Genomic DNA, 408,312 nt, shown 5'->3' with positions numbered 1-408,312 from the left:
GCCTCCTCAAACGAGCCCTCTGCCGCGAACTCTTCCCCCTCCTCTGCCGACCTTGACAAATAGAAGCTTCGAGATCCACCGTCGTCCGCACGCGTGGGTCTCGATACGCCCCTGGCGGGGCTACTCGACCAGCATGGAGGGGAAGCCTGCGGGGCTGTGCAACCAGCATGAAGGCGGGCCCTGCGGGGCTGTTCGTCCAGCAGGGGGCGGCCGGTTCAGCGCGGCAGCTCCTTCTTCGCTGATCGAGTAGCGCGCGGAGCGCGCGTATCGAGATCCGCCCACCGTTCTGACGGGTGGGTCTCGATACGCCCCTGGCGGGGCTACTCGACCAGCAGAGGCGCCGCGGGGCTAGTCGACCGACATGAAGCCCCCTCCGGGGCTACAGGGACGGAGCGACGACGCGGCGGCCCTGCACGTGGACCGCCGCGATGGCGGGCTCGCGCAGGCCCAGGAGCAGGGCGAACAGCAGCTGATCCGTCGCCTCCTCGGGGTCGTCGGCGCGGACGCCGAGGGCGAGCACCTCCGCGAGCGGCTCCCAGCGGTCGGGCTCGATGCGGAGGAAGTCCGCGTCCTTGCCGAGGTCGAAGTTGCCGAAGCGCTCCTCCATGTCCAGCGCCCGCGCGCCGGCCAGCGTCGCGGTGAAGAGCAGCTGGGCCGGGTGCAGCGCGATCGACGCGTCGCCCTCCTCCGACAGGTGCACCTTGAAGGTGTCGTTCGCCACCCGCGCGAGCAGCCACTCGTCGCCGGCGCCGATGTCGCTGCCGAGCGCGATGGTCACGCCCGCCGCCGCGGTGCGCCGCCACGGCATCGTCCCCGAGCCGAGGAACTGCTGCGAGGTCGGGCAGTGCGCGATCGAGGTGCCGGTCGCAGCCATCCGGTGAAGCTCCTCGTCCTGGCAGTGCACGGCGTGCGCGAGGATCGTCCGCCGACCGAGCAGCGAGGAACCGCCGCGCTGCGAGCCGGGCAGGAACAGCCCGTCGTAGGTGTCCAGGTAGCTGCGGGTGCCGAAGCTCGCCCGGACCGCCGCGATCTCCCCGTCGCCCGGCCGGTCGTTCTCGTTGAGGTGGCTGTGCACGTACACGCCGCGGTCGCGGACGCCGTCGTAGAGCTCGCCGAGCCCGGCGAGCGTCGTCGGCGTCACCGACAGCGAGAAGCGGGGGACGATCGCGACCTGCTGCAGCGCCGTCGAGGGGTCACCGGTGTCGACCGCGTGCCAGCGGTCGACCTCCTCGGCGACGAGCGCGAGCGCCTCGTCCTCGCCGGTCAGCAGCGCCGCGGCCGACGGCGGACCGACCGTCTGCAGTCCGCGACCCGACACCGTCCGCAGGCCCGCCTCGACACTCCGCTCGAACAGCGCGTCCTGCGCGTGCGGGAACGCCGAGCCGAAGACCATCGCCGCGGTCGTCCCGGCGCTCACCCGGCGGCGGGTGAAGGCGCGTGCGATGCGGCTCGCGAACTCCTCGTCAGCGAGCCGCGACTCCGCCGGGAAGATCGCCGTGTCCAGCCACTCCAGCAGCTGCCCGCCGCCGAACGCATCGGTCGAGTACGTCTGCGGGAAGTGCAGGTGCGTGTCGACGAAGCCCGGCAGGAGGAACGCGCCCGCGTCGCCGGTGACCGGCCAGTCCGCGAAGTCGCGGGGGAGGGCCGCGTGCGGTCCGACCCAGAGGATCGTCCCGGCGTCGCCGACGACGAGCGCGCCGTCGGGGATCGAGACCAGCGCCTCGGCGGCCGTCTCGACGGTGGGCCGGCCGGCCACGTGCAGGACGTGGCCGCGGTGCACGCCGCGCGGGCCGGCGCCCGGACCGGACCCTCCGCTCACACCAGTCCCGAGTACGCGTACCAGGCGGGCCCGGCGTCCGGCGCGTCGTCGCGGGTGACGGCCGCCTGGATCAGCCCGTACGGCCGGTCGGCGGCGTGGTAGACCTCGTTGTCGTTCTCCACGCCGAAGGGCGAGAGGTCGTAGAGGAAGTGGTGCTTGTTCGGAGCCGAGAGGCGCACCTCGACGATCTGCGGGAACTCCTCCAGCACCGCCTTGCCCATCTCGAAGAGCGTCTGCTGCAGGGCGAGCGAGTGCACGGTGGCGAAGCGGCTGATCATCAGCGCCTTCACTCCGGCGTAGACGGCCTCCCAGTCGCTCGCGGCGATCTCCTCGTCGCTGAGCGCGAAGCGCCACTTCGCGACCAGCGAGGTCGCCATCACGCGGTCCCGGGTGGGCGGGAGCACCGTGTACGGGTCGGTGAGGAAGCCGTGGAACTCCGAGCCGGTGGACTTGAGGATCGTCAGGTCCTTGAAGCCGCCGGTGATCCAGACCTGCTGCGCGTCACCGGTGCCCTCGACGGTGACGGAGGCGATGCGCACCTCCTGGCCCTTGCGGACCCAGGTGTGGTCGTGCTCGGCGCCGTCGACCAGGACGCGCTCCCAGGCGAACTCCTCGATCTCGATCCGCGCGCCGTGCACGGTCGCGGTGCCGTCGACGAAGTGCCGGGCCAGCTCGAGGCCGTACGCCTCGATCGAGCGCAGCCCCTTCTCCTTGGCGAAGGAGTAGGCGGTCTGCTTCTGGGTGTCGGTGGGGAGGACCGCGGACTGGTCGCCGGTCAGGTGCGCGGCCGCGAAGTCGCCGCGCAGGGCGGTCGAGACGTTCACGTCGTGGATCTCGTGCCGGGGGCTGTCGCGGTAGATCCGGACGACGCGGTTCTCGGCCTTCCCGTACTGGTGGTCTCCGAGGATGATCGACATGTCCGCTCCTGTTCGCGTTCGGTGGTTCGTGGCGGTGCGCGGAGTCCGCGGCCGCGGCCGGGCGGTGCCCGTCTGCCAGGATGCCGCGCGCGGAGCCGCCGTCGCACCGGCGGAGCACTCAGCGTCCGGCGCCCGCCTCACCCGAGTCTTGTGCGATCCGCCCGGAACCGCGCCCGGAACCGCGGGAGTTCACACGGCGGAAACGTGACCGGAACACGCGGCCCGGCCTCGTCGCTCCGACTCCGCTGCCGGTGACGGGTCAGGGCCGGTCGAGCAGCCGGCCGACCGGCGCCTCGCTGCCGCCCGTGACCCGGATTCCGCCGATCCACGTCGCCGCGACGGCGCCGCGCAGCACGCGGCCGTCGTAGGCGGAGACCTTGTTCTTGTGCGAGAGCGCGTCGACGTCCACCGGCGACGCGGCCTCCGGCTCGAACGCGACCAGGTCGGCGTCGGCGCCGGCCCGCAGCAGCCCCTTCTGCCCGAGCCCGGCGAAGGCGGCGGTCGCCGTCGACATCCAGGCGACGACCTGCTCCAGCGGGATCCCGCGCTCGCGCGCGCCCGTCCAGACCGCGCGGAAGCTCAGCTCGAGCCCGGAGATGCCGCCCCAGGCGAGGCCGAAGTCGCCGTCGTGCGCGAACTTGAGCTCGGCCGTGGCGGGGGAGTGATCGGAGGCGATCAGGTCGATCGTGCCGTCGAGCAGTCCCTTCCAGAGCAGCTCGCGGTTGCGCTCGTCCCGGATCGGCGGGCAGCACTTGAACTGCGTGCCGCCGTCGGGGATCGTCTCCGCATCGAAGGTGAGGTAATGCGGGCAGGTCTCCGCGGTGATCCGCAGCCCCTCGGCCTTCGCCTCGCGCAGCAGCGGCAGCGCCTCGGCAGAGGACAGGTGCAGGATGTGCGCCCGCCCGCCCGTCTCGCGGACGGCCTGGATCACGCTCGCGATCGCCGAGTTCTCGGAGGCGGGCGGCCGGGAGTCGACGAAGGCGTCGTAGGAGGTGCCGCCGCTGTTCGCGCTCGCCTCGAGCTCGTCCGGGTCCTCGGCGTGCACGATCAGCAGGCCGTCGAACGCGGCGATCTCGGCCATCGCCTCGAACAGCTGCTCGGTGCTGAGGTGCGGGAACTCGTCGACGCCGCTCGGCGAGAGGAAGCACTTGAAGCCGAAGACGCCCGCGTCGTGCAGCGCGCGGAGGGTGCCGAGGTTCTCCGGGATCGCCCCGCCCCAGAAGCCGACGTCGACGAGCGCCTGCGGACCGGCCGCGGCCTTCTTGGCGTCCAGCCCCGCGACGGTGGTGGTCGGCGGGATCGAGTTCAGGGGCATGTCGATGATCGTGGTGACCCCGCCCGCGGCGGCAGCGCGGGTGGCGGAGGCGAAGCCCTCCCACTCGGTGCGGCCGGGCTCGTTCACGTGCACGTGCGTGTCGACGATCCCCGGCAGCAGCACCTGACCGGCGGGGAGGACGACCTCCTCCAGGGTCTTCCAGGGCGCGTCGATGTCGCCGACGGCGACGATGAGGCCGCCCGCGACGGCGACGCTGGCGGGCCGCGTCCCGTTCTCGGTGAGGACGGCGGAGGAGCGGATCACGAGGTCGAGCGAGGGGGAGTCGTCGGGCATGGGTTCGACCATATACTCGGCATGTTTCCCGCGTGTGAGCGCCCGCCGGCCGCACGACCCGGCTCCGCGCCCTCCCGCCCGTCGACGTCGGAGGCCGCCGTGCTCGAACTCGCCGTACCGCTCCTCGCGCGCGTCGAGGCGGGCGAGAGCGTCGCCGTGGTCACCGTCACGCACGTCTTCGGCTCGGCGCCGCGTGCCCTCGGCTCCTCGATGGCGGTCGACGCGGCCGGCAGCGCCATCGGCTCGATCTCGGGCGGCTGCGTCGAGGCCCAGGCCTACGCGCTCGCGCAGGAGGTGCTCGGCTCCGGCGGCTCCGGCTCGGAGCACTTCGGCTTCGACGACGAGGCGGCCTTCGCGGCCGGTCTCTCCTGCGGCGGGCAGCTGCGGGTCTTCGGCCACGTCGTCGACGCGAGCTCGGGGGCCGTGCTGGCCGAACTGCGGGCCGCGCGGGCCGGGCGGCCGGCGGGACTGGCGATGATCGTCGGCGGGCCGGCCGAGCTCGTCGGCCTGGTGCTGACGGGCGCGACCCGCGCTCAGGACGTGGTGGGACCGTCGCTGGACGAGGACACGGTGCGCCGGATCCTCGCCGAGCGGGCCGCGCGCCTGGCCTCGGGCCGCTCGGCGACGGTGGAGATCGCCTGCCAGGGCACCGAGCTCGAGGTGACCTACGTCGTGAGTGCCGAGAAGCCGCGTCTGCTGATCTTCGGCGCCGTCGACTTCTCCGCGGCGCTCTGCGCGGCCGGGGCGCTGCTCGGCTACCGCGTGACGGTCTGCGACGCGCGACCGGTCTTCGCGACGGCGGAGCGGTTCCCGGGCGCCGACGAGGTCGTGGTCGACTGGCCGTCCGACTACCTCGCGGCGACGGAGGTGGACGAGCGCACGGTGATCGCGGTGCTCACCCACGACGAGAAATTCGACGTGCCGCTGCTCGAGACGGCGCTGACCCTGCCGGCCGCCTACATCGGCGCGATGGGCTCGCGGCGCACGCACGAGCGGCGCCTGCGGCTGCTGCGCGAGGCCGGGGTGGCGGAGGAGTCGCTCGCGCGGCTGCACTCGCCGATCGGCCTGGACATCGGCGCGTCGACGCCGGAGGAGACGGCGGTCTCGATCCTCGCGGAGGTGCTGGCGGTGCGCGCCGGGGCATCCGGGGCGCCGCTGGCGGGGCGGTCGGGTCCGATCCACGCCTCGAGCTAGAGGTCGGTACCGAGGGCGGATGCGCTGAGGGGCGGGCGCGCTCCGCTCCGGGGTGCGGATCCTCCGATGGAAACCGCAGCGAAACACCGCGCTGGCATTCTGGGGGGATGCAGCGTCACGTCATCACCGGAGCCCACGTCGCCACCGTCGACGCCGCCGGGGCCGAGCACCCCGGCGGCCACGTGGTCGTCGACGACCGGCGGATCGTCGCCGTCGGCGCGGGGGAGCCGCCCGCCTGGGCCCTCGACGGCCGGGCGCCGACCGGGCTCCCGCCCGCGGAGCCGGTCGTGCTCACCCGGGTCGACGGCCGCGGCCACCTGCTGACCCCGGGGCTCGTCAACACTCACCACCACCTGTACCAGTGGCTGACCCGCGGCTGGGCGCAGGACTCGATCCTCTTCGACTGGCTCATCGCGCTGTATCCCGCCTGGTCGCGGATCGACGCCGATCTGACCCGGTCCGCCTCGCTCGGTGCGATGGGGGTGCTCGCCCGCTCGGGCTGCAGCACCGTCGGTGATCACCACTACGTCTTCCCGCGCGGGTCCGGCGACATCGTGGGCGGGATCGTGGACGCCGCCTCGACGCTCGGGCTGCGCCTGCACGCGACGCGGGGCTCGATGGACCTCGGCGAGTCGCAGGGCGGGCTGCCGCCGGACTTCGCGGTCGAGACGACCGCGGCGGCGCTGCAGGCGAGCGGCGAGGCCGTCGAGCGCTACCACGACGCCTCCTTCGAGGCGATGGTGCGCGTCGCGATCGCGCCGTGCTCGCCGTTCTCGGTGACCCCGGACCTGCTGCGCGAGTCGGCGGTCCTCGCTCGGCAGCTCGGCGTGCGGCTGCACACCCACGGCTCCGAAACGGTCGAGGAGGACGCTTACACCCGCGAGACCTTCGGGATGTCGCCCACGGACTACCTCGAGTCGCTCGGCTGGCTCGGCGACGACGTCTGGATGGCGCACGGCGTGCACCTCGACGACGACGCGATCGCGAAGTTCGCCGCGACGGGTACCGGAGTCGCCCACTGCCCGTCGTCGAACGCGCGGCTCGCGGCGGGCATCGCGCCGATCCCGCAGCTGCTGGCGGCCGGGGCTCCGGTCGGGCTGGGTGTGGACGGGGCAGCGTCGAACGAGTCCGGGCAGCTCGGCTCCGAGATCCGCGCGGCCGTGCTGATGAACCGGCTCCGCGCGGGCGCCGACCGGATGAGCGCGCGGCAGGCGCTCTCGATCGCGACGATCGGCGGCGCGCGGGTGCTCGGGCGCCAGGACGAGATCGGCTCGATCGAGGTGGGCAAGCTCGCCGACCTGGCGCTCTGGCGGATCGACGGGATCGAGCACGCCGGCATCGCCGATCCGGTCGCGGCCCTCGCGCTCGGCGCGCAGCCGCCGCTGACGCTGCTGCTCGTGAACGGGCGGCCCGTGGTCGCGGACGGGCACCTCGTCTCCGCGGACGAGGACGCGATCGCCCGCGAGGTCGCCCGCGCGAGCGCGGAGCTGGCGGCGCGCGTCTGACTGAGCACGGCCCGGATTGCGGACCACCCTCCGCCGCTGAGGGAGCGACCCGTGCGGCGGCCCGCCCGTTCTTGCTGATCGAGTAGGCCGCGAAGCGGGCGTATCGAGATCCACGGTCGTCCGTGGGGCGGTCTGCAGACACCGCGTGCTGGCGGTGGTGGGTCTCGATACGCCCCTGCGGGGCTACTCGACCAGCATGGGCGGCCGTGGCCACGGCCGCCGCTCGGGTCAGCCGGGGGGCGCGCCTGCGTCGACCGTCGGCACGGGGGGCGCGTCGGGGTGGAGCAGGCGCCAGACGCGGTCGCGGGAGACGGGCAGGGCGTGCGGCCGGACGCCGACGGCGTCGCGGACGGCGTTGGCGAGGGCGGGCGCCACCGGGTTGTAGGGCGCCTCGCTCATCGATTTCGCGCCGAACGGGCCCAGCTCGTCGGCCGTATCCGCGAAGTAGACCTCGGTCGGGGGCACGTCGGCCATCTGCGGGATGTGGTAGTTCCGGAGGATCGCCGTGGTCACGGTGCCCTCGCCGTCGAGGATCACCTCCTCATAGAGCGCCGAGCCGATCGCCTGGGCGACGCCGCCCTCGACCTGTCCGCGGAGCTGCGCCGGATTGATCACGAAGCCCGCGTCGACCGCCTGCACCGACTGCAGGATCCGCACCTCGCCGGTCGGCGCGTGCACCGCGACGCGGAAGCCCTGCACGTTGAAGGCGAGCGAGCGCTGCGCGCCGTCCTCGCTGCCGGTGGCCGACACCGGTCCGCCGGCCGCGAGCACCAGGTCCGCGTAGCTCACCCGGGTGCCGTCGGCGGCGAGGAGCCCCTCGTCGTCCGGCTCGAACTCGCTCCCGTCGTGACCGGTGAGCCGCTTCGCCAGCGAGCGCAGGTCGGCGAGGAGCCGCAGCGCCGCGCTGTACACGGCCTTGCCGGCGACGACCGTCCCCGCGGAGCCGAACGCGCCCGTGTCGTACCGGGCCGCGGCGGTGTCGGACTGGCGGATCCGCACCCGGTCCGCCGAGGCCCCGAACGCACTCGCGACGAGCTGCGTGTGCACGGTCGTCGTCCCGTTGCCGAACTCCGCGGTGCCGACTCCGATGGTGAGCACGCCCTCGGCGTCGACCGACACGGTCGCCTCCGAGAAGTGGCCGCGCGGAGGCAGCGTCGCGATCATCGCGACCGCCATGCCGCGCCCGGTGCTCCAGCCCGGTCCCTCGGGAGCCTCGGACCCCGTCGCGCGGTCGAGCGCCGCCTCCGCGAGGTCGAGGCACTGGTCGAGCCCGTAGGAGGCGAAGCCGATGTCGTCGCCCTCCACGTGCGTCACCACGAGCGGCTCGCCCGGCTTGACCGCGTTGATCCGCCGCAGCTCGAACGGGTCGATGCCGAGCTCGCCAGCGAGCTCGTCCATCGCGGACTCGATGCCGAAGATCACCTGGCCGAGGCCGTAGCCGCGGAACGCGCCCGAGGGCAGGTTGTTCGTGTAGACCGCCTGCGCGTCGACGCGCTTGTTCGGCGCCGTGTAGGTCGCGACCGACTCCGACGTGCCGTGGAACATCACCCCGGGGCCGTGGTTGCCGTAGGCGCCGGTGTCCGAGAGCACGTCGACGCTCAGCGCGGTCAGCGTCCCGTCGCGGCGCGCGCCGAGCGTGACGTCGACCCGCATCGGGTGCCGGCAGGGCGCCATCGTGAACTCGTCGGAGCGGGTGAACTCGAACTGCACCGGCCGCCCGGTCGCCAGCACGGCCAGCGCGACGACGTCCTCGGTGAGGATCTCCTGCTTGCCGCCGAAGCCGCCGCCGACCCGCGCGGTGAAGACCCGCACGGTCGCGGGGTCGCGGTCGAAGATCCGCGCGATCTCGTCGCGGACCAGGAACGGCACCTGGGTGGAGGTGCGCAGCACCAGCTCGTCGCCCTCGAGCCAGCCGATCGTGCCGTGCGTCTCCAGCGCGGTGTGCGCGACGCGGGAGGTGGTCCACCGCCCCTCGACCACGACGTCCGCCTCGGCGAGGCCGGCCGCGACGTCGCCGTACTCGCCGTGCAGCTCGGCGACCACGTTCGAGCCGGGGTCGGCGATGCGCGAGGCGATCGGGTCCTTGTCCGCGTGCAGGAGCGGGGCACCGGGCGCGCGCGCCTCCTCCGGGTCGAAGACCGCGGGCAGCAGCTCGTACTCGACCTCGATCGCGCGGCAGGCGGCCTCGGCCACTCCGACCGACTCGGCGACGACGACCGCGACGCGCTGGCCGCGGAAGCGCACGACGGTGTCGAGCATCCGGGTGTCGTCGGGGTCGTCCAGCCGCGACTCGTGCCGCGCGGTGGAGTAGAGGATGTCCGGCACGTCCGCGGCGGTCAGCACGGCCACGACGCCGGGCATCGTCGCGGCGACCGCGGTGTCCATCGAGAGGATGCGGGCGTGTGCGTGCGGGCTCTGCAGCACCTTGAGGTGCAGCAGCCCGGGCACGGCGACGTCGAGCGTGTACGGCTCCTGGCCGGAGACGATGCGGCGGCCGGCGGGGGCGCCGAGCGAGCGGCCCACCCGTGACTCGTCGGCGGAGGTGCGCCCGGTGCGGCGCACGGGGGTCAGCCCGGTGGGCGGCGCGCAGACGTGCTCGGACACCGCCTCGCGGATCGGCCGGTAGCCGGTGCAGCGGCAGAGGTTCCCCTTCATCAGGCGGGGGAGGTCCTCCTCCCGCGCCCCCTCGAGGACGCTCGCGGTGACGACCATGCCCGCCGTGCAGAAGCCGCACTGGAACGCGGCGTGGTCGACGAACGACTGCTGCACCGCGCCGGGCTCCTCCGGAGTGCCGAGTCCGGCGGCGGTGGTGACCTCGCGCCCCTCGATGCGGTGCGCGGGGTAGAGGCAGGAGTGGAAGGGCGTGCCGTCGACGAGCACCGAGCAGGCGCCGCAGTCTCCGGCGTCGCAGCCCTTCTTGACCTCGAAGTGCTCGTGGTCGCGCAGCAGCGTCCGCAGCACCTGGCCGGGGCGGGGCGACGCGTCGACCGGTTCGCCGTCGACGGTGAATCTCATGCGGCGCCTCCCGCGGTCGAGGTGGTCTCGCCGCTCGTCGTCGGCTGGTCCGCTCCGCCCAGCTCGCCGCGGATCTCCTCGGCCAGCACGCCGACCACCGCGCGCCGCCAGTCGGCCGCGCCGTGCGGGTCGGTGAACCAGGTCGTGATCCCGCCGAGCGCGGCGTCGAGCTCCTCGGACGTCGGGAGCGCCGTCCACCGCAGCACCTCGGGCCGGATCGTCGCGGCGGTCACCGTGACCACGACCTCCCCGTCGGCGTCCACCCGGCCGATGACGAGCGCGCCGGAGCGCCCGAGCGGCGACAGCGCGATCTTCCGGTACGCCGTCCGCGCCGCCAGCGCCCGGCGCGGGAACTCGATCGAGCGGATCACGTCGCCGTGCCCGAGCGAGGTGGTCATGTTGCCGGTCACCAGCTCGGCCACCGGCACGAGAGCGTCGGAGCCGTCCGCGCGCCAGACGAGCGCCTCGGCGTCGAGCGCCGCGGTGAGGCTGATCATCGGCCCGGCCGGGAGTGCGTTGGCGATGTTGCCGCCGACCGTCGCGACGTTCCAGATCTTGAAGGAGCCCAGCAGCGCCGTGCAGCACTGGAAGAAGAGCGGGTGCGACGCCCGGCCGCCGTTCGGCATCGCCGACAGCTCGGCGAGCGTGCAGGTCGCCGCGATCGAGAGGCCCTCGGCCGTCTCGCGGTAAGGCTCCCAGCCGAAGCCCTGCAGGTCGAGCAGCTCGTCGAGGTGGTCGTGCGGGAGCGAGAACACCCAGGACCCGCCGCCGATCACCGCGGTGCGCGGACCCATCGCGGCCAGGTCGGCGCGCTCGCGGACGACGCGCACGCGCTGGATCGTGTTCAGGTCCATGCCGCGCCCTCCGCTCCGTGCGCCGACGGCGCGCTCCTGCCAGTGAACCCCAGACGTGTGACGCTCGTGTTTCCGAGCCCGCCGCGGCCGATCAGCCGAGCGACGCGACCCACTCCGAGCTGCCGTCGACGAACGACTGCTCCTTCCAGATCGGCACGGTCGCCTTGATGTCGTCGACCAGGGCCGCGCAGGCCTCGAAGGCCGCGGCGCGGTGGGCGGAGGCGACGGCGCAGGCGAGCGCGAGGTCGCCGACCACGAGGTCGCCGACCCGGTGCACCGCGGCGACGCGCACCTCCGGGAACCGCTCGACGATCCGCCGGGCCGAGGCGAGCAGGGCGGCCGGCGCCTCGGGGTGCGCCTCGTAGGAGAGGCGCAGCACCCCGCGGCCCTCGTCGTGGTCGCGGACGATCCCGGCGAAGGTGACGACGGCGCCGTGGGTCGGCGACTCGACGGCGTGCTCGCACTCGTCGACGGTGACGGGGTCGCGGGCGATCCGGGCCAGGGCGACGGGATCAGCGGACATGATCGCCCCCGCCCAGCTGGTCCAGCACGTGGCCGATGATCGGCTCCAGCACCTCGATGCCGTCGCGGACGCCCCCGGGAGAGCCGGGCAGGTTCACGATGACGCTCCGGCCGCTGACTCCCGCGCGCCCACGGCTGAGTACCGCGGTGGGCACGTGCGCGGCCCCGCGCGCGCGGATCGCCTCGGCGAGTCCGGGCAGCTCGCGCTCGAGCAGCGGCGCGGTCTGCTCCGGAGTGACGTCGCTCGGTGCGACGCCCGTGCCGCCGGTGGTGATCACCACGTCGATGCCGGCCGAGAGCGCATCGGAGATCGCCTCGCCCACCGCGTCGCCGTCGGCGACGACGACCACGCGGCCGCTCCAGCCGCGGCTCTCGAACCAGGCCAGCAGCGCCGGGCCGGTGCGGTCCTCGTAGACGCCCGAGGCGGCGCGGGTGGAGGCGACCACCGCGACCGCGGTGCGGCTCACGACCGGCTCCACGAGCCGCTCCTGCCGCCCTCTTTCGCCAGGACCCGTATCCCGGTGATGACGGCGCCGCGGTCGACGGCCTTGATCATGTCGTAGACCGTGAGCGCGGCGACGCTGACCGCGGTGAGCGCCTCCATCTCGACGCCGGTGCGGCCGCTCGTGCGCACGCGCGCCTCGATCCGGACCCGGTCGTCGCCGGGCTCGAGGTCGATGTCGACGCCGTCGAGCACCAGCGGGTGGCAGAGCGGGATCAGCGCGGAGGTGGCCTTCGCGCCCATGATCCCGGCGATGCGCGCGACGCCGAGCGCCTCGCCCTTGGGCAGCTCGCCCTGCGCGAGGAGGCGGACGACGTCGGGAGTCGTCTCGACGAACCCCTCCGCGACCGCGACCCGCGAGGTGACCTGCTTGCCGCCGACGTCGACCATGTGCACGGCGCCGTCGCCGCGGACATGGGTCAGCTCCGTGCCGTCGGCCGTCCCGCCGCTTCCGGTCGTGTCCGTCGTGTCAGTCATCGATCCTCCAGATCTCGACCGTGTCTCCGGTCGCGGCGTGCTCGGTCCCGATCGGGACGTGGATCAGCACGTTCGATCGAGCGTAGGACGCGAGCAGGTGCGAGCTCGGCCCGCCGACGGCGTGCACGAGCCCTTCGTCGTCGAGGGTGCCGCGCCGGATCTGGTGCAGATGCCCGGGGGAGTCGAGCGGCGTGGCCAGCCGCGCGCGCAGCCGGGGACGCTCGGCCGGCAGCCGGCCGGCGAGGGAGCGGAGCACGGGGCGCAGGAACAGCTCGAACGAGACCAGGGCGCTGACCGGGTTGCCCGGCAGCGAGACGATCGGCAGGTGCAGGTCGTCGCGGACCCGGACCAGGCCCAGGCCCTGCGGTCCGCCCGGCTGCACGGCGACGTGGCCGAACTCGGAGCCGGCCGCCCCGAGCGCGTCGCGGACGACCTCGTAGGCGCCGGCGCTGACCCCGCCGACGGTGATCGCGAGGTCGGCCTCGGCCGCGTGCGCGTCGAGGAGCGCGAGGAGGTCCTCCGCCCGGTCGCTGCCGCAGGGCACCACGATCGGCAGGCCACCGGCCTCGCGGACCGCCTCGGCCAGCAGTGAGCCGTTGGCGTCGAAGATCTGGGCGTCCTCGAGCTCCGAGCCGGCCGCGCGGATCTCGTGCCCGGTCGGCACGACCAGCACGCGGACGCGGGGGAGCACCTCGACCTCGGTCAGGCCGAGCGAGGCGAGCAGCCCGTAGTGCGCGGCGCGGAGGACGGTGCCGGCGGGCAGCGCGAGCTCGCCTTGCCTCGCGTCGCTGCCCCGGGCGCGGACGAAGGCCGCCGCGACGACGGGGCGCGAGAAGGCGACCTGGGCGTCGGTGCTGCCCGGGGCAGGGAAGCGCGGGGGGTCGACGGTCTCGATCGCGACGACGGCGTCGGCCCCGGCCGGCAGCGGCGAGCCCGTCATGATCGGCACCGCGGTGCCCGCCTCGTGCCGGGGAGCGCGGTCGCCGGCCGGGATCGGCGCGGCTACGGGCAGCGAGACCGGGCTGCCGGCGCTCGCCGCGGCGAGGTCCGCCGCGCGCACCGCGAAGCCGTCCATCTGCGAGTTGTCGAAGCGCGGCAGATCCAGCGGCGCGTCGACCGAGCGCGCGAGCACCCGGCGGTCGTACGCACCCGGGTCGGCGGCGACGGCGGCGGGAGCGAGCGTCAGCGTCTCGCGGGCGCCGCGGGTGGCCAGCGGCGAGAGCAGCGCGCGCACGCGGGCGGCGTGCAGATCGATCGAGGTCATCGGGTCCTCTCGGAGGTCCTGGCCGGCGAAAGCGTTCCTGACGGGGCGGGGCGTTCCTGACGGGGCGGAGGCGTTCCTGACCGGCGGCAGGGACGTCTCCATCTTGCCCGCTCCGGCCCGGATCCGGCGCGTAGTCTGTCCGGATGAGCACAGCACTCGGGATCCCCGGCATCCGGCCCCGCCCACGCGGTGCGGTCCTCCCGGCCGAGCGGCCCGAGACCCCGCTGCTGCTCGACAGCTACGGCCGCGTCGCCGACGATCTGCGCATCTCGCTGACCGATCGCTGCAACCTCCGCTGCACCTACTGCATGCCGGCCGAGGGACTGCCGTTCCAGCCGCCCGCGTCGCTGCTGAACCGCGAGGAGATCGTCCGCCTCGCCCGCATCGCCGTCGAGCAGTTCGGCGTCCGCCAGATCCGCTTCACCGGCGGCGAGCCGTTGCTGCGCAAGGACCTCGTCGACATCATCCGCGACGTCGCCGCGATCGAGCCGCGCCCCGAGATCTCGCTGACCACCAACGCGATCGGCCTCTCCGGCCGCGCGCAGTCGCTCGCCGACGCGGGCCTGGACCGCGTGAACGTCTCGCTCGACTCCATCTGCGCCGAGACCTTCGCGAAGGTCACCCGCCGCCCCTTCCTCGACCGGGTCCTCGCCGGCATCGACGCGCTCGGCCCCGCCGGGCTCAAGCAGACCAAGATCAACGCGGTTCTGCTGCCCGGGATCAACGACCACGAGGCGCCCGAGCTGCTCGCCTGGGCGCTCGCCGGAGGGCACCAGCTCCGCTTCATCGAGCAGATGGCCCTCGACGCCGACCACGGCTGGGACCGCTCGACCATGATCACGGCGGCGATGATCCGCGACCTGCTCTCGGAGCGCTTCGTCCTCACGTCGAACGCCGCGCCTCGCGACGGCGCGCCCGCCGAGCTCTTCGACGTCCGCGCGATCGGCTCCGACGAGCTGCTCGGCACCGTCGGCATCATCGCCTCCGTCACCGAGGCGTTCTGCGGCGACTGCCGCCGCACCCGGCTCACCGCCGAGGGCGGCGTCCGCAGCTGCCTCTTCTCCAACGAGGAGACCGACCTGCTCGGCGCGATGCGCTCCGGCGCCGACGACCACCACGTCGCCCAGCTCTGGCGCGGCGCGATGTGGGCCAAGCCGGCCGGCCACGAGATGAACCGGGCCGGCTTCGTGCAGCCCGAGCGCACCATGAGCGCGATCGGCGGCTGAGCGTGCGCGTCCGCTACTTCGCCGCGGCGAAGGCCGCCCTCGGGCGCGCCTCCGACGAGCTCGACGGCGTGGCCGACCTGGCCGCCCTGGAGGCTGAGCTGGTCGCCTCCGCGCCGTCCGCGGCCGACGTCCTCGCGCGCTGCAGCTACCTGGTCGACGGCGTCTCGACGACCGACCGCGCCACGCCGCTGCCCGCCGGCGCCGCGGTCGACGTCCTGCCGCCCTTCGCCGGCGGCTGACCCCTGCGCCCTCGCCGTTCTGCAGGCTCGTGTCCGTTGTGCAGGAGATCTCGGCTCCGGTCGGCCGCGCCACGCGGCGAGACGGCACAGGGAACGCGGAAGACCTGCGAATCGGACCTCCGACCGGATCAGCGCCAGCCCACCATCCCGCCGAGCAGAGAGTCGGAGGCGATCCCCGCCGCCGCCGCCCGGTCGGCCGCGATCCGCGAGCGCACTCCCGAGGCGCAGTGCAGCACCAGCGGCCCCGCGGGCAGCATCGCCGGATCGAACCGCGACATCGGCAGCCGCACGGCCCCGGGGATCGCGACGGAGCGGTCCTCGTCGTCCTCTCGCAGATCGACGACCATCGGCGGCGTCGGCCCGGCGAGCCGCGCCCGCAGCTCGTCGGCGGTCACCGCTCCGGCCACGGCGAGCACCACAGCCACCGGCGGCACCGCGCGGGCCAGCGGCAGCTCGCTCCAGGTGCCGTCCAGCGCGTCGTGCACGACGACCCGCCCGAACAGCGGCTCGCCGACGCCCGTCACGAGCTTGACCACCTCGCTCGCCATCGCCGAGCCGATCGCCGCGCAGAGCGAGCCGAGAACCCCGACCGTCGCGCAGCTGTCCGCCGCGTCCTCGGCCCCGGGGTGCAGGGCGCGCAGGGTGACTCCGCCCCCGGGCGCGTCGGCCCAGAACGTGGACAGCTGGCCGTCGAAGCCGAGCGCCGAGCCCCAGACGTGCGGGACGCCGGTCCGGGTCGTCGCGTCCGAGGCGAGGTAGCGCGAGCCGAAGGTGTCGAAGCCGTCGACCACCACGTCCCAGCCGGCGACGAGCGCGTCGGCGTTCGCACCGGTGAAGGAGACGGGGAAGGCCTGCACGTCGATCCCGGGGGAGAGCCGCCGCGCGGTCGCCGCCGCGGACTCCGCCTTCGACGAGCCGATCGACGACTCGTCGTGCGCCGTCTGCCGCGCGAGGTTCGACGCCTCGACGACGTCGCCGTCGACGATCCCGAGATGCCCGACTCCGGCCGCGGCGAGCGCCGTGATCACCGGGGAGCCGATGCCGCCCGCGCCGAGGACGAGCACCCGCGCGTTCCGCAGGCGGCGCTGCCCGAGCTCGCCGAGCGGCGACAGCCGGATCTGCCGGGCGAAGCGCTCGCGCTCGGCGGCGCTCAGCGCCGGCCCGGGCTCCACCAGCGGGATCACGGCGCCACCTCGTCGAGCCGCCACTGGCCCTCCACTGCGATCGCGCGGAACCCCACGGCCTCGTTGACGGCGAGCATCGGCCGGTTCTCCTCCGCGTTCCAGGTGTAGACGACCCGGCAGTCCGGATCGGCCACGGCCAGGTGCTCGAGCGCGTCGAGCTTGAGCAGCATGCCGAGCCGGTGCCCGCGGTGCGCCGGCTGCACGAGCGTCGCGCCCCAGAGCGCGGCGCGGCCGGGCAGCACGTCGACGGTGCAGTAGCCGACCGGCCGGTCCTCGTGCAGGGCGACCGAGGTCAGCTCCACCCGTCCACCGGCGGTCGACTCGCGGTCGTGCGCCTCGAGGCGCTCGCGGGTCCAGGTCTCCTCCGGCACCGACAGCCCGGCCGTGGGCGCCTGCGCGGACATGCTCGCGCGCAGGGCGAGCATCCCGTCGACGAGCTCCGCGGGCGTCGCGCCGCTCCAGTGCCGCAGCTCGTAGCCCTCGGCGTGCGCCAGGGCACCGCGGCGCCGGGACGCGGCGAGCACGGGGTCCAGCGGCAGCCGCACCGCGCTGACCCGCTCCACCTGTTCCAGCACCCAGCCGCGGGAGGCGAGCCAGCGCGCGCCGGGATCGTCGGCCGGAACGGAGCCCGCCCCGGAGCGCGCGGCCCGGCGCGGCCCCGAGCGGTCGGCCCGGTGCGCCGTCCAGGTCTGCAGCACGGTGCGCCCGAGCGCGTGCGCCTCCGCCGTCAGCCGCTCCAGCAGGGCGGAGCCGACCCCGCGCCCGCGCTCCGCGGCGAGGACGGAGAACGCCAGCCAGGCCGCGTCGTCGCCCTCCTCGGTGCTCCAGTGCAGCTCGCCGCTGCCGACCGCGCGGACGCCGTCGTCCGTCATGACCTCGGCGAGGAATGCGCGGCGCGGGTCGAACTCCTGCTGCCGCCACTCGCCGAGGTTCGTCTCGGCGGGGAAGCCGAGCTCGTCCGTGCCGGTGCCCTCGGCCTCGACGGCGTTGCCGATCGCGGTGAGGGTGACGAAGTCGTCCCAGCCCTCGGCGCCCGGGTGCTCGGGGATCGGCAGCTCGCGGATCCGGAGCGCGGGGTCGGTGGGGCTCGTCACCTCCCCAGTGTGCACGCCGCCGGGCCGCACCGCGCGGTTCCGGGCACGACGGAGCCCGTCGAGTACCGTAGGGAGCGTTTTCGAGCGGAGCGAGGCGGCCGGGTGTACCTGAAGAGCCTGACCCTCAAGGGGTTCAAGTCCTTCGCGCAGCCGACCACGTTCGCCTTCGAGCCCGGGGTCACCTGCGTCGTCGGGCCCAACGGCTCGGGCAAGAGCAACGTCGTCGACGCTCTCGCCTGGGTGATGGGGGAGCAGGGCGCGAAGACCCTCCGCGGCGGCAAGATGGAGGACGTCATCTTCGCCGGCACCTCCACCCGGGGCCCGCTCGGCCGCGCGGAGGTCGCCCTCACCATCGACAACACCGACGGCGCACTGCCGATCGAGTACACCGAGGTGACGATCAAGCGCACCCTGTTCCGCAACGGCGGCAGCGAGTACGCGATCAACGGCCGCGCCTGCCGGCTGCTCGACGTCCAGGAGCTGCTGAGCGACTCCGGTCTCGGCCGCGAGATGCACGTCATCGTCGGCCAGGGCCAGCTCGACGCCGTCCTGCACGCTACCCCGGAGGAGCGCCGCGGCTTCATCGAGGAGGCGGCCGGCATCCTCAAGCACCGCCGCCGCAAGGAGAAGACCCTCCGCAAGCTCGACGGCATGCAGGCGAACCTGACCCGCCTCTCCGACCTCGCCGGCGAGATCCGCCGCCAGCTCAAGCCGCTCGGCCGCCAGGCGGAGGTCGCCCGGCAGGCGCAGACCATCGCCGCCGTCGTCCGCGACGCCCGCGCGCGCCTGCTCGCCGACGACGTCGTCACTCTCCGCACCGCGCTCGACGGCTTCGCCCGCACCGAGAGCGAGCGGCACAGCGAGCGCCTCGTGCTGCAGGAGCGGCTCGAGCAGAGCACGCTGCGCACCGCCCGGATCGAGTCCGAGATGGTCGGCGACGCGGTCGACGACGCCCGGCGCACCACCTTCGAGCTCGAATCGGTGCAGGAGCGGCTGCGCAATCTGGCGGCGCTCGCCGGCCAGCGCCTCGCCCTGCTCGAGGCGGAGTCGGAGCAGCCCGCCGTGCAGCCCCGCGTCACGGCGCCGATGGTCGAGGAGGCGCGCGCCGAGCTGGAGCGCCTCCGCGTCGCCGTCCTCGACGCCGAGACCGCGTGGACCGACTCACAGAAGGCGACGGTGCGCGCTCGCGGCGCCCTGGACGCGACCGACGAGGAGATCGCGGCGCAGTCGGCGCTCGTCTCCCGGCACGACCTCGAGCTGTCCAAGCTGACCGGCCAGGCCGACACCGCCGCCTCCCGCCTCGCGGCCGTCCGCGGCGAGGTCCTCCGCGCGCAGAACACCCTCGACTCCGCCGTGCAGCGCCGCGAGGCGGCCCAGCGCCAGCTCGACGCGCTCGAGGACGAGATCGGCGAGGCCGGCGGCGGCACCGACGGCACGCTCGACGAGGGCTACGAGCTCGCGCAGTCCTCGGTCTTCGAGGCGGAGGGCGAGATCGAGCGGCTCCGCGAGGAGCTGCACGCGCTCGAGCGCGAGCGCGACGGACTCGCCGCCCGCCGCAGCGCCCTCTCGCTCGCCCTCGACGTCTCCGACGGCTCGGCCGAGCTGATCGCCACCCGCCTCGACGGCATCCGCGGCCGCGTCGCCGAGCGGATCCAGGTCCGCCCCGGCTACGAGGCGGCGATCGCCGCGGCCCTCGGTGCCGCCGCCGACTCCGTGCTCGCCGACTCGCAGCCGCACGCCGAGGCCGCGCTCGACGAGGCGATCCGTCGCGAGCTCGGCCGGGTCGAGCTGCTGATCGGCGACGCCGCCCGCCCCGCCCTCGCGATCGAGGTGCCGGAGGGAGCGACCCGCGCCGGCGATCTCGTCACCGGCCCCGACGGCGTCCTCGCCCTCCTCGAGCAGGTCGTCGTCGTCGACGACCTCGACACCGCCCGCCGGCTCTGGCCCGCGCTGGCCGGCGGCGAGCACCCCGTCACCGTCGTCACGCGGGACGGCGCCTCGGTCTCCGACGCCGTGCTCAGCGGGGGAGCGGGCGGGCAGCGCAGCCGCCTCGAGCTGGTCTCCGAGCGCGACGCGGCTGCGAGCCGGCTGGAGGAGATCGAGGGCCGGATCGACCGCCTCCGCTTCGACCTCGCCGAGCAGACCGGCGCCCTGCGCGCCGCCAAGGAGCAGTCGCGCCTCGCCCTCGCCGCCCTGCGCGAGCACGACGCCGCCCGCGCCGCGCACACCGAGCGCCTCGGCCGGGTCCGCGCGCAGCTCGAGGGCGCCACCGCCGAGCTCGGCCGCGGCGAGAAGGCCCTGACCATCGCCACCGAGCGGGTCGGCGACGCCGAGGCCGCCGCGCAGAGGGCGAAGGGCGAGCTCGACGTCGCCCGCTCGCGCCCGCGCCCGGTCCTCGACGTCAGCGCCCGCGACGGCCTCCAGCGCGAGGTCGACGCGGCCCGCGAGCGCGAGATCGAGGCGCGCCTCGGCGTCGAGACCGCCAAGGAGCGGGTCCGAGCCGAGCAGTCCCGCGGCGAGTCGCTCGAGCGCCAGCTCGCCGCCGACCGCGCCGCCGCCGACGAGGCCGCCCGCCGCGCCGTGATCCGCCGCCGCCAGCACGACGCCGCGGCCGACGTGACCGGCGCGATCCCCGCCGTGCTCGCCTCCGTCGACCGCTCGGTGCAGCAGTCGCGCGCCGAGCTGCTCCGCGCCGAGACCGCGCGCTCGCAGCAGAACGAGGAGCTGCAGGCGCTGCGCCGCGAGGAGGGCGTGCTCCGCGACCGGCTGCAGAGCGTCACCGAGAGCGTGCACGGCCTGGAGCTGCAGATCTACGAGAAGCGCCTGCAGCTCACCGGGCTGCTCGAGCGCGCCGGCTCCGAGCTCGGCCTGGTCGAGGACGTGCTCGTCGCCGAGTACGGCCCCGAGGTCCCGGTCCCCGACGAGGCCGACGCCGAGGCGCCCGCGCGCCCGTTCCTCCGCGACGAGCAGCGCCGCCGGCTGGACAAGGCCGAGAAGCAGCTCGGCCAGCTCGGCCGGGTGAACCCGCTCGCCCTCGAGGAGTTCGCGGCTTTGGAGCAGCGCCACGTCTTCCTCACCGAGCAGCTGACCGACCTCACCAACACCCGCCGCGACCTGCTGACGATCATCGAGGAGCTCGACGAGACCATGCAGACGGTCTTCGCCTCGGCCTTCGACGACACCCAGGCCGCCTTCGCGGACGTCTTCCCGGTGCTCTTCCCCGGCGGCACCGGCAGCATCCGGCTCACCGATCCGGAGAACCTGCTCACCACCGGCATCGAGGTGGCGGTGCGCCCGGCCGGCAAGAAGATCGAGCGGCTGTCGCTGCTCTCCGGCGGGGAGCGCTCGCTCGCGGCGGTGGCCTTCATGGTCGCGATCTTCAAGTCGCGGCCGAGCCCGTTCTACATCATGGACGAGGTGGAGGCGGCGCTCGACGACGCGAACCTCGGCCGCCTGCTCAGCATCTTCCAGGACCTCCGCACGTCGAGTCAGCTGATCGTCATCACGCACCAGAAGCGCACGATGGAGATCGCCGACGCCCTCTACGGCGTCTCGATGCGCCAGGACGGTGTCTCCGCGGTGGTCGGTCAGCGCGTGGAGGCTCCGGCGGTCTGACGCCCGCGTCCGATTCGCAGGCGATGCCGGCCGGCAGGCCCGTTCTGCCGCAGGTGCAGGCGCCGCGAAGGGCGGATCGCCTGCAGATCGGACGTCCGCCCGCCGGTAGCCTGGGCGCATGGCAGAACGCAGCTCCTGGTCGCTCGGTCGCGCACTCCGCGGCCTGTTCGAGAAGCGCACGATCGACGAGCAGACGTGGGACGACCTCGAGACGGCCCTGATCACCGCCGACTTCGGGCCCGACATCACCGAGGAGATGGTCGAGGACCTCCGCGCCAAGGTCGCCCGCTACAACACCACCGACCCGCGCGACCTCCAGCGCATGCTCCGCGAGTCGCTCGAGGAGCGCCTCTCCAAGTACGACACGACCCTGAAGCTCAGCGAGCGGCCCGCGGTCATCCTGGTCGTCGGCGTCAACGGCGTCGGCAAGACCACGACCATCGGCAAGTTCGCGAAGTTCCTCCGCAACTTCGACCGGAGCGTCGTGGTCGGCGCCGCCGACACCTTCCGCGCCGCCGCGGTCGACCAGCTCGCCACCTGGGCGCAGCGCGCCGACGCGCAGATCGTCCGGCCGCAGCAGGAGCGCCAGGATCCGGCCTCCGTCGCCTACCAGACCGTGGAGTACGCGAAGACCTACGGCATCGAGATGGTCATCATCGACACCGCCGGCCGCCTGCACACCAAGGGCGGCCTGATGGACGAGCTCGGCAAGATCAAGCGCGTCGTCGAGAAGCAGGCGCCGATCTCCGAGATCCTCCTCGTCCTCGACGCGACCACCGGTCAGAACGGCCTGATGCAGGCCCAGGCCTTCATCGAGCACGCCGGCGTCACCGGCCTCGTCATCACCAAGCTCGACGGCTCCGCCAAGGGCGGCTTCGTCCTCGCCGTCCAGGAGAAGACCGGGATCCCCATCAAGCTCGTCGGCCAGGGCGAGGGCATCAACGACCTCACCGGCTTCACCCCCCACGTCTTCGCCGCCCAGCTCGTCGCCTGACCGGGGGAGCCCTCCCGCCCCCTCCGCGAGATGCCACTTGCGTACGCGACACGCCGAGAAACACGTGCACAAGTGGCATCTCGCGAAGCAGTTCAGTCCCCGCCGCAGCGTGAGTCACCACTGACCGCCGGGCCGAGAGTGGACGCGAACCGAGTTCTGCGGGCGGGCCATGGCCCGAGACGGATCGACTCGGCGAACAGCCCTCTCGGAAGACCGGCCCCTTTGCTGATCGAGTAGCCCGCGGAGCGGGCGTATCGAGATCCACCAGCGTCAGACAGCGAGTCTGCAGACCACCCCTGCTGACGATCGTGGGTCTCGATACGCCCCTGCGGAGCTACTCGACCAGCGAGGGTCCCCAGGACCTCGTCCGCGAGATGCCACTTCTGCACTCGACACGCCGTGCAAGGCGTGCACAAGTGGCATCTCGCGGGGAGAGCGGGTCAGACCGCCTGGGAGAAGCCGAGGGCCGCGTCCGCCAGGTGGCGCAGGTGCTCCGGGACCGGCCGGCCCTTCGACTCCATCGAGCGGGCCCAGAGGCGACCGGCGCGGTACGAGGAGCGGACGAGCGGGCCCGAGAGCACGCCGAGGAAGCCGATGTCCTCCGCCTCCTCCTTGATCGCGACGAACTCCTCCGGGTGCACCCAGCGATCGACCGGCAGGTGCCGCGGCGTCGGGCGCAGGTACTGCGTGATCGTCACGATGTCGGTGCCCGCGTCGTGCAGGTCCTGCAGCGCCTGCGAGATCTCCTCGCGCTCTTCGCCCATGCCGAGGATGAGGTTCGACTTCGTGATCAGCCCCGCGTCGCGCCCCTGGGTCAGCACGTCGAGCGAGCGCTCGTAGCGGAAGGCCGGCCGGATCCGCTTGAAGATGCGCGGCACCGTCTCGACGTTGTGCGCGAACACCTCCGGCCGCGCGTCGAACACCCGCTGCAGGTGCTCGGCGCGCCCGGTGAAGTCGGGCACCAGGATCTCCACGCCCGTCCCGGGCGCCTGCGCATGGATCTGCCGGATCGTCTCGGCGTACAGCCAGGAGCCCTCGTCCGGCAGGTCGTCGCGGGCCACCCCGGTCACCGTCGCGTAGCGGAGGTTCATCCGCGCCACCGACTCGCCCACCCGGCGCGGTTCGTCGGCGTCGTAGTCCGCGGGCTTGCCCGTGTCGATCTGGCAGAAGTCGCAGCGGCGCGTGCACTGCGAGCCGCCGATCAGGAAGGTCGCCTCGCGGTCCTCCCAGCACTCGAAGATGTTCGGGCAGCCGGCCTCCTGGCAGACCGTGTGCAGGTCCTCGTCCTTCACCAGCGACTGCAGCTGCCGGTACTCCGGGCCCATCACGGCCTTGGTCTTGATCCACTCGGGCTTGCGCTCGATCGGCGTCTCGGCGTTGCGCACCTCGAGGCGCAGCAGCTTCCGGCCACCGGTCTCGGCGCTCACGCCGCGACCCCCGCGATCGCGTCCACGGCCGCGAAGGCGGGTGCCGCCTCCCGGAAGCGCGCCTCGACCCGGGCGCGCACCGCCGCCATCGACGGCGCCTCGCCGCGCTCGCGCTCGACGGTGGTCACTCCGGCATCGGCGATGCCGCACGGCACGATCCGGGAGTAGGGCTCCAGGCTGTTCGACACGTTGAGCGCGAAGCCGTGCATCGTCACGCCGTGCGCCACCCGGATGCCGATGGCCGCGATCTTGTCGGCGCCCTCGCCCCGGCGGATCCAGACCCCCGAGCGCCCGTCGACCCGCACCCCGGCGACACCGAGGTCGTCGAGCACGTCGATCAGCACGCCCTCGAGCGAGCGGACGTAGGCGACCACGTCGACCGGCTCGCGCAGCCGCACGATGGGATAGCCGACCAGCTGCCCCGGCCCGTGCCAGGTCAGCCGTCCGCCTCGGTCGACATCGACCACGGGGGAGCCGTCGACCGGCCGCTCGTGCGACTCCGTGCGCTTGCCCGCCGTGTAGACGGCGGCGTGCTCGCAGAGCACGAGCGTGCCCGGCCGGGAACCGGCGACCACCTCGCCGTGCAGCCGGCGCTGCAGCTCCCAGCCGTCGCGGTAGTCCAGGGGATCCGCGGCGTCGCCCGCGAGCAGTGTCTCGATCACCCGGCCACCCTAGACGAGTTCCTGCACTCGGTACAGTTAATCGACGCGAGCCGCCGTCGTCCGACCCCCGGGAAGGCTCCGGTAGAATTCCCGGCATCATGGCTACTTTCGGCACCCTCTCCGATCGACTCGTCGAGACCTTCAAGAACCTGCGCACGAAGGGCAAGCTCTCGGCCTCGGACGTCGACGGCACCGTCCGCGAGATCCGGCGCGCGCTGCTCGACGCCGACGTCGCGCTCGACGTCGTCAAGGCGTTCACCGGCAAGATCAGGGAGCGCGCCCTCGGCGACGAGGTGAACAAGGCGCTGAACCCCGCGCAGCAGGTCGTGCAGATCGTCAACGAGGAGCTCGTCGCGATCCTCGGCGGCAAGTCGCGCCGCCTCGAGTTCGCCAAGCGCCCGCCGACGGTCATCATGCTCGCCGGCCTCCAGGGCGCGGGAAAGACGACCCTCGCCGGCAAGCTCGGCAAGTACCTCGGCAAGGACGGCCACACCCCGCTCCTCGTCGCGGCCGACCTCCAGCGCCCCAACGCGGTGCAGCAGCTGCAGGTCGTCGGCGAGCAGGCCGGCGTCGCCGTCTACGCGCCCGAGCCGGGCAACGGCGTCGGCAACCCGGTCAAGGTCGCGCAGAACGCGATCAAGTTCGCCACCGACAAGCAGTACGACACCGTCATCATCGACACCGCCGGCCGCCTCGGCGTCGACGCCGACATGATGAAGCAGGCCTCCGACATCCGCCGGGTGACGAACCCGGACGAGGTCCTCTTCGTCATCGACGCGATGATCGGCCAGGACGCGGTCGCCACCGCGAAGGCCTTCCAGGAGGGCGTCGACTTCACCGGCGTCGTCCTCTCCAAGCTCGACGGCGACGCCCGAGGCGGCGCGGCCCTGTCGGTCGCCTCGCTCACCGGCCGCCCGATCCTCTTCGCGTCCACCGGTGAGGGCCTCGACGACTTCGAGCAGTTCCACCCGGACCGCATGGCGAGCCGCATCCTCGACCTCGGCGACGTCCTCACCCTCATCGAGCAGGCGCAGAGCGCCTTCGACGAGGACGAGGCGCGCAAGATCGCCGAGAAGATCATGGGGGACACGTTCACCCTCGACGACTTCCTCGGCCAGATGCAGCAGCTGCGCAACATGGGCTCGATCAAGAAGATGATCGGCATGCTGCCCGGCGCGAAGGGCATGCGCGAGCAGCTCGACCAGTTCGACGAGCGCGAGATCGTCCGCACCGAGGCCATCATCCAGTCGATGACCAAGGCCGAGCGGGTGAACCCGAAGCTGCTGAACGGCTCGCGGCGCCTCCGCATCGCCCGCGGCTCCGGCATGACCGTGACCGACGTCAACCAGCTCGTCCTGCGCTTCGACCAGGCCGCGAAGATGATGAAGACCGTCGCCAAGGGCGGCGTGCCGAACGTCCCCGGCATGGGCCCCGTGCCCGGTGCCGGCTACCAGGGCCGCCCCAAGCCGCAGAAGAAGAAGAGCAGCAAGTCGGGCAACCCGGCCAAGCGCGCCGCGGAGAACGCGGCGATCAGCTCCGGCCCGCAGTCCACGAACGCGGGCGGCTCGGGCTTCGGCCTCGGCGGTGGCTCCGGCGCGGGTGCGCAGCCCACTCCGGAGGAGCTGGAGCAGCTGCAGAAGCTCCTCGGCCGATGAGGGGCCTGCGCGCCGGTCTCGCGGTCGCCGCGGCGGCCGCAGTGGCCCTCGGGCTGGCCGGCTGCTCCGAGGGCTCGGGAGTGGACGCCGCCTCGGCCCCGTCGCCGGACGAGCTCGTCGGCCGCTGGGTCACGGGAGTGTCCTACGAGTCACCGGACGTCCCGTTCCTGCTCCTCGCTGAGGACGGCACCTGGACCGGCTCCGACGGGTGCAACGGCGTGCAGGGCGAATGGTCGATCGACGGCGAGGGCGCGCTGACCGTCGTCGCCGGCCCCAGCACGATGATCGCCTGCGACGGCGTCGCCCTGCCGATGATCTTCGCCGACGCGATGATGGCCTCGATCGACGGCGGCCGCCTCCGCCTCTTCGACGCCGACGGCGCCACCACCGTCAAGCTCGCCCGCTCCACCAGCGACGACGCCCCCACCGCGTCCGCCGACCCGGCCGGCGAGTAGCCGCCCCGGCCGGCCTCCCTTGGTCCGCTTGCTCTGCATGCTGGTCGAGTAGCCCCGCAGGGGCGTATCGAGACCCACAGCCGTCAGCACGAGAGCCGTGCAGTCCGCCCGCCGCGAGGTCTAGCGTGAAGGCATGACAACCGCTTCTCCGCGCCCCGTCCGCATCGGCGTCCAGATCGCTCCGCAGCACGTCTCCTACGAGGTCATCCGCGACACGCTCGCCGAGCTCGAGGACATCGGCGTCGACATCGCCTTCAACTGGGACCACTTCTACCCGCTCTCCGGTGAGCCCGACGGCCTGCACTTCGAGGGCTGGAGCATGCTCGCCGCCTGGGCCGAGCAGACCAGCCGCATCGAGTTCGGCCCGCTCGTCACCTGTAACAGCTACCGCAACCCCGACCTGCTCGCCGACATGGCCCGCACCGTCGACCACATCAGCGCGAAGGGCGCCGAGGGCCGCCTGATCTTCGGCATCGGCTCCGGCTGGTTCGAGCGCGACTACCAGGAGTACGGCTACGACTTCGGCACCGCCGGCTCGCGCCTCGACGAGCTCTCCGAGGCCATGCCCCGCATCCGCGCCCGCTGGGACAAGCTGAACCCCGCTCCCACCCGCGACATCCCCGTGATGATCGGCGGCGGCGGCGAGAAGAAGACCCTCCGCATCGTCGCGGAGCACGCCGACATCTGGCACAGCTTCTCCGACGTCCCCACCCTCGAGCGCAAGCTCGGCGTCCTCGCCGACTGGTGCGGACGCGTCGATCGCGACATGGACGCCATCGAGATCTCGACCGGCGCGAGTGTCCGCGGGGGCGTCGGCGACGCCTCCTTCGGCGTGCTCGACCAGCAGTTCGACCTCGGCGCCCGGCTCTTCACGCTCGGCATCACCGGCCCGGACATCGACCTCCAGCCGGTGCGCGACCTGCTCTCCTGGCGCGACGGCAAGAACAGCACCACCCGCTGAGTGGCTCCCCGGGGGTCAGCCGGGCGCGTCCGTCGCCCGCTGGTCCCCGGGGATCGCCTGCCCGAGCCCGGCCTTCTCCGCGGCGAGCACGAAGGCGTCCGCGAGCGCGACCTGGCCCTCGGCCGTCGGATGCACGCCGTCCTCGGCGAGCAGCCCGTCGGCGCGCAGCGGGTCCGGGTACTCGAGGGCGATCCCGCTTGCCGCGTCCACGGCGCCGACGAGCGCCGCATCGTACGCGTCGAGGTCCTCGGGTCGCGGATCCGGCCCCCACACCGAGTCGAGCGCGATCAGCTTCGCGGAGGGGGAGGCCTCCGCGATCGCCTGCACCGCCGGGCCCATCGCGTCGGCGACCTCCTCGGGCGTCCAGCCGAGGTCGTTGCTGCTGGCGATCAGCACGATCGCGTCCGGCCGGGTGTCGGCGATCTCCTCGGCCCGGTCGCCGATCGCGACGCCGCAGTCGCCGGGCTCGATGAAGCCGCCGCCGTCGCAGCCCAGGTTGACCACGTTCCAGCCCAGGTCGTCCCCGACGAGCGCCGGCCAGGCCTGTCCGGGATCGAGCCCCAGACCGCGGACGATGCTGTCGCCCACGATGGTCACCCGCGCGCCGGCGGGCAGCGCGCCGCCGAGGGCGAGGGGAGCGGAGTCGGACAGCGGATCCGAGGTCGGCGACGGTAGGGCAGTGGCCGTCGCGGTGGACGCCGTGGGTGTCGCACCCGCTCCGGCGGGAGCGCCGCTGGCACTCGAGCACCCGGCGAGAGCCAGCACGCTCGCGCCGAGCAGCAGCGCGCCTGGGAGGAGCCGTCGTGTCATGCCCGCGGGTCCTTGAGTCCGTCACGCAGCTCGCCCGCCAGAGCCCGGACCACGGCCTTCAGATCGCCGTCGTTCTCGGCCGCGGTGCGCAGCTGGCGCTGGTAGCTCGCTCCCGCGACCAGGATCAGCTCGACGTCGGCCAGCTCCGCCGCGCAGTCGAGCCGCTCCGCCACCGGCGCGAGCGTCGTGAGCAGATCGCGGATGTCGTCCGTGACGAGCCGCTCGTTCCCGGCGGCGTCGAGGATGATCTCGGCATCGAGTCCGTAGCGCGCCGCGCGCCACTTGTTCTCCCGGACGTACCAGGGCTGCATCGTCGCGAGCGTCCCGCCCTCGTCGAGCTGGGTGGAGAGGTGCTCGACCAGGCACTGGATCAGCGCCGCGACCGCGCCGATCTCCTCCGGCGAGGACAGCCCGTCGCAGGCGCGCATCTCGATCGTGCCCCACTGCGGCGAGGGGCGGATGTCCCAGCGGACCTCGGTGTGGTCGTCGATGACGCCGGTGCGCATCATGTCGTCGACGTACTCCTCGTAGTTCGCCCAGGCGCCGAACTGCGGCGGCAGCCCGGCGGTCGGCAGCTGCTGGAACATCAGCGCGCGGTTCGAGGCGTAGCCGGTGTCGACGCCGCCCCAGAACGGGCTGGACGCCGAGAGCGCCTGGAGGTGCGGGTAGTAGTCGAGGAGCGCGTTGAGGATGGTGAGGACCTTGTCGCGGTCCTCGATCCCCACGTGCACGTGGATGCCCCAGATCATCATGTTGCGGCCCCACCACTGGGTGCGGTCGATGAGCCGGTGGTACCGCTCCTTGTCGGTGATGGTCTGGTCGTACCACTGCGCGAACGGGTGCGAGCCGGAGCAGACGAGGTCCAGGCCCATCGGGTCGGTGATCTCGCGCACCTGGCGCAGCTGGTCCTGCAGGTCGGCGACGGCGTCGCGGACGGTGCGGTGCACCCCGGAGACCAGCTCGACGGTGTTCTTCAGCAGCTCGCCGGTGATCCGCGGGTGCGGCGATCCGTCCTCGCCCCGGAGCGCCTCGAGCACGACGTCGGCGACATTGGCGAGGTCGCCCGTCTGCCGGTCGACGATGGCGACCTCCCACTCGATCCCGAGGGTGGAGCGGTCGGATTCGGCGAAGGTGATCTCCATGACGGCGTCCTCGTCAGTCCGGCGTCCACCGGGGCGGGACGCGCCCCCACATCCTCGCACCAGAGACCGGAGCGGACGCCGAGTGACGGGTGTCAGTGTCGGGGCCGCAGGCCGGGGGTTTTTCTGGCAGAATGATCCGTCGGGTCCGAGGCGGTCGACCCTCTACTCACCGCCGAAGAAACCCCCTCGAGCTTCCGGCCGGGTGTGCACCCCACGCTCACGGCTCAGTTCATCCATCATCGACCTCACGGTCAACGACCACACAGGAGAATTGTGGCTGTCAAGATTCGTCTGAAGCGCCTCGGCAAGATCCGAGCGCCCTACTACCGCATCGTCGTCGCCGACTCGCGCACCAAGCGCGACGGCCGCGTGATCGAGGAGATCGGCCAGTACCACCCGACCGAGCAGCCCTCGTTCATGAAGGTCGACTCGGAGCGCGCGCAGTACTGGCTCGGAGTCGGCGCGCAGCCGACCGAGCAGGTCGCCGCGATCCTCAAGCTGACCGGCGACTGGGGCCGCTTCAAGGGCGACGCCGACGCCGTCAGCACCGTCCAGGTGAAGGAGCCCAAGGCTCCGTTCGTCGTCGACGCCAAGAAGAAGCCGGTCCTCAAGCCGAAGTCCGAGGCTCCCGCCAAGGCCACCGCGCCCGAGGCGCCCGCCGCCGACGAAGCCTCCACCGAGGCGTAGTCCATGCTCGCTCCCGCCGTCGAACACCTCGTCAAGGGGATCGTCGAGAACCCCGATGAGGTCAAGGTCGTGGCTACGAGCTCCCCGCGCGGAGAGGTCCTCGAGGTGCGCGTGCACCCCGAGGACCTCGGCCGCGTGATCGGACGTTCCGGTCGCACCGCCAAGGCCGTCCGCACTCTCGTCGCTGCCCTCGCCGACGGGCGACGCGTGCGCGTCGACGTCGTCGACACCGACAAGTAGGGTGGCGGCCCCCGCAGCGGGCACGACGCAGCTCCGCGTCGCCCGACTCACCAAGGCCCACGGGCTCAAGGGCGCGATCAAGCTCGAGCTCTACACCGACGAGCCCGACAAGCGCTTCACCCCCGGCGCCTCCTTCACCCTCCAGGTGCCGCGCACCTCCGAGTGGCACGGCAAGAAGCTCGAGCTCGTCGAGCTGCGCTGGTACAACAGCCACCCCGTCGCGTTCTTCAAGGGCATCGCCGACCGCGACGCCGCCGAGACCCTCCTCAAGGCGATCCTCTGGATCGACGAGGAAGTGCAGACCGAGCCCGGCGACGACGACTCCTGGTACGACTACCAGCTGGTCGGCATGTCCGTCGTCCGCGACGGCCGCGAGGTCGGCACGGTCCGCCGCGTCGACCACTTCCCCGCGCAGGACCTCCTGATCGTCGGCACGCCGTCCGGCGAGGTGATGGTCCCGTTCGTGAACGCGATCGTCCCGTCCGTCGACCCGGTCGCCGGCGTCGTCACCGTCACGCCGCCGATCGGCCTCTTCGAGGAGGCTCCCGAGGAGGAGCCCGCCGAGGTGGACCTCAGCGGTATCGACCTCTCCGACCCCGAGCTGGCCGCGGCCGCTCCGGTCGAGGACGAAGCCGACGCCGACGCCGAGTCCGCCGACGTGACAGCCGACTCCGTTCCGGCCGACTCCGCGGATGCCGCGACCCCGGACTCCCAGGAGGAGCCGCGGTCGTGAGGATCGACATCGTCACGATCTTCCCGGAGTTCTTCGGCGTCCTCGACATCAGCCTGCTCGGGCGCGCGCGCCAGAGCGGGCTGATCGAGCTGGGCGTGCACGACCTCCGCTCGTTCACCCACGACCGGCACCGCACCGTCGACGACACGCCCTACGGCGGCGGCGCCGGCATGGTGATGCGGCCCGAGCCGTGGGGCGAGGCGTTCGACACGATCCTCGATCCCGCGGCGGACCCGCTGGTGATCTTCCCCTCGCCCGCCGGCGAGGTCTTCACCCAGGCGACCGCACGCGAGCTCGCGCAGGAGTCGTCCCTCGTGTTCGGCTGCGGCCGCTACGAGGGCATCGACCAGCGCGTCGTCGACCACACCGCCGAGCGCGCCCGCGTGCGGATGATCAGCCTCGGCGACTACGTCCTCAACGGGGGAGAGGTCGCCGTGATGGCGATGATCGAGGCCGTCGGCCGCCTCGTGCCCGGCGTCGTCGGCAACCCGGCGAGCCTGGTCGAGGAGAGCCACTCCGACGGCCTGCTCGAGTACCCCAGCTACACCAAGCCCGCCTCCTGGCGCGGCCTCGACGTCCCCCCGGTGCTGCTCAGCGGCAACCACGGAGCGATCGCCGCCTGGCGCCACGAGCAGAGCGTCGAGCGCACCCGCCGCGTCCGCCCGGAGCTCCTGCCCTGACCCGCCTCCGCGCCTGGCCCCGATCCCGCGAGATGCCACTTGTGCACACCTTCTGCGGCGTGTCGCGCTCATAAGTGGCATCTCGCGGAGGGGGGTTACGTCGCGCGCGTCAGGGTGAGGTGGCGCTCGCGGAGGGCGAGGAAGAGGGGGAAGGCGAAGGCCAGGGCGACCAGGGGCGCGAGCAGGACGAGGATCCACACCCGCTTCATGCCGATGCGGCGGCCCTCGGCGATCATGAAGGCGACGGCGGCGATCGCCACCACCAGCAGGTCCGTCGTGATCGACGAGACCGCTGGTCCACCGCCCGCGAGGTCGCCGAGGAAGTCGACGCTCTCCAGCACGGCCCGGACGTTGTACGTCCAGGTGCCGACGAGGCCGGCGACGGCGAGCAGCAGGTAGATCACGGCGGGCGGCGTCCAGCCGCGGCGCAGCCGGCTCATCGCGCCACCTCGGCGGAGGCGCGGCGGACCGCGACGACTCCCGCGATCACGAGGGCGAGCACGACAGCGCCGCCGACGGCGAGGGTGAGCGCATCCGGAGCCACGATCGACTGCCCGCGCAGCGCCTGCCAGCAGGTCAGCGCGACGAGGGCGGACCAGGCGAGGGCCGCGAGCGCGACGAGCCGGAGGCGGAGGGTCGCGTCGCCGAGCAGCCGCACCCGCGTCGCCAGCCGTGCGAGCGCGAAGGCCAGCAGCGGCAGCCCCTGCAGCGCGTGCATCCCGAGGAAGTGCGGGATCCGGAGGTCGCCGCCCGTGGTGCTCCAGCCGAGCAGCGGCAGACCTGCGCCGCCGTCGTCCACGCCGACCGCGTGCGCACCGACGACTCCCTGGTAGTCCGAGAGCTGCGACGCGGTCGGCCCGGTCATCAGGAAGGCGAGCGCCATCCCGACGAGTCCGATCACGAGGCCGGCATGGACCGCGAGGGTGAGCGAGGGGTCGCCGAGCGGCACCCTCGCCAGGAGCGCCGCGAGCACCAGCGTGACCAGCCAGACGACGACGATCGACACCGCCATCGCCGCCCAGAGCGCCGAGTGCAGCGGGGTGGTGACGTTGAAGTGGCTCGTGACGCCGACCGCCGCGGCGCCGCCGATGACGACCATCTCGATCGCGAGACCGGCGACCGCGATGCTGCCGAGGATCCGCGCGAGTCGCCGGCGGCGCTCGGGGACGAGGCCGATCAGCCAGGCGAGCGTCAGTGCGTAGACGGCGATGGAGAGGCAGAACTTCAGCGGCTTCGCCCAGAGCGGCTGGCCGCCGAGCTCGCGCGGGTCGACGAGCAGCAGGACGAGGCAGGCCAGGACGCCGACCGCCATCGCCGCGGCGAGGACGAGGAGCGGGCGGTGCGGGCGGGCGGGGACCGCTGCCGCACGCTCCGGACGCTGGATCGTGGCGGTCAACGCGCCACCTCGGCGTTCTCTGGCACCGCGCTGTGCTCGGAGGCGGAGGTCGAGTCCTGCCGCTCTCCGAACCGCCGCTGCGTCTCCCGGGCCTGGGCGACCCGGCGCATCGACTGCAGCACGACATCACCGAGGGCCGTGCCCACCGCCGCGATCGACGTCTGCTCACTCACGCTGCTGCGCGCCTCGAGCTCGTCCAGGTCCGCGCTCGCGACGATCGCCGCCGCCCGGGCGTAGGCGTCGAGCCAGGACGGCGTCATGCCGCCCCCGGAGAGCTCCAGGGCGTCGAGCGCCCGAGCCGCTGTCCGCACGGCCGGGTGCTCGCAGTAGTCGTCCCCGACGATGGCCCGCACCCGCTCGAGCGCGTCGTCCGAGGCGACGGCCTCGGAGTCGACGTTCGCGGAGACGACGTCCTGCGCTACCTCGAACGCGACCGCCGGGGGAGCGCCCTCGTCCAGAACGGCAGTGATCCGCTTCGCGCCGGCGATGCCGACGCCGCCGCTCTCGATCAGCGCGCGGAGCAGGCGGAGCCGGGCGAGGTGCTCGTCGCCGTAGTCGGACCGCTGCGGCCCCGAGGCCCTGCCCGGCGGCAGCAGCCCCTCCCGGATGTAGTACTTGATCGTGGGCAGGCTGACGCCGCTGAGGCGGCTGAGCTCCGAGACTCGCATGCGGATAGTATTGCTGTCGGATACCGCTGCTGTCCAGTACTCGGCGGGAGAACCTCCGGGGTTGGGCTCAGTCGCGCGCGGAGAGGACGATGTTGCCGGTCTCCGTGATCGCGATCGTGTGCTCCATGTGCGCGCCGCGCGAGCCGTCGCGGCTGCGGAGCGTCCAGCCGTCCTTGTCGGTGTAGATCTCGTCGGTGCTCTGCAGGAACCACGGCTCGATCGCGACGACCAGGCCCGGGCGCAGCGGGTAGCCGCGGCCGGCGCGCCCGTCGTTGGCGATGTGCGGGTCGCCGTGCATGGTGCGGCCGACGCCGTGGCCGCCGAAGTCGGTGTTGATGCTGAGCCCCTCGGCGCGGGCGACCGCGGCGATGGCGGCTGAGATGTCGCCGATCTTCTTACCCGGCTGCGCGGCGGCGATGCCGGCCTCGAGCGCGCGGGTCGTGGTGTCGACGAGCTTCAGGTCCTCGGGGCGGGGCGTGCCGACGGCGACGGTGATCGCGGAGTCGGCGACCCAGCCGTCGACGGAGGCGGCGAAGTCCAGGGTCAGCAGGTCGCCGTCGCGCAGGCGGTAGTCGAAGGGGAGGCCGTGCAGCACGGCGTCGTTCACCGACGTGCAGATTACCTTGCCGAACGGGCTGGCGCCGAACGAGGGGTGGTAGTCGATGTAGCAGGACTCCGCGCCGGCCGAGCGGATCATGTCGTGGGCGAGGCGGTCGAGCTCGAGCAGGTTGACGCCCACGGCGGCCGCGGCGGACGTCGCCTTCAGCACCTCGGCGACGAAGCGGCCGGCCGGGCGCATCTCCTCGATCTCGGCGGGTGTGCGCAGCTCGATCATGCTGATCCTCTCGGGGGTCGCTGAGGCGTTCTTCAGCGGTCGTGGGTACCGTCGGTGCATGCGCACGAGACGGGCTTTCGGTTCCTGGCTGTACCCTGCGGCGGTCGTCCTGCCGCTCTGGATCCTCCTGGGGTACGGACTCTTCGGAGGATCGAGCGGCTGGACCGTGCTCGGCCTGGTCATCGCCCTCCCCATTCTGGCGGTCGCTCTGGCCGTCGTCGCGAGCGTCGTGGCGTTTCGGGTGACCGTGCGGCCCTCGCGGACCCCCGCCTGGGGCGACGTGGCGGCGCTCGGCGCCTGGCACGTCTCGCTGATCGCCTTCGGCTTCTTCCCTCCCGGGGCGTGGGCGCTCGGCCTGCTCTCGATCCTCCTGGGCGTCGTCGCCTTCACCCACTCCGTCTGGCGCTTCTTCACGGACGCGCGCGCGACGCTCCTCGCGTTCGCCGCGGCCGCAGAGGTGCAGGCCCAGGGCGGCCCGCAGCCGCAGCCGGTGACGGACGAGCGCTTCGACCCGGACCGCCCCCAGGACGGCCAGACGATCGTCCTCTGAGGCCGCGCGCCGGGCTCGCGGCGCCTCCGACTCCGCCGCCGAGTCCTCGAAAGTTGCGGTAGTCGAGCGCGACTACCGCAACTTCTGCGTAGCGGCGAGAATCCGGCCGGCCCGCCGCTTTGACGCCGGCTCCGGCGCCATGGCAGAATGAGCGCTTGTGCCTCGCGCAGGCTCTGCCACAGGGGAGCCGCGACGACGTGGGCACGACCGACTTCCATCAACGAAACGGTGTTCGACCTGTGGCGGGCACGGAGAGCGATACAGCATGCACATCCTCGACTCACTCGATGCGGCGTCACTCCGCACCGACATCCCCGAGTTCCGCGCCGGCGACACCGTCAAGGTGCACGTCAACATCGTCGAGGGCACCCGCTCGCGCATCCAGATCTTCCAGGGCGTCGTCATCGGCCGCTCGAACGAGGGCGTCCGCGAGACCTTCACGGTCCGCAAGGTCAGCTTCCAGGTCGGCGTCGAGCGCACCTTCCCGGTCCACTCCCCGGTGATCGACCACATCGAGGTCGTCACCCGCGGTGACGTGCGTCGCGCGAAGCTCTACTACCTCCGCAACCTCCGCGGCAAGAAGGCGAAGATCAAGGAGAAGCGCGACTCCTGAGCGGCGTCCGCACAGCGATTCCCGGACCCCGGCCCATCTATGATGGACCGGGGTCCGACCCTTTTCCGGGGCGGTACGACCCGGTGATCCACAGACCGGCGCGGCACCGCGCGGGTCGACCACAGTAGGGGCCACGGCACGCGATGACAGACAGCACGGCCCCCGTGACCCTCCCGCACGACGGCGGCCGCCACTCCGCCGATCCGGACGGCGAGCACCGCCCGCGCCGTCGCCGACGGGGGGTGCTCCTCTTCCTCCGCGACGTGCTGATCATCGTCGTCGTCGCCGTGCTGGTGTCCTTCCTCGTCAAGACGTTCCTGATCCGCTCGTTCTACATCCCGTCCTCCTCGATGGAGCAGACGCTGGTCGAGAACGACCGCATCCTCGTGAACGAGCTGGTCCCCGGGGTCGTCCCGATCTCGCGCGGCGACGTGGTCGTCTTCCGCGATCCGGGCGGCTGGCTCTCGCCGACCACCGAGCCCGAGGTCCCCGCGTTCCAGGCCGCCATCGACTCCGCCCTCGCGCTCGTCGGCCTCACCGCGCCCGACAGCAACGACCACCTGATCAAGCGTGTCATCGGCCTGCCCGGCGATCACGTCACCTGCTGCACGCCGCTCGGCCAGGTCGAGATCAACGGCAATCCGATCTCGGAGCCGTACGTGAAGCTCCCCGACGGCGTCCAGGCGGTCTCGGCGACCCCGTTCGACGTGGTCGTGCCCGAGGGCTCGCTCTGGGTGATGGGCGACAACCGCTACAACTCCGCCGACTCCCGCTACAACACCGACAAGCCCGGCAATGGCTTCGTGCCGATCGACAACGTCGTCGGCCGCGCGATCCTGGTCACCTGGCCGGTGCAGCAGTGGGCCTGGCTCGACGACTACCCCTCGGTGTTCCGTGGCGTCGACACCGAGGCGTCCGACGAGCAGTCGGAGGACGACCGGGCCAGCGCGGGCGGGCGCTAGGTGGTCGTCGCCGACCCGGACCTCCGCGAGGAGCGCCGGCTCTTCCGTCAGGGCTTCGAGAGCGTCATCGGCTGCGACGAGGTCGGCCGCGGCGCGATCGCCGGACCGGTCTCCGTCGGCGTCGTCGCGATCGGCTCGCGCTGCGGCCGCTTCCCGGAGGGCCTGCGCGACTCGAAGATGCTCGCCCCCGCCCGTCGCGAGGCGCTGCTGCCCGGCGTGGTGAAGTGGGTGTCCGGCTGGGCGATCGGCGAGTCCTCCGCCGACGAGATCGACGACACCGGGATCATCGCCGGCCTCGGCCGCGCCGCCTCGCGCGGCATCGAGCGCCTCGTCGACCAGGGCGTGGAGCTGTCGCGCGCCGTCGTCCTGCTGGACGGCAAGCACGACTGGCTGACGCCCGCGCTCGGCCCGTGGGCGGCGGAGCTGACGATCGTCACCCGGATCAAGGCCGACCGCGACTGCGCCTCCGTCTCGGCCGCCTCCGTGCTGGCGAAGGTCGGCCGCGACGGCCAGATGGTGCGCCACCACGACGACTTCGCCGACTACGCCTGGGACAGCAACAAGGGCTACGGCAGTGCCGCGCACTGGGCCGGCCTCGACCGCGTGGGGCCGTCGCCGCTGCACCGGGTGACCTGGCTGTCGCGCTCGCGCGAGGCCGGAGTCGACGCCGTCTCCGCCTAGGGCGGTCCCGGCGCCGGGCGGTGTCGCGTAGAATCGACGGACGATGGATGAGGACGAGTTCGAGGACTACGACCGCGAGGTCGAGCTGGCACTGTACCGGGAGTACCGCGACGTCGTCTCGCAGTTCTCGTACGTCGTCGAGACCGAGCGGCGCTTCTACCTCGCCAACGAGGTCGAGCTGGTCCGCCGCGACACCGAGCACGACTTCTACTTCGAGCTGACCATGCGCGACGTGTGGGTCTGGGACGTCTACCGCTCCGACCGCTTCGTGAAGTCCGTCCGCGTCCTCACCTTCAAGGACGTCAACGTCGAGGAGCTCTCCCGCAAGGAGTTCGAGCTCCCGAAAGAGCTCGCCCTCGACGAGTAGGGCCTTCGGCTCGTTCTCTCCGGGTTGAGGAGCGCTTCCAGCGCACACTCCCCCCTGCCGAGGAGCGCTTGCAGCGCTTCATTCTCCGGCTGAGGAGCGCTTGCAGCGCACTCTTCCCTCCGCTGATCGAGTAGCGGTGGCGCTCATCGAAACCTCGCAGACGGACGTCGCTGACGGCTCTTCCCTCGCGACGCCGCCGGCACCACCCATGCTGGTCGAGTAGCCGCCGAAGGTGGCGTATCGAGACCCACCCTCACAAGGGGCCGGCAGCGGCTGGTCTCACGATTCCGGCATGCATCACGCACCGCCCGGCCTTCATGCTGGTCGAGTAGCCGCCGCTGGCGGCGTGTCGAGACCCACTGTCGACGGACGATCCCGCGCCGATCGACGCCGCCGGGCCCGCCCTCCACAGCTCCGGATTCCCCGCTCCCTCCCCAGTTCTGCCGCCGCTCGCCCCGTGCCCCTTCTCCCTCCGCGACCCTTCCGCAAGGAGGTTCTGCATGGACAAGGACGAGTTGGGCCGTCGCGGTGAGGAGATCGCTGCGGCGCATCTGAGGGAGCGCGGTTTCGAGATCCTCGACCGCAATTGGCGGGTGCGGGAGGGGGAGTTGGACATCGTGGCGCGGGAGGGTTCGGCGCTGGTGGTGGTGGAGGTGAAGACGCGGTCGTCGACGCGGTTCGGGTTGCCGATCGAGGCGATCACGCGGGTGAAGGCGCAGCGGTTGCGGCGGCTCGCATATGCGTGGGCTCGGGAGCACGACGAGCGTTCGCGGCACCTGCGGATCGACGCGGTCGGGATCGTCGCGCCGGAGGGTGTGCCGTCTCAGGTGCGGCATGTGCGGGCGGTGGCGTGATGGGGCTGGGGCGGACGTCCGCGGTCGGTCTGGTCGGCTTCACCGGTGCCGTCGTGGGCGTGGAGGCGCATTCGGCGGACGGCACTCCGGGGATGGTGATCATCGGTCTGCCGGATGCGGCGCTGTCGCAGGCGAAGGAGCGGGTGCGGTCGGCGGCGATCAACTCGGGGAGCGGGATCGCGGAGTACAAGATGACGGTGAACCTGTCGCCGGCGGCGATGCCCAAGCACGGGTCCGCGTTCGACCTCGCGATCGGGCTCGCGGCGCTGGCGGCGCTGGGGGAGGTGAACCGGGAATCGGTCGCGGCGGTCGTGCACATCGGCGAGCTCGGGCTCGACGGGCGACTGCAGTCGGTGCCGGGAGTGCTGCCCGCGGTACTCGCCGCGGCGCGGGCCGGCCGATACAGGGTGATGGTGCCTGAGGACGACCGGCTCGAGGCGGAGCTGGTCGAAGGAGTCGACGTGATCCCGGTCTCCTCCCTGGCGGCGGCCGCCGTCTGGCACGGGGCGGAGTGGGACGTGCCGGTCCTGCCGGAGCGCTCTACTGCGCCTCCTGCCGCTCGTGAACCGGAGTCCCGGCTCGACTTCGCGGACGTGATCGGCAACGAGGAGGCGGCGTCCGCGATGGTCGCCGCAGCGGCGGGCGGTCACCATGTGTTCCTCCTGGGTCCGCCCGGTGCGGGGAAGACGATGCTCGCCTCGCGCCTGCCCGGCATCCTGCCGGATCTCGACGACGAGGCGGCACTCGAGGCGACCTGCATGCGTTCCCTGGTCGGGGAGCACACCGGCGGGACACTGGTGAGGCGTCCGCCCTTCGAGAGTCCGCATCACTCCGCCTCCGCTGCCGCGATCGTCGGCGGAGGCAGCGGGAGGATCCGCCCGGGAGCCGTCTCACGCGCGACCCGCGGGGTCCTCTTCCTGGACGAGGCTCCGGAGTTCTCCGCCGTCGCCCTCGACGCGCTGCGGCAGCCGCTCGAGTCGGGCGTGATCCGCATCCACCGCGCGAACGTGATGGCGGAGTTCCCGGCCCGCGTGCAGCTGGTGCTCGCGGCGAACCCGTGCCCCTGCGGGCGCCACGGCATCCGGGGCGAGATCTGCTCGTGCTCGCCGCCGGTGCGGCGCCGCTACCTGGCGCGGCTGAGCGGTCCGCTGCTCGACCGCGTCGACATCCGGCTGACGGTACGGCGCATCGGGGCGGCACAGCTCGCCGTCCGTCGCGACGAGCCGGGCCTCTCGACGGCGCAGGCTCGTGCCCGAGTGGTCGCCGCGCGTGCTCGCGCTCGGGCGCGTCTGGCAGGCACCCCCTGGTCGGTGAACGCCGAGGTCGACGGCGCGTGGCTCCGCGCGAGCCCGCAGCGCCCGACCGCCCGGGAGTCGAGCACCCTCGACCTGGCCCTGGAGCGCGGGCTGGTGACGATGCGCGGCTACGACCGCGTGCTCCGCCTCGCCTGGACGCTCGCCGACCTCGACGAGGTCGACCGCCCCGCTGCGAGCCACCTCGCCCGCGCACTGATTCTGCGGGGAGCGGGCTCGTGACGGCCGTCGCCGAGCTCTTCGACCGGACCGAGATGCGCCTCGCGCGGCGGCTGCTTGCCGAGGACAGCGAGTCCGATCCGGTGGAGGCGCTCGCGCGCGCGGCGTGGTCGTCGCTCGCCGAACCGGGCGATGCGGTGGCCGGGACGCTGATCGAGCGATTCGGCTCCGGCGGCGCGCTCGCACACGTCGTGGGGACGGCGTCGGCGGGGGAGATCCTCGCGGAGTCGGCAGCGGACGTGCGCCGGAGGGGGACCGGATGCGCGGATGACGCTGCCGCGGAGACCGGCCGCTCCGAGAACTCGTTCGACTCGACAGGCGACGGAGAGAGCGACGGGGACGACTCCCGCAGCGGAACGCGGGTCCTCGCCGCAGGTCTGGCGCGCTGGCGCGCCCGGGTCGACAGGGCCCTGCTCCTCCGCCGCCTGGAGATCGCGCACCGTCTCGACGCGCGCCTGCTGCTGCCGGGCTGCGACGGCTGGCCGCCGCCGCTGGCCGATCTGGGGGAGCACGCGCCGTTCGTGCTCTGGAGCCGCGGCGATCCGCTCGCCCTCGCCGCTCCGCATCGGCTGGCCGTCGTCGGGGCCCGCGCCGCGACCGGCTACGGCGAGCACGTCGCCGCGGACCTCGCCGCCGGCACCGCCGAGCGCGGCGTCCTCATCGTCTCCGGAGCCGCCTTCGGGATCGATGCGGTCGCACACAAGGCCGCCCTCGGTGCGGGTGGCAGCACGGTCGCCTTCCTCGCCGGCGGTTCGGACCGGCTCTACCCGACGGCGCACACCGACCTCCTGCACCGCGTGATCGCGACGCCCGGCTGCTCGGTCGTGACGGAGGTACCGCCGGGCACCACGCCGACGCGCTGGCGCTTCCTGCACCAGAAGTAGAGTTGTGCGTATGACAAAGCGTGCTGTCCTCTACGTCCGTCAGTCCCTCGACCGCGAGGAGGGCGTCGACCGGCAGCTTGCGCGGTGCACCGAGATGGCGGAGCGCCAGGGCTGGACCGTCGTGCATACCTACCGAGACAACGACGTCTCCGCCACCAAGCCCCGGGGTCCTGGCACCGCCTGGGCCGACATGCTCGACGGTGCGGCAGCGGGTGCCTTCGATGTCGTCGTGGCAACAGACATGGACCGACTCCTCAGGGGCATCCGAGACCTCCTCACACTCATCGATGCCGGAGTGGCGGTCACGACCATCGATGGCGAGATCAACCTCGCGACGGCGGACGGGCAGCTCCGCGCGACGATGCTCGCAGGCATGGCGAGGTTCGAGACGGCCCGCAAGTCAGAGCGCCAGAAGCGAGCGAACGAGTCCCGTCGTGCTCAGGGTCGGCCGACCCCGGGAAAGCGCCGCTATGGCTATCAGACGGATGGCTGCACCCCTGTCGAGGAGGAGGCCGTGACCGTGCGCGAGGTGTTCGACCGGGTAGAGAAGGGCCATAGCCTGCGCGGCATCGCCCGCGACCTCACGGCCCGTGGCGTACCTTCAGCGACGATGAAGAGCTGGACGCCAGGTCGACTCCGCGACATCCTGAACCGTCCTCACTACGCCGGTCAGGCCCTCGTGGAAGGTGTTCTCACCGAGTCGAAGTGGATCACCCCCGTCGTCACTCCTGAGCGAGCTGAACGAGTGCGGACGATCCTGGCCGACCCTGGACGTCGGACCACTCCCGGCCCCGGGACGAAGCACCTGATGAGTGGGCTCGCTCTCTGCGACATCTGCGGTACCAAGCTTTTCTTCTCCCGCGGCTACCTCTGCAAGGCGGACACCTCGCATGGTCAGATTCAGAAGAAGTTTTTGGATCCGCTCGTCATCCGGGAGGTAGTGAAAGGGCTGATGTTTGCACCGGGCGGGAGCGTGCAGACGGGGGAGTCGCTCGCAACCATCCTTGCCGAGCTGGAGGCCAACCATGCCCTCGTGAGCGACACCTACTCCGAGCGCGACGAGGGCTTGCTCCCTCCCGCTGTCGCCCGTGTGCGGCTCCTAAAGTTCAAGGACGACCGGGAAGCCATCGAGGCCCGGATCGAGGCGCAGAGGGCCGCACAGGCGTCCTCCGGCATCCTGGGCCAGCTTCGAGCAGAACTTTGGGTGCCGGGTCAGGTCGACCTCAACAAGATGGTCGAGATCGGTGCACGGGTTGAGGAGCGATTCCACGGGCTCAGCCTCGATGAGCAGCGCGAGCTTGTGCGCACTCTGCTCGATGTCCGAGTGGCGAAGGGCCGGGGGAGTGAACGTGTGAAGATCCGGCACTTGGTGGCGACGAGCCTGGACGAAGAAGACTGGTCGCTGGTCGGGCCTGAGCCGCGCACTATTTCTTGATTTGAGCCGGCTCACTTGTTGGCCCGAAGGCTAACAAGTCCAGGTCGAAAGATCCCCCCGCCGCGACTCGATGTTCTAGACTTTTTTCGGGTTCCCACGGGACGCACTCCCTTCTTGGTCGTCGGAGAGTGCGTCCCTTTTCTCTGCGCACCGGAACGTCGCGTCGGTTTGGTTGCTAGTAGGGAGGACAGCGCGCTCGGGGCTGTCACGAACCTCGGAGACGACCACGATGACGACCACCTCGACCACCCCCGCGACGGCCCCTCGCGCCCTTGATGAAGTACTAGAACGTACTCCTGCAGGGAGGAGCATCTACGACCAGGAGTGGGCAGCTAGAAATGACCTCCAGAAGCTGAGCCAGAGCCTCCAGCCCACGAGTAAGAACGACTGGGTCCCTTCGTGCGGCAAGAAGTTCAAGAACCCTTCCTACAGGAAGTACTCGGACGGCACCGTGTCCAAGCCGAGGCAGCTCCGATGTCATAATCTCCTCCGATGCCCGGCCTGTGCCGCACGAGCTACGGCACCCCAGGCGAAGGCACTTGGTGACGCCCTACAGGCGCTCCCCGGACTGCTGGTGTTCCTCACTGCAACTATCGCCCACACCTCAACGACACCGGCTTCTGAACAGCTTCAGCGCTTCGCCACCGTGTGGTCGAACCTCTCGCGCGGCCGTGCTTACGCTGCCCTTCGGAAGAAGTATGCGCTTGCCGCCTCCTATCGCACCGCTGAGGCCACCTGGACCGTGCAAGAGGGCTTTCATGTCCACCATCACCTCATCGTGATTCTTGATTCTGACGCCCAGGTGGAGGCATTCCGCAACGATTGGCTCGCCCTCTGGTGCGGCACGGCTAAGAAGCTCGGCTTCTACGCGAGTCCGAGCGCGCAGGATGTTCGTCCCGTCGAGCGATCAGAGGCCCGTGTAGCGGCCCAGTATTTAACCAAGCTCCGATTCCCCGTCAATGCCCTGGAACGGGCCGCACAGGGCGACGCAGCCGCTGCTAGAGCCTGGACCGAGTGGTGCGCGGCTGTCGCTGATCTTCGCACTCGTTCAACTCAGCCGACAGGGGTCCTGAGGGATTGGAACAAGCGCGCGCCTGCGCCGAAGGTCATCGAGGAGGTGCAGGTCAACGCCGAGGTCGCGCTGGTGATGCAGGAAGCCGACCCTGCGCTGATTGACGCTGTGACGGAGACGCTGAGGGTGCGTGGAGCCGTGGCGGCGGTCGAGCTGCTACGGCTCCACGGCTATCCAGCGAAGGCGATCGTGCACCGCCGCACTGTGTGGGGTCGGCTCCGCGACCTGCTGTCGAGGCGGAGGCCGCCTTCATGAATCTGATCGTCTGAGATCTCTTCTCAAGAATTCTCGCTTCGAACCGGCGCATGGCCGCCCAGCCTCGTATAACAAGAAACGGACCAAGCTCGGGCCCACTAGAAGGAGAACTTCATGACCCACCGCCACCAGCTCAACGGAAACCCTCACTCGGAGGACGGGACCGACTTCGCGGCGCTCTTCGCACGAGGCTCTCAGATTCGTGCCCGTATCGACGCTCTTCGCGGGAGCGGCCCGGACTACGGCGAGGAGGACGAGATCACGGCGCTTCAATGCGAACTGGAGGCCCTCTTCAGTCCTCGAACTGACCCCGCGTGACCCTCTAGGAGACAACATGATTCAAAACGACATTTTCAAGACGATTTCGGAACGGGCTGACCTAACCGAAGAAAGAGACCTCGATCGACTTTGGACGGCCGTCACCGAGATGGTTTCTCCAAGCACCGTCGCCACTAGTGAGCGAATCGAGAGGGCGGTGGGTAGATGCTACGCCTCACGCACTCGACTTGTGCGGAATCTCACCCAGAAGGAAGTAGAAGCCGCCACAGGTCGAAAGGCAGAGAGTTCAACGGATGCCACCTCGGAATTGGACTCGCCGAAGTTCGGCCGACAGGAAGATCTGCGCCCTGAACACCTCGCACCCTTCAAGCTCCGCGCGGCCCGTACACTGGCGCGTCAGTTGAACGTGCCGGAGCCTTGGATCGTTGATCTTCGAAAGAAAATGGCACGGCAGAGACAGACCGACCAGAAGATTGCACAGCGCGCCACAAAGGATGCAAGGAATGCAGCGATCGCGTCGGTTCGATAGACTTATGACATGCCCCGCGCCTGCACCATTTGTACCTCCGATCGCCGTAATGACGCAGAGCGCGCCTACTTCGAGGGTCGGTCGATTCGAGGAGTAGCGGCAGACTTGGGTTTTTCTGGTAGCTCAGCCGCACGGCACTTCACGAATCATGTCCGAGATTCTTTCTCTGCTCTCAGTGCAATCGAAAGTGCGGCAACGGTAGCTAACTTTGCAGGCCACGTCAGGTCGCTCATCGCAGATGCGGCCCAAGTGCGGGAGCGTGCGGCCGTTGCTGGCGATGATGCTCTCCGACTCCGCGCTATCAAAACGGAAGCCGACCTGATCGCAGTCCTTTCCGATCGCCTTGGGATTCAGGATGAGTCAGCAGAGGACGACCTCGCCAACGCCGATGCACTACGCCGCGCAGTCGCCTATAGCGTCGGCAATGGTGCTCTCTCGGGCGACGGCCTGGACATCTTTCTTCACCACTACGCGGATGCAGGCGCGCCCGAGCAAGACCTCGCCAGCCTTCGCTCACTCGCAAGCCGCGCCATCACCCGACCGACCGCCCTGGAGGCAACGTCATGACGATCTCGAACCTCGCCCCGTCCGGCCTTGTTGGCACGACCGTGCACGTCCGAAAGGCCGGAACGACTGTTCGGCTTTCAAACAGCTTCATGAGTCCATCGACGGTTTTCGCTCGGGGGGATGAGTTTGTCGTGACCAACGAGGTACTCGAAGCCGGACTCGACAGGAACGGCGCTCTCCCCACGTGGGTCCGTACGCTCGATGACCCGAGCGCCCCGATCGGACGCGGCCCCTGGCCTGACGATGCGTCGAAGTACGTGCGCGGCTCGATTGAGTGGGTAGAGGCCCGCGAGAGTGCTCGCCAGAGGGCTTGGGCACTCCCCGGGCGTGCTGAGCAGGCGGAAGCCCTCCGAGAGGTCGAGCGCGAGTTCGGGCCGTCGATGCCGACTCACAGCGTCATCCAGCGCACACGCGGTGAAGGCGAAGCGCCGCTCCACCGCTGATCTCCCCAGATTCCCTGCCCCTTGTGTTCCCAGGGGGCCAGGGCCGTCGTCCCGATTCGAGCCGGGGCGCAGCCGCTGCCCTCAGCATTCCCCTTCTCCAGGGTGCTGAGGGCAGAGGTGTCTCTAGGGCGAGATCTCGATCGAGTCGTACATAGAGGGACCCTCTTGTGTATGCTCAGCTGATGACCCGCCGCCTTCTCGCCTTCGGCTACATCCGCGTTTCGACCACGGATCAAGTTGAGAACGGGGCGTCACTCGACGCTCAGCGTGCTGCTCTGACCGCAGAGGCGGAACGGCGTGGCTGGGATCTGAAGGTCGTGCCAGACGAAGGGCTCAGCGGGAAGAACCTTCGCCGTCCTGGCCTCCAGGCGGCACTCTCCCACCTCGACAAGGGTCAGGCCGACTTCCTGATGGCAACACGCCTCGACCGTGTGAGCCGCTCAGTAGCCGACTTCGCGGGGATCCTCGACCGGTCCGCTCGCCGCGGTTGGGGGATCGTTCTTCTCGACTCGGGTATCGACACGAGTAACGCGGCAGGCCGCTTCACCGGGAACGTGCTCGCATCAGCCGCTCAGTACGAGCGCGAGCTGATTTCTGTGCGCACCCGGGAGGGTATGGCACAACGCAAGGCGGAAGGCGTCATCTTTGGACGTACGGTCGATCAGAGCTTCCTCTCGACCTATCGCCGCGTGCTCGACCTCCACGCTGCCGGGACCAGCCTCAACGGGATCGCTCGGACTCTCAACGATGAGGGGACGCCGAGCGCCAAGGGCGGGAAGTGGTTCGCCTCGACAGTGAAGGCCATCGTGGAGAGCGAGACAGCGAAGGCCCTCTAGCAACGCTGCTACTCAGGCGTCGGGGTCGCTGATCTGCAGGACCTCGGTAATCACACGAATCTGAGGCCATCTGGGCGCGGTCCAGGCGCAGGACTCGAAGCCTGTGGACTAGAACTGTGTGCAGAAGTTCCGGCAGGGAGGAGCGCCGACGATGACGGCGACACCCCTCCCCGTTCACCAGCTACGCGGACGCGACGCCCTCGAACCACGGGCGGAGGCAACCCGTCCACATCGATCCGTAGCCCTGCGAAACCTTCAACAGGGCGAGCAACGCGTCGAGAACACAACGCAGCCGGGAAACGGTGGAGTCAAGTTTCGTCACGGACGAATCCGTCAAAGCAGACAAAACCGTCACACCGTTGCTACGATGTTCGTAGTTACGCGGAACCCCCGCACGGTTGTTTTTTGACATGAGAGTGTCATTCCTTACTGTTTGGGGAACTGGACGGCAATCCGGCTCCGGGTGACATTGCGAAGTGACGAGCCCCGGCCTTGTGCTGGGGTTTCGTCGTGTTCGGGGCGACACCGATCCGTACTTATCTGGCCGTCTCGGCTGTGCGCTTCCTTAGTCAAGATTGTACTTCCCAACTACGACAGTCACGAAGCTCTCGCCTGCGGGTGGAGCCAGTAGCTGCACCTGAACCTCCCCCAAGGATGCCCTTCGCAAGTCGGTCAGCGGCGGTCTGCGTCTATCAGCGTCGATCTACGGCCGGTTTGTGCCTACATCGGAGGCTTGGACCCCCAGTTCGGGGGCGAGGGCACCTTCTCATTTCCAGTCATGGTCGAAGTCCGTGTCAGATTCGTCGGGCGCGTGATTTCGGCGGAGAAGTCGAAGGTCTCCGTGGTGGAGGAGAAAGAGCGCCACATCGATCTCGCTGCTCAGGCCGCTGAGTCCGGTGCGACGCTAGGGTGCGGCTATGACCAGTCATCGCATCCTTGTGTCGCCCGCCAAGTCGTCGTCTCTCAAGCCGTTCGTAGGAGACGACGAAAAGTTGCAGGACGAACCCAGCTTCGTCGTTGAACGGCTTCGAGATGGTCGGCGCTGGATGGTGTACTGGGCAGCACCCAACCGCTGGAACCTCGTGGAGCTCATTGGGGACGGCCCAGTTCGGCGCGAGGGCGCGGAGATCGGAGAGGTGCTGAAGGAATCGGAGAGCCCGCTCGTTTTCACGGGTCGCCTTCATGCCGAGTCAGCCCGTGGGCATGCCCCCGCGTCGGCCAAGGACAACTTTGAAGAAACGGTCGTCCGGACACTGCTTTGGCCGCTCTAGTCGAGCAGCGCCTCCACCGCCTTAGGCAAGGTCCGACTCGTGTCGATCTTGTTCGGGCTCGCCCCTTGGATGCGCCAGGAGAGGAATGGGGCGTTCGGGATGCCCTCGCGGTACTCGGCGCGCCCGAAGGGTCGAGACTCCGTTCCTCATACACAGGTACCAGAGCGTCGGGTCCTCGGCTGAGCGCCTCCGGACGCCACCCCGGCTCGAGGTTCGGCAGCTCGAAGACGTTCTCAGACGTGCGACGCGACTAGGGACGTCCGCTGACGCCGCGGGGGCCACGTTCGTATCTGTCGAAAACTTCGCACCCCTCCGTACGTGAGGCCCGTCGTGTCGGGGGCTCCAGCTACGCTCCGACACATGGCGGTTTACATGGAGTGCCCTCAACACGGACTCCTCAGGGTCAGGAACTTTCTGGGGTCGAACGCCCGGAGCGTGTCTTACGAGGACGTAGATGCTTCATGCCCGGTGGAGGACTGCCCCTACATGGCCCACGTCCTCGACCTCACCTACGACCGTTCCAGTGGGGAAGAGGTCATCACGGCGACCACGACGGCCGGAGCGGACCAGCTCACGAATCTGAGAAATGTTCTTCAGGAGGCCGAGCGCCTATCGAACGAAGGCGCTGAAACGGCCGTCATCCTCCAGACCCTCGAAAAGAGCATTGCGGAGGAGGCTCCGCAGCTCCTCCCTGCGTTCGAAGCGACCCGAGACCGAGTCTTCGCGCTCGAAGGGAAGTACAGCGGGCAGGCGCCTGGAACTCTCCTCTCCCTCCTGCTCGACGCGCTTGGAGTGCTCATCGCGCTCATTGCTCTCTTCAGCCAGCTCAGCGACGAGAGTGAACAGAGGATCATCAACGAGCAGCAGGAGACGATCAACGAACAGCAGCGGCTCATCGATGAGCAGCAGGAGCTAGACGGCGTGTACCGCAAGCTCGTGGACGAGGCTCTAGAGCAGCGGATCGCTGAGCTTGAAGCCGAACGCCGTGGAGACGGCACACCTCCGTGACGTATAACTTACGTTTCGCCATCGCGCGCATCAACGGGACGACGCCGAACAAGGTCCTCGACGTCGTGCTTCCGAGGTGCGCCGATGGGGCGCCCGGAGCGGGCGACACCGTGTCGCGGGCGGGCTGTCCGACTGTCGCCATCGGCAAGTAGGGCAGCCGGATCGAGGAGATGGGGTCGCAGACCAACGGCGGCCTCGCGAAGCGGGACGCCAAGATTGCTGAGCAAGAAGAGGAGCTGATCGAGCTTCGAGCGGACGCCGCGTGTCAGAAAGGCGCGCATGCCGCGCCAGCGGAGTCAGAAGCTGGCTGAACTGGCTACCGTCAACCCGCGCCCTCATGTCCGCCCGATGCCCCAAGGGCTCGCTAGTGTTCCTTCATGCCGCTTGAACGCAACCCGCCAGACCCGTCACTGAGTGCGTACCGTTACAGTTCGCCACTCCACTTTGTCCGCTTGTTTCTTCCTGACCTTGAAAGTGTGAAGACACACCTGAACCAGAACGCGGGCTCTGTCACTTTGTCGGCGGGCGGAGCAACAACGACGACAGCCGACGACCTGCGTGAGGCTACCCCGTCTGAGTTGAAAGAAGTGGCATTTCTCGCGACCGACCCGCATATGGTCGTGTGGCTCAACAAGAGCTTTGCCTCCATCGACACCTTCGAAGACTCTGACGCCGCAAGGGCCCTTGTCGACTCTACTGCGGGCCTGTTGCGCGAAACATATGGGCGTTCCTTTCTCGCGGCCTATGTGAGCATATTGAAGTTTTTCGCAATTGGGCTCTCATTTAGCTTCGGTTTTGCGGGACTTCTCACTCTTAGCTTAGGGCTTGACACTCAGATCAAAGAGTCCGAAGTTGCGTTTGCATTTGCCCTTTGCGTCTTCATCCTTGTAGCTCTAGGTGTGATAACGACCTACCTTGCGCGGCAGGTCTGGGCGAGGGGGAGTGCGAAGATCACGCCCTCAACGAGAGATGAGCACCGGCGGTCGGGTAAGAGTACGACGACGCTGGTCTGGTCGACCATCGGTGCTGCTGTAGTGACAGGGGTCATCACCTACTTCGTTACGATCGCAACAATCGCCGCTGGCTGAGGGCTGATAGGAAGAGCAGCAGGACGACGCGCCGTTAGGAGGAGCCGGAAGCTGTCGGGCCCGATGATCAAACGCCAGGCGGTCCGTCAGACCACCTGGCAACTTCACTCGAAGGAGCAGAAGATTCGGGAGCTCCAAGCCGCGCTGGACGAGGCTCAGAAAGCCATGTCGCCGACCGCCTCGGGACGTTACGCGGCCTGAGTGTTCTCGCCGCCCCCGTCCGCTTCAGACAACTGCATTGCCGCCAAAACGAAATACTCCCGCCTAGCTGTAGAAGCATCGAGTGTCCCCCTGAGCCAGGGAGGGCCTACCGACTGAAGTGCCGCCATGGCCTTGGTGGCGTCGATGAAGCTCTTGACCGTCAGAGCGTTTCCTACATCGACCACAACGTCGGCAAGTGGCTCAGTGTCGCCTTGAAGCAGACTGGTTAGCCGAAACTCGGACACCTGTAGATCCTGTCTGAGCGAATACGTCAGCTTCTCGTCGTGGTCGCGCCGGGCGATGAGAAGCTGATACCCGATCTCCTGGAAGCCCCACATCTTCTCTCGCACCGCATCTGCCTGCAATCGCTTCCGCTCGTTGCGATCCAGAAGCGCTGGCACGAAGACGGTGCCCGCAATGCTCCCGAGGAAGCCGACGAGCGGTCCGCCGAGAGCGATGACAGCGATGAGCACGGTCTCAGACATGGCCAGACTCTAGCCGTGCCACAGCCGGACGTCGCACTCCAGAAGGGCGCGCACGCCGCGACTGGCGGCACCCCGACCGCCTGCCCTAGCTACGTTCGACTCGAGCCCCGGGAGCACCCGTCGCGCCGGGGGCTCTGTCACGCCCGGTCCGGAAACTCTCGGGCGATTTGCTCAAAGATCTGGGGCACGACGTCCAGGATTCTGCCTCGGGTGTATGGGATGTACTGGAGCCCGTCCATGTTGGAGAAGCTCACCGTCCCTTCCTCTACGAGGAGTGCCACTCGTTCGAAGCCGTGGCGACCCTGGAAGAGCCCGGTCTCGTGCACGACGTTTTGGCGCGCCCTCATCGTGGTGTCTGCCTGTTCATCCTCAGCGGTGTAGACGAGCACAGCAAAGTTCGATGTGTCGAGAAGATCTTTCAGGATGTTTTGGATCCCAAGACCAGACCTCGGCCGACTTTCGAACGTTTGAACTGAGTATCTTCTCTCTAGCTCGGTGACTACGATGCGCCACGAGTCAGAGGTTCCGCCATGCCCCAGGAAGATCGAGGGCGTTTCACTCGGGCGGGGAAGCATCCCTTCCTGTGCGGCCATCTCAGCGATCACCGAAATTTGGTCGTAGACCTCAGCCTCGATCGTGGCGTCGATGTTTGAGAGTCCATGCGAGTACACCCGAACGTACAGACTCTGCGGTTGAGTATCCGTCGAGTTCGAGCCGATGTATAGGTAAGCGTCCAATGCATCCCACGGAGCGGCAAGGGCATCCAAATCGGCGAACGAATTATATGTACGCGTGACGTTCCCCACTGTGACCTGAAGTCGAAGGGCAGTGAGCCCTTCAACTGTGGCGGCGTGTCTCTCGTGTGAGTACTCGTTGGCGTCAGGGTAGGCCGCGAGATGCTTAGTCGCGCGCCTGGCCGTCACTTCGTTGACGACTGTGTGCAAAATTTCCTTCACTCGCTCCAGAGGAAACTTCGAGCCCGCAAAGTCCACCCGCTCTGAAACGTTTGCCATCTCCCCACTCTAGGTCGCTCGGTCAGGCTCCGACACGCTGTAACGCATAACTACGTTTCCTCCAGCGCAACAGGCTGATCGCCGCGTCGACCGCCGCCACGGTCGTCGTGGAGGCGGGAGCCCGCTCCGGGTCGTTGAACACCGCCGGCCACGCGGCGGCGCTCGGGCGGCCGCTCGGTGCAGTGCCCGGCCCGGTCACGAGCGCCTCCTCGGCGGGCTGCCACCGGCTCCTCCGCGAGTACGCCGCGACCTGCGTGACGTCGGCTCCGGAGGTCGTCGAGCTGCTCGGCATGTCCGCGGTACTCGCTGCTGCACCGGAGGTCTCACGGACGGCGTCGCGCGTCCTGGACGTCCTCCGCTCGGACGGTGCGCACGAGACCGAGGTGCTCGCGCAGCGCTCCGGCCTGTCCGTCTCCGAGACGCTCGACCTGCTCGGGACCTGCCTCGCGACCGGGCTCGTCCAGCGCGACGCGGAGGGGAGGTGGCGCCCGGCCGCCTGAGTTCCGGCGGCCTCTGATCAGCGTCGTGGTCGCCGTCCACGGCAGCGCGTCGACGGTCGGCCACAGGAGTGCACGCCTGGGGGAGCCGTCACTCGGGCCGACCTCCGCCGTTCGCTGCCGGCGCTGTCGGCGGTGCGCCCTACGCTGTCGATCAAGCAGCGAGGGGAGCCGCATGGGTGACGAGATGACGACGAGGACGCAGCCGGAGCATCCGCAGCTCGGGCACTTCCGGGCCGCCGACCGGGTGGTCGCGCACCTCAGCGACATGCACTTCCTCGCGGAGGGCGCTCCGCTCTACGGGCGCGTCGACACCGTCTCCCGGCTCGAGCAGGCCGTCGCGCGGCTCGTCGAGCGCGGCGGTCGGCTCGACGCGATCGTCGTCACGGGGGACGTCGCCGATCGCGGTGAGGAGGACGCCTACCGGCGGGTCAAGGACGTCCTCGATCCCGTGGGCGAGCGCTTCGACTGCCCGATCGTCTGGGTGATGGGCAACCACGATGAGCGCGGTGCGTTCCGCCGGGTGCTCCTCGATCAGGAGCCGGGCGACGTGTCCAGCGATGCCCCGATCGACCAGGTCGTCGACCTCGGCGGGCTGCGGCTCATCGCGCTCGACAGCGCGGTGCCGGGCTACCACCACGGCGCGCTCACCGGCGAGCAGCTCGAGGCGCTCCGAGCCGAGCTCGCGACGCCTGCTCCACTCGGCACGATCCTCGCGCTGCACCACCCGCCGCTGCCGACGCCGCTCGGGGCGATGACCGTGCTCGAGCTCCGCGGAATGGACCGGCTGGAGGAGGTGGTGCGCGGGACCGACGTGCGCGCGATCCTCGGCGGGCACCTGCACTATCCGACGGCCGCCACCTTCGCCGGCGTCCCGGTCTTCGTCGCCGGAGCGACCAGCTACACGATGGACCTCGGCGCTCCGGAGCGCGAGCTCGCCGGCATCGACGGCGCGCAGAGCTTCTCGCTCGTCCACGTGCACCCGGAGACCGTCGTCACCTCGCTCGTCCCGAGCGCCACCGCGCCGATCGCCACCCGCTTCGGCACGGACCTGATCGAGAAGCTCGAGAGCCTCGACGAGCAGGGCCGCATCGACCTGTGGTCGCGGATGCCGGGCACCGATGGCTGACACGCCTCCCGCAGGCCTGCCCCCGCGTGGCGAGCCGCTCGCAGCGGCCGTCGAGGACTTCCTCCGCTACGTCCTCGACGAGCGCTCCCTCTCACCCGCCACGGCCCGCGGCTACCGCGCCGACCTCTCGACGCTGATCGACTTCGCCGCGAGCCGGAAGCAGCCGATGCTCGCCCAGCTCGACCTCGAGCTGCTGCGCGACTGGCTCTGGCACGAGTCGCAGACCGGCGTCGCCCGCGCGACGCTCGCCCGGCGGACCGCGGCCGTCCGCTCCTTCTCGTCCTGGGCGCAGCGCTCCGAGCGCCTGCCGATCGACGTCGCCGCGCGCCTGCGCACGCCGAAGGGCGGGCGCCCGCTGCCGCGCGTGCTCACCGAGCCGCAGACCGAGCACCTGATCGACGTGGTCGCGGCGCGCGGGGCGACCGAGGACCCGGTGGCCCTGCGCGACCTCGCGATCATCGAGCTGCTCTACGCCTCCGGCATCCGCGTCTCCGAGCTCGTCGCGATCGACGTCGGCGACCTCGACCTGAGCCGGCTCACTGTGCTGGTCACCGGCAAGGGGAGCAAGCAGCGCGTCGTGCCGTTCGGCGTGCCGGCGAAGGAGGCGCTCATCGCCTACCTGGAGAAGGCCCGCCCGCAGCTGCTCCCGGACGCGGAGACCAGCACGACCGGGACGAGCACGACGGCCCTCTTCCTCGGCCGCCGCGGCGCCCGCCTCACGCCGCGGACCGTCTACGGCGTCGTCGCCCGGCTCCTCGACGGCGGCCAGGGCTCCGGCCCCTCCGGCCCGCACACCCTCCGGCACACCGCCGCGACGCACCTGCTCGACGGGGGAGCGGATCTCCGCGCCGTGCAGGAGCTGCTCGGCCACGCGAGCCTCGGCACCACCCAGATCTACACGCACGTCTCGACCGAGCGGATCCGCGAGGCCTACCGCCTCGCCCACCCGCGCGCCTGAGGTCGCCGCAGCAGGCGCGGCCACTCCGTCCATCGGCAGCAGCACCGCCCGCGGGATCCCGCCGAAGAACCGCATCGGGTTCACGTACTCCCCGTCCTCGCGCACCCCGAGGTGCACGCACGAGCCGTCGCAGTGCCCGCCCGAGCCCACCGAGCCGACGACGTCCCCGGCGCGGACCTCCTGACCCTCCGCGACGGACGGCTCGACCGGCTCCACGCTCGACACCAGCCCGTCGGCGTGCGCGATGCTGACCACGCTCCTGTCGACCACCCGCCCCGCGAAGGACACCCGCCCGTCCGCGACGGCCCGCACCGGAGACCCCGCCGTGGCAGCGAGGTCGATCCCGCGATGCCCCGCGGCGTAGCGATGCGCGGGCGCCCGCCACGGCTCGACGACGGAGAAGCCGTCCACCGGCGGGGTCCAGAGCATCGGAGCGAGCAGGGCGAGCACCAGGAACACGCCCGGGCGGAGGAGGAGAGGAGCAACCATGCGGACACCCTCGCCGACAGCGCAGAGGCGCGGGCGACTCGCGGCCCGACCGGGGGAGAAGCACCGGAGTACGCCGCCTGTGGAGGAGCGACTGCGAAAGCAGCGCTCCGCAACCCGTCCCGGCGGATTGGCAGGCGGGAGTAACGTGCCTGTGATCCGGAGCGGGCGCGGAGACACCGCACCCACCGGCGGCGAGAATCGGAGACGACCATGACCAGCGGACGATCTGACACCATCCCGAACCCCTCGGCGGCGAAACTGAAGAGGAAGGTGATCGGTCTCGCCATCGCGGCGGCGGTCGGCGGCTTCCTCTTCGGCTTCGACTCGTCCGTGGTCAACGGAGCCGTCGAGGCGGTGCAGGGCGAGTTCGAGCTGTCAGCCGCGCTGATCGGCTTCGCCGTCGCGTCGGCCCTGCTCGGCTGCGCGGTCGGCGCCTACCTCGCCGGTCGCCTCGCGGACCGCTGGGGCCGCATCAAGGTCATGCTGCTCGGCGCAGGCCTCTTCTTCATCTCCTCGATCGGCGCCGGCGCGGCCTTCGCCGTGTGGGACCTCGTCCTCTGGCGCGTCGTCGGCGGACTGGGCATCGGCATCGCCTCGGTGATCGCCCCCACCTACATCTCCGAGATCGCGCCCAAGGCGATCCGCGGGGCGCTCGCGTCGCTGCAGCAGCTCGCGATCACGCTCGGCATCTTCGCCGCGCTGCTCTCGGACACCGTCATCGCCGAGGGCGCCGGCGGCGCCTCCGAGCCGTACTGGTTCGGTGTCGCGGCGTGGCGCTGGATGTTCATCGCCTGCGCCGTGCCCGCCGTGATCTACGGACTGCTCGCCCTGACGCTGCCGGAGTCGCCGCGCTACCTCGCCACGCGGGGTCGCTCGCAGGACGCGCGCAAGGTCCTCGCGACGGTCACGCCGCGCGACGAGGTGGACGAGGCGCTGGCCGACATCCAGAAGAAGATCGACGAGGACGCCGAGAACGCCCAGCGCTCGAGCCTGCGCGGTCCGGCGCTCGGCCTGCTGCCGGTGGTCTGGGTCGGCATCCTGCTCTCGGTGTTCCAGCAGTTCGTCGGCATCAACGTGATCTTCTACTACTCGACCTCGCTCTGGAGCGCGGTCGGCTTCGACGAGTCGAACTCGTTCGCCATCTCGGTCTTCACCTCGGTCGTGAACGTCGTGGTCACCTTCGTCGCGATCTTCCTGGTCGACAAGGTCGGCCGGAAGCCGCTGCTGCTCGTCGGCTCCGCCGGCATGGCGATCTCGCTCGGACTGATGGCGCTCGCGTTCAGCCAGTCGACGATCAGCGGCGAGGACGTCTCGCTGCCCGGTGCCTGGGGCCCGATCGCCCTCGTCTCGGCCAACGCCTTCGTGGTCTTCTTCGGCGCGACCTGGGGCCCGCTGGTCTGGGTGCTGCTCGGCGAGATCTTCCCGAACCGGATCCGCGCCGCCGCCCTGGGCCTCGCCGCCTCGGCGCAGTGGATCGCCAACTTCGCGATCACGGTGACGTTCCCGATCCTGTCGCAGGACGTCTCGCTGACCCTCGCCTACGGCCTCTACGCGGCGTTCGCCCTCATCTCGTTCTTCTTCGTGTTCCTGTTCGTGCCCGAGACCAAGGGCCGCTCGCTGGAGGAGATGGACACCCTGCACATCCGCACCGTGATGAAGTCGGCGCGCAAGTAGGGCCGCACCGCGCCCCTTTCCGAGCTCCGGCTCGCGAGAACGCCTCCGGCTCGTGGAATCCCAGCGGTTGTACGTGCCGGAGGCGTTTCCGCGTGCCGGAGCCGCGTGGCTGAGCTGCGCGGCGGACTTCGGGCTCGTGATTGCGGGTCGGGCTCGTCAGATCGGGTGGTTCCTGCGTGCCGGAGGTGTTTCTGCGTGCCGGAGCCGCGCGGCGGGACGTCGGGCCCGAGGTTTCGGTCCGGGCTCGTGGGATCGGGCGGCTTCCGCGTGCCGGAGGTGTTTCTGCGTGCCGGAGGTGAGCAGCGGGACCCCGGGCTCGTGATCTCGGCTCTGGCTCGTCGAATCGGACGGTTTCCGCGTGCCGGAGGCGTCTCCGCATGCCGGAGGTGGTCGGCAGCCGGGCGGCGGACGCGCGGGTCCCGCACCCGCGGGGGAGGCGGCCGTCCTGGTGCTAGTCTTCTCGGAGCACCTCGCTCGTCGGGGTGACTACGCGCGCCCATTCGGCCAACGCTCCCCACGGTCCCCTTCGCCCAGTGCGAGGAGGGCGGGAGCGCGCCGGGCGCCAGGGCGACGTGCCGACCGGCCGTCGCGGACAACCGAACGGGAGTTCGGCGCCGTCGTGCGCCCGAGCCCCAGAGAAGGAGAACGACTCATGGCAGTCGTCACCATGCGCCAGCTGCTCGACAGCGGCGTCCACTTCGGGCACCAGACCCGTCGCTGGAACCCGAAGATGAAGCGCTTCATCCTGACCGAGCGCTCGGGCAGCTACATCATCGACCTCCAGCAGTCGCTGGCCTACATCGACAAGACCTACGACTTCGTCAAGGAGACGGTCGCCCACGGCGGCACCATCCTCTTCGTCGGCACGAAGAAGCAGGCGCAGAACGCGATCTCCGAGCAGGCGACCCGCGTCGGCCAGCCCTACGTCAACCAGCGCTGGCTCGGTGGCCTCCTCACCAACTTCCAGACGGTCTCCAAGCGCCTCGCGCGCATGAAGGAGCTCGAGGAGCTCGACTTCGACGACACGTCGAAGAGCGGCTTCACGAAGAAGGAGCTCCTCATCAAGAAGCGGGAGCTCGACAAGCTGCACAAGTCGCTCGGCGGCATCCGCAACCTCTCGAAGACGCCGTCGGCCCTGTGGGTCGTCGACACCAAGAAGGAGCACCTCGCGATCGACGAGGCCAAGAAGCTGGGCATCCCGGTCATCGGCATCCTCGACACGAACTGCGACCCGGACGAGGTCCAGTACCCGATCCCGGGCAACGACGACGCGATCCGCTCGGTGAGCCTGCTCACCCGCATCGTCGCCGACGCCGCGGCCGAGGGCCTCATCCAGCGTCACCAGAAGCCCGAGGCCGAGGGCAACGTCTCCGCCGTCGAGCCGCTGGCCGAGTGGGAGAAGGAGCTGCTCACCACGAGCGACGACTCCGCCGCCTCGACCGACGCCCCGGCGTCCGACGTCCAGGAGCCCGCCGAGCAGGCCGGCGCCGAGACCGAGAAGGTCGCCGACGCCGAGCTCGCGACCGCCGACGAGGCCGTCGCCGAGGCCGAGGCGCCCGCCGAGGCCGACTCGACCACCGAGTCCGCGACCGACGAGACCCCCGCGTCCGTCTGACACCCGCACTGAGCCGGGGGTCGGACGGGTCGCGAGAGCGCCCGGCCGACCCCCGCTCATTCGGTGCACGTTCACCACGAAGCAGAACCGCCGACACCCCGGCGTGATGGAGTCCTCGACACCGAGGCCCGTCGCCGCGGGACCGGCAGACCACGACGTCCTGGCGGGCGCGGATGCGCGAAGCACCGCGCCGACCGGACACAACAGAGGAGTTCGCAGAACTATGGCTAATTTCAGCCTCGCTGACGTCAAGACGCTGCGCGAGCAGCTCGGAACCGGCATGGTCGACACCAAGAACGCGCTCGTCGAGGCCGACGGCGACCTGGACAAGGCGGTCGAGATCCTCCGCCTCAAGGGTGCCAAGGGCAACGCGAAGCGCGCCGACCGCTCCACGAGCGAGGGCCTCGTCGCCGCCGCCGAGAAGGACGGCGTCGCCACCCTGATCGAGCTCGCCTGCGAGACCGACTTCGTCGCCAAGGGCACCAAGTTCATCGCCCTGTCCGAGGGCGTGCTGGACGCGGTCGTCGCCGCCGGCGCCACCACCGTCGAGGAGGCCCTCGCGGCCCCCGCCGGCGACAAGACCGTCGCCGACCTCATCAACGACGAGGCCGCGATCCTCGGCGAGAAGGTCGAGCTCCGTCGCGTCGCCACCGTCTCCGGCGAGCACTTCGCCGTCTACCTGCACAAGACCAACAAGGACCTGCCCCCGCAGGTCGGCGTGGTCCTGGGCTACTCGGGAGACGACGCGGAGACCGCCCGCTCGATCGCGCAGCACATCTCGTTCGCCAACCCCTCCTACCTGTCGCGCGAGGACGTGCCGCAGTCGGAGGTCGACAACGAGCGCCGCATCGTCGAGGAGATCTCGCGCGGCGAGGGCAAGCCCGAGGCCGCCCTGCCGAAGATCATCGAGGGTCGCGTCAACGCGTACTTCAAGCAGGTCGCGCTGCTCGACCAGGACTACGCCAAGGACAACAAGCTGTCCATCAGCAAGGTCGTGGCGGACGCCGGTCTGACCGTGTCGGGCTTCGCCCGCTTCAAGGTCGGCGCGTAGCACGCACAGCGAGGGGAGTCCGGGTCGTTCAGTCGACCCGGACTCCCTTCGCTCTGCCCGGGGGAGGCGCCCGGGCGTGGTCGCGGGGCGTCCCCCGCGCGGGATAGGTTTGTACGGGTCTACGGGAGGAAACGTCCATGACGGAGACGGATGCGAAGACGACGGGCAAGCGCCGCAGGGTGCTGCTGAAGCTGTCGGGGGAGGCGTTCGGAGCCGGCACTCTCGGGGTGAACCCGGACGTGATCAGCGCCCTGGCGCGCGAGATCGCCGACGCCGCGACCGAGGTCGAGATCTCGGTGGTCGTCGGCGGCGGCAACTTCTTCCGCGGGGCCGAGCTCTCGCAGCGCGGCATGGACCGCGGCCGCGCGGACTACATGGGCATGCTCGGCACGGTGATGAACGCCCTCGCCCTGCAGGACTTCCTCGAGCAGGCCGGCGCGGAGACGCGCGTGCAGTCCGCGATCGCGATGACGCAGGTCGCCGAGCCCTACATCCCCCGCCGGGCGATCCGGCACATGGAGAAGGGCCGCGTCGTGATCTTCGGCGCGGGCGCGGGCCTGCCCTACTTCTCCACCGACACCGTCGCCGCGCAGCGCGCGCTCGAGACGCACGCCGACGTCGTGCTCGTCGCGAAGAACGGCGTCGACGGGGTCTACGACGCCGACCCGCGGACCAACCCGGACGCGAAGAAGCTCGACACCCTCACCTACCAGGAGGCGCTGCAGCGCGGTCTCAAGGTCGTCGACTCGACCGCCTTCAGCCTCTGCATGGACAACGGCATGCCGATGCAGGTCTTCGGGATGGAGCCGGCCGGCAACGTCGCGCGCGCCATCCGGGGCACCCGGCTCGGCACCCTCGTCTCCAACTAGGGCGCCCCCGCCCCGAACTAGACTGACCACTTCCCTCTCTTAAGGAGCCCCCTGTGATCTCGGATGTACTCGCCGACGCGACCGTCAAGATGGACAAGGCCGTCGGAGTCGCCAAGGAGGACTTCTCCACGGTGCGCACCGGTCGGGCCAACCCCGGCCTGTTCCAGAAGGTGCTGGTGAGCTACTACGGCACGCCCACCCCGCTCTCGCAGCTCGCATCGCTGCAGAACATCGAGGCGCGCACGCTGCTGGTCACCCCGTACGACAAGGGCGCCCTGCGCGACATCGAGCAGGCCATCCGGGACATGCCGAACCTCGGCGCGAACCCGACGAACGACGGCTCGGTCATCCGGATCAACCTCCCCGAGCTCACCGCCGAGCGCCGCAAGGAGTTCGTGAAGATCGTGCGCACCAAGGCCGAGGACGCGAAGATCGCCGTCCGCAACATCCGCCGCAGCGCGAAGAGCGACCTCGACGCGCTCAAGGGCGACATCGGCGACGACGAGCTCTCGCGCGGCGAGAAGGAGCTCGAGGCCCTGACCAAGCAGCACGTGGACGCCATCGACGAGGCGCTCAAGCGCAAGGAATCCGAACTGCTCGAGGTGTAGTGCCGTGCCCGTGAACCCCGAGGATCCCGAGAGCAGCGACGACGCTCCGGCGCCGCACGTTCCGGGCGCCCGGGGTTCGCGCATGGTCACGCGCGACGCCCTGCGCGCGCGGGCCCAGCAGGGCCGGGCCGACGTCGAGCGACAGCTCGAGGCGACCCGTGCCCAGCTCGAGGCGACCAACGAGCGCCTCACCGCGCGCTCGGGCCGGAACCTCGTCTCCGCGACCGTCATCGGCCTCATCGGCGGCGGCGCGATGGTCGTCAGCCTGCTGGTCGTCAAAGAGCTCTTCATGGTGCTGGCCGGCGCGTTGGTGCTGCTCGCGGCGCTCGAGCTGTCGAACGCGCTGCGCCACGCCGGCCGCGACATCCCGCGCATCCCCACCGGGGTCGTCGCCGTGGTCGCCGTGCCGGCGGCCTACTACGGCGGGATGCAGGCCGCCTGGTTCGCCGTGCTGGGCGGCTCGGCGCTGGTCGCGCTCTGGCGGCTGGGGGAGCAGCTCCTCCGCCGGACGAGGTCGACCGGTCGTGAGCTCCTGCTCGACGTCGGGCTGGGCGCGTTCGTGCAGATCTACGTCACGTTCCTCGGCGCCTTCGCGATCCGTCTCGTCGCGGAGGAGGGCGGCCAGTTCTGGGCGCTGTCCTTCCTGATCCTCGTGATCGTCGTCGACACCGGCGCCTACGTCAGCGGTCTCACCTGGGGCAAGCACCCGATGGCGCCGCGGATCAGCCCGAAGAAGACCTGGGAGGGGTTCGCGGGAGCGGCGGTCGCGGGCGTCGTCGTCGGCGTTCTCCTCGCCCTCCTGCTGCTCGGCCAGCCCTGGTGGGTCGGCGCCGTGTTCGGCGCGGTCGTCCTCCTGACGGCGACGCTGGGCGATCTCGCCGAGTCGCTGATCAAGCGCGACATCGGCATCAAGGACATGAGCTCGTGGCTGCCCGGGCACGGCGGCTTCCTCGACCGGCTCGACTCGATCCTCCCGTCGGCCGCCGCGGCCTACGTGCTCTACTTCGTCTTCGCGCACTGACCGTGCGCGCGGTGATCGGGCCGTGGCCGAGCGCACGGGCTCCGGCCCCTCGCGGCGCGGTCGACGCGCCGATTCCCGGTCCGGGCCGCCGTCTTGGCAGAATGACGGGATGAACGCTCCCTTCCCCCGCGCGCGCGAGTCACGGCCCGGCTACGACACGGACGAGGTCGACTCCTTCCTCGCCTCGGCCAGGGACGCCTACGCCCAGCTCTCGGGCGGTCCGGCCGACCTGCGCGCGGTGGATCTGCGGCACACCGCCTTCTCGCTGAAGAAGGGCGGCTACTCGGCACCGCACGTCGACGCCGCGCTGGAGCGGCTCGAGGACGCCTTCGCGGTGCGCGAGCGCCAGTACGCGATCGCGGCGCAGGGCGAGGAGGCCTGGCTCCGGAACGCCCGCGAGACCGCGCAGGAGATCGTGAACCGCCTGGCGCGGCCCGCGCGTGAGCGCTTCACCCGCGCCGGCGTGCTGACCACCGGCTACAACATCCGCCAGGTCGACGCCTTCTCCGACCGCGTCTCCGGCTACTTCCGGGACGGCTCCGTGCTGACCGTGGACGACGTGCGGACGGTGTCGTTCGCGCCGCAGCGCGGCGGCTACTCCGAGCCGCAGGTGGACCTCGTGCTCGACGCCGTGGTCGACGTGATGCTGGCGGTGCGCTGAGCGGTCGGCCCCGCACTGGCGGATCGAGAGGTCCTCCGTTATGCTTTCGTGATCGTGGGTATGCATCAGAGAACGTCCGTCGCGCAGCCACCCGTCTCCCGATCCTCGGTCGAGACCTCGAAGCGCCCGGCGGCCCGTCGGTCCCGGACCCGTGTCCCGCTGGCGTTCCTCGCCTTCGCCGCCTCCATCGGCTTCGTCGCCGTCAGCGCGGTCGACCCGTCCAGCGGCGCCGTCGCGTCGCCCTTCTACCAGGCCCCGGAGCGCTTCAACGGCGACCCGGCCCAGCGCCTCGTCGTCGCCGAGGCGGCGGTCGAGCGCACCGTCCAGCGCGACACCTTCGACGCGCAGGCCAAGCCGACCCCCACGCCGACTCCGACGCCGACCCCCACTCCGACGAAGTCGAAGCAGGCCGTCGTCGAGGACGACGAGGAGGAGGAGTCGGCCGCCGCGGCGCCCGTTGCCCGCTCGGCCGCTCCGGACCCCGGCTCGGCGAAGGCCCTCGCCTACGACCAGATCGTGCAGCGCGGCTGGGCCGACAGCGAGTACGACTGCCTCGTGCTGCTGTGGAACCGCGAGTCCGGCTGGAACGTCTACGCCGAGAACAAGTCCAGCGGTGCCTACGGCATCCCGCAGGCGCTCCCCGGCAGCAAGATGGCGACCGTCGGCGGCGACTGGCAGACCAACGCCAACACCCAGATCACCTGGGGCCTCGGCTACATCTCGGGCCGCTACGGCTCGCCGTGCGGCGCCTGGGCGCACTCGGAGAGCGTCGGCTGGTACTGATCCCCGCCGCTGCCCGTCCCCAGGGGAATCGGCACGCCCGATAGCCTGATCGCGTGGATTACGCGTTGCTCGGGGTCGTCGGGATCATCACCGTCGTCACCGTCGCGCGCTTCTCGAGTCGGCTCGGGGTCGCAGCGCCGCTGCTGCTCGTCGTCATCGGCATCGGCGCGTCCTACCTCCCCGGCGTCCCCGAGATCGAGGTCGAGCCGGAGCTGATCCTCGCCGGGGTGCTGCCACCGCTGCTGTACTCCGCGGCGATCCAGGTGCCGCTCGCCGACTTCCGGCGGAATCTGCGCTCGATCTTCGGGCTGTCTGTGCTGCTCGTCGTCGTCACGGCGCTCGTCGTCGGCTTCTTCCTCTACATGCTGCTGCCGGACCTCAGCCTCCCGGCCGCCATTGCGCTCGGCGCCGTGGTCAGTCCGACCGACGCGGTCGCGGCCACCTCGATCGGCAAGAAGCTCGGCCTGCCACCCCGGCTCGTGACCGTGCTCGAGGGCGAGAGCCTCGTCAACGACGCGTCGGCGCTCGTGCTGCTGCGCGCCGCCACGGCCGCGACCGCGGTGGTGGGCGCCTCCGTCTCGAGCGACGCCATCGACATCGGCGAGGTCGGCGTGCTCTTCGTGTACTCGGTCGTGATGGCCGTCGTCCTCGGGCTGGTGATGGGCGTGCTGACCGTCTTCGTGCGCTCGAAGCTGCGCGACCCGGTGCTGGACACCGCGGTCTCGTTCGCGGTGCCCTTCCTCGCCTACATCCCGGCGGAGGAGCTCGGCGCCTCGGGTGTCCTCGCAGTGGTCGTCACGGGCATCTACACCGGGCACAACAGCGCGCGCTTCCTCAGCCCGCAGTCGCGGATCAGCGAGCGGGTGAACTGGCGGACGGCGCAGTTCCTGCTCGAGAACGGCGTGTTCCTCCTGATGGGCGCCGAGATCAAGGCGATCGTCGGCGACATCGAGCCGGGCGGCGTCGGCGTCGACACCGCGGTCCTCCTCGGGCTCGCGACGGTCGTGATCCTGATCGTGCTGCGCACCCTCTTCGTCTGGCCGCTGCTGCTCTGGCTGCGCGGCTCGGGCCGGCGGGCGGAGCGGATCAACCGCCGGCTCGCGGTCGGGGTGATGCGCCTGCGCAACAGCGCCAGCAGTGACGAGCGGTTCGTCCGCCGGCAGCAGCGCGCGGAACGGCTGTACCAGCGGCGGGAGACGGACCTCGCGGCGACGACGAGCGAGGCCTTCGGCTGGCGCGGCGGCGTCATCCTCTCCTGGTCCGGGATGCGCGGCGTGGTCACGCTCGCGGCGGCGCAGTCGCTGCCGGAGGAGACGCCGTACCGCTCGCAGCTGATCCTGATCGCGTTCACGGTCGCGGTGGTCACCCTCCTGCTGCAGGGGGCGACCCTGCCGGCGCTCATCCGGGTCACGGGCATCCAGGGGAGCGACGGCGACGCCGACCGCCGCGAGCTGGCCACGCTGCTCGACGAGGTCGCCTCGACCGGCATCCAGGCGCTGCCCGAGGCGGTCGAGGACCTGCCGGCCGGCAGTGTCGGCGAGCGGGTGCTGGAGCGGGTCCGCCGGGACACGCTGACCCGCTCGCAGGTCGCGTGGGAGCAGGTGGAGCGCGAGGCCGACGGCCCGCTGGGCCCGCAGGGGCAGTATCTGCACCTGCGGCGGGCGGTGCTCAGCGCCGAGCGCGAGGCGCTGCTGGAGGCGCGCGGTCGAGGGGTCTACTCCTCGCGGATCCTGCGGCGGGCGCAGCTGATGCTCGACGCCGAGGAGACGCGGCTCGAGATGGACGACTCCTCGCACTGACCCGCCCGGGAGGGACGGCTGCGAGCGAGTGCTCGCGCGGCGGCTCCTAGACTGGAGCAATGCCGCGCAGCAATCGACCCCGCGGACGCGGGCGCGAGGACGACGACGAGCAGCGCGACCTCTCGCAGATGCTCGCCGGCTGGCGCCGCACCGAGACGCGCCGAGGCCGGGAGTGGAACGTCCAGCCCGTCTCGTCGTCGCGCGCGGTCAAGAACTACCTCTGCCCGGGCTGCGGCCAGACCATCGACATCGGCCTCGTGCACGTCGTCGTCTGGCGCGGCGACGGAGCACTCGGCGACGCCGCGGACCTCGCCGGCCGTCGCCACTGGCACACCCACTGCTGGCGGATCGAAGGAGCACGATGACGCACGAGATCCGCGGAGGAGTCGTCCTCCCCGCCCGCCGCGAGGACGTGGAGCTGCGCACCGCCGACGGGCTGACCCTGGTCGGCGAGCTGGCCCTGCCGCTCGAGGGCGAGCCGGTGGCCACGCTGGTCACCCTGCACCCGCTGCCGACGCACGGCGGCTTCATGGACTCGCACATCCTGCGGAAGGCCGCCGCGCGGCTGCCCGCCCTGGCCGGGGTGGCGGTGCTCCGCTTCAACACCCGCGGCACGAGCTCGCCGCGCGGGACGAGCGAGGGTGCCTTCGACGGCGGCATCGCCGAGCGGGCCGACGTCGCCGCGGCGATGGCGCTGGTCGCCGAGCGCGGGCTGCCGCACCCCTGGCTGGTCGGCTGGTCCTTCGGCACCGAGCTGGCGCTGAAGTGGGGGAGGGAGCACCCCGTCGACGGCGCGATCCTGCTGTCGCCGCCGCTGCACCGGGCGACGGCCGAGGAGGTCGCGGCCTGGGGCGAGGACGGACGGCCCCTGGTCGCGCTCATCCCGGAGTTCGACGACTACCTGCGGCCGGAGGCGGCCTCCGAGCGGTTCGCCTCGGTCCCGCAGCTCGAGCTGGTCGCCGTCGAGGGCGGCAAGCACCTCTGGGTCGGCGAGGCGCAGACGCGCCGCGTGCTCGACGAGATCGTGCGGGTGGTGGCGCCGGAGTCGTCGCCGCTGCCGACGGAGTGGGCGGGCGAGCTCGGCTGAGCCCGCCCACGCCGGTCAGCGGTTCGCCGCGCCCCCGTCGTTCTTCGATCCGCCGCCGTCGTTCTTCGAGTCGCCGTCGTCGTCCTTCGAGCCGCCGTCGTCGTCCGACAGGCCGTCGATGTGCCCGATCAGGCCGCGGAGGCCCGTGACGTAGCCGGCGATCGCGTCGCGCTCGGTGCGGATCTCGTCGAGACGGGACTCGGCCGTGTTCTGTAGCTCTCTGGTGCGGCGCTCGGCGTCGGCGATCATCTCGCGGGCGCGGTCGCGCGCGGAGTCGAGCAGCGCGTCCGACTCGTCCTGCGCCTCGCGGCGCAGGCGCGTGACGTCGTCGAGGGCGTCGCTGCGGAGCGCGTCGGCCTCCAGGCGCTTGTCGTTCGCGCGGCGGATGGCGTCGGCGAGCTGCAGGTTCGACTCGTCGAGGTAGCGCTGCGTCTGGGCGACCGCCTCCTGGTGGCGGAGCAGGTAGTCGCGGTCCGCCTCCTCGCGGCGGGCGGCGAGCTCGACGACGAGGTCGATCCGGGCCTGCTCGACCTCGCGCGAGAGCGCGGCGGCCTCGTCGGAGGCGGCGGAGCGCAGCGCGGCGAGCTCGGCGTCCAGGAGGGCGACGGCCTCGGCCCGGTCGCGGGCGAGCTGGGTGCGCAGATCGGCGAACTCGCGGGCGCCCTCGGCGCGACCGGTGGCCAGCTCCGCGGCGAGGTCGGCGCGGCCGGACAGGACCTCGGCCTCGAGGTCGGCGCGGGCGGCCAGGACCTCGGCCTCGATCGCGGCGCGGGCCTCGGCGACCTCGGCGGTGACGGCGGCGCGCAGGCGGTCGACCTCGGAGGCGACCTCCGCGCGCAGCAGCTCGTTGCTCTGCGCCAGGCGGGCGGCCTCGGCGCGGGCCACCTCGACCTCGCGGGCGGCGACGGCGCGCATCTCGGCGGCCTCGCGGCCGGCCTCGGAGCGGATCGCTGCGGCCTCGCGCTTCGCGGTCGCGCGGGTCTCGGCGGCCTCGGTGGCGACGGTGCCGCGGATGGCGGCGGCCTCGCGGACGGCGTCCTGGGTCATCACGTCGCGGTCGTCCGCGGCCTTGCCGAGCGTCGCGGCGGCCTGCGCCTCGGACTCCTCGCGGGTGCGGTCGGCACGGCGGCGCGCCTCCGTCACGAGGCGCTCGGCCTCGTCGCGCGCGTCCTTCAGCAGGCCGTCGCGGTCGTCGCGGGTCGAGCGGCGCAGCGCCGAGGCGTCGTTCTCCGCCTGCGCGATGATGCGCTCCGACTGCTCCTCGGCCACCCGGAGGGTGTGCTCGAGCTTCGCGCCGAGTCCCGCGTAGGTGGGCGCACCGACCTGCTGCAGCTCCTTCTCGAGCCCGTCGATCCGGGAGGAGAGGCGCTTGGCCTCGCGACCGCTCTCGGCGGCCTGGGTGTTGGCGTGGATGAGCTCGCGGCGCAGACCCTGGATGGCCTTGTCGACCTCGTCCCGGTCGTAGCCCCGGAACACCTGGGTGAATTCGGCCTCGTCGCTTGCCACGTCGTCTCCTCCGGAACACGGCCGCGGTGGGGTCGCGGCACTCCAGGGAGTTTAGTCAGCGGGTGCCTCGCGGCCCGGGCCGACACCCGCACCGCGCGCCCCTGGATCGGGGCTCTCGGCCGATCCCTGGGTTCGGCTCAGCCCATCCGCTAACCTGGACTGTCTTTGTCTGTTGCCGTCGCGCCCCGGTCCGGCCGTCACCGGAGCCGTCCCGGGCCGCCACCCCCCGATCCGGCAACGCAGGAGGAGTTCTTTCGTGCGGTTCGTCTTCGCCATCATCGCCACCGTCATCGCCGCGGCGCTCATCGCGCTCGGCATCGGCCAGCGGACGGTGTGGGCTCCACCCGAGTCGCTCACCGCGCAGACCGCGCTCGAGTCCGGCGCCCCCTACGCCGTCATCGACGGCAGCACGCTCGGCGCCAATCCCGGCCGGCAGACGATCACGGTCGAGGGCGAGGGCGACCTCGTGATGGCGTACGCGCCGACGACCGACGTGCTGGGCTGGGTCGGCGGCTCCGACTACGACCGCATCGACTACGCGAGCAGCGAGGACGGCGCGGACAGCCTGTCCGCCGAGCAGGAGACCGGGACGGCGCTGACGCTGGCCTCCGACGTGGCGGACGCGAACGCCGTCGTCGTCGATCCCCGCGATTCCGACCTCTGGCTCGAGCAGTTCGAGGGCACCGGCAGCATCACTGTCGCCCTCGATCTGCCGGAGGACGTCTCGCTGATCGTCGCCACCGACGGGACCGCCCCGGCCGCGAGCGACATCCGGGTGAGCTGGCCGGTTGACACCGCGACGCCGCTGGCCGGTCCGCTGCTGCTGGGGGGAGCCGTGTTCCTGCTGATCGGGCTGATCCTCTACATCTGGGCGTTCCTGCACCTGCGCCGCCAGCACGGACCGCGCCGCAAGGGCCCGCAGGGCAAGGTGCCGCGCGGCGTCCGGCTGCCTCGCGCCCGCGCCGGCATCCAGTCCTCCCTCGCGGCGGCTCAGCCCTCGCGGCGCCGCCGGCTGCTGGTGCTCCCGATCGCGCTCGGCGCGACCGTGCTGCTCGCCGGCTGCAGCTCCGACTACTGGCCCGACCTCGCCGCGAGCGCCTCCGGGACGCCGACGGCCTCCGCTACCGCGACCCCGGGCGCCGAGCCCGTCGCCGAGGAGCCGACCCCGGTCGTCACCACCCAGCAGGCGGAGGCGATCGTCGCCTCGGTCTCCGAGGTCGCGGCTGCCGCCGACGCCGCTCGCGACGCGAGCATCCTCGCGGAGCGCTTCCAGGGCGAGGCACTGACCGAGCGCACCACGAACTACGAGGTCCTGACGAAGGGCGGCACGATCGACGCGCCGCAGGCGATCCCGGCGTCGCCGGTGAGCCTCGTCCTCCCGCAGGACACCGACAGCTGGCCGCGGCTGGTCACGGCGGTCGTGCAGAACACCGCCGACGCCACGCAGGCGCCGATCGCCCTGATGATGAGCCAGGCGAGCCCCCGCGTCGACTATAAGGTCGACTACGCGATCTCGCTCGAGGCCAACGCGCGGATCCCCGACGTCGCGCCGGTCACGGTCGGCACCTCGATCGTCGCCCCCGACTCGAAGCTGATGAAGCTCGCTCCGGAGAACGTCGGCGCGGCCTACGCGGACATCCTCGCCAACGGTGACTCCAGCCAGTACGCCGGGACCTTCTCGGGCGACGGCGACACCCTCCGCGGCCAGGTCGGCGTCGACAAGAAGAACGCCGATCGCGAGGCGCTGCCGGACACCGCCTCGATCGAGTTCACCAACGCGGCGGGGACCTCGGACACCATCGCCCTCGCCACCAACGACTCCGGCGCGCTCGTCGCCGCGAGCATCGCCGAGACCGCGACGGTCCGCCCGACCGCCGAGGGCTCGACCGTGTCGACGTCCGGCGCCTCGCAGACCCTGCTCGGGATCGACAAGTCGACCACGGGCATCGCGACCACCTACGGTTATCAGTTGCTGTTCTACGTACCGCCCGTCGGATCGGAGGAGAAGATCGTCATGCTCGGATGGAGCCAAGGACTCGTCTCGGTGGTGCAGCTGCCGTGAGCACCCCCCTGCCCCCGCTGCCCGGCAACCTGCGCGGTGCCGTCGACCTGTCCACTCTCGTGAACCGGCGCACCCCTCCGGCCGCGCCCTCCGCACCCGCGGGCGGCGGTGAGGCCCCCCAGGGCGCCCCCGTCGCGAACCCGCTGCTGCTCTCGGCCGGTGACGCCGAGTTCGACCAGGTCGTCCAGCTGTCCTCGCGGGTCCCCGTGATCATCGACCTGCGCGGCTCGTGGTCCGACCAGAGCCTGAGCATGACCGCGCTGCTCGAGAAGGTCGTGATCTCCTACGCCGGTGCCCTCGTGCTGGTCGGCGTCGACGTCGAGTCGAGCCCCCAGCTCGCGCAGGCGTTCCAGGTGCAGTCGGTCCCGACGATCGCCGCGGTGATCGCCGGCCGCCCGGTGCCCATGTTCAACGGCCTCATCACCGAGGAGCAGCTCCGCGACCTGCTCGAGCAGGTCCTCCAGCTCGCCGCGCAGCAGGGCGTCACCGGCACCGTTCCCGTCGACCCGGCCGCCGGTGCCGAGCCGGGCGCCGAGCCCGAGGCCGCCCCGCTGCCCCCGCACCACCAGGAGGCGTACGACGCGATCGACCGCGGCGACTACTCCGCCGCGATCACCGAGTACGAGACCGCGATCGCGCAGAACCCGCGCGACGACCTCGCCGTCGCCGGACTCGCCCAGGTGAAGCTGCTGCAGCGGCTCCAGGGCCGCACCCTCGACGACATCCGCTCGACCGCGGCCGCCGAGCCCGCGAACCTCGACGCGCAACTCGCCGTCGCCGACCTCGACGTCTCCGGCGGCCACGTGGAGGACGCGTTCGACCGCCTCCTCTCGATGTACCCGCGCCTCGACGTCGACGGCAAGGCGAGCGTCCGCGCCCGCCTGCTCGAGCTGTTCGAGATCGTCGGCACGACCGACCCGCGTGTGAACAAGGCGCGAGCGCGGCTCACGGGGTTGCTGTACTGAATTGAATTGTGGGAGGAGCGCTAGCGCTCCTCCCGCCGCGGTCGGCAGATCGTGTGCGTGCGTTCCGCAGAGCGTCCTGCGTCCGGCTCGCGAGAAACGCTGGCAAGCGTTTCTCGCTCATCGCCTTGTGGGACTCGGCTGGTTCTGGGGACGGGCGGCTCAGTAGTCGTTGTCGTCAGCGCTCGTGCTCCGCAGAGGCCGACCTCTAGCCGCTGTATCCCGCATCCGGCCATGCTGGTCGAGTAGTCCCGCAGGGGCGTGCCGACCGTGGTGGTCGAGCAGCTCCGCAGGGGGCGTGCCGACCATGCTGGTCGAGTAGACCCGCAGGGGCGTGCCGAACATGCTGGTCGAGTAGACCCGCAGGGGCGTGCCGAACATGCTGGTCGAGTAGACCCGCGGGGGTGTGCCGGACATGCTGGTCGAGTAGCCCCGGAGGGGCGTATCGAGACCTGCCGTCGACCGGGGTGGAGGCTGCCGCCTCGGTGGATCGAGGGGTGCGATCGGGCCGCTGCGCGAGCTGCTCCTCGCGTGAGGCAGCAAGGGCGAGGCCTGAGGTTGCGTGTCGAGCACTGCGCAGGGCTCAGCGGGGCCCGCTGGTGCAGGTGGAGGGGACCGGCGCTGCTGGTTCCGACCGTGGTGGATCTCGATACGCCCGCTGCGCGGGCTGCTCGATCAGCATGCGGGGGCCGCGTCGGGGCGGGGTCGGCAGCGTTCGGGCGGGGCGTCGCCCTCAGCCGCAGGAGCAGTTCTCGGAGCGGAGGGCGGTGATGCTGCGCTGGTGGACGAGCACCTCGCGGGCCACGATCGGCAGGCCGAGGCCGCTCGCCGCCGCCTCGGCGCGCAGCGTGAGGAAGGCGACGTCGGCGGAGATCCGCAGGCTCGCGCTCAGGAAGCCGACGGCCTGGAGGACCGCCGCCTCCTCGTCCGTGACGTCGGGCAGGGACTCCACCCAGGAGACGAACACGCCGTCGACCGAGTCCTCAGGCACGGGGGCCACCACCGGCACGACGACGGCTCAGGGAGGTGCGAGACGGTGACAGCATCCCCATCAGTGTCACCGAAGTGATGACATGAGGACGGAGGGCTCGCCGCTGGGGGAGCAACACGGACGAGGACGCCCGGTCCCACCTCGAGCCGGGCGCGTCCGGGCCGGTCCATGCCGCACGAGGAGGTGGCATCCGACGCTGGAGACCGACTCGAGGTCCCGCGAGAACCCGATCCTGCGGATCGATCGACTTCGGCACGTGTCGATCGTCTGAGGAGCCCATGCTGGTCGTCCTCTCTGCCGGGGTCCGGGGCGGATCGGATTGCCGGGTCGCCGCAGACAAGGTAACTTTTTTGTCGGTATCCCCCTCCGGTGCGGTTGTCCGCTCAGCGCACTCCTCGCGCGGCGAGGTGCCCCTGACGGCGGACGCCGCGGATCGGCACGGGCGGAAGGGGGAGCAGTGGCGGAGCACCTGCAGTTCGAGCCGAGCGGAGAGAGGGCCGCGCGCCTCGTGGAGGCGGTCGTGCACGCGCAGGACGCCCAGCGCCGGCTGACCGCCCGAGGGCGGGTGCAGCTCGGCCTCGGCGCGACCGACATCGCGGCCCTGCAGTACGTGGCGCGGACCGGGCGCTCCCCGGTGACCCTCGGCCAGCTCGCCGACTGGCTCGACGTCACTCGCGCCGCGGCGTCGATGGCCGCCAAGCGGCTGGTCGCGGCCGGCTACCTGCATCGCGTCGACGACGAGTCCGACGGCCGACGGCGCTGGCTCGTCCTCACTCCACGCGGTCGCGAGGCGATCGACGAGGCGTTCGGCGCTGCCGACCGGGAGGCGTCGGCGCTCGTCGAGCAGCTCGACGACACCGTGGTCGAGTCCGTGCTCTCGACCCTGCAGCAGCTCGCGACCGTGCTCGACCCGCCCGGTGGGCCGGAGCGGACGAGAGCGCCGCATGGCGACTGATCGGGCTCCGGACTCCGCACGGGAGGATCGGGGGAGCATCCGCATCGAGGCGGTCGGCACCGACCTCGAGCGCGCCTCCGAGGTCCTCGGCGGCTTCTACTCGGGGACGGGGTGGTCGGTGGCGGGCACCGAGCAGCCGTTCTCGTTCCGCTACGCGGCGCTCGGCGACCCGGTGATGACGCTGCGCACCTCGCAGATGCGCGGCGCGACCACCGGGGAGGACCCGGCCGGCGGCGACTACGTCGTGCAGTGGCTGGTCGAGGGCAGGGGGATCGTCGACGTCCACCGGGACGCGATGCCGGTGACGCGTGGTGTGCCGCTCCTGAATCCGGCCCATCGACCGTTCGTCTTCTCCTACGCCGACTACGACCAGAAGCTCGTGCACCTGAGCCGTGAGCACGTCGACCGCAGCGCCCGCGAGCACGGCTACCGCCGCACGGGCGCGCTCCGCTTCGACCACCTGCACCGCCACGGCGTGGAGGCCGTGGCGCAGTGGCACGCGGTGATCGGCGAGATCTCCACGGCGATCCGCACCGGCCGGGTGACGCCGCTGCTCTGGGACCGGCTGACCCGCCGGGCGGCGGCCGCGTTCCTGGAGCTGTACCCGCCCGAGGGCGCGGCGCTCCCGGAGGTCCTGCTCGCCCCGAGCAACGCCGGGATGCGCTCCGCCGTCGAGTTCGTGCACGAGAACGCGCATCTGCCGATCGGACCGATCGAGATCGCCGCGGCCGCGCACCTCAGCGTGCGCGGGCTGCAGGTCGCGTTCCAGCGCCTGCTCGGCACCACGCCGCTGCAGTACGTGAGGGACGTGCGCCTCGACCGGGTGCACGCGGACCTGCGCCTGGGCGACCCGGCACGCTCGAGTGTCGCCGGCACGGCACGCAGCTGGGGCTTCGGACACCTCGGCCGGTTCTCCGCCGCCTACGCCGCGCGCTTCGGCGAGTACCCGAGCAGCACCCTCGGCCGCTGATGCGGGCGCCAGGTCAAGGGCGGTAGAGCGCCCACTCGTCCCGGGGCAGCTCGCGCAGCTCGTCGACGACCCGCAGCTGCCAGGTCGCCGGCGTGTGCCCCTCGAGGCGCCCGTGCACGGTCTCGCTGGTCCAGCCGTCGCGGGTGCGGGTGTAGCGGATGAATCGGACGTGCCGGCCCTCGAGGGGTGCTCCGCTGGTGGCCATCCCTCGATGGTCCCCGATCCGAGGGGCGGTTATCCGCTCTTGACAATGCGCGCGACCAGCTGGGCGACGTACGGGAAGGGGATCGGCGGCTGAGCACCGACCGCGGAGTGCGGCCGGGGCGCTCGCCACCGACCCCTAGGGTGAGCGGATGAGCACCGCCGCCCTCTCCCCGAGCGCCCGATTCCACCAGCGATTCCTCGTCGAGCAGCGGGAGATGACGGAGCCCGCCCGCCGCCGCCTGATGCGCGCGGGAGGCGGTTCGGTGGCGGTCGGTCTCGTGCTCTTCGCCGCGCTGATCGTCCAGGTCGCGACGGGCACCGGCCTGGCGGCGCTCGACCCCGCGGTCTCGGAGTGGTTCCGCGCGAAGCGCTTCGCGGAGGGGACGGTGGTGATGGACACGCTGGCCACGGTGTTCGGCCCGGTCCTCCTGCCGATCATCATCCTCGGCGTGCTCGTGCTGTGGATCGCGCTCGCCCGGCACCTCTGGCGGCCGCTCCTGCTCGCGGGCGGGATGATCACGGGGATGCTCAGCGTCCAGCTCGCCGCGCACCTGGTGCAGCGGATGCGGCCGCCCGTGGAGTACATGCTGCTCGGGGCCGACGGGACGTTCTCCTTCCCGTCCGGCCACGTGACCGGCGTCTGCGACTTCTTCCTGATCACGACCTTCCTGCTCGCCTCGCGCCGCTCCTCGCCGGTCTGGGCGATCGGCGGCTTCGCGCTCTCGCTCGGGATGATCGCCGGCCAGGTCGTCGCCCGCCTGTACCTCGGCTACCACTGGCTGACCGACACTCTCGCCTCGGTGGCGCTCGCGCTCGTGATGCTCGGGTCGGTCGTGCTCATCGACACCTGGCGCACCGCGGTGGCGCGCGGGGACGAGGCCTGACCGGAGGTCGCCGAACCGCACCGCTCAACGACGACGCCCCCGGGCCGCAGGGCTCGGGGGCGTCGTCGTCCATCGGGGGAGCGTCAGCCGCCGACGGCCTGGCGTGCGCTGTCGAGTCCGGAGGAGAAGGCGTCCGCCGACGAGACGTTGCCGGACTCCAGCTCGACCAGGGCGCCGGAGAGCGCCGCGCCGATCACGCCGGTGTCGGGCCCGTTGACGAAGGACGGGAACTGCTCGACGGAGGTGGCGATCACGTCGCCGATCTTCGAGTCGCCGAAGAACGGGTCCGTGTAGGCGCGGACGCTCTCGCTCTCGAGGGCGTCGGTCGCCGCCGGGAAGGTGCCCGAGGTGGCGAAGTGGTCCTCCTGGCCCTCGGCCGACATCATCGTCTCGATGTACTGCCAGGCGGCCTCGGGGTGCTCGGCGCGGGCCGGGATGGCGATGACGCTGCCGCCCCAGTTGCCGCCGACGCCGGGGACCGTGGTGACCCGCCAGTTCCCGGCGGTGTCGGGGGCGTCGGTCTTGATGCCCTGCAGGATCCACGAGGGAGCGACGGTCACGGCGAACGCGCCGTTCGCGCGCCCGGGGCCCCAGCCCGAGGAGAACGCGGCGATGCCGGCGCTGATGCCCGCGTCGTGCGCCTGCACGGCGGTGTCGAAGGCGTCCTCGACCTGCGGGTTGGTGTCGTAGACCAGCTCGCCGTCGGGGGAGTAGTACTTCTCGGTCACCTGGTTGATGGTCGAGTAGAAGACGCTGGTCTCCACGTTGTCGACGAACGGCTTGCCGGTCGCGGCGGTGTACTTCTCGCCCGTCGCGAGGAAGCCGTCCCAGTCGCTCCAGAGCGCGGCGACCTCGGCAGGGTCGGTCGGGAGGCCGGCCTGCTCGAAGAGGTCGGCGCGGTAGGCGAAGCTCAGTCCGCCGACGTCGGTCGGGATGCCGACGACCGAGCCGTCCTGCGCGGTGCCGGCGTCGGCGGCCCACTTCAGATAGGAGGCGTCGAGGTCGTCGCCGCCGAGGGTGCGCAGGTCGAGGAAGTTGGCGCTGTTCTCGACGAAGCGGGGCAGGTCGTCGCCCTGGATCATGACCAGGTCCGGCACCTTGCCGCCGGCGAGCGCGGCGGTCAGGGCGGTGGCGGTCTCCTGCGAGGAGCCGACCTCGGTCAGCTTGACCTTCGCGTCGGGCTTCTTGGCCAGATACTCGCTGACGTTGTCCTTCGCCTGGATGCCGGTGAAGGACCAGAACTGGACCTCGGCGTTCGGGTCGTCGGACGCGCCGCCGCCACCGCCCGAGGAGCAGCCGGTCAGGGCGAGGGCGACGGTGGCGACCGCGGCGGCCGCGGTCAGGATTCTTCTTCTCACGGGGGAGTCCTCTTCATCGGGGAGTCGCGGTGGTGCCCCGCGCGCGGGCGGGAGAACGATCTCTAGCTCGACGCTATCCCGCGCCTGGCCCCCTACGCAACAGCTGTCGGTCTCGGCGAGAGTTCGATCTCCCATCCACGGCGGGTCCGTGCATGCTGGTCGAGTAGCCCCGCAGGGGCGTATCGAGACCCCAGGTCCTCTGCAGGGCGGTCTGCAGACTCGGCTTCTGACGCCGGGGGATCTCGATACGCCCGCTCCGCGGGCTACTCGATCAGCATGAGGTGGCCCGTTGCGCATGCAGATCGATCAGCATGCGGTGGCCCGCTCCGCGGGCTGCTCGATCAGCATGGCCCGGTCCGCTGAGCGGCCGCCCGACCGGCACGACGACGAAGGCGGGCGGAGGGACGCGTGTGCGTCCGCTCCGCCCGCCTCCGGGTGGGGTGGTGCCGGTCAGCCCAGGTGGCGCAGGAAGAGCGCGCCGAGCGGGGGCAGGATCAGCTCGGCCGAGGCGGGTCGGCCCGCCCAGGGCTCGTCGCGGGCCTCGACGGCGCCGAAGTTGCCGACTCCGGAGCCTCCGTAGATCTCGGCGTCCGTGTTGAGCAGCTCCTCCCAGCGGCCGGCCTCGGGGAGGCCGACGCGGTAGCCGTGCACCGGCGAGCCGGAGAAGTTGACGATGACCGCGACCGCGCGGCCGGCCTTGTCCTTGCGGAGGAAGGAGATCACGTTCGGCGCCGCGGCACCGCCGTCGATCCACTCGAAGCCGGCCTGGTCGTTGTCGAGCTCGTTCAGCGACGGGACCTCGCGGTAGAGCCGGTTCAGCTCGCCGACGAGGCTCCACAGCCCGCGGTGGCTGGGCTGGTCGAGGATCCACCAGTCGAGCCCGCGCTCCTCGGACCACTCCGAGTACTGCCCGAACTCCTGGCCCATGAAGAGCAGCTGCTTGCCCGGGTGCGCCCACATGAACGCCAGGTAGGCGCGCACGTTCGCCAGCTGCTGCCAGTGGTCGCCCGGCATCTTCTGGATCAGCGAGCCCTTGCCGTGCACGACCTCGTCGTGGCTGATCGGCAGCACGAACTGCTCGCTGAAGGCGTAGACGAAGGAGAAGGTGATCTCGCCCAGGTGGTACTGGCGCCACAGCGGGTCGTTCGCCATGTAGCGCAGCGAGTCGTTCATCCAGCCCATGTTCCACTTGAGCCCGAAGCCGAGCCCGCCGGAGACGGTGGGCTGGGTGACGCCGGGCCAGCTGGTGGACTCCTCGGCGATCATCATGATGCCGGGGTAGAGCTTGTACGCGGTGGCGTTCACCTCCTGCAGGAAGCTGATCGCCTCGAGGTTCTCGCGGCCGCCGAACTGGTTCGGCAGCCACTCGCCCTCCTTGCGGGAGTAGTCGAGGTAGAGCATCGACGCCACGGCGTCGACCCGCAGGCCGTCGACGTGGAACTCCTCGAGCCAGAACAGCGCGTTGGCCACGAGGAAGTTGCGGACCTGGGTGTGCCCGAAGTCGAAGACGTAGGTGCCCCAGTCCATCTGCTCGCCGCGGCGCCAGTCCGGGTGCTCGTAGAGCGGCTCGCCGTCGAAGCGGGCGAGCGCGAAGTCGTCCTTCGGGAAGTGCCCGGGCACCCAGTCGACGAGCACGCCGATGCCGGCCTGGTGCAACCGGTCGATCAGGTACTTGAGGTCGTCGGCGGTGCCGAAGCGGCTCGACGCGGCGTAGTAGCCGGTGACCTGGTATCCCCAGGAGCCGCCGAAGGGGTGCTCGGCGAGCGGCATGAACTCGACGTGGGTGAAGCCCAGCGTGGTGACGTACTCGATCAGCGGATCGGCGAGGTCGCGGTAACCGAGACCGGGCTTCCAGGAGCCGAGGTGCATCTCGTAGACGCTGATCGGCTGGGTGTGCGGGTCGACGCTCGCGCGCTGCTCCATCCAGCCGGAGTCGCTCCACTGGTGGTGGGAGACGGGGACGCGCGAGGCGGTCGCCGGCGGCACCTCCGTGGCGCGGGCCATCGGGTCGGCCTTGCGGACCCAGCGGCCGTCCCGCGAGAGCAGGTCGAACTTGTAGGAGGCGCCGGGCTCGATGCCGGGGACGAAGATCTCCCAGACGCCGTTGACGCCGAGGTTGCGCAGGGCGTGGCCCTCGCCGCTCCAGTCGTTGAAGTCGCCGACGACGCGGGCGGCCTGGGCGTGCGGCGCCCAGACGGCGAACGAGGTGCCCCAGACACCCTCGTGCTCGCGGTGCCGCGCACCGAGCGCCTCCCAGAGCCGCTCGTGCCGGCCCTCGCCGATCAGGTAGAGGTCGAAGTCGCCGACCGTCTTCGAGAAGCGGTACGGGTCCTCGGCGGTCCAGGAGGAGCCGTCGCCGTAGTGCGCCTCGACGGTGTACGCCTGCGGGTCCTCGTCGTGGACGCCCTGCCAGAGGCCGTCGTGCAGGTGCTCGAGCTCGACGCGGACGCCGCCGGCCAGGACGGCCGTGACGGCGTCGGCGAGCGGCCGGCGCACGCGGACGACCGCGCCGCCGCCGGGGAGCGGGTGCTGCCCGAGAACGTCGTGGGGGAGCGCGTTGCTGCCGGTCGCCAGCTGCTGGAGGACCCACTCGGGGAACTCGGGGAGCGCGTCGACCTCGGCGTCCGGCGCCGGGCCGGGGTCGGAGTCGCTCGTCTCGGCGATCGGTGCGTCGGCCGCGGCGGTCGGCTCGGGCGGCGTCAGCGGCTCGAGGGTCGCGAACGGAGCGGTCGGCTCCGGCGGCGTGAGCGGCTCGGGGGTCGCGGACGCCGTGGTCGGCTCGGGCGGCAGGAGCCGCTCGGGCGGCGCGACGGGCTCGGGCGGGGTGAGCCGCTCGGGCGCTGCGGACTCCTCGGCCGCGGGCTCCGCGACGTGCGCGCCCGTGGTCGTGGCCGAGCTCGTGCCGGTCGTCACGACCGTCTCCGTGCGCGGCTCGACGTCCGCCGCGTCGGCGGGGCTGCCGGCCTCGGCGGGGACGACGTTCTGCGCCGGCCCCGTCCCGCGCTCGCTCTCGTCCGTGCTCTCGGCCGGGCTCGTGCCCTTGTCCTCGGGAACCGTCATCGTCCGTCCGCCTTCACGCTCAGGATGTGCACGGGCTCGACGAAGGAGTCGAGCCGCACGTAGTTGTCGCTGCCCCAGGTCCACACGGCACCGGTGATCAGGTCCTCGACCTCGTAGGTCGAGCTCCAGTCCAGCCCGAGGGACGGCAGGTCGATGTGCACCGTGGTCTCGCGCGCCGAGTGCGGATCGGTGTTGACGACGACCAGGAGGGTGTCGTCGCTGCCGGTGCCGGTGAACGCGCGGTCCAGGTGCTTGGAGTAGACGAGGATCGCGTCGTCGTCGCTGCCGTGCACCTGCAGGTTGCGGCGCTGGGCGAGCGCGGGGTGCGCCCGGCGGATCTCGTTGAGCCGCGTGATGTACGGGGCGATCGTGGTCCCGGCGGCGTCGGCCGCGGCCCAGTCGCGCGTCTTGTACTCGAACTTCTCGTTGTCGATGTTCTCCTCGGCGCCGGGGCGCGCGACGTTCTCGATCAGCTCGTAGCCGGCGTAGACGCCCCAGAGCGGCGAGGCCGTCGCGGCGAGCGCGGCGCGGACCTTGTAGGCCGAGCGGCCGCCGTACTGCAGGTACTCGGTGAGGATGTCCGGCGTGTTCACGAAGAGGTTCGGCCGCATGTAGTCGGCCGTCTCGTGCGAGATGCTCGTGAAGAACTCCTCGAGCTCCTCCTTGGTGTTGCGCCAGGTGAAGTACGAGTACGACTGCTGGAAGCCCACCTTGCCGAGCGCCCGCATGATCGCCGGGCGGGTGAACGCCTCCGCGAGGAAGACGACCTCGGGGTTCTCGGCGTTGACCTCGTGGATGATCCACTCCCAGAAGTCGAGCGGCTTGGTGTGCGGGTTGTCGACGCGGAAGATCTTCACGCCGAGCGAGATCCAGTAGCGCAGGACGCGCAGCGCCTCCTGGCGGATGCCCTGGGGGTCGTTGTCGAAGTTGATCGGATAGATGTCCTGGTACTTCTTCGGCGGGTTCTCGGCGTAGGCGATCGAGCCGTCCGGCAGCGTCGTGAACCACTCCGGGTGGCTGGTCACCCAGGGGTGGTCGGGCGAGGCCTGCAGCGCGAAGTCGAGTGCGAGCTCGAGGCCCGCGGCGGTGACGGCGTCGTGGAAGGCGGTGAAGTCCTCCACGGTGCCGAGGTCGGGGTGGATCGCGTCGTGCCCGCCCTCGGGGGCGCCGATCGCCCACGGCGAGCCGGGGTCGCCCGGGCCGGCGTTCAGCGTGTTGTTCGGGCCCTTGCGGAAGTTGCGGCCGATCGGGTGGATCGGCGGCAGGTAGAGCACGTCGAAGCCCATCGCCGCGACGGCGGGGAGGCGGTCGATCGCGGTGCGGAAGGAGCCGGAGGTGACGGTGCCGTCCTCGTTCCGGACCGCGCCCTCGGAGCGGGGGAAGAACTCGTACCAGGCGCCGACGCCGGCGCGGGTGCGCTCGACGTGCACCGTGCGCGGCTCCGAGACGCTCGCGAGGCTCATCACGGGACGCGCGGTGAAGGCGCCGTGCACGGCGGGGTCCTCGGCGGCGGCGAGGCGCGCCTCGGGAGTGAGTGACTCGTCCGCCACGGCGGCGGCGGCGTCGGAGAGCAGGGAGCGCTCGGCCTCGGAGCGGGAGTCGTCGCCGGCCGCGGTGCGGAGGAGGCCCTCGCCGATCGCGAAGGTGACGGCGATGTCCAGGCCGGCCGGGATCTTGACCTCGGCGGTGTGCAGCCAGGTCGCCCAGTCGTCGGCGAAGGCGCGGATGCGATACGTCCAGTCGCCCTCGTCGTCGAGGAGGACGAGGCGCCCGTAGCGGTCGGTGCCGGTGGCGATCAGCGCCATCCGGTGCTCCGATTCGGTGCCGGCGGGGGAGGTGAGCAGCAGGTCGACGCCGATCAGGTCGTGCCCCTCCCGGAACGCCGTCGCCGCGAACGGGACGACCTCGCCGACGAAGGCCTTCGCCGGCCAGCGGTCGTCCTCGAGCCGCGGCTGCGGGTCGATGATCGGGATGCGCTCGGCACGCACCCGGTAGCCGGAGCCGGTCGGAGGCGACTGCTCCGCGGTCTCCGCCGCAGCCTCGGGAGCCGGCGCCGCGTCGGCCGTCCCCGGTGCCACGGGCGCCTGCGCCTGCGCGGCCGGAGCCGGTGCCGTGCGATCCTGCGCATCCTGTGCCGCCGCCTCGGGCGACGGGGGTGTCTGCGCGGCGGGAGTCTCCTCCCGGGCCGCACCTCCCCGAGCCGCTCGTCGTGCGTCCTTGCCGTGCGAAGCCTTGCCGAAAGGTGTCTGAGCCACGTCACGACAGTAGCGACCGGCGATGCCTTTGGCACGCCGGTTGCGAACGCGCGCGCCGCTGTGCAAAAGGGCCTGCGCCACGGCCGACGGCGCCCGCGGGCACTCCGCTACAGTGTGCGAGCGCGACCGCCCCGGCCGTCCGCAGGGGGTGCTCGCCGGGGTCCGCAGTCGCCGGGATCAGCCGGTCGTCGTACCGGCAGAGAGTCGAGGAGTGCCGTGAAGGCCATCCGCCGCTTCACCGTCCGATCGGTCCTGCCGCCCGAGCTGTCCGCGCTCGGCGAGCTGGCGGGCAATCTGCGCTGGGCCTGGCACGAGCCGACCCGTCGCCTGTTCGAGCGGGCGGACGCCGAGCTGTGGCAGCGCAGCGGCGGCGACCCGACCGCGCTCCTCGGCGCGATCGCGCCCGAGCGCCTCGCCGAGCTGGCCCGCGACCAGGGCTTCGTCGACGACGCCTGGCGCCTCCGCGACGACCTCGAGCGCTACCGCACCGAGCCGCGCTGGTACCAGTCGCTGCCGGAGTCGGCGCCGCGCTCGATCGCCTACTTCTCGCCCGAGTTCGGCATCGCCGCGGCGCTCCCGCAGTACTCCGGCGGCCTGGGCATCCTCGCGGGCGACCATCTCAAGGCGTCCTCGGACCTCGGCGTCCCGCTGACGGGCGTCGGCCTCTTCTACCGCTCGGGCTACTTCTCCCAGGGCCTCTCCGCCGACGGCTGGCAGCTCGAGTCCTACCCCTCGCTCGACCCCGACGGCCTGCCGCTGCGGATCGTGCGGCTGGCCGACGGCTCGGCGGCGCGGATCGTCCTGGCCCTGCCGGACGGGCGCGCGCTCTACGCGCGGGTCTGGCGGGCCGAGGTGGGCCGGGTGACGCTGCTGCTCCTCGACACGGACGTCCGCGAGAACGAGGACGCCCTGCGGACGGTCACCGACCGGCTCTACGGCGGCGGCGGCGAGCACCGCCTCCTGCAGGAGCTGCTGCTGGGCATCGGCGGCGTGCGCGCCCTCGAGCTGTGGGCCGAGGTCTCGGGCACGCCGCTCCCGGAGGTGTTCCACACCAACGAGGGGCACGCGGGCTTCCAGGGTCTCGAGCGCATCTCCGGCCTGATCGGCTCGGGCCTCGACTTCGACCAGGCGCTGCAGGTCGTCCGCGCGAGCACCGTCTTCACCACGCACACGCCGGTGCCCGCGGGCATCGACCGCTTCGACCGCGGGATGATCGAGCAGTACTTCACCACCGAGCTGCTGCCGGGCGTGCAGATCGAGGACGTGCTGGCGCTGGGCTCCGAGTCGACCACGGGGGGCGCGAGCGACGTCTTCAACATGGCGTTCATGGGGCTCCGCCTGGCGCAGCGCTCCAACGGCGTCTCGAAGCTGCACGGCGAGGTGAGCCGCTCGATGTTCTCCGGTCTCTGGCCGGGCTTCGACACGGCGGAGGTGCCGATCGGCTCGGTCACCAACGGCGTGCACGCGGCGACCTGGACCGATCCGATCCTCCGGGGTCTCGCCCACGACCGGCTCGGCACCGACGACACCACCCGCGCCGACTGGGCGTCCGGCGCCCTGAGCGACGGCGAGCTCTGGCAGGCGCGGCGCTCGATGCGCGAGCAGCTGGTGCGCGACGCCCGGGCGCGCGCCGCCCGCAGCTGGCGCGAGCAGAACCCCGGCGGCCTCACTCCGGCCTGGCTCGACGAGCTGCTCGACCCGGACGTGCTCACCATCGGCTTCGCCCGGCGCGTGCCCACCTACAAGAGGCTGACGCTGATGCTGCACGACCCGGAGCGGCTGCGCGCGCTGCTGACCCACCCGGAGCACCCGATCCAGATCGTGATCGCCGGCAAGTCGCACCCCGCCGACGAGGAGGGCAAGCGGCTGATCCAGAAGCTGGTCCGCTTCGCGCAGGAGCCGGACGTGCGCCGGCGGATCGTCTTCCTGCCCGACTACGACATCGCGATGGCGCAGCTTCTCTACCCGGGCACCGACGTCTGGCTGAACAACCCGCTGCGTCCGCTCGAGGCCTGCGGCACCTCCGGGATGAAGGCCGCGCTGAACGGCTCGCTGAACCTGTCGATCCTCGACGGCTGGTGGAACGAGTACTTCGACGGCGAGAACGGCTGGGCGATCCCGTCCTCCGACCGCGACCTCGACCCGGAGTCGCGCGACACGCTCGAGGCCGATGCGCTCTACGAGCTGCTCGAGAGCGAGGTCGTGCCGCGCTACTACGAGCGCGATCACGACGGAGTGCCGCGCCGCTGGGTGCGCTCGATCCGGCACACGCTGGCGACGCTCTCGCCGGAGCTGTCGGCCGAGCGGATGGTGCGCCAGTACGTCGAGGCGCTCTACCAGCCCGCCGCGGAGGCCGGGCGCGAGATCGCGGCCGACCACTTCGAGCCCGCCAAGGAGCTGTCGTCCTGGAAGCAGCGGGTCCGCGCGGGCTGGCCGGGAGTGGCGGTCGCCTCCGTGGAGTCCGGCGGCATCGACGCGGTGCCCCAGCGCGGCGACCGGCTCGCCCTGCGCGCGGGAGTGCGCCTCGGAGAGCTCTCGCCCGAGGACGTCGTGGTGCAGGTCGTCTCCGGCACGACCGCGGCGGACGGCTCGCTCGTCGACGTGCGCCTGCACGAGCTCGAGGTCGCCGAGGAGTCGGGCGCGGTCGTGCCCGCCGACGCGGTCGGCCGCGTGCCCTACGCCGGCGAGATCGTCCTCGACCGCAGCGGCTCCTTCGGCTACACCGTCCGCGTCGTGCCGCGGCACCCGCTGCTCGCCCGCTCGGCCGAGCTCGGCCTGGTCGCGGCGGCCGGCTGACGCGCCCCATGCCGGTCGAGTAGCCGCGCAGCGGCGTCTCGAGCGGGGAAGCCGCTTCGCGTCTCAGTGGTGAGCTGAAGGACGCGGCTGCGCCGCGACATGCTGGTCGAGTAGCCCCGCAGGGGCGTATCGAGACCCGACGTCACCAGAAGGGCTGGTCTGCAGACTCAGGTTCTGACGGTGGTGGATCTCGATACGCCCGCTCCGCGGTCTACTCGATCAGCGTGGAAGCCCGCTGCGCGGGCTGCTCGATCCGCATTGACGTGGCCTCAGTGCATGCCGGTGGAGCTGCCGCGAAGCGTCGTCTCAGATGAATGCTGGTCGAGTAGCCGCGCAGCGGCGTATCGAGACCCGCCCCGCTCAGCGCGCGATGTCCGCCAGGGTCGCGCCCGTCGCGGCGACGAGGTCCGCCGGCGCGAGCTCGATGTCGAAGCCGCGCCGCCCGCCCGAGACGAGCACGGTGTCGTACAGCTCCGCCGTCTCGTCGAGCACCGTGCGGTGCCGCGTCTTCTGCCCGATCGGGGAGATGCCCCCGAGCACGTAGCCGGTGCGCCGCTGCGCGAGCGCGGGGTCGGCCATCGAGGCCCGCTTGCCGCCGACCGCCGCCGCGAGCTCCTTGAGCCCCAGCTGCCCGGTCACCGGCACGATGCCGACGACCAGCTCGCCGTCGACGTCGACCAGCAGGGTCTTGAACACCCGCTCCGGCTCCACCCCGAGCGCCTGGGCCGCCTCGCCGCCGTAGCTCGCCGCCCCGGGATCGTGCCGGTACTCGCGCGGCACGAAGGCGATCCCCGCCGCGGTCAGCGCGAGCGTCGCCGGAGTCCCCGGTCCGCCCTTCATCAGCTCGCGGCGGCCGGACGCGGGCCGTGCGCGGCGAAGAGCTGCATCGACGTGCCGGCGACGCGGACGACCTGCCCCGGCTCGAACGACTCGCCGTGCTCGAGCGGCACCGACTCCTCGCTGCTCCAGAGTCGCGTGTACCCGGTGACCCCCTCGCTCTCGGCGAGGACCACCGAGGTGTCCGCCTCGACTCCGTGCACGATCAGCAGGACGCGGTCGAACTCCTCCGTCTCGGGAGTCGACGCGGCCAGGTACTGCAGCGTGCGGTTCTCCGCCGAGGTCCAGTCGTGCTCCGACATCGTCCGCCCGTGCGCGTCGAACCACTGCATGCTCGTGGCTCCCGGTGTCACCGCACCGCCGCGCCCGTAGCGCGAGGGCCGCAGCGCCGGGTGCTCGCGGCGGAGGCGGATGAGCGTCCGTGCGTGCTCGCGCAGCTCGAGCTGCCAGTCGCTGCGCCCGTCCCAGCGCAGCCAGGTGAGGTCCGAGTCCTGGCAGTAGGCGTTGTTGTTGCCGCGCTGGCTGCGGCCGAACTCGTCGCCGGCCGTGATCATCGGGACGCCGGCCGAGAGCAGCAGCGTCCCGAGCAGGTTCCGCATCGCCTTCCGCCGGCCCCGGTTGACGCCGTCGTCGGCGGTCGGGCCCTCGAAGCCGTGGTTGAAGGAGCGGTTGGTGTCGGCGCCGTCGCGGTTCGACTCCCCGTTGCCGATGTTGTGCTTGACGTTGTAGGAGACCAGGTCGGCGAGCGTGAAGCCGTCGTGCGCCGTGACGAAGTTGACGGAGGCGAGCGGCCCGCGCTCGAGCGAGAACGTGTTCGACGAGCCGGAGAGCCGGGTCGCGAAGCCGCCGATGCCGACCGGCGCCGTTCCCGCACGCCGGGCGTAGTCGATGTCCGAGAGCCAGAAGTTGCGCGCACGGTCGCGGTAGCGGTCGTTCCACTCCGACCAGCCGTCCGGGAAGTTGCCGGTCTGCCAGCCGCCCATGCCGACGTCCCAGGGCTCGGCGATCATCTTCACGTCGGCGAGCGACGGGTCCTCGACGGCCGCGCGCAGCAGCGGGTGGTCGCGCTGGAAGTGCGCGATCTCGTCCCGCCCCAGCGTCGCCGCGAGGTCGAGACGGAAGCCGTCGACCCCGACCTCGTCGGACCAGTAGCGGAGCGAGTCGAGCACCAGGCGCTGCGCGACCGGCCGGCCGAAGTCGATGGTGTTGCCGCAGCCGGTCACGTCGATGTAGTGGCCCTCGCCGGTCTGGCGGTAGTACGCCTGGTCGTCGATCCCGCGCAGACTCGAGCGCGGACCCTGTGGCCCCTCCTCGGCGGTGTGGTTGTAGACGACGTCGAGGATCACCTCGAGCCCGGCCTCGTGCAGCAGCTTGACCATGCCCTTGAACTCGCGCAGCACCGCGGTCGGGCCGCCGCGCTGGGCGGCGGGGGAGGCGTAGGAGGCGTGCGGGCTGAAGAAGTTGAGGGTGTTGTAGCCCCAGTAGTTGGTGAGCCCCTGGCGCAGCAGCCGCTGCTCCGAGACGAACGCGTGCACGGGGAGGAGCTCGACGGCGGTGACCCCGAGGTCGAGGAGCGACGAGACGGTCGACTCGTGCGCGAGGCCGGCGTAGCTGCCGCGCAGCTCGACGGGCAGGGCCGGGTTGAGCTTGGTCAGGCCCTTCACGTGCGCCTCGTAGATCACGGTGCGATCCAGCGGCGTGCGCGGCTTCTCGGAGGAGCCCCAGTCGAAGGAGTCGTCCACGACGACGGAGCGCCACTCGTTCTCGGCGACCCGGTGCAGCCCGCGGGAATAGGGCTCGAGCAGGGGGACCCGCGGATCGAAGCGACCCGGGACGCCCGAGGGCCCGTCCACCTTGATCGCGTAGCGGCGGCCGACGGTCAGCTGCGCGGCCCGGGCCGACCAGACGTCGTCCTCCCCGCGCGTCAGCGGGACGGTCCGAGTGACCCAGCTCGGGTCCTTCTCGTCGTAGAGCAGCAGATCGATGGCGGTCGCGTGCTCCGACCAGACCCGCAGCTCACCGCCCTCCGCGTCCACGACGACTCCGAGGCGGGCCAGGGAGTCGCGTGTCTGCATGCGACCTACAGTAGTGAGGGGCCGGAGACCTGCTCCGCACCCCGGACGCGGGACGGAGGGCGCCATGATCTATCTCGACCACGCGGCGACCACCCCGCTCCGGGCCTCGGCGCTCGCCGCCTTCGCCGAGGCGTCCGCGCAGCCCGGCAACCCCTCGTCGGTGCACGGCTCGGGCCAGGAGGCGCGCCGCCGGCTCGAGGACGCCCGCTCGGCGATCGCCGTCGCCCTCGGCTGCGAGCCGATCGAGGTGATCCTCACCGCGGGCGGCACCGAGGCGATCAACCTGGCGCTCAAGGGCCTCTACTGGCAGCGCGTCGCGGAGTCCCCGGCGCGCACTCGCATCCTCGTGCCCGGCGGCGAGCACCACGCCACGATCGACACGGTGGAGTGGCTCGCGGCCCACGAGGGAGCCCGGATCGAGTGGCTCGCGCTCGACGCGGAGGGGACGCTGCGGCCCGAGACGCTCGAGGCGGCGCTCGCCGCGGATCCCGGCTCCGTCGCGCTGGTCTCCGCGCTCTGGGTGAACAACGAGATCGGCACGATCGCGCCGGTCGCCGAGCTGGCCGCGGTCTGCGCGCGGGCCGGCGTGCCGCTGCACCTGGACGCGGTCGCGGCGCTCGGCCATGTGCCGCTCGAGATCGCGGCGGTGCGGCGCGCCTCCGGCTCCCGCGACGGCGCGGGTCTCGTCGCGGTCAGCGTCTCGGGGCACAAGGTCGGCGGGCCGATCGCGACCGGCGCCCTCGTCCTGGCGCGCGACGCCCGGGTCGTGCCGGTGCTGCACGGCGGCGGTCAGCAGCGCGGCGTCCGCTCGGGTACCCAGGACGTCCCCGGGGCGGCGGCGTTCGCGTCGGCCGTGACGGAGGCGGTCGCGGAGCTGCCCGGCGAGGCGCTGCGACTGGCGGCCCTGCGCGACCGGCTCGTCGCGGGGATCCTCGCGGCCGTCCCCGGTGCGACGCTGACCGGTCCGGCCGTCGACTCCGGCCGGCGAGTCGCGAGCAACGCGCACGTCGCCTTCCCCGGCGCGCAGGGCGACTCGCTCCTCTTCCTCCTGGACATGGCGGGCGTCTCGGTGTCCACCGGCTCGGCCTGCACGGCGGGCATCCCCGAGCCCTCGCACGTGGTGCTGGCGCTCGGCCGCAGCGAGGACGAGGCGCGCGGCGTGCTCCGGATGACGCTGGGCTGGACCACGACGGACGCCGACGTCGACGCGCTGCTCGCGGCGCTGCCGGACGCGTACGCGCGGGCGGCCCGCGCCGGGTTGTCCAGCCGCGCCGTGCTGCCCGGCTGACGCCGCCTCCGCGCGCCCGCCCGCCCGGTCCGTTGTGCAGGCGTCCGGCGCGAGTCGCCCGATCCTCCGTGCAGGTCTGCGCCGAACGCGCGCGATCGCCTGCAGATCGGACGCGACGGGGGACGGACCGCCGCGAATCGCGCACACCGCACGCCCGCCGCCCGCTCGTAGACTCGGACGGTGAAGGTTCTTGCGGCGATGAGCGGTGGAGTGGACTCGGCGGTGGCCGCGGCCCGCGCGGTGGAGGCGGGGCACGAGGTGGTCGGCGTGCATCTCGCGCTGAGCAGGATGCCCGGCACGCTGCGCACCGGCAGCCGCGGCTGCTGCACGATCGAGGACTCGATGGACGCCCAGCGCGCCGCGAACGTCCTCGGGATCCCCTACTACGTGTGGGACTTCTCCGAGCGGTTCAAGCTCGACGTGGTCGACGACTTCGTGGCCGAGTACGCCGCCGGCCGCACCCCCAACCCGTGCATGCGCTGCAACGAGCGGATCAAGTTCGCTGCCCTGCTCGAGAAGGCGCTCGACCTCGGCTTCGACGCCGTCTGCACCGGCCACTACGCCTCCCTCGAGACCGCGGCCGACGGCAGCCCCGAGCTGCACCGCGCGAGCGACGAGGCGAAGGACCAGTCCTACGTGCTCGGCGTGCTCACCACCGCGCAGCTCGAGCACTCGATGTTCCCGCTCGGCTCGACGCCGTCGAAGGCGGTCGTCCGGGCGGAGGCGGCGCGCCGCGGCCTGAGCGTCGCGAACAAGCCGGACAGCTACGACATCTGCTTCATCCCCGACGGCGACACCCGCGGCTGGCTCTCGGAGCGCGTCGCCCCCGAGACCGGCGCGATCGTCGACCGCGACGGCGCGGTGGTGGGGGCCCACGAGGGTGCCCACGGCTACACGGTCGGTCAGCGCCGGGGCCTGCACCTCGGTGTGCCCGCGCCGGACGGACGACCGCGCTTCGTCCTCGAGGTGCGGCCGAAGACGAACGAGGTCGTCGTCGGTCCGCGGGAGGCGTTGCGCATCGGCGAGATCGCCGGGGCGCGCTTCACCTGGGCCGGCGCGGCGCCGGAGGACGCGTCGACGCCGTTCCGCTGCGACGTGCAGATCCGCGCACACGCCGACCCGGTCCCGGCGACCGCCGTGGTGTCGGACGTCTCTGGGAAGGTGGAGCTCGTGATCACTCCCGACTCGCCGCTCGACGGCGTCGCCCCCGGCCAGACGGCCGTCGTCTACCTCGGCACCCGCGTGCTCGGCCAGTGCACGATCGACCGCACGGTCGCGGCCGACCTCGTCGGCACCTCCGCGAGCTGGGCGGTGCTCTGATGGCCGCGACGCCCGAGGCGAGCGCGACTCCGGCGGCGGACCTCGATCCGGCGCAGCGCGTCGACGAGCTGCGCGCGCGGATCCGCTCGGCGAGCGAGGACTACTACGCGGCCGACGCCTCGCCGCTCGCCGACGCCGAGTACGACGCGCTGGTCCGCGAGCTCGCCGAGCTCGAGACGGCGCACCCCGAGCTGGCCAGCGAGGACTCGCCGACGCAGACCGTCGGGGGAGTGGTCGCCGCCGGTCTCGACCCGATCGATCACGCCGAGCGGATGCTCTCGCTCGACAACGTCTTCTCGGCCGAGGAGCTGCGCGAGTGGTGCGACAAGACCGTCGCCTCCGCCGCCCGCCCGGTCGCCTGGCTGACCGAGCTCAAGATCGACGGCCTCGCCATCTCGCTGCACTACGAGAACGGCCGCCTCGTCACCGCGGCCACCCGCGGCGACGGGCGGACCGGCGAGGACGTCACCGTCAACGCACTGCGCGTCGCGGGCATCCCGCAGCAGCTGGCGGGCGAGGGGCACCCGGCGCTGGTCGAGGTCCGCGGCGAGGTCTTCATCCCCGTGCGCGAGTTCGCGGCGCTGAACGCCCTGCAGGAGACCCTGCGGGACGAGGCCGTCGAGGAGGCGCGCGAGCGCTGGTCGGCCCGGCCGAGCGCCACCCGCAAGCCCTTCGACGAGGAGCGGGTCCGCGACAGCGCCCTGCGCCGCTTCCCCACCTTCGCCAACCCGCGGAACGCCGCGAGCGGCGGGCTCCGCCAGCAGCTCGACAAGAAGTCCGGCCTCGACCTCCGCGCCGGCGAGGCGCGCGTCGGCTCGCTCGCGCTCTACGTGCACGGCATCGGCGCCTGGCCGGACCCGCCGGTGCAGAGCCAGTCCGAGGTCTACGGGCTGCTCGCCTCCTGGGGGCTGCCGGTCAGCGCGCACAACCGGGTGTCGGAGTCGGTGGACGAGGTCCTCGCCTTCGTCGAGCAGTACGGCCGCGAGCGCCACTCGGTCGAGCACGAGATCGACGGCGTCGTCGTCAAGGTGGACGAGCTGGAGCTGCACGACGAGCTCGGCGCCACCAGCCGCGCCCCGCGCTGGGCCATCGCCTACAAGTACCCGCCCGAGGAGGTGCACACCAAGCTCCTCGACATCGTCGTCAGCGTCGGCCGCACCGGCCGGGCCACCCCGTTCGCGCAGATGGAGAAGGTCAAGGTCGCCGGCTCCGAGGTGCGCCAGGCCACGCTGCACAACGCCGACGTGGTGAAGGCCAAGGGCGTGCTGATCGGCGACACCGTCGTCCTGCGCAAGGCCGGCGACGTCATCCCCGAGGTGCTCGGCCCGGTGATCGAGCTGCGCGACGGCAGCGAGCGCGAGTTCGTGATGCCGACGCAGTGCCCCGCGTGCGGCACGACCCTCGCTCCCGCCAAGGAGGGCGACGTCGATCTGCGCTGCCCGAACGCCCGCTCCTGCCCCGCGCAGGTGCGCGGCCGCGTCGAGCACATCGGCAGCCGCGGCGCGCTCGACATCGAGGTGCTCGGCGAGGTGACCGCCGCGGCGCTGACCCAGCCGTTCGTGCCCGCGGAGCCGCCGCTCGACACCGAGGCGGGCCTGTTCGAGCTGCGGATCGAGGACGTCTTCCCGATCGAGGTCGTCGTCCGCGACAGCGAGACCGGGCTGCAGAAGCTCGACGACCGGGGCGAGGCGAAGGTCGTCGGCCCGTTCAAGCGCAAGCGGCAGAAGCGCGACGGCCCGTTCGACCCGGAGGCGGAGGTGTTCGGCGGCGACGCCGAGTACGTCCCCTCGACGACCGGCCTCGCGCTGATCGCCAACATCGAGAAGGCGAAGACCTCGCCGCTCTGGCGCTTCCTGGTCTCGCTCAGCATCCGGCACGTCGGCCCGGTCGCCGCCCGCGCCCTCGCCGGGCACTTCGGCTCGCTCGACGCTATCCGCGCGGCCAGCCGCGAGGAGCTCGCGGCGGTCGACGGCGTCGGCGGCATCATCGGCGACGCGGTGCTCGCCTGGTTCGAGGTCGACTGGCACGCCGAGATCGTCGACCGCTGGGCGAAGGCCGGCGTGCAGTTCGCCACGCCCGGCCACCCCGGCCCCGGCGCGGCCGACGCCGCGGGCGGCGTGCTCGCCGGGCTGACCGTCGTCGCGACCGGCTCGCTCGAGGGCTACAGCCGCGAGGGGGCACAGGAGGCGATCCTCGCCGCCGGCGGCAAGGCCGGCTCGAGCGTCTCCAAGAAGACGCACTACGTCGCCGCGGGGCCCGGTGCCGGCAGCAAGCTCGGCAAGGCCGAGGCGCTCGGCGTGCGGATCATCACCGCCGCGGAGTTCCACCTGCTCGTGACCGAGGGGCCCGAGGCGATCGCGCTGCCCGAGGAGGCGGCCTCGGAGGAGACGGCCGGCGACGCGCCAGTGGCCGACGCGCCCGCCGCTGACGGCACCGACCCGGTCGCCGCCGAGGCGCCGGCCGACGAGACCGCCGATGCGTCGACCGCCGATGCGCCCGCCGCTGAGGAGACCCCCGACGCGGATGCCTGACCGGCCCGGCGAGGAGCGGCGGGCGTTCCTCCGCCGCTCCCTCGCCGAGGCCGCCTCGACCGCGCTGGACGCCGCCGCCCGCGCCGTGCCGCTCACGACTCGCGAGCGCGAGGCCGCCGCCGCACTGGCCCGGATCGACCACCTCGTCGTCGTCTCCTTCGCCGGCCGGCCGCGCCGGGAGGTCTTCGGTGCCCTCGACGGCGAGCCGGGCACCGACTTCGCGGGCGGCACCGACGAGGTGCTGACCGCCCCCGGCCCCGGAACCGAGGGCGACCGCTTCACCCCCGCGATGCTCCCCGTGCACACGCTGCTCGCGCAGTCGTTCGCGCGCGCCGACCACTGGCGCGCGGACGGCCGTGACCCGCTCCGCTCACTGCTCGACTCGGCCAGGCACGTCGGCACCCCCTGGTGCCTGGTCGTCGACGACCGGCAGGGTGTCTCGACCACGCTGCTCGCCGACCCCGAGTGGCCGCACCACGACCCCGCGGCCGTCGCCGCCGCCGAGGGAGTCCTTCTCCCGCTCTCCCGTCTCGCGGAGGCGGCCGCCGCGGGCACCCTGCCGCCGGTCGTCCTGGTCGAGCCCCGCTCGCTCGTCGATCCGGCCGACTTCGCCGCCGCCGACGATCCGAGCGCCTCGCGGTCCGCGGACGCGCGGGTCGCCGAGCGGCTCCTGCACGAGACCGTCGACGCGGTCCGGGCGGCGGAGTCGGCCGGCCGCCGAGTGCTCCTGCTCGTCATCGCGCGCGGACAGGCCGGTCGCCCCGGCGACGTCCCGGCCCTCCTCATCGCCTCGAGCGCGCGGCCCGGTGATCGTCTGACGGCCCGGCTCGGCCCGGCGACTCCCGCCCTCCTGCACCGCGCCCGCTTCGCCGCGGACCGCCGGGCGCTGGCGGACGACGGCGTGCTCGCCGTCGCCGAGGCGCTCTCCGGGCCCGCCCGGCCGCTGTCGCGCTACCCGCGCACGGCACCCGCCTTCGCGCCGGAGGACCGGGAGCGCTCGATCGGGCCGGCCCTGGCCGCAGCCCTCGCCGCGGCAGGCGTCAGCGGCGCGCCCCTCGACGTCGATCAGGCCCTCATGATGCTCCGAGCCGCCGCCCCGGGCGCGTCGCTACACTCCCGGGAGGCACGGATCCGCAGCACGCGGGAAGGGCGGGACGCATGAGCGGCACCGACGGCGGCGGCGATCGCACCCCGCGAGACGATGCCCCTCGTTCGCGCTCCCGCCGCCGCTTCCTGGCCGGCGGCGCGGTCGCCGGCGGAGTCGCCGCCGCGGGCCTCACCGGCGGAGCGATCGGCGCGGCCGTCGCCTCCGGCCGGGACCGCGAGGCGGAATCGCCACTGCCCGAGCGCAGCGAGCCGGGCTTCGACCACGTCGTCGTCGTGATGTTCGAGAACCGCTCCTTCGACAACATCCTCGGGCAGCTCTACACGGCCGGCGGCCCGCCCGCGGGCGCGACCTTCGAGGGCCTGCAGAGCGGCGAGCACTCCAACACCACCGCCGCGGGTGACACGGTCGCCGCGCACGTCTACCAGGGCGCGACCGACACCGTCATGCGCCAGCCCGATCCCGACCCGGGCGAGGAGTACCCGCACGTCAACACCCAGCTCTTCGGCACGATCGACCCGCCGTCGAACGCCGGGGCGTCCGTCGGCGCGATGACGGCTCCCTACAACGCGCCCGCCGACGCCTCCGCGCCGACGATGAGCGGGTTCCTCGAGGACTACGTGCAGAACCTCCGCCACCTGAAGAAGGGCGAGGAGCCCACCCGCGAGGAGTACGGCACGATCATGGGCGGCTTCTCGCCGGACATGCTGCCCGTCTTCTCGACACTGGCCCGCGAGTTCGCCGTCTTCGACCACTGGTTCTGCGCCGTCCCCTCGCAGACCTTCTGCAACCGCTCGTTCTTCCACGCCTCGACCTCGCACGGCTTCGTCACCAACAAGCACGGCGGCGGTTACGAGAAGTGGCTCGCCGACGACCTCGCCGACGCGCCGACGGTCTTCAACCGCCTCGAGGAGGCCGGGAAGAGCTGGCGGGTCTACTTCGACGCGCTGCAGGTCGTCTCCTACACCGGCTTCCTGCACGCGCCGGTGCTCGAGAAGTACTGGAAGACCAACTTCGCCCCAATGGAGCAGTTCTACGCGGACGTCGCGAGCGGCGGGCTGCCCGACTACGCCTTCGTCGAGCCGCGGCTCGTCTTCGACCACAACGACATGCACCCGCCGACGGGCGTCCTGCACGAGGACGAGGTCGACGGGCAGCCGCTCTACGACAGCGCGCTCTCCGACGTGCGCGCGGGGGAGCTGCTGCTGCACCAGATCTACTCGGCGATCCGCGAGAGCGCGTCGACGACGGGCTCGAACGCGATCAACACCCTGCTGCTGGCCACCTTCGACGAGCACGGCGGTCTCTACGACCACGTGCCGCCGCCCGCCGCGACCCCGCCCGGCGACGGCCGCGAGGGCGAGATGGGCTTCGGCTTCGACCGCCTCGGCTGCCGCGTGCCGGCGATCGCGATCTCGGCCTACACCCGGGCGGGCACGATCCTGCACGACGAGATGCACCACGGCGCCCTGATCCGCACCCTCAGCCGCCTGCACGGGCTCGAGCCGCTCACCGCCAGGGACGCGGACGCGCCCGACCTCTTCGGTGTCGTCACCCTCGACACCCCGCGGCAGATCGACGACTGGCCGACCACCGTGCCGCAGTACCTGCCGCCGAATCCGGAGGCGACCCCGCCGCACCCGGCCAACGCGAACAGGGACAAGCCGCTCAGCCCGCCGGCCCTCGGGCTGATGGGCCTGCTGCTCGCCCGCTACGGCGAGCCCGGCGACGACCTGCCGACCACTTACCAGGGCGCCTACGAGGCGCTGCTGAAGCACGGCACGAGCCTCTTCGGCACCGGCACGGTCACCGCCTCGCCGACCGCGTCGCCCGGGTCCTGAGCGGAGGGAGCGTCGGTGCCCCTGGATAGACTGGACGCCGATTCCCACGAACCACCCGACGGAGACGCATGTCCGAGATCACGGCCGACACGGTCGCCCATCTGGCCTCGCTGGCCAGGATCGACCTCACCACCGAGGAGATCGAGAACCTCACCCGGGAGCTCGGTCAGATCGTCGACTCGGTGACGGCGATCCAGGCCGTCGCCACCCCCGACGTCCCGGCCACCAGCCACCCCATCCCGCTCGAGAACGTGTTCCGCCCCGACGTCGTGGGCGAGACGCTGACCCTCGAGCAGGCGCTCTCCGGTGCTCCCGAGCACGACGGCAGCCGCTTCCAGGTCTCCGCGATCCTGGGGGAGGAGCAGTGAGCGCCCACGGCGACGAGCTCGTCCGCCTCAGCGCCTCCGCCCTCGCCTCGCGCCTCGCCGACGGCTCCGTCTCCTCGCGCGAGGCGACGCAGGCGCACCTCGACCGCATCGCCGCGGTCGACGGCGCGGTCCACGCCTTCCTGCACGTCGCGGGCGACGCCGCGACCGCGACGGCCGACGCGATCGACCGCCGCCGCGCCGAGGGCGAGTCGCTGCACCCGCTCGCCGGGGTCCCGCTCGCGGTCAAGGACGTCATCGTCACGAACGACATGCCGACCACCGCGGGATCGCGCATCCTCGAGGGCTGGCGCCCGCCCTACGACGCGACCGTCATGCAGAAGGTCCGCGCGGCCGGCCTCGTGCCGATCGGCAAGACCAACATGGACGAGTTCGCGATGGGCTCGACCACCGAGCGCTCCGCCTACGGCCCCACCCACAACCCGTGGGACCTCGACCGCATCCCCGGCGGCTCCGGCGGCGGCTCGGCCGCGGCCGTCGCGAGCTACGAGGCGCCGCTGGCCCTCGGCTCGGACACCGGCGGCTCGATCCGCCAGCCCGCGCACGTCACCGGCACCGTCGGCGTCAAGCCGACCTACGGCGGGGTCTCCCGCTACGGCGCCGTCGCCCTGGCCTCGAGCCTCGACCAGATCGGCCCGGTCTCGCGCACGGTCCTGGACTCGGCGCTGCTGCACGACGTCATCGCCGGGCACGACCCGCGCGACTCGACCTCGCTCCGCGACGAGTGGCCCTCCTTCGCCGACGCGGTCCGCCGCGCCGACGTGAAGGGCCTGCGGATCGGCGTGCTCAAGGAGCTCGACGGGGGAGAGGGCTTCCAGCCCGGTGTCCTCGCCCGCTTCCACGAGGCCCTCGCGGTGCTCGAGAAGGCCGGCGCCGAGATCGTCGAGGTCAGCGCGCCGAGCATCGAGCACGCCGTCGCGGCCTACTACCTGATCCTCCCCGCGGAGGCGTCGAGCAATCTCGCGAAGTTCGACTCCGTCCGCTTCGGCCTGCGGGTCACCCCGCAGGGCGGCGGCACCGTCGAGCAGGTCATGGCCGCGACCCGCGAGCAGGGCTTCGGCCCCGAGGTGAAGCGCCGGATCATCCTCGGCACCTACGCGCTCTCGGCCGGCTACTACGACGCCTACTACGGCAGCGCGCAGAAGGTGCGGACCCTGGTCCAGCGCGACTTCGACGCCGCCTTCGCCTCGGTCGACGTGATCGCCTCGCCGACCGCGCCGACCACCGCCTACCGGCTCGGCGAGAAGCTCGACGACCCGCTGGCGATGTACCGCGGCGACATCGCCACGATCCCGGCGAACCTGGCCGGCATCCCCGGCATCTCGGTCCCCGCCGGTCTCGCCGACGAGGACGGCCTCCCGGTCGGCGTACAGTTCCTGGCCCCCGCCCGCCAGGACGTCCGGCTCTACACCGTCGGCGGCGCGCTCGAGGCGCTCCTGGAGGAGCAGTGGGGCCACCCGCTGCTCTCGCAGGCGCCCGATCTCGCCGCCGCCCAGCTCTCCGCCCCCCAGGAAGGTGCCGTCTGATGGCCTCCGCGCACGCGTCCGCCCCCGAGCTGATGGACTACGACGAGGTCTTCGAGCGCTTCGAGCCGGTCCTCGGCTTCGAGGTGCACATCGAGCTCAACACGAAGACGAAGATGTTCTCGGACGCCCCGAACATCGCCGGCTCCGAGCCGAACACGAACACGACGCCCGTGTGCCTGGGCCTGCCCGGCTCGCTGCCGGTCGTCAACGAGCAGGCCGTCCGCTACTCGATCAGCCTCGGCCTCGCGCTCGGCTGCTCGATCGCGCCGTCCAGCCGCTTCGCCCGGAAGAACTACTTCTACCCGGACATGGCGAAGAACTACCAGATCTCGCAGTTCGACGAGCCGATCGCGTTCGAGGGCTCGGTGGAGGTCGAGCTCGCCGACGGCAGCGTCGTGCACATCCCGATCGAGCGCGCGCACATGGAGGAGGACGCGGGCAAGCTGACCCACGTCGGCGGCTCCACCGGCCGCATCCAGGGCGCGGAGTACTCGCTGGTCGACTACAACCGCGCCGGCGTCCCGCTGGTCGAGATCGTCACGAAGCCGATCCACGGCGCGGGCAAGAGCGCTCCGGAGTACGCGAAGGCCTACGTCGCCACCATCCGCGACATCGTCCTCGCGCTCGGCATCTCCGACGCGAAGATGGAGCGCGGCAACCTCCGCTGCGACGCGAACGTCTCGCTCAAGCCGATCGGCCAGGAGAAGCTCGGCACCCGCACCGAGACCAAGAACGTCAACTCGCTCCGCTCGGTCGAGCGCGCCGTGCGCTACGAGATCCAGCGCCAGGGCGCGATCCTCGCCGCCGGCGGCACGATCACCCAGGAGACGCGGCACTGGCACGAGGACACCGGCCGCACCTCGGCCGGGCGCCCGAAGAGCGACGCCGACGACTACCGCTACTTCCCCGAGCCCGATCTGCTGCCCGTGGTGCCGAGCCCCGAGCTGATCGAGGAGCTGCGCGCCGCGCTGCCCGAGAAGCCCGCCGCCCGCCGCCGCCGGCTGAAGGCCGACTGGGGCTTCACGGACCTCGAGTTCCAGGACGTCGCGAACAGCGGTCTCCTGGTCGAGATCAGCGAGACCGTCGCCGCCGGCGCCTCGCCGCAGGCCGCTCGCAAGTGGTGGACCGGCGAGGTCGCCCGGCTCGCCAACGCGGCGGGGCAGGATCCGGCCGAGCTGGTGTCGCCCGAGCAGGTCGCCGAGCTCGCGAGGTTGATCGACGCCGGCACCCTCACCGACCGGCTCGCCCGCGAGGTGCTCCAGGGCGTCATCGCCGGCGAGGGCACCCCGCAGGAGGTCGTCGACGCCCGCGGGCTCGCGGTCGTCTCGGACGACGGCGCCCTCATCGAGGCGATCGACGCCGCCCTGGCCTCGCAGCCCGACGTGCTCGCGAAGATCCGGGACGGCAAGGTCCAGGCCGCCGGCGCGGTCATCGGCGCGGTGATGAAGGCGATGAAGGGCCAGGCCGACGCGGCCCGCGTCCGCGAGCTCGTCCTCGAGCGCGCGGCCGGCTGAGTCGATGCGCGGGGAACGGACGGCGGCGTGAGCACCCTGCCCGGCGACGCGTCCGTCCCCGCTCGGCTCGATCTGCCGGGCGGGGCGTTCCTCCGCCCGCTCGTGACGAGTGACGCGGATCTGCTGCACCCGGTGATCGGGCAGCGCCGCGGCTGGCTCGCCGCGCTGCTGCCCGAGGGCGACCCGAGCGGCCTGCCCTCCGCTTCCCCGGGTGACGACCTGCGCGCGCTCCGGCGGCTCGAGACCGCCGCGCGCGAGCGGCGCCTCTTCGCCTACCTCCTCGTCGGCGCGGACTGGACCGAGGTCCTCGGTGCCCTGAGCGTCCTGCCCGTCGGCGACGACCACGGCGAAGCGTCCTGGTGGGTGGTGCCGAGCCTCGTCGGGTCCCGCCTCGAGGAGGAGCTCGACGCCTACGCGCGACGCTGGCTGCTGCAGCGCTGGCCGTTCGAGCGCGTCGAGACCCCCGACAACCACCCCGAGGAGCCGGCCGCCCTCGCCGGGGCCAACCTGCTCCCGCTGCTCCCCGACACTCCGGCGCGCACCCCGCTGCCCGAGCCGGACCACGCGGCGGCGGAAGCGCTCTGGGCCGCCTACCGGGTGCATGAGCCGGGCGTGCCCGAGGAACTGCCCCTCGTCGAGTCCTTCGGCGACTCGGTCGAGCTCGCCGACGAGCTGCTCGCCCTGGTGCGGCGCGGCGTCAAGACCGCGACGGCCTCGCTCGTCGGCGACGAGCCCGTGCCCCGCGTCGGCGACCACTGGATCGTCTGCGACGGCGCCGGTGTCGCCCGCGTCGTGCTGCGGACCGTCGAGATCCGTCTCGGTCCCCTCGACAGCGTGGACGACGCCTTCGCCTGGGACGAGGGCGAGAACGACCGCTCGCGGGAGTCCTGGCTCGCCGGGCACCGGCGCTACTTCGAGCGCGAGTCACCGGGCGGCATCGGCACCGTCGTCTTCGAGCGCTTCCGCCTGGTCTGGCCGGAGGAGGATGCGACCGTCGCCGCGGGCTTCTCGCGGCGGATCGCCTCCGAGCGGCCGGACGGCGCACCCTAGGCCGGTTCGGGGGGTTCCCCTGATGCTCCACTCAGCGGCCCTGCGTCAGAGTGGAGGCATGGCTACTCTCGTGCGCCCCCGTCGGGGCAAGATCATCGCCGGCGTCTGCGCCGGCCTCGCTAACCGCTTCGGCTGGAGCCCCTTCCTGGTCCGGCTGCTCTTCGTGCTCTCCTGCCTGCTCCCCGGGCCGCAGATCATCGCGTACCTCGTGGTGTGGGTGGTCGTCCCGAAGCAGAAGTGATCCCGGCGCTCCTCCGTCAGTCGGCCTCCCTCGGGAGCGGTGGCGGGGGAGCGTCTCTCTTCACGTGGTGAACGTTCACGGCGACGTACCGCTCCACGCTTGACCCGACCCCTCGTGCCGCTCTACCGTGATGCGTGAACGTTCACGTCGACGACGCCGCGAAAGGGCCACGCATGACCGACTCCACCACGACCACGACCACGACCACCGCCACCGCACCGGGCTGGGCGGTGCTCGGCCCCGGCAGCATCGCGCGCCGGTTCCTCTCCCAGCTCCCGGCGAGCAGCCGCGGGGCCCGGCTCGTCGCGGCGGGCAGCTCCGATCAGGGGCGCGCCGCCGCCTTCGCCGCCGAGGCCGTCGAGCACGGCTTCTTGGACGCGACCGCCGGCGACTACGCCGCGGTCCTCGCCGATCCGCAGGTCAGCGCCGTCTACATCTCCACGGTGCACACCGGCCACGCGGCGCTCGTCCTCCAGGCGCTCGAGGCCGGCAAGGCCGTGCTCTGCGAGAAGCCGCTCGCCGTCAATCACGGCACCGCGATGGCCCTGGTCGACGCCGCCCGCAGCGCCGGGCTGCCGCTGGTGGAGGCGTACATGTACCGCTTCCACCCGCAGACCGCCGCGCTGCTCGACCTCGTCCGCGACGGCGTGATCGGCGACGTCGTGCACATCGACGCCTCCTTCTCCTTCCGCACCGGCGCCCGCGAGGGCCGGCTGTACGACGTCGCGACGGCCGGCGGCGGCATCCTCGACGTCGGCGGCTACACCGTCACCGCCGCGGCGGCCGTGGTCCAGGCCGCGACCGGCGTCGCGGTCGCCGAGCCCGTCGAGTTCGACGCGCAGGGCACGCTCGGCCCGACCGGCGTCGACGAGTGGAGCGTCGCCCGCGCGACCTACCGCGGCGGCATCACCGCGACCCTCCGCACCGGAGTGGCCCTGGACGACGTGAACGCCCTGACCGTCCACGGCACTCGCGGCCGTCTGCACGTGGCCGACCCGTGGTTCGGCGCCGCGGAGACGGGCATCGAGATCAGCGTCGTGGGCGAGGAGCCCCGCCTCGTGGCCTTCGAGGGGGAGAGCCCCTACGCGCTCGAGGCGGACGCGACGACCGACGCCCTGGCCGCCGGCGCTGTCGAGGTGCCGCAGATGACCCTCGACGAGACGCTCGCGACCGCACGCACGCTCGACCGCTGGCGCTCCGCGGTCGGCCTGCGCTTCCCGTTCGAGGCCGAGACCGCGGATATCCCCACCGTCTCCGGTCGGCCGCTCCGCATCGCGGCGGACGCCCCGATGCTCTCCGGTGAGATCCCCGGCGTCGGCAAGCGGATGTCGCGGCTCGTGATGGGCGTCGACAACCAGCCCGACCTCGCGCACGCCTCGGCGATCTTCGACGCCTTCGTCGAGCAGGGCGGCACCGCCTTCGACACCGGCTACATCTACGGCGGCGGCGTGCTCGAGGGCCGTCTCGGGCAGTGGATCCGGAACCGCGGCATCCGCGAGGACGTCGTCGTGATCACCAAGGGCGCGCACACCCCGTACTGCGACCCGGAGTCGCTCACCCGCCAGCTGCTCGAGAGCCTCGAGCGCCAGGGCACCGACTACGCCGACATCTACCTGATGCACCGCGACAACCTCGAGGTGCCGGTGGGCGAGTTCGTCGACGTGATGGACGAGCACCAGCGCGCCGGGCGGATCCGCGCCTACGGCGTCTCGAACTGGACGCCCGCGCGCTTCGACGAGGCGCAGGAGTACGCCCGGGCCAACGGCCGGGCCGGCTTCCAGGCGCTGAGCAACCACTTCGGCCTGGCCGAGGCGTACGACGTGCCGTGGGACGGCTGCGTGCACGTCACCGACCGGGCCTCGAAGGAGTGGCTGGTCGAGCGGCAGATCCCGCTGCTGCCGTGGTCCTCGCAGGCCCGCGGCTTCTTCACCGGCCGCGCCCGACCGGACGACACCAGCGACGCCGAGCTGGTGCGCTGCTACTACGGGCCGGACAACTTCGAGCGGCTCCGCCGGGCCGAGCAGCTGGCGGCCGAGCACGGCGTCGGAGCGACGGCGATCGCCCTGGCCTACGTGCTCGCGCAGCCGTTCCCGACCTTCCCGCTCTTCGGACCGCGCACGATCACCGAGCTGCGCTCGTCGATGCGCGGCCTGTCGATCGAGCTGACTCCGGAGCAGACGGCGTGGCTCGACCTCCGCGCCTGAGCGGTGCCGAGGCCGGCGGTCGCGCGACGATTCACGACGTCGCCGCGGCCGCCGGGGTCTCCCGCCAGACCGTCACCCGGGCGATGAACGGCATGCCGGGCATCAGCGAGGAGACGAAGCAGCGGGTCCTCGAGGCGGCGGAGCAGCTGTCCTACCGGCCGTCGCGCTTCGGCCGCGGCCTGGTGACGGGTGGCGAGCACCAGCTCGGGCTCGTCGTCGACGACCTGCGGAACCCGTGGTCGCCGGAGCTCGCCTCCGCCGTCGTCCGGGTCGCCGCGGCGCGGGGCTGGAACGTCTCGCTCGCGGACGTCGGCCTCGCCGCCGACTCCGACCGGATGATCCAGGCGCTCGGCGCGCAGACGGACGCCGTGATCGGCACCTTCGGCGATCGGGCTGCCGAGTGGATCGAGCGGCTCGGCTCCGTGCCGGTCGTCGAGCTCGATCCGACCGGGGACCCGCTGAGGGGCGCGGTGCTGCTCGACCATTCCGACGCGGTCGGGGCGCTGGCCGAGCACCTGGCCGAGGTGGGGGTGCGGCGTCCGGTGGTCGTCGACGTGTCGCGGGACGCGCGGCCGAGCCCGCGGGCGGAGCTCCTGCTGGGCGCCTTCGCCGCGCACGGGCTCGAGGCCTCGGTCGTCCGCGCGGACGGCCCGACCGCGCAGGCCGCGGCGGAGGCGACCGAGCGGATCGTCGCGCGGCCGCGGGTCGCGGATGCGATCGTCGCCTTCAACGACCTCTGCGCGCTCGGCGTGCTCTCCGCCTGCCGCCGCGCGGGCGTGGACGTGCCCGGCGACGTCCGGGTGGTCGGCATCGACGGCCTCTCGATCGGGCGGCTGCTCGCCCCGACGCTGACGACCCTCGCCGTCGACCTCGACGAGCTCGCCCGGCACGCCCTCGACCTCGCCGTCGCCATGATCGCCGGCGAGCTCCCGAAGGGCGGCCCGTCGGTGCACCGCACCGTCCGCCACCAGCTCGTCCTCCGCGAGTCCGCCTGACCCCCGCGGAGGTCTCGCGTTCCGCGAGCCGCGCCGTCATGCTGGTCGAGTAGCCCCGGAGGGGCGTATCGAGACCCGCCGTCATCAGCAGGGCGGGTCTGCAGACTCGTCTTCTGACGCTGGTGGATCTCGATACGCCCGCTGTGCGGGCTACTCGATCAGCATGAAACGCGGGCCTTCATCTGAGGCGGCGCCCTCCTGCTGGTCGAGTAGCCCCGGAGGGGCGTATCGAGACCCGCCGTCGTCAGCAGGGCGGGTCTGCAGACTCGTCTTCTGACGCTGGTGGATCTCGGTACGCCCGCTCCGCGGCCTACTCGATCAGCAGGGAGACGGAGTGGCGCTTCGCGCCACCTCTCCTGTCTCCGTCGACGGCTGACGACCGACGCTGGGCTCGCTCTGAGTGAACCCTCAGCGATCCCTGCGGAGGGAGGCATAGCGTTGCGCTGTGCGTGCGCATCTTGCCGCGCCGAGGAGGAGATCATGGGATTCCTGGACCGACTGCTGGGACGCGAAGAGCGACCCGAGGAGCGCCGCCCCGCCGCCGGCTACCCGGCCCCTGCGGCCGCGGAGCGCCGCGCCGACACCCCGTCCTACGGCACCCCTCCCGCGCAGTCCGCGCGCAGCAAGGACGAGATCGCGATCGAGCGCTACCGCTACCTCCTCCGCACCGCGCCGCCCGAAGCGATCGAGCAGGTGCACCGCGAGGCGTTCGAGCAGCTCACGCCCGAGCAGCGCCAGCAGGTCTTCCGCGAGCTCAGCGAGGGTGCGCCCGCGGGCGACGCCCCGCGCGCCGACGACGCGCAGTCGCTCGCCCAGTCCGCGACCCGCAGCGAGCTGCGCCAGCCCGGCTTCATGGAGCGGCGCTTCTCCGGCGGCGGTGCCGGCGGCATGGGCTTCGGCGGCGTGCTCGCCTCGTCGATGCTCGGCACCATCGCCGGATTCGTGATCGGCTCGGCCATCGCCGACGCGTTCATCCCCGACGGGGTCGGCGAGTCGGTCCAGGCCGAGGGTGCCGACGGTGCAGACGGCGGAGACGCGGGAGCGGACGGCGGCGACGCCGGTGCCGGCGACGCGGGAGGCGACTACGGCGGAGGCGACTATGGCGGAGGCGACTACGGCGGAGGCGACTTCGGCGGAGGCGGCGACATCGGCGGAGGCGGCGACTTCGGGGGCGGCGACTTCGGCGGAGGCTTCGACTTCTGACCCCCGCGAGTCCTGAGGCCGGCGAAGGACCGCCCGGCCTCAGGACTCCTCGAGCAGCAGCGCCTTCACCTCGCGGCGCAGCACCTTCCCGATCATGCTCCGCGGCAGCTCGTCGACGACGACGATCCGCTTGGGCATCTTGTAGGGCGTGAGCGCCTCGCGCACGGTGCGGCGCGCCTCCTCCTGATCGAGGTGGGCACCCGGCTCGAGGACGACCGCGGCAGCGACCTGCTCGCCGCTGCGGGCGTCCGGCAGGCCGACGACGGCCACGTCGCGGACGGCGGGCAGCCGGCGGAGCACCTCCTCGACCTCCGACGGCGAGACGTTGAAGCCGCCGGTGATGATCAGCTCCTTGATCCGGTCGACGATGGTGACAAAGCCGTCCTCGTCGATCGTCGCGATGTCGCCGGTGCGGAACCAGCCCTCGGCGGTGAACACGGCCGCGGTCTCGTCAGGCTTGCGGTGGTAGCCGCGGAACACCTGCGGGCCGCGGACGACGAGCTCGCCCTGGCCGCCGGCCTCGACCTCGGTCTCCGGGTCCTCAGGATCGACGATCCGCACGTCCGTCCCCGGCAGCGGCAGCCCGACGGTCCCGGCCCGGCGCGCGGTGCTGACCGGGTTCGCCATCAGCACGGGCGAGGTCTCCGAGAGCCCGTAGCCCTCGACGAGCGTGCCGCCGGTCAGCGCCTCGAACGACTCGACCAGGTCCGGGTCGAGCGGCATCGCGCCTGAGATCGCGATCTCGATGCCCTGCAGCGAGACGCCCTTCTCCTTCGCACGGAGGGCGAGCCGCTCGGCGATCGGCGGGACCGCGGGCAGGAACGTCGCCGGGTGCTTCCGGACGACCTTGAGGACGAGGTCCGGATCGAACTTGGGGAAGAGCACGAGCCGCGCGCCCATGCTCATCGCGAAGGTGAGGCAGAGGGTCAGCCCGTAAGCGTGGAACATCGGCAGGACCGCGTAGACGACGCAGTCGCCGCGACGGACCGTCGGCACCCAGGCGCGGGACTGCGCGGCGTTGGCCGTGAGGTTCAGGTGCGTCAGCTCCGCGCCCTTCGGGGCGCCGGTCGTGCCGCTGGTGTACTGGATGACCGCGAGGTCCTCCGCCGTCGGCCGCGGGTGCGCCGGGTCGAGCCGGCGGCGCAGCAGCGAGTCCCACTCGATCGCGCCGCGGACCTTCCCGGTCAGCGCGGCGCGCGACTCGCGTGCCTTGCGGATCGGCAGCCGGAGGGCCGCGCGCATCGGCGCGGGCATCGCCCGGGTCAGGTCGACGGAGACGATCGTCTCGACGCCGAGGTCCTCGGGGAGGTCCTGGACGAGCGGCACCACGCGGTCCCAGGCGATCGCGACCCGCGCGCCGTGGTCCTCGAACTGGTGCCGCAGCTCACGCGGCGTGTAGAGCGGGTTGTGCTCGACGACGACCGCGCCGAGACGCAGGACCGCGTAGAAGGCGACCACGTGCTGCGGGCAGTTCGGCAGGATCAGAGCGACCGGGTCGCCGGAACGCACGCCGAGCCGGCGCAGGCCCTCCGCGGCCTTCTCCACGTCGTCCGCGAGCTGGGCGTAGCTGGTCGAGCGGCCGAAGAACTCGAGCGCGACCTGGTGCGGATAGAGCCGCGCGGACTCGGTGACGATGTCGACGAGCGAGCCGGTCGGGAGCTCCAGCTCCTCCGGCACTCCCTCGGCGTAGCTGCGGATCCAGGGGCGGGGCGGGTGAGTGCTCACCCGCCCCACTCTAGGTGCAGGGCTCCCGGCGCCCGACGGGCCGGTGAGCGCTCAGGCGCCCTTCGCGACCGCGTCCTCGATGGCGACGTCGCCCGAGACGATCTCCCAGGTCTTTCCGATCGAGGAGGGATCGGCGAGCACCGCGATCACGGTGGCGGCGACGTCCTCGCGCGGGATGCTGCCCCGCTCGACGCTCTCGCCGAGCTCGATCCGGCCGGTGCCCTCGTCGTTGGTCAGACCACCCGGGCGGAGGATCGTCCAGTCGAGGTCGGTGCCGCGCAGCGCCGTGTCGGCGTCGCGCTTGGCCTCGACGTAGGCGCGCCAGCCCTCCTCGGTGTCGTCGTCGAGCGGGGCGTCCACGCCGATCGCGCTGATCTGCACGAAGCGGCGGATGCCGGCGATCGCGGCCGCTTCCTGGCTGAGGACGGAGGCGCCCAGGTCGACGGTGCGCTTGCGCTCGGGACCCGAGTCGGGTCCGGCGCCGGCGGTGAAGACGAGGGCGTCCACGCCCTCCAGCCGCCCGGCGAAGTCCTCGGCGGTCGAGTGCTCGAGGTCGTGGACGAGCGGCTCGCCGCCGAGGCGGACGATGTCCTCCGAGTGGTCGGGGTTGCGGACGACTCCGACCGCTTCGTGTCCGGCGTCGTAGAGCAGATGGAGGATCTGCTGGCCGACCTTGCCGTGTGCTCCGATGACGGCGACGCGTGTCATGGGTGTCCCTTCCTCGTCGGGGCGCTGGGCCCCTGGTGCCGTCCGCGCGGTGGGCGCGGACCTCCCCATCCTGCCGTCGGCAGCCTGGGGTCGTTCTCAGGTGGTGCGGCTCGTGCGGCGCCGCTCAGGCGCCGCGGCTCAGGCGGCGAGGCGGTCGTCGCGCCCGGTGACCGCCAGCAGCCGGCTCTGCAGCGGCGCGGTGGCGTCGATCGGCACGGGCGCCGCGAACAGCCCGCTCGCGCGCAGCGTCTCCTCCTGCGGGGCGAAGAGCTCCCACACGGCGGCGATGAGGCCCTCCTCCATCGCCTCCTCGCTGCCGGTGGCCCGCGCGAGATCCCAGGTGTGCACGGTGATGTCGGCGACCTGCTCCTGCAGCAGTTCCAGGGCGGTGACGGTGTCGCGGCCGAGGCGGAGCTCCGCGGCGGGGTCGACCTCGCGGGACACCGCGCGCAGCAGGGTCGTGACGCGAGTCCACTCGCTCCGCAGATCGGCGGCGACGGGCTCGAGGCGGATCGGCGACTCGTCGCCGCCGGAGAGGAGCGTGTGCGCCCGCTGCTGCTCGCGGACGACGTGCAGAACGAGCGCGCGCGTGTCCCACTCGGTGTCGGGGGTCGGCGCCGTCCAGTCGACCACCGCGTCGAGGCGGATCTCGAACGCGGCGTGGGCGCGGGCCTGCAGGTCGAGCCAGAGGCTCAGGTCGGAGTCGGGGGAGGCGGGCTCGTGCTCGTGCGTCATGTCTTCTCCGATGGAGTGATCGTGGGTGCTCGGGTCAACCGCCTGAGCGGCGCCGCCATTCCCACCGGGGCGGGTCCGCGCGAGGGCGGCCCGGTGTCGGTGGTGCGTGCGACCATGATCCTCGGAAGCACCGCCGTCCGGGGAGCGGTGCGCCACTCGAGCAGGGCGGAACGTGAGCAAGCAGGACGGCAGCGGGCGGCAGGTCACCATCGAGCCCTTCGACGACCCGCGCGCGAGCATCCTGCACGTCGACATGGACGCGTTCTTCGCCTCCGTCGAGCTGCTCGAGCACCCGGATCTGCGCGGCAAGCCGGTCGTCGTCGGGCACATCGGCTCGCGCTCGGTGGTCACCGCCGCCACCTACGAGGCGCGCAAGTACGGCATCAACTCGGCCATGCCGATGGCCGTCGCCCTCCGCCGCTGCCCGCACGCGATCATCCTCGAGCCGCACATGGACCGCTACCGCGAGGCCTCGCGCCGGGTGATGGCGATCTTCGACTCCTTCACCCCGCTCGTCGAGCGGCTCAGCATCGACGAGGCGTTCCTCGACGTCGCCGGTGCGCGGCGGATCTCCGGTTCGCCCTGGGCCATCGGCACCGAGATCCGCCGGAGGGTGCACGACGAGCTCGGTCTCACCTGCTCCGTCGGCATCGCCAGCACCAAGTTCGTCGCCAAGCTCGCCTCCGGCCGCTCCAAGCCCGACGGCCTGCTCGTCGTGCCGTCCGACGGGGTGCAGGCCTTCCTCGACCCGCTGCCGGTGAGCGCGCTCTGGGGCGTCGGCGCCAGCACGGAGGAGGCGCTGGTGCGCCGGGGCCTGCGGACCGTCGCCGATGTGGCGACCACGCCGCTCGCCTCCCTCGTCTCGGCCCTCGGCGAGGCCACCGGGCGCCGCCTGCACGCGCTGTCCAACGGCGTCGATCCTCGCCCGGTCGACACCCGGCAGATCGAGAAGAGCGCCGGCCACGAGATCACCTTCGCGGACGACGTCGCCGACCCCGAGCTGGTCCGCCGCGAGCTGCTGCGCCTCTGCGACAAGGTCGCCGTGCGGATGCGCCGCTCCGGCGTGCGCTGCCGCACCGTCGCCGTCAAGGTCCGCTTCGGCGACTTCAGCACACTGACGCGCTCGCGGACGCTGCCCGAGGCGACGGACGTGGCGCGCGTGCTCTACGACGCGTCGTCCGCGCTGCTCGAGGCGGCCAACCCGCTGCGCCGGCCCGTGCGCCTGATCGGCGTCCGCGGCGAGCAGCTCGTCGAGGGCGACGACGTCGCCTTCTCGCTCTGGAGCGACTCGGACGACTGGCGCGACGCCGAGCTCGCGGTCGACGGCGTCTCGGCGCGCTTCGGCACCGGCGCCGTCCGGCCGGCCTCGCTGCTCTCGCGCTCCGCCCCGGAGTCGGCCAAGGGCATCGACATCAGCGACACCCTCGCTACGCGGAACCGATCGTCAGACTGATCGGCCGGTGGTCCGAGCCGTTCGGCGGCAGGACCTCGAGGGTCGCGGCGGGCACACCGTCCGCCAGCGCGTGGTCGAGGGACACCAGCGGCAGCAGAGCCGGCCAGGTCGCCGGGAAGCCGATTCCGGAGGTGCGGACCAGCGCCGCCTGGTCGAGGACCGGCGCGAGCAGGTGGTCGTCCGTCGCGGTGTTGAAGTCGCCGACCACGAGCGTGCGGTCCGACGCGTCGTCCGCGAGCGTCGAGGCGAGGCCGCCCAGCATCGTGTCGCGCTCGGCGTGATCGCCGAGGCGGAACGAGGCGAGGTGCACCACGAAGAGCCGCGTCGCCCCGAGCGGGGTGTCGACGTCGACCGCGAGGGCGCGGTTCCAGTCCAGGCCGAGGTCGAGCGGCTCGCCGTTCGAGAGCTCGGTGCGGCTCCACAGCCCGACGGTGCCGACCACGTACGAGTGCGGGTACGCGTCCGAGAGCTCCGCGTCGACCGCCTCGCGATCCTCGCCGGCCAGCTCCTGGAAGGCGAGCACGTCCGGCTCCCTCGCCGCCAGCTCCGCCGCCAGCGCTCCGGCGTCGTCGCCGGTGCCGAGGTTCTGGCTGATCACGGTGAACGATCCGGAGCGGACCGCCGGTGCGGGGAGCGCCACCGGGAGCACGAGCACGCCGTAGACCATCACGAGCACGGTCACCGCTGCTCCGGCACCGCGCGAGCGCAGGGCGACCGCGGCGGCCACGAGGAGGAGCACCGCGAGTCCGGACCACGGGATCGCGGTCTCGACCACCGACAGCCAGCCGGCCGCGTCCCACAGCACGCGGTGGAAGGCGAGGAACGCCGCCAGCAGCAGGCTCGCGACCGCGACGGTCGCGGCGCGACCTGGTCGGCGGCGGCGCGGGCGGGACGGCATCCGACGATCATCGCAGCAGACCTCGGGGAGGAGGTGGGGGAGTCCTGTGCGCGCCGGTGCGCCGCTTGTCGCCCGTTCGGCCCGCGGAGTAGCGTCGGGCCATGCCCAACATCGCTGTCTCCCTGGCCGACAAAGTGACCTCCGCGGGTGCCGCGACGAGCTACGGAGACCCGATCGAGGTCGACGGCGTCTCGCTCGTCCCTGTCTCGCTCCGCTGGTTCGGCTTCGGCGGCGGCAGCGGCTCCGAGGACGGCCAGGAGGGCGGCGGAGGCGGCGGCGGCGGTGCCGTGGTGCCGATCGGCGCCTACATCAAGGACGACCTGGGACTGCGCTTCCAGCCGAACATCGTCTCGGTGCTCGCCGTCGGCGTCCCGCTGGTCTGGGTGTCCGGCAAGGCGCTCGCGCGGATCATCCGCGCACTCAAGAAGTAGCGGCCCGGGCGCGGCCTCAGCGCTGGGGCCGCGCCGTGAACCAGGTCTTCTTCGTCCGGCCGAAGCCGACGATCAGCCGCTCGGCGTCGTTCGGCCGCTGCGGGTCGTAGATGACCGCGACCGGCTCGCCCGCCATCCAGGCGTCGCCCCGCCGCTGCGGGGTCTTCACCAGGTGCCGCTCCTCGCCGTCGACGAGGCGGTAGGCGACGAGCAGTCGACCGAGATCGCGAGCCGCCGCAGCGTCTCCGCGGGCCGGATCCTGCGCGACCACCCGACCGGACACCCGCGTGCCGTAGCTGAGCAGCTCGCGGCGGATCCGGAAGCGGCGCCGCCAGAGCAGCACCTGCAGGAGCACCACGAGGACCGCGGCGAGGACGAGCACCACCGACCACGACATGCTGTCTATGATTGCTGACGAACACGGGAGTCCGGTGCACCGGGCTGAGAGGAAGGCAGCAGCCTTCGACCGTCGAACCTGATCTGGGTCATGCCAGCGAAGGAACGTTTCGATCTCCTCTTCTTCGACCCGTGCCCCGTTTCGCTTCCACGAAAGGGCACGTCAGTGCAGAACACACCAGCGCAGAACAACGCAGCGCAGAACTCAGCAGCGCAGAACACCTCCGCGGAGAACTCAGCAGCGCAGACCACCTCCGGTCCCACGAAGGCCTCCTCCGCCGGCCGTCCCCGGGATATCCGCTGGCGGGTCGTCGACATCGTCGTGGCCAGCGTCGTGGCCGTCGCCGCCGGCATCGTCTTCTGGGCGTGGGGTCTCGCGACCAACGTCCTCGGCGTCGCCTTCGAGTTCCTCCCCGGCCTCGGCGGCCTCCTCGGCGGCGGCTGGCTCTTCGCCGGCGTCCTCGGCGGCCTCATCATCCGCAAGCCGGGCGCGGCGCTCTACACCGAGCTGCTCGCCGCGGTCGTCTCGGCCCTGATCGGCACGCAGTGGGGCTTCCTCGTCCTGCTCTCCGGACTCGTCCAGGGTCTCGGCGCCGAGATCGTGCTCGCCCTCTTCCTCTACCGCAGCGGCCGTCCGCTCGTCGCGATGCTCGCCGGAGCGGGCGCGGGCCTCGCCCTCGCTGTCAACGACCTGCTGATCTACTACCCCGCCGTCGACGGCCTGTTCCGGACGGTCTACGTGGTCTCGTCTCTCGTCTCCGGCGCCGTGCTGGCCGGGCTCCTGCCCTGGTTCGCAGTGCGCGGCCTCGCCGCCTCCGGGGCGCTGGACCGCTTCGTCTCCGGGCGGGAGGGCCGCGTGGTCGAGGGGGCGGGCGCGGGCGCTCGATGAGCGGCGCGTCGATCCGGGCCCGCGGCTGGAGCTGGCGCCACGCGGGCCGGTCGACCGCGGCCGTGACCGGGCTCGACCTCGAGGTGCAGCCGGGCGAGCGCGTCCTGCTCCTCGGTCCGTCCGGGGCGGGCAAGAGCACGCTCCTGCACGCGCTGGCCGGGGTGCTCGGCGGCGAGGAGGACGGCGCCGACGAGGGCGAGCTGAGCATCGACGGTGCCTCTCCGGCGGAGCGCCGCGGAGTGGCCGGACTCGTCCTCCAGGACCCGGACACACAGGCCGTGCTGGCCCGCGTCGGCGACGACGTCGGCTTCGCCTGCGAGAACCTCGGGGTGCCGCGCGCGGAGATCCCGGCGCGAGTCCGTCGCGCGCTCGACGACGTCGGTCTCGACGTCGCCCTCGACCGCTCGACGTCCGCGCTCTCGGGCGGGCAGAAGCAGCGGCTCGCCCTCGCCGGCGTCCTCGCGATGCAGCCCCGCCTCCTGCTGCTCGACGAGCCGACCGCGAACCTCGATCCGCGCGGGGTCGAGGAGGTGCGCTCCGCGGTCGAGCGGACCACGGCGCGCACCGGCGCCACCCTGATCGTCGTCGAGCACCGCGTCGACGTCTGGATCGATCTGGTCGATCGGATCGTCGTGCTCGGCGCCGACGGCACGGTCGTCGCGGACGGCGAGCCGCGCCCGGTGATCGAGCGCGCCCGCAGCGTCCTCGTGGCAGCGGGTGTCTGGCTCCCCGGCGAGCACCCGGAGCGGCGCGTCGAGTCACCGGCACCCGCATCGACCGCCCTCACCGCCGCCGCGCTCGATCTCGCCCGCCCCGTGTTCGGCCGCCCGCCGCCCCTCATCGCGACGGGCCTCGACCTGGCGATCGACGCCGGACGGGTGACCGCCGTCCTCGGCCCGAACGGCGCGGGCAAGTCCACGCTCGCCCTGACGCTCGCCGGTCTCCTCCCGCCGGCCGGGGGAGAGGTCGTGGCCTCGCCGGCGGTGCGCGACGGAGCGTCGCCGCACCCGCACCGCTGGAGCTCGCGGCAGCTCGCCGACCGGGTCGCGATGGTCTTCCAGGAGCCGGAGCACCAGTTCCTCACGGCGCGGGTCCGCCAGGAGCTGCACCTCGGCGCTCGGGACCAGGTGGAGCGGCGCCGCGCCGACGAGCTGCTCGAACGCCTCGGCCTCGCGCACCTCGCCGAGGCGAACCCGTTCACCCTGTCCGGCGGTGAGAAGCGGCGGCTCACCGTCGCGTCGGCGCTGGTCCGGCGGCCGGCGGTCGTTGTGCTGGACGAGCCCACCTTCGGCCAGGACCGACGGACCTGGGACGTGGTCGTCGACCTGCTGGCCGGGCTGCGCGCGGACGGCCGCGCCGTGCTCGCCGTCACTCACGACGAGCACCTGGTGTCGGCCCTCGCCGACGCGGTGGTGCGCCTCGGTGAGCCGACGGTGGTGACCGGATGACGCTCCTGGACGCGATCCCGGCCCGCGGCCGCATCGCCCGTGCCAACCCCGTCGCGAAACTCGTCGCGAGCCTCGTCATCGCCGTCGTCCTGATCCTGACGGTCGACGTCGTGTCCGCGGCCACCGCGCTCGTCCTCGAGCTGCTCGTGCTGCCCTTCGTCGGTCTGCGTCCCGGCGACCTGGTGCGCCGCACCGCGCCGATCTGGATCGCGGCCCCGCTGGCCGGCGTGACGACGGTGCTCTACGGCCGCGACAGCGGCGCCGTGCTGGGGCAGTTCCTCTTCGTCTCCGTCACGGAGGGCTCCGTCGCCCTCGGCGCCGCGATCGCCCTGCGCGTGCTCGCCATCGGCCTGCCGAGCGTCGTGCTGATCGCGACGACCGATCCGACGGATCTCGCGGACGGGCTCGCGCAGATCCTCCGGCTCCCGGCGCGCTTCGTCCTCGGAGGCCTGGCCGGGATGCGGCTCGTCGGCCTGCTCACCGACGACTGGCGCACCCTCGCGATGGCGCGCCGGGCGCGGGGCGTGGCCGACGGACGCGGACCGACCGCCGCGCTCAAGAGCCTCGGTGCCCGCAGCTTCTCGCTGCTGGTGCTGGCGATCCGGCGCGGCAGCCGCCTGGCCACGGCGATGGAGGCGAAGGGCTTCGGCTCGGGCACGCCGCGCACCTGGGCGCGGGAGTCGCGCCTGGGCGCGTTCGACGTGCTGCTGGTGCTGGGCGGAGCGGCGATCGCGGCGGTCGCGGTCACCGCGGCCGTGCTGACCGGCGCCTGGAGCTTTGTGCTGAATGGCTGACCCGCGGCAGCTCACCGGGGCGACCGCGCGGACACTCGCCGTCGGCCTCGTCGCCCGCCGCGCGCGCACGGTGCTGCTCGACGGCCCGAGCGGCTCGGGGAAGTCGACGTTCGCGCTGGCGCTGCTGGCGGAGCTGTCGCGGTCCGCCCGCGCTCCTGCGGCGACGCTCGTGCGGATGGACGACGTCTACCCCGGCTGGTCGGGGCTGGACCGCTCGGTCGCGATCGCGGCGGACCGGATCGTCCGGCCGCACGCGCTCGGGCTCGGCGCGCGCTGGCAGGCCTGGAACTGGGCGGCCGACACGACCGCTGGCCCGCGCGCCGCCGAGGCACCGCTCCTCCTGCTCGAGGGCTGCGGCGCCGCGGGGGAGCGGAGCCGGCGCTTCGCCGATCTCACCGTCTGGATCGAGGCGGACGAGGCGCAGCGGAAGCAGCGCGCGCTCGCCCGCGACGGCGCGCTCTTCGAACCGCACTGGGACTCCTGGGACGAGCAGTTCCGGCGCTACTGCGAACGGGAGCGTCCCCGCGAGGGCGCCGACCTGGTGCTCGACTCGAGCGACCCGGAGGCTGTTCCTCCCCGCTGAGGGGTCAGGCCCAGCCGAGCTCGTGCAGCCGGTCGTCGTCGATGCCGTAGAAGTGCGCGATCTCGTGCACGAGGGTGACGTGGATCTCGTCGCGCAGCTCGTCGAGGGTCTCGCAGGCGGCGAGGTGCGGCTCGCGGTAGAGGATGATCCGGTCGGGCATCTCGCCGAAGCCGTAGCGCTCGCGCTCGGTCAGCGCGACGCCGTCGTAGAGGCCGAGCAGGTCGAGCGAGCCGTCCTCGGGGCGGTCCTCGACGACGAAGACCACGTTCTCGAGCCCGTCGACCATGTCGTCCGGGAGGGCGTCGAGCTCGGCGACGACCAGCGTCTCGAACTCGGCCTCGTCGAGGGTGAGCATCGCCTGGCCTCTCGTCATCGATCGGGTAGGGGAGCGGTCGGATCTCCGGCGGCGGAAAGACGGAAGGCCCGGAGCCATCGACTCCGGGCCTTCCGAACTGGTTCTCATACAACTGGGGTGAGTAACGGGGCTCGAACCCGCGACCTCCTAGACCACAACCAGGCGCTCTGCCAACTGAGCTATACCCACCAGGACGGTGTTCCGCGGGGCGAACCCGCGAAGCAACTGTACGAGAGTACTACATCCGCGAGGCGAACTCGTCCACGATGGCGGCCGAGACGGCCTGCACCTCGGCGGAGGTGGGGCCCGGCTCGGGGACGAAGACGGCCCGGCGGTAGAAGCGGAGCTCGCGGATGCTCTCGAGGATGTCGGCGAGGGCGCGGTGGCCGCCGTGCTTGGCCGGGGCGTTGAAGTAGATGCGCGGGAACCAGCGGCGAGCCAGCTCCTTCACGGTCGAGACGTCGACGTTGCGGTAGTGCAGGTGCGCGTCGAGACGCGGCATGAACTTGACCAGGAACGCCCGGTCGGTGCCGATGGAGTTGCCGGCGAGCGGCGCCTGCTGCTCGGCGGGGACGTGCTTGAGCACGTACTCGAGCACCTCGTACTCGGCCTCGGCGACGCTCACGCCATTCGGGATCTCCTTCAGGAGCCCCGAGGTCTCGTGCATGTTCCGGACGAAGTCGCCCATGTTCTCCAGCGCCGACGCGTCGGGGCGGATGACGATCGACAGCCCCTCGTCGAGGGGTTCGAGATCGAAGTCGGTGACGATCACGGCGATCTCGACGAGCTCGTCGACGGCGAGGTCGAGTCCCGTCATCTCGCAGTCGATCCAGACAAGACGGTCGGGGGCGCTACTCATGCGCCGAAGTCTATCCGCGGCCACCGACACGGCCGGGGCGGCGGGGAGCGCCTCCTAGAATCGATCTCCGTGATGATCCTCGTCTGCGTGCTGCTGATCGCCAACGCCGTCTGGAACGCCGTCGTCTGGCCGCCGTTCCTCCGCCGGGTGCGGAAGGACCCGCGGGCCCGCGACGCGTCCGGCCGCGCCACGACCTTCCTCCGCGTCCACACGATCCTGATCGGGATCTCGCTGCTGCTCGCCGTCGTCTCCCTGGTCGTCGGCGTGCTGGGTCTCGTGCAGGGCGCCTGACCCGGCCCCGCTGCCGGCGCCGTGGCGACGCCGCCTCGTGAAGGCGCCGTAGTAGCCTGGCGAGACGCCCCCGTAGCTCAGCGGATAGAGCAGCAGCCTTCTAATCTGACGGTCGCAGGTTCGAGTCCTGCCGGGGGCACGGAATCACTGGGATCCGGCCGGTCCCGCGGGTCGCTCGACACGACCAGCCATCGCTTACTCATCGGAAACCCCGCGCAGCTCGCGTCTGCGAACGCTGGTTGCGGATGCGCCGCAGCCGGTACACGAGCTGCGGGTCGGCCTCGACGGCGGCCGGGCTCTCGAGGACGCGCGAGAGCCGCTGGTAGAAGCGCGCCGGGCTGCCGAACGCTCGCCGGATCTCGTCCTTATCAGCCGCGCCCTGGCCGTAGCCGGACGCGAACGCCAGGACTTCGAGATCGGTCACGCGCGCCGGCCCCCGCGGCCGCGCCGGTCGGCTTCCGCGCGCACCTCGTCGTCGTAGCGGTACCGGCCCGTCTCCGGGTCGACCATCACCCGGCCGTCCTTCCACGCGAGCAGCCAGGGCGCTTCCTCGCCGGCGTCGCGGTAGGCCTGCACGGACGAGTCGACGTAGCCGCGGGGGCGGTGCGGGTGGTTCGGATTGTAGGCGACTCCCATCCGACGATCCTGCGCCCGACCACCGACATCAGCGCTCCGCCCGGCTCCACGCGAGGAACGCCTCCGCGGCGTCGCGCAGGGTGTCGCCGCCGCCGACGACCCACTCGTCGCGGCGGGTCACGCACACGTACGTCGGGAGGCCCTGGTAGTCGACGAGGCGGATCCAGCCGAGGTGCTCGCGCTTGTCGCCCACCCACCACTCGTTCGGGAGTACTGACCGCCGAACCATGCTCATCGGAGTCCAGTGGTGCGCCATGGCCCCGACCGTAGGACCAACGACCGACAGCCGCTCCGCCCTAGGCTGAGCCCCACCCACAGAGAACGGATGACGATGGACTACGCCCCGACGATGCTCGAGCGCACCAAGGACGCCCTGCACCTGCTCCACGGCGACGCCTCGCGCCTGCACTTCACCGACTTCCCCGACTACGCGAACATCGGCGACTCCGCGATCGCGCAGGGCCAGTACCGGTACTGGCACTGGCGGAAGCTCGACATCCTCTCGACGTCGTCCTTCCACACGATGCCGCCCCGGCTGTACTCCGCGACCGACCCCGTCTACATCAACGGCGGCGGCAACTTCGGCGGCCTCTACAAGGAGCACAGCGAGCACCGCTACAGCCTCGCCGAGCGCCTCCCCGCCGAGACGATGCTGATCCAGGGGCCGCAGTCGATCCACTGGGCGTCCCCGGCCGACCGCGACGAGTTCATGCGACGCATGGCGCCCCGGAAGCAGCTGCGCATCGCGGTCCGCGACCACGCCTCCTACGACGACCTCAAGGACGACGTCGAGGGGCTCATCCTTTCGCCCGACGCCGTGCACATGCTCGGCCGTGTCCCGGCGCCGGAGCCGACGCAGAAGGAGGTCCGGCTCATCCGCCGCGACCCCGAGTCCGCCGGCGGCCTCGGCGAAGGCATCGACTGGCCGAAGGATCAGCCCGTCACCCGCGCGTCCGCGTGGCTCACCCATCGGACCAAGGAGCTGCCGTTCCTCCGCTCCGCGATCCCGACCGCGAACGGCCTCTGGGAGCCCCGCTCGCGCCGCCGCCTCGCCACCGGGCTCGCGCTCCTGGCGCAGGGCGAGACCGTCGTCACCGACCGCCTCCACGGCATGCTGATCGCGCTGCAGCTCGGCCGGCCCGTGAAGGTTCGCGACAACAAGATCGGGAAGCTGCACAAGTACGTCGACACGTGGCTCGCCGACACCGACGCCGACATCACCTGGGTCTGACGCGCGCGGGGCATTGCCGGTAGCCACATTCAGTCAGCTTGCACGCTTGGCGATCAGCTCGGCGAGGCTCGTCAGGAGCTGGTTCGCGCCAGTCTCGTCGCCGGTCTTCCCCAAATCAGGGGGAGAGCCGAGAACGCGCTTAGCGAACGCCTCGTAGACGCGTGACCGGGCGGGCTGATCGTTCATTGGATCGACAAAAGCCAAGAAAGACTTGAGCTGAACCGAGATGCCCTCGGCCCAGACGGCGGACTGCCGATGATGCGTTGCTTGCCTCGCGAGATAAGCGGCCAAAGCAGATAGAGCGGACAGAAAAGCAAGGTGATAGAGAGTCTGGCGCCAGCTAAAGACCCCATTACCATCTGCGGGTATGAGATATTCGGCCGCAACTAGCGCGCTTGCGGCCAGGACAACAAAACCCAACACGACCATGGTCGCGTTGCGAAAACGTTTCGAGGTTCGGTCCTCGTCGGTGGCGTACTTGTTGAAGGCCGCTTGTAGATCTGTAGCTCCACGCTCTCCCGCTGATCGGGCAGCATTTTCTGCTGCCGTTTCTGCCCGCTTAGCCGCATCCATGGCTTGGCCTACCTGCGTATCAACTCGCTCGCTCAGGCGATTAAGCTCATTCGAAGTAGAGATTTCACTAACGATTAGCGCAAAACGAACGCGGAACGCAGAGAATTTGCGTATTAGCCTGAGCGATTCAGGCGGAAATGTCCCAGAGCGAGTTGTCTTCATTATCTGCTCTTCAATGAAGAAGATAAGGGACTCCGCGGAACTTTCGACCTCAAGTATTCGATCTACTGCTTCACTACCTGACGAAGCGGCGGCGAGGCTTTCAATCTGCCTCAAGGCGCCATCGGTCGTCTCGTCCATCACGTTCGAGCGAACCTGAACGACAGCCCAGATGTTTTCTGCAGATAGCATCGAAAGGAGATCACCAAAGATGCGGCCGACTTTCTCGGCGGTCTGGCCGAAGGGTTGCTTTCCGATGACATCCTTCCCCAAGTCATTGAAGCGGGCTTCGTACCGAATGATGTCCTCGGCGAAGAGGATCCCGTTCTGATCTGCTGCCATGCCGTGACTCTAGCGTCGAGCCAACAACCGAACGAACGCCCCCTCGCCGCTCCCGAAGGAGTAGCGAGGGGGCGTTCGTGCGTGAAGCGGTCGTCAGGCGACGGCCGAGCCGGGCAGGACAGTCGGCCAGGCCTGCGTCGGGTTGACCTCCCACGAGATCTCCTGCTGCTGCGAGCCGTGAGCGACCTTCGCCGAGGTGGTGAGCCCGCCGCCGTTCGACGAGGCGGACACGGTGGCGAGGTAAGGGGTCGCCGAGCTCCACAGGGTGACCCGCGCGTCGACGGCCGGCCGGAAGCCCGCGAGCGAGGCGGTCGGGATGATCGTCGACACCGTCGAGGCCGAGCCGTTCAGGCCCGCGAAGGCGATCGTCGCGCGCTGGCCTCGACGGATGAGTCGGATGAAGCCGTTCGCGTCGAGCGTCCATCCGGCGCCGAGGAGAGACGAGATGTCGCGCCATCCGGTGCCGGCGGAGAGGCGGTTGAACTCGGTCTTGACCTCGGCGAGGATCGCGACGAGGTCGTCTCCGACTGCGCCGTTGTAGGTGAGTGGCATGGGGTGTGTCCTTTCACTGCCATAGGTCGTAGGCGACGCGGAGGTCCGCGCCGGCGGCGGGCGCCGCGTCGAAGGTGATGGTGAGCGTGCCGCCGGCGAGGTCGACGAAGTGCGGTCGCGCCGCGGCCGACGACATCGCGGTCAGGTTGATCGCGCGCGCGGTCTGGAACGGCAGCCCGGATGCGACCGTGAAGACGGTCTTCGCGCCGTCGGCCCCGGTGAGGGTGGTGCGGTCGGCGACGCGGGTACGCCACTCGTTCCCGTCCGCGCCGATGCCGACGTTGATGCCGGGCTCGGGGCCGGACCAGGCGGATCCGGCTGCCTTCGTCCAGGGCGTGACCACGCGGCGGCCGACGTTGTTCGCGAGGAGCATCCGCGAGCGTTCTCCGGTGCCGGCGTCGTGGATGATCGACCGCCACCGCTTCGTCGTCGACGGCCCGTAGAGCATGTTCCCGACGACGGACAGGTCGAGGATCTTGCCGGTGCCGCTCATCGCGAGGAAGCTGCGCGAGTTGTCGACGATCGCGCTGTTCTGGAAGACGTTGTTCGCCTCGATCAGGATGTTCCGCGCGGTCGAGGTGCCGTCGGCGATGATGACGATCTGGTCGCCGATGACGCCCTCGAGCTGGTTCCGGATGATGTGGACGCCGCCGATCGTCTTCGACGAGTCGAGCTTGAGCGTGATCAGCGAGCCCGGGGTGGGGACGCCGTTCTGCCCGGTCCACATGTGCAGGTCGCCGACGAGGATGTTGCCGGTGCCGAGCGTCGACGACCCGATGGGCTGGATCATCATGCAGGCGCCGTCGGGGCCGGGCTGGCGGAGCTGCCCGTGCGAGAACTTGTTGTCGGGCTCGTGCGTGACTCGGATGCAGGAGCCGGTGTTGTTCTGCGCGACGGTGGAGAAGCCGTGGAAGGAGCCGTTCTGCCCCTCGACCTCGAGACCGATCAGTCGGCCCCAGTAGATGAGGCAGTGGTCGATCATCCACCGGCGCCCGGACGTGAGGACGGTGTAGTCGGCGAGGTCACGGCCGTCGACGAAGAGGTCGACCATCGACGCCGACGTGTTCGTCGCGAGCGAGGACGTGGGGTCCGCGCCGAGCTCGATCAGCCGCGTCATGGTGGCGCCAGCGCGGATGACCGAGCAGCGCACGATAGCGTCGGTCGGGTCCGCGTACGGGATGCCCGTTCCGCGCAGCGTCACACCGCCCGGGACGGGCAGCGTGGTGCCGTCGATGCGGTAGACGCCCGGCGGGAAGAAGACCTCCCCGCCGGTCGCGCCGATCAGGACCATCGCCCGGTTGAACGCGGCCGTGTTGTCGGTCGCGCCGTCGCCGACGCCGCCCGCCTGCGGGTCGGTGAAGACCAGCCGCCCGCCGAACTGCTGCGCGAGCAGTCGGGCGGATGCTGAGCTCGGCGCACCGAGGATCAACGAGACCCCGGTGTCGTCGGGGGCGAGGCCGTCCGGCAGGATCGCGCCGTCGAGCTTCCCGGTGGCCGGGTTGACGACGGGGATGGTCGCACCGACCGGGGTGTCCTTCGTGCTCGTCTGCACAACGGTCGGCGTGACGTACCTCGGGAGGGCGGCCTGCGGTTCGCGGAAGGTCCAGGACACCTTGGCTGTCGAGGTGTCGCTGACGAGGCCCTTTCCCTGCACGAGCTCGAGCTCGGAGGCCTTGAGTGCTCCGACCCGCGCCGCGGCAGCGTCGACCACCTGCGGGTTCTCGGAGACCACCTGTTCGGCGATGGGCAGGACGCGATCGTCGATCGCGCGCTGCGTGCGAGTGCCCTCGGTCCCGATCAGGATCGAGGCGCTCACGTCGCCCATGACCTTGATCTCGCCGACGGGGACCATCTCTGCTGTCACTGGCGGACTCCGTTCTTGTAGTAGGTCGCCGTCAGGAGGTCGATGTACGCGGGGTAGATCTTGTCCGGCTCGCCGAGCCCGACAGCGATCACGCCAGGCGGCGCCGGCGCGAGGAGCAGGTCGCCGATCCGGCCGCCCGTGCGGGGGACGCGCAGCTTCCACGGCAGCCGCTCGTACGGGGACGCCTGACCAGCCTCGAGGTAGCTGATCTCGGGCGTGTACCAGACCTCCGGCGAGACGGTCATGGTCGGGTAGAGGGCCGTCTTGAACGCCCCGTCTGCCGCGACGACTGCCTCGATGGGCACCTTCGAGAACAGGCGCCCCTCATCGACGCCGGGGCCCGAGGGAGCGAACCGGAGCCGGACCTGGCGACCGGCGAGCGAGACGAGACGGAAGTCGGTGAGCATGCCCCACACGTCGACCGTGCCCTTGATGGTCGGGCTCGGGTCCGCCTTGAGTGGCGTCTCCTCGGTGAGGATGTTCGACGACTTCCGGCCGGCGGTCGAGGACCAGGCGACCACGTAGACGCTGTACTCCTCGCCGGGCGTGAGGCCGGTGAGCTCGTAGGCACGCACCGTCGGGCTGACCTTGCGGACCACGGTCGGACCCGACATCACGTCGTAGCCTTCGGCGCCTGCCGATGCGGTCCAGGAGATCTTCGCCGAGGTGGGGGTGATGGACGCGAGCGAGAGCACGGGAGCGGGCAGCTCGCCGCTCGGGGTCTCCGAGCCGATCGTGACGCTGCGCGAGTTGGACCCGGTCCGCACGCCGTCCGAGTCGACCGCGAACACCTGGTAGATGTACTGGTTGCCGTTCTCGACGGACGAGTCGCGGAACGTGGTCGTCAGGAGCGCCTTGCCCACCCTGCCCCCGGGCGTGCGCTCGACGTCGTACTTGACGAGCGACCCCTCGGGATCGGAGGACGCCTCCCATGTGAGGGTGGCCGAGAAGGTGGTGACCGTCGGCTGCGCGAGGGTGAAGTCGAGCGGAGCCCGGTTGGTCGGTGCCTGGATAGCGGCGTTGTCGTAGACGGCCTTGAGGTACTCGCGGGTCTGCTCGGGAGCCTGGGCGAGGAACCACGACTTCGGCTTGTTCTGCAGCGTGTTGTCGACGCCCCACTGGGCGCCGCTGGACGGCTGCTGCGAGGACTGCGGGGCCTCCGACAGGACGGAGTCCTTCTGCCAGAGGAAGTCGAACGATCCGACCGTCCCGATCACGACGAGGCGGGTCGCGGTGCAGCCGGTGGGCCCGCCGTTCAGGGCGTTCGGGTTCACCCGCCCGGATCCGTCCAGGGTCCAGCCGACGGCGTCCTCGGGCAGCGGGTAGACGATGTTCGTCGCCCGGGTGCCGACGACGAGGACGTCCTCGAAGTGGTATCCGGTCAGCGCTCCGGTGGACTGGATCGCGGCGTTCGTGGAGCCGTAGATGATCGAGCGGACCCACTTGAAGTTGGACATCAGCGAGTTGCCCGACACCTGGCACGAGTCGGTGTGCGAGGGCTTCTTGCGCTGCTCCTCCGTCTTCGGCGTTTCGTGGAACGCCGGCGCGACGTGGAGGCCCTTCATCAGGATGCCGGAGATGCTCGCGTTCGCGCCGGAGCGGATCGCGGCGACGTCCATGTTGTTGTTGACGTACCGCTTGAGCGTCGAGTCCGGGATGGACAGGTTGCAGAGCTCGACGCCCGAGGTCGGCTTGTTGTCGCTGGACTGGACACCCCAGTACCAGAGCTCGCCCATGTTGAAAATGGCGCCCTCGGTCATATCCGAGAGGAGGATGCCGCGGTTCAAGCCGAGGGCGTAGTTGGTCGCGTTGAACTCGATGGCGCCGAAGGCGACGCCAGGCATCCGGATGCGCACGGACTTCGAGAAGGTGCAGGAGCCCCATTCGTCCCTGCTGATGACGAGCGCCCGGCGCTTGCGGCCGGTGCGCCCGTAGTCGATCCAGATGTCCGAGCCCGCGCCGGCCCCGTCGGGCGCCGCGGTGCCGGGGAGCATCCAGACGACGACGCCGGCGTCCCACTCGGCATCGGTGAAGCTCTTCAGCGCGTCGACGATCGCGGTCGGGGTGAACGCGACGGTCTTCTGGCGCGAGGCGGGGAAGGTGAGGGCCTCAGCGCGCGTCGGGGTGCGCTCGGGCCAAAGGTCCGTGGCGGGGCCGTACTTGGCGGGTGTGGGTCCGGGCATGGTGATGCTCCTCAGCGGGCGTCAGGCGCCCGTCTGCCGGGCATGCGAAGGCCCCCGCCGGGAGTGGCGGGGGCCGGGTGGAGCTCGGAGGTGTCGCGCGCGGCCGCGGGCGACGGGTGCGTCGTGCTGACCAGGTCAGCGGCGAGGGCCGAGGAAGGCGTGCTCCTTGTGCATGCGCTTCACGGAGGCTTCGCGGGCGGACTCGGAGGGTCCGGGATCGACAGTGAAGCCGACGGGCAGCGGGCCCGCCTCGTGGCGTCCGCGCTGCTCGGTGTCCTGGCGGGCGTTCACGCCGATCTCGGTCGCCAGCGCGGAGAGCGCAGCGAGGACGACGATGACGAGGGCCTGCCAGGTGAAGCCGTAGATGAGCGGCAGGATCAGGGTCGCGATCGCGGCGAGGATCGCGGCGCCGGTCTTCAGGCCGCCGGCCCACCGCCCCTTGAGCAGGGGGACGCCGAAGGTGGTAATCGCGCCGGCGACGAGGGCCAGCAGCTGGCCCGCCTCGACGTCGTCGATGAGCTCGTCGGCGAGCGCGGTCTGCAGTGCGCCGAAGATGAGGATGAAGCCGGGCAGCAGCGCGGCGAGGTACTTCTGGATCACGGGATTACTCCTTGGGTGAGATGGTGGGTGCGGAGATTCCGCTGCCGGGGAGGACGGATTCGAGGCGCGGCCAGCGTTCGATGTCGTCGGGGTCGACGCCGCGGAGGATGAGCTCGCGGCGCATGACGGTCGCGTGCTCTTCCATGCGGCGGCGGTTGCGCGCTTCGGCTTCGGCGCGTTCGTACTCGCGGTCGCGCTGGGCGACGAGGTCGTTCTTCCGCTTCGATTCCTTGGCGGAGACGCCGGTCTTGATGAGGGTGATGATGGACACGAGCTCGCGAAAGAAGACGCCGATGCCGCCGGCGCCGAGGACGGCGACGACGAGGGCGACCACGTTCACGTTCTCCATAGGCGGCACTGCGGGGCTCCCTACTCGCTGCGCGGCGCGATGTTCTGAGTTCGCCTCCGCAGCGCCTCGGCGACGCGGGACTGGAAGTCCTGGTGCGTGGGGTCGGACGCGAAGATCTGCAGCTCGACGTATCGGCGGAGCAGGACGACCATCGCGACGAAGACGAGGGTCGTGGCGACGGCGGCGGTGATCGAGGTGAACGCGGTGCGGCCGAGGATGACGAGGTAGATCAGGATCCCGAACGCGGCGGCGGGCGCCGCTGGCACCTCGAGCACCCAGTAGCGGGTGAGGCGGCCGACGAAGCCGAGCACGCCGCCGACGAGGAGCAGCAGCGACCAGACGCCGATGAGCCAGTCCCAGCCTGCGAGCTCGACGACCACGGTCGTCGGGGTGAAGAAGAGCGCGTAGACGCCCCCCGCCACGATCGCGAGGTAGATGACCATGTCGATGATCCGGATGAGCGCCTCGAGGCGCCGGCGCTTCTCGTCGGGGATCGGGTAGCGGTCCACGCGGGTCAGCCGACCGCGGACGGGACGGGGTTGGCCGCCTGCGCCGCCTGCAGGTCACCGACGCGACGCTCGGTGTTCTGCACCCCCGTGAGGAGATCCGCGAGCACGACGTCGAGCGGGGCGCTGACGTCGCGGTGCTGGATCAGGTCGAGCTGCCCGAGTCGCGCGAGCAGCACGTCCTGCTTCTGCAGCATCAGGTCGGCCTTCGCGACCGCGAGCTCGGCGTTGATGGCGCCGGCCTGGATGACGGCCCACGCCGGCTGCTTGCCGTCGCGCCAGGGGATCTCTTCTCCGAACGACACGTCGTCCTCCTCGATTGGGGTGTAGGTGTTGGGCAGGGTGGTGATGGGGATGCCGCGGAAGTAGTCCCACGGGTTGAGGCGGGGACCGCCGACCTTCTCGTAGTGGTGCCAGTGCAGGTGCGGGGCGTACCGCCAGAGCAGCCGCTCGCCGCGGAGTACGCCGGACGCCCCGGAGAGCGCGACGGGCTGGCCGTAGTCGACGACGGTCCCGGCGGGCACGAGGAAGCGCGAGAGGTGCAGGTACTCGTCGTACGCACCGGTGCGGCGGCCGTCCTCGTCGAGGTGCCAGAAGCGGATCGTGTTGCCGCCGGTCCCGTCCCACGGAATCAGGCCAACGACCGACCGGCATGGGGCGCGGAGGGTGGTGCCGTAGGTCGCGACGAGGTCCACGCCGCCGGCCGATCCGCGGGCGCGGTGGTGACGGAAGGAAACCCACGGGTCGCGGTCGTCGTCCTCAATGACGGGGAAGCCGTTCGCGTTGTCGTAGCGCATGGTGCTCTCTCTCGTGTCAAGCCGCGCGGAAGAGGCGCCCGCTGGCATCGATCTGCAGGTCGCCCGAGCCGCGGTCTGTGCGGGTGAGGCGGCCGTCGGCGCCGAGGCCGACGTTCCCGGCGCCGTTGGCGCTCCGGGTGAAGCGGCCGTCGGCGCCAATGGTGAGGTTCCCGCCGCCGGGGTCGCCGGGATCGTTGGGATTCTCGCCAGGCTCCTCGCCGCCGTCGCCGGTGTCGGGCCAGTCGCCCGCGAGCGCCGCTCGGATCGCCGGGTCCGGGTCCATCAGGCCGTCGGTGATGCCCTGCCAGATGCCGTCGGCCGAGCCGTACGTGGTGTGGCTGTGGGAGCCCGACCATGCGGAGCCGTGGAAGTCGCCTGCGCCGGCGGCGTAGCCGACGACGTCGCCGGGCTCGAGGTGCTGCCCGACCGAGACGGTGATGCCCCAGAGGTGCGCCCATGCGGCCCGCTTGTCGGAGTCGTCAATGCGGATGCCGACGACGGGGCCGAGGCCGCCGGTGCTGCTGACGACGTAGACGTCGCCGGGCGCCCAGACGGGGATCGGCCGGCGGGCGGAGGCGTTGATGTCGAGGCCGCGGTGCCCGAACGACGAGTAGAAGGGGCCCTGCGCGCGGAACGGCGTGGTGAAGTTCGCGGGGTTGTAGAACGCCCGCCAGTCAGCGGTCGGCATCAGCTGGTCGGGAGGTTGTGGACGAAGAAGTCGCCGTCCTTGAACTCGAGCCACGTCCCGGCCGCGCCGCCGTTGCCGACGATCTGCATGCTGTCCTCGCTCATGGTGATCGAGTTGCCGCCGGCCTCGATGCGTAGGCCGTCCCTGTTGAGCTGGACGGAGGCGTTGCCCACGGTCGAGATGCGGAGGGCGTCCTCGTTGAGCTGCACGACGCTCGACCACGCCTGGATGACCATCGGGACGCCGAACGCGATGACGTTGCCGGTGCCGTCCTTGTAGAACATCTGCATCGAGTAGTTGACGTCGCCGACGTCGGAGGAGACGATGCGGCCGCCGCCGGTGACGTGCATCGTGCCCGTGACGCCGAGTCGGCCGGTGAAGTCGGCGGGTCCGTCCCAGTCGATCGTGCCGTCGCCGCGGAGGGTGCCGGTGATCTCGACCGTGCCGTAGACCTTCTGCGAGCCCTGGCCGGCGTTCTCGCCCTCGGCCTCTCCGACGACGAGGCCCTCTTCGGAGAGGATGCGCAGCGCGCCGTGGGTGACGGACGAGTAGCCGATGGGGGCCTGGGTGACGAGCCGCTCGAGCTTCTCGAGGCGGCGCAGCAGCTCGGACTTGTCGAGGTCGTCGTACTGCATCAGGGCCTCCACGGCTGGACGGACAGGGGCACCGCGGAGGTGAGGTCGCAGGAGTAGCCGATGACGTACTGCGGATACCACCCGCGCGGGATGAGGTGGTCCCCGCCGGTGTAGACGCGGATCACGCTCCCGATGCGGATCGACTCGAGGAGGGTGTTCTTGATGCGGACGCCGGAGGGCTCGTCGCGGACGTCGAGCTCGTACTCGCCGCGGGCGGTGTACTGCCACTGCTCGGTCGGCTCGCGCTGCCAGCGCAGGTCGGACATCGCGTGCCCGCGGAGGTGGTCGACGTCGTCGATCTCGGGGTAGGACTCGGAGCGGTCGCGGATCATCGTCGTGGTGCCCTCGAGGCCGTTCGCGAAGGCGACGCGCTTGTCGGCCTCGGAGCCCTTTCCGAAGGCGACCGATCCGGTGCGGAGCTGCTGGGCGTTGAGGCGGTAGACGACGTCGGTGAGGGGCACGTTGGGCGCGTCGAGGTTGAAGTCGAGGGCGCTCGAGGGGAGCGTCGGGGTGCCGCAGCGGACGACCCACTCGATGTTCGAGGCGCCGGCCTGGTCGTAGATGGTCCAGCGGGGCTCGAAGTCGATGTCAGGGCCGTCGCTGGTGCTCTGCAGCTCTGTGAGCGCGCGTTCCGCGGTCCAGCCCTCGTAGTACCACCAGGTGCGAGAGACGACGCCAGGGCCGTCCTCGGGGAGCACGAGGGGCAGGTTCCAGTTCGCGGTGTGCCCGGAGGTCGCCGCGGCGAGGAGTGCGCGGGCGGCGCCGGCGAAGCTGCGGTCCTTCACCTCGAGGGTGCCGTTGCGGTAGCTGCCGTCGTCGACGGGGTAGAGGAAGCGGTTCTTGAGGAAGTCGCGGACGCAAGAGGTGCGGATGGTGAACGTCTTCGAGCTGCGCGCCCACGGGTCGATGGTGTGGATGTAGCCGGCGTACTTCACCGTCCCCTCCCACGAGGAGACGAAGATTCGGTCCCAGAGCGGCAGCACGAGCGCGCGCCACGGAAGGTCGGAGTCCGGGCGGATGGTGAAGGAGTGCGAGCCGGTGGAGACGCCGTTGATGACCCGGTTGAACGAGGAGGCGGAGACCTCGGCGGTGACCTCGGCGAGGTATCGCCCGGAGTGGCCGTCGCAGATGAAGTGCCGCCAGGCCATCGGGGCCTCCTCAGATGTAGGTGTCGGTGACCTCGGTCTTGAGGACCGCGAGGTCGGTCGCGGTGAACTCGTACGGCTCGCCGGGGCGCACAGTCCAGACGTCGCCGCGTCGCACGCCGCCGAGGTCGACGACCCCGTCGACGCGGAGGAAACCGTCGCGCATGTCGATCGTGTGCTCGTGGCCGGCGGCAAGCGCCCGGATGACCGTGTACTCGCCGGTCGGCCCGAAGATCGTGTAGCCGTTCGGGAGCAGTCCTTGGATGTGATGAATCGGACGGGCGGGGAAGTTCCCGCGGTGGAAGGCGGCGCGCTGCTCGAACGTCTCGGTGGCGCCGTACTTGCGAGGGTCGGCCATCCACACCTGGACCTGCCAGTCGGCGACGCTCGCGCGCGTGCCGCTGCGGATGGTGAAGCGGGTGCGAGCGGCCAGGCGGCAGCGGCCCCAGAGCGAGCCGCTATCGCGCTGGACCTGGATGAGCGCGTCGTCGCCGTCGGCGAGGAGTCCGGTGAGGCGGTCCTTGAGCGCGTCGAGCTCTTCCGGGCTGGGCGCGTGGGCGGTGCCGGAGAGCGCGACGGTGCGGGGACCGAGGCGGCCGGAGGCGTCGAAGGAGCCGTGCCCCTCGGGCTTGGCGACGTCATCGCGGCGGACGTCGACGCCGTCGTCCCAGCCGGTGAAGCCGACGGGGTCAATGAGGAAGCCGCCGGCCGCGGGGAGGTCGGCGCCGCGCCCGTGGAAAGTGACGGCGCCGACCGTGACGGTGAGCTTCGGTGTGCGCATCACGCTCCTCTCAGCTCGTAGTTGATCGCGTTCGCGGCGACCGTTCCGACGGTCTCCTCGGACATGCCGGGGCTGGTGTGAATGTGCTGCTCGACGAGCGGCCCTCCCTCTTCGCCTCCGAGCCGCGCGGCGAGGTCGGCCTGGTCGGCGACCGCGGTGCGCGCGAGCGCGTCGGAGAGACCGATGGCCGGCACGATGGTGCGCGCGTCGGGGACGGTGAGCAGCGCGTCCATCTGCGCGCCGACGACGCCCTGGCTCGCCTCGAGGCCGCCGGCGAACTGGTCGCCGATGGCCTCGCCTGCGGTGCGGAGCCCGGTCCAGCCGGAGCCGGAGAACGGGCCGCGCTTGGCGGGCGAGTGGGGGAAGAAGTCGGCGACGCCGCCCATGAGGTCGCCGACGACGTCGCCGATCCCGGACGCCGCGGCGACGAGCCCGTCGACGAACATCTGCCAGACGGCGCCGCCCGCGTCGAGGAGCCACTGGCCGAGCGCCTCGAAGGCGTCCCCGATCATGTCGGGCAGGCCCTCGAAGAACGCGACGAGGTCGTCTCCTGCGGTGCCGGCCCCGGTGACGAGGTCGACGAAGAAAGAGATGACCTTGACGATCCAGTCGATGAGGACCGCGAGGACGCCGATGACGATGCCGAGCGCCCACGCGAGCCCGTCGATGAGGGGCGTGATGAGCGCGAGGATCGGCACGAGCAGCGCCGTGAGGAGCCCGATCAGCGGCGTCAGCAGGGCGCCGACGAGCTGGATGATCGGCTCGAGCAGCGGCAGCAGCGCGGCGACGAGGGAGAGGATCGGGGTGATCAGCGGGAGGACGGCCTGCAGGAGTTGCCCGATGAATCCGGCGAGGAGAGCGATCAGCGGCGCGAGCGCGAGGAGCACCTGGCCGAGGACGTCGCCGAGGGTGGTGGCGATCGCGAGGACGATCGGGATGAGGGTCGTGATCGCGGAGCCGAGCTGGCCGACGAGCATCTCGACGAGCGGCCCGAGGATCGCGAGCAGCGGCGGGAGGATCGTGGTGAGCAGCTGCGCGAAGACGCCGATCAGGGTCGCGAGGATCGTCGCGATGACGGGGATGACGGGCAGCAGCGCCGAGAACGCGCCGGTGAGCGCGCCGATGAGGACCTCGGCGATGGGCTGCAGGACGGTCATCAGGGTCGAGAGGACCGTGACGAGCAGCCCGCCAACGGTCGCCGCGAGCCCGCCGAACGCCGCCATGAGGGCGGGGAGGATCGGCTGGATGGCCTGCAGGATCAGCGACAGGGGGGAGAACGAAGTCCACAGGTCGAGGACCTGCCCGGCGAGCGGGCCGATGGCCTCGAAGAGGGTGATCGCGCCGTCGCGGACGCCGAGGAGGAACCCCACGATGGGGGCGTCCTCGTCGATGTCGAAGGCCTTCTGGAAGCCGGTGGTGAAGTCGCCGCCGATGACGAGGTCGTAGATCGCGATGACGCCGCCGCGGACGTCCTGCAGGAACGAGACCAGGCCGGTCTCGTCCTCGGTCTGCAGGGACGCGGCGAGGCCGCCGTCTGCCTCGCCGGTCTTGATGATCGAGAAGAGGTCAGTGGCCGCCTCGATGCCCTGCTCGAAGCCGCCTGCGATCTTCGGGCCGAGTTCGATGGACTGGTCAGCGAGGAACCCCATGCCGTTGCCAGCGAGGTTGAAGACGGCGGTGCCGAGCGGCTCGAGAGCGAGGAGGGCGTTGTTCTTGACGATGGTCCAGGACTCGCCGAAGTCAGCGGTCGCCTTGCCGACGCCGAGGATGGTGTCCTCAGTGGTGCCGGCGGACCCCATCAGGTCGTCGAGGTTGATCTTCCCGGACTGGATGGCGCCGACGAACTGGGCGGCGCCCTTCGTCCCGAAGACCTTCCCGGCGAGGTCAAGCGCACCCGCGGTGTCGCCCGCGGCGACGAAGCCCTGGATCTCGCCGGTGACGCGCTTGAACGCGGCCTGCGGCTCCTCACCGTCCTTCGCGAGGGTGATCATGCCCTTCGACATGGACCCGAGGACGGCGGTCGCGTTCAGGCCCGCCTTGTCGAGAGTGCCCATGAGGGCGACGGAGTCGCCGAACCCGAAGCCGAGGTTCTGCAGCGCGGGCGCGACGGTCTGCACACCGGACGCGAGCTCGTTCATGCCGACGCCGGTGGCCTGGGAGACCCGGAAGAGGTCGTCCATGCCGCCCTCGACGGCGTCGCCCTCGATGCGGAAGGCGGAGAACGCGGCGGTGGTCTTCTGGACGTCGACGTCCTGGTCGAGGATCCGGCCGGCCTCGAGGTACTGCTTCGCGACGGTCTGCAGGGTCTCGCCGGACAGGCCGAGGCGGGTGTTGAGGTCGGAGACGGTCGCGCCGGCCTGCTCGAAGCTGGTCGGGATCGTGGCGGCGACGCGCTTCGCGTCGTCCTCGAGCCCGGCGAGTGCTTCGCCGGTGGCGCCGGTGCCGACGCGGATGGTGTCGGAGACGTCGTCGAAGACGGCGCCCGCCTTGTAGAAGCCGGTGAACGCGCCGCCGAGGGTCGCGCCGATGGCCGCGATCGGCAGGGCGCCCTTGAGCGCCCCGCCGAACCGGCCGCCGGCCTCCTTGCCGCCGGCGTCTCCGGCGATCCCTGCTTCCTTCGTGATCGCCTGCGCGATGACGCCCTGCGCGCCTGCCATGGAGGGGACGAGCGCGAGGTAGGCGGTGGCGAGTTCGACGGTGTCGGCCACGGTCACCGCCTTCCGGGGTCAGGTGCTGCGCGGCGTGTAGCCGAGGAGCTGGTCCATCGCCTCGAGAGAGAGGACGGTGGTGCCGATGCGGCGGGTCGCCTTGGGGCGGGGGATGGGCTTGGGCTTGCCGCCCTTGCCGCCGCCGCGCTGCCAGTTGCCGGCGCCGAGGCGGTCGACGGCGACGGCGAGGAGCTGCACGGTCATGTCCCACTCGGCGAGTTCGCCGTGCACGGCCCGGTAGTAGGCGGAGCCGCGCGGTGAGTGGCGCATAATCGCGCGCAGGTCGAGCCACGACAGTTCTGGTGTGCCGAGGAGGTCGATGGACCGGCCGGCCATGTAGAGGTCGTAGCGGAGGGCCTCCCCGTGTTCGACTAGCTGTCGGTGGAGGCCGACGATTCCCCCGGCGTGATGCCCGACGCGTCGGCCCACGCCTCGTAGAGCGCGGTGAGCTGCTCGAGGGACTCGATCTGCTCGAAGGCGTCGGGGATGTAGTGGTCCATCAGCAGGCGGACGACGTCGGCCTTGGAGCTGCCGCTGATCTGGAGGACGAGCTTCGGCTTCACGAACTGCAGCTTCGGGAGCGAGTAGGTGGTGTCGTCGCCGGGGAGCTTGAACTCGAAGCGGTTCTGCTTGATCGACGCCTTGGATGCGGGGACGGTGAACATGGGGACCTCCGTGGGATGGGTGGGACCGTGGATGGTGGAGCCGACCGGGCGGGGTCCCGTCCGCCCGGTCGGCGTTCGTGGGGCGAGGGTCAGCCGGTGACCTTGATGCCGTCGTCGGAGAGCTCGCGGTAGAAGCCGCCGATCTCGTCGTCGTAGTAGGCGGTGAGGGTCACCTGGCGGAGCGCGGCGCCGGAGGTGTTGTAGGAGGTGTCGCCGGTGGCGGTGACCTGCGCGTCGGGGAGCTCGATGGAGATGACGGCGTCGCCGTCGGCCATGTCGAAGATCCACGCGAGGCGGGGGGCCTCCTCGCCGGAGACGGTGACGATCATTTGCTCGCCGTGAGCGGTGGTCGCGGGGGTGACCTCGACCGCGTCCTCGCCGTAGATGGCCTTCGCGGCGTCGGCGTTGAGGTACTCGAGGAACGCGAACGAGAACTCGACCTCGAACCCGGTCTGGGTGCGCTTGACGACGAGGCCGGACCACTCCTTGATGGTCGTGACGTCGCGGTTCTCGGTCTTGGAGAGGCCGTCCTCGGAGACGTAACCGTTGGGGCTGTAGCCGGCGGGGATGCCGCCCTTGGGGTCGGTGCGTCCGGCGGTGCCGGTGGGGGCGGTGAGGACGCCTCCGGTGACCTTGGACTTGCCGGAGATCACCTTGCCTGCGGTGTTCATGGGGGCCCCTTTCTGGGCAGCACGAGGTGACCGTCCGGAGACGGTCCTGGGTGGTGGTTGGGACCGTTCCTCGCCGGGGTGGCGGGGAGTCAGAGGGCTGTGCGGCGGGCGGCGATCGCGTAGGTCGCGGTCGCGCGCGCGACTTCGGGCAGCAGCGGGTCGGGGAGGAAGTCGGGCGCGGACTCGGTGTCGACGCGGCGGACGGTGACGTCGCCGATGCGGCCGGCGCGGCCGGCGGCGATCATGATCGCGTCGTTGAGCAGCGCGAGCTTCATGGCGGCGTCCTCGGTGGAGGCGTACGCCTCGACGGTGACGCGGTGGACGACGGTAACGAGGTCCTCGTCGTAGCCGCCGACGGGGCGCACGCGGGTGAAGATCTTCGGCCGGGGCGAGGGGATGCGGCCGTAGGCGTGGGCGCCGGTGCCGGCGGCGAAGGTGTCGAGGTGCTGGTAGACGGCGGTGCGGGTGTCGGGGGCGACGAGGATCTCGGGCTCGGCCATGCTCACCTTCCGGCGTCGAGCGCGCGGGTGAGCGCGCGGTCCTCGGCTTCGGCCTTCCGGCCTTCGCGGGAGGAGGTGATGACGTAGGCGCCAGCGCGGTTGCGGCCGACTGCCTCGAGGACGGTGAAGTCATCGTCGGATCCGGCGGCCGCGCGGATCGCGTCGGCGCGGCGCTTGAGCTCGCCCTGCACCTCGGGGCTCTTGAGAATCGCGGCGGCGGTCTTCGAGTTCATCTCGATGCGGACGCTGCCGGCCATCAGCCCTCCCAGCGTTGGATCGTGAGCTGCGTGTGCGCGAGCGCGCCGGTGGGGGAGGGGACGCGGAGGACGTCGCCGAGGACCTCGTACTCGATGCCCTGGTATTCGATGTGGTCGTCGGCGCGGACGTCGGCGGTGGGCGGTGCGGCGACGGTCCAGCCGGTGAAGACGGCGGCGCGACCGTCGGTGTTCTCGGCGGACCGGGCGGGTTCGAGCCAGCAGCCGGTGATGGCGGTGCGCTCGGGGTGGTCTCGGTCGGCGACGTCGACGCCGCCGTCGGTGATTCGCGGGTAGCGGATGCGGGTGATGGTCTCGCGGGCGAAGGTGGAGAGCATCAGGGGGTCCAGCCGATCCGGTAGGGCGCGAGCTGCTCCTGCTCGTGGGGGAGGAGGACGGTGCCGCCGGCGACGCCTGCGGCGGTCGTGGACCAGGTGACGGACGCGGAGAGGGTCTGCTCGCGGACGATGCCGAGGGGGGAGCCGAGGGCGCGGGAGGCGATCTGCAGGGTGAGGTCGGCGACGGTCGCGGGGACGTCGGCGTAGCCGTGGGTGAAGGTCGCGACGATGCCGCCGAGGCGGTCGGTCCAGCGGCGGCCGCGGATGAGGCCGAGCCCGGACACGTCGAGGGTCGCGACGTCAACGGTGGTGCCACGCTCGACGACGCTGACGAGGTCGACGAGGCGGAGGGTGGGGAGGACGAGGAGGTCCCCGCCGGGTCCGTCGAGGCGGACCTGCAGCTCCTCGACCTTCGCGATGTGCCAGCCGCAGTGCTCGCGGATGAGCGCGGACGCGGCCGTGAGCGCGGCGTCGAGGTAGAGGTGGGTGGTGGCGGTGATGGCGCCCAGCGACCGGGCGGCCATCTGCTCCTTGTCGGCGAATGCCTCGGCCACGGCGCCTCCTACTTGGTCTTGGGCGCGGGCGCCTGCTTGTCGCGCGGCTTGCGTGCGGCGGTGTTGCGCGGGTCGGCGGCGGCCTTCGTGGCGGCTCGGAGCACGGCGCCCGCGGGCACGTCCTCGTCGTCGAACTGGTAGGTGCTGCCGCGGTAGTCGTACTCTCTGAGCGCCATGGCGCGGGTCCCTTCGGAGGTGTGGCTGACGGGGCCGGGCGGTGAGGCCCGACCCCGTCAGATGGATCACGCCGGAGCGGCGCTCGAGAAGGTGACCTTCACGAATCCGGCCGGCTGCCGGGCGGCGAGCGCGAGGCGCTCCTCCGCGCGGATGGTGACGCGGTTGTTGGTGAAGTCGTCCTCGTCGGTGTTGGTCGACTCGACGCGCACGCCGCCCTTGCGGATGACGGACGCCGACTGGGCGTAGGCGCCGACGAGGGCGGTGCCCGCGGTGATCGCCGGGGTGACGACGGTGCGCAGGCCCCAGAGCGGCGGCTGCTCCTGGATGCCGCCGTTGCCGTACTGGCCGGAGAAGAACCCTCCGCCGAAGTACTGGCCGTTGCCGTCCTTGGAGAGGCGCAGCGTCTGGTAGTCGGCCGGGTTGATGACGATGCCGTCGGCGTCGAACCCGGATCCGGTGACGACCTTCGTGATGGCGCGGAACAGGGCGTCCGCGTTGTCGGTGCGGTTCGCGGCGGCCTCGGTCTGGATGCCGACGCGGTTGAGCAGGCCCCGGATGTTGGTGCCGGCGCCGCTGCCGGAGAGCAGCTGGTTCTCCTCGAAGAGCCCCAGGTGGTAGAGGAGGCGGCCGTCGACCGCGCTCTTGTACCAGGGCAGGTCCTCGATGATCTCGTCGGACTCCTTGATGAACGCGGCGATCTTCTTGAGCGCCTCGGTCACCGCGGTCGGGTCGGCGAAGTGGAGCTGCGGCTTCTGGCCGTTCTCCGCGACGGTGGTGAAGTCGCCCTCGAGCGCGCCCTCGACGAAGTAGGTGATCGCCGAGCCCGAGATGGTCTCGCTGCCGAGGAGGTCCGCGACGGTCAGGCGGCGGCGGACGCCGGTGACGATGTTGCGGTCGACGTCGGTGACGGCGGGGCCGAACACGGAGCCGACGGTCTGCACGTCTCCGGCGGCCTTGAACTCGGGGGCGGAGAGGGTGAACTTGCTGCCCTTCTTCCCCGCGAGCTGGTCGCCGACGGTCTTGATGAAGTGCTCGCCGAGCGACTTCGCCTGCTTCTGGGCGGGCGCCTCGTCGGCGCCGGTGAGACCGGCGGAGAGGTCGTCGAGGGCGCGCTTGCCGTCGAGCTTCTTGGCGAGGTCGGCCGCGGTCTTCGCGAGGGTGTCAGCCTCGGCGAGGTCCTCGTCGGTGACGTCGTCACCCTTGGCCTTGAGTCCGGTGATGAAGTCGCGGGCCGCCTTCTGCGCGGCCGCGTGCTGTTCCATGAGAGTCGCCATCAGGCGCTCCTTTCGCTGAGGAGGATGGTGGATTCACGCAGTGCCACGGTCGCCGCGCGGGAGCGCGACTTGGCGGACGGGTTGACGCTCGGCTCCTCGTCGGCCGGCGACTTGGCCCCGTGGGGCTCCTCGTCGTCGGCGGACTTGGCCGGTGCTTGACCGCTGGCCTTCTCCGTGTCTTCGGTGGGGAGAGTGGCGAGGACGTTGCTCAGCAGATCGACTGCCGAGCGGATGTCGCCCTCGTTCTTTGCCGACAGGGTTCTGCCGGCCTTCGCCGCGTCGACGAGCGCTTCCGCGTTCGCCTTCACGGCGACGACTGAGGTGTCCTGGTTCGCGCCGATCGGCACGAACGAGAACTCGTAGACCTTGAGCTTCCGCAGCTCATTGGCCTTGGCGCCGTCCTCGAGCTCGACAGTGCCCTCGTCGAGGACGTCGTACGCGAAGGACAGCTGCGAGAGGCGCCGGCCCTTGACGAGCCGGTAGACCTGCGGGCCCTTCGGGGAGTCGAGGTCGAACTTGCCGCGAACGCGCCACCCGTGCTCGTCCTCGCTCATCTCGAGCGCCTCGGCGACGTAGAAGTCGGGGTCGTCGAGGCGGTGACCGAAGAGGCCGGGAAGAGCGTTGCCCGACGCCTCCCACTCGTCGATGGTGTCGAGGAACGCGCCCTTCGCGACGATGTCGCCGTAGCTGTCGGGCGTGCGGGTGAACGTTGACGGGTAGACGATGAACTCGCCCTCGGCGAGGCCGTCGTCGGGTCCCGCCTTGACGCTGACGGGGACGGTCTTGGTCTCCATGGGAGCCTCCTAGTAGCTGATCGAGACGCCGCAGTTGCAGCCGGAGACGCCGTCGGCGCCGAGGACGGGGTCGCCTGGCCAGTCGGCGCCGTTGGAGAACTGTTCGTCGATGCCGACGGTCTCGCCGTCCATCGCGGCGTGGTCGGGGCGGGGGTTGTCGCCGGTCTCCCACGTCTTCTGGGCCGCGCTGCCGGTGGTCTGCTGCGCGGCTTCGACGAGCGCGAACCCGGCGAGGCCCGCGACGAGCGCGGTCGCGGCGGATCCGCTGCGCGCGGACTCGGCCTCGGCGAAGACGTCGGCGGGGTCCGCGTCGTCGTCGTCGATGGCGTCGTCGAGGCGTTCCTTGGTCGTCGAGTTGATGGCGCCGGCGCGCGAGTCTGCGACGGCGCGGAGGAACGCGCGGGTGCGGTCCTCGTCGTAGTCGCCTTCGGTGAAGCCGAGGCGCTTCGCCTGCTCCTGCCCGAGCTCGGTGGCCGTGGTCATCGCGAGGGCGTAGAGGTCGTCGGAGAGCTCGCGGTCCCAGCGGGCGCCGTCCCAGTAGTCGCCGGCCGCCTTCGCGCCGAGGGCGGAGAGGACGGCACGGCGCTGCCGGGCGAAGAACGTGGAGAGGACCTCGGCGGCCTTCTCGACGTAGCTGGTGGTGTCGAGGTCGTCGGACTTGAGCGACACACGCGATCGCGGGGCCTTCCGTCCCGACTTGGGTGCGGAATCGCGGGGGGAAGCCTGCCCGCCCATGAGGACGTTGAGCGGTGTGGCGAGCTGCGCGGCGTCTCCGCCGAGGGCGGGCATGTTGTTGCGCGAGCGCGCCTCGTCGGCGGTCATCCAGGGGCGGCCGACGGAGGTGGAGAGCCCGGCGGCCTGCTCCTCGAACGAGCCCTGCAACTTCTCGGCGATGTTGAACTCGACATAGATGCCCGCGGCGGCCGCGACGCGGGGGACGAGGAAGGTGTTGAGCCGGTCTTCGATCTGGGCCATGAGCGGGCCGAGGGTCTCGCTGTAGAGCATGCGCCGGAACTCGCGCACGTTCGAGAAGTTGGCGTTATCGAGCTGCCCGATCATGGTCGGGTTGACGTGGTAGACCGACGCGACGGTGGAGATCGCGAGCTTCGCCGCGTCGATGTACTCCTCCTCGTGGGCGGAGAAGCCGACGCGGCTCATCTTCATGCCGTCCTCGAGGAGCAGCGTGCCGCCGGCCTTGCTGCCGCGTCCGGAGAAAGCGTTCTTAAAGGACTCGGTGAACCGCTTGCGTGCCGCTTCGCCCCACTCGCCGGCGGGCCGTTCGATGACAGTGCCGACGCGGCCGCCGCGGGCCCACACCTGCTGGCGGTACTCGGACGCCTGGATCTGCTCGGCGAGGGTGGACTTGAGCGCCTCGATGGGCGACTTCCCCTGCTTCTTCGCGATCGGATTCCAGCCGACGAACGGAAGGACGTTCTCGGCGTCGATCTTGAAGGACTCCTTGCCGGGAGGCGCGACGATCCACTTCTCGGGCGCCCAGAAGTCGCCGCCCTCGTTGCCGACCACCCATGCCGCGGGGATTGGGCGGATCTCCCACCCGGACGCGGTGTCGCTCTCGGCGAGCAGCCAGTAGGCGATGTCGTAGAGGTCGATGGTGGAGACGAGGTCGTAGATGAGCTCGTAGCTCGTCATCGAGGCGTTCGGCCGCTTGAGCAGCTGCGCGACGGGGTCCTCGCGGGTACGGCGGCGGTCGTCGTCGTCGAGGCGCTGGAAGGTGTGGATCCCGAGCTGCGCGATATTCCGGGCGCGGAAGGAGACGACGGAGCGGAGTGCGGGCTGCGTCTCCCAGAGCTCCTCCGTGGACAGGCCGAGCACGCTGCTGGTCGTCGTCGAGATGTACTCGACGGGCACGCCGGCGCGGTAGTCGGGTCGAGTGCCGCGGAGGATATCGAGGAGTCCCACGTCGCCTCCTTCGGGTTCAGAGCACGAGGACGTCGAAGTCCTCGTAGGCGGACCGGACGGGGGCCGGGTTGGTCATCAGCAGCCAGAGCGCGCCGATCGCGGCCATGAGCGGCGCGGCGTCCTCCGGGGATCTCTTGCGGTCGATCGCCCAGCCGTCGCCGAGCGCCTTGATCTGCGCTGTCGCCGCCGCGATATCGAGCGGCGCCTGCGCGCCGTGCGTGAGCGTGACGACGTCGTCGCCGTCGTCGAGGGTGTGGCGCAGCGCGTCGTAGAACTGGCCGCACGCGCGCGACAGCTCGGCGTCCTGCCACGGCTCGAGGGCGATACCGGCCCGCTCGAAGTCCGCGACGAGCGAGGACACGGGCGCGCCGCGCGTCTGCAGCGTCACCAGGTCGGGGGCGACCTGCCGGTCGGCGTGGAGGAGCCATGGGATGACCCACTCGGTGCCCGCGCGGCGCGCGGCGAGCTCGACGCGGCGCCGCCCCTGGTCGTCCCAGAACGCGATCGCGATCGACGCCCACGTTCGGTCGTGCGACACGTCGACGCAGTACGCCGCCGGCCGGGCCCGGTCGCGGGTCACGCGCTGCTCGAGCGCGCGCTGCCAGGCGCCGTTCGGGAAGGGGCCCGCGCCGGCCGAGTTCACGAACTGGCAGAGGACCTCGGTGCGGAACTCCCACTCGGGGTCCGTCAGCGCGGCCGCGGCGATCGTGCGCTCGGTGAGCTCGGTGTGCCCCATCGAAGGGTTCGCCTCCGCCCACCCCTCGCGGTCCCAGATGCCGCGCTGGACGCCGTCGACGTCGCCCGCGGACCACTCGAACAGGCCGATGGAGTCGACGTCGACGTCCTCGGCGATGTCGTCGGGCAGAGAGTCGAGGACGGCGCCGGTGATCGCGCCGATCGCGACGTCGCGCAGGTGCCGCAGGACTACGGACGCGGCGTCGCCGGCGTTGGACACGCCCCACACCTGCGCCCGCTTGCGGGCCATGGACGTCTTCGACGTCGCCGACCACGCCTTCCAGTCCTGGTGCTCGCGGAGCTCGTCGAAGATGATCAGGTCGCCGGAGAACCCGCGCCCGCCGCGACGGTTCGCGGCCGCGATCTTGTACCGCTCGCCGCCGTCGAGGAGGAGCAGCTGCGAGCCCTTCCCCGCCTTGAGGTCCTGGATCTCGTTCGCGAGCTCGGGGACCGCCTCGGCGACCGCGACGGCCTCGCTCCACGCCTTCTCGGAGTGGTCGAGGGACACGCTCGTCCCGAGGATCATGCGGGCGCCGTCCTGGAACATGCGCCACAGGATCAGCGACGTCAGCAGCGTCGACTTACCGTTCTGCCGGGCGACGAGCAGCAGCACCGTCCGGAACCGGAACACGGCGCCCGGGCCGGGGAGGATCTCGAGGGCGTGGATCAGGAGCCACCGCTGCCACTCGAGCAGCCGCGGGAACAGGCCGAGGTAGTCGGTGTCGTCCGTCGGGTCGCGGTGCGCGTCGAGCTCCTCGAGGCGGTCGCGGATCCAGTCCGCGAACTCGATCACCTCGAAGCCGAGCGACGTGTCCGCGGTCAGCGGCCGCAGCGGCGGCGTGTAGAGGCGAGGGACGGAGGAGCCGTAGCGCCTACCGCGCCCGCTTCTCGGGCCGCTGGAACTTCGAGACGTTGCTCGGGCCTTCGGCCGCGTCTGGCTGGCTGCCGCCATCGCTGCCTCCAGCCGAATCGGGGACGAAGCGCAGGGAGCGCAGCTCGCGCAGCAGCCGCACGGACGGGGTCGCGCCGAGGTCGGACAGCACGCGGGACAGGGCCCGGTGCGCGGCGCGCGCGGCCGGCCGGTCGCCCTCAGCGAGGGACACGTCGACGTCCTCGGCGAGGAGCCGGGCCTGAGCGATCGACGCGGCGTCCGACTCCTTCAGCCACTTCGCGGCGGCGATCGCGGAGTCGACCGAGTCGCGCATCACGCGGGCCGCGGCCGCGTTCGTCCCGTTCGCCGCGGCGGCGCGCTCAGCGTCGCGCTGCTCACGCTCTCGACGGCGCTTCTCCCGCATCCGCTCGCGGGCCGCCTCGCGGCGCTGGTCCGGCGTCTGAGCCATCCGAGCACCTCGATCCTGCGAACGCGAACGGGTGTGCGCACGATGCTCACTCCCGATGGGGGAGATCTCTGCCGGTGGAGTGACCTGGACGGTCGGGGCCAGCGATCGCGACCCCCCTACCCCTCGGAGTCAGCGACGGCACGCTCGAGTGCAGCGAGCGCATCTCACGGGCGCTGGCGCCTGGGTGTAGGCGTTGACGTACCGCGGCCAGGCGTGGAGGCCGAGGGCGCACCGCAGCGGGCGGCGGTAGCGCTGGCGGAGCGTTGCTGAGATGACCAGGGCGATGAGGTACATGCCGCACCCAGCTCCCGCGATGAGAGCGACGCGGATCGCGAATTCAGGGTCCATGGCTACCAGGCCTCCGAGGTCTCGCCGATGCTCGCGACGGCGGGTCCGTCGCCCTTGCCGCGGTTGCAGCGGTGGGCGGTGGGTTGGACGTTGCCGGGGTCGAACTCGAGGTGCGGGTGGGTGATGACGGGGAGCCGGTGGTCGAGCTCGAGCGCGTCGGGCGTGTTGGCGGGCGCGTCGTAGTCGATGTGCTGTTGGCCACAGATGGCGCAGGCCGCGTTCTGGGCCTTCCAGCGGGTCTTGTGCTCGGCGCGGAATTCGGTGGCGCGGCGGCCGTGGGTGCGGGCCATGCTGCTCCTGCCGGGGTGGGGCGCCCGTCCGCCACCGTCGGCGCGGCGCTGCAGCCGGTTGGGTGGGGTGCCGGGCGGGTCTGGGTACGCTGGCGCGATGCTCATGAACTACGTCGTCGCTGGCCTCTACGTGATCGCCTTCGTGCTCGAGATCGTCGGGCTGGTGAAGACGTCGAAGCCCGAGGTCGCGACGGACCCGGAGGACCAGCGGCCGTACTTCACCATGAGCGGCGAGGGGAAGCGCACCGGGCATGTGCTCGTGGTGTGTGGGCTGATCGTCGCGACCGTGGCGAGCTTCGCGTCGATGTGGGCGCCCGGCTTCGTGTGAGTGGGGCGGGCGCTTCGCCACGTGTCGGTGGCTGCCGGCGCCCGCCCTGGTGACCCGTGCTGCCCGAATCCGGAGGGTCAGTACCGGTGCTGCGGGCCGGAAGGTGTCGGCCCTGGAACGAAGAAACCCACCGTGCCGCCCTGTCGGGTGGTGGTGGGTTTCGTCGTGATTATGAAGGTAGATGGTCGCACACCGAGGCTGTCAACTTCTCGGCCGAAATCGGGCAGATTTCTGGTTGATGAGCGCTCGGCGGAGCCAAGCGGTGAGGTCGGCTTCGTCGATTTCGACGTGGTGGGAGCCGAGGCGGCGGTGGGGCATGCCGTGGTGCATCCACCTCTGGATAGTCGAGCGGGAGCGGCGCACTCGTCGTGCTGCGGAGCGGACGGTGTACACCGCCTCGTCGGTCATGGTGCGGGGGTCTCCTCGAGTTGGGCGGTGTCGCCGCTGGCGATGTAGGCGGCGATCGGGATGATCAGGATGATCACCACCGCGACGGCGAGTCTCATGCGGCGGCGGCCGGTCGGTGGCAGATGCAGGTGCAGTCAACGGGCTCGTTGGCGGCGTAGTCCCAGCCGTCGCCGTTGCAAGCTGGGTGCTTCCCGACGACGCACTCTGGGTTGAGCGGCCGCGGCGTCGCCGGCGTGTGCGTCCCGCCGCGGGCCTTGAAGATCGTCCGCTCGAGTGCGACCCGCTGACCGAGGTCCTTGGGGTGCCATTCGTCCTCGACCTCCCACTGGATGTCGGCGGGGATCCGACCATGGGTCGGGTCGGTCGTGAGGACGCGGCCGTCGTTGCCCGGGTAGGTGCCTGGCTCGTGGTCGGTCATGCTGTTGCTCCTTCGGTGAGGACGGCGTCGGTCTCGACGTCGCTGGCGGGGGTCCACTGGCAGTACTCGCAGCGGATGGTCTCGACGTTGACGATGTCGCGAGTGATGACGAGGCGGTGCTGGTCGCAGACGGGGCAGGGGACCGTCCTCGGCCGGGTGGGCGGCGGGTCGATCGGGAAGCGGCCGCGGAGGGTGCGGATCATCTCGGCGAGCTCGTCGTACCAGACGACGATCGTGTCGAGGGCCGCGATCTTCGGCCCGTGCGCGAGCTCGAACCGGATCAGCTCGGCAAGGAGGACGTCGGCTTTCCCGAGGTCGGTGTCCTTGGGGAAGCCGTTGATGTCCTCGTCGCGGCGCCACCGGTCGAAGAGGAACGCGGGCGGGGCGACGTGCAGCTCGGTGGCGTGGTTCTTGACGACGTCGGCGAGCTGCCCGAAGAACAGATCGGTCGCTTCGACGGCCTGTTCGTTGAAGGGGAGCCGCCAGGCGCGGGTGGAGTCGACGCGGTCGGTCTGGGCGAGGGAGGAGCCGAGGCTGGGCGTGCGGAGGGTGAAGGCGTGCATGGCGAGTTCGTGGCCGTAGCGGAGCCAGTAGCGGATGCGGGAGTAGCAGGGGCCGCAGAGGTGGCCGTAGCGGGCGGCGGCGGGGTAGCAGCCGTGGCAGACGTCAGTGCCGGGGCAGTCGTCGGCGTGGACGTCGCGGGCGGCGTGGTGGCGGGCGCAGGGGGTGATGGTGGGGGCGGCGGTGAGGAGGGCGAGCTGCTGCAGGGTGGTCATGGGCGGTGTCTCCTCAGAACGGGGGGGTGCTGCTGGGTGGGGTGTCGAGCTCGTCGATGGAGACGGCTCCGACGTCGGCGAGGGTGGTCGGGTAGCGGGCGCCGCACTGGTGGGCGGGGAGGATCGCGACCGTGTAGGGGGTGTGGCGGCGGAGGTTGTGGGAGAAGCGGCGGGAGAGCCGGTAGGTGCCGAGGATGGTCTTCTCGAGGACGTAGGTGGGCCGGCCGAGGATGGTGCAGGCGACCTCGTCGGGCGGGGAGATAGGTGTCGGGTCGACTCTCTTGGGGCCGTGGAAGGCGCCGTCGATGTCGTCCCAGTCGTAGAGGAGGACGGGCTCGGAGCAGCGGGGGCACTGGTCGTCCTTGGGGATTTCGGGGCCGCGTCTCATGGCCTGCTCCGGGGGGTGAGGGTCTGTAGGGGCGCCGTTTTCGGTTGAACGCTCCCTGCGCGAGTTAGGTCAGTTCCCTTAGTTCCCTCATAGAGCTGCGTCGTAGTCGAAATAACGGACCCTACGGACCCTACGGACCCTGTAACGCTGGTCAGAGGCCATTTCCGAGTCGAGGTTGAGGCGAATTCACTCGCCCCATTGCGACCCTGCGGACCCTGGGACGCCTGTCCGGCCTGGTCGGGGGCAGGGTCCGATTTCACGGTCAGAATCCGGTCCACGGTGATCCCTTCTCGTCGCCTTCGTCGGCGGTCGTCTCGTCGGCGTAGAGGGTGACGTTCGTGTAGAAGCGGCGCCCGTTGGCCTTCGCCTCGCCGAGCGCGAACTCCTGCCGAAGGCGCCGGCCGAAGGCCTGCCCGGGGATCTCGGTCTCGTGCTCGGCGCGGCACCACTTCGAGTACTCGCGGCGCAGCTCGGCTGTGGGGACGCGGACGTACTCGCCGCCGCCGATCTTGCAGCGGTCCTCCATGAACCGGGCGAGGTGGTCCTCCTCGGCGGCGTAGGAGGCGGTCGCCTCGCGGACGGCGGTGGGGTCGCCGAGGCCGTGCGCGATCGCGTCGATGTAGCCGCGGACGATCCACGCGAGGATCCCGGGGCCTTCGTCGCGGGCGAGGATGCCCTGCAGGTCGTCGACCTTCTCTTCGGCGGTGATCTGGTGCTCGAAGGGGATGAGGCGCAGGCGCCGCCAGAACGAGAACCCGCCGGACGCGACGGCCGGCTGGTGGTTGCCCATCAGCCAGAGGGTGTGGGTGGGCTCGAAGGTGAAGAAGTCCTGCCGCATGAAGCGCGCCTTGATGCGGTCCCCGCCGGTGAGGGCTTTCATCTTCGCTTCGTCGAAGCGGGTGTTCTCGTTTACCTCGGACGCGACGACGAGGCGGCGGCCCTGCAGGTCGGCGAGCTCGGTCTCGTGCTTGTCTCGGCCGGCGAGGAGGAACCCTTGGGGGGCGGAGGTCGCGTAGTCGCCGAGGACGCGCATGAGGGTCTCGAGGAACACGGTCTTCCCGTTCTGGCCGCCGCCGTGGAGGAAGGGGAGGACGTGGTGGGCGGTGTCGCCGTGCGCGGTGATCCCGGCGAGGCGCTGCATGAACTGGATGAGCTGCTGGTCGCCTTGGAAGGTGACGTGGAGGAATCGGTCCCACTGGGGGGTGGGGAGCTCGAAGTCGACGACGGTCGCGGTCTGGCGGGTGTGCATGAGGGTGGGGTGGGGGTCGAGGATCTGCCCGGTGGCGAGGTCGATGACGCCGCGGGGGGTGTTGAGCTGCCCGTTCTGGGTGTCGAAGGTGTCGGCGGTGGTGCGGATCTCGCCGAGGCCGCGGAGGATGCGGACGCTGTTGGTGAGGGCGCGGGCGGCGAAGGACTTCTTCTTGTGCTGGTGGAGGGCGGGGGAGTCTTCGGGGAGCGCGCGGACGGTGTCGAGGGCGGCGGCCATGGCGGGGGCGTCGTCGGGGGCCATGACCCAGCGGGTGCCTTCCCAGGCGGCCCACTTGCCGGTGTCGGTGACGTAGCGGAGGCGCCGGGCGTGGCGCTGCATGGTGAGGTAGGCGTTGCCGGTGTCGGTGAGCGCTTCGGTGCCGGAGGAGATGGTGGACGGCTGCAGGGCGGCGGTGCCGTCGGTCTGGTGCACGGCCGGCGCGGACCCGCTGCTCGACGACGACGTCGCGGGCGCGGTGGGCGCGGGCTGGGGGACGGCGGCGAGGTGGCGTTCGGCGCGGCGCCCGTATCCGGATCCGGCGAGCGCGGTGGCGGCGGCGGAGTGGTCGCCGCCGTGCTCGAGGACGGCGTAGGCGCCGAACTTCGTGTAGGGGGTCTCGGCGTCGAAGACGGTGGAGGTGGTGAACACGAAGAGGCGGTCGCGGTCGCGGGCGTGGCCGGTGGTCGCGGAGATGTCGGCTTCCTTGCCGGGTCGGCGCCAGTAGCGGGTGGTGCCGCGGGCGAAGACGAGGGTCCAGCCGTGGGGGGTGAGGATGTCGGCCCAGTCGGTGCGCTCTTCGTAGTCGTCGCCGGGGGTGACGTCGCCGTCGCGGGCGGTCGACGGGGCGGTCCAGGTGGGGGAGAGGGTCGCGGTCTGCTCGGGGGCGGGGGTCTCGTCGAGGGTGCCAATGATGGCGTGGAGGGTGCCGCGTTCGTCGTCGGTGAGGGTGGGGATGCTGTCGGGGCCGCCTGCGATGCGCAGCCAGGGGCGGCCGGTGTCGTGGAAGGCGCCGGGGGTGGGCGCGGCGACCACGAACCCGCCTTCCCCGCGGGTCTCGGCGAGGGTCTGGTGGGTGGCGTCGGCGGCGAGCTTCGTGTTGCCGACGACGGGTCGGTCGGTGCGGTAGAGCCAGTGGATGCCGCCGGAGGGTGACTGCTCGAGCCAGCCGGTGGACACGCGGGCCCAGAGGGCGCCGACGCCGGAGTCGTTGGCGAGCTGCGCGAGTTCGGGGAGGCGGCCCATGGCGCGCCCTTCGAGTTCGAGCATTTCGAGGTTGCCGGAGACAGCGCCGGTGACGATTCCGAGCCCGTAGGGGGTGTCGGCGGTCCACGTCTGGTCGATCTCCGCGGGGGTGGCGATGGTGGTCTGGGCCTGCTTCCAGGAGCCGTGGGGGCGCTTGCCGGTGCCGGGTGCGACGGGGATGACGGACACGCCGGCGGCCGCGAGCTGGTGCGCGGTCTGGTTGATGCTGCTCATGGGGTGCTTCCTGTGGGCGCGGGTGTCGGCGGGGGTGGGGCGGCGCCCACCGGGTGAGGGGTGGGCGCCGCCGGGGTGGTGCTAGTTCGCGCGGACCGAGGCGATCTGCTCGACGGTGATGCCGGTCGCGGACGCGATGCCCTCGTCGGGGATCTGCATGCCGATGAGCGCGCGGACCTTCTCGACGAGCTCGCCGGGCAGGCCGGACGGGTGCGCGGCGGGCGCGGGCGGCGCGGCGGGGGCGGCGGGCTGCTGGGGCGCCTGCTGCGCGTACTGCTGCTGGGCGGTGTCGGGCCAGGTCCCCGCGGGCGGGGGCGTCTGCGGCACGAACGGCGCCTGCACGGGCTGCTGCGGCGCCTGCTGCGGGATCGCCTGCGACGGGAACCCCGCGGGTGTCTGCTGCTGCACCGGTGCCGGCGGGGTGGCGGGTGCGGCCTGCGCGAAGCCGGAGGCGGGCGGCGCGTAGGTGGCGGTGTACAGCTTCTTCGGGTTCGCGGGGTTCTGCGACGCGGGGTCGTTGCCGGTGTAGGTGACGGTCAGGATCCCGCCGACCGCGAGGTCCTCGGCGCCGGCCGCCGCGATCGCTTCGGCGATGGCGCGGAAGCGGGCGTCGCCCTTGGACTTCGTGACGTAGAGGGTGCGGACGCCGTCGTCGTCGGGGTCGACGCGCGACGTCGTCTGGAGGGGCACCTGGATCTGCATCTTGGCGTCGCCGGAGGGCCAGAAGTCGAGGTCGGTGGTCTTGTACTTCGTGGCCTGCCGCTCGGAGGGGGCGCGGGTGATGGTGCCGGTGACGGTCTCGCCGATGGTGTTGAAGGTGGCGGACTTGCCGCCGGAGATGTCGAACAGGGACATGAGTGGTTTCGCCTTTCGGGCTGTCTGGGTGGTCGTGCTGGTCCGTGCTGGTCGTGCGTGGTTGGGCGGGTCAGAGGGTGAAGAGGGGGCCTCCCTTCTCGCGGTCCGCGGCGGCCCGGTCGAGGCGGCACCAGGCGCAGTAGGGGTCGTCGCAGCCGGTGGAGATCTCGACGGCCTTCTCGAGGCCGACGAGGCGCCACAGCTGGTCGAGGCGGTTCGCCCGGTTCAGGGCCTCGAGCGCGAGGCCGGCGTTCCACGGCTCGTGCCAGAGGTAGGACTTCCCGAGCTCGCCGTCGCGGGGGAGGAACGCGATCATCACCTCGCGGGGGATACCCCACCCGTCCTCCTTGAAGTAGCCGAGGCCGTAGAGGTGCGCCTGGATCCGGTACTTCGGGGAGGGCCCGTTCGCGCGGTAGTGGGCGAGCTGCTTGGCGCCGATGATCTTGTGGTCGATGACGGTGCCGGAGGGGATGTGGAAGAGGTCGCAGGAGCCGAGGATGCGTTCGGGGCCGATGTCGCCGACGTAGACGGTGTTCTCGGTCACCCACTCCATGTGACTGTCGGGGTTGGCGGCGTCGAACCACTCCTCGAGCTGCGCGTGGACGGCGGTGCCGATCGCGGGCTTCCACGCGGGCGGGCGGGGCGGTTCGGGGATCTGCGCGAGCTTGTGGAGGATGGCGCGGTCGCAGGGGTCGCCGATCTCGGACGGGCCGATGCGCTTCTGCTGGCTGCGCGGGTGGCCGGCCATGGCCTTCTCGATGACGCCCATATAGGCGCGCTCGATGTCGGTCACGCGACCGCACCCGGCAGCCGCTCCGCCGATACGCTCAGCGCTGTGGAAGCTCCCGACACCCCTTCGACTGCTGCCGAATTGTTCAACGACATCGCGCCGAACCTGACGAGCGCCCTCATCGCCTTGGCGGGAGTGGTTGTGCTGTTCGCTCTCCAGCAACGGGCGCAGCGGAAAGAGGCGGAGAGAGAACGGTTCGATCGGGCTTTCGCGAGCATCTTGGAAGCGCTCCGTAGCCTCCACAACACCACGCAACGGTTGAGTGATGACGTGGACGTCTTCGAGGTCGGTGCCGAGGCGTGGCGTTTCGTCTGGTTGCTTCCTGCGAAGGACAAGCCCGTCGGGGACTGGGTCTTCGAGAAGGTCTTCGCCGCGGTACCGCAACCGGGATCCAGTGAAGACGAGGTGCGGAGGGCGGTGAGTGTGGCGTTCCCCTCGATCCTGGGCGAGCTCAACGAGTGGCGACTCGGACGGAGGAAGGCTGCCTGGTTCGCCGTCGACCTGCAGCGGCTGCGCGCCGCGCGACTTGGGTGAACGGAAGCGGTGTCCATCACTTCACCAGGACCTTCGGGGCGCCCTCGACCTGGTAGTTCTCGACGATGATCGGGGCGACGTACTTCCGGAACGCGGCCATGTCGAGCTTCGAGACGTAGATCGCGGGGTACTGGTCGGCGGGGTAGTCCTTCTCGATCTGCGCCGTGTTCGGCCGCCGGTTGTGCTGGATCGCGACCGCGAGGTTCCCCGCCTCGTGCGTCCCGAAGTCGAGGCCGTCACGCAGCTGCTCCGCGATCTGCTCCTGCCGCTCCTTCGCGTCCGCGGCGACCGCGCCGAGGCGGGCGTACTCCGCGGCCAGCGCGGCGACGTCGATCGGCTCGCGGTAGGACTCGTCGTCGGTGTCGACGGCCGTCGGCTGGGTGGTGGTCTGGGTGCTCATGACTGGTGTCCTTCTGCTGGTGGGTGATCAGGCGATCGGGGTGCCTGCGGGCACGACGGCCCAGATGGTGATGAGAGAGCCGGCGTGGCCCTTCTCGACGAAGCGCTTCGTGGCGCGGACGTCGACGACCTGGTTGTCGTCGAGGTAGGCGATGCCGTTGAGGGCGTCCATCACGAGCTTCTGGAGGTTGTCGACGTCGCGGCGGCCGCGGCGCACGAGGTGGAAGTCGAGCCGCATGGCGACGTCGCAGGCGAGCGGTTCGGCGAGCTCGCACGACGCCTTGAACAGTTCGGCGATGGCCTTCTCGGCGCGGAGGGTGGTCGCGGGGGTGAAGGTGCGGCCGCCCTTCCCGTGCCGGGGCCGCTCCTTCGCCTTCGGCTCTCCGGGGATGGAGAACGAGACGACGCGCAGGCGCTCGGCGGGGTCGCTCACTCGTCGGCGTCGAGGTCGGGCGCATCGAAGTCGAGCTGCTCGAGCCCGGTCCTCGCCTTGAACGCCGCCTCGAGGAGCGCGCGGCCGATCTCGTCGAGCGTGCCGCCGCCGGTGACGACGTCGAGGATCGCGATACGGGACTTGTCGTCGAGGTCGCCCTGCAGGGCGTCGATCTGGCTGAACCGGACGACCGGGTAGGTCTCCTGCTTCGCGACGTTGTGGACGATCTTCGACGGCTCGACGACGCCGATGACGAGCACGCGGCCGGTCTCGTCGTCGATGAACTGTTCTGCGAGGTCGACGAGGCCGTTGAGCTTCTCGCCGGGGACCTGGCCGGAGATTTGTACGGACATGGTGGGCTCCTTCGTGAGCGGTGGTCAGTGGAGGGTGTGGATATGGACGAGAGCGAGGAAGTCGATCGATCTCGCGTCGCAGCGTCGGCAGTCGAAGACGGTGGCCCCGTTGTTCCTGTCGAGGTACCAGCGGAGGCAGGGCTTGCAGGCCAGCAGGACGAGGTCGCAGGTGCGGCAGCTGATCGAGTACTCGGCCGCCCTGCTGCAGTCGCGGGCGTCGCAGGGGACCTCGTGCTCGAAGTCGAGGTGCTCGATCGCCTCGGTTTCGACGTCGGTCGCGTTCACCGGCGGGACTCGCGAACCAGCCACGCCGTCCCCGCGCCGACGAGCGAGACCACGATCAGCAGGGACAGGCCGTCGAAGACGGCGGGCTTCGTCGCGAGCTTCACGAGCACGAGGACGACCGTGACGAGCAGCAGCAGCTCCGCCCAGGGGCCCTGGCGTCGCGGGGTGGGCTCGTGGCCGGCGGTGAGGCGCGTCCACGACTCGAGGTAGCCGAGGCCGTAGTCGTACTCGGTGCGCAGCTCCCAGCGGGCCGAGCAGCGCGGGCACGTCCACTGCTGACCGATGGTGCGGAAGAACGCGGGCGTGGGGCAGGCGTGGCCGGTCACCGGTTGCTCCTGGTGTGCATGCAGCAGGCGTAGGTGACGAGGAGCAGCGTCCCCATGATCCAGAGGTAAAGGTCCATCACGCCGCCGCCAGTTCCGGTCGGAGGTCGGCGGTCAGTTCGGCCACTTCCCGCTCGATCCGCTCGAGGAGCTCGGCGATCAGCGCGTCCCGGCGCGGAACCAGTCGGAACGGCATCGGCTTCGACTTCTTCGCGCACACCAGGCACGTCTTCTCGGTGCCCGCGACGATGTTCGCCCGGGTGAGCGCGTGCCCCTTCCCGCATCGGAAGAACAGCGGGTCGGACTTCGCGGGTCGCTGTGGCCGCGGGGCTGCCGCGCGCTCTGGGGCGCCGGCGAGGACCTTCCGGAGCGCGTCACGGCTGATACCGAATCGGGCGGCGAGCTGGGCGTCGGAGATAGTTCCAGCCGCCTCGAGGATCAGCTTGTTCCGCTGCCACACGCCCAGCGACCGACCGTGCAGATGAAGCGGGAGGCCCGCCTCGATGCGTCTCGCGATCTCGTTCGTTGAGCGCCAGTCGACGCCGCCCAGACGGCCGGCCTCCGCCAGGGTGTGCCCCTCGGAGAGGAGGCGGGCGACCTCGGCCCACTTCTCCCGCTGGCCGGGCATCAGGCAGCCGCCTTGTCGGAGACGACGCCGGCGAGGACGTCGAGGCGGTGGCCGAGGGCGGCGTACTCGTCCGCGTCGGTCTGGAGCGCCCTGTCGGTGGCGGGCGCCGTGAGGTCGATCATGGTGGTTCCCTTCTGGTGTGGTGCCCGGAGCGCCTCTTCGGAAGGCGCGACGAACAGCGCCTCCCACGGCGCGGGGTGTGATGGGGGAGCGGGGTGGGGCCGGTGGTCTCCGCCCGCGACTCAGAACGTCGTGGTGGCCGGCCCCTGCCAGCGGGATTGCTGGCGGTCTAGGCGGAGCGCCGGCTGCCGATCGACGTCACGTTCGACGTCGGCAGCTGAGCCGCGATCCACGCGTCGACGTCCTCACGACGCCAGCGCAGGTACTTCCCGACCTTGAAGGCGGGGGGCAGAGCGTCCGGGTTCCGGTTGCGCATCTGGTAGACGGTGTCCTCTTCGATCTGCAGCTCGGCGGCGAGGTCGGAGACGGTGAGGTGGACGGCCATCAGGCCGCCGCCCGCACTGCTCGCGCCTGCTCGCCGAGGGACTCCGTCGGGACGACCTCGAAGGCCTCGCCGATCCCAAGCCCGAAGGTGTCGACCATCGCGACGATGAACGCCGCGGACGGCTGAGCGCCCTCGTCGACCCGGCGGAGGGTCGCCCGGTGCACGCCCATGAGGCGCGCCTGGTGCTCTTCGGTCGGGATGCCGCGAAGCTCTCGGAGCCTCTTGAGCAGCCCCGGCTTGATCCGGAGAGTGCTTGCCATTCGGTCCTCCTCGTTGCGGTTCCGCGTTGTGGTGTCGCAAGTATGCGCACTTGTGTCGCAGGAGTGCAACACGGACGGGGGGAGTTGTTGCACATGTGCTGAGCCCACCTCGCGGGATTCCGCGAAAGTAGCGCTTGCGGATGTCGCAAAGTTGCGACATGCTCGTCACGTGAATGACGCGCTTCGGGAACACATCGAACAATTGGCCGGGACGACGAGCCTGCGATCGGTCGCGCTCGCGACCGGGATGCACCCCAGCACGCTCGTCCGTCAGCTCTCCGGCGAGGTGAAGGTCGGGACCGTCGTCGCCATCTGCCGCGCCTACGGGGCGCCCATCCTCCCCGCCCTCGTCGCCGCCGGCTTCATCACCGCCGACGAGGCGAACACCGCCACCGTCGACGTCGCGCTCCTCGAAGCCACCGACCGGCAGCTCGCGGAGGAGATCCTCCGCCGCGTCATCGAAGCCGAGGGTGAGCACCCCGAGCTCACCGAGCCCATCGGCGATGGCCAGGTCGACGAGGCCGTCGAGAAATCCAACGTTCGTCGGCTGAATGTCGGAGGTCGGCTTGAAGATCTCACCGAAGACGAGCTCGCAGCCCGCTACGGCGACCGCCTCGCGGCCGACCGCTCCGACCCCGAGCAGAACCTCGACGACAGGACCCCATGAGTCACCGCCCAGCCGGCACGTACGACCCGTACGAGCACGCGGACCGGCTGGGCATCCCCGTCCTCCACGGACGGCTCCGCTCCGCCAACGGCCTCTGGCTCCCCGACGAGCGCGTCATCATCCTCCGGCGCGGACTCCGCGCCTGGCACGAACGCCAGACCCTCACCCACGAACTCGGCCACGTCTGCCTCGGCCACTGCGACACCAGCCCCCGCGTCGAGCGCCTCGCCGACCGGTGGGCCGCCCGCAAGCTCATCGCCCCCGACCACCTCGCCGACGTCGCCCGCACCAGCCCCGACCCCGGCGTGTGGGCTCTCGAGCTCGGCGTCACCGACCACCTCCTCGAGCTGTACCTCCGAGACCACCGCACCGCCTAGGAGCACCCATGCCACGCCCGCCGCTGCCCATCGGATCGAACGGCCTCGTCACCGTCACCCCGCAGCCGAAGGCGAAGGGCCCGTGGATCGCCCGCACCCGCTTCCGCGACTACGACGGCGTCACCCGCATCATCGAACGGAAGTCCGTGCAGAGCGCCGGGAACGCCCGCGAGCTCCTCGCCCGCGCCCTCCTCGAACGCCGCGCACCCGTCGACGACGAGCTCACCCCCGACACGCGCCTGCGGGCCGCGGGGGAGAAGTGGTGGGCCGACGAGATCGACGGGCAGCGCGCCCCCACCACCGAGCGCCGCTACAGGCAGACGCTCGAGCACATCAACCAGGGCCTCGGCAGCGTGCGCCTGCGCGAGATGACCGTCGCCCGCTGCGACACGTTCCTCCGCGCCGTTGCCCGCACCCGCGGCGCCGCGACCGCGAAGCTCGTCAAGAGCGTCCTCTCCGGCATCCTCGGCATGGCCGCCCGCTTCGACGTCATCCCCTCGAACCCCATCCGCGACGTCGGCACCATCCGCCACGACCACCCCGAAGTCCGCGCTCTCACCCTTGACGAGCTGCGCGCTTTCCGGACCGCGCTGGCCGCCGACCCGCGCAACATCCGCTGGGACGTCGTCGACCCGATCGACTTCATGGTCGGCACCGGCGCCCGCATCGGCGAGGTCTTCGCCCTCCGTTGGACCGACGTCGACCTCGACGCCGCGACCGCGACGATCAACGGGACCACCCTCTGGACCAAGGGCGCCGGCATGAGCGTCCAGACGCACCCGAAGTCGTCGACGTCGCGCCGCCGCCTCCTGCTCCCCGACTTCGTCGCCGACATGCTCGCCGCCCGCGACCGCGACGGGGAACTCGTGTTCCCGTCCCTGTTCCTCGACCGGTCGACCGTTCGCGACCCGAACAACTTCCGGAAACAGCTGCGCCGCTTCACCGAAGGCACCGACTGGGACTGGGTGACCCCGCACACGTTCCGCAAGTCCGTCGCGACGCTCGTCGAGGACCTCGGCGAGGCATCCCGGCAGCTCGGCCACGCCGGCGTCGAGATCACCGAGCGGCACTACCGGGTGAAGACGCACGAAGGCCCCGACCTCCGCGCACGCCTGCAGCTCGTGGCTACCGGGTGACGGGGGTCGGGGCGCTCATCGTTTAGTCGACGGAAACAGGGCCAGAAGCCACGATCTGCGGCCAGCCACCGAAAGGCGGTGGTACAGATTCGGCCTGATCAGAGGCAGGAAAGGGGAGGGGTGGCCATGCTCGGCAAGGCATCGACCGGCAATCTGACGGTCGCAGGTTCGAGTCCTGCCGGGGGCACTTCCGGGTCACGACGACCGCGGCGATCGCTCCGCCCGCCCGTCGGATCCTCACCTTCGAGCCCCGTCCGCTCCTGCCACTCCGACGCGGGTCGGCAGGTCCCCGGACGCGGGCTCGCGGTCCGGGCGGCGCTAGCACAGTGCGGATATCTGAGCAACACCGGCGTGTTTCGCCGCATCAGCCGTTCCGCCCCTCCACCCGCCCCTAGGCTGATCGAGCACCGGAATTACAACGACGTAAGAAACGGAGGTACGACCATGTTGCTCCTCGCCATCCTCGGCGGAATCGCCGTCGCGTGGACGATCATCGCGGCGCCCCTCGCTGTGCTGGTCGGTCGAGTCGCTCGTGCTCGAGATGCGCACGTCTGAGGCGTACGAACTGCACCACGGAGAAGGCCCCGATCGCTCTCGCGATCGGGGCCTTCTCTTCTTCCCGGGGACGGCTACTCGGCCGGACGGGTGGTCGCGGCGCTCTGATCGCGCTCGGCCGAGGGCTCGTCCTGCTCCTCCGCGGAGTCCGCCTCCGTGCTCGTGGCGCGCTGCTCGACGGGCGGCAGCTCCTCGACGGGCCGCTCGCGCGACGGGACGTCGAGTCGGTCGACGTCGGCCATGAGTCGGCGCGTTTCGTCGTTGTGCGGTCCGTCGGAGACGGGCGGCAGGACGATGGTCGGCGTCGACGGCCGCTCGAAGGCGGTCGTCGGCTCGCTCGAACCGGCGCCGACGACCACCGGGGTGGCCGCCGCCGTGGAGGGAGTCGGACGGACGGGCTCCGGAGCGCGGTGGGCCGAGCCCTCCGTCGAGCCCGACGTCGACCCGGTCGTCTTCGCGGCCTCGGGGCGCGAGGTCTCCGAGAAGCGCCAGCGCTCGAGGTCGGCGAGGAACGCCTTCCGGGCGCGGTTCGGCTTGTCGCGCCAGAGCACGAGGCGGTCGCGGAACTCGCCGACGCTCGCCTGCGTCTGGTACCCGCCGGTCGACGAGGTGTGCTTGAGGTCGGCGAGCTCGTGCGCGGCCCAGTTGGCGGCGACTCCCGAGCCCTTGACGGGGAGCAGGCGGAGGTGCGTCTCGGCCTGCGCGGCGGCGCGGTCGCTCAGGATGCGCTCGGACTGGCTGAGCACGTTCCAGGCGGAGGCGTCGACCGCGGCATCGATCAGCGTCGCGATGACCGCGTTCTTGCGCTCGTGCTCCTGCTGCCGGATGAGGCGCGCGATCGCCGAGCGGAGGACGAGCGCGGCCACGATCACCCCGATGATCACGGCGAGGAGGACGAGTGCGCCGACGAACACCGACTGGCGCCCTTCGGCCGTCTGGACCCAGGTCACGAATTCGTTCCACCACTGCATGAGCCGAACGTTAGCCCGGGGCCCGGCGGCACACCGGTCAGGCGCGCCGACCCCCGGGGGATCGGCGCGCCGAGCCGGGGCTCAGGCGACCCGGAAGACCTCGACGGCGTCCTCGACGCTCCAGAACTCGCCGATCTCGGCGCCGGCCGGCATGCCCGCGCGCAGCAGCCGGGCGCGGTACTTCTCGCCCTGCGGGCCCTCGACGAGCTCGACGTGGCCGACGATCGAGCCGGCTCCGGTGCTCACGCGCCAGAGGCGGGCGTTCACGCGGGTGAGGGTGGGCGGGACGCGGGTGGCGTGAAGGGTGGTGAGGGACACTGCTTCCTCCTGCTGGTCGTCGAATGCGGGAGCACCCACCGGCCGAGTGCTCTCGCAGACTACGAGCGACCACCGACATCGCCGCCGGCCCGCGGCGGCCGGTTCGGAGACGTCGGCCGGGAGCGTCACAGCGACGTCCCGTGCACCGCGAACTCCTCGATCGCGGCGGTCTCCGACTCGGTCAGCGGTCCGGCCTCGAGGGCCGCGACGTTCTGCTCCAGCTGGGCGACGCTCGAGGCGCCGATGATGGCGCTCGTGACCGTCGGCACGCGCAGGACCCAGCTCAGGGCGAGCTGCGCGAGGGTCTGGCCGCGGCCCTCGGCGATCGCGTTCAGACCACGGGCGCGCTCGAGGTACTTCTCATCGATCCGGTCGGAGGAGAGGAAGCGCGAGGTCGCCGCGCGGGAGCCCGCGGGCACCGTGCCGTCGAGGTAGCGGTCGGTCAGCAGGCCCTGCGCGAGCGGCGAGAAGACGATGCAGCCCGTGCCGATCTCGTCGAGGACCGGGAAGAGGCCGTCCTCGATGTGGCGGTCGAAGAGGGAGTAGCGCGGCTGGTGCAGCAGCAGGTGCACGCCGCTGCCGGCCAGGGCGGCCTCGGCGGCGCGGGTCTGCTCCGGGCTGTAGTTCGAGATGCCGACGTAGAGCGCCTTGCCCTGCTCGACGGCCGAGACCAGCGCGCCCATCGTCTCCTCGATCGGCGTCTCGGCGTCGGGGCGGTGCGAGTAGAAGACGTCGACGTAGTCGAGTCCGAGCCGGGTCAGGCTCTGATCGAGCGAGGAGAGCAGGTACTTGCGCGAGCCGCCGTCGCCGTAAGGGCCGGGCCACATGTCGTAGCCGGCCTTGGACGAGATGATCATCTCGTCGCGGTAGGGGCGGAAGTCCTCGGCGAACAGGCGGCCGAACGCCGTCTCGGCGGCGCCGTACGGCGGGCCGTAGTTGTTCGCGAGGTCGAAGTGGGTGATCCCCAGGTCGAACGCGCGGCGCAGGATCGCGCGCTGGGTGTCGAGGGGGCGGTCGGATCCGAAGTTGTGCCAGAGGCCGAGCGAGAGGGCGGGCAGCTTCAGCCCGCTCCGTCCTGCGCGTCGGTAGTCCATGGCGTCGTAGCGGGCGGGGGCGGCGTCGTAGCTCACGCGCCGACTCTATTCCAGCGCCCGAGCCGTGCGGAATGCGCACAGCCCCGGAGGTGTTGGATCGAGAGACGTGCCCGGCGCCCCGGACGCGTCGATGCGACAGGAAGTGAGTCACACGCAATGCGCACATTCGTACTCGCCGGAGGATGCTTCTGGTGTCTGGACGCCGTCTACCGCGTCCTCGACGGCGTGACCGACGTCGTCTCCGGCTACACCGGCGGATCGACCCCGAACCCCGACTACGAGTCCGTCTGCACGGGCCGCACCGGGCACGCGGAGGCCGTCGCCGTCACCTTCGACCCCGAGGTGATTCCGGAGCAGGTGATCCTCGACGTGTTCTTCACGCTGCACGACCCGCGGCAGCTCAACCGCCAGGGCAACGACGTCGGCACGCAGTACCGCTCGGCCATGTACTACTCCTCCGACGAGGAGAAGGAGCTGTTCGAGGCCGCCCGCGACCGCGCGTCCGAGTGGTGGGACGGCCCCATCGTCACCGAGATCGCGCCGCTGGGTGTGTACCACGAGGCCGAGGACTACCACCAGGACTTTTTCGCCAAGAACCCCGGCCAGGGCTACTGCCTCGCGGTGGCGCTGCCGAAGGTGAACAAGATCCGCAGGTCGTACTCGAAGTACATCCTCGCCTCCTAGCTCTCCTCCCCAGGCGACGATGTCGCCCGGTCTCCACCGAAGGGCCCGCCTCCACCACGGAGGCGGGCCCTTCGTCGCGACACTGTCCCTGCGTCGCCCGGGTGGTCCCGGCCCCCTCCGCCCGGGCGGCGTCCCCTTCGCAGTCGCGTCGGGAGCAGAGGAGCGCCGCCCGTGGCGGCGACCGAGGAGAGGACAGCAGCATGACCGACACCCTGACCGTCATCGGAGTCATCGGGACCGAGCCGCGCAGCGTCGACACGGCGAGCGGCACCGCGATGACGACCTTCCGCCTGGCGTCCGCCCAGCGGCGCTACGACCGCTCCACCCAGCGCTGGGTGGACGGCTCGACCAACTGGTACACCGTGAACGCCTTCAACGGGCTGGCGGGCAACGCCCTGGCCTCGCTCGCGCGCGGCGACCGCGTCCTCGTCACCGGGCGCCTCTCCGTCCGCTCCTGGGAGTCCGGCGGCAAGACGGGGACGGACGTCAGCGTGATCGCCGAGGGCCTCGGCCACGACCTGGCCTGGGGCACGACCCGCTGCACCCGGACGGTCGGGCGGGCGAAGGCGGCAGCGCCCGAGTCGGCCGCGCCGGAGGCGGCCACGAGCGGCGCGAGCGGCTGGAGCCCGGAGGCGCCGGCCGCCGTCGAGGGCGCGACCTCCGCGTCCTCCGGCGGCGACTGGGGCGCAGCGCGCGCCTCCGTGTCGGAGCCGTCCGAGGCCTCGTTAGACTCGGCCGACGCCCCGTTCTGACGCGGCGTTCGGCGCGCGTCCGGCCGCCGCGGGAGGGATTCGAGTGAGCACACGGACCGTCGTCCGCGCCGGCCTGCGAGCGGGAGCGGTGCTCGCGCTGCTGACCGGGATCGCCGGCTGCACGGCGCCCACCGCGCCGCCGGCCGCCGAGAGTCCGTCGGCGTCGGCCGCCCCGTCCACCGAGGAGCCCGCCGCCCCGGTCGCGCTGGTGCCCGGAGGCACCGCAGAGGAGAACCTCCCCTTCTTCCGGGAGACCGTCACCGCCGCCGCCGGCTCCGACCCGGAGACGCCCGGCCGGAGCGTCGTCGACGCCCTCGTGGCCGCCGGCTTCGCGAAGGAGTCGATGCAGCTCACCGCCGACGAGACCTCGGTCGGCCTCGAGGCCGACTCCGTGCAGGTCTCGGTGAAGGCGAGCGACGCCTGCCTCATCGGGCAGTACGGGCCGAAGGTGGACGGCGTCCGCGCGGTCGTCGCCGCGCCGATCGCGACCGGCGCCTGCCTCATCGGCAGCACCGTCCCGCTCGACGGCTGAGCCGACGGCCGGAGCCGGAGCAGCGAGCCGAACGCTCCGCGCGTCCAGCCGGTATCCTCGGTACCGGCCCGGCCTCCGACCTTCCCGCCCGCGCTCCCGTGTGCGGTGGTCGATCACCGGCGACATTCCGGCCGAGGGGCACCCGACGAACGGGACGCCCGCGGCGGAGAGCGGGGCTCCGAGAACGTACGAGCGGTTGAGGGACTGAAGTGGCTGAATACATTTACTCGATGGTGCGCGCCCGCAAGGCGGTCGGCGACAAGCTGATCCTGGACGACGTCACGATGTCGTTCCTGCCCGGGGCGAAGATCGGCGTGGTCGGCCCGAACGGCGCCGGCAAGTCGACGATCCTGAAGATCATGGCGGGGCTCGACACCCCGAGCAACGGCGAGGCGCGGCTGAGCCCGGGCTACACCGTCGGCATCCTGATGCAGGAGCCGGAGCTCGACGAGACCAAGACGGTGCTCGAGAACGTCCAGGAGGGCGTCGGCGAGATCAAGGGCAAGATCGACCGCTTCAACGAGATCTCGCTGGCGATGGCCGACCCGGACGCCGACTTCGACACGCTCCTCGCCGAGATGGGCACCCTGCAGGAGGCCATCGACGCCGCCGACGCCTGGGACCTCGACTCCCAGCTCGAGCAGGCGATGGACGCGCTGCGCACCCCGCCGGGGGACTCGCCCGTCACCAGCCTCTCCGGTGGTGAGAAGCGCCGCGTCGCGCTGACCAAGCTCCTGCTGCAGAAGCCCGACCTGCTGCTGCTCGACGAGCCCACCAACCACCTGGACGCCGAGAGCGTGCTCTGGCTCGAGCAGTTCCTCTCCAAGTACCCCGGCGCCGTCCTCGCCGTGACCCACGACCGGTACTTCCTCGACAACGTCGCGGAGTGGATCGCCGAGGTCGACCGCGGTCACCTCTACCCCTACGAGGGCAACTACTCGACCTACCTCGAGAAGAAGAGCGCCCGCCTCGAGGTGCAGGGCAAGAAGGACGCGAAGCTCGCCAAGCGCCTGACCACCGAGCTCGAGTGGGTCCGCAGCAACGCGAAGGGCCGCCAGACCAAGTCGAAGTCGCGCCTCGCGCGCTACGAGGAGATGGCGGCGGAGGCTGAGAAGACGCGCGTCCTCGACTTCGAGGAGATCGTCATCCCGGTCGGCCCGCGACTGGGCTCGCAGGTCATCGACGCGAAGAAGCTGCACAAGTCGTTCGGCGACCGCGTCCTGATCGACGACCTCAGCTTCACCCTGCCGCGCAACGGCATCGTCGGCGTCATCGGCCCGAACGGCGTCGGCAAGACCACCCTCTTCAAGACGATCGTCGGCTTCGAGCCGCTCGACTCGGGCGACCTCAAGATCGGCGACACGGTCGACATCTCCTACGTCGACCAGACCCGCGGCGGCATCGACCCGAACAAGAACCTGTGGGAGGTCGTGTCCGACGGTCACGACTACATCCAGGTCGGCAAGACCGAGATCCCCTCGCGGGCCTACGTCTCGCAGTTCGGCTTCAAGGGCCCGGACCAGCAGAAGCGCGCCGGCATCCTCTCCGGCGGTGAGCGCAACCGCCTCAACCTGGCGCTGACGCTCAAGCAGGGCGGCAACCTGCTCCTGCTCGACGAGCCCACCAACGACCTGGACATCGAGACGCTCGGCAGCCTCGAGAACGCGCTGCTCGAGTTCCCCGGCTGCGCCGTGGTGATCACCCACGATCGCTGGTTCCTCGACCGGATCGCGACGCACATCCTCTCCTACGAGGGCACCGAGGAGGACCCGGCCAACTGGTACTGGTTCGAGGGCAACTTCGAGTCGTACGAGCAGAACAAGATCGAGCGCCTCGGTCCGGACGCGGCGAAGCCGCACCGCTCCGCGTACCGCAAGCTCACCCGCGACTGATGCGCCTGCACGTCGCCATCCCGCTGCGCTGGTCGGACTTCGACGCCTACGCGCACGTCAACAACGCCGAGATGCTGCGCCTGCTCGAGGAGGCGCGCATCCAGGCGTTCTGGCGCCCCGACTCCCCGGAGCCGGGCGGGAGGGCGACGGCGGTGCTCGACGCCCGGCCCGGCGCGCGCACGATCAGCCTGATCGCGCGGCAGGAGATCGAGTACCTCGCACCGATCCCGTACATGCGCGCCCCGCTCGACATCGAGCTGTGGATCGGGCGGATCGGCGGCGCGAGCCTCGAGGTCTGCTACGAGCTGTACTCGCCGATCGGAGTCGAGCCGCGCGTGCTGTACACGAAGGCGGCGACGACGCTCGTCATGGTGACCGCTGCCACGGGTCGCCCCGAGCGCATCCCGGAGGAGCTCCGGGAGGTCTGGGCGCCGTACGTCGAGGAGCCCGTCGCCTTCTCCAAGCGGAGCTGACGCCGTCCCCTCCGGCGGGCGGTCCCGGCGCGAGCCGGACCGCTCAGCCGAGCGGGACGCGGACCATGCCCTCCTGGGCGACGCTCGCCACCAGGCGGCCGTCCCGGGAGTAGATCCGACCGAGCGAGAGCCCGCGGCCGCCGGAGGCGCTCGGCGACTCCTGCACGTAGAGCAGCCACTCGTCGACGCGCGCGGGGCGGTGCCACCACATCGCGTGGTCGAGGCTCGCGATGCGCAGCCCCGGGGTGATCCAGGCCGCGCCGTGCCGCCGCAGCGTCGACTCGAGGATCGTGTAGTCGCTCGCATAGGCGAGCGCGGCGCGGTGCAGCAGCGCGTCGTCCGGCAGCGGGCCGAGCGCGCGCATCCAGACGCACTGGTGCGCCGTGCGGCTCGGATCGGCGCGGAGATACACCGGCTGCTCGACGTGGCGGACGTCGAACGGCCGCTGAGTGGCCCAGAAGCTGCCGACCGGGTGGTCGACGCCTTTCAGCACCTCGGCGGTGCTCGGCAGCGACTCCGGATCGGGCACGCCCTCCGGCATCGGCGTCTGGTGGTCCAGTCCCTCGTCCTCGGTCTGGAACGACGCGATCATCGAGAGGATCGGCGCCCCGTTCTGATAGGCCTGCGTCCGCCGGGTGGCGAACGAGCGGCCGTCGTGGATCCGGTCGACCGAGAAGGTGATCGGCTGCGAGACGTCGCCCGGGCGGAGGAAGTAGCCGTGCATCGAGTGCACGCTGCGCTCCTCGACGGTGCGGCCGGCGGCGATCAGCGACTGCGCCAGCACCTGGCCGCCGAAGACGCGGCCCTCCGGCATCCACTGCGAGGGCCCGGTGGAGATGTCCTCGCTGGTGCGCGCGCCCGTGTCGACGAGATCGAGGGCGGTGAGGAACGAGGAGAGCGGATCGGACACGGGACCTCCGGGGTGTCTGCCGATCAGGAGAGCGGCCTCGGGTAAGTTTATCGACGCGATGATGTCGTCCTTCTCCCTGGCGGATCCGCCCAGCCTCTCCGATCTGCGCGTGTTCCTCGGCCGGTCCGCGCGTGTCGAGGACGGCGCCGTGCGCCTCCTGGCGCAGGATCGCATCCTGGCCGCGTACACCGCGATCCTTCAGCCGCGCGGCCTGCTCGACCGGTCCTCCACCGTGCTCGGCCTGCGGGTCTTCGCACTCGACGAGCCCACCGCCTTCGACCGCGTGGTGCCGATCCGCGCGCTGTCCGACCGGCTCGCCCGCCTGCAGTGGGAGCCCGGGGGAGCGGACGGCAAACCGGTCGTGCTGCCTGACGGCGACGACGCCACGGCGGGCGCCTGGGCCGGCATCTCGCCGCCGCGCGGCGGCTGGCAGCGGCGCGAGCCGGTCGACCCGGCGTTCCTCGAGAAGGTCGCCCGCGACGGCATCGACGAGATCGCCGCGGCGGTCGGCTCCGAGACCGGCGAGCAGATCGTCGGCCGCGTGCGCTCCACCGTCTGGGGACGTCCGCTCGACGGTCTCGAGGACGTGCCCGCCGGCGCCGCCTTCGCGCTGTTCGCGCTCGGCTTCCTCGGCGCCGACGATCCCGTCGCGCTGCTCGAGAGCGGCCAGTGGCGGCGGCTCACCTCGCGGCGCGGGCACGTGCTCGTCCGCACCCCCGCCTGACCCGACGCCGGCGGGAAGCGCCGAGCGCTACTCCTCGAAGGTGTTGACCATCGCGTGCGCCGCGCGCTCCAGGTAGTCCCAGAGCATCGCGTCGTCGGACGGAGCCAGCTTGAGCTCATCGACCGCGACCCGCATGTGCGCGAGCCAGTGGTCGCGCGCCTCCGGGTTCACCTTGAAGGGCTGGTGCCGCATCCGCAGGCGCGGGTGCCCGCGCTCCTCGCTGTAGGTGCCCGGTCCGCCCCAGTACTGCTCGAGGAAGCCGGTGAGCCGCTGGATCGCGCCCTCGAGGTCGTGCTCGGGGTACATCGGCCAGAGGACCGCGTCCTCGCGGACGCCCTCGTAGAAGCGGCGCACGAGGCGCTCGAAGGTCGGTCGCCCGCCGAGGTGCTCCCAGAAGGAGCGCATCGGGGGAGTGCCGCCGATCTGCAGCCCGCTCACGAGCGCGGACCCGTCTGGGGCGGCACGGAGCCGCCGTCCTGCGGACGCTCGCTGGCCTCGGTCGCTTTCGGCCGCCGCAGAGCACGCGGCAGGCGCACCGGCTTCCCGTGCTCGGTCGTGACCGTGGCGGTCGGCGTCGTGCGCGGTCCCTTCACGCCGCCGACGCTCGTCGCGCCCTCGAAGCCGCTGAGCACCACCGCGCTGAGCGAGGGCAGCTTGACGTCGAGGGTGTCGAGCGCGCGCTTGAGGCGGATGCGGAGCTCGCGCGCCACGTCGTCCTTGGCGGTGGTGCGGGTCTTCAGCACCACGCGGATGACCAGCGCGTCGTCGGCGATCGACTCGAGGCCCCAGAGCTCGGGCTTGTCGATGATCCGCGCCCGCCAGCGGCTGCTCGCCGCGAGCTCGTTCGCGGTGCTGAGGATCGTGCTCTGCACCGACTCCAGGTCGGTCTCGTAGGGCACGGCGAGGTCGATGATGACCCGCGACCAGCCCTGCGACATGTTGCCGACGCGGACGATCTCGCCGTTGCGGACGAACCAGAGTGTGCCGTTGACGTCGCGGATCTGGGTGATCCGCACGCCGACGTTCTCGACCACTCCCGTGGCCTGGCCGGTGTCGACGACGTCGCCGACGCCGAGCTGGTCCTCCGCGACCATGAACAGGCCGTTGAGGACGTCCTTGACGATGTTCTGCGCGCCGAAGCCGAGCCCGGCACCGAGCGCGGCGGTCAGCAGTGCGAAGGAGCCGATCAGGGTGTTGTCGATGGTGTTCACGATCATCACGACGGCGATGACCACGATGAGGATCGAGCTGATGTTGTTGAGGATCGAGCCGAGGGTCCTCGTTCGCTGTACGACCCGGACCGCGGCGAGGGGCGAGGCGGCGATCGCCTGCGTGTCCTCGACCCGCTGGCGCTTCTTCACCCCCGAGACGATCTGGTCGACGACCCGCCCGACGACGAAGTGCGCGATGACGCGGGCGAGCAGGGCGCCGAGCACGATCGCGAGGACGGCGACGCTCTTCCAGAAGAGCTCGGAGTCGAAGAAGGAGATGGTCGCGGCGACGGGGTCTGGGGTGGAGGTCTCGAAGAGCAGCATCCCGTCCAGGTTAGGGGACGCGTGCTGAGGAGCTCCGGTGACGCCGGAACGACGCCGAGCGGCGTCCGGGGGATAGATTCGACGAGGGCCTCCCGGGCCCCCGAACTCCGCACCCGAACTCCGCCCCAGGGGAAGGACGCCCGATGCTCCACTCCACCCGGACTCCCGCCGAGAAGCGCCGCCTCTTCCGCGAGCGGCTCGCGTCCGGCGAGCTGCTGCAGCTGCCGGGGGCGTTCACCCCGCTGTCGGCGCGGCTGATCGAGGAGAAGGGCTTCGACGGCGTCTACGTCTCGGGCGCGGTGCTGTCGGCCGAGCTCGGCCTGCCGGACATCGGCCTGACCACGCTGAGCGAGGTCGCGGGCCGCGGCCAGCAGATCGCGCGGATGACCGATCTGCCCGTCCTGATCGACGCCGACACCGGCTTCGGCGAGCCCCTCAACGTCGCGCGCACCGTGCAGATGCTCGAGGACGCCGGAGTGACGGCCCTGCACATCGAGGACCAGGTGAACCCCAAGCGCTGCGGACACCTCGACGGGAAGGCCGTCGTCGATGAGAGCACCTCCGTGCGGCGCATCGCCGCCGCGGTCGACGCCCGCCGCGATCCGGGTCTCGTGATCATGGCCCGCACCGACATCCGCGCCCTCGACGGGCTGCAGGCCGCGATCGACCGGGCGAAGCGCCTCGTCGACGCCGGCGCCGACGCGATCTTCCCCGAGGCGATGCGCGACCTCAGCGAGTTCGAGGCCGTCCGCGCCGCGATCGACGTCCCGGTGCTTGCGAACATGACCGAGTTCGGCAAGAGCGAGCTCTTCACGACGCAGCAGCTCGCCGACGTCGGGGTGAACATCGTGATCTACCCGGTGTCGCTGCTCCGCATCGCGATGGGCGCCGCGATGCGCGCCCTCGACGCGCTGAAGGCGGAGGGCTCGCTGCAGTCCGAGGTCGCCGGGATGCAGACGCGGGCCGAGCTCTACGAGCTGCTCGACTACGCGTCCTACAGCCGCTTCGACGAGGGCGTCTTCGACTTCAGCCTCGCCGGCCACCACGGCGCCTGAGCCACGACCCACCCCGGCGGCTCCGGCCGCCGATCCGATCGCGAAGGAGCGAGCGATGAGCACCACCGAGCAGGACATCCGCAAGGGACTCGTGGGGGTCGTCGTCGACACCACGGCGATCTCGAAGGTCGACCCGGAGTCGAACTCGCTGCTGTACCGCGGCTATCCGGTGCAGGAGCTGGCGGCGTCCTGCTCCTTCGAGGAGGTGTCCTGGCTGCTGTGGAAGGGCGAGCTGCCGACTCCGGCCGAGACCGAGGAGCTCCGCGCCTTCGAGCGCGCGCACCGGGAGCCGGCGCCGGAGGTGCGCGCGGTGGTCGGGGTGCTGCCGGTGACGGCGCATCCGATGGACGTCGTCCGCACCGCGGTCAGCGTGCTGGGCGCGTTCGAGACGGACCCCGAGGACGAGTCGCCGGAGGCGGTCCTGGAGCGCTCGATGCGGCTCTGGGCGGTGCTGCCCGCCGTCGTCGCCGCGATCCAGCGCCGCCGGCACGGGCAGGAGCCGATCGCCGCGCGCGACGATCTCGACTACTCGGAGAACTTCCTCTGGATGACCTTCGGCGAGCTGCCCGACCCGGTGGTCGTCGACGCCTTCCGGGTGTCGCTGGTGCTGTACGCCGAGCACTCGTTCAACGCCTCGACGTTCACGGCTCGCGTCGTCACGTCGACGCTCTCGGACGTCCACTCGGCGGTGACGGCGGCGGTCGGCGCGCTGAAGGGGCCGCTGCACGGCGGCGCGAACGAGGCCGTCCTGCACGTCTTCGACGAGATCGGCCTCGGGCCGGAGGCGGGTCCCCGCGCGCGGGCCTGGCTGGCGGAGGCGCTCGGGGCGAAGCGCAAGGTGATGGGCTTCGGCCACCGCGTGTACAAGTCGGGCGACTCGCGCGTGCCGACGATGGAGGCGGCGCTCCGCCGGGTCGCCGACCAGGCCGGGGCGGACGACATGCTCGAGCTCTACGACGCGCTGGCCGCCGAGATGGCCGAGCGCACGGGCATCCTGCCGAACCTCGACTACCCGTCCGGTCCGGCCTACCGCCTGATGGGCTTCGACACCGAGCTCTTCACGCCGCTCTTCGTCGCGGCCCGCGTCGTCGGCTGGACCGCGCACGTCCTCGAGCAGCGCGCCTCGAACGCGCTCATCCGCCCGCTGTCCGCGTACGACGGCCCGGCCCGCCGCGCGGTTCCGGAGCGCTGACCCCCCCCGCATCTCGCTGTCCTGCGGAGCCGGCGCGGCCGACGCGGTTCCCAGTGCGCGCTGCGCGCGCCTCGCATGCTGGTCGAGCAGCCGCGCAGCGGCGTATCGAGACCCGCCCCTCCTGGTGGCGGGGGATCTCGATACGCGCGCTGCGCGCGCTACGCGATCAGCATGGAGGAGCGCCATCGGCGCGTGAGGATCAGCATGAAGGGGCGTCTTCGGCGCGTGATCCGCCAGCTGCCCATGCTGGTCGAGTAGCCGCGCAGCGGCGTATCGAGACCCGCCCTCCTGGTAGCGGTGGATCTCGATACGCGCGCTGTGCGCGCTATTCGATCAGCAGGGCCGGCGCGCTCAGAGCGCCGCGTCGCGCTCCTGCGCGCGCAGGGCCCGCTCGACGCCGGCCAGGTTCTCGATCACGAGGCGGCGCAGCGCCGGCACGTCGGGGTTCGCGTCGAGCCACGCGCGGGTGGCGTCGACGATCGCCGGCGTCGGCGTCGCCGCCGGGTAGAAGCCGACGACGAGGTACTCCGCGATCTTGTAGCTCTTCGCGTCCCACAGCGAGCGGAGGGCGTCGAAGTACACCGGCACCATGGCCCCGAGGACGGCGGGGTCGCTGGTGTGCTGGAAGCCGAGACCCGTCGCGCGCACGATGGTGTTCGGCGCCGAGTCGTCGAGCGTCACCGAGTCCCAGGCCGCGCGCTTGGCCTCCGCCGTCGGGATCGCCGCGCGGGCGTTCGCCGCGGACTGCGCACCGGTCGCCGTATTGTCGGCCGCGAGCGCCGCGTCGATGTCCGAGGCGCCCGCCCGTCCGCCGGCCACGAGCGCGATCAGCAGCTCCCAGGAGAGGTCGGTGTCGATCTCGAGCCCCGGCAGCGTCGTGGTCCCGTCGCGCAGCGCCTGCACCGCGTCCAGGTGCGCGGGCGTCGTGGCGACCGCGGCGAGCACCTTCACGAACTGGAACTGCGCGTCGCTGCCGGCCTCGGCGCCCTGCGCCAGCGTCCACAGCCGGTCGCCCACCTCCGCGAGGACCTCGTCGCGGTGCTCCGGCGCGACGTACTGCGAGGCGGTGCTCACGAGCTGGCCGAGGACCGTGCGCAGCGTCGTCGACTCGGTCTCGGTCGCGATGTTGCCGAGCACGAGACGGACGAAGTCGCGCGGCGCCGACTCGGCGTCGCGGGTCGCGTCCCAGACCGAGCCCCAGACCAGCGAGCGCGCGAGCGGGCTGCTGATGCTCGCGAGGTGCTCGATCGCGACGGCGAGCGAGGCGTCGTCCAGCCGGATCTTCGCGTAGGCGAGGTCGTCGTCGTTGAGCAGCACCAGCGCGGGGCGGGTGCGGCCGATCAGCTCGGGCACCTCGGTGCGCTCGCCGTCCACGTCGAGCTCGAGACGGTCGATGCGCACGAGGCGGTCGCCCTCGAAGTCGTAGAGGCCGATCGCGAGGCGGTGCGGGCGGATCGTCGGGTAGTCGGCGACCGCGCTCTGCAGGATCGCGAACGAGGCGATGGCGCCCTCCTCGTCGACCACGATCTCGGGGCGGAGCGTGTTCACGCCGGCCGTCTCGAGCCACTGCGCCGACCACTCGGTCAAGTCGCGGCCGCTGGTCGCCTCGAGCTCGACCAGCAGGTCGCGCAGCTCGGTGTTCGAGAACGCGTGCTTCACGAAGTACTCGTGCACGCCGGCGAGGAACTCCTTCTCGCCGACCCAGGCCACCAGCTGCTTGAGCACCGAGGCGCCCTTGGCGTAGGTGATGCCGTCGAAGTTGACCTGGACGTCCTCGAGGTCGTTGATCGTCGCGACGATCGGGTGCGTCGAGGGCAGCTGGTCCTGGCGGTAGGCCCAGCTCTTCTCCATCGCGGCGAAGGTGGTCCAGGCCTCGGTCCACTCGGTCGCCTCGGCCGTCGCGAGGGTGGAGGCGTACTCGGCGAACGACTCGTTCAGCCAGAGGTCGTTCCACCACTTCATGGTCACCAGATCGCCGAACCACATGTGCGCGAGCTCGTGCAGGATCGTGACGACTCGGCGCTCCTTGACCGCGTCGGTCACCTTCGAGCGGAAGACGTAGGTCTCGGTGAAGGTGACCGCTCCCGCGTTCTCCATCGCGCCCGCGTTGAACTCCGGCACGAAGAGCTGGTCGTACTTCGCGAACGGGTACGGCACCCCGAACTTCTCCTCGTAGAAGGCGAAGCCCTGCTTGGTCTTCTCGAAGACGTAGTCCGCGTCGAGGAACGGCGCGAGCGAGGCGCGGGCGAAGACGCCGAGCGGCACGGTGCGGCCGTCGGAGGAGACCAGCGAGTCGGTCTCGACTACGTAGGGGCCCGCGATGAGCGCGGTGATGTAGGAGGAGATCCGCGGGGTGGGCTCGAAGCTCCAGGTCGCGACGCCGTCGCCGGCGGGCACGGGCTCGGGGGTGGGCTGGTTCGAGACGACCTGCCAGGCGGCGGGCGCGGTCACCGTGAAGGAGAAGGCGGCCTTGAGGTCGGGCTGCTCGAACACCGCGAAGACGCGGCGCGAGTCCGGGACCTCGAACTGCGAGTAGAGGTAGACCTCGCCGTCGACCGGGTCGACGAAGCGGTGCAGGCCCTCGCCCGTGTTCGTGTAGAGCGCGTCGGCGTCGACGCGCAGCACGTTCTCGGCGGCCAGCGAGTCGAGACGGATCCGCACGCCGTCGGCGACGTCGGCCGGGTCCAGCTCGACGCCGTTCAGCGTGACCGAGTGCACGGTCTTCGTGATCGCGTCGATGAAGGAGGAGGCCCCCTCCGTCGCGGTGAAGCGCACGGTCGTGGTGCTGCGGAAGGTCTCGGCCCCCCGCGTCAGGTCGAGGGCGACGTCGTAGGCGTCGACCTGGATCAGCGAGGCGCGCTCCTGCGCTTCGCTCCGGGTGAGGTTGTCTCCAGGCACAGGGTGCTCCATCCGTTCGTCTCGGCGCTGCCGCTTCGGCGCCGGGGTGCGGGCGCCACCGATCCACCCTAGGGCCGCGCCGCACCCGCGCACCCGAGAGGCGCCGAGAGGCGTAGCGTTGCCTCATGACCGCCGTTGACTTCTGGTTCGATCCCTCCTGCCCCTGGGCCTGGATGACCTCCCGCTTCGTGGACGAGGTGACGGAGGGGCGCGACCTCGACGTCACCTGGCACATCATGAGCCTCGCCGTGCTCAACGAGGACCAGGACGTGAGCGACGACTACCGCGCGTTCTTCCCGCGCGCCCTGCGCTACACGCGCCTCGTCGCCGCCGTGGGCGAGCGCGAGGCGCAGGAGAAGGTCAAGCCGCTCTACGACGCACTCGGCACGCGGATCCACAACGGTGGCCGCACGGACGTCGACGCGGTCATCGCCGAGTCGCTCGCCGAGGTCGGCCTCGACGCGAGCCTCGCCGCCTTCGCCGACACCGACGAGTACGACGAGCCGATGCGCGCCTCGCACTTCGACGGCATCGGCCGGGTCGGCCAGGACGTCGGCACGCCGGTCATCGCGATCGGCGACATCGCCTTCTTCGGACCGGTCATCTCTCCCATCCCGCGCGGCGAGCAGGCGCTCTCGCTCTGGGACGGCCTCGTCGCCGTGGCCTCGTACGACGGCTTCTTCGAGCTCAAGCGCTCGCGCACCCGCGACCCGATCTTCGACTGAGCCGCGATCCGCGTCGGCGACCCGGTCCTCGGCTGAGGACCGGGCCGCCGCGCGAGCGGTACCCTGACTCCCGGTCCCGGATCCACGGGCCACGAACGGCTTTCCGGAGGACGAGCGCGTGCGCATCCACATCGCAACGGACCACGCCGGGCTGGACTTCAGCCGGCACCTGATCGAGCACCTCGGTGCCGCCGGCCACGACGTGGTCGACCACGGCCCCACCTCGTACGACCCGCTCGACGACTACCCCTCGTTCTGCATCAACGCGGCCGCCGCGGTCGTGCGCGACCAGGAGGCCGGCGTCGAGGCGCTCGGCATCGTCTTCGGCGGCTCGGGCAACGGCGAGCAGATCGCGGCCAACAAGGTCGCGGGCGTCCGCGCCGCGCTGGTCTGGAGCCTCAGCACCGCGGTGCTCGCCCGGCAGCACAACGACGCCAACGTGATCTCGATCGGAGCGCGCCAGCACTCGGTCGAGGAGGCGACGGACTTCATCGACGCCTTCGTCGCCGAGCCGTTCTCCTTCGAGGAGCGCCATGTGCGCCGCATCGCGCAGCTCGCGGAGTACGAGGCCACGGGCGACATCGCCGGCCGCACGGTCGACTCCGCCGCGAGCGGCCGCTAGGTGCCCGAGGGCCACTCCGTCCACCGCATCGCGCTGCAGTTCGAGCGCGACATCGTCGGCCACTCCGTCGCGACCAGCAGCCCGCAGGGACGCTTCGTCGAGGGCGCCGCGCTGCTGGACGGCCGCACCGTGCTCGAGTCGACCGCGGTCGGCAAGCACCTGCTGCTGCGCTTCGAGGGCGACGCGACGCTGCACGTGCACCTCGGTCTCTACGGCGCCTGGGACTTCCTCGGCCACGTCTCGCCGCTGTTCGACGACGGCAAGGCGGGCAGCAGCATCGGCGCCCCGCGCCGCCGCCGGGCCGTCCGGCTCTCCGAGACCGAGCACGAGACCGACAGCGATCTCGAGGAGTTCCCGCCGCCGCCGATCGGCGCCGTGCGCGTGCGCATCCAGACGGAGGAGACGGTCGCCGACCTGCGCGGCCCGACCGCCTGCGAGGTGATGGACGACGCGCAGGTGGAGGCGCTGCTCGCCCGGCTCGGCCCGGACCCCGCGGCGGACGACTCCGACGAGGCCCGCGATCGCTTCGTGAACCGCCTGCGCAAGACGGCCACGCCGGTGGGGCTCGTGCTGATGGACCAGTCGGTCGTCAGCGGGATCGGCAACATCTACCGAGCCGAGCTGCTGTACCGCGCCGGACTCGACCCGCACACGCCGGGCAAGCTGGTGCCGCTCGAGCTCGCGCGCGAGCTCTGGGCCGACTGGGCGCTCCTGCTCGAGGACGGCATCCGGACCGGGATGATGATCACCCGCCGGGGCCTGACGAAGACGCAGCGCTCCGCCGCCGTGCGCAGCCGGGCCGAGCGCAACTACGTCTACAAGCGCGAGGGACTGCCCTGCCGGGTCTGCGGCACGAACGTCCTGCTCGAGGAGATCGGTGCACGCAAGCTCTACTGGTGCCCGGTGTGCCAGTCGTGACCGCCTGAACCGCCTGTGATGAGCGACGACCGAGAGGACCCCGTGACCCCGAGCCTGCTCCTGCGCACCGCGCGGCTCCTCGGCCGCGACGAGCCGGTGTCCGTGCTGCTCCGCGACGGCCGGATCGAGGCGATCGCTCCGGACGGCGCTCTCGACGGCACCAGGACGGGCGACGCCGAGGTGCGCGACCTCGACGGCCGCTGGCTGCTGCCCGGGCTCTGGGACGAGCACGTGCACTTCTCCCAGTGGTCGATGACCGCGCCCCGCCTGGACGTCTCGACGTCGCGGTCGGCGGCGGAGGCGGTGGCGGCGGTCCGTGCGCGGCTGGCCCAGGCGCCGGACTCGCCGGCGACCCTCGTCGGCTTCGGCTTCCGCGACGGGCTCTGGCCCGACCTGCCGACGACGGCGCTGCTCGACGCGGTGGCGCCGGAGCGACCGGTGGTCCTGGTCAGTGGCGATCTGCACTGCGCCTGGGTGAACTCCGCGGCGCTGCGCCGCTACGGCTTCCCCGCGCAGGACGACATCCTTCGGGAGGAGCCCTGCTTCCGCCTCGTCACGGCGCTCGGTGCGCTGAGCGACGACGAGCTCGACGAGCTGGCCGACGAGGCGGCGCGCCGCGCGGCAGCCCGCGGCGTGGTCGGCGTCGTCGACCTCGAGATGCGCTGGAACGCGGGGGACTGGACGCGGCGGATCGCCCGCGGCACCCGCTCCCTGCGCGTCGACATCGGCGTCTACCGCGACCACCTCGACCGGGCGATCGCGGAGGGCCTGCGCACCGGGGACGAGGTCGAGGGCGGTGAGGGCCTGCTCCGGATGGGTCCGCTCAAGGTGCTGATCGACGGCTCGCTGAACACCCGGACCGCGTACTGCGTGCACCCGTACGCCGGGCACGAGGGCAGCGGCGTCCTCACCGTGGACCCCGCGGAGCTCGACGAGCTGCTCGCGCGGGCGGCCGCGGCGGGTATCCGGCCGACGGTCCACGCGATCGGCGACGCGGCCGCGACGGTCGCGCTCGACGCCCTGGCCAAGGTCGGCGGCGGCCGCATCGAGCACGCGCAGCTGCTCTCCGACGCCGACCTCCCGCGCTTCGCCGGGCTCGGCGTCGTCGCGGGAGTGCAGCCGGCACATGCGCTGGACGACCGGGAGGTCGCCGACCGCTACTGGGAGGGCCGGACCGGCCGGGCCTTCGCGCTGCGCTCGCTGATCGACTCCGGAGCGACGGTCGTGCTCGGCTCGGACGCCCCGGTGGCGCCGCTCGACCCCTGGGTGGCGATCGCCGCCGCCGTCTCCCGCGCCCGGGACGGCGACGAGCCGTGGCACCCCGAGCAGCGGGTCACGGTCGCGGAGGCGCTCGTCGCGTCGACCCGCACCCGGCGGCTCGCTCCGCAGGGGGGAGACGTCGCCGACCTGGTCGTCGTCGAGCGCGACCCGCTCGCCTCCGACGGCGAGCAGCTGCGCTCGATGCCGGTCGCCGCGACACTGCTCGCCGGACGCGTCACGCACGAGGTCTGACCGGATCGTGAACGACGGACGGCCCGCCGGATCCGAGGATCCGACGGGCCGTCGCGGCGTGGGAGGCGCGTGCTCAGCTCTCGCTGACGTGCGCGAACAGGAACCAGCGGTCCTTCTCGAGGCCGCGGCCGATCTCGATCGCGACGTCCTGGCTGCTCGCGTCGATGTCGGCGAGCTCGGCGATCGCGGTGTTGACCGTGGTGATCGCGACGTCCATCAGGCCGATGACCTCGACGATGGCGTTCTCGGAGCGCTGGAAGCCCGGAGTGAGCGGGGCGGTCTGCGTGGCCGACGCGACGGTCTGGATGCGGGCGTCGACGGGGAGGCCCAGGGCGACGACGCGCTCGGCGGCCAGGTCGGCCCACTCGATCGCGTGGCCGACGACGACGTCGAGCAGCTCGTGCACGCCGATGAAGTTGGCGCCGCGCACGTGCCAGTGCGCCTGCTTGCTGTTGACGGCCAGGGCGGTCATCTCGACGACGACCGGGCTGAGGAACTGGGCGACTCCGGATGCGACATCCGGGTTCGACGAGGTGAGCGACGTGACGGATGCAGTGGACATCGTCTGTTCCTTTCGAGAGGGGGTGACTGATCGTCAACACTACGCCGCAGCCCAGTGTTCGCAAGGAAGTGCAGGCTCGGCTAAGGCGGGAGAAGGGGAGCCTGGCCTGTCCCGGCCCGGCACGTGCGGTGCGCTTCCGGGACGGAACCGGGGGTCAGCCCCCGCGTCGCCGCGAAGGGTCGCCGGTACCCTCGAGAGGATGTCCGCGCGCCCGCGAGGACCGGGGGAGGAGGCTCGCGTGCCCGCAGCGCCGACCGCCCTCGGTGAGGCCTCCGCGGCGTACCTCCGGCTCTGGCGCGAGCTGCCCCGCGAGGCCCTGTCGCTCCTGCTCGCCGTGCCGCTGGCGCTGGCGGGTGCGTTCGCGACCGGAGTCGCCCTCGCTCTGGGCCTCGGCCTGATCGGCGTGCTGATCGGCGCGGTCTTCCTCCCGCTGGCGCTGCACACCGCCCGGGGCTTCGCTCGGGCGACCCGAGCGCTCGACCGGCTCGCCGGCCGCCCGCGGATCGAGGAACCACAGTGGCGGCGTCCGCCCGCCTCGGTCGCGCCCGCCACCTTCGCCCTCTACGGCCCGGTCGTCGACGGGCACTACTGGCTCGCGCTGCTGCACACGCTCGTCGTGGCGCCGCTGCTCGCGCTCGTCTTCGCCGCGGTCCTCGGGCTCTGGAGCTGGGCCGGCCTCGGCTCGCTGACGGCGCTGCTCGCCGGCGACTCCTCGGCGATCGTCCGGCTCGTCTCCGGGCAGTCGAGCGCAGTCCTCGGCGTTGCCGGGCCGCCCACGGCCTTCCTGGTGCTGGCCGATGTCGCGCTCGTCGTCCTGTTCCTCGCGACGCTGCCGTTCGTCACCCGCGGGCTCACCCTCGCGCGATTCCTGGTCGATCGGCTGCTGCTCGGGCCCTGGGGCTCGGAGGCGCTGCAGCGCGAGGTCGCGGAGCTCAGCGTCTCCCGCGGTGCGGCGGTCGCCGCCGAGGACCGGGCGCTGCGCCGGCTCGAGCGCGACATCCACGACGGTCCGCAGCAGCGGCTGATCCGGGTGCAGATGGACCTCGGATCGGCTCTCAACCGGGTGCGCTCCGATCCCGACTCGGCGGCGGCGCTGATCGACGAGGCGCGCGAGCACGTCCGCTCGGCGCTCGACGAGCTGCGCGCGCTCTCCCGGGGAGTCGCGCCGCCGATCCTGCAGGACCGGGGCTTCACCGCTGCGGTGCACTCGCTGGCGGTCATGAGCCCGGTGCCCGTCGAGGTGCTGGTCGAGCATCCGGTGACGGAGGTGCCGCCCGAGGTCGAGCGCAGCGTCTACTTCGTCGTCGCCGAGCTGCTCGCGAACGCGTCGAAGCACGCGTCGGCCCGCTCGATCCGCGTGCACCTCGACGTGCGGGGGACGGGCGGACCGGAGCGCTGGCTGGACGTCTGGGTCGTCGACGACGGCGTCGGCGGCGCCTCGTCCCTGCCCGGTCACGGTCTCGAGGGGGTCGCCGGGCGCGTCAGCGGGCTGCGCGGGCTGTTCACCGTCGATTCGCCCCCGGGCGGCCCGACCACGGTGGGCGTGCACGTGCCGTTCCTGCCCGCACCGCCGCCCGCCCTATCCTGAGGGCGTGCCGCCCGCCTCACCGATCCGTGTCGCCCTCGCCGAGGACTCCGTCCTCCTGCGCGAGGGCCTGGTCCGACTGTTCGAGGACGCCGGCTTCTCCGTCGTCGGAGCCCACGGCGACGCCGAGGGGCTGCTCGCGGCCGTCGCCGCGGAGCCGTCCTCGGTGGACGTGGCCGTGCTCGACGTCCGCATGCCGCCCACCTTCCGCGACGAGGGCGTCCGCGCGGCCCTCGACCTCCGGCGCCTGCACCCGCGGATCGCCGTGCTCCTGCTCAGCCAATACGTCGAGGTGACCTACGCGCACGAGCTGCTCGGCTCGGGCGAGGGCGGCATGGGCTATCTGCTCAAGGACCGCGTCGCCTCGGTGGAGGAGCTGCGCGACGCCGTCGAGCGCGTCGCGGCGGGCGGGACGGTGCTCGATCCGCAGGTCGTCGCCTCGCTGCTCCAGCGCAACCGCGACCCGCTGGCGCTCCTGACCCCGCGCGAGCGCGAGGTGCTCGAGGCGATGGCCGAGGGGCGCACGAACGCCGGCATCGCCGCCGCGCTCTTCATCGGCGTCGGCGCGGTCGAGAAGAACGTCACCTCGATCTTCCAGAAGCTCGGACTCGAGGATTCCGGCTCGGACCACCGCCGCGTGCTCGCGGTCCTCGCCTGGCTCCGCGCCGCGCGCTGAGCCGGCCGAGTAGTCGCACCGCGTCTCGCCGGTGAGGCCCCTCCATGCTGGTCGAGTAGCCCCGCTGGGGCGTATCGAGACCCACCGCCGTCAGCTGGGCGGCTCTGCAGACCCTTGCTCTAGCGCTGGTGGATCTCGATACGCCCGCTCCGCGGGCTGCTCGATCAGCATCGACCTGACAGCCATCCCCGCGCGCCTACTTCAGCGCCGTGCGCTCCGTGTCGTAGAGCGCCTTGACCTGGTCGGCGGTGAGGGCCTTGTCCCAGACCCGGATCTTCGCGAAGGTGCCCTTCGCGTAGTTGCCGGGGCCCGAGGTGAGCTCGACCGCGCCGACCGTGAAGTCGCCGGCGTTCGGGTTCAGGCCCTCGGTGAAGAGGTACGGGTTCTTCGCGTAGGTCGCGCCCTTGTTGTCGACGAAGCGCGGGTAGGCGACCGAGGTGCCGTCCAGGTAGGAGACCGCGTAGGTGCCGTCGTAGGTGCCGACGTGCAGCTGCCAGGTGTTCCGAGTGAACGTGTTCCCCGAGGCCGAGTAGTCGCGGGAGTACGGATAGCCGGGGGTCGGGCCGCCGGTCCGCGAGACGTGGAAGGCCGATCGCTCGTCGCCGCCGTAGAGGCCGAGGTCGTAGAAGAGGCCGTAGGAGCGGCCCGCGCGCTCACCGTGCTCGTTCCAGGCGCCGGCGACGTAGCCGGTGCTGTCGTCGGTCATGTAGACCCAGCTTGCGACGGTGACCGCGTTGCCCGTGGCGCCGATCGTCAGGCGGCCCGCCGACTCCAGCGGCACGCGGAGGAAGCTCGACCCGGTCATCGAGATCCCGGAGCCCCAGGGCGTCGACGTGGTCGTGGCCTTGGTCTTGCCCGCCTGGAGCAGCGGCAGGTCGTTCGCCGTGGAGTAGTACGGCGCGGCCGACTGGGTGAAGTCCCACTGCGCGAGCGGCGCCGGAACGCCGGGCACGGTGGGGGGAGTGGTGGGCGTCGCCGTGGGGGTCGGCGTCGCGGTCGGGGTGGCCGTAGGGGTCGCGGTGGCGGTCGGCGTCGCCGTGGGCGTCGGTGTCCTCGTCGGAGTCGCGGTGGGTGTCGGGGTCGCGGTCGGCGGCGTCGTCGGTGCCGTGGCCGAGACGGTCAGCGCGATCGAGCCGCTGCTGCCGATGTTGCCGGCGGCGTCGCGGGCCTTGGCGATGATCACGTGCGAGGTCACGGCGAGGCTCGAGGTGGTGAGCGACCAGTCGCCGGAGGCCTGCTGCACGGCATTCCCGACCCGGGTGGAGCCGGACCAGAAGGAGAGAGCGGTGACTCCGATGTCGTCCGACGCGGTGGCGACGAGCGTCACGGTCCGCGGGACGGTGCTCCCCGTGGCGGGCGAGGTGATGCGCGCGGTCGGCTTCGTCGTGTCGGGCTTCGGCGAGCCCGTGGCGGTCGGCGTGGCGCTGGGGCTCGGCGCGGTCGTCGGGCTCGCGGTCGGCGAGGGGGTGGTCGTCGCGGTGGGCGTCGCCGACGGGACCGGGGTCTGCGTGGGGGAGGGACTCGTCGTCGGAACGGGGGTCGAGCCGGTGTTCTGCACGGTGACGCGCGTGGCGGCACTGTTGCCGATGTTCCCCGCCGCGTCCTTGCCCTTGGCCACGAAGACGTGCGAGCCCTCGGCCAGCGTCCGCGTGTCGAGCGGCAGCGTCCAGACGCCCGCCTGCACGGTGGCGTAGCCCAGACGGCGGGTGCCCTCCCAGAACGAGAGCTGGGTGGTCCCGACCGCGTCCGTCGCGGTCGCCGCGAGGGAGATCGTCCCCGCGACCGTCGATCCGCTCACGGGAGCGGTGATGCTCACCACCGGCTTCACCGTGTCGGCGGCGGCGCTCGCCGAGCTGCCGGGCGCGGTGGCCACCATCGGCACCAGGAGGAGGGCTGCGAGCGCTCCCATGATCGTCGCCCGTGCGGTACGTCGTCGCATTGCCGTCCCCTTGTTCCGTCGGTCACGGAAATCCCCCCGGACCGGGGTCAGCCTAGGTCGTGCCGCCTCCTCCGCGCGTGCCCCGGACGGGGACAGATCGTGATCGGGGTCCGACGACCGGCCAGGATCGCCGCCCGGGCGGTGCCCGACGCCCCTGCGACACTGGGATCCGGCGACCGCGGAGTCCGCCGAGGAGGAGGACCGATCGCATGGCAGCAGGAGCGCACCCGGACGCCCGCTTGATCGCTCTGCCGGGCGGATCCCCGGTCGTCGCCGACTCGGCCTGGGTGGCCCCGGGCGCGACCCTCGTCGGAGCGGTGGAGCTGGAGGAGGAGTCGAGCGTCTGGTACGGCGCCGTCCTCCGCGCAGAGAGGGCGCGCATCCGGATCGGCCGCGGCAGCAACCTGCAGGACGGCGTGATCGTGCACGTGGACGAGGGCTTCGACGCGACCCTCGGCTCGGGTGTCTCGGTCGGGCACAACGCCGTGCTGCACGGCTGCACCCTCGAGTCCGACGTGCTCGTCGGGATGAACGCGACCGTCCTGAACGGGGCGGTGATCGGCTCCGGGTCGCTCGTCGCCGCCGGCGCAGTGGTGCTCGAGGGCACCGTCGTGCCGCCGGGCTCCCTCGTCGCGGGCGTTCCGGCGAAGGTGCGCCGCGAGCTGTCCGAGCAGGAGCGGGACGGGATCCGCCGCAACGCCGCGTCGTACCTCGACCTGGCCGAGCTGCATCGGGGAGCGGCCGGCGCCGGGACCGACTGAGGCGGTCAGGGAGCGCCAGGAGCCCGATCGGCGCCAGAAGTTCCCGCCTCTGCGGTGAGCGTCTCTATCGTTCGGGAACAGGTTCCGCCGTGGCACTCCGGTGCGCGGTCGCCGCCCTCGGATCGACGGCTCGCCGATCGATCGGACACCTCTGTCTCCGTCCCACTCTTCCCGAGGAGAATCGTGTCCCCGCATCGTCCCCGCCGTTCCCCCCTGATCGTCCTCGGCCTCACCGCGGCCGTGCTCGCGGGAGGGGCGATCGCCCCCGCGGCCGCCGCCGCGACACCGTCCGAGCTGTCCGTCGTCGCCTTCGGCGATTCGATCACCCGAGCCGCCGCGACCTGCGGCACGGAGGACGACTGCCCGGTCAACTCCTGGTCGACCGGTTCCGCCCCCGAGGTCCGCTCCATCGCGACCCGCCTCCAGGAGGTGGCTCCGCAGCGCACGGTCACGACCCACAACCGCGCGAAGTCCGGCAGCCGCATCGCCGAGGTCTCCGCGGCGGTCTCGGCGGCACAGGCGGCCGGGGCCGCTCCGGACGTGGTCACGCTCCTCATCGGCGGCAACGACCTCTGCAGCCCCGACGTCCCGGCCGGGCCGGACGGCTACGCGATGACGCCCGCCGCGGACTTCTCCGCCTCGGCGTCGGGTCTGCTCCGGAAGATCAGCTCGGCCTGGCCGCGGGCGACCGTGCTGCTCGGATCGGTGCCGGACATCGGGTCCGAGTGGGAGGTCGTCCAGGGCACACCGGGCGAGCTGATCTGGGGACTCTTCAGCATCTGCCGGACCACGCGCGGAGCCAAGGCCGACAATCACGTCCAGAGGGGGGCCGCCTTCGAGGCGGCGGTCGCCGCAGCCGAGGAGCGCACGGATCGGTACAACGAGGCTCTGGCCGCGGCCTGCTCCGCAGCGGGCCCCCAGTGCGTCTGGGACGGCGGTGCTCTCACCAGGACGCCCATCACGAAGGACGTCCTCTCGACGGTCGACTACTTCCACCCGAACGTCGCCGGCCAGGCGCTGGTCGCCAGCGTCCTATGGGGCCCGGAGGCGGTTCCCGCGTGGGCGGTCCCGCACTCCGCAGGCGCTCCGGCTCCGGCTCCGGCGGACCTCCCGACGCTCGACGAGATCGGCATCGCCGATTCGACGAGCGGCGCCCCGGACGAGTCGAGGACGCGGGTCGGCATGCCCGAGAACGTCACCGAGCGCGTGACGCTCGGCCGTCCGGCCGGAGCGCAGCCGTCCGAGGGGAGCCCGTCTCCGGCGGACCTCCAGCAGACCGCCGCCGTCGGCCGCTAGCTCGAAGGAGGCGCACCGATCGGCAGAGTGCGCCACGTGGTCAAATGCCGACAACTGCTCGATGAACGCCAGTCGAGTCGATCCGTGCCACAAGGTGGCGGCCTGCGGAGGAGCGGAAATACCTTTCCCCACGAGGTTCGGCCGGCATCGTCCGCGGTCCTCACGGCGGTCGGTCGACCGCTGGAGCCGACGGTCGAACGACTGTGCTCCGCCCTCCTTGATCACCGTCCTTGAGAAGAGCCATGTCCCTCCGTTCCCGCCTGTCCACCGTCGCTCTCACGGCACTGCTCCTCGCCGGAGGAGCAGCCGCCCCGTCCGCCACCGCCGCCGAGGCCCCCGCGCTCTCGGTCGCCTCGTTCGGCGACTCGATCACCCGCGCCGCCACCACCTGCGGAGGCCGGGGCGACTGCCCCGTCAACTCCTGGGCCACCGGTTCCGCACCCGCGGTCCACTCCGTCGCCACCCGCCTCCATGAGCTGAACCCGCGTCGCACCGTCACGTCGACGAACTACGCCGAGTCGGGCAGCCGGATCGCGGGAGTCGCCTCGGCGGTGTCCGCCGCGGCGGCCGCCGGGGCCCGACCCGACGTCGTGACGCTGCTCATCGGCGGCAACGACCTCTGCCACCCCGATCTCCGGGCCGCCGCCGACGGCTACGCGATGACGCCCGCCGACGCGTTCGCCGCGTCCGCGACGAGTGCGCTGCAGCGGATCAGGTCCGCCTGGCCGGAGGCGACCGTCCTCGTCGGGTCGGTCCCGGACGTGGCGTCCGAGTGGGCCGCGGTGCAGACCGGCGCGGGCGCGAGGACCTGGCCGTCGGCCAAGCTGTGCCGGACGACGCGCGGGGCCCTCGCCGACAACGTCGTCCAGACCGGTGACGCCTTCACCTCGACGGTGATGGCCGCGGCCGAGCGCACGCGGCAGTACGACGACGCGCTCGCCTCGGCGTGCGCGGCCGAGGGCCCGCACTGCGTCTGGGACGGCGGCGCCCTCAGCCGCACGGAGATCAGCCCCGAGATCGTCTCGAGCGTCGACTCCTTCCATCCGAACGTCCAGGGCCAGGCCCTGATCGCGCGGGTGCTCTGGGGTCCCGAGGCGGTCCCCGCCTGGGCCGCGCGCCTCACCCAGGGTGCTCCGGTCTCCCCGCCGGTGCCGGCGGTCACCGACGCACCGGTCCCGACGACGCCCACTCCGACGACGACTCCCGCCCCGACGACCACCCCGTCGTCGAAGACCACCCCCGCGCCGAAGGCCACTCCGGCCCCGGCCGGCGCGCGCCGAGCGACGAAGACCGTGACTCCTGCTCGGCCCACGACCCCGGCACGCGCAGCGACCCGCGCTCCGGCGCCCGGCTCCACTCCGAGCACGACCCCGAGCCGAGGCCTCGCCGGCACGAAGGACACGACCGCGCCGACGGTGCGCATCACCGGCCCGCTCGCCGGCGACTCGGTCTCGGGGAACGTCGCCCTGGCCGCCGTCTCCGACGACGACACCGCCTCGCTCGTCTTCTCGAGCGAGGGTCGCCGCCTCGGTTCGGCGAAGCACGCGGCGAACGGCGGCTGGACGCTGACCGTGTCGACCAGGGGCTTCCCGAAGGGCGAGCACGATCTCGTCGCCACCGCGACCGACCGCTCGGGCAACACGGGGACGAGTGCCCCCGTCACCGTCACGGTCCGCTGACCAGCAGGGGCCGCCGTCAGGCGCCCCACGGGACCGCGGCGGTCCTCGTCGGAGCGGTGCAGGACGCACCGAAGGATTCGACCCGTGCCGCGCCTCACCTATGGGGGGAGCAGGCCGGTCGTGAGGCGGTATCGCGGTGCTGCGCCGTCGGCAAGGCTCTGAGCAGCCGGCACCGCCGGAGTGGCCGGGCTCCCTGAGCGGCGCTTCTCCGGGCGGATCCGGCGGTTCCCCTCCCCGTCCCCCCGGTCGCCCGGTCGACGGAGCCCGCGCCCCCGCCTCGCTCCGCCGCCGCGGCACCACGTCGCCCCACGAGAGCAGAGTCATGCCCCCGCGCCCGGCCCGCCGTTCCCCCCTGTCCGTCCTCCTCCTCATCGCCCTCCTCGTCGGCGCGGCCGCGGTGCCCGCCGCGGCCGCCGAACCGGCCCCGACCCTGTCGGTCGTCTCCTTCGGCGACTCGATCACCCGTGGCGCCTCGAGCTGCGGCACCCGCGCCGACTGCCCGGTCAACTCCTGGTCGACGGGAACCGCGAGTGCGGTCCGCTCGATCGCCACCCGCCTCCAGGAGGTGAACCCGGGCAGCGTCGTCACCACGGCGAACTACGCCAAGTCGGGGAGCCGGATCAACGCCGTCGCCTCGACCGTGACCGCTGCCGCCTCGGCCGGCGCGGACCCCGACGTCGTCACCCTCCTGGTGGGCGGGAACGACCTCTGCCACCCCGACCTCACGGGCGCCGCCGACGGGTACGCGATGACTCCCGCCGCGTCCTTCAGCGCGTCGGCGTCGAGCCTGCTGCGTCAGATCGGCTCGACCTGGCCGGAGGCGACGGTCCTCGTCGGCTCGATGCCGGACATCGCGTCCGAGTGGGCGGGCCTGCGCGGGGGACCGGCCGAGGCGGGCTGGCCCGCGAACCGGCTCTGCCGCACGACCCGCGGGGCGACGGCCGACAACGTCGTCCAGACCGGTGACGCGTACACCGCGGCGGTCGCCGCAGCGGCGCAGCGCACCCGTCAGTTCAACGACGCCCTCGCCGCGGCCTGCTCCGCCGTCGGCTCCCGCTGCGTCTGGGACGACGGCGCCTTCACCGCCGCCACCGTCTCGCCCGACATCGTGTCCACCGTCGACTACTTCCACCCCAACGCCCGCGGCCAGGCCCTGATCGCCGACATCCTCTGGGGACCCGAGGCCGTGCCCGACTGGGCGGCGTCCGAGCCGACGTCGACGCCCGTGCCGTCCGCTCCGCCGACCGCTGAGCCGACGAGCGTGCCGACGCCCAGCGCCTCCCCGGCACCGACAGCCGTCCCCGAGCCGACCGATCCTGCCGAGACCCCGACCGCGTCCCCCACCGCGACGGCCTCCCCGACCACCACCCCGACTCCGTCTCCGGCCGCGACTGCTACGCCGACCGCGACTGCCACGCCGACCGCGACTCCGACCGCTACGCCGACTGCGACTCCGATCGCCACCCCGAGTCCGACTGCAACGGCGACTCCGACTGCAACCGCGACTCCGACTGCAACCGCGACTCCGACTGCAACCGCGACTCCGACTGCTACTGCGACTGCATCGCCGACTCCGACCGCGACCGCGACTCCGACTCCGACTCCGACTGCCTCTCCGACCCCGACGCGTACGCCGACGCCGACGCCGACTCCGGCCCGAGACACGGCCGCACCGTCCTCGCGCGTCACCAGCCCGACCGCGGGCAGCACCGTCGTCGGAACGGTCACCCTCGTCGCGGTCGCGGACGCCGACACCACGTCCCTGGTCTTCTGGACGGGCAGCACGCGGATCGGGACGGCGAAGAAGGCGGCCGACGGCACCTGGAAGCTGACCGTCTCCACCAAGGGCTTCCCCAAGGGCGAGCACCAGGTCGTGGCGAAGGCGTCGGACGCCGCGGGCAACACCGCGTCGAGCGCCCCGGTCGCCGTCACCGTCCGCTGAGCTCCGCCGCCATGCTGATCGAGTAGCTCTTGCAGGGGGCGTATCGAGATCCATCCCTGCTGAGCACGGTGGGTCTCGATACGCCGCTAAGCGGCTACTCGACCAGCATGCGGAAGCGCGCGGAAGCCCAGCTGATCGAGTAGCCCTCGCAGAGGGCGTGTCGAGATCCATCCCTTCTGAGGACGGTGGGTCTCGATACGCCGCTGCGCGGCTACTCGACCAGCAATGGGAAGCCGCCCGATCGAGGTTCGCCGGCGCATGTTGATCGAGTAGCCCTCGCAGAGGGCGTGTCGAGATCCATCCCTGCTGAGGACGGTGGGTCTCGATACGCCGCTGCGCGCCTACTCGACGAGCAAGAAGGAAGAAAGAATCGGAGGGGCTGACGAGAATCGAACTCGCATCATCTGTTTGGAAGACAGAGGCTTTACCACTAAGCTACAGCCCCGGAATCGGCAGTCCGGAGAACCCGCCGCGGGCCGCCCTCTCGGGCGGGGCCCGTCGTCTCGACCGGGCACCAGGACACTGTAGTACACGAGGCGAAGCGGCGGCGACGCCGACCCGCGAAGCCGCCCCCGCGCGCCTGTTCCGGCCGCAGGAGTGCGGTGCAGTACACTTGCGAAGGCCATTTCGGCGTGTCGCGCCAGTGACCGTGCAGGAAGGGCTCGACGAGAGTCCTCATCGGCACGGTGCACCGGCCCGCGCAACCGGGGCGTAGCTCAGCTTGGCTAGAGCGCCCGCTTTGGGAGCGGGAGGTCGCAGGTTCGAATCCTGTCGCCCCGACCACGAGTACTCATCGTGACGACATCGACCCGTGACGACCGGTCACACGGCGCCGACACCAACCAGCACAGGAGATCCCCTCACGTGAAGACCACGGTAGAAAAGCTGAGCCCGACCCGCGTCAAGCTCGCGATTTCGGTCACCCCGGACGAGCTCGGCCCCAGCATCACCCACGCCTACGGCCACATCGCCGAGCAGATCAACGTCCCCGGCTTCCGCAAGGGCAAGGTCCCGCCGGCGATCGTCGACCAGCGGGTCGGCAAGGCCGCCGTCCTCGAGCACGCCGTCAACGAGGGGCTCGACGGCTTCTACCGCGAGGCCGTCCGCGAGACCGAGGTGCGCCCCCTGGGCCGCCCGCAGGCCGACATCGTCGCCTGGCCGAGCGACAAGGACTTCACCGGCGACCTCGAGCTCGCCATCGAGGTCGACGTCCGCCCCGAGATCACCGTCCCGGCCTACGACGGCCTCGAGCTCACGGTCGATGCGGCCGAGGTGACCGACGCCGACGTCGACGCCGAGCTCGACAAGCTCCGCAGCCGATTCGGCACGCTCGTCACCGTCGATCGCCCCGCGACGACCGGCGACTTCGCGCAGATCGACCTCATCGCGACCATCGACGGCGTCGAGGTCGACACGGCCAACGCCATCTCCTACGAGCTCGGCTCGGGCGAGCTGATCGAGGGCATCGACGAGGCGCTCGACTCGCTCACCGCGGGGGAGAGCACCACGTTCACCGCTCCGCTGCTCGGTGGCGACCACGCCGGCCAGCAGGCCGAGATCGCCGTCACGCTCACCGCCGTCAAGGAGCGCGAGCTCCCCGACGCCGACGACGACTTCGCGCAGATCGCCAGCGAGTTCGACACCATCGCCGAGCTGCGCGACTCGCTCAAGGAGCAGGCCGCCCAGCAGAAGACCTTCGGTCAGGGCGGCCAGGCGCGCGAGAAGCTCGTCGAGGCCCTCCTCGGCCTCGTCGAGGTCCCCGTCCCCGCCGCGCTCGTCGAGGACGAGGTGCACCGCCACCTCGAGGGCGAGAACCGCCTCGAGGACGCTGAGCACCGCGCCGAGGTGACCGAGGCGAGCGAGAAGACCTTCAAGACCCAGATCCTCCTCGACCACGTCGTCGAGCAGGAGAAGGTCCAGGTCAGCCAGGACGAGCTCACGCAGTACCTGATCCAGGGTGCGGCGCAGTACGGCATGGAGCCGAACGAGTTCATCAAGATCCTCTCCGAGAACAACCAGATCGGCCAGATGGTCGGCGAGGTCGCCCGCAACAAGGCGCTCGCGATCGTCCTGGGCAAGGCGAAGGTCACCGACACCGAGGGCAACGCCGTCGACCTGACCGCGTTCACCGCCGTCCCCGGGGACGACGCGGACGAGACGGACGCCGACGCCGCGACCGATGAGGTCGACGCGCCCGCCGCCGAGGTCGTCGAGGAGGCCGTCGTCGAGGAGGCCCCCGCCGCCGCCGAGGCGCCCGCCGAGGAGGAGGCCGCTCCGGCCCCCAAGAAGAAGCGCGCCCCCGCGAAGAAGAAGGCTCCGGCCGCCGAGGAGATCCCGGCCGCCGAGTAGTCCTCGACGCAGAACGACACGAGCCGCTCCCGGATCACCGGGGGCGGCTCTCGTCGTCTCGGCCCGAGTCCGGGGTCGAGCCCCGGCCCGGGTCCCGTCCGCAGTCCGCCCCGGGCGAACACCGGCCGCTCCGGCTCCGCCCCCGGCGAACACGGCCGGGTCGCCCGGGTGCCGTCCGATAGATTCGCCTCCGAAGCGACAACTGAAACGGAGCGACACATGGCCGATATGGCGATGCCCAACAGTGTTTTCGACCGCCTTCTCAAGGACCGGATCATCTGGCTCGGTTCTGAGGTGCGCGACGAGAATGCGAACGAGATCGCAGCGAAGCTCCTGCTCCTCGCGGCCGAGGACGCCGAGAAGGACATCTTCCTGTACATCAACTCGCCCGGCGGCTCGATCACCGCGGGAATGGCGATCTACGACACGATGCAGTTCGTGCCGAACGACATCGTGACGGTCGGCATCGGCATGGCGGCGTCCATGGGTCAGCTCCTGCTCACCGCGGGGACCCAGGGCAAGCGCTACATCACGCCGAACGCGCGCGTCCTGCTGCACCAGCCGCACGGCGGGTTCGGCGGCACCGCGTCCGACATCCAGACCCAGGCGCAGCTGATCCTCGACATGAAGAAGCGCCTCGCCGAGATCACCGCGAAGGCGACCGGCAAGACCGTCGAGCAGGTCAACGAGGACGGCGACCGCGACCGCTGGTTCAGCGCCGAGGAGGCCCTGGCCTACGGCTTCGTCGACCACATCCGCTCCTCGGCGACCGACGTCGCCGGCGGCGGCGGAACCGCCACCGACAGCTGAGCACCCCGACGCGCCGAGAGATCAGGAAGAGACAATGAACACACCCACCTTCGGCGGGACGGCCTTCGGCTCCGGAGCCGCGCCCTCCTCCCGCTACATCCTCCCCACGTTCGAGGAGCGCACGGCCTACGGCTACAAGCGCCAGGACCCCTACGCGAAGCTCTTCGAGGACCGCATCATCTTCCTCGGCGTGCAGGTCGACGACGCGTCCGCGGACGACATCATGGCCCAGCTCCTCGTGCTCGAGAGCCAGGACCCGGACCGCGACATCGTGATGTACATCAACTCGCCCGGTGGCTCCTTCACCGCGATGACGGCGATCTACGACACCATGCAGTACATCCGCCCGCACATCCAGACCGTCGTCCTCGGTCAGGCCGCGTCGGCCGCAGCGGTGCTCACCGCGGCGGGCACGCCCGGCAAGCGCCTGGCGCTGCCGAACGCGCGCATCCTGATCCACCAGCCGGCCGTGCAGCAGGGCGGTGGCCAGGCCTCGGACATCGAGATCCAGGCCGCGGAGATCATGCGCATGCGCGAGTGGCTCGAGAAGACGCTGTCCTTCCACTCCAACCGCTCCCCGGAGCAGGTCAAGAAGGACATCGACCGCGACAAGATCCTCGGCGCCGACGACGCGCTCGAGTACGGACTGATCGACCAGATCCTGACCAGCCGCAAGGGCGTTCCCGCCCTCACGGTCTGACCTCGGGAGAGCGACCGATCGTCGAAGGGCCGGGAGGCGGAGCGATCCGCCGCCCGGCCCTTCCGCGTGCCGGCGGGCGGATGCGCGCCGCCGGACCGTAGCAAACCGACACGGACGGGGCAATGGTCCGCCGATCCGGCCCGCCTGCCGAGCCCCCTCGGCTCAGCGGCTAGGCTCGGTCCTGAGTTCGGCGGTTCCGCATGACCGCCCTCTGCGAGACGCTCGACGGCACCGCCGCCCGAGAGCACCGACGCACGACAAGGAAGTGGGGCATCCCCGTGGCACGTATTGGCGAAAGCGCCGACCTGCTGAAGTGCTCGTTCTGCGGCAAGAGCCAGAAGCAGGTCCAGCAGCTCATCGCCGGTCCCGGCGTCTACATCTGCGACGAGTGCGTCGAGCTGTGCAACGAGATCATCGAGGAGCGCCTCTCCGAGTCGAGCGAGGAGACGAGCCACGAGTTCGACCTCCCGAAGCCGAAGGAGATCTACGGCTTCCTCGAGGAGTACGTGATCGGCCAGGAGCAGGCCAAGCGCGCCCTCGCCGTCGCGGTCTACAACCACTACAAGCGCGTGCGGGTGCGCAACACCATCACCGCCGCGGACGCGATCCACGACGAGATCGAGATCGCCAAGAGCAACATCCTGCTGATCGGCCCCACCGGCTGCGGCAAGACCTACCTCGCGCAGACGCTGGCCAAGCGGTTGAACGTCCCGTTCGCCGTGGCCGACGCGACGGCGCTGACCGAGGCGGGCTACGTCGGCGAGGACGTCGAGAACATCCTGCTCAAGCTGATCCAGGCCGCGGACTACGACGTCAAGCGGGCCGAGACCGGCATCATCTACATCGACGAGGTCGACAAGATCGCCCGCAAGGCCGAGAACCCGTCGATCACGCGCGACGTCTCGGGCGAGGGCGTGCAGCAGGCGCTGCTGAAGATCCTCGAGGGCACCGTCGCCTCCGTGCCGCCGCAGGGCGGTCGGAAGCACCCGCACCAGGAGTTCATCCAGATCGACACGACGAACGTGCTGTTCATCGTGGCCGGCGCCTTCGCCGGGCTGGAGGACATCATCTCCTCGCGCGCGGGCAAGCGCGGCATCGGCTTCGGCGCCCCGCTGCACAACAAGCAGGACGAGATCAACATCTTCAGCGAGGTGCTCCCGGAGGACCTGCACAAGTTCGGGCTCATCCCCGAGTTCATCGGCCGCCTCCCTGTGGTCACCACGGTCACGCAGCTCGACCAGGTCGCGCTGATGCAGATCCTGACCGAGCCGCGCAACGCGCTGGTCAAGCAGTACCAGCGGATGTTCGAGATCGACGGGGTCGAGCTCGAGTTCGACCGCGGCGCCCTCGAGGCGATCGCCGATCTCGCCGTGCTGCGGCAGACCGGCGCCCGCGGTCTCCGCGCCATCCTCGAGGAGGTGCTCGGCCCGATCATGTTCGAGGTGCCGTCCTCCGACGAGGTCGCCCGCGTGGTCGTCACCCGCGCCGCGGTTCTCGACAACGCGGCGCCGACCATCGTGCCGCATGCTCCCCGCCGCCAGGAGAAGAGCGCCTGAGCCGCCTCCGCCGGGCCGTCGCGTGACCAGTTCGCGCTGATTGGCCCGGCGTTCGTGCGCCCGGGCGCGACGCGGTTCCCTACTCTGGCGGAGCGCATCGCCGATGCGTCCGCCGACCCAGCGCTCGGCCGGGTCAGCGACCGGAGGCACCGTCATCGTCCAGCCGCTCCTCGCCGGGATCGTCGCCGCCCTCACCGGCTTCTCCAGCTCGTTCGCGATCGTCCTCGCGGGCGTCGTCGCCGTCGGCGCCACCGATGCTCAGGCCGCGTCGGGTCTGCTCGCGGTCTGCGTGCTGCAGGGCGTGCTCTGCATCGCGCTGAGTGTGCGCTACCGGGTGCCGATGACCTTCGCCTGGAGCACCCCGGGCGCGGCGCTGCTCGCCGCCACCGCGACCCTGCCCGGCGGCTTCGACCGCGCCGTCGGCGCCTTCCTCGTCGCCTCCGCGCTGATCGTGGTGACCGGGCTCTGGCCGGCACTCGGGAGCCTCGTGGCGCGCATCCCGCGGCCGCTCGCCAACGCGATGCTCGCCGGCATCCTGTTCCCGCTCGTGCTGGCGCCCGTGCGGGCCGCGGTCGAGATCCCGCTGCTCGCGCTGCCGGTCATCGCGCTCTGGCTGATCCTGCTCCGCCTGCTGCCGCGCTGGGCGGTGCCGGCGGCGATCGCGCTCGCGATCGTGCTGCTGCTGGTCACGGACGGCGCCGCCCTCGCCGGGGCGCCGCTGCTGCCGGTCCCCGAGTTCGTCGTGCCGGTCTTCGAGATCGGCGCGATGGTCGGCATCGGGCTGCCGCTCTACGTCGTCACGATGGCAGGGCAGAACATCCCCGGCATCGCGGTGCTGTCGAGCTTCGGCTTCGAGGCGCACTCCCGTCCGGCGATCGTGTCGAGCGGCCTCGCCTCCGGCGTCTCCGCGGTGTTCGGGGGAGTGCCGGTCAACTACGCGGCGCTGAGTGCTGCTCTGACCGCGGGTCCGGAGGCCTCGCCGCAGCCGGAGCGGCGGTGGATCGCCTCGGTCTCGGCGGGAGCGTCCTATCTGGTGCTCGGCGCGGTCGCGGGAGCGGCTGCGGCGCTCGTCTCCTCCGCCAGTCCGCTGCTGATCGAGGCGGTCGCCGGGCTGGCGCTGCTCGGCGTGTTCGTCTCGTCGGTGCAGGCCGCGGTCGAGGACGCGCGACTGCGCCTCCCGGCCGCGGCGACCCTGCTCGTCACCGCGTCCGGCATCGCGGTCGCGGGGATCGGCTCCGCGTTCTGGGGCCTCGTGGTGGGGCTGGTCGTGCTGGCTTGGCTGCACCCGCGTCGGGTGGCCCGCCACTCCTGACCCCTGGGACGAGCCCTCGGATCAGGCGAGTCCGCGGCGCCGCAGCAGGGGCTCGGTGCGCGCGTCGCGCCCGCGGAACTCCCGATAGGCGACGAGCGGGTCGCGCGAGCCGCCGATCTCGAGGATCCGCCGCCGGAACCGCTCGCCGGCCGCGCGGTCGAGTCCGCCGTTCTCCTCGAACCACTCGACGGTGTCGGCGTCGAGGATCTCGCTCCAGATGTAGGAGTAGTAGCCCGCGGAGTAGCCGCCCGAGAAGACGTGCTTGAAGTACGTGCTGCGGTAGCGCGGCGGGATCGCAGGGTCCAGCAGCCCGGCGGCCTCCAGCGCGCGCGTCTCGAACTCCACGACGTCGGCACGGTCGGCGGAGGCCGACGTCTCGTGCCAGGCGAGGTCGAGCAGAGCGGCGGCCAGGTACTCCGTGGTCGCGAAGCCCTCGCCCCAGAGCGCCGCCGCCTCGAGCTGCTCGACGACGGCGGCCGGCAGCGGTTCGCCGGTCTCGACGTGCCGGGCGTAGACGGGCAGCAGCTCCGGGTGCCGGATCCACATCTCGTTGACCTGACTCGGGAACTCGACGAAGTCGCGGAAGACGCTCGTCCCGCCGAAGCGCGGGTAGCGCGTGGTCGCGAAGAGGCCGTGCAGCGCGTGCCCGAACTCGTGGAAGAGGGTCTCGACCTCGTCGAGGCTGAGCAGCGCCGGCTCCCCGTCGCCGGGCGCCGAGATGTTCAGCGTGTTCACGACGACGGCGGAGTCGCCGAGCAGCGTCGTCCGGGTCCGGAGCGAGTTCATCCAGGCGCCGCCGCGCTTCGAGTCGCGCGTGAACGGGTCGAAGAGGAACAGACCGAGCGGGGTGCCGTCCTCCTCAGCGACCTCGAAGACACGGACGTGCGCGCTGTGCCCGACCAGGTCGGGCCGCTCCGCGAACCGGACGCCGTAGAGCCCGGTCGCGGCGGCGAAGACGCCCTCGCGCAGGACGCGCTCGAGCTCGAAGTAGGGGCGGAGCGCGCTGGAGTCGACGGCGTAGCGGGCGGTGCGGACGCGCTCCTCGTAGTAGGCCCGGTCCCACGCCTCGAGCGTGAAGCGCGGCTGCCCCGCGGCGTCCTGCTCGCCGTCGGCCCGCTGCTGCATCTGCTCGAGCTCGGCGCGGGCGTTCCGGGCGGCGGGGATCGCGAGCTCCTCGAGGAGGGCGCGGACGCGCTCGGGCGTCCCGGCCGTCTGGCCCGAGATCACGAACGCGGCGTGCGAGGAGTGGCCGAGCAGTACGGCGCGCTCGGCGCGCAGGGCGACGATGTCGAGCAGGACCTCGCGGTTGTCGTGCGGTCCGCTCTCGGAGGCGCGGCCGAGGGAGGCGCGCACGATCCGCTCGCGGACGGAGCGATCGCGCAGGCGGGCGAGCCACGGGTGCCCGGAGTAGAGGGGAAGCGTCACGAGGTAGCCGTCGGCACCGCGGTCCGCGGCGGCACGGGCGGCGGCGGAGATCTCGGAGGCGTCGAGTCCGTCGAGCTGCTCCGCGCGCTCCAGCAGCACGGCCCGCTCGTTGGTGTCGGCGAGCAGGTTCTTGTCGAATCGGGTGGTGAGGCTCGATAGCCGCTCGTTCAGCGCGCTGAGCCGGGTCTTGCCGGCGTCGTCGAGGAGGGCGCCCGCGCGCTCGAAGCGCAGGAGGACGCGCTCCAGCAGGTAGGCGGTCTCGTCGTCGAGGTCGAGTGTCGCTGCCCGGTCGGCGAGCGAGCGGACCCGGGCGTAGAGGCGCGGGTCCAGGGTGATCGCGTCGTCGTGCGCGGAGAGCAGGGGAGCGAGCTCCTCCTCGACGGCGTCGGTCAGCGGCGTGCGATCGGAGGCGCCCACCGTGAAGAAGACCGCGCTGACCCGGCGCAGCTCCCGGCCGGAGCGCTCGAGCGCCACCAGCGTGTTCTCGACCGTCGGCTCGTCGGGGGAGGAGGCGATCGCCTCGATCTCGGCCCGGTGGCGGCGCAGCGCCTCCTCGAAGGCCGGGCGGTACGCCTCCGGCTCGATCGCCGCGAAGTCGGGCAGCCCGTGCGGCAGCCCGCTCGGCTCGAGGAGGACGGCGACGGCGGCGGAGGTGCTCATCCAGCGAGCCTAGAGCCGCCGCCGCCCGCTCATGCTGATCGAGTAGCGCGCGCAGCGCGCGTCTCGAGATCCACGCCGTCAGCGGCTCAGCCCCAGTCGTCGTCCTCGCCCTCGACGCGGCCCTGCGGCTGGGTGATGTAGGCGGCGTCCTCGTCCGGGCGGTAGGTGATGGTGGTGCCGTCGTCGAGCTCGAGCACCGGCTTGCCCTCGAGCCAGGTCAGCGTCCAGCGCCAGGCGGAGCTGTCGGTGCCGGCGGAGGCGAGCTCGCCCTCCACGTCGCGGACGGCGGTGACGACGATCTCGGGCAGGGTGGACGGCGTGTCTCCGCCGACCGGCCAGCGCGTTCCGAGCTGCATGGGGTGTTCCTCTCGAGAAGAGGGGGAGCGGACCGTGGCCCGCCCCCCGGGTGATCAGGCGGTCGGCTCGGTCTCGAGCTCGATCTGGACGGCCAGCGCGTCGCCCTCGGCGAAGTCGAGCGCGGAGATCCGGCCGACGGCCGCGAGGTCGCCCGCGGCGAGTCGCAGCGACGCCACCAGCTCGGCCGGCGCGGTGACGACGGCGGAGCGGGCCGGCGTCTTCTGCGAGGCCTTCGCATCGGTCTTCGCCCGGCGGATCGCGGTCAGCACGGTGCTGGCCGCGCTGAGAACGGCCGGGTCGCCGCCGAGAGCGGCCTGCTCCGGCCACGGCTGCACGTGCACCGAGCCGTCGTGCGACCAGGACCAGGTCTCCTCGACCGCGAACGGGATGAACGGCGCGAACAGCCGCTGCAGGACGTCCAGCGCACGGTGCAGGGCGGCGGCCGCGGACGCGCCGTCCTCGCCGTACGCGCGCTCCTTCACCAGCTCCAGGTAGTCGTCGCAGAACGTCCAGAAGAACGCCTCGGTGATCTCGAGCGCACGGGCGTGGTCGTAGTTCTCCAGCGCCGTCGTGGCGTCGGCCACCACGCCGTCGAGGGCGGCGAGCATGCTCAGGTCGAGCGGGTCGCTGACCGTCGCGCCCTCCGGCAGCGGGAAGCCGTGGATGAACTTCGCCGCGTTGAGCACCTTGATCGCCAGACGGCGGCCGATCTTGATCTGCGTCGGGTTCTGCGGGTCGAACGCCGCGTCCGTGCCCAGGCGCGAGGAGGCGGCCCAGTAGCGCACCGCGTCCGAGCCGTGCTGCTCGAGCATGCCGGCCGGAGTGACGACGTTGCCCTTCGACTTCGACATCTTCTTGCGGTCGGGGTCGACGATGAAGCCGGAGACCGTCGCGGTGCTCCACGGCGCGCGGCCGTCCTCGAGCTGCGAGCGCAGCAGGGTCGAGAAGAGCCAGGTGCGGATGATGTCCTGCCCCTGGGGGCGCAGGTCGTAGGGCGCGACCAGCTGCCAGAGCTCGTCGTCGCGCTCCCAGCCGCCGGCGAGCTGCGGGGTGAGCGAGGAGGTCGCCCAGGTGTCCATCACGTCGAGCTCGCCCTGGAAGCCGCCGGCCACGCCGCGCTGGTCCTCCGAGTAGCCGGGGGCGGCGTCCGAGGACGGGTCGACGGGAAGTGCCGACTCCTCGGGGACGATCGGCGCGTCGAACACCGGGTTGCCGTCGCCGTCGAGCGGGTACCAGACCGGGATCGGCACGCCGAAGAAGCGCTGGCGCGAGATCAGCCAGTCGCCGGCGAGGCCGTTCACCCAGTTCTCGTAGCGGACGCGCATGAACTCGGGCACGAACCGCACGTCGCGGCCGAGCTCGAGCAGACGCTCCTTGAGCGCCGCGTCGCGGGCGCCGTTGACGATGTACCACTGGCGCGTCGAGACGATCTCGAGCGGCTTGTCGCCCTTCTCGAAGAACTTCACCGGGTGCACGATCGGGCGGGGCTCGCCGACCATCTCGCCCGACTCGGTGAGCAGCGCGACGACGGTCTGCTTCGCGGAGAACACGGTCTTGCCGGCGAGCTGCGCGTAGGCGGCACGGCCGGCCTCGCTCTCGATGGCGGCGGGCGCCTCGGAGATCAGGCGGCCGTCGAAGCCGATGACCGCGCGGTTGGGCAGATCGAGCTCGCGCCACCAGACGACGTCGGTCAGGTCGCCGAAGGTGCAGATCATCGCGATGCCCGAGCCCTTGTCCTTCTGCGCGAGGTGGTGCGCGAGCACCGGCACCTCGACGTCGAAGAGCGGGGTGCGCACGGTCGTGCCGAAGAGCGCCTGGTAGCGCTCGTCGTCCGGGTGCGCCACGAGCGCGACGCAGGCGGGCAGCAGCTCCGGGCGGGTCGTCTCGATGAAGACGTCCTCCGCGCCGTCGCGGTGGAAGCCGATGCGGTGATACGCGCCGGGCTGGTCCTTGTCCTCCAGCTCGGCCTGAGCGACCGCGGTGCGGAAGGTGATGTCCCAGAGGGTCGGCGCCTGCGCCTGGTAGGCCTCGCCGCGCGCCAGGTTGCGGAGGAAGGCGCGCTGGGAGGCGGCCTGCGACTCCTCGCCGATGGTGCGGTAGCTCTGCGTCCAGTCGACCGAGAGGCCGAGGGTGCGCCAGAGGTCCTCGAACTGCTTCTCGTCCTCGACGGTGAGGCGCTCGCAGAGCTCGATGAAGTTGCGGCGCGAGATCGGCTTCTGGTCGGCCGCCTTGCTGCTCTTGTTGTCGCCGCCCTCGAACGGCGGCACGAAGCCGGGCGTGTAGGGGAGGGTCGGGTCGCAGCGGACGCCGTAGTAGTTCTGCACCCTGCGCTCGGTGGGCAGGCCGTTGTCGTCCCAGCCCATCGGGTAGAAGACGCTCCTGCCGCGCATGCGCTGGAAGCGGGCGACGACGTCGGTGTGCGTGTAGGAGAAGACGTGCCCGATGTGCAGCGAGCCGGAGGCGGTCGGCGGCGGGGTGTCGATCGAGTAGACGTCCGCGCGGGAGAGGCCGGTGCGATCGAACCGGTAGGTGCCGTCCGTCTGCCAGACGAGGCCCCACTTGCTCTCGAGGCCCTCGAGGGCGGGCTTGGCGGGGAGGCGGTCGGCGACGGTCATGGTTCTCCGGTTCGATATGGGCGGCACCGCGTCGGTGGTGATGATGCCTGGGTGGGGGCTCTCGTAGCGTGTCGCTCACCGGCCGCGACGATCCTACCGCGGGGCCGGGACGCCGCGACGGGCGGGCGCGGTCAGCCGACGACGGGCGCGAAACCGCGGCAGACCGGCGTCAGCGCCTCGTCGAGGTAGGGCACCAGCTCCCCGCGGGTCGGCCCCGCGGCCGCCCAGGCCTGCACCGCGGCGACCGCCGCACCGACGCTCGCGTAGGCGACGGCGTGCGCCACGTGCGCGGGCAGCGGACGTCCGGCCCGCGCTCGCACGAACTCGGCGACGATCGCCGCCTGCCGAGCGAGCCGCGAGAGAGCCGACGCCTGCAGCTCGTGCACGCTGCCGATCAGCTCGGTCTGGGTCAGCGCCCACGGCACGCTCGACGGACCGAAGCCCGCGCCGACCGCGAGCAGCGCGCCGCGCAGAGCGTCCATCGTCGACGCGTCCGGGGAGGCCGCCTCGAGCGCCGCCGGCAGTTCGGCCAGCCGGTCGTCGACGAGCACCCAGAAGACGTCGCTCTTCGAGGTGAAGTAGTTGAAGAAGGTGTTGCGCGAGACGCCGGCGCGCTGGGCGATCTGCTCGACCGTCGTGCCCGCGTAGCTCTGCTCGACGAAGAGATCGAGAGCCGCGTCCTCGAGCATGGAGCGCGACGACGCCCGCGGCCGTCCGCGACCCGCTCCCGCTGTCTGCGCCATGACCGCCTCCGCCCCTGTCCGGCGACCGCCGACGCGCTAGGATAACGGCTGGACGACTTCGACCCGGCCATCACCGGTGAGTCTCCGGAAGAACAGCCCGGCCCCGGCCGCGGCCCAGTAGACCCGGACGGGTACGGCCCGTGACAGCCGATCGAGTGGGAGCGACCAGGGACAGCCCGTGAGGGCCGGTCCTGGGCGGTTCAAGCGAGGTGGTACCGCGACCCGGCCCGGGGTCTGAGATCCGGGCGGGCCGTCCTCGTGCAGACCAGCAGCACTGCCAGGAGACCGCACGTGACCTACCCCCTGACCCCGCCCACCCCCCGCGATGCCGAGAGCGCCGGAGACGACGCGAGCACCGGCGTCCCAACGAGCACAGGCTCCGCCTTCGGCCGCGGCGTCCCTGCGTCGCCGCGGTTCCCGCAGATCGAGGAGAAGGTCCTCGCCTACTGGAAGGCCGACGACACCTTCCAGGAGTCGATCCGCTCCCGCGAGGGCGCTCAGGAGTGGGTGTTCTACGACGGCCCGCCCTTCGCCAACGGCCTGCCGCACTACGGGCACCTGCTGACCGGCTACGCCAAGGACGTCTTCCCCCGCTTCCAGACGATGCGCGGCAAGCAGGTGCACCGCCGCTTCGGCTGGGACACGCACGGCCTGCCCGCCGAGCTCGAGGCGGAGCGGCAGCTCGGCATCACCGACAAGTCGCAGATCGAGGAGATGGGCGTCGCCGCCTTCAACGCGGCCGCCAAGGAGTCGGTGCTGCGCTACACGGGGGAGTGGCAGGACTACGTCACCCGCCAGGCGCGCTGGGTCGACTTCGACGACGACTACAAGACCCTCGACCCCACCTTCATGGAGTCCGTGATCTGGGCCTTCAAGCGGCTCTACGACAAGGGCCTCGCCTACGAGGGCCACCGCGTGCTGCCCTACTGCTGGCGCGACCAGACCCCGCTCTCGAACCACGAGCTGCGGATGGACGACGACGTCTACAAGATGCGCCAGGACCAGACGGTCACGGTCACCTTCCCCCTCGTCGGCGAGACCGCCGAGGCGCTGAACCTCACCGCCGTCCGCGCCCTCGCCTGGACGACGACCCCGTGGACGCTGCCCACCAACGCCGCGCTCGCCGTCGGCCCCGACATCGAGTACGCCGTGCTGGCGGCCGGCCCGAACGGCGCCGCCGACGGCAAGGGCGAGCCGGAGGAGCGCGAGCTCTCGGCCGAGTACCTCCTCGCCATCGACCAGGTCGGCGCCTACGCCAAGGACCTCGGCTACGAGGACGCGGAGTCGGCGCTGGCCGCCGTCTCGCGCACGCACCGCGGCAGCGAGCTCGAGGGCATCAGCTACGACCGCCTCTGGGACCACTACGCCGACACCGAGCAGTGGGGCACGCAGAACGCGTGGCGCATCCTCGTCGCCGACTACGTGACCACCAGCGAGGGCACCGGCATCGTGCACCAGGCGCCGGCCTACGGCGAGGACGACCAGAAGGTCTGCGAGGCGGCGGGGATCCCCGTCATCATCTCCGTCGACGACGGCGGCCGCTTCCTGCCGCAGATCAGCGAGGTCGCCGGCCTGCAGGTCTTCGAGGCCAACAAGCCGCTGACGCAGCTCCTCAGGGCGCAGCACCGCCTGCTCCGCCAGGCCAGCTACGAGCACAGCTACCCGCACTGCTGGCGCTGCCGCAACCCGCTGATCTACAAGGCCGTCTCCAGCTGGTTCGTCCGCGTCACCGCGATCCGCGACCGGATGGAGGAGCTCAACCAGGAGATCACCTGGGTCCCCGAGAACGTCAAGGACGGCCAGTTCGGCAAGTGGCTCTCCGGTGCGCGCGACTGGTCGATCAGCCGCAACCGCTACTTCGGCTCGCCGATCCCGGTGTGGAAGAGCGACGACCCGGACTACCCGCGCATCGACGTCTACGGCTCGCTCGACGAGCTCGAGCGCGACTTCGGCGTGCGCCCGGAGGACCTGCACCGCCCGTACATCGACGAGCTCACCCGCCCGAACCCCGACGACCCGACCGGCCGCTCGACCATGCGCCGCATCAGCGACGTGCTCGACGTCTGGTTCGACTCCGGCTCGATGCCGTTCGCGCAGGTGCACTACCCGTTCGAGAACTCCGACTGGTTCGACTCGCACAACCCGGCCGACTTCATCGTCGAGTACATCGGGCAGACCCGCGGCTGGTTCTACACGCTGCACGTGCTCTCGACCGCGCTCTTCGACCGGCCGGCCTTCCGCAACGTGGTCAGCCACGGCATCGTGCTCGGCAACGACGGGCAGAAGATGTCGAAGTCGCTGCGCAACTACCCGGACGTCGCCGAGGTCTTCGACCGCGACGGCTCCGACGCCATGCGCTGGTTCCTGATGTCGAGCCCGGTGCTGCGCGGCGGCAACCTCGTCGTCACCGAGGAGGGCATCCGCGAGGGCGTGCGCCAGGTGCTGCTGCCGCTCTGGAACACCTGGTACTTCTTCTCGCTCTACGCCAACGCCTCGGTCGACGCCGCGGGCGAGGGCTACAGCGCGAGCCGCCGCACCGACTCCGAGGACGTGCTCGACCGCTACCTGCTGGCCAAGACGCACGACCTGATCGAGACTGTGACCGGGCACCTCGAGGCGCTCGACTCGACCCTCGCGGCGGCCGCGCTCCGCGACTTCGCCGACGTGCTGACCAACTGGTACGTCCGCCGCTCGCGCGACCGCTTCTGGCAGGGCGTCGACGCCGAGGGCCGCGGCACGGAGGCGTTCGACACGCTCTTCACCGTGCTCGAGACCGTCTGCCGGGTCGCCGCCCCGCTGCTCCCGCTGATGACCGAGGAGATCTGGCAGGGCCTGACCGGCGGGCGGAGCGTGCACCTGGCCGACTGGCCCGATGCCGCCGAGTTCCCGGTCGACGAGACGCTGGTGCACGCGATGGACGCGGTCCGCGGCATCTCGTCCACGGCGCTGTCGCTGCGCAAGCAGGCCGGCCTCCGGGTCCGCCTGCCGCTCGCGCGGCTCACGGTCGTCGTCGACGACGCCGCCGAGCTGGCGCCGTTCGAGGCGATCCTGCGCGACGAGCTGAACGTCAAGGAGGTGTCGCTGGTCCCGCTGGTCGAGTCCAGCGCGGCCGACTACGGCGTCACCTCCCGCCTCTCCGTCAACGCGCGCGCCGCGGGCCCCCGCCTCGGGAGGGGCGTGCAGACCGTCATCAAGGCCGCGAAGGCCGGCGACTGGAGCGAGACCGACGGCGTCGTCACCGCCGGCGGCGTCGAGCTGGTCGAGGGCGAGTACGAGCTGACCCTGGAGGTCGGCGGCTCGGGTGCCGACGACCGCGCGATCGCGCTGCTGCCGCGCGGCGGCTTCGTGCTGCTCGACACGGCGACCACGCCGGAGCTGGAGGCCGAGGGCCTGGCCCGCGACCTGATCCGCGCCGTGCAGGACGCCCGCAAGGCCGCCGGCTTCGAGGTCAGCGACCGCATCGAGCTCGAGATCGTCCTCGACGAGATGAGCATGGCGGCCCTCGAGCCGCACGCGCTCTGGATCGCCGAGGAGACCCTCGCGACCGGCTTCGCCTTCGCCGCGCTCACCACCGCGCTGGAGGGCGGCGAGGGTGCGATCGCCTTCGGGCCCGCCGGGACCGCCATCATCCGCGTCGAGAAGGTGGAGGCCTCCGATGTCTGACAAGGACCGCTACTCCGAGGAGGACGCCCGGCTCGCGCGTGAGGCGGCCGACGCCGTCTACGCGAGCCTGCTGAAGCGGCTCGGCGAGGCGAGCCCCCGCCCGCGGCTCGCACCGACGCGCCGCGCCGTCGACTACATGGGCGACCCGCAGCAGGCCTACCCCGTCATCCAGGTCGCCGGCACCAACGGCAAGACCTCGACCAGCCGGATGATCGAGAGTCTGCTCCGCGCCCACGGGCTGCGGGTCGGCCTCTTCACCAGCCCGCACCTCGAGCGCTTCAACGAGCGCATCGTCATCGACGGCGCGCCGATCTCCGACCTCGGCCTCGCCACGAACTGGCTCGACGTCGAGCCCTACCTCACCATGACCGACGCCGAGCTCGTCGGCCGGGGCGAGAGCACGCTCTCGTTCTTCGAGGCGCTCACCGTGCTGGCTTACGCGGCCTTCGCGGACGCTCCGGTCGACGTCGCGGTGATCGAGGTCGGCATGGGCGGCGAGTGGGACTCGACGAACGTCGCGGACGCGCAGGTCGCCGTCTTCACGCCGATCGCGCTCGACCACACCCGGCAGCTCGGCGCGACGATCGAGGAGATCGCGCGCACCAAGTCCGGCATCGTGAAGCCCGCCGCCGCCGTCGTGTCGGCGAAGCAGACCCCTGAGGCGGAGGCGGTGCTGCGGCAGGCGGCCGAGCTGACCGAGTCGACGATCGTGTTCGAGGGCGCCGACTTCGACGTCGAGTCGACCACGGTCGCCGTGGGCGGCCAGCTCGTCTCCGTCCGCGGTCTCGTCACCCGCTACGAGCAGCTTCTGCTGCCGTTCTTCGGCGACCACCAGGCCGAGAACGCGGCGGTCGCGATCGCCGCGGTCGAGACGTTCCTCGGCGGCGGCACGCAGGAGCTGACCGGGAACGTCCTCGACGAGGGCTTCGCCGCGGCGACCTCGCCGGGCCGCCTCCAGATCGTCGGCCAGTCGCCGCGCACGGTCGTCGATGCGGCGCACAACCCGCACGGCGCGGCCTCCCTCGCCTCCGCGATCGAGCGCTACTTCGACTTCGACCGCGTCACCGCGGTCCTCGGCGTCCTCGCCGAGAAGGACGCGGAGGGCATCCTGCGCGCGCTCCTGCCGGTCGTCGACGAGCTCATCGTCACGACCGCCCCGAGCGAGCGCGGAGTCCCGGCCGAGGAGCTCGCCGAGCTGGCCCGCACCGTGTTCCCCGCGGAGTCGGTCCGCGTCGCCGAGGACCCGGACGGCGCGCTCACCGCAGGCCGCCTCCTCGCCGCCCGGACCGACAGGGGCGCCCTGCTCGTCACCGGGTCGATCACCCTCGTCGGACGGACGATGACCGTCGCCCGCGACGAGAACTGGCTCGGCGCGTGAGGGCCGGCCGGCCGCGCCGCACCCGGACCGTCCGCGAGAGCCTCGGCTCGATCGTCCTCGGCTTCGAGGCCGTCATCGTCTTCCTCGCGACACTCGTCGCCTTCGGGCTGAAGGCCGCCGACCCGGTGATCGTCCTCGTCGGGGGAGCGGTGGTCTGCCTCGCCCTCGTCGCGACGCTCGGCCTCCTCAACCGGCCGGCCGGCTTCCGGATCGGCTGGGTCCTCCAGTTCGTTATCGTGGCCACCGGTGCCCTGGTCCCGATCATGTTCGTCATCGGCGCGGCGTTCGTCGCCCTGTGGACGTACTGCATGGTCACCGGTACCAAGCTCGACACCCAGAGCCGCCGCGCGGCGGACGGGCCCACCGACCCCACCCCGACCTAAGGAGACCGCCGAACCATGGCCATCCAGGAGACCCTCGTCCTCGTCAAGCCCGACGGCGTCGCCCGCAACCTCACCGGCGAGATCCTCCGCCGCATCGAGGCGAAGGGCTACTCGCTCGTCGACATCAAGCTCGTCGAGGCCGACCGCGAGCTGCTCGCCGCCCACTACGCCGAGCACGAGGGCAAGCCGTTCTACGAGCCCCTCGTCGAGTTCATGGAGAGCGGCCCCATCGTCGCCCTCCGCATCGCCGGCGACCGCGTCATCGAGGGCTTCCGCTCCCTCGCCGGCACGACCGATCCCACCACCGCCGCCCCCGGCACCATCCGCGGCGACCTCGGCCGCGACTGGGGCCTCAAGGTCCAGCAGAACCTGGTGCACGGCTCCGACTCCGCTGAATCCGCGGAGCGCGAGCTCGCGCTCTGGTTCGCGTAGCGAACCGCCGCGGTGCCGTCTTGCGCCGCGGTAATCCGCGACGCCGCGGTCGGCTCTCGGAGGCGGACGCGTTCCGCAGAGCGTCCTGCGCTCGGCGACGGGAAAGCGCTGACACGCGCTTTCCCGGATGCGCCTCCGAGGCGGTCGCCCGCGTGCGAGCATGCTGATCGAGTAGCCCGCGGAGCGGGCGTATCGAGATCCACCGGGGTCGGCAGGTGAGTGTGCAAACTCCTGTCTTGACGACGGTGGGTCTCGATACGCCGCTGCGCGGCTACTCGACCAGCAAGGAAGGGCGCGTCCCGCGGCCTGGGACCCCGCGCATGCTGAAGGCAGCGCGATAGCCGGCAACCATGCTGATCGAGTAGCCGGCGGAGAGGGCGTATCGAGATCCTCCGCCTCCCGGGGGCGGCGTCGGGCGTCAGCCCGGCAGCGTCAGAGGTAGGACAGCACGTCGAGTCGCACCTGGGCCATCACGGCGATCGCCAGGTAGCAGACGATGGTGATGAACGGCACCCAGCCGTAGGCGGCCCCCGCGAAGCGGCGGACCGCGGCGGGGACCGGGAACACGCCCTCACGGAGATTGCGGAGGGTCACCAGCCAGAAGCCGGGGATGACGACGGCCCAGGTGAGCATGCACCAGGGGCAGAGCGTCCCGAGAGCGAAGATGCTCGTCGCGATCAGCCAGCCGACGAAGGCGAGCGCGAAGACGAAGCCGAGGTTGAACAGCGCCCAGAACCAGCGGTCGAAGCGCGCCCCCGCGAGCAGCCCGGCACCCACGACGATCGGCGCGATCCACGCGGCGACGCCGATCAGCGGATTCGGGAAGCCGAAGATCGCGCCCTGCGCCGACTTCAGGTTGGCGCTGCACTGCACGAGCAGGCTGAAGTCGCAGCCGAGGGCCTCCGACGACCCGCTCAGCGAGGTGAACTTGTCGAGGGTCAGCGTGAACGCGGCGATCCAGCCGATCACGCCGAGCACGATCAGGAGCACCGCGAAGAGGACCGGACGCTGCTGGGTGGGGGCGCTCGGCACCTCGGGATCGCTGGACACCGGGGGATTATGGCACGCGGCGAATCGGCGGCTCTGGGAATGCGTGCGATAATCGGAGCCGTCGGCCCGGAAGATCCCGCACCGACGCGAAGAAGGTTTACCGGGCGAGCACCGGGCCACAGGAGATCGACAGCGTTCCGCGAATGAGCGCGACGCATCTCCACGTGTCGGATAGTCAGTTCCGAGGAGAAGCTGCAACCGGAGTCCTGCGCCACGTGAGCGACGGGACCGGGGGAGCGGAAGGATTCGCGGCGGGCCGAGGCCCGTCGCTCGAGAACAGCATCCGGGTCGACGGCGCGGCGCACGACCCGGCCGAGGAGTGCACCAGGAATGGTGGAAGACAACAGCACGGGCGGATCCGAACCGGACCGCGACGAGCCCCGCAGCGGGGCCAGGAAGATCAGTCGCCTCTTCGGTGGCCGTCGGACGAACCGACGGGCCGGATCGAGCGCATCAGCGACAGGGGAAACGATCATCGACACGAACGACGCCGAGCAGAACGGGTCGGACACCACCGCCCCGGACACGGCAGCCCAGGACACCGAGCAGACCACCGCGCCGGACGCGAGCGCCGAGTCCGGCGAGACGGAAGGGCCGGCCTCGACCGGCGCCGCCTTCTTCACCGCCGGCCCGGAGTCGCCGGCCGACGCCGAGCAGTCCGCGACGGAGGAGTCCGCGCCCCGCCGCCCGCCGCTGCCGAGCACGTCGCTGCTCTTCCAGGCGCCGATCCTGCCGGACTACGTCCAGCTGACCCCACTCCCGCCCCGCGGCGCGCCGCTCGGCGTCCGCGAGGAGCGCGACGAGCCGGAGGAGGAGCAGGGCTCCGTCCGCCGCCGCTCGCGCCGCCGCAGCGGCGAGAGCGACCGCGGCGGCTCCGACGACCCCGAGAACACCGTCGTCCGGGTCCGTCAGCCGCGCGAGCAGCGCGAGCCCCGCGAGGCGCGCGAGCCGGAGCTGATCACCGAGCCGCAGCGCATCAAGGGCTCGACCCGCCTCGAGGCCAAGAAGCAGCGCCGCCGCGACGGCCGCGACGCCGGCCGCCGCCGCACGGTCGTCACCGAGTCCGAGTTCCTCGCCCGCCGGGAGGCCGTCGACCGCGTCATGGTCGTCCGCTCGAAGGAGGACAGCATCCGCATCGGCGTGCTCGAGGACGGCGTCCTCGCCGAGCACTACGTCGCCCGCTCGCAGGAGGCGTCGCTGATCGGCAACGTCTACCTCGGCCGCGTGCAGAACGTCCTGCCCAGCATGGAGGCGGCCTTCGTCGACATCGGGCGCGGCCGCAACGCCGTGCTCTACTCCGGCGAGGTCGACTGGGACGCGGCGAACAACGCCGGCGGCCCCCGCCGCATCGAGCTCGCGCTCAAGCCCGGCGACCGCGTGCTCGTCCAGGTCACCAAGGACCCGGTCGGCCACAAGGGCGCCCGCCTCACCAGCCAGATCTCGCTCCCTGGCCGCTACCTCGTCTACGTGCCCAACGGCTCGATGAACGGCATCTCGCGCAAGCTCCCGGACACCGAGCGCGCGCGCCTCAAGAAGATCCTCAAGGAGGTCCTCCCCGAGAACGTGGGCGTCATCGTCCGCACGGCCGCCGAGGGCGCCACGGAGGAGCAGCTCACGGTCGACGTCGAGCGCCTCACCGCGCAGTGGACCGCGCTCAGCACCAAGGCCGCGACCGGCCAGGCGCCGGCGCTGCTGCACAGCGAGCCCGACCTGCTGATCAAGATCGTCCGCGACGTCTTCAACGAGGACTTCGAGAAGATGGTGATCGCCGGCGACGACGCCCGCGAGACCATCGAGCTCTACCTCAGCCAGGTCGCTCCCGACCTGCTCGAGCGGGTGCAGGTCTACTCGGGCGAGCAGGACGCGTTCGACGAGTTCCGCATCACCGAGCAGATCGAGAAGGCCCTCGAGCGCAAGGTCTGGCTGCCCAGCGGCGGCTCGCTCGTGATCGACCGCACCGAGGCCATGACGGTCGTCGACGTGAACACCGGCAAGTTCGTCGGCTCCGGCGGCAACCTCGAGGAGACGGTCACCAAGAACAACCTCGAGGCCGCCGAGGAGATCGTCCGCCAGCTCCGGCTGCGCGACATCGGCGGCATCATCGTCGTCGACTTCATCGACATGGTGCTCGAGTCCAACCGCGATCTCGTGCTCCGGCGCCTGGTCGAGTGCCTGAGCCGCGACCGGACCAAGCACCAGGTCGCCGAGGTCACCTCGCTCGGCCTCGTGCAGATGACCCGCAAGAAGCTCGGCCTCGGCCTCCTGGAGACCTTCAGCGAGAACTGCGAGGTCTGCGCGGGCCGCGGCGTCATCGTCCAGCACGACCCGGTGGTCAAGCACCGCTCGACCGCTGCTCCGCAGCAGGAGCGCCGCCGCGGCGGCAAGCCCGTCGGCGAGCAGCCCTCGAACGGCCGCGGTGGCCAGGCCGCTCAGAACGGCTACAGCGCCCAGAACGGCGCCGGGGCGCAGAACGGCTCCAAGCCGGTCAGCACCCACGCCATCACCGATGACGCCAAGAACGCGCTCGCGCAGATCGCGGCGAGCACGATCCACCCGGCCGCCGTCCGGCACGCGGCGGAGGAGGCCGTCGCCCTCGTCGACGAGGCCACGACCACCGCGGAGACGCCGCCGGCCGAGCAGCCGGCCGATCCGTCCGCCGAGCAGTCGGGCGAGCAGTCCGCGGAGCGTCAGGGCGAGTCGTCCGGCCGCCGCGAGCGTCCCGCCCGGGGCGAGCGCCGTCGCCGAGGCCGCGACCGCGAGCCGCGCCAGGAGACGCCGGAGTCCGGCGAGCAGCAGGAGTCCGCTCCCGCCGCCCGCGAGACGGCCCAGGAGCCCGCAGCGCAGGAGCCCGCGGTTCAGCCCGTCGCGGCCGAGGCTCCTGCGGCCCAGGCCCCGGTGGTCCCGATCCTCGACATCCCGATCCCGCCCGCTCCGGTCGTGACCGAGCGCCGGGTGCCGAGCGCGGTCGCCGAGCACCTGCTCGACTCCGTCCTGGACGCGCTGCCCGCACCCAAGCAGCCCGGCCAGGGCCGCGCCAAGAGCCGTCGGGTCACCACGGCGGCGCTCACCGGGATCGCGGTCGTGCCCGAGCAGACGCCGCGCCGCGCGCAGTAGCGCGACCAGCGACGATCAGTGGGGCCCGGTGCCCGGCGAGAGCCGGCGCCGGGCCCTCTCCGCGTCCCGGTCCCGGCCCTTCACGCGCAGGCCGCTGTCGCGGAGCCGCTCGACCAGCTCCCGGCTGCCCACGGGCACGGCGCCCGCCGCGAGCAGCTCCTCGCGACGCGCGGCGGGCACGTCGTAGTGATCGAGGTCGAAGCCGCGCTCGGGCAGCCCGACGCGGCGCGCGAAGGCGTGCAGCTCCTCGAGGGAGGAGTCGCTGACGAGGTGGGCCCAGAGCGTGTCATGGGCGGGCCAGCGCGCCGCGTCGAGGAGGATCGCCATCCGTCGATCGTAGGCGGCGCGCCTGCCCGATCCGCGGCACGGCCTGCACTATCGTGACGGGGTCGTCGGTCGGGCGGCACCCCCTCCGGGGCGGTGCGCGTTTGACCGGGGAGCACGGATCCCGTACTCTTGACCGTTGGTGTGGCGCGATCCATGTGCTCACGCAGATTTCCGTTGCCGCTCGGTCCCTCACGGGATGCGAGCCGCGGTGCCGGTCCCCTCGTCCCGTACGAGAGACGGGTACGACCGGGAAGACCGGGGTCCGACCCCGTCCTTACAAGCCCCGGACAGCGCTCACGCGCCGTCCAGATGAGAAAACAGGTACGAGAAGTGGTTTACGCAGTTGTGCGCGCCGGTGGCCGGCAGGAGAAGGTCGAGGTCGGCACCATCGTGACGATGGACCGCATCAAGGCCGACGAGAACGGCACCGTGCAGCTGGCTGCCGTGCTCCTCGTCGACGGGGACTCCATCACCTCGGACGCCGCGGCGCTCGAGAAGGTGTCGGTCACGGCCGAGGTGCTCGAGGAGCTCCGCGGTCCGAAGATCATCATCCAGAAGTTCAAGAACAAGACCGGGTACAAGAAGCGCCAGGGGCACCGTCAGGACCTCACGCGCGTCAAGGTCACGGGCATCAAGTAACACCCACACTTCGCTGATCTGCGGCGGGAGCCATCGCTCCGCAGAGCATCAGCACGGGGCTGCGGCCCCCCGGTCTCGAGGAGATGAGAAATGGCACACAAGAAGGGCGCAAGCTCCACCCGCAACGGTCGCGACTCGAACGCGCAGCGTCTCGGCGTGAAGCGCTTCGGCGGTCAGGTCGTCAGCGCGGGCGAGATCATCGTCCGCCAGCGCGGCACCCACTTCCACCCCGGCGTCAACGTCGGTCGTGGCGGGGACGACACCCTGTTCGCCCTCTCGGCCGGTGCGGTCGAGTTCGGCCAGAAGGGCGGCCGCAAGGTCGTCAACATCGTGGTGGCCGCCGCTTAGGCAGCTCTCCTCGGCCGAGCAGGCACAGGACGCAAGGGGCGGGCTTCGGCTCGCCCCTTGCGCGTTGCTGCGGCACCCTCACCGCGAGCCCCGGGCTCGTGGGCGCCGCGCACCTCGGCACCCGGCGTCGGACACTCCGACGCCGCCACCTCCCCATCGGACGGAACACACCATGGTCACCTTCGTCGACAACGTCACGCTGCACCTGCGCGCCGGGCACGGCGGCAACGGCTGCGTCTCCGTCCGCCGCGAGAAGTTCAAGCCGCTGGCCGGCCCCGACGGCGGCAACGGCGGTCACGGCGGCGACATCGTCCTCGTCGCCGATGCGCAGACCACCACGCTGCTCGCCTTCCACCGGCACCCGCACCGCTCCTCGGCCAACGGCGGCCCCGGGATGGGCGACCACCGCGCCGGCGGCAACGGCGACCTCCTCGAGCTGATGGTCCCGGTCGGGACCGTCGTCAAGTCGCCCACGGGCGAGGAGCTGCTCGACATGGACGAGCCGGGGCTCCGCTTCGTCATCGCCCCCGGCGGCCAGGGCGGCCTCGGCAACGCCTCGCTCGCGACCACCAAGCGCAAGGCCCCCGGCTTCGCGCTGCTCGGCACTCCCGGCTGGGAGGGCGACGTCGTCCTCGAGCTGAAGACCGTCGCCGACGTCGCGCTCGTGGGCTTCCCCTCGGCCGGCAAGTCCAGCCTCGTCGCGGCCATCTCCGCGGCGAAGCCGAAGATCGCCGACTACCCGTTCACCACCCTCGCCCCGAACCTCGGCGTCGTCCAGGCGGGGGAGTCGCGCTACACCGTCGCCGACGTCCCCGGCCTGATCGAGGGCGCGAGCGAGGGCAAGGGCCTGGGCCTGGAGTTCCTCCGCCACGTCGAGCGCTGCACCGCTCTCGTGCACGTGCTCGACTGCGCCACGCTCGAGCCGGGCCGCGACCCGCTGACCGACCTCGACATCATCCTCGGCGAGCTGGCCGCGTACCCGGTCGGCGACGGCCAGGTGCCGCTCCTCGAGCGCCCGCAGCTGATCGCCCTGAACAAGGTCGACGTGCCGGAGGCCCAGGAGCTCGCCGACTTCGTGCGCGCCGACCTCGAGGCCCGCGGCTACCGCGTCTTCGAGATCTCGACCGTCTCCCACTCGGGACTGCGCCAGCTGACCTTCGCCCTCGGCGAGATCGTCGAGCAGCACCGTCTCGCCCTCGCGGCCGAGCCCAAGGTCGAGCGGATCACCATCCGCCCGCGCGCCGTCGACGAGAAGGACTACGAGATCCGCGTCGAGGGCGGCTCCTACGGCAACGTCTACCGCGTGCTCGGCACCAAGCCGCAGCGCTGGGTCGCGCAGACCGACTTCACGAACGACGAGGCCGTCGGCTTCCTCGCCGACCGGCTCGCGAAGCTCGGCGTCGAGAACGGCCTCTTCTCGGCCGGGGCCGTCGCCGGCTCGACAGTCGTCATCGGCCCGGGCGACGGCGTCGTCTTCGACTGGGAGCCCACGCTCACCTCGACGGCGGAGCTGATCACCGCCCCGCGCGGCACCGACCTCCGCCTCGAGGAGAACAACCGCAAGACCCGCGCCGAGCGTCGCGACAACTACCTCGAGCGGATGGACGCCAAGGCGGCCGCCCGCGCCGAGCTCGACCGCGAGCGCCAGGGCGGCGTCTGGCGCGTCTCCGACGAGGACGACCTGGTGGGCGACGCCGAGGAGGTCTGACTCCTCGGCACCGCCCTCGGCGAGGCGCCGTCGGCGAATACACTGGCCGGATGCCGCAGACGACCCTCGACAGCTCCGTCCTGACCGAGCGGTTCGCCGCCTCCCGCACGGCCTCGCGGTCCCTCCGCAGCGCGACGACCGACCTCAAGAACCGCGCCCTGCTCGCGATCGCCGACGCCGTCCGCGGATCCGTCGAGCGGGTCGTCCCGGCCAACGGGCTCGACCTCGCGAACGGCCGGGAGAACGGCATGAGCGCCGGGCTGCAGGACCGCCTCCGTCTCGACGAGGCGCGCCTCGGCTCCCTCGCGGACGCCGTGGTCGCGGTCGCCGGTCTCGTCGACCCGGTCGGCCAGACGGTCCGCGGCTCGAACCTGCCCAACGGCGCCTCGCTCACCCAGGTGCGCGTGCCCTTCGGCGTCGTCGGCGCCATCTACGAGGCGCGCCCCAACGTCACGATCGACATCGCCGCCCTCGCGCTCAAGAGCGGCAACGCCGTGATCCTCCGCGGCGGCAGCGCGGCCGAGAACACCAACCGCGTCCTCGTCGAGCTGCTGCAGGAGGCGGTCGCCTCCGTCGGCCTGCCCGCCGAGCTGATCCAGACGGTCGACGACTTCGGCCGCGAGGGCGCCAAGGCTCTGATGCGCGCCCGCGGCTACGTCGACGTGCTCGTGCCCCGCGGCAGCGCCGGTCTGATCGAGTCGGTCGTGACCGAGTCGACCGTGCCGGTGATCGAGACGGGCGCCGGAGTGGTGCACGTCTTCCTCGACGCGACCGCGGACGAGCAGTGGGCCGTCGACATCGTGCACAACGCCAAGACCCAGCGCCCGAGCACCTGCAACGCGCTCGAGACGCTGCTGGTGCACCGGGACGCCGCCGAGCGCCTCCTGCCGCCCGTCCTCGGCCGCCTCGCCGCCGCCGGAGTGACCGTGCACGGCGACGAGCGGGTTCGCGCGATCATCGCCGATGCGGTGCCCGCCACCGAGGAGGACTGGACGGCCGAGTACTACTCGCTCGACATCGCGGTCGCCGTCGTCGACGATCTCGACGCGGCGATGGACCACATCGCCCGCTACTCCACCCACCACACCGAGTCGATCGTCACCGACGACCTGCGCAGCGCCGAGCGCTTCCTCGCCGAGGTCGACTCCGCGGTGGTGATGGTGAACGCGTCCACCCGCTTCACCGACGGCGGCGAGTTCGGCTTCGGCGCCGAGGTCGGCATCTCGACGCAGAAGCTGCACGCCCGCGGCCCGATGGGGCTGCCCGAGCTGACGAGCACGAAGTGGCTGCTGCGCGGGTCCGGTCAGGTCCGCTCCTAGCGCCGCACCCGGCTCGCGGCGGTGTCCGGGTAGACTCGACGACGCCCTGAGTGGGCGATCCCGATTCCAAGGAGCACCGCATGTCCCTCGTGACGACCGTCCTCGCTGAAGCAGCGCACACCGAGCTGCCGATGCCGACCATCGTCTACGGGCTGATCGCCGTCGTCGCCTTCACTGCGCTCGGCTTCGTCACGTGGAGCTACCGCGACGTCGCCAACCGCCACTCGCACAAGACCGGTGCCGGCTCGCACGACTCCCACGGCCACGGCCACTAGTCCGGCGGCCCTGCGATCGTGACGTCCGCCGCGAGCGGAGACCCGCGGCGTCCGCGCATCGGCGTGATGGGTGGCACCTTCGACCCGATCCACCACGGGCACCTCGTCGCCGCCTCCGAGGTGGCGCAGTCCTTCGACCTCGACGAGGTCGTCTTCGTGCCGACCGGCCGGCCGTGGCACAAGAAGACGGTCACGCCGCCGGAGCACCGCTACCTGATGACGGTCATCGCGACCGCGTCCAACCCGCGCTTCACCGTCAGCCGCGTCGACATCGACCGCATCGGCACGACGTACACGATCGACACGCTCCGCGACATCCACCTCGCCCACCCCGATGCCGAGCTGTTCTTCATCACGGGAGCCGATGCCGTCGAGCAGATCCTGAGCTGGAAGGACTACGACGAGCTCTGGGAGCTGGCGCACTTCGTCGCCGTCAGCCGGCCGGGTCATGCCCTGTCCGTTTCGGGATTGCCGGCTCAGGACGTATCCTTGTTGGAAATTCCGGCGCTAGCGATTTCCTCGACGGACTGTCGGAGCCGCGTGAACCGGGGTGATCCGGTCTGGTATCTGGTTCCCGACGGTGTCGTCCAGTACATCTCGAAGCACCACCTGTATCGGAGCACGACATGACAGTTCAGCACGAGGGCGCGCCGCTCACCCGGCGCGAGATCCGCGAGCGCGAGCGAGCCGCGGCCGGCGCCGCGCCCGCCGCCGCACCGACGACCTCCCGCCGCGCCGCGACCGCGTCCGTCACTGCCGCGGGCGAGATGCCCGTCCTCACCGCGACCCAGGCCCTGCGCGTCCCCGTCGTCGCGCCGACCCCCGCCCCCGAGCCCGAGCTCAGCACCTCCGCCATCGAGGTCGTGCTGCCCGAGGGCGTCGATCGCAGCACGCTCACCCGCCGCGAGCTCCGCGCGCTGCTCGCCCAGCAGCAGGCCGAGCAGGTCGCCGCGACCCCCGAGGCCGCGCCTGCCGACGCCGCGCAGGAGTCGGCGAAGACCGAGCCCGACGCCGCCGCCGAGGAGACCGCTGCCGAGGAGACCGCTCCCGAGGTGTCCGACGTCGAGCAGCCGGCCGACGAGTCCGAGCAGTCGGACGACGAGCCCGAGCAGCCCAAGCTCAACACCGCCCTCTTCGCCACCGTCGGCACGCTCGACATCGCGGACGAGAAGGCCACAGAGATCACCGGCAGCTTCCACCCGCCGATCGAGCACCTGGCCATCACCGACGAGCTCGACAGCAAGTCCAAGGAGGAGGTCGACGCCTCCTTCGACTCCCTCATCGCGAGCGGAGTCGCCGCGACGGGCGCCGTCACCACGACGAACGCCCTGATCCTGCCGACCGCGGGCGACGCGTCTCCGGCCCGCACGGACACGGGGGAGGTGCTCGTCACGGGCTCCTTCGACCTGCCGCGGAGCCTCGGCTCCACCGGTCAGCACCCCAACCTCTACGACTCGCCCGATGTCGACCGCTACGTCGACCGCATCGACCGCGAGCAGCCCGCCTCCGACTCGGAGCCCGTCCGGGCGTCGAGCGCCGTCTCCACGCACGCCGCGGGCACCGCGATGATCGCCCCGCAGAAGCGCCGCGCCGTCAGCGTCCCCGTCGTGCTGGCCATCACCGCCGCCGTGCTGCTGGTCGCCTCGATCGCGCTGTTCATCGGCGGCTTCGTCCTCAACATCTTCTGATCCACCACCGACACTGAAGGCTTCATGACTGCGACCGCTTCCGCCCGCGCCCTGCTCGACCTCGCGGCCACCGCCGCCGACTCCAAGGGCGGGGAGGACCTCGTCGCGCTGGACGTCTCGGGACCGCTGCCGCTCGTCGACATCTTCTTCCTGGTGACGGGGCGCTCCGAGCGCAACGTCGTCGCCATCGCCAACGAGGTGGAGGACCGCCTCAACGAGTCCGGCGCCAAGCTCCTGCGCCGCGAGGGCCGCGCCGAGGGACGCTGGATCCTGCTCGACTTCGGCGACCTCGTCGTCCACGTCTTCCACGAGGAGGACCGGATGTACTACTCGCTGGAGCGCCTCTGGAAGGACTGCCCCGTGGTCCCGATCACGCTGGCGAACGCCGTTCCCGCCGACTCCGCGGCCTCCTCGAACTGAGGAACACGCCCGGCGTCGCCGCTCGATTTCACTCCACGCGCTTCGTGTTGTAGTTTATTCGAGTTGCTTCCGCCGGGCGGAGGAGCGGGCCGCAAGGCCGGTACTTCGAGTCCGAGAAGCGCACCAAGGGTCCGTGGCGCAGCTGGTAGCGCACCTGCATGGCATGCAGGGGGTCAGGGGTTCGAATCCCCTCGGATCCACCGCAAGAAAGAAAGCCCCGCACTTCTCCGGAAGTGCGGGGCTTCTCTCGTCTCCGGACGGCGCGCGAGCGGTACCGGCTGGCGCTGGAGAGCTGAGCGCTCCGCCAGAATGGCGGGATGCCGACTCCGACCGCGCCGCGCGGCCTCATCACCCAGTTCTCGATCGTCGACGCGCTGCTGGCCGGTCTGTTCGACGGCGTCGTCACGCGCGCCGAGGCCGACGAGGCCGGCGACTTCGGGCTGGGCTGCGGCGACCACATGGAGGGCGAGCTCGTCGTGCTCGACGGCGTGCACCGGCTGTTCCGCGGCGACGGCTCGGTCGTCGTCCTCGAGCCGGAGGACACGATCGCGTTCGCCGAGCTGGCCCGGTTCGCTCCGGACAGCACGGAGTCGGTCGAGGCGGTGCCGTCGCTCGACGCCCTGCTGACGGCGGTGCGGCGGACCGTGCCGAGCCCGAACGTGTTCGTCGGCGTCCGTCTCCGAGGCCGCGTGGAGTACCTGACGCTGCGGCAGCCGATCGCCCAGGTGAAGCCGTACCTCCGCCTGGCGGACGCGATGCGCGACCAGCGCGAGGTGCACCTGAGCGACGTCGAGGGCACGATCGTCGGCTTCTACGGCCCGAAGCCGTTCCAGGGGATCAGCGTCGCCGGGCTGCACACCCACTTCGTCGACACGAGCGGCACCGTCGGCGGCCACGTCCTCGCGGCGTCCGGGCTGAGCGGCGAGCTGGCGGTCGAGCAGTACGCCGGGCTCACCGTGCGCCTCCCCGAGTCGGAGGACTTCCTCGCCGCGGACCTCGACGACGAGGTCGGCAGCTCCGACGCCGCCATCCGCGCCGTCGAGACCGACCACGCGCACTGAGGCGCACTCCTGAGGGGGAGCGGCGGCCCTACCCTGGACGCATGGCCACGCTGCGCGACGTCCACGCCGTCATCGACCGTCTCTGGCCCGAGGGGGCCGCGGAGGACTGGGACGCTCCCGGTCTCGTCACCGGTGACCCGGCTGCGCAGGTCGAGCGGATACTCCTCACGGTCGACGTCGTCGCCGACACCGTCTCCGAGGCCGTCGACGGCGGCTACCAGCTCCTCCTGGCCCACCACCCGCTCCTGCTCCGCGGGGTCACCTCGATCGCGGAGGACGGCTACAAGGGCCGCCTGCTCGCCGAGCTCATCCGGCACGGCTGTGCGCTCGTCTCCGCGCACACCAACGCGGACATCGTCGCGGACGGCGTCTCCGACGTCATTGCGACCCGGCTCGGGCTCACCGGCACGACGCCGCTGGTCCCCGGCGAGGATCCGTCGGTCGGCCTCGGCCGCGTCGGCGACCTCGCCGAGGAGGTCACGCTCGGCCGTCTCGCCCGCGCCGTGGCCGAGCTGCTGCCCGCGACCGCCGGAGGAGTCCGTGCCGCCGGCGATTACGAGGCGCCCGTCCGCCGGGTCTCGCTCTGCGGCGGAGCCGGGGACTCCCTCCTCGACAGCCCCGCCGTCCGCACGAGCGACGTCTACATCACAGCCGACCTCCGGCACCACCCGGCCTCCGAGGCGCGCGAGAAGGCCCGCCACGGCACCGGCCCGGCGCTCCTCGACGTCTCGCACTGGGCGAGCGAATGGCTCTGGCTCGACGTCGCCGCGACCGCTCTGCGCACCGCGCTTCCCGGGGTCGTCGTCGACGTCAGCGAGACCCGCACCGACCCCTGGGATTTCGCGATCGTCCACTGACGCTCCGCGAGCGCGCGAGAATGGAGCCGGCACGCCCACCCTCCGTGCCGGGAACGAGGACCGCGACGTGATTGCCAGCCCCGCCGACCAGCGAGAGCTCCTGACTCTGCAGAGTCTCGACACGAGGGGCAACCAGCTCCGTCACGCCGTCGCCACCCTGCCGCAGATCGCGGCGATCAAGGCGATGCAGACCCGCGACAACGAGACCCGCCGCACCCTCGCGGAGCGCAACGGCCGGCTGGAGGACGCCCGCACCGAGCTCGGCCGCATCGAGTCCGACGTCGAGGTCGTCGACAAGCGCCTCGCCCGCGACCGCGACCGCCTGCAGACCGCCTCGTCCGCGAAGGACATCGCCGCACTCGAGGGAGAGATCACCTCGCTGGTCAAGCGCCGCGGCGACCTCGAGGACATCGAGCTGACGCTGATGGAGCGGATCGAGGGCATCGAGGCCGAGGTCGCCGCCGCCCAGGCCGAGCGCGACGAGGTCGTCGCGGGCATCGCGACCCTCGCCGAGGAGCGCGACGCCCAGGCGGAGAAGCTCGCCGGCAAGCAGGAGGCGCTCGCCCGCGACCGCGCCTCGCTCGTCGAGAAGATCCCGGCCGACCTGGTGGAGCTCTACGAGAAGCAGCGCGCCCGCTACGGCGTCGGCGCGGCGCTCCTGCGTGGCAAGGTGTCGGAGGGGAGCGGCGTCGCCCTCACCGAGTCCGACCTCGCCTGGATCCGCACCACCGCGCCCGACCAGGTCGTGCTCTGCCCCGACAGCGGCTGCATCCTCGTCCGCGGCGACGAGTCGACGCTCGCCTGACCCGGCCCGTACACTGGTTCCGCGAACGGGCCGGCAAGACGGTCGCGTCGCCGGGGTGAGAGCCCCGGCGCCGAGGAACGTCCGGGCTCCGCAGAGCAGGGCGGTGGGTAACACCCACCCGGGGTGACCCGCGAGACAGTGCCACAGAGAACAGACCGCCACGGGCCCCGGCCCGCGGTAAGGGTGAAACGGTGGTGTAAGAGACCACCAGGGGCCGGAGTGATCCGGTCCGCTCGGTAAACCTCGCCCGGAGCAAGGTCAGACAGAGGACGATGCGGCTGCTCGTCGGGTCCTCGGGTAGACCGCTGGAGGGTCACGGCGACGTGCCCCCGAGAGAGATGGCCGTCCAGCGCCCGCCGAGAGGCGCGGCGTGAACAGAACCCGGCGTAATAGCCGACCCCTTCGCCACGAAAGGCCCCGCACAGCGGGGCCTTTCGCGTCTCGTGGCCGGCTGCGCCCCTTTGCGCGGCGGTCCCTGCCCGCCGCGCCGCGGTCGGTCTGGGTGCGTGGTCGCGTTTCGCGGAGCGTCTCGCGTTCGGCTCCGGAGAGACGCTGGCACGCGTTTCTCCGGCTCGCCTCGGCCCTGCTTCCGCATGCTCCTGAAGAGCGCCGTCCTCGCGCGCATGCCGATCGAGTAGCCCTCGGAGAGTGCATATCGAGATCCCGCCCTGCTGCACGAGTGCCTGGGACCGCCGTTCGGTGACGTGGGTCTCGATACGCCGCTCTGCGGCTACTCGACCAGCATGGAGGGGCGGACGTCAGAGGCGCCGACCCTGCCGGCCGCTCTCGCGAAGCGAGGCTCACCGGTGAAACGCGTGCCAGCGTTTCGTCGTAGCCGAAGGCGAGACGTCCTGCGGAACGCGGCCACCTGTAGGGGCCGACGGCGCCGCGGCGGGCGGGGACCGCCGCGGAAGGAGGTACCGCCTCAGCGGCGGACGCCGCCGCCTGCCAGGGCCGCTGCGCCGAGGATGCCCGCGTTGTTCCGCAGGGCGGCCGGCACGATCGGGGTGCGCAGGTCGAGCAGGGGCAGGAACTCCTCGTGGTGCTTCGAGATGCCGCCGCCGACGATGATCAGGTCCGGCCAGAGGAGCGCCTCGAGGTGGGAGTAGTAGCGCTGCAGGCGCTTGGCCCAGTGCTTGTAGTCGAGGTCGTCCCGCTCCTTCGCGGCGAAGGAGGCCTTCTTCTCGTAGTCGCCGCCGTGGATCTCGAGGTGGCCGAGCTCGGCGTTGGGGATGAGGACGCCGTCGTAGATCTGCGCGGTGCCGATGCCGGTGCCGAGCGTGGTCATCAGGACCAGGCCCTTCTTGTCCTTCGCCGCGCCGAAGCGCGACTCGGCGTAGCCGGCGGCGTCGGCGTCGTTCACGAAGAAGATGTCGCGGCCGATGGCGTCCTCGAACAGCTTCTCGGCCTCGAGGCCGATCCACTCGTCCGAGACGTTCGCGGCGGACATGGTGCGCCCGTGCACCACGGCGGCCGGGAAGCAGATCCCCACGGGGGTGTCGGACGGTGCGTCCGGGAGCATGCCCAGGATCTGCTGCACCGTGGCGACGATGTCCTTCGGGCGGCCGCCCTCGGGGGTGGCGACCTTCATCCGGTCGCTGAGGAGGGCGCCCTCGCCGAGGTCGACGTACGCCCCCTTGATGCCGGTCCCTCCGATGTCGATTCCGATCGCGGTCGCAGCAGCAGTCATACCGGCCATGCTAGCGAGGCGCGAGGGGGAGCGACCGGCGACCGGCCCCGGCGTAGGATCGCGACATGTCTGACGGTGATGCGAACTCCTGGTGGTACAACCTCAAGTCCGGCGCGGTGGAGCAGGGCTTCCAGTCCCCGTCCGTCGACCGCGCGGGCCCCTACTCGTCCCGCGAGGAGGCGTCCCACGCCCTCGAGAAGATGCGCGAGAACACCCGCCGCTGGGACGAGGAGGACGCGGAGGATCGCTGATCCCGCGCTGAGCCGGGTCGCGCCCCGCTACTCGTAGCTGTGCTCGGCTCCGGGGTACGCGCCGGCCTCGACGTCCTCGCGGAACGCGGTCACCGCGCCGGTGAGGACACCGCGCAGGTCGGCGTACTGCTTGACGAAGCGCGGCACGCGGCCGGTGGTCAGCCCGGCGAAGTCGGTCCACACGAGCAGCTGACCGTCCACGTGCGGGCCGGCACCGACGCCGATCGTCGGGATGCTGAGCTCCTCGGTGACCCGGCGGGCGGCCTCGCTCGGCACCATCTCGAGCACGACCGCGAACGCGCCGGCGTCCTGGACGGCGCGGGCGTCGGCGAGCAGCTGCTCGATCCCCTCGCCGCGGCCCTGGATCATGTGCCCGCCGAGGCCGTGCTCGCTCTGCGGGGTGAAGCCGATGTGCGCCATCACCGGGATGCCGGCCTCGACGATCCGCCGGATCTGCTCCGCGGAGCGGACGCCGCCCTCGAGCTTCACCGCGTGGGCGTGCGTCTCCTTCATGAAGCGGAAGGCGGTGTGCAGCGCGTCGTCCGGGCCCGACTCGTAGGAGCCGAAGGGCAGGTCGGCGACGACGAACGCGCGCTCGACGGCGCCCGCGACGGCGCGGGCCAGCGGGATCAGCTCGTCCACCGTGACCGGCAGGGTCGTGTCGTAGCCGAGCACGGTGTTGCCGGCGGAGTCGCCCACGAGCAGGAAGTCGATGCCCGCCTGGTCGAAGATGCGGGCCGTGAGCACGTCGTAGCTGGTGAGCCCGGTGATCCGCACCCCCGAGTCCTTCGCGGTCTGGAAGTGGCGGGTTCTCACGCGTTTCACGGGCTGCGCTGACATGCGGTCGAGTCTATCCGCGCCCCGTCGGGGCTCCGCGGGGAACGGCCGGGCGCCCAGCAGGGGAGGGGCGGAGCCACTAGCCTGGGAGCGAAACAGGAAGGGCCTTGATGGACAAGCAACGGGACTTCGTTCTTCGCACCATTGAAGAGCGAGGGATCAAATTCGTTCGCCTCTGGTTCACGGACGTCGTCGGCACGCTCAAGTCGGTCGCGATCGCGCCGGCCGAGGTCGAGGGGGCGTTCGCCGAGGGTCTCGGCTTCGACGGCTCCGCGATCGAGGGACTGACCCGCTCCTACGAGGCCGACGTGCTGGCGCACCCGGATCCGTCGACCTTCCAGATCCTGCCGTGGCGCGGCGAGATCGATCCGACGGCGCGGATGTTCTGCGACATCACCACGCCGGACGGCCAGCCCGCCGTCGCCGACCCGCGGAACGTGCTCAAGCGCACGCTCGCGAAGGCGGCCGAGCGCGGCTTCACGTTCTACACGCACCCCGAGATCGAGTTCTACCTGCTGAAGTCGTCGACCTTCGGCGCGGAGGGGCCCGAGCCCGTCGACTCCGCCGGCTACTTCGACAACGTCCCCGGCGGCACGGCGCACGACTTCCGCCGCCGCTCGGTCCGGATGCTCGAGGACCTCGGCATCTCGGTCGAGTTCAGCCACCACGAGGCGGGCCCCGGCCAGAACGAGATCGACCTCCGCTACGCGGACGCGCTGACCACGGCCGACAACATCATGACCTTCCGCACGGTCATCAAGGAGGTGGCGATCGAGCAGGGCGTCTACGCGACCTTCATGCCCAAGCCGCTCTCCGGCCACCCCGGCTCGGGCATGCACACGCACCTCTCGCTCTTCGAGGGCGACATGAACGTGTTCTACGAGCAGGGCGCGCAGTACCAGCTGTCCAAGCTCGGCCGCCAGTTCATCGCCGGGCTGCTCAAGCACGCCCCCGAGATCACCGCGGTGACGAACCAGTTCGTCAACTCCTACAAGCGCCTCTGGGGCGGCGACGAGGCGCCGAGCTACGTGTCCTGGGGCCACAACAACCGCTCCGCGCTCGTCCGCGTGCCGCTGTACAAGCCCAACAAGGGCCAGTCCTCGCGCATCGAGTACCGCGCGCTCGACTCGGCCGCGAACCCCTACCTCGCGTACTCGCTGCTGCTGGCCGCGGGACTCAAGGGCATCGAGGAGGGCTACGAGCTCCCCGCCGAGGCTGAGGACAACGTCTGGACGCTGTCGGACGCCGAGCGCCGCGCCCTGGGCTACAGCCCGCTGCCGGCGAGCCTCGACCGCGCGATCTCGCTGATGGAGGAGTCGGAGCTCGTCGCCGAGACGCTCGGCGAGCAGGTGTTCAACTTCGTGCTGCTCAACAAGCGGAAGGACTGGGCCGAGTACCGCGCCCAGGTCACCCCGTACGAGCTGCGCAGCAACCTCGAGATGCTCTGACCCCTCCCGCCATGCCCCGCGAACGCACGCTGAGCGAGGTCGCACGCCTCGGTTTCGCCGCACTCGGCGAGACCGGGGCTCGGCTCGCCGAGGCGGAGGAGCTCGCGGGCCGCTCGCTCGAGTCGGTGGTGCCGGCCTTCGCGACGGTGGCCGATCCCGACGCGGCGCTCGGCGCGCTGCTCGATCTGCTGCGCAGCCACCGCGGCCGGATGGACGCGGTGCTCGCGGACGACGCCGCGATCACGCGCCTGCTGCTCGTCCTGGGGGCGTCCTCCGGTCTCGCGGACTTCCTGCAGCGCCGGCCCGACGAGCTCATCGGCTTCCTCGACCCCGTCCGGGTCCTTCCGGGTCGCGGTGAGCTCAGGCAGGAGCTGCTCGACTCGGTCGGCGCCGTCGACGGTGTCGCGTCGCTGCACGAGGAGGACGGCTGGACGGCTCTGCGGGTCCGCTACCGCCGACTGCTCACCCGCGTCGTCGTGCACGATCTCGGCCAGGCGGATCCCGTCGCGGCGATCGATCGCGTCGCCCGGACCCTCGCCGACCTCGCGGGGGCGGCCCTGGAGGCGTCGCTCGCCGTGGCGCGCGCCGACCTGATCGCGGGCTCCGGACCCGGTCGCTTCTCTCGCGAGGAGGTCGTGGCGACCCGCTTCGCCGTCATCGGGATGGGCAAGGCCGGCGCCTCCGAGCTCAACTACGTCAGCGACGTCGACGTCATCTTCGTGGCCGAGGGCGACCCCGAGCGCGGCCTCTCGAACGCCCGCGCGATCGACATCGCGACTCGGCTCGCCGTCCTGCTGATGCGCGGCACCTCCGCGCTCGCGCTCGAGCCGGAGCTCTGGGAGGTCGACCCCAACCTGCGGCCGGAGGGGAAGCAGGGCGCGCTCGTGCGGACCCTGGAGTCGCACATCACCTACTACGACCGCTGGGCGAAGAGCTGGGAGTTCCAGGCCCTGCTGAAGGCCCGCCCGCTCGCGGGCGACCTCGAGCTCGGCCGCGCCTACGTCGACGCCGTCGCGCCGAAGGTCTGGTCGAGCGCGTCGCGGGAGAACTTCGTCGAGTCGGTGCAGCGGATGCGCGAGCGCGTCACCGAGAACATCCCGCAGAACGACGTCCACTACCAGATCAAGCTCGGCCCGGGCGGGCTGCGCGACATCGAGTTCACGGTCCAGCTGCTCCAGCTCGTGCACGGCCAGACCGACGACGAGATCCACATGCCGGGCACCCTGCTGGCCCTCGGTGCTCTCGCCGACCGCGGCTACATCGGCCGCGCGGCGGCGGAGGAGTTCGCGCAGGACTACCGGGCGCTGCGCCTGCTCGAGCACCGGCTCCAGCTGCGCAGGCTCCGGCGCACCCACCTGATGCCGCGGGACGAGCACGAGCTGCGCACCCTGGCCCGGGCGAGCGGCCTCGCCCGCAGCGCCGAGGAGCTCCTCGTCGTCTGGAACTCGATCAAGCATCGCGTCCGCGGACTGCACGAGCGGCTGTTCTACCGTCCGCTGCTCTCCGCGGTGGCGGCGCTGCCCGACGGCGGGATCGAGCTGTCGACCGGTCAGGCGGAGGCACGACTGGCGGCGATCGGCTTCGCGGACGCCCGCGGCGCCCTCGGCCACATCGCCGCGATGACCTCGGGCGTCTCGCGCCGCGCGAGCATCCAGCGCCACCTCGTCCCCGTCATGCTGCAGTGGTTCGCCGACGGCGCGGACCCCGACTACGGGCTCCTCGCCTTCCGGCGCCTCAGCGACACCCTTGGCGGCACGCCCTGGTTCCTTCGGATGCTGCGCGACTCCTCCGGGGCCGCGAAGCGCCTGACGACGGTCCTGTCCGGCTCGCGCTTCGTCGGCGAGCTGCTCGACCGCATCCCGGAGTCCGCGGCCTGGCTGGAGGACGACGAGGCCCTGCGTCCCCGCGGTGCCGACCGGCTGGCGGAGGAGGTGCGCGCGGTCCTCGCGCGCCACGACACCCCCGAGGCCGTCGCCACGGCGCTGCGGGGCATGCGCCGCCGGGAGGTGCTCCGCACCGCGATGGGCGGCGTCCTCGGCCTCAGCACCATCGAGGAGATCGCGACGAGCCTCTCCGACATCATCTCCGCGCTCCTGGGCGGCGTGCTCGCGGCCGTCCGCCGCTCGAGCACCGGTCGCCGCGGATCCCTCGCGGAGTTCGCTGTGATCGGCATGGGGCGCTACGGGGGAGCGGAGCTGGGCTTCGGCTCCGACGCGGACGTGATGTACGTGCAGCGACCGGGCGAGGCGGATCCGCACGAGGCGCAGCTCTACGCGCAGTTCCTGGTCGCCGAGCTCGTGCGCCTCACCGAGGACTCGCGCCTCCCGCTCGACCTCGACGCCGATCTGCGCCCCGAGGGCAAGAACGGCCCGCTGGTGCGCTCCCTCGACTCCTACCGCGCCTACTACGCCCGCTGGTCGCTGACGTGGGAGGCGCAGGCACTGCTGCGCGCTCGAGGGGTGGCCGGCGATGCGGCGCTGATCGCCGCCTTCGAGGAGCTGGCCGACGGCGTCCGCTACCCGGCGGCGATCTCGGATCGCGACATCCGCGAGGTGAAGCGGATCAAGGCCCGCGTCGAGAGCGAGCGGCTGCCGCAGGGCGCCGACCCGAAGCGCCACCTCAAGCTCGGCCGCGGCTCGCTCAGCGACGTCGAGTGGCTGGTGCAGCTGCTGCAGCTCCAGCACGCGCGCACGATCCCCGCGCTGCGGACCACCTCGACGCTGACCGCGCTGAGCGTGGCGGAGGAGGCGGACCTGATCTCGCCGCCCGACGCCGAGCGCCTGCGCGCGGCCTGGCTCCTCGCGTCCCGGGTGCGCTCGGCGATGACCCTGTTCACCGACCGCACGGCCGACGTGCTGCCGGCCGACCGCCGCCAGCTGGACGGAGTGGCACGCCTCCTGGAGTACCCCGCCGATTCGGCGACGCAGCTCGAGGACGACTACCTCGGCGTCACCCGCCGGGCCCGCGCCGTCTTCGAGCGCCGCTTCTACGGCCCTGTCGAGGTCGACGCGCCGACCTACCGCTGACGCCCGCGGGTCCGTCCGGGAACGCGGAAGGGCCGCTCCTCCGGGGAGGAACGGCCCTTCGTGCAGTGCGCGAGCCCTGCGGTGCGTCGATCAGACGCCGTAGTACAGCTCGAACTCGAAGGGGTGCGGGCGCTGCGCGAGGGGCTTGATCTCCTTCTCGCGCTTGTAGTCGATCCAGGTCTCGATGAGCTCCTGGGTGAACACGCCGCCCTGGAGCAGGAAGTCGTGGTCGGCCTCGAGGGCGGCCAGGGCCTCCTCGAGCGAGGCGGGGACCTGCGGGATGAGCTTGGCCTCCTCCGGGGGCAGCTCGTACAGGTCCTTGTCGACGGGCTCGTGCGGCTCGATGCGGTTCTTGATGCCGTCGAGGCCCGCCATCAGCTGCGCGGCGAACGCGAGGTACGGGTTGCCCGAGGCGTCCGGCGCGCGGAACTCGATGCGCTTGGCCTTCGGGTTCGTGCCCGTGATCGGGATGCGGATCGACGCGGAGCGGTTGCCGGCCGAGTAGACCAGGTTGACCGGCGCCTCGAAGCCCGGGATCAGGCGGTGGTACGAGTTGACCGTCGGGTTCGTGAACGCGAGGACAGCGGGGGCGTGCTTGAGCAGGCCGCCGATGTACCAGCGTGCGACGTCCGAGAGTCCGCCGTAGCCGTTCTCGTCGTAGAACAGGGGCTTGCCGTCGTTCCAGAGCGACTGGTGGGTGTGCATGCCCGAGCCGTTGTCGCCGAAGAGGGGCTTCGGCATGAACGTGGCGGTCTTGCCCCACTGCTCGGCCGTGTTCTTGACGATGTACTTGAACTTCAGGATGTCGTCCGCGGAGTGGACCATCGTGTCGAAGCGGTAGTTGATCTCCGCCTGGCCGCCGGTGCCCACCTCGTGGTGCGAGCGCTCGAGGATGAGGCCGGCGTCGATCAGCTTGAGGCAGATGTCGTCGCGGAGGTCGGCCTGCTTGTCGACCGGGCTGACCGGGAAGTAGCCGCCCTTGTAAGGGGTCTTGTTGCCGAGGTTGCCGCCCTCTTCGACGCGGCCCGAGTTCCAGGCGCCCTCGACGGAGTCGACGGAGTGGAACGCGGAGTTCTGGGTGACCTCGTAGCGCACGTCGTCGAAGATGTAGAACTCGGCCTCGGGGGCGAAGAACGCGGTGTCGGCGATGCCGGTCGACGCGAGGTACTTCTCGGCCTTCTTGGCGACCTGGCGCGGGTCCTTCGAGTAGATCTCGCCGTTGCGCGGGTTGTAGATGTCGAAGACGATGATCAGCGTGCGCTCGACGCGGAACGGGTCCACGTAGGCGGTGGTCACGTCAGGGATCAGCTGCATGTCCGATTCGTGGATGTTCGCGAATCCGCGGATCGAGGACCCGTCGAAGAGCTGGCCGACGGAGAAGAACTCCTCGTCGACCGTCGAGGCGGGGATGTTGAAGTGCTGCTGGACACCGGGGAGATCGGTGAACCGGATGTCGAGGAACTTGACGTCCGTGTCCTTGATGAACTTGAGCACCTCGGAAGAATCTTTAAACATGCAAAGGTCTCCAATGGCGTAACGGGTGGCTGCAGACGCAGCCGTTCCACAGTAGTCACTAGCGGTTACCCCGCCGTGTCCCTCGTGTTTCGGGCGTGTTACACGGGGTCTCGCCGAGCGGGTCGCGGCCGGCCTCCGCTCCCGGCGGGCGCGCGGCCTTCGCGGGTAGCATCGGAGGATGCCAGCACCCGAGCGCAGGACCTTCGCCGATGTCGCCCCGAGCACGCGGCCGGGGGAGCGGCTCGGGCTCCCCGAGACCGGCCGGATGTCGATCGCCCGGCCCGGTCGCCGCTTCGCCGCCCTCGCCGTCGACTTCGCGATCGTCGCGCTTCTGTCCTTCGTCTTCTTCGGCTACGACCGCTGGGCGAGCATCGTCCTCTTCGTGGTGCTGCAGGCGGTCTTCATCCCGACCATCGGCGGGAGCATCGGCCACCGGCTGCTCGGTCTGCGCGTCGTCCGCCTCGGCGGCGGCTGGGTCGGCGTCTGGCGTCCGCTGGTGCGGTCGGTGCTCCTCGCCGTGCTCGTCCCCGCCCTCGTCTGGGACTCGGATCAGCGCGGCTTCCACGACAAGGTCGCCGGCACGGTGCTCGTCCGCTACTGATCGGGCAGTCGTCCGGGAACGACGAACGGGCCGGCGGGAGTGATCCCGACCGGCCCGTTCGTGTGCTCGTCCCGCGCGTCAGCGGGAGCGCTGCGGCCGCACCTTGAAGGGGTCGACGCCCTTGGGGATCGGCAGCGAGGTGTTCAGCGAGGCGAGGCGGTTCTTGACGGCCAGCACCTCCGCCTTAGTCAGCACCTTCTTCGTCTTCGCGAGGGCGCGGGGGACCTTGTGCAGCGGGACGGCGCCCTCGTCGGGGCCGACGTTCACGAAGGTGACGGGGACGTTGGGGAGGATGCGGGTCACCTTGCGGCGCTCGTCCTCGAGCATGCGCTTGGTGCGGCCGGTCGGCCCCTCCGCGATCAGCACGACACCGCCGCGGCCGACGGCGCGGTAGACCGCGTCCTGCGTCTTGCCGTTGACGGCGACCGGCATCTCGCCGCCGGTCCAGGTGCCGCGGAGACCGCTGCGCAGGACGACGCCCACGGCGCCCGGCTGCCCGGCGATCTGCCCGTAGGCGGCACGCTCGGCGCGGCGGGAGAGGACAGCGAGGCCGGCGACGAGTCCGGCCATCACTCCGACGACGATCCAGAGCGCGATGACGAAGCCGTTGCCGTCGCCGAGGAGGACGCCGAGGAGGATCCCGATCAGGATCGGGACCAGCAGCGCCAGCAGGATGATCCAGACCGCGCTGCTGTCGTAGCGGCGGGTCATCTGGAACACCTGCCACATCTGCTTGAGACGTCCTGGTTCCTTGACCGCCTTCGTCGACGGTTCCGTGCTGCGTGCCATTCCTCCAGGATACCGAGCGGACCCGGCGGGGGAGACCGATCCGAGTGGATCCGCCGGACCTCCCCTCCTCCCCAGCGACAGGACGGCCGATCCGTCCACCGATCGGACCTCCGCCGCCCCGGCGAGCCGGCTCGAGCGGCACCCTCGGAGCATGGCAGCGAGCGGTGAGAGCGAACGGAGCGGCGGACGGCCGCTCGAGGGGATCGCCGGTCACGCCGTGGTGGGCTCCGGAGCGCTCGGGCCGGTCGTCCGCGACGGCGACGGCCGGCTCCTGAACGCTCTCCTGCTCTCGCAGGAACGGGCGGAGGGCGCGCTGGGGTCGGGGATCGAGCGACTCGCGCCGCACGAGCATCGGCAGCGCCTCGTCGACGTCGGGGTGCACGTCGATGGAGCCGTCCTCCTGACCGCCCCGGCCGTCGTCTCGACCCTCGAGCAGGTGCTCGAGTCCGGTGCGGTGCTGCTGCCGGGGGTCGTCGTCACCCTCCTCGCGCCGGTCGTCGGCGCACTGCAAGACGCGGCGGCGGCGGGAGTCCACCCGCTCCCCGGTGCGGAAGCGATCGGGCTGACGGAGGAGGGGCGTCCGGTGCTGCTGCTCACCGAGGCGCCGACGGGATCGACCGAGGCCGAGGTCGTGGCCGCGGTGATCGGGCTCCTCGGACGCTGCCGTCGGAGCTGCCCCGCCTGGCGGGGGAGCCCGCGGGACGACGACGACCTCGCGGCGCTGGAGGCGCTCCTCTACCGCTCCGCGGCGCCGCTGCCGCTCCGCGCGGCGCAGCGGCCCGAGACGGCGGCGGGCCGGGAGCGGCCGACCGGGGTCGTCGAGAGCCCGCCTGCACGACACCGCCGGACGCATCCGCTGGACGGCTGGCGCGATCGGGTGCGCACGGCGGCGGTCCGCCGCCGCGGCCCCCTCGTGACCGCGGCCGTCGTCCTCGTCGGCGCGCTGGTGATGACGGGCCTCGGCCCCGATCGGAGCACGGGAGCGGAGACGGCCGCGTCGACTCGGGCACCGGCGCCGTTGCCGTCGACGCGGACCCCGGCGCCGAGTCCTGTCGCTCCGACGAGGCCGGTACCGGCGGCCGCGACCGCGCCGGCGACCGCGGGAGCGATACCGACACCGCCACCGCCGGTGACGGCCGTGGCGACGCCGACACAGCCACCGGCACCGGCGACGCCGAGCGCCGCGCCACCGACGGTCCGGCCGCCGCGCGCGGAGCTCGGGGCGGAGGAGGCGGCGACGGCCCTGCTCGCGGCGGCCCGGCACTGCGGAGGCTCGGACAGCGCCTGCGCGGAGGCGCTGACCACCCCCGACTCGCCGATCCGCGTCGACGGGGGCTCCGCCTTCGCCGCGCTCCGCACGCCGGCCTCCGCCGTCACCGCGGTGCGCGTGGACGTGAACGGCGCCTCCGCCGTGGTCGCCGTCGGTTCGGATCCGGGAACGACGACGGCCTCCGTCCTGATGATCAGGACGGAGGCCGCATGGCTTCTCCGCGACGTCTTCACCGACGGCGGCCGCTAGTGCGGCGCGTCAGCGTGACGGCGTCAGATGCCGAGGTCGTTCTCGAACGAGCCCTCCTCGAGGCGCTCCTTGATGGCCACCAGGAAGCGGGCCGCGTCGGCGCCGTCGACCGTGCGGTGGTCGTAGGAGAGGGCGAGGAACACGGTCGAGCGGATCGCGATCGCGTCGCTGCCGTCGACCTGCACGACGGCCGGCTTCTTCGTGACGATGCCGGTGCCGAGGATCGCGGTCTGCGGCAGGAACACGACGGGCGTGTCGAACAGCGCACCGCGGGAGCCGGTGTTCGTCAGGGTGAAGGTGCCACCGGCCAGCTCGTCGGGCTTGAGCTTGTTGTTGCGGGTGCGCTCCGCGAGGTCGCCGATGGTGCTGGCGATCTGGGCGAGGGTGAGCTCCGACGCGTTCTTCAGGACCGGCGTGAGAAGTCCGCGCTCGGTGTCGACCGCGATGCTGATGTTCTCGTGGTCCGGGTAGACGATCGAGTCGCCGTCGAGCGTCGAGTTGATCACCGGGTAGGCCTTGAGGGCCTCAGCGGCCGCGAGGGCGAAGAACGGCAGGAAGGACAGCTTGGCGCCGGTCTTCTCGTTGAAGGTCTTCTTGACCGAGTCGCGGAAGCGGGCGACGGCGGTGACGTCGACCTCGACGACCGAGGTGAGCTGGGCGGTCGACTGCATCGACTCGACGGCGCGCTGCGCGAGCACCTTGCGCAGGCGGGTCATCGGCTGCGTCGTGCCGCGCAGGGGCGAGGTCTCGAGCGGCGTGCGAGCGGCCTTCGCGGCGGCGGCGGCCGGAGCCGAGACCGGGGCGGGAGCCGACTTGGCGGCCTCGACGGCGTCGAGCACGTCCTGCTTGCGGATGCGCCCGCCGACACCGGTGCCGGTGAGGGTGGAGAGGTCGATGCCGTTCTCGCCGGCGAGCTTGCGCACCAGCGGGGTGACGTAGCCGGGGTTCGAGTCGGTGGGCTCGGGGGTCGCGGCCGGCGCCGGGGCGGCGGCAGCGGGGGCCGGGGCGGCGGCGGCGGGAGCCGGGACCGACGGAGCGGGGGCGGACGCCTCCGGAGCGGCGGCCTTCTCGGCGGCGGGGGCCGGCTCGGGCTCGGCGGGGGCCGGAGCCTCCTCCTCGGTCTCCGCGTCGACGGACGGGGTGGCCTCGTCGGTCGGCTCGGTCTCGGCGGCCTCGGCCTCGCGCGACTCCTCGGCGGCCGGCTCCTCGGCGGGGGCCTCGGGCGCGGACGCGGCTCCGGAGCCGTCGCCGATGCGCACCAGCTCGGCGCCGACCTCGACGGTCTCGTCCTCCTGGACGAGGATCTCCTCGATGACACCGGCGACGGGCGAAGGGATCTCGGTGTCGACCTTGTCGGTCGAGACCTCGAGCAGCGGCTCGTCGACCTCGACGCGGTCGCCGACGTTCTTCAGCCAGCGGGTGACCGTTCCTTCCGTGACACTCTCTCCGAGTGCCGGGAGGCTGACGGATTCGCTCATGAGCCTGTCTCCTTAAGACGCTTGTGTACGTGGTTTCAGTTTAGTGAGGCGGGAACGGCCGGTCGCCGTCCCGCGATGGTCCTAGAGGGCGTGCAGCGGCTTCCCCGCCAGCGCGAGGTGCGCCTCGCCGAGCGCCTCGTTCTGGGTCGGGTGCGCGTGCACGAAGGGGGCGACGTCCTCGGGGTGCGCCTCCCAGTTCACGATGAGCTGGGCCTCGCCGATCAGCTCGCCGACGCGGGCGCCGATCATGTGCACGCCGACGACGGGCCCGTCGACGACGCGCACGACCTTGACGGAGCCGGCGGTGCCGATGATCGTGCTCTTCGCGTTGCCGCCGAGACCGTAGTCGTAGCTCGCGACGCGCTCGGCGCCGTACTCGGCGACGGCGCGCGCCTCGGTCAGGCCGACGGACGCCACCTCGGGGTCGCTGTAGGTGACCTTCGGGATGTTCAGGTCGGCCACCGTCTGCGGCTTCAGTCCGGCGAGCTCCTCGGCGACGAAGATCCCCTGCTGGAAGCTGCGGTGCGCGAGCTGCAGGCCGGGCACGATGTCGCCGACGGCGTAGACGCCGGGAACCGAGGTCTGCAGGCGCTCGTCGGTGATCACGTAGCCGCGGTCGAGCGTGACGCCGATCTCCTCGAGGCCGAGCCCCGCGGTGACCGGGCCGCGGCCGACCGCGACGAGGAGGAGGTCGCCCTCGACGCTCGCCCCGCTCTCGAGCGAGACCGAGACGCCGTCGTCGGTCTGGACGACGCCGGTGACGCGCGAGCCGAGGGTGAAGGAGATCCCGCGCTTGCGGAAGGCGCGCTCGAACTGCTTGCTGACGCTCTCGTCCTCGTTCGGCACGAGGTGGGGGAGCGCCTCGACGATCGACACCTCGGCACCGAAGGAGCGCCAGACGCTGGCGAACTCCACGCCGATGACACCGCCGCCGAGCACGACGACCCGCTCGGGGACGTGGTCGAGCTCGAGGGCCTGGTCGCTGGTGATCACTCGGCCGCCGATCTCGATGCCCGGGAGCGTGCGCGAGGCGGAGCCGGTCGCGACGACGATCGAGCCGCCGTGCAGCACGTGCTCGCCGACCGTGACGGTCCTCGGCCCGGTCAGCCGGCCCTCGCCGGAGACGACGGTGATGCCGCGGGCGGAGACGAGGCTCTGCAGGCCCTTGTACTTGCCGGCGACGACGCCCTCGCGGTAGCGCGTGACGCCGGGGACGTCGATGCCCTGGAAGCCGGCGAGGACGCCGTACTTCTGCGCGTCCCGGGCGCCGTCGGCGAGCTCGGCGGCGTGCAGGAGGGCTTTGGTCGGGACGCAGCCGCGGTGCAGGCAGGTGCCGCCGAGCTTGTCGCGCTCGACGATCGCCACGCTCATCCCGAGCTGGGTCGCGCGCAGAGCCGCCGCGTACCCGCCGCTGCCACCTCCGAGCACGACCAGGTCGTAGCGCTCTTCCGACACCCAGTGACTCCCTTGCGACGTGCGGTTCCCCTCGCCTCCGCGGATCTCCGCGCCTGTGCGCGGGCCGTTCGGAGGGGGGACGAGGCGGGAGATCCCGCCCCGTCGACCCTACTACGCGCTCGCCAGGCCCTCGGCCAGGGCGAGGAGGGCGCGGACCGAGACCCCGGTGGGGCCGGTGCCGGTGAAGCCGTACCCGCCGCCGCCGTTGTTCGCCGGGCCGGCGATGTCGAGGTGCACCCAGGGGATGCGCGCCGCGTCCGGGCCCTCGCCACGGGTGCCGACGAACTCCTGGAGGAAGTGCGCGGCGATCAGCATGCCGCCGGCGGTGTTGCCCGGCTTGATGTTGGCGATGTCGGCGATCTCGGAGTTGAGCAGCGGGCGCAGTTCCGCGGGGAGCGGCATGTGCCAGAAGAGCTCGCCCGTGCTGCGCGCCGACTCCAGCACGGAGGCGACCAGCTCGTCGTCGCCGAACACGCCGGTGTAGCGGTTGCCGAGCGCGACGACGGCGGCGCCGGTCAGCGTCGCGACGTCGACGATCGCGTCGGGCTGCTCCTCGCTCGCGGCGACGAGGCCGTCGGCGAGCACGAGGCGGCCCTCGGCGTCCGTGTTGAGGACCTCGACGGTCTTCCCGCCGCGGATCGTGAGCACGTCGTTCGGGCGGATGGCCGTGCCGGAGGGCATGTTCTCGGCGATGCAGAGCCAGGCGGTGACCCGCACCGGCAGGCGGAGCTCGGCGACCGCGCGCACGACCGCGTAGACCGTCGCCGCGCCGGTCATGTCGTCCTTCATGCCGATCATCGAGGCCGGCGGCTTGAGGGAGAGTCCGCCGCTGTCGAAGGTGATGCCCTTGCCGACCAGCGCGAGGTGCTTGGGCGCCGTCCGCTCGGCCGTCCCCCCGGGGGAGGAGGCGCCGTCGGGCGTGTAGGCGATCTTGACGAGGCGCGGCGGGCGGGACGAGCCGCTGCCGACACCGAGGATGCCGCCGAAGCCGTCGCGCTCGAGCGCCGACTCGTCCCAGACCGTGACCTCGAGGGGGAGCCCTTCGACGCCCTCCTGCACGGCCTCGGCCAGGGTCTGCGGGTAGAGGTGCGACGGCGGGGCGTTGACCAGGTCCTTCACGGCGGACACGGCGCGACCGACGACCAGCGCGCGCTCGAGGACGGCCGCGTCGGCGGACTCGTCGGAGGTCACGAGGAGCACGCGCTCGACGGGAGCCTTCGCGGCGTCGAGGGTGCTGTGCCGGAAGGCGGTGTAGCTGTAGGAGCCGAGCGCGGCTCCCTCGGCGACGGCCGTGAGCGCGTCCTCGTCTCCGGTGGGCAGGGCGAGGGCGACCGAGGCGGTGCCGGCGAGGCTGCGGACCGCGAGTCCGGCGGCGGTGCGCAGCACGGTGGCGCTCGGCTCCGCGGAGCCCAGGCCGACGAGGACGACCACGCCGGCGCGGACGGAGGAGGGGACCCGCGTCAGCGACTCCGCGGAGCCGGTCACCCCGAGCGCGGGGAGCGCGGCGACGAGGTCGTCGAAGCCGTCGACGCCGACGAGACGGGGGCCGTCCGGTCCGGGCGCGACGCCGAGGACGAGAGCGCCGGTGTCGAGATCGGAGGCGGGGACGGTCGTGTACTCGAGAGAGGAGAGGGGCATGAGCGCAATGCTAGGCGCGGCCGGGACGGCGCTCGGCCGCCCCGTCGCGGCTGTTCGCTCAGGGCTCAGCGCCGCCGGGGAGCCGCCCCGGTGGGCCGTCTAGGCTGGATCGCATGCCGGATCCTGCAGACCTCTTCGCGATCGAGGGCGACCTCGCCGACGTCCCGCGGGGCCTCCACCTCGTGGCCGGCCTCACCGGGTTCGCCGATGCCGGAGGTGCGGTCGGCCAGCTCGCCGAGCACCTGCACGGGACGCTCGAGCACCGGACCGTCGTCGAGTTCGACCCCGACCAGCTGCTCGACTACCGCGCACGCCGGCCGATCATCACCTTCGATCAGGACCACCTCACCGACTACACCCCGGCGAGCCTCCGCCTCTCGCTCGCGCACGACGAGCTGCACCAGCCCTTCCTCCTGCTCACCGGGTTCGAGCCGGACTACCAGTGGGAGCGCTTCACCCGGGCGGTGCTCGAGCTCATCGATCGGCTCGAGGTCGCGAGCACCACCTGGGTGCACGCGATCCCGATGCCCGTCCCGCACACCCGGCCGGTCGGCGTGACGGTCAGCGGCAACCGCGAGGACCTGATCGAGGCCATGTCGGTCTGGAAGCCGGTCACCCAGGTGCCCGCGAACGTCCTGCACCTGCTCGAGCTCCGCCTCTACGACCGGGCTCTCCCGGCCGTCGGCTTCGCCCTGCTGATCCCGCACTACCTCTCCGACACCGCCTACCCCCAGGCGGCCGTCGCCGCGCTCGAGAGCATCTCGGCGTCGACCGGGCTGATCTTCCCGACCGACAGCCTCCGCGAGAGCGGCCGCGAGTTCCTCTCGAAGGTCGACGAGCAGGTCGGCTCGAACGAGGAGCTGCAGAAGCTCGTCGCGGCGCTCGAGTCCCGGCACGACACCTACATGGAGGGGACGAGCCTGCGCTCGCCGCTCACCGACGAGGACGGCTTCGTCCCGACCGCCGACGCGCTCGCGGCCGAGCTGGAGAAGTTCCTGGCGATCAAGCGGCCCGGCGAGGAGCCCACGGCCCAGTAGCAGGCGAGCCGCGCTTGGTAGTCTCTGCCGAGTGCGATCTCGTCGAGCCTGGTTCGTCTTCGGTGCCGGTGCCTTCGCGTACCTGGTCGCCGTCCTCGACCGCACGACGCTCGGAGTGGCGGGCGTCGACGCGGCGGAGCGGTTCGGCATCTCCGCCGCGATGCTCTCCTCGCTCGCCGTCGTCCAGCTGATCGTCTACGCCGGGATGCAGATCCCGGTCGGCATCCTCATCGACCGCTTCGGCCCGAAGACGCTGATCCTCAGCGGGACCGCGCTGATGATGGTCGGCCAGATCGTCCTGGCCTTCGCGCCGTCCCTCGGCGTCGCGATCGTCGGACGGATCCTGGTGGGTGCGGGCGACGCCGCGATCTTCACCTCGGTGATCCGACTGACCGTGACCTGGTTCAGCGGACCGATCGTCCCGCAGCTCTCGCAATGGATCGGCAACATCGGCCAGGTCGGCCAGATCCTCTCCGCCCTGCCGTTCGCCGCGATCCTGCACGCGGCGGGCTGGACTCCCGCCTTCCTCTCCGTCGCCGGGATCGGCGCCGTCGCCTTCCTCGGCGTGCTCCTGCTGATCACCGACGTCCCGCCGCGGACCGAGCCGATCGTCCTGGTGCCGCCGACGCTCCGCGCCACGATCGCCCAGCTGGGTGTCAGCCTGCGCCGCCCGGGCACGCAGCTCGGCTTCTGGTCGCACTTCGTGACGCAGTCCTCCGGCACCGTGTTCACGCTGCTCTGGGGGTATCCCTTCCTCGTCTACGCGATCGGACTGGAGCCGGGCGTCGCGGCTCCGACGCTGACGATCGTCGTGGTCGCCGGCATCGTCGTCGGCCCGATCCTCGGCGTCCTCACCGCCCGGCACCCGATGCGGCGGAGCAACCTCGTGCTCGGCATCGTCTCGGCGATGGCGGTGGCCTGGACGGTCGTCCTGCTCTGGCCGGGGGTCCCGCCGTACTGGCTGATCGTCCTCCTGCTGATCGTGATCGGCGCGGGCGGGCCGGGATCGATGATCGGCTTCGACTTCGCCCGCACCTTCAACCCGTCCCGGAGCCTCGGCGCCGCGAACGGCGTGGTGAACGTCGGCGGCTTCCTCGCGAGCTTCACGATGATGTTCCTGATGGGGCTGCTGCTCGACTCGCTGGCAGGGCCGGGCGCGGACTCCGCCCGGCTCTACTCGATGGACCACTTCCGGCTCGCCTGGTGCATCCAGTACGTCGTCGTCGGCCTCGGAGTGATCGGACTGGTCACCGCTCGCCGCAGGACGCGGCGCCGGCTCGCCGAGGACGAGGGAATAACGGTGGCCCCTCTGTGGGTTGCATTGAACGACCGTCTCCGTCGTGGCCGCGCAGGACGCTGACTGTCGGACCCGCCCTTCCCCGTCCTTCCGCGAGGCCCCGCATGGTCTCGCGTCGGACTCCTCCCGGAGTGCCGAAGCCCTGAGCGCACGGCCGCACTACTCAGGCGTGCAATAATTGTCAATAGGACCCGTTCGGGTCGAGGAGCACGGCGCCCACGTCGGGCGTGCGATCCCCTCGACTTGACATGGGTCCTCGTAATGCCCACCGACGGACGACGCCTCCCGGCCTCGCCCGCAGCCGGGACGCAACGGATGGAGAGGTGCCGCCATGGCCACCAGAGCTACCAAGACCGCAACGCTCGACGCCGTCGACGACGACGTGACGACGACCAAGAAGCCCGCCGCGCGCAAGCCGGCGGCCAAGACCACGCGCGCCCGCGCCACCACCAAGGCCGCGGCCCCCGCCGCGACGGAGGAGGAGCCCACCGAGCCCGAGGACGTCGACGGCGACGCCGACGCCGAGGAGGAGACCGCGGTCGTGGTCGAGGAGACCGAGACCGAGACCAAGGACGACACCGAGACGCCGGTCGTCGCGGCCGCCGCTCCGGCCGAGCCTCTGCCCAGCGGCGCGCTCGTCCTCTCCTTCGGCGGCGACGACGACGAGGTCCCCGTCTACTCGACGGCGATCACCGGCGCCACGGCCGACCCGGTCAAGGACTACCTGAAGCAGATCGGCAAGGTCGCGCTCCTGAACGCGGCCGAGGAGGTCGAGCTCGCGATGCGCATCGAGGCGGGCCTCTTCGCCGAGGACAAGCTCGCCAACTCGAGCGACCTCAGCCCGGAGCTCGTCCGCGAGCTGCGCTGGGTCGCGAAGGACGGGCAGCGGGCCAAGAGCCACCTGCTCGGCGCGAACCTCCGCCTCGTGGTCAGCCTCGCCAAGCGCTACACCGGCCGCGGCATGCAGTTCCTGGACCTGATCCAGGAGGGCAACCTCGGTCTGATCCGCGCGGTGGAGAAGTTCGACTACACCAAGGGCTTCAAGTTCTCGACCTACGCGACGTGGTGGATCCGCCAGGCGATCACCCGCGCGATGGCCGACCAGGCCCGCACCATCCGCATCCCCGTGCACATGGTCGAGGTCATCAACAAGCTCGCCCGCGTCCAGCGCCAGATGCTGCAGGACCTGGGCCGCGAGCCCACGCCCGAGGAGCTGTCCCGAGAGCTCGACATGACCCCCGAGAAGGTCATCGAGGTGCAGAAGTACGGTCGCGAGCCGATCTCGCTGCACACCCCCCTGGGTGAGGACGGCGACAGCGAGTTCGGCGACCTCATCGAGGACACCGAGGCGGTCGTGCCGGCCGACGCGGTGGGCTTCACGATGCTGCAGAAGCAGCTCGAGTCGCTGCTGGACTCCCTCTCCGAGCGCGAGGCCGGCGTGATCCGCATGCGCTTCGGCCTGGGCGACGGCATGCCCAAGACGCTCGACCAGATCGGCGACACCTTCGGCGTGACGCGCGAGCGCATCCGCCAGATCGAGTCCAAGACGATGGCCAAGCTCCGCCACCCGTCCCGCTCGCAGTCGCTCCGCGACTACCTCGAGTAAGCCGGTGATCCGCTACGCGCCGGCGGTCCTCCTCGGGAGGGCCGCCCGGTTCGCAGCGCGCGTCCGCAAGCCCGGCGGAGGCTCCGCCGTGCCCGGACTCGTCGTGAACCGCCTCGCGCCGGGCTTCCTCCCGGCCGTGCTCGACGGCTTCACCGACGGCCTCGTCGTCGTCACCGGCTCGGCCGGGAAGTCGACGACGACCAAGATGCTCGTGGCGGTGCTCCGTGCCCACGGGCTGCGGGTCTTCACCAACCCCTCCACCGCGAACATCGCGCAGGGACTGACCTCGGCGTTGCTCGAGCGCACCGACCTCCGCGGGCGGATCGACGCGGACATCGCCGTCCTGGAGATGGACGAGGGCCACGGCGCCCGGCTCGCGCCGCGCATGAGCCCGCGCGTCGTGCTGCTCACCAACGTGGTCGTCGACCAGATCGACCGCTTCTTCGACCCGGCCATGGTCGCCCGGATGCTCGCGACCATCGCGACCCGGGCCACGGGACCCGTCGTCCTCAACGCGGACGACCGCCACGTCGCCGACATCGCGACGAGCCTGCCCAGCGATCGCCTGCGCTGGTACGGCACCTCGTCCGCCGTCCGCGATGCGGCTGTCGGGGGGCTCGGCTACGCGGCCGACGCCGAGGGCCAGGAGGGTCGTGCGACGACCGTCGTCGAGACCACGGCCGGTGCCGCCGCGACGATCCGGAGCGACGGCGACGTCCTCGACGTCCGCCTGCCCGCTCGCGGCGTGCACTACGCGGTCGACGCCGCCTCGGCGGTCTCCGCGGCCCGCGCGATCCTCGGCACCCGCTTCCTCCCGGCGACGACCGCCTCCGCGCTCTCGTCGATCGACCCCGTGTTCGGGCGCGGCGAGATCGTGACGGTGCGCGGCCAGGAGGTCGAGTTCGTCCTGGTGCAGAACCCGGCGAGCTACCGCCTGAACATCGCGGAGATCCCCGAGGGCACCGAGCAGATCATGCTCGCCCTCGGCTCGGACGTCCGCGACCCCTCCTACTTCTGGCCGGTCGACACCGCCCGCCTGGGGCGGGTCCGGGTCGTCTCCGGCTCGAAGGCGCACGAGGCCGCGCTGCAGCTGCGCTACGACGGGGTCGCGATCGACTCGGTCGACGACGACCTCGGCCGTGCGCTCGACGCCTTCCTCGCGCTGCCCGCGCCGAGCCACGGGCGGAAGACGATCGTCTTCTCCGCCGACTCGATGCGGCGCACCCGCGCCCACCTCCAGCTCGCCTCCAACCGCGAGGAGACCGCGTGACCACCCTGCTGATCGGCGTGCTCGCCCCCGACGTCCTGGACAGCAACGGCGATGCGGCGAACGCCCGCGTCCTCGCGGCACGCGCCGGCTGGGCCGGTCTCGACGCCCGCCTCCTGCCGCTGCGCGAGAAGGCCGACTTCGCCGAGCGCCCCGATGTGCTCGTGGCCGGCACGGGAGCGGACGAGGACCTGCCCGCCGTGCTCGACCTTCTCCGCGCCGTCGGCGACACGGTCCACGGCTGGGTGCGCGACGAGACCGAGGTCGTCGCCGTCGGCGCGGGCTGGGAGCTCCTCGCCGAGTCGTTCGCGACGCCCGAGGCCGTCGTCGCGGGCATCGGGGTCCTCCCCGGTCGTGCCGTGACCTCCGAGCGCACGACCGACGACCTCGTCGTCGAGTCCGCGGCGGGCGTCCTCGTCGGCTTCGAGAACCACGCCCGCCGTTTCGAGGGCATCGATCCCGCGCACGTCCTCGGCCGGGTGCTGCACGGCACCGGTGACGGCGGGGGAGCGGAGGGCTACGCCGCAGGTCGGCTTCTCGGCACGCACCTCCACGGCCCCGTGCTCGCGAAGAACCCCGCCCTCGCGGACGCGATCCTGACCCGGGTGGCCGGGCGGCACGGTCTGGCCTACTCGACGCAGGACGAGCGGATCCGCGCGGCGGATGAGACAGCTCGAGCCGCCCGCGAAGTGATCGCGAAGCGGCTCGGAGTCGGCCGGTAGGGAGTCCCGCTCCCCACCGGCGAGGTGGGCGGACTGACTAGGGGCGCTGCTCCTCGAAGAGGCGCGCCGACTCGTCGTGCCAGCTCTGGGCGATGCTGGAGAGCTTCTCCTGGTACTTCTTGCCGTGGTGCGCGCAGAACAGCAGCTCTCCGTTGTTCACCACGACACGGATGTAGGCCTGGGCTCCGCAGCTGTCGCAGCGGTCTGCCGCGGAGAGCTGCTGCGATCCAGCGAGCTCGTCCACGCCGTTCTGGGTTGCTGTGGTCGACATGACGTGGCCTCCTGCGCTCGGGTCTTCGACTTCGGTGGACTCGGCCTCTCGGCTCCGTCCTTCCCTTGGTCCAACCATCAAAGCACGCGGATGTTTCCCGGCAGAGTCGATCCCGTGGCATTTCGCTCTGCGCGTAGGTCCCCCGCCGCACTTCCCAGCCCGCGAGCACCGTGATCGCGCTCCGCCGCGCCGCGGCCGGGGTGTCGTCCCTCGAACCTAGACTGATCGGATGGCCTCCACCGACTACTCCGCACGGCACCTCTCCGTCCTCGAGGGCCTCGAGGCGGTGCGCAAGCGTCCCGGCATGTACATCGGCTCGACGGACTCCCGCGGGCTGATGCACTGCCTCTGGGAGGTCATCGACAACTCCGTCGACGAGGCCCTCGCCGGCCACGGCACCGAGATCAGCGTGGTGCTGCACGAGGACGGCAGCGTCGAGGTCCGCGACCGCGCCCGCGGCATCCCGGTCGACATCGAGCCCAAGACCGGGCTCACCGGCGTCGAGGTCGTCTTCACCAAGCTGCACGCGGGCGGCAAGTTCGGCTCCGGCTCGTACGCCGCCTCGGGCGGCCTGCACGGCGTGGGCGCCTCGGTCGTGAACGCCCTGTCGGAGCGGCTGGACGCCGAGGTCGACCGCGACGGCCGCACCTACCGGATGTCCTTCCACCGCGGCGAGCCGGGCCGCTTCGCGGACTCGGGCGAGCCGACCCCGGACGCTCCGTTCTCGCCGTTCGAGAACGGCTCCGAGCTGGAGATCGTCGGCAAGGTGAAGAGGGGCGTCACCGGGACGCGGGTCCGCTACTGGGCGGACCGGCAGATCTTCACGAAGGGCGCCGCCTTCCAGACCGATGATCTCGTCACCCGGGCCCGGCAGACCGCCTTCCTGGTGCCGGGGCTCACGATCGACATCGTCGACGACCGCGAGGAGGAGCGCCGCGCTGAGATGTTCCGCTACGACGGCGGCATCTCGGAGTTCGTCGAGTTCCTCGCTCCGGACGCGGCCGTCACCGACGTGCTGCGGCTCACCGGCAGCGGCACCTTCACCGAGACCGTCCCGGTGCTCACCCCCGGCGGCGCGATGGTGCCGACCGAGGTCGAGCGCACCTGCGAGGTCGACATCGCGCTGCGCTGGGGCACCGGCTACGAGACCGTGCTGCGCAGCTTCGTCAACATCATCTCGACGCCCAAGGGCGGCACCCACCAGACCGGCTTCGAGCAGGGGCTGCTGAAGCTGCTCCGCGCGCAGGTCGAGGCGAACGCCCGCAAGCTCAAGGCCGGCTCGGACAAGCTGGAGAAGGACGACGCCCTCGCGGGGCTCACCGCGGTGCTGACCGTGCGCCTCCCCGAGCCGCAGTTCGAGGGCCAGACGAAGGAGGTCCTCGGCACGCCGGCGGTGCGCGCGATCGTCGCGCAGACGATCACCTCGACCCTCGGCGCCGTCTTCGCCTCGACGAAGCGCGAGGACAAGGCGCAGATGTCGCAACTGCTCGAGAAGCTCGTCGCCGAGATGAAGTCGCGGATCTCGGCCCGCGCGCACAAGGAGACGCAGCGCCGCAAGAACGCGCTCGAGTCCTCCTCGCTGCCGGCCAAGCTCGTCGACTGCCGCAGCAACGACGTGGAGAACAGCGAGCTGTTCATCGTCGAGGGCGACTCGGCGCTGGGCACCGCGAAGCTCGCCCGCAACAGCGAGTACCAGGCGCTGCTGCCGATCCGCGGCAAGATCCTCAACGTGCAGAAGGCGAGCATCGCCGACATGCTCTCGAACACCGAGTGCGCCTCGATGATCCAGGTGATCGGGGCCGGGTCCGGTCGCTCCTTCGAGCTGCCGGCCGCGCGCTACGGGAAGATCATCCTGATGAGCGACGCCGACGTCGACGGCGCGCACATCCGCACGCTCCTGCTCACGCTGTTCTTCCGCTACATGCGGCCGCTGGTCGAGGCCGGCCGGGTCTTCGCCGCGGTGCCGCCGCTGCACCGCGTCGTGGTGATGAACTCCGGCAAGAAGCCGAACGAGACGATCTACACCTACTCCGAGAAGGAGCTGCAGGGCGTCCTCGCCGGGCTGTCGAAGGCGAACCGGCGCTACCAGGACCCCATCCAGCGCTACAAGGGCCTCGGCGAGATGGACGCCGACCAGCTCGCGCTGACGACCATGGACCGCTCGCGGCGGACGCTGCGCCGGGTGAAGGTCTCGGACGCCGAGAACGCGGGCCGGGTCTTCGAGCTGCTGATGGGCAACGAGGTGGCGCCGCGCAAGGACTTCATCGTCCGCGGCTCCGAGACGCTCTCGCGCGACCGCATCGACGTCTGACGGCCCCGCCCGTTCTCCGCCCCCCGCTGGTCGGGTAGCCGCGCTGCGGCGTCTCGAGACCCGTGCCTGCAGGACGGTGGATCTCGATACGCCCTCTCCGAGGGCTACTCGATCAGCATGCAGGAGAGCAGTCGAGCAGTCGCGCAGCGGCCCTCCCCATGCTGGTCGAGTAGCCCCGGAGGGGCGTATCGAGACCCACGCCCTGCAGAGCGGTGGATCTCGATACGCCCTCTCCGAGGGCTACTCGATCAGCATGCGATCGCCGGTCTTCGCATGGCCGCGGTCTCGGCGTCGAGGAGAGCCTGCGCGTCGTCCGCGCGGGGTCAGAACTGCTCGGGAGCCGCGCCGATGCTGGCGACCGGGGCCGCGAGGGCGACGCCGGAGCCGTCGCGCTTCATCCCGGAGTCCGGGAGCGCCGCGACGCTGCCGTCGGCCTCGAGCGCGTGCGCCGGGCCGGGGCCGACCCAGGCGACGCCGAGGGCGGTCTCGCCCTTGAGGAAGCGCTGGGCGCGGACGCCGCCGGTCGCGCGGCCCTTGGGCGGGAACTCCGAGAACGCCGACACCTTGGCGCTGCCGGTGTCGGTGCCGGTGAGGGCCCAGCTGTCCACGGCGACGGTCGCGACGACCGTCTCGTCGCGCTCGGACTCGGGGACGACCGCGAAGGAGACGACCTCGTCGGTCTCGCTGATCTTGACGCCGGCCATGCCCGCCGCGGTCCGGCCCTGCGGACGCACCGCCGAGGCGGAGAAGCGCAGCAGCTGGGCCTCGCCGGTGACGAAGACGAGCTCGTCCTCGTCGGCCGACGGCGCGGCGCCGACGACCGCGTCCTTCGGCCGCAGGGCGATCAGCTCGATGTCCGGGCGGTTGGGCAGGTCGCCCGGGGCGACGCGCTTGACCGTGCCCTGCAGGGTGCCCAGCGCGATCGGGCGCGGGTCGTCGAGGGCGACCAGGGCGAGGACGCGCTCGTCCTTAGCAAGGTGGCTGAGGTAGTCGCTCATCCGGACGCCCGCGCCGAGCTGCACCGAGGAGGACGGGACGGACGGGACGTCGACGGGGGAGAAGCGCAGCAGGCGGCCCGCGGTGGTCACCGCGCCGATCTCGGCGCGCGTGGTGGTGTCGATCGTGCTGAGCACCGCGTCGTGCTTGCTGCGGCGGGTCGCGCGCTCGGGGTGCGGCGCCGCCTCCGGATCGCGGTCGATGCGCACCATCCGCCCGGTGGTGCTCAGTAGCACGCGGCAGGGCAGGTCGGCGATCTCGAGGACGGCGGCGGTCTTGCGTCCGGTCGTGGCGACGGAGGGGCGCGCCTCGGTGAGCAGCGTCCGGCGCGGCGTGCCGAGGCGCTGGGCGACGTCGTCGAGCTCGTCCGACACGAGTGCCTCGAGGCGGCTGCGGCTGGCCAGCAGCGCCTCGAGCTCGGCGATCTCGACGAGCAGGGTGTCGCGCTCGGTCTCGAGCTCGATCCGGGAGAACCTCGTCAGGCGGCGCAGCTGCAGCTCGAGGATGTACTCGGCCTGGATCGTGCTGAGGTCGAAGACCTCGATCAGCCGGGCCCGGGCGGCGGCGGTGTCGTCGCTCGCGCGGATCAGCTGGATGACCTCGTCGATGTCGAGGATCGCGATCAGCAGTCCCTCGACCAGGTGCAGCCGCTCCTGGCGCTTCCGGAGCCGGTACCGGGAGCGGCGGGTCACCACGGTCAGGCGGTGCCCGACGTAGACCTGCAGCAGCTCCTTGAGGCCGAGCGTGCGGGGCTGGCCGTCGACGAGGGCGACGTTGTTGATCGAGAAGGCGTCCTCGAGCGGGGTGTAGCGGTACAGCTGCTCCAGCACCGCCTCCGGGCTGAAGCCGGTCTTGATCCCGATCACGAGGCGCAGGCCGTTGTCGCGGTCGGTGAGATCGGTGACGTCGGCGATCCCGCTCAGCTTCTTGTTCTGGACGCCGTCCTTGATCTTGTCGATGACCTTCTCGGCGCCGACGAGGTAGGGCAGCTCGGTGACGACGAGGCCGGACTTCCGGGCGGTGATGCTCTCGACCGAGACGCGGGCGCGGGTCTTGAAGCTGCCGCGGCCGGTCGCGTAGGCGTCGCGGACGCCGGCGAGCCCGACGATCGTGCCGCCGCTGGGGAAGTCCGGGCCGGGGACGAACGACATCAGATCGTCCAGCGAGGCGTCGGGGTTCGCGATCAGGTGCCGCGCCGCTCCGATGACCTCGATCAGGTTGTGCGGGGCCATGTTGGTGGCCATGCCGACCGCGATGCCGCTCGCACCGTTGACGAGGAGGTTCGGGAACGCCGCGGGGAGCACCTCGGGCTGGTCGTGCGAGTTGTCGTAGTTGGGGACGAAGTCGACGACGTCCTCGTCGAGGTGCTCGGTCATCGCCGTCGCCGCGGCGGCGAGGCGGGCCTCGGTGTAGCGGGCGGCGGCGGGGCCGTCGTCGAGCGAGCCGAAGTTGCCGTGGCCGTCGACGAGCGGGACCCGGAGCGTGAACGGCTGCGCGAGGCGCACGAGCGAGTCGTAGATCGAGGCGTCGCCGTGCGGGTGAAGCTTGCCCATCACCTCGCCGACCACGCGGGCCGACTTCACGTGGCCGCGATCGGGGCGCAGGCCCATCTCGCTCATCATGTAGAGGATGCGGCGCTGCACGGGCTTCAGGCCGTCGCGGGCGTCGGGCAGGGCGCGCGAGTAGATCACCGAGTAGGCGTACTCGAGGAACGACCCCTCCATCTCGGCCGAGACGTCGACGTCCTCGATGCGCTCGGTCAGGGAGGATCCGGAGGGAGGGGGTGCAGCGTTCATGTCTCACTTCGGTAGCGGGCGCGGGCACGGCGGGGCACGCTCCGCGGAGGGGCGCAGCGTGCGAAACTGGGCGCGATGACCCCCATGCTACCGGCCGTCCCCGCCGGGCGGCGGAGCCTCGCCGACGTCCTCCCCGGCGCTCTCGACGCCCTCCTCGGCCGCCCGGGGACCTTCGGCTCGCCGCGCGTCGAGCGGATCGTCGTCGTCCTCGTCGACGGCCTCGGAGCGGCCAACCTGCGCCAGCGCGCCGGGCACGCCCGCACGCTCGCGCCCGCGCTCACCAAGGCCACGACCCTCGTCTCCGGCTTCCCGACGACGACCGCGGCGGCCCTCGCGAGCCTCACCACGGGCCGGCGCCCCGGGGAGCACGGGATGGTCGGCTACCGCGTGCTCGACCGCGCGCACGACCGCCTGGTGAACCAGCTCTCCGGCTGGGACGAGCGGATGGTCCCCGAGCAGTGGCAGCCGCACCCCACCGTCTTCGAGCGCGCCGTCGAGGCGGGTGTCGCGGCGAGCGTCATCGGCGCCGCCCGCTACGCGCACTCGGGGCTCACCCGGGCGATCCTGCGCGGCGCCGAGTACCGGGTCGCCGGGGGAGTCGCCGAGCGCTTCGCCGCGGCGCGCGACCTGCTCGACCGGGGCGGCCGGCAGCTGGTCTACCTCTACGTCCCCGAGCTCGACATGACCGCGCACGCGCGCGGCTGGGAGTCGCCGGAGTGGACGACCGCCCTGGAGCAGCTCGACGGCGAGGTCGCGGGCTTCGTCCGCGGACTCTCCGGCCGCGAGGGCGTGCTCGTCACCGCCGACCACGGCGTGCTCGACGTCCCCGCCTCGTCGCACGTCCTCGTGCGCGATCCCGCGCTCCTCGAGGGCGTCCGCCACCTGGCCGGCGAGCCGCGCTGCCTGCAGCTGCACCTCGAGGCCGGGATCGATCCCGCGGCGGTCGCGGCGCGCTGGAGCGACGCGGAGGGCTCCCGCGCCTGGATCGCGACCCGCGACGAGGTCGCGGCGAGCGGCTGGTTCGGCGAGATCGGCGCCCCGGCGGCGGAGCGGATGGGCGACGTCTTCGTCGCCGCGCGGAAGGCGATCGCCTACTACTCGGCGGAGGACGCCTCCGGCCGGTCGATGATCGGCCAGCACGGCTCGCTCACCCCCGAGGAGACCCAGGTGCCGCTGCTCGGCTTCGGCGCGCTCTCCGGGATCTGAGTCCCGGGAGCGCGCTCGCCCTCTCAGGCGTCGACCGGTCAGGCGTCGACCGGTCAGTCGTCGCTGCGGGCCCCGAAGACGATCTCGTCCCAGCTCGGGATGGCGGCCCGGCCTCGGCGCATCGAGGTGCGTCCGCTCGCGGCGGGGTGCTCGGCGGCGGGTGCTGCGGGGCGCTCGGGCTCGGGGGCCTTCGGGGCGACGACCGCGGGGGCCTCCGGCTGCGGCTCCTCGCGCACCCGCGCCGAGGAGGCGTGGTCGCGCTCCCCGCGACGGCGCCGGAGCGCGTCGAGGAGATCAGCCGTGTCGTTGAGGTTGCGCTCGCGCTGCTCGGTCGTGCTGGTCACCGGGCGGGGGAGCGTGGAGACCGGACGCGGCGTGTCCGACAGGGCCGGCTGCGGCTCGGTGTCGGAGGGCCGGGAGGCGGCGGGACGGGAGTGCGGGAGGCGCGAGGGCCCCTGGCGCTCGGAGCCCGCACGCTCGGAGCCCGTGCGCTCGGGGCGCGACGGCTCCGCGGGCTTCGCGAACGCGTCGGTGTCGAAGCGGGTCGCCAGCTCGTCGACCGCGGCGGGGATGACGGCGCGCAGGCGCGGGATGAGCGTCGGCCGGATCTCGCCCTGCTGGGAGAGCGTGGTCGCCTCGGCGGTGAGGGGGGAGAGGAGCGCCTTCTTGGGGTCGAAGCGCCAGCGGGCGTCGTGGTCGATCTCGTCGGAGCGGAAGAGCAGCTTGACGACCCAGCCCTCCTCCTCCTTCCAGCTCGACCACTGCTCGCCGTCGGCGCCGAGGGCGCCCAGGCGCTCGCGGATGACGTCGCCGAAGGGCGTGCCCTCCTCGAGCGGGTCGGGGTCGGCGCTGGTGTAGACGCGGACCGCCAGGGCGGAGGCGACGATGTGCTCGCGCTCGGCCGTGACCGGGCCCTCGAAGCGGGCGACGTAGTCGAGGTCGGCGCCGGTGAGCTCGGCGACCTCCTCGGCGGAGAGGCCCGAGCGGATGTGCGACTGGATCTCGCGGGGCGACACGCGCTTCTCCCGCGGGGGCAGCGAGTGCACGCGCGGGCGCAGCTGGCTCTGCAGCGTCTCGTCGATGCGGACGGAGAACCGCTCACCGCCGTCCGAGACGAGGACGAGCGATCCGCTCTCGACGCCGATCACCTTCAGTTCCATCATCGTGCTGGACCTCCTTCTGGCCGCGGACGAGCCCGTGCCTGCCGCGAACCGGCTCAGGATCGCACGCCGACGGGCCGTTCCCCGGGAATACCGCGGGCGGGTCGAAAGTTGGTGCGGAGGAGGGCGCGGCAGCGGCTGTCAAGACGCGTTCGAAGCGGTTTGCGCATCGATACTTCTTGATGCACACTGTCCCCGCCGATTTGTTGAACGACTGAATTTAAGAAGTGGATGGGAATGGCTACGGACTACGACGCCCCCCGCAAGACCGATGACGACTCCGAGTCGATCGAGGCCCTGAAGGAGCGAGTCCCCGACAAGATGTCCGGTGTCGTCGACGTCGATGACGCCGACAACCCGGGCGGATTCGAACTGCCCGGTGCCGATCTGTCCGACCTCGATCTGGACGTCGTGGTCCTTCCGCCGCAGGCGGACGAGTTCACGTGCGTCAGCTGCTTCCTGGTGAAGCACCGCTCGCAGATCGACCACGAGGAGAAGCTCGGCCCGATCTGCCTGGAGTGCGCCGCCTAGGCCTCTCCCGGCTCCGAAAGACCAGCGCCCCGTCGCCGTGATCCCTCCCGGATCGCGGCGACGACGTCGTTGGGGCGCCTGCTCGACAGCAGCCAGTACGGCGTCGGGTCGGCGGGGTCCTCGATCGGGACCCGGACGACGTCGCGCACCCAGCCGCGGATGACGAGGAACGCCCTGGCGTCCAATCGCGGTCCGCGCTGAGCGAACGCCCGCTCGCCGGTGAAGGCGACCGCGTCGCCCACCAGCTCGAGCGGGATGTGCGCCCGGCCCGCCCGCAGCTCGCCGTCGACGACCTCGATGGTCGGCGACGTGGCCAGCAGCGTGCCGACGGTGCCGCCGTAGAGCACCAGCGCGACGAGGAAGCCGACGGACAGGTCGATCGGCGCGAAGACCAGGATGCTGGCGGGGATCACGAGGGCGGTGGAGACGAAGAGCCAGGGCGCGGGCCACAGCCTCTCTCGGTAGGACGGCATGTCCCTATTGCATCAGACGATTGGTCTACCCTCGTCACGTGAACGAAACCGTCGACGTCCCGATCCGCGCGGACGAGGTCCCGTTCTACGCCCACCCCGGTGACGCCGGAGCCGATCTGCGCTCCACGGAGGAGCTCGTGCTCGCTCCCGGCGAGCGGGCGAGCGTCGGCACCGGGGTCTCGATCGCCCTGCCCGACGGTCACGTCGGCTTCGTCGTGCCGCGCAGCGGGCTGGCCTTCAAGCACGGCCTCACGATCGTGAACGCGCCCGGCACCATCGACGCCGGCTACCGCGGCGAGATCCGCGTGGCGCTCCTGAACACCGACGCCCGCGAGCCTTACCGCATCGCCGCGGGCGACCGGATCGCGCAGCTCGTCATCCTGCCCGTCGTCCGGGCCCGCTTCACCGCCGTCGAGGAGCTGCCGGACTCCGTCCGCGGCACCGGCGGCTTCGGCTCGACCGGCTACGCCACCGCAGCACCAGCAGACGCCCGCACCAACGAGGAGAACGCATGAGCGACATCCAGCCCGCCGGCACCGAGGACGCGGCCGTCGAGACCGCCGCGCAGGACTTCGAGAAGTCCGCGCCCGCCGACCGCGCGGAGGCCGGCCCGCTCGACGAGCGCGAGGCCAACCCGGTCCGCCCCTACATCGACCTCGGCGGGGTGAAGGTGCTGCCCCGCGAGGGCATGCACATCCGCCTCGAGGTCGAGGAGGCGACCAAGCGCGTCATCGCCGTCGGCCTCGACTACGCCGGGTCCACCCTCCAGGTGCAGCCGTTCGCGGCACCGCGGTCCTCGGGCCTCTGGCACGAGATCCGCGGGCAGATCGCCGAGCAGATCGGTCGCCAGGGCGGCAGCACCGAGGAGCGCGAGGGCGTCTTCGGCCCGGAGATCGTCGCGCAGCTCCCGCTGGCCGGCGGCGGCGTGCGCGTCGCGCGCTTCGTCGGCGTCGACGGACCGCGCTGGTTCCTCCGCGGCGTGATCGCCGGCGCGGGGGCCACCGACGAGCAGGCCGCGGCCGCCGTCGAGGACCTCTTCCGCAGTGTCGTCGTGGTGCGCGGCTCCGGCCCGATGCCCCCGCGCGACCTCATCCCGCTCAAGATGCCGGACAGCGGCCAGACCCAGCAGAGCGCGAGCTGAGCGTGATGGGCGCCGAGGGCGACCCGCAGCCCGAGCGCGCCGATCAGCCCGAGCGGCTGGAGCGCGCAGGTCAGCCGGAGGTCGGCGAGGCGATCGCCAAGGCCGCCCGCCGCTCCGGACTCGGTGTCGTCGCCGACGGCGAGCCCTTCGACGGCCGCGCACTGCTCGGCTCGATGGGCGGCGTGCGCGGCATCCTCGAGGCCGTCGTGCCCGGCGTCGCCTTCGTCCTCCTCTTCACGATCACGGGCGAGCTCGTGCTCTCGCTGGTCGCCTCGGTCGGGATGGCCGTGCTGTTCACCGTCGCGCGGATCCTCGGGCGCACCCCGGTCATCCAGGCGGTCGGCGGTCTGCTCGGCGTCGTGATCTCGGCCGCCCTCGCGCTGATCACCGGCCGCGCGGTCGACAACTTCGTGCCCGGGCTGATCACCAACCTCGTCTACGGCCTCGTCTTCCTGGTGTCGGTGCTCGCGCGCTGGCCCCTGATCGGCGTCGCGGCCGGCTACCTGATGGGCGACGGAACGGCCTGGCGGGACGACCGCCGGAAGCGCCGGCTCTTCTCGCTGCTGACGCTCGCCTGGGCGGCCCTGTTCTTCGTGCGGCTCGCGGTGCAGTACCCGCTCTTCCTCGCCGGCGACGCCACGGCCCTGGGCACCTGGAAGCTCGTGCTCGGCCTGCCCCTCTACGCACCGCTGCTGGTGCTCACCGTCCTGGCCGTGCGAGCGGAGTACCGCGGCGCGGCGGAGCGGGACGAGGCGGCTCCGCCCGCCGAACGCGCGTAGAGTTGTCTCGACGTCAAGATAAATAGTTAGGTCCTCCTTGGTGGCGGGGCGCTGTGCGCGGTCGCCAAGATGGAGACGGATATGTGGGTGCGCCCGTCGGCGGAGCCCACGTCAGCGAAGGAGAGGGCGACGTGTCCGCGGTAGACAGCTTTGGATCGAAAGACAACCTGAAGGTCGGCTCGACCGACTACGAGGTGTTCCGCATCGACCGGGTCCCCGGTCACGAGAAGCTCCCGTTCAGCCTGAAGGTGCTGCTCGAGAACCTGCTCCGCACGGAGGACGGCGCCAACATCACGGCCGATCACATCCGCGCCCTGGGCGAGTGGGTCCCGGAGTCGGAGCCCGACACCGAGATCCAGTTCACGCCCGCGCGCGTCGTGATGCAGGACTTCACCGGTGTGCCCTGCATCGTCGACCTCGCCACCATGCGCGAGGCCGTCGCGGCCCTCGGTGGAGACGCGAACAGGATCAACCCGCTCGCGCCCGCCGAGATGGTCATCGACCACTCGGTCATCGCGGACCTCTTCGGCACCCCCGACGCCCTCGAGCGCAACGTCGAGCTCGAGTACGAGCGGAACGGCGAGCGCTACCAGTTCCTCCGCTGGGGCCAGACCGCGTTCGACGACTTCAAGGTCGTCCCGCCCGGAACCGGCATCGTCCACCAGGTCAACATCGAGTACCTGGCGCGCGTCACGATGACCCGCGAGGTCGGCGGCGTCCTCCGCGCCTACCCCGACACCTGCGTCGGCACCGACTCGCACACCACCATGGTGAACGGCCTCGGCGTGCTCGGCTGGGGCGTCGGCGGCATCGAGGCCGAGGCGGCCATGCTCGGCCAGCCCGTCTCGATGCTCATCCCCAAGGTCGTCGGCTTCAAGCTCTCCGGTGCCATCCCGGCCGGCGTGACCGCCACCGACGTCGTCCTGACGATCACCGAGATGCTGCGCAAGCACGGCGTCGTCGGCAAGTTCGTCGAGTTCTACGGCGCCGGCGTCGCCCAGGTGCCGCTCGCCAACCGCGCCACCATCGGCAACATGAGCCCCGAGTTCGGCTCGACCGCCGCGATGTTCCCCATCGACGACGTGACCCTCGACTACCTGCGCCTCACCGGCCGCAGCGACGAGCAGATCGCCCTGGTCGAGCAGTACTCCAAGCTGCAGAAGCTCTGGCACGACCCCGCGGTCGAGCCGGTCTTCAGCGAGTACCTCGAGCTGGACCTCAGCACGGTCGTCCCCTCGATCGCCGGGCCGAAGCGCCCGCAGGACCGCATCGAGCTCACCTCGGCGAAGACGCAGTTCGAGTCGGACCTCAACAACTACACCGACGTCACCCACGACATCGTCGACCTCACCCTCGCCGAGTCGTTCCCCGCGTCGGACCCGGGCGAGCTCCAGCCGCAGGACGAGTACAGCTCGCACTCGCACACCCACCGCTCGCACGCGCCGACCACCGCGTCGAAGCCGACGACCGTCGAGCTGGGCGAGGGCCACGAGAGCTTCACCATCGACCACGGCGCCGTCGCGATCGCCGCGATCACCTCGTGCACCAACACGTCGAACCCCTCGGTGATGCTCGCGGCCGGCCTGCTGGCCCGCAACGCCGCGCAGAAGGGCCTCAAGGCCAAGCCGTGGGTCAAGACCACGCTGGCGCCGGGCTCGAAGGTCGTCACCGACTACTACGAGAAGGCCGGGCTCACCGAGTCGCTCGAGGCCCTCGGCTTCTTCACGGTCGGCTACGGCTGCACCACCTGCATCGGCAACTCCGGCCCGCTGCTCGAGGAGATCTCGACCGCGGTGCAGGAGAACGACCTCGCCGTCACGGCCGTCCTCTCGGGCAACCGCAACTTCGAGGGCCGCATCAACCCCGACGTGAAGATGAACTACCTGGCGAGCCCGCCGCTCGTCATCGCCTACGCGCTCGCCGGCTCGATGAACTTCGACTTCGAGGTCGACGCCCTGGGCACCGACACCGACGGCAACGACGTCTTCCTTAAGGACATCTGGCCCGACGCGGCCGAGGTCCAGGCGACGATCGACTCCTCGATCGACAAGTCGATGTTCGACACGCAGTACGCCGGCGTGTTCGACGGCGACGAGCGCTGGCGCTCGCTGCAGACCCCCGAGGGCTCGATCTTCGAGTGGGACGAGGACTCCACCTACGTGCGGAAGCCCCCGTACTTCGACGGCATGACGATGGAGACGACTCCGGTCACCGACATCGCCGACGCCCGCGTGCTCGCCAAGCTGGGAGACTCGGTCACCACCGACCACATCAGCCCCGCCGGCTCGATCAAGGCCGACAGCCCGGCCGGTCAGTACCTCGCCGAGCACAGCGTGGACCGCAAGGACTACAACTCCTACGGCTCGCGCCGCGGCAACCACGAGGTGATGATCCGCGGCACGTTCGCGAACATCCGCCTGCGCAACCAGCTCCTGGACAACGTGGAGGGCGGCTACACCCGCGACTTCACGCAGGAGGGCGGCCCGCAGTCGTTCATCTACGACGCGTCGCAGAACTACCAGGCGCAGGGCACCCCGCTGGTGATCCTCGGCGGCAAGGAGTACGGCTCCGGCTCGTCGCGCGACTGGGCGGCCAAGGGCACCAGCCTCCTGGGCGTCAAGGCGGTCATCGTCGAGAGCTTCGAGCGGATCCACCGCTCGAACCTGATCGGCATGGGCGTCGTCCCGCTGCAGTTCCCGCAGGGCGAGACCTGGGCCTCGCTCGGGCTCGACGGCACCGAGTCGATCAGCATCTCGGGCATCGAGGCGCTGAACGAGGGCGTGACCCCGAAGACGGTCCACGTCGTCGCCTCGCCGACGTCCGACTCGCCCGAGGGCAAGCAGCCGATCGAGTTCGACGCGGTCGTCCGCATCGACACCCCCGGTGAGGCGGACTACTACCGCAACGGCGGGATCCTGCAGTACGTGCTGCGCTCCCTGGTCTGATTCCGAGCAGATCTGCGCGCCTCCCTGCAAGCCGGGGAGGCGCGCACCTGTTCCACCGGACCCCGTGCGTAGACTCGGGAGACGTCCACACCCCTCAGACATCCCCCGGAAAGGCGGCGCGAATGGCTGTTCTCGAGACCATCTCCGGACCGCGCGACCTCGACCGCCTGACCCGGACCGAGCTCGAGACGCTGGCGCTGGAGATCCGCGACTTCCTCGTGCGCGAGGTGTCCAAGACCGGCGGCCACCTCGGCCCGAACCTCGGCGTCGTCGAGACGACCATCGCGATCCACCGGGTCTTCGACTCGCCGCACGACGCGATCATCTTCGACACGGGGCACCAGTCCTACGTGCACAAGCTGCTGACCGGCCGCCAGGACTTCTCCGGCCTCCGGCAGCGCGGCGGACTCGCCGGCTATCCGCAGCGCTCCGAGTCGCCGCACGACATCGTCGAGAGCTCGCACGCGTCCAGCTCGCTGTCCTGGGCGGACGGCATCTCCCGCGCCTTCACGATGACCGGGCAGACCGACCGCCACGTGGTCGCCGTCGTCGGCGACGGCGCGCTCACCGGCGGGATGACCTGGGAGGCGCTGAACAACATCAGCGACGACAACTCCCGCGGGCTCGTCATCGTCGTCAACGACAACGGCCGCTCCTACGCCCCGACCATCGGCGGCATGGCGCGCTTCCTCAACGGCGTCCGCACCCGGCGCACCTACCGCACGCTGCACCGCGGCTCCCGCGCCGTCTCCGAGCGCCTGGGCGGCCCCGCAGCGGCGGTCTACCGCGGTGTGCGCGGTGGCCTGCACGGCTTCCTCAGCCGCTTCATCAACAACGAGGCGCTGTACTCCAACCTCGACATCAAGTACCTCGGCCCGATCGACGGACACGACCTCACCGCGATGGAGGAGGCGCTCCAGCAGGCGAAGGACTACGGCACGCCCGTGATCGTGCACGCGATCACGCAGAAGGGCAAGGGCTTCGAGCCCGCCGTCCAGGACCTCGCCGACCAGTTCCACGCGGTCGGCCAGATCGATCCCGAGACCGGCGAGCCGCTGAGCGCGAGCGGCGCCCGCTCCTGGACCTCGGTCTTCGCGGAGGAGATCGTCACCCTCGCGGACGAGGACCCGACGATCGTCGGCATCACCGCCGCCATGCTCCGCCCGGTCGGCCTCGACCGCCTCGCCGAGAAGTACCCGGACCGCGTGTTCGACGTCGGCATCGCCGAGCAGCACGCCGTGACCTCGGCCGCCGGCCTCGCCTTCGGCGGTCTGCACCCGGTCGTCGCGCTCTACGCGACCTTCGTCAACCGCGCCTTCGACCAGGTGCTGATGGACGTGGCGCTGCACCGCGCCGGTGTCACCTTCGTGCTCGACCGCGCCGGGGTCACCGGCCCCGACGGCCCGAGCCACCACGGCATGTGGGACCTCGCGATCCTCCAGGTCGTCCCGAACATCCGCCTCGCCGCGCCCCGCGACTCCGTCAGGCTGCGCGAGGAGCTGCGCGAGGCCGTCGGCGTGAAGGACGCCCCCACGGTCGTGCGCTTCTCCAAGGGCAACGTCGGCGACGAGATCGACGCGCTCGAGCGCCTCGTCGACGGCGTGGACGTGCTGCTGCGGTCGGAGCGGCAGGACGTGCTGATCGTCACCGTCGGCCCGATGGCCGCGATGGGCCTCGACGTCGCGCAGCGGCTCGCCGCGCAGGGCATCGGCGCCACCGTCGTCGACCCGCGCTGGGTCGTGCCGGTGCCGCGCAGCGTCATCGACCTCGCGGCCGAGCACCGCCTCGTGATCTCGATCGAGGACGGCGTCCGCGTCGGCGGCATCGGCACCCGGATCCGCCAGGACCTCCGCGAGGCCGGCGTCGACACGGCCGTCACCGAGCTGGGGCTGCCGGACCAGTTCCTCGACCACGCCAAGCGCGAGGAGATCCTCGAGGACGTCGGACTGACTCCGCAGCACATCGCCCGCGACGTCGTCGCCCAGGTGCTCGGCAGCAAGATCCCGGTCGCGCGCCCGCTGCCCGAAGAGGTCGCGGCGCACGACGACGCGCGCAAGGACTGAGTGCTCGAGGACTGAGCACGCTCCACGCACGAGAGAGGGCGCCCACCGGACCGGTGAGCGCCCTCCTGCGTTCCTGCGGTTACTCGACCCCGCGGATGGCCGGGTCGTGGAACGTGCCGCCGAAGGCGCGCTCGCTCGCGCCGACGCGGTCGAGGTAGGGCGTCAGGCCGCCCATCTGGAACGGGTAGCCGGCGCCGAGGATGAGGCAGAGGTCGATGTCCTCCGCGGCGTGCACGACGTCGTCGTCCAGCATCCGCTTCACCTCGTCGGCGAGGCCGGTCTCGACGCGCAGCCGCAGCTCCTCGGCGGTCATCGGGTCGGAGCCGCCCTGGACGATGGCGACGGCGCGCTTGTCCACGCCCTTCACCCGGCCCTTGGCGTCGCGCTCGAAGACGTGGCCGAGCTCCGCCAGGCGGTGCAGGTTGGCGCTGTCGTAGAAGCGGTCCGGGAAGGCGGCGTGGTGGGTGTCGAGCACGTGCGCGCCGACCTTGAGTCCGACGAGCTCGAGCAGCTCGAACGGCGTCATCGGCAGGCCGAACGGCTCGAGCGAGGCCTCGACGACCTCGAACGGGGTGCCGGTGTCGACGGCGTGCATCGCCTCGCCGAGCACCTTCGCCAGCACGCGGTTGACCACGAAGCCCGGGGTGTCGCGGGTGATGACGGCGTTCTTCTTCAGCTTCGCCGCCGTGACCATCGCGGTCGACAGCGTCTCGTCGTCGGTCTGCGGCGTGTTCACGACCTCGATCAGCGGCATCACCGCGACCGGGTTGAAGAAGTGGAAGCCGACCAGGCGCTCCGGGTGCTGCAGCCGCTCGCCGATCCGCTCGACCGAGAGTGACGAGGTGTTCGTCGCGAGGACGGCGGTGGGGGAGACGTAGCGCTCGATGTCGGCGAAGACCTCCTGCTTGACGGAGAGCTCCTCGAAGACGGCCTCGATGACCCAGTCGGCGTCGGCGAAGTCGGCGCGGTCGGTGGTGCCGGTGACGAGACCGCGGAGGCGGTTCGCGTCGTCCGGCGAGAGGCGGCCCTTGGCGAGCAGGGTGTCGATCTCGCCGACGATGCTCGCGACGCCGCGGTCCACCCGCTCCTGGTCGAGGTCGGTGATGACCACCGGCACCTGGAGGCGGCGGACGAAGAGCAGTGCGAACTGCGTGGCCATGAGACCCGCGCCGATGACGCCGACCTTGGTGACCGGCTTGGCGAGGCTCTTGTCCGGCGCGCCGGCGGGGCGCTTGGCCCGCTTCTGCACCAGGTCGAAGGCGTAGATGCTCGCGCGGAACTGGTCCCCGGAGACGAGGTCGGCCAGCGCCTCGTCCTCGGCGGCGAAGCCCTCCTCGCGGGTGCTGCTCTTGGCGGCCTTCAGCAGGTCGAGCGCGCGGTAGGGCGACGCGGCGACGGTGCCGATCTTCGACTCGAGCTGCTTGCGGGCGATCGCGATCGCGGCGTCCCACTTGACCAGGCGCTCGATCTTCCCGGGCACGTTCGGCCGCTTCACCTCGACGGTCCCGCCGAGGACGCCGTCTGCCCAGACCAGCGAGTTCTCGAGGAAGCTCGCGGAGGGGAAGATCGCGTCGGCGATGCCGAGGTCGAAGACGTCCTGGCCCTTGAGGGTCCGGTTGTTCTTCAGCGGGTTCTCGACGATCACCTTGAGGGCGTTCTCGATGCCGATCAGGTTCGGCAGCAGCCAGGCGCCGCCCCAGCCGGGGATGATGCCGAGGAAGACCTCGGGCAGCCCGAGCGCGGGGATCGAGGCGTCGACGGTGCGGTAGTCGGCGTTCAGAGCGATCTCGGTGCCGCCGCCGAGCGCGAGCCCGTTGATGAAGACGAACGAGGGGACGCCGAGCTCGGGCAGCAGGCCGAGGGTCTTGTGGCCCAGGCGCGCCAGCTGGCGGCCGATCTCGTGGCTCGGGATGCTGCCGACCTTGCTGAGGTCGGCGCCGGCGGCGAGGATGAACGGCTTGCCGGTCACGCCGACCGCCTGGATCTCGCCGGCCTTCGCGCGCGCCTGCTGGGCGAGCAGCACGTCGGCCAGCTCGAACAGCCCGGCGGGGCCGAAGGTGCTCGGCCGGGTGTGGTCGCGGTCGTTGTCGAGCGTGATCAGCGCCAGGACGCGGCCGCTGGGGAGCGGGACGTCGCGGACGTAGGAGTGGGTGACGACCTCGCCCTCGGCGAGTTCGACCAGGTCCTCGAATCCTTCGAGCATGGGTCAGCGTCCCTTCCGTCGTGCGCGCTTGCCGTCGAAGTGCGGGTTCTCCCAGATGACCGAGCCGCCCTGGCCGAGACCGACGCACATCGCGGTCAGGCCGTAGCGGACCTCGGGGTGCGCCTCGAACTGGCGGGCGAGCTGGATCATCAGCCGGACACCCGAGGAGGCGAGCGGGTGGCCGATCGCGATCGCGCCGCCGTACTCGTTGACCCGCGGATCGTCGTCGTCGATGCCGAAGTGGTCGAGGAAGGAGAGCACCTGCACGGCGAAGGCCTCGTTGAGCTCGAAGAGGCCGATGTCCTCGATGCCGAGCCCGGCCTTCTTCAGTGCCTTCTCGGTCGAGGGGACCGGGCCGATGCCCATGATCTCGGGCTCGACGCCGGCGAAGGCGAAACTGACCAGGCGCATCTTCTCGGGGAGGCCCAGCTCCTTCGCGGCGTCGGCGCTGGCGAGCAGCGAGACGGCGGCGCCGTCGTTGAGACCGGAGGAGTTGCCGGCGGTGACCCGGCCGTGCGGGCGGAACGGGGTGCGCAGATTCGCCAGCCCCTCGAGCGTGGTCTCGGGGCGGGGCGCCTCGTCGGCGGTGGCGAGGCCCCAGCCGGCGGCGCTGCGGGTGGCGACCGGGACGAGGTCGGGCTGGATGTCGCCGTTGCGGTAGGCCTCGGCCAGCTTCTGCTGGCTGCGCAGGGCGTAGTGGTCGGAGCGGCTCTTGGTGAGCTGCGGGAAGCGGTCGTGGATCTTCTCCGCGGTCTTGCCCATGTTGAGGGCCTCCTCGCCGACCAGGCGCTCGGAGAGGAAGCGCGGGTTGGGGTCGGCGTTGAAGCCCATCGGGTGGCGGCCCATGTGCTCGACGCCGCCGGCGATCACGACGTCGTAGGCGCCGAAGGCGATGCCGCCGGCGGTCGTGGTGACCGAGGTCATCGCTCCCGCGCACATCCGGTCGATCGCGTAGCCGGGGACCGAGCGCGGCAGGCCCGCGAGGAGCGCGGCGGTGCGGCCGAGGGTCAGGCCCTGGTCGCCCTGCTGGGTGGTCGCGGCGATGGCGACCTCGTCCACGCGCTCCTTGGGCAGGGCGGTGTTGCGCTCCAGCAGACCGATCATGGCCTTGACGACGAGGTCGTCGGCCCGGGTCTGCCAGTACATGCCCTTCTCACCGGCTCGTCCGAACGGAGTACGGACTCCGTCGACGAACACGACTTCGGATCTCTCGGCCACAGTGCCTCCTGAAAACGGGACGCCCTCTCGGAAACCGGACGTCGTTCCGATCGTAGGAAGGCGGCGACGGGCGCCGGAATCCTTTGCTTCTTCCTACGAAGCGGGTTCCGTGCCCTCGACGGGTGCTTGCCCGGCTTCCACAAACGCGGTGGCGAGCGAGCCGGCGGTCGCGTCGATCTGCCAGGAGCGGGCACCGGCGCGCTCCAGCTCGGCGGCGACGGAGTCCCGGTCGAGCGGCTCCGGCGGGTTCCAGGCGAGGCGGCGGACCAGCTCGGGCGTGAGCAGGTTCTCGACCGGGAGCGAGAGCAGCTCGGCGATCTCGCCGACGACGGCGCGGGCGGCCTTCAGCCTGGCGTCGGCGGCCGGGTTGCGGTCGCCCCAGGCGCGCGGCGGCGGCAGGGTGTCGGCGGCGGGACGGACGGGGCCGGGCAGGTCCTCGGTGCTCTGACCGCGCTCGATCGCGGCCCACCAGCGCTCGACCTCGCCGCGGCTGGCGCGGCCGGTGAAGTCGCGGCGGCCGGAGAGCTGGCCGAGGCTCGTGGGGACGTTGCGCGACACGGCGATGATCGAGGAGTCGGGGATCAGCCGGCCGGGCGCGATGTCGCGCTCGCGGGCGAAGGCGTCGCGGGTCAGCCAGAGCTCGCGGGCGATGGCGAGGGCGCGGGGCCCGCGCAGGGCGTGCATGCCGGAGAGGCGGCGCCACGGCTCGGCCGGGACCGGCTTGGGCTGCCGTGCCAGGGTCGCCTCGAACTCCTCGCGGGCGATCCGAGTCTTGCGGGCCTCGACGAGCATCTCGGCCATCCGGTCGCGCAGGTCGGGCAGCAGCTCGACGTCCTTCGCGGCGTAGACGAGCCAGCTCTGCGGGAGGGGGCGGGTCGACCAGTCGGCGGCCGAGTGCTCCTTGGCGAGGTGGATGCCGAGCAGGTCCTCGACGACGGCGCCGAGGCCGACCTTGGGCAGGCCGAGCAGGCGCGCGGCGAGCTCGGTGTCGAAGATGCGGACGGGGTCGAGGCCGACCTCGCGCAGGCAGGCGAGGTCCTGGCTGGCGGCGTGCAGGATCCACTCCTCCTTGCCGATCACGGCCTGGAGGGCCTCCATCCGGCCGATCGCGGGCGGGTCGAAGAGGAACGCTCCGGCGCCGCGGCGGTACACCTGGATCAGGTACGCGCGCTGCGAGTAGGTGAAGCCGGAGGCGCGCTCGGCGTCGACGGCGACGGGACCCTCGCCGGCGGCGAGGGCGTCGACCGCGGCGAGGAACTCGTCGGGGGTGGAGAGGACACGGTAATCAGTCACGGTTGTTCCGTCGGAAGGCGAGCGAGGTCACACCGTCGCCCGATACGGGCGGGAGGCCCGCGAGCATGCACAACAGCTCCCCCCAGCCTTCCACGTGGGGAGCGAGCTGCGCATCCTCGGGGCTCCAGGAGGCCCGGATCTCGATCTGCGCGCCGTCGCCCTGGGCGGCCAGCTCGCCGAATCCGGTGGAGAGGACCTTGGTCGCGGTGCCGGAGGCGGCGGTGTAGAAGGCGCCGCGGACCTCGAGCGCGTCCATCAGCCAGGACCAGGCGACCTCGGCGAGGAAGGGATCGGTGCCGATCTCGATCTCGAGCGGGGCCTGGGCGAAGCAGACGACGCGGAACGGGCCGCCCCACTGCTCCGGCTCCTCGGGGTCGTAGAGCAGGATGAAGCGCCCGGTGCCCAGCTCGGAGTCGCGGCCGTGGGCGCGCGGCGAGACGTCGCCGGAGAGGGCGACGGCGTAGGGCGCGAGCCCGGCCGGCGAGGCGATCTCGGAGACGGTGAGCTCGGAGCGGGTCGTCGCCCGGCGCAGGGAGTCGACCGCGGCGCGGAACTCCTCCGGGAGCTGGGACGGCGCTGGGAATTCGGGCACGCTCGCAGACTAGAGTTCCCGCATGCTCGAAGCCCGCAGGCACGCCGCGGAGAGCGCGCACACCGGTGTCGTCCTCGCCGCGGTCCTCGCGGCCCCCGCCCTCGTCGCTCTGACGGCCCTCGGCGGCGCCGCGCTCGGGACGGCCTTCCTCCGCGGAGTGGTCACTCCGCCCTCCCGGCGCGCGCAGGACGTGCGGGTCCTCGCCGTGCGACCGGAGGTGCACGAGATCGAGTTGGCGGCGTCGGTCGACACCGCGGTCCGCGGCGGCTTCAGCCTCTGGTTCGACCACGGGCGCGGGCACGCGCGGATCGGGCGGCTGCTCGCGGCCGGGTCGTGCGGGAGCTCGGGCAGGTCGATCGCGGGACGCTGCGGCCCGGTGCCCGCGGGCGGCTGAACGGCTGGCTGCTGCTCTCGCCGCGCGAGACCGGGCTGCCCTTCACGGCGGAGGAGGTGCCGACGCAGTTCGGCGCGGCTCCGGCCTGGCTCTTCCCGGCCGAGGAGGACGGCGGCGTCTGGGCGATCCACGTGCACGGCCGCGCGACGACCCGCGAGGAGACGCTGCGCGGGATGGCCGCGTTCCACCGGGCGGGGCTCACCTCGCTGGTCGTCTCGTACCGCAACGACGGCGACGCTCCGGAGAGCCCGGACCGGCGCTACGCGCTGGGGGAGACGGAGTGGCGCGACGTCGACGCCGCGATCCGGTTCGCCGAGCGGCGCGGCGCGCGCCGGGTCGTGCTCGTCGGCTGGTCGATGGGCGGTGCGATCGTGCTGCAGACCGCGCTGCGCTCGAGCCGCCGCGAGCTGATCGCGGGGCTGGTGCTCGACTCGCCGGTGATCGACTGGCGGGTGACCCTGCGGAAGCAGGCGCGGCTGAACCGGATCCCGGCGCCGATCGCGGCGCTCGCGCTCACGGCGATGCAGCGGCCGTGGTCGGCCGCGCTGACCGGGCAGAGCAGTCACGTGCCGCTGGCGGCGATGGATCTGGTCGAGCGGGCGGCCGAGCTGACCGTGCCGGTCCTCCTGCTGCACAGCGTCGACGACGACTTCGTGCCGAGCGGCCCGTCCGAGGCCCTCGCGGCGGAGCGCCCCGATCTGGTCGAGCTGGTCATCTTCCACGGGGCGGGGCACACCCGGCTGTGGAACGACGACCCGGAGCTCTGGGAGTCGTCGGTGGAGCGCTGGCTGGCGGAGCGGGCGCTCAGCCGGTCCGGGTCCAGCGCGCGTAGGTGAAGCCGGCGTCGTCCGCGGCGAGCGATGTCAGGGAGTAGGAGTCGTCGATCCGCGCCTCGGTCGACGCGACGGGGAGGCCCGGCAGCACCACGCGGGGCGCGGTCGTCAGGCAGAGCTCGTCGACGCGGCCGGAGGCGAGGAACTGGCCCGACAGCGAGGCGCCGCCCTCGCAGACCACGCGCTCCAGCCCGAGGGCGCGCAGGGCCGCGAGGATCGCGTCGACGCTCATCCGCCCGCCGGTCGCGGCCACCGGGACCACCTCGACGCCGCGGGGGAGATCGGCCGGCGTCGCTCGCCCCTCCGGGAGCAGCAGGAGCACGCGGGCGCCCTCCTGCACCTCGAGGCGGTGGCCGGCCAGGTCGCCGGAGGAGGAGACGACGGCGAGCGGCGCGCGCTTGGGCACGCGGTAGCCCTCCGCGCGGACGCTCGCGGCGCCGACGAGGACGACGTCGGCCTGCGCGCGGATGACACCGAGGATCGTCCGGTCGACGCGGTTGGTCAGCGTCTCGCTCGTACCGTCGGAGCCGATGCTCGAGCCGTTGACGCTCGCGATCATGTTGAGGCGCACGCGGACGCCGGCACCGGGGAGGTAGGCCGCCTCGATCGCCGCTCGCGCGCCGTCCTCGCCGAGGCGGATCGGCTCGCCGGCGGGGACGAGCGGCTGCAGGATCACGGTGCCGGGCTCTCGCGGGGGACTCAGGCGGCCAGGTGGGCGCGGATCTGGCGCTTGGTGCGGCCGAGCAGCGCGCTCATCCCGCGCAGCCGCAGCGGCGAGACGGCCTCGGACAGGCCGATGGTCTGCGGGAAGTCGTCGGGCACGGCGAGCACGTGCTCGGGCGTCAGACCGTCCAGGCCCTGGGCGAGGATCGAGGCGAAGCCGCGGGTGGTCGGCGCCTCGCGCGGGGCGGTCGCGTGCAGGTGGATCACGTCGCCGTCGAACTCGACGACGATGAAGACGGGCGACTGGCACTCCTCGACCCGCTCGAACAGGTCGGGGTGGTCGCGGTAGCGCTCGGGCAGCTCCGGGAGGTCGTTCGAGAACTCGAGGAGGAGCTGGAGGCGCTCCGGCTTCTCGAGGGCGAGGAACTCCTCGCGGATCTCGCGGAGCGCGGGGCCGAGCAGGTCGGTGGCGGGGGTGTCGGTGGTCATCGCTTCCATTCTTCCCTACGCGGGGACGACGGGGCCGGACGCCGAGGGCCCCGGCACAGGTGTGCACGGGGCCCTCGGGTCACGGTCGGAGCCGGTCGATCAGCGGGGCGCGGGGGCCTCGCCGGGCTCGGCGCCCTGGACGATCGGGACGCGGACGGCGCTGCCCCACTCGGTCCAGGAGCCGTCGTAGTTCTTGACGCCCTCGAAGCCGAGGAGGTGGGTGAGCACGAACCAGGTGTGCGAGGAGCGCTCGCCGATCCGGCAGTAGGCGATGACGGTGTCGCCGTCGGCGAGGCCGGCGCCGTCGCGGTAGATGCCGTTCAGCTCGTCGAGGGAGCGGAAGGTGCCGTCCTCCGCCGCGGCCTTGCCCCACGGTACGTTCTGCGCGCTGGGGATGTGGCCGGCGCGCAGGGCGCCCTCCTCCGGGTAGGCCGGCGCGGTGGTGCGGGCGCCGGAGAACTCCTCGGGGGAGCGGACGTCGATCAGCGGGTTGCCGAAGTGGGCGAGCACGTCCTCCTTGAAGGCGCGGATGTCGCCGTCGCGGCGCTCGACCGCCGGGTACTCGACCGAGGCCGGGCTCGAGGCGTCGGTGGTGGTGGGCCGGCCGTCGGCGATCCACTTGTCGCGGCCGCCGTCGAGCAGGCGGACGTCCTCGTGGCCGAAGAGGGTGAAGACCCAGAGGGCGTAGGCGGCCCACCAGTTGTTCTTGTCGCCGTAGATGACGACGGTGCTGTCGCGGGCGATGCCCTTGGCGCCGACGAGCGCGGCGAAGGCGGCGCCGTCGATGTAGTCGCGCTGCACCGGGTCGTTGAGGTCGGTGTGCCAGTCGATCTTGACCGAGCCGGGGATGTGGCCGGTCTCGTAGAGCAGGACGTCCTCGTCGGACTCCACGACCACGAGGCCGGGGGTGCCGAGGCGCTGCTCGAGCCACTCGCCGCTGACGAGTCGTTCGGGGTGCGCGTAGGCGGCGAACTTCGGCGACGGATCGAGTTCAACGGGCAAGGGGGACCTCCAGGATGGTGCGCGGGGCGCAGACGTGGTTCTCGGATGGGCGGCGGTGCGGGCGGGCTACGCTGGAGACCGCCCTCAGCGACAGTACGCGCCCTCGTGCGCGGGTGCACGGACGGCCCCGTAAGAGTTCGACACAGTGCCGCCGGCGTCCGCCGCCGTGCGGCTCGACACAGTACTGCGACCCTGGATGCGAGACCGCGTGACCCCCGACGACGTCCGTTCGACGAGCAGCCTGACCGCGCGCTCGCCGCAGATCAGCGGCCACGAGATCGCCTCGACCCTGGTGCCGCCGCGGCAGTTCGAGGGCGCGACCTTCGAGAGCTACCGGCCGGACCCGGAGTACCCCTCGCAGGCGGAGGCCGTCGAGGCGCTGCGGGCGTTCGCGGCCGGCGGCGGCTCCAAGGGCGGCGGCGGCGGGTTCCTCGGCTTCGGCCGGAGGAAGGCGCCGGCCGTCAAGCCCGGCGTCTACCTCGACGGCGGCTTCGGCGTCGGCAAGACCCACCTGCTCGCGGCGATCTGGCACGCGGTGCCCGGCCGCACCTACTTCGGCACCTTCATCGAGTACACCGCCCTGGTGGGCGCCCTCGGCTACGCGGCGACCGTGTCCCTGCTCAAGGGCTCGGCGCTGCTCTGCATCGACGAGTTCGAGCTGGACGATCCGGGCGACACGATGCTGATGACCCGGCTGCTGGGCGAGCTGGTCGCCTCCGGCACCCGCATCGCGGCGACCTCGAACACCCCGCCGAACGCGCTGGGCGAGGGGCGCTTCGCCGCCGCGGACTTCCTCCGCGAGATCCACGCGATGGCCGAGCACTTCCAGACGATGCGGATCGACGGCACGGACTACCGCCGCCGCGACATCGAGGGCCACGCGGTCACCCGCTCGGACAGCGCGATCGACGAGCTCGTCGCCACGGCCCCCTCCGGCGCCGTCGTCACCGACGACTCCTTCCGCGCCGCGGTCGACCACCTCGGCTCGGTGCACCCCTCGCGCTACATCAAGGTGATCGACGGGGTCGACGCCATCGTTCTGCGCGACGTCGCCACCCTCACCGACCAGACGGACGCCCTGCGCCTGGTCGCCTTCATCGACCGCGTGTACGACGCGCAGATCCCGGTGCTGGCCTCCGGCGTCGCGCTCGACGAGGTCTTCGGCGGCGACATGCTCAGCGGCGGCTACCGCAAGAAGTACCTCCGCTCGATGTCGCGCCTGATCGCGCTGACCTCGATGCGCCCGTTCGCCTGACGACGGACCGGCGCCTGACGACGGACCGGCGCGCGGCGTCGGTCCTCCGCGGCATCTCCCCGGCTCGTGCGCGGGGGATCCGCGGCGCGCTGTAACGCACTGTTCACACGGGAGCCGTGCTCGTAACATCCGCGAAACCTCGTGCCGCACGGGTCGTAACGTCGCGCGGCCAGACTGTCGGCTACCCGAGGTGACCCGACACCCCGCGTCCTCCGAGACGCCGTGTCTTCGGGGTCGTGCAGCGACTGCCGGCCCGCATCGGGCTCTGCACTGCCCTCACTCACGACTCCTGCACGACTCTGCTTACTCACGAGAGGTTCAACAATGGATCAAGGCAATACCGCGTTCCTGCTCCTGGCGGCGGCGCTGGTCCTGCTCATGACCCCCGGGCTCGCCTTCTTCTACGGCGGTCTGGTCCGAGCGAAGAGCGTCATCAGCATGATGATGCTGAGCTTCGGCGCGATGGGCCTGATCGGCGTGCTGTGGGTGCTCTACGGCTACGCGATCACCTTCTCCAACGCCGGTGTGGGCGACTTCGTCGGCATCGACGGCGTCCTCGGCATCGACCTCAGCCAGCTCGGCCTCGCCGGTGCCTACGCCGAGGCCCGCGGTGACATCGAGTCCGCGTACCCGACGCTCGCCTTCGCGGCCTTCCAGGCCACCTTCGCGATCATCACCGTCGCGCTCATCTCCGGTGCGATCGCCGACCGCGCCAAGTTCGGCGCGTGGATGGTCTTCGCCGGCGTCTGGGCGACCATCGTCTACTTCCCGGTCGCCTCGTGGGTGTTCAACTTCGCCCTCGACCCCGAGACCGGCGCCACCTCGGACGGCGGCTGGATCGCGTACAACGTTGGTGCGATCGACTTCGCCGGCGGCACGGCGGTGCACATCAACGCCGGTGCGGCGGCCCTCGCCCTCGCCCTGGTCCTCGGCAAGCGCGTCAACTTCACCAAGGGCGCGCACCAGCCGCACAACCCGCCGTTCGTCCTCCTCGGCGCCGGCCTGCTCTGGTTCGGCTGGTTCGGCTTCAACGCCGGCTCCGAGCTCGCCGCCGACGGCATCGCCGCGATCGCCTTCCTCAACACCATCGCCGCTCCGGCCGCCGCCATCATCGGCTGGCTGATCATCGAGAAGATCAAGGACGGCAAGCCCACCTCGATCGGCGCCGCCTCCGGTGCCGTCGCGGGCCTCGTCGCGATCACCCCGGCCTGCGCCGTGCTCTCGCCCTTCTGGGCGATCGTGCTCGGCCTGATCACCGGTGCCGTCTGCGCCCTGGCGATCGACCTCAAGTACAAGCTCGGCTACGACGACTCGCTCGACGTGGTCGGCGTGCACCTCGTCGGCGGTCTGATCGGAACGCTCTACATCGGCTTCTTCGGCACCGATGTCGGCCTCTTCCTCACCGGCGACGCCAGCCAGCTCGGCAAGCAGGCCCTCGCGGCCTTCACCGTCCTGATCTACTCCTTCGTCCTCACCTACGCGATCGGCTGGGTCATCCAGAAGACGATCGGCTTCCGGGTGAAGAACGAGGACGAGATCGCCGGCATCGACACCGCCATCCACGGCGAGGCGGGCTACGTCCTCGCGGACTAGTCCTCCCGCTGCCTCGTCGCGCTCGCCGCGACACCCCGGTGGAGCCGGCTCTTAGGAGCCGGCTCCTTCCGTTTCCGGGCTAGGGTTTTCAGGTGCCCTCCTCACGCTCCGTCGTGTCCCTGCTCCTCCGACTGCTCGGCCGCGCGAGCGCCCCGCGCGCCGACGCCGGCGCCCCCGCGCAGCGGCCGTACCTGAGCACCACGGCGCCCACGCCGGGCGCGAACGGCATCGGCCGGACCTCCGAGGTCGACCCGACCCGGCTGCGCGGCGTCCACCTCGGCTACGCGCCGACGCCGGACGGCGATCCCGACCCGGGCGAGGTCGTCTGGACCTGGGTGCCCTACGAGGAGGACGACGGCCGCGGCAAGGACCGCCCCGTCCTCGTCCTCGCGGTCGAGAAGGCCGGCACGGCGCTGGCGATCCGGCTGAGCTCGAAGGAGCACGACGGCTACCTCGCGGTCGGCGCGGGGCCCTGGGATCCGGAGGGGCGGCCGAGCTTCGCGGACCCGGAGCGGGTCTTCCGCGTGCACCCCGCGGGGATGCGGCGCGAGGGCGCGGCGCTCGAGCGGGCGCGGTTCGACGCGGTCGCGCGGGTCGTCTCGGCGCGCTACGGCTGGCGCTGAGCCGGCGCCGACCTCCGGGCCCCGCCTAGGCGCTCGGGGCGATGCGCACGAGCTCCGGGTACTTGGCCGTGCGGCCGTCTCCGGAGGATGTGCCGGTGAGCCGGCGGCGCAGCCACGGCGCGACGTGGGTGCGGTAGTACTGCGCGGAGCCTCCGCTCGCGGCGGTCGGCCGCTCGGGCGCCTCCTGGGCGGCGGGCGGGACGGGGAGGCCGAGGGAGGAGAGTACGCGGGCGCTGACGCGGTGGTGACCGCGCGGGCCGAGGTGCAGGCGGTCCTCGGACCAGAGCGACGGGTCGGCGAAGGCCGGGTCGGTCCAGTTGTCGGCGACGACGATGTCCGGGCGCTGCCGTGTGCGGCGGAGGACGGCCGAGGTGAGGGCGTCGCCTCGGCGCTTGATCAGCCGGCCGAGCGGGAGCCGCGCGGACGGGTCCGGGGCGGAGAGGGCGATCAGGACGACACCCTCGGCGTCGCAGCGGGCGAGGACCTCGAGGTAGCGGTCCGCGATGCGCTCGATGTCGGCGCGCGGACGGAGCATGTCGTTGCCGCCGCCGTTGAAGGACAGGTGGGTCGGCCGCAGGGCGAGCGCGGGCTCGAGCTGCTCGTCGACGATCGGGTCGATGAGGCGGCCGCGGATGGCGAGGTTGGCGTACTCGATCGGCTCGCCGAGCGCGTCCGCCCAGCTCTGCGCGGTGAGGTCGGCCCAGCCGCGGGCGGTTCCGTCGGGGAGCTCGTCGCCGACGCCCTCCGAGAAGGAGTCGCCGATCGAGACGAAGCGGACGGCGGTCATCGGCGCGGCGATCGGGGCGGGGTTCCGGTGCGGGGCATCGTCGCACTGTAGCCCGGGAAAGCGTGTACCGTCGGCCGCATGGATCAGGACTCGCCGACCTCCGTCGAACTGCCGGACGGGGTCGGGCGCCTCGTCCTCGTCGATCCGGACACGCCGCCGCGGGACTCGCCGCGGCCGTACCTGCATCCGCTGCGGACGCCGGCGGGGCGGGTGGTCAGCGATCTGCGGCCCGCCGACCACGACTGGCATCTCGGGCTGTCGCTCGCGGTGTCGAACGTCACGATCGGGGACGCCGAGCTCGACACGAACCTGTGGGGCGGGCCGACCTGGCTGACGGGGACCGGCTACCGGCAGGTGGACAACAACGGGTCGCAGCGGCCGGAGGGCGCGGACCCGGGGGACCTCGCGCTCGGGTGGTTCGATGCGCGCGGGCGGCGCTTCCTCGACGAGCGGCGGCGGCTGAGCGTACGGCGGCTCGGGGACGTGACGGTGCTGCGGATCGAGAGCCGCTGGCGCGCGCTGGGGGAGCGGCTGGTCTTCGGGTCGCCGACCACGGCGGGGCGGCCGGACGCGGGCTACGGCGGGCTGTTCCTGCGGCTGGACCCGTCGTTCGAGGGGAGTGTCGTGAGCGGGCCGGACGGGGCTGTCGCAGAGCCGATGGGGGTCGTGTCGCGCTGGCTCGCGGTGGCGGACGGGAGCGCGACGGTCGCGCTGCGGGCGGACGAGGGCAGTCCCGTCGATCCGTCGACGTGGTTCGTGCGGACGAGCGGGACGCCGATGCTGTGCGCGGCGCCGTTCTTCGGCGCGACGTGGACGCTGGACGCGGGGGCGGAGGCGAGCTGGAGCTGGCAGCTGCTGCTCGCGGACCGGGTGCTGGGTGCGGAGGAGATCGAGGCGAGCTGGGGGCGGGGGGCCTGAGTGCTGGCGGGGTGGGTCTCGATACGCCGCTGCGCGGCTACTCGACCAGCATTAGGCGGCTGCTCGGTCATCATGAGGCGGCTGCTCGGTCATCATGAGGCGGCTGCTCGATCAGCACGAGGGGGCTGCTCGATCAGCAGGAAGTGAGGGGGCGGTGCCCCCGGGATGAGGAGGAGGCGGACATGGAGCGGACCGGGAGGCTGGTGCTGCACGGCGCGCGGAAGGTCGACGCGGGCGGGACGGTCGAGGGCTTCTGGCTGGTCGCGGTCGACGGGGTGATCGTCGAGGTCGGGGCCGGGCGGGGCTGGGAGCGGGCGGCGGAGGGTGCTCGGGTGCACGACGCGGGCGGGCTGACCGCGACTCCGGGGTTCGTCGATCTGCACGTGCACGGCGGGGCGGGCCGCAGCTTCGACGAGGGTGCGGACGGGATGCGGGCGGGGCTCGCGCTGCACCGCGCGCACGGGACGACGCGCTCGCTGGTGAGCCTGGTGTCGGCTCCGCTCGCGCAGCTGGAGGCCTCGGTCGACGCGGTCGCCTCGCTGGTGGCGGAGGATCCGCTCGTCCTCGGCGCGCACCTGGAGGGGCCGTTCCTCGCGCCGTCGCGCTGCGGGGCGCACGACCCGGACGCCCTGACCGACCCGACGGCCGAGGCGGTCGAGCGGCTGCTCGACGCGGCCCGCGGGAGCCTCCGGCAGATCACGATCGCTCCCGAGCTGCCGGGGGCCCTCGCGGCGATCGAGCGGCTGACCGACGCGGGGGTCGTCGTCGCCGTCGGGCACACCGAGGCGGACGCGGCGACGACCCGGGCGGCGATCGAGCGCGGGGCGCGGCTGGTCACCCACACCTTCAACGCGATGCCGGGCATCGGGCACCGCGCGCCGGGGCCGATCCCGGTGGCGCTGGCCGACCATCGGGTGGTGCTGGAGCTGATCCTGGACGGCGAGCATGTGGACGCGGACGTCGCCCGGATCGCCTTCGCGTCGGCGCCCGGACGGATCGCGCTGGTCACCGACGCGATGGCGGCGGCGGGAGCGGGCGACGGGGCGCACCGGATCGGCCGGCTGCGCGTCGACGTGCGGGGCGGCGTCGCGCGGCTGGAGGGCACGGAGACACTCGCCGGCTCGACGCTGACGCTCGACGCGGCGCTCCGGCGCGCGGCCGGGGCGGTCGGCCTGGGGCTCGAGGCAGCGGTCGGCGCGGTCACCGCGACTCCGGCGCGCATGCTGGGAGCCGAGGGCACGCTCGGCGCGCTCGCGGTGGGCCGGGCGGCGGACGTGGTGCTCTTGGACGACGCGCTGCAGGTGCGGGCCGTCTGGGCCGCGGGCGGGCCGATCGCGACGGCCTAGAGCCTCCGCAGGGCGAGGTCCAGGGGCGCGCCGTCCCGCAGGTCGACCGAGAGGGTGCGCGGGTCGATCTGGAGCGCTCCGGCCGTGCCCTCCTCGAGCTCGACGTCGACCGGCAGCCGCACGAGCACGCGCTCGCCGAGGCGTGCCGCCGCCGCGTCGAGGGGACTGCGGAGCAGGCACTCGACGGACTCCGGGTTCCAGGAGAGCGACTCGACCCGGAGGGCGCCGCGCAGGTGCAGGCCGGTGATCCGTCCCTCCGCCCAGCGGTCGGGCAGGGCCGGCAGGAGGTGCAGCGTCGTGCCGTCCGAGCGGGCGAGCATCTGCGCGACGAGGGCGGGCAGTCCGCCCGCGGCGTCGACGTTGACGATCGCGTCGGCGTCGTGGGTCGGCATCATGTTCGGGCGCCAGTGCAGGCGGGCGAGCCAGTCGACGCACTGCAGCGCCGCCTCCGCGTCGCCGAGCGTGGCGGCGGCGACGCCGGCCTGCACGAGTCCGAACGCCATCTCCATCCGGCCGGGTGGGGCGGTCGGCTCCTCGGCGCGCCAGCGCAGCCGGGCGCGGACGGCCTCGAGGGCCGCGGCGCCGAGGGCGGGGTCGGCGGCCGCCGGGTCGCCCTCGTACCACCACGGGTAGAAGTGGGAGGCGTGCCGGTGCTCCGGCCGGTCGGTGAGTGCCGGGTCCTGCCACTCGGCGAGCTGCCCGTCGGCGCTGACGCGGTAGCCGGGGAGCCGCGAGGCGAGCGCCTCCCACTCGGGGGCGGTGTCCTCCTCGGCGCCGAGCAGTCGCTCGATGCGCGCGGCGATCAGCAGCGCGTCCCGGACCATCGCGACCTCGGAGGTGGCGTCCCGGGTGATCGGCGTCTCCTGGTCGCCCGGGTGGTTCTCGGGGGAGTAGCCGGGGGAGACGTGCGCCGTCCCGTCCGCGTCGATCACCAGGGCGTGCCGGTAGCAGGCGACGACCTCGCGGGCGAAGGGCCGGGCCCAGTCGCGCAGGAACTCCTCGTCGCCGGTGCTCGACCAGTGGTCCCAGGCGAGGCGGAGGATCCAGCCGCCGCCGCCGAGCCAGTACTGCAGCGGGTACTCGGCGGTGAAGTGGTTGGCGCGGCCGTGCCCGGAGATGCGGGTGGGCAGCAGGAAGCCGGGCGCTCCGAGGATCCGCTCGGCGTTCAGCCGGTAGTCGTCCTCGAACTCGGCGACGGCGGTGAAGAACGAGCGCAGCAGCTCGGGCGTGCCGGTCGTGCCGAGCGAGGCGACGCCGCCGTTCTGCACGTTGCCGTTGAGCGTGTAGTCGGAGGACCAGGCCGGCGCCCAGGAGCCGGCCCAGACGCCCTGCAGGCTGGCGGGCAGCTCGCCGGTGGCGGCGATGATCGCGTGCCGGCCGGCGGCGAAGGCGCGCTCGACGAGCTCGTCTGTCGCCGCGGGGTCGGCCCGCACGTCCTCGATGCTGCGCGGAGTCGCGGCGCCGAGGGAGAAGGAGCAGGCGCCGACGAGCCGCTCGTGCGGCGTGGTCGCGGCGGGGTAGCGGGCGAGGACCGGCGGAGTGACGGGCGCGGGCACGGTCGAGGTCACCGAGACGCGCAGCTCCAGCTCCAGCTCGCGGGCGCCGGAGACGCGCCAGGCGGGCCAGGTTGCGTCGCGGTCGATCGCGACGGACTCGTGGCCGTGGAGCAGGCGCGCGCTGACGAGGGCGGAGCGGAAGCCGGTCGCGCGGGGGTGCCGGGGCACGGTCTCGAGGGCGAGGGTCTCGCCGCCGTCGACCGCGCGGACGAGGGCGTGCTCGCGGTGGTCCCGCGGCGCGTCGGGGCCGAGGTCGGGCTCGGTCGGCTCGTCGGCCGGGGCGAGCCGGAGCAGGCCGGAGAAGGGCGAGTCCGCGTGCACCGAGACGAGGAGCCGGTCCGCCGCGCGGTCGGTCCGGACGCTGACCGTGAGTCCCGTCGGAAGGGTCAGGGCGGCAGAGCCCGCCGGGTAGTCGACGGAGCGCTCGCGGGTGCCGCCGGACGACCCGGTCGCCAGCTCGAGCCGGAGGACTCCCGCGGGCACCAGCGGGTCGGCGTCGAGGAGCGCGCCGTCGTGCCCCTCCTCGGCCCAGGCGCGGCTGTGCCACTCCTCGATCCGCTCCGCGTCGGCGTCGCTCACGGGCGCCCGGTCGAGCAGCGCGCGGATCGCGGGCAGCAGGGGAGCGAGCAGCGGCGGCCCGACCAGCGGATCGACCGGCAGGCGGAGCCGCTCGTGCGAGAGCGAGACGACCGCGCCTCCGCCGCCGCCGTCTCCCTCGCCGTCGTCTCCCTCGCCGTCGGGGCCCTCGTACAGCGCCGCGCCGGTCGTCCCGGTGCCGACCATCAGCCCGGTCTCCCAGGTCCTGGCCTCGGTGCTGCCGTGGAAGCCTCCGGACCCGTCGTCGGTGTCGACCTGGGCGCTCATCGGGGCGCGATCGCGAGTCGCAGGCGGCGCGGCTCGGTCGTCGAGCCGCCGAGCAGGATCCGGGTGCCGGCGATGCGGTCGGCGCCGCCGACATACGTGAACATCTCGCCGTCGTCGAAGACCGGCGGCACGCCGTCCCCGGGCTCGGTGTCGATCGACAGCACGGCGGCGTCGGTGGCGACGGTCGCGGAGGCTCCGTCGAGCCACCAGCCGTCGTCGAGCGCCGCGGCGCCCGACACGAGTGCGTCGCCGTCGACGACGAGCTCCAGCGCGTAGCGCGTCTCGAGGCCGGTGAAGGAGACCGTGACGTCGATGCCCGTCTCGTCGACCTCGACCGCCACCTCCGTCCGCAGCTCGACGTCGAAGCGCTCGCGCCGGGCGAAGTCCATCACCGAGAAGAAGCGGCCCTCGCTGTCCGGGACGGCGGTGACCGCGGGCGCGTCGGCGCCGAGCGTGTCGTAGTAGCCCGAGACCCGCCGCTCGACGAGCACCGCGCCGCGCTCGGTCGGCTCGAGGGTCTGCGGTCGGGCGCAGCCGAGCGAGAAGAACGCGGGCGAGACGCGCAGCGAGCGCAGGACCAGCCCGTGCGCGCGGGCCCGGAGCAGGGTCGCGGAGTTCGCGAGGCCGGAGCCGATCCGGCCGGTGCTCGCGAAGTCGCTGCCGGCCGAGACGGACACGGAGAGCGCACCCTCCCGACGGCGGAACAGCCGGCTGACCGGGTAGCCGCGGGTGACGGAGGCCGGCGTCGCGGCCGGCTCGGGCAGGAGTCCGCCGATCTCCGGGCGGCGCAGCAGCTCGGCGAGGTGCCGTTCCGGCTCGCGCAGCGTCCGGCCGAGGATCTGCGCGACGATCCGCGCGGCATCGCCGTCGCCGTCCTCCAGCGCGAGCAGGCGGTAGGGCGAGAGCAGGTTCTCGACGTCGTACGGGATGGTCTGGTCCTGTCGGCGCGAGTGCACGCACTCGATCTCGCCGTCGTCCTCGACCAGGCCGGCGATCGCGCGGAGGTTCCGCCGCACCGGCTCCAGCAGGGACGGCCGGTCGAGGTCGTGCGCGAGCGTCAGCAGGCTCGGGTTCGTGACCTCGGTGGCGTAGACGGCGCTGCGCTCGCTGTACTGCCCGTCGGCGTCGATGTCGACGCCCTCGGCCAGCCAGGCGTCGGCGCGGTCGAGCAGCGCGGCGGCGAGTGCGCCGGACGCGCCGCCCGCCGAGCGCCCGCCGTGCACGTGGACCGCGAGGGCGGCGAGGGCGCTCGCCAGCTCCCAGCGGTGGTTCGGCGTGTGCACGCCGCCGCCCAGCATCGCGGGCGAGGCGGCGACGGCGATGTCCGCTAGACCTGCTCGGAGCGCCTCGAAGCCCGCGGGCCGGCAGCGGTCGAGCAGCTCTACGCAGCCGCAGAGGTCGTTGATCGTGAACGCCGTGTCGGGCGGGGAGGCGAGGTTGCCGCTGCTCGAGAACAGGCCGCTGTCGAGCTGCTGGGCGGCGAGGTGACGGAGGTAGGTCTCAGCCGCCTCCCGCGCCTGCGGCCCCTCGTCGTCCTCCGCGATCGCCAGGGCGACCAGGGAGGTGATGGCGCGCATGGTCGGGCGCGGGCCGAGCCCGGTCAGCGGCTGCCGGGCGCGCGCGATGAACTCGTCTCGCCGCACGCGGGCGTCCGCGAGCAGCCGGGCGGCGTAGGGGGCGTCGTCGACGGTGATCACGGGGTCTCCACGGGGCAAGGATCGGAAGCGGGGGAAGGAACGGAAGCGGGGGACAGGCGCAGGCTCACGACCTCGAACGGCCGCAGCTCGAGCGCGATCCGGCCGGGGTCGACACCCAGCAGCGCCGTCCCCTCGGCGTCGCGGTCGAGCAGGTCGACCTCGCGGACGCCGCTGAGCGGATGCGCGACGACCAGCGCCGTGCGGACGCGGCCGCCGAGCGCCTCGTGCAGCCGCACGATCACGTCGCCGCTGCGGTCGGCGGCGAGGGTGACGGTGTCGACCACCACGGCCGGATCCTCGACGACGACGAGCGCCTCCGGGATCGAGCCGCCGAGGACGACGCGCGGCGCGGTGCTCGCGGCGAAGCCGGCCCGGACGGCGTCGGCGATGCCGGGCGCGACCGTGAGCGTGCTGAGGAACGCGTGCTCGCCCTGGTCCGCCTCCGGATCGGGGAAGGTCGGCGCGCGCAGCAGGGACTGGCGGACGACGGTGCTGACGCGGCCGCCGTCGATCGTGCGCTGCACGTCGTAGCCGTAGACCGCGTCGGAGGCCACGGCGACGCCGAAGCCCGGCTCGCCGACGTGCAGCCAGCGGTGCGCGCAGATCTCGTACTTCGCCGCCTCCCAGCTGGTGTTGGTGTGCACGGGGCGGCGGACGTGGCCGAACTGCGTCTCGGCCGAGGAGTGCTCGGCGTGCACGTCGAGCGGGAAGGCGAGCTTCAGCAGCTTCCGCCGCTCGTGCCAGTCGACGACCGTGCGGATCCGGACCGCGGGCTCGCGCGGATCGAGGGCGATCGTCTGGGTCGCCGCGCTGCCGGTGCGACCGAAGCCCCGGCGGACGACGACGCTCGCGCCGTCCTCGCCGAGCTCGACCGTGCCGTCGACGAGGTCGACGACGGTGTCGCGGTAGGCGGCGTCGAGGTCCCAGGCGTCCCACTGGTTCGGCTCGTCGCGGTGCAGCTGCAGCAGGTTCGCGACCCGCCCGGCGGGCAGCAGCTCGCGCCCGGAGTCGCGGTCGACGATGCTCGACAGCTGCCCGGTGGCGGTGACCACGACGACGAGGCGCGGCGACTCGAGGACGAAGCCCTCGCCCTCGGCGCGCACGGAGAGTCCCTCGGCGGCCGCCACCACAGCCTGCACCGCGGCCCCGCCCCGCGCCGGCACCCCGCCGACGACGACCGGCGCCGCGTTCAGCGCGATCCGCCGCTCGCCCGGCCCGACGAGCACCGCGAGCCGCTCGGCGATCATCCGCTCCAGCGCCGCCGTCACCTCGGCGTGCGTGCGCTCGGCCTCGCGGTGCACCCAGGCGATCGCGGTGCCGGGGAGGATGTCGTGGAACTGCAGGAGCAGCACCCGCCGCCAGAGCGCGTCGAGCTCGTCGAACGGGAACGGCACGCCGTGGCGCAGGAACGCGACGCTCGCCCAGTGCTCCGCCTCGGCCAGCAGCCGCTCGTTGCGGCGGTTGCCCTGCTTGGTGCGGGCCTGCGAGGTGAGGATGCCGCGGTGGAACTCGAGGTACATCTCGCCGGACCAGATCGGCGGGTCGGCGTACTCGGCCTCCGCGGCCTCGAAGAAGTCGTGCGCGGAGGAGAACTCGATCCGCGGCGAGCCCTCGAGGTCGGACTGCAGGCGGGCGAGCGCCATCATCTCGCGGGTCGGCCCGCCGCCGCCGTCGCCGTAGCCGAACGGCATCAGCGAGCGGGTCGCCCGCCCGTGCTCCTGGAAGTTGCGGACGATGCGGGCCAGCTCGGTCGGCCGGAGGTCGCCGCTGTAGGTGTTCGACGGCGGGAAGTGCGTGAAGATCCGCGAGCCGTCGAGCCCCTCCCAGACGAAGGAGTGGTGCGGCATCGCGTTGGTCTCGTTCCAGCACATCTTCTGCGTGAAGAACCAGCGCAGCCCCGCCTTCCGCAGCAGTTGCGGCAGCGCGGCCGGGTAGCCGAAGGAGTCCGGCAGCCAGCCGACCTCGCTGATCGCGCCGAACTCCTCCTGGAAGAACCGCGCGCCCTGCTGCAGCTGGCGCACCAGCGACTCGCCGGAGGGCATGGTGACGTCGGACTCGACCCACATGTTGCCGACCGGGACGAAGCGGCCCTCGCGGACCCGCTCGACGATGCGGGCGAAGATCCCGGGGTGCTGCTCCTTCATCCAGGCGAACTGCTGGGCGGAGGAGCAGGTGAAGACGGCGTCCGGGTCGCGGTCCATCAGGTCGAGCACGTTGGAGAAGGTGCGCGCGCACTTGCGGACGGTCTCGCGGGTGGGCCAGAGCCAGGCGGAGTCGATGTGCGCGTGGCCGGTGGCCGAGATCCGGTGCGCGGAGTGCGCGGCCGGGGCGGCGAGCAGCGGCGCGATCACCGCACACGCGTCGGCGACGGTGCCGGCGAGGTCGTCGGGGTCGAGGACGTTGAGAGCCCCGGTCAGCCCGGCGAGGATCTCGTGCCGGCGCGGTTCGGTGGACGGCAGCTCGTCGTGCAGCCCGCGGAGGACGCTCAGCTCGAGGCCGAGGCGCTCGGCGACGGTGTCGACGAGCACGAGCGAGAAGCGGCCCAGCCGGTAGAGCGGCTCGACGGGCGCGGTGGCGCGGTCGCCGAACGGGGTGGGCGAGAAGCCGCCCGGGCCGGCGAAGTCGTTCCCGCCGGTGAGGTCGGGGTTGGACGCGCCCTCCACCCAGACGAGGAACTCCTCGCCGGGGGCCGCGGCGAGCGGCACGTGATGGTTGCGCGGCTCGAGGCCCTTGAGCACCCGGCCGTCCGCGGCGCGGGCCAGGCCCTCGCACTGGAAGCCGGGCTTGGCCCGGTCGAAGCCGAGGTTCAGCGAGAGCTCGATCCGGAACCGGTCGCCCGCCTCGCTCCACAGGGCGGGCACCGTTCCGGTCACCCGGAACCAGGTGGTGTCCCAGGCGGCGCCCCACGGCGCTCCGGGCTCGATCGTCTCGTACGCGTTCCGCGGGGCGGTCGCGGTCTCGAAGCCGACCGGCTCGCCGACCGCCGTCCACGCGGCGACGGCGAGCGGGATCCGCTCGGCCGTCACCGCGTGGGGGAGGCGCTCGGCGAGGAAGCGGTCGACGCGGGCGGCGGCTTTGGTTGCGTCGTGGTGCATCTCTAGTCGCGCAGCCCCGCGTTGATGTCGGACCCGGTGATGTACTTCTGGAACACCAGGTAGATCGCCACCAGCGGCAGCATCGAGAGCACCGAGGCCGAGAGCAGGATCGCCCAGTCGATGTTCTGGGCGCCGATCAGCTGGCGCAGCGCGATCTGCAGGGTGAAGTTCTTCGGGTCGCTGAGGATGATCAGCGGGAAGATGTAGTCGTTCCAGCGCCACTGGAACGAGATGATCGACAGCGTCAGGATGATCGGCTTCGACAGCGGCAGCATGATCCGGAAGAAGATCGACAGCTCGCGCGCCCCGTCGATCCGGGCGGCGTCGAGCAGCTCGTCCGGCACGGTGATGAAGAACTGCCGGAACATGAAGACGCCGGTCGGGGTGAGGATCGACGGCATGATGATGCCCATCAGCGTGTTGTACATCCCGAGGTCGCGGACCACGGTGAAGACCGGGTTGAGGATGACCTCGCCGGGCAGCATCGTCGTCGCGAGGATGCAGAGCGCCAGCACGCTCAGCCACGGCGACTTGTACTTGGCCAGGGCGTAGCCGGTCGTCGCGCTGAAGAAGACGGTGAGCAGCGTGGTCAGCGTCGCGACCACGAAGGTGTTCGAGAAGTAGCGGACGAAGTCGACCCGCTCCAGCGCGCGCTGGTAGCCGTCCAGGGTCCACTCGCGCGGCAGCAGCGAGAGCGGGTAGGTGAAGAGGTCGCCGCCGCCCTTGAAGGAGCTGAGCAGGAACCAGAGCAGCGGGAAGAGCGTGAGGATCGCGATCGCCCAGAGCATCGCGGTCGGGCCGATCGAGCGGCGGAGCTCGCCGGTCTTCTTCCGGGTCATCGGCGCGGGTGCCGCCGGCGTGCGCTTCGCGCGGGTGGTGCGGGCGGGGGCGGGGGTCGTGGTCACCATGCCTGGCTCCTCTTGCTGATGGCGAGCTGGACGGCGGCGATGATCAGCAGGATCACCAGCAGCACCATCGAGGCGGCGCTGGCGTAGCCGACGTTCGACTGCGCGAATCCGGTCTGGAAGATGTACTGGACGATGAGCTGGTTCTCGGTGCCCGGGCCGCCGTTGTTGAGGGCCTGGATCATCGCGAACTCCTTCATGTGCCCGAGCGTCGAGAGCAGGACGACGAGCAGGGTGGTCGGCGCGATGCCGGGGAGGGTGATCGAGACGAAGCGCTGCCAGGGGTTCGCGCCGTCGAGCTCGGCCGCCTCGTAGTGCGAGGTCGGCACGTTGTTCAGCGCCGCGATGAACAGCAGCATGTTGAAGGCCGCGCCGCCCCACGCGGAGGCGAGGATCACGACGAAGAGCGAGAGGTCGGCGTTCGAGGACCACGGCACGGCGCCGCCGCCGAGCGAGGTGATGGCGAAGTTGACGAAGCCGAAGCTCTCGCCGAACATCCAGCGCCAGATGACGCCCGCGACGATGGGGGAGACCAGCCAGGGCAGGAAGAAGATGATGCGGGCGCCGATCTTGCCCTTGGCCCGCGCATTGTTCAGCGCCACGGCCATCAGCAGCGAGAGGCCGCAGGCGAACGGCACCGAGAACAGCGCGTAGACGAGCGTGCGGCCGACCGCGGCGTAGAAGACCGGGTCCTGCGCGAGCGCCGTGTAGTTGTCGAGGCCGACGAACTCGATGTCGCCGAAGCCCCGGTACGAGGTGAAGGAGTACATCACGCCGAGCGCGCCCGGCCAGACGAAGAAGAGGGCGAAGAGGATCGCGACGCCGACCGTCAGCAGCACGGTGCTGACGACGTAGCGGGGGCGGCGCACGGAGCGCCGGCGCGAGCCCTTCGATCCGCGACCCGCGCCGGGGACCGTGAGGACCGCCTCCGGTGGCGAGGACGGCGTGACGAGCGGCTGGACGGTCATGGTGCTCTCCTGATCGGGTGGTCCTGCGAGGGGGAGGGCGGTGCGGGAAGGACCCCGCACCGCCCGGTGGGGGGACCTACTCGCCGAGGGCGGCCTGGGTCGTCGACAGGATGTTGTCGATGGTCTCGTCGACGCTCTGCTGGTCGTTGAGGTACTTGATCGTCTCGTCCTTGAGCGGCTCCGACTGGAGGAACTTGCCCTCGTAGCCGCCGATCAGCTGGTCGACGGTCTGCAGCGAGGAGACGGCGGGCGAGGCCGCGATCTCGGCGTTGTAGAGCGCGAACGCGTCCTGGTTGGCCGGGTAGTTCATCTCGAGACCGGTGACGGCGGGCAGGCAGCCGGCGATCTCGCAGTACGCGGAGTACTGCTCGGGCTGGTAGAGCCAGTCGATGAACTTCTGGGCCTCCTCCTCCTGGCCGGTGCCGTCGAAGGCGACGATCCACGAGGCGGCGCCGTAGTTGGTCGCCTTGACGGGCTGCTGCGGGGTCGGCACCGAGGCCCACTCGAACTGGGTGATGTTGGACTGGAAGTCCGCGATCTGCCAGACGCCGGAGTAGTAGGAGACGACCTGGCCGCTCTTGAAGGTCGCGCTGGCGTCCTCGCCCGCGGTCCAGACCGACTTGGGCATGAAGCCGTCGTCGTTGAGCTTCTTGAAGTACTCCAGCGCCGTCTTGGTCTCGTCATTGGCGGTGAAGGTGCCGCCGTCGTCGACGATTCCCTCGCTGCCGAATTCGTAGAGGAAGGAGCGGAGGCGGTGCGCGGAGTTGTCCATCACCATGCCGTACTGCGCGCCGGTGGCCGCCTGGACCTCCTCGGACTTGGCGACGAACTCGTCCCAGGTCCAGCTCTGCGTCGCGTCGGTGGGGTACGAGACGCCCGCCTCGTCGAAGAGCGACTTGTTGATGAACATGCCGACCGAGGTGAGGCTGGTGGGCAGCGCCTTGACCTTGCCGTCCTCGGGGTCCGGCACGGCGAGCAGCGGCAGGATGTCCTGGTCCTCGGCGATCTGCGAGAGGTCGAGGATCTGGTCCTTCCACAGCGGGTCGACGTTGGCGGCCGCAGCGAGGGCCGGCAGGTCGTTCGCCTGGGCGCTGTTGCGCAGGCGGGTCGTCAGGTCGTCGCCCGGGACGTCCACGATCTCGACCTCGACACCGGTCTGCTCCTGGTAGAGATCGGCCATCTTCTGGTAGCCGCCGCCCTGGGTGCCGTCGCCGGAGAGGACGAACTGGAGGGGCTCGGAGGCGCCGGCTCCGGAGGAGCCGTTCGCGCACCCGGCGAGAGAAGCGATCAGCACTCCCGTGCCGAGGAGCGCCAGGGTGGCGCGTGCTGTCTTCTTCAACGGAACACCTTTCATGTGTCTGTCAGTCGACGAGGCGCGGGCGCTTCGTCGTCGAGGCGGTAGTGCTTTCTTATCAATACGAGAAATATAGGTCAACAGATATCTCCGAGGCGCGTGAAGTCGTGATCGGGCCGTAACTCGCGGAAACAGCGCCGTAACGCGGAGGTGTGCGAGGGGCCGCATCCCGCGCCAGCCGCCTTGTCCCCCGGGCCGAGAGGTGCTTTCATGCCACTGTGACGAATAATCCTCCCCGAGCCGCAGCCCACCTCGTCGGTGTCGACGTGGGCGGGACCAAGACGCACGTCCGCCTGCTCGACACGGCCGGCGCGGAGGAGGACCTGGTCCTCCCCTCGAGCACCTGGCGCTCGGGCGAGCTCTTCGCCGACCCCGAGAACCTGCCGCGTCTGGCCGGCGTGCTGCTGCGCCTGCGCCCGCTCGCCGGGGACGCCGTGGTGGTCTTCGGCGTGCACGGCTGCGACACCCCCGGGCAGATGCGCGAGGCGACGGCGACTCTGTCGCTCCACCTCGGCCGCGCGGTGACGGTCGTCAACGACGCCGAGCTGCTCGGCTTCGCGGAGCAGGAGGAGCCGAGCATCCAGATGATCGTCGGCACCGGCGCTGTGATCTGCGGAACGACCATCGACGGCACGCGGATCACGGTCGACGGCCACGGCTGGCCGCTCGGCGACCGCGGCAGCGCGCACGACCTGGTGTCGACGGCGCTGCGCGAGACGCTGGTGGCCTGCGACCGCGGCATCGCCTCCGACGGCGGGGCGCCGGACCCGCTGATCGGCGCGGTCCTCGCCGCCTTCGGCGCGAGCGACGCGGCCACCCTCGCCGCCGAGGCGACGCGCATCGCGGGCGGCGCGGCCTGGGGGGCGTTCGCCCCGCTCGTCTTCGAGCAGGCGGCCTCCGGCTCGTCGCTCGCCGAGCGGATCCTGGAGGACGCCGCCCGTGCGCTCGCGGCGGGCGTCGCCTCGCTCGTGCGCCGCGGCGCGATCGGCTCGCTCGTCGTCGCGGGCGGCGGCGTGATCGTGAACCAGCCCGTCTACGAGCGGCGGATCCGCGAACGGCTGGCCGAGGAGGCCCCGCAGCTCGGCTTCGTCGTCGTGCGGCGCCCGCCGGTGGTCGGCGCGATGGCGCACGCCCACGCCCTGGCGGCCGCCGAGCGCACGCTCTCGGAGGTGGCCTCGTGAGCATCGCCGGTCCGACGACGGGCAGGACGGGCTTCGCCCCGGGGACCTCGGTCCATGTCGTCGACTCCTTCGCCGAGGCCTCGTGCGCCGCGGCCGACCTGGTCGCCGCGCGGGTCCTCGCCGACCCGCGCGCGGTGCTCGGCGTCGCGACCGGCTCGACGCCCTCGCTGCTCTACCGCGAGCTCGCCGGCCGGGTCGCGGCGGGCCGGCTCGACTTCACCGGGGTGAGCGCCTTCGCGCTCGACGAGTACGTGGGGATCGACCCAGGGCATCCCGAGAGCTACCGCGCGGTCCTCGACCGCGAGGTGCGCGTGCCGCTCGGCGTGGGCGCCGTGCACGTCCCGGACGGCACTCGCGCGGACGGCGAGCAGGCGGGCCGGGACTACGACGCCGCGATCCGGGCGGCCGGTGGCGTCGAGCTGCAGATCCTCGGCATCGGCGGCAACGGCCACATCGGGTTCAACGAGCCCGGCACCCCGCACGACGTCGGAACGCACGTCGTGCGGCTCGAGCGCAGCACCCGGGAGGCGAACGCGCGGTTCTTCGACGGGCGGATCGATCTCGTCCCGGAGTCGGCGATCACGCAGGGGATCGCGACGATCCTCGCCGCGCGCTCGCTGGTGCTGCTCGCTTCGGGCGCGGCCAAGGCGGACGCCGTCGCGCGCGCGCTGCTCGGCCCGGTCGACGTCGACTGCCCGGCCTCGGCGCTGCAGGGCCATCCGGACGTCACGGTGCTGCTCGACCGCGAGGCGGCCGCGGTGCTGGAGCGGGAGCTCGGCTGAACCGGGCCCTCAGCTGAGGTAGGTCGCCGTGCGCGAGCGGGCGATGATCAGCTGCGCGACGCCGACCAGCGCCGCGTCGGCGCCCAGCTCGGCGGTGACGATGCGCGGCGGGATGGTGATCCGGCCGACGAGGCGACGGGTCACCTCCTGCACCGCGTACTCGGGCTGGCGCGAGAGGTGGCCGGCCAGCACGATCAGCTCGGGATCGAGCACCGTGCAGAGCGCGATGCAGGACAGGCCGATGTAGTCGAAGATCTCGCCCGCCGGTGCAAGGGCCCCCTCGTCGCCCGCCGCGGCCGCGTCGAGCAGGGCCTCGAGCGGGTTCGTCGCGTCCGCCGCGTGCTCGCGCGCGTAGCTCCGGGAGATCCCGGCGATCCGCGACTCCAGGTCGCCCTGGGTCGTGTACGGCCGCTCCAGGTGGGAGCGCTCGGTGACCAGGTAGCCGATCTCTCCCGCGGCCGAGCGCGAGCCGCGCAGCAGCGCGCCGTCGTGCACGATGCCGGCGCCGACTCCGACGCCGAGGACGTAGGTGGCGAGGCTCTGCGCGCCGCGGCCGGCGCCGCGGGACCACTCGCCGAAGCCGATGGCGTTCGCGTCGTTCTCGACCAGCACCGGCACGCCGACGCGGGCCTTGAGGATGCTGCCGAGCATGACGTCGCTCCAGCCGAGCTCGATCGTGTTGGTGACCCGGCCCTCCGGACCGTGCACGATGCCCGGGATGGTGACGCCGACTCCGGCGCACGGCTTGCGGATCCGCTTCGACGCGGCCATCAGCAGGTCGACCGTCTCGATGGTGCCGGCGAGGCGGCGGTCCGCGTCGGAGCCGTCGCCGGAGAGGTCGAAGGCGAGGACCTCGTCGCGCACGGTCTTGCCGTCGAAGTCGACGAGGCGGCCGTGCGCCTGCGTCTCGGAGACCTCGATCGCGGCGACCACCCGGGCGTCGCCGGCGTAGCGGTAGAGCGAGGACGGCCGGCCGCCGGAGGAGCGCTCGCGGCCGTCGAGGACGATGACGCCCTCGCCGAGCAGCGCTGAGCAGAGCCGCTCGACGGTCGCGGGGCTGAGGCCGGTGTGGCGCGCGATGGCGCTGCGGGAGGAGGGGCCGTGCAGGCGGAGGGCGTCGACGATCGCCGTCCGGTTGATCTCGGTGACGACGCGGGTCGTCGCGGTGCGCGGAACCTTCATCCGACCCTCCCTCGCGGAGTTTCCCAGCATAGTGATGCGGATCGGCGCGCTCGTGCGCGATGCGGTCAGCGCCGGTGCCACCACCGGCGGCGCGGACGCGCGGGATGCTGCGCCTCGGCGGCTGCGAACCGCGCGCTCCGGCGCTCGGTCCAGGCGGAGACCTCCGCGTCGATGTCGCGGAGCGGCGTGACCACCGGCGGGCCGCCCAAGAGCTGCCGGCGCGCCTCGACGACCCGCTTGTTGAAGTCGGCGAGCACCGCCCGCACCTCGGACTCCCGCATCAGCCGGTCGAGCTGCTCGTCCAGCCGCCGGTCCTCGGCGCGGAGGAGGAAGGCGGCGGGACCGATGCCGGTGAGGTTCTCGCGCTCGATCTTGCGGCGGATCCACCAGTCCGGGTCGTGGTGCTCGCCGAGTCCCTCGAGCGGCTTGCCCGCGCCGGGCAGGCCGTCGAACTCGCCCCGGCGGATCGCCTGCTGGATCGACGTCTCGATGAACGCGGCGCGGTCCTCGGCGTTCTCGGGGAGGGAGCCGGTGCGCTCGTCGCCGGTCTCCGGGCGGCCGCCGGTCGTGCGCTCCGCGGCGTAGCGAGCGGCGCGATCCCTGGCTTCGGACATGGGGACCTCCTCTTCCTCCAGGCTAGAAGACCCCCGCCGAGGAGGGGTACCGTGCGGTGGCATGCGCGGTCTCGTCTACTACATCGCCACCTCGCTCGACGGCTTCCTCGCGGATCCTGAGGGGGACGTCTCCGCGTTCCCGACTGAGCCGGAGACCCTCGCCGATCTCTTCGAGCGCTACCCGGAGACCTGCCCGGCGCACCTGCGGGCGGCGCTCGGCGTCACGGCGTCGCCGCGCCGGTTCGACACCGTGCTGCTCGGCCGCCGCAGCCACGCCCCCGCGGTCGACGCCGGGCTCGTCGACGGTGCGTACCCGCACCTGCGCCAGATCGTGGTGACCCACGGCGAACTGCCCGCCTCCGACCGGGTGGAGACGATGGCGGGCGACGTGCGCGCGCAGGTCGCGGCGCTCAAGCGGGAGCCCGGGCGCGATGTCTGGCTCTGCGGCGGCGGCGACCTCGCCGCGCAGCTGATCGAGGAGATCGACGAGATCCAGGTGAAGATCTCGCCGGTGCTGCTGGGCGCGGGGATCCCGCTCTTCGGCGGGCTCGCGCAGCCGGTGGCGCTCGAGGCCGTCGACCTGCGCGCGCTGCCCGGCGGAGTGGCTCTGGCGACCTACCGCAGGCGCGACAGCGGTCAGTTGTAGGACCGGACCGACACGTTCTGGCCGAGGGCCGTCCAGTCGAGACCGGGAACGTCTTCCGGCTCGACGCCGTCGGGATGCACCTGTACCACCACCGAGGTGCGCTGCGACACCTCCAGGTCGCCCCCTCCGCCGCAGCCGCTCACGGGCCCGTCGTCACCGTCGATGATCACGCAGTGGTCGTCGCCGCGGATCGACGAGCCGAGATAGACGTCGACGCCCTCGGCCGTGCCGACGAAGCGCACGGAGTCCGGTTCGATCTGCTCGCTCACGTCGCCGAGATCCGGCAGCACGTCGCGGTCGTCCCGCGTCCGGTCGAAGTCCGAGTAGGGCGTCGGTCCCGCGCACCCCGCGAGCAGCGGCAGGGCGAGCAGGGCGATCGCGGCGGCGGTGGCGCCTCTGTGCTGGTTCCGTGGCATCGCGTCCCCCTCGTGCTGCGGTCCGCTCACCCTAGGCGCGCCGCACGGTGAACAGCCAGCCGGAGAGCTCCTCGTCGCCCTCGCTCCGCCGTGCGAAGCCCATCGCGTAGGCGTGCCCGTCGGCGTCGGGCTCCGAGTGCGGACCCCAGTCGATCTCGGGGACCGGCCTGCGCGTGTCCGCGGTGGAGCGCAACGGCTCGAGCACTGCGGAGCCGGGCAGGACCGTCCACACGCCGTCGTCGCGCCGGGTCATGCGGGTCCGGATCGCCGCGACGGATGTCACGAGGCCCTCGATCCACACCGTGTCGGCGGCTCCTGTCGCGTCGCCGTAGCGGTCGAGCATCCACGGCGTCTCGTCGAGGTCGCCGCCGAAGAAGCCGCCGCGGTGGGGGACGGCGAGCCGCCGGATCCGGTCGCCGACGGCGACGACCTCCCCGTCCTCGTCCAGCTCGGAGGTCGTGCAGAGCGCCTGCAGCAGGGCGTCGCCGTCTCCAGCGTTCTCGGATGCGGCTGGGGAGGTGGAGTCCATCCGACCACCGGACCACACGGCCCGGTTCCCGCGCAAGAGCCGCCGCTCAGCCCTCGACCAGGGGGTCGCAGTCGCCGGTGCCGAACAGGTCGGACGGATCGTCGCAGGCGTGGCCGGTCCAGCTCTCGCCGGGACTGAGCGGCTCCTCGAGTCCGCTGTGCCGGTCGAAGGCGTGCGTCGTGAAGACGAGCAGACGAGTGGCGGTGCCGCCGACGAAGGCGAAGGAGACGATCGGATCGCCCTCGGAGGTCGGGGTGCTCCAGGCGAGCTCGGCGGCCTCCCCGCGGGCGGACGCGTCCACGAGGCAGGCGCCTGCCTCGCGGGGGAGCTCCTCGCCCTGATCCAGGACGTACTCGCCGCACGTGCCCGTCGCGTCGCCGATCCTCACGATGCCGCCCGCATCGGGGAGTGCGCGGGCCGCGGTGATCGGATCGCCCTCGGGCGCCCTCGACGCCGGTGTGGACGCGCATCCGGACAGGAGCAGTGCGGTGCCGACCGCCGCGGCGAGAAGCTGATATCGCCGGTTCACGGGCCGCCGAGCCAGTGGTCGATGCGGTGGTGGTCGGGGGTGAAGCCGTGCTCGACGCCCCAGAGGACGGCCTGGGTGCGGCTGGAGGCGCCGATCTTGCCGTAGACGCTGCGGATGTAGGACTTGACCGTGTTGGGGCTGAGGTAGGTGAGGGCGGCGACGTCGGCGTTGCTCTTGCCCTGGGTGATCAGGGCGAGGATCTCGGACTCGCGGTCGGTGATGCCCTCATGGCGGCCGGGCCAGTCGAGGCCGGGGGCGGTGCCGGCGCGGCGGGGCGGCTCGCTGACGACGAGCTCGCCGGAGCGCACGGCCTCGAGGGCGGCGACGAGCTCGCGGGCGGGCAGGGTCTTGGAGAGGTAGCCGCGCACGCCCTGGTCGAGGGCGTCGGCGACGAGGTCGGGGTGGAAGTTCCAGGTGTAGACGACGACGTGCTCGGCGCGCGGGTTGCGGACGAGGTCGGCGAGCTCCTGCAGGTCCGACTCCGGCTGGGCGAACGAGTCGTAGAGCACGATGTCGATCCGGTCGGAGAGCGCGGCGTTCGCGTCGATCTCGGCGACGACGACGCGGTCGCGGTAGTGGTCGAACATGTGCGCGAGGCCCTTGAGGACGACGTCGTAGTCGTCGACCAGGGCGACGGTCAGGGGCGCCGGCATGCTCTGTCCATCCACGGACCGTACCGCGCGACCGGGCTCCGTGACTACACCCCCAGGGGTGTACCGGCCACCCCTCCGCGACTGCTTGGGTTGCTCATCGGCTCAGCGACCGCAGAGCCCCACCGCACGGTCCGCCGTGCTCGACAGGAAGGTGACGCCCGTGCTCGGACTCATCATCAGCCTCATCGTCGTCGGCCTCATCGCCGGCGCTCTCGCCCGCCTCATCGTCCCGGGACGCCAGAACATCAGCATCCTGATGACCATCGTGCTGGGGATCGTCGGATCCTTCGTCGGCGGCTTCCTCGGCTTCCTGATCTTCCAGCACGACCCGATGGAGGGCTTCCTCCAGCCGGCCGGGATCATCGGCTCCATCATCGGCGCGATCATCGTGCTGTTCCTCTACACCCGCTTCGGCGGACGCGCCCGCAGCCGCGCCTGATCGGATGCGGAACGACACGACGCCGGCCCGGGAACACTCCCGGGCCGGCGTCGTCGTGCGTGCGGAGCGCGAGCGGTGCCGCTACTCGAGCAGCTTGCCCGCGGTGGCGACCTCGCGGATCAGCGCCTGGATCTCCTCCGGGACCGCGGGAATCTCCTCGCGAGTGATGCCGGTCGACGGCGACCAGACCAGGTTCACCTGCAGCGCCGGGTCGATCTCCGGGTAGTCGCTGCGGTTGTGGCAGCCGCGGCTCTCGCGGCGCTCCAGCGCGGCCTCGAGGGTGGCCCGCGCGGCCATCGCCGCCGACTTCAGGTCGAAGGCGTGCGCCAGGTCCTGGAAGCCCGCGATGTCCGGGTGGATGCCGATGCCGGCGATGCGCGCCTCGATCGCGTCCAGCTCGGCGAGACCGGCGAGCAGGCCCGCCTCGTCGCGGACGACGCCGGCGTGCTCGGTCATGGTGTTGCGGATCGCGCGCTGCAGGGCCCGCACGTTCTCCTCGCCGTCGGCGGCGAGCAGGTCGGCGATCTCGTCGCGGGCGACCTGCACCGAGGCTGCCGAGCGGGTCTGCGCGGTGAGCGAGGCGGAGTACTCCGCCGCCGCCTGCCCGACGATGCGGCCGAAGACGAGCAGCTCGATCAGCGAGTTGCCGCCGAGGCGGTTCGCGCCGTGCAGTCCGCTGGACGCCTCGCCGATGGCGTAGAGGCCGGGGACGTCGGTGCTGTGGTCGTCCGAGCGGACCCAGACGCCGCCCATCGAGTAGTGCGCCGTCGGCGCGATCTCGATCGGGTCCTTCGTGATGTCGAGCATCTGCAGCTCGAGCATCGTCTGGTAGACGCGGGGGAGGCGGGTCATGATCGTCTCGCGCGGGAGGTGCGAGACGTCGAGCCAGACACCGCCGTTCGGCGTGCCGCGGCCCTCCTTGATCTCGGTGTAGCAGGCGAGCGCGACACGGTCGCGGGTCGAGAGCTCCATCCGCTCGGGGTCGTACTTGCCCATGAAGCGCTCGCCGAGGCCGTTGCGGAGGATGCCGCCCTCGCCGCGCGCCGCCTCGGAGATCAGCGTGCCGGCCGCGTTCTCGGGCTCGATGATGCCCGAGGGGTGGAACTGCACCAGCTCGGGGTCGCGCAGGCGCCCGCCGGCCTCGACGGCCAGGCGGAACGAGTCGCCGGTGTTCTCGTCGCGGCGCGAGGAGGTCCGGCGCCAGATGCGGTTGTGACCGCCGGCGGCGAGGATGACCGCATCGGCGTGGATGAGGTAGCGGGTGCCGTCGACGAGGTCGAAGCCGTACGCGCCGAAGACGGCGCCGTCCTCATTGACCAGGATCTGCGTCACGTAGACGGTGTCCAGGATCGGGATGTCGAGCTGGGCGGCCCGGTTGACCAGCGTGCGCTGGATCTCGAGGCCGGTGTAGTCCCCGGCGAACGCGGTGCGGCGGTAGGTGTGCGCGCCGAAGAAGCGCTGCGAGATGCGGCCGTCGTCCTCGCGGGCGAACGGCATGCCGTAGCGCTCGAGGTCCTGGATGCCGCGGGCGGCGTTCGAGGTGACGATCTCGACCGTGTGCGGGTTGGCGAGCTGGTAGGACTCGGTGATGGTGTCGGCCGCGTGCTGCTGCCAGCTGTCGTCGGGGTCCATCGTCGCGAGGGCGGCGTTGATGCCGCCGGCGGCGAGCGAGGTGTGGGCGTCCGACTTCGAGCGCTTGCCCAGCGCGAGGACGTCGACGCCGGCCTCGGCCAGCTCGATCGCGGCGCGGAGTCCCGAGCCGCCGGTGCCGATGACGAGGACGGAGGTGGAGATCCGGCGCTCCGCCGTGGCAGTGGGTGCTGAAGTGGTCATGACTCCACGCTAGGCAGGGCGCTTCGATTACTCCAATGCATAATGCTGGGGCCGGGCATGCGCTTACGCTATGGCGATGAACTTCGAGCAGCTGTCCGGATTCGTCGAGGTCGCGCGCCTCGGCAGCTTCACCCGTGCCGCGGAAGAGCTGCACCTCGCGCAGCCGTCGCTGAGCCGCCAGATCTCCGCGCTCGAGCAGGACCTCGGCTCCGAGCTGTTCCAGCGGGCGCGCTCCGGCAGCACGCTCACCCCGGCCGGTGAGCTGCTGCTGCCGCTCGCGCGGCGCATGCTCGCCGACGCCGAGTCGGTGCGCCGCGAGCTGGCCGAGCTCGCCGGGCTCGAGCGCGGGCGGGTCCGCTTCGGCGCGACGCCCACGCTCTGCATCAGCCTCGTGGCGGAGGTGCTGCACGCCTTCCACGCGGCGCACCCGGCGATCGAGCTGCACCTGGCCGAGGACGGCTCGCGCAGCCTGCTCGACCGGCTCGCGCGCGGCGAGCTCGACCTCGCGCTGGTGACGACCTCGACGGCGGCGGCCGTCGGCGCGTTCACGGTGACGCCGCTGCTCGTCGAGGAGCTGGTGGTGGTCTCCTCCGCGGCCGAGCCCGCGCTCGCCGACGGCGACGCCCTCGGCCTGGCGGCCGTGGCGGGACTCCCGCAGATCGTCTTCAACTCCAGCTACGACCTGCGCCGGACGACCGACGCGGCCTTCTCGTCCGCCGGTCTCGTGCCCGACGTGGTGCTCGAGGGCGCCGAGATGGACGCGGTGCTGCGCTTCGCCGAGCGCGGTCTCGGCGTCGCGATCGTGCCGGCGATGGTGCTGCAGGGTCGCCCGGGCCTGCGCTCGATCCGGCTCGAGGAGCCCACGCTCAGCCGCACCATCAGCCTCGCCCGCCCGGCGGACCTCGCGCCGACGGCGGCGGTCAGGGTGATGCAGCGCACGATCGCGGCGACGGCGCGCGCGTTCGCCGCCCGGGCGGGCGGCACGATGCGGCTGGCCGAGGGTCAGTCCGAGACGACCGGCTCCTCCGCCGCGATCTCGTTGAGGTAGTTGTAGATCGTGAACCGGGTCACCGCGAGCGACTCGGAGATCATGTCGACCGCGTCGCGGAGCATGAAGAAGCCGCGGTGCTTCAGCTCGAGCACGACGCCGACCTTGTGCTTCTTCTTCATCGCGGAGACCGGCACGCCGGCCGCCGCGATCGCCTGGCTGACCAGCAGCGCGGCCAGCTCGTCCACGTCCTTCACGAAGGTCTCGCCGCGGTCGGGCGCCGCGGCGGGCGCTCCTGATCCGGCCACCATCTGCGTCACGAGCGACTGGATCGACAGCCAGGCCGAGATGTCGGTGTGCACGCACAGCGCGGCGACCGGGTGGCCGGCGATGTCGCGGATGATCAGCGTCGAGGAGCGCATGCGATTGCCGTTGGGCAGCGTCGACTCGTAGTTCAGGTTGTAGTCGTCGAAGCCGCGGGCGGCCTGCTCGAGCAGCACGTCGGTCGGCGGATCGCCGATGCGACGGCCGGTGACGTCGCCGTGGATCGCGACGATCGAGTTCGGCACCAGGCTGAGGTCGTGCAGCACCACCTCGGTCGAGGTAGGCAGCGCTCGCGCGAGCGGCTCGACCAGCGAGGTGAAGAGCGCGACCAGGCGCTCGCCGTCTACCGTCCTCGGCACGGAGAACCCTGCTCCGAGCGTCGGGGGCTCGGTGCTCGCGGGCCGTTCGACGGCGGTCATCGTGCTGCTGCTGTCATCGGGATGTCCTTCGTCGACGTCGTCGTCCTCGCCGGGCGGCCGGAGGCGGTCGCCCGGGCGGGGATCAGAGTATCCGGGCCGCCTAGGACAGCTCGGCGCGCACGACGACCGCGATGTCGCTGTCGCCGTCGCCGTCGCGCTGCACCCGGGTCAGCGTCTCCAGCATCGCGGTCACCGCGGGCAGCGGGTCGGGCGACGAGTGCAGCATCAGCCGCGAGTCCTTGGCGAGCAGGTCCGCCGAGAACTGGGTGTCGGCGAAGCCGTCGGCGAGGATCATCGGCCCCTTCATCCCGGCCATGAAGCCGAGACCGGTCTTGTCCAGCATCGCCAGCACCTCCTCGGCGTCGACCCCGTTCGCGCGCCCGAGCCGGAACGACTCGACGAGCCCCTGCAGGCTGACGGCGATGGCGAGATTGGCGATCAGCTTGCCGACCGCGGCCTTCGCCGCTGAGCCGGTCACGCGGATCCGCTCGGGATCGCTCCAGAGCCGAACGAGCGGCAGCACCCGCTCGACGTCCGCCTCTGCACCGCCGACCAGCACGCCGAGCGTGCCCGCGCGAGCGGGGGCGAGGGTGCCGACCACCGGGCTGTGCACGTAGCGGGTGCCTCGGGCGTCGGCCCAGGCCTGGAACTCGTCGGCGTCGGCCGGGGCGACGGTCGTGACGTCGAGCCAGACGGCCTCGGCGGGGATCGGCAGATCCGCCGCGGTCACGACCTCGCGCACGGTGTCGGGTCCGAAGAGCACCGTCATCACGACGTCCGCGCCCTCGACGGCGCCGACGAGGTCGTCGGCCCGCGCTGCGCCGGCGGCGACGATCCGATCGGCACCCCCGGGTGTGCGGTTCCAGACGGTGAGCTCGTGACCGTCGGCCAGCAGGTGGACGGCGAGCTCGTGGCCCATGCGGCCGACGCCGAGCAGGGAGATCTTCATGACGGGGTCCTCAGGATCGGGGTGGAACGGATGGTGCGGCGGGTCACTGCTGGCCGGGCAGGCGCGGCACCGGGGCGGTGAACTGCGCGGCAGGGTCGAGCAGCCGGGACGGCCGGAAGGTGCGGAGGGCGTCCTGCTCCTCGCCGTCGATCTCCCGCGCCACCCAGTCTCCCAGCGCGAGCGAGAGCGTCACTCCGCTGTGGGTGGCGACGACGTAGAGCGGAGACTCGGGTGCGAGGCGGCCGACAGCGGGCCAGCCGTCCGCGGGCATCGCCCGCTGCCCGACCACGAAGGACTCGATCTCGGCGCCGCCGGCGTGCCGGAACAGCGCGCGGAAGCGGTCGCGGAGGGTGGTCGCGACCACGGAGTCGAGCCCGTAGGCGCGGGCGGAGTCGGCGTCGGCGTCCAGCACGGTCGACTGCAGCAGGAACCGGCCGCCGCCGGCCGGGCGGACGTTGAGCCCGGTGTGGCTGAGCAGCGGGGCGAAGTCGACGGGGACCGGGGTGGTGACGGCGAGATAGCCGACCCCCGCGCCGCCGACCTCGGCGGTCGAGACCATCGGCAGGGGAGTGCCGAGCATTCCGGTGAGCTGCTCGGTCCAGCGGCCGACGCAGCTGATCACGGTGTCCACCTCGAGGGACGCACCGTCCGCCGTCCGCACCGTCGCGCCGTCGCCGCGGGGCTCGAGAGCGGTGACCGCTGTGCGCTCGCGCACCTCCACTCCGGCCCGCTCGCAGCGGCGGAACAGCTCGACCAGCAGCAGGGCCGGATGCACGTACCCCTCGCTCGGGAAGAACGCGACGCGCTGGTCGTCAGGCATCCGCAGTCCGGGTGCCCGACGGCGGGCCTCGGCGGAGTCGAGCCACTCGACCGGGTAGCCGTAGCCCTCCAGCCGCGCCACACGTGTCTCGAGGTCGCGGGCGTGCGCGGCGTCGACGGGCCACTCCAGGTGCCCCGAGCCGACGAACCAGTCGGAGCCGTGGCCCTGCTCGTGCATCAGCGCGAGGCCGCGCAGGTTCAGGTCGTAGTACTCGCGCGGCGACTTGCCGTTCGAGTTGATCCAGGCGTAGGAGGTGCTCGACGTCCCCGAGCCGACGGTGCCGGCCTCGAGCACGACCACCTCGTGGCCGCGGCGGCCGAGCTCGGCGGCGACGGACAGGCCGACCACTCCGGCTCCGATGACGGCGATCCTGCTGCGGGTGCTGCTCATGCGCGTGCTCCTTCGTCGATCTCGTTCTCCTCCAGCAGGACGCCGCGCAGGAAGGCCCGGGTGCGGGCCTGCTTCGGCCGCACCAGGACCTGCTCCGGCGGGCCCTGCTCGACCACGACGCCGCCGTCCATGAAGACGACGTGGTCGGCGACCTCGCGGGCGAAGGCGATCTCGTGGGTGACCACGATCATCGTCATGCCGCTGTCGGCCAGGTCGCGCATCACCTCGAGCACCTCGCCGACCAGCTCGGGGTCGAGCGCGGAGGTCGGCTCGTCGAAGAGCATCACCTTCGGCTGCATGGCCAGCGCCCGGGCGATCGCCACTCGCTGCTTCTGGCCGCCGGAGAGCTGGTTCGGGTACGCCGTCGCCTTCTCGCGCAGGCCCACCCGCTCCAGCAGCGCGTGCGCCTCGGCTCGGGCCTGTGCGGGGGCGACGCGCTGGATGCCGACCCGCCCCTCCATGATGTTCTGCTCCACCGTCAGGTGCGGGAAGAGGTTGAAGCCCTGGAAGACCATGCCGATCTCCTGGCGCTGCCGAGTGACCAGGCGCTCCTTCATCTCGAAGAAGCGGCCGTCGCGCTCGGTGTAGCCGATCAGCTGGTCGTCGACGAAGACGCGACCGCTGTCGATCCGCTCGATGTGGTTGATGCAGCGCAGCAGCGTGGACTTGCCCGAACCCGACGGGCCGAGCAGGCAGGTGACCTTCTCGCGCTCCATCGTCAGGTCGATGCCCTTGAGCACCTCGAGCGAGCCGAACGACTTGTGCACGCCCTCGAGGCGCACCATCGGAAGCGACTGGGTGCTCACGGCTGTCCTCCTGTGATCGTGGGTCCTGCGACGGCGGGGGTGGAGGCTCCGGTGCTCCGTCGCTGCAGGCGCAGCGCGGTGCTCCAGAATCCGGTCCGGCCGGTGCCGGTGGGCCCGTGGCCCTGGCCGAAGTGGCGCTCGAGCACGTGCTGACCGGCGGTGAGCACCGTGGTGACGAGCAGGTACCAGATCGACGCCACGATCAGCAGCGGCACGGTGAGGTAGTTGACCGCGTAGATCAGCTGCGCGGAGTAGAGCAGTTCTGGGAAGGCGACGACGCTCACGATCGAGGTCGTCTTCAGCATGGAGATCACGTTGTTGCCCGTCGGCGGCAGGATCACCCGCATCGCCTGCGGCAGGATGATCCGGCGCAGGATCCTCGCGCGGCTCATGCCCATCGCCTGGCCGGCCTCGCGCTGACCCTGATCGATGGAGGCGAGTCCGCCCCGCACGATCTCGGCCATGTAGGCGCCCTCGTTCAGGCTGAGACCGAGCACGGCCGCGAGCCACGGCGTCATCAGCTCGCGCATCTCGGCCTCGACGAGCGGGCCGTCGGCGAAGGGCAGTCCGATCGAGACGGTCGGGTACAGCGCCGCGATGTAGCCCCAGAACAGCAGCTGCACGAAGAGCGGCGTGCCGCGGAAGAACCAGATGTAGAGCCAGGCGATCTTCGAGAAGACCGGGTTGGTCGACTCCCGCATGATCGCGACGAGCACACCCAGCGCGATGCCGACGATCATCGAGATCGCGGTGAGCTCGAGCGTGTGCCAGAGCCCGGTCAGGATGCGGGACGAGAAGAGGTACTGCCCGACGACGTCCCAGTGGTAGTTCTCGTTCGTGACGACCGTCGAGGCGAAGCCGGCCAGCAGCAGCAGGAGGATCCCCGCGACGATCCGCCGGCCCCAGTGGCGCACGGGCACCACGGTCATCGTCGGCGGTGCCGTCCGCTCCTCGGTGCGAGCGAGCACGTCGGTCATCAGCTGTTCGCCCCGTTGATGACGGACTCCTCGATGGCGATGTCCTCGAGGCCGTACTTCGCGATCAGCTCGTCGTAGGTGCCGTTCGCCATCAGCTCCGTCATCGCGGCGTGCACGGCCTCGGTGAAGGCGCCGTCCTTGGGCAGCGCGACGCCGCCGGGGTTCGGGTTCTTCGTCGCGGGGCCGGCGATCTCGAAGGCGTCGTTCGCCTGCTGCGCGAGCACGAGCGGCGGCACGTCGGCGAGGACGGCGTCGACCTGGCCGGCGGTGAGGGCGAGCAGGGCCTCCGGGGTGCCGGCGAAGACCGCCTCGGTCGGAGCCTCCTCGCCCTCCGCGGCGCAGGTCTCGGCCTGCGGCGGGAGCATCGTCGACTGCTGGAGGGAGCCGCGATTCACGGCGACGGTGGCGCCGCAGAGCGCGGTCGCGGTGAGGTCCATCGGGTTCCCCGCCTCCACGAGTGCGACCGTGCCGTTGTGGTAGTAGGTGACGAAGTCGACGACCTCCTCGCGCTCCTTGGTGTCGCCGATCGAGTTCATCGCCATGTCGTTCGTGCCGGACTGCAGCGAGGGGATGAGACCGTCGAAGGAGGTGATCGAGAACTCGACCTCGAGGCCCATTAGCGCCGCCATCTCGCGGGCGAGGTCGGCGTCGAGCCCGACGAGGGTCTCACCGTCCTCCTCGGAGATCGAGCCGAACGGGGGATAGGCGCCGTCGAGGCCCATGCGGATGACGCCGGCGTCGGCGATGACGTCGGGGACCAGCGCCTGCACGGCAGGGTCCGCCTCCGAGGCGACGCCGGACGCGGAGTCGGCGGAGGACGTGTCGTCACCCGCGCTGCACGCCGTCAGCGTCAGCAGGAGGGCGGCCGTTCCAGCGGCGGCGGACAGGCGGAGCAGGGAGCGAGAGGACATGGTGACCTTCCAGGGCGCACGGGGGAGGAATTGGTGCTGCTGTTGAGAGTGCAGCAATTCTTACCCGCGACGTTGAAGGAATGCGCGCCGATCCCGGTCGAAAGAGCGGTCTTTTACACAGCAGTAACAAAAAGAGTCTCCACGAAACATGAAGACGCTTCTGCTGTCTCGGGCCCGGCGGTCTGCGGGAGGGTCGGGATCAGCGCAGGCGCGCGTAGCGCCGGCTCCGCGCCGACAGCACCGACGCTCCGAGCACCGCCGCGATCACCGAGCCGGCCAGCACGCCGACCTTCACGTGCTCGTCGGCCTCGCTCCCGACGCCGAAGGACAGCTCGCCGACGAGCAGCGAGACGGTGAAGCCGATGCCGGCAAGCATCGACATGCCGACCAGGTCCGGCCAGCGCAGCGCGGGGTCGAGGCGGAGACCGGGCAGGCGGGTGATCAGGAAGGTGGTCGCGAGGATCCCGAGCGGCTTGCCGAGCACCAGGCCGACGACGATGCCGAGAGCGATGCTGTCCTGGAACGACTCGACGAGGCCGGTGAGGCCGCCGATGGTGACTCCGGCCGAGAAGAAGGCGAAGACCGGGACGGCGACGCCGGCCGAGACGCCGCTCCAGCGGTCGGCGAAGTGCGCGGCGAGTCCGTCGTACTCGGGCTCGCCGTCGCTGCCGGTTCCGGTGCGGACGCGGGCGCGGGCGGTCGCGACGACCGGGACCGCGAAGCCGAGCAGCACGCCGGCGACGGTCGCGTGGATGCCGGAGGCGTGCACGAGCGCCCAGGTGGCGACGCCGAGCGCGATCAGGATCCACCAGGTGCGGACACCCCGCTGGACGAGGACGGTGAAGATCCCGAGCGGGACGAGCGCGAGCAGCAGCGGCAGGAAGGCGATGGCCGAGGTGTAGAAGACGGCGATGATCGTGATGGCGAGCAGATCGTCGACGACGGCGAGGGTGAGCAGGAAGGTGCGCAGGGCGACCGGGAGGCTCTTGCCGACGACCGCGATCACGGCGACCGCGAAGGCGATGTCGGTGGCGACCGGGATCGCCCAGCCCTGCAGGGCGTCGGGGCCGGCGGTCGCGTTGATCGCGACGTAGATCAGGGCGGGGACCGCGACGCCGCCGAACGCCGCCGCGACCGGGAGGGCGGCGGTGCGCGGGTCGCGGAGCTTGCCGACGACGAACTCCTCCTTGAGCTCGAGGCCCACGACGAAGAAGAAGATCGCGAGCAGTCCGTCGGCCGCCCAGGCGCCGACGCTGAGGTTCAGGTGGAGCGCCTCGGGGCCGAACTCGAAGTCGCGGACGGTCTCGTAGAAGCCCGCCGCGGGCGAGTTGGCGAGGACCAGTGCGAGGACGGTCGCGCCGAGCAGCAGGGCGCCGCCGACGGCGTCGGAGCGCAGCGTCTGGCGCAGGCCCCGCCAGATCGCGTGCGGCGCCTGGTGGGTGGGCTCGGAGGCAGGAGTGTGGGGCACGGAGGGGCTTCCTTCGGGAGGTCGTCGGATCGCGTGGGAACGCGGCAGAGGGCCGCGTCCGCCGACCAGACTTCCCGGCACACCGCCGACCATCGTACCGGTGCGGTTCCTCCCTGCACTCGGACCCTCCCTACACTCGGACGATGCGACACGGCATCGTCATCCTCCCGCAGGAGCCCTGGTCCACCGCCCGCCGCAAGTGGCAGTCCGCGGAGGGGCTCGGCTTCGACCACGCCTGGACCTACGACCACCTCTCCTGGCGCTCGCTCGCCGACCAGGTCTGGCACGCGACGATTCCGACGTTGACGGCCGCCGCTACCGTCACCGAGACGCTGCGGCTGGGCACCTTCGTCGCCTCGCCGAACTTCCGCCACCCGGTGCCGTTCGCGAAGGAGATCGCGACGGTCGACGAGATCTCGGGCGGCCGCTTCGTCCTCGGGGTCGGCTCGGGCGGGACGGGCTTCGACGCGACGGTGCTGGGGCAGGAGCTGCACTCGCCGCGGGAGCGGCACGAGCGCTACGTCGAGTTCGTCGCGGCGCTCGACGTGCTGCTGCGGCACGAGGAGCCGGGCTCGGGCGGGATCGACCTCGACGGCGCCTGGTTCACGGCGCGCGGCGCCCGGATGGTGGGGGAGCCGGCGCAGTCGCCGCGCGTGCCGTTCGTGCTCGCGGCGAACGGGCCCAAGGGCCTCGCGCTCGTGGCCGAGCGGGCGCAGGGCTGGGTGACGACGGGGCCGGAGGGCCGCAGCACCGAGGAGTGGTGGGCGGCGGTCGCCGAGCTCTCGCAGCGCCTCGACGACGCGCTCGAGGTCGCCGGGCGCGACCCGCGCTCGATCGAGCGGCACCTCTCGCTCGACTCCGGGCCGGACTACTCGCTCGAGAGCGTCGACCGCTTCGCCGACTCGGCCGGCCGCGCCGAGGCGCTGGGCTTCACCGACGTGATCGCGCACTGGCCGCGCGCCGACGGGCTGTACGCCGGCGACGAGGACGTGCTCTACGAGGTCGCGGCGCGGTTCTAGCGCTCCCGGCGCTCGAAGACGAGGTGCACGACCCCGGACGGCGAGGGTGTCGCCTCGATGCGGAATCGCTGCTCCAGGCCCTCGAGCCTGTCCCACAGCCGCTCGCCGCGGCCGAGGACGATCGGGACGAGCACGACGTGCATCCGGTCGATGAGATCGGCGGCGAGGAACTGCCGCACCGTCGCCGCGCCGCCGCCGATGCGCACGTCACCGCCGCCGGCCAGCTCGCGGGCCCGCTCGAGGGCGGTCGCCGGGTCGGCGTCGACGAAGTGGAAGCTGGTGCCGCCGGCCATCGTGACGGTCGGGCGCGGGTGGTGCGTGAGGACCACGACCGGCGTGTGGAAGACCGGGTCCTCGCCCCACCAGCCGGTCCACTCCTCGTCCTCCCAGGGACCGCGCTGGGGCCCGAACTTGTTGCGGCCCATGATCTCGGCGCCGATGCCGTCCGCCCAGGCGCGGGCGAACGCCTCGTCGACGCCCTGCGAGCCCTCGCCCGGACCGGGCATGCCCATCCTGCGGAAGGTGCGGGTCCCCATCGCCCACTCGACCAGCCGGGAGCCGGCGTGGCCGAACGGGGTCTCGAGCGACTGGCCCTCCCCGGCGGCGTAGCCGTCGAGCGAGACGGAGAAGTTGTGGACGCGGACCTTCGACACGGGGTCTCCTTCGGGCGGGCGGCGGTTCAGCCGAGCGTAGGCGCGGACCCGCGGCGCAGTCCACGGGCCGCGAGCGCGACGCACGCGAGGATCGCGAGCGCGGTCGCCGCGAGCAGCAGCGGCATCGGCAGGGCGACGGCCAGCGCCGCGAGGATCGCCGGCACGAGGAAGCCGGCGTAGGTGACGGAGTAGTAGACGGCGGTGACGCTCGCCAGGTCGCGCGTCTCGATGAGGGCCTGCGAGGCGGTCAGTCCGGAGACCATCGCGAGGCCGTAGCCGCAGCCGAAGACCGGTGCGGCGACGAGGACCGGCCAGAGCTGCTGGCCGACGGCGGCGGGGATCAGCAGCAGAGCGCCGAGGGCGGTGAGCGCGCCGCCGACCAGGGCGCCGCGGCCGCGCAGCAGGACCAGCAGCGGGCCGGAGAAGAGCTGGGTGACCCAGCCGCAGCCGAGGGTGATCACGGTGACGAGGGTCGCGAAGCCGACGGTGAGGCCCGGCAGCCGGTCGGCGACCAGGCTCGGTCCGACCGCGAAGGACAGGGCGGGTGCCGCGAAGACCCAGGGGGCGAGCGGCAGGACGACGGCGGCGAAGCGGGCGCGGGCGGGTCGCGGAATGCTGAGCTCGCCGGTCAGGTGTCCGGCGGAGGGGTCGTAGGCCCGGGTCTCCGGTGCGCGGAGGAGCACGAGGACGGCCGCGACGCAGGCGGCGGACTGGACGATGTAGGGGAGCACGGTCGGCCAGGGGCCGAACTGCGCGAGCGCGCCGCCGACTCCCGCGCCGCCGCCGAAGCCGATGGTGAGCATCGCGGAGGCGCGGCGGGCACCGGCCGAGGACGCTCCGGTCGCGATCGAGAGCTCCTTGATCCAGGCCGTGCCGACGACCATCCCCGCTGCGACGCTCAGCCCGCTGATGAAGCGGCCGACGCCGAGCCCGAGCACCGAGGCGGGGGAGCACGCGAGCACGATGCTGCCGAGGATCCCCAGGACGAGGGCGGCGAGCAGCACCGGGCGGCGGCCGAAGCGGTCCGACCAGCCGCCGGCCAGGGCGAAGCCGGGGACGATGCCGAGGACGTAGGCGGCGAGCAGGATCGTGACCTGCGTCTGCGTGTAGCCCTCGAGCTGGCGGTAGAGCTGCATCAGCGGCAGGAACTGGTTGCCGCCCCAGCCGAGGACGACGAGCGACGGCGCGACGAGGAGCCAGGAGCGCGCGGAGGGCGCGGACGGTCCGGCGGGGGAGGGGAGCGGCACGGTCCATAGTGGCGCACCCGAGCGGCTCGCGGTCAGAGCCGCACGACGAGCTTCCGCGCGGACACGCCCCCGTGCAGCCGGTCGAGCGCGCCCTGCACGGCGCCGAGACCGGTGCCGACGACCTCGGGCTCGGGCGCGCAGCGGTGGCGGCCGTCGGCGAGCGCGCTCGGCAGGTGGTCGCGCCAGAGCATCGGCCCGACCTCGTTGCTCATCAGCGTCGCGCCCCAGACGTAGCGGGCGCGGATGCCGCGACGGCGGGCGGCGAGCTGGAGGCGGAGGTTCGCGCCGACGAGCCGCGACATCGTCCTCACGAACGGGAGCGAGAGCCCCGCCCTGCGCGGCAGCGAGCCGAAGGAGACCGAGGGGCTGGCGAGGGCGACCCGGCGAGCTCCGGTGGCGGCCGCGACGGCGACGCAGGGCTCGGCGGAGCCGGTGCCGACCGCGAGGATCCCGGCCACCTCCGCGACGCCGATCGCGGTGACGACGTCGTCGACCGCGCTCGGGCCGCGGTAGTCGACGACGACGTCGGCGCCGAGCTCGCGCAGGCGGGCGTGGTTGCCGGGCGAGGCGGTGGCGACGACGCGGTGGCCGGAGGCGACGGCGAGCTGGATCGCATTGCTGCCGACGCTGGTGGCGCCGCCCCAGACCACGACCGTCCGGCCGGTGGGGACCGGCTCGGTCGAGGGGTGGGGCAGCGCCAGGTGGTCCTTCTGGAAGAGCGCGGTCGCGGCGGTGGAGACCGCGAGCGGCAGCACCACGGCCTGCTCGTGCGCCAGCTGCGGTGGGATCGGCGCGGCGAGGTCCGCGCGGACGACGGTGTACTCCTGGAAGCCGCCCTCCGCATCGTGTCGGCGGCCGCGCTCCATGCCGACCGCGTAGGCGACGACGCGGTCGCCGACGGCGAAGCGGTCGACGCCGGGCCCGACGGCCGCGACCTCGCCGGCGACGTCCTCGCCGAGGATCGAGGGGTAGGGGAGCCAGCGGTACATCAGGTCGCCGGTCCACTGCTTCAGCTCGTCGAGCGGGTTCACGGCGACGGCGCGGTTGCGCACCAGCAGCTCGCCGGGCCCGGGCTCGTGCAGCGCGGCGGGACCGACGACCAGGTCGGCGCGGGGCGAGGGGAGTCGCGCGGCGGTGTTCGTGAGTGCGGCGGTGTTCGAGGGCAAGGGTTCTCCAGTGCTCGACGGCATGACGTGTCATCACTGTAGCCCTGATGGCACGACGTGTCATCGGCTAGCCTGGCTGCATGTCACGCTGGGCCCCCGACGCCGCACTGCGCCTCGAGCGCGCCGCGATGGAGCTGTTCACCGAGCACGGCTACTCCGCGACGACGGTGCCGTCGATCGCCGAGCGGGCCGGGCTCACGACCCGCACCTTCTTCCGGCACTTCGCCGACAAGCGCGACGTGCTGTTCCTCCGCGAGCGGGAGTTCCCGGAGGTGGTTTCCCGGCTGATCGCGGGCGCTCCCGAGGGCCTCGCTCCGCTCGGGCTGCTGATGCACGGGCTCGAGACGGTCGCGGCGGGGGACCTCGAGGGCTGGCGCGGCGAGATCGCGGCACGGCGGGCGGTCGTGCTGTCCGAGCCGGCGCTGCGCGAGCGCGAGCTGCTGAAGTCGGCGGTGCTCACCGATGCGATGCGAGACGCGCTGGTCGAGCGGAGTGTCCCGGCGGAGGACGCGGCGCTCGCGGCCCGTACGGCGGCCGTGCTCTTCGACGCGTCGCTGGAGCAGTGGCTCGGGGAGCGAGACAGCACGCTGGTCGTGGTGCTCCACGAGCAGTGCCTGCGGCTCCGGAGACTGGTGAGCGCGGCGGAGCAGGCGGGCTCGCCCGAGTAGGCGAGCCCGCGCGCGCCCTACGCCTTCGAGGTGGCCGTCGCGTTGCCGACGACGCCCTGCGGGTTCGAGGTGGTGTCGGTCAGCACGAAGCGGATCTCCTGCGGGAAGGCGGTCGGCTTGACCCGCACCCAGGTCGTCTCCGCCGCGCGGGTCAGGGTCCAGGAGTAGGTGTAGAGGCCGTCGGTCAGCACGCCCTGCACGCCCGGGGCGAGGCTGGTGGTGTCGTAGGTGATCGTCGACACCGGCTTCGCGGAGCTGATGACGTAGGTCCAGCCGGTCTTGTACGAGGCGTAGTCGCCGTCGTCGGGGACGGCGGTGAAGTCGGTGCGCGCGTAGCCGGTGTTGTTGGTCGCCTTGAGGCTCGGGTCGCCGACCGACTGGCGCGTCGCCGAGAAGGTCGGGTTCGGGTAGGTGTCCGGCTGGCCGGGGACGACCTCCACGGTGGAGGCGCTCGCGAGCGGCGCCGCGGCGGCGACGGCGATCACGGGCAGCGACCAGGCCGCGGCGACGGCGACGGAGCGGCGCGAGGGGGAGAGCGGGGAGAGCGGGGAGGAGGTGGGCACGGGGTCCTTTCGGGGCCGGGAGGGGGGAGTTCCGTCCAGAAAGTAGCGACAGCCGCCCCGTCCTTCCGCGCCAGCACCCGCCCGGCCACGGCCCCTCTCAGGGGGAGGAGGCACGCCGTTCCTGGGCTCGGGCTGACATGACCACGTAGAACCACCTAGTCCGGAAGAGGTCCTCGTTAGCCTGGTCCGCATGGCCAGAACCGTCTCCACCACCACCGCCGTCGACCGCGACGGCATGCTCGACTTCGTGCGACCGCGGCACCGGATGCTCGTCGCCACCACCCGCGCGGACGGCCGGCCGCAGATGTCGCCGGTGTCCGGCGGCGTCGACGCCGAGGGCCGCCTGGTGATCTCGACCTACCCCGGCCGGGCGAAGACGCGCAACGCCGAGCGCCGTTCCGCGGCCTCGGTCCTCGTGCTGTCCGACGACTGGAACGACGCGTGGATCCAGGTCGACGGCGACGCCGAGGTGCTGCACATGCCCGAGGCGGAGGACGCGCTCGTCGACTACTACCGCAGCATCTCGGGGGAGCACCCGGACTGGGACGAGTACCGCGCGGCGATGCGCCTGCAGGACAAGTCGCTGCTGCGCATCACGCCGACGCGCTGGAGCCCGATCGCGACCGGCGGCTTCCCGGCCGACGTCGCGGCGCGGCTCGACGCGCCGCGCCCCGACGTCCTGAACCCCGACGACCGGGCGTGATCCGCCCCCGCCTCACCCGGGCCGGCCGGGCCTGGCGCGACGCGGTGGCCGGCCCGCGGCTGCTGCTCGCGCTGAAGACCGCGGTGGCGGTGGGCATCGCCTGGGCCGTCGCGCCGCACGTGCCCGGAGTCGCCGAGCAGTACCCGTACTACGCGCCGCTCGGCGCGCTGGTCAGCATGTACCCGACGCTGATGGGCTCGGCGAAGACCGGGCTGCAGACGCTCCTCGGGCTCGCAGCCGGCATCGGGCTGGCGGTGCTGGTCGTGGTGACGGTCGGCCCGACCTGGTGGACGATCCCGTTGATCGTGGGCATCGGCGTGGTGCTCTCGGGGACCGGCTGGTTCGGCGCGGGCCGCGAGTACGTGCCGATGGCGGCGCTCTTCGTCCTGATCATCGGCGGCGCGAAGGCGGAGGACTACTCGCTCGGCTACCTCGTGCAGATGGCGGTCGGCGTGGTCGTCGGGCTGCTGGTCAACCTCCTCGTCGCTCCGGGGCTGACCTCCGAGGCGGCGACCGCCCGGGTCGACGAGTTCGAGCGCCAGCTCGGGCGACACCTGCACGACATGGCGACGGCCCTCGAAGAGACCTGGCCGCCCGAGCACGAGGCCTGGTCGACCAACGGCGAGCAGCTCGCGGCGACCGCGACCGAGGTGCGGCGGGCGCTGGTCGACGGCGACGAGAGCCGCAAGGGCAATCCGCGCGCTCTGCTGCACCGGCACAGCTCCCGGACCGACCACCTCCGCCTCGCGACCCTGGACGGGACGCTCTTCCACGTCCGCGACATGACGGCCGCGCTGGCGGACACGATCTGGAACCGCCCGGGCGCGCTGCCCTTCGACGCCGAGCTGGCGGCGCCGCTGAGCGCGGCCTGCCACGCGGTCGGCGACGCGGTGGTGACGGGCGGCTCGCCGGAGGACCGCTCCCTGGAGCCGGCGGAGAGGGCGGTCGACGACCTCGCGCGCGCCGTCGACGCCCGCGCTGCGGCGACCGGAACGAGCATGGGCCCGGGCGTCCTGGTCGCGATCCATCTGCGCCGCATCCTCGTGGAGCTGCCCCGGGACGACCCGCTGCGTACTCCAGCGGCGAGTGCGGAGGGATCGCGTGCGGAAGGATGAGGGGATGACTCCGGAGCTCCTCGACCGATTCGCGCACTGGTTCGACGAGGGGGCGCCGGTCGCGCCGTCGCTGGGCTGGGCGCTGTTCGACCGCGACGGGCTGATCGCCCGGCACGGTCGCGGGGAGCACCGGCTCGACGGCGCCGCGCCGGACGCCGGCACCGTGCACCGCATCGCGTCGATGTCGAAGAGCTTCGAGGCGGCGGCGGTGCTGATCCTCCGCGACCGCGGGCTGCTCGACCTCGACGACCGGGTGAGCGCGCACGTGCCCGAGTTCGTGGATCCTGTCGACGCCGCGGGCCGGGAGCTGCCGGTGACGCTCCGGATGCTGCTCAGCAACTGCTCGGGGCTGCCCGAGGACAACGGCTGGGCCGACCACGTGATGGCGATGCCGCGGGCCGAGTTCCTCGCGCTGATCGCGCGCGGTCTGACCTTCACCGAGCGGCCGGGCGAGGTCTACCAGTACTCGAACATCGGCTTCTGGCTGCTCGGGGTGATCGTCGAGAACGTCTCCGGCGAGGACTTCGTCGCGTTCGCGACCCGGACGATCCTGGAGCCGCTCGGCCTCGCGAGCACACGCTACGACGTGAACCCCTACCCCGAGGGAACCGACCTCGCGCAGGGCTTCAGCAGCTTCGACGAGGGCGCCACCTGGACCGCCCGCCCGTACACCGGCACCGGCGTGGGCGCCTGCGCCGCGAGCATGTTCAGCACCGTCGGCGACATCGCGCGCTGGAGCGGCTGGCTGTCGTCGGCGTTCGAGGGCGCCGACGGCGGCATCGACGACGGGGACGCCGACGAGGCCGTGCTCAGCCGCGCCTCCCGCCGCGAGATGCAGCGCGGCTGGACTCCGGTGCCCGCGCTCAGCCCGCGGGCCGGGGAGAGCACGCTCGACGGCTCCGCCTACGGGCTCGGCCTCGTGATCGAGCAGGACGTCCGCTTCGGAGCGATCGCGCACCACTCCGGCGGGCTGCCCGGCTGGTCCTCGAACATGCGCTGGCACCTCGAGTCGGGCCTGGGCGTCGTGGTCTTCGCGACAACGAACGGCGCCAAGCTCGCCGCCGCGGCCACGGGCCTGCTGCGCGCGGCGCTCGAGGACGCGGAGCCGCCGGCGCGCACCATCGCGGTGCACCCGTCGACGCTGGCGGCCGCGGCGGCCGTCGAGGCGGCGATCGTCGGTCCCGGCGACCCCGCGCGGGCCGAGGAGCTCTCCGGCGGCGTGCTGTTCAGCCCGAACCTCCTGAGCGACGTGCCCGCCGAGGTGCGCGCCCGCCGCCTCGCCGCGGTGCTGGCGGAGGTCGGCGGGCTCGCGGAGGAGCCGACCGCCCGGCCCCTGCGCGAGCGGCTGCTCTGGAGCGCCTCCGCGGCCCACGTCGCCTTCACGCTGCCCGGCCGGGACGGCGAACTCGAGGTCCGGCTGGAGATGACGCCGACCCTCCCCGCGCTGCTGCAGCGCCTGGACGTCGTGAAGCGGGAGGCGCTCGAGTCGCCGCCGGTGGTCCGCTCCTACCGCCCCACCCTGGACTAGGCGCACATCGGGACAGCGCACATCGGAACAGGGCAGGCTGGTCGGATGACTGCGCGCACTCCCGACGACCACCGCCTCGACCGGGTCCGCGTCCGCGGCGCCCGCGAGAACAATCTGCGCGACGTGGACGTGGACATCCCGCGCGACGCGCTCGTCGCTTTCACCGGTGTCTCCGGCTCGGGCAAGAGCTCGCTCGCGTTCGGCACGCTCTATGCGGAGGCGCAGCGCCGCTACTTCGAGTCGGTCGCGCCGTACGCGCGGCGGCTGATCGATCAGGTCGGGGTGCCGGACGTCGACGCGATCGACGGACTCCCGCCCGCCGTCGCGCTGCCGCAGCGCCGGTCCGGTGGCTCGGCGCGCTCGACCCTGGGCAGCGCGACCACGCTCTCGTCCGTGGTGCGGATGGTCTTCTCCCGGGTCGGCACCTACCCCGAGGGCGCGCCGATGCTCCTCGCGGAGGACTTCTCCGCGAACACCGTCCAGGGCGCCTGCCCCGCCTGCCACGGGATCGGCCGCGTCTACGACGTGCCCGAGGAGCTGATGGTGCCGGACGACTCGCTCTCGATCCGCGACGGCGCGCTCGCGGCCTGGCCGACCGCCTGGCACGGCAAGCAGCTGCGCGACAGCCTGATCTCGCTCGGCTACGACATCGACGTGCCCTGGCGGACCCTGCCGGCCGAGGAGCGCGAGTGGATCCTTCACACGCAGGAGTCGCCGCAGGTGCCGGTCTGGACGGATCGCGGACCGGCGGAGGTACGGGCGGCCGTGGCGGCGGGGGCCGAGCCGCGGTACATGAGCACGTTCCTCGGGGTGAAGCGCTACGTGATGGACACCTTCGCGGGCTCGAAGAGCGCCCGGATGCGCGAGCGCGCGGCCACGTTCCTGGTCAGCGTCGCCTGCCCGGACTGCCACGGCAAGCGGGTGAAGCCCGAGGCGCTGGCGGTGAGCTTCGAGGGGTTCGACATCACGGAGCTCTCGGCGCTGCCGCTCGAGGAGCTCGCGGCGCTGCTGGCCCGCGTGCTCGAGCGGGACTGGGTGCCGGTGGGCGGTGGCCCGCTCGCCCCGGAGACCCGGCTCGCCGCCCAGCGCCTGGTCTCGGATCTGCTCGGCCGGATGGCGCCGATCGTCGACCTCGGCCTGGGCTACCTGTCGCTGGACCGCTCGACGCCGACGCTGTCCTCGGGCGAGCTGCAGCGGATGCGCCTCGCGACCCAGGTGCTCTCGCGGCTGTTCGGCGTGGTCTTCGTGCTCGACGAGCCGTCGACGGGGCTGCACCCGGCCGACACGGAGGCGCTGCTCGGCATCCTGCGCTCGCTGAAGGACAGCGGCAACACGGTCTTCTTCGTCGAGCACTCGCTCGACGTGATCCGCGAGGCCGACTGGATCGTCGACATCGGCCCGGCGGCCGGCTCGGGCGGCGGCACCGTCGTCTACTCGGGCGAGCTCGACGGGCTGCGCGAGGTGGACCACTCGATCACCCGGCGCTACCTCTTCCCCGAGACCGCGGAGCCGACGCCGCCGCTGCCCGCCCGGCGGACGCCCGACGCGCAGGTCCGGCTGGTCGACGTGGCGCGCAACAACCTCCGCGGGCTCGACGTGTCGTTCCCGCTCGGCGCGCTGACCGCGGTGACGGGGGTGTCCGGGTCGGGGAAGTCCACGCTGGTCAATCGGGCACTGCCCGATCTGCTGCGCGCGAGTCTGCAGGCGGATCTGGCGGGGGAGAGCCCGGAGCCGGACGAGTCCTCCTCCGACGACCCGCTGCTCGACGCGGACACCGCCGTCACCACCGGCAGCGCGACCGGGCCGGCGGAGCGGCTGCGCCGGGTCGTGCAGGTCGGCCAGACGCCGATCGGGCGCACCTCGCGCTCCAACGTCGCGACCTACACCGGGCTCTTCGACCGCGTCCGCGCGCTGTTCGCGGCGACTCCCGAGGCGAAGCGGCGCCACTACGGTGCCGGCCGCTTCTCCTTCAACATGCCCAGCGGCCGCTGCCCGGTCTGCAAGGGCGAGGGGACCATGGAGGTCGAGCTGCTCTTCCTGCCGACGGTGCAGGCGCCGTGCACGGAGTGCGGCGGGACGCGCTACAACGCCGAGACGCTCGAGGTGACCTGGGGCGGGCGCTCGATCGCCGAGGTGCTCGCGCTGAGCGTGACCGAGGCCCGCGAGGTCTTCGCCGAGGAGACGGAGATCGCCCGGCACCTCGACGCGCTGCTCGACGTGGGCCTCGGCTACGTCGCGCTCGGGCAGCCCGCGCCGGAGCTGTCCGGGGGCGAGGCGCAGCGGGTGAAGCTCGCGTCGGAGCTGCGGCGGGCGCAGCGCGGCGACACGCTCTACCTGCTCGACGAGCCGACGTCGGGACTGCACCCGGCCGACGCGGACCGGCTGCTCGGCCACCTGCAGCACCTCGTCGACGCGGGCAACACGGTGATCGTCGTCGAGCACGACATGCGGATCGTCGCCGACGCGGACTGGGTGATCGACCTCGGGCCCGGCGCCGGAGACGCCGGCGGCGCGATCGTCGCGACCGGCACGCCGGAGCAGGTCGCGCGGGCGGAGGGCAGCCGGACGGCGCCGTACCTGCTGGCCGCGCTGGAGCGGCGCTCGTAGGGCATCGGCGTCGCGCGGAGGGGGAGTGCCCGGCGGGTGGCCGAGGGGCTAGCGTGTGCCGCATGCCCGCCTCCTCCCGCCGTGTCGTCCCGGCGCTCCTCGCCTCCGCCCTCGTCGCCGGGGCTCTCGCCCTCCCGGCGCCCGCCCTCGCCGACACCGCTGTGAAAGCGGGGACGAGCGGAGGCACCAGCTCCGGCGACCCGTACTTCCCCGGCCTCGGCAGCTCGGGCTTCGACGCGCTCAGCTACAGCCTGTTCCTCACCTACGACCCGGCGCCGCGGGCGCTCACCGGCCGGGCTGTCGTGACTCTCGCGCCGACGCAGGAGCTGAGCTCGTTCTCCTTCGACCTGCGCGGACCGACGGTCTCGAAGGTGTCGGTGAACACGAAGGGCGCGGCCTTCACGCAGGTCGGCGACGAGCTGACGATCACGCCGTCCCGCTCGCTGAAGAAGGGCGCGCCGACCCTGGTCGACATCCGCTACGCCGGCACGACCGGCAACCCGGTCGACGGCACCGGCGCCCCGTACGGCTGGTGGTCGACCGACGACGGCGCGCTGGTCGCGAGCGAGCCCGACGGCGCCTCGACCTGGTACCCGGTGAACGACTCGCCTGCCGACAAGGCCCGCTACTCCTTCACCCTCACGGTCCCGGAGGGGCGCACCGCCGTCGCCAACGGGGTGCCGGTGGGCTCGCCGGTCACCCGCAACGGCTGGACCACGTCGAGCTGGGTCGAGACCAGTCCGATGGCGAGCTACCTCGCGATGGTGAACATCGGCGACTACGACCTCGTCCCCTCCCGGGCGGGCGGCGTCGTCAGCATCGACGCGGTCGATCGCGACATCACCGGCGAGGCGCGGGCGAGCACCGAGGCCGCCCTCGCGCGCCAGGGCGAGATCATCGACTACTTCACGGGCGTCTTCGGCGCCTACCCGTTCCGCTCCGGGGGAGCCGTCGTCGACGACGAGGAGATCGGCTACGCGCTCGAGACGCAGGGACGCTCGTTCTACTCGGGCAGCGCCGACACCTCGACCGTCGCGCACGAGATCTCGCACCAGTGGTTCGGCGACAGCGTCACCCCGCGGCTCTGGTCGGACATCTGGCTGAACGAGGGCTTCGCCACCTACGCCGAGTGGCTGTGGGCGGAGCACGACGGCGGCCCGACCGTCGAGGAGTCGGCCGCGGAGGTCGCGTCGATCCCCGCCGACGACCCGTTCTGGGCCACGCAGGTCGCGGATCCCGGCGCGCTCGGCCTCTTCGACAGCCCGATCTACGCACGCGGCGGACTCACCCTGGTCGAGCTGCGCTCCACGATCGGCGACGAGGCCTTCGGCACGCTGCTGCAGCGCTGGGCCGCCGAGAACCGCTACGGCACCGTGGCCACGGCCGACCTCCAGGACCTCGCCGAGTCGGTCTCCGGCCAGGACCTGACCGCCTTCTTCGACACCTGGCTCCGGACCCCGTCGAAGCCCGCGGGCCTCTAGCCGCCGGGCGCCGCCTCGCGGAGCGGTGGATCTCGATACGCCCTCTGCGAGAGCTACTCGATCAGCATGAATCGGCACCGGCGTGCTGAGCAGGCGTGACGGACCCATGTTGGTCGAGTAGCGCGGAGCGCGTATCGAGACCCACCCACCGGGTGACGGTGGATCTCGATACGCCCTCTCCGAGGGCTACTCGGTCAGCATGGATCGGCATCGGCGTGCTGAGCAGGCGTGAGCGGGCCGACGGACCATGAAGCGGCGCATGGGCGAGCGCGAGCGCGCTCATTTCATGTTGGTCGAGTAGCGCGCAGCGCGTATCGAGACCTACCCGCCTGACGAGGGTGGATCTCGATACGCCCTCTGCGAGGGCTACTCGATCAGCATGAGGCGGCGCGTATCGAGACCGGCGTTCGTCAGAACGGGGGTGGTGCGTCGTCGAAGCGGGGGCCCGGCGGGGCGCCGGCGAGGGCGGGTGGGCGGATCGTGACGAGGCGGCCGGTGGGGGTGGTCCAGACGATGCTGCCGTCCTTGCGGGGGACGTAGGTCCAGCGGTCGCCGTGGCGGACGTGGTGGTGGGACGTGCAGAGGGAGACGAGGTTCTCGAGGGACGTCTCTCCGCCGTTGCGCCATTCGATCGTGTGGTCGGCCTCCGCCCGGGACGCGGTGCGGGTGCAGCCGGGGAAGCGGCAGGTCTGGTCGCGCAGCTGGAGGTGCAGACGCATCTGCGGCGGCGGGACTCGGTAGGTGCGGCCGACGGAGACGACCGCGCGGGTATCGGGGTCGGTGAGGACTCGGGTGAACGACGCGCCCCTCTCGACCAGCGCTCGGGCGAGATCGGCCGGAATGAGGCCGTAGCCGTCGAGGTCCGCGGGGGCATCGTCCAGACCGGCAGCAGTCGATGCGGCGAGCGTGAGGCGCACCTCCGCGCGGATCCCGGGCACGTACGACGCCGACACCTGAGGGCCATCGCCCGCGGGTGTGGTGCCGGCGATGTCGCCGTCACGCAGCAGATCGGTGAAGACGTCGGCCTTCAGCTGCGCCAGCGTGCGCTCGTCGCCGCCGTCGCGGAGGGACCGGGCGATGCGGTCGACGCGCTCGGCGATGCCCATCGCGTCCGGCGCGGGCAGCAGCGCGCAGAGCGTCGCCATGCCGTCGACCTCCGGCGAGATCCAGACGGCGCGGTCCTGCCGGGCGCGGACGTGCCGCTGGGCGAGGGGCTCCTCGTGCAGCTCGTCGCGCAGCCGGGCGACGATCCGCCTCAGCTGCGTCGGGGTCACGTCCGGGGCGACCTCGGCGGCGCGCTCGTCGAACCGGGCGCGGGAGCCGGGAGGCAGGGTGGCGGCGGTCGCGCAGACGATCTCGCTCGAGTCCCACAGCAGCCGGCCCTCGGCCAGCAGGGCGCGGGTGCGGGGGAGGTCCTCGACGAGCAGCCGGGCGTGCTCGAGGACCGTCTCCGTGGCCCGCTCGGACAGGCGCAGCTTGACCGCGAACTCGGCCCGGATGGACCGCTCGATCAGGGAGCGCGCCTCGCTGCGGGAGAGTGACTTGCCGCGGGCGAACGCGTCGGGGACGGTGACCGCCGCGCGGTAGGCGAGGTGCAGGGTCTGCGCGCGGGAGAGGAGCAGCTGTGCGGAGGTGCGTCCGATCTCCGCGGCGATGTCGGTCAGCGCGTCGACGGCCGAGAGCGCGCCCGGCTGTCCTGCCGCTCCCGGGTCGCTGTGCTCATCCATACGCGTATTGAACCAGGGACCACCGACACCCGAGCGGTCGCCGGGTGGAACCCTAAGAGAGCCTTCGAAAGTCCGGTCTGTGGAGGAGTGACTCGTCCACGTCAGCCGCCGCACCGGCGGCCCGCCCGCGCAGGGTGACGATCGGCGCCACCTCCGTCCAGCCGAGGCTCGAGTAGAGCGCGCGCCCGCCGACGCTCGCCATCAGGAGTCCCGTGGTCGCGCCGTTCTCCGCCGCCCAGGCGCTGAGGCCGGTCATCACCAGGCCGCCGAGGCCGCGGCGGCGGAACCGCGGAGTCGTCTCGATCCGGTCGAAGACGACGTCGCCGCCGCCGCTCAGCGCCGCCTGACCGCGGGCCGCGACCTCGCCCTCCGCCTCGATGCGGGCGTGCGCGACGCGACCACTCGTCTCGATCCGCACCTGCGGCGGCCTCGCGGCCCTCCGGAGCCGGGTGGTCATCATCCGCTCGTCGCTGGTCACGGGGTCGAGGCCGGCCACCGCGTCGCGCTCGCGCTCGTCGAGGTCCCCGACGATCGTCAGCCAGACGTCGGGCGCGGTGACGGCGGCGGTGAGTCGGCGCAGCTCGGGCAGCGAAGGCTCCGCGATCACGTACTCCCGGGAGCGGGTCTCCGCCGCGACCTCGACGAGCCGGCCGTCCCCGTCGCGCCGCACGAGCATCCCGCGCGACTCGCACCACCCCGCCACCCAGCGGTCCACCAGCTCTCGCGACACGACCATGACGGCACCGTACCCGGACACCCGAGCCGGTCCGATCAGGGCACGAGGTGCTGGGTGATCGATCCGCGGAGCGACCACACCGGCAGAGGGCGGGGGCGGGGCGGGGCCTCTTCAGTCCCGACGTCGTGGGGGTGGGTGGATCTCGAGACGCCCTCTGCGAGGGCTACTCGATCAGCATGCTTGTGTGCGACGTCAGCAGGACGAAGTGGGCGGCTCGCCCCATGCTGGTCGAGTAGCGCGCAGCGCGTATCGAGACCCGGTCGTCGGGTGACGGTGGATCTCGATGCGCCCTCTGCGAGGGCTACTCGATCAGCATGATGCGCACGAGTGACACCTGCGTCTCCGCACGCTGGTCGAGCAGCCCCGCAGGGGCCCCTCGAGAGCCCAGCTGCCCCGAGGACGGCGGTCTGATTCGCGCCCGCATCACTTCTCCGGGGTGACGACGAGGCCGACCCCGCCGCCGCGGCGGACGGGCTCGGCGGCGGCGGTCATCAGGCCGGAGGGGTCGACCTCGATGGCGGCGACCGCGCCGATCTGCGCGGCCGAGGTGAAGGTGTCGCCCGAGGGCGTCAGCTGCTGGCCGAAGGGCGCGAGATCGTCGGCGTAGGCCTCGATGAAGCCGGGCTCGGCGGAGGTGGACGCGGTGTTGCGCTGCGACGCCCGGGGCGCGGCCACCGCCTCCGGCAGCGTCATGCCGAGGTCGATGCGGTTCACGAGCGTCTGCAGCACGGTCGTGATGATCGTCGCTCCGCCCGGCGAGCCGACGACGAACTTCACCGCCCCGTCCTCGAGCACGATCGTCGGCGACATCGAGGAGCGCGGGCGCTTGCCGGGCTCGATCCGGTTCGGGTCGCCCTCCACGGGCGTCGCGGAGAAGTCGGTCAGCTCGTTGTTGAGGAGGAAGCCGCGGCCGGGGACGGTCATCGCCGAGCCGCCGGTCTGCTCGATCGTCAGCGTGTAGGACGCCGCGTTGCCCCACTTGTCGACGACGGAGAGGTGCGTGGTCGAGACGTTCTCGGTGTCCGGCTGCTCCGCGCTGACGGCGGTCGCGCAGCCGACGCCGTCGAGCGCGCCCGGGGCGACCGGCCGCGTGGAGGCGGCCGCCGGGTCGATGGTGCAGTCGCGGGAGTCCGCGAACTCCTGGCTGAGCAGCGTCTCGGTCGGCACGTCGACGAAGGCCGGATCGCCCACGTACGCGCCGCGGTCGGCGAAGGCGCGGGCCGACGCCTCGAGGTAGAGGTGCAGAGCGCTGCCGGTGTCCTCGGCGGCGAGGTCATGGTTCTCGAGGATGTTCAGCGCCTCGCCGATCGCGATGCCGCCCGAGGAGGAGGGCGCCATGCCGTAGACGTCGAGCCCGCGGTAGGAGGTGTGGGTCGGCGCCTGCTCGGACACCGAGTAGCCGGCGAGGTCGTCCTCGGTCATCGAGCCGGCCGGGGCGGGGAGGGTCGAGCCCTCCGCGAGTCGCGGGTTCTGCACCGTGTCGGCGATCTCGGCCGCGAGCGGTCCGTCGTAGAACGCGCTCGGCCCGCGAGCGGCGATCCGGGCGAGGGTCTTCGCGAGGTCCGGGTTGCGGAAGGTGCTGCCGACCGCCGGAGCGTCGCCACCGGGGAGGAACAGCTCCGCGGTGTCGGGGAACTGCTGGAAGCGCTCGAGGTTGTCGAGCGTCTGGCTGCGGAAGGTCTCGTCCACCGGGAAGCCCTTGGCCGCGAGCACGATCGACGGGGCCAGCACGACCGGGAGCGGGAGGGTGCCGAAGCGATCGACCGCGGCGTCCCAGGTCGCGACCGTGCCGGGGACGCCGACCGCGACTCCGGACGAGACGAGCTGCGGGGTGAACGGGTACGGCGCACCGGTCGCCGGGTCGAGGAAGGCGTCCGGAGTGATGCCGGCCGGTGCCGTCTCGCGGCCGTCGATGGTGCTCACCTCGCCGGTCTTCGCATCGAAGTAGACGAAGTAGCCGCCGCCGCCGATCCCGGCGCTGTACGGCTCGGTGACGCCGAGGGCCGAGGCCGTCGCGACGGCGGCGTCGGCCGCGTTGCCGCCGCGCTTGAGCACCTCGAGGCCGACCCGGCTCGCGAGCGCGTCGACCGAGGAGACCGCGCCGCCGGAGCCGACCGACGTCGACGGCGAGACGACCGGACCGCCGAGCGCGTCGCGGAGCTCCTGCGCCGTCGGGAGACCGCGGCTCGGGACGCCGGGGAACGGCCAGTCGAGCGCGGCGGCGGGTGCGGCGCCCGCCACTCCGAGGGAGGCGACGGCGACCAGCGCGAGCGCCGCCCGTCGGAGACTGCGGATCGTGGCCATGGGGTTCCTCCATCGGAACTCGGTGCGGGCGGAGCAGGTGCCTCCAACCTAGGCCGGTGGCGGGTCGAGGGGCCAGCACTCCGCGCCTCCGAGACGGGGGAGGGCGGGCCGGGGACGGCGGAAGGGCCGCCCCGGTGGGGACGGCCCTTCTGCGATCAGTGCCCGGGGATCAGTGCCCGAGGATCAGTGCCCGAGGATCAGCGCTTCACGGTGAAGGCGAGGGTGATCGCCTTGCCCGACTGCGCACCGGTGACCGTGACGCTGTAGTCCCCGGGGGTGGTGGGGGCCTTCGCGGTGGCGGTCAGCGCGCCGTCGTTGAGGTCGCGCGTCGCCGTGCGCTCGGTGAAGAGCGGCGCGGAGCCGATGAGCTGCGTGTCGCCCTGGAAGCCCTCCGCCGTCAGGGTGATCCGGGCTCCGGGGGCGAAGGCGCTGCCCGAGAGCTCGGCGGTGGCGCCGAAGCTCAGGTTCCGGATGTCGCGGTCGAGGCCGAGCGCGTTCGAGATGGTGAAGAACGTGTCGCTCTGGTCGGTGAGGCCCGCGACGTTGGCCGCGCCGGGTCCGTAGGCCGCGATGCGCAGCTGCGTGCCGGTGTGCTGCTGCGAGCCGCCCTCGGCGGCCGTGCCGTAGGACACCTTCATCGTGCTGCCGTCGACCGTCTTCAGCGCGGTGCTGAGCGAGGTCGGCGGGGTGGAGTCGACGATCTGGCTGGAGTGCGCGTGGTCGGCGGTGACGATGACGAGGGTGTTCCCGTCCGCCTCGGCGAACGCGAGCGCGGCCTGGACGGCCTCGTCGAGGTCGACGGTCTCGCCGATCTGGCCGCAGGCGTTCGCGGCGTGGTCCTGCTTGTCGATGCTGGCGCCCTCGACCTGGAGGAAGAAGCCCTCGTCGCCGGTGTCGAGCAGGTCGATCGCCTTCTCGGTCATCGCGCGCAGGGTGGGCTGCTCGGCGGGACGCGCGGGGTTCGCGATGCAGGTCTGCGGCGCGGCGTCGGCGCCGCCGACGGTCGCGGGGGTCGGCGCGTAGCGCACGGGCAGGTTGCCCGAGTTGAACAGGCCGAGCACCGGCGCATCCTGGTCGGCGACGGTCAGCGCGTCGAGCTGGTCCGCCGTACCGGCCGTCGTCGCGTCGCCGAGCACCTGGTAGCCGCGCTCGTCGGCCTGCTGGAACAGGGTCTGCCCGGCCCAGTCGCCCGCCTTCGCGGTCTGCGCGAACGTGGCGGAGCCGCCGCCGAGGGTGAGGTCGGCGCGGGTGTCGAGGATCTGCTCGCTGATCGAGCCGAGTCCGCCGTTCTCGAGCGCGTCGTTCCCGCAGCTGGCGCTGTCGGGTCCGTAGCAGCTGCGCGCGTCGACGTGCGCGGCCTGCACAGCCGGAGTCGCGTCCTGGATCTCGGCGGTGGTGACGTTGCCGGTCTTCAGGCCGTTCGCCTTCGCGATCTCGAGGAGGGTGTCCTTGCGCTCCTGGTCGATGTCGACCGAGATCGCGTTGTCGTAGGTCTTGGTGCCGGTCGCCCAGGCGCTGCCGGTCGCGGCGGAGTCGGGCACGTAGTCCGGGGCGCCCTTGACGGCACCGGTCGCGGGGTCGTCGGCGCGGTAGAGCGAGTACGTCGTGTACTGGCCGGTGATCGGCAGGGCGTCGATACCGGGGAAGCGGCCAGCGGCGCCGTAGGCGTAGTTGCGGGCGACCGTGATCTCGGAGTCGCCCATGCCGTCGCCGATCAGGAGGATGACGTTCTTCGCGTCCTGCTCCTTCACGGCCGCGCGCAGCGAGTCGGAGAGGTCGGCGTCGACGGGGGAGATGCGGGCGGCGCCACCGGTGGCGGCGAGGTCGGCGGCGCCGATGGCGGTGGCCGCGCCGGGGGCGGCCAGGGCGGCGGCGCCGACCAGGGCGACGGCCGTGAGGGCCAGTGCGGTGCGTCCGCGGTGCGCGGAGCGGGGCAGTCGTGTCACGTCGGGGACTCCTTGGGGTGAGGGCCCCTGAGAAGGGGCTCACCCAGCACACTCCTGATTCCCGCTCCCGTGGGTGAACGGCGATGCATAGCCAAGTGAACTTTCCGCCTGCCGGTCCCGGTGGCGAGCGCGTGCGGTGACCCCGTGCGGGGGACAACTCGGGCGGATCCGGCACCGGACTCGAAGCCGAGCATTAGCGTGACCCTCGGTGGCCGCCGCCGCCGTCGAACGCCCCGAGAGGACCCCATGACCAGCCCCCGCCCCGTCTCGCGCCGCACCGCGACGACCGCCGCCCTGTGGAGCGCCCCCGTCCTCCTCGCCGCCTCCGCTGCTCCGCTCGCCGCCGCCTCGACGGCGGTCTCGGCCTCGCTCGGCATCGTCTCCGGCGGGCTCTCGAACGGCGGCGGGGACCTCTACGCGGGCCAGTTCACCCCGGTCGTCTACGCCGCTCGGGACAGCGAGCCCGTGCGCGACATCGTCGCCCGGATCACGTTCGACACGGGCGACAGCGACGTCGTGCTGTCCGACTTCGTCCTCGAGGAGGGCGCCTGGGTCGTCGTGGAGCCGCTCGGCTCCCGCACGCCGGGCGTCGTCGTCCTCGCCTGGTCGGACGCGACCGGCCTCCGAGACGGCGAGTCTCCGGTCCCGCCGCAGTTCAGCGTCCATGCGTCGGGCTACATCGTCAGCTGCCTCGTCTCACTGACGAGCACCTCGGCCGCTCCGATCGAGGACTACCTCACCATCGCGGTGGTCTGACGCGCAATCAGAGCGCCCGCGGCCGGTAGGTCTCGATCAACGCGTCGAAGAGCCGATCCATCCGCTCGTCCACCGTCCGCCGCGCCGGGTCCGCGTCGTACCACTCGACGATCTCGCGCGCGCCGTCGCTGAAGCGGGTCGAGGGCGCGAACGCCGGCACCAGGCTCCGGATCTTCGCGTTGTCGAAGACCATCGAGTGGGCCTTGTCGCCGACGATGCCCGCGCCCAGCTCCGGGTCGGCCGCGGCGATCGCGTCGGAGGTGACGTGCACGATCCGCGCCTCGGTGCCCGCGGCGGTCGCGAGGTCGTGGTGGATGCGGTCCCAGGTGGGCGTCTCGTCGCCGGTGATGTGGAACGCCTCGCCGATCGCCGCCGGCGCGCCGAGCAGCCCCACGAGGCCGACGGCGACGTCGCGGCTGTGGGTGATCGTCCAGAGCGAGGTGCCGTCGCCGGGCACGACCACCTCGAGTCCGCGCCGCATCCGGTCGATGACGGTCCAGCCGCCGTCGACCGGCAGCGCGGTGCGGTCGTAGGTGTGCGAGGGGCGGACGATCGTCACCGGGAAGCCGGTGCGCCGGTACTCGCCGACCAGCAGGTCCTCGCAGGCGATCTTGTCCTGCGAGTAGCTCCAGTACGGGTTCCGCAGCGGCGTCGACTCCGTCACCGGCACGCGTGCCGGCGGCTTCTGGTAGGCCGAGGCCGAGCTGATGAAGACGTACTGGCCGGTGCGGCCGGCGAACAGGTCGATGTCCTGCTGCACGTGCTCGGGGGTGAACGCCGCGAACTCGATCACCGCGTCGAAGCGCTCGGCGCCGAGGGCCTCGCGCACGGAGGCCGGGTCTCGGACATCGGCGGTCAGCGTCCGGACGCCCTCGGGCAGCGGGCGGATGGAGGTCCGGCCGCGGTTCAGCACGGTCACCTCGTGCCCGACGGCGAGGGCGCGGCGGACGCCCTCGGAGCTGATGATGCCCGTTCCTCCGATGAACAGAACGCTGAGGGGCACGGCGGACCCGACCTTTCCGGATGAGGGCTGCGCGCTCCGCTCCGGAAGCGGAGGGACGTCGTCGAGCACCGCCTCCATCAGCGCACACTCCGGCGCTCCCGTCGAGGGGGTGGCGGGACCCTCCCTCCGGCGGCGATCGCGTCCTAGCGTGGAGTCATGACCCTGCAGCTCACCCTCAACAACGGCGTCACCCTTCCCGCTCTCGGGCTCGGCGTTTTCCAGAGCGCGCCCGAGGAGACGACCGCCGCCGTGCAGTCGGCCCTCGAGGCCGGCTACCGCCACATCGACACCGCCGCCGCGTACGGCAACGAGCGCGAGGTCGGCGAGGGCCTCCGCCGCTCGGGCCTGGACCGCTCGGAGGTGTTCGTCGAGACGAAGGTCTGGGTCACCGACTACGGCTACGACGAGACCCTGCGCGCGTTCGAGAAGGCGACCGGCAAGCTCGGCGTCGAGCAGCTCGACCTGCTGATCCTGCACCAGCCCGTCCCGTCCCGCTTCGACACCACCGTCGCCGCCTACCGGGCGCTGGAGAAGCTCCTCGCCGACGGCGGCGTGCGCGCGATCGGCGTCAGCAACTTCACGCCCGCGCACCTGGCGCGCCTCCTCGCCGAGGTCGACGTCATCCCCGCCGTCAACCAGGTCGAGCTGCACCCGTACTTCGCGCAGCCCGACCTCCGCCGCGAGCACGCCGAGCGCGGGATCCTCACCCAGGCCTGGTCGCCGATCGGCGGCATCACCTTCTACCCCGGCTGGGGCGACGAGCGCCGCAGCGTGATGGACGACGCGACGATCGGCGCCATCGCGACCGAGCACGGCAAGAGCCCCGCGCAGGTGATGCTCCGCTGGCACCTGCAGCAGGGCCGCTCCGCGATCCCCAAGTCGACGAACCCCGAGCGTATCGCCGCGAACATCGACGTCTTCGACTTCGAGCTCTCCGACGACGAGCTCGCCCGGATCGACGCCCTCGACACCGGCGTCCGCAGCGGCCCCGACCCCGACGTGGAGCGGCCGGCGCTCTTCGAGCGCACGATCCCCGAGGCGTGAGCCGTGACGACGCCTCCCGACGCCCAGCACCCCGACCCGCACCACGCCCCGCACCCCGCACAGGAGGAGACACCATGACCGACCCGATCGGCATCCCCGAGGCCACCGCTCTCGAGAGCACCCGCCGCACCATCGCGATCCTCGGCGCGGGCGGCGATCTCACCGAGCGGCTGCTCCTGCCGGGTCTCGGCCGCGTCGCCGAGCTCGCCCGCGACTCCGAGCTGACCCTGATCGGCGCCGCCCGCACCCCGCAGTCCGACGACGAGTGGCAGGGGCTCGTCCGCCGGAGTCTCGAGGCCGCCGGGATCGCGGCGCACACCGTCGACGACCTCGCCTCGCGCGCCCGCTTCGTCGCCACCGACGCCTCCGACCCGGAGCAGCTGAAGGCCCTGCTCGACGCGTGCCCGTCGACGCCCGTGCTCTACGTCGCGCTGCCGCCGGCGATGGGCCACAAGGTCGCCGACTCGCTCTCGAAGCTGGACCTCCCGGAGGACCTCGTCGTCGCGATCGAGAAGCCGTTCGGCGAGGACCTCGACGACGCGATCGCGCTCAACGCCGCCTTCGCGCCCGTGATCTCCGAGGACCGCCTGTGGCGCATCGACCACTTCCTCGGCAACGCGACCGTCATGGGCATGCTCGGACTGCGCTTCGGCAACCGGCTGCTCGAGGCGAGCTGGAGCGCCGAGCAGATCGAGAAGATCGAGATCGTCTACGACGAGACGCTCGGGATCGAGGGGCGCGCCGCCTTCTACGACGGCACCGGCGCCCTGCGCGACATGCTGCAGAGCCACCTGCTGATGGTGCTCGCGCTCACGACGATGGAGCGCCCCGAGGAGGTCTCACCCGAGGACGTCCACGAGCGGATGGCCGAGGCGCTCGGCGCCGTCCGCCTCTGGCGCGACGACCCCGCCACCGCGCGCCGCGCCCGCTACACCGAGGGCCGGGTCGACGGCCGGTTCTTCCCCTCCTACGTCGACGAGCCCGACGTCGATCCGGAAGCCGGCACCGAGACGCTCGCGCAGCTGCTGCTCCAGGTCGACACGCCCCGCTGGGCCGGCGTGCCGTTCGCGCTGCGCTCCGGCAAGGCGATCGGGGACCCGCGCCACGAAGTCGCCGTGCACTTCCGCGCCGCGACCCCGCCGCGCGGCCTGGTCGGCGCCGACGACGGCGCGGGCACGGTCCTGCGGATGTCGCTCAAGGGCGGCGACGTCAGCCTCGACCTGCTGGTGAACAGCGCCGACGACCTGACCGACCTCGAGCGCACGACGCTCCAGGCGCAGCCCGGCGCCGCCACCCTCGACCCCTACGCGCAGGTGCTCGCCGGCATCCTCCAGGGCGACACCCTGCTGTCGGTGCCGGGCGCCGTCGCCGAGCAGTGCTGGCGGATCATCACGCCGGTGCTCTCGCACTGGGCCGAGGGCGGCACCCCGCTCGACGAGTACGAGGCCGGAAGCGCGGGCCCCGAGGGCTGGTAGCGCGCGCTGCCTGCTGGTCGAGCAGCCCTCCAGGGGCGTATGAGCTACATGCTGGTCGAGTAGCCCCGCAGGGGCGTATCGAGACCCTGGCGCCGCTCTCAGACGTCGACGAGGATCGTCCGGGTCGGGAGGCCGAGGAACGCGGGGGCCTCGCCCGTCGTCTCGGGGGAGACCGGGCCTCGGGTCACGGTCGCCGTGACACGGAACCCGCCCGGGGGAACCGGCGTCAGCGCGCAGTACATCCGTCCCGGGCCGAGGGACGCCACCTGCATCACCCGCCCGTCCCGGTCCGTGTAGCTGCCGTGGCTCCGATAGCGCCCGGCCGGGACCACGAGGTGGGCGGAGCGCGGGCGGTCGACGACCAGCCACTCCGACCAGTGCTCGACGTCGTGCTCGGCGGTCACGTCCATCCGGGCGTCGCTGAGCAGCTCGACCGGTGCTCCGGACACCACGCTGCGCGCTGCCCGGAGCTCGACGATGAAGTTCCCCGCGGACAGGGAGTCCAGGAAGAGACCGACGTACGGTCCGGCCTCGAGGGGTCGCGGAGCCGTTGCGGCGGACCCGGGGGCGCCGACCGCCGCGGCGAGGACGGGCGCCGTGCAGGCCATCGCGATCGCGGCGCGGCGGGTGACTCCCGGACCGTCCGAACGACTGCCGGACATGAGATCTCCCTCCGGTCGCACGGCTCCTCGCGACCCGTCGTGCCGCGCGCCCTCGGCTCGCCGAAACCGGACGGATGCCGCAATGCTCGGTCACCTGTCCGGATCCGCCGAATCGCTGGCGCGATGCGGTGAACCTGGCGCCGGGGCGTCGACGCGCGGGGTCGAGCAACGGGCGGGGGAGAGGTCGTCCGCTCAGTTCACCAGGCCGACGGTCTGGGTCCCGAAGCCGAGCGCGGTCTGCGCCTTCGGGTCGGTGCCCGGGTGGACGCGACCTCGCGTCACGGTCGCCGTCACGGAGAACCGTCCCCGGGGTTCCCTGGTGAAGTTGGTGTACCCGCTTCCCACGATCCTCGCGACCTGGAGGGTCACTCCGTCCTTGCCGGTGTAAGTCCCCCCGGAGGGGTAGGCGCCGGCCGGGATCAGGAGGTGCCCGGCGCGCGGGCCGTCGACGACGACCCCGCCGGACCAGCTCTCGATGTCGTGCTCCGACGCGATGTCCACCCTCGCCTCGTCGGCGAGCACGACGGGGGCTCCGGCTGCGCCGCTCCGCGCCACCCGCAGATCGATCCGGAACTCGCCCGCACGCCAGGGGATGAGGAAGAGCCCGACGTACGGTCCCTGGTCGACCGGGGCCGGTGCGGAGGCGGCCGCGCCCGGCGCCGCCACGGCGGCCGAGACCACCGGAGCGGTCCACGCGACCGCCGCCACGGCGGTCCGGCGCGTCACCCCTCGCTCGGCGCCGTCCCTCTCCTCGAAGCGTGCATCGTCCCGTCGAGCGTCCGGCATCGTCTCTTCCTGATCGCGCCGGTGCCCGTGTCAGGCGGGAGCCGAGCACCGATCATCCGCTGGAAGTCCGAAGTCTCGGGCACCGCGGTCGGCACCGCCCCATCGGTGGCACGATGCAGTCGATCTGGCAGGGTCAGCTCGCCGTGAGGGCGTCGCGGAGGCGGACGCGGGAGCCCATCCGCAGCAGCGAGTTGGTGTAGATGCGGCTGGCGACGGCCATCACGGCCGCGGTGGCGACGACGAGGAGGCCGAGCGAGACCAGCGGCTCCCACCACTCCGCCTCGCCGAAGAAGAGCCGCACCGGCATCGCGACGGGGGCGCTGAAGGGCACGTAGGACAGGATCGTCATCACCAGCGGGTTGTCGCCGAAGATCACGACGCCGAAGTAGGGCACCATCACGAGCATCATCGCGGGGGTCATCACCGAGCCGGTGTCCTCCTGGCGGGAGACGAGCGCGGCACCGGCCGCGAAGACGCTCGCGACCAGGACGAAGCCGAAGACGAAGAACACCACGAACCAGATCAGCGGCGCCGAGAGCAGGTCGAGCAGCTCGGTCTGCCCCGTCACGGCGAGGCCGAGGGCCGACGCGGCGGCGATCGCGGCGGCCGTGCCGACGCCGATCACCGAGTTGCCGAGGATCTTGCCGGCCAGCAGCGCCCGGGCGGGCACCGCGGCGAGCAGGATCTCGACGATGCGCGACTGCTTCTCCTGCACCGTGTTCTGCATGATGGTCGCGCCCGAGCCCAGCACGGCGAGCATGAACACCAGCCCGAACGCCAGTCCGATCAGCGTGCGCAGGCCCGACGGCGTCGGCGAGGGCTCGAGCAGCTCGACGGCGGGGCTGACGGAGAGCGCCGAGACCAGGCCCTCCGGCGCCTCGTCGAGGGCGAGCACCGAGAAGCCGATGGCGTCGTCGCTCGGGACGAGCGCGGCGTCGACGTCGCCGGAGCGCACCAGCTCCTCCGCCTCCGCGACACTCCCGACCTCGGTGACGTCGAGGGCGTCGGCGGCGGCCAGCGAGGACGCCGCGGAGCCGACGACCGCGACGGGGGTCGCGTCGGCGGTGCGGCTGCTCAGCACGTTGCCGAGCACGATGCCGCCGATGACCAGCACGAGCGTGATGACCGTCGAGACCAGGAACGCCTTCGACCGGATCTGGGAGAGGATCTCGCGCTCGGCGACCAGGAGCGTCGCGCCCCAGGTGCTCAGCCGGCCGTCCGTGGCACCGGTGCCGGTACCGCTCGTGCTTCCCCCGCTCCTCGTGCTGCTCGTCGTCATCGGACCGCCTCCGTCTTCTTCTCGGCGCCCGCGGGCGCGCTCACCACGATGTCCCGGAAGATCTCCCCGAGGGTCGGCCGCACGGGCCGGAACGACGCCACGGTGCCGCGCTCGACGGCGGCCCGCAGCACGGCGTCGGCCGCCGCCCGGTCCGCGTGGAAGAGCACCGACGTGCCGGCCAGCTCCGCGACCTCGACACCGGGGACGCCGCGGACCCAGCCCGCGTCGCCGTCCGTCTCGAGCGACCAGCGGTCGCCGGAGTACTGCTCGCGCAGCGCCTCGCGCTCGCCCGCGGCCTTCACCTGGCCGCCGGCGATGATCACCAGGTCGTCGCAGAGCCGTTCGACCACGTCCAGCTGGTGCGAGGAGAAGAGCACCGGGATGCCCCGGGCGGCGTGCTCGGCGATGACCGTGACGACGTCGTCGACGGCCAGCGGGTCGAGCCCGGAGAACGGCTCGTCCATGATCAGGACGTCCGGGTCGTGCACGAGGGCGGCCGCCACCTGCACGCGCTGCTGGTTGCCGAGCGAGAGCGCCTCGAGCTTGTCGCGGCGGCGCTCGATCAGGCCGAGGCGCTCGAGCAGGTCGTCGGCCCGCTGGACGGCGGTGGCCTTGTCGATGCCGTGCAGCCGGGCCAGGTACGCGAGCTGCTCGCCGATCTCCATCTTCGGGTAGAGGCCGCGCTCCTCGGGCATGTAGCCGAAGCCGTGCAGCGCGGCCTGGCCGACCGGCGCGCCGTCCAGCGTCACCTCGCCGGAGTCCGGCCGGAGGACGCCCAGGATCATCCGCATGGTCGTGGTCTTCCCGGCGCCGTTGCCGCCGACGAAGCCGGTGAGCCGGCCCCGCCCGACATCGAAGCTGACGTCGTCGACGGCGCGGTGGGCACCGAAGCTGCGACTGATGTTCTGCACGCTGAGCATGCGACCTCCCCGGATCCGACTGACCCCCCCACGCTACGGAGGGCGCGTCATCGGCACCTCCGGCGCGGGAGTGAACGGCCGTCTCCGTCTCAGGACGGAGGCGGCTCCGGAGCCCGTCGCGGGTCGACCAGGCCGGAGCGGTAGGCGAAGGCGACGGCCTGGACGCGGTCGCGGAGCGACAGCTTGGTGAGCACGTTCGACACGTGGGTCTTGACCGTCGCGCGGCCGACGACCAGCAGCTCGGCGATCTCGTCGTTGGAGAGCCCCTGCGCGAGCAGGCGGAGCACCTCGGTCTCGCGGGCGGTCAGGTTCTCGGGCGCCGTGCCGGGGGCGGCGAGCGGAGCACGGTCCCGCTCGCGGGCGACGGCGCGCTCGATCACCGCGCGGGTCAGCTCGGGCGCGAGCAGGGCGTCGCCCGCCGCGATCGCACGGACGCCGGCGACGAGGCGCTCCGGCGGCGAGTTCTTGAGCAGGAAGCCGCTGGCGCCCGCCTCGAGCGCCGCCAGCAGGTAGTCCTCGCGCTCGAAGGTGGTCAGCACGAGCACCTGGACCGTCGCTCCGGGCTGCGCGAGGATCCGCCGGGTCGCCTCGAGACCGCCGATCCCGGGCATCTCCACGTCCATGCAGACGACGTCGGGCCGGGTGCGCGCGACCACCTCGACGGCCTCCTCGCCGCTGGACGCCTCGCCGACGACCTCGATGCCGGCCTGCAGCGAGAGGATCGTGCGGATGCCCTGCCTCATCAGCGCGTGGTCGTCGACGAGCACGACGCGCACGCCGCCCGCACCGCCGCTCATGCCCGGACCGCCAGCGGCACGGCGACGCGGACGACCCAGCCGGAGCCGGTGCGCGCCCCCGCCTCGAGCGTGCCGTCGAGCGTCGCCGCGCGCTCGCGCATCCCGAGCAGGCCGAGCCCCCCGCTCTGCCGGCGCGGGCCGGGGCGCCCGAGGCCGTCGTCGGCGATCTCGAGCTCCACCGACTCGCCTTCGTAGCGCAGGTGCACCCGCGCCCGGGTGCCGGGACCGGCGTGCTTGAGGACGTTGGTGAGCGACTCCTGGGCGATGCGGTAGAGGTTCAGACCCACCAGCGCGGGCAGCTCGACGGGCTCGCCGACCACCTCCAGCGAAACCCGCAGACCCGAGACCTCGGCGTCCGCGACCAGCGCCGGCAGCGCGTCCAGATCGAGCGAGGCCGTGACCGGGTCGAGCGCGGACTCCTCGTCGCGGAGAGTGCCGAGCAGCTGGTAGAGCTCGCCGACCGCCGCGCGGGACGTGCCCTCCAGCGCCTGGAGCTGCTCGTGCGCCTTCGCGGGGTCGGCGTCGACGAGCATCCGCGCCGCTCCGGCCTGGACCCCCATCAGCGAGACGTGGTGGGCGACCGCGTCGTGCAGCTCGCGCGCGATCCGAAGCCGCTCGATGGTGATCGCCTGGCGGGCGACGGTGGACTGCTCCTCCTCGAGCTGGCGGGTGCGCAGGTCGGTGAGGGCGCGCTGGCGGGCCGAGGCCCAGGCGTGGTCGCCGAACCACCAGGCGCCGGCGAAGTAGAGGACGTTGATCAGGATCTGCTGGAGCATGTAGGCCGCGATCGGGGTGAGCGCGCCGATCCCGGCACCCTCGAAGTCGAGGTCCTGGGTGCTCGCGCGGAAGAAGGTGATCAGCAGCCAGACCGCCATCACGGCGACCAGCACGCCGCGCGCCCAGCCCGCCCGCGTCCGGTTCTGCTCCCAGGCGCCGACGCTGTACAACGCCATGAACAGGGCGATGTTGCTGATCGTCAGCTCGGGCACCTTCAGCTCGCCGACCAGCAGGAACGCGGCCCCGATGACGGCGAGGACCGCGACGGGCGCCGTCCGCCGGAACGCGAGCGGGAGGATGACGACGGCGAGCACTGCGGCGCTCAGCGCGGGCGACGCGGGATCAGTGAACAGCCCGATCGCGCGGCCGAGCACCAGCGAGAGCACGGCGGCGCCGAAGAGCACGGCGGCGGTCGCGACGTCGGCCCGGCGCTGGTCGGGCGTGGCGGGAGACCGCCGCCAGGCGCGGGAGTCCGGAGCGGCAGTCATCCCGCCAATCTAGCCGCGGGGCTCAGGCGTGCGGGTGCGGGTGCGTCCGCTCGAGCGCGGCGCCCTCGAGGTCGACGTCCGGGAGGAGCCTGTCGAGCCAGCGGGGGAGCCACCAGGCGGAGCGCCCGAGCAGGTGCATCAGCGCCGGCATCAGCAGCATCCGGACGACGAACGCGTCGAGCAGGACGCCGAACGCGAGGCCGAAGCCCATCGAGCGGATGATGGTCGACTCCGAGAAGATGAAGCCGCCGAAGACCGCCACCATGATCAGCGCCGCGGCGATCACGACCGCCTTGCCGGCCTGGAAGCCCTGGGCGACGGCGAGCCGGGCGTTCGCCCCGTGCACGTAGGCCTCGCGCATCCCGGAGGCGAGGAAGAGCTGGTAGTCCATCGCCAGCCCGAACAGGATCCCGACCAGGATGACCGGCAGGAAGCTCAGGATCGGCCCGGTCGAGTGCAGGCCGATCAGGTCGGCGCCCCAGCCGAACTGGAAGACCGCGACGATCAGCCCGTAGGTCGCGAACAGCGACAGGATGAAGCCCCCGGTCGCGATCAGCGGCACGACCAGCGAGCGGAACACCAGGATCATGATCAGCAGCGAGAGGCCGACGACGACCGCGAGGTAGGTCGGCAGGACGTCGTTCAGCCCCTCGGAGATGTCGATGTTGGTGGCCGCCTGGCCGGCGACGCCGAGGACGATGTCGTCGTCCACCGGCGGCAGGGCGCGGAGGTCCTGCACGAGGGCCTCGGTCGAGGCGCTGTTCGGGCCCTCGGTCGGCAGCACCTGGAAGGCGAGCAGCGTGCCGTCGTCGGAGGCGGCGACGGGCGCCACGGCGACGACGTCGTCCTGCTCGGCGATCGTCCGGGCGACGTCGACCTGGGTGGCGAGGAGCGCGTCGTCGGCGACCCCGCCGGGGACCGTCGCGGTGACGAGCAGCGGGCCGTTCGCTCCGGCGCCGAACTCGTCGCCGACGATCTCGAAGGTGCGGGCGCTGGTCGAGCCCTCGGGCTCGCTCGCGCCGTCCGGCAGGCCGAGGCGCATCGAGAGCGCCGGGATCGCGATGACCAGCAGCACGGCGACGGTGCCGACGACGGTGAGGACCGCGCGCAGGGTCGACATCGGCGCGACCGTCTTCACCGCCGCGTGGTGCACGACGGCCGAGCGGGCCTTCCGGCGCAGGAGCCGGGTGCCGAGCAGGCCGAGGATCGCCGGGGCGAGCGTGACCGCGATCAGCACGGCGACCGCGACGCAGACCGCGCCGACCGTGCCCATCAGGCCGAGGAACGGGATGCCGGTGACGTTGAGGGCGAGCAGCGCGACGACGACCGTCGAGCCGGCGAACACGACGGCGGTGCCGGAGGTGCCGTTGGCCAGGCCGATCGACTCGCGCACCTCGACGCCCGAGAGCAGCTGCTTGCGGTGCCGGTTGACGATGAAGAGGGAGTAGTCGATGCCGACCGCGAGGCCGAGCATCACGCCGAGGACCGGGGTGACCGAGGCCATGTCGATGACGCCCGAGAAGGAGAGCGAGGCGGTGACGCCGACGCCGACACCGACCAGGGCGGTGACGATCGGGAGCGCGGCGGCGACGAGCGAGCCGAGCATCACGATCAGGACGACACCGGCGAAGACCAGGCCGACCGCCTCACCGACGCCGAAGATCTGCGGCACGCCCTGGGCGAGATCGGTCGCGAACGTGACGTCGGCGCCGGCGACCGGCGCGGACTCGAAGTGGTCGATGACGCCCTGCTTGACCTCCTCCGGCAGCTCCAGGCGCGGCTCGGTGAAGGAGAAGTTGACGATGGCGGTCGAGCCGTCCGCCGAGACGACGCCGATGCCGTCCGCGAGGGCGAGGAGCTCCTCGCCCTGGTCGAGCGGGGCCGCGCCCGCCTCGAGCTCCGTGCGGGAGGCGTCGAGCGCCGCCTGCTGCGCGGTCAGCTCGGCCTGCTGGGTGTCGAGCTGCGCCTGCTGGGCGTCGAGCGCGGCGAGCTGCTGCTCCGGAGCGCCGGCGGCGACCGCCTGCTCGCGGGCCGCGGTCAGCTGCTGCTGGCCTGCAGTGAGCTGGGCCTGGCCCGCGTCGAGCTGCGCCTGCCCCGTATCGATCTGCTCCTTCCCGGCCTGGAGCTGCGCCCGGCCGTCGGCGAGCTGCTGCGCTCCGTCGAGCTGAGACTGGCGCGCGGCGAACGGATCGACGACGGCGGCGACGCCCTCGAGGTCCTCGGCGGAGGCGGCCAGCGCCGAGATCGCCGACTCCTGCTCCGCCGTCAGCGCGGAGCCGTCGGCGGTGCGGTAGACGACGGTGCCGGTGCCGCCGGCGGTGTCGGGCAGCTTCTCGGCCAGCTGATCGGTGACGGCGCCGGACGCGGTGCCCGGGATGTCGAAGCTGTTGGTGAGCGTGCCGCCGACCGCGAGGAAGGCGCCGACCGCGACGCCGAGGATCACGACCCAGGCGACGATCACCGCCCAGGCGCGGCGAGCGACGAAGGTGCCCAGACGGAACAGCAGGGAGGCCAAGGAGATGTCCGATCGAGAGGAGCCCGCGAGAGGCGGCGGCAGCGGTCGCTAGATCATACGGTACGTCTCGTCTAGAGCCGCTGTACGCTCGTCGCATGACGGAGCACCGGAGCGGACCGGTCCGCAGCGCCGCGGCACGCGAGTCGGTCCTCGAGGCGACCGCCCGGCTGTTCCTGCAGCGCGGCTGGGACCACCTCACGATGGAGGGCATCGCCAAGGATGCGGGGGTCTCCAAGCAGACCGTCTACCGCTGGTGGCCCTCCCGCGGCGCGCTGATCGCCGACTGCATGATCGAGGGCCGGCTCGTCGCGATCGAGGTGCAGCTCCCGGACACGGGCGATCTCCGCCGCGATCTCGGGGTGTGGCTCGCGCCGATCCTGGAGCTCGCGGGCACGGAGCCCGGCGCGTCGCTCGTGCGCTCGCTGATCGCCGCCGGCGCGGAGGACGCCGCCGTGGGGGAGCGCCTGGGCCGCGCGTTCGGCGTGGACCAGACGCTCTCGGACCGCTTCGCGAAGGCGGTCGAGGCGGGGCAGCTCCCGGCCGACGCCCCGGTCGACGAGCTCGGGCTCTCGATCCTCGGGGCGATCATCCTGCCCGTCGTCGGTCGCCGGCCGCTCGTCGCGGCGTCCGTGCTCGGGCACGTCGACTTCCTGCTCCGGCCGCGCGGCTGAGGCGCCGGCCGGAGCAGGCTCACGTCAGGATCAGGCCCAGGCCCAGGAGGCGAGGACCGACTCGGCGACGGCCTCGCGCTGGTCGTCGTCCACGGTGGGGCTGAACGAGAAGGTGACGACGTAGGTCTGGCCCTCGTCGGTGACGTAGTACTGCTCGACGGCGTAGCTGGTGCCCGACGCGCTGAGGTTCGCGCTGAGGTGCGCGGACTCGGCTCCGGCGACGACGACGCGGTCGTTCGCCTCGACGTCGGTCGCCCCGGCGTTCTCGAGCTCGGTGACGCCGGCGTCCTCGACCTGCTCGGCGGAGACCTCGCCGGCGGGGCTGAGGACGACGTTCACGTTGTCGGCGAAGCCGTCGGTGTCGGTGAGGTCGGCGGCGAGGGTGTCCGCGCCCATGCTCGCGGGGTCGGCGTCGGGGGTGCCCCAGCCCTCGGGCACGGAGTAGGAGTAGCCGTCGCCGGTGATCGTGTCGCCGGTCGCGGCGGCCGTGTCGATGGTGTCGGCGTCGCTGCCGGAGTCGGTGCCGGAGGGGGAGGAGCAGCCGGCGAGGAGGACGAGGAGGGCGGCGGCGCTGGCAGTGGTGGCGGTGGCGCCGAGGCGCGCGGGAGCGCCGTGGCGCGTGATTCGTGACATCCCTGCACGCTAGCGACGCCGACCAGGCGGCCGCATCCCCCTCGCCGGGGACGACGGCGCCCCGACTACGCTGGTGGCCCTATGGCATCCGACAGCGAACCCTCCGTCACCCTCACCGATCCGCTCGAGGAGCGCTTGCGCGCCCAGGTCGCCCGCGAGGGCGAGCGCGCGGTCGCCCTGCGCTCGGCCGCGCTGCTGACCGGCGGCTACGAGGGAGAGGCATTCCTGCTCACCGTCGGCGGAGAGCACGCGGCGGGTGTCCTGCAGGGGGCGCCCTCGCTGTACTGGCCGGAGCTGTGGGGCGCGCGCGCCCTGCTCTACGTCTGGGACGACACCGCGGCCGACGCGGTCCTCGCCGGGCTGGCCAACCCGGCCTGGCGCGTGCGGGAGATGTGCGCCCGGGTCTGCGCGGAGCGGGTCCTCGGCGGGCAGAAGAAGCTGGCGCGGCTCACCACCGACGAGCACGCGCGGGTCCGCGCGGCCGGTGCGCGGGCGCTCGTCGCCGCAGCGGTCGCCGGGATCGGCTCGGGGCGCGACGCGAAGGGCGAGTTCGCGGCGAGCGTCGAGCAGACGCTGACCTCGATGGTCCGCGACCCGGACAAGGACGTGCGGCGCGACGTGCGGGCCGCAGTGGACCAGCTCCGCGACGCTCGCCGCTGACGAGCTTCCCCCCGGAGGTGCTGCTCAGCCGCCGACGTGCGAGCCGAAGCCGGACTTGCCCGTGCCGCCGAAGCCGCCCGCGAGGGTGGCCTTCGAGCCGGGCGCCGATCCGGCGGGCGCCTTCTGCACCACGTCGGGCTGGGTCGCGCCGCGCGCCGCGAAGCCGCCCGTCGTCACCGGAGCCCAGCTCGTCGCCCGGGTCGAGTTCCAGCGCGACGACGCGAAGATCAGCGGGCCGACCCAGAAGCCGCCGGCGTAGTGCCCGCGGTACTCGTCGGTCGCCTCGCAGAGCTGCTCGGGATCGTCGCCGACCTCCTCGCCCTGGGCCTGCAGCTGCGCGATCTGCTCGCGGACGTCCGCCAGGCAGTCCTCGCGGCTGGCGTAGACCGGGCGCTCGGCGTTCTCGGGGATGACGTAGTCCTGGCCGTCGGCGCCGGTGGTGACCACGCCGTCGGTGGAGGGGTTCGCAGAGTTCAAGGCGACCGCGAGACCGAGCACGCCGACGGCGACCACGCCGCCGATCACGAGCCCGCGGCGCTGGGAGGCGATGCCGCTGATGCCGACGTTCCCGGAGCGGCGGCGGGTGCGGGTGCGGGTGGTGCCCCGGTCGCCGGCGGGGGAGTCCTGCCGAGCGTCCTGGGGGCGGTTCTCGGGGCGGTCGTCGGCGCGGTCGTCGGGGGTGGTCATCGGGTCTCCTCGTCCTGCGGGCGGTTCTCCCGCGCGTCCTGGGGTCGGCCGTGCTCGGGGCGGCCGAACAGGGGCTCGTCGCGGGGGGTCCGGCCCTCCTCGATGAAGTGCGGCACGAACTCCGCGAGGTCGCCGGTGATCGGTCCGCCGGTCTCGCGCACGTCGATGCCGGCCGGCGTCTCGCCGACGATCCAGCTGCCAATCACGACCGTCCGGCCGTCGATCCGGGCGAGATCGGCCCGGGCCTGGTGCACGAAGCCCTCCTCGCCGTAGGCGCCGCCGTTCTCCGCGACGACCGCGCCGTCCGCGTCGAGGATCGTCACGTTCGCGCCCTCCCGGCCGAGCCGGGGCTTGCGCACCTGCGCCGTGCCGATGAGCGGCTCGACGGAGGCCGGGAGCAGGTTCGGGTGGCCCGGGAACAGCTCCCAGAGCACCACGAGCAGCTGCTTGTTGCTGAGCAGCAGCTTCCAGGCCGGCTCGACCCAGCGAGTGCGCTCGCGCCGGTCGAGCAGCAGCCCGCCGAACTGCTCGCCGAGCATCCACTCCCACGGGTAGAGCTTGAAGATCCGCCGGATCGGCTCGCCGTCGGCGTCGAGGAAGCCGGCGCCGTCGAGCTCGTACCGGATGTCCTCCACGAAGATCAGCTTCGGGTCGAAGCCCGCCTGCGCCGCGGTCTCGGCCATGTAGGCGACGGTGTCCGCGTCCTCGACGATCAGCTCGCCGTCGCCGGAGTCGTGCAGCGAGGCGAGGTGCAGCCGCGCGCCCTCGTCCAGCTGCCAGCGGTCGACGCGGAGGTGCCGCCACTGCTCGACGAGCTGCTCGTGCAGGCCGTTGAACTGGTCGGCCTCGGGGCCGCGCGTCTCCTCCAGCCACTGCCACTGCGCGGCGGCCGTCTCGACCAGCGAGGTCGGGGTGTCGGCGTTGAACTCGAGGAGCTTCACCGTGCCCTCGCCGTCGTAGGCGAGGTCGAACCGCCCGTAGACCGTGGGGTCGTCCTCGTCCCAGGAGGTGCGGACCAGTTCGTGGAAGCGCTCCGGGATGCCGAACTCCGCGAGGCGGCCGGTGCGGACGACGTGCTCGCAGGCGTCCATGCAGCGGTCGAAGAGCTCCTGGGTCGCCGTCTCGAGCAGCTCGATCTCGGCGAGCGCGAAGCCGTAGGCCGCCGACTCGTTCCAGTAGGGCCGGCCGCCCTCCGAGGGGAGGTCGTAGAAGCTGAAGCCGACCTCGTCGCAGCGGGCTCGCCAGTCGGGACGCGGGGTCAGGCTGTGTCTGCGCATGGGGAGGTCAGTCTACGACCGACCTCCGACACGCCCTCGGGTCAGAGGTAGTCGACGCCGTAGAGGTCGTCGTAGTCCGGCGCCGCGTCGCCGTGCGGGGCCGTCGGGAGCGGGGCCTCGTCGTGCAGCTCGAGCACGACCGAGCTGGCCGCGGTCAGCAGCACCTCGACCTGCCCGCCGAGCACCGTCGTCAGGGACAGGAAGGCCGGGGCGGTGCGCATCGCCTCGAGCACGTCCTGCTTGGTCCGCTCCATCGTCGCGTCCGCGGCGAGGAGGTACGTCCGCTCAGACACCGTCACCTGCAGCATGGTTCCCCCGTCTCGTGGGGCCTCTCGGCCCGGATCCTCAGCGTACGGAGCGGAGCGGATCGGGATGACCGCGTTGACCGGCCGACGGCCGTCGGCTAGGGCGCGCTCCCGCGGCCGGTGCCAGCGGGGGGCCGGAGCGGTGATCCTCATGCGCTGTCCCGCCACTCCGGCCACGGCGTGACGACCGTCATCGAACCCGCGGCACCCGCACCGCCCGGGATCGCGCCGGCGGGGGACAGCAGCTCCGCCAGCCGGAGCGCCGCCGCCCGGGCGATCAGCGCGCGATCGATGGTGAGCGAGGTCAGGCTCGGGAGCATCGCCGCGCCCAGGCTCAGGCCGTCGATCCCCGCGATGCGGACGTCGCGCGGCACCTCGAGCCCGAGGCGGCTCGCCCGCTGCAGGGCGCCGAGCGCCATCATGTCGTTGAACGCGATGACGGCGTCGACCTCGGGGTGCGCGGCCAGCAGCTCGCCGAAAGCGTCGGCTCCGCCGGCGATGGTGTCGCCGCCGGTCGCGACGAGCGCGGCCTCGCCGGGCGCGAGGCACTCCTCGAATCGCAGCCGGCGCGCGCTCGGGGCGTACTCGTCGGGCTCGGCGTGGTCGAGCATCCCGATGGTGCGCGCCCCGCGCTCGCGCAGCCCGTCGACCAGCGCGCGCATCCCGGGCGCGAAGTCCACGGCGATGGCGTGCACGCCCGGCAGCTCGTCGTCGCGCTCGATCAGCAGGACCGGCACCCCGCGCGCCGCCCGGCGGATCGACTCCAGGCTCTCCCGGGCGAGATAGCCGACGATGACGTCGACCTGGGTGGCCAGGTCCGCCACGATCTGCTCCTCGGACTCGTTCGTCTCGGCGACGACGACGACCTGCCAGCCGCGCGCGGCGAACTCCTCCAGCAGGTCGGCGGCGAGGTCGGTGTAGTACGGGTTCCGCAGCGAGGTGATCACGAGGCCGACCGCGATGCTCTTCTGCCGGGCCATGTTGGCGGCGAACCGGCTGGGGACGTAGCCGAGGGCCTCGCTCACGGCGAGCACGCGCTCGCGGGTGGCGGCGCTGATCTCGGACATGCCGTTCATCGCGCGCGTCACGGTCTGCCGCGAGACGCCGGCCTCGCGGGCGACGTCGCGGATGGTGGCGCGGCGAACCGGCAGGTCTCTCGGTGGACGAGGGGGCGTCGGCGGTTCGCCGGAGCGGTCCACAGCGGCCCTCCTTCTCTCAGTCTCGTCTGGCAACACGCATATGGCGACAGCGCCTCGCGTCTTCGGCGACAGCTGCCTTGACAGGTCGACGGCCGCCAGCTTAGCGTGTGGGCACTCGTGGTCCGTGACCGTTCACGTGAACGGTCACGGCTGCCGCGTTCCCCTGCCGCTCACCCTTCGATGGAGAAGACCACCATGCCCCTCGTCTCGAACACCCTGGTCCGGCGATCGCTCGCCGGAGCGACCGCGCTCGCGCTGACGGCGGGCCTGACGGCCTGCACCGACAGCGGTCCGGCCGCCGACGACGGCGCCGTCGACGTCCTCGTCGCGCAGAGCACGGCGCAGGTGCCGGTCGGCGAGACCCCCTGGGCCGCGGCGCTCGCGGCCGAGACCGGCTGCACGGTGAACTGGAACACGATCGACGACACCTCGTGGACCCAGCAGAAGAACCCCTCGCTCGCCGCGGGGGACGTGCCGGACATCGCGCTCCGTGCCGTCGGCGCGAACGACGCGGTGCAGTACCCGGGCCTCTTCGAGGACATCGCGCCGCACCTGGACGACCTGCCGAACGTGCGGCGGTTCTTCGAGGAGAAGCCCGACGCGCGCCGGCTGGTCGAGAACGAGAAGGGCGAGATCCACTCGCTCTCCTCGTCCCGCGGCAGCGGCTACCGCGGCTCCGGCCAGCACATGATGATCAACCGGGCCTGGCTCGACGCCCTCGGCCTCGAGGTCCCGCGGACCTGGGACGAGCTGACGACGGTGCTGCAGGCGTTCAAGACGCAGGACCCGAACGGCAACGGGCAGGCGGACGAGGTCCCGTTCAACGTCCGCCGCCTCGAGACGGCCGGCTTCGGCTGGTACAGCCCGTTCCTGCTGCTGAACTCCACCGGCATCGCGACCTCGTTCAACAAGGGTCCGTCGGCGCAGGGGATCCACGTCTCCGACGGACGGGTCGCCAACTTCCTCGTCTCGGACGAGTACCGCCGGGTGGTGGCGTACCTGCACGAGCTGCTCGCGGCCGGCCTCATCCCGGCCGACGCGCTCACCAAGGACGATTCGGCGTACTACGCCGCGCAGGCGGGCGACGGGGAGACCGCGCAGATCGGCCTGATCTTCGGCTGGTCGCTCGCCGACTTCGGGGATCTCCGCGACCAGTACGTGGCGATGCCCGCTCCCGCCGCCTCCGCGAGCATGTCCGCCGAGGACGTGGTCTGGGACGGCTCGGACAACGAGTACGAGGGCGGGAAGCTCGCCGTCTCGGCGGCCGCGGCGGGCGACGAGTGCGTGTGGAAGGTGGTCGACGCCCTCTACAGCGAGAAGTACTCGATCCAGCAGTTCACCGGATCGATCCCCGAGTTCGTCACGGACGACGGCGACGGCACGTACTCGGTCACCGAGGCGTACCGGGCCGCCGTCGCGGACGGCCGCGACCCCGCGCTCGCCGACCGCCTGGCCGGCTGGATCCCCGACTCGGTCACCCTGAACGGGGACTGGAACCGCGACGATCTCCGTGAGGTGGACGACGTCTACACCGAGCAGTACTCGCACTACGACCACGTGCGCGACCTGATGCCCGACTACGTCCGGCTGTCCGCCGAGGACGCGATCACCGCCGCCAACAACGACACCGCCGTGCTCAACTACGCGCTGCAGAAGACGTCGCAGTGGATCGCGGAGGGCGGGGTCGACGAGGACTGGGACGAGTACGTCGCCCAGCTCGAGTCGATCGGCCTCGTGCAGAACGTCGAGCTCTGGCAGAAGGCCTACGACCTCGCCACCGCGGCGTCATGACGCGGACGGAACTCGACTCGTCGGCGGCCGGGGCGCCCCTCGCCCCGGCCGCGGGGGCGCCGCTCCCGGCCCCGCCTCGGCCGCTGCGCGCCCTCCGCAGCGTGCGGAACCAGTGGCAGCTCTGGCTGATGGTGCTGCCGGCGCTGGTCTTCACCGCCGTCTTCGCCTACGTGCCGCTGTACGGGCTCCAGCTCGCCTTCCGGACCTACGTCCCCGCGCGCGGGCTCAGCGGCGGGGAGTGGGTCGGCCTCGACTACTTCGTGCAGTTCTTCGAGTCGCCGCTCTTCTCGACGATCGTGCTGAACACCGTGCAGATCAGCCTCTGGACGCTCGCGATGGGGTTCGTCGCCCCGATCGTGCTGGCGCTGCTGATCAACCAGATCAGCGCCGGCCGCCTCAAGAGCTTCGTGCAGACGATCACCTACATGCCGCACTTCATCTCGGTCGTGGTGATCGTCGCGATGATCAACATCTTCCTGCGGCCCGAGAACGGGCTCCTCGGCCGGTTCCTGCCGGGGCAGAACCTCCTCGCCGAGCCGGACGCCTTCTCGGCGATCTACTGGGTGAGCGAGGTCTGGCAGCACTGCGGCTGGAACGCGATCATCTACCTCGCCGCGCTCTCGACCGTCGACACCTCGCTCTACGAGGCCGCGAAGATCGACGGCGCGGGGCGGCTCCGGCTCATCCGCTACGTCGACATCCCGACGATCCTGCCGACCGCGGCCATCCTGCTCATCCTCAACATGGGGTCGGTGCTGAGCGTCGGCTTCGAGAAGGTCTACCTGATGCAGAACTCGCTCAACCTGTCCTCCGCGGAGGTCATCGCGACCTACACCTACAAGATCGGCATCCTCAGCAATCAGTTCTCCTACTCCACCGCCATCGGCCTCTTCAACACGGTGATCAACTTCACCCTGCTGATCGTGGCCAACCAGCTGGCCAAGCGCGCCACGGGTTCCAGTGTCTTCTGAGCGCGGAGGGTCGAGCCGCCGCTGGGACCCCTGGACCCCGAGGGAGAGATCGCCCATGACCCCTGCACCGGACACCCGCGGCATCGCCGTCGCCGACGCCCGAGCCGGCGGCAGCGCACCCCTTCCGCCGCGCCGACGGCGCCGCACGGTGCCGAAGCGGCCGCTCGACCGGGTGATCGACGCCGTCGCCGGCCTCCTGATCGCGATCGTCGTGCTCGCCGTGCTCTACCCGCTCTGGTTCATCGTCGTGGCGTCGTTCTCCGATCCGGGTGCGGTCTCCTCGGGGCGGCTCACGCTGATCCCGGAGGGGTTCCGGCTCTCGGGCTACGAGCGGCTGCTGCAGGACGAGCGGATCTGGAACGGCTACCGGAACTCCGTCGTCTACGCCGTCCTCGGGACGGCGCTGAACCTGCTCGTCACGATCCCGGCGGCGTTCGCGCTCTCCCGGCCCGAGTTCCGACCGCGGCGGGTGCTGCTGCTGGTGTTCGCGGTCACCCTGTTCTTCTCCGGTGGACTGATCCCGAACTACCTGCTCTACCGCGATCTCGGGCTGCTGAACTCGATGTGGGTGTTCGTGCTCCCGGGTGCCCTCAGCGTCTTCAACCTGATCATCGCCCGGTCGTTCTTCGAGACCTCGATCCCCGAGGAGCTGCACGACGCGGCCCGCATCGACGGAGTGACCTACCTCGGCTTCTTCCTGCGGATCGTGCTCCCGCTCTCCGCCGCGATCATCGCCGTGATCGGGCTGTACTACTTCGTCGGGCACTGGAACGACTACTTCACCGGCCTGGTCTTCGTCCGCGACGCCTCGCTCCTGCCGCTGCAGAACGTGCTGCAGAGCATCCTTCTCGCGAACCAGTCGGTCGCGGGCCAGGGCGGCAGCGGCGGGCAGTCCGCGCAGCAGCTGCAGGAGACCGCGGACCAGATCAAGTACGGCGTGATCATCGTCTCGACGCTGCCGCTGCTCGTGCTCTACCCGTTCCTGCAGCGCTACTTCGACAAGGGCGTGCTGGTCGGGGCGGTGAAGGGCTGATGGCGTCGCTCGCCGAGCGCTACGAGGCGGCCTGCCGGGTCGTGCTGCTCGTACTGGTCGTCTCGGCGGCGATGCTGCTCTTCACGTTGCGCGGGGTGGTCATCGCCGGGTTCTTCCCCTCGGTGGCCGCCGCGCACGCGGTCCATCGCGCCCGGCTGCTCGACCCGGACGGTCCGTGGTCGCTCCGGCAGACCGTCTCGCTGTTCGCGCGGTTCTGGCGCGACGAGTTCCCGCGCGCGAACGTGCCGGGCTGCGCCCTGCTCGGCGTCGGCGCGGTCCTCTGGGTCGACCACCGGATCCTCGGCGGCGTCGAGGTGGACGGCCTCGGTGTCGCGGTGACCGGTGTCCTCCTCGTGGTCTCGGCCCTCTTCGCGCTCTTCGCCGTGGAGTTCTGGGTGGTCCGCGCGCACTTCGCGGAGCGGACGCGCTGGCAGCTGCGCACCACCGCGCAGCTGCTGCTCGCGCGACCGCTCTGCACCCTGATGCTGGGCGCGGTGCTGCTCCTGCTGCTGGCGCTCGCGACGAGTCTCCCCGGGCTCGGCCTCGCGGCCGCCGGGGCCGTCCTCCCGTTCGCCGCGACCGTCGTCGTCGCCGCCTTCGGCCGGCTGCCGGGCCTCAGCCGATCCGCGGCTCGGTGCTGAGGGAACGGACGCGGTGTCGCCCCATCATGCTGGTCGAACAGCCCCGCGGGGGCGACATCATGGTGGTCGAGTAGCCCCGCAGGGGCGTATCGAGACCCGCCGTTAGCAGCAGTGCGGTCTGCAGACTCGTCCTCTGACGCTGGTGGGTCTCGATACGCCGCTCCGCGGCTACTCGACCAGCATGTGTCGGCGGCGATCAGAAGCGCGGCGGGAGGGCGGCGAGCAGCGAGTCGGGCTGCACGGGGAGGTCGCGGACGCGGACGCCGGTGGCGTGGAAGACGGCGTTGGCGACAGCCGCCGCGGTGCCCACGTTGCCGATCTCGCCGATGCCCTTGCCGCCCATCGGCGCGAGGTGCGGATCCTCCTCGTCCAGCCACTCCGCCCGCAGGTCGAGCACGTCGGCGTTCGCCGCCACGTGGTACGTCGCGAAGTCGTGGTTGGCGTAGTCGCCGAGCACCGGGTCGAGGGCGCCGTGCTCGTGCAGCGCCATCGAGAGGCCCATGGTCATGCCGCCGAGGAACTGCGAGCGGGCGGTCCGCGGATTGAGGATCCGGCCCGCGGCGAAGACGCCGAGCATCCGCGGCACCTGGATCTCGCCCGAGTCGAGGTCCACCCGCGCCTCGACGAAGTGGGCGCCGTAGGCGTAGCGGGCGAAGTCGCCCATTCCGGCGACGTCCTCCGTGGTGTCGACGACGACGTCGAGGCCCTCCGGGGGCAGCGGCTGCCCGTCGGCCAGCAGGGCGAGCAGGCGGTGGCAGGCCTTCGTGACGGCCCAGCCCCACGATCCGGTGCCCGAGGAGCCGCCGGCGACCGGGCCCTGCGGCAGCGCGCTGTCGGCGATGACGATCTCGATCCGGTCGACCGGCACGTCCAGCGCGTCGGCCGCGACCTGGGTGAGCACCGTGCGCGCGCCCTGGCCGATGTCGGTCGCGTTGACCGCGATCGCGAAGCGGCCGCCGGGCAGCGCAGTGGCCCGCGCCCCGCTCGGCGAGGTGAGCACGGGGTAGGTGGCGCCCGCGACCCCGGTGCCGACCAGCCAGCGGCCGCGGCGGTCCCTGCCTGCCCGCGGATCGCGGTCCTCCCAGCCGAACAGCTCCGCTCCGCGGCGGAAGCACTCGAGGTAGTGCCGGCTGGAGAACGGCGAGCCCGAATCGGGGTCGACGTCCGGCTCGTTGCGCATCCGCAGCTCGATCGGGTCGATCCCGGCGGCGACCGCGAGCTCGTCCATCGCCGACTCGAGCGCGTACATGCCGGGGCACTCGCCTGGCGCGCGCATCCAGCGCGGCGTCGGCACGTCGAGCGCCGCGACCCGGTGGGTGACCAGTCGGTTCGGCGCCGCGTAGAGGTGGCGGGTGGCCTCACCGGTCTGCTCGGCGAACTCCTGGATCGTGGAGGTGTGCGAGAAGGCCTCGTGCGCGATCGCGGTGAGCCGCCCCTCCGCATCGGCCGCGAGCCGGACGTGCGAGATCGTCGGCGTGCGGTAGCCGGCCAGCGCGAACATCATCTGCCGGGTGTAGGCGATCTTGATCGGCCGGCCGGTGAGGATGGCCGCCATCGTCGCGAGCACCACGTTCGGCCGCGGCGAGCCCTTCGAGCCGAAGCCGCCGCCGACGTGCTCGCTGCGCACCCGGATGACGGAGGGATCGAGCGAGAACAGCGTCGCGAGGGTCGACTGCACCGAGCTCGTGCCCTGCGAGGAGTCGAGGACGTCGAGGTGCCCGTCGGCCCAGGTGACGACCGAGGCGTGCGGCTCCATCGGCGAGTTGAACAGCGCCGGGGTGGAGTAGCGCGCGTCGATCGAGACGGCCGCCGCCGCGATCGCCGCGTCGACGTCGCCGTCGGAGCTGTCGGTCGGGAAGCCGGCGTTGACCTGCTCCGGCGCGTAGAGCTTGGGCTGGTCCTCGGTGAGCACGACGTCGGTCCCGGAGTCGACGTACTCGACGCGCAGCGCGGCGGCGGCCTCGCGGGCGGTCTCGAGCGTCTCGGCGAGGACGAGCGCGATCACCTGGCCGCGGTAGGCGACCGCGTGCGACTGCAGCACCTGCAGCTCCCCGTCGTCCGCGTCCTCGAGCGGCAGCGCGGAGTCGGGGGTGATCACCGAGTGCACGCCAGGAAGCGCGAGCACGGCGTCGACGTCGATCCGCCGCACCATGCCCGTCGCGACGGCCGACTGCACGGGCCAGGCGTGCAGCAGACCCTCCGGCGAGTGCTCGAAGGCGTAGCGGGCCGCGCCGGTGACCTTGTCGCGGCCCTCCAGCCGGGCCAGTGGTGTGCCCAGTGGTGTGCCGAGGGCCGTGTCGAGCGCGGTCATGCCGCCACCTCCTCGTCGAGTCCGGCGAGCTCGGCGAGGACGCCGACGATCAGCCGCGTGAGCAGCGGGACCTTGAAGGCGTTCTGCTCGGTCGGCGTCGCGGCGGCGAGCTCCGCTTCCGCTGCACGCGTGAACGCCTCGACGGTCGCGGGGCCGCCGCGGAGCAGGTCCTCCGCGATCCGCGCGCGCCAGGGCGCGTGCGCGACCGCGCCGAGGGCGAGGCGGACGTCGGTCACGGTCCCGTCGGTCACGTCCAGCGCCGCGGCGACCGAGCCGAGTGCGAAGGCGTAGGAGCGGCGGTCGCGGGCCTTGCGGTAGGTGGAGGTCGCGGCGAACGGCAGCGGCGGCAGCTCGACGGCGGTGATCACCGCACCCGCCGGCAGGTTCGTGTCGCGCTCGGGGTGCTCGCCGGGGAGCCGGAAGAAGTCGCTGATCGGCAGGCTCGCCGGCCCGTCGACGGTCTCGAAGCGGACGGCGGCGTCGAGGGCGGTGAGTGCGACGGCCATGTCGCCGGGGTGGGTCGCGATGCAGAGGTGCCCGGGGTCGGCGCCGGTGGCGATGCCGAGGATCGCGAGCTCGCGGGAGACGCCCTTCAGAGCGGAGCAGCCGGTGCCCGGCTCGCGCTTGTTGCACGGCTTCGACACGTCCGTGAAGGAGGTGCAGCGGGTGCGCTGCAGCAGGTTCCCGCCGGTCGAGGCCTGGTTCCGCAGCTGGCCGGAGGCGCCGGCGAGCAGGGCGCGGCTGAGGGCCGGGTAGCGGCGGCGGACGAGCGGGTGCGCGGCGAGGTCGCTGTTCGCGACTCCCGCGCCGATCAGGAGTCCGCCCTCGGCCGTCTCCTCGACGCCGCCGAAGTCGACGCGGCTGACGTCGACCAGCGCGGCGGGGCGCTCGACGCCGAGCTTCATCAGGTCGACGAGGTTGGTGCCGCCCGCGAGCGGCTTCGCCTCGGGGGACGCGGCGAGCAGGCGCACGGCGTCGGCGACGTCCGCGGCCCGCTGATACTCGAAGGTCCTCATCGCGCGGTCTCCGTCTCGCTCGGGTGCTCCGCCGCGTCGTGGACGGCGGGCACGATGTTGGCGTAGGTGCCGCAGCGGCAGAGGTTGCCGCTCATCCGCTCGCGCACCTCCTCGTCGTCGAGGACGACGTCGTCGGGCACCTCGTCGTCGAGCATGGCGTCGTCGGTGCTCAGCTCGGCGGTGACGTGGCTGGGCATGCCCGCGCGCGCCTCGGCGAGCATGCCGACCACCGAGCAGATCTGCCCCGGGGTGCAGTAGCCGCACTGGTAGGCGTCGCGCTCGAGGAACGCCCGCTGCACCGGATGGAGGTCGTCGCCGTCGGCCAGGCCCTCGATCGTGGTGACCTCGCGGCCGTCCAGCGACACCGCCAGCACGAGGCAGCTGTTGGTCCGGCGTCCGTCGAGCAGCACGGTGCAGGCGCCGCACTGGCCGTGATCGCAGCCCTTCTTCGAGCCGGTGAGGTCGAGCCGCTCCCGGAGCAGATCGAGGAGGGTGGTGCGGTTGTCGACGGCGACCGCTCTCGACTCGCCGTTCACGGTGACGTCGATCGCGGTCGACGGCACGGACCTGGTCTCGCTGCGCTGCGCCATGGCTGAAAGCTACCCGCGGGAGGGGCCGCACGAGGGGGCCCTTCTCGGGCGGGCCGCGGAGGGCTACCCTCCGCCCGCGACGCCGCGCGCCGGGTAGAGCGCGACCGCCTCCGGATCGATCAGGAAGTCGACCTCGTCGTCGATCCCCGCGCCGAGGGCGGCGAGCTGAGCGGGGGAGAGGTCGGCCGCGATGCCGGCGGCGCGCACCCGCACGAGGTCGCCGCGCCGCTCGAGGTCGCGGATGCGGGCGCGGACCCGGCCTGCGCCCGGCGCTCCCGGCAGGGCCGGGGCGACCGTCACGGAGGCGGGCCGGAACGCGGCCGCGGCCCGCACGCCCGCGGCGACGGAGCCCGCCGCGCGCAGCTCCACGCCGTCGTCGGTCCGCAGCCCGGTGCCGGTCGCCGTGCCTGTCAGCAGATTGAGCGCCGCCAGCTCGGCGGTGAACGGGCTCTGCGGCCGCTCCAGCACCTCGTGGGTGGGGCCGTCCTCGATCACCCGACCGCCGTGCAGCACCACGACGCGGTCGGCCAGCGTGTAGGCGTCGAGCACGTCGTGGGTGATCAGGATCGTGGTCCGCCCGGGCAGGACGCGGCGCAGCATCCGCCGCAGCAGCGGGGCGACCGCGACGTCCAGCGCGGCCATCGGCTCGTCGAGCAGCAGCAGCTCCGGGCTCGGAGCGAGCGCCCGGGCGACGGCCACCCGCTGCGCCTGCCCGCCCGAGAGCTGCGCCGGCCGGCGGTCGGCGAGGTCGACGGCGTCGACGGCCTCGAGCCAGGTGCGCGCGGTCTCGGCCGCGGCGGAGCGGCCGGCGCCGGTGCTGCGCGGGCCGAAGGCGACGTTGTCGAGCACGCTGAGGTGCGGGAACAGCAGTGGGTCCTGGGCGAGCAGGGCGACGCTGCGGCGGTGCGGCGGCAGGTGCAGGCGGCGGGCGGAGTCGAACAGGGTCGCTCCGGCCAGGGTCGCGTGTCCGTCGTCGGCGCGGAGGAGGCCGGCGAGCAGCCCGACGAGCGTGGACTTGCCGGCGCCGTTCGGGCCGAGGACGGCCGTGGTCGTCCCGGTCTCGACCCGCAGCGCGACGTCGACGCCGCGGGCGTGCAGCCGCGCGTCGAACTCGAGCGTCACGGGCGCACCTCCGTCCGGGCGGCGCGCGGCCGGCGGTGCGCGAGCCCGATCACGAGGACCGCGACGACGACCAGCACCAGCGAGAGGGCGACCGCGGCGTCCGGGTCGGTCTCGCGCTGCAGGTAGATCTCGAGCGGCAGCGTGCGGGTGACGCCTTGCAGGCTGCCGGCGAAGGTCAGCGTCGCGCCGAACTCGCCGAGCGCGCGAGCGAAGGAGAGGATCGCGCCGGAGAGCAGCCCGGGCAGGATCAGGGGCAGGGTGACCCGGCGCAGCACGGTCGAGGGCCGGGCGCCGAGGGTCGCGGCGACGCTCTCGTAGCGGTCGCCGGCCGAGCGGAGCGCCCCCTCGAGGCTGAGCACCAGGAACGGCAGGGCGACGAAGGTCTGCGCGAGGATCACCGCGGTGGTGGAGAACGCGATCCGGATCCCGAGCGCCTCGAGGGCGCCGCCGAGCAGGCCGAGCCGCCCGAAGGTGTAGAGCAGGGCGATGCCGCCGACCACCGGGGGGAGCACGAGCGGGAGCAGCACGAGGGCGCGCACCAGGCCCTGGCCGGGGAAGGAGGTGCGCGCGAGCGTGAGCGCCATCGGCACGCCGATCACGAGGCAGAGTGCGGTGGCGGCGGCGGCGGTGCGCAGGCTCAGCAGGAGCGCCGCGATCGAGGAATCCGAGGTGATCAGCGGGACGAATCCGGCCCAGTCGACGCGGGTGAGGATGCCGACCAGCGGCAGCAGCACGAAGGCGCCGCCGACGACCGCGACGGCGACGACCCAGCGGGGGACTCCCGCGGAGAGCGTCACCGGCCGGCGGGTCACGGGCGAGCGCGTCACGGGCGAGCGCGTCACGGGCGAGCGCGTCACGCCTTCCCGTTCGGGGTCTCCACCACGACCATCGTCGCCTTGACGATCGCGATCGCGGGCGAGCCCGGCTCGAGGCCGAGCTCGCGGACGGCCTCGGCGGACATCAGTGAGACGACGCGGTGCGGGCCGCACTGCAGCTCGACCTGCGCCATCACGGTGTCGGAGACCACCTCGGTGACGATGCCGACGAAGCGGTTGCGCGCCGAGCGGCCCACCTCGCTCGGGTCGACGGGGAGGATCGCGTTCTGCCGGGCGAGGCGGGCGAGGTCGAGGCCCTCGACGACGCTGCGGCCGGACGCGTCCTTGCTGCTCGCGAGGGTGCCGTTCTCGATCCACCGGCGGACGGTGTCGTCGCTGACGCCGAGGTAGTCGGCGGCGTTCTTGATCCGGATCTGCGGCATGGGAGCCATCGTAGAGCCGATTCGGCGGAGGGGGCCGGTGCTCAGGGGGCGCCGAAGCCCGCCGAGGCGAGGACCGTGCGGCCGTCGTCGCCGGCCACGTACGCGGTGAAGGCGGCCGCGAGGTCCGGGTTCGCGGAGCCGGCGACCGGGGCGATCGGGTAGGTGTTCACGGCCTGCGACGACTCGGGGAACTCGATCCCGGTCACCGCGTCGCCGGCGGCGGCGACGTCGGTGACGTAGACCAGGCCGGCGTCGGCCTCGCCCGAGGTGACCTTGCCGAGGACGTCGGTGACCGACGACTCCTCGCTGACCGGCCGGAGGTCGACGCCGGTCGCGGTCTCCACGGTGACCGTCGCCGCGCCGCACGGGACCTGGGCCGCGCAGACGACCGTCTTCACGCCCTCGCGGGCGAGGTCGGCGAACGAGGCGATCCCCGCGGGGTTGGCCGGCGGGACGGCGATCTCGAGGGTGTTGGTCGCGAAGTCGACGGGGTCGCCCTCGATGAGGTCGGCGTCGGTGAGCTTCGCCATGTTCTTCTCGTCGGCCGAGGCGAAGACGTCGGCGGGGGCGCCGTTGGTGATCTGGGTCACCAGGTCGGACGAGCCGGCGAAGGTGAGCTCGACGGTGGTGCCCGGGTGCTCGGCCTCGAAGGCGGTCGCGATCTCGGTGAAGGTGCCCTTCAGCGACGCGGCGGCGTAGACGGTGATCGAGCCGGAGAGTGCGCTGGTCGCGGTCGGCGTGCTCGAGGCCTCGGCTGTCGCGGTCTCGGCGGGTGCCGAGGCGGAGCAGCCGGCCAGGACCGCGAGGAGGGCCGCGGAGGAGAGCAGTGCGGCGGCGGCGCGGGGCAGCGTCATGGAGGGGCCTTCCTGGGTTCGACGGTGCGGGAAGGAGTTCCGCTTCTGCGTCTTAAAGGCCACTCTATTCCCGCGAAGGCGGAGCAGTGGCCGCACGGCGTCGGAGATCGCGGACCGGCCTCCACCCGGCGTCGGCAGGGCGAGTGTGCAGACCTGACGTGCTGGTGACGGCGGGTCTCGATACACCCCTGCGGGGCTACTCGACCAGCATGATGGCAAGCGGCGGCCACGCCCTTCCGACTCCTGGGAGGGAGCGTCCTCTTCGTGTCGGCCGTTCCATGCTGATCGAGTAGCCCGCGCAGCGGGCGTATCGAGATCCACCGGCGTCAGCAGGACGAGTCTGCAGACCTGTCCTGCTGGGACGGCGGGTCTCGATACGCCGCGTCCCGCGGCTACTCGACCAGCATGAGGCGTCAGCGGGTGGTGGCGAGCGCGTCCGCGTAGCGCTCGGCCGGGTCGAGGGCGAGGCCGGGCTTCACCGCGCGGGCGGTGTCGTCGGCGAGGACCTCGGCGGCGCCGCGCTCGAGGCCGTCGAGGGCGGCCGTCACGATCGCCTCGGGGCTCGACTTCGGGGCGTCCGACCACGAGGCCATGTCGGTGTCGACGAGGCCCATGTGCAGGCCGAGCACCTGGGTGCCCTGCGGAGCGAGGGCCAGGCGCAGGCCGTCGGTGACGCTCCAGGCCGCGGCCTTGGACATCGAGTACGACTCCGAGCCCGGGAACGAGACGAAGGCCGACACGGAGAGCACGTTCAGCACGGCGCCGCCGCCCGCCCGGCCGAGGCTCCCGGCGAAGGCGCGCGCGAGCATCAGCGGCGCGAAGGCGTTGGTCTCGACCGTGCGGCGGATCTCGTCGAGGTCGCCGGTGACGAAGTCGACAGTGGGGGCGATGCCGGCGTTGTTGACGACGATCGACACGTCGCCGAGGCTCGCCGCGAGCTCGGCGATGCGGTCCTGATCGGTCACGTCGAGCGCGATCGGCACGACGCCCGGCGCGGCGGCGATCGTCGAGGCGTCGCGCGCCGCGGCGTAGACGGTGCGGGCGCCGCGCGCCGTCAGCTGCCGGACGAACTCGGCGCCGATGCCGCGGTTGGCGCCGGTCACGAGCACGACGGAGTCCTGGATCTGCATAGGAGTGCCTTTCTGTAATGGTCGATAAAGAACTGGTGCGACGCACGCTAGCACGTTCCGTAGCGACTGTTATAGAATCGGAGCATGGCAGGACGACCGAGGGGCTTCGACCGCGACGAGGCGCTCGACACGGCGATGCGCCGCTTCTGGAGCGACGGCTACGACGAGACGACGGTCGCCGTGCTCACCCGCGAGATCGGCATCTCGGCGCCGAGCCTCTACGCGGCCTTCGGCGACAAGGACGAGCTGTTCCGTGCCGCCGCGAGCTGCTACGCGGACACCGCCGATGCCGCCCTCGCCCGGCTCCTCGACGCGCCGACGGCCTGGGACGCGCTGGCCGCCGTCGTCCGCTCGAGCGCCGCGGGCTACTCCGACCCGGGCACGCCCTCCGGCTGCTTCGTGCTGAGCGAGCCGCGCCTGGCCGAGCGCCGCCGTTCGATGGAGGACGTCATCGCCGCGCGCATCGAGCGGGGGATCGCCGAGGGGGATGTGCCGGCCGGCACCGACGCGGCGCGGACGGCCGCCTTCGTCGTCGCGGTGCTGACCGGGATGTCGACGCAGGCCCGCGACGGCGGGACCGCCGAGCGCGTCGCCGAGATCGGCGAGCTCGCGCTCGCGGCGCTGCCGCGCCCGTGACCGCCGCGCCAGGGAGCGCCCGGCCCGTGACCGACCCGCCAGGGAGCGCCCGGCAGCACCTCGCGGCCGCCGCCGATCTCGCCCGCCGGCACCTGGAGCATCCGGAGCGCGCCGCCGCGCTGGACCTGCGGCTGCACCGGGTCACGGCGCCGACCTCGCTGGTCTACACGCGCTTCCCGCCGACGCTGAGCCTCGTGCTCTCCGGCCGGAAGCGCTCGATCGTCGGCGATTCGGATGAGCAGTGGGGCGCCGGCCGCTTCCTGATCACGCCGGTCGACCTGCCGGTGATCGCGGCCGTCGTCGAGACCGGCGAGCAGGGCGACTTCGTCTCGGCCAACTGGCACCTGGATCCGGTGCTCGTCGCCGAGGTCGCCGGACTCGTCGCGCACCGCCCCGCCGCGGCGATCCCGGAGCGGATCGGCACGATCACCCCGGAGCTCGCCGACGCGCTGCACCGCCTGTTCCGGCTCCTGGACGCACCGGAGGAGATCCCGGTGCTCGGGCCGGCGGTGTCGCGCGAGCTGGTGCTCCGGCTGCTGCAGAGCGACCAGGCGCCGCGCCTGCTGTCGGCGTCGTCCGCCGTCCGCTCGGCCGCGGTGACCCGGGCGGTCGACGCGATGACCGGCGCGCTCGCCCACGGCTGGACGCTCGACGCGCTGGCCGCCGAGGCGAGCACGAGCGTGCCGACGCTCACCCGGCGGTTCCGCGAGCTGACCGGGATGTCGCCGCTCGGCTACCTGCGCCGGCTGCGGCTGGGCGAGGCGCGGCGCCTCCTGCTGGTGCGCGGCGAGACGGCCGCGGGCGCGGCGGCAGCGGTCGGCTACGCCAGCGCGTCGCATTTCGGCCGCGACTACCGCCGCGCCTACGAGACGACCCCCGCCGCCGACGCCGCGCTGCACCCGGGCCGGCTGGTGCAGGTCGACTGACCTGCGCTCCCGGGTCCGCGGTCAGCGCCGCGCGCCGACGATGCCGCCGTCGACCAGCAGGGTCGTGCCGTGCACGTAGGACGCCTCGTCGGTCGCGAGCCAGCGCACGGCCTGGGCGATCTCGTCCGGGCGGCCGGGGCGGCCGGCAGGGGTCGGGGCGGTCATCGCGTCGAGGATCGCCGAGGCGTGCGCGTTGCCGGGAGTGAGTGTCGCGCCGGGAGCGACCGCGACGACGCGCACGCCGTCCGCGCCGTACTCGGCCGCCCAGGCACGGGTGAGGTGGTCGAGCGCGGCCTTGGTCGCCGGGTAGAGGGCGGTGCCGAGGGTGCCGACGCGCGCCATCCACGACGTGATGTTGATGATCACGCCGGAGCCGGCCTCGGCCATCGCCGGCGCGATCGCTCCGACGAGCTGGTGCGGGACCCGGATGTTGGTGACGAGCAGCGCGTCGACGTCGGCGTCGCTCAGCTCGGCGGTCGGGCCGACGGGGAAGACGCCGGCGTTGTTGACGAGCACGTCGATCCGACCGCCGAGCAGGCGCAGCGCCTCGGCGGCGACGGCTCGGGTGGCGTCGGGCGTGCCGCCGAGGTCGGCGACGAGCACGGCGGCGGTGCCACCGGCCGCGGTGATCGCCTGCGCGACCGCCTCGGTGCGCGCGCTGTCGCGGCCGTGCACGAGGACGTGCGCGCCGGACGAGGCGAGTCGGTGGGCGATGGCCTCGCCGAGTCCACTGGAGGAGCCGGTGACGAGGGCGGTGCGGCCGGCGAGCCGGTCGTCCGTGAGGAGGGGGACTGTGGTGGTGTCGGTCATGGATCCAGCCTCGCGGCGGGGGCCGACGGCGGGTGTCCCGATCGGATCGAGGGCTGTCGCGATCCGATCACGGCGCCGCCTCTGGTTCGGACGCCTGCTGATCGAGCAGCCCCTGCCTGCTGATCGAGTGGCCCGCCACGCGGGCGTGTCGAGCGGAGTGGGCGCCTCCGGCGCCAGTGCAGGACGGGGAAGAGACCGACGTCCCCGCGGTGGGCGGGTCTCGATACGCCCCTCCGGGGCTACTCGACCAGCATTTTTGCGGGCGTCTCTTCCAAGTAGATCCACCGTGCCGGCCTGGACGGGTCTCGATACGCCCCGCCGGGGCTGCTCGACCAGCATGTGCGGTCCGGAGCGCACGCCTGTATCGCGCACGCTGCCTGCTGATCGAGCAGCCCGCGGAGCGCACCACGCATCCTGCTCGAGCAGCCCCTGCCTGCTGATCGAGTAGCCCGCGCAGCGGGCGTATCGAGATCCGCCGTCGTCAGAACGGCGCGGGGACGTCGACGAAGCGGGGCTTCGGCGGCGGCTCGGGCGGTCGGCCGGGGAGTGGCGGCGGGCGGTTGCTGATCCGCCGGCCGGTCGGGCTCGTCCAGACGATCATTCCGTCGTCGTGTCTGACGTACGTCCACTGGTCGCCGTGCCGGATGTGGTGGTGCGAGGTGCAGAGCGAGACGAGGTTGTCGAGGGAGGTCTCGCCGCCGTTGCGCCATTCGAGGGTGTGGTCGGCCTCGCTGGTCGCGGCGGGGCGGGTGCAGCCGGCGAAGCGGCAGGTCTGGTCCCGCAGCTGGAGGTGCAGTCGCATCTGCGGCGGCGGGACCCGGTAGGTGCGGCCCACGGAGACGACCGCGCCGGTCTCCGGATCGGTCAGGACCCGGGTGAACGACGGAGCCGTGCGGATCAACTCACGGGCGATCTCGGCGGGGACCGGGCCGTAGCCGTCGAGATCCGCGGGCGCGTCGTCGAGACCCACGGCGGTGGAGGCGGCGAGGGTCAGCCGGACCTCGGCGCGGATGCCGGGGACGAAGGTCGGGTCGGGCCGGTGCTCTTCGTTCGGAGTCGTTCCCGCGATGTCACCGTCGCAAAGCAGGTCGACAGCGGCGTCGGCGCTGAGCTGCTGCAGGGTGCGCGGATCGCCGTCGTCGCGGAGGGTGCGGGCGATGCGGCGCAGCCGGTCGTACGAGCCCGACACGACCGGCGCTGGGGCGTGGATGCAGAGGGTCGCCATCCCGTCGACGTCCGGGGTGACCCAGACCGCGCGGTCTTCGCGGGCGCGGGCGTGCCGCTCGTCGAGGGGCTGCTCGTGCAGCTCCTCCCGCCAGCGGGTCAGGGCTCGGCGCAGCTGCGTGGTCGTCATCGTCAGCGCGGCGTCGGCGGCGCGCTCGTCGAGGGCCGCGCGGGAGGCCTCCGGGAGGCTGCTCGCGGTTCTGCAGATCGCCTCGCCGACCTCCCAGAGGATCCGCGCGTCGCGGAGCAGGGCGCGGGTGAGGGGAAGGTGCTCCATCAGCATCTCGGCGGTCTCGAGGCGTCGGCAGACCTCCCGCTCGGACACGCCGAGCGTCACCGCGAGCTCGGCGCGGATCGAGCGCTCGACGAGATCGCGGGTCTCGCTGCGCGTCGCGCCGCGGGCGAACGCCTTTGGGACGGTGAGCGCGATGCGGTGGCCGCGGTGCATCCGTTCCGCGGCTCTGAGGCGCGTCGGCGAGTCGGCGCGCTCGGCGGCCGCGGAGTCGTCGAAGCAGTCGCGCACCTCCGCGAGTGCTGCCGCGTTCTCATCTTCTGACATACGGATATCGAAGCAGGGGCCACCGACAGCATGGTCGGAACCACGGGCTGATCGGGGACAACACCGTCGGATCGCGAGTGTGGAGGAGACCCGCTCCCGGATGTCTCGGCGATGGTGGGTCTCGATACGCCGCCGGCGGCGGCTACTCGACCAGCATGCGAGGGCCGCCGACGACGGCTACTCGACAAGCATGAAGCCCGCCACCCGCATCGCGGCTGCGGACGGCGACCCCACCCTGATCGAGCAGCCCGCGGAGCGGGGATATCGAGATCCACCGTGCTGAGCTGGGCGGGTCTCGATACGCCCCTCCGGGGCTACTCGACCAGCATGAACGGCGCCGGAGGCGGCTGCTCGACCGGCATGAACGGCGCCGGAGGCGGCTGCTCGACCGGCATGAACGGCGCCGGAGGCGGCTGCTCGACCGGCATGAACGGCGCCGGAGGCGGCTGCTCGACCGGCACGAAGGGCGGCGAGGGCGAGAAGGAGGGCGGCCGAGGCGGCTACTCGGCCGGCGCGGGGGCACGCCCGCGGACCGCGGCGACGACGGCCGCGACCGCGCGGTCGATGCTCGCCGCGCGGGCAGCGGCGTCCTCCTGCTCGGAGTCGTGGACGAAGGCCGTCGTGCCGCGCACGGCGCCGCAGTAGTCGACGACGCCGTGCTCGATCTGAGTGCGCAGGGACTGCTCGTAGCCGTGCCGCTCGTACACCCCGGCGCTGTCGCCGGCGATCGGCACGAGGTGGACGGTGAGCCCGCCGAGCTTCCGGCGCATCCCGTCGGCCGGGTCGATCTCGAAGGCCCAGCCGTTGACGAAGACGCGGTCGATCCAGCCCTTCAGCAGCGCCGGCACCGACCACCAGTAGACGGGGAAGACCAGCACCAGGTGCTCGGCGGCGTCGAGCCGGCGCTGCTCGCTCGCGACGTCGGCCGGGTACTCGCCCGCGACGCGGTAGCTGTGCCGGTCGGCCGCACTGAAGCGCGGGTCGAAGCCCTCCGCGGCGAGATCCGCGAGCTCGGCCAGCGGCAGCTCCTCCGCGAGCCGTCGGGCCAGAGCGAGGGTGAGCGAGTCCCGATCGGGGTGGGCGGCGACGATGAGCGCGGTCATCCGTCCATCCAAGCGCAGCCGGCCGGGTCGGCGTGCGACGATGCGGCATGCGACAGCACGAACGAGGAGGAGACCGATGACCGACTCGGACCCGCAGGAGGTCCTGCACCGCGACGGCAGCCTCCGCGCTCGCGGGGCCACGCTCGACGGCGAGCTGCACGGGTACTGGGAGTGGTTCCGCCTGGACGGCACCCGCCTGCGCAGCGGGTGGTTCGATCGTGGGCGCCAGGTCGGAGTCTGGACCACCTACGACCGCACCGGCGCCCCGCACAAGGAGACCCGCTTCGGCGACTGAGGGTGCCGCGCCTCGGAGCGCGCGCCTCAGGACCCGCCGCGCGCCAGGACACCGGTGACGAGCAGCTGCACGAGGGCGTCCGTGTCGTAGCGCGGGTCGCCCGCGCCGCCGATGCAGAGATTGCCGATGCCGCGCAGCAGGCCGTACGCCTCGACCGGCGGGGCGTCCGGCGCGATCGCCGCCTCGAGCAGCGTCGCGCAGACCGGCACCAGCCGGTCGACGAAGAAGGCGTGCAGGGCGTCGGAGCCGGCGCCGTCGCCCTGCAGCGCATCCGGCAGCCCGTGCTTGGTGACCAGGAAGTCGACGAACAGCGCCAGCCACGCGCGGAGCGCCGCCTCGGGCGAGTCGCTCTCGGCGAGGAGTCGCGGCCCGGCCTCGGCGCAGGCCTCGACCTGGTGCCGGTAGACGGCGACCACGAGGTCGGCCCGGGTGGGGAAGTGGCGGTAGATCGTGCCCGTGCCCACGCCGGCGCGCGTCGCGATCTCGCGGACGGGGGCGTCGACGCCGGACTCGACGAAGACCGCCGCGGCCGCTTCGAGTAGGGCCTGCGAGTCGCGCCGGGGTCGGCCGACGCGGGGGACCGCCGGGCCGGCGCCGCCCTGATCCGTCACTGCTGCTCCTCCTCCGAACGCTCCGCTTGCTTAACGGAACAGCGCTCCGTATCGTTGCGGAACGTCGCTCCGATAAGCAGTATCGCAGAGCGCGAACCGGAAGGCACCAGCATGACCAGCACCGTCCCCACCTCTCTCTTGGAAGCACTCTCCGCACTCCCCGTCGTCTCGGTCGCCCCCGTCGAGCTCGACGCTCCGGGCCGCCCCGTCCCGCTCACCGTGCGGATCTCCGCCCCGGCGACCGGCACGGACCTCCCCGTCGTGCTCTTCTCGCACGGCAACGGCTGGAACCACGACGGCTACGCGCCGCTCACCGCGTACTGGGCCTCGCGCGGCTTCGTCGTGATCCAGCCGACGCACCTCGACTCGAGGCGTCACGGCTTCGGCTTCGACCATCCCGTCTTCCCGACGATCTGGGAGGAGCGGATCGCCGATCTCACCCGCGTGCTCGACCGGCTCGACGTCCTCGAGGCGGCCGTGCCCGGACTCGCCGGCCGGATCGACTCGAGCCGCATCGCCGTCGCCGGGCACTCCTGGGGCGCGCAGACGGCGCAGACGCTGCTCGGCGCCCGCATCGTCGGAGAGGACGGCTCGCTCAGCCCGGACCGCTCCGACCGCCGGGTGCGCGCCGGCGTCCTCCTCGCCGCGACGGGCGTCGCCGGCGACGACCTCGAGCCGTTCGCGCAGGCGGCCTTCCCCTTCCTCCGCCCCTCCTTCGCGCAGCTGAGCACGCCGACCCTCGTCGTCGCGGGCGACCGCGATCAGTCGCGGCTCTCCCGGCGCGGGCCGGACTGGTTCACCGACGCCTACACGCAGAGCCCGGGCGCGACCGACCTGCTCACCCTGCACGGCGGCGAGCACTCGCTCGGCGGCATCGTCGGCGAGGAGGTCGCCGAGACGACGGACGCGGATCCCGCGCGACTCTCCACGATCCAGCAGCTGACCACGGCCTACCTCCGCACGGCGCTCGTCGTCGACGCGAGCAGCTGGTCGGCGGCGCGGGCGGCGTTCCGCGAGGACGGGCGCGAGATCGGCCGCATCGACGGCGAGTGACGCCGCGCACTGCCGTCGGGCGTCAGTCCTTCGCCGCCGCGGCCCCTCCGGCGAGGTCGTCCTCCGTCGGCTCGGTCACCCCGATCGTGCTGATGATCGGCATCGTGCCCGTCCGCGCGAGCGGCTCCTCGGCGGTCGGCGCCGACTCCGGATGCGGGGAGCGGCGCGCCCGCACCGGCGCCACCGCGCGGACGACCGGAGTGCGCAGCCGCCGGTACGCGATGCGGCCGAGGGTGACGCCGCCCGCGAGCCCGATCGCGATCATGCCCGCCTGGAGCAGCAGCTCGATCCCGCCCTCGGGGCCGCGGCCGGAGGTGAGGTCGAGCACGCCGCGGTAGAGGGTCAGGCCAGGGAGCAGCGGCACGATGCCGCAGGCGGTGGTCACCACGGCGGGCACGCGCCAGCGCTCGGCCAGGGTCTCGCCGAGCAGGCCGATCACGATCGCGGGCACGGCGCTGGCGAGCAGCGGCGCGGCGCCCAGCCCGCTCAGCGCGTCGGAGGCGACCCACGCTCCCGCGCCGGTGAGAGCGGCGACGAGCGCCGGCCGCGGGGGCGTGTGCGACGAGAGCGCCCAGGCACCCGCGGCGATGCCGGCACCGAGCACCTGCACGCTCGCCGGCCAGGGGCGGGCGTAGGAGTCGACCAGCACCAGCTCGACGCCGAGGGTGCGCGCGCCGTCGAGCACGGCCGCGATCCCGACGACGATGCCGAGCGTCAGCAGCCCGACCTCGAGCAGCCGGCCGCCGGCCGTGATCGGGAAGCCGTTGATGGCGTCGTCCGCCGCTCCGACGAAGGAGAGCCCGGCGAGCAGCACGACGACTCCGGAGGCGACCACCAGTGCCGGCGGCAGCACGGCGAACTCGACCGGCAGCTGCGGCACGACCGCGAGCAGCAGCACCGCGACTCCGGTCGCGAGCGCGGCTCCGGCGATCTGCTGGAAGAAGGCGGGCAGCCCCCAGCGGCCGAGCAGCTGGTTGACGCCGTCGATCGCGGCGGTCGTGAGCGCGGCGAGGAGAACGATGAGCGGCCCGCCGCCGAGCAGGATCGCGACGCCCGCGGCCATCACCGCGAGGGTGAGCGTCACGACACTCCGCCGGTAGCGGTGCGGCTGGACGAGGATCGCGTCGAGCCGCTCGTGCGCGTCCTCGAACTGCTGCCGGGCCTCGTCGCGCGCGGTCGACGAGTCGACGGTGTCGGCGACCCGGACCTCGGGGGAGCCGTCGGTGATCGCGGTGACCAGCGTCGTCACGCGGGCGAGCCGCTCGTAGTCGGCGCTGCGGGAGGCGACGACGCGCAGCACGCTCACGCTGGGCGAGTCCTCGCTGCCGTCGTGCACGACCAGGATCGAGGTGAAGGTGAGGTCGACCTGCACCTCGATGCCGTAGGCGCGGCAGACCCGCTCGATGGTCTCGGTGACCTCCGCGGCCGCGGACCCCAGCGAGAGCAGGGTCTCGCCGAGCCGCACCGCCAGCTCGAGCACGCCGCGCACGGTCTGCTCGGCGAGGACGGCGCGCTGCGAGCGCCGGCTCACCGGCGCGGCGGGGCGCTGGCCGCTCAGCGTGCCGACGAGCTGCCGGAGGAGTCGCTGCTGGAGAGGTCGAGGAGAGGGCACCCCCCGAGCGTACGGAAGACCACCGTCACCGGAGGACCGGCTCCGGAGGAGCGCCATCGCAGGCTCGGCGCCGCAGGACCTGAGTCGCAGGACCGGCGCCGCACCGCCGTCACCAGGGCACCACCTCGCCGCGGAAGTCGCGGTAGGCGATCCCGGGCGTGCCGAGGCGGCCGATCAGCACGTCGACCACCTTCGGCACGTTCTCCTCGATCGTGAACGGCGCGTCGTCGCCACCGAGCGCGGTCCGGATCCAACCCGGCGCGATCAGGACGATCGCCCGGCCCGTGCCGGACTGCCGCACCGCGAAGCTCTTCAGGAACTGGTTGAGCGCCGCCTTGCTGCCGCGGTAGACCTCCCGCCCGCCGCCGGTGTTGTTCGCGATGCTGCCCTGCCCCGACGACATCGCGCCGATCAGGCCGTCGCCAGCGACGAGGTCCTGCAGCGTCTCGATCACGCGCATCGGACTGAGCGCGTTGGTGACGAAGACCTCGACGAAGTCCTCCGTCGAGACCTGGCCGATGGGCGTGTCCTCGCTCGTCGTGGTGCCGGCGTTCACGAAGAGCAGGTCGAGCACGCGACCCGTCAGGCGCTCCCGAAGCGCCCGCGTCCCCTCCTCGTCGGTGATGTCGAGCCGCTCGATCGCCAGGCGGTCCGCGCCGACCTCGTCCTGGAGCTCGTGCAGAGGGGTGCGCCGGCCGGGATCGCGGACGGTGCCGATCACGTCCCAGCCGCGGCCGAGGAACTCCGCTGCGAGGGCGTGGCCCAGCCCACGGGAGGCGCCGGCGAGGAGGGCGGTGCGTGCGGTGCCGGACGGGGGGGTCGGTGTCGTCGATGTCGTGGTCATCCCGTCACTCTCACCCCGCCGCAGGTCGATCCGCGCGGTCTGTCAGCGAACCGTGCGCTGCGCGGCGCCGGTTCTCAGAGTCGGAGTCCGGCGGTGGTGGTCGCGCTCATGCTGATCGAGTAGCCCGCAGAGCGGGCGCATCGAGATCCACCGGAGTCGGAAGGCGGGTCTGCAGGCTGCCCTGCTGGCGACGGTGGGTCTCGATACGCCCCTCCGGGGCTACTCGACCAGCATGTGTGCGAGCGCCTCTGCCAAGGAGATACGCCCCTCCGGGCTGCTCGACCGGCAACAACGGACGCCCCACCGGCAGCGGCTGCGCAGGTGCTCAGAATCGTTGATGTGGCGACGTTCCGGCCGTCCTGTCGCGCCAGAGCGGCCCCTCTCGCCATCCGCTCCCAGGTCTGCTCCGAATCATGCGTACACATCAACCTTACGACCGGAGCCCGCATGCTCGCCACCGCCACCGCGTCCGCCACCGCCCCCACTGCCGGCACCGCTGCCGCCCGCCGCTCGCGCGCCGTCCTCGCGCCCGCGCTTCCGCTGCTCCCGCCCGACTCCGATCGGATGCTCGTCATCCGCTCGGCCTCGGGCGACGACGGCGCGTTCGCCGAGATCGTCCGCCGGCACACCTCTCTGCTGCGCGCGACGGCGCTGCGCATCCTCCGCGCCTCGAGCGAGGCGGACGACGTGGTGCAGGAGACGTTCCTCGCCGCCTGGACGCACATGGACAGCGTGATCGACGGCGAGACGATCGTCGGCTGGCTGCTGACCACGGTGCGCCGGCGCTGCTACGACCGGCTGCGCTCGAGCGACCACCAGAACCACGCCGAGCTGGAGCAGGACCTGCCCGAGTCGCTCGACCACTGCCCGACCGCGGTGTCGGAGCGCGCGGCGCTCGTCGCCGAGGCGCGCGCCGTGCTCGGCCGGATGCCCGAGCTGCAGCGCCGCTGCTGGGAGCTCCGCCAGCTGCAGCAGCGCAGCTACGACGACATCGGCGCCGAGCTCGGCGTCAGCGCGACCGTGGTCCGCGGGCAGCTCTCCCGAGCCCGCCTGCTGATGGAGGCGACGCTCGCGCCCTGGCGCTGAGGCTCCGCAGCGCACCCCGTGGGCGGTCGATCCGTCGCGGACGGCTCTCGCCGACGTGCCGAGGGAGCCGTTCGTGACGGGTCGATCGGCGGATCACCGCGGCTTCAGGGGTGGGCGCACTCGGCTCCGGACGGACTCGGTGGTTAGCGTGGAGGGCATGGAACCCAGCTTCGGAGCCCTGCTCACCGGTCTCGTGATCAACCTCTTCTGGTTCGCGCTCGTCCTCGTCGCGGTCTACTTCGTCGTCCGGGCGGCGGTGACGAGCGCGCTGAGGCGGGCCGGAGTCATCACTCCGGCGAGCGCCGCCGCCCTCGATCGCGAGGACGAGGCGCACCGCCGCGCGATCGACGACGAGCGGCGTCCGGAGGCCTGAGCCCGGCGCACCTTAGCCCGGCGCGCCCGAGCCCGGCGCAGGTGAGCCCGGCGCAGGTGAGCCGAGCACACCGCCGCGACCTCAGCTCCCGAGGATCGCGAGCACCGTCGACAGGATCCCGCAGACCGCGCCGGTGCCGAGCAGGATCAGGCCCGTCAGCCGCAGCGCCCGCACCGGATCCGCGCGCCGGTGCAGCCGGATCCGCTCCGGGTCCTCCTCGCGGTAGTAGACCTCGCGCTGGTCCGAGCCGACCGGCGTCAGCGGGTCGTCGGCGGTGAGCGGCCGCGAGCGCACCTCGCCCGCACGGGTGACCCAGTGCAGCGCGCGCGGCGGACCGTCCTCGAGGTAGGCGGTCGTCGTCGACCACCGCCCGTCGATCAGCAGCCCCACGAACGCCGCGAACAGGAACAGCAGCCCCAGCGGGAGCGTGATGAGGGAGAGCGCCTCCAGGATCGTCTCCAGCACCGGTCGCCTCCCTCTCGGATCCGCTGACGAGCGTACCGGGCGACGGTGGCACAGACGGTGGCAGAGGCTGTGCCGCTACGCGCCGATCGCGGGCGGCGGAGCCGTGAAGAAGAGGTACGGCAGGAAGTGCAGGACGAGCGTCGCGAGGACCCCGGTCGCTGGCGTCACCCACCACCAGCGCAGCGGTCTCGCGAGCCGCCGGACCACCGCGAACCCGACGACGGGCGTGATCAGCACGGGCAGCCACGCGCCGAGCACGGCCCACTGCACCGCGGGCGACAGCTCGCGCAGGTCCTTCCAGCCGTCGATGCCCGGGTCGATCGCGGACGCGGTGCCCAGGAGCACGAACGGCACCAGGACTGCGGCGAGTGCCGCGTGCACGAGGCCCCAGGCGCCGACCGCCAGGCGTGCGTAGCCGAGATCGAGCGCTGCGGTGGGGGTCGTCACCGGGGAAGGCTACCCGGCGCGACGCCGTCCGCTCCCGGTCGAGGCGCTTCCGTACACTGGCCCGGGCGCCGCGCGGACGGCGGCACGAGCTGCGGGGGTGGCGGGGACGGATGGCGACGGCGGGTGGCGCACGGCACGGACGGCTGAGGCCGCGCTCGGGACCGCGGACTCTGCTCCGCGGCGCTGCGGCCGCCGTCGCGGTCCTCGCCGTGAGCGGGGCCTGCCTGGTCGGGATCGCGACCGCGAGCATCACGAGCAACGTCGCGGGCAACGCGGTCGACCTCGGGATCGCGCCCTCCGCGGAGCCGCGGGCTGCACAGCTGGGTGCGATCGAGGGCGGCTTCAACGTCCTCATCGTGGGCACCGACAACGACGCGGTGCAGGGCGACGCCTTCGGGGTCCGCGACGGCACGCTCAACGACGTCACGATCCTGCTGCACGTCTCCGCCGATCACCGCAGCGCCACGGTGATCAGCTTCCCGCGCGACCTCGTCCTGGACCGCCCGGCCTGCACCGATCCGGAGACCGGCGAGGTCACGGAGGCGACCGCCGACGTCCCGTTGAACTCCGCGTTCGAGGCCGGCGGGCTCTCCTGCGTCAACGACACGGTGCAGCAGTTCACCGGCCTGACCGTGCCGTACGCGGGCTGGGTCTCCTTCAACGGCGTGATCGAGATGAGCAACGCCGTCGGGGGAGTGCCGATCTGCCTCACCGGGCCGATCCGCGACACCGACTCCGGGCTCGACCTCCCCGCCGGCACGAGCAACGTCTCGGGAGCGACCGCGCTCGCGTTCCTCCGCACCCGGCACGGCGTCGGCGACGAGAGCGACCTCAGCCGGATCTCCTCGCAGCAGCAGTACCTGGCCTCGCTGATGCGCACGGTCCGCTCGGCGGACACGCTGTCGAACGTGCCCGCGCTCTACGGACTCGCGCAGGCGGTGTCCTCGAACGTGCACCTCTCCACCACGCTGACGAACCCGTCGACGATGATCTCGCTCGCGCTGGCCCTCAAGGACGTCGACCTCGCGCAGATGGTGTTCGTGCAGTACCCGGCGCTGGACGACCCGGACCGGCCGGGCAAGGTCGTGCCGGACACGGTGCTCGGCGGCGAGCTGATGGCGAAGGTTCTGAACGACGAGCCGGTCGTGCTCGCGTCGACGCCCGCGGAGGAGCAGCCCGCGCCGCCGGTCGAGGGGGGCACCTCCGCTCCTGCGCCGACCGACCCCGCCGCCGCGGAGCCCGCTCCGGAACCGCTCGACGCCCCCGGGCAGACCGCCGCCGAGGAGACCTGCGCCGTCCCGTCGGAGTGACGCGCGGAACCGGCCACGGGCGGGCCCTCAGGCCGTCGCGTCCGCGCCGGCCTGACGCACGTTCCTGACCACGCGGGCCGGGGCGCCGACGACGACCGCTCCCGCCGGGACGTCCTTCGTGACGACCGCGGCGGCGGCGATCACCGCGTCGTCGCCGACCGTGACGCCGGCGAGCAGGACGGCTTTCGCGCCGATCCAGACGTTGGAGCCGACGACGATCGGGGCGGGGTGCAGGTCGCCGCGTCGCGCCGGATCGAGGTCGTGGTTCAGGGTCGCGAAGACGACGTCGTGCCCGATGAGGCAGTCGTCGCCGAGCGTGATGCCGCCCTGGTCCTGGAAAGCGCAGCCGGAGTTGATGAAGACCCGGGCGCCGATCCGGAGGTTGCGGCCGAAGTCGGCGCGCAGCGGCGGGAACAGGGTCACCGACTCGTCGATCGGCCGGCCGGTCAGCTCCGCCAGCAGCTCGCGCACGCGCTCCGGCGGGTGGTAGCCGCTGTTCAGCTCCCCGGTGATGCGCAGCGCCTCCTGGCTCGCCGCGTGCAGAACGGCGTGCAGCGGGGAGCCGCCCTCGATCGTCCGCCGCGCGTCGAACGCGGCGATCAGGTCGTCCAGGTCCATGTCCAGGTCCAGGTCCGGGTCCGGGTCCATGTCGTCGTCCTCTCCTCGGGTCCGCCCAGGCTAGGAGCGCCGGGCGCACGGCTGGGACTCCCTGCCGGGGCACCCCTGCCGCGGGTCGGCCCGCCGTCAGCCGTCACTCCTCCATGAGGCGTCCCGGAACGGTCGAGACGTCCCGCCGGAACGGGCTGCCTCGACCGCTCGGGGACGCCTCGCGCGTCACGCCCCGACGCCGCGGGGGAGACTCCGCTCGAGGAGGGTGGCCCGGCGGGCGGCCAGGGCGAGTGCGAGCAGCACGGCGGCGATGACGGGGAGCGGCAGGACGACCCGGGCGGCCGGCACGTCCGTGAGCACCGTCGCGCCGAGGGCGTCGACGGCGGTCAGCAGCGCCGACAAGCCGACCAGCAGGAGGACCGACATCACGGCCGCCACCCGACCGCGCCAGGGCATGACCGCGAGGACCCCGAGCGCCGCCACCGGCCCCGCCGTCGACAGATCGGGACCGAGCCAGCCGGCCGCCGCAGCGACGAGCGCGATGCTCAACTCTGTGGCGGAGGCGAGCAGGGCGGTGACCCGAGCGGCGCCGGTCCGGGCGGCGAGGGCGAGGCCGAGGGCGATCGCGAAGAGCGCCCCGGCGAGGAAGGAGGGGTTGGTGAACGGTCCGATCGCACCGGGGTAGCTGACGCCGGGGGACCAGTTGACGACGGCGTAGAAGGCGAAGAACGCCGTGGCGAGCGCGAGGGGGACGATCGTCGACGGGGAGCGCCCGGGAGCGGACCGGAGGCGGTGGCGCAGACCGCCGACCGCGAGGGTGGTCCGCTGCCCGATGCCCGGGCCGCGGTGCCCGCGGTCGTCGGCCTCGTCGAGCAGGATCCCCAGCAGGACCTCGCCGTGCTCGTCGCGCCAGGCGGCCGGGTACCAGCGCAGCGCGCGGCGGAAGCGGTCGGTGCGCCGCGCGTCCTCGTTCGTCGTCATGCCGTTCTCCTTCGTCGAGTGGTCGGGTCAGAACGCGGCGGACGGCGAGAGCCCGAGGTTGATCCGCGCCCGCACGGCGCTCGCCTCCATCCGGGCGACCTCGGCGCCGAGTGCGGATCGGCCGCTGTCCGTCAGCCGGAAGTAGCGGCGCACGCGCCCGGTGACCCGCTCGTCGCCGTCGGGGGCGATGAGGCCCGCCGACCCCAGCCGCTCGAGCGCCGCGTAGAGCGTGGTCACCCCCAGCCGCACGCGGCCCTCCGACTGCTCCTCGATCTCCTGCAGCAGCGCGTAGCCGTGGCGGCGCCCGAGAGCGAGCGCGGTCAGGATCCAGAAGGTCGTCTCTCGCATCTCCTCGGGCACGGGCGACACCATACTCCAACGGCAGGAGTATCGGGCGGCCGTCACGAGCGCCGGTCGTCTCCCGGAGCGGGCGAGGCCGCGAGGAACGCGCCGCGCTCCTCGAGCAGCCGGCGCAGGTGGCGCGCCAGGACGAGCCGCTCGGCGACCCGGCCGAGGACGCCGAAGGGGGCGCGGAAGGCGAGCCGGTCGGTCATCACCGAGCCGCTGCCGTCCGGCTCGAAGCGGTGCTCGTGCCGGAAGGAGCGGAACGGGCCGCGGGTCTGCTCGTCCGTGAAGGAGTGCGGCGCGTCGAAGGCGGTGATCCGGCTGGTCAGCCGCAGGCGGACGCCGAAGTGCCGGGCCTGCCAGGTCACCTCCTCGCCGAGGCCGATGCGGCCGCTGACGACTCCGCCGACGGCCCGCTCACCGGCCGCGGCCTGCGACTCCGTGTGCAGGTCGATGCTCCGCGCGCGGTCGAACAGGTCCTCGACCGACCGCTCCGAGCGGGTGACGACCTCGACCGACGCGACCATGACTCGATCATGGCGCAGTGCCGGCATGGCGCAGTGCCCTCATGGCGCACTGCCGTGACGACGCGCGGCTCGGCGTCGCCGCGCTCGCTCGGCCCGGACGGTCAGCCCGTCGGGACCACCGGGACGAGGAAGCCGCCGGGGACGTCGACGTCCGGCTCCCGGTACTCGTCGGGGAGGGTGAAGTCCGCGGTCCCGATCGAGGAGACGGTGAAGACGTCGGCGTCCCTCGTGCCGACGAGGAAGAGCGAGTACACCCGGGTGCCGTCCTCGAGGGTGCGCACCAGGCCGCCGGGGGAGGTCGACCGCTCGCCCTGGCGGGAGAGGACGACCGTGTCGCCGGGCGTGCTCGCGAGAGCCGCCGGGTCGATCCCGGCCGTCGGGACGCCGTCGCGGCAGTCCGTGCCGAAGCCGGTGTCGATGACCGATTCGCAGAAGCGCGTCTCGCCGTCGGGGCTCACGTGCAGGTCGCCCGTGGCTCCGACGAGCACCGGCTCCGGCTCCGAGGAGCACCCGGAGAGCGTCAGCACGACCGCACAGGCGACCACTGCTGCGGCGCGCGTCCCGCGCACGACCGAGCTCCGACGGTCAGTGGAAGTTCAGCGTGGACGGCGACGGCGCCTTCCACGCCTCCGACCGGTAGGCGTGCGGATCGTGCGGCGCCCGCGGCGGCTCGCCGAAGGGGTCGACCGGCAGCTCGGCCGGAGTCCTCGAGACAGCGCTCCGCAGCGCTGCGGCGAGGGATCGGAGGCGATGGATCACGGCTTTCACGGCGTTCACGGCGTTCTCCCGTTCTCTGGTGAGGGCTGACGACCACTGTCGACGCTACCGCGACCCCGCGACATCGCGCTCGTCGACTTTCCGCGGCTCCGCGGCTCGGCCGCTCTCCGCGGCGCGTCCACCGGACGCGGGCGGGTCAGCCGCCTGTGAGCGCCTCGGCGACCGACGCGTGGATCGCGTCGTAGTCCGGGTCCTCGGGGTCGACCGCCGGGGGTGTCAGCTCGACCGAGCCGATCGGCTGCGAGCGGGTCCGGAGCGCGAGCTGCAGGAAGCCGCCCAGCGCGCCCTGCGGGATGTCCGTGCGGACGACGCGCGCGCCGGCGTCGGCGATCCCCTGGAACTGCAGCAGCACGTTCACTGGGGAGAGGCGGGCGAGGATCGCGCCCTGCACCTCGCGCTGGCGGACCATCCGGTCATAGTCGCCGCCGGCCGAGCCGTAGCGGGAGCGGGCGTAGGCCAGCGCGTTGCTGCCGTCGAGGTGGTGCTCCCCAGGGGTGAGCCAGGCGTTCACGCCGACCAGCTCGCCGGTGGTCTCGTCGAGGACGCCGCCGAAGGGGAGGTCGCCGTCGCCGGTGTAGTCGACGTCGATGCCGCCGAGCGCGTCGATCAGGCTCGCGAAGCCCTGCATGTCGACGAACGCGTAGTACTGGATCGGCAGCCCCAGCGCGCCCTCGACGGCGTCGCGCGTCGCCTCGATGCCGGGGGAGCTGCCGTCGGCCACCGCGTCCGGGTAGAGCTCGGGGCTCTTCAGCTCGACCTCCGTGTGGATCGAGTTCAGCATGCAGGGGCTCACGTTGCACGACCCGATCAGGTAGCCGTCGGGGTAGCTGTCGTGCATCGGCGAGTCCTCGGGGAAGGGCACGTTCTTCAGGTTCCGCGGCAGCCCGATGACCGTCGCCGCTCCGGTCGCCGTGTCGATCGAGGCGACGGAGATGCTGTCCGGGCGGAGTCCCGCGCGGTCCTCGCCGGCGTCGCCGCCCAGGAGCAGGACGTTGTAGCGGCCGTCGACGGGCGCGGCCACCGGCCCGTCGCCGAACACCGTCGACAGCAGTCCACGGGAGATCCCGACGAGATGGCCGCCGTAGCCCGCAGACCCGACCGAGACGAGCAGCGCGAGCACCGTCGCCACCCCGAGCGCGACGCGGGCGCGCGGCCGGAGCTTGACGAGCCGGGTCAGCCTGAGCGTGTCGAGGGTGAGCACGAGCCAGAGCGCGGCGCAGGCGACCAGCACGACCTGCAGGACGGCCAGCGTCCCGTCGAGCGCGGCGACCGAGAAGACGAGCGACGGGACGACGAGGAGTGCCAGCAGCAGCACGACGACGACCGCCCACAGCAGCAGGGTCGCGGCGAGACCGATCCGGCCGAGACGCCGCGAGCCGGCGAGCACCTGCGCGGACCCGGGGATCAGCAGGCCGAGCCCGAGCAGCCACCAGGCGCGGCGGGTCATCACCGCCCGCGACGAGGTGTCCGGGTCCCGCAGCGGCGTCCGCCTGCGGACACCGTCCTTCACCACTGCACTGCGCACGTCGCCTCCCCGGAACCGACCACCCACGGTAGGGCCTGCGCGCCGCCCGGGCGGACGGCGACGCGCGGCGCTCGACCGCCGAATCGCACGGAGGCCGGGGTCAGCTCCGGTCCGGGTAGTCGCCCGCCTCGAGGTCCGCGAGCAGGCTCGGGTGGGTCGGCGCCCAGCCGTAGGTGCTGCGGGTCCAGGCGCTCGACGCGGGCTGGTCCATCGCGAAGATCTCGCCGAGGGGTCCGAACGTCTCCGCCGGCACCTGCTCGACCGGCAGGCCGAGGCGCCGCCCGATGACCGTGGCGATCGCGAGCATCGTGTCGCCCTCGTCGGCGACGGCGTTCACGGCCGTCCCCGCCTCGCCCCGCTCGATCATCAGGCGGAACAGCGACGCCGCGTCACGACGGTGCACGGCCGGCCAGCGCTGGCCGCCGTCGCCGACGTAGGCGGAGACCCCGGAGCGCTGCGCGGCCTGGATGAGGAGGCCGGCGAAGCCGTAGGCGACGTCGCGCTCGTGCACCGACCGGGGGAGCCGGACGGCGGTCGTCCGGACGCCCTGCTCCGCCAGACCCAGGACCCGCGCGGCGTTGGCGCCGCGGCCGCCGACCGGGCCGGTGGTGGTCAGCGGATCGTGCTCGGTCGCGACGGCACCCGCGGAGAAGGTCGTGCCCGAGACGAGGGAGAACGGCTTGCCGGTGCCGACGAGCGCGGCGCCGATCACGTCCATCGCCGCGCCCTCCTCCGCGATGCTGCGCTCGAGGTCGGAGAAGTCGTTGCTGAAGGCGAGGTGGATCGCGCCGTCGGCGGCACGGGCGGCCTCCGCCAGCAGTTCCAGGTCGGCGAGCTCGCCGCGGAGGGGCTCGCCGCCGGCGTCGAGGACCCGGCGGACGGCCGACTCCGACCGGGCGAGACCGAGCACCTCGTGGCCGTGGGCGACGAGATCCTCGGTGACGGCGAGGCCGATGGCGCCCGGGGCGCCGGTGAGGAGGATGCGCATGGGAGGACTCCTTCTGAGTGATGGGATCGATGTCCCATCACTGTAGCCCCGTGATGGGACGCGTGTCGCGTCACGGTAGGATCTCCCCATGCCACGCTGGGAACCTGATGCCCGCGAGCGGTTCGTCTCCGCCGCTCTGCACCTGTTCACTGAGCAGGGCTACGACGAGACCACCGTGGCGCAGATCGCCGACCGGGCCGGGCTGACCCGGAGCACGTTCTTCCGGCACTTCCCCGACAAGCGCGACGTGCTCGCCGCCGGTCAGGAGACGCTCTCGGCGCTGCTCGCGCAGGGGGTGCGCGAGGCTCCGGCCGGGGCGACGCCGATGCAGGCGGTCGCCGCCGGTCTGGTGTCGGCGTCCGGCGCGATGACGCCCTTCAACCGTGAGCTCGGGCCGCGGCTCGAGGCGGTGATCGCCACCAGCGCCGAGCTGCAGCAGCGGGCTCTGCTGAAGAAGGTCGGGATGGCGACGGCGATGGCGGACGCCCTTCGCGAGCGCGGGGTCGCCCCGGCGGTCGCCGATGCCGCCGCCGAGCTCGGGGTGCTCGCCTTCAAGGAGTCGTTCGCCGAGTGGTCCGAGGGCCGGGACGGCGAGCTGCCGGCCCTCGCCACCGCCGCGCTCGACCGCCTGCGGGAGGCGCTGACGCAGCTCGGCTGAACCCGCGCCGTCAGCCGGTCCGCTCCCAGCGGTCCCGGCCGCTCCGGCGCCACTGCTGGCGGGGCCCGTCCGATTCCCGGGCGGTGTCCGTCAGCCGCAGTGTGCTGTCCGGAGCCCAGCCGGCGATCACGGAGGCGTAGCCGTCGTCGACCGGGATCAGCCGGGTCGCGCTCGAGAGGTAGCCGAGCACGGTGAGGTGCACGGCGTCCCACTCGGCGGCGACGCGCTGCCAGTCCGGGATCAGCCAGCGGCCCTCCCCGCCGGTCACCTGGTACCAGTCGTGCCGGCGGGAGGCGGTGACCTCGGCCGGGAAGGCGCGGCAGAGCTCGGCCCAGTCCTCGGCGCCGCCGATCTCGAGCGTGCGGCCCGCGCCGCTCACCGGGATCACGGTCGCGGCGTCGAGACCGGCGGAGTCCTCGACCAGCTCGAGCAGGTCCTCGATCCGGGACTGCGTGCGCAGCAGCCGCAGGGGGAGCGACCACCACGAGCCGGAGAAGCTCGCGCGCGGGTCGGCCGGGCGCTCCCGCGCGGACTGCTCCTCGTCGGCGCGGCGGGCGGCGGACCACTCGTCCAGGAGCGCGGCGGCGCCGGTCGGGAGCGGCCGGGCGGTGTCGGGGCGCCAGTCGACGGCCCACTGAGTCCGGGTGGCGGGGCTCGTCCACGTCGCCGCGTCCGGGGAAGCGAGCACGCGCTCGGCGACGGGAAGCAGCGCGGCGCGGAGCTCCGGCAGTGCGGCGAGGACGTCCTCGGCGTCGGGCTCCTGCCAGGAGTACGCCGTGTCGACGCTCCTGCGGAACGCGGCGCGGACGGCGTCGTCCTCCGCCGGGGTCGGCGGGAGTGCCGCGAACATCGCGGCGAGGCCGTCGGGAGTGGGGACCGGCAGATCGCGAGCGTCCGCGCCGTCCTCGGAGGCGTACAGCAGGACCGACTCCCCGCGACCGCCCGCGGCGTGCGCGAGCAGGAACGCCGCTGTGCGCAGCTCGGGGTCCGCCGCCGTCGCGTACTCCCAGCAGAGGCGGCGCCCCCGGGGCCCGCTGAGGAGGACGTCGGCTGCAGCACTCATGCCTCCACTATGCCCGGCGGCGGCGCCGAGGCGTCCCCGAACGGTCGAGGCGCCCCCGAACGGTCGAGGCGTCCCGGCGCAGGTGGACGTCTCGACGGTTCGAGGACGCCTCGCCGGCCGCCGGTGCGGGCGTCAGGCGTCGGGGTTCATCCAGAAGGGGGAGTAGTGGTAGCCGTCGGGGTCGTCGAACTGGCGCTGGTACATGAAGGGGTACTCGTCGGTGTCGCCGATGCGGCCGCCCGCGGCGCCGGCGCGCTCGGTCAGCTCGTCGACGGCCTCACGGCTGCCGAGGTCGAAGGAGACGGTCATCTTCGAGGGGGTGTCCGGGCCGCCGATCAGCTCCTCGGTGCCGCCGACGCTCGCGTACATCTCGCGGCTGCTGAGCATCAGGTACTGATCCGGCGCGATCGCGAAGCAGGCGACGTTCTCGTTCGACATCGCCTCGTTCCGGCTCCAGCCGAGGGCGGTGTAGAAGGCGGTGGCGCGCTCGACGCTCGCGACGGGGCAGGAGAGGTAGAGGCTCATGCGGGCAACACTGCCCAGAAGTGCGCGGCACGACAAGAGGCCGGGGAGGATCCGCGCCCGGAGCGTCCGCCGGGCGTCTGCCAGAGTGCTGGCATGCCCTCTCCGCAGACCCTGACCGAGGAGGACCGCCGGCTCGTCGCCGCCTGGGCCGCCGACTGCGCCGAGCGGGTCCTGCCGCTCTTCGAGGCGGAGGCCCCCGACGACGACCGGGCCCGGGACGGGATCGCCCGGGCACGTGCCTTCGCCCGCGGCGAGCTGAGCGCGGCCGGGGAGATCCGGCGCCGCTTCGAGGCGGGCCGGGCGTCGCAGTCGGCGACGTCGCCCGCGGCGAAGGCGGCGGCCTGGTCGGCGGGGCAGGCCTCCGGAGTCGCGCACCTGGGCGCCCACGCGCTGGGCGCCGCGGCGTTCGCGGCGAAGGCGGCCGAGCTGGCCGACCCGGGCCGCGGCGGCGCGGCCGAGATCGACCGGCAGCTGGCGGGGATGAGCGCCCCGGTGCGGACGGCCCTGGCGCGCCTGCCGCTGCTCGGCGAAGACCCGTCCGGTCCGCTCGGGCCGGGACTCCTGGCCTCCGGCGCGCTCGGCGCGTTCATCCGTACGCTGCAGGCGGCGCTCGCCGCGGGGGAGCAGGGCGGCGAGCAGTAGCCCGGGCTCAGCAGCGCCGGACTCAGGCCTCGGGCAGCCGCACCGCGACGCGGAGCCCGCCCTCGTGTCGTGCGGTGAGGTCCAGCTCGCCGCCGTGAGCGCGGACGATGCTCGCCGCGATGGCGAGGCCGAGGCCCGTCCCCGCGTGCTCGGAGCGAACCCGCGCGGCTCCGCGCTGGAACGGCTCCGTCAGCGCGGGAAGGGACAGCGGATCGAGGTGCGCCCCGGAGTTCTCGAGCACGAGGACGGCGGAGCCCGCGTCGACGCTCGTGTCGAGCCGCACCCAGCCGCCCGACGGCCGATTGTGCACGATCGCGTTGTGCAGCAGGTTGACGCTCAACTGCTGCAGCAGCGCCGGCGAGCCCGAGGTGCGGGCCACGCCACCGGCGGTCTCCAGGGCGACGCCGCCCCGCTCGGCGAGGGGCAGCAGCGTCTCGACCGCCTCCTCCGCCAGGAGCGACAGGTCCACGCTCTCGCGGGCGAAGGAGCGCTGGTCCGCGCGGCCGAGCAGCAGCAGCGCCTCGACGAGCTCGATGGCCCTCGTGTTGACGCTCCCGAGGCGGGCGACCAGCGCGTCGACGTCGCGGTCCGGATCGTCGCGCGCCACCTCGAGGAGCGTCCGCGTGATCGCGAGCGGGGTGCGCAGCTCGTGCGAGGCGTTCGCCGCGAACCGCCGCTGCTCCGCGTCGTGCGCCTCGATCCGCTCGAGCATGGCGTCGAAGCCGTCGGCGAGCTCGCGGAACTCGTCCCGCCGGCCCTCGAGCGCGATCCGGTGCGAGAGGTCACCGGCCGCGGCGAGTCGGGTGGCTCGGGTGATCCGCCGCAGCGGGGCGAGCATCCGGCCGGCCAGGAACCAGCCGCCGACCATTCCGAAGAGCAGCAGGAGCGCCAGGGCGGCGGCGGCGGCGGGCGTGAAGGCGCGGAGCAGGTCGTCGCGCCCGGGGCGGAAGCCGTCGGTGCCGTCGCCGGCGACCACCGCCTCCGCGGGGATGTAGCGCAGCAGGAACAGCCAGACGACGGTGAGCAGGAGGCCGCCGGCGAGCAGCAGGAAGCCGGCGTAGCTGAGGGTCAGGTGGACGCGGGCGCTGATGCCGGGCGGCCTAGCCACGGGTGCCGTCGCCGCTCTCGTCGACGGCACCGTCCGTGAGGATGCGGTAGCCGACTCCGGGCAGGGTGCCGATCAGCCACGGCTCGCCGAGGCGCTTGCGGAGGGCGGAGATCGTGATGCGGACCGCGTTCGTGAACGGATCCGCGTTCTCGTCCCAGGCCCGCTCGAGCAGCTCCTCGGCGCTGATCGTGCCGCCCTCGGCGCCCATCAAGACCTCCAGCACGGCGAACTGCTTGCGGGTGAGCGCGACGTAGCGCCCGTCGCGGTGCACCTCGCGCCGGAACGGGTCCAGGCGGAGCCCCGCGATCTCGCGCACCGGCGGGCGGCTGCGCGCGCGTCGGCGGTCCAGGGCCCGGAGGCGCAGGACGAGCTCGCGCAGCTCGAACGGCTTCGTCAGGTAGTCGTCGGCGCCCAGCTCGAAGCCCGACGCCTTGTCGTCCAGCCGGTCGGCGGCGGTGAGCATCAGGATCGGGATGCCGCTCCCGGACGCGACGATCGCGGCGGCGACCTCGTCGCCCGACGGGCCCGGGATGTCCCGGTCGAGGACGACGAGGTCGTAGGCGGTGAGTCCCAGCAGCTCCAGCGCGGTGTCGCCGTCGCCGGCGAGGTCGGCGGCGATCGCCTCGAGGCGGAGCCCGTCGCGGATCGCCTCCGCCATCAGGGGCTCGTCCTCGACCACCAGAACACGCATGCGGTCGATGCTACGAGCCGCGGTGTATCGCGGGCGTCTCGGAAAAGCCCTACACCCCCGCAACACCCTCCGCGGTGGAGTGGTCCCCGCACCGCCGATCCGAACGGCGGCCGCAGAAGGGATCGACCATGAGGCAGCACCACCAGCGAACCCGGGCCCGCGCCGGCGTCCTCCTCCTCGTTGCGGCACTCGGCCTCACCGGCTGCACCGCAGCCGATCAGGTCTCGGGCGGCCTCGCCGGCCTCACCACCGTGTCCAGCGACACCGGCCGCTCCGTCGAGGACGGCTACCTCGGCGTCGGCGACTCCGTCTCGATCCACGACGACCACCTGCCGGTCATCGCGAACCTCGACCCCGCGCTGCGGGCGGCCGTCGAGGCGGCGGTCGACGCGATGGCGGCCGACGGCGTCGAGACGGTCGTCACGTCCGGCTGGCGGAGCGCCGCGTACCAGCAGGCGCTCCTCGACGACGCCGTGCAGGAGTACGGCAGCCTCGAGGAGGCCCGGAAGTGGGTGAGCACCCCCGAGCTCTCGGCGCACGTGACAGGCGACGCGATCGACATCGGCTACACCGACGCGGACAGCTGGCTCAGCCAGCACGGCGCCGACTACGGCCTCTGCCAGACCTACGGCAACGAGATGTGGCACTTCGAGCTGGCGACCGAGCCCGGCGGCGAGTGCCCGCCGCAGAAGGAGAACGCGTCGGAGTGACGCTCGGACGCCGGTGGATCTCGAGACGCCCGCTCCGCGGGCTACTCGATCAGCAAGTGCATGCTGGTCGAGTAGCCCCGCAGGGGCGTATCGAGACCCGCCCACCGCAGAGGCGTCGGGCCTGCAGGCTCTCGTGCCGGCGCCGGCGGATCTCGAGACGCCCGCTCCGCGGGCTACTCGATCAGCCTGCAGCTCGGCGGCTTCGAAGGACGGCCGAGAGGAGGACCAGGGCGGCGGCGGCCAGCGCCCACGGGCCGGTGAAGACGAGGGCGCGCTCGATGGGACGCCAGAACGGGACGACGAGTCCGCCGAGGAGCAGGCCGGCCGCGCCGCCGACGAGGGCGTTCGCGACGACCTGCGCGGCCAGGCGCCCTCCGCTGCTCATCCAGACGCGCTCGATCAGGCGGTCCAGCAGGTACGTCGCGGCGCCGACCGGCAGGCTCGCCACCGCCGCGCAGACGGCGAGCCCGCCGAGGGCGAGGAGGACGAAGCCCGGGTCGGCCGACAGGGAAGTGGCCGCGGTCCCGTTCGCGCTGTCGACGAGCGCCCCGATCGCGAGCGGCACGAGCGCCAGCATCGCGCCCAGCACGGCTCGGACGGCGTGCTCGCGCCCGCGGGCTCCGGGCGCGCGGCCGGCCGGGCCTCCGGGTCGCGCGCCGCTCACGAGCACCTCCGTGTCGCCGGCACCGAGGAGACCGCCGGGGCGAGGTCGGCGAGGATCTCGCGACCACCGGACAGGCCGGCGCCGAGCACGACCTCGACCACGGGGTCACGGCCGTAGCTCGTCGCGACGATGACGGCCGCGTCGCTGTCGTCGATCGTCCAGTCGACGTCGCGCTCGGTGATGCACGCGGCGGAGGAGGGCACCCGGCGATCCTGTCAGTCCTCCGCGGTCCGCCGCCGCACGCCGCCGTCGAGCACGCGGTCGAGCCAGTCGCGCAGCAGCTCGCGCTCGGCCGGCCGGAGATCGGCGAGCTGCGGGGCGAGGGCGCGGACGGCGACGACGGCGGCGAGTGGCGCGTCGTCCGCGGCAGGCGGCTGCTCGGTCAGGATCCCGGCGAGCACCGCTTCGAACGCGGCGTCGGCGAGACCCGCGTCGCGCTCGGCCGCGGGGGAGGAGAGCAGGGTCGTCACGACGCCGGTCCCCGCCGTCTGGATCAGCCCGACGGCGCGCTCCTCGGGGACGCGGAGGCGACCGGCGGCCGCGACCCGGCGGACCCGCGCCGCGAGAACCCGCCTCCCCGACGTCGCCGCCGGTGAGGCCGCCGCGCGGGCCGGGTCGCTGAGCAGGCGGAAGAGCGCGGGATTCGCGAGGCCGAACTCGATCTGCGCCGTCCAGCCGGCGCGGAGATCCTCGATCGGGTCGACGTCGCCGGCCGCGGCCTCCTCGACGACGGCCGACTTCTCGGCGACCCAGCTGCTCAGCACGTGCTCGGCCACCGCCTCGAGCAGGCCGTCCTTGTCGCCGAAGAGGCGGTAGATCGCCGGAGCCTGCAGGCCGGCCGCCTCCGCGACGCCGCGGGTGGTGACGGCCGATGGGCCGGCCTCGCGCAGGAGGCGGGCCGCCGCGTCGACGATGCGGGCTCGGGTGTCCGTGGGGGGCGCGGTCATGGATCGACGATATCGCACTCTTGCTATCGCTGGCATTCCAGGGTTATCGTTCGAGCAGTATCACCGATACCTCGGTGGTCTCCTCTCGAAAGGCCCTCCATGATCATCGTCACCGGCGCCACCGGAGCGCTCAACGGCGCCACCGTCGACCACCTCCTCGACTCCCTGCCCGCCTCCGAGATCGTCGTCGTCGCGCGGGACACCGCGAAGGCCGCGCGCTTCGCCGACCGGGGTGTCGCGCTGCGGCGCGGTGACTACGCCGACTCCGCGTCCCTGCCCGGTGCGTTCGCGGGCGCCGACCAGCTGCTGCTCGTCTCCTCGAACGACCCGGGAGCCGATGCGCCGGCCCTGCACCGCGCCGCGGTCGAGGCCGCCGTCGAGGCCGGGGTCGGCCGCATCCTCTACACCAGCCACCAGGGCGCCTCGCCGGACACTCCCTTCGGGCCGGGCCGAGATCACGCCGCGACCGAGCAGCTGCTGGCGGAGTCGGGAGTCGCCTGGACCTCGCTGCGGAACGGCTTCTACGCCCACAGCCTCGCGTTCTTCCTCGGCGACTGGCGCTCGACCGGCGTCATCGAGGTGCCGTCCGACGGCCCCGTCTCGTGGACGGCGCGGGAGGACGCCGCGGAGGCCGCCGCTCTCCTCCTGCTCGCGGACGAGGCGCACGACGGACCGGTCACCCTCACCGCCCTCGAGGCGCGGACCTTCGCGGAGGTCGCGGAGCTCGCCGCGGACGTCGCGGGGCGGCCGATCGAGTTCCGGATCCTCGGCGACGACGAGTGGCTCGCGCGCCGCGTCGCCGCCGGGCAGCCGGAGCCGCAGGCGCGCTTCCTGCTCGGCATGCACCAGGCGGCGGCGGCCGGCTTCTTCGCGGGGACGGACCCGACGCTCGCGAGCCTGCTGGGGCGCGAGCCGCGCACGGTCCGGGAGCTGCTGGCCGCGGGCGACGGGCGCTGACCGGCCCGCGAACGTCCGGCTCGTCGGAACCGCCTCGGCTCGTGGAACCCGCGTGCTCCGACGAGCCGGAGCACGTTCTGCGAGCCCGAGCTCGGCGGTCAGCGCTCCTCGGCGAGCGGGATCCGGGATCCGCGTCGGCACAGGGCGGGCACGAGGCCGGCGCCTCCCGGGCCGTGCACCGCTCGTTCTCCCGCCGTTGGCCGGGCGGCGCTAGCGTGCCGCCCATGGCGGAGCGAGAGACGGTGCGCACGTCCGCGGCGAACGTGCTCAGCGGACAGGGATCGCCGCGCGGGGTGCTGCTCGCCGCCGCGCTCCTGCTCGGGGCGGCGCTGCTGCAGCTGCAGGCCTCGCTGCAGCGCTGGGTCATCGCGAGCGAGGGCTGGACGGCGACGGACCGGTCGGTCGAGGACCATCTCTTCGACTACATGATCCCCGCGGGTCCGTGGGAGCCCCTCGGCACGGCGGCGCAGGTGCACGGCGCGGGCCTGCTGCTGATCGCCAGAGCCCTGCCGGTGTCGGCGCGGGCCATCGGCGGGGGCGGGCTCCTCCGCCTGACGGCGCTCGTGGTCGCCGCCGTCCTCGGACTGAACGGGCTGCACGGAGTGCTGTCGGGGCTGATCGGCGCCCCCACGCCGCTCCAGCTCCCCTTCCTGCAGATGATGCTGGGGCTGGTGCCCGTCGTCGGCCTCGGTGCCCTCGCGGCGAAGGCGTACCGGAGGTCGGTGTCGGCGGCGCTGGCGTACGCCTGCCTGCTCGGCAGCACCCTCCCGGGACTGCTGATCGCGACCTCCGTCGTCGCGCCCGCGATCACCGGCTACCAGTCCTACGACACGACCCCGTGGACGGAGACCGTCGTCGCCGCGACCGTCGCCGCGGCGGGCTGCGCGATGCTCAGCGCCGCCGCCGTTATGGCGCTGCGCGGTCGCTCGCGGCGGGGAGGCGCCTGACTCCGAGTCACCCTCCGTCCGAACGGCGAGGCGTCCCGGTGCGGTCGAGGCGTCCACGCGGAGCAGGACGCCTCGACGGCGGCGGGACGTCTCGCAGGCAGAGCGCCGGCCGCCGTCAGCGGGGCGGCCGGTGCTCGCGCGGGCTGGCGCCGTGGTGGCGGCGGTAGGCGGCGGCGAAGGCGGCGGGCGTCGCGTAGCCGCAGGCCGCGGCGATCGCCGCCACGGGGGTGTCGGAGCGGCGCAGGAGGTCTCGACCGTGCTCCATCCGCAGGGCGGTGAGGTACCGCATCGGCGTCGAACCGGTCGAGGCGGAGAAGCGCCGCAGGAAGTGGAAGGGGCTGAGGTGCACCAGCGCGGCGAGCTCGTCGAGGGTCACCGGGTCGGCGAGCCGGGCCGCGAGGTGGTCGGTCACCAGGGCGAGCTGCGTGCGGGAGAGCCCGGCGGTGCCCGGTGTGGGCTCCGGCAGGGAGAGCAGGCGCGCGACCAGCGCCGTGCCCACCGCGTCGGCGAGCAGGGACGGCGCTCCGGCCCGCGCGGCGCGGGCGAGCTCGAGCATCGCGGAGCGGACGAAGTCGTCGCCGACCGCGAGGAAGTCGAGCCGGTCGGCGGACGCTCCGGGGACGCCCGCCAGTACCCCGGCGACCAGCGGCGCGGCGACGGTGACGTGCAGCGACCGGAACGTCTCGGAGCTCGTGCTGCGCCATGCCGCACGGATCTCGCGCCCCGGGGCCGTCGCGGCCGAGCGTCCCGGCGCCGCGTGCCCGTGCGCCCAGCGGCCGTGCGGACGGGCGCTCTCGACCAGGTAGGAGCCGGCGGTCACCAGGATCAGCTGCAGCGCGTCGGTCGCCGGCGCGGTCACCTCGCGGTCGTGCGGGTCGACCACCTCGCGCACCGCGACGCCGGTCCAGCCCGGGACCGGGCCGAGCGGACCCTCCGCCGCGTCGCTCACTGCGGCGTGCCGAAGGCCCGCACCGAGACGTCGTCCCACTCGCGCCAGGTGCGCAGGCGCTCGGCGTAGAGCTCCTCGATCGCGGGCAGCACCGTCCCCAGGATGAGCCGCGCCGGCGGCTCCTCCGCGTCGACGAGCTGCAGGATCGCGGCACTCGTCGCCGAGGGGTCACCCACGGAGAAGTCCGGCCCGTCCGCGTGCACCGCCGCGTACTCGGGCAGCTCGGCGCTCCGGCGCGAGCCGCGTGCGAGCCAGTCGGTGGCGTAGGGGCCGGGCTCGACGCAGGTGATCCGGACGCCGAAGCCCGCCACCTCCTGCCGCAGCGACTCGCTCGGCCCCTCGAGCGCCCACTTCGACGCGTGGTACGCGCCGATGCCGGGAAAGGCGCGCACGCCGCCCTCGCTGGTGACCTGCAGAAGCCGGCCCCGGGAGCGGCGCAGCGCCGGGAGCGCGGCCTGGGTCACCCAGAGCGCGCCGAAGAAGTTGGTCTCCAGCTGCTCGCGGATCTCGCGCTCGGTCAGCTCCTCGACCATGCCGAAGTGGCCGTACCCGGCGTTGTTCACCACGATGTCGATCCTGCCGAAGTGCCGCTCCGCGCGGTCGACCGCGGCGAGCACCCCGTCGCGGTCGGTCACGTCCAGCGCGAGCGGGAGCAGGCGGTCGGGGAAGCTCTCGGCGAGGTCGTCGAGGCTGCGGGGGTCGCGGGCCGTGGCCGCGACGCGGTCGCCGCGCTCGAGCGCCGCCTCGGCCCAGAGCCGGCCGAAGCCGCTGGACGTGCCGGTCAGGAACCAGGTTCTCGGAGTCGTCATGCCGCCACTCTCCCCGGCTCGCGCTCCTTCCGGTAGCGAATGATCGGCACCGCGGGCATTCCTCGATGGACTGCCGCCCGCATACTGGAGCGGTGACCCTCGACGTGCCCCCGCAGCTGCTCCGCGCGCTGGTCGCCGTGCTGCGCACCGGCTCCTTCACCGGCGCCTCCGAGCAGACCGGCTTCACCCAGTCCGCCGTCTCGAAGCAGATCGCCGCGCTCGAGGAGGCGGTCGGCGCGCCGCTCTTCCAGCGCGGGCCGCGCGGCGTCGTGCCCACCCCGGCAGCCCTCGGCCTCGCCCGGCACGCCGCGGCGATCCTGGACCACCTCGACACCGCGGCCCGCGAGATCGCCGACCTCGATCGTCCGATGCTCGGCCGGGTGAGCCTCGGCGCCTTCGCGACCGCCGCGATGCACCTCGCGCCCGAGACGATCGCCCGGGTGACCCGCGCGCACCCGGCGATCGACGTCGTCCTAGTCGAGTCCTCGACGCCCGTCCAGCTGCGGCGGCTGCGCACGGGGCGCCTCGACCTCGCGGTCGTCGCGGTCGGCTCCGAGCCCGACGGCGCCGAGCCCGACGGCTACGGCCTCGAGGGCATCGACACGGAGGTGCTGCCGGCCGCGTCGCTGCACGTCGCCGTCGGCGAGCGGCACCCGTGGGCGCACGCGCGGGAGCTGAGCGTCGACGATCTCGCGGGCGCGGACTGGGTGGTCGGCCGCGGCGCGCGGGGCGAGCCGCAGTTCGGCGCGTGGCCGGCGCTCGCGCTGCCGCGGGTGGTCGCCGAGATCGACAGCTGGAGCAGCCGCCTCGCCTTCGTCGCCGCAGGCCTGGGCGTCACGACCGTTCCCGCGCTCGCGATCGCCGGCCTGCCGCGCGCCGTCGTCGCCGTGCCGGTGGCGGGACCGCGCTGGGCGGGCCGCTCGCTCCGGGTCGCCTGGTCCGGCGAGCTCGACCCCGCCGCCCGCCTCGTCCGCTCGGCCCTGCACGCCGTCGCCGCCGACATCGCGGCCACCCACTCCGCCCCCCGCGAGATGCCACTTGTGAGCGCGACACGCCGGTAGAAGTGTGCACAAGTGGCATCTCGCGGAGGGGGAGAGGGGAGAGGGCGTCAGGGACGGAGGAGGGTCCAGGCGTAGGGGGCGAGGTGGACGGTGTCGACGGGGTGGCCGGTGACGAGGTCGGTGCCGGAGACGGCGACGTCGACGGGGTCCTGGCCGTGGTTGATCACCGTGAGGACGTCGCCGCGGCGGGCCGCCTCGACCCAGGGGCTCCCGGTGCGCAGCACGGGGGAGATGCTGGACTGCTCGGCCAGCCAGGCGGTCAGCGCGAGCATGCCCGCGTCGTCCGGGATCGTCGCGAGGTAGTGCGCGGTGCCCGTGCCGGTGCGCCGCGAGGTCAGCGCCGGGGTGCCCGCCGCGGGTCCGGCGGAGTAGCGGCCGAGGACCTCGACCGGCCGCTCGTCGGACGGGTCGACGAGCACGCCGAGCTCCTCCGCCAGCAGCTCGCCGCGCAGGACGCCGAAGGGAGCGCCGGCCACCTCCGCGCCGGCCGCCCCGATCCCGGCGAACTCGAGCACCGTCACGCCCAGCACCTCGCGGAGCCCGACCTGGAAGCCGCCCTCGCGGAAGGCGTCGTCCTCGTCGACCACGTCGCTGAACGCGGTGACCAGCAGCCGGCCGCCCCGCTCGACGAACGCCGTCAGGTTCTCCGCGGCCGCGTCGGTGAGCAGGTAGGAGTGGGCGAGCAGCACGAGGTCGTACGCGGCCAGGTCCGCCGTCGGCAGCACCAGGTCGACCGCGAGGTTCTGCCGGTGCAGCGCGGAGTACCAGCGCTGGACGAGCTCCAGGAAGTCGAGCACGACCGGGTGGTCGGGGTTGCCGATCGCCCACCAGTTCTCCCAGTCGAGGACGAGTGCGATGCGGGCACCGGAGCCGGTCGGCCCGCCGGCCGATCCACCGGCTGTTCCGTCTGTCGACGACTCCACCGACAGCTCCGGCAGCTCGCCGAGTACCCGGCCGAGCTCGACGACCTCGCGCCAGGTGCGCGTCCCGACGCCCGCGTGCGGCAGCATCGCCGAGTGGAACTTCTCGCTGCCCCGCCGCGACTGCCGCCACTGGAAGAACAGCACGCCGTCCGCGCCACGCCCCACCGCCTGCATCGACAGCGCGGCCATCTGCCCGGGCGCCTTCACGGCGTTGGAGGGCCGCCAGCTGACGGCGCCGGTCGCCTGCTCCATCAGCAGCCACGGCACGCCCGGCTTGAGCGAGCGCATCAGGTCGCGGGTGAAGGCGGCGGTGCGGAACGACTCCGGGTCGGCGGGATCGACGTAGTTGTCGTCGCTGACGACGTCGACCTCGGCCGCCCACTTCCAGTAGTCGAGCGGCGGGAAGGCGCCCATGAAGTTGGTCGTGATCGGCTGCGTCGCCCCCGAGGCCCGGAGGATGTCGCGCTCCATCGTGTAGAGCTCGAGCAGCGCGTCCGAGGTGAAGCGGCGGAAGTCGAGCAGCCCGGCGGGATTGTGGCTGTAGGGCGCCTTCCGCGGCGGCACGATCTCGGCGAAGGACGCGTAGCGCTGCGACCAGAAGAAGGTGCCCCAGCGCCGGTTCAGCTCGTCGACGGAGCCGTACTTGCGCTCCAGCCAGACCCGGAAGGCGGCGGCCGCGTCGTCGGAGTAGTCGTGGTGCAGGTGGCAGGCGTACTCGTTGTTCACGTGCCAGAGCACGATCGCGGGGTGGTCGTGGTACCGCTCGGCGATCGCGGTGACCAGCCGGGCCGCGAGCCGGCGGTAGTCCGGGGAGGTGGGGCGGTAGGCCTGGCGGCTGCCCGGCCAGTAGGTCGCACCGTTCTCGTCCTGCGGCAGGATGCCCGGGTAGCTGCTCGTGGCCCACGGCGGCGGCGAGGCCGTGGCCGTCGCCAGGTCGACGGCGATGCCGTGCTCGTGCAGCAGGTCGAGGATCCGGTCGAGCCAGCCGAAGTCGAAGGTGTCCTCGTCGGGCTGGATCCGCGCCCAGGCGAAGATGCCCAGGCTGACGGTCGTGACGCCGGCCTCGCGCATCCGCCGCGCGTCCTCCGGCCAGACGCTCTCGTCCCACTGCTCCGGGTTGTAGTCGCCGCCGTAGTGGATCATCCGTGCCGTGGGCCTTCCGTGGTCGTCGTGGTCGTCGAGTGGTGCGTCGAGTGGCGGTCGTCGAGTCGTGGTGGTGATCGTCGCGGAGACGATCGTCGTGGTGTCGTGCTCAGCGCGCCGCGGGCGCCGTCCGCGACAGCCGCACCGCGAGCGCTGCGAACACCGTGCAGCCGAGCGCCGGCACCACCAAGGGTGCCAGCTGCCAGGTGACCACGGCGGCGAGCACCAGCGCCACCAGCAGCGCCCCGGAGCCGCGCAGGTCGCGGACCGCCAGCGTCGCGGCCTCGCGGAGGAGCGGGACCCAGCGCGAGTCGGGCACCCAGAGCGCGGACGCCGTCAGCACGACGACGAGCGCGGCCGCGAGGAGTGCCGCGCAGACCACCGCGACCGCAGTCGCTCCGGGCAGCGCGCCGGTCGAGGCGACCAGCAGGTCGAGGCCGAGCACCGCGGAGAGGGCCAGCAGCGCGAGACCGACGGGCAGCGAGCGGAGGACCCCGGTGCGCGCCTCCGCCAGCGCCGTGCGCAGCGAGGACGGCTCGTCGAGGACGAAACGGCGCAGGTGCCGCGCCCCGACCGCGAGGGCGAGCGGCAGCGTCACGAGCGGCAGCGCGAGGATCGTGACGAGGAGCCCCGTGAAGAGGACCTCGGCGAACAGCGCGAACCGGTTCGCCGCCCCCGGCCAGCGCAGGGCCGTGCCGTCGGCGGCGGCCGCGCGGGCCTCGCGCTGCGCCCGTGACGCGCGGCTCATCCCTTGAGACCCTGGGTGGCGACGCCGTCGACCAGGAAGCGCTGGAAGACGATGAAGAAGATCAGCACCGGCAGCAGCGCGAGCACCGAGACCGCGATCGTCGCGCCGTAGTCCGACGCCGAGGTCTGGTCGTTGTAGACGCGGAGCGCGAGCGGCAGCGGCTGCTGGTCGGGCGTGTTCAGGTAGAGCAGCGGGCCGAGGAAGTCGTTCCAGCTCCAGATGAAGGCGAAGATCGACGAGGTGATCAGCGCGGGGCGGATCAGCGGGATCGTGATCGAGCCGAAGATGCGCAGGTGGCCGGCGCCGTCGATCCGTGCCGCCTCGTCGAGCTCGCGGGGCAGGTTGCGGATGAACTGCACCATCAGGAAGACGAAGAACGCCTCCGTGGCGAGGAACTTGCCGATGAGCAGCGGCCAGTAGGTGTCCATCATCCCGAGGGTGCGGAAGATCGTGTACTGCGGGATGAGCAGGACGTGCATCGGCAGCAGCAGCGTGCCGATCATCAGCGCGAAGTAGAGCGGGCGGCCGCGGAAGTCGAGCCGGGCGAAGGCGTAGGCCGCCATCGAGGAGGAGATCACCACTCCGATGACCGAGCCGACCGCGAGGATCGTCGAGTTGAGGAAGAACCGCCAGAGCGGGACTCCGCCGACGCCGGCGAGCACCTTCACGAAGTTGTCGAGCGTCGGGTTCTGCGGCAGCAGCGAGGTCTGCCCGCCGAACTCGCTGTTCGGCTTGAACGCCGCGGCGCCCATCCAGACCAGCGGGTAGAGCACGATCGCGGTGAGCACGATCATCGCCGCGATCCAGACCAGCGTCCCGGTCTTCGGGCGCTTGCGGCGCGGGCGCCGGCGGGGCGACGGCTCGGTCAGCACCTGCGTGTCGGCCGAGGGGAGCGTGGTGTCGAAGGTCGTCATCGTGTGTCTCCCGAGTAGTGCACCCAGCTCTTCTGGGTCTTGAAGAGGACGAAGGCGAGGACGCCGACGAAGAGGAGGAGGACCCAGGCCATCGCCGAGGCGTAGCCCATCTGATTGTTCGTGAAGGCGCGGGTGTAGAGGTACACCGTGTAGAAGTTCGTGGCGCCGGCCGGTCCGCCGGTGCCGTTGCCGATGATGTACGCCGAGGCGAAGACCTGGAAGGCGTTGATCATCTCGAGCAGCAGGTTGAAGAAGATCACCGGCGAGAGCATCGGCAGGGTGACGCTGCGGAACTTCCGCCAGGGGCCTGCTCCGTCGACCATCGCGGCCTCGTAGAGCTCGGCCGGGACCTGCTTGAGGCCGGCCAGGAAGATCACCATCGGGGCGCCGAACTGCCAGACGGCCAGGATGATCATCATCGGCAGGATCAGGGCGGGCACGCCGACCCAGCCGCCGATCTGGATGCCGAAGATCTGCAGCCCCGAGTCGACCGGTCCGTCGGTCGAGAACATCGCCCGCCAGACGATGGCGATGCTGACGCTCGCGCCGATCAGCGACGGTGCGTAGAAGGCGGAGCGGAAGAAGCCGGTGCCCTTCGCGCTGTAGTTGAGGAGCATCGCCACGACGAGGGCGGCGGCCAGCTTCACCGGCGTGCCGATGAAGACGTAGGCGAGGGTGAGCTGCACCGACTGGAGGAACTTCGGGTCGCCGAACAGGCGCTCGAAGTTCCCGGTGCCGATCCACTCCGGCGCCCGGAAGAGGTTGTAGTCGGTGAAGGAGAAGTAGAGGGACATCAGCATCGGGCCGAGCGTGAGCCCGACGAAGCCGATCAGCCACGGCGAGAGGAACACGTAGCCGGCCAGGGTGTCCCGCTTGGGGCGTCGCCGCGCCTGAGGGCCGACCGGACGAGGAGTGCTCGTCCGGTCGGCGATCGGCGCGACGCGACCGTCCGCGGCGGTGCCGCTGGGGGTCGACGTCGTCGTCATGTGATGCCTTTCCTGGCCTGGATGAAGGGGATCAGTGCGGATCAGTGGGGAGCGGTGCGGGGCGGTCGGGTCAGGGCGGCCGGGTCAGTTCTGGAGCGTGACGTCGGTCTCGTCGAAGAACTGCTGGACCGCCTCGTCGACGCTCACCGCGCCGAGGCCGAGGCTGGTGCCGAGGTCGAGGAAGTTCGCCTCGATGGCGCCGTAGCCGGCGACCGGAGCGGCCGGGGCCTCGCCGAGACGGTCCTCGACGGAGTCCAGGTAGTCGGCGACCTGCTTGTCCGGGCCCTCGAGGTTCGCGCCGGCGAGCTGCTCGGAGGAGGCGGGGATGCCGAGGGTGGCGCCGAAGATCTCGCCGACCTCGGGGCTGTTGATCAGGAAGTCGAGGAAGGTCGCGGCGGCCTCGGGGTGCTCGGTCGCCGAGGAGATCGCCTGCATCAGGCCGACCTTCTGGTAGAGGTCCTTGCTGCCCTCGTCCGCGGTCGGGGGAGCGGTCATCACGATCTCGGAGGCGCCGCTGTCGCCGATGTAGCCGCCGAGGAAGTTGCTCCAGCTCATCTCGCTGGTCGCGATGCCCGCGCCGAAGCCGGACTTGGGCAGCAGCTCCTGGAGGCGCGCGGCCGGGACGCCGGTGCTGGTGCGCATCTCGTCGCCCTGCTCCCAGAACGCGGCGAGGTCGTCCTCGGTGAAGCCGAGCTCGCCGTCCTCGGTGAACAGCTCCTTGCCCTCGGCGCGCAGCTGCAGCTCGAAGTTCTGGATGCGGCCGGTGTAGTCGGTGCCGCCGTAGACGGCGCCGCCGGTCTTCGCCGTGACGTCGGCGACGTAGGCCGCGTAGTCCTCCCAGCTGCCGCCGCCGGCGTAGGCCTCGACGCCGTTCGCCGCGAGGAGGTCCTGGTTCTGGAAGACGGCCCAGGCGCTGTAGCCGGTGGGGATCGCGTAGGTCGCGCCGTCGAGCTCGCCGGTGGCGAGCAGCTCCGGGGAGATGGTGGTCTCGTCGACCGCGCCGCCGAAGTACTCGGACAGGTCGCCGAGCAGGCCGTTGTCGCCGTACTGGCGGAGGTAGGTGTAGTCGAACTGCATCACGTCGGGCAGTCCGCCGCCGGCCGCCTCGGTCTGGCGCTTCTCCCAGTAGCCGGGGTAGTCGGTGAAGGTCGAGTTGATGGTGATGTTCGGGTGCTCGTCCTCGAACAGGGCGATCGCCTTGTCGTAGCGGGCGGCGCGGTCGTCGTTGCCCCAGAACGTGTAGTCGAGGGTGATCTCCTCGTCGGGGTCCAGGGTGGCGGAGGCCCCGGAGCCTCCGCCGGAGCAGCCGGTCAGAGCGAGGGCGGCCACGGCCACGGCGGCCACCGCCGAGTAGCGCTTGCTGTGTGAGCGGAACATCGTCGTCCTTTCGAGAACATCATCGTTTCGAGCCCCGAACTGCAATGAAACGTTTCGGGAAAGCGTTTGCCCCAAAATACGTGCCGGGGTCTCGCCCGTCAAGCCGGGCTCGCGGCGGGGTCTCGATACGCCGCCTGCGGCGGCTGCTCGACCAGCAGTGTGTCGGCGGCGCAGGACAGCGCGCCGTCGACGACGGTGAGCACGGCCGCGCGGACGTGCGAGCGGCGCATCGCGGCGCTCGGCGGCATCGACGCGAGGTCGCTGCCGTCCCAGCCGGGGTGGGTGAAGTAGACGATCAGGGCGCGGTCCTCGTCGAGCGGGACGACGTCCGCGTGCCGGGCGACGATCGGCGCGCCGTCCAGCCGCTCCGGGGCGGTCAGGATCAGGCCCTCCCGCTCGTCCTGACGCCGCCAGTCGCCGAGGCCGTCGGGGGAGTGGTGCACGGCCAGCCCGCGCCACTCGTCGGTGATCAGCCAGTACCGGCCGGCCAGCGGGAACACCTTCGGCCCCTCGTGCGGGCGCCCGCCGACGGCGACGCCCTCGAGCCGCCAGGACGCCGGGTCGCCGGGATCGTCGCTGACGGCGACGACGGTGCGGGAGTCGAGCCGCTCGTCCTTCGCCCAGAGCCGGTGCCGCCCGTCGCCGGTGCGCGCGACGGCGGCGTCGATCACCCGCTCGGAGCCGAGGTCGATCTCGCCGAGGAGCCGCCAGGTCTCGAGGTCGTCGCTCTCGAACTGCGCGATCGTCGCCCGCCCGCTCCAGTCGTCGGGGGTGCCGTCGATCCGGGTGAGGAACATCTGCCAGCGATCCCCGATCCGCACGACGTCGGGCGCCCAGAGCGTCGGCAGCTCGGCCGACAGCCCGGCGTCGAGACCGGGGACGGTGCCGCGGTGCCGCCAGGTCGCCCCGCCGTCGCTCGACACCGCGACGCCGATCGCGCTGCCGTGCACCCACTCGACCCCGGGAAGATCGAGGGTCGCGCGCCGCTGGGTGTAGAACAGGCGCCACTCGCCGCGGAGGGTGTCGGCGACCAGCACCGGGTCGGTCGGGCCGTCGAAGACGGGATCGCGGTACGGCACGGCGAAGGCGTCCTCGCGCAGGGGCATCGGCTCGGTCATCGGGATCCTCACGGGGTCTGGCGCACCGGCTCGCCCGCGCGCATCGGTCGGCAGAACCCTAGCCAGGAAAACGCTTGCCCACGACCGCGCCGCCCGGGTAGCGTCGAGGGCGTCCCCGTCGGAGCGGTCGCTCCCGAAGGCGCTGCGGACCCCCGATCGGAGTCGACCGTCTCGTGAGAGAAGCCCGTCCCTCGCAGGCCCCGCTGCTGCTCGACCGCCGCCACCCCGGCCGCTCCGCCCTCCGCCTGCTCGGCCGCTACCGCCCGCGCGTGGTCGTCGCCGTGCTGTTCTTCGCGGTCAAGGACACCCCGCTCTGGCTGCTCCCTGTCGTCACCGGCGCGATCGTCGACGTCGTCGTCGCCGGCGGTCCGGAGTCGACGCTCTGGCTGTGGGCCGGCATCGCCCTGCTCGCGCTGCTGCAGAACTACCCGAACCACGTGATGTACACCCGGCTCTACATGAGCGCCGTGCGCCAGACCGGCACGGACCTCCGCAACGCGCTCGCCGCCCGGCTGCAGAACCTCTCCATCGGCTTCCACTCCCGCGCCAGCTCGTCGATCGTGCAGACCAAGGTCGTCCGCGACGTGGAGAACATCGAGACGATGTACCAGCAGGTCGGCCACCCGCTGCTCTCCGCGACGATGGTGGCGATCGGCGCGATCGTGATGACCGCGATCGAGGTGCCCGCGTTCCTCCCGGTCTACGCCTGCGCCATCCCGCTCGCGGTGCTGCTGCGCGCCTTCCTGGGCCGCCGCTCGCGCCGCAGCAACGAGCAGTTCCGCCGCGAGGTGGAACACTTCTCGGCGCGCGTCGGCGAGATGGCGACGCTCATTCCGATCACCCGAGCGCACGGTCTCGAGCAGACCGCGGTCGCGCGGGTCGCCGCCGGCGCCGAGGGCGTCCGCTCGGCCGGCTACAGCCTCGACCTGCTGAACGGCCGCTTCGCCTCGCTCTCCTGGGTGAGCCTGCAGCTGCTCGGCATCGGCTGCCTGGTGCTCGCCGCGTGGGTCTCGATCAGCGGCTGGCTGCCGATCACGCCCGGCCAGGTCGTGCTCCTGAGCTCCTACTTCGCGCTGCTGACCGGCGCGATGACCAACCTGCTGATGCTGCTGCCCGTCATCGCCCGCGGCACCGAGTCGATCCGCTCGATCGGCGAGCTGCTGGAGGACCCGGACCTGGAGCAGAACGAGGGCAAGGCGCGCGCGGCCCAGGTGCGCGGGCGCATCCGGCTCGAGGACGTGACCTACCGCTACGGCGCGGACGGGGTCGGTGGCGCAAGCGGCGCCGGCGCGGCCAGCACCGTCGGCGTCCGGAGCATCGACCTCGACATCGAGCCCGGCCGGACCGTCGCCTTCGTCGGCTCCTCCGGCTCCGGCAAGTCGACGATGCTCAACCTGGTGCTGGGCTTCCTCCGCCCCACCGGCGGCCGCATCCTCCTGGACGGCGTCGACGCCGAGACCCTCGACCTGCGCACCTGGCGCCGCTCCGTCTCCGTCGTGCCGCAGGACTCGGTGCTCTTCGAGGGCTCGATCCGCGACAACGTGGCCTACGGGCTGACCGGCGTCGGGGAGGAGCGGATCCTCGCCGCCCTCCGCGACGCGAACGCCCTGGAGTTCGTCCGCGAGCTGCCGGACGGACTCGACGCGGTCGTCGGCGAGCGCGGCGCCCGCCTCTCCGGCGGGCAGCGCCAGCGCATCGCCATCGCCCGCGCCCTGGTCCGCGACCCGCGGGTGCTCCTGCTCGACGAGGCGACCAGCGCGCTCGATCCGGAGTCGGAGGCGGCCGTCAAGGAGGCGCTGCTGCGGCTGATGCGCGGCCGCACCACGCTGGTCGTCGCGCACCGGCTGTCGACGATCCGCTCGGCCGACACGATCGTCGTGCTCGAGCGCGGGCGGATCGTCGAGACCGGCAGCCACGAGGAGCTGCTCGCGGCGGGCGGGCGCTACGCGACGCTGCACGCGGTGCAGGCGGGGCGCTGAGCCGGCACGCTTGATCCGAGGCTCAGCCCTGCGGCCGACCGACGCCGATCGACCAGGCGAGCGGCGGCGGCGTGCCGTTCAGCGCCCACTCGCCGACGATCCGCTGCTTGTAGATCACCGGATTGTGCGCGCCGACCGTGCGGGCGTTGCGCCAGTGCCGGTCGAGCGCCGCGGTGGTGGCGACGCCCGAGGAGCCGAGCGCGTCGAAGAGCAGGGTCGCCGCGCGCGGCACCGACTCGGTGAGCAGCACCTGCGCCCGGTACACCTCGGCGCCGGCCGCGGGCACCAGTGACGGATCCACTGCAGCCTCGCCGACAGCCTCCGCCGCGACCAGCACCGCGGCCCGGGCGCCGAACGCGATCGCCGAGATCGCACCGACCACCTCCTGGATCTGCGCGTCGTCCCGGCCGTGATCGGCCAGGCCGTGGCTGTAGACCCGCGAGCGGGTGCGGACGGCGGCCACGGCATCGCGCTCGACGGCGGCGGCGATGCCGGCCAGCACCGCGAGCAGCTCGAGCTGGAAGAACGGCGTCTGGTGCGGCGCGCGCAGGACGGAGGCGAAGACGTGCTCCGGCTCGACGAGCGCCTCGGTGAAGACCGTGGTGCCGCTGCCCGAGAGCCGCTGGCCGAAGCCCGACCAGTCGTCGGTCGCGACCACGCCCGGCTGGTCGACGCGCACCACCACGGCGGTGTCCGTGCCGTCCTCGCGGCGAACGACGACGTCGGTCCAGTCCGCGAAGATCGTGCCGGTGGAGTAGTACTTGGTGCCGTTCACGACCAGCTCGTCGCCCCGGCGGGTGAGCGTGGTCTGCGTGACGCCGACCGCGGCCGTGCCGATCTCGCTCCAGGCGTTGCCGACCAGCTCACCAGCCGCGAGCCGGCGCAGCCAGCCGTCGCGCGCCGGCGACGGCGGGAAGGACAGCTGGTCCTCGACGAAGGCGAAGTGGCCGCGCAGCGCCTGCGCCACGTTCGAGTCCGCCGTCGCCAGCTCGATCAGCAGCGACGCGGTCTCGCGCAGGCTGAACCCGCGGCCGCCGTGCTCGACCGGTACCCGCAGACCGCCGAAGCGGGCCGCGCGCAGTCGCGCGATCGGCTCGAAGGGCAGCTCGCGGTCGAGCTCGCGCTGGACGGCGCCCGCCGCGATCTCGTCGAAGACCGGGCGGAACGCGGCTTGCGCCTCCGCCAGGCCCTCGGATCCCGCGCCGCTCATGTGTACAGGGAGAGCGGCTGGACGTCGCCGGTCAGGTAGTTCGCGCCGACCTCGAGCTTCTTGTAGTCGACGGGGTCGTGCAGCGAGTGGGTGCGGACGTTGCGCCAGTAGAGGTCGAGCCCGATCGAGCTCTTCGCGGAGGAGGAGCCGGTCGCCTCGTAGATCCGGGTCGTCACGTCGAGCGCGAGCGCGTCCGTCACGATCTTCACCTTCGCGATCTCGATCGCCTGGGCGGCGCGCGACTCGCCCGTCACCGCCGCGCCGCGGGCGACCTCGGCGTCGTGCAGCGCTCCGACGCGGTCGGCCAGCGCCTCCGCCGCGGCCGTGTGCGCGACCAGCTCGCCGTAGAGCCGACGCACGAAGGGATCCTGCGCGTAGGTCTCCACGCCGGAGAGGAACCAGGAGTTCTTCCGGCCGAGGGTCAGCCCCCGGCCCTTCGCCAGCGCGCCCTGGGCGATGCCGAGGTAGAGGTTGCCGAAGCCGAGCTGGATCGACGGCGTGATCAGGGTCGCGAACGGCTCGTCGACCAGCGCGCCGAGGATCTCGGTCGCGTCCACCCGCACCCCGGTGAAGCGGACCGACCCGGAGGCGCTCTGCCGCTGGCCGAGGAAGTCCCAGTCGCCGAGCGGCTCGATGCCCGCGCGGTCGCGGGGGAGCACGAAGGTCAGCGTCTCGCCGGAGCGGTCGCCGCCGGAGATCACCGCGTTGACCAGCACGGCGTCGCCCGAGGAGACCCCGGTCGAGAAGCGCTTGAGCCCGTTCAGCTCGAAGCCGTCACCGCGGGGCGTCAGCTCGAGGTCGGGGTCGACCGGGTTCACCGAGTCGCCCCAGAGCCGGCGGCCCTCGATCGTCGCGCGGTAGAACCGCTCGCGCTCCGACTCCGGCGCCGAGAACGCGATGTTGGCCGAGTTGACGTAGTGGTACAGCAGGATCTGCGCGAGCGAGGCGTCCGCGGCGGCGAGGATCCGGATCACCCGGAACGCTGTGCTCCAGACCGCGCCGCCACCGCCGTACTCGGCCGGGTCGAGCAGGTTCACGAGGCCCGAGGAGCGCAGCGGCTCGAGCTCGGTGGTCGGGTCGAGGTTGCCGCGGTCGCGCTCGAGGACGTCGGCCGCGAGGATCTCGGCGACGCCGGACGCGACGGCGTCCCAGTGCGCGTGCTCGGCGGCGGTGGCGACGCGGTCCCAGTGCGAGCGCGGGCGCTCGGGGCGGGACTCGGGGCTGGTCGGGGCAGTGGCGGTCTGGGCAGTGGCGGTCTGGGTCATCGGACGGGCTCCGGGTCGAGGGCGGGCAGGACGGAGAGGACGCTGTCGGGCAGTCCGTCGGCGGCGCTGGGCGAGCCGGTGTACGCACCGCGGTAGGCGGCGGCGGGGTGCGAGTCCTTCACGCGGGCGCTGCCCGGGCCCTGGAGGTACTCGCGGAGGGTCGCGCCCTCGTACTCCTCCCAGACCCGGCCGCGCCGGCGCAGCTCGGGCACGGCGAGGTCGACGAAGTCCTCGAAGGTGCCGGGGGTGACCACGTAGGCGAGGTTGAAGCCGTCGATCCCGGCGACGTCGACCCAGCGCTCCAGCTCGTCCGCGACGGTGCTCGGCGAGCCGACGATCACCGGGCCGATGCCGCCGATGCCGAGGTACTCCGCGACGTCGTCCGGGGTCCAGGCGCGGTCGGGATCCGCCTTCGTGAAGATCGAGAGGGCGCTGCGCACCGCGTCGGTGTCGACGTAGTCGAGCGGCACGTCCGCCGGGAACTGCGAGAGGTCGAGCCCCGCCCAGCCGCCGTAGAACGCGAGCGCGCCCTCGCGGGACGAGTACGTCTTGAAGTCGGCGTACTTGGCCTGGGCCTCGGCGTCCGTCTCGGCGACGATCACGGTCGCGAGGATCAGGATCTTCGGGTCGGTGCGCGCGCGGCCGTGCTTCTCCGCGGCGTCGCGGATGGCGTCGGTGGTCCGCCGGGTCAGCTCCGGTCGGATCGCGTTGATGAAGACGGCCTCGCCGTGCTTCGCCGAGAAGTCGATGCCGCGGGGCGAGGCCCCCGCCTGGAAGATCACCGGCGTCCGCTGCGGCGACGGCTCGGAGAGGTGGATGCCCGGCACGCGGTAGTGGGTGCCGGAGTGGCCGATCGGGTGCACCTTCCGCGGATCGGTGAAGACGCCGCGCTCGCGGTCGCGCAGCACCGCGCCCTCCTCCCAGGAGCCCTCCCAGAGCTTGTAGCTCACGTCGAGGAACTCCTCGGCGATGTCGTAGCGCTCGTCGTGCGGAATCTGGCGCTCGAGGCCGAGGTTCTGCGCGGCACTGTCGAGGTAGGAGGTGACGACGTTCCAGCCGATCCGCCCCTTGGTCAGGTGGTCGAGCGTGGAGAGCCGGCGCGCGAGGGCGTACGGCTGCTCGTAGGTGGGCGAGATGGTGACGCCGAAGCCGAGGTGCTTCGTGGCGGCGGCCATCGCGGGGATCTGCAGCAGCGGGTCGTTGACGGGGACCTGCGCGGAGTCGATCAGCGCGGGGCCGACGGAGCCGCGGTAGACGTCGTAGACGCCGAGCACGTCGGCGAGGAAGAGCGCGTCGAAGGTGCCGCGCTCGAGCGTCCTCGCGAGGTCGATCCAGTACTCGAGGTCGTTGTAGCGGTCGGCCTGCGAGTCGGGGTGCCGCCAGAGGCCGGGCGCCTGGTGTCCGACACAGGTCATGTCGAAGGCGTTGAGGACGATGCGGGACGCCATGGGATTCCGTTCGGTTCGGGGCTGGTGCGCTTCGGACCCTAGGAGGGACGGCCGACACCGCGTCGGCCGGGGCGCAACCCGGCGTAACGAACGGCCGCCGTGTTGCGCCGTGTGACGCCGCGTTGCGGTGCGTGACCGGCGGACGTGACGCGCCGCCGCGGCCCCGCCACGATGGCCAGCAGCGCCGCCCGCTCCTCCGCGGGACCGGCGCCCCTCAGCATCCGTCTCCTCCCGAAGCAGGCCCTCCCATGCGATTCCGCTCCCTCACCTCCGCGGTGGCGCTCCTCGCCGCCGCGACGCTGGTCCTCACCGGCTGCTCGCTCAAGGAGGAGTCCTCCGGCGCGAACGCCGCGAACGCCGCCGCCGCCGAGGCGACCACCGCCGCGGCCTCGACCGCCGACGTCCCGAGCCTCGAGGGCAAGACGGTCGGCGTCGCGGCGAAGGACATCGTCCACGACTTCTCGCGCATCGTGTACCAGTCGGTGCAGGACCGTGTGGAGGCGCTCGGCGGCACCGTCGTCGCCACCCAGGCCGAGGCCAAGGACGACAAGCACGTCTCGGACATCGAGAACCTCGTCGCTCAGAAGCCCGACGCGATCATCGTGATCCTCGGCGACGCGACGACCCTCGCACCGGCGCTGAAGGAGGTGCACGACGCGGGTATCCCGCTGTTCACGATCGACAACGTGTCCGAGTACTCCGAGAACAACGTCACCAGCGACAACTGGCAGATCGGCTCGACCCTCGCCCGCACCATCGCCGAGGACATCGGCGGCTCCGGGCAGATCCTGGTCTTCAACGGCTTCCCGGGCGTCGCGCCCTGCCGCATCCGCTACAACGAGCTCAAGCTCGTCCTCGAGGACTATCCGAACATCTCGATCCTCCAGCCCGAGCTGCAGGACAAGTACGAGGGCACGATCGAGGACGCGAAGCAGCAGATCGGCGACGCGCTCTCGCGCTACCCGAAGGGCGAGATCTCGGCGATCTGGTCCTGCTGGGACACCCCGCAGATCGGCGCCGCGCAGGCCGTCGACGCGGCGGGCCGCGACGAGATCAAGATCTACGGCGTCGACGCCGACCAGGGCGCGCTCGACCTGATCGCCGACCCCGACTCCTCCTACACCGCGACCGTCGCGCAGCAGAACCTCGCCATCGGCGCCGGCTCGGCCGACAACGTGGCCCGCTTCCTCGGCGGCGAGGCGGACGCGGTCACGCCGACCACCTACTTCGCCCCGGTGCTCATCGACAAGGCGAACATCGCCGAGAAGACCGCGGAGCTGGGTCTCGGTGGCTAGTCCAGCGGCCGTCGCGCCGCCCGCGCTCGAGATGGCGGGGATCTCCAAGTCCTTCGCCGGCGTGCCGGTGCTGCGCGACGTCGCTCTCACGGTCGGCCGCGGCGAGGTCGTCGCCCTGGTGGGCGAGAACGGCGCGGGCAAGTCCACGCTGATCAAGATCCTCACCGGCCTGTACTCGGCCGACGCGGGCTCGATCGCGATCGACGGGGAGCCGGTGGCGATCACCGCCCCGCGCGACGCCGAGCGGGCGGGCATCCGGGTCGTCCACCAGGACCGGCACCTCGCCGGCCGCCTGACCGTGGCGGAGCAGCTCTACCTCGGCCACGAGCGGCTGCGCCGCCGGGGCACCTCGGCCGAGGCCGTGCTCGCCGAGCTGGTCGGTCTCGTCGTCCGCGGCGGCACCCTCGTCGACGACCTCACCGTCGCCGAGCAGCAGCAGCTGCAGATCGCCCGGGCGCTGCTGGTCGAGCCGCGGATCCTGGTGCTCGACGAGCCGACCGCGCCGCTGGCCGCCGAGGAGGTGGCGGCGCTGTTCGCCTCGATCCGCCGGCTGCAGGCGCGCGGCGTCGCCGTGATCTACATCTCGCACTACCTCCAGGAGGTGCAGCGCGTCGCGAGCCGCGTGGTCGTGCTGCGGAACGGCGCGAACGTCGGCGGGCTCGACCTGATCGACGGCGACGCCGAGCAGGGCGCCCGGATCGTCGAGCTGATGCTCGGCCGCGACGTGGAGGAGTTCGCGCTCCGCTCCGACCGCGTGATCGCCGCCGACGTGGCGCCGCTGCTCGAGCTCGAGGCGCTGACCGTGCCCGGCGCGCTCGACGCCCTCGACCTGACGGTCCGCCCCGGCGAGATCGTCGGCGTCACCGGCCTCGTCGGCTCCGGGGTCGACGTGCTCGCGGACGCCGTGGTCGGCCTCTCCCGCCGCAGCGGCCGGGTGCGCGTGGCCGGCACCGCCACCTCCTCCGCCCGGGCCTTCGTCGCCGCGGGCGGCGGCTACGTGCCGAGCGACCGGCGCCGTGACGGCGTCCTCCTCGCGCACACCGTCCGGGAGAACCTCTCGATCGCCTCGCTCGGGCGGATAAGCCTCGGCGGCCTGCTGCCCAGCCGCCGTCGCGACCGGACGCTCGCGCTCGAGCAGATCGCCGCGCTCGACGTGCGCCCCGCCGATCCGGAGGCCGTGGTCGGGACGCTCTCCGGCGGCAACCAGCAGAAGGTCGCCGTGGGGAAGTGGCTGGCCGCCGGCTCGCGGGTGCTCGTCCTCGATCAGCCCACGGCGGGCGTCGACATCGGCAGCCGCGCCGCGGTTTACGCGCTGGTCGACCGGCTCGTCGACGAGGGCGCCGGCATCCTCCTCGTCTCGCTCGATCTCGAGGAGCTCGTCGGCCTCGCCGACCGCGTTCTCGTGCTGCACCGCGGCGCCGTGCGCGCCGAGCTGCCCCGGAGCGAGCTGAGCGTCGACCGCGTGCTCGCGATCGCCTCCGGCGCCGTCGCCCCCGAAGCACTGGAGAGTGCCCGATGACCCTCACCACCGCGCCCACCGAGAAGGCGTCCCCGGCGGAGGTGCCCGCCGCGCCGCGCGCCCGCCGCCGCGGCATCGGCGCGCTCGCCCTGATCGGCTACCTCGTCGTCGTCCTCGAGATCGCGGTGTTCAGCGCCGCCTCGCCCGTCTTCGCCACCGGCGGCAACGTCTCGACGATCCTGATCCAGGCCGTGGTTCCCGCGATCGCCGGCTTCGGCCTCGCGATCGTGGTGATCACCGGCGGCGACGACGTCGTCCGCGGCGGCATCGACCTCGCCTCCGGTCCGATCGTCGGGCTCTCCGGCGTCGTCGCCGCCGTCGCCCTGACAGCGGGCTTCGGGGCGCTGCCCGCCGTGCTGCTCGCCCTGCTCGTCTCGGTCGGCTTCGGCGCGATCAGCGGCACCGCCGTCGTGCTCGGCCTCCGCCCGCTGCTCGCCACGCTCGCCGTCTCCGGGATCGTCGGCTCCGTCGTCTTCCTCGCCACCGACAACGTCAAGGTGCCGGTCGCGGATCCGCTCTTCGACTGGCTGCGCGGCGGCAGCGTCCTCGGCCTCCCGGCACCGGTCGCGGTGCTCGCCGTCGTCACGGTGGCGACCGCCCTCGCCGTCGGCCGGACCTCCTGGGGCACCCGCAGCTACGCCGTCGGCCAGAACCCGACCGCGGCGAGCGTCGCGGGCGTCTCCGTCTGGCGCCACGTCCTCACCAGCTACCTGCTCTCCGGGCTCCTCGCCGGCATCGCCGGGCTACTGCTCGCCGCGCGCCTCGCGGCCGCCGTGCCCGGGATCGGCAACCAGATCCTGCTCGACATCATCGTCACCGCCTATCTCTCGGTCGTGTTCTCCCGCCGCTTCGTCGTCACCATCGGCGGCACGCTGCTCGCCGCCGTCTTCGTGGCCGCGCTCGGCAACGGCTTCACCCTGATCGGCGTCGACAGCCAGTGGGTCGGCGCCATCAAGGGACTGCTCATCCTGCTCGTCCTCGGCCTCGCGGCCCTCCGCGAGAGAGGGGTCCGCTCGTGACCGCCGTCGCCCTGCCCGTGTCCGAGTCCCGCCGGGCCCTCGCCGTCCGCCTGCTCGCGCCCGCCGCGGTCGTGCTCCTGCTCGCCGTCTTCGGCGCGAGCGTGCCCGGCTACTTCGCGCCGACCAACCTGCTCAACGTCGCGAGCGCCGGGGCGCTGCTGCTGATCGCGGCCTGCGCGATGACGCTCGTCGTCCGGGCCGGCGGGATCGACCTCTCGATCGGCATCGCGATCGACCTCGCGGCTCTCGGCGCCACCGCGCTGATCGCCGACGGCTACGTGACCTGGTTCGCGGTGCTGATCGGCCTCGGCTTCGGGACGCTGGCGGGCGTGGTCAACGCGGTGCTGGTGATCGTGCTGAGGATCCGCGCCTTCCTCGCGACCCTGTCGGTCTGGTTCATCGGCACCAGCGCCCAGCAGCTGCTCACCGGCGGTGGCGCGCCGATCTACCTGCGCCGCCAGACGACGCCCGACGCCTTCGCCGCCTGGGGCAACGCGACCGTGCTCGGCGTCGGCGTCCCGGTGCTGCTGGCGATCGCGGTCGCCGTCGCGGTCTGGCTGCTGCTGGACCGCACCCGCTGGGGCCGCGTGCTCACCGCGGCGGGGGAGCAGCCCGGAGCCACCCGCATCGCCGGCCACCGCGTCGGGATCTCGCTCGCCTCCGCGTTCGTCGTCGCGGCGCTGATCGGAGCGCTGGCCGGCATCGCGCTCGCCTCGCGCAGCTACGGCTACTCGCCGGCGAGCGGCCAGCTCTACGTGCTAGACGCGATCGGCGCGGTCTTCATCGGCGCGACGCTCTCGGCACACGGGCGGCCGAACGTGCTCGGCACCGTGCTCGGAGTCCTGATCTTCGGCCTGATCAACAACGGCCTCGTGCTGCTCGGCGTCTCCTTCTACTGGCAGGGCCTCGTCCGCGGCTCGGTGCTGCTGCTGCTCCTGCTCGCGACCGCGCTGCTCCGCCGCGAGTCGATCGCGCCACCGCTGCGGACGCTGCTGACGTCGCGGCGGTGACAGGGGGGCCTCACGCGCCACCCCGCTCCGACTCACGTCTCCACCTCTGCGCGCATGCTGCTTCCGAGTGGTGCCGGGGATGCGCTTCGACCCGCACCCGCCTCCTCCGGGGCACCACCCGACCGTCGGCCTCCTCCCCGCCGCGGCGGACGCCGTGACGGTGATCGGCGAGACGTACCAGCAGCCGCCCATGACCCGGCTCCGGCATGCCCGGCGCTCGAGGTCACCGATCGGCCGAGCACGGACGCCCGGAGGCAGTGAAGCACCTCCGGACGGCCGCGTCGCTCAGCGCGTCAGCGTGATGCTGTCGAGCTCCGCGAACCCGGAGCCGCCGGCGAAGAAGGGGGACCCCTTCGCGAGCCGGATCACGTTGAAGCCCGCCTTCAGATCGACCTGCCGCGAGACGGAGGAGCCGAAGGCGCCCCACGATCCCGTCGACGGGTAGGAGACGGTGCTGAAGGCGCTGCCGTTGACGGCGAGGCCCTGGGTCGAGGTGCTCGCTCCGCCGTTGGCGTAGCGGATCCCGAGCCCGTAGCTGCCGGCGGTCGGCACCTCGACGACGAAGTCGACGAAGCTGTCGCTGCGGGCGTTCGACGAGCCATCGATCCGGCCGACGTAGCCGCCGTTCGAGGCCGAGCCGGAGGAGAGCAGCGCGGCGTTCACGACGGTCGCGTTCTCCGCCTCGTAGACCTGCTGGTAGCTCGTCGTCGGACCTGCCGCCGGGGTGACGACGAGCTGGTAGGCGCCGAGGTAGTCCTGGCTCGTCACGGGGACGGTGACGGTCCCATTGGTGATCGGCAGGGTCTGCGTCGACACCGTGGTGGGCGCGTCGACGTTGGTCATGCGGCCCGACCGGGGCGTGTAGTTCAGGACCACCTTGGCCGAGGTCCCGAATCCGGAGAGGCCCTTCACCTGCACCTGGTTGTCGCCGAAGGTGCCACCGAAGGCCGCATTCACGATCTTCCGGCTGGAGTCGTAGGACGCGAAGCCGTCCAGGTCGCCGGACGGCGTGACGGCGAGCATGTTCCCGGCCATCTCGCCGTACCACTTGTAGAGCCAGTAGGAGCCGGTCGGCCGGTTGTTCCAGACCAGGCCGCCGACGGTGCCGGACTCGTACCAGTAGGCGCGCTCGGCGTCGTGGATCCCGGTGCGCTCGAACTGGGCGATGAAGTGCGCGGCCACGCTCGGCGTGTCGATCTGGCTCGGCGAGCCGTACTCGTTGATGGAGATCGGCCGCGGCGAGATGCCGAGATCGCGCTCGATCGAGCGGTAGTCGGCGACGTGCTCGTCAATGTCGTTGTAGACGCCGTCCTCGAGCTCGTGCCAGACGACGACGTCGGGCAGAGTGCCGTCGGCCTTCGCCCGCGCCATGAACGAGCGCATCAGGTCGGGGTAGTAGCGGCTGTAGCTGGGGCCCACGATCGGAGTGATCGTGTCCTGGAGCTTGACCTGCCGGTAGGTGCGGGTCCAGCCGTCGAGGTAGGGGCCGGCCTTCGCCGTGTCCCAGGTCCCGTCGGGCTCGTTCCACAGCTCCCAGCCGTTGAGGTTCGTGGTGGCGGTGGCGTCGAGACGGGCCTTCACCATCGTGTCGATCTTCTGCGTCCAGTCCGCCCAGCTGATCCAGCGGTACGGGAAGTCGGGGTACACGTCGGGCATCCGCGCGTAGGACTGCGCTCCGTCCCGGGTGAAGGTGCCGGCCACCTTCAGCACGTCGCCGGTCGGCGTCGTCGCTCCGTTGCCGAGCTGGCCGACTCCGGGGGCCGGCTGCGTGTGCTGCTTGAGGCGCAGCGGCGTCAGCAGGCCCGGCGCCGGGTCGTTCGGCGTGGCCAGCGCGTACAGGCCGCCGGCGCCGACCCGCGTGACGGGTCCGATCGACGTGCCCGCATCGACGACGAGCGTGTTGCCCGCGGCGGACGCGGGCAGAGTCGGGGCGACGAGCGTCGCGGCGAGAGCGGCTACTGCCGCCAGACCGAAAAGCTTGCGAAATCTACTCACAGAGAGCTCCTTTGCAGTGTGAATCGCACCCGAGGAGGCCGTCTTCGCTGGCCTGCGGGTGGTGAGATCGACCGTAGCCAGCCCGGGGAGTGAAAGAAAGTAGTTTCGGTGTTTCGGTCGCCCCGAGGCTGTGACCCCTGCTCGCGGAGCGCGCACGGGCGAGCCGGTGCCCTCCGACCCGAACGGAGGGCACCGGTGCTCGAGCGGGCGCCGGACCCTGCGTCGAGCCGTCGCCGGCGGATCACCCCGGCCCGTGCGGGAGCGATGCCGTCCGGCCCCCGGACGCGCTCCTCGCGCTGGGCGACGAGGCCGGTCCGGAGCTCCGGTCACCGGCGCGGAGCGCGATGGACCCCTTCTTCGCCGGGCCCGCACGCGCGCACGTCATCGGCGGGGGATGCAGATGTTCTCGGTAACACTTTTCTGCACTCGGGACACTAATGATGTCCACCGCCGGTGTCAACGAGTGCGACAGGGGTACGCGGACCTCCTCGCTTCCCGGCCATCCGTCGTCGAGAGCACGGTCCCTGCGAGATCGCGCACAGCCCGCACGCGGGCGGTCAGCCGGCGGCGTCGCGCGAGACGCGCAGCTCGCGGCTGATCGCCCGCAGTCCGGTCTCGAGGGCTTCGAGCTCCTCGAGCGAGAGGCGGGAGAGCACGTCCTCGCCGAGCTCCGGGCGCGCGGCCATCAGCTCGCGGACGACGGCCCGGCCGAGGTCGGTGGCGTGGATGCGGCGGACGCGCTGATCGGCCCGGTCGGTCTCGCGGACGACCAGGCCGCTCGCGGCGAGGCGGTCGATGAGCTTCGACATCGACGGCATCGAGACGCCGAAGCTCTGCGCGAGGCCCGCGCCGGTCGCGCCCTCCTCGGTCGTGACGATCACCGAGAGCGCCTTGAGCTGCTGGATGGTGAGGTCGGTGGTCAGCAGCGGCGCGAGCACGCGGGGGATCGACCGGATCGTGATCGCGATCGAGAGACGCTCGATGTCCGAGAGGGCGCGGGCGCGGGGATCCATGGAACCACCGTAGGACTGGGCGGATCCCCAGCTCGATCACTTAGTTCGAAGCTAACCTTCTGGGAGAGCAAGAAACCGATCCGGAGTCGTGTCGGCGCCCGCGGGGGAGTCCCGCCGTCGGCCCGTGCCGGGGTCCGTCGTCGCGCCGGCGCGCGTGACGAGAGCGAGCCCGCATGACCGACAGCACCCTGACCTCCGACGCCCTCACCCCCGACGACGAGCGCCGCCTCGAGGCCGCCCGCGAGAGGTACCGCGCCGAGCGCGACCGCCGGGCCCGCCCCGACGCCGCGACGCAGTACCGGCGCGCGGCGGGGGAGTTCGGCTACTACGCGAAGGACCCGTACACGGAGCGCGTCGAGCGCGAGCCGGTGACCGACCGGGTCGAGGCGCTCGTGATCGGCGCCGGCTTCGGCGGTCTGCTGACCGCGTCGCGGCTGCGTGAGGCGGGGGTGGAGTCGCTGCGCCTGATGGACGAGGCGGGCGACGTCGGCGGCACCTGGTACTGGAACCGCTACCCGGGCGTGCGCTGCGACGTGGAGTCCTCCGTCTACCTCCCGCTGCTCGAGGAGGTCGGCACGGTCCCGTCCGAGCGCTACGCGCCGGGGGAGGAGATCCGCCGGCACGCGGTCGCGATCGCCGAGCACTACGGCCTCTGCCGCGACGCGCTCTTCCAGACCCGCGCGACCGCGCTGACCTGGGACGTGGAGGCGGAGGAGTGGCTCGTCGAGACCGACCGCGGCGACGCCTTCCGCGCCCGCTTCGTCGTCACCTCCTCCGGCACCCTCACCCAGCCGAAGCTGCCCGGAATCCTCGGCATCGAGACCTTCCGCGGGCACACGTTCCACACCAGCCGCTGGGACTACGGCTACACCGGTGGCACCCCGGACGGCGGCCTGACCGGTCTCGCCGACAAGCGCGTCGCCGTCGTCGGCACCGGTGCGACCGGGCTGCAGGTGATCCCGCACGTCGGCGCGGACGCCCGCGAGCTGATCGTCTTCCAGCGCACGCCCTCCACGGTCGACGTGCGCGACAATCGGCCGACGGACCCGGAGTGGGTCGCGTCGCTGCGGCCGGGGTGGCAGCGCGAGCGGATGGAGAATTTCCTCGCGGTGCTCGCGGGCGAGCCGGTCGACGAGTCGCTCGTGCAGGACGGCTGGACGAAGACCGTCCAGCTGCAGCGCCAGATCCTCTCCGGCGTCGTCGACACCTCGCTGCCGGCCGAGGAGCGCGAGCGGCGCGACGAGCTCGCCGACCTCGACACCATGGACCGGCTCCGCGCCCGCGTCGACGCCACCGTCGAGGATCCCGCCACCGCGGCGGCGCTCAAGCCCTGGTACCGCTACATGTGCAAGCGCCCCGGCTTCAGCGACACCTACCTGCCCACCTTCAACCGGCCGAACGTCCGCCTCGTCGACACCGCCGACACCGGCGGCATCACCCGGATGACCGAGACCGAGGTCGTCGTCGGCGACACCGCCTACGAGGTCGACTGCGTCATTTTCGCCACCGGCTTCGAGGTCGGCATCTCCGGCGTCATGTCCGGCACGCTGCCCGTCGTCGGCCGCGACGGCCGCACGCTGCTGGAGGCGTGGGCCCGCGGCCCGCGCACCCTGCACGGCTTCTCCTCGCACGGCTTCCCCAACCTGTTCCACCTCAGCGGCATCCAGAACGCCAACTCCGTCAACTTCGCGCACATCCTGCTCGAGCAGGCCGAGCACATCGCCGCCGTCATCGCCCGCGGCCGCCAGGTCGGCGCCCGCTACCTCGAGCCCAGCGTCGAGGCGGAGGAGGCGTGGGTCCGCACGATCCAGGAGACCGCGGCCGACACCGGCGCGTTCCAGGCCGAGTGCACGCCCGGCTACTACAACGGCGAGGGCACCCGCTCGATCGGCGGCGCGACTTACAGCCCCGGACCGATCGCGTTCCACCGCCTGCTGCGCGCCTGGCGCGAGGACGGGATGGGCGATGTGCTCGTCGGCGCCGGCGTCGGAGCCTCGCGATGAGGCGGCCGGCGATCGCCGTCCCGGTCCTGCTCGCCGGTGCCCTGGCGGGCTGCACCGACGCGGGCGACCCCGCAGCCGCACCCGTGTCGGCGACTCCGTCGGTCGTCACCGCCGAGCGGGTGCTGCAGGTGACGGAGGTGCACGAGACGACCGGCATGACCCTGCTCGAGGGCCCGACCTTCGGCCCCGACGGCAGCCTCTACGTCGTCGACGTCACCGCCCCGCCCGGCGCCGGCAAGGTGCTCCGGATCGACTTGGAGGAGGAGAGCGTCGAGCCCGTCTGGACCGACGACGCCTCCGCGCTCACCTCCGCGCAGTTCCACCCCGGGGACGGGCGGCTCTACGTCACCGACTTCCTCAGCGGTTCCGTGCGGAGCATGACCGCCGAGGGCGAGGACGTCCGGGACGTCGTCACCGGCCCGATCGACGGCGTCCCGATGCAGCCGGACGACATCGCGTTCGGCGAGGACGGCGCCCTCTACGTCACCGACGCCGCCGGCGCGCAGGACCCGTACTGGGAGGCGTCCGGCCGCGTCGTCCGCGTCGACCCGGCGACCGGTGCGGCGACCGTGCTGGCGAGCGAGCTGCCGTCCCCGAACGGCATCGCCTTCTCGCCCGGCCACGGTGAGCTGTGGGTGAGCCTCAACACCGGCAACCGGATCGACCGGATGACCCTCGCCGAGGGCGGCGCCGAGATCGCGACCGCGTTCCCGGCGATCCACGCCTCACCCGGCATCGGCCAGGTCGACTCGATCGCGGTCGACGCCGACGGCAACCTCTACGTCGGTCTGCACAGTCGACCGGAGATCCTCGTCTACGACACCTCCGGCGCGCTCCTGCAGACCGTCGCGGTGCCGGCGGACGAGTCGACTGGGCTGAGCTCTGCGACGAACATCGCGATCGAGCCGGGCACGACGCGGGCCTACGCGACGATCAGCGGCGCCGACGGCGGCTTCGTCTACGAGTTCCCGGCACTGGCGGCGGGCGTACCGCAGTGAGCACGCGACCGCGCCCCGGACGTGGAGTCCGGGGCGCGGTCGCTGCCGGCGCTTCTCAGATCGTCTGGCCGGCGTCGGCGAGCAGGGTGCTGCCGGTCATGATCGAGGCGAGGTCGCTCGCGGCGAAGAGGACGACGCGCGCGATGTCGTCCGGAGTGCCGATCCGGCCGATCAGGCTGCTCGTCATCACCGGCATGTCCGGTGCCGGCCCGTCGCCGAGCGCCGCGGCTCCCGCGGCCGCGGCGGCCAGGTTGCCCTCGGTGGGGACGAAGGTCGGCGCGACGCCGAGCACGCGGATCCCCAGCGGGGCGAACTCGAGCGCCATCTGCTTCGTCATGCCCCGGACGGCGTGCTTGGACCCGACGTAGGCGGCGAGACCCGGCGCCGTCCCGCGGAAGCCGGCGGTCGAGACGATGTTGACGATCACGCCGCCACCGGTCATCCGGCGGGCGGCCTCGCGGGAGCCGTGGAAGACGCCGCGGGTGTTCACCGCGAAGACCTGCTCCCAGGTCTCGTCGGACATCTGCGTGACCGGCACGGCCGGGAAGATCCCGGCGTTGTTGATCCAGATGTCGATGCCGCCGAGCTTTGCCTCGACGCGGGCGGCCGCCTCGGCGACGGAGGCGGAGTCGGTCACGTCCATCCGCACCCCGAGGGCGCGCGACCCGGTGGGCAGCCCCGCGGCCGCGGCTTCAGCCCGGCCCAGGTCGAGGTCGGCGACCGCGACGGCGGCGCCGGCCTCGGCGAGCCGGGCGGCGATCGCCCGGCCGAGCCCCTGGGCGCCGCCGGTGACGACCGCGCGGCGGCCGGTCAGATCGAGCAGCTGCGCGACGCGGACGGCGGTCGCGTCGATGAACGCGGCGCTCATCGGGCGACCTCCGCGCCGAGCGCGTTCTGCGACGCGACCCGGCCGAGCCAGGCGAGGCTGGGCTTGGGCGAGCGGACGAAGGTCTCGCGGTCGACAGCGATCAGGCCGAAGGTGGGCTCCCAGTGGCCCCACTCGAAGTTGTCTAGGAGCGACCAGTGCAGGTAGCCGCGCACGTCGACGCCCTCGTCGATCGTGTCGGCGAGACCCTGCAGCGCCTCATCCGTGTAGCGGATGCGCTGGGTGTCGTCGGCGGTCGCGATGCCGTTCTCGGTGACGAGGACGGGGACGCCCTGCGTCACCTCCCAGGCGTGGCGCACCGCCATCGCGAGTGCGTCGGGGCGGTAGGCGGTGCCGACGAGGGTGTTGTCGGGGTGCGGCGGGTGCGGGACGAGACCGCGCGCGTCCACCTCCTGGCTGGAGTAGGCCTGGACGCCGACGAAGTCGTCGCCGCGGCTGCCCTCCCAGTAGACGTCCTCCTTGCCGAGGCGGATCTCGAGCAGCTTCTCCTCGCCGCCGGGGGCGGCGGTCAGTGCGCCGGCGGCGATGGTCCAGCCGACCTTGGCCGAGGTGCGCTCGCGCACGATCGCGCGGGCGGCGTGGTGGATACGGGTGAACATCCGGCCGAGCTCGGGGTCGGCGTAGGTGAGGAAGTCGCCGTGGGACGTCTTCTCTCCGCCTCCGTCGTCGGCGGCCTCGACGGTCGGGCTCTGCCACTCGCCGCTGCCGGCCTCGCTGAGGCGGCGCATCGCGGTCATGATGGCGGCCTGCATGTTCGGCTCGTTCATGGTCACGACCCACTCGACGCCGTCGAGGATCGTCGTCGCCTCGGTGACGAAGCGCTCGAACAGTGCGGAGGCGTCCTCGGCGGTCCAGCCGCCGTTCTCGGCGAACCACTGGGGAGTGGTGAAGTGCTGCAGGGTGACGACGGGGGTGACGCCGCGCTCGAAGCAGAACTCGATCATCCGGCGGTAGTGGGCGAGCTCGGCCCGGGAGAAGTGCCCGCGCACGGGCTCGATCCGCGACCACTCGAGGCTGAAGCGGTAGGCGGTGAGGCCGGCGTCCGCGAGCAGCGCGATGTCCTCGCGGTAGCGGTGGTAGCTGTCGCAGGCGTCGCCGGAGAGCTCCATGCCGGGCATCAGCTGCTCGCGGGCCCACCAGTCGCTGTTGGTGTTGTTGCCCTCGATCTGGTGGCCGGCGGTGGCGGAGCCCCAGAGGAAGCCGGTCGGGAAAGCGGTCATGATCGTCCTTCGGTCTGCGCCGTCGCGAGCGCGGCGTCGTGGTCGGGTGCGTCGTGGTGGGGTGCGGAGGAGGTGGTGGGCAGCGGCCGCGCGGCGCGGGTCGCACCCGGGGCCAGCGGGAGTTCGTGCCCGTCTGGGAAGAGCAGCCGTCCGGTGGTGCTCTCCGGCAGGTCGACGTCGACGACGAGGTCGTCGCCCTCGCGGCGCCACTCGACGCGGAGGGTGCCCCGCGGCGACTCGTGGGTTCCGCGGGCCCAGTCGAGGTCCGGGCCGGGGACGGGCGCGACGACGACGGAGCGCCAGCCGGTCGAGTCCTCGTCCTGGCGCAGCCCGAGCAGGTGGCTGTGCAGGAAGCGGACGACCGCGCCCTTGCTGTAGTGGTTGAGCGACTCGTGGGCCTGGCCCGCGTCGTCGATCCCCTCCCAGTCCTCCCAGACCGTGGTGGCGCCGCGGTCGAGCATGTGCAGCCAGGACGGCGCGGTGCGCCGGCGCAGCAGGGAGTAGGCGACGTCGGCGCGGCCCGCCTCGGTCAGCACCGGCAGCAGGTCGCCGGCGGAGAGGAAGCCGGTGCCGAGGTGGTCGTCTGCGGCGTGGACGAGGTCGACGAGTCGATCGGCGGCCGCGGCCCGCAGGTGCTCGGGGACGAGTCCGAAGGACAGCGCGCGGACGTAGGAGGCCTGCGAGTCGACGGAGGTGATCCCGTCCTCGCGGAGGTAGGCGGCCCGCCAGGCGTCGCGGATGCGCTCGGCCAGCGCGGCGTAGCGATCGGCGTCGGCGGTGCGGCCGAGCAGACCGGCGATCCGGGCGAGGGTCGCCGTCGAGCGGTGCAGGTAGGCGGTGCCCACCTCGCCCTTGTCGGCGGTGAACCAGGCCATCGGGTCGGCCTGCACCGGGTCGATCGGCCGGCCGTCGGCGTCGTGCTCGCGCGGCTCGATCCACTCGCCCCAGTGGAAGGTGCCGTCCCAGAGGAACTCCTCGAACCACTCCGGCTCGGGGGAGCGCTGCACCCGGACGTGGTGGCGCTTGGTGCGCGCCTGCTCCAGCGCCCACTCCACCCAGCGGATCATCGCCGCGACGTTCTCCTCGAGGACCAGCCGGTCGCCGGAGTCGCGGTACAGCTCCCAGGGCACGGCGACGATGGCGTCGCCCCAGCCGGCGGAGCCGGTCATCTGCGCGAACTGCTGGTCGACGTGGTGCTTGATGCGGCGGCCGTCGGGAGAGAAGTTCGTGATCCGGCCGTCGTCGAGCTGGTCGTCGCGGACGGAGCGCAGCCACTTGCGGGTGAAGCCGTGCACGTCGAAGAGGCGCGTCGCCGTGGACACGAACACCTGGTAGTCCCCGGACCAGGCGAGCCGCTCGCGGGTCGGGCAGTCGGTCGGCACGTCCACGGCGTTGCCGCGGAAGCTCCACTCGGCGATCTCGTGCAGGCGGACAAGGTCGGGGTCGCTGCACGCGAAGGTGCCGGCGCTGTCCAGATCGGTGTGCACGATGCGCATCGAGACGGTCGAGGGGTCGAACGGAGCGCCGTGGCGGGTGATCCGCGCGTATTGGAAGCCGTGCACGGTGTGCCGCGGCTCGAAGGCCTCGGCAGTCGCTCCGGCGACGACCTCGTCGCGCTGGACGAACAGCGTGGCCGGCTCGCCGGGGCGGTGGGAGTCGAGGTGCGCCGTGGAGAGGTCGCCGTCCGGGCCGCAGTGCTCCCCGAACTCGAGGACGGTCCGGGTGCCCTCGGGGCCGAGCTCCTCGAGCCGGAGCCGGCCGGAGGCGTTCTGCCCGAAGTCGAGCACCCAGACTCCCGGGCGGACCTCGCGGGCGCCGACCGGCCCTCGGGCCTCGATCACGCGGACCGGCGGAGCGGGCGACCACTCGATCGCCGGGGCGTCGACGACATCGACCAGGACGGGCCGCGCCGGCGCCTCGGCCGCGGTGAGGTCGAGGGTCTGGCCGTCCATGAGACCGGCGCCGGTGATCCGGGAGGGTGCGCTCGTCCAGGAGTCGCCGGTGCCGATGACGCGGTGGCTGCCGTCGACGAGCTCGAGGTGCAGCTCGGCGCGGAAGCCGAGGGTCGTGCCCCATTCGGCGGGGACCCGGAAGGCGCCGACCTCGCCGCGGTACCAGCCGTCGGAGAGCTCGACCTCGACGCGGTTCGCGCCGGCGCGCAGTACGTCGGTCACGTCGGCCGCCTGCGCGTGCAGGGTGCGGTCGTAGGAGGTGGAGCCGGGGGAGAGCTCCACGGCGCCGACGCGGCTGCCGTTGATTGTCGCGGTGTACAGGCCCAGCGCCGTCGAGTAGAGGCGCGCGCTGCGGACCTCCTGCTCGAGCTCGATGTCGACCACGAGCAGGTGCGCGGGCCGCCGGCCGGCGGGGCCGTCCGCGTCCTCGTCGTCGGCCGCGGGCGGGGCGGGAGAGATCCACGACGCGGTCCAGTCCTCGGCGAGCAGGCCCACCTCGAAGGCGGCCCAGCGCGACCACGCCGCGCCCGGCCGCTCCGCGCGGACCCGCCACTCGACCCGGCTCCGGCTCGCAAGAGCGGCCCAGGGCCACTCGACGAAGGTCGACGCAGTGGCGTGGGCGACGGGCAGCAGCCGGTCGTCGACGACGGCGTCGATCTCGTAGCGCTCGGCGGCGCCGCCGACGGGCAGCTTCCAGGAGAGTCGGGGCGAGCCGGTCGTGGTGGGCACGCGGTCTCCGCCGCTGTCGACCGTCAGGGCGAAGGGAGCGGGCGGGACCTGCTCGTCGTGGGCGCTCATCGGACCGCCTTGACCTTGGCCGCGATCATCAGACCGCCGATCAGCGCGAAGGATGCGCCGACCAGGTAGAGCAGGGTGTAGTTCTTCTCGGCGCCGATCGCGCCGATGCTGATGATCGCCGCGGCGATCAGGGGTGCCACGGCGCTCGGGATCTTCTGGGCGAAGGCGACGACGGCCATGTAGCGGCCGGCCTCGCTCCGGTCGGGGAGGATCGCGAAGATGATCGCCTGGTCGACGGTCGCGAAGATGGCGATCGCCAGCTGCATGAGCACCGCGCCGATGATGAGCTGGGGCAGCGACCAGGCGAACGCCTCCGTCACGGCGCCGCCGACGAAGACGACGGCGGAGATCGCGACGAAGAGCCGGCGGCGCTTCAGCCGGTCGGAGAGGAAGCCGCCGAGCAGCGCCCCGCCGGTCGCGGCGACGACGCCGAGCATGCCGATGCTGGCCACGACTCCGGCGACCTCGCGGACGGGCAGGTCGAGCCGCTGCGCGTAGAAGAAGGTGCCGAACGTGGTGTTGAAGTAGAGGCCGATGAAGAAGACGAAGCGGCCGAGCCAGTTCCAGGAGAAGTCGGGGTAGCGGCGGACGTCGAAGCCGTAGCTGCGCATCACGGAGCCGAGGGTGACGGTCGCACCGGCGGGAAGGGACTTCGAGCTGCCCTCCGGCTTGACGAAGGGGAACACCGCGATCAGGATCGCGCCGATCAGGCCGGGGATCGCGAAGACGAGGAGCGTGCTCGAGGACACGGCGTAGGCGATGCCGATGCCGAGGATGGGGGCGACCTGGTTCATCAGGTTGGTCAGCGCCGAGACCTTCCCGCGCTGCGAGTCGGGCAGCTTGTCCGCCTGCAGCGTCTGCACGGCGGCCCCGGAGATCGACCAGCCGGCCATGCCGAGGACCCAGCCGCAGCCGACCAGGAGCAGGTTCGGCGCGAAGCCCATCAGCAGGAGGCCGGTGAGGCCGATGCCCGCACCGAGGAAGAGGAACGGCGTGCGGCGGCCCCAGCGCGAGCGGGTCCGGTCGCTCCACAGCCCGACGAGCGGGCTGATCAGCAGGTAGACGACCTGCGCGATGCCGGTGATGACGCCGAGCAGCTGCTCCTGCCCGGGCGCGAGCTCCGAGATCCGCAGCGCGATGCCGTAGGAGAGCGGCACCATCATCGCCATCGAGCCGCCGAAGCTGGCGAGCATCAGCCAGAGGATGTAGCTGCGGCTGACCGGCTTCTGCGCCTCGGCCGCAGCGGGGCTCACCAGGTCGATCGGTGGCACCGCCCCGGGCTCGGCGGCCGGAGCGGCGGGGGAGGTCCCAGCGCCGGCGGGGACGTGGACTTCGGGATCGTGCGTGGTCACCGAGACTCCTTCATCAGGTGGCGTGCGCCCGCGGCGTCGCGGGGACCGGAGCGTCGGTGCTCCGGTGAATGGTGACCACCGTGGTCACCTTTCGAACCGTAACCAGTGTGGTTAGCTTTGACAAGCGACAACGGGAGTGAACTCCCTGCGACGGAGGAGGAGCCCATGACGACTGGAACCGAGCAGGCCGACGCGCCGCCCCGCGGCCGTAGGGGGCCCTATGCGTCCACCCCGGCGCGGAAGGCGGAGATCGTCCGCGCCGCGTCCGCGAGCTTCGCGGAGCACGGCTTCGAGCGGGCGTCGCTGCGCGACATCGCCTCCCGCGCGAACCTCACCCACGCCGCCCTGCTGCGCCACTTCGCCACCAAGGACGAGCTGCTGCTCGAGGCCCTCCGGCAGCGCGACGCCGACGACATCGCGCTCGCCGAGCGGATCCTCGCCTCCGAGCACTCGCCGGAGCAGGTGCTCTCGAGCGTCTTCGCGGAGGAGTTCGCGCATCCGGAGCAGCAGCGCAACTGGCTCGCGATCACGATCGCCGCCACGGACCCCGGCCATCCCGCGCACGACTTCTTCGTGCAGCGGCGCGACCGGGTCCGCGGCTACTTCTCCACCACCCGGCTCGCAGCGGCGGAGGACGGCGAGGAGGTCACCGCGGACGAGAAGATCACCCTCGTCCTGGCGATGATCGACGGCCTGCGCATCCAGTCGCTGCTCGACCCCGGCCGCCGCGCGCTGCCGCTGCTCGACGTGTTCCTGCGGCTCATCGCCTCGCCCTGATCGGACGGCGGAGGAGCTCGATCCGCACGACCCGGAGGTCGTGGGTCGGGAACATGAAGTAGCGCTCGTCGCCGTTCAGCGTGCGGCCGGGCCGCCACTGGCCGTCGACGAAGGTCTCCTCGGTCAGGGTGTCCCACTCGACGAGCTCGCCTGGCCGGGAGAAGCGGACGGTGGCGCCGCGAGCGGCGACGAGGAATTCGTCCCCGCCGAGGTGGATCACGACGCCGTAGCCGGTGACGACCGCGGCGGAGTCGCCCGTGCCCTCGCCGAACATGCCGCGAGTGTCGAGCGGGCCGGAGACCGTGACGGAGTAGCCGCCCAGCTCGACCGTCTCACTCGCGCCGGTGGCGAGCCGGAAGCCGTGGATCCGGTCGTCGATCTGGGCGTCCGTGATCACGGACGACAGCGACTGCAGGACCTCGAACTCCCGGAAGAGCTCCTCGTGGTCGAGCACGTCCTCGATCCCGAAGACGTGGAAGCCGAGAGCCGCGTGGGCGCCGACAGCCACGCTCGCCAGTCCCGGCTCGGGGCGCGCCTCCGGCACGAGGATCGCATTGCCGGCGACGTCGAACGAGGCGACCGCGCCTGCGAAGTCCTCGATGTAGATGTCCGGCGCGAGCAGCGCGAGCGTCGGTGCGCCGATCTGCCAGACGTCGATCATCCGCGCCACCGGTCCGCCGCTGGGGTACTGCCCGGGCTCCGCAGCGTTCGGCTGCGGTCCCAGCCAGGCGTTGGTGAACATCGGCAGCGGGTACTCGCGCTCACCGGCCGCCGCCACGTGGTTCACGAATCGGCAGAAGCCCCAGGCCATGAAGACCTCGTCGGCCTCCCGGCCGC

The 408,312-nt window shown here is 72.3% G+C and carries 389 protein-coding genes, 5 tRNA genes, 1 other RNA gene, 2 pseudogenes and 1 riboswitch (1 of these 398 only partly in view); of the genes and pseudogenes, 187 read left to right on the top strand and 210 right to left on the bottom strand.

The window, feature by feature from the left end:
• Positions 1-379: 379 nt before the first annotated feature.
• The 3 genes from MT353_RS12705 to allB all read right to left on the bottom strand — a co-directional run bounded on the left by MT353_RS12705 (position 380) and on the right by allB (position 4,345).
• Positions 380-1,819 (bottom strand): amidohydrolase family protein, encoded by a 1,440-nt coding sequence (locus MT353_RS12705; RefSeq protein WP_243624691.1) that lies wholly within the window; start codon positions 1,817-1,819, stop codon positions 380-382.
• Positions 1,816-2,736, bottom strand: coding sequence for a factor-independent urate hydroxylase (pucL, locus tag MT353_RS12700; RefSeq protein ID WP_123703219.1), 921 nt, complete (start codon positions 2,734-2,736; stop codon positions 1,816-1,818). Before pucL ends, MT353_RS12705 begins: the two co-directional genes overlap by 4 nt.
• Positions 2,737-2,995: 259 nt before the next feature.
• On the bottom strand, positions 2,996-4,345 hold the full coding sequence (gene allB / locus MT353_RS12695) for an allantoinase AllB (protein WP_243624690.1): 1,350 nt from the start codon (positions 4,343-4,345) through the stop codon (positions 2,996-2,998).
• 99 nt (positions 4,346-4,444) lie between these two features.
• Between allB and MT353_RS12690 the strand changes: the two genes are divergently transcribed.
• Positions 4,445-5,539 carry an XdhC family protein gene (locus MT353_RS12690; protein WP_243599092.1) on the top strand — a complete coding sequence of 365 codons (1,095 nt, stop codon included), beginning with the start codon at positions 4,445-4,447 and terminating at the stop codon, positions 5,537-5,539.
• A 107-nt stretch (positions 5,540-5,646) separates the two neighbouring features.
• The gene (locus MT353_RS12685; RefSeq protein WP_243624689.1) at positions 5,647-7,044 is read left to right on the top strand and encodes an 8-oxoguanine deaminase; all 1,398 of its coding nucleotides are present in this window, start codon (positions 5,647-5,649) and stop codon (positions 7,042-7,044) included.
• Between the two features lie 228 nt (positions 7,045-7,272).
• Here the strand turns inward: MT353_RS12685 and MT353_RS12680 are convergent, their stop codons facing one another.
• The 6 genes from MT353_RS12680 to glp all read right to left on the bottom strand — a co-directional run bounded on the left by MT353_RS12680 (position 7,273) and on the right by glp (position 13,678).
• A complete protein-coding gene (locus tag MT353_RS12680; protein ID WP_243624688.1) occupies positions 7,273-10,059 on the bottom strand; it encodes a molybdopterin-dependent oxidoreductase in 2,787 nt (928 codons plus the stop codon).
• Positions 10,056-10,913 (bottom strand): xanthine dehydrogenase family protein subunit M, encoded by an 858-nt coding sequence (locus MT353_RS12675; RefSeq protein ID WP_243624687.1) that lies wholly within the window; start codon positions 10,911-10,913, stop codon positions 10,056-10,058. Before MT353_RS12675 ends, MT353_RS12680 begins: the two co-directional genes overlap by 4 nt.
• A 91-nt stretch (positions 10,914-11,004) precedes the next feature.
• Positions 11,005-11,436, bottom strand: coding sequence for a molybdenum cofactor biosynthesis protein MoaE (locus MT353_RS12670; RefSeq protein WP_243599096.1), 432 nt, complete (start codon positions 11,434-11,436; stop codon positions 11,005-11,007).
• On the bottom strand, positions 11,426-11,902 hold the full coding sequence (locus tag MT353_RS12665) for a molybdenum cofactor synthesis domain-containing protein (protein ID WP_243624686.1): 477 nt from the start codon (positions 11,900-11,902) through the stop codon (positions 11,426-11,428). The genes MT353_RS12670 and MT353_RS12665 overlap by 11 nt, the downstream gene beginning before the upstream one ends.
• Positions 11,899-12,414 carry a cyclic pyranopterin monophosphate synthase MoaC gene (gene moaC, locus MT353_RS12660; RefSeq protein ID WP_127886331.1) on the bottom strand — a complete coding sequence of 172 codons (516 nt, stop codon included), beginning with the start codon at positions 12,412-12,414 and terminating at the stop codon, positions 11,899-11,901. The genes MT353_RS12665 and moaC overlap by 4 nt, the downstream gene beginning before the upstream one ends.
• Positions 12,407-13,678: a gephyrin-like molybdotransferase Glp gene (gene glp / locus MT353_RS12655; RefSeq protein WP_243599097.1), complete on the bottom strand. Its 1,272-nt coding sequence runs from the start codon at positions 13,676-13,678 to the stop codon at positions 12,407-12,409. Before glp ends, moaC begins: the two co-directional genes overlap by 8 nt.
• Before the next feature lie 143 nt (positions 13,679-13,821).
• On the opposite strand from glp, the gene moaA reads away from it, so the two are divergent.
• Complete coding sequence (gene moaA / locus MT353_RS12650; protein WP_243624685.1) at positions 13,822-14,904, top strand: GTP 3',8-cyclase MoaA; 1,083 nt, start codon at positions 13,822-13,824, stop codon at positions 14,902-14,904.
• Between the two features lie 2 nt (positions 14,905-14,906).
• The gene (locus MT353_RS12645) at positions 14,907-15,143 is read left to right on the top strand and encodes a MoaD/ThiS family protein (RefSeq protein ID WP_308197315.1); all 237 of its coding nucleotides are present in this window, start codon (positions 14,907-14,909) and stop codon (positions 15,141-15,143) included.
• Between the two features lie 128 nt (positions 15,144-15,271).
• Here MT353_RS12645 and MT353_RS12640 read toward each other — a convergent pair whose 3' ends face one another.
• A complete protein-coding gene (locus MT353_RS12640) occupies positions 15,272-16,327 on the bottom strand; it encodes a HesA/MoeB/ThiF family protein (RefSeq protein WP_243624684.1) in 1,056 nt (351 codons plus the stop codon).
• A complete protein-coding gene (locus MT353_RS21990; RefSeq protein ID WP_243624683.1) occupies positions 16,324-17,421 on the bottom strand; it encodes a GNAT family N-acetyltransferase in 1,098 nt (365 codons plus the stop codon). Before MT353_RS21990 ends, MT353_RS12640 begins: the two co-directional genes overlap by 4 nt.
• Before the next feature lie 102 nt (positions 17,422-17,523).
• Between MT353_RS21990 and smc the strand changes: the two genes are divergently transcribed.
• Positions 17,524-21,036: a chromosome segregation protein SMC gene (smc, locus tag MT353_RS12630; RefSeq protein WP_243624682.1), complete on the top strand. Its 3,513-nt coding sequence runs from the start codon at positions 17,524-17,526 to the stop codon at positions 21,034-21,036.
• A 118-nt stretch (positions 21,037-21,154) separates the two neighbouring features.
• The gene (gene ftsY, locus MT353_RS12625; protein WP_243624681.1) at positions 21,155-22,030 is read left to right on the top strand and encodes a signal recognition particle-docking protein FtsY; all 876 of its coding nucleotides are present in this window, start codon (positions 21,155-21,157) and stop codon (positions 22,028-22,030) included.
• A 440-nt stretch (positions 22,031-22,470) separates the two neighbouring features.
• Here ftsY and lipA read toward each other — a convergent pair whose 3' ends face one another.
• Together lipA and lipB are read right to left on the bottom strand one after the other, a co-directional pair.
• Positions 22,471-23,457 (bottom strand): lipoyl synthase, encoded by a 987-nt coding sequence (gene lipA / locus MT353_RS12620; RefSeq protein ID WP_243624680.1) that lies wholly within the window; start codon positions 23,455-23,457, stop codon positions 22,471-22,473.
• The gene (gene lipB, locus MT353_RS12615; RefSeq protein ID WP_243624679.1) at positions 23,454-24,119 is read right to left on the bottom strand and encodes a lipoyl(octanoyl) transferase LipB; all 666 of its coding nucleotides are present in this window, start codon (positions 24,117-24,119) and stop codon (positions 23,454-23,456) included. Before lipB ends, lipA begins: the two co-directional genes overlap by 4 nt.
• A gap of 98 nt (positions 24,120-24,217) precedes the next feature.
• On the opposite strand from lipB, the gene ffh reads away from it, so the two are divergent.
• From ffh to MT353_RS12600, 3 genes are all read left to right on the top strand, one after another.
• Positions 24,218-25,774, top strand: a complete 1,557-nt coding sequence (ffh, locus tag MT353_RS12610) for a signal recognition particle protein (RefSeq protein ID WP_243624678.1) — start codon at positions 24,218-24,220, stop codon at positions 25,772-25,774.
• The gene (locus MT353_RS12605; RefSeq protein ID WP_243624677.1) at positions 25,771-26,229 is read left to right on the top strand and encodes an META domain-containing protein; all 459 of its coding nucleotides are present in this window, start codon (positions 25,771-25,773) and stop codon (positions 26,227-26,229) included. The genes ffh and MT353_RS12605 overlap by 4 nt, the downstream gene beginning before the upstream one ends.
• 133 nt (positions 26,230-26,362) lie before the next feature.
• Positions 26,363-27,190 carry an LLM class F420-dependent oxidoreductase gene (locus tag MT353_RS12600; protein ID WP_123732175.1) on the top strand — a complete coding sequence of 276 codons (828 nt, stop codon included), beginning with the start codon at positions 26,363-26,365 and terminating at the stop codon, positions 27,188-27,190.
• Positions 27,191-27,205: 15 nt separating this feature from the next.
• Here the strand turns inward: MT353_RS12600 and MT353_RS12595 are convergent, their stop codons facing one another.
• Positions 27,206-28,000 (bottom strand): SGNH/GDSL hydrolase family protein, encoded by a 795-nt coding sequence (locus MT353_RS12595; protein WP_243624676.1) that lies wholly within the window; start codon positions 27,998-28,000, stop codon positions 27,206-27,208.
• Positions 27,997-29,142 carry a glutamate--cysteine ligase gene (locus MT353_RS12590; protein ID WP_132437826.1) on the bottom strand — a complete coding sequence of 382 codons (1,146 nt, stop codon included), beginning with the start codon at positions 29,140-29,142 and terminating at the stop codon, positions 27,997-27,999. Before MT353_RS12590 ends, MT353_RS12595 begins: the two co-directional genes overlap by 4 nt.
• Positions 29,143-29,415: 273 nt before the next feature.
• On the opposite strand from MT353_RS12590, the gene rpsP reads away from it, so the two are divergent.
• The 4 genes from rpsP to trmD are packed head-to-tail and all read left to right on the top strand — an operon-like array spanning position 29,416 to position 31,482.
• Complete coding sequence (rpsP, locus tag MT353_RS12585) at positions 29,416-29,829, top strand: 30S ribosomal protein S16 (RefSeq protein ID WP_243624675.1); 414 nt, start codon at positions 29,416-29,418, stop codon at positions 29,827-29,829.
• A gap of 3 nt (positions 29,830-29,832) precedes the next feature.
• On the top strand, positions 29,833-30,069 hold the full coding sequence (locus tag MT353_RS12580) for an RNA-binding protein (RefSeq protein WP_123445714.1): 237 nt from the start codon (positions 29,833-29,835) through the stop codon (positions 30,067-30,069).
• 1 nt (position 30,070) lies between these two features.
• On the top strand, positions 30,071-30,802 hold the full coding sequence (gene rimM / locus MT353_RS12575; protein ID WP_243624674.1) for a ribosome maturation factor RimM: 732 nt from the start codon (positions 30,071-30,073) through the stop codon (positions 30,800-30,802).
• On the top strand, positions 30,799-31,482 hold the full coding sequence (trmD, locus tag MT353_RS12570) for a tRNA (guanosine(37)-N1)-methyltransferase TrmD (protein ID WP_123445716.1): 684 nt from the start codon (positions 30,799-30,801) through the stop codon (positions 31,480-31,482). Before rimM ends, trmD begins: the two co-directional genes overlap by 4 nt.
• A 95-nt stretch (positions 31,483-31,577) precedes the next feature.
• Here the strand turns inward: trmD and MT353_RS12565 are convergent, their stop codons facing one another.
• The 4 genes from MT353_RS12565 to map form a co-directional block, all read right to left on the bottom strand.
• On the bottom strand, positions 31,578-31,922 hold the full coding sequence (locus MT353_RS12565) for a DUF2834 domain-containing protein (RefSeq protein ID WP_243599104.1): 345 nt from the start codon (positions 31,920-31,922) through the stop codon (positions 31,578-31,580).
• Complete coding sequence (locus tag MT353_RS12560; protein ID WP_243624673.1) at positions 31,919-32,878, bottom strand: hypothetical protein; 960 nt, start codon at positions 32,876-32,878, stop codon at positions 31,919-31,921. The genes MT353_RS12565 and MT353_RS12560 overlap by 4 nt, the downstream gene beginning before the upstream one ends.
• Entirely contained in the window at positions 32,875-33,546 is a 672-nt protein-coding gene (locus MT353_RS12555) for a MerR family transcriptional regulator (protein WP_243624672.1), read from the bottom strand. The genes MT353_RS12560 and MT353_RS12555 overlap by 4 nt, the downstream gene beginning before the upstream one ends.
• 67 nt (positions 33,547-33,613) lie before the next feature.
• Positions 33,614-34,381, bottom strand: coding sequence for a type I methionyl aminopeptidase (gene map / locus MT353_RS12550; protein WP_123445720.1), 768 nt, complete (start codon positions 34,379-34,381; stop codon positions 33,614-33,616).
• Positions 34,382-34,439: 58 nt separating this feature from the next.
• On the opposite strand from map, the gene MT353_RS12545 reads away from it, so the two are divergent.
• From MT353_RS12545 to MT353_RS12460, 18 genes are all read left to right on the top strand, one after another.
• Positions 34,440-34,931, top strand: coding sequence for a hypothetical protein (locus tag MT353_RS12545; protein WP_123445721.1), 492 nt, complete (start codon positions 34,440-34,442; stop codon positions 34,929-34,931).
• 265 nt (positions 34,932-35,196) lie between these two features.
• On the top strand, positions 35,197-35,544 hold the full coding sequence (rplS, locus tag MT353_RS12540; protein WP_123445722.1) for a 50S ribosomal protein L19: 348 nt from the start codon (positions 35,197-35,199) through the stop codon (positions 35,542-35,544).
• Positions 35,545-35,687: 143 nt separating this feature from the next.
• Entirely contained in the window at positions 35,688-36,506 is an 819-nt protein-coding gene (gene lepB / locus MT353_RS12535) for a signal peptidase I (protein ID WP_123736852.1), read from the top strand.
• Positions 36,507-37,187 (top strand): ribonuclease HII, encoded by a 681-nt coding sequence (locus tag MT353_RS12530; protein ID WP_243624671.1) that lies wholly within the window; start codon positions 36,507-36,509, stop codon positions 37,185-37,187.
• 43 nt (positions 37,188-37,230) lie between these two features.
• Positions 37,231-37,554, top strand: coding sequence for a DUF2469 family protein (locus MT353_RS12525; RefSeq protein ID WP_056044100.1), 324 nt, complete (start codon positions 37,231-37,233; stop codon positions 37,552-37,554).
• Between the two features lie 500 nt (positions 37,555-38,054).
• Positions 38,055-38,408 carry a YraN family protein gene (locus tag MT353_RS12520; protein WP_243624670.1) on the top strand — a complete coding sequence of 118 codons (354 nt, stop codon included), beginning with the start codon at positions 38,055-38,057 and terminating at the stop codon, positions 38,406-38,408.
• On the top strand, positions 38,408-39,943 hold the full coding sequence (locus MT353_RS12515) for a YifB family Mg chelatase-like AAA ATPase (protein ID WP_243624669.1): 1,536 nt from the start codon (positions 38,408-38,410) through the stop codon (positions 39,941-39,943). Before MT353_RS12520 ends, MT353_RS12515 begins: the two co-directional genes overlap by 1 nt.
• On the top strand, positions 39,940-40,824 hold the full coding sequence (locus MT353_RS12510; RefSeq protein ID WP_243624668.1) for a DNA-processing protein DprA: 885 nt from the start codon (positions 39,940-39,942) through the stop codon (positions 40,822-40,824). The genes MT353_RS12515 and MT353_RS12510 overlap by 4 nt, the downstream gene beginning before the upstream one ends.
• Positions 40,825-40,834: 10 nt before the next feature.
• A complete protein-coding gene (locus MT353_RS12505; protein WP_243624667.1) occupies positions 40,835-42,259 on the top strand; it encodes a recombinase family protein in 1,425 nt (474 codons plus the stop codon).
• A 574-nt stretch (positions 42,260-42,833) separates the two neighbouring features.
• Positions 42,834-43,586 carry a hypothetical protein gene (locus MT353_RS12500; protein ID WP_243624666.1) on the top strand — a complete coding sequence of 251 codons (753 nt, stop codon included), beginning with the start codon at positions 42,834-42,836 and terminating at the stop codon, positions 43,584-43,586.
• 114 nt (positions 43,587-43,700) lie between these two features.
• Positions 43,701-43,904, top strand: coding sequence for a hypothetical protein (locus MT353_RS12495; RefSeq protein WP_243624665.1), 204 nt, complete (start codon positions 43,701-43,703; stop codon positions 43,902-43,904).
• Between the two features lie 16 nt (positions 43,905-43,920).
• The gene (locus tag MT353_RS12490; protein ID WP_243624664.1) at positions 43,921-44,394 is read left to right on the top strand and encodes a hypothetical protein; all 474 of its coding nucleotides are present in this window, start codon (positions 43,921-43,923) and stop codon (positions 44,392-44,394) included.
• A 9-nt stretch (positions 44,395-44,403) separates the two neighbouring features.
• Entirely contained in the window at positions 44,404-44,961 is a 558-nt protein-coding gene (locus MT353_RS12485; RefSeq protein WP_243624663.1) for a hypothetical protein, read from the top strand.
• Positions 44,958-45,404, top strand: coding sequence for a hypothetical protein (locus MT353_RS12480; protein ID WP_243624662.1), 447 nt, complete (start codon positions 44,958-44,960; stop codon positions 45,402-45,404). Before MT353_RS12485 ends, MT353_RS12480 begins: the two co-directional genes overlap by 4 nt.
• Before the next feature lie 182 nt (positions 45,405-45,586).
• Positions 45,587-46,240, top strand: coding sequence for a recombinase family protein (locus MT353_RS12475; RefSeq protein ID WP_243624661.1), 654 nt, complete (start codon positions 45,587-45,589; stop codon positions 46,238-46,240).
• 917 nt (positions 46,241-47,157) lie between these two features.
• Positions 47,158-47,511 (top strand): hypothetical protein, encoded by a 354-nt coding sequence (locus MT353_RS12470; RefSeq protein ID WP_243624660.1) that lies wholly within the window; start codon positions 47,158-47,160, stop codon positions 47,509-47,511.
• A gap of 360 nt (positions 47,512-47,871) precedes the next feature.
• Positions 47,872-48,519: a hypothetical protein gene (locus tag MT353_RS12465; RefSeq protein ID WP_243624659.1), complete on the top strand. Its 648-nt coding sequence runs from the start codon at positions 47,872-47,874 to the stop codon at positions 48,517-48,519.
• Between the two features lie 377 nt (positions 48,520-48,896).
• On the top strand, positions 48,897-49,607 hold the full coding sequence (locus MT353_RS12460) for a hypothetical protein (protein ID WP_243624658.1): 711 nt from the start codon (positions 48,897-48,899) through the stop codon (positions 49,605-49,607).
• Positions 49,608-49,795: 188 nt separating this feature from the next.
• Here the strand turns inward: MT353_RS12460 and MT353_RS12455 are convergent, their stop codons facing one another.
• Both MT353_RS12455 and MT353_RS12450 read right to left on the bottom strand, forming a co-directional pair.
• A complete protein-coding gene (locus MT353_RS12455; RefSeq protein WP_243624657.1) occupies positions 49,796-50,293 on the bottom strand; it encodes a hypothetical protein in 498 nt (165 codons plus the stop codon).
• A 137-nt stretch (positions 50,294-50,430) separates the two neighbouring features.
• Positions 50,431-51,306, bottom strand: a complete 876-nt coding sequence (locus MT353_RS12450) for a TIR domain-containing protein (RefSeq protein WP_243624656.1) — start codon at positions 51,304-51,306, stop codon at positions 50,431-50,433.
• 65 nt (positions 51,307-51,371) lie between these two features.
• On the opposite strand from MT353_RS12450, the pseudogene MT353_RS12445 reads away from it, so the two are divergent.
• The 3 genes and pseudogenes from MT353_RS12445 to MT353_RS12435 form a co-directional block, all read left to right on the top strand.
• Positions 51,372-51,806: pseudogene (locus tag MT353_RS12445) on the top strand (DNA-processing protein DprA); the annotation flags it as partial.
• Between the two features lie 172 nt (positions 51,807-51,978).
• A complete protein-coding gene (locus MT353_RS12440; protein WP_243624655.1) occupies positions 51,979-52,932 on the top strand; it encodes a phosphodiesterase in 954 nt (317 codons plus the stop codon).
• Complete coding sequence (locus MT353_RS12435) at positions 52,925-53,890, top strand: tyrosine recombinase XerC (protein WP_243624654.1); 966 nt, start codon at positions 52,925-52,927, stop codon at positions 53,888-53,890. The genes MT353_RS12440 and MT353_RS12435 overlap by 8 nt, the downstream gene beginning before the upstream one ends.
• Positions 53,891-53,977: 87 nt before the next feature.
• On the opposite strand, the pseudogene MT353_RS12430 reads toward MT353_RS12435, so the two are convergent.
• Positions 53,978-54,319, bottom strand: a pseudogene (locus MT353_RS12430) (murein hydrolase activator EnvC); the annotation flags it as partial.
• Positions 54,320-54,589: 270 nt separating this feature from the next.
• Here MT353_RS12430 and MT353_RS12425 point away from each other — a divergent pair.
• The 11 genes from MT353_RS12425 to MT353_RS12375 all read left to right on the top strand — a co-directional run bounded on the left by MT353_RS12425 (position 54,590) and on the right by MT353_RS12375 (position 65,547).
• Positions 54,590-56,053, top strand: coding sequence for a sugar porter family MFS transporter (locus tag MT353_RS12425; RefSeq protein ID WP_123445729.1), 1,464 nt, complete (start codon positions 54,590-54,592; stop codon positions 56,051-56,053).
• A 652-nt stretch (positions 56,054-56,705) separates the two neighbouring features.
• Positions 56,706-57,668 carry a 30S ribosomal protein S2 gene (gene rpsB / locus MT353_RS12420; protein WP_243599114.1) on the top strand — a complete coding sequence of 321 codons (963 nt, stop codon included), beginning with the start codon at positions 56,706-56,708 and terminating at the stop codon, positions 57,666-57,668.
• 223 nt (positions 57,669-57,891) lie between these two features.
• Complete coding sequence (gene tsf / locus MT353_RS12415) at positions 57,892-58,719, top strand: translation elongation factor Ts (RefSeq protein WP_123732203.1); 828 nt, start codon at positions 57,892-57,894, stop codon at positions 58,717-58,719.
• A gap of 137 nt (positions 58,720-58,856) precedes the next feature.
• A complete protein-coding gene (pyrH, locus tag MT353_RS12410) occupies positions 58,857-59,588 on the top strand; it encodes a UMP kinase (protein ID WP_123445732.1) in 732 nt (243 codons plus the stop codon).
• A gap of 53 nt (positions 59,589-59,641) precedes the next feature.
• Entirely contained in the window at positions 59,642-60,196 is a 555-nt protein-coding gene (gene frr, locus MT353_RS12405) for a ribosome recycling factor (RefSeq protein WP_123445733.1), read from the top strand.
• Between the two features lie 82 nt (positions 60,197-60,278).
• Complete coding sequence (locus MT353_RS12400; protein ID WP_243624653.1) at positions 60,279-61,217, top strand: phosphatidate cytidylyltransferase; 939 nt, start codon at positions 60,279-60,281, stop codon at positions 61,215-61,217.
• A gap of 109 nt (positions 61,218-61,326) precedes the next feature.
• A complete protein-coding gene (locus MT353_RS12395) occupies positions 61,327-61,878 on the top strand; it encodes a DivIVA domain-containing protein (protein WP_123703370.1) in 552 nt (183 codons plus the stop codon).
• 60 nt (positions 61,879-61,938) lie between these two features.
• Positions 61,939-62,661 carry a lytic transglycosylase domain-containing protein gene (locus MT353_RS12390; protein WP_123736859.1) on the top strand — a complete coding sequence of 241 codons (723 nt, stop codon included), beginning with the start codon at positions 61,939-61,941 and terminating at the stop codon, positions 62,659-62,661.
• A gap of 53 nt (positions 62,662-62,714) precedes the next feature.
• Positions 62,715-64,460, top strand: a complete 1,746-nt coding sequence (locus MT353_RS12385; RefSeq protein ID WP_243599117.1) for a sodium:proton antiporter — start codon at positions 62,715-62,717, stop codon at positions 64,458-64,460.
• 59 nt (positions 64,461-64,519) lie between these two features.
• On the top strand, positions 64,520-64,825 hold the full coding sequence (locus tag MT353_RS12380) for a hypothetical protein (protein WP_243624652.1): 306 nt from the start codon (positions 64,520-64,522) through the stop codon (positions 64,823-64,825).
• A complete protein-coding gene (locus tag MT353_RS12375; protein WP_243624651.1) occupies positions 64,822-65,547 on the top strand; it encodes an alpha/beta hydrolase in 726 nt (241 codons plus the stop codon). The genes MT353_RS12380 and MT353_RS12375 overlap by 4 nt, the downstream gene beginning before the upstream one ends.
• Positions 65,548-65,562: 15 nt before the next feature.
• Here the strand turns inward: MT353_RS12375 and MT353_RS12370 are convergent, their stop codons facing one another.
• Positions 65,563-67,053 carry a DivIVA domain-containing protein gene (locus tag MT353_RS12370; RefSeq protein WP_243624650.1) on the bottom strand — a complete coding sequence of 497 codons (1,491 nt, stop codon included), beginning with the start codon at positions 67,051-67,053 and terminating at the stop codon, positions 65,563-65,565.
• A gap of 256 nt (positions 67,054-67,309) precedes the next feature.
• Between MT353_RS12370 and MT353_RS12365 the strand changes: the two genes are divergently transcribed.
• A complete protein-coding gene (locus tag MT353_RS12365; protein WP_243624649.1) occupies positions 67,310-69,115 on the top strand; it encodes a hypothetical protein in 1,806 nt (601 codons plus the stop codon).
• Positions 69,112-70,080 carry a tetratricopeptide repeat protein gene (locus MT353_RS12360; RefSeq protein WP_243624648.1) on the top strand — a complete coding sequence of 323 codons (969 nt, stop codon included), beginning with the start codon at positions 69,112-69,114 and terminating at the stop codon, positions 70,078-70,080. Before MT353_RS12365 ends, MT353_RS12360 begins: the two co-directional genes overlap by 4 nt.
• Before the next feature lie 159 nt (positions 70,081-70,239).
• Here MT353_RS12360 and MT353_RS12355 read toward each other — a convergent pair whose 3' ends face one another.
• On the bottom strand, positions 70,240-70,494 hold the full coding sequence (locus tag MT353_RS12355) for a hypothetical protein (RefSeq protein ID WP_243624647.1): 255 nt from the start codon (positions 70,492-70,494) through the stop codon (positions 70,240-70,242).
• A gap of 316 nt (positions 70,495-70,810) precedes the next feature.
• Positions 70,811-71,068, bottom strand: coding sequence for an ANTAR domain-containing protein (locus MT353_RS12350; protein WP_243624646.1), 258 nt, complete (start codon positions 71,066-71,068; stop codon positions 70,811-70,813).
• A 457-nt stretch (positions 71,069-71,525) separates the two neighbouring features.
• Between MT353_RS12350 and MT353_RS12345 the strand changes: the two genes are divergently transcribed.
• A complete protein-coding gene (locus tag MT353_RS12345) occupies positions 71,526-72,023 on the top strand; it encodes a MarR family winged helix-turn-helix transcriptional regulator (RefSeq protein WP_243624645.1) in 498 nt (165 codons plus the stop codon).
• Complete coding sequence (locus tag MT353_RS12340; RefSeq protein ID WP_243624644.1) at positions 72,013-72,993, top strand: AraC family transcriptional regulator; 981 nt, start codon at positions 72,013-72,015, stop codon at positions 72,991-72,993. Before MT353_RS12345 ends, MT353_RS12340 begins: the two co-directional genes overlap by 11 nt.
• Positions 72,994-73,006: 13 nt before the next feature.
• Here the strand turns inward: MT353_RS12340 and MT353_RS12335 are convergent, their stop codons facing one another.
• Positions 73,007-73,198 (bottom strand): hypothetical protein, encoded by a 192-nt coding sequence (locus MT353_RS12335; RefSeq protein WP_243599125.1) that lies wholly within the window; start codon positions 73,196-73,198, stop codon positions 73,007-73,009.
• A gap of 148 nt (positions 73,199-73,346) precedes the next feature.
• Here MT353_RS12335 and MT353_RS12330 point away from each other — a divergent pair, with 148 nt between their 5' ends.
• Positions 73,347-74,081: a phosphatase PAP2 family protein gene (locus tag MT353_RS12330; protein WP_243624643.1), complete on the top strand. Its 735-nt coding sequence runs from the start codon at positions 73,347-73,349 to the stop codon at positions 74,079-74,081.
• An 83-nt stretch (positions 74,082-74,164) separates the two neighbouring features.
• Here MT353_RS12330 and MT353_RS12325 read toward each other — a convergent pair whose 3' ends face one another.
• From MT353_RS12325 to MT353_RS12315, 3 genes are all read right to left on the bottom strand, one after another.
• The gene (locus tag MT353_RS12325) at positions 74,165-75,439 is read right to left on the bottom strand and encodes an ABC transporter substrate-binding protein (protein WP_243615528.1); all 1,275 of its coding nucleotides are present in this window, start codon (positions 75,437-75,439) and stop codon (positions 74,165-74,167) included.
• 450 nt (positions 75,440-75,889) lie between these two features.
• A complete protein-coding gene (gene glgB, locus MT353_RS12320; protein ID WP_243624642.1) occupies positions 75,890-78,499 on the bottom strand; it encodes a 1,4-alpha-glucan branching protein GlgB in 2,610 nt (869 codons plus the stop codon).
• Complete coding sequence (locus tag MT353_RS12315) at positions 78,496-80,577, bottom strand: alpha-1,4-glucan--maltose-1-phosphate maltosyltransferase (RefSeq protein WP_308197521.1); 2,082 nt, start codon at positions 80,575-80,577, stop codon at positions 78,496-78,498. The genes glgB and MT353_RS12315 overlap by 4 nt, the downstream gene beginning before the upstream one ends.
• Positions 80,578-80,970: 393 nt before the next feature.
• Between MT353_RS12315 and glgP the strand changes: the two genes are divergently transcribed.
• Complete coding sequence (glgP, locus tag MT353_RS12310; protein WP_243624641.1) at positions 80,971-83,550, top strand: alpha-glucan family phosphorylase; 2,580 nt, start codon at positions 80,971-80,973, stop codon at positions 83,548-83,550.
• Between the two features lie 360 nt (positions 83,551-83,910).
• Here the strand turns inward: glgP and ybaK are convergent, their stop codons facing one another.
• Together ybaK and glgX are read right to left on the bottom strand one after the other, a co-directional pair.
• A complete protein-coding gene (gene ybaK, locus MT353_RS12305) occupies positions 83,911-84,390 on the bottom strand; it encodes a Cys-tRNA(Pro) deacylase (RefSeq protein WP_243624640.1) in 480 nt (159 codons plus the stop codon).
• A complete protein-coding gene (gene glgX, locus MT353_RS12300; protein ID WP_243624639.1) occupies positions 84,390-86,462 on the bottom strand; it encodes a glycogen debranching protein GlgX in 2,073 nt (690 codons plus the stop codon). Before glgX ends, ybaK begins: the two co-directional genes overlap by 1 nt.
• A gap of 64 nt (positions 86,463-86,526) precedes the next feature.
• On the opposite strand from glgX, the gene MT353_RS12295 reads away from it, so the two are divergent.
• The 13 genes from MT353_RS12295 to MT353_RS12235 all read left to right on the top strand — a co-directional run bounded on the left by MT353_RS12295 (position 86,527) and on the right by MT353_RS12235 (position 103,666).
• Entirely contained in the window at positions 86,527-87,750 is a 1,224-nt protein-coding gene (locus MT353_RS12295) for a cysteine desulfurase family protein (protein WP_243624638.1), read from the top strand.
• Positions 87,751-87,930: 180 nt separating this feature from the next.
• The gene (gene mnmA / locus MT353_RS12290) at positions 87,931-89,070 is read left to right on the top strand and encodes a tRNA 2-thiouridine(34) synthase MnmA (protein ID WP_243624637.1); all 1,140 of its coding nucleotides are present in this window, start codon (positions 87,931-87,933) and stop codon (positions 89,068-89,070) included.
• The gene (gene ligA, locus MT353_RS12285; protein WP_243624636.1) at positions 89,070-91,601 is read left to right on the top strand and encodes an NAD-dependent DNA ligase LigA; all 2,532 of its coding nucleotides are present in this window, start codon (positions 89,070-89,072) and stop codon (positions 91,599-91,601) included. Before mnmA ends, ligA begins: the two co-directional genes overlap by 1 nt.
• Positions 91,594-92,763 (top strand): hypothetical protein, encoded by a 1,170-nt coding sequence (locus MT353_RS12280; protein ID WP_243624635.1) that lies wholly within the window; start codon positions 91,594-91,596, stop codon positions 92,761-92,763. Before ligA ends, MT353_RS12280 begins: the two co-directional genes overlap by 8 nt.
• Positions 92,760-94,547: an alkaline phosphatase family protein gene (locus tag MT353_RS12275; protein ID WP_243624634.1), complete on the top strand. Its 1,788-nt coding sequence runs from the start codon at positions 92,760-92,762 to the stop codon at positions 94,545-94,547. Before MT353_RS12280 ends, MT353_RS12275 begins: the two co-directional genes overlap by 4 nt.
• Positions 94,548-94,615: 68 nt before the next feature.
• Complete coding sequence (gene gatC / locus MT353_RS12270; RefSeq protein ID WP_123445757.1) at positions 94,616-94,915, top strand: Asp-tRNA(Asn)/Glu-tRNA(Gln) amidotransferase subunit GatC; 300 nt, start codon at positions 94,616-94,618, stop codon at positions 94,913-94,915.
• Complete coding sequence (gene gatA, locus MT353_RS12265) at positions 94,912-96,459, top strand: Asp-tRNA(Asn)/Glu-tRNA(Gln) amidotransferase subunit GatA (RefSeq protein ID WP_132437853.1); 1,548 nt, start codon at positions 94,912-94,914, stop codon at positions 96,457-96,459. The genes gatC and gatA overlap by 4 nt, the downstream gene beginning before the upstream one ends.
• Positions 96,459-97,973 (top strand): Asp-tRNA(Asn)/Glu-tRNA(Gln) amidotransferase subunit GatB, encoded by a 1,515-nt coding sequence (gene gatB / locus MT353_RS12260; RefSeq protein ID WP_243624633.1) that lies wholly within the window; start codon positions 96,459-96,461, stop codon positions 97,971-97,973. Before gatA ends, gatB begins: the two co-directional genes overlap by 1 nt.
• Positions 97,974-98,000: 27 nt before the next feature.
• Positions 98,001-99,023 carry an ASCH domain-containing protein gene (locus tag MT353_RS12255; RefSeq protein WP_243624632.1) on the top strand — a complete coding sequence of 341 codons (1,023 nt, stop codon included), beginning with the start codon at positions 98,001-98,003 and terminating at the stop codon, positions 99,021-99,023.
• A 58-nt stretch (positions 99,024-99,081) separates the two neighbouring features.
• The gene (locus MT353_RS12250; RefSeq protein ID WP_243624631.1) at positions 99,082-99,264 is read left to right on the top strand and encodes a PspC domain-containing protein; all 183 of its coding nucleotides are present in this window, start codon (positions 99,082-99,084) and stop codon (positions 99,262-99,264) included.
• A gap of 173 nt (positions 99,265-99,437) precedes the next feature.
• A complete protein-coding gene (locus MT353_RS12245) occupies positions 99,438-101,468 on the top strand; it encodes an aldo/keto reductase (protein ID WP_243624630.1) in 2,031 nt (676 codons plus the stop codon).
• Positions 101,447-102,463 (top strand): LacI family DNA-binding transcriptional regulator, encoded by a 1,017-nt coding sequence (locus tag MT353_RS12240; RefSeq protein ID WP_243624629.1) that lies wholly within the window; start codon positions 101,447-101,449, stop codon positions 102,461-102,463. The genes MT353_RS12245 and MT353_RS12240 overlap by 22 nt, the downstream gene beginning before the upstream one ends.
• Before the next feature lie 480 nt (positions 102,464-102,943).
• Entirely contained in the window at positions 102,944-103,666 is a 723-nt protein-coding gene (locus MT353_RS12235; RefSeq protein ID WP_243624628.1) for a hypothetical protein, read from the top strand.
• 39 nt (positions 103,667-103,705) lie between these two features.
• Here MT353_RS12235 and MT353_RS12230 read toward each other — a convergent pair whose 3' ends face one another.
• The 3 genes from MT353_RS12230 to MT353_RS12220 all read right to left on the bottom strand — a co-directional run bounded on the left by MT353_RS12230 (position 103,706) and on the right by MT353_RS12220 (position 106,834).
• On the bottom strand, positions 103,706-105,391 hold the full coding sequence (locus MT353_RS12230) for a long-chain-fatty-acid--CoA ligase (protein WP_243624627.1): 1,686 nt from the start codon (positions 105,389-105,391) through the stop codon (positions 103,706-103,708).
• 51 nt (positions 105,392-105,442) lie between these two features.
• Positions 105,443-106,099, bottom strand: a complete 657-nt coding sequence (locus MT353_RS12225) for an SDR family oxidoreductase (RefSeq protein WP_123732238.1) — start codon at positions 106,097-106,099, stop codon at positions 105,443-105,445.
• Between the two features lie 138 nt (positions 106,100-106,237).
• Positions 106,238-106,834, bottom strand: coding sequence for a TIGR03086 family metal-binding protein (locus tag MT353_RS12220; RefSeq protein ID WP_243624626.1), 597 nt, complete (start codon positions 106,832-106,834; stop codon positions 106,238-106,240).
• A 172-nt stretch (positions 106,835-107,006) separates the two neighbouring features.
• On the opposite strand from MT353_RS12220, the gene dinB reads away from it, so the two are divergent.
• The gene (dinB, locus tag MT353_RS12215; protein ID WP_243599142.1) at positions 107,007-108,287 is read left to right on the top strand and encodes a DNA polymerase IV; all 1,281 of its coding nucleotides are present in this window, start codon (positions 107,007-107,009) and stop codon (positions 108,285-108,287) included.
• On the opposite strand, the gene MT353_RS12210 is transcribed toward dinB, so the two are convergent.
• The gene (locus MT353_RS12210) at positions 108,262-109,185 is read right to left on the bottom strand and encodes an endonuclease/exonuclease/phosphatase family protein (RefSeq protein ID WP_127886438.1); all 924 of its coding nucleotides are present in this window, start codon (positions 109,183-109,185) and stop codon (positions 108,262-108,264) included. The genes dinB and MT353_RS12210 overlap by 26 nt on opposite strands.
• A gap of 101 nt (positions 109,186-109,286) precedes the next feature.
• Here MT353_RS12210 and MT353_RS12205 point away from each other — a divergent pair, with 101 nt between their 5' ends.
• On the top strand, positions 109,287-109,616 hold the full coding sequence (locus tag MT353_RS12205; protein WP_123445768.1) for a hypothetical protein: 330 nt from the start codon (positions 109,287-109,289) through the stop codon (positions 109,614-109,616).
• 16 nt (positions 109,617-109,632) lie between these two features.
• Here the strand turns inward: MT353_RS12205 and MT353_RS12200 are convergent, their stop codons facing one another.
• Positions 109,633-110,013 (bottom strand): DUF3592 domain-containing protein, encoded by a 381-nt coding sequence (locus MT353_RS12200; RefSeq protein ID WP_243624625.1) that lies wholly within the window; start codon positions 110,011-110,013, stop codon positions 109,633-109,635.
• A 14-nt stretch (positions 110,014-110,027) separates the two neighbouring features.
• A riboswitch (TPP riboswitch) is annotated at positions 110,028-110,135 on the top strand.
• A gap of 43 nt (positions 110,136-110,178) precedes the next feature.
• Here MT353_RS12200 and MT353_RS12195 point away from each other — a divergent pair.
• Genes MT353_RS12195 through MT353_RS12180 form a run of 4 tightly spaced genes read left to right on the top strand, consistent with a single transcriptional unit; the run spans position 110,179 to position 113,726 of the window.
• Positions 110,179-110,901, top strand: coding sequence for an ECF transporter S component (locus MT353_RS12195; protein ID WP_374204709.1), 723 nt, complete (start codon positions 110,179-110,181; stop codon positions 110,899-110,901).
• Entirely contained in the window at positions 110,898-112,349 is a 1,452-nt protein-coding gene (locus MT353_RS12190; protein WP_243624624.1) for an ABC transporter ATP-binding protein, read from the top strand. The genes MT353_RS12195 and MT353_RS12190 overlap by 4 nt, the downstream gene beginning before the upstream one ends.
• Positions 112,346-113,143, top strand: coding sequence for an energy-coupling factor transporter transmembrane protein EcfT (locus MT353_RS12185; protein ID WP_243624623.1), 798 nt, complete (start codon positions 112,346-112,348; stop codon positions 113,141-113,143). Before MT353_RS12190 ends, MT353_RS12185 begins: the two co-directional genes overlap by 4 nt.
• Positions 113,136-113,726 (top strand): ATP-binding protein, encoded by a 591-nt coding sequence (locus tag MT353_RS12180; protein WP_243624622.1) that lies wholly within the window; start codon positions 113,136-113,138, stop codon positions 113,724-113,726. Before MT353_RS12185 ends, MT353_RS12180 begins: the two co-directional genes overlap by 8 nt.
• A gap of 4 nt (positions 113,727-113,730) precedes the next feature.
• Here the strand turns inward: MT353_RS12180 and MT353_RS12175 are convergent, their stop codons facing one another.
• The 3 genes from MT353_RS12175 to orn form a co-directional block, all read right to left on the bottom strand.
• Complete coding sequence (locus MT353_RS12175) at positions 113,731-114,081, bottom strand: metallopeptidase family protein (protein WP_123445773.1); 351 nt, start codon at positions 114,079-114,081, stop codon at positions 113,731-113,733.
• Positions 114,082-114,194: 113 nt separating this feature from the next.
• Positions 114,195-114,270: transfer RNA gene (locus MT353_RS12170), tRNA-His, on the bottom strand.
• A gap of 49 nt (positions 114,271-114,319) precedes the next feature.
• Positions 114,320-114,940, bottom strand: a complete 621-nt coding sequence (gene orn, locus MT353_RS12165) for an oligoribonuclease (RefSeq protein ID WP_243624621.1) — start codon at positions 114,938-114,940, stop codon at positions 114,320-114,322.
• Positions 114,941-115,012: 72 nt separating this feature from the next.
• On the opposite strand from orn, the gene MT353_RS12160 reads away from it, so the two are divergent.
• Together MT353_RS12160 and MT353_RS12155 are read left to right on the top strand one after the other, a co-directional pair.
• Complete coding sequence (locus tag MT353_RS12160) at positions 115,013-115,231, top strand: SCO4848 family membrane protein (RefSeq protein ID WP_123445775.1); 219 nt, start codon at positions 115,013-115,015, stop codon at positions 115,229-115,231.
• 66 nt (positions 115,232-115,297) lie between these two features.
• Positions 115,298-115,370: transfer RNA gene (locus tag MT353_RS12155), tRNA-Arg, on the top strand.
• Positions 115,371-115,430: 60 nt separating this feature from the next.
• Here MT353_RS12155 and MT353_RS12150 read toward each other — a convergent pair.
• The 3 genes from MT353_RS12150 to MT353_RS12140 are packed head-to-tail and all read right to left on the bottom strand — an operon-like array spanning position 115,431 to position 116,060.
• Positions 115,431-115,655, bottom strand: coding sequence for a DUF3263 domain-containing protein (locus tag MT353_RS12150; protein WP_243624620.1), 225 nt, complete (start codon positions 115,653-115,655; stop codon positions 115,431-115,433).
• The gene (locus MT353_RS12145; protein WP_243624619.1) at positions 115,652-115,867 is read right to left on the bottom strand and encodes a hypothetical protein; all 216 of its coding nucleotides are present in this window, start codon (positions 115,865-115,867) and stop codon (positions 115,652-115,654) included. The genes MT353_RS12150 and MT353_RS12145 overlap by 4 nt, the downstream gene beginning before the upstream one ends.
• A 28-nt stretch (positions 115,868-115,895) precedes the next feature.
• Complete coding sequence (locus MT353_RS12140; RefSeq protein ID WP_243624618.1) at positions 115,896-116,060, bottom strand: hypothetical protein; 165 nt, start codon at positions 116,058-116,060, stop codon at positions 115,896-115,898.
• A 132-nt stretch (positions 116,061-116,192) separates the two neighbouring features.
• On the opposite strand from MT353_RS12140, the gene MT353_RS12135 reads away from it, so the two are divergent.
• Positions 116,193-117,098: a polysaccharide pyruvyl transferase family protein gene (locus MT353_RS12135; protein WP_243624617.1), complete on the top strand. Its 906-nt coding sequence runs from the start codon at positions 116,193-116,195 to the stop codon at positions 117,096-117,098.
• A 33-nt stretch (positions 117,099-117,131) separates the two neighbouring features.
• On the opposite strand, the gene MT353_RS12130 is transcribed toward MT353_RS12135, so the two are convergent.
• From MT353_RS12130 to MT353_RS12000, 27 genes are all read right to left on the bottom strand, one after another.
• Positions 117,132-118,172, bottom strand: a complete 1,041-nt coding sequence (locus tag MT353_RS12130; protein ID WP_243624616.1) for a hypothetical protein — start codon at positions 118,170-118,172, stop codon at positions 117,132-117,134.
• A gap of 93 nt (positions 118,173-118,265) precedes the next feature.
• Positions 118,266-118,724: a hypothetical protein gene (locus MT353_RS12125; protein ID WP_243624615.1), complete on the bottom strand. Its 459-nt coding sequence runs from the start codon at positions 118,722-118,724 to the stop codon at positions 118,266-118,268.
• Between the two features lie 13 nt (positions 118,725-118,737).
• The gene (locus MT353_RS12120; protein WP_243624614.1) at positions 118,738-120,588 is read right to left on the bottom strand and encodes a glycoside hydrolase family 55 protein; all 1,851 of its coding nucleotides are present in this window, start codon (positions 120,586-120,588) and stop codon (positions 118,738-118,740) included.
• Positions 120,585-122,771, bottom strand: coding sequence for a fibronectin type III domain-containing protein (locus tag MT353_RS12115; RefSeq protein WP_243624613.1), 2,187 nt, complete (start codon positions 122,769-122,771; stop codon positions 120,585-120,587). The genes MT353_RS12120 and MT353_RS12115 overlap by 4 nt, the downstream gene beginning before the upstream one ends.
• Positions 122,772-122,906: 135 nt before the next feature.
• Positions 122,907-123,371 (bottom strand): hypothetical protein, encoded by a 465-nt coding sequence (locus MT353_RS12110; RefSeq protein WP_243624612.1) that lies wholly within the window; start codon positions 123,369-123,371, stop codon positions 122,907-122,909.
• A gap of 4 nt (positions 123,372-123,375) precedes the next feature.
• Positions 123,376-123,705, bottom strand: a complete 330-nt coding sequence (locus MT353_RS12105; RefSeq protein WP_243624611.1) for a hypothetical protein — start codon at positions 123,703-123,705, stop codon at positions 123,376-123,378.
• Between the two features lie 35 nt (positions 123,706-123,740).
• Positions 123,741-124,229: a hypothetical protein gene (locus tag MT353_RS12100; protein WP_243624610.1), complete on the bottom strand. Its 489-nt coding sequence runs from the start codon at positions 124,227-124,229 to the stop codon at positions 123,741-123,743.
• 5 nt (positions 124,230-124,234) lie between these two features.
• Complete coding sequence (locus tag MT353_RS12095; protein WP_243624609.1) at positions 124,235-125,023, bottom strand: M23 family metallopeptidase; 789 nt, start codon at positions 125,021-125,023, stop codon at positions 124,235-124,237.
• Between the two features lie 16 nt (positions 125,024-125,039).
• Entirely contained in the window at positions 125,040-125,711 is a 672-nt protein-coding gene (locus MT353_RS12090) for a M23 family metallopeptidase (RefSeq protein WP_243624608.1), read from the bottom strand.
• Positions 125,711-126,346 (bottom strand): hypothetical protein, encoded by a 636-nt coding sequence (locus tag MT353_RS12085; protein WP_243624607.1) that lies wholly within the window; start codon positions 126,344-126,346, stop codon positions 125,711-125,713. Before MT353_RS12085 ends, MT353_RS12090 begins: the two co-directional genes overlap by 1 nt.
• Positions 126,346-127,494 (bottom strand): hypothetical protein, encoded by a 1,149-nt coding sequence (locus MT353_RS12080; RefSeq protein ID WP_243624606.1) that lies wholly within the window; start codon positions 127,492-127,494, stop codon positions 126,346-126,348. Before MT353_RS12080 ends, MT353_RS12085 begins: the two co-directional genes overlap by 1 nt.
• 10 nt (positions 127,495-127,504) lie before the next feature.
• The gene (locus MT353_RS12075) at positions 127,505-128,272 is read right to left on the bottom strand and encodes a hypothetical protein (protein WP_243624605.1); all 768 of its coding nucleotides are present in this window, start codon (positions 128,270-128,272) and stop codon (positions 127,505-127,507) included.
• Positions 128,272-130,980 (bottom strand): phage tail tape measure protein, encoded by a 2,709-nt coding sequence (locus MT353_RS12070; RefSeq protein WP_243624604.1) that lies wholly within the window; start codon positions 130,978-130,980, stop codon positions 128,272-128,274. Before MT353_RS12070 ends, MT353_RS12075 begins: the two co-directional genes overlap by 1 nt.
• A gap of 18 nt (positions 130,981-130,998) precedes the next feature.
• Complete coding sequence (locus tag MT353_RS12065) at positions 130,999-131,316, bottom strand: hypothetical protein (protein WP_243624603.1); 318 nt, start codon at positions 131,314-131,316, stop codon at positions 130,999-131,001.
• 35 nt (positions 131,317-131,351) lie between these two features.
• Complete coding sequence (locus MT353_RS12060; RefSeq protein WP_243624602.1) at positions 131,352-131,645, bottom strand: hypothetical protein; 294 nt, start codon at positions 131,643-131,645, stop codon at positions 131,352-131,354.
• Positions 131,646-131,734: 89 nt separating this feature from the next.
• On the bottom strand, positions 131,735-132,316 hold the full coding sequence (locus MT353_RS12055; protein WP_243624601.1) for a hypothetical protein: 582 nt from the start codon (positions 132,314-132,316) through the stop codon (positions 131,735-131,737).
• An 89-nt stretch (positions 132,317-132,405) separates the two neighbouring features.
• Positions 132,406-132,816: a hypothetical protein gene (locus MT353_RS12050; RefSeq protein WP_243624600.1), complete on the bottom strand. Its 411-nt coding sequence runs from the start codon at positions 132,814-132,816 to the stop codon at positions 132,406-132,408.
• A gap of 2 nt (positions 132,817-132,818) precedes the next feature.
• Positions 132,819-133,073, bottom strand: coding sequence for a hypothetical protein (locus tag MT353_RS12045; protein WP_243624599.1), 255 nt, complete (start codon positions 133,071-133,073; stop codon positions 132,819-132,821).
• The gene (locus tag MT353_RS12040; protein ID WP_243624598.1) at positions 133,073-133,408 is read right to left on the bottom strand and encodes a hypothetical protein; all 336 of its coding nucleotides are present in this window, start codon (positions 133,406-133,408) and stop codon (positions 133,073-133,075) included. The genes MT353_RS12045 and MT353_RS12040 overlap by 1 nt, the downstream gene beginning before the upstream one ends.
• Entirely contained in the window at positions 133,408-133,962 is a 555-nt protein-coding gene (locus MT353_RS12035; RefSeq protein ID WP_243624597.1) for a hypothetical protein, read from the bottom strand. The genes MT353_RS12040 and MT353_RS12035 overlap by 1 nt, the downstream gene beginning before the upstream one ends.
• A gap of 8 nt (positions 133,963-133,970) precedes the next feature.
• The gene (locus MT353_RS12030) at positions 133,971-134,138 is read right to left on the bottom strand and encodes a hypothetical protein (RefSeq protein WP_243624596.1); all 168 of its coding nucleotides are present in this window, start codon (positions 134,136-134,138) and stop codon (positions 133,971-133,973) included.
• 66 nt (positions 134,139-134,204) lie between these two features.
• The gene (locus MT353_RS12025; protein ID WP_104324046.1) at positions 134,205-135,413 is read right to left on the bottom strand and encodes a phage major capsid protein; all 1,209 of its coding nucleotides are present in this window, start codon (positions 135,411-135,413) and stop codon (positions 134,205-134,207) included.
• Positions 135,413-136,207 carry an HK97 family phage prohead protease gene (locus tag MT353_RS12020; RefSeq protein ID WP_243624595.1) on the bottom strand — a complete coding sequence of 265 codons (795 nt, stop codon included), beginning with the start codon at positions 136,205-136,207 and terminating at the stop codon, positions 135,413-135,415. The genes MT353_RS12025 and MT353_RS12020 overlap by 1 nt, the downstream gene beginning before the upstream one ends.
• 9 nt (positions 136,208-136,216) lie before the next feature.
• On the bottom strand, positions 136,217-138,127 hold the full coding sequence (locus tag MT353_RS12015; RefSeq protein ID WP_243624594.1) for a phage portal protein: 1,911 nt from the start codon (positions 138,125-138,127) through the stop codon (positions 136,217-136,219).
• 16 nt (positions 138,128-138,143) lie between these two features.
• The gene (locus MT353_RS12010) at positions 138,144-139,655 is read right to left on the bottom strand and encodes a hypothetical protein (RefSeq protein WP_243624593.1); all 1,512 of its coding nucleotides are present in this window, start codon (positions 139,653-139,655) and stop codon (positions 138,144-138,146) included.
• A 79-nt stretch (positions 139,656-139,734) separates the two neighbouring features.
• Positions 139,735-140,202: a hypothetical protein gene (locus tag MT353_RS12005; RefSeq protein ID WP_243624591.1), complete on the bottom strand. Its 468-nt coding sequence runs from the start codon at positions 140,200-140,202 to the stop codon at positions 139,735-139,737.
• 350 nt (positions 140,203-140,552) lie between these two features.
• A complete protein-coding gene (locus tag MT353_RS12000; RefSeq protein WP_243624589.1) occupies positions 140,553-140,840 on the bottom strand; it encodes a hypothetical protein in 288 nt (95 codons plus the stop codon).
• A gap of 97 nt (positions 140,841-140,937) precedes the next feature.
• Here MT353_RS12000 and MT353_RS11995 point away from each other — a divergent pair, with 97 nt between their 5' ends.
• Positions 140,938-141,168, top strand: coding sequence for a hypothetical protein (locus tag MT353_RS11995; RefSeq protein ID WP_243624588.1), 231 nt, complete (start codon positions 140,938-140,940; stop codon positions 141,166-141,168).
• A gap of 502 nt (positions 141,169-141,670) precedes the next feature.
• Here MT353_RS11995 and MT353_RS11990 read toward each other — a convergent pair.
• The 6 genes from MT353_RS11990 to MT353_RS11965 all read right to left on the bottom strand — a co-directional run bounded on the left by MT353_RS11990 (position 141,671) and on the right by MT353_RS11965 (position 147,531).
• Positions 141,671-141,994, bottom strand: coding sequence for a hypothetical protein (locus MT353_RS11990; protein ID WP_243624586.1), 324 nt, complete (start codon positions 141,992-141,994; stop codon positions 141,671-141,673).
• Positions 141,991-142,770 (bottom strand): hypothetical protein, encoded by a 780-nt coding sequence (locus tag MT353_RS11985; protein ID WP_243624585.1) that lies wholly within the window; start codon positions 142,768-142,770, stop codon positions 141,991-141,993. The genes MT353_RS11990 and MT353_RS11985 overlap by 4 nt, the downstream gene beginning before the upstream one ends.
• 13 nt (positions 142,771-142,783) lie before the next feature.
• Entirely contained in the window at positions 142,784-143,158 is a 375-nt protein-coding gene (locus MT353_RS11980) for a hypothetical protein (RefSeq protein WP_243624584.1), read from the bottom strand.
• Positions 143,159-143,420: 262 nt separating this feature from the next.
• Complete coding sequence (locus MT353_RS11975) at positions 143,421-145,883, bottom strand: phage/plasmid primase, P4 family (RefSeq protein WP_243624583.1); 2,463 nt, start codon at positions 145,881-145,883, stop codon at positions 143,421-143,423.
• 81 nt (positions 145,884-145,964) lie between these two features.
• Positions 145,965-146,738, bottom strand: a complete 774-nt coding sequence (locus tag MT353_RS11970) for a hypothetical protein (RefSeq protein ID WP_243624580.1) — start codon at positions 146,736-146,738, stop codon at positions 145,965-145,967.
• A 70-nt stretch (positions 146,739-146,808) separates the two neighbouring features.
• Positions 146,809-147,531: a hypothetical protein gene (locus MT353_RS11965; protein ID WP_243624578.1), complete on the bottom strand. Its 723-nt coding sequence runs from the start codon at positions 147,529-147,531 to the stop codon at positions 146,809-146,811.
• Between the two features lie 42 nt (positions 147,532-147,573).
• On the opposite strand from MT353_RS11965, the gene MT353_RS11960 reads away from it, so the two are divergent.
• The gene (locus MT353_RS11960) at positions 147,574-148,062 is read left to right on the top strand and encodes a hypothetical protein (RefSeq protein ID WP_243624576.1); all 489 of its coding nucleotides are present in this window, start codon (positions 147,574-147,576) and stop codon (positions 148,060-148,062) included.
• Positions 148,063-148,078: 16 nt separating this feature from the next.
• On the opposite strand, the gene MT353_RS11955 is transcribed toward MT353_RS11960, so the two are convergent.
• From MT353_RS11955 to MT353_RS11920, 9 genes are all read right to left on the bottom strand, one after another.
• Entirely contained in the window at positions 148,079-148,462 is a 384-nt protein-coding gene (locus MT353_RS11955) for a hypothetical protein (protein WP_243624572.1), read from the bottom strand.
• A 27-nt stretch (positions 148,463-148,489) separates the two neighbouring features.
• Positions 148,490-148,894 (bottom strand): RusA family crossover junction endodeoxyribonuclease, encoded by a 405-nt coding sequence (locus tag MT353_RS11950; protein WP_243624570.1) that lies wholly within the window; start codon positions 148,892-148,894, stop codon positions 148,490-148,492.
• Positions 148,891-149,247 (bottom strand): hypothetical protein, encoded by a 357-nt coding sequence (locus tag MT353_RS11945; RefSeq protein WP_243624568.1) that lies wholly within the window; start codon positions 149,245-149,247, stop codon positions 148,891-148,893. The genes MT353_RS11950 and MT353_RS11945 overlap by 4 nt, the downstream gene beginning before the upstream one ends.
• 24 nt (positions 149,248-149,271) lie before the next feature.
• Positions 149,272-149,532 carry a hypothetical protein gene (locus MT353_RS11940; protein ID WP_243624567.1) on the bottom strand — a complete coding sequence of 87 codons (261 nt, stop codon included), beginning with the start codon at positions 149,530-149,532 and terminating at the stop codon, positions 149,272-149,274.
• Entirely contained in the window at positions 149,529-149,858 is a 330-nt protein-coding gene (locus MT353_RS11935; RefSeq protein WP_243624565.1) for a hypothetical protein, read from the bottom strand. The genes MT353_RS11940 and MT353_RS11935 overlap by 4 nt, the downstream gene beginning before the upstream one ends.
• Positions 149,859-149,934: 76 nt before the next feature.
• Positions 149,935-150,483, bottom strand: coding sequence for a hypothetical protein (locus MT353_RS11930; RefSeq protein WP_243624562.1), 549 nt, complete (start codon positions 150,481-150,483; stop codon positions 149,935-149,937).
• Positions 150,483-150,605 carry a hypothetical protein gene (locus tag MT353_RS21605; RefSeq protein WP_279400675.1) on the bottom strand — a complete coding sequence of 41 codons (123 nt, stop codon included), beginning with the start codon at positions 150,603-150,605 and terminating at the stop codon, positions 150,483-150,485. Before MT353_RS21605 ends, MT353_RS11930 begins: the two co-directional genes overlap by 1 nt.
• Positions 150,606-150,772: 167 nt before the next feature.
• The gene (locus MT353_RS11925) at positions 150,773-150,988 is read right to left on the bottom strand and encodes an AlpA family transcriptional regulator (RefSeq protein WP_243624561.1); all 216 of its coding nucleotides are present in this window, start codon (positions 150,986-150,988) and stop codon (positions 150,773-150,775) included.
• Positions 150,988-151,248 carry a helix-turn-helix transcriptional regulator gene (locus MT353_RS11920; protein ID WP_243624560.1) on the bottom strand — a complete coding sequence of 87 codons (261 nt, stop codon included), beginning with the start codon at positions 151,246-151,248 and terminating at the stop codon, positions 150,988-150,990. Before MT353_RS11920 ends, MT353_RS11925 begins: the two co-directional genes overlap by 1 nt.
• A gap of 169 nt (positions 151,249-151,417) precedes the next feature.
• On the opposite strand from MT353_RS11920, the gene MT353_RS11915 reads away from it, so the two are divergent.
• The 3 genes from MT353_RS11915 to xerC are packed head-to-tail and all read left to right on the top strand — an operon-like array spanning position 151,418 to position 153,428.
• Positions 151,418-151,915, top strand: coding sequence for a hypothetical protein (locus MT353_RS11915; RefSeq protein WP_243624558.1), 498 nt, complete (start codon positions 151,418-151,420; stop codon positions 151,913-151,915).
• On the top strand, positions 151,912-152,292 hold the full coding sequence (locus tag MT353_RS11910) for an ImmA/IrrE family metallo-endopeptidase (RefSeq protein WP_243624557.1): 381 nt from the start codon (positions 151,912-151,914) through the stop codon (positions 152,290-152,292). Before MT353_RS11915 ends, MT353_RS11910 begins: the two co-directional genes overlap by 4 nt.
• 8 nt (positions 152,293-152,300) lie before the next feature.
• Positions 152,301-153,428, top strand: a complete 1,128-nt coding sequence (gene xerC / locus MT353_RS11905; RefSeq protein WP_243624556.1) for a tyrosine recombinase XerC — start codon at positions 152,301-152,303, stop codon at positions 153,426-153,428.
• Positions 153,429-154,057: 629 nt separating this feature from the next.
• Here xerC and MT353_RS11900 read toward each other — a convergent pair.
• From MT353_RS11900 to MT353_RS11890, 3 genes are all read right to left on the bottom strand, one after another.
• The gene (locus MT353_RS11900) at positions 154,058-154,954 is read right to left on the bottom strand and encodes a hypothetical protein (RefSeq protein WP_243624555.1); all 897 of its coding nucleotides are present in this window, start codon (positions 154,952-154,954) and stop codon (positions 154,058-154,060) included.
• Between the two features lie 81 nt (positions 154,955-155,035).
• Complete coding sequence (locus tag MT353_RS11895) at positions 155,036-155,272, bottom strand: hypothetical protein (protein WP_123445777.1); 237 nt, start codon at positions 155,270-155,272, stop codon at positions 155,036-155,038.
• 125 nt (positions 155,273-155,397) lie between these two features.
• Positions 155,398-156,402 (bottom strand): aldo/keto reductase, encoded by a 1,005-nt coding sequence (locus MT353_RS11890; RefSeq protein ID WP_243624553.1) that lies wholly within the window; start codon positions 156,400-156,402, stop codon positions 155,398-155,400.
• Positions 156,403-156,522: 120 nt separating this feature from the next.
• Between MT353_RS11890 and msrA the strand changes: the two genes are divergently transcribed.
• From msrA to MT353_RS11865, 5 genes are all read left to right on the top strand, one after another.
• A complete protein-coding gene (gene msrA, locus MT353_RS11885) occupies positions 156,523-157,050 on the top strand; it encodes a peptide-methionine (S)-S-oxide reductase MsrA (protein WP_243624552.1) in 528 nt (175 codons plus the stop codon).
• 200 nt (positions 157,051-157,250) lie between these two features.
• A complete protein-coding gene (locus MT353_RS11880; protein WP_243599152.1) occupies positions 157,251-157,802 on the top strand; it encodes a single-stranded DNA-binding protein in 552 nt (183 codons plus the stop codon).
• Positions 157,803-157,845: 43 nt separating this feature from the next.
• Positions 157,846-158,334 carry a hypothetical protein gene (locus MT353_RS11875; RefSeq protein WP_127886448.1) on the top strand — a complete coding sequence of 163 codons (489 nt, stop codon included), beginning with the start codon at positions 157,846-157,848 and terminating at the stop codon, positions 158,332-158,334.
• Between the two features lie 209 nt (positions 158,335-158,543).
• Positions 158,544-160,226: an energy-dependent translational throttle protein EttA gene (gene ettA / locus MT353_RS11870; RefSeq protein ID WP_123445782.1), complete on the top strand. Its 1,683-nt coding sequence runs from the start codon at positions 158,544-158,546 to the stop codon at positions 160,224-160,226.
• Entirely contained in the window at positions 160,226-160,699 is a 474-nt protein-coding gene (locus MT353_RS11865) for a thioesterase family protein (RefSeq protein ID WP_243599153.1), read from the top strand. The genes ettA and MT353_RS11865 overlap by 1 nt, the downstream gene beginning before the upstream one ends.
• Positions 160,700-160,742: 43 nt before the next feature.
• Here the strand turns inward: MT353_RS11865 and MT353_RS11860 are convergent, their stop codons facing one another.
• Complete coding sequence (locus tag MT353_RS11860; RefSeq protein ID WP_185019959.1) at positions 160,743-161,609, bottom strand: acyl-CoA thioesterase II; 867 nt, start codon at positions 161,607-161,609, stop codon at positions 160,743-160,745.
• Positions 161,610-161,670: 61 nt separating this feature from the next.
• Here MT353_RS11860 and MT353_RS11855 point away from each other — a divergent pair, with 61 nt between their 5' ends.
• Entirely contained in the window at positions 161,671-162,333 is a 663-nt protein-coding gene (locus MT353_RS11855) for a hypothetical protein (RefSeq protein ID WP_308197316.1), read from the top strand.
• A 27-nt stretch (positions 162,334-162,360) separates the two neighbouring features.
• Here the strand turns inward: MT353_RS11855 and MT353_RS11850 are convergent, their stop codons facing one another.
• Positions 162,361-162,738 carry a globin gene (locus MT353_RS11850; protein ID WP_243624704.1) on the bottom strand — a complete coding sequence of 126 codons (378 nt, stop codon included), beginning with the start codon at positions 162,736-162,738 and terminating at the stop codon, positions 162,361-162,363.
• 29 nt (positions 162,739-162,767) lie between these two features.
• On the bottom strand, positions 162,768-163,868 hold the full coding sequence (locus MT353_RS11845; RefSeq protein ID WP_279400674.1) for a mechanosensitive ion channel family protein: 1,101 nt from the start codon (positions 163,866-163,868) through the stop codon (positions 162,768-162,770).
• Positions 163,869-164,011: 143 nt separating this feature from the next.
• On the opposite strand from MT353_RS11845, the gene prpB reads away from it, so the two are divergent.
• Both prpB and MT353_RS11835 read left to right on the top strand, forming a co-directional pair.
• Positions 164,012-164,923, top strand: a complete 912-nt coding sequence (gene prpB, locus MT353_RS11840; protein ID WP_243624550.1) for a methylisocitrate lyase — start codon at positions 164,012-164,014, stop codon at positions 164,921-164,923.
• Between the two features lie 55 nt (positions 164,924-164,978).
• A complete protein-coding gene (locus MT353_RS11835; RefSeq protein ID WP_243624549.1) occupies positions 164,979-166,115 on the top strand; it encodes a bifunctional 2-methylcitrate synthase/citrate synthase in 1,137 nt (378 codons plus the stop codon).
• Positions 166,116-166,466: 351 nt separating this feature from the next.
• Here the strand turns inward: MT353_RS11835 and pepN are convergent, their stop codons facing one another.
• Positions 166,467-169,013: an aminopeptidase N gene (pepN, locus tag MT353_RS11830; RefSeq protein WP_243624548.1), complete on the bottom strand. Its 2,547-nt coding sequence runs from the start codon at positions 169,011-169,013 to the stop codon at positions 166,467-166,469.
• A gap of 125 nt (positions 169,014-169,138) precedes the next feature.
• On the opposite strand from pepN, the gene MT353_RS11825 reads away from it, so the two are divergent.
• The 4 genes from MT353_RS11825 (at position 169,139) to MT353_RS11810 (ending at position 172,790) form a co-directional block, all read left to right on the top strand.
• The gene (locus MT353_RS11825) at positions 169,139-169,738 is read left to right on the top strand and encodes a DsbA family protein (protein ID WP_243624547.1); all 600 of its coding nucleotides are present in this window, start codon (positions 169,139-169,141) and stop codon (positions 169,736-169,738) included.
• Between the two features lie 118 nt (positions 169,739-169,856).
• Positions 169,857-170,360 carry a ribose-5-phosphate isomerase gene (locus MT353_RS11820; RefSeq protein WP_127886453.1) on the top strand — a complete coding sequence of 168 codons (504 nt, stop codon included), beginning with the start codon at positions 169,857-169,859 and terminating at the stop codon, positions 170,358-170,360.
• The gene (locus MT353_RS11815; RefSeq protein WP_243599160.1) at positions 170,361-171,278 is read left to right on the top strand and encodes an Fpg/Nei family DNA glycosylase; all 918 of its coding nucleotides are present in this window, start codon (positions 170,361-170,363) and stop codon (positions 171,276-171,278) included.
• An 18-nt stretch (positions 171,279-171,296) separates the two neighbouring features.
• Positions 171,297-172,790, top strand: a complete 1,494-nt coding sequence (locus tag MT353_RS11810) for an amidohydrolase (RefSeq protein ID WP_243624546.1) — start codon at positions 171,297-171,299, stop codon at positions 172,788-172,790.
• A gap of 73 nt (positions 172,791-172,863) precedes the next feature.
• Here the strand turns inward: MT353_RS11810 and MT353_RS11805 are convergent, their stop codons facing one another.
• A complete protein-coding gene (locus MT353_RS11805) occupies positions 172,864-173,352 on the bottom strand; it encodes a Dps family protein (protein WP_123445793.1) in 489 nt (162 codons plus the stop codon).
• A 238-nt stretch (positions 173,353-173,590) separates the two neighbouring features.
• On the opposite strand from MT353_RS11805, the gene MT353_RS11800 reads away from it, so the two are divergent.
• On the top strand, positions 173,591-174,940 hold the full coding sequence (locus tag MT353_RS11800; protein WP_243624544.1) for a sensor domain-containing protein: 1,350 nt from the start codon (positions 173,591-173,593) through the stop codon (positions 174,938-174,940).
• A 4-nt stretch (positions 174,941-174,944) separates the two neighbouring features.
• Entirely contained in the window at positions 174,945-175,613 is a 669-nt protein-coding gene (locus MT353_RS11795; protein WP_123703482.1) for a response regulator transcription factor, read from the top strand.
• Between the two features lie 196 nt (positions 175,614-175,809).
• Here MT353_RS11795 and MT353_RS11790 read toward each other — a convergent pair whose 3' ends face one another.
• Positions 175,810-177,552, bottom strand: coding sequence for an Ig-like domain-containing protein (locus tag MT353_RS11790; RefSeq protein WP_243624542.1), 1,743 nt, complete (start codon positions 177,550-177,552; stop codon positions 175,810-175,812).
• Positions 177,553-177,761: 209 nt separating this feature from the next.
• On the opposite strand from MT353_RS11790, the gene MT353_RS11785 reads away from it, so the two are divergent.
• The 4 genes from MT353_RS11785 (at position 177,762) to MT353_RS11770 (ending at position 183,230) form a co-directional block, all read left to right on the top strand.
• Positions 177,762-178,313: a gamma carbonic anhydrase family protein gene (locus tag MT353_RS11785; protein WP_243624539.1), complete on the top strand. Its 552-nt coding sequence runs from the start codon at positions 177,762-177,764 to the stop codon at positions 178,311-178,313.
• Positions 178,314-178,496: 183 nt separating this feature from the next.
• Positions 178,497-179,609, top strand: a complete 1,113-nt coding sequence (locus MT353_RS11780; protein ID WP_243624537.1) for an SGNH/GDSL hydrolase family protein — start codon at positions 178,497-178,499, stop codon at positions 179,607-179,609.
• A gap of 242 nt (positions 179,610-179,851) precedes the next feature.
• Complete coding sequence (locus MT353_RS11775) at positions 179,852-181,288, top strand: GDSL-type esterase/lipase family protein (RefSeq protein ID WP_243624536.1); 1,437 nt, start codon at positions 179,852-179,854, stop codon at positions 181,286-181,288.
• A gap of 322 nt (positions 181,289-181,610) precedes the next feature.
• The gene (locus tag MT353_RS11770) at positions 181,611-183,230 is read left to right on the top strand and encodes a GDSL-type esterase/lipase family protein (RefSeq protein ID WP_243624534.1); all 1,620 of its coding nucleotides are present in this window, start codon (positions 181,611-181,613) and stop codon (positions 183,228-183,230) included.
• Positions 183,231-183,604: 374 nt separating this feature from the next.
• Here the strand turns inward: MT353_RS11770 and MT353_RS11765 are convergent.
• Positions 183,605-183,675: transfer RNA gene (locus MT353_RS11765), tRNA-Gly, on the bottom strand.
• Positions 183,676-183,935: 260 nt separating this feature from the next.
• Between MT353_RS11765 and MT353_RS11760 the strand changes: the two genes are divergently transcribed.
• The 6 genes from MT353_RS11760 to MT353_RS11735 all read left to right on the top strand — a co-directional run bounded on the left by MT353_RS11760 (position 183,936) and on the right by MT353_RS11735 (position 189,957).
• A tRNA-Pro gene (locus MT353_RS11760) sits at positions 183,936-184,013 on the top strand.
• Between the two features lie 81 nt (positions 184,014-184,094).
• Entirely contained in the window at positions 184,095-185,579 is a 1,485-nt protein-coding gene (gene tig / locus MT353_RS11755; protein WP_243599169.1) for a trigger factor, read from the top strand.
• A 168-nt stretch (positions 185,580-185,747) separates the two neighbouring features.
• Positions 185,748-186,389 (top strand): ATP-dependent Clp protease proteolytic subunit, encoded by a 642-nt coding sequence (locus tag MT353_RS11750; RefSeq protein ID WP_260300538.1) that lies wholly within the window; start codon positions 185,748-185,750, stop codon positions 186,387-186,389.
• A gap of 34 nt (positions 186,390-186,423) precedes the next feature.
• The gene (locus tag MT353_RS11745) at positions 186,424-187,089 is read left to right on the top strand and encodes an ATP-dependent Clp protease proteolytic subunit (protein ID WP_123445811.1); all 666 of its coding nucleotides are present in this window, start codon (positions 186,424-186,426) and stop codon (positions 187,087-187,089) included.
• A gap of 278 nt (positions 187,090-187,367) precedes the next feature.
• Complete coding sequence (gene clpX / locus MT353_RS11740; RefSeq protein ID WP_123445812.1) at positions 187,368-188,645, top strand: ATP-dependent Clp protease ATP-binding subunit ClpX; 1,278 nt, start codon at positions 187,368-187,370, stop codon at positions 188,643-188,645.
• 103 nt (positions 188,646-188,748) lie between these two features.
• A complete protein-coding gene (locus MT353_RS11735; RefSeq protein ID WP_243624533.1) occupies positions 188,749-189,957 on the top strand; it encodes a benzoate/H(+) symporter BenE family transporter in 1,209 nt (402 codons plus the stop codon).
• 21 nt (positions 189,958-189,978) lie between these two features.
• Here MT353_RS11735 and MT353_RS11730 read toward each other — a convergent pair whose 3' ends face one another.
• From MT353_RS11730 to MT353_RS11715, 4 genes are all read right to left on the bottom strand, one after another.
• Positions 189,979-192,042 carry a M3 family metallopeptidase gene (locus tag MT353_RS11730; RefSeq protein ID WP_243624532.1) on the bottom strand — a complete coding sequence of 688 codons (2,064 nt, stop codon included), beginning with the start codon at positions 192,040-192,042 and terminating at the stop codon, positions 189,979-189,981.
• 86 nt (positions 192,043-192,128) lie between these two features.
• Complete coding sequence (locus tag MT353_RS11725) at positions 192,129-192,398, bottom strand: hypothetical protein (RefSeq protein WP_123703503.1); 270 nt, start codon at positions 192,396-192,398, stop codon at positions 192,129-192,131.
• Positions 192,399-192,452: 54 nt separating this feature from the next.
• Positions 192,453-195,014, bottom strand: coding sequence for a valine--tRNA ligase (gene valS, locus MT353_RS11720; RefSeq protein ID WP_243624531.1), 2,562 nt, complete (start codon positions 195,012-195,014; stop codon positions 192,453-192,455).
• 131 nt (positions 195,015-195,145) lie between these two features.
• On the bottom strand, positions 195,146-195,757 hold the full coding sequence (locus MT353_RS11715; protein WP_243624530.1) for a TetR/AcrR family transcriptional regulator: 612 nt from the start codon (positions 195,755-195,757) through the stop codon (positions 195,146-195,148).
• A 291-nt stretch (positions 195,758-196,048) separates the two neighbouring features.
• Between MT353_RS11715 and ileS the strand changes: the two genes are divergently transcribed.
• From ileS to ndk, 4 genes are read left to right on the top strand one after another with little or no spacing between them, the layout of a single operon-like run.
• The gene (gene ileS, locus MT353_RS11710) at positions 196,049-199,420 is read left to right on the top strand and encodes an isoleucine--tRNA ligase (RefSeq protein WP_374204708.1); all 3,372 of its coding nucleotides are present in this window, start codon (positions 196,049-196,051) and stop codon (positions 199,418-199,420) included.
• Positions 199,413-200,798 (top strand): folylpolyglutamate synthase/dihydrofolate synthase family protein, encoded by a 1,386-nt coding sequence (locus tag MT353_RS11705; RefSeq protein ID WP_243624529.1) that lies wholly within the window; start codon positions 199,413-199,415, stop codon positions 200,796-200,798. The genes ileS and MT353_RS11705 overlap by 8 nt, the downstream gene beginning before the upstream one ends.
• Positions 200,795-201,181, top strand: a complete 387-nt coding sequence (locus tag MT353_RS11700) for a DUF4233 domain-containing protein (RefSeq protein ID WP_243599174.1) — start codon at positions 200,795-200,797, stop codon at positions 201,179-201,181. The genes MT353_RS11705 and MT353_RS11700 overlap by 4 nt, the downstream gene beginning before the upstream one ends.
• A gap of 15 nt (positions 201,182-201,196) precedes the next feature.
• Positions 201,197-201,613, top strand: coding sequence for a nucleoside-diphosphate kinase (gene ndk, locus MT353_RS11695; RefSeq protein ID WP_123732274.1), 417 nt, complete (start codon positions 201,197-201,199; stop codon positions 201,611-201,613).
• A 432-nt stretch (positions 201,614-202,045) separates the two neighbouring features.
• Here ndk and MT353_RS11690 read toward each other — a convergent pair whose 3' ends face one another.
• Complete coding sequence (locus tag MT353_RS11690) at positions 202,046-202,663, bottom strand: vitamin K epoxide reductase family protein (RefSeq protein ID WP_243624527.1); 618 nt, start codon at positions 202,661-202,663, stop codon at positions 202,046-202,048.
• A 330-nt stretch (positions 202,664-202,993) separates the two neighbouring features.
• Between MT353_RS11690 and MT353_RS11685 the strand changes: the two genes are divergently transcribed.
• The gene (locus tag MT353_RS11685; RefSeq protein ID WP_243624525.1) at positions 202,994-205,777 is read left to right on the top strand and encodes an Rne/Rng family ribonuclease; all 2,784 of its coding nucleotides are present in this window, start codon (positions 202,994-202,996) and stop codon (positions 205,775-205,777) included.
• Between the two features lie 15 nt (positions 205,778-205,792).
• Here MT353_RS11685 and MT353_RS11680 read toward each other — a convergent pair whose 3' ends face one another.
• Positions 205,793-206,104 carry a DUF4031 domain-containing protein gene (locus MT353_RS11680; RefSeq protein WP_123445821.1) on the bottom strand — a complete coding sequence of 104 codons (312 nt, stop codon included), beginning with the start codon at positions 206,102-206,104 and terminating at the stop codon, positions 205,793-205,795.
• Between the two features lie 330 nt (positions 206,105-206,434).
• Here MT353_RS11680 and rplU point away from each other — a divergent pair, with 330 nt between their 5' ends.
• The 13 genes from rplU to rnpB all read left to right on the top strand — a co-directional run bounded on the left by rplU (position 206,435) and on the right by rnpB (position 215,629).
• Positions 206,435-206,743 (top strand): 50S ribosomal protein L21, encoded by a 309-nt coding sequence (gene rplU / locus MT353_RS11675; protein WP_123445822.1) that lies wholly within the window; start codon positions 206,435-206,437, stop codon positions 206,741-206,743.
• 90 nt (positions 206,744-206,833) lie between these two features.
• A complete protein-coding gene (gene rpmA / locus MT353_RS11670; RefSeq protein WP_123445823.1) occupies positions 206,834-207,091 on the top strand; it encodes a 50S ribosomal protein L27 in 258 nt (85 codons plus the stop codon).
• A 172-nt stretch (positions 207,092-207,263) separates the two neighbouring features.
• Positions 207,264-208,799 carry a GTPase ObgE gene (obgE, locus tag MT353_RS11665; RefSeq protein WP_123703517.1) on the top strand — a complete coding sequence of 512 codons (1,536 nt, stop codon included), beginning with the start codon at positions 207,264-207,266 and terminating at the stop codon, positions 208,797-208,799.
• A 50-nt stretch (positions 208,800-208,849) separates the two neighbouring features.
• A complete protein-coding gene (locus MT353_RS11660) occupies positions 208,850-210,118 on the top strand; it encodes a glutamate-5-semialdehyde dehydrogenase (protein ID WP_243624523.1) in 1,269 nt (422 codons plus the stop codon).
• A gap of 80 nt (positions 210,119-210,198) precedes the next feature.
• A complete protein-coding gene (locus MT353_RS11655) occupies positions 210,199-210,393 on the top strand; it encodes a hypothetical protein (RefSeq protein WP_123445826.1) in 195 nt (64 codons plus the stop codon).
• An 18-nt stretch (positions 210,394-210,411) separates the two neighbouring features.
• Positions 210,412-211,023, top strand: a complete 612-nt coding sequence (gene nadD, locus MT353_RS11650) for a nicotinate-nucleotide adenylyltransferase (RefSeq protein WP_308197317.1) — start codon at positions 210,412-210,414, stop codon at positions 211,021-211,023.
• On the top strand, positions 211,020-212,081 hold the full coding sequence (locus MT353_RS11645; RefSeq protein WP_243624521.1) for a hypothetical protein: 1,062 nt from the start codon (positions 211,020-211,022) through the stop codon (positions 212,079-212,081). Before nadD ends, MT353_RS11645 begins: the two co-directional genes overlap by 4 nt.
• 24 nt (positions 212,082-212,105) lie before the next feature.
• Entirely contained in the window at positions 212,106-212,501 is a 396-nt protein-coding gene (gene rsfS / locus MT353_RS11640; protein WP_132437037.1) for a ribosome silencing factor, read from the top strand.
• Between the two features lie 127 nt (positions 212,502-212,628).
• Positions 212,629-212,701 (top strand) — tRNA-Ala (locus MT353_RS11635).
• A 117-nt stretch (positions 212,702-212,818) separates the two neighbouring features.
• The gene (locus tag MT353_RS11630) at positions 212,819-213,562 is read left to right on the top strand and encodes an acetolactate decarboxylase (RefSeq protein WP_243624519.1); all 744 of its coding nucleotides are present in this window, start codon (positions 212,819-212,821) and stop codon (positions 213,560-213,562) included.
• Positions 213,563-213,603: 41 nt separating this feature from the next.
• Positions 213,604-214,419 carry a Nif3-like dinuclear metal center hexameric protein gene (locus MT353_RS11625; protein ID WP_243624517.1) on the top strand — a complete coding sequence of 272 codons (816 nt, stop codon included), beginning with the start codon at positions 213,604-213,606 and terminating at the stop codon, positions 214,417-214,419.
• 67 nt (positions 214,420-214,486) lie between these two features.
• Positions 214,487-215,224: a zinc ribbon domain-containing protein gene (locus tag MT353_RS11620; protein ID WP_123445833.1), complete on the top strand. Its 738-nt coding sequence runs from the start codon at positions 214,487-214,489 to the stop codon at positions 215,222-215,224.
• Between the two features lie 26 nt (positions 215,225-215,250).
• Positions 215,251-215,629: RNase P RNA component class A (gene rnpB / locus MT353_RS11615), an RNA gene on the top strand.
• 520 nt (positions 215,630-216,149) lie between these two features.
• Here the strand turns inward: rnpB and ppgK are convergent.
• On the bottom strand, positions 216,150-216,914 hold the full coding sequence (gene ppgK / locus MT353_RS11610) for a polyphosphate--glucose phosphotransferase (protein WP_123445834.1): 765 nt from the start codon (positions 216,912-216,914) through the stop codon (positions 216,150-216,152).
• Between the two features lie 65 nt (positions 216,915-216,979).
• Here ppgK and MT353_RS11605 point away from each other — a divergent pair, with 65 nt between their 5' ends.
• Entirely contained in the window at positions 216,980-217,165 is a 186-nt protein-coding gene (locus MT353_RS11605; protein WP_123445835.1) for an SPOR domain-containing protein, read from the top strand.
• Positions 217,166-217,192: 27 nt separating this feature from the next.
• Here the strand turns inward: MT353_RS11605 and panB are convergent, their stop codons facing one another.
• Complete coding sequence (panB, locus tag MT353_RS11600) at positions 217,193-218,005, bottom strand: 3-methyl-2-oxobutanoate hydroxymethyltransferase (RefSeq protein WP_132437044.1); 813 nt, start codon at positions 218,003-218,005, stop codon at positions 217,193-217,195.
• Between the two features lie 107 nt (positions 218,006-218,112).
• Between panB and MT353_RS11595 the strand changes: the two genes are divergently transcribed.
• Positions 218,113-219,450, top strand: coding sequence for a glutamine synthetase family protein (locus MT353_RS11595; RefSeq protein WP_123736929.1), 1,338 nt, complete (start codon positions 218,113-218,115; stop codon positions 219,448-219,450).
• Positions 219,451-219,461: 11 nt separating this feature from the next.
• Complete coding sequence (locus tag MT353_RS11590) at positions 219,462-222,476, top strand: bifunctional [glutamine synthetase] adenylyltransferase/[glutamine synthetase]-adenylyl-L-tyrosine phosphorylase (RefSeq protein WP_243624510.1); 3,015 nt, start codon at positions 219,462-219,464, stop codon at positions 222,474-222,476.
• Positions 222,477-222,566: 90 nt separating this feature from the next.
• Here MT353_RS11590 and glnA read toward each other — a convergent pair whose 3' ends face one another.
• On the bottom strand, positions 222,567-223,991 hold the full coding sequence (gene glnA / locus MT353_RS11585; RefSeq protein WP_123445839.1) for a type I glutamate--ammonia ligase: 1,425 nt from the start codon (positions 223,989-223,991) through the stop codon (positions 222,567-222,569).
• Positions 223,992-224,169: 178 nt separating this feature from the next.
• Here glnA and MT353_RS11580 point away from each other — a divergent pair, with 178 nt between their 5' ends.
• Positions 224,170-224,592: an RDD family protein gene (locus MT353_RS11580; protein WP_123703545.1), complete on the top strand. Its 423-nt coding sequence runs from the start codon at positions 224,170-224,172 to the stop codon at positions 224,590-224,592.
• A gap of 78 nt (positions 224,593-224,670) precedes the next feature.
• Here MT353_RS11580 and MT353_RS11575 read toward each other — a convergent pair whose 3' ends face one another.
• Positions 224,671-225,381 carry a DUF4191 domain-containing protein gene (locus MT353_RS11575; protein WP_243624508.1) on the bottom strand — a complete coding sequence of 237 codons (711 nt, stop codon included), beginning with the start codon at positions 225,379-225,381 and terminating at the stop codon, positions 224,671-224,673.
• A gap of 151 nt (positions 225,382-225,532) precedes the next feature.
• Between MT353_RS11575 and MT353_RS11570 the strand changes: the two genes are divergently transcribed.
• Positions 225,533-226,900, top strand: coding sequence for a hypothetical protein (locus MT353_RS11570; protein ID WP_159422942.1), 1,368 nt, complete (start codon positions 225,533-225,535; stop codon positions 226,898-226,900).
• A 23-nt stretch (positions 226,901-226,923) separates the two neighbouring features.
• Here the strand turns inward: MT353_RS11570 and sucB are convergent, their stop codons facing one another.
• From sucB to MT353_RS11555, 3 genes are all read right to left on the bottom strand, one after another.
• Positions 226,924-228,378, bottom strand: coding sequence for a 2-oxoglutarate dehydrogenase, E2 component, dihydrolipoamide succinyltransferase (gene sucB / locus MT353_RS11565; protein ID WP_243624506.1), 1,455 nt, complete (start codon positions 228,376-228,378; stop codon positions 226,924-226,926).
• 81 nt (positions 228,379-228,459) lie between these two features.
• A complete protein-coding gene (gene lpdA, locus MT353_RS11560; protein ID WP_243599184.1) occupies positions 228,460-229,833 on the bottom strand; it encodes a dihydrolipoyl dehydrogenase in 1,374 nt (457 codons plus the stop codon).
• Between the two features lie 111 nt (positions 229,834-229,944).
• Complete coding sequence (locus MT353_RS11555) at positions 229,945-231,471, bottom strand: leucyl aminopeptidase (RefSeq protein ID WP_243624503.1); 1,527 nt, start codon at positions 231,469-231,471, stop codon at positions 229,945-229,947.
• Between the two features lie 113 nt (positions 231,472-231,584).
• Between MT353_RS11555 and MT353_RS11550 the strand changes: the two genes are divergently transcribed.
• The 5 genes from MT353_RS11550 (at position 231,585) to MT353_RS11530 (ending at position 237,400) form a co-directional block, all read left to right on the top strand.
• Positions 231,585-232,508, top strand: a complete 924-nt coding sequence (locus tag MT353_RS11550; RefSeq protein ID WP_123736935.1) for a proteasome assembly chaperone family protein — start codon at positions 231,585-231,587, stop codon at positions 232,506-232,508.
• A 31-nt stretch (positions 232,509-232,539) separates the two neighbouring features.
• Positions 232,540-233,868: a nitrate/nitrite transporter gene (locus MT353_RS11545; protein WP_123736936.1), complete on the top strand. Its 1,329-nt coding sequence runs from the start codon at positions 232,540-232,542 to the stop codon at positions 233,866-233,868.
• Positions 233,869-234,136: 268 nt separating this feature from the next.
• On the top strand, positions 234,137-235,411 hold the full coding sequence (locus MT353_RS11540; protein WP_243624502.1) for an RNA polymerase sigma factor: 1,275 nt from the start codon (positions 234,137-234,139) through the stop codon (positions 235,409-235,411).
• 88 nt (positions 235,412-235,499) lie between these two features.
• Entirely contained in the window at positions 235,500-236,681 is a 1,182-nt protein-coding gene (locus MT353_RS21985; RefSeq protein WP_243624501.1) for a Mur ligase family protein, read from the top strand.
• Positions 236,678-237,400, top strand: coding sequence for a cobyric acid synthase (locus MT353_RS11530; RefSeq protein ID WP_243624500.1), 723 nt, complete (start codon positions 236,678-236,680; stop codon positions 237,398-237,400). The genes MT353_RS21985 and MT353_RS11530 overlap by 4 nt, the downstream gene beginning before the upstream one ends.
• Before the next feature lie 37 nt (positions 237,401-237,437).
• On the opposite strand, the gene MT353_RS11525 is transcribed toward MT353_RS11530, so the two are convergent.
• Complete coding sequence (locus MT353_RS11525) at positions 237,438-237,671, bottom strand: hypothetical protein (RefSeq protein ID WP_243624498.1); 234 nt, start codon at positions 237,669-237,671, stop codon at positions 237,438-237,440.
• A 229-nt stretch (positions 237,672-237,900) separates the two neighbouring features.
• On the opposite strand from MT353_RS11525, the gene MT353_RS11520 reads away from it, so the two are divergent.
• Positions 237,901-239,982, top strand: coding sequence for a type IIA DNA topoisomerase subunit B (locus MT353_RS11520; protein ID WP_243624496.1), 2,082 nt, complete (start codon positions 237,901-237,903; stop codon positions 239,980-239,982).
• Between the two features lie 323 nt (positions 239,983-240,305).
• Here MT353_RS11520 and MT353_RS11515 read toward each other — a convergent pair whose 3' ends face one another.
• Positions 240,306-242,774, bottom strand: coding sequence for a DNA topoisomerase (ATP-hydrolyzing) subunit A (locus MT353_RS11515; RefSeq protein ID WP_243624494.1), 2,469 nt, complete (start codon positions 242,772-242,774; stop codon positions 240,306-240,308).
• Positions 242,775-242,849: 75 nt separating this feature from the next.
• Here MT353_RS11515 and MT353_RS11510 point away from each other — a divergent pair, with 75 nt between their 5' ends.
• Positions 242,850-243,980 carry an alkaline phosphatase family protein gene (locus MT353_RS11510; protein WP_243624492.1) on the top strand — a complete coding sequence of 377 codons (1,131 nt, stop codon included), beginning with the start codon at positions 242,850-242,852 and terminating at the stop codon, positions 243,978-243,980.
• Positions 243,981-244,033: 53 nt separating this feature from the next.
• On the opposite strand, the gene sepH is transcribed toward MT353_RS11510, so the two are convergent.
• Complete coding sequence (gene sepH / locus MT353_RS11505; protein ID WP_243599192.1) at positions 244,034-245,143, bottom strand: septation protein SepH; 1,110 nt, start codon at positions 245,141-245,143, stop codon at positions 244,034-244,036.
• Between the two features lie 234 nt (positions 245,144-245,377).
• On the opposite strand from sepH, the gene MT353_RS11500 reads away from it, so the two are divergent.
• Positions 245,378-245,671 carry a DUF4193 domain-containing protein gene (locus MT353_RS11500; protein ID WP_055792269.1) on the top strand — a complete coding sequence of 98 codons (294 nt, stop codon included), beginning with the start codon at positions 245,378-245,380 and terminating at the stop codon, positions 245,669-245,671.
• Here MT353_RS11500 and MT353_RS11495 read toward each other — a convergent pair.
• Complete coding sequence (locus tag MT353_RS11495; protein ID WP_159422932.1) at positions 245,668-246,144, bottom strand: DUF3093 domain-containing protein; 477 nt, start codon at positions 246,142-246,144, stop codon at positions 245,668-245,670. The two genes, MT353_RS11500 and MT353_RS11495, sit on opposite strands and share 4 nt — an antisense overlap.
• Before the next feature lie 38 nt (positions 246,145-246,182).
• On the opposite strand from MT353_RS11495, the gene dut reads away from it, so the two are divergent.
• The 5 genes from dut to dxs all read left to right on the top strand — a co-directional run bounded on the left by dut (position 246,183) and on the right by dxs (position 253,072).
• Positions 246,183-246,659, top strand: a complete 477-nt coding sequence (gene dut, locus MT353_RS11490; protein ID WP_123445857.1) for a dUTP diphosphatase — start codon at positions 246,183-246,185, stop codon at positions 246,657-246,659.
• Positions 246,656-247,285: a DUF3710 domain-containing protein gene (locus MT353_RS11485; RefSeq protein ID WP_123445858.1), complete on the top strand. Its 630-nt coding sequence runs from the start codon at positions 246,656-246,658 to the stop codon at positions 247,283-247,285. Before dut ends, MT353_RS11485 begins: the two co-directional genes overlap by 4 nt.
• A 5-nt stretch (positions 247,286-247,290) precedes the next feature.
• Positions 247,291-248,064 carry a DUF3159 domain-containing protein gene (locus tag MT353_RS11480; protein ID WP_243624491.1) on the top strand — a complete coding sequence of 258 codons (774 nt, stop codon included), beginning with the start codon at positions 247,291-247,293 and terminating at the stop codon, positions 248,062-248,064.
• A gap of 131 nt (positions 248,065-248,195) precedes the next feature.
• Positions 248,196-251,009 carry an aconitate hydratase AcnA gene (acnA, locus tag MT353_RS11475; protein ID WP_123445860.1) on the top strand — a complete coding sequence of 938 codons (2,814 nt, stop codon included), beginning with the start codon at positions 248,196-248,198 and terminating at the stop codon, positions 251,007-251,009.
• Between the two features lie 122 nt (positions 251,010-251,131).
• The gene (dxs, locus tag MT353_RS11470) at positions 251,132-253,072 is read left to right on the top strand and encodes a 1-deoxy-D-xylulose-5-phosphate synthase (protein WP_243624490.1); all 1,941 of its coding nucleotides are present in this window, start codon (positions 251,132-251,134) and stop codon (positions 253,070-253,072) included.
• 79 nt (positions 253,073-253,151) lie between these two features.
• Here the strand turns inward: dxs and MT353_RS11465 are convergent, their stop codons facing one another.
• From MT353_RS11465 to MT353_RS11450, 4 genes are all read right to left on the bottom strand, one after another.
• Entirely contained in the window at positions 253,152-255,275 is a 2,124-nt protein-coding gene (locus tag MT353_RS11465) for a 3-hydroxyacyl-CoA dehydrogenase NAD-binding domain-containing protein (RefSeq protein ID WP_243624489.1), read from the bottom strand.
• Positions 255,276-255,278: 3 nt separating this feature from the next.
• Entirely contained in the window at positions 255,279-256,493 is a 1,215-nt protein-coding gene (locus MT353_RS11460) for a thiolase family protein (protein WP_123445863.1), read from the bottom strand.
• A gap of 93 nt (positions 256,494-256,586) precedes the next feature.
• Positions 256,587-257,786, bottom strand: coding sequence for a ribonuclease D (locus tag MT353_RS11455; protein WP_243624488.1), 1,200 nt, complete (start codon positions 257,784-257,786; stop codon positions 256,587-256,589).
• Complete coding sequence (locus MT353_RS11450) at positions 257,779-258,378, bottom strand: DUF3000 domain-containing protein (RefSeq protein ID WP_123445865.1); 600 nt, start codon at positions 258,376-258,378, stop codon at positions 257,779-257,781. Before MT353_RS11450 ends, MT353_RS11455 begins: the two co-directional genes overlap by 8 nt.
• Positions 258,379-258,400: 22 nt before the next feature.
• Between MT353_RS11450 and MT353_RS11445 the strand changes: the two genes are divergently transcribed.
• Together MT353_RS11445 and MT353_RS11440 are read left to right on the top strand one after the other, a co-directional pair.
• Positions 258,401-258,772 (top strand): hypothetical protein, encoded by a 372-nt coding sequence (locus MT353_RS11445; protein WP_243624487.1) that lies wholly within the window; start codon positions 258,401-258,403, stop codon positions 258,770-258,772.
• Entirely contained in the window at positions 258,712-259,608 is an 897-nt protein-coding gene (locus MT353_RS11440; protein WP_243624486.1) for a S9 family peptidase, read from the top strand. The genes MT353_RS11445 and MT353_RS11440 overlap by 61 nt, the downstream gene beginning before the upstream one ends.
• Here the strand turns inward: MT353_RS11440 and MT353_RS11435 are convergent.
• From MT353_RS11435 to MT353_RS11425, 3 genes are all read right to left on the bottom strand, one after another.
• A complete protein-coding gene (locus tag MT353_RS11435; protein ID WP_243624485.1) occupies positions 259,577-260,281 on the bottom strand; it encodes a dihydrofolate reductase family protein in 705 nt (234 codons plus the stop codon). The genes MT353_RS11440 and MT353_RS11435 overlap by 32 nt on opposite strands.
• A 23-nt stretch (positions 260,282-260,304) precedes the next feature.
• Positions 260,305-260,757 (bottom strand): SufE family protein, encoded by a 453-nt coding sequence (locus MT353_RS11430; protein WP_243624484.1) that lies wholly within the window; start codon positions 260,755-260,757, stop codon positions 260,305-260,307.
• 99 nt (positions 260,758-260,856) lie between these two features.
• Entirely contained in the window at positions 260,857-261,759 is a 903-nt protein-coding gene (locus MT353_RS11425; RefSeq protein WP_243599198.1) for a sulfurtransferase, read from the bottom strand.
• Positions 261,760-261,967: 208 nt separating this feature from the next.
• Between MT353_RS11425 and zapE the strand changes: the two genes are divergently transcribed.
• The 3 genes from zapE to MT353_RS11410 all read left to right on the top strand — a co-directional run bounded on the left by zapE (position 261,968) and on the right by MT353_RS11410 (position 265,230).
• Positions 261,968-263,014 (top strand): cell division protein ZapE, encoded by a 1,047-nt coding sequence (zapE, locus tag MT353_RS11420; protein WP_243586756.1) that lies wholly within the window; start codon positions 261,968-261,970, stop codon positions 263,012-263,014.
• 324 nt (positions 263,015-263,338) lie between these two features.
• A complete protein-coding gene (locus tag MT353_RS11415; RefSeq protein ID WP_123445871.1) occupies positions 263,339-264,607 on the top strand; it encodes an ammonium transporter in 1,269 nt (422 codons plus the stop codon).
• A 92-nt stretch (positions 264,608-264,699) separates the two neighbouring features.
• Complete coding sequence (locus MT353_RS11410) at positions 264,700-265,230, top strand: type II toxin-antitoxin system PemK/MazF family toxin (RefSeq protein ID WP_166649619.1); 531 nt, start codon at positions 264,700-264,702, stop codon at positions 265,228-265,230.
• Positions 265,231-265,255: 25 nt separating this feature from the next.
• Here MT353_RS11410 and MT353_RS11405 read toward each other — a convergent pair whose 3' ends face one another.
• Positions 265,256-266,017 carry an SGNH/GDSL hydrolase family protein gene (locus tag MT353_RS11405; protein ID WP_243624483.1) on the bottom strand — a complete coding sequence of 254 codons (762 nt, stop codon included), beginning with the start codon at positions 266,015-266,017 and terminating at the stop codon, positions 265,256-265,258.
• A 78-nt stretch (positions 266,018-266,095) separates the two neighbouring features.
• On the opposite strand from MT353_RS11405, the gene MT353_RS11400 reads away from it, so the two are divergent.
• Positions 266,096-266,935, top strand: a complete 840-nt coding sequence (locus MT353_RS11400) for a DUF6807 family protein (RefSeq protein WP_243624482.1) — start codon at positions 266,096-266,098, stop codon at positions 266,933-266,935.
• 182 nt (positions 266,936-267,117) lie between these two features.
• Positions 267,118-268,281, top strand: coding sequence for an N-acetylglucosamine-6-phosphate deacetylase (locus tag MT353_RS11395; RefSeq protein WP_243624481.1), 1,164 nt, complete (start codon positions 267,118-267,120; stop codon positions 268,279-268,281).
• On the opposite strand, the gene MT353_RS11390 is transcribed toward MT353_RS11395, so the two are convergent.
• From MT353_RS11390 to MT353_RS11365, 6 genes are all read right to left on the bottom strand, one after another.
• Positions 268,278-270,701, bottom strand: a complete 2,424-nt coding sequence (locus MT353_RS11390; RefSeq protein ID WP_243624480.1) for a glycoside hydrolase family 95-like protein — start codon at positions 270,699-270,701, stop codon at positions 268,278-268,280. The genes MT353_RS11395 and MT353_RS11390 overlap by 4 nt on opposite strands.
• Positions 270,698-272,398, bottom strand: a complete 1,701-nt coding sequence (locus tag MT353_RS11385) for a hypothetical protein (protein ID WP_243624479.1) — start codon at positions 272,396-272,398, stop codon at positions 270,698-270,700. The genes MT353_RS11390 and MT353_RS11385 overlap by 4 nt, the downstream gene beginning before the upstream one ends.
• Positions 272,395-275,493, bottom strand: a complete 3,099-nt coding sequence (locus MT353_RS11380) for a glycoside hydrolase family 38 C-terminal domain-containing protein (RefSeq protein ID WP_243624478.1) — start codon at positions 275,491-275,493, stop codon at positions 272,395-272,397. The genes MT353_RS11385 and MT353_RS11380 overlap by 4 nt, the downstream gene beginning before the upstream one ends.
• Before the next feature lie 2 nt (positions 275,494-275,495).
• Positions 275,496-276,401 (bottom strand): carbohydrate ABC transporter permease, encoded by a 906-nt coding sequence (locus tag MT353_RS11375; protein WP_243624477.1) that lies wholly within the window; start codon positions 276,399-276,401, stop codon positions 275,496-275,498.
• Complete coding sequence (locus MT353_RS11370) at positions 276,395-277,366, bottom strand: carbohydrate ABC transporter permease (RefSeq protein WP_243624476.1); 972 nt, start codon at positions 277,364-277,366, stop codon at positions 276,395-276,397. The genes MT353_RS11375 and MT353_RS11370 overlap by 7 nt, the downstream gene beginning before the upstream one ends.
• 76 nt (positions 277,367-277,442) lie before the next feature.
• Positions 277,443-278,705 (bottom strand): ABC transporter substrate-binding protein, encoded by a 1,263-nt coding sequence (locus tag MT353_RS11365; RefSeq protein ID WP_243582014.1) that lies wholly within the window; start codon positions 278,703-278,705, stop codon positions 277,443-277,445.
• 233 nt (positions 278,706-278,938) lie between these two features.
• On the opposite strand from MT353_RS11365, the gene MT353_RS11360 reads away from it, so the two are divergent.
• Positions 278,939-279,901 carry a BadF/BadG/BcrA/BcrD ATPase family protein gene (locus tag MT353_RS11360; RefSeq protein WP_243624475.1) on the top strand — a complete coding sequence of 321 codons (963 nt, stop codon included), beginning with the start codon at positions 278,939-278,941 and terminating at the stop codon, positions 279,899-279,901.
• On the top strand, positions 279,898-280,683 hold the full coding sequence (locus tag MT353_RS11355; RefSeq protein WP_243624474.1) for a glucosamine-6-phosphate deaminase: 786 nt from the start codon (positions 279,898-279,900) through the stop codon (positions 280,681-280,683). The genes MT353_RS11360 and MT353_RS11355 overlap by 4 nt, the downstream gene beginning before the upstream one ends.
• A gap of 9 nt (positions 280,684-280,692) precedes the next feature.
• Here MT353_RS11355 and MT353_RS11350 read toward each other — a convergent pair whose 3' ends face one another.
• Positions 280,693-281,865, bottom strand: coding sequence for an ROK family transcriptional regulator (locus MT353_RS11350; protein ID WP_185020219.1), 1,173 nt, complete (start codon positions 281,863-281,865; stop codon positions 280,693-280,695).
• A gap of 65 nt (positions 281,866-281,930) precedes the next feature.
• Positions 281,931-282,479: a DUF1992 domain-containing protein gene (locus tag MT353_RS11345; protein ID WP_243624473.1), complete on the bottom strand. Its 549-nt coding sequence runs from the start codon at positions 282,477-282,479 to the stop codon at positions 281,931-281,933.
• Positions 282,480-282,540: 61 nt separating this feature from the next.
• Here MT353_RS11345 and MT353_RS11340 point away from each other — a divergent pair, with 61 nt between their 5' ends.
• Entirely contained in the window at positions 282,541-283,125 is a 585-nt protein-coding gene (locus MT353_RS11340; protein WP_243624472.1) for a dihydrofolate reductase family protein, read from the top strand.
• On the opposite strand, the gene MT353_RS11335 is transcribed toward MT353_RS11340, so the two are convergent.
• Genes MT353_RS11335 through MT353_RS11320 form a run of 4 tightly spaced genes read right to left on the bottom strand, consistent with a single transcriptional unit; the run spans position 283,116 to position 285,252 of the window.
• On the bottom strand, positions 283,116-283,541 hold the full coding sequence (locus tag MT353_RS11335; RefSeq protein WP_243599212.1) for a hypothetical protein: 426 nt from the start codon (positions 283,539-283,541) through the stop codon (positions 283,116-283,118). The genes MT353_RS11340 and MT353_RS11335 overlap by 10 nt on opposite strands.
• A 31-nt stretch (positions 283,542-283,572) precedes the next feature.
• The gene (locus MT353_RS11330) at positions 283,573-284,070 is read right to left on the bottom strand and encodes a hypothetical protein (protein ID WP_243624471.1); all 498 of its coding nucleotides are present in this window, start codon (positions 284,068-284,070) and stop codon (positions 283,573-283,575) included.
• Between the two features lie 46 nt (positions 284,071-284,116).
• A complete protein-coding gene (locus MT353_RS11325) occupies positions 284,117-284,599 on the bottom strand; it encodes a hypothetical protein (protein ID WP_243624470.1) in 483 nt (160 codons plus the stop codon).
• Entirely contained in the window at positions 284,596-285,252 is a 657-nt protein-coding gene (locus tag MT353_RS11320; protein ID WP_123445882.1) for a response regulator transcription factor, read from the bottom strand. The genes MT353_RS11325 and MT353_RS11320 overlap by 4 nt, the downstream gene beginning before the upstream one ends.
• Positions 285,253-285,412: 160 nt before the next feature.
• Here MT353_RS11320 and MT353_RS11315 point away from each other — a divergent pair, with 160 nt between their 5' ends.
• A complete protein-coding gene (locus MT353_RS11315) occupies positions 285,413-285,691 on the top strand; it encodes a GlsB/YeaQ/YmgE family stress response membrane protein (RefSeq protein ID WP_123445883.1) in 279 nt (92 codons plus the stop codon).
• Between the two features lie 81 nt (positions 285,692-285,772).
• Here MT353_RS11315 and MT353_RS11310 read toward each other — a convergent pair whose 3' ends face one another.
• Complete coding sequence (locus tag MT353_RS11310; protein ID WP_243624469.1) at positions 285,773-287,524, bottom strand: L-aspartate oxidase; 1,752 nt, start codon at positions 287,522-287,524, stop codon at positions 285,773-285,775.
• A gap of 76 nt (positions 287,525-287,600) precedes the next feature.
• Between MT353_RS11310 and MT353_RS11305 the strand changes: the two genes are divergently transcribed.
• On the top strand, positions 287,601-288,572 hold the full coding sequence (locus tag MT353_RS11305; RefSeq protein WP_243599216.1) for a LysR family transcriptional regulator: 972 nt from the start codon (positions 287,601-287,603) through the stop codon (positions 288,570-288,572).
• Here MT353_RS11305 and MT353_RS11300 read toward each other — a convergent pair.
• From MT353_RS11300 to nhaA, 7 genes are all read right to left on the bottom strand, one after another.
• On the bottom strand, positions 288,527-289,255 hold the full coding sequence (locus tag MT353_RS11300) for a transcriptional regulator (RefSeq protein ID WP_243624468.1): 729 nt from the start codon (positions 289,253-289,255) through the stop codon (positions 288,527-288,529). The two genes, MT353_RS11305 and MT353_RS11300, sit on opposite strands and share 46 nt — an antisense overlap.
• Positions 289,256-289,355: 100 nt before the next feature.
• The gene (locus tag MT353_RS11295) at positions 289,356-290,204 is read right to left on the bottom strand and encodes an NAD(P)-dependent oxidoreductase (RefSeq protein WP_243615597.1); all 849 of its coding nucleotides are present in this window, start codon (positions 290,202-290,204) and stop codon (positions 289,356-289,358) included.
• Between the two features lie 43 nt (positions 290,205-290,247).
• A complete protein-coding gene (locus tag MT353_RS11290) occupies positions 290,248-291,414 on the bottom strand; it encodes an FAD-binding oxidoreductase (protein WP_243599219.1) in 1,167 nt (388 codons plus the stop codon).
• Entirely contained in the window at positions 291,411-292,199 is a 789-nt protein-coding gene (locus MT353_RS11285) for an amino acid ABC transporter ATP-binding protein (protein ID WP_243599301.1), read from the bottom strand. Before MT353_RS11285 ends, MT353_RS11290 begins: the two co-directional genes overlap by 4 nt.
• Before the next feature lie 17 nt (positions 292,200-292,216).
• Positions 292,217-293,197 (bottom strand): amino acid ABC transporter permease, encoded by a 981-nt coding sequence (locus MT353_RS11280; protein WP_243599220.1) that lies wholly within the window; start codon positions 293,195-293,197, stop codon positions 292,217-292,219.
• A complete protein-coding gene (locus MT353_RS11275; protein WP_243624467.1) occupies positions 293,197-294,108 on the bottom strand; it encodes an ABC transporter substrate-binding protein in 912 nt (303 codons plus the stop codon). The genes MT353_RS11280 and MT353_RS11275 overlap by 1 nt, the downstream gene beginning before the upstream one ends.
• Before the next feature lie 199 nt (positions 294,109-294,307).
• Positions 294,308-295,576 (bottom strand): Na+/H+ antiporter NhaA, encoded by a 1,269-nt coding sequence (gene nhaA / locus MT353_RS11270; RefSeq protein WP_374204707.1) that lies wholly within the window; start codon positions 295,574-295,576, stop codon positions 294,308-294,310.
• Positions 295,577-295,719: 143 nt separating this feature from the next.
• Here nhaA and MT353_RS11265 point away from each other — a divergent pair, with 143 nt between their 5' ends.
• Positions 295,720-296,595, top strand: coding sequence for an LLM class flavin-dependent oxidoreductase (locus tag MT353_RS11265; RefSeq protein ID WP_243624466.1), 876 nt, complete (start codon positions 295,720-295,722; stop codon positions 296,593-296,595).
• Here MT353_RS11265 and MT353_RS11260 read toward each other — a convergent pair.
• Genes MT353_RS11260 through MT353_RS11250 form a run of 3 tightly spaced genes read right to left on the bottom strand, consistent with a single transcriptional unit; the run spans position 296,592 to position 299,661 of the window.
• Positions 296,592-297,248, bottom strand: coding sequence for a dihydrofolate reductase family protein (locus MT353_RS11260; protein WP_243624465.1), 657 nt, complete (start codon positions 297,246-297,248; stop codon positions 296,592-296,594). The genes MT353_RS11265 and MT353_RS11260 overlap by 4 nt on opposite strands.
• Before the next feature lie 26 nt (positions 297,249-297,274).
• Complete coding sequence (locus MT353_RS11255; protein WP_243624464.1) at positions 297,275-298,495, bottom strand: MFS transporter; 1,221 nt, start codon at positions 298,493-298,495, stop codon at positions 297,275-297,277.
• Between the two features lie 32 nt (positions 298,496-298,527).
• Positions 298,528-299,661 carry a zinc-binding alcohol dehydrogenase family protein gene (locus tag MT353_RS11250; RefSeq protein WP_243624463.1) on the bottom strand — a complete coding sequence of 378 codons (1,134 nt, stop codon included), beginning with the start codon at positions 299,659-299,661 and terminating at the stop codon, positions 298,528-298,530.
• 80 nt (positions 299,662-299,741) lie between these two features.
• On the opposite strand from MT353_RS11250, the gene MT353_RS11245 reads away from it, so the two are divergent.
• Positions 299,742-300,329, top strand: a complete 588-nt coding sequence (locus tag MT353_RS11245) for a TetR/AcrR family transcriptional regulator (protein WP_243624462.1) — start codon at positions 299,742-299,744, stop codon at positions 300,327-300,329.
• Positions 300,330-300,346: 17 nt separating this feature from the next.
• Here MT353_RS11245 and MT353_RS11240 read toward each other — a convergent pair whose 3' ends face one another.
• Entirely contained in the window at positions 300,347-300,892 is a 546-nt protein-coding gene (locus MT353_RS11240; protein ID WP_243624461.1) for a hypothetical protein, read from the bottom strand.
• Positions 300,893-301,082: 190 nt separating this feature from the next.
• Here MT353_RS11240 and MT353_RS11235 point away from each other — a divergent pair, with 190 nt between their 5' ends.
• The 5 genes from MT353_RS11235 to MT353_RS11215 all read left to right on the top strand — a co-directional run bounded on the left by MT353_RS11235 (position 301,083) and on the right by MT353_RS11215 (position 308,326).
• Positions 301,083-301,595, top strand: a complete 513-nt coding sequence (locus MT353_RS11235) for a PPOX class F420-dependent oxidoreductase (protein ID WP_243599227.1) — start codon at positions 301,083-301,085, stop codon at positions 301,593-301,595.
• Positions 301,592-302,710, top strand: a complete 1,119-nt coding sequence (locus tag MT353_RS11230) for an aromatic acid exporter family protein (protein ID WP_243624460.1) — start codon at positions 301,592-301,594, stop codon at positions 302,708-302,710. The genes MT353_RS11235 and MT353_RS11230 overlap by 4 nt, the downstream gene beginning before the upstream one ends.
• A gap of 4 nt (positions 302,711-302,714) precedes the next feature.
• The gene (locus MT353_RS11225) at positions 302,715-304,238 is read left to right on the top strand and encodes a serine hydrolase (RefSeq protein ID WP_243624459.1); all 1,524 of its coding nucleotides are present in this window, start codon (positions 302,715-302,717) and stop codon (positions 304,236-304,238) included.
• A gap of 45 nt (positions 304,239-304,283) precedes the next feature.
• A complete protein-coding gene (locus MT353_RS11220; protein WP_243624458.1) occupies positions 304,284-306,845 on the top strand; it encodes an excinuclease ABC subunit UvrA in 2,562 nt (853 codons plus the stop codon).
• A gap of 62 nt (positions 306,846-306,907) precedes the next feature.
• Complete coding sequence (locus MT353_RS11215; RefSeq protein WP_243624457.1) at positions 306,908-308,326, top strand: M1 family metallopeptidase; 1,419 nt, start codon at positions 306,908-306,910, stop codon at positions 308,324-308,326.
• Between the two features lie 410 nt (positions 308,327-308,736).
• Here the strand turns inward: MT353_RS11215 and MT353_RS11210 are convergent, their stop codons facing one another.
• The 4 genes from MT353_RS11210 to phoA all read right to left on the bottom strand — a co-directional run bounded on the left by MT353_RS11210 (position 308,737) and on the right by phoA (position 315,039).
• Positions 308,737-310,053, bottom strand: a complete 1,317-nt coding sequence (locus MT353_RS11210) for an HNH endonuclease signature motif containing protein (protein WP_243624456.1) — start codon at positions 310,051-310,053, stop codon at positions 308,737-308,739.
• A 52-nt stretch (positions 310,054-310,105) separates the two neighbouring features.
• Complete coding sequence (locus tag MT353_RS11205; protein ID WP_243624455.1) at positions 310,106-310,789, bottom strand: GNAT family N-acetyltransferase; 684 nt, start codon at positions 310,787-310,789, stop codon at positions 310,106-310,108.
• 423 nt (positions 310,790-311,212) lie between these two features.
• A complete protein-coding gene (gene ggt / locus MT353_RS11200) occupies positions 311,213-313,093 on the bottom strand; it encodes a gamma-glutamyltransferase (RefSeq protein ID WP_243624454.1) in 1,881 nt (626 codons plus the stop codon).
• 197 nt (positions 313,094-313,290) lie between these two features.
• Positions 313,291-315,039, bottom strand: a complete 1,749-nt coding sequence (phoA, locus tag MT353_RS11195) for an alkaline phosphatase (RefSeq protein ID WP_243624453.1) — start codon at positions 315,037-315,039, stop codon at positions 313,291-313,293.
• Positions 315,040-315,285: 246 nt separating this feature from the next.
• On the opposite strand from phoA, the gene MT353_RS11190 reads away from it, so the two are divergent.
• Positions 315,286-315,795, top strand: a complete 510-nt coding sequence (locus MT353_RS11190; protein WP_243624452.1) for a hypothetical protein — start codon at positions 315,286-315,288, stop codon at positions 315,793-315,795.
• Positions 315,796-315,802: 7 nt separating this feature from the next.
• Here MT353_RS11190 and MT353_RS11185 read toward each other — a convergent pair whose 3' ends face one another.
• Complete coding sequence (locus tag MT353_RS11185; protein WP_243624451.1) at positions 315,803-316,798, bottom strand: SDR family oxidoreductase; 996 nt, start codon at positions 316,796-316,798, stop codon at positions 315,803-315,805.
• Positions 316,799-316,954: 156 nt separating this feature from the next.
• Between MT353_RS11185 and MT353_RS11180 the strand changes: the two genes are divergently transcribed.
• Together MT353_RS11180 and MT353_RS11175 are read left to right on the top strand one after the other, a co-directional pair.
• Positions 316,955-317,842 carry an aldo/keto reductase gene (locus MT353_RS11180; protein ID WP_243624450.1) on the top strand — a complete coding sequence of 296 codons (888 nt, stop codon included), beginning with the start codon at positions 316,955-316,957 and terminating at the stop codon, positions 317,840-317,842.
• A 74-nt stretch (positions 317,843-317,916) separates the two neighbouring features.
• Entirely contained in the window at positions 317,917-319,317 is a 1,401-nt protein-coding gene (locus MT353_RS11175) for a glucose-6-phosphate dehydrogenase (RefSeq protein WP_243624449.1), read from the top strand.
• Between the two features lie 98 nt (positions 319,318-319,415).
• Here the strand turns inward: MT353_RS11175 and MT353_RS11170 are convergent, their stop codons facing one another.
• From MT353_RS11170 to MT353_RS11140, 7 genes are all read right to left on the bottom strand, one after another.
• Positions 319,416-319,979: a hypothetical protein gene (locus MT353_RS11170; protein WP_243624448.1), complete on the bottom strand. Its 564-nt coding sequence runs from the start codon at positions 319,977-319,979 to the stop codon at positions 319,416-319,418.
• Between the two features lie 192 nt (positions 319,980-320,171).
• On the bottom strand, positions 320,172-320,705 hold the full coding sequence (locus tag MT353_RS11165; RefSeq protein WP_243624447.1) for a hypothetical protein: 534 nt from the start codon (positions 320,703-320,705) through the stop codon (positions 320,172-320,174).
• Between the two features lie 193 nt (positions 320,706-320,898).
• On the bottom strand, positions 320,899-322,044 hold the full coding sequence (locus MT353_RS11160; protein ID WP_243624446.1) for an ABC transporter permease: 1,146 nt from the start codon (positions 322,042-322,044) through the stop codon (positions 320,899-320,901).
• Positions 322,041-322,964: an ABC transporter ATP-binding protein gene (locus MT353_RS11155; protein WP_127886530.1), complete on the bottom strand. Its 924-nt coding sequence runs from the start codon at positions 322,962-322,964 to the stop codon at positions 322,041-322,043. The genes MT353_RS11160 and MT353_RS11155 overlap by 4 nt, the downstream gene beginning before the upstream one ends.
• An 89-nt stretch (positions 322,965-323,053) precedes the next feature.
• On the bottom strand, positions 323,054-323,761 hold the full coding sequence (locus MT353_RS11150) for a response regulator transcription factor (protein ID WP_243624445.1): 708 nt from the start codon (positions 323,759-323,761) through the stop codon (positions 323,054-323,056).
• The gene (locus MT353_RS11145) at positions 323,758-325,026 is read right to left on the bottom strand and encodes a sensor histidine kinase (RefSeq protein ID WP_243599246.1); all 1,269 of its coding nucleotides are present in this window, start codon (positions 325,024-325,026) and stop codon (positions 323,758-323,760) included. The genes MT353_RS11150 and MT353_RS11145 overlap by 4 nt, the downstream gene beginning before the upstream one ends.
• A gap of 22 nt (positions 325,027-325,048) precedes the next feature.
• A complete protein-coding gene (locus tag MT353_RS11140) occupies positions 325,049-327,541 on the bottom strand; it encodes an MMPL family transporter (protein WP_243624444.1) in 2,493 nt (830 codons plus the stop codon).
• A gap of 95 nt (positions 327,542-327,636) precedes the next feature.
• On the opposite strand from MT353_RS11140, the gene MT353_RS11135 reads away from it, so the two are divergent.
• Positions 327,637-328,212, top strand: a complete 576-nt coding sequence (locus MT353_RS11135) for a TetR/AcrR family transcriptional regulator (protein ID WP_243599248.1) — start codon at positions 327,637-327,639, stop codon at positions 328,210-328,212.
• Between the two features lie 30 nt (positions 328,213-328,242).
• On the opposite strand, the gene MT353_RS11130 is transcribed toward MT353_RS11135, so the two are convergent.
• Entirely contained in the window at positions 328,243-328,845 is a 603-nt protein-coding gene (locus MT353_RS11130; protein WP_243599249.1) for a hypothetical protein, read from the bottom strand.
• A gap of 81 nt (positions 328,846-328,926) precedes the next feature.
• Between MT353_RS11130 and MT353_RS11125 the strand changes: the two genes are divergently transcribed.
• Positions 328,927-329,505, top strand: coding sequence for a HEAT repeat domain-containing protein (locus MT353_RS11125; RefSeq protein ID WP_243624443.1), 579 nt, complete (start codon positions 328,927-328,929; stop codon positions 329,503-329,505).
• Between the two features lie 24 nt (positions 329,506-329,529).
• Here MT353_RS11125 and MT353_RS11120 read toward each other — a convergent pair whose 3' ends face one another.
• From MT353_RS11120 to MT353_RS11105, 4 genes are all read right to left on the bottom strand, one after another.
• Entirely contained in the window at positions 329,530-330,192 is a 663-nt protein-coding gene (locus MT353_RS11120) for a hypothetical protein (RefSeq protein WP_243624442.1), read from the bottom strand.
• Positions 330,189-331,469 (bottom strand): glutathionylspermidine synthase family protein, encoded by a 1,281-nt coding sequence (locus tag MT353_RS11115; RefSeq protein WP_243624441.1) that lies wholly within the window; start codon positions 331,467-331,469, stop codon positions 330,189-330,191. The genes MT353_RS11120 and MT353_RS11115 overlap by 4 nt, the downstream gene beginning before the upstream one ends.
• Positions 331,470-331,510: 41 nt before the next feature.
• Complete coding sequence (locus MT353_RS11110; RefSeq protein ID WP_243599253.1) at positions 331,511-331,768, bottom strand: hypothetical protein; 258 nt, start codon at positions 331,766-331,768, stop codon at positions 331,511-331,513.
• A 155-nt stretch (positions 331,769-331,923) separates the two neighbouring features.
• Complete coding sequence (locus MT353_RS11105; protein WP_243624440.1) at positions 331,924-332,973, bottom strand: LacI family DNA-binding transcriptional regulator; 1,050 nt, start codon at positions 332,971-332,973, stop codon at positions 331,924-331,926.
• Positions 332,974-333,168: 195 nt separating this feature from the next.
• Here MT353_RS11105 and MT353_RS11100 point away from each other — a divergent pair, with 195 nt between their 5' ends.
• Genes MT353_RS11100 through MT353_RS11085 form a run of 4 tightly spaced genes read left to right on the top strand, consistent with a single transcriptional unit; the run spans position 333,169 to position 337,409 of the window.
• Positions 333,169-334,764 (top strand): extracellular solute-binding protein, encoded by a 1,596-nt coding sequence (locus tag MT353_RS11100; RefSeq protein ID WP_243624439.1) that lies wholly within the window; start codon positions 333,169-333,171, stop codon positions 334,762-334,764.
• Positions 334,761-335,735, top strand: coding sequence for a sugar ABC transporter permease (locus tag MT353_RS11095; protein ID WP_243624438.1), 975 nt, complete (start codon positions 334,761-334,763; stop codon positions 335,733-335,735). The genes MT353_RS11100 and MT353_RS11095 overlap by 4 nt, the downstream gene beginning before the upstream one ends.
• Positions 335,736-335,790: 55 nt before the next feature.
• Complete coding sequence (locus tag MT353_RS11090) at positions 335,791-336,768, top strand: carbohydrate ABC transporter permease (RefSeq protein ID WP_243624437.1); 978 nt, start codon at positions 335,791-335,793, stop codon at positions 336,766-336,768.
• Positions 336,768-337,409 carry a DUF624 domain-containing protein gene (locus tag MT353_RS11085; RefSeq protein ID WP_243599258.1) on the top strand — a complete coding sequence of 214 codons (642 nt, stop codon included), beginning with the start codon at positions 336,768-336,770 and terminating at the stop codon, positions 337,407-337,409. Before MT353_RS11090 ends, MT353_RS11085 begins: the two co-directional genes overlap by 1 nt.
• 196 nt (positions 337,410-337,605) lie before the next feature.
• Here the strand turns inward: MT353_RS11085 and MT353_RS11080 are convergent, their stop codons facing one another.
• The 8 genes from MT353_RS11080 to MT353_RS11045 all read right to left on the bottom strand — a co-directional run bounded on the left by MT353_RS11080 (position 337,606) and on the right by MT353_RS11045 (position 345,690).
• Complete coding sequence (locus MT353_RS11080) at positions 337,606-339,720, bottom strand: xanthine dehydrogenase family protein molybdopterin-binding subunit (protein ID WP_243624436.1); 2,115 nt, start codon at positions 339,718-339,720, stop codon at positions 337,606-337,608.
• Positions 339,717-340,736: a xanthine dehydrogenase family protein subunit M gene (locus MT353_RS11075; protein WP_243624435.1), complete on the bottom strand. Its 1,020-nt coding sequence runs from the start codon at positions 340,734-340,736 to the stop codon at positions 339,717-339,719. Before MT353_RS11075 ends, MT353_RS11080 begins: the two co-directional genes overlap by 4 nt.
• Entirely contained in the window at positions 340,733-341,326 is a 594-nt protein-coding gene (locus tag MT353_RS11070) for a 2Fe-2S iron-sulfur cluster-binding protein (RefSeq protein ID WP_243624434.1), read from the bottom strand. Before MT353_RS11070 ends, MT353_RS11075 begins: the two co-directional genes overlap by 4 nt.
• A 63-nt stretch (positions 341,327-341,389) precedes the next feature.
• Entirely contained in the window at positions 341,390-342,448 is a 1,059-nt protein-coding gene (locus MT353_RS11065; protein WP_243624433.1) for a sulfate/molybdate ABC transporter ATP-binding protein, read from the bottom strand.
• Complete coding sequence (locus tag MT353_RS11060) at positions 342,445-343,275, bottom strand: ABC transporter permease (RefSeq protein ID WP_243624432.1); 831 nt, start codon at positions 343,273-343,275, stop codon at positions 342,445-342,447. Before MT353_RS11060 ends, MT353_RS11065 begins: the two co-directional genes overlap by 4 nt.
• Before the next feature lie 26 nt (positions 343,276-343,301).
• Positions 343,302-343,706: a molybdopterin-binding protein gene (locus MT353_RS11055; RefSeq protein ID WP_123737136.1), complete on the bottom strand. Its 405-nt coding sequence runs from the start codon at positions 343,704-343,706 to the stop codon at positions 343,302-343,304.
• Between the two features lie 41 nt (positions 343,707-343,747).
• Positions 343,748-344,560 (bottom strand): molybdate ABC transporter substrate-binding protein, encoded by an 813-nt coding sequence (modA, locus tag MT353_RS11050; protein ID WP_243599264.1) that lies wholly within the window; start codon positions 344,558-344,560, stop codon positions 343,748-343,750.
• A gap of 413 nt (positions 344,561-344,973) precedes the next feature.
• A complete protein-coding gene (locus tag MT353_RS11045) occupies positions 344,974-345,690 on the bottom strand; it encodes an SDR family oxidoreductase (protein ID WP_243624431.1) in 717 nt (238 codons plus the stop codon).
• Between the two features lie 84 nt (positions 345,691-345,774).
• On the opposite strand from MT353_RS11045, the gene MT353_RS11040 reads away from it, so the two are divergent.
• Both MT353_RS11040 and MT353_RS11035 read left to right on the top strand, forming a co-directional pair.
• Positions 345,775-346,326 carry a TetR/AcrR family transcriptional regulator gene (locus MT353_RS11040; protein ID WP_243624430.1) on the top strand — a complete coding sequence of 184 codons (552 nt, stop codon included), beginning with the start codon at positions 345,775-345,777 and terminating at the stop codon, positions 346,324-346,326.
• Between the two features lie 26 nt (positions 346,327-346,352).
• A complete protein-coding gene (locus tag MT353_RS11035) occupies positions 346,353-347,252 on the top strand; it encodes an AraC family transcriptional regulator (RefSeq protein ID WP_243624429.1) in 900 nt (299 codons plus the stop codon).
• Positions 347,253-347,273: 21 nt separating this feature from the next.
• Here MT353_RS11035 and MT353_RS11030 read toward each other — a convergent pair whose 3' ends face one another.
• From MT353_RS11030 to MT353_RS11015, 4 genes are all read right to left on the bottom strand, one after another.
• Positions 347,274-348,062: an SDR family NAD(P)-dependent oxidoreductase gene (locus tag MT353_RS11030; RefSeq protein ID WP_243624428.1), complete on the bottom strand. Its 789-nt coding sequence runs from the start codon at positions 348,060-348,062 to the stop codon at positions 347,274-347,276.
• Between the two features lie 481 nt (positions 348,063-348,543).
• Positions 348,544-349,845: an HNH endonuclease signature motif containing protein gene (locus MT353_RS11025; RefSeq protein WP_243624427.1), complete on the bottom strand. Its 1,302-nt coding sequence runs from the start codon at positions 349,843-349,845 to the stop codon at positions 348,544-348,546.
• Between the two features lie 314 nt (positions 349,846-350,159).
• Entirely contained in the window at positions 350,160-350,306 is a 147-nt protein-coding gene (locus tag MT353_RS11020; protein WP_243624707.1) for a hypothetical protein, read from the bottom strand.
• A gap of 39 nt (positions 350,307-350,345) precedes the next feature.
• Entirely contained in the window at positions 350,346-350,948 is a 603-nt protein-coding gene (locus tag MT353_RS11015) for an NAD(P)H-dependent oxidoreductase (protein ID WP_243624426.1), read from the bottom strand.
• A 76-nt stretch (positions 350,949-351,024) separates the two neighbouring features.
• Between MT353_RS11015 and MT353_RS11010 the strand changes: the two genes are divergently transcribed.
• Positions 351,025-351,243, top strand: coding sequence for a toxin-antitoxin system YwqK family antitoxin (locus MT353_RS11010; RefSeq protein ID WP_243624425.1), 219 nt, complete (start codon positions 351,025-351,027; stop codon positions 351,241-351,243).
• Between the two features lie 26 nt (positions 351,244-351,269).
• Here MT353_RS11010 and MT353_RS11005 read toward each other — a convergent pair whose 3' ends face one another.
• Positions 351,270-351,854: a TetR/AcrR family transcriptional regulator gene (locus MT353_RS11005; RefSeq protein WP_243624424.1), complete on the bottom strand. Its 585-nt coding sequence runs from the start codon at positions 351,852-351,854 to the stop codon at positions 351,270-351,272.
• A gap of 111 nt (positions 351,855-351,965) precedes the next feature.
• Here MT353_RS11005 and MT353_RS11000 point away from each other — a divergent pair, with 111 nt between their 5' ends.
• Positions 351,966-352,907 carry an alpha/beta fold hydrolase gene (locus tag MT353_RS11000; RefSeq protein WP_243624423.1) on the top strand — a complete coding sequence of 314 codons (942 nt, stop codon included), beginning with the start codon at positions 351,966-351,968 and terminating at the stop codon, positions 352,905-352,907.
• A 22-nt stretch (positions 352,908-352,929) separates the two neighbouring features.
• Here MT353_RS11000 and MT353_RS10995 read toward each other — a convergent pair whose 3' ends face one another.
• Positions 352,930-354,519, bottom strand: a complete 1,590-nt coding sequence (locus MT353_RS10995; RefSeq protein ID WP_243624422.1) for a threonine/serine exporter ThrE family protein — start codon at positions 354,517-354,519, stop codon at positions 352,930-352,932.
• A gap of 109 nt (positions 354,520-354,628) precedes the next feature.
• Complete coding sequence (locus tag MT353_RS10990) at positions 354,629-355,363, bottom strand: SDR family NAD(P)-dependent oxidoreductase (RefSeq protein WP_243600265.1); 735 nt, start codon at positions 355,361-355,363, stop codon at positions 354,629-354,631.
• Between the two features lie 447 nt (positions 355,364-355,810).
• Between MT353_RS10990 and MT353_RS10985 the strand changes: the two genes are divergently transcribed.
• Positions 355,811-356,449, top strand: coding sequence for an RNA polymerase sigma factor (locus tag MT353_RS10985; protein ID WP_243624421.1), 639 nt, complete (start codon positions 355,811-355,813; stop codon positions 356,447-356,449).
• A 157-nt stretch (positions 356,450-356,606) separates the two neighbouring features.
• A complete protein-coding gene (locus MT353_RS10980) occupies positions 356,607-356,822 on the top strand; it encodes a hypothetical protein (RefSeq protein ID WP_123445935.1) in 216 nt (71 codons plus the stop codon).
• Between the two features lie 81 nt (positions 356,823-356,903).
• Here the strand turns inward: MT353_RS10980 and MT353_RS10975 are convergent, their stop codons facing one another.
• Together MT353_RS10975 and MT353_RS10970 are read right to left on the bottom strand one after the other, a co-directional pair.
• Positions 356,904-357,287 carry a hypothetical protein gene (locus MT353_RS10975; protein WP_243600262.1) on the bottom strand — a complete coding sequence of 128 codons (384 nt, stop codon included), beginning with the start codon at positions 357,285-357,287 and terminating at the stop codon, positions 356,904-356,906.
• 75 nt (positions 357,288-357,362) lie between these two features.
• Entirely contained in the window at positions 357,363-357,734 is a 372-nt protein-coding gene (locus MT353_RS10970) for a hypothetical protein (protein WP_243624420.1), read from the bottom strand.
• Positions 357,735-357,943: 209 nt separating this feature from the next.
• On the opposite strand from MT353_RS10970, the gene MT353_RS10965 reads away from it, so the two are divergent.
• Positions 357,944-359,044: an LCP family protein gene (locus MT353_RS10965; protein WP_243624419.1), complete on the top strand. Its 1,101-nt coding sequence runs from the start codon at positions 357,944-357,946 to the stop codon at positions 359,042-359,044.
• A 27-nt stretch (positions 359,045-359,071) separates the two neighbouring features.
• Here MT353_RS10965 and MT353_RS10960 read toward each other — a convergent pair whose 3' ends face one another.
• The 8 genes from MT353_RS10960 to MT353_RS10925 form a co-directional block, all read right to left on the bottom strand.
• On the bottom strand, positions 359,072-359,662 hold the full coding sequence (locus MT353_RS10960; protein ID WP_243600290.1) for a DapH/DapD/GlmU-related protein: 591 nt from the start codon (positions 359,660-359,662) through the stop codon (positions 359,072-359,074).
• Between the two features lie 216 nt (positions 359,663-359,878).
• The gene (locus MT353_RS10955; protein ID WP_243600259.1) at positions 359,879-360,634 is read right to left on the bottom strand and encodes a hypothetical protein; all 756 of its coding nucleotides are present in this window, start codon (positions 360,632-360,634) and stop codon (positions 359,879-359,881) included.
• A gap of 27 nt (positions 360,635-360,661) precedes the next feature.
• Positions 360,662-360,994 carry a PadR family transcriptional regulator gene (locus tag MT353_RS10950; RefSeq protein ID WP_243624418.1) on the bottom strand — a complete coding sequence of 111 codons (333 nt, stop codon included), beginning with the start codon at positions 360,992-360,994 and terminating at the stop codon, positions 360,662-360,664.
• 41 nt (positions 360,995-361,035) lie between these two features.
• On the bottom strand, positions 361,036-361,506 hold the full coding sequence (locus MT353_RS10945; protein WP_243624417.1) for an SRPBCC family protein: 471 nt from the start codon (positions 361,504-361,506) through the stop codon (positions 361,036-361,038).
• Between the two features lie 101 nt (positions 361,507-361,607).
• The gene (locus MT353_RS10940; protein WP_243624416.1) at positions 361,608-362,075 is read right to left on the bottom strand and encodes a hypothetical protein; all 468 of its coding nucleotides are present in this window, start codon (positions 362,073-362,075) and stop codon (positions 361,608-361,610) included.
• A gap of 16 nt (positions 362,076-362,091) precedes the next feature.
• Positions 362,092-362,283: a hypothetical protein gene (locus MT353_RS10935; protein ID WP_123737118.1), complete on the bottom strand. Its 192-nt coding sequence runs from the start codon at positions 362,281-362,283 to the stop codon at positions 362,092-362,094.
• A gap of 136 nt (positions 362,284-362,419) precedes the next feature.
• Complete coding sequence (locus tag MT353_RS10930) at positions 362,420-363,808, bottom strand: LCP family protein (RefSeq protein WP_243624415.1); 1,389 nt, start codon at positions 363,806-363,808, stop codon at positions 362,420-362,422.
• A 100-nt stretch (positions 363,809-363,908) separates the two neighbouring features.
• Positions 363,909-364,796: an NAD-dependent epimerase/dehydratase family protein gene (locus MT353_RS10925; RefSeq protein ID WP_243600253.1), complete on the bottom strand. Its 888-nt coding sequence runs from the start codon at positions 364,794-364,796 to the stop codon at positions 363,909-363,911.
• 88 nt (positions 364,797-364,884) lie between these two features.
• On the opposite strand from MT353_RS10925, the gene MT353_RS10920 reads away from it, so the two are divergent.
• Entirely contained in the window at positions 364,885-365,454 is a 570-nt protein-coding gene (locus tag MT353_RS10920; protein ID WP_132437129.1) for a TetR/AcrR family transcriptional regulator, read from the top strand.
• Positions 365,455-365,464: 10 nt separating this feature from the next.
• Here MT353_RS10920 and MT353_RS10915 read toward each other — a convergent pair whose 3' ends face one another.
• Positions 365,465-366,517 carry a hypothetical protein gene (locus MT353_RS10915; protein ID WP_243624414.1) on the bottom strand — a complete coding sequence of 351 codons (1,053 nt, stop codon included), beginning with the start codon at positions 366,515-366,517 and terminating at the stop codon, positions 365,465-365,467.
• 132 nt (positions 366,518-366,649) lie between these two features.
• On the bottom strand, positions 366,650-367,042 hold the full coding sequence (locus MT353_RS10910) for a VOC family protein (protein WP_123703755.1): 393 nt from the start codon (positions 367,040-367,042) through the stop codon (positions 366,650-366,652).
• A gap of 93 nt (positions 367,043-367,135) precedes the next feature.
• Here MT353_RS10910 and MT353_RS10905 point away from each other — a divergent pair, with 93 nt between their 5' ends.
• Positions 367,136-367,684, top strand: a complete 549-nt coding sequence (locus tag MT353_RS10905; RefSeq protein WP_243624413.1) for a putative immunity protein — start codon at positions 367,136-367,138, stop codon at positions 367,682-367,684.
• Positions 367,685-367,706: 22 nt separating this feature from the next.
• On the opposite strand, the gene MT353_RS10900 is transcribed toward MT353_RS10905, so the two are convergent.
• Complete coding sequence (locus MT353_RS10900) at positions 367,707-368,792, bottom strand: HAMP domain-containing sensor histidine kinase (protein WP_243624412.1); 1,086 nt, start codon at positions 368,790-368,792, stop codon at positions 367,707-367,709.
• Positions 368,785-369,483 carry a response regulator transcription factor gene (locus MT353_RS10895; RefSeq protein ID WP_243624411.1) on the bottom strand — a complete coding sequence of 233 codons (699 nt, stop codon included), beginning with the start codon at positions 369,481-369,483 and terminating at the stop codon, positions 368,785-368,787. Before MT353_RS10895 ends, MT353_RS10900 begins: the two co-directional genes overlap by 8 nt.
• 128 nt (positions 369,484-369,611) lie before the next feature.
• On the opposite strand from MT353_RS10895, the gene MT353_RS10890 reads away from it, so the two are divergent.
• Complete coding sequence (locus MT353_RS10890; RefSeq protein WP_243624410.1) at positions 369,612-370,193, top strand: M15 family metallopeptidase; 582 nt, start codon at positions 369,612-369,614, stop codon at positions 370,191-370,193.
• A 181-nt stretch (positions 370,194-370,374) separates the two neighbouring features.
• Here the strand turns inward: MT353_RS10890 and MT353_RS10885 are convergent, their stop codons facing one another.
• Genes MT353_RS10885 through MT353_RS10875 form a run of 3 tightly spaced genes read right to left on the bottom strand, consistent with a single transcriptional unit; the run spans position 370,375 to position 371,804 of the window.
• Complete coding sequence (locus MT353_RS10885) at positions 370,375-370,857, bottom strand: hypothetical protein (protein WP_243624409.1); 483 nt, start codon at positions 370,855-370,857, stop codon at positions 370,375-370,377.
• Positions 370,854-371,060, bottom strand: coding sequence for a hypothetical protein (locus MT353_RS10880; protein WP_243624408.1), 207 nt, complete (start codon positions 371,058-371,060; stop codon positions 370,854-370,856). The genes MT353_RS10885 and MT353_RS10880 overlap by 4 nt, the downstream gene beginning before the upstream one ends.
• A gap of 12 nt (positions 371,061-371,072) precedes the next feature.
• Positions 371,073-371,804, bottom strand: a complete 732-nt coding sequence (locus tag MT353_RS10875) for a TetR/AcrR family transcriptional regulator (RefSeq protein WP_243624407.1) — start codon at positions 371,802-371,804, stop codon at positions 371,073-371,075.
• 99 nt (positions 371,805-371,903) lie between these two features.
• Here MT353_RS10875 and MT353_RS10870 point away from each other — a divergent pair, with 99 nt between their 5' ends.
• Positions 371,904-372,761, top strand: a complete 858-nt coding sequence (locus MT353_RS10870) for an NAD(P)H-binding protein (protein ID WP_243624406.1) — start codon at positions 371,904-371,906, stop codon at positions 372,759-372,761.
• Positions 372,762-372,985: 224 nt separating this feature from the next.
• Positions 372,986-373,708 (top strand): hypothetical protein, encoded by a 723-nt coding sequence (locus MT353_RS10865; RefSeq protein ID WP_243624405.1) that lies wholly within the window; start codon positions 372,986-372,988, stop codon positions 373,706-373,708.
• 115 nt (positions 373,709-373,823) lie between these two features.
• Here MT353_RS10865 and MT353_RS21980 read toward each other — a convergent pair whose 3' ends face one another.
• Both MT353_RS21980 and MT353_RS10855 read right to left on the bottom strand, forming a co-directional pair.
• Entirely contained in the window at positions 373,824-374,657 is an 834-nt protein-coding gene (locus tag MT353_RS21980) for a helix-turn-helix domain-containing protein (RefSeq protein ID WP_243624404.1), read from the bottom strand.
• Positions 374,654-375,466 (bottom strand): SDR family NAD(P)-dependent oxidoreductase, encoded by an 813-nt coding sequence (locus tag MT353_RS10855; protein ID WP_243624403.1) that lies wholly within the window; start codon positions 375,464-375,466, stop codon positions 374,654-374,656. The genes MT353_RS21980 and MT353_RS10855 overlap by 4 nt, the downstream gene beginning before the upstream one ends.
• A gap of 92 nt (positions 375,467-375,558) precedes the next feature.
• Here MT353_RS10855 and MT353_RS10850 point away from each other — a divergent pair, with 92 nt between their 5' ends.
• A complete protein-coding gene (locus tag MT353_RS10850; protein ID WP_243600239.1) occupies positions 375,559-376,527 on the top strand; it encodes a LysR family transcriptional regulator in 969 nt (322 codons plus the stop codon).
• Positions 376,528-376,574: 47 nt separating this feature from the next.
• Here the strand turns inward: MT353_RS10850 and MT353_RS10845 are convergent, their stop codons facing one another.
• The 6 genes from MT353_RS10845 to MT353_RS10820 form a co-directional block, all read right to left on the bottom strand.
• Positions 376,575-378,593, bottom strand: a complete 2,019-nt coding sequence (locus MT353_RS10845; protein WP_243624402.1) for a beta-galactosidase — start codon at positions 378,591-378,593, stop codon at positions 376,575-376,577.
• 109 nt (positions 378,594-378,702) lie between these two features.
• Complete coding sequence (locus MT353_RS10840; protein WP_243624401.1) at positions 378,703-379,341, bottom strand: hypothetical protein; 639 nt, start codon at positions 379,339-379,341, stop codon at positions 378,703-378,705.
• The gene (locus MT353_RS10835; protein ID WP_243600236.1) at positions 379,338-380,255 is read right to left on the bottom strand and encodes a carbohydrate ABC transporter permease; all 918 of its coding nucleotides are present in this window, start codon (positions 380,253-380,255) and stop codon (positions 379,338-379,340) included. The genes MT353_RS10840 and MT353_RS10835 overlap by 4 nt, the downstream gene beginning before the upstream one ends.
• Positions 380,252-381,241 carry a carbohydrate ABC transporter permease gene (locus MT353_RS10830; RefSeq protein WP_123703775.1) on the bottom strand — a complete coding sequence of 330 codons (990 nt, stop codon included), beginning with the start codon at positions 381,239-381,241 and terminating at the stop codon, positions 380,252-380,254. Before MT353_RS10830 ends, MT353_RS10835 begins: the two co-directional genes overlap by 4 nt.
• A gap of 84 nt (positions 381,242-381,325) precedes the next feature.
• Positions 381,326-382,618: an ABC transporter substrate-binding protein gene (locus MT353_RS10825; protein WP_243624400.1), complete on the bottom strand. Its 1,293-nt coding sequence runs from the start codon at positions 382,616-382,618 to the stop codon at positions 381,326-381,328.
• A 98-nt stretch (positions 382,619-382,716) separates the two neighbouring features.
• A complete protein-coding gene (locus MT353_RS10820; RefSeq protein ID WP_243624399.1) occupies positions 382,717-383,736 on the bottom strand; it encodes a glycoside hydrolase in 1,020 nt (339 codons plus the stop codon).
• Between the two features lie 173 nt (positions 383,737-383,909).
• Between MT353_RS10820 and MT353_RS10815 the strand changes: the two genes are divergently transcribed.
• Positions 383,910-385,715 carry an ABC transporter ATP-binding protein gene (locus MT353_RS10815; RefSeq protein WP_243624398.1) on the top strand — a complete coding sequence of 602 codons (1,806 nt, stop codon included), beginning with the start codon at positions 383,910-383,912 and terminating at the stop codon, positions 385,713-385,715.
• Positions 385,716-385,737: 22 nt separating this feature from the next.
• On the opposite strand, the gene MT353_RS10810 is transcribed toward MT353_RS10815, so the two are convergent.
• The 3 genes from MT353_RS10810 to MT353_RS10800 are packed head-to-tail and all read right to left on the bottom strand — an operon-like array spanning position 385,738 to position 389,638.
• A complete protein-coding gene (locus MT353_RS10810) occupies positions 385,738-386,925 on the bottom strand; it encodes an acyl-CoA dehydrogenase family protein (RefSeq protein WP_243600233.1) in 1,188 nt (395 codons plus the stop codon).
• Positions 386,922-388,190: an acyl-CoA dehydrogenase family protein gene (locus tag MT353_RS10805; RefSeq protein ID WP_243624397.1), complete on the bottom strand. Its 1,269-nt coding sequence runs from the start codon at positions 388,188-388,190 to the stop codon at positions 386,922-386,924. Before MT353_RS10805 ends, MT353_RS10810 begins: the two co-directional genes overlap by 4 nt.
• Positions 388,187-389,638, bottom strand: a complete 1,452-nt coding sequence (locus MT353_RS10800; protein ID WP_123732386.1) for an LLM class flavin-dependent oxidoreductase — start codon at positions 389,636-389,638, stop codon at positions 388,187-388,189. The genes MT353_RS10805 and MT353_RS10800 overlap by 4 nt, the downstream gene beginning before the upstream one ends.
• 248 nt (positions 389,639-389,886) lie before the next feature.
• Here MT353_RS10800 and MT353_RS10795 point away from each other — a divergent pair, with 248 nt between their 5' ends.
• Genes MT353_RS10795 through MT353_RS10780 form a run of 4 tightly spaced genes read left to right on the top strand, consistent with a single transcriptional unit; the run spans position 389,887 to position 394,481 of the window.
• Complete coding sequence (locus MT353_RS10795; RefSeq protein WP_243624396.1) at positions 389,887-390,933, top strand: sugar ABC transporter substrate-binding protein; 1,047 nt, start codon at positions 389,887-389,889, stop codon at positions 390,931-390,933.
• The gene (locus MT353_RS10790) at positions 390,926-392,452 is read left to right on the top strand and encodes a sugar ABC transporter ATP-binding protein (protein ID WP_243624395.1); all 1,527 of its coding nucleotides are present in this window, start codon (positions 390,926-390,928) and stop codon (positions 392,450-392,452) included. Before MT353_RS10795 ends, MT353_RS10790 begins: the two co-directional genes overlap by 8 nt.
• On the top strand, positions 392,449-393,471 hold the full coding sequence (locus MT353_RS10785; protein ID WP_243600229.1) for an ABC transporter permease: 1,023 nt from the start codon (positions 392,449-392,451) through the stop codon (positions 393,469-393,471). The genes MT353_RS10790 and MT353_RS10785 overlap by 4 nt, the downstream gene beginning before the upstream one ends.
• Positions 393,468-394,481 (top strand): ABC transporter permease, encoded by a 1,014-nt coding sequence (locus MT353_RS10780; protein WP_243624394.1) that lies wholly within the window; start codon positions 393,468-393,470, stop codon positions 394,479-394,481. Before MT353_RS10785 ends, MT353_RS10780 begins: the two co-directional genes overlap by 4 nt.
• A 285-nt stretch (positions 394,482-394,766) precedes the next feature.
• Here the strand turns inward: MT353_RS10780 and MT353_RS21975 are convergent, their stop codons facing one another.
• Positions 394,767-396,476, bottom strand: a complete 1,710-nt coding sequence (locus MT353_RS21975) for a CBM35 domain-containing protein (RefSeq protein WP_243624393.1) — start codon at positions 396,474-396,476, stop codon at positions 394,767-394,769.
• A gap of 557 nt (positions 396,477-397,033) precedes the next feature.
• Complete coding sequence (locus MT353_RS10770) at positions 397,034-397,489, bottom strand: MarR family transcriptional regulator (RefSeq protein WP_243624392.1); 456 nt, start codon at positions 397,487-397,489, stop codon at positions 397,034-397,036.
• 173 nt (positions 397,490-397,662) lie between these two features.
• Here MT353_RS10770 and MT353_RS10765 point away from each other — a divergent pair, with 173 nt between their 5' ends.
• Positions 397,663-399,492 carry an NAD(P)/FAD-dependent oxidoreductase gene (locus MT353_RS10765; RefSeq protein WP_243624391.1) on the top strand — a complete coding sequence of 610 codons (1,830 nt, stop codon included), beginning with the start codon at positions 397,663-397,665 and terminating at the stop codon, positions 399,490-399,492.
• A complete protein-coding gene (locus MT353_RS10760; RefSeq protein ID WP_243624390.1) occupies positions 399,489-400,490 on the top strand; it encodes an SMP-30/gluconolactonase/LRE family protein in 1,002 nt (333 codons plus the stop codon). The genes MT353_RS10765 and MT353_RS10760 overlap by 4 nt, the downstream gene beginning before the upstream one ends.
• A 55-nt stretch (positions 400,491-400,545) precedes the next feature.
• Here the strand turns inward: MT353_RS10760 and MT353_RS10755 are convergent, their stop codons facing one another.
• From MT353_RS10755 to MT353_RS10740, 4 genes are read right to left on the bottom strand one after another with little or no spacing between them, the layout of a single operon-like run.
• A complete protein-coding gene (locus tag MT353_RS10755) occupies positions 400,546-401,358 on the bottom strand; it encodes an SDR family NAD(P)-dependent oxidoreductase (RefSeq protein WP_243624389.1) in 813 nt (270 codons plus the stop codon).
• Positions 401,355-402,596 (bottom strand): glycoside hydrolase family 1 protein, encoded by a 1,242-nt coding sequence (locus tag MT353_RS10750; protein ID WP_243624388.1) that lies wholly within the window; start codon positions 402,594-402,596, stop codon positions 401,355-401,357. Before MT353_RS10750 ends, MT353_RS10755 begins: the two co-directional genes overlap by 4 nt.
• Positions 402,593-405,346: an alpha-L-rhamnosidase gene (locus MT353_RS10745; RefSeq protein WP_243624387.1), complete on the bottom strand. Its 2,754-nt coding sequence runs from the start codon at positions 405,344-405,346 to the stop codon at positions 402,593-402,595. Before MT353_RS10745 ends, MT353_RS10750 begins: the two co-directional genes overlap by 4 nt.
• The gene (locus MT353_RS10740) at positions 405,343-406,698 is read right to left on the bottom strand and encodes an MFS transporter (protein ID WP_243624386.1); all 1,356 of its coding nucleotides are present in this window, start codon (positions 406,696-406,698) and stop codon (positions 405,343-405,345) included. Before MT353_RS10740 ends, MT353_RS10745 begins: the two co-directional genes overlap by 4 nt.
• 165 nt (positions 406,699-406,863) lie before the next feature.
• On the opposite strand from MT353_RS10740, the gene MT353_RS10735 reads away from it, so the two are divergent.
• A complete protein-coding gene (locus MT353_RS10735) occupies positions 406,864-407,475 on the top strand; it encodes a TetR/AcrR family transcriptional regulator (RefSeq protein ID WP_243624385.1) in 612 nt (203 codons plus the stop codon).
• Here MT353_RS10735 and MT353_RS10730 read toward each other — a convergent pair.
• A protein-coding gene (locus tag MT353_RS10730; RefSeq protein ID WP_243624384.1) for a DUF5597 domain-containing protein crosses the window boundary here: on the bottom strand, positions 407,459-408,312 show its 3' portion. Its footprint extends 730 nt past the window's final position; only the last 854 of its 1,584 coding nucleotides appear in the window; the start codon falls outside the window, past its right edge; the stop codon is at positions 407,459-407,461. The genes MT353_RS10735 and MT353_RS10730 overlap by 17 nt on opposite strands.

It is taken from the genome of Rathayibacter sp. VKM Ac-2927 (assembly GCF_022815525.1).
GTDB lineage: Bacteria > Actinomycetota > Actinomycetes > Actinomycetales > Microbacteriaceae > Rathayibacter > Rathayibacter festucae.
The sequence above is the reverse complement of the archived record's forward strand: the minus strand, read 5'-3'. Positions and strand labels throughout refer to the sequence as shown.

Coding starts and splice junctions, on each gene's coding strand:
- pucL (WP_123703219.1), bottom strand. CDS start 2,736: ATGTCGATCATCCTCGGAGACCACCAGTACGGGAAGGCCGAGAACCGC.
- allB (WP_243624690.1), bottom strand. CDS start 4,345: ATGCCCGACGACTCCCCCTCGCTCGACCTCGTGATCCGCTCCTCCGCC.
- MT353_RS12685 (WP_243624689.1), top strand. CDS start 5,647: ATGCAGCGTCACGTCATCACCGGAGCCCACGTCGCCACCGTCGACGCC.
- MT353_RS12680 (WP_243624688.1), bottom strand. CDS start 10,059: ATGAGATTCACCGTCGACGGCGAACCGGTCGACGCGTCGCCCCGCCCC.
- MT353_RS12675 (WP_243624687.1), bottom strand. CDS start 10,913: ATGGACCTGAACACGATCCAGCGCGTGCGCGTCGTCCGCGAGCGCGCC.
- MT353_RS12670 (WP_243599096.1), bottom strand. CDS start 11,436: ATGTCCGCTGATCCCGTCGCCCTGGCCCGGATCGCCCGCGACCCCGTC.
- moaC (WP_127886331.1), bottom strand. CDS start 12,414: ATGACTGACACGACGGACACGACCGGAAGCGGCGGGACGGCCGACGGC.
- glp (WP_243599097.1), bottom strand. CDS start 13,678: ATGACCTCGATCGATCTGCACGCCGCCCGCGTGCGCGCGCTGCTCTCG.
- moaA (WP_243624685.1), top strand. CDS start 13,822: ATGAGCACAGCACTCGGGATCCCCGGCATCCGGCCCCGCCCACGCGGT.
- ftsY (WP_243624681.1), top strand. CDS start 21,155: ATGGCAGAACGCAGCTCCTGGTCGCTCGGTCGCGCACTCCGCGGCCTG.
- ffh (WP_243624678.1), top strand. CDS start 24,218: ATGGCTACTTTCGGCACCCTCTCCGATCGACTCGTCGAGACCTTCAAG.
- MT353_RS12605 (WP_243624677.1), top strand. CDS start 25,771: ATGAGGGGCCTGCGCGCCGGTCTCGCGGTCGCCGCGGCGGCCGCAGTG.
- MT353_RS12600 (WP_123732175.1), top strand. CDS start 26,363: ATGACAACCGCTTCTCCGCGCCCCGTCCGCATCGGCGTCCAGATCGCT.
- MT353_RS12595 (WP_243624676.1), bottom strand. CDS start 28,000: ATGACACGACGGCTCCTCCCAGGCGCGCTGCTGCTCGGCGCGAGCGTG.
- MT353_RS12590 (WP_132437826.1), bottom strand. CDS start 29,142: ATGGAGATCACCTTCGCCGAATCCGACCGCTCCACCCTCGGGATCGAG.
- MT353_RS12580 (WP_123445714.1), top strand. CDS start 29,833: ATGCTCGCTCCCGCCGTCGAACACCTCGTCAAGGGGATCGTCGAGAAC.
- MT353_RS12565 (WP_243599104.1), bottom strand. CDS start 31,922: ATGAGCCGGCTGCGCCGCGGCTGGACGCCGCCCGCCGTGATCTACCTG.
- MT353_RS12555 (WP_243624672.1), bottom strand. CDS start 33,546: ATGCGAGTCTCGGAGCTCAGCCGCCTCAGCGGCGTCAGCCTGCCCACG.
- map (WP_123445720.1), bottom strand. CDS start 34,381: ATGATCGAGCTGCGCACACCCGCCGAGATCGAGGAGATGCGCCCGGCC.
- MT353_RS12545 (WP_123445721.1), top strand. CDS start 34,440: ATGCGCACGAGACGGGCTTTCGGTTCCTGGCTGTACCCTGCGGCGGTC.
- rplS (WP_123445722.1), top strand. CDS start 35,197: ATGCACATCCTCGACTCACTCGATGCGGCGTCACTCCGCACCGACATC.
- lepB (WP_123736852.1), top strand. CDS start 35,688: ATGACAGACAGCACGGCCCCCGTGACCCTCCCGCACGACGGCGGCCGC.
- MT353_RS12525 (WP_056044100.1), top strand. CDS start 37,231: ATGGATGAGGACGAGTTCGAGGACTACGACCGCGAGGTCGAGCTGGCA.
- MT353_RS12520 (WP_243624670.1), top strand. CDS start 38,055: ATGGACAAGGACGAGTTGGGCCGTCGCGGTGAGGAGATCGCTGCGGCG.
- MT353_RS12515 (WP_243624669.1), top strand. CDS start 38,408: ATGGGGCTGGGGCGGACGTCCGCGGTCGGTCTGGTCGGCTTCACCGGT.
- MT353_RS12505 (WP_243624667.1), top strand. CDS start 40,835: ATGACAAAGCGTGCTGTCCTCTACGTCCGTCAGTCCCTCGACCGCGAG.
- MT353_RS12495 (WP_243624665.1), top strand. CDS start 43,701: ATGACCCACCGCCACCAGCTCAACGGAAACCCTCACTCGGAGGACGGG.
- MT353_RS12490 (WP_243624664.1), top strand. CDS start 43,921: ATGATTCAAAACGACATTTTCAAGACGATTTCGGAACGGGCTGACCTA.
- MT353_RS12485 (WP_243624663.1), top strand. CDS start 44,404: ATGCCCCGCGCCTGCACCATTTGTACCTCCGATCGCCGTAATGACGCA.
- MT353_RS12480 (WP_243624662.1), top strand. CDS start 44,958: ATGACGATCTCGAACCTCGCCCCGTCCGGCCTTGTTGGCACGACCGTG.
- MT353_RS12475 (WP_243624661.1), top strand. CDS start 45,587: ATGACCCGCCGCCTTCTCGCCTTCGGCTACATCCGCGTTTCGACCACG.
- MT353_RS12470 (WP_243624660.1), top strand. CDS start 47,158: ATGACCAGTCATCGCATCCTTGTGTCGCCCGCCAAGTCGTCGTCTCTC.
- MT353_RS12465 (WP_243624659.1), top strand. CDS start 47,872: ATGGCGGTTTACATGGAGTGCCCTCAACACGGACTCCTCAGGGTCAGG.
- MT353_RS12460 (WP_243624658.1), top strand. CDS start 48,897: ATGCCGCTTGAACGCAACCCGCCAGACCCGTCACTGAGTGCGTACCGT.
- MT353_RS12455 (WP_243624657.1), bottom strand. CDS start 50,293: ATGTCTGAGACCGTGCTCATCGCTGTCATCGCTCTCGGCGGACCGCTC.
- MT353_RS12450 (WP_243624656.1), bottom strand. CDS start 51,306: ATGGCAAACGTTTCAGAGCGGGTGGACTTTGCGGGCTCGAAGTTTCCT.
- MT353_RS12440 (WP_243624655.1), top strand. CDS start 51,979: ATGGGTGACGAGATGACGACGAGGACGCAGCCGGAGCATCCGCAGCTC.
- MT353_RS12435 (WP_243624654.1), top strand. CDS start 52,925: ATGGCTGACACGCCTCCCGCAGGCCTGCCCCCGCGTGGCGAGCCGCTC.
- MT353_RS12425 (WP_123445729.1), top strand. CDS start 54,590: ATGACCAGCGGACGATCTGACACCATCCCGAACCCCTCGGCGGCGAAA.
- rpsB (WP_243599114.1), top strand. CDS start 56,706: ATGGCAGTCGTCACCATGCGCCAGCTGCTCGACAGCGGCGTCCACTTC.
- tsf (WP_123732203.1), top strand. CDS start 57,892: ATGGCTAATTTCAGCCTCGCTGACGTCAAGACGCTGCGCGAGCAGCTC.
- pyrH (WP_123445732.1), top strand. CDS start 58,857: ATGACGGAGACGGATGCGAAGACGACGGGCAAGCGCCGCAGGGTGCTG.
- MT353_RS12400 (WP_243624653.1), top strand. CDS start 60,279: ATGGTCACGCGCGACGCCCTGCGCGCGCGGGCCCAGCAGGGCCGGGCC.
- MT353_RS12395 (WP_123703370.1), top strand. CDS start 61,327: ATGAACGCTCCCTTCCCCCGCGCGCGCGAGTCACGGCCCGGCTACGAC.
- MT353_RS12390 (WP_123736859.1), top strand. CDS start 61,939: ATGCATCAGAGAACGTCCGTCGCGCAGCCACCCGTCTCCCGATCCTCG.
- MT353_RS12380 (WP_243624652.1), top strand. CDS start 64,520: ATGCCGCGCAGCAATCGACCCCGCGGACGCGGGCGCGAGGACGACGAC.
- MT353_RS12375 (WP_243624651.1), top strand. CDS start 64,822: ATGACGCACGAGATCCGCGGAGGAGTCGTCCTCCCCGCCCGCCGCGAG.
- MT353_RS12355 (WP_243624647.1), bottom strand. CDS start 70,494: ATGTCCGGCACACCCCCGCGGGTCTACTCGACCAGCATGTTCGGCACG.
- MT353_RS12340 (WP_243624644.1), top strand. CDS start 72,013: ATGGCGACTGATCGGGCTCCGGACTCCGCACGGGAGGATCGGGGGAGC.
- MT353_RS12335 (WP_243599125.1), bottom strand. CDS start 73,198: ATGGCCACCAGCGGAGCACCCCTCGAGGGCCGGCACGTCCGATTCATC.
- MT353_RS12330 (WP_243624643.1), top strand. CDS start 73,347: ATGAGCACCGCCGCCCTCTCCCCGAGCGCCCGATTCCACCAGCGATTC.
- glgB (WP_243624642.1), bottom strand. CDS start 78,499: ATGACGGTTCCCGAGGACAAGGGCACGAGCCCGGCCGAGAGCACGGAC.
- ybaK (WP_243624640.1), bottom strand. CDS start 84,390: ATGAAGGGCGGACCGGGGACTCCGGCGACGCTCGCGCTGACCGCGGCG.
- glgX (WP_243624639.1), bottom strand. CDS start 86,462: ATGCAGACACGCGACTCCCTGGCCCGCCTCGGAGTCGTCGTGGACGCG.
- MT353_RS12295 (WP_243624638.1), top strand. CDS start 86,527: ATGATCTATCTCGACCACGCGGCGACCACCCCGCTCCGGGCCTCGGCG.
- ligA (WP_243624636.1), top strand. CDS start 89,070: ATGGCCGCGACGCCCGAGGCGAGCGCGACTCCGGCGGCGGACCTCGAT.
- MT353_RS12280 (WP_243624635.1), top strand. CDS start 91,594: ATGCCTGACCGGCCCGGCGAGGAGCGGCGGGCGTTCCTCCGCCGCTCC.
- MT353_RS12275 (WP_243624634.1), top strand. CDS start 92,760: ATGAGCGGCACCGACGGCGGCGGCGATCGCACCCCGCGAGACGATGCC.
- gatC (WP_123445757.1), top strand. CDS start 94,616: ATGTCCGAGATCACGGCCGACACGGTCGCCCATCTGGCCTCGCTGGCC.
- gatB (WP_243624633.1), top strand. CDS start 96,459: ATGGCCTCCGCGCACGCGTCCGCCCCCGAGCTGATGGACTACGACGAG.
- MT353_RS12250 (WP_243624631.1), top strand. CDS start 99,082: ATGGCTACTCTCGTGCGCCCCCGTCGGGGCAAGATCATCGCCGGCGTC.
- MT353_RS12245 (WP_243624630.1), top strand. CDS start 99,438: ATGACCGACTCCACCACGACCACGACCACGACCACCGCCACCGCACCG.
- MT353_RS12235 (WP_243624628.1), top strand. CDS start 102,944: ATGGGATTCCTGGACCGACTGCTGGGACGCGAAGAGCGACCCGAGGAG.
- MT353_RS12225 (WP_123732238.1), bottom strand. CDS start 106,099: ATGACACGCGTCGCCGTCATCGGAGCACACGGCAAGGTCGGCCAGCAG.
- MT353_RS12220 (WP_243624626.1), bottom strand. CDS start 106,834: ATGACGCACGAGCACGAGCCCGCCTCCCCCGACTCCGACCTGAGCCTC.
- MT353_RS12210 (WP_127886438.1), bottom strand. CDS start 109,185: ATGCCGTCCCGCCCGCGCCGCCGCCGACCAGGTCGCGCCGCGACCGTC.
- MT353_RS12205 (WP_123445768.1), top strand. CDS start 109,287: ATGCCCAACATCGCTGTCTCCCTGGCCGACAAAGTGACCTCCGCGGGT.
- MT353_RS12200 (WP_243624625.1), bottom strand. CDS start 110,013: ATGTCGTGGTCGGTGGTGCTCGTCCTCGCCGCGGTCCTCGTGGTGCTC.
- MT353_RS12190 (WP_243624624.1), top strand. CDS start 110,898: ATGAGCGGCGCGTCGATCCGGGCCCGCGGCTGGAGCTGGCGCCACGCG.
- MT353_RS12185 (WP_243624623.1), top strand. CDS start 112,346: ATGACGCTCCTGGACGCGATCCCGGCCCGCGGCCGCATCGCCCGTGCC.
- MT353_RS12180 (WP_243624622.1), top strand. CDS start 113,136: ATGGCTGACCCGCGGCAGCTCACCGGGGCGACCGCGCGGACACTCGCC.
- MT353_RS12175 (WP_123445773.1), bottom strand. CDS start 114,081: ATGCTCACCCTCGACGAGGCCGAGTTCGAGACGCTGGTCGTCGCCGAG.
- orn (WP_243624621.1), bottom strand. CDS start 114,940: ATGAGTAGCGCCCCCGACCGTCTTGTCTGGATCGACTGCGAGATGACG.
- MT353_RS12160 (WP_123445775.1), top strand. CDS start 115,013: ATGATCCTCGTCTGCGTGCTGCTGATCGCCAACGCCGTCTGGAACGCC.
- MT353_RS12145 (WP_243624619.1), bottom strand. CDS start 115,867: ATGGGAGTCGCCTACAATCCGAACCACCCGCACCGCCCCCGCGGCTAC.
- MT353_RS12135 (WP_243624617.1), top strand. CDS start 116,193: ATGACGATGGACTACGCCCCGACGATGCTCGAGCGCACCAAGGACGCC.
- MT353_RS12130 (WP_243624616.1), bottom strand. CDS start 118,172: ATGGCAGCAGATCAGAACGGGATCCTCTTCGCCGAGGACATCATTCGG.
- MT353_RS12125 (WP_243624615.1), bottom strand. CDS start 118,724: ATGCCACTCACCTACAACGGCGCAGTCGGAGACGACCTCGTCGCGATC.
- MT353_RS12115 (WP_243624613.1), bottom strand. CDS start 122,771: ATGCCCGGACCCACACCCGCCAAGTACGGCCCCGCCACGGACCTTTGG.
- MT353_RS12095 (WP_243624609.1), bottom strand. CDS start 125,023: ATGCGCTACGACAACGCGAACGGCTTCCCCGTCATTGAGGACGACGAC.
- MT353_RS12090 (WP_243624608.1), bottom strand. CDS start 125,711: ATGCCGACCGCTGACTGGCGGGCGTTCTACAACCCCGCGAACTTCACC.
- MT353_RS12085 (WP_243624607.1), bottom strand. CDS start 126,346: ATGCAGTACGACGACCTCGACAAGTCCGAGCTGCTGCGCCGCCTCGAG.
- MT353_RS12080 (WP_243624606.1), bottom strand. CDS start 127,494: ATGGCCTGGCGGCACTTCATCTGCGACGGCCACTCCGGGCGATACCTC.
- MT353_RS12075 (WP_243624605.1), bottom strand. CDS start 128,272: ATGCGCACACCGAAGCTCACCGTCACGGTCGGCGCCGTCACTTTCCAC.
- MT353_RS12065 (WP_243624603.1), bottom strand. CDS start 131,316: ATGGCCGGCCGGTCCATCGACCTCCTCGGCACACCAGAACTGTCGTGG.
- MT353_RS12060 (WP_243624602.1), bottom strand. CDS start 131,645: ATGTTCACCGTCCCCGCATCCAAGGCGTCGATCAAGCAGAACCGCTTC.
- MT353_RS12055 (WP_243624601.1), bottom strand. CDS start 132,316: ATGAACACCGCAGGCAAGGTGATCTCCGGCAAGTCCAAGGTCACCGGA.
- MT353_RS12050 (WP_243624600.1), bottom strand. CDS start 132,816: ATGGCCGAGCCCGAGATCCTCGTCGCCCCCGACACCCGCACCGCCGTC.
- MT353_RS12045 (WP_243624599.1), bottom strand. CDS start 133,073: ATGGCCGGCAGCGTCCGCATCGAGATGAACTCGAAGACCGCCGCCGCG.
- MT353_RS12040 (WP_243624598.1), bottom strand. CDS start 133,408: ATGCTCTCCACCTTCGCCCGCGAGACCATCACCCGCATCCGCTACCCG.
- MT353_RS12030 (WP_243624596.1), bottom strand. CDS start 134,138: ATGGCGCTCAGAGAGTACGACTACCGCGGCAGCACCTACCAGTTCGAC.
- MT353_RS12025 (WP_104324046.1), bottom strand. CDS start 135,413: ATGGCGACTCTCATGGAACAGCACGCGGCCGCGCAGAAGGCGGCCCGC.
- MT353_RS12020 (WP_243624595.1), bottom strand. CDS start 136,207: ATGGAGACCAAGACCGTCCCCGTCAGCGTCAAGGCGGGACCCGACGAC.
- MT353_RS12005 (WP_243624591.1), bottom strand. CDS start 140,202: ATGGCTCAGACGCCGGACCAGCGCCGCGAGGCGGCCCGCGAGCGGATG.
- MT353_RS12000 (WP_243624589.1), bottom strand. CDS start 140,840: ATGGCCCGCACCCACGGCCGCCGCGCCACCGAATTCCGCGCCGAGCAC.
- MT353_RS11995 (WP_243624588.1), top strand. CDS start 140,938: ATGCTCATGAACTACGTCGTCGCTGGCCTCTACGTGATCGCCTTCGTG.
- MT353_RS11990 (WP_243624586.1), bottom strand. CDS start 141,994: ATGACCGACCACGAGCCAGGCACCTACCCGGGCAACGACGGCCGCGTC.
- MT353_RS11985 (WP_243624585.1), bottom strand. CDS start 142,770: ATGACCACCCTGCAGCAGCTCGCCCTCCTCACCGCCGCCCCCACCATC.
- MT353_RS11980 (WP_243624584.1), bottom strand. CDS start 143,158: ATGAGACGCGGCCCCGAAATCCCCAAGGACGACCAGTGCCCCCGCTGC.
- MT353_RS11975 (WP_243624583.1), bottom strand. CDS start 145,883: ATGAGCAGCATCAACCAGACCGCGCACCAGCTCGCGGCCGCCGGCGTG.
- MT353_RS11970 (WP_243624580.1), bottom strand. CDS start 146,738: ATGTCCCTGTTCGACATCTCCGGCGGCAAGTCCGCCACCTTCAACACC.
- MT353_RS11955 (WP_243624572.1), bottom strand. CDS start 148,462: ATGAGCACCCAGACCACCACCCAGCCGACGGCCGTCGACACCGACGAC.
- MT353_RS11945 (WP_243624568.1), bottom strand. CDS start 149,247: ATGTCCGTACAAATCTCCGGCCAGGTCCCCGGCGAGAAGCTCAACGGC.
- MT353_RS11930 (WP_243624562.1), bottom strand. CDS start 150,483: ATGCCCGGCCAGCGGGAGAAGTGGGCCGAGGTCGCCCGCCTCCTCTCC.
- MT353_RS21605 (WP_279400675.1), bottom strand. CDS start 150,605: ATGATCGACCTCACGGCGCCCGCCACCGACAGGGCGCTCCAGACCGAC.
- MT353_RS11925 (WP_243624561.1), bottom strand. CDS start 150,988: ATGGCCGTCCACCTCACCGTCTCCGACCTCGCCGCCGAGCTGCAGATC.
- MT353_RS11920 (WP_243624560.1), bottom strand. CDS start 151,248: ATGGCAAGCACTCTCCGGATCAAGCCGGGGCTGCTCAAGAGGCTCCGA.
- MT353_RS11910 (WP_243624557.1), top strand. CDS start 151,912: ATGAGTCACCGCCCAGCCGGCACGTACGACCCGTACGAGCACGCGGAC.
- xerC (WP_243624556.1), top strand. CDS start 152,301: ATGCCACGCCCGCCGCTGCCCATCGGATCGAACGGCCTCGTCACCGTC.
- MT353_RS11900 (WP_243624555.1), bottom strand. CDS start 154,954: ATGCAGTGGTGGAACGAATTCGTGACCTGGGTCCAGACGGCCGAAGGG.
- msrA (WP_243624552.1), top strand. CDS start 156,523: ATGCGCACATTCGTACTCGCCGGAGGATGCTTCTGGTGTCTGGACGCC.
- MT353_RS11880 (WP_243599152.1), top strand. CDS start 157,251: ATGACCGACACCCTGACCGTCATCGGAGTCATCGGGACCGAGCCGCGC.
- MT353_RS11865 (WP_243599153.1), top strand. CDS start 160,226: ATGCGCCTGCACGTCGCCATCCCGCTGCGCTGGTCGGACTTCGACGCC.
- MT353_RS11855 (WP_308197316.1), top strand. CDS start 161,671: ATGTCGTCCTTCTCCCTGGCGGATCCGCCCAGCCTCTCCGATCTGCGC.
- MT353_RS11850 (WP_243624704.1), bottom strand. CDS start 162,738: ATGCGCTCCTTCTGGGAGCACCTCGGCGGGCGACCGACCTTCGAGCGC.
- MT353_RS11845 (WP_279400674.1), bottom strand. CDS start 163,868: ATGCTGCTCTTCGAGACCTCCACCCCAGACCCCGTCGCCGCGACCATC.
- prpB (WP_243624550.1), top strand. CDS start 164,012: ATGCTCCACTCCACCCGGACTCCCGCCGAGAAGCGCCGCCTCTTCCGC.
- MT353_RS11835 (WP_243624549.1), top strand. CDS start 164,979: ATGAGCACCACCGAGCAGGACATCCGCAAGGGACTCGTGGGGGTCGTC.
- MT353_RS11825 (WP_243624547.1), top strand. CDS start 169,139: ATGACCGCCGTTGACTTCTGGTTCGATCCCTCCTGCCCCTGGGCCTGG.
- MT353_RS11810 (WP_243624546.1), top strand. CDS start 171,297: ATGAGCGACGACCGAGAGGACCCCGTGACCCCGAGCCTGCTCCTGCGC.
- MT353_RS11805 (WP_123445793.1), bottom strand. CDS start 173,352: ATGTCCACTGCATCCGTCACGTCGCTCACCTCGTCGAACCCGGATGTC.
- MT353_RS11790 (WP_243624542.1), bottom strand. CDS start 177,552: ATGCGACGACGTACCGCACGGGCGACGATCATGGGAGCGCTCGCAGCC.
- MT353_RS11785 (WP_243624539.1), top strand. CDS start 177,762: ATGGCAGCAGGAGCGCACCCGGACGCCCGCTTGATCGCTCTGCCGGGC.
- MT353_RS11775 (WP_243624536.1), top strand. CDS start 179,852: ATGTCCCTCCGTTCCCGCCTGTCCACCGTCGCTCTCACGGCACTGCTC.
- MT353_RS11770 (WP_243624534.1), top strand. CDS start 181,611: ATGCCCCCGCGCCCGGCCCGCCGTTCCCCCCTGTCCGTCCTCCTCCTC.
- MT353_RS11745 (WP_123445811.1), top strand. CDS start 186,424: ATGAACACACCCACCTTCGGCGGGACGGCCTTCGGCTCCGGAGCCGCG.
- MT353_RS11735 (WP_243624533.1), top strand. CDS start 188,749: ATGCGTCCGCCGACCCAGCGCTCGGCCGGGTCAGCGACCGGAGGCACC.
- MT353_RS11730 (WP_243624532.1), bottom strand. CDS start 192,042: ATGAGCACCTCCGCCGCCGTCGCCGTCCTCCTCGAGCCGAGCGGGCTG.
- MT353_RS11725 (WP_123703503.1), bottom strand. CDS start 192,398: ATGCAGCTCGGAACGCGCTGGCCGGTCGGCGGAGACACGCCGTCCACC.
- valS (WP_243624531.1), bottom strand. CDS start 195,014: ATGACCGTCGCCGACCGCCTCCCCGCCAAGCCCGCCCTCGAGGGCCTC.
- MT353_RS11715 (WP_243624530.1), bottom strand. CDS start 195,757: ATGGCGCAGACAGCGGGAGCGGGTCGCGGACGGCCGCGGGCGTCGTCG.
- MT353_RS11705 (WP_243624529.1), top strand. CDS start 199,413: ATGTCTGACAAGGACCGCTACTCCGAGGAGGACGCCCGGCTCGCGCGT.
- ndk (WP_123732274.1), top strand. CDS start 201,197: ATGGCCATCCAGGAGACCCTCGTCCTCGTCAAGCCCGACGGCGTCGCC.
- MT353_RS11685 (WP_243624525.1), top strand. CDS start 202,994: ATGGTGGAAGACAACAGCACGGGCGGATCCGAACCGGACCGCGACGAG.
- MT353_RS11680 (WP_123445821.1), bottom strand. CDS start 206,104: ATGGCGATCCTCCTCGACGCGGCGCGCTGGCCCGCCCATGACACGCTC.
- rpmA (WP_123445823.1), top strand. CDS start 206,834: ATGGCACACAAGAAGGGCGCAAGCTCCACCCGCAACGGTCGCGACTCG.
- obgE (WP_123703517.1), top strand. CDS start 207,264: ATGGTCACCTTCGTCGACAACGTCACGCTGCACCTGCGCGCCGGGCAC.
- MT353_RS11660 (WP_243624523.1), top strand. CDS start 208,850: ATGCCGCAGACGACCCTCGACAGCTCCGTCCTGACCGAGCGGTTCGCC.
- MT353_RS11655 (WP_123445826.1), top strand. CDS start 210,199: ATGTCCCTCGTGACGACCGTCCTCGCTGAAGCAGCGCACACCGAGCTG.
- MT353_RS11645 (WP_243624521.1), top strand. CDS start 211,020: ATGACAGTTCAGCACGAGGGCGCGCCGCTCACCCGGCGCGAGATCCGC.
- rsfS (WP_132437037.1), top strand. CDS start 212,106: ATGACTGCGACCGCTTCCGCCCGCGCCCTGCTCGACCTCGCGGCCACC.
- MT353_RS11630 (WP_243624519.1), top strand. CDS start 212,819: ATGCCGACTCCGACCGCGCCGCGCGGCCTCATCACCCAGTTCTCGATC.
- MT353_RS11625 (WP_243624517.1), top strand. CDS start 213,604: ATGGCCACGCTGCGCGACGTCCACGCCGTCATCGACCGTCTCTGGCCC.
- ppgK (WP_123445834.1), bottom strand. CDS start 216,914: ATGACTGCTGCTGCGACCGCGATCGGAATCGACATCGGAGGGACCGGC.
- MT353_RS11605 (WP_123445835.1), top strand. CDS start 216,980: ATGTCTGACGGTGATGCGAACTCCTGGTGGTACAACCTCAAGTCCGGC.
- panB (WP_132437044.1), bottom strand. CDS start 218,005: ATGTCAGCGCAGCCCGTGAAACGCGTGAGAACCCGCCACTTCCAGACC.
- MT353_RS11595 (WP_123736929.1), top strand. CDS start 218,113: ATGGACAAGCAACGGGACTTCGTTCTTCGCACCATTGAAGAGCGAGGG.
- MT353_RS11590 (WP_243624510.1), top strand. CDS start 219,462: ATGCCCCGCGAACGCACGCTGAGCGAGGTCGCACGCCTCGGTTTCGCC.
- glnA (WP_123445839.1), bottom strand. CDS start 223,991: ATGTTTAAAGATTCTTCCGAGGTGCTCAAGTTCATCAAGGACACGGAC.
- MT353_RS11580 (WP_123703545.1), top strand. CDS start 224,170: ATGCCAGCACCCGAGCGCAGGACCTTCGCCGATGTCGCCCCGAGCACG.
- MT353_RS11575 (WP_243624508.1), bottom strand. CDS start 225,381: ATGGCACGCAGCACGGAACCGTCGACGAAGGCGGTCAAGGAACCAGGA.
- MT353_RS11570 (WP_159422942.1), top strand. CDS start 225,533: ATGGCAGCGAGCGGTGAGAGCGAACGGAGCGGCGGACGGCCGCTCGAG.
- sucB (WP_243624506.1), bottom strand. CDS start 228,378: ATGAGCGAATCCGTCAGCCTCCCGGCACTCGGAGAGAGTGTCACGGAA.
- MT353_RS11555 (WP_243624503.1), bottom strand. CDS start 231,471: ATGCCCCTCTCCTCTCTCGAGTACACGACCGTCCCCGCCTCCGATCTC.
- MT353_RS11550 (WP_123736935.1), top strand. CDS start 231,585: ATGCCGGATCCTGCAGACCTCTTCGCGATCGAGGGCGACCTCGCCGAC.
- MT353_RS11540 (WP_243624502.1), top strand. CDS start 234,137: ATGGCCACCAGAGCTACCAAGACCGCAACGCTCGACGCCGTCGACGAC.
- MT353_RS11525 (WP_243624498.1), bottom strand. CDS start 237,671: ATGTCGACCACAGCAACCCAGAACGGCGTGGACGAGCTCGCTGGATCG.
- MT353_RS11520 (WP_243624496.1), top strand. CDS start 237,901: ATGGCCTCCACCGACTACTCCGCACGGCACCTCTCCGTCCTCGAGGGC.
- MT353_RS11515 (WP_243624494.1), bottom strand. CDS start 242,774: ATGAACGCTGCACCCCCTCCCTCCGGATCCTCCCTGACCGAGCGCATC.
- MT353_RS11510 (WP_243624492.1), top strand. CDS start 242,850: ATGACCCCCATGCTACCGGCCGTCCCCGCCGGGCGGCGGAGCCTCGCC.
- sepH (WP_243599192.1), bottom strand. CDS start 245,143: ATGATGGAACTGAAGGTGATCGGCGTCGAGAGCGGATCGCTCGTCCTC.
- MT353_RS11500 (WP_055792269.1), top strand. CDS start 245,378: ATGGCTACGGACTACGACGCCCCCCGCAAGACCGATGACGACTCCGAG.
- MT353_RS11495 (WP_159422932.1), bottom strand. CDS start 246,144: ATGCCGTCCTACCGAGAGAGGCTGTGGCCCGCGCCCTGGCTCTTCGTC.
- MT353_RS11485 (WP_123445858.1), top strand. CDS start 246,656: ATGAGCGACATCCAGCCCGCCGGCACCGAGGACGCGGCCGTCGAGACC.
- MT353_RS11480 (WP_243624491.1), top strand. CDS start 247,291: ATGGGCGCCGAGGGCGACCCGCAGCCCGAGCGCGCCGATCAGCCCGAG.
- dxs (WP_243624490.1), top strand. CDS start 251,132: ATGGCTGTTCTCGAGACCATCTCCGGACCGCGCGACCTCGACCGCCTG.
- MT353_RS11465 (WP_243624489.1), bottom strand. CDS start 255,275: ATGCTCGAAGGATTCGAGGACCTGGTCGAACTCGCCGAGGGCGAGGTC.
- MT353_RS11445 (WP_243624487.1), top strand. CDS start 258,401: ATGCTCGAAGCCCGCAGGCACGCCGCGGAGAGCGCGCACACCGGTGTC.
- MT353_RS11430 (WP_243624484.1), bottom strand. CDS start 260,757: ATGACCACCGACACCCCCGCCACCGACCTGCTCGGCCCCGCGCTCCGC.
- MT353_RS11415 (WP_123445871.1), top strand. CDS start 263,339: ATGGATCAAGGCAATACCGCGTTCCTGCTCCTGGCGGCGGCGCTGGTC.
- MT353_RS11405 (WP_243624483.1), bottom strand. CDS start 266,017: ATGACCGCCGTCCGCTTCGTCTCGATCGGCGACTCCTTCTCGGAGGGC.
- MT353_RS11400 (WP_243624482.1), top strand. CDS start 266,096: ATGGATCAGGACTCGCCGACCTCCGTCGAACTGCCGGACGGGGTCGGG.
- MT353_RS11395 (WP_243624481.1), top strand. CDS start 267,118: ATGGAGCGGACCGGGAGGCTGGTGCTGCACGGCGCGCGGAAGGTCGAC.
- MT353_RS11390 (WP_243624480.1), bottom strand. CDS start 270,701: ATGAGCGCCCAGGTCGACACCGACGACGGGTCCGGAGGCTTCCACGGC.
- MT353_RS11380 (WP_243624478.1), bottom strand. CDS start 275,493: ATGCACCACGACGCAACCAAAGCCGCCGCCCGCGTCGACCGCTTCCTC.
- MT353_RS11375 (WP_243624477.1), bottom strand. CDS start 276,401: ATGGTGACCACGACCCCCGCCCCCGCCCGCACCACCCGCGCGAAGCGC.
- MT353_RS11370 (WP_243624476.1), bottom strand. CDS start 277,366: ATGACCGTCCAGCCGCTCGTCACGCCGTCCTCGCCACCGGAGGCGGTC.
- MT353_RS11350 (WP_185020219.1), bottom strand. CDS start 281,865: ATGAAGGTTCCGCGCACCGCGACGACCCGCGTCGTCACCGAGATCAAC.
- MT353_RS11345 (WP_243624473.1), bottom strand. CDS start 282,479: ATGTCCGAAGCCAGGGATCGCGCCGCTCGCTACGCCGCGGAGCGCACG.
- MT353_RS11340 (WP_243624472.1), top strand. CDS start 282,541: ATGCGCGGTCTCGTCTACTACATCGCCACCTCGCTCGACGGCTTCCTC.
- MT353_RS11335 (WP_243599212.1), bottom strand. CDS start 283,541: ATGCCACGGAACCAGCACAGAGGCGCCACCGCCGCCGCGATCGCCCTG.
- MT353_RS11330 (WP_243624471.1), bottom strand. CDS start 284,070: ATGGACTCCACCTCCCCAGCCGCATCCGAGAACGCTGGAGACGGCGAC.
- MT353_RS11320 (WP_123445882.1), bottom strand. CDS start 285,252: ATGCCGGCGCCCCTGACCGTCGCCCTGGTCGACGACTACGACGTCGTC.
- MT353_RS11310 (WP_243624469.1), bottom strand. CDS start 287,524: ATGACCACTTCAGCACCCACTGCCACGGCGGAGCGCCGGATCTCCACC.
- MT353_RS11305 (WP_243599216.1), top strand. CDS start 287,601: ATGAACTTCGAGCAGCTGTCCGGATTCGTCGAGGTCGCGCGCCTCGGC.
- MT353_RS11300 (WP_243624468.1), bottom strand. CDS start 289,255: ATGACCGCCGTCGAACGGCCCGCGAGCACCGAGCCCCCGACGCTCGGA.
- MT353_RS11295 (WP_243615597.1), bottom strand. CDS start 290,204: ATGAAGATCTCCCTGCTCGGCGTCGGCCGCATGGGCCACGAGCTCGCC.
- MT353_RS11290 (WP_243599219.1), bottom strand. CDS start 291,414: ATGAGCAGCACCCGCAGCAGGATCGCCGTCATCGGAGCCGGAGTGGTC.
- MT353_RS11285 (WP_243599301.1), bottom strand. CDS start 292,199: ATGGTGCGCCTCGAGGGCGTGCACAAGTCGTTCGGCTCGCTCGAGGTG.
- MT353_RS11280 (WP_243599220.1), bottom strand. CDS start 293,197: ATGACCGACGTGCTCGCTCGCACCGAGGAGCGGACGGCACCGCCGACG.
- MT353_RS11275 (WP_243624467.1), bottom strand. CDS start 294,108: ATGTCCTCTCGCTCCCTGCTCCGCCTGTCCGCCGCCGCTGGAACGGCC.
- MT353_RS11265 (WP_243624466.1), top strand. CDS start 295,720: ATGCGACACGGCATCGTCATCCTCCCGCAGGAGCCCTGGTCCACCGCC.
- MT353_RS11245 (WP_243624462.1), top strand. CDS start 299,742: ATGTCACGCTGGGCCCCCGACGCCGCACTGCGCCTCGAGCGCGCCGCG.
- MT353_RS11235 (WP_243599227.1), top strand. CDS start 301,083: ATGGCCAGAACCGTCTCCACCACCACCGCCGTCGACCGCGACGGCATG.
- MT353_RS11225 (WP_243624459.1), top strand. CDS start 302,715: ATGACTCCGGAGCTCCTCGACCGATTCGCGCACTGGTTCGACGAGGGG.
- MT353_RS11220 (WP_243624458.1), top strand. CDS start 304,284: ATGACTGCGCGCACTCCCGACGACCACCGCCTCGACCGGGTCCGCGTC.
- MT353_RS11215 (WP_243624457.1), top strand. CDS start 306,908: ATGCCCGCCTCCTCCCGCCGTGTCGTCCCGGCGCTCCTCGCCTCCGCC.
- MT353_RS11210 (WP_243624456.1), bottom strand. CDS start 310,053: ATGGATGAGCACAGCGACCCGGGAGCGGCAGGACAGCCGGGCGCGCTC.
- MT353_RS11205 (WP_243624455.1), bottom strand. CDS start 310,789: ATGGTCGTGTCGCGAGAGCTGGTGGACCGCTGGGTGGCGGGGTGGTGC.
- ggt (WP_243624454.1), bottom strand. CDS start 313,093: ATGGCCACGATCCGCAGTCTCCGACGGGCGGCGCTCGCGCTGGTCGCC.
- MT353_RS11190 (WP_243624452.1), top strand. CDS start 315,286: ATGACCAGCCCCCGCCCCGTCTCGCGCCGCACCGCGACGACCGCCGCC.
- MT353_RS11180 (WP_243624450.1), top strand. CDS start 316,955: ATGACCCTGCAGCTCACCCTCAACAACGGCGTCACCCTTCCCGCTCTC.
- MT353_RS11175 (WP_243624449.1), top strand. CDS start 317,917: ATGACCGACCCGATCGGCATCCCCGAGGCCACCGCTCTCGAGAGCACC.
- MT353_RS11170 (WP_243624448.1), bottom strand. CDS start 319,979: ATGTCCGGCAGTCGTTCGGACGGTCCGGGAGTCACCCGCCGCGCCGCG.
- MT353_RS11160 (WP_243624446.1), bottom strand. CDS start 322,044: ATGACGACGAGCAGCACGAGGAGCGGGGGAAGCACGAGCGGTACCGGC.
- MT353_RS11155 (WP_127886530.1), bottom strand. CDS start 322,964: ATGCTCAGCGTGCAGAACATCAGTCGCAGCTTCGGTGCCCACCGCGCC.
- MT353_RS11150 (WP_243624445.1), bottom strand. CDS start 323,761: ATGAGCGGCGGTGCGGGCGGCGTGCGCGTCGTGCTCGTCGACGACCAC.
- MT353_RS11145 (WP_243599246.1), bottom strand. CDS start 325,026: ATGACTGCCGCTCCGGACTCCCGCGCCTGGCGGCGGTCTCCCGCCACG.
- MT353_RS11135 (WP_243599248.1), top strand. CDS start 327,637: ATGACGGAGCACCGGAGCGGACCGGTCCGCAGCGCCGCGGCACGCGAG.
- MT353_RS11130 (WP_243599249.1), bottom strand. CDS start 328,845: ATGTCACGAATCACGCGCCACGGCGCTCCCGCGCGCCTCGGCGCCACC.
- MT353_RS11125 (WP_243624443.1), top strand. CDS start 328,927: ATGGCATCCGACAGCGAACCCTCCGTCACCCTCACCGATCCGCTCGAG.
- MT353_RS11120 (WP_243624442.1), bottom strand. CDS start 330,192: ATGACCACCCCCGACGACCGCGCCGACGACCGCCCCGAGAACCGCCCC.
- MT353_RS11115 (WP_243624441.1), bottom strand. CDS start 331,469: ATGCGCAGACACAGCCTGACCCCGCGTCCCGACTGGCGAGCCCGCTGC.
- MT353_RS11100 (WP_243624439.1), top strand. CDS start 333,169: ATGCCCCTCGTCTCGAACACCCTGGTCCGGCGATCGCTCGCCGGAGCG.
- MT353_RS11095 (WP_243624438.1), top strand. CDS start 334,761: ATGACGCGGACGGAACTCGACTCGTCGGCGGCCGGGGCGCCCCTCGCC.
- MT353_RS11090 (WP_243624437.1), top strand. CDS start 335,791: ATGACCCCTGCACCGGACACCCGCGGCATCGCCGTCGCCGACGCCCGA.
- MT353_RS11085 (WP_243599258.1), top strand. CDS start 336,768: ATGGCGTCGCTCGCCGAGCGCTACGAGGCGGCCTGCCGGGTCGTGCTG.
- MT353_RS11080 (WP_243624436.1), bottom strand. CDS start 339,720: ATGACCGCGCTCGACACGGCCCTCGGCACACCACTGGGCACACCACTG.
- MT353_RS11075 (WP_243624435.1), bottom strand. CDS start 340,736: ATGAGGACCTTCGAGTATCAGCGGGCCGCGGACGTCGCCGACGCCGTG.
- MT353_RS11070 (WP_243624434.1), bottom strand. CDS start 341,326: ATGGCGCAGCGCAGCGAGACCAGGTCCGTGCCGTCGACCGCGATCGAC.
- MT353_RS11055 (WP_123737136.1), bottom strand. CDS start 343,706: ATGCCGCAGATCCGGATCAAGAACGCCGCCGACTACCTCGGCGTCAGC.
- modA (WP_243599264.1), bottom strand. CDS start 344,560: ATGACGCTGCCCCGCGCCGCCGCCGCACTGCTCTCCTCCGCGGCCCTC.
- MT353_RS11045 (WP_243624431.1), bottom strand. CDS start 345,690: ATGCAGATCCAGGACTCCGTCGTGCTCGTGACCGGCGCCAACCGCGGC.
- MT353_RS11040 (WP_243624430.1), top strand. CDS start 345,775: ATGGCAGGACGACCGAGGGGCTTCGACCGCGACGAGGCGCTCGACACG.
- MT353_RS11030 (WP_243624428.1), bottom strand. CDS start 348,062: ATGACCGACACCACCACAGTCCCCCTCCTCACGGACGACCGGCTCGCC.
- MT353_RS11025 (WP_243624427.1), bottom strand. CDS start 349,845: ATGTCAGAAGATGAGAACGCGGCAGCACTCGCGGAGGTGCGCGACTGC.
- MT353_RS11015 (WP_243624426.1), bottom strand. CDS start 350,948: ATGACCGCGCTCATCGTCGCCGCCCACCCCGATCGGGACTCGCTCACC.
- MT353_RS11010 (WP_243624425.1), top strand. CDS start 351,025: ATGACCGACTCGGACCCGCAGGAGGTCCTGCACCGCGACGGCAGCCTC.
- MT353_RS11000 (WP_243624423.1), top strand. CDS start 351,966: ATGACCAGCACCGTCCCCACCTCTCTCTTGGAAGCACTCTCCGCACTC.
- MT353_RS10990 (WP_243600265.1), bottom strand. CDS start 355,363: ATGACCACGACATCGACGACACCGACCCCCCCGTCCGGCACCGCACGC.
- MT353_RS10985 (WP_243624421.1), top strand. CDS start 355,811: ATGCTCGCCACCGCCACCGCGTCCGCCACCGCCCCCACTGCCGGCACC.
- MT353_RS10980 (WP_123445935.1), top strand. CDS start 356,607: ATGGAACCCAGCTTCGGAGCCCTGCTCACCGGTCTCGTGATCAACCTC.
- MT353_RS10960 (WP_243600290.1), bottom strand. CDS start 359,662: ATGGACCTGGACGACCTGATCGCCGCGTTCGACGCGCGGCGGACGATC.
- MT353_RS10955 (WP_243600259.1), bottom strand. CDS start 360,634: ATGACGACGAACGAGGACGCGCGGCGCACCGACCGCTTCCGCCGCGCG.
- MT353_RS10945 (WP_243624417.1), bottom strand. CDS start 361,506: ATGGTCGCGTCGGTCGAGGTCGTCACCCGCTCGGAGCGGTCGGTCGAG.
- MT353_RS10925 (WP_243600253.1), bottom strand. CDS start 364,796: ATGCGCATCCTCCTCACCGGCGCCCCGGGCGCCATCGGCCTCGCCGTC.
- MT353_RS10920 (WP_132437129.1), top strand. CDS start 364,885: ATGCCACGCTGGGAACCTGATGCCCGCGAGCGGTTCGTCTCCGCCGCT.
- MT353_RS10915 (WP_243624414.1), bottom strand. CDS start 366,517: ATGAGTGCTGCAGCCGACGTCCTCCTCAGCGGGCCCCGGGGGCGCCGC.
- MT353_RS10910 (WP_123703755.1), bottom strand. CDS start 367,042: ATGAGCCTCTACCTCTCCTGCCCCGTCGCGAGCGTCGAGCGCGCCACC.
- MT353_RS10905 (WP_243624413.1), top strand. CDS start 367,136: ATGCCCTCTCCGCAGACCCTGACCGAGGAGGACCGCCGGCTCGTCGCC.
- MT353_RS10895 (WP_243624411.1), bottom strand. CDS start 369,483: ATGCGTGTTCTGGTGGTCGAGGACGAGCCCCTGATGGCGGAGGCGATC.
- MT353_RS10890 (WP_243624410.1), top strand. CDS start 369,612: ATGAGGCAGCACCACCAGCGAACCCGGGCCCGCGCCGGCGTCCTCCTC.
- MT353_RS10875 (WP_243624407.1), bottom strand. CDS start 371,804: ATGACCGCGCCCCCCACGGACACCCGAGCCCGCATCGTCGACGCGGCG.
- MT353_RS10870 (WP_243624406.1), top strand. CDS start 371,904: ATGATCATCGTCACCGGCGCCACCGGAGCGCTCAACGGCGCCACCGTC.
- MT353_RS10865 (WP_243624405.1), top strand. CDS start 372,986: ATGGCGGAGCGAGAGACGGTGCGCACGTCCGCGGCGAACGTGCTCAGC.
- MT353_RS10855 (WP_243624403.1), bottom strand. CDS start 375,466: ATGACGACTCCGAGAACCTGGTTCCTGACCGGCACGTCCAGCGGCTTC.
- MT353_RS10845 (WP_243624402.1), bottom strand. CDS start 378,593: ATGATCCACTACGGCGGCGACTACAACCCGGAGCAGTGGGACGAGAGC.
- MT353_RS10840 (WP_243624401.1), bottom strand. CDS start 379,341: ATGAGCCGCGCGTCACGGGCGCAGCGCGAGGCCCGCGCGGCCGCCGCC.
- MT353_RS10835 (WP_243600236.1), bottom strand. CDS start 380,255: ATGACGACCTTCGACACCACGCTCCCCTCGGCCGACACGCAGGTGCTG.
- MT353_RS10830 (WP_123703775.1), bottom strand. CDS start 381,241: ATGACGACGACGTCGACCCCCAGCGGCACCGCCGCGGACGGTCGCGTC.
- MT353_RS10825 (WP_243624400.1), bottom strand. CDS start 382,618: ATGTTCCGCTCACACAGCAAGCGCTACTCGGCGGTGGCCGCCGTGGCC.
- MT353_RS10820 (WP_243624399.1), bottom strand. CDS start 383,736: ATGACCGAGCCGATGCCCCTGCGCGAGGACGCCTTCGCCGTGCCGTAC.
- MT353_RS10810 (WP_243600233.1), bottom strand. CDS start 386,925: ATGAGCGGCGCGGGATCCGAGGGCCTGGCGGAGGCGCAAGCCGCGTTC.
- MT353_RS10805 (WP_243624397.1), bottom strand. CDS start 388,190: ATGACCCAGACCGCCACTGCCCAGACCGCCACTGCCCCGACCAGCCCC.
- MT353_RS10800 (WP_123732386.1), bottom strand. CDS start 389,638: ATGGCGTCCCGCATCGTCCTCAACGCCTTCGACATGACCTGTGTCGGA.
- MT353_RS10795 (WP_243624396.1), top strand. CDS start 389,887: ATGCGATTCCGCTCCCTCACCTCCGCGGTGGCGCTCCTCGCCGCCGCG.
- MT353_RS10785 (WP_243600229.1), top strand. CDS start 392,449: ATGACCCTCACCACCGCGCCCACCGAGAAGGCGTCCCCGGCGGAGGTG.
- MT353_RS10770 (WP_243624392.1), bottom strand. CDS start 397,489: ATGGATCCCCGCGCCCGCGCCCTCTCGGACATCGAGCGTCTCTCGATC.
- MT353_RS10765 (WP_243624391.1), top strand. CDS start 397,663: ATGACCGACAGCACCCTGACCTCCGACGCCCTCACCCCCGACGACGAG.
- MT353_RS10760 (WP_243624390.1), top strand. CDS start 399,489: ATGAGGCGGCCGGCGATCGCCGTCCCGGTCCTGCTCGCCGGTGCCCTG.
- MT353_RS10755 (WP_243624389.1), bottom strand. CDS start 401,358: ATGAGCGCCGCGTTCATCGACGCGACCGCCGTCCGCGTCGCGCAGCTG.
- MT353_RS10750 (WP_243624388.1), bottom strand. CDS start 402,596: ATGACCGCTTTCCCGACCGGCTTCCTCTGGGGCTCCGCCACCGCCGGC.
- MT353_RS10745 (WP_243624387.1), bottom strand. CDS start 405,346: ATGAGCGCCCACGACGAGCAGGTCCCGCCCGCTCCCTTCGCCCTGACG.
- MT353_RS10735 (WP_243624385.1), top strand. CDS start 406,864: ATGACGACTGGAACCGAGCAGGCCGACGCGCCGCCCCGCGGCCGTAGG.